This window comes from Pseudomonas paraveronii, assembly GCF_963681955.1.
Classification (GTDB): Bacteria; Pseudomonadota; Gammaproteobacteria; order Pseudomonadales; family Pseudomonadaceae; genus Aquipseudomonas; species Aquipseudomonas paraveronii.
This window is the reverse complement of record NZ_OY817130.1, coordinates 170496-631868: the sequence shown is the minus strand read 5'-3', so window position 1 is coordinate 631868 and position 461373 is coordinate 170496. Positions and strand designations below refer to the sequence as shown.

377 protein-coding genes, 5 tRNA genes, 7 pseudogenes and 1 riboswitch (2 of these 390 running past the window's edge) are annotated in these 461373 nt (G+C 60.3%); of the genes and pseudogenes, 189 read left to right on the top strand and 200 right to left on the bottom strand.

What is annotated here, in order from left to right:
• The 3 genes in view from U5A08_RS02710 to U5A08_RS02700 are tightly spaced (at most 3 nt apart) and all read right to left on the bottom strand, a layout consistent with a single transcriptional unit that may run on beyond the window.
• Positions 1 to 291, bottom strand: the 5' portion of a protein-coding gene (locus U5A08_RS02710; RefSeq protein WP_253393131.1) for a hypothetical protein. The gene continues 204 nt to the left of window position 1, outside the view; the window shows 291 of its 495 coding nt (coding positions 1-291); it begins with the start codon at positions 289 to 291; its stop codon lies off the left edge, out of view.
• A 3-nt stretch (positions 292 to 294) separates the two neighbouring features.
• Positions 295 to 789 carry a hypothetical protein gene (locus U5A08_RS02705; RefSeq protein ID WP_321850171.1) on the bottom strand — a complete coding sequence of 165 codons (495 nt, stop codon included), beginning with the start codon at positions 787 to 789 and terminating at the stop codon, positions 295 to 297.
• The gene (locus tag U5A08_RS02700) at positions 786 to 1700 is read right to left on the bottom strand and encodes an Ssp4 family T6SS effector (RefSeq protein WP_253393128.1); all 915 of its coding nucleotides are present in this window, start codon (positions 1698 to 1700) and stop codon (positions 786 to 788) included. Before U5A08_RS02700 ends, U5A08_RS02705 begins: the two co-directional genes overlap by 4 nt.
• Before the next feature lie 187 nt (positions 1701 to 1887).
• Here U5A08_RS02700 and U5A08_RS02695 point away from each other — a divergent pair, with 187 nt between their 5' ends.
• On the top strand, positions 1888 to 2376 hold the full coding sequence (locus U5A08_RS02695; protein ID WP_253393126.1) for an Hcp family type VI secretion system effector: 489 nt from the start codon (positions 1888 to 1890) through the stop codon (positions 2374 to 2376).
• A 15-nt stretch (positions 2377 to 2391) separates the two neighbouring features.
• Here the strand turns inward: U5A08_RS02695 and U5A08_RS02690 are convergent, their stop codons facing one another.
• From U5A08_RS02690 to rnr, 10 genes are all read right to left on the bottom strand, one after another.
• Entirely contained in the window at positions 2392 to 2832 is a 441-nt protein-coding gene (locus U5A08_RS02690) for a hypothetical protein (RefSeq protein WP_321850170.1), read from the bottom strand.
• Positions 2832 to 3758: an Ssp4 family T6SS effector gene (locus U5A08_RS02685; RefSeq protein WP_321850167.1), complete on the bottom strand. Its 927-nt coding sequence runs from the start codon at positions 3756 to 3758 to the stop codon at positions 2832 to 2834. Before U5A08_RS02685 ends, U5A08_RS02690 begins: the two co-directional genes overlap by 1 nt.
• Before the next feature lie 228 nt (positions 3759 to 3986).
• Positions 3987 to 6290 (bottom strand): YgiQ family radical SAM protein, encoded by a 2304-nt coding sequence (locus U5A08_RS02680; protein ID WP_321850165.1) that lies wholly within the window; start codon positions 6288 to 6290, stop codon positions 3987 to 3989.
• A 98-nt stretch (positions 6291 to 6388) separates the two neighbouring features.
• Positions 6389 to 7783, bottom strand: a complete 1395-nt coding sequence (gene dnaB, locus U5A08_RS02675) for a replicative DNA helicase (protein ID WP_253393118.1) — start codon at positions 7781 to 7783, stop codon at positions 6389 to 6391.
• A gap of 111 nt (positions 7784 to 7894) precedes the next feature.
• Complete coding sequence (gene rplI / locus U5A08_RS02670) at positions 7895 to 8341, bottom strand: 50S ribosomal protein L9 (RefSeq protein ID WP_010563337.1); 447 nt, start codon at positions 8339 to 8341, stop codon at positions 7895 to 7897.
• Between the two features lie 18 nt (positions 8342 to 8359).
• Positions 8360 to 9250 carry a YybS family protein gene (locus U5A08_RS02665; RefSeq protein ID WP_253393116.1) on the bottom strand — a complete coding sequence of 297 codons (891 nt, stop codon included), beginning with the start codon at positions 9248 to 9250 and terminating at the stop codon, positions 8360 to 8362.
• Positions 9251 to 9286: 36 nt separating this feature from the next.
• Entirely contained in the window at positions 9287 to 9517 is a 231-nt protein-coding gene (rpsR, locus tag U5A08_RS02660; protein ID WP_002551829.1) for a 30S ribosomal protein S18, read from the bottom strand.
• Between the two features lie 28 nt (positions 9518 to 9545).
• The gene (rpsF, locus tag U5A08_RS02655) at positions 9546 to 9968 is read right to left on the bottom strand and encodes a 30S ribosomal protein S6 (protein ID WP_226505553.1); all 423 of its coding nucleotides are present in this window, start codon (positions 9966 to 9968) and stop codon (positions 9546 to 9548) included.
• Between the two features lie 247 nt (positions 9969 to 10215).
• Entirely contained in the window at positions 10216 to 10971 is a 756-nt protein-coding gene (gene rlmB, locus U5A08_RS02650; RefSeq protein WP_247399613.1) for a 23S rRNA (guanosine(2251)-2'-O)-methyltransferase RlmB, read from the bottom strand.
• Positions 10968 to 13604 carry a ribonuclease R gene (gene rnr, locus U5A08_RS02645; protein ID WP_253393114.1) on the bottom strand — a complete coding sequence of 879 codons (2637 nt, stop codon included), beginning with the start codon at positions 13602 to 13604 and terminating at the stop codon, positions 10968 to 10970. Before rnr ends, rlmB begins: the two co-directional genes overlap by 4 nt.
• Positions 13605 to 13828: 224 nt before the next feature.
• On the opposite strand from rnr, the gene U5A08_RS02640 reads away from it, so the two are divergent.
• Positions 13829 to 13915 (top strand) — tRNA-Leu (locus U5A08_RS02640).
• A 9-nt stretch (positions 13916 to 13924) separates the two neighbouring features.
• On the opposite strand, the gene U5A08_RS02635 is transcribed toward U5A08_RS02640, so the two are convergent.
• Entirely contained in the window at positions 13925 to 14119 is a 195-nt protein-coding gene (locus U5A08_RS02635) for a hypothetical protein (protein WP_321850161.1), read from the bottom strand.
• Here U5A08_RS02635 and U5A08_RS02630 point away from each other — a divergent pair.
• The 3 genes from U5A08_RS02630 (at position 14094) to U5A08_RS02620 (ending at position 16900) form a co-directional block, all read left to right on the top strand.
• Positions 14094 to 14180: transfer RNA gene (locus tag U5A08_RS02630), tRNA-Leu, on the top strand. The genes U5A08_RS02635 and U5A08_RS02630 overlap by 26 nt on opposite strands.
• Before the next feature lie 144 nt (positions 14181 to 14324).
• Positions 14325 to 15350: an iron ABC transporter substrate-binding protein gene (locus tag U5A08_RS02625; RefSeq protein WP_321850160.1), complete on the top strand. Its 1026-nt coding sequence runs from the start codon at positions 14325 to 14327 to the stop codon at positions 15348 to 15350.
• Positions 15350 to 16900, top strand: coding sequence for an ABC transporter permease (locus U5A08_RS02620; RefSeq protein WP_253393102.1), 1551 nt, complete (start codon positions 15350 to 15352; stop codon positions 16898 to 16900). Before U5A08_RS02625 ends, U5A08_RS02620 begins: the two co-directional genes overlap by 1 nt.
• Before the next feature lie 46 nt (positions 16901 to 16946).
• On the opposite strand, the gene U5A08_RS02615 is transcribed toward U5A08_RS02620, so the two are convergent.
• The 12 genes from U5A08_RS02615 to U5A08_RS02560 form a co-directional block, all read right to left on the bottom strand.
• Complete coding sequence (locus tag U5A08_RS02615; protein WP_253393100.1) at positions 16947 to 18881, bottom strand: methyl-accepting chemotaxis protein; 1935 nt, start codon at positions 18879 to 18881, stop codon at positions 16947 to 16949.
• Positions 18882 to 19020: 139 nt separating this feature from the next.
• A complete protein-coding gene (locus U5A08_RS02610; RefSeq protein ID WP_321850159.1) occupies positions 19021 to 20310 on the bottom strand; it encodes an adenylosuccinate synthase in 1290 nt (429 codons plus the stop codon).
• A 54-nt stretch (positions 20311 to 20364) separates the two neighbouring features.
• Positions 20365 to 21552, bottom strand: a complete 1188-nt coding sequence (locus U5A08_RS02605; RefSeq protein WP_321850158.1) for an ATP phosphoribosyltransferase regulatory subunit — start codon at positions 21550 to 21552, stop codon at positions 20365 to 20367.
• Positions 21553 to 21832: 280 nt separating this feature from the next.
• Positions 21833 to 22699, bottom strand: coding sequence for a protease modulator HflC (gene hflC / locus U5A08_RS02600; RefSeq protein WP_046384902.1), 867 nt, complete (start codon positions 22697 to 22699; stop codon positions 21833 to 21835).
• Positions 22699 to 23874, bottom strand: a complete 1176-nt coding sequence (gene hflK / locus U5A08_RS02595) for an FtsH protease activity modulator HflK (protein ID WP_321850157.1) — start codon at positions 23872 to 23874, stop codon at positions 22699 to 22701. Before hflK ends, hflC begins: the two co-directional genes overlap by 1 nt.
• Before the next feature lie 96 nt (positions 23875 to 23970).
• The gene (gene hflX / locus U5A08_RS02590) at positions 23971 to 25272 is read right to left on the bottom strand and encodes a ribosome rescue GTPase HflX (protein ID WP_247398214.1); all 1302 of its coding nucleotides are present in this window, start codon (positions 25270 to 25272) and stop codon (positions 23971 to 23973) included.
• A gap of 12 nt (positions 25273 to 25284) precedes the next feature.
• Positions 25285 to 25545 (bottom strand): RNA chaperone Hfq, encoded by a 261-nt coding sequence (hfq, locus tag U5A08_RS02585; RefSeq protein WP_017849756.1) that lies wholly within the window; start codon positions 25543 to 25545, stop codon positions 25285 to 25287.
• Positions 25546 to 25639: 94 nt separating this feature from the next.
• Positions 25640 to 26611 carry a tRNA (adenosine(37)-N6)-dimethylallyltransferase MiaA gene (miaA, locus tag U5A08_RS02580; protein ID WP_253393094.1) on the bottom strand — a complete coding sequence of 324 codons (972 nt, stop codon included), beginning with the start codon at positions 26609 to 26611 and terminating at the stop codon, positions 25640 to 25642.
• Positions 26611 to 28524 (bottom strand): DNA mismatch repair endonuclease MutL, encoded by a 1914-nt coding sequence (gene mutL, locus U5A08_RS02575; protein WP_321850155.1) that lies wholly within the window; start codon positions 28522 to 28524, stop codon positions 26611 to 26613. Before mutL ends, miaA begins: the two co-directional genes overlap by 1 nt.
• A complete protein-coding gene (locus U5A08_RS02570) occupies positions 28524 to 29945 on the bottom strand; it encodes an N-acetylmuramoyl-L-alanine amidase (RefSeq protein ID WP_253393090.1) in 1422 nt (473 codons plus the stop codon). Before U5A08_RS02570 ends, mutL begins: the two co-directional genes overlap by 1 nt.
• Before the next feature lie 15 nt (positions 29946 to 29960).
• Positions 29961 to 30431 (bottom strand): tRNA (adenosine(37)-N6)-threonylcarbamoyltransferase complex ATPase subunit type 1 TsaE, encoded by a 471-nt coding sequence (tsaE, locus tag U5A08_RS02565; protein ID WP_253393088.1) that lies wholly within the window; start codon positions 30429 to 30431, stop codon positions 29961 to 29963.
• Entirely contained in the window at positions 30419 to 31279 is an 861-nt protein-coding gene (locus U5A08_RS02560; RefSeq protein WP_253393079.1) for an NAD(P)H-hydrate dehydratase, read from the bottom strand. Before U5A08_RS02560 ends, tsaE begins: the two co-directional genes overlap by 13 nt.
• A 63-nt stretch (positions 31280 to 31342) precedes the next feature.
• Here U5A08_RS02560 and queG point away from each other — a divergent pair, with 63 nt between their 5' ends.
• Positions 31343 to 32410 (top strand): tRNA epoxyqueuosine(34) reductase QueG, encoded by a 1068-nt coding sequence (queG, locus tag U5A08_RS02555; RefSeq protein ID WP_253393077.1) that lies wholly within the window; start codon positions 31343 to 31345, stop codon positions 32408 to 32410.
• Here queG and U5A08_RS02550 read toward each other — a convergent pair.
• Together U5A08_RS02550 and orn are read right to left on the bottom strand one after the other, a co-directional pair.
• Positions 32404 to 33021 carry a trimeric intracellular cation channel family protein gene (locus U5A08_RS02550; protein WP_247401860.1) on the bottom strand — a complete coding sequence of 206 codons (618 nt, stop codon included), beginning with the start codon at positions 33019 to 33021 and terminating at the stop codon, positions 32404 to 32406. The two genes, queG and U5A08_RS02550, sit on opposite strands and share 7 nt — an antisense overlap.
• Positions 33022 to 33110: 89 nt before the next feature.
• The gene (gene orn, locus U5A08_RS02545; RefSeq protein ID WP_253393075.1) at positions 33111 to 33653 is read right to left on the bottom strand and encodes an oligoribonuclease; all 543 of its coding nucleotides are present in this window, start codon (positions 33651 to 33653) and stop codon (positions 33111 to 33113) included.
• 108 nt (positions 33654 to 33761) lie between these two features.
• Between orn and rsgA the strand changes: the two genes are divergently transcribed.
• A complete protein-coding gene (rsgA, locus tag U5A08_RS02540) occupies positions 33762 to 34793 on the top strand; it encodes a small ribosomal subunit biogenesis GTPase RsgA (protein WP_071491684.1) in 1032 nt (343 codons plus the stop codon).
• 49 nt (positions 34794 to 34842) lie between these two features.
• Here rsgA and motB read toward each other — a convergent pair whose 3' ends face one another.
• A complete protein-coding gene (gene motB / locus U5A08_RS02535; RefSeq protein ID WP_321850154.1) occupies positions 34843 to 35865 on the bottom strand; it encodes a flagellar motor protein MotB in 1023 nt (340 codons plus the stop codon).
• A gap of 3 nt (positions 35866 to 35868) precedes the next feature.
• Positions 35869 to 36720 carry a flagellar motor stator protein MotA gene (gene motA / locus U5A08_RS02530; RefSeq protein ID WP_321850152.1) on the bottom strand — a complete coding sequence of 284 codons (852 nt, stop codon included), beginning with the start codon at positions 36718 to 36720 and terminating at the stop codon, positions 35869 to 35871.
• 166 nt (positions 36721 to 36886) lie between these two features.
• Between motA and U5A08_RS02525 the strand changes: the two genes are divergently transcribed.
• From U5A08_RS02525 to asd, 3 genes are read left to right on the top strand one after another with little or no spacing between them, the layout of a single operon-like run.
• A complete protein-coding gene (locus U5A08_RS02525) occupies positions 36887 to 38422 on the top strand; it encodes an HDOD domain-containing protein (RefSeq protein ID WP_253393069.1) in 1536 nt (511 codons plus the stop codon).
• A gap of 57 nt (positions 38423 to 38479) precedes the next feature.
• Positions 38480 to 39295, top strand: coding sequence for a thiosulfate sulfurtransferase (gene rhdA / locus U5A08_RS02520; RefSeq protein WP_253393067.1), 816 nt, complete (start codon positions 38480 to 38482; stop codon positions 39293 to 39295).
• Positions 39296 to 39311: 16 nt separating this feature from the next.
• Positions 39312 to 40172 carry an archaetidylserine decarboxylase gene (gene asd, locus U5A08_RS02515; protein WP_321850150.1) on the top strand — a complete coding sequence of 287 codons (861 nt, stop codon included), beginning with the start codon at positions 39312 to 39314 and terminating at the stop codon, positions 40170 to 40172.
• A gap of 130 nt (positions 40173 to 40302) precedes the next feature.
• On the opposite strand, the gene serB is transcribed toward asd, so the two are convergent.
• Entirely contained in the window at positions 40303 to 41517 is a 1215-nt protein-coding gene (gene serB, locus U5A08_RS02510) for a phosphoserine phosphatase SerB (RefSeq protein ID WP_247401834.1), read from the bottom strand.
• Between the two features lie 134 nt (positions 41518 to 41651).
• Between serB and U5A08_RS02505 the strand changes: the two genes are divergently transcribed.
• Positions 41652 to 43184, top strand: a complete 1533-nt coding sequence (locus tag U5A08_RS02505) for an AhpA/YtjB family protein (protein ID WP_321850149.1) — start codon at positions 41652 to 41654, stop codon at positions 43182 to 43184.
• Positions 43185 to 43241: 57 nt separating this feature from the next.
• Here U5A08_RS02505 and U5A08_RS02500 read toward each other — a convergent pair whose 3' ends face one another.
• The 9 genes from U5A08_RS02500 to U5A08_RS02460 form a co-directional block, all read right to left on the bottom strand.
• Positions 43242 to 44420, bottom strand: a complete 1179-nt coding sequence (locus U5A08_RS02500) for an integrase core domain-containing protein (RefSeq protein WP_425262813.1) — start codon at positions 44418 to 44420, stop codon at positions 43242 to 43244.
• Positions 44421 to 44658: 238 nt separating this feature from the next.
• On the bottom strand, positions 44659 to 45369 hold the full coding sequence (locus U5A08_RS02495; RefSeq protein ID WP_321850147.1) for a PqiC family protein: 711 nt from the start codon (positions 45367 to 45369) through the stop codon (positions 44659 to 44661).
• Positions 45370 to 45542: 173 nt separating this feature from the next.
• Complete coding sequence (gene parC / locus U5A08_RS02490; protein ID WP_321850145.1) at positions 45543 to 47807, bottom strand: DNA topoisomerase IV subunit A; 2265 nt, start codon at positions 47805 to 47807, stop codon at positions 45543 to 45545.
• 73 nt (positions 47808 to 47880) lie between these two features.
• Positions 47881 to 48876, bottom strand: coding sequence for an esterase-like activity of phytase family protein (locus U5A08_RS02485; protein ID WP_321850144.1), 996 nt, complete (start codon positions 48874 to 48876; stop codon positions 47881 to 47883).
• On the bottom strand, positions 48876 to 50780 hold the full coding sequence (gene parE / locus U5A08_RS02480) for a DNA topoisomerase IV subunit B (protein ID WP_253393053.1): 1905 nt from the start codon (positions 50778 to 50780) through the stop codon (positions 48876 to 48878). The genes U5A08_RS02485 and parE overlap by 1 nt, the downstream gene beginning before the upstream one ends.
• 54 nt (positions 50781 to 50834) lie before the next feature.
• Positions 50835 to 51443, bottom strand: a complete 609-nt coding sequence (locus tag U5A08_RS02475) for a YqiA/YcfP family alpha/beta fold hydrolase (protein ID WP_321850142.1) — start codon at positions 51441 to 51443, stop codon at positions 50835 to 50837.
• 95 nt (positions 51444 to 51538) lie between these two features.
• Positions 51539 to 52354: a 3',5'-cyclic-AMP phosphodiesterase gene (gene cpdA / locus U5A08_RS02470; protein ID WP_321850141.1), complete on the bottom strand. Its 816-nt coding sequence runs from the start codon at positions 52352 to 52354 to the stop codon at positions 51539 to 51541.
• Positions 52355 to 52452: 98 nt separating this feature from the next.
• The gene (locus U5A08_RS02465; RefSeq protein ID WP_247402053.1) at positions 52453 to 52902 is read right to left on the bottom strand and encodes a DUF1249 domain-containing protein; all 450 of its coding nucleotides are present in this window, start codon (positions 52900 to 52902) and stop codon (positions 52453 to 52455) included.
• A complete protein-coding gene (locus U5A08_RS02460) occupies positions 52893 to 53510 on the bottom strand; it encodes an NUDIX domain-containing protein (RefSeq protein WP_253393047.1) in 618 nt (205 codons plus the stop codon). The genes U5A08_RS02465 and U5A08_RS02460 overlap by 10 nt, the downstream gene beginning before the upstream one ends.
• Before the next feature lie 192 nt (positions 53511 to 53702).
• Between U5A08_RS02460 and U5A08_RS02455 the strand changes: the two genes are divergently transcribed.
• Entirely contained in the window at positions 53703 to 54449 is a 747-nt protein-coding gene (locus U5A08_RS02455) for an RsiV family protein (RefSeq protein WP_321850139.1), read from the top strand.
• Here U5A08_RS02455 and cytX read toward each other — a convergent pair.
• Entirely contained in the window at positions 54418 to 55707 is a 1290-nt protein-coding gene (cytX, locus tag U5A08_RS02450; RefSeq protein ID WP_321850138.1) for a putative hydroxymethylpyrimidine transporter CytX, read from the bottom strand. The two genes, U5A08_RS02455 and cytX, sit on opposite strands and share 32 nt — an antisense overlap.
• Before the next feature lie 144 nt (positions 55708 to 55851).
• Entirely contained in the window at positions 55852 to 57741 is a 1890-nt protein-coding gene (thiC, locus tag U5A08_RS02445) for a phosphomethylpyrimidine synthase ThiC (RefSeq protein WP_253393041.1), read from the bottom strand.
• A gap of 149 nt (positions 57742 to 57890) precedes the next feature.
• Positions 57891 to 57996, bottom strand: a riboswitch (TPP riboswitch).
• A 196-nt stretch (positions 57997 to 58192) separates the two neighbouring features.
• Between thiC and U5A08_RS02440 the strand changes: the two genes are divergently transcribed.
• Positions 58193 to 59632, top strand: a complete 1440-nt coding sequence (locus U5A08_RS02440) for a TolC family outer membrane protein (RefSeq protein WP_253393039.1) — start codon at positions 58193 to 58195, stop codon at positions 59630 to 59632.
• Positions 59633 to 59661: 29 nt separating this feature from the next.
• Here U5A08_RS02440 and waaA read toward each other — a convergent pair whose 3' ends face one another.
• On the bottom strand, positions 59662 to 60939 hold the full coding sequence (gene waaA / locus U5A08_RS02435) for a lipid IV(A) 3-deoxy-D-manno-octulosonic acid transferase (protein ID WP_253393037.1): 1278 nt from the start codon (positions 60937 to 60939) through the stop codon (positions 59662 to 59664).
• 23 nt (positions 60940 to 60962) lie between these two features.
• A complete protein-coding gene (locus U5A08_RS02430) occupies positions 60963 to 61853 on the bottom strand; it encodes a LysR family transcriptional regulator (RefSeq protein WP_253393035.1) in 891 nt (296 codons plus the stop codon).
• A 104-nt stretch (positions 61854 to 61957) separates the two neighbouring features.
• On the opposite strand from U5A08_RS02430, the gene U5A08_RS02425 reads away from it, so the two are divergent.
• From U5A08_RS02425 to U5A08_RS02410, 4 genes are all read left to right on the top strand, one after another.
• Positions 61958 to 62293 (top strand): DMT family transporter, encoded by a 336-nt coding sequence (locus U5A08_RS02425; RefSeq protein ID WP_247408357.1) that lies wholly within the window; start codon positions 61958 to 61960, stop codon positions 62291 to 62293.
• An 85-nt stretch (positions 62294 to 62378) separates the two neighbouring features.
• Positions 62379 to 63554 (top strand): NAD(P)/FAD-dependent oxidoreductase, encoded by a 1176-nt coding sequence (locus tag U5A08_RS02420; protein WP_253393033.1) that lies wholly within the window; start codon positions 62379 to 62381, stop codon positions 63552 to 63554.
• Positions 63551 to 64363 (top strand): aldo/keto reductase, encoded by an 813-nt coding sequence (locus U5A08_RS02415; protein WP_321850134.1) that lies wholly within the window; start codon positions 63551 to 63553, stop codon positions 64361 to 64363. The genes U5A08_RS02420 and U5A08_RS02415 overlap by 4 nt, the downstream gene beginning before the upstream one ends.
• 40 nt (positions 64364 to 64403) lie before the next feature.
• Positions 64404 to 65369, top strand: a complete 966-nt coding sequence (locus U5A08_RS02410; protein WP_253393030.1) for a metal ABC transporter ATPase — start codon at positions 64404 to 64406, stop codon at positions 65367 to 65369.
• 33 nt (positions 65370 to 65402) lie between these two features.
• Here U5A08_RS02410 and hldE read toward each other — a convergent pair whose 3' ends face one another.
• The gene (gene hldE, locus U5A08_RS02405) at positions 65403 to 66827 is read right to left on the bottom strand and encodes a bifunctional D-glycero-beta-D-manno-heptose-7-phosphate kinase/D-glycero-beta-D-manno-heptose 1-phosphate adenylyltransferase HldE (RefSeq protein ID WP_253393028.1); all 1425 of its coding nucleotides are present in this window, start codon (positions 66825 to 66827) and stop codon (positions 65403 to 65405) included.
• 127 nt (positions 66828 to 66954) lie between these two features.
• A complete protein-coding gene (msbA, locus tag U5A08_RS02400; protein ID WP_247404346.1) occupies positions 66955 to 68760 on the bottom strand; it encodes a lipid A export permease/ATP-binding protein MsbA in 1806 nt (601 codons plus the stop codon).
• Between the two features lie 159 nt (positions 68761 to 68919).
• Here msbA and U5A08_RS02395 point away from each other — a divergent pair, with 159 nt between their 5' ends.
• The gene (locus tag U5A08_RS02395; RefSeq protein WP_321850133.1) at positions 68920 to 70788 is read left to right on the top strand and encodes an O-antigen ligase family protein; all 1869 of its coding nucleotides are present in this window, start codon (positions 68920 to 68922) and stop codon (positions 70786 to 70788) included.
• Positions 70789 to 70842: 54 nt separating this feature from the next.
• Here U5A08_RS02395 and U5A08_RS02390 read toward each other — a convergent pair whose 3' ends face one another.
• From U5A08_RS02390 to glnE, 13 genes are all read right to left on the bottom strand, one after another.
• Positions 70843 to 71724 carry a glycosyltransferase gene (locus U5A08_RS02390; RefSeq protein WP_321850131.1) on the bottom strand — a complete coding sequence of 294 codons (882 nt, stop codon included), beginning with the start codon at positions 71722 to 71724 and terminating at the stop codon, positions 70843 to 70845.
• Positions 71721 to 72869 (bottom strand): glycosyltransferase family 4 protein, encoded by a 1149-nt coding sequence (locus U5A08_RS02385; RefSeq protein WP_321850130.1) that lies wholly within the window; start codon positions 72867 to 72869, stop codon positions 71721 to 71723. The genes U5A08_RS02390 and U5A08_RS02385 overlap by 4 nt, the downstream gene beginning before the upstream one ends.
• Positions 72870 to 72954: 85 nt before the next feature.
• Positions 72955 to 74361 carry a PIG-L deacetylase family protein gene (locus U5A08_RS02380; RefSeq protein WP_321850129.1) on the bottom strand — a complete coding sequence of 469 codons (1407 nt, stop codon included), beginning with the start codon at positions 74359 to 74361 and terminating at the stop codon, positions 72955 to 72957.
• Positions 74358 to 75254, bottom strand: coding sequence for an antimicrobial resistance protein Mig-14 (locus U5A08_RS02375; RefSeq protein WP_321850127.1), 897 nt, complete (start codon positions 75252 to 75254; stop codon positions 74358 to 74360). The genes U5A08_RS02380 and U5A08_RS02375 overlap by 4 nt, the downstream gene beginning before the upstream one ends.
• On the bottom strand, positions 75255 to 77012 hold the full coding sequence (locus U5A08_RS02370) for a carbamoyltransferase family protein (RefSeq protein ID WP_253393016.1): 1758 nt from the start codon (positions 77010 to 77012) through the stop codon (positions 75255 to 75257).
• Positions 77013 to 77184: 172 nt separating this feature from the next.
• Complete coding sequence (locus U5A08_RS02365; protein ID WP_321850124.1) at positions 77185 to 78636, bottom strand: lipopolysaccharide kinase InaA family protein; 1452 nt, start codon at positions 78634 to 78636, stop codon at positions 77185 to 77187.
• Complete coding sequence (locus tag U5A08_RS02360; protein ID WP_253393012.1) at positions 78636 to 79388, bottom strand: lipopolysaccharide kinase InaA family protein; 753 nt, start codon at positions 79386 to 79388, stop codon at positions 78636 to 78638. The genes U5A08_RS02365 and U5A08_RS02360 overlap by 1 nt, the downstream gene beginning before the upstream one ends.
• Entirely contained in the window at positions 79385 to 80119 is a 735-nt protein-coding gene (locus U5A08_RS02355) for a lipopolysaccharide kinase InaA family protein (RefSeq protein WP_253393010.1), read from the bottom strand. Before U5A08_RS02355 ends, U5A08_RS02360 begins: the two co-directional genes overlap by 4 nt.
• Positions 80119 to 80925, bottom strand: coding sequence for a lipopolysaccharide core heptose(I) kinase RfaP (gene rfaP, locus U5A08_RS02350; protein WP_253393008.1), 807 nt, complete (start codon positions 80923 to 80925; stop codon positions 80119 to 80121). The genes U5A08_RS02355 and rfaP overlap by 1 nt, the downstream gene beginning before the upstream one ends.
• Positions 80922 to 82046: a glycosyltransferase family 4 protein gene (locus U5A08_RS02345; RefSeq protein ID WP_247407631.1), complete on the bottom strand. Its 1125-nt coding sequence runs from the start codon at positions 82044 to 82046 to the stop codon at positions 80922 to 80924. The genes rfaP and U5A08_RS02345 overlap by 4 nt, the downstream gene beginning before the upstream one ends.
• Entirely contained in the window at positions 82046 to 83107 is a 1062-nt protein-coding gene (gene waaC / locus U5A08_RS02340; RefSeq protein ID WP_253393006.1) for a lipopolysaccharide heptosyltransferase I, read from the bottom strand. The genes U5A08_RS02345 and waaC overlap by 1 nt, the downstream gene beginning before the upstream one ends.
• A 1-nt stretch (position 83108) precedes the next feature.
• A complete protein-coding gene (gene waaF, locus U5A08_RS02335; RefSeq protein ID WP_253392996.1) occupies positions 83109 to 84143 on the bottom strand; it encodes a lipopolysaccharide heptosyltransferase II in 1035 nt (344 codons plus the stop codon).
• Positions 84144 to 84347: 204 nt separating this feature from the next.
• Positions 84348 to 87287: a bifunctional [glutamate--ammonia ligase]-adenylyl-L-tyrosine phosphorylase/[glutamate--ammonia-ligase] adenylyltransferase gene (glnE, locus tag U5A08_RS02330; RefSeq protein ID WP_321850118.1), complete on the bottom strand. Its 2940-nt coding sequence runs from the start codon at positions 87285 to 87287 to the stop codon at positions 84348 to 84350.
• Between the two features lie 383 nt (positions 87288 to 87670).
• Between glnE and aceE the strand changes: the two genes are divergently transcribed.
• The 4 genes from aceE to msrA all read left to right on the top strand — a co-directional run bounded on the left by aceE (position 87671) and on the right by msrA (position 95672).
• On the top strand, positions 87671 to 90316 hold the full coding sequence (aceE, locus tag U5A08_RS02325; protein ID WP_253392992.1) for a pyruvate dehydrogenase (acetyl-transferring), homodimeric type: 2646 nt from the start codon (positions 87671 to 87673) through the stop codon (positions 90314 to 90316).
• An 11-nt stretch (positions 90317 to 90327) separates the two neighbouring features.
• Positions 90328 to 91965: a dihydrolipoyllysine-residue acetyltransferase gene (aceF, locus tag U5A08_RS02320; protein ID WP_253392990.1), complete on the top strand. Its 1638-nt coding sequence runs from the start codon at positions 90328 to 90330 to the stop codon at positions 91963 to 91965.
• A 292-nt stretch (positions 91966 to 92257) separates the two neighbouring features.
• Positions 92258 to 94951, top strand: coding sequence for a putative bifunctional diguanylate cyclase/phosphodiesterase (locus U5A08_RS02315; protein WP_321850115.1), 2694 nt, complete (start codon positions 92258 to 92260; stop codon positions 94949 to 94951).
• A gap of 73 nt (positions 94952 to 95024) precedes the next feature.
• Positions 95025 to 95672, top strand: a complete 648-nt coding sequence (gene msrA, locus U5A08_RS02310; RefSeq protein WP_253392986.1) for a peptide-methionine (S)-S-oxide reductase MsrA — start codon at positions 95025 to 95027, stop codon at positions 95670 to 95672.
• A 69-nt stretch (positions 95673 to 95741) separates the two neighbouring features.
• On the opposite strand, the gene U5A08_RS02305 is transcribed toward msrA, so the two are convergent.
• The gene (locus U5A08_RS02305) at positions 95742 to 96578 is read right to left on the bottom strand and encodes a 23S rRNA (adenine(2030)-N(6))-methyltransferase RlmJ (RefSeq protein WP_247397281.1); all 837 of its coding nucleotides are present in this window, start codon (positions 96576 to 96578) and stop codon (positions 95742 to 95744) included.
• A 251-nt stretch (positions 96579 to 96829) separates the two neighbouring features.
• Between U5A08_RS02305 and U5A08_RS02300 the strand changes: the two genes are divergently transcribed.
• The 3 genes from U5A08_RS02300 (at position 96830) to U5A08_RS02290 (ending at position 99729) form a co-directional block, all read left to right on the top strand.
• Entirely contained in the window at positions 96830 to 98107 is a 1278-nt protein-coding gene (locus tag U5A08_RS02300) for an O-acetylhomoserine aminocarboxypropyltransferase/cysteine synthase family protein (protein ID WP_253392984.1), read from the top strand.
• Positions 98108 to 98402: 295 nt separating this feature from the next.
• The gene (locus U5A08_RS02295; RefSeq protein ID WP_321850111.1) at positions 98403 to 99350 is read left to right on the top strand and encodes a hypothetical protein; all 948 of its coding nucleotides are present in this window, start codon (positions 98403 to 98405) and stop codon (positions 99348 to 99350) included.
• Positions 99340 to 99729: a hypothetical protein gene (locus U5A08_RS02290; protein ID WP_321850110.1), complete on the top strand. Its 390-nt coding sequence runs from the start codon at positions 99340 to 99342 to the stop codon at positions 99727 to 99729. The genes U5A08_RS02295 and U5A08_RS02290 overlap by 11 nt, the downstream gene beginning before the upstream one ends.
• Before the next feature lie 93 nt (positions 99730 to 99822).
• Here the strand turns inward: U5A08_RS02290 and putP are convergent, their stop codons facing one another.
• A complete protein-coding gene (putP, locus tag U5A08_RS02285; RefSeq protein ID WP_253392973.1) occupies positions 99823 to 101307 on the bottom strand; it encodes a sodium/proline symporter PutP in 1485 nt (494 codons plus the stop codon).
• A gap of 462 nt (positions 101308 to 101769) precedes the next feature.
• Between putP and putA the strand changes: the two genes are divergently transcribed.
• A complete protein-coding gene (gene putA, locus U5A08_RS02280) occupies positions 101770 to 105723 on the top strand; it encodes a trifunctional transcriptional regulator/proline dehydrogenase/L-glutamate gamma-semialdehyde dehydrogenase (RefSeq protein WP_321850108.1) in 3954 nt (1317 codons plus the stop codon).
• A 228-nt stretch (positions 105724 to 105951) separates the two neighbouring features.
• The gene (locus U5A08_RS02275) at positions 105952 to 107754 is read left to right on the top strand and encodes an acyl-CoA dehydrogenase (RefSeq protein ID WP_321850107.1); all 1803 of its coding nucleotides are present in this window, start codon (positions 105952 to 105954) and stop codon (positions 107752 to 107754) included.
• On the opposite strand, the gene U5A08_RS02270 is transcribed toward U5A08_RS02275, so the two are convergent.
• On the bottom strand, positions 107751 to 108044 hold the full coding sequence (locus tag U5A08_RS02270) for a cell division protein ZapA (RefSeq protein WP_253392967.1): 294 nt from the start codon (positions 108042 to 108044) through the stop codon (positions 107751 to 107753). The two genes, U5A08_RS02275 and U5A08_RS02270, sit on opposite strands and share 4 nt — an antisense overlap.
• On the bottom strand, positions 108041 to 108271 hold the full coding sequence (locus U5A08_RS02265) for a hypothetical protein (RefSeq protein WP_247397258.1): 231 nt from the start codon (positions 108269 to 108271) through the stop codon (positions 108041 to 108043). Before U5A08_RS02265 ends, U5A08_RS02270 begins: the two co-directional genes overlap by 4 nt.
• A 606-nt stretch (positions 108272 to 108877) precedes the next feature.
• Between U5A08_RS02265 and U5A08_RS02260 the strand changes: the two genes are divergently transcribed.
• The 3 genes from U5A08_RS02260 to selO are packed head-to-tail and all read left to right on the top strand — an operon-like array spanning position 108878 to position 115565.
• Positions 108878 to 110620, top strand: coding sequence for a potassium/proton antiporter (locus tag U5A08_RS02260; RefSeq protein WP_253392965.1), 1743 nt, complete (start codon positions 108878 to 108880; stop codon positions 110618 to 110620).
• Between the two features lie 49 nt (positions 110621 to 110669).
• Positions 110670 to 114053: a mechanosensitive channel MscK gene (mscK, locus tag U5A08_RS02255; protein ID WP_253392964.1), complete on the top strand. Its 3384-nt coding sequence runs from the start codon at positions 110670 to 110672 to the stop codon at positions 114051 to 114053.
• A gap of 48 nt (positions 114054 to 114101) precedes the next feature.
• Positions 114102 to 115565: a protein adenylyltransferase SelO gene (selO, locus tag U5A08_RS02250; RefSeq protein WP_321850103.1), complete on the top strand. Its 1464-nt coding sequence runs from the start codon at positions 114102 to 114104 to the stop codon at positions 115563 to 115565.
• Positions 115566 to 115571: 6 nt separating this feature from the next.
• Here selO and U5A08_RS02245 read toward each other — a convergent pair whose 3' ends face one another.
• Both U5A08_RS02245 and U5A08_RS02240 read right to left on the bottom strand, forming a co-directional pair.
• A complete protein-coding gene (locus tag U5A08_RS02245) occupies positions 115572 to 115973 on the bottom strand; it encodes a helix-turn-helix domain-containing protein (RefSeq protein WP_253392960.1) in 402 nt (133 codons plus the stop codon).
• On the bottom strand, positions 115970 to 116266 hold the full coding sequence (locus U5A08_RS02240; protein WP_253392958.1) for a type II toxin-antitoxin system HigB family toxin: 297 nt from the start codon (positions 116264 to 116266) through the stop codon (positions 115970 to 115972). Before U5A08_RS02240 ends, U5A08_RS02245 begins: the two co-directional genes overlap by 4 nt.
• A gap of 236 nt (positions 116267 to 116502) precedes the next feature.
• Between U5A08_RS02240 and trxC the strand changes: the two genes are divergently transcribed.
• A complete protein-coding gene (trxC, locus tag U5A08_RS02235) occupies positions 116503 to 116937 on the top strand; it encodes a thioredoxin TrxC (RefSeq protein WP_253392956.1) in 435 nt (144 codons plus the stop codon).
• 41 nt (positions 116938 to 116978) lie between these two features.
• Here the strand turns inward: trxC and U5A08_RS02230 are convergent, their stop codons facing one another.
• Complete coding sequence (locus tag U5A08_RS02230) at positions 116979 to 117749, bottom strand: ParA family protein (protein WP_247397237.1); 771 nt, start codon at positions 117747 to 117749, stop codon at positions 116979 to 116981.
• Between the two features lie 337 nt (positions 117750 to 118086).
• Here U5A08_RS02230 and U5A08_RS02225 point away from each other — a divergent pair, with 337 nt between their 5' ends.
• The 20 genes from U5A08_RS02225 to U5A08_RS02130 are packed head-to-tail and all read left to right on the top strand — an operon-like array spanning position 118087 to position 135409.
• Positions 118087 to 118806 (top strand): beta-ketoacyl synthase chain length factor, encoded by a 720-nt coding sequence (locus U5A08_RS02225; RefSeq protein ID WP_253392954.1) that lies wholly within the window; start codon positions 118087 to 118089, stop codon positions 118804 to 118806.
• Positions 118782 to 119594: a lysophospholipid acyltransferase family protein gene (locus tag U5A08_RS02220; protein WP_253392953.1), complete on the top strand. Its 813-nt coding sequence runs from the start codon at positions 118782 to 118784 to the stop codon at positions 119592 to 119594. Before U5A08_RS02225 ends, U5A08_RS02220 begins: the two co-directional genes overlap by 25 nt.
• Positions 119572 to 119841 carry a phosphopantetheine-binding protein gene (locus tag U5A08_RS02215; RefSeq protein WP_247397227.1) on the top strand — a complete coding sequence of 90 codons (270 nt, stop codon included), beginning with the start codon at positions 119572 to 119574 and terminating at the stop codon, positions 119839 to 119841. The genes U5A08_RS02220 and U5A08_RS02215 overlap by 23 nt, the downstream gene beginning before the upstream one ends.
• 9 nt (positions 119842 to 119850) lie before the next feature.
• Entirely contained in the window at positions 119851 to 120105 is a 255-nt protein-coding gene (locus U5A08_RS02210) for an acyl carrier protein (protein WP_247397222.1), read from the top strand.
• The gene (locus U5A08_RS02205) at positions 120102 to 120647 is read left to right on the top strand and encodes a COG4648 family protein (protein WP_321850099.1); all 546 of its coding nucleotides are present in this window, start codon (positions 120102 to 120104) and stop codon (positions 120645 to 120647) included. The genes U5A08_RS02210 and U5A08_RS02205 overlap by 4 nt, the downstream gene beginning before the upstream one ends.
• Positions 120644 to 122314, top strand: coding sequence for an ApeI family dehydratase (locus tag U5A08_RS02200; protein WP_321850098.1), 1671 nt, complete (start codon positions 120644 to 120646; stop codon positions 122312 to 122314). Before U5A08_RS02205 ends, U5A08_RS02200 begins: the two co-directional genes overlap by 4 nt.
• A complete protein-coding gene (locus U5A08_RS02195; RefSeq protein WP_321850097.1) occupies positions 122307 to 123041 on the top strand; it encodes a glycosyltransferase family 2 protein in 735 nt (244 codons plus the stop codon). The genes U5A08_RS02200 and U5A08_RS02195 overlap by 8 nt, the downstream gene beginning before the upstream one ends.
• Positions 123038 to 123973, top strand: coding sequence for a lysophospholipid acyltransferase family protein (locus U5A08_RS02190; RefSeq protein WP_321850096.1), 936 nt, complete (start codon positions 123038 to 123040; stop codon positions 123971 to 123973). The genes U5A08_RS02195 and U5A08_RS02190 overlap by 4 nt, the downstream gene beginning before the upstream one ends.
• A complete protein-coding gene (locus U5A08_RS02185; protein WP_321850094.1) occupies positions 123957 to 125498 on the top strand; it encodes an HAL/PAL/TAL family ammonia-lyase in 1542 nt (513 codons plus the stop codon). The genes U5A08_RS02190 and U5A08_RS02185 overlap by 17 nt, the downstream gene beginning before the upstream one ends.
• Positions 125491 to 125919 (top strand): acyl-CoA thioesterase, encoded by a 429-nt coding sequence (locus U5A08_RS02180; RefSeq protein ID WP_253392940.1) that lies wholly within the window; start codon positions 125491 to 125493, stop codon positions 125917 to 125919. Before U5A08_RS02185 ends, U5A08_RS02180 begins: the two co-directional genes overlap by 8 nt.
• Positions 125913 to 126599, top strand: a complete 687-nt coding sequence (locus U5A08_RS02175; protein ID WP_321850092.1) for an outer membrane lipoprotein carrier protein LolA — start codon at positions 125913 to 125915, stop codon at positions 126597 to 126599. Before U5A08_RS02180 ends, U5A08_RS02175 begins: the two co-directional genes overlap by 7 nt.
• Positions 126571 to 128901: an MMPL family transporter gene (locus U5A08_RS02170; RefSeq protein WP_321850091.1), complete on the top strand. Its 2331-nt coding sequence runs from the start codon at positions 126571 to 126573 to the stop codon at positions 128899 to 128901. Before U5A08_RS02175 ends, U5A08_RS02170 begins: the two co-directional genes overlap by 29 nt.
• A 33-nt stretch (positions 128902 to 128934) precedes the next feature.
• The gene (locus tag U5A08_RS02165) at positions 128935 to 130182 is read left to right on the top strand and encodes an NAD(P)/FAD-dependent oxidoreductase (protein WP_321850090.1); all 1248 of its coding nucleotides are present in this window, start codon (positions 128935 to 128937) and stop codon (positions 130180 to 130182) included.
• Positions 130179 to 130913, top strand: coding sequence for a class I SAM-dependent methyltransferase (locus U5A08_RS02160; protein ID WP_321850089.1), 735 nt, complete (start codon positions 130179 to 130181; stop codon positions 130911 to 130913). Before U5A08_RS02165 ends, U5A08_RS02160 begins: the two co-directional genes overlap by 4 nt.
• Entirely contained in the window at positions 130910 to 131392 is a 483-nt protein-coding gene (locus tag U5A08_RS02155) for a hypothetical protein (RefSeq protein WP_253392919.1), read from the top strand. Before U5A08_RS02160 ends, U5A08_RS02155 begins: the two co-directional genes overlap by 4 nt.
• Positions 131389 to 132555 carry a beta-ketoacyl-[acyl-carrier-protein] synthase family protein gene (locus tag U5A08_RS02150; protein ID WP_321850086.1) on the top strand — a complete coding sequence of 389 codons (1167 nt, stop codon included), beginning with the start codon at positions 131389 to 131391 and terminating at the stop codon, positions 132553 to 132555. Before U5A08_RS02155 ends, U5A08_RS02150 begins: the two co-directional genes overlap by 4 nt.
• Positions 132552 to 133013: a hotdog family protein gene (locus tag U5A08_RS02145; RefSeq protein WP_247402200.1), complete on the top strand. Its 462-nt coding sequence runs from the start codon at positions 132552 to 132554 to the stop codon at positions 133011 to 133013. The genes U5A08_RS02150 and U5A08_RS02145 overlap by 4 nt, the downstream gene beginning before the upstream one ends.
• Positions 133010 to 133738 (top strand): 3-oxoacyl-ACP reductase FabG, encoded by a 729-nt coding sequence (gene fabG, locus U5A08_RS02140; RefSeq protein WP_321850084.1) that lies wholly within the window; start codon positions 133010 to 133012, stop codon positions 133736 to 133738. Before U5A08_RS02145 ends, fabG begins: the two co-directional genes overlap by 4 nt.
• A complete protein-coding gene (locus tag U5A08_RS02135; protein ID WP_253392915.1) occupies positions 133738 to 134964 on the top strand; it encodes a beta-ketoacyl-ACP synthase in 1227 nt (408 codons plus the stop codon). Before fabG ends, U5A08_RS02135 begins: the two co-directional genes overlap by 1 nt.
• A 25-nt stretch (positions 134965 to 134989) precedes the next feature.
• Positions 134990 to 135409 (top strand): hypothetical protein, encoded by a 420-nt coding sequence (locus U5A08_RS02130; protein WP_321850083.1) that lies wholly within the window; start codon positions 134990 to 134992, stop codon positions 135407 to 135409.
• A gap of 63 nt (positions 135410 to 135472) precedes the next feature.
• Here U5A08_RS02130 and U5A08_RS02125 read toward each other — a convergent pair whose 3' ends face one another.
• Positions 135473 to 136366, bottom strand: a complete 894-nt coding sequence (locus U5A08_RS02125; protein ID WP_321850081.1) for a LysR family transcriptional regulator — start codon at positions 136364 to 136366, stop codon at positions 135473 to 135475.
• A gap of 124 nt (positions 136367 to 136490) precedes the next feature.
• Between U5A08_RS02125 and U5A08_RS02120 the strand changes: the two genes are divergently transcribed.
• Positions 136491 to 137759 carry an MFS transporter gene (locus U5A08_RS02120; RefSeq protein ID WP_253392908.1) on the top strand — a complete coding sequence of 423 codons (1269 nt, stop codon included), beginning with the start codon at positions 136491 to 136493 and terminating at the stop codon, positions 137757 to 137759.
• Between the two features lie 48 nt (positions 137760 to 137807).
• Here the strand turns inward: U5A08_RS02120 and hemE are convergent, their stop codons facing one another.
• The 11 genes and pseudogenes from hemE to U5A08_RS02065 all read right to left on the bottom strand — a co-directional run bounded on the left by hemE (position 137808) and on the right by U5A08_RS02065 (position 152418).
• Positions 137808 to 138875 carry a uroporphyrinogen decarboxylase gene (hemE, locus tag U5A08_RS02115; RefSeq protein WP_321850077.1) on the bottom strand — a complete coding sequence of 356 codons (1068 nt, stop codon included), beginning with the start codon at positions 138873 to 138875 and terminating at the stop codon, positions 137808 to 137810.
• Between the two features lie 241 nt (positions 138876 to 139116).
• Entirely contained in the window at positions 139117 to 140535 is a 1419-nt protein-coding gene (locus tag U5A08_RS02110) for an FAD-dependent oxidoreductase (RefSeq protein WP_321850076.1), read from the bottom strand.
• Positions 140536 to 140567: 32 nt separating this feature from the next.
• Complete coding sequence (gene gltB, locus U5A08_RS02105; protein WP_253392902.1) at positions 140568 to 145013, bottom strand: glutamate synthase large subunit; 4446 nt, start codon at positions 145011 to 145013, stop codon at positions 140568 to 140570.
• Between the two features lie 351 nt (positions 145014 to 145364).
• Positions 145365 to 146921 (bottom strand): SPOR domain-containing protein, encoded by a 1557-nt coding sequence (locus U5A08_RS02100; RefSeq protein ID WP_321850074.1) that lies wholly within the window; start codon positions 146919 to 146921, stop codon positions 145365 to 145367.
• 10 nt (positions 146922 to 146931) lie between these two features.
• Complete coding sequence (gene aroB, locus U5A08_RS02095; protein ID WP_321850073.1) at positions 146932 to 148032, bottom strand: 3-dehydroquinate synthase; 1101 nt, start codon at positions 148030 to 148032, stop codon at positions 146932 to 146934.
• A gap of 125 nt (positions 148033 to 148157) precedes the next feature.
• Positions 148158 to 148676 (bottom strand): shikimate kinase AroK, encoded by a 519-nt coding sequence (gene aroK, locus U5A08_RS02090; protein ID WP_024072964.1) that lies wholly within the window; start codon positions 148674 to 148676, stop codon positions 148158 to 148160.
• A 4-nt stretch (positions 148677 to 148680) separates the two neighbouring features.
• Positions 148681 to 149934, bottom strand: a pseudogene (locus tag U5A08_RS02085) (type IV pilus secretin PilQ); the annotation flags it as partial.
• A gap of 141 nt (positions 149935 to 150075) precedes the next feature.
• Positions 150076 to 151047: a pilus assembly protein PilP gene (locus U5A08_RS02080; protein ID WP_321850070.1), complete on the bottom strand. Its 972-nt coding sequence runs from the start codon at positions 151045 to 151047 to the stop codon at positions 150076 to 150078.
• Positions 151044 to 151595 (bottom strand): PilN domain-containing protein, encoded by a 552-nt coding sequence (locus U5A08_RS02075; protein ID WP_253392894.1) that lies wholly within the window; start codon positions 151593 to 151595, stop codon positions 151044 to 151046. The genes U5A08_RS02080 and U5A08_RS02075 overlap by 4 nt, the downstream gene beginning before the upstream one ends.
• Positions 151595 to 152248, bottom strand: coding sequence for a type IV pilus biogenesis protein PilM (pilM, locus tag U5A08_RS02070; protein ID WP_321850068.1), 654 nt, complete (start codon positions 152246 to 152248; stop codon positions 151595 to 151597). The genes U5A08_RS02075 and pilM overlap by 1 nt, the downstream gene beginning before the upstream one ends.
• 23 nt (positions 152249 to 152271) lie before the next feature.
• Positions 152272 to 152418, bottom strand: a complete 147-nt coding sequence (locus U5A08_RS02065) for a hypothetical protein (RefSeq protein WP_321850066.1) — start codon at positions 152416 to 152418, stop codon at positions 152272 to 152274.
• A 51-nt stretch (positions 152419 to 152469) separates the two neighbouring features.
• Here U5A08_RS02065 and U5A08_RS02060 point away from each other — a divergent pair, with 51 nt between their 5' ends.
• Entirely contained in the window at positions 152470 to 154932 is a 2463-nt protein-coding gene (locus U5A08_RS02060) for a penicillin-binding protein 1A (protein WP_425262840.1), read from the top strand.
• 211 nt (positions 154933 to 155143) lie between these two features.
• Here U5A08_RS02060 and U5A08_RS02055 read toward each other — a convergent pair whose 3' ends face one another.
• On the bottom strand, positions 155144 to 156412 hold the full coding sequence (locus U5A08_RS02055; protein ID WP_253392886.1) for a malic enzyme-like NAD(P)-binding protein: 1269 nt from the start codon (positions 156410 to 156412) through the stop codon (positions 155144 to 155146).
• A gap of 319 nt (positions 156413 to 156731) precedes the next feature.
• Complete coding sequence (rpmE, locus tag U5A08_RS02045; RefSeq protein WP_247406541.1) at positions 156732 to 156965, bottom strand: 50S ribosomal protein L31; 234 nt, start codon at positions 156963 to 156965, stop codon at positions 156732 to 156734.
• A gap of 225 nt (positions 156966 to 157190) precedes the next feature.
• Between rpmE and U5A08_RS02040 the strand changes: the two genes are divergently transcribed.
• The 10 genes from U5A08_RS02040 (at position 157191) to U5A08_RS01995 (ending at position 170066) form a co-directional block, all read left to right on the top strand.
• Positions 157191 to 159410 carry a primosomal protein N' gene (locus U5A08_RS02040; RefSeq protein ID WP_321850064.1) on the top strand — a complete coding sequence of 740 codons (2220 nt, stop codon included), beginning with the start codon at positions 157191 to 157193 and terminating at the stop codon, positions 159408 to 159410.
• 230 nt (positions 159411 to 159640) lie between these two features.
• Entirely contained in the window at positions 159641 to 161377 is a 1737-nt protein-coding gene (argS, locus tag U5A08_RS02035; protein WP_253392880.1) for an arginine--tRNA ligase, read from the top strand.
• A 1-nt stretch (position 161378) separates the two neighbouring features.
• Positions 161379 to 162080 carry an SPOR domain-containing protein gene (locus U5A08_RS02030; RefSeq protein WP_253392878.1) on the top strand — a complete coding sequence of 234 codons (702 nt, stop codon included), beginning with the start codon at positions 161379 to 161381 and terminating at the stop codon, positions 162078 to 162080.
• Positions 162081 to 162338: 258 nt separating this feature from the next.
• Entirely contained in the window at positions 162339 to 162869 is a 531-nt protein-coding gene (gene hslV, locus U5A08_RS02025) for an ATP-dependent protease subunit HslV (protein ID WP_247399883.1), read from the top strand.
• Positions 162870 to 162906: 37 nt separating this feature from the next.
• On the top strand, positions 162907 to 164244 hold the full coding sequence (hslU, locus tag U5A08_RS02020; protein WP_247399881.1) for an ATP-dependent protease ATPase subunit HslU: 1338 nt from the start codon (positions 162907 to 162909) through the stop codon (positions 164242 to 164244).
• Between the two features lie 87 nt (positions 164245 to 164331).
• Complete coding sequence (locus U5A08_RS02015) at positions 164332 to 164709, top strand: gamma-butyrobetaine hydroxylase family protein (protein WP_253392876.1); 378 nt, start codon at positions 164332 to 164334, stop codon at positions 164707 to 164709.
• A gap of 249 nt (positions 164710 to 164958) precedes the next feature.
• Positions 164959 to 166638, top strand: a complete 1680-nt coding sequence (gene phaC, locus U5A08_RS02010; RefSeq protein WP_253392874.1) for a class II poly(R)-hydroxyalkanoic acid synthase — start codon at positions 164959 to 164961, stop codon at positions 166636 to 166638.
• Between the two features lie 162 nt (positions 166639 to 166800).
• A complete protein-coding gene (phaZ, locus tag U5A08_RS02005) occupies positions 166801 to 167646 on the top strand; it encodes a poly(3-hydroxyalkanoate) depolymerase (RefSeq protein WP_247399872.1) in 846 nt (281 codons plus the stop codon).
• 88 nt (positions 167647 to 167734) lie between these two features.
• Positions 167735 to 169417: a class II poly(R)-hydroxyalkanoic acid synthase gene (gene phaC / locus U5A08_RS02000; protein WP_253392872.1), complete on the top strand. Its 1683-nt coding sequence runs from the start codon at positions 167735 to 167737 to the stop codon at positions 169415 to 169417.
• 28 nt (positions 169418 to 169445) lie between these two features.
• Positions 169446 to 170066 carry a TetR/AcrR family transcriptional regulator gene (locus U5A08_RS01995; protein ID WP_253392870.1) on the top strand — a complete coding sequence of 207 codons (621 nt, stop codon included), beginning with the start codon at positions 169446 to 169448 and terminating at the stop codon, positions 170064 to 170066.
• Between the two features lie 23 nt (positions 170067 to 170089).
• Here the strand turns inward: U5A08_RS01995 and U5A08_RS01990 are convergent, their stop codons facing one another.
• Entirely contained in the window at positions 170090 to 170785 is a 696-nt protein-coding gene (locus U5A08_RS01990) for a response regulator transcription factor (protein ID WP_253400329.1), read from the bottom strand.
• 361 nt (positions 170786 to 171146) lie between these two features.
• Between U5A08_RS01990 and U5A08_RS01985 the strand changes: the two genes are divergently transcribed.
• From U5A08_RS01985 to U5A08_RS01960, 6 genes are all read left to right on the top strand, one after another.
• Complete coding sequence (locus U5A08_RS01985) at positions 171147 to 171728, top strand: fimbrial protein (RefSeq protein WP_253392868.1); 582 nt, start codon at positions 171147 to 171149, stop codon at positions 171726 to 171728.
• Between the two features lie 82 nt (positions 171729 to 171810).
• A complete protein-coding gene (locus tag U5A08_RS01980; RefSeq protein ID WP_253400328.1) occupies positions 171811 to 172587 on the top strand; it encodes a fimbrial biogenesis chaperone in 777 nt (258 codons plus the stop codon).
• An 8-nt stretch (positions 172588 to 172595) separates the two neighbouring features.
• Entirely contained in the window at positions 172596 to 173363 is a 768-nt protein-coding gene (locus U5A08_RS01975) for a fimbrial biogenesis chaperone (protein WP_253392866.1), read from the top strand.
• 147 nt (positions 173364 to 173510) lie between these two features.
• Positions 173511 to 176078 carry a fimbria/pilus outer membrane usher protein gene (locus tag U5A08_RS01970; RefSeq protein ID WP_253392864.1) on the top strand — a complete coding sequence of 856 codons (2568 nt, stop codon included), beginning with the start codon at positions 173511 to 173513 and terminating at the stop codon, positions 176076 to 176078.
• 43 nt (positions 176079 to 176121) lie between these two features.
• On the top strand, positions 176122 to 177084 hold the full coding sequence (locus U5A08_RS01965) for a fimbrial protein (protein WP_253400327.1): 963 nt from the start codon (positions 176122 to 176124) through the stop codon (positions 177082 to 177084).
• Positions 177085 to 177102: 18 nt separating this feature from the next.
• Positions 177103 to 177630 carry a fimbrial protein gene (locus tag U5A08_RS01960; RefSeq protein WP_321850061.1) on the top strand — a complete coding sequence of 176 codons (528 nt, stop codon included), beginning with the start codon at positions 177103 to 177105 and terminating at the stop codon, positions 177628 to 177630.
• Positions 177631 to 177703: 73 nt separating this feature from the next.
• On the opposite strand, the gene U5A08_RS01955 is transcribed toward U5A08_RS01960, so the two are convergent.
• From U5A08_RS01955 to U5A08_RS01945, 3 genes are all read right to left on the bottom strand, one after another.
• A complete protein-coding gene (locus U5A08_RS01955; RefSeq protein ID WP_321850059.1) occupies positions 177704 to 178570 on the bottom strand; it encodes a phasin family protein in 867 nt (288 codons plus the stop codon).
• Between the two features lie 12 nt (positions 178571 to 178582).
• Positions 178583 to 179005: a phasin family protein gene (locus U5A08_RS01950; RefSeq protein ID WP_253392857.1), complete on the bottom strand. Its 423-nt coding sequence runs from the start codon at positions 179003 to 179005 to the stop codon at positions 178583 to 178585.
• Between the two features lie 104 nt (positions 179006 to 179109).
• Complete coding sequence (locus tag U5A08_RS01945) at positions 179110 to 179385, bottom strand: polyhydroxyalkanoic acid system family protein (RefSeq protein ID WP_247397021.1); 276 nt, start codon at positions 179383 to 179385, stop codon at positions 179110 to 179112.
• A gap of 144 nt (positions 179386 to 179529) precedes the next feature.
• On the opposite strand from U5A08_RS01945, the gene ubiE reads away from it, so the two are divergent.
• From ubiE to U5A08_RS01890, 12 genes and pseudogenes are all read left to right on the top strand, one after another.
• Positions 179530 to 180300, top strand: a complete 771-nt coding sequence (gene ubiE, locus U5A08_RS01940) for a bifunctional demethylmenaquinone methyltransferase/2-methoxy-6-polyprenyl-1,4-benzoquinol methylase UbiE (RefSeq protein ID WP_106577513.1) — start codon at positions 179530 to 179532, stop codon at positions 180298 to 180300.
• Positions 180300 to 180923: a ubiquinone biosynthesis accessory factor UbiJ gene (locus tag U5A08_RS01935; RefSeq protein ID WP_253392855.1), complete on the top strand. Its 624-nt coding sequence runs from the start codon at positions 180300 to 180302 to the stop codon at positions 180921 to 180923. Before ubiE ends, U5A08_RS01935 begins: the two co-directional genes overlap by 1 nt.
• Positions 180920 to 182524 carry a ubiquinone biosynthesis regulatory protein kinase UbiB gene (gene ubiB / locus U5A08_RS01930; protein ID WP_253392846.1) on the top strand — a complete coding sequence of 535 codons (1605 nt, stop codon included), beginning with the start codon at positions 180920 to 180922 and terminating at the stop codon, positions 182522 to 182524. Before U5A08_RS01935 ends, ubiB begins: the two co-directional genes overlap by 4 nt.
• Positions 182525 to 182565: 41 nt before the next feature.
• The gene (gene hisI / locus U5A08_RS01925; RefSeq protein WP_017849884.1) at positions 182566 to 182958 is read left to right on the top strand and encodes a phosphoribosyl-AMP cyclohydrolase; all 393 of its coding nucleotides are present in this window, start codon (positions 182566 to 182568) and stop codon (positions 182956 to 182958) included.
• A gap of 2 nt (positions 182959 to 182960) precedes the next feature.
• Entirely contained in the window at positions 182961 to 183293 is a 333-nt protein-coding gene (locus U5A08_RS01920) for a phosphoribosyl-ATP diphosphatase (protein WP_253392824.1), read from the top strand.
• Positions 183294 to 183318: 25 nt separating this feature from the next.
• Positions 183319 to 183597, top strand: coding sequence for a twin-arginine translocase TatA/TatE family subunit (locus tag U5A08_RS01915; protein WP_253392822.1), 279 nt, complete (start codon positions 183319 to 183321; stop codon positions 183595 to 183597).
• A 10-nt stretch (positions 183598 to 183607) separates the two neighbouring features.
• Positions 183608 to 184009: a Sec-independent protein translocase protein TatB gene (gene tatB, locus U5A08_RS01910; RefSeq protein ID WP_253392820.1), complete on the top strand. Its 402-nt coding sequence runs from the start codon at positions 183608 to 183610 to the stop codon at positions 184007 to 184009.
• Positions 184006 to 184800: a twin-arginine translocase subunit TatC gene (gene tatC / locus U5A08_RS01905; protein WP_247402944.1), complete on the top strand. Its 795-nt coding sequence runs from the start codon at positions 184006 to 184008 to the stop codon at positions 184798 to 184800. Before tatB ends, tatC begins: the two co-directional genes overlap by 4 nt.
• Complete coding sequence (locus U5A08_RS01900; RefSeq protein WP_321850054.1) at positions 184797 to 185504, top strand: 16S rRNA (uracil(1498)-N(3))-methyltransferase; 708 nt, start codon at positions 184797 to 184799, stop codon at positions 185502 to 185504. Before tatC ends, U5A08_RS01900 begins: the two co-directional genes overlap by 4 nt.
• An 81-nt stretch (positions 185505 to 185585) precedes the next feature.
• A pseudogene (locus tag U5A08_RS29775) lies at positions 185586 to 186644 on the top strand (methyl-accepting chemotaxis protein); the annotation flags it as partial.
• Positions 186630 to 187502 (top strand): methyl-accepting chemotaxis protein, encoded by an 873-nt coding sequence (locus tag U5A08_RS29770; RefSeq protein ID WP_425262839.1) that lies wholly within the window; start codon positions 186630 to 186632, stop codon positions 187500 to 187502. The pseudogene U5A08_RS29775 and the gene U5A08_RS29770, both read left to right, overlap by 15 nt.
• Before the next feature lie 143 nt (positions 187503 to 187645).
• Entirely contained in the window at positions 187646 to 189553 is a 1908-nt protein-coding gene (locus U5A08_RS01890; RefSeq protein ID WP_321850051.1) for a methyl-accepting chemotaxis protein, read from the top strand.
• A gap of 3 nt (positions 189554 to 189556) precedes the next feature.
• On the opposite strand, the gene U5A08_RS01885 is transcribed toward U5A08_RS01890, so the two are convergent.
• The 9 genes and pseudogenes from U5A08_RS01885 to U5A08_RS29765 form a co-directional block, all read right to left on the bottom strand.
• On the bottom strand, positions 189557 to 190291 hold the full coding sequence (locus U5A08_RS01885) for an amino acid ABC transporter ATP-binding protein (protein ID WP_253392813.1): 735 nt from the start codon (positions 190289 to 190291) through the stop codon (positions 189557 to 189559).
• Positions 190284 to 191243, bottom strand: coding sequence for an amino acid ABC transporter permease (locus U5A08_RS01880; RefSeq protein WP_321850049.1), 960 nt, complete (start codon positions 191241 to 191243; stop codon positions 190284 to 190286). Before U5A08_RS01880 ends, U5A08_RS01885 begins: the two co-directional genes overlap by 8 nt.
• Before the next feature lie 207 nt (positions 191244 to 191450).
• Positions 191451 to 192248: a transporter substrate-binding domain-containing protein gene (locus U5A08_RS01875; RefSeq protein WP_105695026.1), complete on the bottom strand. Its 798-nt coding sequence runs from the start codon at positions 192246 to 192248 to the stop codon at positions 191451 to 191453.
• A gap of 219 nt (positions 192249 to 192467) precedes the next feature.
• Complete coding sequence (locus tag U5A08_RS01870) at positions 192468 to 193268, bottom strand: transporter substrate-binding domain-containing protein (protein ID WP_253392808.1); 801 nt, start codon at positions 193266 to 193268, stop codon at positions 192468 to 192470.
• 186 nt (positions 193269 to 193454) lie between these two features.
• Positions 193455 to 196027 (bottom strand): annotated as a pseudogene (gene mdoH / locus U5A08_RS01865) (glucans biosynthesis glucosyltransferase MdoH); the annotation flags it as partial.
• Positions 196020 to 197690 carry a glucan biosynthesis protein G gene (locus U5A08_RS01860; protein WP_425262655.1) on the bottom strand — a complete coding sequence of 557 codons (1671 nt, stop codon included), beginning with the start codon at positions 197688 to 197690 and terminating at the stop codon, positions 196020 to 196022. The pseudogene mdoH and the gene U5A08_RS01860, both read right to left, overlap by 8 nt.
• Before the next feature lie 323 nt (positions 197691 to 198013).
• The gene (gene dtd / locus U5A08_RS01855; RefSeq protein ID WP_247407480.1) at positions 198014 to 198451 is read right to left on the bottom strand and encodes a D-aminoacyl-tRNA deacylase; all 438 of its coding nucleotides are present in this window, start codon (positions 198449 to 198451) and stop codon (positions 198014 to 198016) included.
• Complete coding sequence (pip, locus tag U5A08_RS01850) at positions 198448 to 199419, bottom strand: prolyl aminopeptidase (RefSeq protein ID WP_232566177.1); 972 nt, start codon at positions 199417 to 199419, stop codon at positions 198448 to 198450. Before pip ends, dtd begins: the two co-directional genes overlap by 4 nt.
• A gap of 152 nt (positions 199420 to 199571) precedes the next feature.
• A complete protein-coding gene (locus tag U5A08_RS29765) occupies positions 199572 to 199811 on the bottom strand; it encodes a hypothetical protein (protein WP_425262653.1) in 240 nt (79 codons plus the stop codon).
• Here U5A08_RS29765 and U5A08_RS01840 point away from each other — a divergent pair.
• From U5A08_RS01840 to U5A08_RS01820, 5 genes and pseudogenes are all read left to right on the top strand, one after another.
• Positions 199810 to 204123 carry an RHS repeat-associated core domain-containing protein gene (locus tag U5A08_RS01840; RefSeq protein WP_321850045.1) on the top strand — a complete coding sequence of 1438 codons (4314 nt, stop codon included), beginning with the start codon at positions 199810 to 199812 and terminating at the stop codon, positions 204121 to 204123. The genes U5A08_RS29765 and U5A08_RS01840 overlap by 2 nt on opposite strands.
• Positions 204124 to 204136: 13 nt before the next feature.
• A complete protein-coding gene (locus U5A08_RS01835) occupies positions 204137 to 204799 on the top strand; it encodes a hypothetical protein (RefSeq protein ID WP_321850044.1) in 663 nt (220 codons plus the stop codon).
• Positions 204800 to 204828: 29 nt separating this feature from the next.
• Positions 204829 to 205095, top strand: a pseudogene (locus U5A08_RS01830) (hypothetical protein); the annotation flags it as partial.
• Positions 205096 to 205197: 102 nt separating this feature from the next.
• Positions 205198 to 205617, top strand: a complete 420-nt coding sequence (locus tag U5A08_RS01825) for a hypothetical protein (protein ID WP_321850041.1) — start codon at positions 205198 to 205200, stop codon at positions 205615 to 205617.
• 64 nt (positions 205618 to 205681) lie between these two features.
• Positions 205682 to 205881, top strand: a pseudogene (locus U5A08_RS01820) (hypothetical protein); the annotation flags it as partial.
• 133 nt (positions 205882 to 206014) lie between these two features.
• Here the strand turns inward: U5A08_RS01820 and U5A08_RS01815 are convergent.
• From U5A08_RS01815 to hutC, 13 genes are all read right to left on the bottom strand, one after another.
• Positions 206015 to 206353 (bottom strand): hypothetical protein, encoded by a 339-nt coding sequence (locus U5A08_RS01815; protein WP_321850039.1) that lies wholly within the window; start codon positions 206351 to 206353, stop codon positions 206015 to 206017.
• 35 nt (positions 206354 to 206388) lie between these two features.
• Positions 206389 to 207018 (bottom strand): RNase A-like domain-containing protein, encoded by a 630-nt coding sequence (locus tag U5A08_RS01810; RefSeq protein WP_321850037.1) that lies wholly within the window; start codon positions 207016 to 207018, stop codon positions 206389 to 206391.
• Positions 207019 to 207132: 114 nt separating this feature from the next.
• Positions 207133 to 207933, bottom strand: a complete 801-nt coding sequence (gene hutG, locus U5A08_RS01805) for an N-formylglutamate deformylase (RefSeq protein WP_321850035.1) — start codon at positions 207931 to 207933, stop codon at positions 207133 to 207135.
• Between the two features lie 11 nt (positions 207934 to 207944).
• Entirely contained in the window at positions 207945 to 209150 is a 1206-nt protein-coding gene (hutI, locus tag U5A08_RS01800) for an imidazolonepropionase (RefSeq protein ID WP_321850032.1), read from the bottom strand.
• A gap of 144 nt (positions 209151 to 209294) precedes the next feature.
• Positions 209295 to 210833 carry a histidine ammonia-lyase gene (hutH, locus tag U5A08_RS01795; protein ID WP_253392790.1) on the bottom strand — a complete coding sequence of 513 codons (1539 nt, stop codon included), beginning with the start codon at positions 210831 to 210833 and terminating at the stop codon, positions 209295 to 209297.
• A 19-nt stretch (positions 210834 to 210852) separates the two neighbouring features.
• Positions 210853 to 212376: an HAL/PAL/TAL family ammonia-lyase gene (locus tag U5A08_RS01790; protein WP_321850031.1), complete on the bottom strand. Its 1524-nt coding sequence runs from the start codon at positions 212374 to 212376 to the stop codon at positions 210853 to 210855.
• A gap of 135 nt (positions 212377 to 212511) precedes the next feature.
• On the bottom strand, positions 212512 to 213336 hold the full coding sequence (locus U5A08_RS01785; protein ID WP_321850029.1) for a quaternary amine ABC transporter ATP-binding protein: 825 nt from the start codon (positions 213334 to 213336) through the stop codon (positions 212512 to 212514).
• The gene (locus tag U5A08_RS01780; RefSeq protein ID WP_253392778.1) at positions 213333 to 214184 is read right to left on the bottom strand and encodes an ABC transporter permease; all 852 of its coding nucleotides are present in this window, start codon (positions 214182 to 214184) and stop codon (positions 213333 to 213335) included. The genes U5A08_RS01785 and U5A08_RS01780 overlap by 4 nt, the downstream gene beginning before the upstream one ends.
• 71 nt (positions 214185 to 214255) lie before the next feature.
• Positions 214256 to 215221 carry an ABC transporter substrate-binding protein gene (locus U5A08_RS01775; RefSeq protein ID WP_321850028.1) on the bottom strand — a complete coding sequence of 322 codons (966 nt, stop codon included), beginning with the start codon at positions 215219 to 215221 and terminating at the stop codon, positions 214256 to 214258.
• 68 nt (positions 215222 to 215289) lie between these two features.
• Entirely contained in the window at positions 215290 to 216762 is a 1473-nt protein-coding gene (locus U5A08_RS01770) for a purine-cytosine permease family protein (protein WP_253392774.1), read from the bottom strand.
• 149 nt (positions 216763 to 216911) lie between these two features.
• The gene (gene hutU, locus U5A08_RS01765) at positions 216912 to 218597 is read right to left on the bottom strand and encodes a urocanate hydratase (RefSeq protein ID WP_253392771.1); all 1686 of its coding nucleotides are present in this window, start codon (positions 218595 to 218597) and stop codon (positions 216912 to 216914) included.
• Positions 218598 to 219004: 407 nt separating this feature from the next.
• Positions 219005 to 219565, bottom strand: coding sequence for a HutD/Ves family protein (locus U5A08_RS01760; protein WP_253392770.1), 561 nt, complete (start codon positions 219563 to 219565; stop codon positions 219005 to 219007).
• Positions 219562 to 220341, bottom strand: coding sequence for a histidine utilization transcriptional repressor HutC (gene hutC, locus U5A08_RS01755; RefSeq protein ID WP_321850027.1), 780 nt, complete (start codon positions 220339 to 220341; stop codon positions 219562 to 219564). The genes U5A08_RS01760 and hutC overlap by 4 nt, the downstream gene beginning before the upstream one ends.
• 78 nt (positions 220342 to 220419) lie before the next feature.
• Here hutC and U5A08_RS01750 point away from each other — a divergent pair, with 78 nt between their 5' ends.
• Complete coding sequence (locus U5A08_RS01750; protein ID WP_321850026.1) at positions 220420 to 221784, top strand: formimidoylglutamate deiminase; 1365 nt, start codon at positions 220420 to 220422, stop codon at positions 221782 to 221784.
• Positions 221785 to 221852: 68 nt separating this feature from the next.
• On the opposite strand, the gene U5A08_RS01745 is transcribed toward U5A08_RS01750, so the two are convergent.
• The 6 genes from U5A08_RS01745 to U5A08_RS01720 form a co-directional block, all read right to left on the bottom strand.
• On the bottom strand, positions 221853 to 222422 hold the full coding sequence (locus U5A08_RS01745) for a lipocalin family protein (RefSeq protein WP_253392766.1): 570 nt from the start codon (positions 222420 to 222422) through the stop codon (positions 221853 to 221855).
• 30 nt (positions 222423 to 222452) lie between these two features.
• Complete coding sequence (locus tag U5A08_RS01740) at positions 222453 to 222707, bottom strand: outer membrane protein assembly factor BamE (RefSeq protein ID WP_247400529.1); 255 nt, start codon at positions 222705 to 222707, stop codon at positions 222453 to 222455.
• A 183-nt stretch (positions 222708 to 222890) separates the two neighbouring features.
• Positions 222891 to 223901, bottom strand: a complete 1011-nt coding sequence (locus tag U5A08_RS01735; protein WP_253392764.1) for a class 1 fructose-bisphosphatase — start codon at positions 223899 to 223901, stop codon at positions 222891 to 222893.
• Between the two features lie 110 nt (positions 223902 to 224011).
• Positions 224012 to 225364, bottom strand: coding sequence for a DUF3999 domain-containing protein (locus tag U5A08_RS01730; protein ID WP_321852163.1), 1353 nt, complete (start codon positions 225362 to 225364; stop codon positions 224012 to 224014).
• Complete coding sequence (locus U5A08_RS01725; protein WP_321850024.1) at positions 225364 to 228903, bottom strand: DUF2339 domain-containing protein; 3540 nt, start codon at positions 228901 to 228903, stop codon at positions 225364 to 225366. The genes U5A08_RS01730 and U5A08_RS01725 overlap by 1 nt, the downstream gene beginning before the upstream one ends.
• 157 nt (positions 228904 to 229060) lie before the next feature.
• On the bottom strand, positions 229061 to 231511 hold the full coding sequence (locus U5A08_RS01720) for a glycogen/starch/alpha-glucan phosphorylase (protein ID WP_253392759.1): 2451 nt from the start codon (positions 231509 to 231511) through the stop codon (positions 229061 to 229063).
• Positions 231512 to 231747: 236 nt separating this feature from the next.
• Between U5A08_RS01720 and U5A08_RS01715 the strand changes: the two genes are divergently transcribed.
• Positions 231748 to 232182, top strand: a complete 435-nt coding sequence (locus U5A08_RS01715; RefSeq protein WP_253392757.1) for a YkgJ family cysteine cluster protein — start codon at positions 231748 to 231750, stop codon at positions 232180 to 232182.
• A 195-nt stretch (positions 232183 to 232377) separates the two neighbouring features.
• Here U5A08_RS01715 and typA read toward each other — a convergent pair whose 3' ends face one another.
• Together typA and thiI are read right to left on the bottom strand one after the other, a co-directional pair.
• Entirely contained in the window at positions 232378 to 234198 is a 1821-nt protein-coding gene (gene typA / locus U5A08_RS01710) for a translational GTPase TypA (RefSeq protein ID WP_253392755.1), read from the bottom strand.
• A 139-nt stretch (positions 234199 to 234337) separates the two neighbouring features.
• Positions 234338 to 235792 carry a tRNA uracil 4-sulfurtransferase ThiI gene (gene thiI, locus U5A08_RS01705; RefSeq protein WP_321850021.1) on the bottom strand — a complete coding sequence of 485 codons (1455 nt, stop codon included), beginning with the start codon at positions 235790 to 235792 and terminating at the stop codon, positions 234338 to 234340.
• A gap of 334 nt (positions 235793 to 236126) precedes the next feature.
• Here thiI and glnA point away from each other — a divergent pair, with 334 nt between their 5' ends.
• The 4 genes from glnA (at position 236127) to ntrC (ending at position 241109) form a co-directional block, all read left to right on the top strand.
• Entirely contained in the window at positions 236127 to 237533 is a 1407-nt protein-coding gene (gene glnA, locus U5A08_RS01700) for a glutamate--ammonia ligase (protein ID WP_253392751.1), read from the top strand.
• Between the two features lie 208 nt (positions 237534 to 237741).
• Positions 237742 to 238278 carry a chorismate mutase gene (locus U5A08_RS01695; RefSeq protein ID WP_321850020.1) on the top strand — a complete coding sequence of 179 codons (537 nt, stop codon included), beginning with the start codon at positions 237742 to 237744 and terminating at the stop codon, positions 238276 to 238278.
• Between the two features lie 312 nt (positions 238279 to 238590).
• Entirely contained in the window at positions 238591 to 239676 is a 1086-nt protein-coding gene (gene glnL, locus U5A08_RS01690; RefSeq protein WP_253392747.1) for a nitrogen regulation protein NR(II), read from the top strand.
• On the top strand, positions 239673 to 241109 hold the full coding sequence (gene ntrC / locus U5A08_RS01685; protein ID WP_253392745.1) for a nitrogen regulation protein NR(I): 1437 nt from the start codon (positions 239673 to 239675) through the stop codon (positions 241107 to 241109). Before glnL ends, ntrC begins: the two co-directional genes overlap by 4 nt.
• Positions 241110 to 241640: 531 nt before the next feature.
• Here ntrC and U5A08_RS01680 read toward each other — a convergent pair.
• A complete protein-coding gene (locus U5A08_RS01680; protein ID WP_321850019.1) occupies positions 241641 to 242081 on the bottom strand; it encodes a hypothetical protein in 441 nt (146 codons plus the stop codon).
• Between U5A08_RS01680 and U5A08_RS01675 the strand changes: the two genes are divergently transcribed.
• Complete coding sequence (locus U5A08_RS01675) at positions 242080 to 242535, top strand: tRNA (cytidine(34)-2'-O)-methyltransferase (protein WP_247397321.1); 456 nt, start codon at positions 242080 to 242082, stop codon at positions 242533 to 242535. The genes U5A08_RS01680 and U5A08_RS01675 overlap by 2 nt on opposite strands.
• Before the next feature lie 120 nt (positions 242536 to 242655).
• On the opposite strand, the gene secB is transcribed toward U5A08_RS01675, so the two are convergent.
• The 3 genes from secB to U5A08_RS01660 are packed head-to-tail and all read right to left on the bottom strand — an operon-like array spanning position 242656 to position 243847.
• The gene (gene secB, locus U5A08_RS01670; protein WP_014716520.1) at positions 242656 to 243135 is read right to left on the bottom strand and encodes a protein-export chaperone SecB; all 480 of its coding nucleotides are present in this window, start codon (positions 243133 to 243135) and stop codon (positions 242656 to 242658) included.
• Between the two features lie 42 nt (positions 243136 to 243177).
• On the bottom strand, positions 243178 to 243432 hold the full coding sequence (grxC, locus tag U5A08_RS01665) for a glutaredoxin 3 (protein WP_253392741.1): 255 nt from the start codon (positions 243430 to 243432) through the stop codon (positions 243178 to 243180).
• A 1-nt stretch (position 243433) separates the two neighbouring features.
• Positions 243434 to 243847, bottom strand: a complete 414-nt coding sequence (locus U5A08_RS01660) for a rhodanese-like domain-containing protein (protein ID WP_017849931.1) — start codon at positions 243845 to 243847, stop codon at positions 243434 to 243436.
• A 151-nt stretch (positions 243848 to 243998) separates the two neighbouring features.
• On the opposite strand from U5A08_RS01660, the gene gpmI reads away from it, so the two are divergent.
• From gpmI to U5A08_RS01635, 5 genes are all read left to right on the top strand, one after another.
• Positions 243999 to 245525 (top strand): 2,3-bisphosphoglycerate-independent phosphoglycerate mutase, encoded by a 1527-nt coding sequence (gpmI, locus tag U5A08_RS01655; protein WP_253392739.1) that lies wholly within the window; start codon positions 243999 to 244001, stop codon positions 245523 to 245525.
• Between the two features lie 257 nt (positions 245526 to 245782).
• A complete protein-coding gene (locus U5A08_RS01650) occupies positions 245783 to 247078 on the top strand; it encodes a murein hydrolase activator EnvC family protein (protein WP_253392737.1) in 1296 nt (431 codons plus the stop codon).
• A gap of 30 nt (positions 247079 to 247108) precedes the next feature.
• Positions 247109 to 248425, top strand: coding sequence for a S41 family peptidase (locus U5A08_RS01645; RefSeq protein ID WP_247397314.1), 1317 nt, complete (start codon positions 247109 to 247111; stop codon positions 248423 to 248425).
• 1 nt (position 248426) lies between these two features.
• A complete protein-coding gene (locus tag U5A08_RS01640; RefSeq protein ID WP_253392735.1) occupies positions 248427 to 249212 on the top strand; it encodes a divergent polysaccharide deacetylase family protein in 786 nt (261 codons plus the stop codon).
• Between the two features lie 99 nt (positions 249213 to 249311).
• Positions 249312 to 250895 (top strand): serine protease, encoded by a 1584-nt coding sequence (locus tag U5A08_RS01635; protein WP_321850011.1) that lies wholly within the window; start codon positions 249312 to 249314, stop codon positions 250893 to 250895.
• 3 nt (positions 250896 to 250898) lie between these two features.
• Here U5A08_RS01635 and U5A08_RS01630 read toward each other — a convergent pair whose 3' ends face one another.
• From U5A08_RS01630 to U5A08_RS01600, 7 genes are all read right to left on the bottom strand, one after another.
• Positions 250899 to 251654, bottom strand: a complete 756-nt coding sequence (locus U5A08_RS01630; RefSeq protein ID WP_253392731.1) for a substrate-binding periplasmic protein — start codon at positions 251652 to 251654, stop codon at positions 250899 to 250901.
• A gap of 66 nt (positions 251655 to 251720) precedes the next feature.
• Positions 251721 to 252491 (bottom strand): imidazole glycerol phosphate synthase subunit HisF, encoded by a 771-nt coding sequence (hisF, locus tag U5A08_RS01625; RefSeq protein WP_122730394.1) that lies wholly within the window; start codon positions 252489 to 252491, stop codon positions 251721 to 251723.
• A gap of 9 nt (positions 252492 to 252500) precedes the next feature.
• Positions 252501 to 253238 carry a 1-(5-phosphoribosyl)-5-[(5-phosphoribosylamino)methylideneamino]imidazole-4-carboxamide isomerase gene (hisA, locus tag U5A08_RS01620; RefSeq protein WP_057008570.1) on the bottom strand — a complete coding sequence of 246 codons (738 nt, stop codon included), beginning with the start codon at positions 253236 to 253238 and terminating at the stop codon, positions 252501 to 252503.
• 39 nt (positions 253239 to 253277) lie between these two features.
• Positions 253278 to 253535 (bottom strand): DUF2164 domain-containing protein, encoded by a 258-nt coding sequence (locus U5A08_RS01615; RefSeq protein ID WP_253392729.1) that lies wholly within the window; start codon positions 253533 to 253535, stop codon positions 253278 to 253280.
• Entirely contained in the window at positions 253536 to 254174 is a 639-nt protein-coding gene (gene hisH, locus U5A08_RS01610) for an imidazole glycerol phosphate synthase subunit HisH (RefSeq protein WP_253392727.1), read from the bottom strand.
• Entirely contained in the window at positions 254174 to 254767 is a 594-nt protein-coding gene (hisB, locus tag U5A08_RS01605; protein ID WP_017849940.1) for an imidazoleglycerol-phosphate dehydratase HisB, read from the bottom strand. The genes hisH and hisB overlap by 1 nt, the downstream gene beginning before the upstream one ends.
• A gap of 169 nt (positions 254768 to 254936) precedes the next feature.
• Positions 254937 to 256598, bottom strand: coding sequence for an OFA family MFS transporter (locus U5A08_RS01600; RefSeq protein ID WP_253392725.1), 1662 nt, complete (start codon positions 256596 to 256598; stop codon positions 254937 to 254939).
• A 323-nt stretch (positions 256599 to 256921) separates the two neighbouring features.
• Here U5A08_RS01600 and U5A08_RS01595 point away from each other — a divergent pair, with 323 nt between their 5' ends.
• The 4 genes from U5A08_RS01595 (at position 256922) to U5A08_RS01580 (ending at position 260653) form a co-directional block, all read left to right on the top strand.
• Entirely contained in the window at positions 256922 to 259141 is a 2220-nt protein-coding gene (locus U5A08_RS01595) for an AsmA family protein (protein WP_321850005.1), read from the top strand.
• Positions 259138 to 260205: an A/G-specific adenine glycosylase gene (gene mutY / locus U5A08_RS01590; protein ID WP_253392722.1), complete on the top strand. Its 1068-nt coding sequence runs from the start codon at positions 259138 to 259140 to the stop codon at positions 260203 to 260205. The genes U5A08_RS01595 and mutY overlap by 4 nt, the downstream gene beginning before the upstream one ends.
• Entirely contained in the window at positions 260202 to 260474 is a 273-nt protein-coding gene (locus U5A08_RS01585) for an oxidative damage protection protein (protein ID WP_017849944.1), read from the top strand. The genes mutY and U5A08_RS01585 overlap by 4 nt, the downstream gene beginning before the upstream one ends.
• A 103-nt stretch (positions 260475 to 260577) precedes the next feature.
• Positions 260578 to 260653, top strand: a tRNA-Phe gene (locus U5A08_RS01580).
• A 142-nt stretch (positions 260654 to 260795) separates the two neighbouring features.
• Here U5A08_RS01580 and U5A08_RS01575 read toward each other — a convergent pair.
• The 4 genes from U5A08_RS01575 to relB all read right to left on the bottom strand — a co-directional run bounded on the left by U5A08_RS01575 (position 260796) and on the right by relB (position 263987).
• Entirely contained in the window at positions 260796 to 262403 is a 1608-nt protein-coding gene (locus tag U5A08_RS01575) for an ArnT family glycosyltransferase (RefSeq protein ID WP_321850002.1), read from the bottom strand.
• Positions 262404 to 262481: 78 nt separating this feature from the next.
• Positions 262482 to 263456: an arsenic resistance protein gene (locus U5A08_RS01570; protein ID WP_321850000.1), complete on the bottom strand. Its 975-nt coding sequence runs from the start codon at positions 263454 to 263456 to the stop codon at positions 262482 to 262484.
• A 41-nt stretch (positions 263457 to 263497) separates the two neighbouring features.
• Positions 263498 to 263806: a type II toxin-antitoxin system RelE/ParE family toxin gene (locus tag U5A08_RS01565; protein ID WP_321852161.1), complete on the bottom strand. Its 309-nt coding sequence runs from the start codon at positions 263804 to 263806 to the stop codon at positions 263498 to 263500.
• The gene (gene relB, locus U5A08_RS01560) at positions 263796 to 263987 is read right to left on the bottom strand and encodes a type II toxin-antitoxin system RelB family antitoxin (protein WP_253392700.1); all 192 of its coding nucleotides are present in this window, start codon (positions 263985 to 263987) and stop codon (positions 263796 to 263798) included. The genes U5A08_RS01565 and relB overlap by 11 nt, the downstream gene beginning before the upstream one ends.
• Before the next feature lie 214 nt (positions 263988 to 264201).
• On the opposite strand from relB, the gene U5A08_RS01555 reads away from it, so the two are divergent.
• Both U5A08_RS01555 and U5A08_RS01550 read left to right on the top strand, forming a co-directional pair.
• The gene (locus U5A08_RS01555; RefSeq protein ID WP_321849997.1) at positions 264202 to 265149 is read left to right on the top strand and encodes an alpha/beta hydrolase family protein; all 948 of its coding nucleotides are present in this window, start codon (positions 264202 to 264204) and stop codon (positions 265147 to 265149) included.
• Positions 265150 to 265219: 70 nt separating this feature from the next.
• Positions 265220 to 265633 (top strand): hypothetical protein, encoded by a 414-nt coding sequence (locus U5A08_RS01550; protein ID WP_321849995.1) that lies wholly within the window; start codon positions 265220 to 265222, stop codon positions 265631 to 265633.
• A 288-nt stretch (positions 265634 to 265921) separates the two neighbouring features.
• Here U5A08_RS01550 and gabP read toward each other — a convergent pair whose 3' ends face one another.
• Positions 265922 to 267313, bottom strand: a complete 1392-nt coding sequence (gabP, locus tag U5A08_RS01545) for a GABA permease (protein WP_321849993.1) — start codon at positions 267311 to 267313, stop codon at positions 265922 to 265924.
• 553 nt (positions 267314 to 267866) lie between these two features.
• Here gabP and U5A08_RS01540 point away from each other — a divergent pair.
• The 5 genes from U5A08_RS01540 (at position 267867) to U5A08_RS01520 (ending at position 272072) form a co-directional block, all read left to right on the top strand.
• Positions 267867 to 268640: an ABC transporter ATP-binding protein gene (locus U5A08_RS01540; RefSeq protein ID WP_247405983.1), complete on the top strand. Its 774-nt coding sequence runs from the start codon at positions 267867 to 267869 to the stop codon at positions 268638 to 268640.
• A 13-nt stretch (positions 268641 to 268653) separates the two neighbouring features.
• A complete protein-coding gene (locus U5A08_RS01535) occupies positions 268654 to 269406 on the top strand; it encodes an ABC transporter substrate-binding protein (RefSeq protein WP_253392691.1) in 753 nt (250 codons plus the stop codon).
• A 74-nt stretch (positions 269407 to 269480) separates the two neighbouring features.
• Positions 269481 to 270176 (top strand): ABC transporter permease, encoded by a 696-nt coding sequence (locus U5A08_RS01530; RefSeq protein ID WP_104904104.1) that lies wholly within the window; start codon positions 269481 to 269483, stop codon positions 270174 to 270176.
• Positions 270177 to 270214: 38 nt separating this feature from the next.
• Positions 270215 to 270904, top strand: a complete 690-nt coding sequence (locus tag U5A08_RS01525; protein WP_046385364.1) for an ABC transporter permease — start codon at positions 270215 to 270217, stop codon at positions 270902 to 270904.
• A complete protein-coding gene (locus U5A08_RS01520; RefSeq protein ID WP_253392689.1) occupies positions 270885 to 272072 on the top strand; it encodes a methyltransferase in 1188 nt (395 codons plus the stop codon). The genes U5A08_RS01525 and U5A08_RS01520 overlap by 20 nt, the downstream gene beginning before the upstream one ends.
• A 241-nt stretch (positions 272073 to 272313) precedes the next feature.
• Here U5A08_RS01520 and bcsQ read toward each other — a convergent pair whose 3' ends face one another.
• The gene (bcsQ, locus tag U5A08_RS01515) at positions 272314 to 273273 is read right to left on the bottom strand and encodes a cellulose biosynthesis protein BcsQ (RefSeq protein ID WP_253392687.1); all 960 of its coding nucleotides are present in this window, start codon (positions 273271 to 273273) and stop codon (positions 272314 to 272316) included.
• 288 nt (positions 273274 to 273561) lie between these two features.
• Here bcsQ and lapG point away from each other — a divergent pair, with 288 nt between their 5' ends.
• Together lapG and lapD are read left to right on the top strand one after the other, a co-directional pair.
• Entirely contained in the window at positions 273562 to 274254 is a 693-nt protein-coding gene (gene lapG / locus U5A08_RS01510) for a cysteine protease LapG (protein ID WP_373423816.1), read from the top strand.
• Positions 274255 to 274265: 11 nt separating this feature from the next.
• Positions 274266 to 276224, top strand: a complete 1959-nt coding sequence (gene lapD / locus U5A08_RS01505; protein ID WP_253392685.1) for a cyclic di-GMP receptor LapD — start codon at positions 274266 to 274268, stop codon at positions 276222 to 276224.
• Between the two features lie 44 nt (positions 276225 to 276268).
• On the opposite strand, the gene U5A08_RS01500 is transcribed toward lapD, so the two are convergent.
• The gene (locus U5A08_RS01500) at positions 276269 to 276607 is read right to left on the bottom strand and encodes a tryptophan synthase subunit beta (protein WP_253392683.1); all 339 of its coding nucleotides are present in this window, start codon (positions 276605 to 276607) and stop codon (positions 276269 to 276271) included.
• Positions 276608 to 276730: 123 nt separating this feature from the next.
• Entirely contained in the window at positions 276731 to 293029 is a 16299-nt protein-coding gene (locus U5A08_RS01495) for a retention module-containing protein (RefSeq protein WP_321849990.1), read from the bottom strand.
• Between the two features lie 346 nt (positions 293030 to 293375).
• Between U5A08_RS01495 and U5A08_RS01490 the strand changes: the two genes are divergently transcribed.
• The 10 genes from U5A08_RS01490 to U5A08_RS01445 all read left to right on the top strand — a co-directional run bounded on the left by U5A08_RS01490 (position 293376) and on the right by U5A08_RS01445 (position 305104).
• Positions 293376 to 294728, top strand: a complete 1353-nt coding sequence (locus U5A08_RS01490) for a TolC family outer membrane protein (protein WP_253392673.1) — start codon at positions 293376 to 293378, stop codon at positions 294726 to 294728.
• Between the two features lie 46 nt (positions 294729 to 294774).
• Positions 294775 to 296928: a type I secretion system permease/ATPase gene (locus U5A08_RS01485; RefSeq protein ID WP_253392671.1), complete on the top strand. Its 2154-nt coding sequence runs from the start codon at positions 294775 to 294777 to the stop codon at positions 296926 to 296928.
• Positions 296918 to 298294, top strand: coding sequence for an HlyD family type I secretion periplasmic adaptor subunit (locus U5A08_RS01480; RefSeq protein ID WP_253392669.1), 1377 nt, complete (start codon positions 296918 to 296920; stop codon positions 298292 to 298294). The genes U5A08_RS01485 and U5A08_RS01480 overlap by 11 nt, the downstream gene beginning before the upstream one ends.
• 130 nt (positions 298295 to 298424) lie before the next feature.
• A tRNA-Thr gene (locus U5A08_RS01475) sits at positions 298425 to 298500 on the top strand.
• Positions 298501 to 298664: 164 nt separating this feature from the next.
• The gene (locus U5A08_RS01470) at positions 298665 to 299993 is read left to right on the top strand and encodes a tyrosine-type recombinase/integrase (RefSeq protein WP_253401334.1); all 1329 of its coding nucleotides are present in this window, start codon (positions 298665 to 298667) and stop codon (positions 299991 to 299993) included.
• Between the two features lie 906 nt (positions 299994 to 300899).
• Positions 300900 to 301880: an integrase domain-containing protein gene (locus tag U5A08_RS01465; protein ID WP_186729741.1), complete on the top strand. Its 981-nt coding sequence runs from the start codon at positions 300900 to 300902 to the stop codon at positions 301878 to 301880.
• A complete protein-coding gene (locus U5A08_RS01460) occupies positions 301877 to 302152 on the top strand; it encodes a hypothetical protein (protein ID WP_321849987.1) in 276 nt (91 codons plus the stop codon). The genes U5A08_RS01465 and U5A08_RS01460 overlap by 4 nt, the downstream gene beginning before the upstream one ends.
• A gap of 151 nt (positions 302153 to 302303) precedes the next feature.
• Positions 302304 to 302897: a hypothetical protein gene (locus U5A08_RS01455; protein ID WP_321849985.1), complete on the top strand. Its 594-nt coding sequence runs from the start codon at positions 302304 to 302306 to the stop codon at positions 302895 to 302897.
• 487 nt (positions 302898 to 303384) lie between these two features.
• Positions 303385 to 304452, top strand: coding sequence for a DUF262 domain-containing protein (locus U5A08_RS01450; protein ID WP_321849984.1), 1068 nt, complete (start codon positions 303385 to 303387; stop codon positions 304450 to 304452).
• Positions 304453 to 304456: 4 nt separating this feature from the next.
• Positions 304457 to 305104 carry an MAE_28990/MAE_18760 family HEPN-like nuclease gene (locus U5A08_RS01445; protein WP_321849983.1) on the top strand — a complete coding sequence of 216 codons (648 nt, stop codon included), beginning with the start codon at positions 304457 to 304459 and terminating at the stop codon, positions 305102 to 305104.
• 685 nt (positions 305105 to 305789) lie between these two features.
• Here the strand turns inward: U5A08_RS01445 and U5A08_RS01440 are convergent.
• The 3 genes from U5A08_RS01440 to U5A08_RS29755 form a co-directional block, all read right to left on the bottom strand.
• On the bottom strand, positions 305790 to 306338 hold the full coding sequence (locus U5A08_RS01440; RefSeq protein ID WP_321849982.1) for a hypothetical protein: 549 nt from the start codon (positions 306336 to 306338) through the stop codon (positions 305790 to 305792).
• 2 nt (positions 306339 to 306340) lie between these two features.
• Positions 306341 to 307393, bottom strand: a complete 1053-nt coding sequence (locus U5A08_RS01435) for a GmrSD restriction endonuclease domain-containing protein (RefSeq protein ID WP_321849981.1) — start codon at positions 307391 to 307393, stop codon at positions 306341 to 306343.
• 218 nt (positions 307394 to 307611) lie between these two features.
• Complete coding sequence (locus U5A08_RS29755) at positions 307612 to 307782, bottom strand: hypothetical protein (RefSeq protein WP_341850604.1); 171 nt, start codon at positions 307780 to 307782, stop codon at positions 307612 to 307614.
• Positions 307783 to 308304: 522 nt separating this feature from the next.
• On the opposite strand from U5A08_RS29755, the pseudogene U5A08_RS01430 reads away from it, so the two are divergent.
• Positions 308305 to 308592, top strand: a pseudogene (locus U5A08_RS01430) (integrase domain-containing protein); the annotation flags it as partial.
• Positions 308589 to 308864: a hypothetical protein gene (locus U5A08_RS01425; protein WP_321849980.1), complete on the top strand. Its 276-nt coding sequence runs from the start codon at positions 308589 to 308591 to the stop codon at positions 308862 to 308864. The pseudogene U5A08_RS01430 and the gene U5A08_RS01425, both read left to right, overlap by 4 nt.
• Positions 308865 to 309493: 629 nt before the next feature.
• Here the strand turns inward: U5A08_RS01425 and U5A08_RS01420 are convergent.
• Positions 309494 to 310168, bottom strand: coding sequence for a glutathione S-transferase family protein (locus tag U5A08_RS01420; RefSeq protein WP_321849978.1), 675 nt, complete (start codon positions 310166 to 310168; stop codon positions 309494 to 309496).
• Between the two features lie 81 nt (positions 310169 to 310249).
• On the bottom strand, positions 310250 to 310996 hold the full coding sequence (locus U5A08_RS01415) for an SDR family oxidoreductase (RefSeq protein ID WP_212801742.1): 747 nt from the start codon (positions 310994 to 310996) through the stop codon (positions 310250 to 310252).
• 136 nt (positions 310997 to 311132) lie between these two features.
• Between U5A08_RS01415 and U5A08_RS01410 the strand changes: the two genes are divergently transcribed.
• From U5A08_RS01410 to U5A08_RS01380, 7 genes are all read left to right on the top strand, one after another.
• On the top strand, positions 311133 to 312029 hold the full coding sequence (locus U5A08_RS01410; protein ID WP_212802471.1) for a LysR family transcriptional regulator: 897 nt from the start codon (positions 311133 to 311135) through the stop codon (positions 312027 to 312029).
• A 1032-nt stretch (positions 312030 to 313061) separates the two neighbouring features.
• Positions 313062 to 313292: a DUF4160 domain-containing protein gene (locus U5A08_RS01405; RefSeq protein WP_321852157.1), complete on the top strand. Its 231-nt coding sequence runs from the start codon at positions 313062 to 313064 to the stop codon at positions 313290 to 313292.
• Complete coding sequence (locus tag U5A08_RS01400; RefSeq protein WP_253392649.1) at positions 313280 to 313744, top strand: DUF2442 domain-containing protein; 465 nt, start codon at positions 313280 to 313282, stop codon at positions 313742 to 313744. The genes U5A08_RS01405 and U5A08_RS01400 overlap by 13 nt, the downstream gene beginning before the upstream one ends.
• 370 nt (positions 313745 to 314114) lie before the next feature.
• On the top strand, positions 314115 to 315458 hold the full coding sequence (locus tag U5A08_RS01395) for a CHASE2 domain-containing protein (RefSeq protein WP_321849972.1): 1344 nt from the start codon (positions 314115 to 314117) through the stop codon (positions 315456 to 315458).
• Positions 315459 to 315495: 37 nt separating this feature from the next.
• Positions 315496 to 315861 carry a hypothetical protein gene (locus tag U5A08_RS01390; protein WP_253392645.1) on the top strand — a complete coding sequence of 122 codons (366 nt, stop codon included), beginning with the start codon at positions 315496 to 315498 and terminating at the stop codon, positions 315859 to 315861.
• A 13-nt stretch (positions 315862 to 315874) separates the two neighbouring features.
• Positions 315875 to 317452 carry a M48 family metallopeptidase gene (locus U5A08_RS01385; RefSeq protein ID WP_321849971.1) on the top strand — a complete coding sequence of 526 codons (1578 nt, stop codon included), beginning with the start codon at positions 315875 to 315877 and terminating at the stop codon, positions 317450 to 317452.
• 136 nt (positions 317453 to 317588) lie between these two features.
• Positions 317589 to 319718, top strand: coding sequence for a M48 family metallopeptidase (locus tag U5A08_RS01380; protein ID WP_321849970.1), 2130 nt, complete (start codon positions 317589 to 317591; stop codon positions 319716 to 319718).
• 72 nt (positions 319719 to 319790) lie between these two features.
• Here U5A08_RS01380 and U5A08_RS01375 read toward each other — a convergent pair whose 3' ends face one another.
• The 4 genes from U5A08_RS01375 to U5A08_RS01360 all read right to left on the bottom strand — a co-directional run bounded on the left by U5A08_RS01375 (position 319791) and on the right by U5A08_RS01360 (position 326123).
• The gene (locus U5A08_RS01375; protein WP_253392639.1) at positions 319791 to 321077 is read right to left on the bottom strand and encodes an OprD family porin; all 1287 of its coding nucleotides are present in this window, start codon (positions 321075 to 321077) and stop codon (positions 319791 to 319793) included.
• 459 nt (positions 321078 to 321536) lie between these two features.
• On the bottom strand, positions 321537 to 321752 hold the full coding sequence (locus U5A08_RS01370; RefSeq protein ID WP_253392637.1) for a hypothetical protein: 216 nt from the start codon (positions 321750 to 321752) through the stop codon (positions 321537 to 321539).
• Positions 321753 to 321986: 234 nt separating this feature from the next.
• Complete coding sequence (gene aguA, locus U5A08_RS01365; RefSeq protein WP_321849966.1) at positions 321987 to 323093, bottom strand: agmatine deiminase; 1107 nt, start codon at positions 323091 to 323093, stop codon at positions 321987 to 321989.
• Between the two features lie 120 nt (positions 323094 to 323213).
• Entirely contained in the window at positions 323214 to 326123 is a 2910-nt protein-coding gene (locus U5A08_RS01360) for an aminotransferase (RefSeq protein ID WP_321849964.1), read from the bottom strand.
• Positions 326124 to 326277: 154 nt separating this feature from the next.
• Between U5A08_RS01360 and rfbB the strand changes: the two genes are divergently transcribed.
• Genes rfbB through U5A08_RS01325 form a run of 7 tightly spaced genes read left to right on the top strand, consistent with a single transcriptional unit; the run spans position 326278 to position 333349 of the window.
• Entirely contained in the window at positions 326278 to 327360 is a 1083-nt protein-coding gene (rfbB, locus tag U5A08_RS01355) for a dTDP-glucose 4,6-dehydratase (protein ID WP_321849963.1), read from the top strand.
• On the top strand, positions 327357 to 328232 hold the full coding sequence (gene rfbA, locus U5A08_RS01350) for a glucose-1-phosphate thymidylyltransferase RfbA (protein ID WP_253392629.1): 876 nt from the start codon (positions 327357 to 327359) through the stop codon (positions 328230 to 328232). Before rfbB ends, rfbA begins: the two co-directional genes overlap by 4 nt.
• On the top strand, positions 328229 to 328774 hold the full coding sequence (gene rfbC, locus U5A08_RS01345) for a dTDP-4-dehydrorhamnose 3,5-epimerase (protein WP_247400195.1): 546 nt from the start codon (positions 328229 to 328231) through the stop codon (positions 328772 to 328774). The genes rfbA and rfbC overlap by 4 nt, the downstream gene beginning before the upstream one ends.
• On the top strand, positions 328771 to 329640 hold the full coding sequence (gene rfbD / locus U5A08_RS01340; protein ID WP_321849961.1) for a dTDP-4-dehydrorhamnose reductase: 870 nt from the start codon (positions 328771 to 328773) through the stop codon (positions 329638 to 329640). Before rfbC ends, rfbD begins: the two co-directional genes overlap by 4 nt.
• 36 nt (positions 329641 to 329676) lie before the next feature.
• Complete coding sequence (locus tag U5A08_RS01335; RefSeq protein WP_321849959.1) at positions 329677 to 331485, top strand: sensor histidine kinase; 1809 nt, start codon at positions 329677 to 329679, stop codon at positions 331483 to 331485.
• Positions 331482 to 332867: a sigma-54-dependent transcriptional regulator gene (locus U5A08_RS01330; protein ID WP_253392623.1), complete on the top strand. Its 1386-nt coding sequence runs from the start codon at positions 331482 to 331484 to the stop codon at positions 332865 to 332867. The genes U5A08_RS01335 and U5A08_RS01330 overlap by 4 nt, the downstream gene beginning before the upstream one ends.
• A gap of 26 nt (positions 332868 to 332893) precedes the next feature.
• Positions 332894 to 333349 (top strand): YiiD C-terminal domain-containing protein, encoded by a 456-nt coding sequence (locus tag U5A08_RS01325; protein ID WP_247404403.1) that lies wholly within the window; start codon positions 332894 to 332896, stop codon positions 333347 to 333349.
• Positions 333350 to 333490: 141 nt separating this feature from the next.
• Here the strand turns inward: U5A08_RS01325 and cysQ are convergent, their stop codons facing one another.
• Together cysQ and nudE are read right to left on the bottom strand one after the other, a co-directional pair.
• Positions 333491 to 334327, bottom strand: coding sequence for a 3'(2'),5'-bisphosphate nucleotidase CysQ (cysQ, locus tag U5A08_RS01320; RefSeq protein ID WP_253392621.1), 837 nt, complete (start codon positions 334325 to 334327; stop codon positions 333491 to 333493).
• Complete coding sequence (gene nudE / locus U5A08_RS01315) at positions 334324 to 334890, bottom strand: ADP compounds hydrolase NudE (protein ID WP_247404398.1); 567 nt, start codon at positions 334888 to 334890, stop codon at positions 334324 to 334326. Before nudE ends, cysQ begins: the two co-directional genes overlap by 4 nt.
• Before the next feature lie 87 nt (positions 334891 to 334977).
• On the opposite strand from nudE, the gene yrfG reads away from it, so the two are divergent.
• A complete protein-coding gene (yrfG, locus tag U5A08_RS01310; protein ID WP_253392619.1) occupies positions 334978 to 335640 on the top strand; it encodes a GMP/IMP nucleotidase in 663 nt (220 codons plus the stop codon).
• A 51-nt stretch (positions 335641 to 335691) separates the two neighbouring features.
• Here the strand turns inward: yrfG and lysM are convergent, their stop codons facing one another.
• Positions 335692 to 336144: a peptidoglycan-binding protein LysM gene (gene lysM, locus U5A08_RS01305; protein WP_253392617.1), complete on the bottom strand. Its 453-nt coding sequence runs from the start codon at positions 336142 to 336144 to the stop codon at positions 335692 to 335694.
• A 132-nt stretch (positions 336145 to 336276) separates the two neighbouring features.
• On the opposite strand from lysM, the gene U5A08_RS01300 reads away from it, so the two are divergent.
• From U5A08_RS01300 to U5A08_RS01285, 4 genes are all read left to right on the top strand, one after another.
• Positions 336277 to 337164 (top strand): LysR family transcriptional regulator, encoded by an 888-nt coding sequence (locus U5A08_RS01300; protein WP_253392615.1) that lies wholly within the window; start codon positions 336277 to 336279, stop codon positions 337162 to 337164.
• 97 nt (positions 337165 to 337261) lie between these two features.
• Positions 337262 to 338101 carry a formate dehydrogenase accessory sulfurtransferase FdhD gene (fdhD, locus tag U5A08_RS01295; RefSeq protein ID WP_321849954.1) on the top strand — a complete coding sequence of 280 codons (840 nt, stop codon included), beginning with the start codon at positions 337262 to 337264 and terminating at the stop codon, positions 338099 to 338101.
• Entirely contained in the window at positions 338098 to 340446 is a 2349-nt protein-coding gene (locus U5A08_RS01290) for an FdhF/YdeP family oxidoreductase (RefSeq protein ID WP_321849953.1), read from the top strand. The genes fdhD and U5A08_RS01290 overlap by 4 nt, the downstream gene beginning before the upstream one ends.
• A 199-nt stretch (positions 340447 to 340645) precedes the next feature.
• Positions 340646 to 341122 carry a glycine zipper domain-containing protein gene (locus U5A08_RS01285; protein ID WP_253392609.1) on the top strand — a complete coding sequence of 159 codons (477 nt, stop codon included), beginning with the start codon at positions 340646 to 340648 and terminating at the stop codon, positions 341120 to 341122.
• Positions 341123 to 341255: 133 nt separating this feature from the next.
• Here the strand turns inward: U5A08_RS01285 and U5A08_RS01280 are convergent, their stop codons facing one another.
• From U5A08_RS01280 to U5A08_RS01270, 3 genes are all read right to left on the bottom strand, one after another.
• A complete protein-coding gene (locus U5A08_RS01280) occupies positions 341256 to 341687 on the bottom strand; it encodes an acyl-CoA thioesterase (RefSeq protein WP_253392607.1) in 432 nt (143 codons plus the stop codon).
• Positions 341688 to 341710: 23 nt separating this feature from the next.
• Positions 341711 to 343648 (bottom strand): RecQ family ATP-dependent DNA helicase, encoded by a 1938-nt coding sequence (locus U5A08_RS01275; protein WP_253392605.1) that lies wholly within the window; start codon positions 343646 to 343648, stop codon positions 341711 to 341713.
• A 286-nt stretch (positions 343649 to 343934) separates the two neighbouring features.
• Positions 343935 to 345110: a tetratricopeptide repeat protein gene (locus U5A08_RS01270; RefSeq protein ID WP_321849949.1), complete on the bottom strand. Its 1176-nt coding sequence runs from the start codon at positions 345108 to 345110 to the stop codon at positions 343935 to 343937.
• 577 nt (positions 345111 to 345687) lie between these two features.
• Between U5A08_RS01270 and U5A08_RS01265 the strand changes: the two genes are divergently transcribed.
• The gene (locus U5A08_RS01265; RefSeq protein ID WP_321849947.1) at positions 345688 to 346329 is read left to right on the top strand and encodes a DUF1493 family protein; all 642 of its coding nucleotides are present in this window, start codon (positions 345688 to 345690) and stop codon (positions 346327 to 346329) included.
• Positions 346330 to 346415: 86 nt separating this feature from the next.
• Here U5A08_RS01265 and U5A08_RS01260 read toward each other — a convergent pair whose 3' ends face one another.
• Positions 346416 to 347957 (bottom strand): phosphoenolpyruvate carboxykinase, encoded by a 1542-nt coding sequence (locus tag U5A08_RS01260; RefSeq protein WP_321849945.1) that lies wholly within the window; start codon positions 347955 to 347957, stop codon positions 346416 to 346418.
• A gap of 179 nt (positions 347958 to 348136) precedes the next feature.
• Positions 348137 to 349039, bottom strand: a complete 903-nt coding sequence (gene hslO, locus U5A08_RS01255) for an Hsp33 family molecular chaperone HslO (protein ID WP_253392598.1) — start codon at positions 349037 to 349039, stop codon at positions 348137 to 348139.
• A gap of 126 nt (positions 349040 to 349165) precedes the next feature.
• On the opposite strand from hslO, the gene U5A08_RS01250 reads away from it, so the two are divergent.
• A complete protein-coding gene (locus U5A08_RS01250) occupies positions 349166 to 349969 on the top strand; it encodes a phosphatase PAP2 family protein (protein ID WP_321849942.1) in 804 nt (267 codons plus the stop codon).
• Positions 349970 to 350045: 76 nt separating this feature from the next.
• Here U5A08_RS01250 and U5A08_RS01245 read toward each other — a convergent pair whose 3' ends face one another.
• The gene (locus tag U5A08_RS01245; protein WP_253392594.1) at positions 350046 to 350453 is read right to left on the bottom strand and encodes an RNA-binding S4 domain-containing protein; all 408 of its coding nucleotides are present in this window, start codon (positions 350451 to 350453) and stop codon (positions 350046 to 350048) included.
• Between the two features lie 116 nt (positions 350454 to 350569).
• Between U5A08_RS01245 and rimA the strand changes: the two genes are divergently transcribed.
• Genes rimA through rimK form a run of 3 tightly spaced genes read left to right on the top strand, consistent with a single transcriptional unit; the run spans position 350570 to position 352747 of the window.
• Positions 350570 to 351349, top strand: a complete 780-nt coding sequence (gene rimA, locus U5A08_RS01240) for a S6 modification regulatory phosphodiesterase RimA (RefSeq protein ID WP_321849938.1) — start codon at positions 350570 to 350572, stop codon at positions 351347 to 351349.
• A 13-nt stretch (positions 351350 to 351362) separates the two neighbouring features.
• Positions 351363 to 351845 carry a retropepsin-like aspartic endopeptidase RimB gene (rimB, locus tag U5A08_RS01235; RefSeq protein ID WP_444875491.1) on the top strand — a complete coding sequence of 161 codons (483 nt, stop codon included), beginning with the start codon at positions 351363 to 351365 and terminating at the stop codon, positions 351843 to 351845.
• Positions 351842 to 352747: a 30S ribosomal protein S6--L-glutamate ligase gene (gene rimK / locus U5A08_RS01230; RefSeq protein WP_049710586.1), complete on the top strand. Its 906-nt coding sequence runs from the start codon at positions 351842 to 351844 to the stop codon at positions 352745 to 352747. The genes rimB and rimK overlap by 4 nt, the downstream gene beginning before the upstream one ends.
• A gap of 75 nt (positions 352748 to 352822) precedes the next feature.
• Here rimK and U5A08_RS01225 read toward each other — a convergent pair whose 3' ends face one another.
• Complete coding sequence (locus tag U5A08_RS01225) at positions 352823 to 354136, bottom strand: ATP-binding protein (RefSeq protein WP_247401471.1); 1314 nt, start codon at positions 354134 to 354136, stop codon at positions 352823 to 352825.
• 117 nt (positions 354137 to 354253) lie between these two features.
• Positions 354254 to 354994: an osmolarity response regulator transcription factor OmpR gene (ompR, locus tag U5A08_RS01220; RefSeq protein WP_003213175.1), complete on the bottom strand. Its 741-nt coding sequence runs from the start codon at positions 354992 to 354994 to the stop codon at positions 354254 to 354256.
• Positions 354995 to 355351: 357 nt separating this feature from the next.
• Here ompR and U5A08_RS01215 point away from each other — a divergent pair, with 357 nt between their 5' ends.
• The 7 genes from U5A08_RS01215 to tauD all read left to right on the top strand — a co-directional run bounded on the left by U5A08_RS01215 (position 355352) and on the right by tauD (position 363577).
• Positions 355352 to 357676 (top strand): Tex family protein, encoded by a 2325-nt coding sequence (locus tag U5A08_RS01215; protein ID WP_253392590.1) that lies wholly within the window; start codon positions 355352 to 355354, stop codon positions 357674 to 357676.
• Positions 357676 to 358059 carry a PaaI family thioesterase gene (locus tag U5A08_RS01210; protein ID WP_253392588.1) on the top strand — a complete coding sequence of 128 codons (384 nt, stop codon included), beginning with the start codon at positions 357676 to 357678 and terminating at the stop codon, positions 358057 to 358059. The genes U5A08_RS01215 and U5A08_RS01210 overlap by 1 nt, the downstream gene beginning before the upstream one ends.
• 214 nt (positions 358060 to 358273) lie before the next feature.
• Positions 358274 to 359857: a glutamate--cysteine ligase gene (gene gshA, locus U5A08_RS01205; RefSeq protein ID WP_321849931.1), complete on the top strand. Its 1584-nt coding sequence runs from the start codon at positions 358274 to 358276 to the stop codon at positions 359855 to 359857.
• A 262-nt stretch (positions 359858 to 360119) separates the two neighbouring features.
• Positions 360120 to 361097, top strand: coding sequence for a taurine ABC transporter substrate-binding protein (tauA, locus tag U5A08_RS01200; RefSeq protein ID WP_253392584.1), 978 nt, complete (start codon positions 360120 to 360122; stop codon positions 361095 to 361097).
• A 16-nt stretch (positions 361098 to 361113) separates the two neighbouring features.
• Positions 361114 to 361893, top strand: coding sequence for a taurine ABC transporter ATP-binding subunit (tauB, locus tag U5A08_RS01195; RefSeq protein WP_253392582.1), 780 nt, complete (start codon positions 361114 to 361116; stop codon positions 361891 to 361893).
• Positions 361890 to 362726 carry a taurine ABC transporter permease TauC gene (tauC, locus tag U5A08_RS01190; protein WP_253392581.1) on the top strand — a complete coding sequence of 279 codons (837 nt, stop codon included), beginning with the start codon at positions 361890 to 361892 and terminating at the stop codon, positions 362724 to 362726. The genes tauB and tauC overlap by 4 nt, the downstream gene beginning before the upstream one ends.
• 14 nt (positions 362727 to 362740) lie before the next feature.
• On the top strand, positions 362741 to 363577 hold the full coding sequence (gene tauD / locus U5A08_RS01185) for a taurine dioxygenase (protein ID WP_321849927.1): 837 nt from the start codon (positions 362741 to 362743) through the stop codon (positions 363575 to 363577).
• A 143-nt stretch (positions 363578 to 363720) separates the two neighbouring features.
• Here tauD and mgrA read toward each other — a convergent pair whose 3' ends face one another.
• From mgrA to epsC, 4 genes are all read right to left on the bottom strand, one after another.
• The gene (mgrA, locus tag U5A08_RS01180) at positions 363721 to 364758 is read right to left on the bottom strand and encodes an L-glyceraldehyde 3-phosphate reductase (RefSeq protein ID WP_247402315.1); all 1038 of its coding nucleotides are present in this window, start codon (positions 364756 to 364758) and stop codon (positions 363721 to 363723) included.
• A 108-nt stretch (positions 364759 to 364866) separates the two neighbouring features.
• Positions 364867 to 366195 (bottom strand): OprD family outer membrane porin, encoded by a 1329-nt coding sequence (locus tag U5A08_RS01175; protein WP_321852155.1) that lies wholly within the window; start codon positions 366193 to 366195, stop codon positions 364867 to 364869.
• Between the two features lie 212 nt (positions 366196 to 366407).
• Entirely contained in the window at positions 366408 to 368369 is a 1962-nt protein-coding gene (betT, locus tag U5A08_RS01170) for a choline transporter BetT (RefSeq protein ID WP_253400322.1), read from the bottom strand.
• Positions 368370 to 369012: 643 nt separating this feature from the next.
• Positions 369013 to 369939, bottom strand: coding sequence for a serine O-acetyltransferase EpsC (gene epsC / locus U5A08_RS01165; protein ID WP_321849926.1), 927 nt, complete (start codon positions 369937 to 369939; stop codon positions 369013 to 369015).
• A 166-nt stretch (positions 369940 to 370105) separates the two neighbouring features.
• On the opposite strand from epsC, the gene U5A08_RS01160 reads away from it, so the two are divergent.
• The 12 genes from U5A08_RS01160 to U5A08_RS01105 all read left to right on the top strand — a co-directional run bounded on the left by U5A08_RS01160 (position 370106) and on the right by U5A08_RS01105 (position 382435).
• Positions 370106 to 371101 carry a D-cysteine desulfhydrase gene (locus U5A08_RS01160; RefSeq protein ID WP_253392575.1) on the top strand — a complete coding sequence of 332 codons (996 nt, stop codon included), beginning with the start codon at positions 370106 to 370108 and terminating at the stop codon, positions 371099 to 371101.
• A gap of 294 nt (positions 371102 to 371395) precedes the next feature.
• Positions 371396 to 372190, top strand: coding sequence for a cystine ABC transporter substrate-binding protein (tcyJ, locus tag U5A08_RS01155; protein WP_017848587.1), 795 nt, complete (start codon positions 371396 to 371398; stop codon positions 372188 to 372190).
• A complete protein-coding gene (gene tcyL / locus U5A08_RS01150; RefSeq protein ID WP_253392573.1) occupies positions 372190 to 372855 on the top strand; it encodes a cystine ABC transporter permease in 666 nt (221 codons plus the stop codon). The genes tcyJ and tcyL overlap by 1 nt, the downstream gene beginning before the upstream one ends.
• Positions 372856 to 372858: 3 nt before the next feature.
• On the top strand, positions 372859 to 373605 hold the full coding sequence (gene tcyN / locus U5A08_RS01145) for an L-cystine ABC transporter ATP-binding protein TcyN (RefSeq protein WP_253392572.1): 747 nt from the start codon (positions 372859 to 372861) through the stop codon (positions 373603 to 373605).
• 301 nt (positions 373606 to 373906) lie between these two features.
• Positions 373907 to 374692, top strand: a complete 786-nt coding sequence (locus U5A08_RS01140) for a hypothetical protein (RefSeq protein ID WP_253392570.1) — start codon at positions 373907 to 373909, stop codon at positions 374690 to 374692.
• A gap of 187 nt (positions 374693 to 374879) precedes the next feature.
• Positions 374880 to 376121 carry an SfnB family sulfur acquisition oxidoreductase gene (locus U5A08_RS01135; RefSeq protein WP_321849921.1) on the top strand — a complete coding sequence of 414 codons (1242 nt, stop codon included), beginning with the start codon at positions 374880 to 374882 and terminating at the stop codon, positions 376119 to 376121.
• Between the two features lie 26 nt (positions 376122 to 376147).
• On the top strand, positions 376148 to 377341 hold the full coding sequence (locus tag U5A08_RS01130; protein ID WP_321849919.1) for an SfnB family sulfur acquisition oxidoreductase: 1194 nt from the start codon (positions 376148 to 376150) through the stop codon (positions 377339 to 377341).
• Positions 377342 to 378703, top strand: coding sequence for an LLM class flavin-dependent oxidoreductase (locus tag U5A08_RS01125; protein ID WP_321849918.1), 1362 nt, complete (start codon positions 377342 to 377344; stop codon positions 378701 to 378703). It begins immediately after the preceding gene.
• 110 nt (positions 378704 to 378813) lie between these two features.
• On the top strand, positions 378814 to 379623 hold the full coding sequence (locus U5A08_RS01120) for a MetQ/NlpA family ABC transporter substrate-binding protein (RefSeq protein ID WP_321849916.1): 810 nt from the start codon (positions 378814 to 378816) through the stop codon (positions 379621 to 379623).
• A gap of 2 nt (positions 379624 to 379625) precedes the next feature.
• The gene (locus U5A08_RS01115) at positions 379626 to 380741 is read left to right on the top strand and encodes a methionine ABC transporter ATP-binding protein (RefSeq protein WP_253392560.1); all 1116 of its coding nucleotides are present in this window, start codon (positions 379626 to 379628) and stop codon (positions 380739 to 380741) included.
• Positions 380731 to 381375, top strand: a complete 645-nt coding sequence (locus U5A08_RS01110; protein ID WP_247395707.1) for a methionine ABC transporter permease — start codon at positions 380731 to 380733, stop codon at positions 381373 to 381375. Before U5A08_RS01115 ends, U5A08_RS01110 begins: the two co-directional genes overlap by 11 nt.
• 415 nt (positions 381376 to 381790) lie before the next feature.
• Entirely contained in the window at positions 381791 to 382435 is a 645-nt protein-coding gene (locus U5A08_RS01105) for a class I SAM-dependent methyltransferase (RefSeq protein WP_253392556.1), read from the top strand.
• Here the strand turns inward: U5A08_RS01105 and U5A08_RS01100 are convergent.
• The 6 genes from U5A08_RS01100 to U5A08_RS01075 form a co-directional block, all read right to left on the bottom strand.
• Entirely contained in the window at positions 382421 to 382858 is a 438-nt protein-coding gene (locus U5A08_RS01100; protein WP_253392548.1) for an amidohydrolase family protein, read from the bottom strand. The two genes, U5A08_RS01105 and U5A08_RS01100, sit on opposite strands and share 15 nt — an antisense overlap.
• A gap of 938 nt (positions 382859 to 383796) precedes the next feature.
• Positions 383797 to 384579, bottom strand: coding sequence for a MetQ/NlpA family ABC transporter substrate-binding protein (locus U5A08_RS01095; RefSeq protein WP_321849912.1), 783 nt, complete (start codon positions 384577 to 384579; stop codon positions 383797 to 383799).
• Positions 384580 to 384711: 132 nt separating this feature from the next.
• The gene (locus U5A08_RS01090) at positions 384712 to 385632 is read right to left on the bottom strand and encodes a sigma 54-interacting transcriptional regulator (protein WP_321849910.1); all 921 of its coding nucleotides are present in this window, start codon (positions 385630 to 385632) and stop codon (positions 384712 to 384714) included.
• A gap of 49 nt (positions 385633 to 385681) precedes the next feature.
• Entirely contained in the window at positions 385682 to 386263 is a 582-nt protein-coding gene (locus tag U5A08_RS01085; RefSeq protein WP_247395714.1) for an alpha/beta hydrolase, read from the bottom strand.
• Positions 386264 to 386492: 229 nt separating this feature from the next.
• Entirely contained in the window at positions 386493 to 386858 is a 366-nt protein-coding gene (locus tag U5A08_RS01080; protein WP_253392545.1) for a response regulator, read from the bottom strand.
• Positions 386859 to 386896: 38 nt separating this feature from the next.
• Positions 386897 to 387583 carry a Crp/Fnr family transcriptional regulator gene (locus tag U5A08_RS01075; protein ID WP_253392543.1) on the bottom strand — a complete coding sequence of 229 codons (687 nt, stop codon included), beginning with the start codon at positions 387581 to 387583 and terminating at the stop codon, positions 386897 to 386899.
• Positions 387584 to 387666: 83 nt separating this feature from the next.
• Here U5A08_RS01075 and U5A08_RS01070 point away from each other — a divergent pair, with 83 nt between their 5' ends.
• Positions 387667 to 388194, top strand: coding sequence for an Mpo1 family 2-hydroxy fatty acid dioxygenase (locus U5A08_RS01070; protein ID WP_321849899.1), 528 nt, complete (start codon positions 387667 to 387669; stop codon positions 388192 to 388194).
• A gap of 109 nt (positions 388195 to 388303) precedes the next feature.
• On the opposite strand, the gene U5A08_RS01065 is transcribed toward U5A08_RS01070, so the two are convergent.
• The 6 genes from U5A08_RS01065 to dibA form a co-directional block, all read right to left on the bottom strand.
• Complete coding sequence (locus U5A08_RS01065; RefSeq protein ID WP_253392533.1) at positions 388304 to 389284, bottom strand: sulfate/molybdate ABC transporter ATP-binding protein; 981 nt, start codon at positions 389282 to 389284, stop codon at positions 388304 to 388306.
• A gap of 3 nt (positions 389285 to 389287) precedes the next feature.
• Positions 389288 to 390160: a sulfate ABC transporter permease subunit CysW gene (gene cysW, locus U5A08_RS01060; protein ID WP_321849895.1), complete on the bottom strand. Its 873-nt coding sequence runs from the start codon at positions 390158 to 390160 to the stop codon at positions 389288 to 389290.
• A 13-nt stretch (positions 390161 to 390173) separates the two neighbouring features.
• Positions 390174 to 390992 (bottom strand): sulfate ABC transporter permease subunit CysT, encoded by an 819-nt coding sequence (cysT, locus tag U5A08_RS01055; protein WP_247395722.1) that lies wholly within the window; start codon positions 390990 to 390992, stop codon positions 390174 to 390176.
• Between the two features lie 168 nt (positions 390993 to 391160).
• Positions 391161 to 392171: a sulfate ABC transporter substrate-binding protein gene (locus U5A08_RS01050; RefSeq protein WP_253392529.1), complete on the bottom strand. Its 1011-nt coding sequence runs from the start codon at positions 392169 to 392171 to the stop codon at positions 391161 to 391163.
• A gap of 177 nt (positions 392172 to 392348) precedes the next feature.
• A complete protein-coding gene (gene oscA, locus U5A08_RS01045; RefSeq protein WP_010565387.1) occupies positions 392349 to 392531 on the bottom strand; it encodes a sulfur starvation response protein OscA in 183 nt (60 codons plus the stop codon).
• A 304-nt stretch (positions 392532 to 392835) separates the two neighbouring features.
• The gene (dibA, locus tag U5A08_RS01040) at positions 392836 to 394767 is read right to left on the bottom strand and encodes a phosphodiesterase DibA (protein WP_321849892.1); all 1932 of its coding nucleotides are present in this window, start codon (positions 394765 to 394767) and stop codon (positions 392836 to 392838) included.
• 166 nt (positions 394768 to 394933) lie between these two features.
• Here dibA and desA point away from each other — a divergent pair, with 166 nt between their 5' ends.
• Together desA and U5A08_RS01030 are read left to right on the top strand one after the other, a co-directional pair.
• Positions 394934 to 396118 (top strand): delta-9 fatty acid desaturase DesA, encoded by a 1185-nt coding sequence (gene desA / locus U5A08_RS01035; RefSeq protein WP_253392525.1) that lies wholly within the window; start codon positions 394934 to 394936, stop codon positions 396116 to 396118.
• A gap of 199 nt (positions 396119 to 396317) precedes the next feature.
• A complete protein-coding gene (locus U5A08_RS01030) occupies positions 396318 to 397319 on the top strand; it encodes a GGDEF domain-containing protein (RefSeq protein WP_253392523.1) in 1002 nt (333 codons plus the stop codon).
• Positions 397320 to 397384: 65 nt separating this feature from the next.
• On the opposite strand, the gene U5A08_RS01025 is transcribed toward U5A08_RS01030, so the two are convergent.
• The 3 genes from U5A08_RS01025 to gabD form a co-directional block, all read right to left on the bottom strand.
• A complete protein-coding gene (locus U5A08_RS01025) occupies positions 397385 to 398593 on the bottom strand; it encodes an HDOD domain-containing protein (protein ID WP_321849888.1) in 1209 nt (402 codons plus the stop codon).
• Between the two features lie 141 nt (positions 398594 to 398734).
• Positions 398735 to 400012: a 4-aminobutyrate--2-oxoglutarate transaminase gene (gene gabT, locus U5A08_RS01020; protein WP_253392519.1), complete on the bottom strand. Its 1278-nt coding sequence runs from the start codon at positions 400010 to 400012 to the stop codon at positions 398735 to 398737.
• Between the two features lie 182 nt (positions 400013 to 400194).
• A complete protein-coding gene (gene gabD, locus U5A08_RS01015) occupies positions 400195 to 401637 on the bottom strand; it encodes an NADP-dependent succinate-semialdehyde dehydrogenase (RefSeq protein WP_321849886.1) in 1443 nt (480 codons plus the stop codon).
• Between the two features lie 369 nt (positions 401638 to 402006).
• Here gabD and U5A08_RS01010 point away from each other — a divergent pair.
• The 6 genes from U5A08_RS01010 (at position 402007) to U5A08_RS00985 (ending at position 409651) form a co-directional block, all read left to right on the top strand.
• Positions 402007 to 402083, top strand: a tRNA-Arg gene (locus tag U5A08_RS01010).
• A gap of 105 nt (positions 402084 to 402188) precedes the next feature.
• On the top strand, positions 402189 to 403271 hold the full coding sequence (locus U5A08_RS01005) for a site-specific integrase (protein WP_321849885.1): 1083 nt from the start codon (positions 402189 to 402191) through the stop codon (positions 403269 to 403271).
• A gap of 362 nt (positions 403272 to 403633) precedes the next feature.
• A complete protein-coding gene (locus U5A08_RS01000; RefSeq protein ID WP_321849882.1) occupies positions 403634 to 404497 on the top strand; it encodes a hypothetical protein in 864 nt (287 codons plus the stop codon).
• 1740 nt (positions 404498 to 406237) lie between these two features.
• Entirely contained in the window at positions 406238 to 407821 is a 1584-nt protein-coding gene (locus tag U5A08_RS00995) for a DUF6119 family protein (protein ID WP_321849880.1), read from the top strand.
• Between the two features lie 552 nt (positions 407822 to 408373).
• Entirely contained in the window at positions 408374 to 409156 is a 783-nt protein-coding gene (locus U5A08_RS00990) for a hypothetical protein (protein WP_321849879.1), read from the top strand.
• A 138-nt stretch (positions 409157 to 409294) separates the two neighbouring features.
• Positions 409295 to 409651: a hypothetical protein gene (locus U5A08_RS00985; protein ID WP_321849877.1), complete on the top strand. Its 357-nt coding sequence runs from the start codon at positions 409295 to 409297 to the stop codon at positions 409649 to 409651.
• A gap of 51 nt (positions 409652 to 409702) precedes the next feature.
• Here the strand turns inward: U5A08_RS00985 and U5A08_RS00980 are convergent, their stop codons facing one another.
• Positions 409703 to 410632, bottom strand: coding sequence for a restriction endonuclease (locus tag U5A08_RS00980; protein ID WP_321849875.1), 930 nt, complete (start codon positions 410630 to 410632; stop codon positions 409703 to 409705).
• Positions 410633 to 410791: 159 nt separating this feature from the next.
• The gene (locus U5A08_RS00975) at positions 410792 to 411367 is read right to left on the bottom strand and encodes a hypothetical protein (RefSeq protein ID WP_321849874.1); all 576 of its coding nucleotides are present in this window, start codon (positions 411365 to 411367) and stop codon (positions 410792 to 410794) included.
• 189 nt (positions 411368 to 411556) lie between these two features.
• Here U5A08_RS00975 and U5A08_RS00970 point away from each other — a divergent pair, with 189 nt between their 5' ends.
• Complete coding sequence (locus tag U5A08_RS00970) at positions 411557 to 411823, top strand: hypothetical protein (protein WP_321849873.1); 267 nt, start codon at positions 411557 to 411559, stop codon at positions 411821 to 411823.
• A 98-nt stretch (positions 411824 to 411921) separates the two neighbouring features.
• Here U5A08_RS00970 and U5A08_RS00965 read toward each other — a convergent pair whose 3' ends face one another.
• From U5A08_RS00965 to U5A08_RS00955, 3 genes are all read right to left on the bottom strand, one after another.
• Positions 411922 to 412110 carry a hypothetical protein gene (locus U5A08_RS00965; protein ID WP_321849872.1) on the bottom strand — a complete coding sequence of 63 codons (189 nt, stop codon included), beginning with the start codon at positions 412108 to 412110 and terminating at the stop codon, positions 411922 to 411924.
• A gap of 610 nt (positions 412111 to 412720) precedes the next feature.
• On the bottom strand, positions 412721 to 413029 hold the full coding sequence (locus U5A08_RS00960) for a hypothetical protein (protein ID WP_321849871.1): 309 nt from the start codon (positions 413027 to 413029) through the stop codon (positions 412721 to 412723).
• Between the two features lie 279 nt (positions 413030 to 413308).
• Entirely contained in the window at positions 413309 to 413848 is a 540-nt protein-coding gene (locus tag U5A08_RS00955) for a hypothetical protein (protein WP_321849869.1), read from the bottom strand.
• Between the two features lie 100 nt (positions 413849 to 413948).
• On the opposite strand from U5A08_RS00955, the gene U5A08_RS00950 reads away from it, so the two are divergent.
• The 8 genes and pseudogenes from U5A08_RS00950 (at position 413949) to U5A08_RS00915 (ending at position 427599) form a co-directional block, all read left to right on the top strand.
• Entirely contained in the window at positions 413949 to 414209 is a 261-nt protein-coding gene (locus U5A08_RS00950; protein WP_321849868.1) for a helix-turn-helix domain-containing protein, read from the top strand.
• An 847-nt stretch (positions 414210 to 415056) separates the two neighbouring features.
• Positions 415057 to 417654 carry a type I restriction-modification system subunit M gene (locus tag U5A08_RS00945; RefSeq protein ID WP_321849867.1) on the top strand — a complete coding sequence of 866 codons (2598 nt, stop codon included), beginning with the start codon at positions 415057 to 415059 and terminating at the stop codon, positions 417652 to 417654.
• A complete protein-coding gene (locus U5A08_RS00940; protein ID WP_321849865.1) occupies positions 417641 to 418858 on the top strand; it encodes a restriction endonuclease subunit S in 1218 nt (405 codons plus the stop codon). The genes U5A08_RS00945 and U5A08_RS00940 overlap by 14 nt, the downstream gene beginning before the upstream one ends.
• A gap of 46 nt (positions 418859 to 418904) precedes the next feature.
• Positions 418905 to 422045, top strand: a complete 3141-nt coding sequence (locus U5A08_RS00935) for a type I restriction endonuclease subunit R (protein WP_321849863.1) — start codon at positions 418905 to 418907, stop codon at positions 422043 to 422045.
• Positions 422046 to 422094: 49 nt separating this feature from the next.
• Positions 422095 to 422232, top strand: coding sequence for a hypothetical protein (locus U5A08_RS00930; RefSeq protein ID WP_321849861.1), 138 nt, complete (start codon positions 422095 to 422097; stop codon positions 422230 to 422232).
• A gap of 617 nt (positions 422233 to 422849) precedes the next feature.
• A pseudogene (locus U5A08_RS00925) lies at positions 422850 to 423722 on the top strand (tyrosine-type recombinase/integrase); the annotation flags it as partial.
• A gap of 542 nt (positions 423723 to 424264) precedes the next feature.
• Positions 424265 to 425977, top strand: a complete 1713-nt coding sequence (locus U5A08_RS00920; protein ID WP_321849859.1) for an ATP-dependent nuclease — start codon at positions 424265 to 424267, stop codon at positions 425975 to 425977.
• A complete protein-coding gene (locus tag U5A08_RS00915) occupies positions 425974 to 427599 on the top strand; it encodes a UvrD-helicase domain-containing protein (protein WP_321849856.1) in 1626 nt (541 codons plus the stop codon). The genes U5A08_RS00920 and U5A08_RS00915 overlap by 4 nt, the downstream gene beginning before the upstream one ends.
• A gap of 477 nt (positions 427600 to 428076) precedes the next feature.
• Here U5A08_RS00915 and U5A08_RS00910 read toward each other — a convergent pair whose 3' ends face one another.
• The gene (locus tag U5A08_RS00910) at positions 428077 to 428532 is read right to left on the bottom strand and encodes a hypothetical protein (protein WP_321849854.1); all 456 of its coding nucleotides are present in this window, start codon (positions 428530 to 428532) and stop codon (positions 428077 to 428079) included.
• Positions 428533 to 428769: 237 nt separating this feature from the next.
• Positions 428770 to 429834 carry a 2,3-butanediol dehydrogenase gene (locus U5A08_RS00905; protein ID WP_247400187.1) on the bottom strand — a complete coding sequence of 355 codons (1065 nt, stop codon included), beginning with the start codon at positions 429832 to 429834 and terminating at the stop codon, positions 428770 to 428772.
• A 562-nt stretch (positions 429835 to 430396) separates the two neighbouring features.
• On the opposite strand from U5A08_RS00905, the gene U5A08_RS00900 reads away from it, so the two are divergent.
• Complete coding sequence (locus U5A08_RS00900) at positions 430397 to 433363, top strand: MHYT domain-containing protein (RefSeq protein WP_321849852.1); 2967 nt, start codon at positions 430397 to 430399, stop codon at positions 433361 to 433363.
• A 13-nt stretch (positions 433364 to 433376) separates the two neighbouring features.
• The gene (locus tag U5A08_RS00895) at positions 433377 to 434390 is read left to right on the top strand and encodes a response regulator (RefSeq protein WP_321849851.1); all 1014 of its coding nucleotides are present in this window, start codon (positions 433377 to 433379) and stop codon (positions 434388 to 434390) included.
• A gap of 34 nt (positions 434391 to 434424) precedes the next feature.
• Here the strand turns inward: U5A08_RS00895 and U5A08_RS00890 are convergent, their stop codons facing one another.
• The 6 genes from U5A08_RS00890 to U5A08_RS00865 all read right to left on the bottom strand — a co-directional run bounded on the left by U5A08_RS00890 (position 434425) and on the right by U5A08_RS00865 (position 439349).
• Positions 434425 to 435021, bottom strand: a complete 597-nt coding sequence (locus U5A08_RS00890; protein WP_321849849.1) for a hypothetical protein — start codon at positions 435019 to 435021, stop codon at positions 434425 to 434427.
• Positions 435018 to 435590, bottom strand: coding sequence for an RNA polymerase sigma factor (locus U5A08_RS00885; protein WP_321849848.1), 573 nt, complete (start codon positions 435588 to 435590; stop codon positions 435018 to 435020). The genes U5A08_RS00890 and U5A08_RS00885 overlap by 4 nt, the downstream gene beginning before the upstream one ends.
• Positions 435591 to 435628: 38 nt before the next feature.
• Positions 435629 to 437251, bottom strand: a complete 1623-nt coding sequence (locus U5A08_RS00880; RefSeq protein ID WP_321849847.1) for a vWA domain-containing protein — start codon at positions 437249 to 437251, stop codon at positions 435629 to 435631.
• A 375-nt stretch (positions 437252 to 437626) separates the two neighbouring features.
• Positions 437627 to 438280, bottom strand: coding sequence for a DUF799 domain-containing protein (locus U5A08_RS00875; RefSeq protein ID WP_247401790.1), 654 nt, complete (start codon positions 438278 to 438280; stop codon positions 437627 to 437629).
• Positions 438277 to 438639 carry a DUF4810 domain-containing protein gene (locus tag U5A08_RS00870; protein WP_017848623.1) on the bottom strand — a complete coding sequence of 121 codons (363 nt, stop codon included), beginning with the start codon at positions 438637 to 438639 and terminating at the stop codon, positions 438277 to 438279. The genes U5A08_RS00875 and U5A08_RS00870 overlap by 4 nt, the downstream gene beginning before the upstream one ends.
• Positions 438640 to 438668: 29 nt before the next feature.
• Entirely contained in the window at positions 438669 to 439349 is a 681-nt protein-coding gene (locus U5A08_RS00865) for a CsgG/HfaB family protein (RefSeq protein ID WP_321849843.1), read from the bottom strand.
• A gap of 328 nt (positions 439350 to 439677) precedes the next feature.
• Here U5A08_RS00865 and U5A08_RS00860 point away from each other — a divergent pair, with 328 nt between their 5' ends.
• Together U5A08_RS00860 and U5A08_RS00855 are read left to right on the top strand one after the other, a co-directional pair.
• A complete protein-coding gene (locus U5A08_RS00860) occupies positions 439678 to 440289 on the top strand; it encodes a hypothetical protein (protein ID WP_321849842.1) in 612 nt (203 codons plus the stop codon).
• Between the two features lie 16 nt (positions 440290 to 440305).
• A complete protein-coding gene (locus tag U5A08_RS00855; RefSeq protein WP_321849840.1) occupies positions 440306 to 440893 on the top strand; it encodes a hypothetical protein in 588 nt (195 codons plus the stop codon).
• A gap of 90 nt (positions 440894 to 440983) precedes the next feature.
• Here the strand turns inward: U5A08_RS00855 and U5A08_RS00850 are convergent, their stop codons facing one another.
• Both U5A08_RS00850 and U5A08_RS00845 read right to left on the bottom strand, forming a co-directional pair.
• A complete protein-coding gene (locus U5A08_RS00850) occupies positions 440984 to 441604 on the bottom strand; it encodes a hypothetical protein (protein WP_321849838.1) in 621 nt (206 codons plus the stop codon).
• 216 nt (positions 441605 to 441820) lie between these two features.
• Positions 441821 to 442213 (bottom strand): DUF2846 domain-containing protein, encoded by a 393-nt coding sequence (locus tag U5A08_RS00845; RefSeq protein WP_173677843.1) that lies wholly within the window; start codon positions 442211 to 442213, stop codon positions 441821 to 441823.
• A 508-nt stretch (positions 442214 to 442721) separates the two neighbouring features.
• Here U5A08_RS00845 and U5A08_RS00840 point away from each other — a divergent pair.
• Positions 442722 to 442979, top strand: a complete 258-nt coding sequence (locus U5A08_RS00840; protein ID WP_046488837.1) for a hypothetical protein — start codon at positions 442722 to 442724, stop codon at positions 442977 to 442979.
• A 208-nt stretch (positions 442980 to 443187) separates the two neighbouring features.
• On the opposite strand, the gene U5A08_RS00835 is transcribed toward U5A08_RS00840, so the two are convergent.
• The 13 genes from U5A08_RS00835 to pgaB all read right to left on the bottom strand — a co-directional run.
• Positions 443188 to 443655 (bottom strand): hypothetical protein, encoded by a 468-nt coding sequence (locus tag U5A08_RS00835; RefSeq protein ID WP_321849837.1) that lies wholly within the window; start codon positions 443653 to 443655, stop codon positions 443188 to 443190.
• Positions 443656 to 443923: 268 nt separating this feature from the next.
• Entirely contained in the window at positions 443924 to 444535 is a 612-nt protein-coding gene (locus U5A08_RS00830) for a hypothetical protein (RefSeq protein WP_108526168.1), read from the bottom strand.
• A gap of 366 nt (positions 444536 to 444901) precedes the next feature.
• Positions 444902 to 445387 (bottom strand): hypothetical protein, encoded by a 486-nt coding sequence (locus U5A08_RS00825; RefSeq protein ID WP_253392483.1) that lies wholly within the window; start codon positions 445385 to 445387, stop codon positions 444902 to 444904.
• A gap of 519 nt (positions 445388 to 445906) precedes the next feature.
• The gene (locus U5A08_RS00820) at positions 445907 to 446296 is read right to left on the bottom strand and encodes a hypothetical protein (RefSeq protein WP_253392481.1); all 390 of its coding nucleotides are present in this window, start codon (positions 446294 to 446296) and stop codon (positions 445907 to 445909) included.
• 3 nt (positions 446297 to 446299) lie between these two features.
• Positions 446300 to 446641, bottom strand: a complete 342-nt coding sequence (locus U5A08_RS29760) for a polymorphic toxin type 43 domain-containing protein (RefSeq protein WP_367399733.1) — start codon at positions 446639 to 446641, stop codon at positions 446300 to 446302.
• A gap of 215 nt (positions 446642 to 446856) precedes the next feature.
• Positions 446857 to 447180 carry a hypothetical protein gene (locus U5A08_RS00815; protein WP_253392479.1) on the bottom strand — a complete coding sequence of 108 codons (324 nt, stop codon included), beginning with the start codon at positions 447178 to 447180 and terminating at the stop codon, positions 446857 to 446859.
• Positions 447173 to 448144 carry a hypothetical protein gene (locus U5A08_RS00810; RefSeq protein ID WP_321849833.1) on the bottom strand — a complete coding sequence of 324 codons (972 nt, stop codon included), beginning with the start codon at positions 448142 to 448144 and terminating at the stop codon, positions 447173 to 447175. The genes U5A08_RS00815 and U5A08_RS00810 overlap by 8 nt, the downstream gene beginning before the upstream one ends.
• A 67-nt stretch (positions 448145 to 448211) precedes the next feature.
• Positions 448212 to 448688, bottom strand: coding sequence for a lytic transglycosylase (locus tag U5A08_RS00805; protein WP_253392469.1), 477 nt, complete (start codon positions 448686 to 448688; stop codon positions 448212 to 448214).
• A complete protein-coding gene (locus U5A08_RS00800; protein ID WP_321849829.1) occupies positions 448688 to 455719 on the bottom strand; it encodes a two-partner secretion domain-containing protein in 7032 nt (2343 codons plus the stop codon). The genes U5A08_RS00805 and U5A08_RS00800 overlap by 1 nt, the downstream gene beginning before the upstream one ends.
• A gap of 31 nt (positions 455720 to 455750) precedes the next feature.
• Positions 455751 to 457472: a ShlB/FhaC/HecB family hemolysin secretion/activation protein gene (locus tag U5A08_RS00795; RefSeq protein ID WP_102618703.1), complete on the bottom strand. Its 1722-nt coding sequence runs from the start codon at positions 457470 to 457472 to the stop codon at positions 455751 to 455753.
• A 412-nt stretch (positions 457473 to 457884) separates the two neighbouring features.
• The gene (gene pgaD / locus U5A08_RS00790; RefSeq protein ID WP_253392463.1) at positions 457885 to 458367 is read right to left on the bottom strand and encodes a poly-beta-1,6-N-acetyl-D-glucosamine biosynthesis protein PgaD; all 483 of its coding nucleotides are present in this window, start codon (positions 458365 to 458367) and stop codon (positions 457885 to 457887) included.
• Positions 458364 to 459710, bottom strand: a complete 1347-nt coding sequence (gene pgaC / locus U5A08_RS00785) for a poly-beta-1,6-N-acetyl-D-glucosamine synthase (protein WP_253392462.1) — start codon at positions 459708 to 459710, stop codon at positions 458364 to 458366. Before pgaC ends, pgaD begins: the two co-directional genes overlap by 4 nt.
• Before the next feature lie 2 nt (positions 459711 to 459712).
• A protein-coding gene (gene pgaB, locus U5A08_RS00780; protein WP_321849821.1) for a poly-beta-1,6-N-acetyl-D-glucosamine N-deacetylase PgaB crosses the window boundary here: on the bottom strand, positions 459713 to 461373 show its 3' portion. Its footprint extends 337 nt past the window's final position; the window shows 1661 of its 1998 coding nt (coding positions 338-1998); its start codon lies beyond the right edge, outside the window; its stop codon occupies positions 459713 to 459715.

Genomic DNA, 461373 nt, shown 5'->3' with positions numbered 1-461373 from the left:
ACCTGGCACAGCGACCAACAGGCAGGCGATGAAAAGGCCATACATGCCCCAGGCCCATTTCGGGCGCCCGGAGGCGATCATGAAATTGCAGAGGGTGATAAAGAGAGCTAACGCCACGCAGGCATTTTCAGCCGCAGCGTTCGATAACGATGGTAAATAATAGTTTTCCACCAGCACGACAAGAGTGGCACCGCCGAAAATACCCGAAAAAATTACGCCGATAAACACAGGAAAGTAGCGCAAAAGAAAAGGGCGTATCGGTATGAGAGGTTTCCGTCCGAGAAGTCTCACTCATTACCTCGATTTCTTTATTCTGATTATTGCGCGCTCGTGTTTACGCCGCTTTTCAATGGCCACCATTACCTTCCCGCGCATATGGCGAAGTTCTACGCATTTGGCACGCATTTCCCGGTGGCGTTTGCTGCGAAGTAGCAGCAGGCCGAGTACCGGCCAAAAGAAGCACTCAGCGTAAACGAAGGGGTTCGGTGAAAAATGAAAACCTGGCACAGCAACCAACAGGCAGGCGATGAAAAGGCCATACATGCCCCAGACCCACTTAGGTCGCCCGTAGGCGATCATGAAATTGCAGAGCGTGATAAAGAGAGCTAACACCCTCCCGACATTTTCAGCAGCAGCATTCGTTAACGATGGGAAATAATAGTTTTCCACCAGCACGACAAGAGTAGCAGTGCCGAAAAGACTCGAAAAAATTACGCCGATAAACACAGGAAAGTAGCGCAAAAGAAAAGGGCGTATCGGTATGAGAGGTTTCCGTCCGAGAAGTCTCACTCTGATATATCCTCATACAGCCCAACCGCTATAATCCGGATGTTCCCGGACCGCACGCTGCCAGCAACTCCCAACGCCGCGCCAAGGGCATCGAGCATCTGCAAGATGGTCCCATTTCTTACTTCTGCCGAGGTGTAGCGCTTGGGCATATCTCCAGCCAGTTGTTTGAGTTTGATCATTTTTCGAGTCATCTCCGGATGGTTGATGCTCAGTAACTCCTTAGTGAGCTTTACCCGTTCTTGCCGATTCAAGCCTTTGAGTACCTGGTGCGTGTTTTTCCCCGTTGTCTTTTTAAGCGTATTGACGAGTCGGATTGTCGACATTGCTGCTGTACCAGCGCTTAACAACGAAGCCGCATCCAGCCCGGCCATTAAGGCCTGATGCCATTGATCGCTGTCCATGGCGTCGTTAAGGGCAGGGTCATTAATTTCATTTCTAGTCCGGCGAATGCCAATCCAGCATTGAGCAGTGCTGGCTGACGCGCCTACGACGCTAATCGCAGCCGCTACGCCGGTAGTCCCAAACGTAAACGGACTCAACCCTAACCCACCCGCTATCACCAACCAACTAATCACCGCCGAAGTACACGCCAACCCCGTATTCACCGCCTCAAACGCCACCTGCGAGTCTCGCGGTTCATTCGCCAGTTGCCGAGCGAACTCCACCCGCCCGACATAGCTGGGCGCCTCGCGCAAAATCACATTCTTCGGCGCGATACTGCAAATCGGCTGAAATTCACGCAGCACAACTATCCTTAGCTGCGCGTCGAGGTACACCACGCCGGCACCGACGATGGCCGGATCAGCATCAATCGCCGCAAATAACTTGCGCAGATCAATACTGTTTTCCAACCACTGCCGCGTCATGTAATTGGAACTGAGGAAACCGTCTCTGAATACGCTGGAAGTCATCCCTTTACTCCTGAGGTTCACAAGAGCACAGAGGGTAAAGACTGCCTCCCCCCGAAAAATGTCAGAAGTTTCGCTTTATCTGGACAGGCACTTCCTGATCGTGATGCAGCACCTTGTAAGCCATATCCCGAATAAGAAAAAGTACGCCCCACGCCACTTCCGGCGCACACCAAAACAGGGAGCGACAATGGCAACTGACATGTTTTTGAAGTTGGGGGACATCAAGGGCGAGTCCAAAGACCAGGCCCATCGCGACGAAATCGAGATCAGCCGATGGGGCTGGGGCATGTCCCAGACCGGTTCCATGCATACCGGTAGCGGCGGCGGTGCCGGCAAGGTCAATATTGAAAACCTGTCCATCTCCAAGGTCATGGACAAGTCTTCACCCAACCTGATGATGGCCTGCTCCACCGGCAAGCATTACCCGGAGGCGCGGTTAGTGGTGCGCAAGGCCGGCGGCAGCAGTGCCGTGGAGTATCTGGTGATCACGTTGAAGGAAGTCATGGTCACGTCCTACCAAACCGACGCGGTGACCAGCAGCGACGTACTGACTGAGGTGATAGCCCTGAACTTCGCCACGGTCGAAGTCAGCTACCAGCCGCAAAAATCCGACGGCGGCAAGGACGGCGGCGCCGTCAAATACGGCTGGAACATTCGCCAGAACGTCAAAGTCTGAAACCGCGCGCCGAGGCTACAGCCCGGCCTTGGCCGCCTCCCGCAACCGCCGCACTTCGACCAACTTGCTCACCATCGACCGATACCCCTTACTGTTGATCAGCAGCAACCCGAGCAATGGCCAGAACAGGCTTTCACTGTAGATAAACCAGTGCGGCCGGTAGTGCAGCGTTGGCAGCACCACCAACAGACACGCCGCAAAAAACGCCACCATCCCCCACACGGCCCAGGCTCGGCCGCGCACCACCAAAAAGTTGCTGTTGGCCACGAACAGTGCAGCAGCTATCACCACGAACCAGGACACAGTGGCATTGGTTGCCATGGGCAGGTCGGCAAAATAGGTGCTGGCCGCCAGGGAAATCGCCGCCGAACCGCCGAGACAACCGGCGAGAATCACGCCGATGAACGCGGGAAAATGTTCCAGCAAAAACGGTTTCAGCGACGGAACACCACTCATCACTCGCCCTCTTCGTACAAGCCAATCGCAAAGGTCTTGGCCTGTTTGTAGTTATCCGAACGCTTCAAGCCCCAGACGCTCAGCCCCGCACTGAAGGCATCGCCCAATTGGACGTAGGTGGCGTGCTTGAGCTGGGTCGGCGTAAAGCGTTTGGGCAACTCGCCGCTCAGTTGCAGCAGCTTGCGCATCTTGTTCGACATTTGCGGGTCCGCCACTTTCAGCAGCTCTTTGGTGAGTTTCTCACGCTCCTGCCCGTTCAGACCTTTCAGCACCTGACGCATGCTTTTGCCAGTGGCCGCGCGGGTGACGTTGACCAGCTTGACTGTCGTCAGCGCCGATGCGCCCACGCCGACCAAGGCGGCACCGTCGAGGATTTTGGTCGCCGCTTGGTACCACTCTTCGTTATCCAGGTAATCGTTCATCGCCGGGTTGACGATTTCGTTGCGTGTACGGAACCCACCGACCAGGCACGACACGGTGCTGGCCGAGGCGGCGGTATAGCCGATGGCCGTCACGACCGTGCTGGCGCCGGCGGTAAACGGGATGGCGATGGTGCCGCTCAACACCACCAGCCAGCCAATGACCGCGCCGCCGCAGGACAAGGTGGTGTTGAAGGCTTCACTCACCAATCGCGATTCGCGCGGGTTGTTCAGCACTTGGTCGGCGAACTGTGCCGGGGCGATGTATTTCTGCGCTTCGCGCACAATGATGCGCTTGGGTCGAATGCTGCAGATCGGCTTGAACTCGCGCAGGGTCACGACGTTGAAGTCGGCGTCGATATACACCACGCCCGCGCCGACGATGCCAGGGTCGGCGTCGATGATGGCAAACAACCGGGGCAGGTTGACTTCACTCTCGATGCGCTGGCGCGCCATGAACTGCGAGCGGTTGGAGTCCATGCCGATGTTGAGCAGGGGGTTGCTCATGGGGGTGTTCTTCCTTGAAAAGTTGGGGACTGGACTGACGCGATCGGGGGCAAGCCCCCTCCCACATTTGATCGCATTCTCATTCTAGAACTCGGTCAAATATGGGAGGGGCGGTGCGACTTGCTCCCGATGGCGATTTAGTGGGCGCCACCTTAACAAACAGGCTCCCCACCGGCTAGAAAGCAAAACGCCAGCACGAGGCTGGCGTTTTGCATCTTCAGGCTGCGATCAACGCGGTACGACTGGCTTGCGCGCAGGCTTCTTGCCTTTGCCCTTGGCCGCATCGGTGCGTTCCTTGGCGGCCTGCTTGTTGCGCACCATGGCCGCAGCCTTGGCTTGTTCGCGCTTGTCCCACGGGTTGCTGCCGTCGCTGCCACGGGGTGGCAGGCCGGTGTGTTGGGTGAGGATCTTGGTGGTGGTTTCCTTGGCGACCTTGTGGCTGCCGGCCGGCGTCGAGTTTTTGCGACGCGCACTCTGGTAGCTGTCGGTGGCCGGCTGGTGCAACGGGATCAGTTGATCCTTGCCCGGCCCGATCAGGTCGGCGCGGCCCATGCGGGTCAGCGCTTCACGCAGCATCGGCCAGCCTTTCGGGTCGTGATAGCGCAGGAACGCCTTGTGCAGGCGGCGCTGTTCTTCGCTCTTGACGATGGTCACCGAGTCGCTCTTGTAGGTGACCTTGCGCAGCGGGTTCTTGCCCGAGTGGTACATCGCGGTGGCGGTGGCCATCGGCGACGGGTAGAACGCCTGCACCTGGTCGGCGCGGAAGCCGTTGCCCTTGAGCCACAGGGCCAGGTTCATCATGTCTTCATCGGTGGTGCCGGGGTGGGCAGCGATGAAGTACGGGATCAGATACTGTTCCTTGCCCGCTTCCTTGGTGTACTTCTCGAACATGCGCTTGAACTTGTCATAGCTGCCAATGCCCGGCTTCATCATCTGGTTGAGCGGACCTTCCTCGGTGTGTTCCGGGGCGATCTTCAGGTAACCACCGACGTGGTGGGTGACCAGTTCCTTCACATACTCCGGCGACTCAACGGCCAGGTCGTAGCGCAGGCCGGAAGCGATCAGGATCTTCTTCACACCCGGCAGCGCACGGGCGCTGCGGTACAGCTGGATCAGCGACGAGTGGTCAGTGTTCAGGTTCGGGCAGATGCCAGGGAACACGCACGACGGCTTGCGGCACGCGGATTCGATTTCCGGGCTCTTGCAGGCGATGCGGTACATGTTCGCGGTCGGGCCGCCGAGGTCGGAAATCACGCCAGTGAAGCCCGGGACCTTGTCGCGGATTTCTTCGATTTCGCGAATGATCGACTCTTCGGAGCGGTTCTGGATGATCCGGCCTTCGTGCTCGGTGATCGAGCAGAAGGTGCAGCCGCCGAAACAGCCACGCATGATGTTCACCGAGAAACGGATCATGTCGTAGGCCGGGATTTTTTCCTTGCCATACGCCGGGTGCGGAACACGCGCGTAAGGCATGCCAAACACGTAGTCCATTTCTTCGGTGGTCATCGGAATGGGCGGCGGGTTGAACCACACGTCCACTTCACCGTGCTTCTGCACTAGGGCGCGGGCGTTGCCCGGGTTGGTTTCCAGGTGCAACACGCGGTTGGCGTGGGCATAAAGCACGGCGTCGCCACGGACTTTTTCTACCGATGGCAGGCGGATCACGGTCTTGTCGCGGGTCATGCGCGGGCTGGCCAATATCTGCACGACCTTGGCTTCTTCCGGGTCATCGACCGGACCCTTTTCCTGCTCGATGGCGCAGGCCTGGGTGTCCTGGGTGTTCACATACGGGTTGATGATCTTGTCGACCTTGCCCGGCCGGTCGATACGCGTGGAGTCCACTTCGTACCAGCCCGCCGGCGTATCACGGCGAATGAACGCGGTGCCGCGCACATCGGTGATGTCTTCGATCTTGTGGCCCCACGACAGGCGCTGGGCCACCTCGACGATGGCCCGCTCGGCGTTGCCGTACAGCAGGATGTCGGCGGTGGCGTCGATCAGGATCGAGTTGCGCACCCGGTCCTGCCAGTAGTCGTAGTGGGCGATGCGGCGCAGGGACGCTTCGATGCCACCGAGGACAATCGGCACGTTCTTGTAGGCTTCCTTGCACCGCTGGCTGTACACCAGGCTCGCGCGGTCCGGGCGTTTGCCGGCCATGCCGCCAGGGGTGTAGGCGTCGTCGGAGCGGATTTTCTTGTCGGCGGTGTAGCGGTTGATCATCGAGTCCATGTTGCCGGCCGCGACGCCGAAGAACAGGTTCGGCTCGCCGAGCTTCATGAAGTCGTCTTTGGACTGCCAGTTGGGCTGGGCAATGATCCCGACGCGGAAGCCCTGGGACTCCAGCAGCCGGCCGATGATTGCCATGCCGAACGACGGATGGTCAACGTAGGCATCACCGGTGACGATGATGATGTCGCAAGAATCCCAGCCAAGCTGATCCATCTCCTCCCTGCTCATCGGCAGGAATGGCGCAGGACCGAAACATTCGGCCCAGTACTTGGGATAGTCAAATAACGGCTTGGCTGTTTGCATGACGGTGACCGGTGTTGAGATGAAAAATCGCGGGCGCGGAATATAGCACAAATTTTAACCAATTCCGACCTTTGCAGTAGGAATTAGAAAAGGGCTTTTTACTCGTCGTCGAAGTTGTAGCTGCCCGGCGCGAGGTTTTCGAAACGGGTGTATTTGCCGATAAAGGCCAGGCGCGTGGTGCCGATGGGGCCGTTACGCTGCTTACCGATGATGATTTCAGCAATGCCCTTATGCTCGGTTTCCGGGTGATACACCTCGTCGCGGTAAACGAACATGATCACGTCAGCATCCTGCTCGATCGCTCCGGATTCCCGCAAGTCGGAGTTGATCGGGCGCTTGTTCGGCCGTTGCTCCAGGGAACGGTTGAGCTGCGACAGGGCAACCACCGGGCAGTTGAATTCCTTGGCCAACGCTTTCAACGAGCGGGAAATCTCGGAAATCTCGTTGGTGCGGCTGTCGCCACTGGAACCCGGGATCTGCATCAACTGCAGGTAGTCGATCATGATCAGGGCGATATCGCCGTGCTCACGCACCAGGCGGCGGGTACGTGCGCGCATTTCCGAGGGGCTGATACCCGCGGTGTCATCGATAAACAGCTTGCGGTCGTTGAGCAGGTTGACGGCCGAGGTCAGGCGCGGCCAATCGTCGTCTTCCAGACGACCGGCACGCACCTTGGTCTGGTCGATACGCCCCAGGGACGACAACATCCGCATGATCAGCGATTCGCCTGGCATCTCCAGCGAGTAGACCAGTACGGCCTTGTCGCTGCGCAGTACGGCGTTCTCCACCAGGTTCATCGCAAAGGTGGTTTTACCCATGGATGGACGACCGGCGACGATGATCAGGTCAGACGGTTGCAAGCCGCTGGTCATGCCATCGAGGTCGGTGTAGCCGGTGGACAGGCCGGTGATGGCGTTGTCGGTGTTGAACAGGGTATCGATCCGGTCGATGGCCTTGGTCAACAGGTCGTTGACGCTGACCGGACCGCCGGTTTTCGGGCGGGCTTCGGCGATCTGGAAAATCTGCCGTTCGGCTTCGTCGAGAATCTCTTCAGCGGTGCGGCCTTCCGGGTTGAAGGCACTGTCGGCGATCTCGGTGGCGATACCGATCAATTGCCGCAGCGTGGCCCGCGCACGGACGATCTGCGCATAGGCCTTGATGTTGGCAACCGACGGCGTGTTTTTCGCCAGCTCGCCCAGGTAGCCCAGGCCGCCGACTTGTGACGTCTGGCCTTCCTTGTCCAGTTGCTCGGCCAGCGTCACCACGTCGATCGGTGAGTTCTGGTCGGCCAGCCGGGCAATGGCGCGGAAGATCAAGCGGTGGTCATGCCGATAGAAATCACCGTCCGAGACTTGATCCAGCACGCGTTCCCAGGCGTTGTTGTCCAGCATCAAGCCACCGAGCACGGCCTGTTCGGCCTCGATGGAATGCGGCGGCACCTTCAGGGCAGCGGTTTGCAGATCGTATTGCTCAGGAGCTGAAATATCGTTCATGGCCACTTGGAATTAGGGGGTGTGTAAAAAAACAAAAGGCACGACCTGTAAACAGGATCGTGCCCGATGTTAACCGCCTGGCACGCGAGGTGCCAGTCAGTTAGGTGTTGCTTAAGCTGCTACCACGACAACGCGTACGGTGGCTTCAACTTCAGCGTGCAGATGCACGGCTACGTCGAATTCGCCTACGTTGCGGATGGTGCCGTTCGGCAGACGAACTTCGCTTTTCGCAACTTCAACGCCGGAGGCGGTCAGTGCGTCAGCGATGTCGTGGGTGCCGATCGAACCGAACAGCTTGCCTTCGTCACCGGCGGTGGCAGTGATAGTCACTTCCAGCTCAGCCAGTTGGGCAGCGCGAGTTTCGGCCGAAGCTTTTTTGTCTGCTGCTGCTTTTTCCAGCTCAGCACGACGCTCTTCAAACGCAGCCAGGTTGGCAGCGGTTGCAGCGGTGGCTTTGCCGTATGGCAGCAGGTAGTTACGACCGTAGCCGGCCTTAACGTTTACTTTGTCGCCCAGGTTGCCCAGGTTGGCGACTTTTTCCAGAAGGATCAGTTGCATGTGAAAATCCTCTAACTTTTAACCTTCACCGTTCGCGTTATCGGCGTCTTTGGACGCGAGACGACCGCGAATATCAATCAGGCTATCGACAATGGCCAAGACCACGAATAACGGACCGATCAAGTGCATGAGCGGCAAGACAGTGACGTAAAACCCCACCAGCCAGAAACTGGCCAATTTTTTCTGCGCGACCAGTCCATGAAGCAAAGACAGCCCAGCGAAGAACAGCGGCACACTGCACAGCGGCAACAGGATCAAGGCGTTCCACCCGATAAGCGGAGCAACACACATGACGGCCAGCAGTGACAGCGCAACGCGCTTGGGGATTCGGATTGCGCGAAACTCGCGCCCGAAACCACCGGGGTTATACAACAACGCCTGCCAGTAGCGCCCAAGAATCAGGCACAACACACTAAAGACCTGCAACGAAACCGCCGTCGAAATGATCATCAGTGGAACTGTCAATGAAGCGAGAACTGCTTTCTGGTCTGCCGAGAGCTTCTCGTAAGACTCACCCATCACCAGCGGCATAACGTGTTGAAACGTCTGCGCCAATGATTCGATGAAGGAACCGAATACGGTTCCCAGACTCACCGCACACAACAATCCCACGGCCGTGCTGGCCAGCAGCACGCGATTCCAGGAGTAACCGGCGCGTAAAACCAACGCCAGACCGCAAGTCCCGAGCAGCACCAAAAGGGCCGTTGGGTCTTGCAGGAAGTGCCAGCTCACCAACACTGACAACACTCCCACACCCAGGACGCTCAAGGCGTCCGAACCGCGCCGCAGCAGCACAAGGCAAACCGCGGCGGCACTCAACCAAAACAACAACGGCAACACTGCAGCTCCAGCCACTACCAGAGTGGCCTGCACACGACCGCGCATGATGAACTCAGCTAAGGCGCGCATGCATTCAATCCCTTACTACTTGTCGACTGCCCGGTCTCAGCGGCCGTGGCTGTCGGTGTAGGCCAGCAGGGCCAGGAAGCGGGCGCGCTTGATAGCGGTGGCCAGCTGACGCTGATAACGTGCTTTGGTACCGGTGATACGGCTTGGAACGATTTTGCCGGTCTCGGATACGTAGGCTTTCAGAGTGTTGAGATCTTTGTAATCGATCTCTTTCACGTCTTCAGCGGTGAAGCGGCAGAATTTACGACGACGGAAGAAACGTGCCATTTGATAGGCTCCTTAAAAGGTCCGTGGATTACTCGTCAGCGTTATCGCTGTTGTCGCTGTCATCACTATCAGCGCTTTCAGCGCCTTCGTGCTCAGGACGGTCGCGACGCTCACGGCGCTCACTGCGGTTTTCTTCAGCCTTGAGCATCTCGGATTGGCCGGTAACGGCTTCTTCGCGACGGATGACCAGGTTACGGATCACAGCATCGTTGTAGCGGAAGTTGTCTTCCAGCTCGGACAGAGCCTTGCCAGTGCACTCAACGTTCAGCATCACGTAGTGAGCCTTGTGAACATTGTTGATTGCATAGGCCAGTTGACGACGGCCCCAATCTTCCAGACGGTGGATTTTGCCGCCGTCTTCTTCGATCAGCTTGGTGTAACGCTCTACCATGCCGCCGACTTGCTCGCTTTGATCCGGGTGGACCAAAAAGATGATTTCGTAATGACGCATGAATGCTCCTTACGGGTTGTAGCCTGCCGCTCAAAAACGGTCAGACAAGGAGTGAATGACACTTATGGATCTTGCCGCAGGGAGGCACATCGGTGCCTGCCAGGAAGGCAAGGGGCGCAATTGTAGAGAAGGGGGAGGAAGGGCGCAAGGTGATTGGTGATTATTTGAACAATATCGCCGACACCGCGAAAGCAAATGTGGGAGGGGGCTTGCCCCCTCCCACATTTTGATCGAGGCCAGGTTCAGATTACTTCTTGGTCTTGGCCTTGGCGCCGCGTTGGCGTCGGGCTTCAAACAAGCACACGCCCGTCGCAACAGACACATTGAGGCTACTGACGCTACCGGCCATCGGCAGGTGAACCAGATAATCACAATGCTCGCGGGTCAGGCGACGCATGCCTTTGCCTTCGGCGCCCATGATCAGGATGGTCGGGCCGGTGAGGTCCTGGTCATAAATGCTGACCTCGGCCTCCCCCGCCGTGCCCACGACCCACAGGCCGCGCTGCTGGAGTTTCTCCAGGGTGCGCGCGAGGTTGGTCACGGCGACCAGCGGAATCACTTCCGCCGCGCCGCACGCGACTTTACGCACAACCGGCGTCAACGTGGCCGACTTGTCCTTGGGCACGATCACCGCCAGCGCACCGGCAGCATCCGCCGAACGCAGGCAGGCGCCGAGGTTGTGCGGATCGGTCACGCCGTCCAGCACCAGCAACAGCGGTGCGCCTTCGGTGCGGTCGAGCAGTTCGTCGAGCATCGCCTCGCCCCACACCTGGCTCGGGCTGACATCCGCGACGACGCCTTGGTGAACGCCTTCAACCCACACGTCCATTTCGCGACGCTCGGCCTGGCCGATCGCCACGCGGTTTTCGTTGGCCAACTCGACCAACGCCTGCACACGCGGCTCGCTGCGACCTTCCGCCAGCCAAACCTGCTTGACGCGTTTAGGGTGATGACGCAGCAGTGCTTCTACGGCGTGGACGCCGTAGATTTTTTCCAGACTCATGACTTGGCCTTAGGTTTACGCGGCCCGCCGCTTTTCGCGGGAGCCGAACCCGCTTTGGGCGGGCCTTTACGATGTTTACTGGGCTTGCTCGACGGCTTTTCCGCCGTGTGGGGCTTTCCCCCAGACGCCGCTTTACCACCGCTTTTGGCTTCGTTGAGCAACTGCTGCTTCAACTCACGGCTCTTGCGCAGTTCGGCGTTTTTCGCCGCTGCGTCGCTTGGGCGGTAGGCTTCAGGAGCCTTGTCCTTGGCAGCCGGACGACGACCAGCCTTTGCTGGCGCCGGCTCGGTGGCGACAGTTTTCGCAGGCGCCCCCTTGCCTTTGGTGGCCGGAGCGGCGGTTTCGCTGCCACGTTTTTTACGGCCGATCGGCGCGGCGATGGTTTTTTCGGCCATCTCGAAGTCGATCTTGCGCTCGTCCAGGTCGACGCGCATGACGCGCACTTCGACGGTGTCGCCCAAGCGGAAGCTGCGACCGGTACGCTCGCCCGCCAGGCGGTGATGCACAGGATCGAAGTGGTAGTAGTCACCCGGCAAGGCGGTGACATGCACCAGGCCCTCGACGTAGATATCGGTCAGTTCGACAAACAGACCAAAGCCGGTCACGGCCGTGATCACGCCTGGGAACGACTCGCCTACGCGGTCTTTCATGAACTCGCACTTGAGCCAGTTCACAACGTCGCGGGTGGCTTCGTCGGCACGGCGCTCGCTCATGGAGCACTGCTCGCCGAGCTGCTCCAGGGCCGCTTCGTCGTATGGATAGATCCGCGCCTTCGGAATGGTCATGGCACCGGCGCGCTTGACGTGCGGGGTGTCCTGCTTGGAGTGGATCACGCTGCGGATCGCACGGTGCGTGAGCAGGTCCGGGTAACGACGGATCGGCGAGGTGAAGTGGGTGTACGCCTCGTAATTCAAGCCGAAGTGGCCCTGATTGTCGGCGCTGTACACCGCCTGGCTCAGGGAACGCAGCATCACGGTCTGGATCAGGTGGAAATCCGGACGGTCCTTGATGCTGGCCAGCAGTGCCTGGTAATCCTTCGGCGACGGGCCGTCCTTGCCTTTGTGCAGGGACAGACCGAGCTCGCCGAGGAAGGCGCGCAGTTTTTCCAGACGCTCCGGCGGCGGACCGTCGTGCACCCGATACAGCGCAGGAATTTCGTGCTTCTTCAGGAACTCTGCGGTGGCCACGTTGGCCGCCAGCATGCATTCCTCGATCAGCTTGTGCGCGTCGTTGCGGGTGGTCGGGGTGATCTCGGCGATCTTGCGCTGGGAACCGAAGATGATCCGGGTTTCCTGGGTCTCAAAATCGATTGCGCCACGCACATGGCGTGCGCCCAGCAGCACCTTGTACAGCGAGTACAGTTGCTTGAGATGCGGCACCACACCGGCGTATTCAGTACGCAAGGCCTTGGCTTCGCTGGTCTTCGGCGCTTCCAGGATGGTGCTGACCTTGTTGTAGGTCAGGCGCGCCTGAGAGTAGATCACCGCTTCGTAGAACTGGTAATCGGTCATTTCGCCGGTTTTCGAGATGGTCATCTCGCACACCATGGCCAAACGGTCGACTTTCGGGTTCAGGGAGCACAGGCCGTTGGACAACTGCTCAGGCAGCATCGGGATCACGCGCTCAGGGAAGTACACGGAGTTGCCGCGCACCTGAGCTTCGTTATCCAGCGCCGAACCGATCTTCACGTAGCTGGAGACGTCGGCAATCGCCACGTACAACTTCCAGCCACCCGAGAACAGGCGCAGCTTGCCAGGCTTGGCTTCGCAATACACCGCATCGTCGAAGTCGCGAGCGTCTTCGCCGTCGATGGTGACGAACGGCAGATGGCGCAGGTCAATGCGCTTCTCTTTGTCCTTATCTTCGACTTCCGGCTTGAGCTTGGCGGCTTCCTTGAGCACGGCGTCGGGCCAGACGTGCGGAATATCGTAGGTGCGCAGCGCGACGTCGATTTCCATGCCCGGCGCCATGTAGTTGCCGACCACTTCGACGATATCGCCCTGGGGCTGGAAGCGCGGGGTTGGCCAGTGGGTGATTTTCACCTCCACGAACTGACCAACCTTGGCGGCGCCATTGCGGCCCGGGGTCACCAGCACTTCCTGCTGGACCTTCGGGTTGTCCGGAATGACGAAGCCAATGCCGCCTTCTTCGAAGTAACGCCCGACGATGGACTCATGGGCACGGGACACCACTTCGACGATCACACCTTCACGGCGGCCGCGACGGTCCAGGCCCGACACGCGCGCCAGCGCACGGTCGCCATCGAACACCAGACGCATTTGCGCCGGGCTCATGAACAGGTCGTCGCTGCCGTCATCCGGGATCAGGAAGCCGAAGCCGTCACGGTGACCAGCAATGCGGCCCAGGATCAGGTCGAGCTTGTCCACGGGCGCATACGTGCCACGGCGGGTGTAGATCAACTGAGCATCGCGTTCCATGGCACGCAGACGGCGGCGCAGGGCTTCGAGCTGGTCTTCGGTGGTCAGACCGAATTCTTCAACCAACTGCTCGCGGCTAGCAGGCGAACCACGATCGGCGAGATGCGCCAGGATCAGTTCGCGGCTAGGAATAGGGTTTTCATATTTTTCCGCTTCACGAGCGGCCTCGGGATCGAGGGACTGCCAATCGGCCATTAGAGAGTTTTCACCTTGTCTATATGCGGGTTAGTTTGGCATACGCGTATTGAAACGGGAAATTTCAGGCGTCAACAAGTGTTTTAAAGCACTTTGTAGCCCCAAAGACGCACCTTGCACGACCATTGGCGAAATTTTCCAGGCTTTTTTCATGGCGGGGGTTTACAGCTCAAAAGCCACTCCGTATAGTGCGCGCCATCGACGACGGCAACGTTGTTGATGCTGCCCAGGTGGTGAAATTGGTAGACACGCCAGCTTCAGGTGCTGGTGATCGCAAGGTCGTGGAAGTTCGAGTCTTCTCCTGGGCACCAATTTCAAACTCAAGGTTCGACCTTGAGTCTCCCAAAAACCCGCGAAAGCGGTTTTTTGCGTTTCAGGCCTTTGATTTTTAACGCAAATCCCGATTTATTTTTTTGAATCAGGGGTTTACAGATCAAAAAGCCCGCCGTATAGTTCGCTCCATCGACAGCGGCAACGTTGTTTGATAATGCCCAGGTGGTGAAATTGGTAGACACGCCAGCTTCAGGTGCTGGTGATCGCAAGGTCGTGGAAGTTCGAGTCTTCTCCTGGGCACCAAATTCAGATCAAACCCGCGAAAGCGGGTTTTTTCGTTTCCGACGTATGAAAACTCCCCCACCGATTCCCCCCTCGTCCGCACTTGAGAAGTTTTATCGTTTATCCTTGCAACGATTTGTTGCACTCAAGCGAGGAAACTTCCGGATGATGATCCGCGACACCCATCTCAAGACATCCCTTCTGCGCGGCCTAAGCATCACTCTACTCGGCCTGACCCTGCTCTCGCCCACCGCCTATTGCGCCGACAAGATTTCCCTGACCCTGTACAACGGCCAACACAAAGAAGTCGGCGATGACCTCGCCAAGGCCTTCGAAACCAAGACCGGCATCCACGTCAACGTGCGCAAGGGCAGCAGCAACCAGTTGGCCAGCCAGGTCGTCGAAGAAGGCGAGCGCTCCCCGGCCGACGTGATCTACACCGAAGAATCGCCGCCGCTGAACAAACTCGGCGAGCAAGGCCTGCTGGCAAAAATCGACGCCAGCACGCTCGATGTATTACCCAAGGACTATGTCAGCAGGAATGGCGACTGGATGGGCGTGACCGCACGCACCCGCGTCGTGGCGTTCAATCCGAAACTGATTGCCGAGAAAGACCTGCCCAAGTCGGTGCTGGATTTCGCCCGCCCCGAATGGCAAGGCAAGGTCGGCTTCGTCCCCACCAGCGGCGCGTTCCAGGAGCAGGCCGTGGCGATCATCAAGTTGCACGGTCGTGAAGCCGCCGAAGAATGGCTGACCGGCCTGCGCGCCTTCGGCAAGGTGTACAGCAACAACATGGTCGCCCTCAAAGCCGTGGAAAACGGCGAAATCGCCAGCGTGCTGGTGAATAACTACTACTGGTTTGCCCTGAAGAAGGAAAAAACCAACCTGGACTCGCAGTTGCACTACTTCACCAATGGCGATGCCGGCGGCCTGATCACCGTGTCTTCTGCGGCCGCGCTGAAATCCAGCAAGCACCCGAAAGAAGCCCAGCAACTGCTGGCGTTCATGACCAGTGAAGAAGGCCAGCGCGTGATCACCAACACCTCGGCCGAATACCCGCTGCGTAAGGGCATGGAGTCCAATCGCGGCCTCAAGCCGTTCAGCGAGCTGCAACCACCGAAAGTCACCCCCGCCGACCTGGGTAACGCTGAAGAAGCCCTGGACATGGAACGTGACGTTGGCCTGAACTGATGACCTCCGCCTTACGTGGGGGTTACAGCCCGAGGCGCAAGCGTCCTTCGATCTGGCTGTTGCTGCCCGTGTTGCTTCTGGTCGGCTTGAGCCTGCTGCCGCTGGCATACGTCGGGCTCAAGGCCTGGCAAGCCGGCTGGGCGCAAGCGGTGCATCTGCTGTGGCGGCCGTATGTGTTCGGGCTGCTGCGCAACACCCTGGCCCTGATGATTGGGGTGACGGTGGCGTGCGGCGTGATTGGCCTGTCCCTGGCCTGGCTGCTGGAGCGCAGCAACCTGCCGGGGCGCCGCCTCTGGGGCGTGGTCCTGTGCCTGCCGTTCGCGGTGCCGGCGTTTGTCAGCAGCTTCACCTGGGTGTCGCTGAGCGCTAACTTCGAAGGGCTCGGCGGGGCGATCCTGGTGATGACCCTGTCCAAATACCCGCTGGTGTTCCTACCCGTGGCGGCGACCCTGCGCAATCTCGATCCCTCCCTTGAAGAATCTGCGCGCACCCTGGGACTGAATCGCTGGGGCGTGTTCTGGCGCATCACTTTGCCCTTGCTGTGGCCGTCACTGCTGGCCGGGGCACTGCTGATCGCGCTGCATATGCTGGTGGAGTTCGGCGCGCTGTCGATCATCGGCCTACAGACCTTTACCACAGCGATCTACCAGCAATTCGAACTGGAATTCAGCAATGCCAATGCCGCGATGTTGTCGGCGGTGTTGCTGGCGATGTGCCTGACGCTGCTGTGGCTGGAGTTGCGCGTGCGCGGCAAGGGTCGACATGTGCGGATTGGCCAGGGCGCGGCGCGGCATGCGGAACAGGTCCGACTGGGCAAGTGGGCGCCATTGGGGCAGCTGTATTGCCTGGCGCTGGCGATCATCGGCAGCGGCATTCCGCTGGGGATGCTCGGCTATTGGCTGGCGGTGGGCTCGTCGGCCGCGTTCCCGGTGACCGAAATTGGCGAGGCGCTGCTGTCCTCCCTGGCGCTGTCGCTGGGTGGTGCGGCACTGTGCCTGGTACTCGCGGTGCCGGTGGGGTTGCTGGTGGTGCGCTATAAAGGCCATCTGGCGATTTGGGCCGAGCGCCTGCCGTACTTGCTGCACGCCCTGCCCGGACTGGTGATTGCACTGACACTGGTGTACTTCGCCTTGCATTACGTGCCGGCGCTGTACCAGACGTCGGCACTGTTGCTGATTGCCTATGCGCTGCTGTTTTTACCGCTGGCCCAGGCGCCGATCCGGACGGCCTTGAACAAGGCCGCACCGCAGCTGGAAGAGGCCGCACGCACGCTGGGTGCGTCGTCGTTCAGTGCCTTTTGCCGGGTGACCCTGCCGATTATTTTCCCGGCATTGGGGGCGGCATTCGCGCTGGTGTTTCTTGATGCGATGAAGGAATTGACGGCGACATTGCTACTCAGCCCGACCGGGCTGAATACCTTGGCGACGGCGGTGTGGGCGCATACCTCGAATGTGGAGTTCGCGGCGGCGGCGCCTTATGCAGCGTTGTTGATTCTGGTGTCGGGGTTGCCGGTTTATTTGCTCACGACGCGGATGTATTTGAGTCGCTGAAACCGCTATCGGGGGCAAGCTCCCGATGGCGGCGGCACAGACCACACTAAGCCCGGAACTGCCCCAGGCTCGCCTTCAACTGCGCCGCCAAGCCATCCAGCACCTTGCCACTGGCCGTGGTTTCTACCACAGCCTGCGCGGCACGCTCGGCCTGGGCGTGAATCACCTCGACCCGCCCACGCACCGCGTGTGCGCCCTGGGCTTGATGCTCAGCCGCACGAGTGGCCAGGCCAATCGCCGCGTGTACCTGCTCCACCGAGGCCTGCACCGTCTGCTGCAAGCGCACACTGTCGCGCAGCACCAGCAAGCCTTCGCTGGCCTGGCGCCCGGCCTTGCCAATGGTTTCGACCGCCTCGCGCGCGCCCTGCTGCAACGCCACGATATGCGCCTGGATATCACCGGTGGAGCTCTGGGTTTTACTCGCCAGCGCACGCACCTCGTCTGCCACCACCGCAAAGCCACGCCCGGTCTCACCGGCACGCGCCGCTTCGATGGCCGCGTTGAGCGCCAACAGGTTGGTCTGCTCGGCGATGCCGTGGATCACGGTCAGCACCACTTCGATCTGCTCGCTTTGCGCCGCCAGGCGCTCGATGACTTTGGAACCGGCCTGCACCTGCCCCGCCAGCGCTTCAATCAAGCTGCCGACTTCAGCCGACGTGCGCGAGTTTTCATCCGTAGCCTGGCGAATATCCACCACCTGCTGTAGCGCGGCCTGCATCGCATGGCTTTCGGCCTGGGCCTCATCGGCCATCTGCGACAGCGCGCGCAGGCTCTCGGCCACTTCGTCGCGCTGCAAACCCGCCGCCGCGTCGGCGCCGGCATTGCGCAAGGTCATCGCGCCGATTTCCACACCGGTACGCTGCGCCACATCGCCGGCCTCGCGCACGATGGGCTGCAACTTATCCACAAAGCGATTGACCGCCGAAGCCATGTCGCCGATCTCATCTTTGCTGTTGATCTGCACGCGCTTGGTCAGGTCACCCTCACCCGCCGCCAGATCATCCATGGCTGCGATCAACAGTTTCAAACGATTGACCACGCGCCGCCCGAGCACCACCGCGATCAGCAGCAAGACACCAAAACCGACCACCGCAAGCCCCATGCCGATGCGCCAACGCAGCGTACCCGCCGCTTCTTGCACGACACTCGCGGTGTTGGCGGTCATCTGGGTAGCGGTCGCCTGCGCCGATTGCAACCTCGCCCCCATGGCGGCAGCACTATCCGCCGCCGCACCCTTGAGGCTATCGCCCACCAACTGATCGCCGCTGGCAATCAGTGCCGCAAAGCGCTTATCCAGCGCCAGCAGGTCGGCCTCTACCGACGCGGTCGAGACGCCCATGCGGACCTTGCCGATCTCGACACCGTTGGGACTGATGGACGCTTCGACGTAGTACACGGAGGCGTCCGCCTTGGCGGCGTCCAGCACCTTATCGAGAGCACGGTCGCCCTTGCCCTTTTCCAGCAAAGCCTGGTTGATCGGGTTTTCCCGGTTCAGATAGCGGGTCAGATGCTCACCGGCAGCGTCGTCATACACCACGAACAACACGTTGGGATTGCGCTGGGCCCGTCGGGCGAACTCCGACAGCGTCGGCACATCGTTGTCCCACATGGCGCGGGGCGCCACAGAGGCCAGCAATTGCGCCATGTCATTAGCGGAGTCTTGCAGGTCTTTTTCCAGGGTCGCACGCAGTTGCTTCTGCTCTTCCTGCAGGCGCGCGGAAAGCCCTGCGGTCAGACGCTGACGGGTACTGCTGGACAAGCTGTCCAGGCTGGATGTGACTTCCTTGCCGGCCTGAGCCAGTTCGCCCGACAGTTTCTGACTGTCGACCCCCAGGCGATTGCCCAAATCAGCTTCCAGCGCCGTGACGGTGCTCCGAGTTAGAGCGACCGCCACCAGCACTTGCACCAAAAGAGCGATACCTAGGGTAACGAACACCGGCCGCAACAGACGACTTTGTAACAATGAGAGAACGGCAGACATCGGGAATCCCTCCACCACGGGTGCCATTAATTTGATAGCACCGCGAAAGAAGGAAATACAGCAAGGGTCGTGCCGTTTGGTGAACTGAGACGACAAAGGGCTCCCGAAGGAGCCCTTTGCTTTTTACATCAACAGCTTATTAAGCGAACGGGTGACGCAGAACGATGGTCTCGTTGCGGTCCGGGCCCGTCGAAATAATGTCAATCGGCGCGCCGATCAGCTCTTCAACGCGCTTGATGTAAGCACGCGCATTGGCTGGCAGCTCTTCCAGGGTTTTGGCCCCCACGGTCGATTCGGTCCAGCCTGGCACTTCTTCGTACACCGGCTGCAGACCCACGTAACTGTCAGCGTCAGTCGGAGCAACGCTCTTACCTTCTGCATCTTTGTAGCCGACGCAGATGTTGATGGCTTCCAGACCGTCGAGTACGTCCAGCTTGGTCAGGCAGATACCCGAGATGCTGTTCACATCGATAGCACGACGCAGGATAACGGCATCGAACCAGCCACAACGACGAGCGCGGCCGGTGGTTGCGCCGAACTCGTGACCTTGCTTGGCCAGGTGCGCACCGACTTCGTCGAACAGCTCAGTCGGGAATGGCCCCGAACCGACGCGAGTGGTGTAAGCCTTGGTAATGCCCAGGATGTAGTCCAGGAACATAGGGCCAACACCCGAACCGGTAGCCACGCCACCAGCGGTGGTGTTGGAGCTGGTCACATACGGGTAGGTGCCGTGGTCGATGTCCAGCAACGAGCCTTGAGCGCCTTCGAACATGATGTCTTTGCCAGCACGACGCAGGTCGTGCAGCTCGGCGGTCACGTCCAGCATCAGCGGCTTGAGCAGCTCAGCGTATTCCTTGCATTCGGCCAGGGTCTTGTCGAATTCGATAGCTGGCTCTTTGTAGTAACCCACCAACATGAAGTTGTGGTATTCCACCAGTTCGCGCAGTTTGTCTTCAAAGCGCGGCATGTTGAGCAGGTCGCCAACACGCAGGCCACGACGTGCGACTTTATCTTCATAGGCCGGGCCGATACCGCGACCGGTGGTGCCGATCTTCAGCTCGCCACGCGCCTTTTCACGGGCCTGGTCCAGCGCAACGTGGAAGGACAGGATCAGCGGGCAGGACGGGCTGATACGCAGGCGCTCGCGCACCGGTACGCCTTTCTCTTCCAGCTTGGTGATCTCGCGCAGCAGGGCATCCGGTGCAACCACGACGCCGTTGCCGATCAGGCACTGCACGCCTTCGCGCAGTACGCCCGACGGGATCAGGTGCAAGACGGTTTTTTCGCCATCGATGACCAGGGTGTGGCCAGCGTTGTGGCCGCCTTGGTAGCGCACTACGGCGGCAGCATGTTCGGTCAGCAGATCAACGATCTTGCCTTTGCCCTCATCACCCCATTGGGTGCCCAGGACTACGACATTCTTACCCATAACACTTGTCCTCATTCGCGCAAACTTGGTGCCGGCGTTGGCCGGCAGGAAAACTCAAGAAGCCAGTGGCGATACTTGCCAAAGCCCGTTCTGCAGAATCAATTGCCGGTCGCAGTCCGCTTCACGGGCGGCGGCCAATGGCTGCCCAGGCAAAGCCTGGACGACACGCTGACCCTCACCGCGCAACTGGCAAACCTGCTGCCAGAGTGCTGCATCCGTACTGTCGGGCATCCAGATGCCACCAGACGGCAGCTCGACCTCAGCACGCCCCAGGGTCACCAGGGTTTTCAAATCGGTGGAGAAACCGGTGGCCGGACGCGCACGACCGAAGTCGGCGCCGATATCGTCATAACGACCGCCTTGGGCGATGGCTTGGCCAACACCCGGCACAAACACCGCGAACACCACACCGGTGTGGTAGTGGTAGCCGCGCAACTCACCCAGGTCGAAATACAACGGCAGTTGCGGGAACCGCACCGACAACTGCCCTGCAATCGCCAGCACGTCATCCAGTGCCGCCAATACCGGCGCTGGCGCATTGGCCAGGCGCTCACGGGCAGCGTCCAGAACTTCGCGGCCGCCGCACAGGTTCACCAGCGCACGCAGCATGTCAGCCAGTTCGGCCGGCACGCCTTCGGTCAGGGCGATGACTTCATCGATCGCCTTGCGCTGCAGGGCATCGAACAACTGTTGTTCCACTTCACCGGACAACCCCGCCGCACGGGCCAGGCCACGGTAGATACCAACGTGGCCCAGGTCCATGTGGACATCCGGCACGTCAGCCAGTTGCAGCATCGCCAGCATCAGGCTGATGACTTCCACGTCACTACTCGGGCTGGCATCGCCGTACAACTCGGCACCCAACTGGATCGGGCTGCGCGACGACGACAACGCCCGCGGTTTTGCATGCAACACGCTGCCGGCGTAGCACAGACGGCTCGGGCCTTCGCGACGCAGGGTGTGCGCATCGATGCGCGCCACTTGCGGCGTGATGTCAGCACGGAACCCCATTTGCCGGCCCGATTGCGGGTCGATGACCTTGAAGGTGCGCAGATCCAGGTCCTGGCCCGCGCCGGTCAGCAGGGATTCCAGGTACTCGATATGGGGGGTCACGACAAACTCGTAACCCCAGCTCTGGAACAGATCCAACACCTGGCGACGCGCAACTTCAATGCGCGCAGCTTCTGGTGGCAGTACTTCTTCGATGCCATCTGGCAGCAGCCAGCGGTCTACCGTTGCCATTACGCCATTCCCCTATGATCCGGGCGGCCAACCCTCGGCCGAGCCTTGAGTGAAGCAGAAAATGCCCGCCCCCGGCATAAACCACGCGCAAGAGCGACGTGACGAACGGCCTGCAAACGGCCTCGTCGGGCACTTTCCTCGAAAAACCTGTCGCGCCTGCCGAATCAAACATGCAGACGCAAAAAAGCCGGGAATTTCCCGGCTGCCGCATCATACACCCGTTTTCTCAAAGGATCACCCCGCCAGGCGTTTTAGCCGCCCGACGGGAGTGAACATTGAGTTACTTGGACTTTTCCAGGTAACGGAAGAAGTCGCTGCTCGGGTCCAGCACCATGACGTCGGTTTTGTTCGCGAAGCTTTCACGGTAGGCACGCAGGCTACGGTAGAACGCGTAGAACTCCTGGTCCTGGCCGTAGGCTTTGGCGTAGATCGACGCGGCTTGCGCATCACCATCACCACGCGCCTCTTCAGACTCGCGATAGGCCTCGGCCAGCAGTACGCGACGCTGACGGTCGGCATCCGCACGGATACCCTCGGCCAGCTCGTTACCTTTGGCGCGGTGCTCACGCGCTTCACGCTCACGCTCGGTGCTCATGCGCTCGAACACGCTGCGGTTCACTTCCTTCGGCAGATCGATGGCCTTGACCCGGACATCGACAACTTCGATCCCCAGCTCTTTTTCCGCCATCGTATTCAACGAACGAGTGATATCCGCCATCAGCGCATCACGCTCACCGGACACCACCTCGTGCAGGGTGCGCTTACCAAACTGGTCACGCAGGCCCGATTCCAGACGACGCGACAAGCGCTCGTCGGCAATCTGCTTGAGGCCGGAGGTCGCGGTGTAGAAGCGCTCGGCATCCTTGACGCGCCACTTGGCGTAGGCGTCAACCATCACGGCTTTCTTTTCCAGGGTCAGGAAACGCTGTGTCGGTGCATCCAGGGTCATCAGGCGTGCGTCGAACTTGCGCACCTGGTTGACGTAGGGGACTTTCACATGCAGGCCCGGCTGGACATCCGCCTGGACCACGCGACCGAATTGCAGCAGCACCGCACGCTCGGTCTGAGCCACGATGTAGAAGCAGTTCCAGGCAGCGATGACCACGACGACGCCCACAATCAGGGCGGTCAGCGATTTATTGTTCATCAACGACTCTCCCTGGTACGTGTTTGCTGTTGCAGCAAGTCAGCGGCCGCACGGGCGCTCGCTTCGTTGGCAGCGGCATTCGAACCGGTAGCCGGTGCGCTGGCGCCGCTACGACCACCTTCGATCATCTTGTCCAGCGGCAGGTACAGCAGGTTGTTCTGCCCACCCTTGCTGCCGGTCACGAGAACCTTGCTGGTGTTGCTGAAGACTTCCTGCATGGCGTCCAGGTACAGACGCTCACGCGTGACTTCCGGTGCCTTGCGGTACTCGGCGACCAGCTTGGTAAAGCGATCCGCCTCACCCTTGGCGCGGGAGACCACTTCATCGCGGTAACCGTTGGCATCTTCAAGGATGCGCTGGGCCTGGCCACGGGCTTCCGGCACGACGCCGTTGGCGTAGGTTTCAGCCTGGTTGCGCGAGCGCTGCTCGTCTTCACGGGCGCGGATCACGTCGTCAAAGGCTTCCTGCACTTCACGCGGTGCCGCTGCGCTCTGTACGTTCACCTGGGTGACGGTGATACCGGTGCGATAGGTGTCGAGGAACCGTTGCAGGCGCTCCTTGATTTCGCTGGCCATCAATTCACGACCTTCGGTCAGCACCTGGTCCATGGCGGTGGAACCCACCACATGGCGCAGGGCGCTTTCGGTCGCGTGTTGCAGGCTGACTTCCGGCTGATCGACGTTCAGCACGAAGTCCTGCAGGTTGCTGATCTTGTACTGCACGGTCAGCGGCACTTCGACGATGTTCTCGTCTTCGGTCAGCATCTGGCCCTGCTTGGTGTAGGCACGCTCACGCGTGACGTTCTCCATGTACTTCTTGTCGATCGGCGGGAAGTAGATGTTCAGGCCGGGGCCGACAGTCTCGTAGTACTTGCCGAAGCGCAGCACCACGGCCTGCTCCTGCTCGTCCACCACGTAGACCGCGCTATACAGCCACACAGCCGCGAGCACGACAAGCCCAAGGCCCAGCAGACCGTAGCCGCCGCCCTTGCTTGTGCGACCGCCATCGTCACCACCGCGTTTTTTTCCACCACCGAACAACCCATTCAGGCTTTCCTGCAGCTTTCGGAAGGCCTCGTCGAGATCCGGTGGCCCCTTGCGGTCGCCATTATTGCGGCGCTTACCACCCCAAGGATCCTGATTATTCGAGTTGCCACCCGGCTCATTCCAAGCCATAGCGCTCTCCATCTGATAAAGCAAAGACGCACCCACGGCGCGCCGACCAATGCTACAGAATGCCTGCTACTGCGGCACAACCGCTTTCTCAGGCTTTTATTGCAAAGTGTGTTGTTCGATGAACTCTGTCGGTATAACGCCTTCGCGGCTGACCAGCCGATTCAGCTCCGAGCGCGGCAATCGAACGGCCAGCAAGCTGACACCTTCTTCATCGTGCTCTTCTTTCTGTACCGCGCCCAACTCGAAAAACTGTGCACGCAGTCGAGCAAAACGCTGAGGCAAGCGCAAGGTGCCGACGAACAAATCGTTGCCGAGCAACTCGGCAATCGCTTGCTCAAGCAAGTCCAGGCCGCGGCCATCACGCGCCGACAACCAGACCCGCTGGGGCTTGCCGTCCTCGTCGCGCTGAATTTGTGGCTCAACGCCTTCAAGCAAATCGAGTTTGTTATAGACCTCGAGGATGGGCAAGTCCTGGGCACCAATCTCGCCCAGCACCACCATCACCTGTTCAATCTGCAACATGCGATCAGGTTCGGCCGCATCGATCACGTGCAACAGCAGGTCGGAGTTGCTCGACTCTTCGAGCGTAGACCGAAATGCCTCGACCAGTTTGTGCGGCAAGTGACGAATGAAGCCCACTGTGTCGGCCAGGACAATCGGCCCCAGGTCCGCCAGTTCCAGGCGGCGCAGGGTCGGGTCAAGGGTCGCGAACAGTTGGTCGGCCGCGTACACGTCCGACTTGGTCAAGTTGTTGAACAGCGTGGACTTGCCGGCGTTGGTGTACCCCACCAGGGAAACGGTCGGGATATCCGCGCGGCTGCGGCCACGTCGCGATTGTTCGCGCTGGCTGCGGACTTTTTCCAGCCGGCCCTTGATCTGACGCAGGCGAACCCGCAGCAGTCGCCGGTCGGTTTCCAGCTGGGTCTCGCCCGGGCCACGCATGCCGATACCGCCACCCTGACGCTCAAGGTGAGTCCAGCCACGCACCAACCGGGTGCTCATGTGGTCAAGCTGGGCCAGTTCAACCTGGAGCTTGCCCTCATGGGTACGCGCGCGTTGGGCGAAAATATCGAGAATCAGGCCGGTACGGTCGATCACGCGACACTCGAAAACACGTTCGAGGTTACGTTCCTGACTGGGCGTGAGGATGTGATTGAAGATCACCAGATCGGCCTGCTCGGCATGGACCAGGTCGCGCAGTTCCTCGACCTTGCCGCTGCCAATCAGGTATTTGGCGGTTGGCCGATGACGCGGTACGTTAAAAAACGCAACGGTCTCGGCGCCGGCCGAATTAGCCAACTCCTGAAACTCCTGCGGATCTTCGCGCGCCTCAGGGTCCTGTCCATCCAAGTGAACGAGGATCACTCGTTCACCACCACCGTGGCGCTCAAAGAACAAAGGAGACTCCTATCAGGCGTTACCTGGCTCAGCGTCACCCTGTTCGCCATCGGTCGCGCTAGGCAGACGGATTGGACGAACTGGAACAACTGTCGAGATAGCGTGCTTGTAAACCATTTGGCTGACGGTGTTTTTCAGCAGGATCACGAACTGGTCGAACGACTCGATCGTACCTTGCAGCTTGATACCGTTGACCAAGTAGATGGAAACCCCAACTTTCTCTTTACGTAAAGTATTCAAGTAAGGGTCTTGTAGCGAATGCCCTTTTGACATGTGCCGCACTCCTTTAAGGATCAATAATAAAAAATCGGAAAATAGATAGCTTATGGCCGTCACACCCCCAAGGATAGACGGCAATTGCAAGGACTCAGCTCAATATGGAGACCGTTCCCAAGTATTTCAAGGCGCGTGACAGATTGTCGCTGTCCAGGCTGTCCAGCCAGTGCAAATCGCTCCAACTGCGCAGCCAGGTGAACTGGCGTTTCGCCAACTGGCGCGTGGCAATGATGCCGCGTTCCTGCATTTCGGCTGACGTCAGCTTGCCATCCAGATGATCCCAGACTTGGCGATAGCCTACAGCACGTATCGAAGGCAACCCGGGATGCAGGTCACCTCTTGAACGCAGTGCTACGACCTCGTCCACAAACCCCTGTTCCAACATAATTGTGAATCTTTGTGCAATTCGTTCATGCAGCACCTGGCGATTTGCCGGAGCAATCGCCAGATTCGCCACAGTATAGGGCAATTGTGAGCGCCCCGATGCGCCTGCGTCAGCACTTTGCGCAGATTGTCGCTGCCGATGCTCGGTCATGGTCTGACCACTTACCCGCCAGACTTCCAAGGCTCGGCTGAGGCGCTGGGGATCGTTCGGGTGGATGCGCGCGGCGGACACCGGGTCCACCGCCGCCAACTGGTCGTGCAAGGCTTGCCAGCCAAGGCGCGCCGCTTCTTCTTCGAGCTCGGCGCGCACCTGGGCGTCGGCCGGCGGCATCTCCGCCAGGCCTTCCTGCAAAGCCTTGTAGTAGAGCATCGTGCCGCCCACCAGCAGCGGGATATTGCCGCGCGCGGTGATCTCGGCCATGGCCGCCAGCGCGTCGCTGCGGAAATCTGCCGCCGAATAGCTCATTGCGGGGTCGATGATGTCGATCAACCGGTGCGGATAGTGCGCCAGCAGTTCCTTTGAAGGCTTGGCCGTGCCGATATCCATACCGCGGTAAACCAAGGCAGAGTCGACACTGATCAGCTCGCAGGGCAGCACTTTGCTCAGCTCGATGGCCAGGTCGGTCTTGCCGGCGGCCGTGGGGCCCATCAGGAAGATCGCGGGGGGCAAGGCACTCATCAACGGCCGCGCAAGAACAGTTTGTCCAGATCGTCCAGGCCCATTTGGGTCCAGGTCGGTCGGCCATGGTTGCATTGTCCGCTGCGCTCGGTGTTTTCCATGTCGCGCAGCAGGCCGTTCATTTCCGGCAAGGCCAGGCGGCGATTGGCGCGGATCGCGCCGTGGCAGGCCATGGTGCCGAGCAGTTCGTTGATGTGCGCCTGGATACGGTCACTGGTGCCGTATTCCATCAGGTCCGCCAAGACGTCGGCCACCAACCGGTTGGCCTCGGCTTGCTTGAGCAGCGCGGGAATCTGGCGGATCGCCAGGGTTTCCGGGCCCAGGCGTTGCAGTTCGAAACCGAGTTTCTGGAACACGCTGGCGTGCTCTTCGGCACAATCGGCTTCACGCTGGCTGACCGCCAGGGATTCCGGCACCAGCAGCGGCTGGCCGCTCAGGCCTTCGCTGGCCATGGCGATTTTCAGGCGCTCATACATGATCCGCTCGTGGGCCGCGTGCATGTCCACCAGCACCAGGCCGTGGGCGTTTTCCGCAAGGATGTAGATGCCCTTGAGTTGCGCCAATGCATAGCCCAGCGGCGGAATATCCCCGCCACCTTCGGGCAACGCGACCGCGCTCGGCTCGGCCCCCGGCAGCGGCGCAAAGAATTCACGATAGGCCGCCTGCGCCTCAGCTACCGGCACCGCCGATTGCGGACGCGGAGTGTATTGATACTGATAGCCCGCCCCCGGACCCGAGCCCGGCGCCGTGTAGTTCGGCTGTGGTTGCGGCGATTGCAGCAGGTTGCCCGCCAGGCTCATTTCGCCCTGTGGGCCGAACTCGCCGGCTTCCGGGCCACTCGGGCGAACCACCGCCGTCACGATCGGCGCGGACAGTTGGTCATCCGGACGCACATCGCCCAGCGCGCGGTGCAAGGTGCCGTAGAGGAAGTCATGCACCATGCGCCCATCACGGAAGCGCACTTCATGCTTGGTCGGGTGAACGTTGACGTCGACCACCGACGGGTCGACCTCGAAGAACAGCACAAACGTCGGGTGCCGCCCGTTGAACAGCACGTCGCGATACGCCTGGCGCACCGCGTGGGCCACCAGTTTGTCGCGCACCGCCCGCCCGTTCACAAAGAAATACTGCAAGTCTGCCTGGCTGCGGGAGAACGTCGGCAACCCCACCCAACCCCACAGGCGCAAGCCATTGCGTTCGATTTCAATCGGCAGCGCCTGCTCCAGGAACCCCGCGCCGCAGACCGCCGCCACCCGCCGGGCGCGCGCGGCGTCGTCGTTGGCTTCGTGCAGGCTGAGGATGGTCTTGCCGTTGTGACGCAGGTGGAATGCCACGTCGAACCGCGCCAGAGCCAGGCGCTTGATGACTTCCTGCAGGTGATCGAATTCGGTTTTCTCGGCCTTGAGGAATTTGCGCCGCGCCGGGGTGTTGAAGAACAGGTCGCGCACTTCCACCGAAGTGCCCACCGGATGCGCAGCCGGTTGGACCCGAGGCGCCATGTCGCGGCCTTCGGTCTCCACTTGCCAGGCCTGGTCGGCGCTGCGCGTGCGGGAGGTCAGGGTCAGGCGCGCCACGGAGCTGATCGAGGCCAGGGCCTCACCGCGAAAGCCCAGGCTCATCACCCGTTCAAGGTCTTCCAGGTCGCGAATCTTGCTGGTGGCGTGCCGCGCCAGGGCCAGCGGCAGGTCATCGGAGGAGATGCCGCTGCCGTCGTCACGCACCCGCAGCAGCTTGACGCCGCCCTGCTCGACGTCGACATCGATGCGCTTGGCGCCGGAGTCGATGCTGTTTTCCAGCAACTCCTTGATCACCGACGCCGGCCGCTCGACCACCTCGCCCGCCGCAATCTGGTTGGCGAGGCGCGGGCTGAGCAGCTCGATGCGCGAGCCGCTGTTGAGGATCGATTCACTCATTACTGTGCCGCCAATTCAGTGCCGGGGATGGTCAACACCTGGCCGACCTTCAACTCATCGGTTTTCAGGTTGTTGGCGCTGCGCAACGTCGCAGGCGACACCTGGAAACGCACCGCCAGCATGGCCAGGGTGTCGCCAGGCTGCACGCGATGGTCACGCGGGCCCTGGGCGATTTTCCCGGAGTCGCGCAGCCAGGCGACATACGTGCCCGGCGGCGGGTTCTGCTGGAAGAACTGGCGCACACCGGCACTGATGGAGCGTGCCAATGCCTGCTGGTGGCTGGCGCTGGCCAGTTTCGAGGCTTCGTTGGAGTTGGAGATAAATCCGGTTTCCACCAGGATCGACGGGATGTCCGGCGATTTCAACACCATGAACCCGGCCTGCTCCACACGCTGTTTGTGCAGCGATGTCACGCGACCGATGTTGCTCAGGACTTTCTGCCCGACGTTCAAGCTGGAGGTCAGCGAGGCGGTCATCGACAGGTCGAGCAGTACACCGGCAAGCATCTTGTCCTTGTCGTCGAGGGACACGTTGCCGGCCCCACCGATCAAGTCGGAACGGTTTTCACTGTCGGCCAGCCAGCGCGCGGTCTCGGACGTGGCGCCGCGATCCGACAGGGCAAACACCGAGGCGCCAAAGGCGGCGGCCGAAGGCGCGGCGTCGGCGTGGATCGAGACGAACAGGTCGGCACCCTTCTTGCGCGCAATTTCAGTGCGGCCGCGCAGCGGGATGAAGTAGTCGCCGGTACGGGTCAGCTCGGCGCGATAGCCTTTCATGCCGCTGACCTGGCGCTGCAATTCACGGGCGATGGCCAACACCACGTCTTTTTCATGCTGGCCACGCGAGCCGGAAGCGCCCGGGTCTTCGCCGCCGTGACCGGCGTCGATCACCACGATAATGTCGCGTTTACCCGCCGGCGCCGGCGGCGGCGGTGGCAACTTGACCTGCGGTTGCGACGGGCTGACCGGCACGGCCGGAACGGTCGCCACGCTTGGCGTCGGCGCGGGCGGCGGTGCGGCATCCGCGGCGTTGTCGAACAGGTCGACCACCAGGCGGTTGCCGTACTGGGCGTTGGGCGCCAGGGCGAAACTTTTCGGGGTCACGGCCTTTTTCAGGTCGATGACCACGCGCAGATCGGTCGGCGTGCGCTGGGCCGAGCGCATGCTGGTAATTGGCGTGTTGGCGGTGGAGATTTTCAGCGGCGCGGCCAGGCTCGCACCGTTGATGTCGATCACCAGGCGATCAGGCGCCGTCAGGGTAAAGACGCTGTGCTGGACCGGGCCAGACAGGTCGAACACCAGTCGCGTGTTATCCGGCGCTCGCCACAGGCGAACACTCTTCACCTGTGACGCAGCCAGAGCATTGACAGTCATTGCCGCAAGCAACACCCCTACGACAGCAACCAACGCGCGAAAGCGCATACCGAACCCCACCAATTATTTGAATTCCAATGCCAGAGCGGCGCACCACGACTCACCGCGCGCGCCCTGGGGCAACAACTTCAGCCGACGTCCGTGATCATGCGGCGTAATGGTAATGGTCAGGTCCGGCTTTGGCAAAAAGCCTGTGCCTTTATCTGGCCACTCGATCAGGCACAGCGCGTCATCCTCGAAATAATCCCGAATCCCCATGTACTCCAGCTCTTCGGGGTCTACCAGGCGATAGAGGTCAAAGTGGAAGGCTCTTATCGCACCGATCTCATAAGGTTCGACCAACGTAAAGGTCGGACTTTTCACCGCCCCCGCATGGCCCAACCCGCGAATGATCCCCCGGGACAGCGTGGTCTTGCCCGCCCCCAGGTCGCCTTCGAGAAAGATCAGCCCCGCCCCGCCTGTCACCTGGGCAATCCGATGACCGAAGGCGACCATTGCCGCTTCATCCGCCAGGAAAAGAATTACTTCAGACACGGTGACTGTTCCTCAAGCAATTGACGAATGGCGGGTATCAGGTCGCTGGCAGCCAGGCCGCGACCCAAGGTGCCCTGCCGAGCTCCCGCCGTGGCGTGCAACCACACGGCCAGGCAACCGGCGTCATACGCGGGCATACCCTGCGCGAGCAACGCGCCCACCAGGCCGGCCAACACGTCGCCGAGCCCTGCGGTCGCCATGGCCGGATGGCCTTGGTCGCAACGCGCAACGCGGCCGTCCGGGCTGGCGATCAAACTGCCCGCCCCCTTGAGAATAGCCACGGCGTTGAATTTCTGGCTCAACGCGCGCGCCACCTTAAGACGATCCGCCTGAACCTCTGCTGTCGACATCCCCATCAAACGCGCGGCTTCGCCTGGATGCGGGGTGATCACGCAGTTGGCGGGAAGGCTTACGCTGCCGGTCGCCAGCTGATTCAAGGCATCGGCGTCCCAGACTTGCGGCTGCTTGGCGTTGGCGGCGACGGACAGCAGGCTCTTGCCCCAGGCGGCATCGCCCAGGCCCGGACCGATGACGATAACCGAGATCTTTTCCAGCAACCCCATCAATTGGTTGGCCGAACTCACGCCGACGGTCATGACTTCCGGCAAGCGCGCCAATGCGGCGGGCACGTGCTCAAGGCGGGTCGCCAGGGACACCATGCCCGCGCCGCTGCGCAGCGCACTTTCGGCACTGAGCAACGCCGCGCCGCCAAAGCCTCTGTCACCACCGATGACCAGCAGATGACCGAACCGGCCTTTATGGGCGTCCGGGGAACGCGCAGCCAGTTGCGGCAAATCGCCGGGCAACAGGGGCTGAACGTCGGTTATTGCGTGTTTTGTCTGCGGCATGCGTCTTCAAGCTCCGATGTCTGGCAGAATTATACCTATCTAACCTGTGGTTTCCCGTGTCTCATGCCTGCTATTACCTCCGATCTGCCCGCGCTCGCCCAATCGATCAAAGACTGGGGCCGCGAGCTGGGCTTTCAACAAGTCGGCATCAGCGGCCTGGACCTGGCCGAGCATGAACAGCACCTGCAACGCTGGCTCGACGCGGGTTACCACGGCGAGATGGAGTACATGGGCGCCCACGGCAGCAAACGCTCGCACCCCGAAGAGTTGGTGCCGGGCACCTTGCGCGTAGTCTCGCTGCGCATGGACTACCTGCCCGGCGATACGCACATGGCGCAACGGCTGGCCCAACCGGAAAAAGCCTACATCTCCCGTTACGCCCTCGGCCGCGACTACCACAAGCTGATCCGCAAGCGCGTGCAGCAACTGGCCGAACGCATCCAGGCGCAAATCGGCCCCTTCGGCTTTCGCGCCTTTGTCGACAGCGCACCGGTGCTCGAAAAAGCCATCGCCGAGAAAGCCGGGCTGGGCTGGATCGGCAAAAACACCCTGGTCCTCAATCGCAAGGCCGGCAGCTACTTCTTCCTGAGCGAGCTGTTTGTCGACTTGCCGCTGCCGGTCGATCCGCCCCACGCCACCGAACATTGCGGCCGCTGTACCGCCTGTCTGGATATCTGCCCGACCAACGCGTTCGTCGGGCCTTACGTGCTGGACGCGCGGCGCTGCATTTCCTACCTGACCATCGAACTCAAGAGCGCGATCCCTGAAGACTTGCGCCCACTGATCGGCAACCGGGTTTTCGGTTGCGATGACTGTCAGATCGTTTGCCCATGGAATCGTTTCGCCCGCTCCACCGCCGAAAGCGATTTCAAGCCACGGCACAACCTGGATAACGCGCAACTGGCCGAACTGTTTATGTGGGACGAGGATAAATTCCTCAGCAGCACCGAAGGCTCGCCCCTACGCCGCGCCGGCTACGAGCGCTGGCTGCGCAACCTGGCGGTGGGCCTGGGCAATGCGCCATCGAGCATTCCGGTGCTGGAAGCCTTGAAGGCGCGCCGGGACTACCCCTCGGAGCTGGTGCGCGAACACGTGGAATGGGCGCTGAAACAGCACGCCGAGCGTCAATGAACGTCGTCGTTGTAGATGAACTTGGGCATTTCCCAGTGAAAACGGATCGCCAGCAGGCGCAGGAGAAAGCCGCTGAACAGGGTGAGCATAATCGCCTGCTCGCCCGGCAGTTGCAGATAGAGACACAGCAAGTAGAACCAGGCGGCGAGGAATGACACGCTGGCGTACAGCTCACGGCGAAAGATCAGCGGGATGTCGTTGCAGAAAATATCCCGCAGGATGCCGCCAAACACCCCGGTGATCACACCGCTGACCGACGCCACCAGCATACCGTGGCCCATTTCCAGGGCGGTCATGCAGCCGATCAGGGTAAAGGCGACCAAACCCACGGCATCCAGCGCCAGAAACAGCGAGCGCAGGCGGCGCATGAGCGGTGCGATAAAGATCGTCACCAGCGCGGCGACGGACGTCAGCACCAGGTATTCCGGGTGCTTGACCCAGGTCAGCGGGTAATGCCCGAGCAGCACATCGCGCACCGAACCGCCGCCCAACGCTGTCACACAGGCGATCAGCACCACGCCAAACCAGTCCATGCCGCGCCGACCGGCAGACAAGGCACCGGTCATGGCTTCGGCAGTGATGGCGATGAGGTAGAGCATCAGCAGCATGATGGCGATCCTTTCAAAGAGGCGCGCAGTCTAATCATTTGCTGATGGCACCAAAAGAGGGCGCTTGGCGAAAGACCCAGACGCCCCATGCATCAAGCCTTGATGAAGTGCTTGCGGTAGTGCTGCAACTCGGCGATCGACTCACGAATATCATCCAGCGCCAAGTGAGCGCTGCCTTTATGGAAGCTGTCTTTGACTTCCGGCGCCCAGCGCGCGGCCAGCTCCTTAAGAGTGGACACATCCAGGTTGCGGTAGTGGAAGTAGCTTTCCAGTGCCTTCATGTGGGTATAAAGAAAGCGGCGGTCCTGGCAGATGCTGTTACCGCAGATCGGCGACTTGCCCTTGGGCACCCACTTTTCCAGGAAGGCGATGGTTTCGGCTTCGGCTTCGGCCATGCTGATGCGGCTGTCACGCACGCGCTGGGTCAGGCCGGAGTTGCCGTGGGTGCGGGTGTTCCACTCGTCCATGGTGGCGAGGATGGCGTCGCTGTGGTGGATGGCGATCACCGGACCTTCGGCCAAGGTATTGAGGTTGCTGTCGGTGACAATGGTCGCCATCTCGATAATGACGTCGGTGTCGGGGTTCAGACCGGTCATTTCCAGATCGATCCAAATCAGATTTTGTGGGTTTTGCATGGCTTGATTCTCTTGGCACCTTGGCGTAGCCGCACAGTTTAGCAGGCGGGGCCGTGCTAGACTCGCGACCGTTTTACCTAACCTTTGCATTATCGACACGGAACACCAATGGCCAAACGCCAGCTCAACCGTCGCCAAAACTGGCGCATCGAAAAGATTCAGGGCGAACGCGCCGCACGCGCCGCCAAACGTGAATCCTCCGCCGTGGAAGCGCTCGAGGGCGGCGACCTGGGCCCCGAACAAACGGGCCTGGTGATCGCGCACTTTGGTGTGCAGGTCGAAGTCGAGGCGCTCGAAGGCGAGCTCGCCGGCCAGGTCTTCCGCTGCCACCTGCGCGCCAACCTGCCGGCGCTGGTGACCGGCGACCGAGTGGTGTGGCGTGCCGGCAACCAAGGCATCGGCGTGATCGTCGCCCAACTGCCCCGCACCACCGAACTGCGCCGCCCCGACAGCCGCGGCCAGTTGAAGCCGGTGGCGGCCAACGTCGACATGATCGTCATCGTCTTCGCGCCCCTGCCCGAGCCCCATGCCAACCTGATCGACCGTTATCTGGTCGCGGCCGAGCATGCGGGCATTCGTCCGCTGTTGTTGCTGAACAAATTCGACCTGATCGACGAACAGAACGCCCCGGCGCTCAACGCGTTGCTGGCGGTCTACCGCACCCTGGGCTACCCGGTGCTGGAAGTGTCGGCCCATCACGGCAATGGCATGGAACAACTGCAACAACAGTTGGACGGGCGCATCAGCGTATTCGTCGGCCAGTCTGGCGTGGGCAAGTCATCGCTGGTCAACAGCCTGCTGCCGGAAGTCGACACCCGTGTCGGCCCGCTGTCGGAGCTGTCCGGCCAGGGCACCCACACCACCACCACCGCGCGGTTGTTCCACTTCCCCGGCGGCGGTGAGCTGATCGACTCCCCGGGCATTCGTGAATTCGGCCTCGGCCATGTCAGCCGCAGCGACGTGGAAGCCGGTTTCATCGAGTTCAACGACCTGATCGGCACCTGCCGCTTCCGCGACTGCAAACACGACCGCGAACCCGGTTGTGCCCTGCTCAAGGCGCTGGAAGATGGCCGCGTGCAGCAGCAGCGGATGAACAGCTATCGGTCGATTATTGCGAGCTTGCCAGAGAGCAGTTACTAAACAGCGCATACAACAAGGCCGCGTTTATCGCGGCCTTGTTGTATGCGGCTTACGAGCCCTTGACAGGCGCCGTCGGGTCTTTCGCGCCGCCATCATCAAACAGGTTCAGCTTCTGCCGCAGCTCATGCGCCGGCAATGGCTCCTGCCCCGGCGGAATAGCGTTCGGGTCGACCGGTGCTCCGCCCTGCGCACCCGCATCTGGGGTCGGTGGCGGTGGCGGTGGCGGCTGATCACCTTCAATCGCACGCTGAGCCTTTTTGGTCAGCACAACAATATCGATCCGGCGGTTGATCGGGTTGAACGGGTCCTTGGCATCAAACAGCTGCGACGAAGCAAAACCCACCACCCGCGCCACTTGCGAGTCCGGGTAGCTGCCGGCCACCAACGCACGCCGGGCGGCGTTGGCGCGGTTGGCCGAGAGTTCCCAGTTGCCGAAATCGCCTTGCCCCGCATACGGCTTGGCATCGGTATGGCCGCTGACGCTGATCTTGTTCGGCACAGCCTTGATGGTGTCGGCCATGGCCAGCAGGATGTCTTCAAAGTACGGCTTCAACCGCGCACTGCCGGAGTCGAACATCGGCCGGTTGGCGGCGTCGGTGATCTGGATGCGCAAACCGTCCGGGGTGATTTCGAAGGAAATCTGATCCTTGAATTTCAGCAACTGCGGGTTTTCATCAACCTTGGTCTGCAACTCCTTCAGCAACAATTCGAGGCGCTCCTGCTCGACCTGTTCGGCCAGGCTTTCGACGGTTTTGCGCTCGATCGGAATGTTTTCCTGCGGCGCCTCGGTCTTGACCTCAGGGTTGATGGTGCGCTCCGGCGCCAACTGCGGCGAACCGCCCAGGTCGATCACGAACGGCGTGCCGCTTTCCGAGAAACCAATCGGGTCTTTGAAGTAACCGGCGATGGCGATCTTTTGCTCGGGGGTCGCGGTGGACATCAGCCACAGCACCAGGAAGAACGCCATCATCGCCGTTGCAAAGTCGGCGAAGGCGATTTTCCAGGCGCCACCATGGTGCCCCGCAGCGAAGCGCTTGACGCGCTTGATGATTATCGGCTGGTTGTTTTCCATGGCTTAGCGACCGCGAACCGCTTGTTCCAGCTCGGCAAAACTCGGGCGATGTTTCGGGTACAGCACCTTACGACCGAATTCCACCGCCAGCGAAGGCGGCATGCCGGAGGCCGAAGCCACCAGGCTGGCCTTGATCGCTTCATACAGATTGATTTCTTCCTTGGCATCGTGGGCCAGGGAGGTCGCGAGCGGGCCGAAGAAACCGTAGGCCGCAAGAATACCGAAGAACGTACCGACCAGCGCCGCACCCACGTGCATGCCGATGGCCGCCTGGTCACCCTCGCCGAGGGACGCCATGGTCACCACGATACCGAGTACCGCCGCAACGATACCGAAGCCGGGCATGCCGTCGGCAACGCCGGTGACTGCGTGAGACGGGTGTTCCAGCTCTTCTTTGAGGCTGAACAATTCCATGTCGAACAGGCCTTCCAGCTCGTGGGGGGCCATGTTGCCGGAGGACATGATGCGCAAGTAGTCGCAGATGTAGGCGGTCATGCGCTCGTCTTTGAGCACTGCCGGGTACTTGGCGAAAATCGGGCTCGCCGCAGCGTCCTCGATGTCCGCTTCGATAGCCATCATGCCTTCACGGCGACTCTTGTTGAGGATCTCGTAAACCAGCCCCAGCACTTCCATGTAGAAGGTGTGGGAGAAGCGCGAGCTGAACATGCCCAGCGACTTCTTGATCACGTGCATGGTCATGTAGCCGGGGTTGGCCTGCAAGAATGCGCCGAATGCCGCGCCGCCAATAATCATCACTTCGAAGGGCTGGATCAACGCAGCAATCTTGCCGTGAGACAGGACATAGCCACCGAGCACACTTGCAAGGACGACGATGATGCCGATTATTTTAGCCATAGGGGTTTTGTACTTGCGCCGTCGGGTTCATGGACATATTTGGGGTAACTGAAAAACTCTTGTTCTACTTATCGGCAAAACTGCGCCAGACTATAGGCCGTCAAGGCGAAAAGCCAGTTCGGCCCGTTCAGGGCGTGTTGAAGTAAGTGATGATCGCGCCCCAATCATGGCCAATGAAAAGACAGACCCATCTGTAAGACCCATCTCTCTCGCCGCTTGGATCAAGTGCCTGGACGAAGTCCGGTTGCCCGTTCCCCAGGCCAGCCACGAACGCGTGTGCAAAGCCATCCGCGACAGTCGCAGTTCTTTGCGAGATATTGCCGAGCTGATGCAGGGCAGCCCGTCGCTGGTGCTCAGCGTGATGCGCGAGGCCAACAGCCACACCCATGGCAGCCTGGCGGAACCGGCAGAAAACCTTGAGGTGGCACTTAACCGTCTCGGCCTCAAACGCGCCGAGGACCTGCTGGCACGGCTGCCGTCGGTGCCGATGAATGAAATCCCCGTCGCCTTTCGCCAACTGGTGCTGGTCAGCCGGCATGCGTCGCAGCAAGCCAGCGGTTTGTTCGCCAGCCGCCTGGCGCGGTTGTGGCAGGACATCCACTGGGGCAGCCTGCTGTTTCTGGCGCCGTTGTGGCCGATGGCGGTGGCCTACCCCAAGCTCCTGGAAGAATGGGAGTTGCGGGTGATCCACAAAGGCCAATCGGCGCGCCGGGTCGAGCAGGAATTGTTCGGCGTGCGCCTGCTGGACCTGTGCCTCGGCTTGACCGAAACCTGGCACCTGCCGATCTGGGTATCCCAGGGCTATCACCTGTTGCTGACCGAGCAACGCCTGCTGGTCAAGGCACTGCACATCGCCCGGGAAGACGACCCACTGCGCCAGCAACAACTGCTGGATGCCGAGCCCAATTTGCGGCGCTGGCTGAACCAGCCGGCCAATACGGTGTTGCTGGCCAACGGCCTGGCGATGTCGGCCCAGGAGTCCTGGACCTGCCCGCACACCGAACGCTGGCAATACCTCACCGCGCTGTACCTGCAACAGCCGTTGAGCGAGGTGCAGCAACAGGTTCACCAGCAAGCGGTGATCAACGCTCGCGCAACCTTGATGCCCGACCTCTGGCACCCGGCGCTGTCGCTGATCTGGCCGTGGCATGTACAGAAAATCCATCGCGGCCTGCTGCCCGCACCGCCGCCGACGGCCGAGGCCCTGGCCGTTTGGCGCAAGCGTTGCACCGAACTGCTGGTGGAGCCGAGCCGCTTCGCCAACGCCATGCACCTGACCACCTGCGCGAAGGAAGCCCTGGAGGCCAGCGGCATGCAGCGCGTCTTGCTGTTCATGGCGGATCGCGCCCTGAGCACCTTGCGCGTCCACCAGGCCGCCGGCCTGCCGAAGGACGCCACGAACTTGAGCCTGGACGTGGTCAACAGCACGCTGCTGCAACGCATGCTCGAAAAACCCGCCCAAGTGCGCTTCACGCCCGACAACCACGCGCAATTCGCCGCATTGTTGCCGCCGATCCTGCGTCGCCTGTTCAACGGCGAACACCTGCTGTTGCGCTCACTGAGCTGCAATGGCCGGGTGGTCATGGTGATGATCGCCGACCAGGGTGGTGGGCCGCTCTCGGAAACCACCGTGCAGGCCTTCGGTAAAACCGCTCAATGCATCGAAAAAGCCCTGCACAGCTTTACCAACCGCACCGGTTGATGCTTGCGCTACAATCGCCGTCTTTTATCGCCAACATTTGTGCCCAGGAGACCTCACATGCCTGACTTCTCTGGCTTGCCGCTGGTGATCGAATCCAGCGACCTGCTTGGCCGCCTCGATGCCGACCAGCTGATTCTGGTGGACCTCACCAGCGCCGCCCGCTACGCCGAAGGGCATATCCCCGGCGCGCATTTCGTTGACCCCAAGCGCACCCAACTGGGCCAGGCGCCAGCCCCCGGTCTGTTGCCGAACAAGGCTGATCTGGAGAAACTGTTCGGCGAACTGGGCCACACCCCGGACGCGACCTACGTGGTCTATGACGACGAAGGCGGTGGCTGGGCCGGACGTTTTATCTGGCTGCTCGACGTGATCGGCCACACGAAATACCACTACCTCGACGGCGGCCTGGTGGCGTGGCTGGCAGACAAGCACCCGCTGTCTACCGAGGTGCCGGCCCCGGCTGGCGGGCCAGTCAGCCTCACCTTGCATGACGGCCCCACCGCGACCCGCGAATACCTGCAAAGCCGTCTTGGCGCTGCCGACCTGGGCATCTGGGACGCACGCGGCCCGCTGGAATATTCCGGCGAAAAAGTCCTGGCAGCCAAGGGCGGTCACATCCCCGGCGCCGTGAACTTCGAATGGACCGCCGGCATGGACAAGGCGCGCGACCTGCGCATCCGCCGCGACATGCCACAGATCCTCGAAAACCTCGGGCTGACCCGCGACAAAGAAATCATCACCCACTGCCAGACTCACCACCGCTCTGGCTTCACCTACCTGGTGGCCAAGGCGCTCGGTTATCCGCGAGTCAAAGGTTATGCCGGTTCCTGGGGCGAATGGGGCAACCACCCCGACACCCCCGTCGAGATTTAAGGTTTAAGGACAGTTAATGAAAAAGCAGTTGTTCATCCTCAGCCAGTACTTGCTGCCGCACCACCTGCTGTCGCGCCTGGCCGGCTGCATTGCCGAGTGCCGCGTGCGCTGGTTCAAGAACGCCTTCACCACTTGGTTCGCCAAGCGCTATCAGGTGGACATGTCCCAGGCCCTGGTTGAAGACGTGACTGCCTACGAGCACTTCAACGCATTCTTCACCCGCGCCCTGAAAGACGGCGCGCGCCCACTGGATCAAACCCCGGGCGCCGTCCTGAGCCCCGCCGATGGCGCCGTCAGCCAGCTCGGCCCGATCGAACATGGTCGCGTGTTCCAGGCCAAGGGCCACAGTTTCAGTGTGCTGGAATTGCTGGGCGGCGATGCGGCCGTGGCTGCGCCGTTCATGGGCGGCGATTTCGCCACCATCTACCTGTCGCCGAAGGACTACCACCGGGTGCATATGCCACTGGCGGGCACCTTGCGTGAGATGGTCTACGTGCCAGGGCGGATTTTCTCGGTCAACCAGACCACCGCCGAGAACGTGCCGGAGCTGTTTGCGCGTAACGAGCGTGTTGTCTGCCTGTTCGACACCGAACGCGGCCCGATGGCCGTGGTATTGGTCGGCGCTATGATTGTGGCGTCTATTGAAACCGTATGGGCCGGCCTGGTCACGCCGCCCAAGCGCGCGCTGAAAACCTTCCGCTACGACGAAGCCGCGCGTGCGCCGATCCACCTGGAGAAAGGTGCGGAGCTGGGTCGCTTCAAGCTGGGTTCGACTGCGATCGTGCTGTTCGGGCCAGATCAGGTGACGTGGGCAGAAGCACTGGTGGCGGGTTCGCCGGTACAGATGGGTCAGGGTATCGGTTCACCGAAAGCCTGATTCAAACACCGAAAATCCAATGTGGGAGGGGGCTTGCCCCCGATAGCGGTGGGTCAGTCACTCATGTGTTGACTGATACTCTGCCATCGGGGGCAAGCCCCCTCCCACATTTTTAACCGCATTTTGTCAGTTAGAGCTGACCATCACGGTCGCGAAAGCCCAGCAAATACAGCACACCGTCCAACCCAAGGGTCGAAATCGCCTGCTTGGCCGATTGCTTGACCAGCGGCTTGGCGCGAAACGCCACGCCCAACCCGGCAATCGCCAGCATCGGCAAGTCATTCGCACCGTCGCCGACCGCAATGGTCTGCTCCAGACGCAAACCTTCCTTGTGCGCCAATTCCCGCAGCAAGTCGGCCTTGCGCTGCGCGTCGACGATCGGCTCCACGGCCACACCGGTCACCTTGCCATCCACCACTTCCAGCTCGTTGGCGAACACATAGTCGATGCCCAGCTTGGCCTGCAATTGCTTGGCGAAGTAGGTGAAGCCGCCGGACAGGATCGCGGTCTTGTAGCCCAGGCGCTTGAGTTCGGCGAACAGCGTTTCGGCGCCTTCGGTCAGGCGCAGGGAGGCGCCGATCGAATCCAGTACGCTGACATCCAGGCCTTTGAGCAGCGCCAGGCGTTCCTTGAAGCTGGCACGAAAGTCCAGCTCGCCGGCCATGGCGCGCTCGGTAATCGCGGAGACTTGCTCACCCACACCGGCAGCCTTGGCCAGTTCGTCGATGACTTCAGCTTCGATCAGCGTGGAGTCCATATCGAACACCGCCAGGCGGCGGTTGCGGCGGAACAGCGAGTCTTCCTGGAAGGCGATATCGACATTCAGCTCCTGGGCCACGCTCAGGAAGTCGGCACGCAAGGCTTGGGGGTCAGCCGGCTCGCCGCGCACGGAGAATTCGATGCAGCCCTTGCCCTGGTCAGCCGGCGTGTCCAATGGCATGCGGCCCGACAGACGGTCGATATGGTCGATATTCAAACCGTATTGCGCGGTGATCGAGCTGACGCGCTGCAACTGCTCAGCCGTCACTTTGCGGGTCAACAAGGTCACGATATGGCGCTTTTTGCCCTGGCCGGACACCCACTGCCGGTAATCCTCTTCGGACACCGGGGTAAAGCGCACCTGCTGATCCAGCTTGTACGCGGTAAACAGAATGTCCTTGAGGACGGACGACGCCTGCTCGGTGCTGGGAATTTCCACCAGAATCCCGAACGACAGGGTGTCGTGGATCACCGCCTGGCCGATATCGAGAATGTTCACACCACCCTGGGCCAAAACACCGGTAATGGCGGCGGTGAGACCTGGTCGGTCTTCCCCCGTGATGTTAATCAGGACAATTTCGCGCAAAGCGCACCCCCAGGCTGGAAAAAAACCGCATTCTACCCACTTTCAGTGACCACCGGGCACAGCCAACGCTTTGCCGGTCTTGGGCCTGTCGCTATACTGCGCGTCAATTTCACGGACTAAAGAGCCGAGCTCAAGTGAACCGGCCCACGCCAGTAAAAACCGATAACTTCTTCCTGCTGATCTTCCGGGCACTGCGCCACCGCCGTGTACCGATCGCATTACGCATCGCCAGCCATAACGTGATCCTGGTCGCTCTGGCACTGGTGATCTACGCCTGCGTGATGGGTTTGCAGTTCAAACAGGCCATGCACGAGCAAGCCGATGCCCTGGGCGAGAGCTTGACCACCCAGACCGCCACCTCGGCGACCGAACTGCTGGTGTCCAACGACATCCTCAGCCTCAACGTGCTGCTCAACAACCTGACCAAGAACCCGCTGGTGGCCCACGCCGCCATCTACAGCGTGGACAACCGGATCATGGCCGAAGCCGGGCAACGCCCGAAAAACGGCCTGTTGGGTGAAGCCGAAGGCCTGTACCAGAGCAATATCACGTTTCAGGATGTGAAAGCCGGCCAATTGCGCATCAGCCTGGACATGCAGCAATTCCAGCAGCCGATGACCATCAGCCTGCAAAGCATGGGCATCCTCAGCGCGATCCTGCTAGCCCTGGCCCTGGCCTTGAGCCTGCGCCTGGGGCGGCATATCTCCACGCCGCTGATGCAACTGCGCATCTGGCTGCGGGATATCGACGAACACACCCCGGCCACCGATCGTCAGGACGAGATCGGCGACCTTGCGCGCCAGCTTCACACCAGCTTCGCCCCGGAACCGGTAGCGCCCGAGGTTGAACCCGAGCCCGAGTTCGACGACAGCGATTACGACGACGAGCCCGCCTTTGAAGTGCGCAACCTGCGCGACCCGGGCTTTGACGAAAGCGCGCCGGTCGCGGGCTTGAAGCCTGCACCACGCCATGTGCTCAGGGCCGAAGAAGACGAGCTGGACGACGAAGATCCGTTCGCCGACCTGCGCGACACCTCCGCCAGCAGCCCGGTCGTCGCGCCGAAGCCCGCACCGGTAAGGAATGCCGAGCCCCAGCACAGTGCCGTCCTGGCCGTGCAACTGGGCGCCCAGGACCAACTGCGCCGCCTGCCCCGCGCCCGCCTGACGGAATTACTGGAACGCTACCGCGACTGCCTCGACCAGGCCGCCTCGCTCTACCAGAGCGAACTGCACACCCTGAACGATGGCAGCACACTGATGCTGTTCCACAGCGAAGACAGCGGCGAAGACTACCTGACCAACGCCATCTGCTGCGGCGAGCTGCTACGCGCCCTGGGCCACGAGTTGCAGATCGAAGTGGCCGACAGCGGCATCACGTTGCAGTTGCAACTGGGCCTGACCGTCGGCGACGACCTGTTCGGCATGAGCCAGATCGACCTGTTGCTGACCGAGATCGCCCAGGACGCCCTGGCCTTGTCCCAACACAGCCGCAACCTGCTGCTGGTGGAGCGCAAGATCAGTGAAGACACACTGATCCGCCAACGCGCACGTATCCGCCCGATTGCCAGCCCTGAGGGCGCCAGTTGTGTAGAGCGCTTGATGGAGCCGTATCCATCGATGCTGGAGCGGCAGTTGGCGCGAATGCACGATACCCGTGCCAAGCCCTAGGGACACCATTGAACCCATGTGGGAGGGGGCTTGCCCCTGTACGGACGGAGACATCCTTTACAAACGAGACCGGGGACATCCTTTACGTTTCTGGGTGCTGGATAGCCGGCTTGCACCGCTGTCTAGCCTACCCAGTGGATAGTTACATAGGTACATGTCCCACACGTTGTCGTCCACTTCTCGCAGTCCAACGGACTCTCCTACCAGTGACTCACTCAAAAAGATCATCCTGCCCCTCCACTTCATTGACCCGTCTGTTCTGACTTTGCGTACCTCCATATCCGCTCCATATTCGGCAGGAGGTACCCAGCCTGTATAGATCCTTGGCGATTTATCGTACAGATCGTTCGGCACCTTCATGTCTAACGCCTCGTGCGGCCGATCATGATTGAATTCCTGTCGAAATCGTTCAAACGCCAACTGCTGCTGGACCATATTGGCCTCTGGCGTCTTCAGTAACGCGGCCTTGAGTGAGCGATGCATACGCTCATGCCGCCCGTTCTGATCGGGTCGCCCCGGCTGAATACGCTCTGGGTAGATACCCAGCCGTATCCACCAGACGGCCAGACTGGAGAGCCTGCTGAGACCGGTTGAGGCGAAAGGTGAACCGTTGTCAGTCCGGATGACATCAGGCAGACCGTACTCGCGAAAAGCCCAGTCAAAACCCTCGCGGGCCCCAGCCACACTGGGCTGCGCACGACACAACAATATGAATCTGCTGGCCTGATCCGTGAGCGTCAGCGGGTAACAGCGTCGGCCATCCGCCATTAAAAAGTCGCCTTTGAAGTCAGCGGCCCACGTTTGATTGGGGAGATCTGCCGGGCGAAGTTTGACGGGGCCGGTAGGCGGGCGATTGCGCTTGCGCCGCTCTTGAACCAGTCCCGCTCGTTTGAGCCATTCCCCCGCCGTGCTGGGTGCCGGCCAATGACATTCCGGATAGCGATTGGAAAGGACCTTGACCAGCTTTTTGGGGCCCCAGTCATGGTGTTGATGCTTGAGCTCGATTAGAGCAGCAATATGCGCATCGCACGTTTGAAAAGGGCTTGAGAGTGGACGGCGTGAGGCGTCCTTGAGCCCGTCCAGGCCAGCAGTGGCATACCGTTGCAGCCACTTGTCCAAGGTCGGTCGACTAATGCCGTAGCTCAATGCCAGTTGACGTTTTGAATAGGCGCCGGACAGCCAGTCGCCTATCAATCTGACTTTTTGATCCATAGGGGACTCTCGATTCCATGACATGGCCAGTTACCTCCTGGCCATGATTAATACATGTAAACGATGTCTCCGGTTTCAAACGTAAAGGATGTCTCCGGTCTGTACCCCCCGATGACGGCGTGTCAGTCAAAACGGCTGCAACTGACACATCGCTATCGGGGGCAAGCCCCCTCCCACATTTGGACGCCACACGCCTCAAGTAAATCGCACCAAACAAAAGGCCCGCTGAATCAGCGGGCCTTTTTTGTTGGAGCCATTCAGATCAGAACCTGAACACTTCCATATCCGTGCGGATCGGCGTAGCCATCGGAATTTTCGGCTTTTCCGGTGCAGCCGGCTTGGCCTGTACTGGCGCTTGCTTGCGCGGCGCCTCGGCGACCGCTGGCTGGTTGGCCAATGGTTTGAGGGCCACCGACAACTGCTGCGCCAGATGCTGCAACAGCATGCCCTGGGCCTGGACCTGGGACGCGGTGGTGCCAGCATGCTCTTCCTGCAGATGCACGATGCGGCTATCACGCACCTGGCCGCGGCGATCGATCAAGCGCCATTGCGCATCGAGAATCGCCGGTTGCGAGGTACCGGAGTCGAGCCGGGTAATGGTCAACAACACCTGCACATCCGGAGAAAAACCGGTGGGCGCAGGCGCCAGGACCACACGCTGACTGTCCAACTGACCCGCCACCTGGCGCAACATCAGTTGGTTGATGTCGGACGACAAACTGCCCGCCCAACGACCATCGGTGGAACCTTGCAGGCTGCCGTCGTTCTGACGTTGCAGCAATGTTTCGCGTTGCAGGTAGTCAGCGACAACAACCGGGCCCAGCAAGACGGCCATGCCAGCGGCTTGAGCTGGCTGAGCCGGACTTCCGCTGTCCAGTTGGTACAGCGACACCGGCTGGTGTGTGCTGCAACCCGCCAGCCCGAGAAGGCCAGCGAGCATAAAAATAAAAGGAAGGCGTGGAGCAGTCATCATCCCATCCAGGCGGCTGCCACAAGGCAAACCACAATGTAATACTAAAAATAACCTAAACACGCTCGGCCACGCCGGCGCTGGAAAGGCCATATCATCCGTGAATATGCGCCATGACTCCAGCGCGAAAGCGTCGATCTACGCGTTAAATCGTAGATCAAGAGCTCTAATCCGCGCTAAACGGGCGTTTCCACCAGTAAAGCATCCACGCGCTGGAAGCCACGAGGCAGTTTATTGCCGCGCCGGCCGCGCTCGCCCTTGTAGTGCTCAAGGTCGTCAGGGCGCAGCGACAACGTGCGCTTGCCGGCCTGAAGCACCAGGGTAGAGCATTCCGGGATCACCGCGATGTCCGTCACGTACTCTTCGCGACTGGCTACCCGCTCGCCGGGAATACCGATGATCTTGTTGCCTTTGCCTTTACCCAACTGCGGCAGGTCACTGATCTTGAACACCAGCAAACGCCCTTCAGTGGTCACCGACGCCAGCCAATTGCCCTCGCGATCGTCCACCGGCCGCGGCAGGATCACCTTGGCGTTGTTCGGCAGGCTCAACAGCGCCTTGCCGGCCTTGTTCTTGGCCTGCAGGTCTTCGCCCTTGACCACGAAGCCGTAACCCGCATCGGAGGCGATCACATACAGAGAGTCATCGTCCGGCAGCAACACACATTCGAAACTCGCGCCCGGTGGCGGCGTCAGGCGCCCGGTCAGCGGCTCGCCCTGCCCGCGCGCGGACGGCAAGGTGTGGGCCGGCACCGAGTAACTGCGCCCGGTGGAGTCGATAAACACCGCAAACTGGTTGGACCGCCCGGCGGCGGCGGTCTTGAAGCCGTCGCCAGCCTTGTACGACAAGCCGGTCGCATCGATATCATGCCCCTTGGCGGAACGAACCCAACCCTTTTCCGACAGAACGACTGTAATTTTCTCGTTTGGCAACAGCTCGGTTTCTGTCAGTGCTTTCGCGTCTGCGCGCTCAACGATAGGCGAACGACGGTCGTCGCCATAGGTCTCGGCGTCTTTGATCAGCTCACTGCGCACCAGCTTCTTGAGCTTGGCTTCGCTGCCCAGCAGGGCTTGCAGCTTGGCTTGCTCCTTGAGCAACGCGTCCTGTTCGTCGCGCAGCTTCATTTCTTCCAGTCGCGCCAACTGACGCAAACGGGTGTCGAGGATGTAGTCGGCCTGGATCTCGCTGAGTTCAAAACGCGCGATCAGATCGGCTTTCGGGTGCTCGGCGGTGCGGATGATGTGGATCACTTCATCCAGGTTGAGGTAGGCAATCAGCAAGCCGTCCAACAGGTGCAGGCGACGCTCGACCTTGTCCAGGCGGAATTGCAGGCGGCGACGCACGGTCTGCACGCGAAACTCCAGCCACTCCACCAGCAGATTGCGCAGGTTCTTCAGCTGCGGCTTGCCGTCCAGGCCGATGATGTTGACGTTGACCCGGTAGCTGGACTCCAGGTCCGTGCAGGCGAACAGATGCTGCATCAGTACTTCATGATCGACCCGGCTGTTGGTCGGGATAATCACGATGCGGCACGGGTTTTCGTGGTCGGACTCGTCACGCAAGTCAGTGACCTGCGGCAATTTCGACGGCTTGGCCTGCATCAGCGCAGCGATCTGCTCCAGCACCTTGGCGCCGGACACCTGGTGCGGCAGCGCGGTGACGATAATGTCGCCGTCTTCGACGTGGTAGACGGCACGCATGCGCACCGAGCCCTTGCCGGTTTCGTACATTTTCAGCAGGTCGGCGCGCGGCGTGATGATTTCCGCTTCGGTCGGATAATCCGGGCCTTGGATATGCTCGCAGAGCTGCTCGACCGTGGCTTTGGGCTCATCGAGCAGGCGCACGCAGGCCGTGGCGACTTCCCGCAGGTTGTGCGGCGGTACGTCGGTGGCCATGCCAACGGCGATGCCGGTGGTGCCATTGAGCAGGATATTCGGCAAACGTGCCGGCAACACCAGGGGTTCGTCGAGGGTGCCGTCGAAGTTCGGGCCCCAGTTCGCGGTGCCCTGGCCCAGTTCGCTGAGCAGCACTTCCGAGTAACGCGACAGGCGTGCCTCGGTGTATCGCATGGCAGCGAAGGACTTGGGATCATCCGGCGCACCCCAGTTGCCCTGGCCATCCACCAGCGTGTAGCGGTAGCTGAACGGCTGGGCCATCAGCACCATGGCTTCATAGCAGGCCGAGTCGCCGTGGGGGTGGAACTTACCGAGCACGTCACCGACGGTACGCGCCGACTTCTTGTGCTTGGAATCTGCGTCCAGTCCCAACTCACTCATGGCGTAGATGATGCGCCGTTGTACGGGCTTCAGGCCGTCGCCGATATGCGGCAAGGCACGGTCCATGATCACGTACATGGAGTAGTTGAGGTAGGCATTTTCGGTGAAGTCAGCCAGCGACCGGCGTTCTACGCCGTCTAAGCTGTCTGCGAGGATGTCACTCATGCGGGCCTCATCATTGTTTGGTAAGGCGCCGCGGAAATGCCGCGGCGCCGGGTCAATTCAAAACAGGGGTGACTCATGGCTGAGCGCTCCAGCCACCGGCGGGGGCGGCGAAACGATAGACCACCGGGCGTTTCTCGCCATCGGCACGGGCGCCTAAATTATTGTCGATGCCCAACCAGGCACCGTCTGCGTCCAGCACCAGGGCTTCGGCCAGGCCATACGACTGGGCGTAGCGCCGCTCGGGCGTCAGGGTTTCGTCAGCAAACGACCAGCACAGCTCGACCTTGGCCGTGACCGCATCGCGCCGACAAATCTGAAACGCGTTGCGCTCCAGGGTAAACAACTTGCCGTTGAACAGCGCCAGGTCGGAAAAGTCCTTGGACACCGCCTTGGCGTTGGGGAACTGCGCCGGCTGCACTTCCTGGCCGGCCTCGCTCAACAGCACGCACGCGCCGTCGCAATCCCACAGGCTTTGCGGGCGCTTGATGGAAATCAGCCCGCGCCGCTCACGCTCCGCCGCCAGCCAGATCTGATTGCCTTCGGGGTTCACCGCCAGGCCTTCGAACAACGCATTGAAATGCAGCAACATACCGCTGGCGCGGGCTTCACGCACCATGCCGGAGGCGATCTTCAACCACTCGGGCGCACCGCTCGCCGGTACTTTCAGCACCGCCGCATGGGCTTCGCTGACCACGTAGCGGTTACCGGCGGCATCGCAACTGATGCCTTCAAAATCCAGGTCGCCACCGCGAATCAGCGACGCGGCCTTGGTGCGCGAACGCAGCCCCCACGGCAGGCCGGAGTCAGGCACCGGCGGCACGTCGATCTTCAGCGTTTCGGCCTGCCAGGTCGGCGCGCTGATATCCAGGCGGTAGATCTGGTCGTCGTCGCGGTCGGAAACCGTCCACAATTCTTTGCCACACAAGGCCAGGCCCGACAGGTTACCGCCGCGCATGCCGTCCACCGGGTGTTCGGACACCAGTTTGAGCTCAGCCACGGGCGCGGCGACCACCTGGGTGGCCGCCAACCCGCTCAACATCAGGATCGCCAGGGCGAAACCTGTACGCATCAGCCCAGGACCTCGGCGAGGTTGCCTTTGGACTCCAGCCAGGACTTGCGGTCCGGCGCGCGTTTCTTCGCCAGCAGCATGTCCATCATTTCCGAGGTGGCGGCGAAGTCCTCCAGGGTCAGTTGCACCAGGCGCCGCGTGTTCGGGTCCATGGTGGTTTCGCGCAGTTGCGGCGGGTTCATCTCACCCAGGCCTTTGAATCGCGTGACCTGCGGCTTGCCGCGTTTCTTCTCGGCGATCAGACGGTCGAGGATGCCATCGCGCTCGCCTTCGTCGAGGGCGTAGAAAATCTCCTTGCCCAGGTCGATACGGTACAGCGGCGGCATGGCGACGTAGACGTGACCGGCATCCACCAACGGACGGAAGTGCTGCACGAACAGCGCGCACAGCAAGGTGGCGATGTGCAGACCGTCGGAGTCAGCGTCGGCGAGGATGCAGATCTTGCCGTAGCGCAGTTGACTGATGTCCGCCGCGCCGGGGTCGACACCGATGGCCACGGCGATGTTGTGCACTTCCTGGCTGGCCAGGACTTCACTGCCATCGACTTCCCAGGTGTTGAGGATCTTGCCGCGCAACGGCAGGATCGCCTGGAATTCCTTGTCCCGCGCTTGCTTGGCGGAACCGCCGGCGGAGTCACCTTCCACCAGGAACAGCTCGGAACGCATCGGGTCCTGCCCGGCGCAATCGGCCAGCTTGCCCGGCAGTGCCGGGCCCGCCGTGATGCGTTTGCGCTCGACCTTCTTGCTGGCCTTGAGGCGACGCCCGGCGTTGTTGATCGCCAGCTCCGCCAGGGCCAGGCCCAGTTCCGGATGTTCGTTGAGCCACAGGCTGAAGGCGTCCTTGACCACACCTGAGACAAACGCCGCTGCCTCGCGGGACGACAAACGCTCTTTGGTCTGGCCGGAGAATTGCGGCTCCTGCATTTTCATCGACAGCACGAACGCGATGCGCTCCCACACGTCTTCCGGCGCCAGCTTCACGCCGCGCGGCAGCAGGCTGCGGTATTCGCAGAACTCGCGCATGGCGTCGAGCAGCCCCTGGCGCAAACCATTGACGTGGGTGCCGCCCTGGGCGGTGGGGATCAGGTTGACGTAGCTTTCCTGCACGCTGTCGCCGCCCTCGGGCAACCACAGCAGCGCCCAGTCGACGGCTTCTTTATTCCCGGCCAGGCTACCGCAGAACGGCTCGTTGGGCAGGCGCTCGAAGTCACTGACAGCGTCTTCCAGGTAGGAGCGCAGGCCGTCTTCGTAGTGCCACTCGACCTTTTCGCCCGTGCCTTTGTCTTCAAAGGTGACCAGCAGGCCCGGGCACAATACCGCCTTGGCCTTGAGCACGTGCTTGAGGCGGCTGATGGAGAATTTTGGCGAATCGAAGTATTTCGGGTCCGGGGCGAAGTACACGCTGGTGCCGGTGTTGCGCTTGCCAACGGTGCCGATCACCTGCAGGTCGGTGGCTTTGTAACCATCGGCGAAGGTCATCTCATATTCGTTGCCGTCGCGCTTGACCCTGACCCGCACCAACGTCGACAGGGCGTTGACCACGGAAATACCCACACCGTGCAAACCACCGGAGAACTGATAGTTCTTGTTGGAGAACTTGCCGCCGGCGTGCAGTTTGGTGAGGATCAGCTCGACGCCCGACACGCCCTCTTCCGGGTGGATGTCCACCGGCATGCCGCGACCGTCGTCGGACACTTCCAGGGAGTGGTCCGCGTGGAGAATGACATGCACCGACTTGGCGTGCCCGGCCAAGGCTTCGTCGACGCTGTTGTCGATGACTTCCTGGGCAAGGTGGTTCGGCCGACTGGTGTCGGTGTACATGCCAGGGCGTTTACGCACCGGGTCGAGGCCCGAGAGGACTTCGATGGCGTCGGCGTTATAAGAGCTAGCGCTGGGAGTGGCCATGGGGTCTCGTCGTGATTCGTTCGATTAAAAAGTAACCTGGGATTTGCAAGGCAATTACAGTGCCGCGAAATCGAAGGATTGATACTGATCGGCGCCAATGCCGGCAAAGCTCAACAGCGCCGGCAACTGCCGGGCAAAGCCCTGGTAACCGTGGTCGCCACCGGCCTGGATGCGCAAGGCACAGGCCCGGTAATACTGCTGGGCGAGGCGATAATCCAGGGTTTCGTCCCCGGTCTGCAACCACACCTGATAACGCGCGGCGTCCTGGGGTGCCGGGACTTCCAGCTCGGCCAGCGCCGTGACGTGATCGTGGGTCAGTTCCCAGGTTTCATCGGTGTAGAGGTTCTTCTGCGTGCCCAGGTAACCGTCGAACATCCGATGGGGGCTGACCGCCGGGTTGACCAGCAGCGCCTTGAGGCCATGGCGTTCAGCAAGATGGGTTGCATAGTAGCCGCCGAGGGAGCTGCCGACCAGCAGTGGCCGCCCCAGTTCCGCGATGGCCGCCTCCAATTGAGGAATCGCCTGACGGGGATGGTGATGCAGGGCCGGCACGCGCAACTGCTCGGCCAGGCCGAGGGTGTCCATCACACCGATCAACTGGCTGGCCTTGTTGGACGCAGGCGCGCTGTTGAAACCGTGGATATACAGGATCGAAGCGGACATGCCGGGCTCTCCGTGCTTGCGCCAAAAAGGCGCAGTTTACAGGGATCGGGGTGGCGAGTCCCCTGTCTTCCAGTCACGGCAGCCCCCTCCCACCTTTAATAGCCGTTGCTGGCGTAATCCACGGTAAAAGCAAAGCCTTTGACCCGCTCGACGCCAGTATCCAACCGCCCGTCGGCGTGCAGGCGCAGCCAGCGATAGCCTGGCGCCTCGGTACTGACGTTGAAGTCTTCGCTGCCCGGCGCGAACTGGATGCAGGTAGACGGCGAGGCCAGCAAGCGCACGCCGTTGCGCTCGCGGTCGATCTCCTGGTGTACATGGCCCCAAAGCACGGCCCGGACCTGGGGGAAACGGTCCAGGACGGCAAACAGCGCCTCGGGGTTGCGCAGGCCGATGGGTTCCATCCACGCACACCCGATGGGCACCGGATGATGGTGGAAACACACCAGATGATGGCGGTGCGGCGCTTCGCTCAAGGCTTGGGCCAGCAGTTGCAGTTGGCTGTCCTGCAGATAACCGGGCACCGAACCGGGTACGGCGGAGTCCAGCAAGGTAATGCGCCAATTGCCAATGTCGACCACGGGTTCCAGCAGGTCGCTGTGCAGGGCGGCGTGGGCCATGATCTGCGGCTCGTCGTGGTTGCCGGGAATCCAGCGCGTCGGGACACCCAATAACGCTGTCATCTCACGAAAGTGCTGATAGGAGGCCAGCGTACCGTCCTGGGACAAGTCCCCCGTGGCCAGCAGCAAGTCGACCCGGGGCTGCTGCTCGCGCACGAGGTCGATCACCCGTTGCAAACTTTCGCGGGTGTTCATGCCCACCAGCGTGGCGTCGGCCTCGGCAAACAGGTGGCTGTCGGACAACTGCACCAGCAACGCCGGTGCATCGGGGGTCACGGTGGATACGCGAGGCAAGGCGCTCTCCCAAGGCAATCACAGGAATGGACGTGTGGCGCGATTATGCTGGGGCAGGACACAAAGAGGAAACCCAAGGAAGCAGACGCAGTTCACATCTACCGCACGGCTGCGAACTCATGGCCCAGGGCCAGGCAGTGGCTCAACCATTCACCGAGGAACACATTGAGTTGTGCTTTCTCATCGGGCTGGTGCATGAACACATTCGGGTAAGGATAGATGCTGCGAAAGCGTCGCGCATGTTCGGCGCTGATGACTTCGGCCATTCGCGCATCGTGGTACACCTGTACTTCCAGTTGCGGCACCGGCAGCCACGGCAGGCTGTGTTCCTGGCGCACGCGCAGGGTGGTGGTGTAGGGGCAATTGACGATGACTTCCAGGGTCAGCACGCCGAGCATCTGGTCGCCATGGGTCACGGCGATGCGCCGCGCCTCGGGGGCGTGGCGCATGTCCGGCAGCAGGCGCATCAGCCGCGCATAGTTGGCCTCGCAGGCGGCTTGCAGCCCGATCAGGTCAACCCGGTATCGTTCCCGTGCCTTTACTGCCATAACCCCCTCACTTCCGCGCGATTGAGCGCTAGCCATTGCAAGGCAATAATGCTGGGCGCATTGGATATCCGACCATCACGCACCGCTTGCAAGGCGTCTTCGAAAGCCCAGGTGCTGACGCGGATATCTTCTGCTTCTTCTTCCAGTCCATGGACGCCACCGGCGCCCGAACTGTCGCAACGCCCCAGGTACAAGTGGACGAATTCGGTACTGCCACCGGGCGAAGGGAAATATTGAGTGATCGGCCACAGTGCGGAGAATGTCAGCCCAGCTTCCTCTTCGGCTTCGCGGTGTGCAACCTCCTCCGGTTCTTCATCCTTATCGATCAGGCCGGCGACCATTTCCACCAGCCACGGGTTAGCGGTACGGCCCATGGCGCCGACGCGAAACTGCTCGATCAGCACCACTTCATCGCGCTGCGGGTCATAGGGCAGCACGCACACGGCGTCATGCCGCACGAAGACTTCGCGGTTGATCACCCGGCTCATGCCACCGTCGAATTTTTCGTGGCGCAGTTGCACACGATCGAGCTTGTAGAAACCCTGGTAGGCATTGTCGCGCTGAACGATCTCAATCGTGCTCGGCGTGGATTTCGCGATGTCCGTCATATCCTTCCTCGTTATGCCCGTGCAATTCGCGCCATCCTAACGCGCTCTCGCCCGTTGGCGCAGCCCCTTTCCGGTTGCCGGGATAGACGGCGGGCGTCAAACTCACTCTAATCAGCTTAGTGGCGAACTGACTGCCATGCCGGTAGTCGAAGCTCCATAAATTTCGCGCTTATCGACGGACGAAGACCCTACATGTCGCTTTTAAAAATCGCCTCCATGGCGTGTATCGCCTTGACCCTCGGCGCCTGCCAGAGCCTGTTCCAACCGAACTACAGCACCCCGCTGGAAGCCACCCGCGACGCCAGCGAGCAAAGCAAGCCGGACTGCGCCAACGCCGATTGCCCGCTGGTGAATATCGACACCGTGCATTTTGCCAAGGAGCCCAGGCTCGACGCGCTGATCGAACAACGCCTGCTGGAAATGACCCGCACCCGGTCGAGCGACCCGCTGCCGTCGAGCCTGGCGACCTACCGCGAGCAGTTCCTGAGCACCGCCGCACCACGCAACAGCATGTACTTGCAGGCCAAGGTACGTGAGCAGCATGACGGCTTGGTGATCATCGAACTGTCCAGCTACCTGGACCAGGGCGCCACCCACGGCGAACCGGGCCGCGCCTTCATCAACTATTCGCGCCAGCAGCAAAAAGCCCTTTCGCTGAGCGACATGCTGCTGCCCGGCAAGGAAGAGGCCTTCTGGAAAGCCGCCCAGGTCGCACACAACAGCTGGCTGATCAGCACCCGCCTGAGCCTGGAGCCGGAATTCGTCAAGAGCTACCCGTTCCAGAAAACCCCGAACGTGGCGCTGACCTCCGGTGGCGTGACCCTCAAGTACCCCACCACCACGATCGCGCCGTATGCCCTGGGCCATGTCGAGCTGCAGATTCCTTACTCGCGCCTGGAAGGCATCATCAAGCCTGAGCAGGTGCCCGCACGCCGTTGAAGGCGCGCCCGAGAATGAACTGCAGCAGCCCTGCCAGCACCAGTGCCGGCAGGGTCGCGCCGATATCCGGATACAGGTTGGCCAGCAGGTGGTAGGTGCCGATGCCACCCAGCCAGGCCAGCAGCGCCGTCCAGCGTAGCGTGGCGAGCACGCCCTGGCCGCGGCGGCGCAGGATGAAATGATCGACCAGCACCACGCCAAACAGCGGCGCGAATACCGAACCGATCAACAGCAGAAAGTTCTGGTACTGCGCCAACGGAGCAAAGCAGGCGATCAGCGTGCAGAGCACACCGATGGCCAAGGCCAGGTGCTCGACTTTCAGGCGCAACAGAATCCCGCTGGACACGGCCGCCGAATGAATATCGGCAAAGGCGTTTTCCGACTCATCCAACAGGATCAGCAACAACGGAATCCCCAGCCCCGCGCTGGCCAGCGCCAGCAACAGCGCGTTCACTTCACCGCTCGGCGCAAACGCCAGGGTGTAGGCCACGCCCAGGCTCATCAGCCAGAAATTGCCGATAAAAAAGCCCAGTGCCGTGCCGCCGAACACGCTTTTCGCGCGCTTGCCAAAGCGCGAATAATCGGCGATCAGCGGCAGCCACGACAGCGGCATGGCGATGGCGATATCAAACCCCACCGCGAAGGGCATCGAACCATCACCGGGCTGGGCCCACAGTGTGGCGAGGTCGGCCTTGGCGAACAGGTTCCAGGTCAGCCACAAGCAGGCCGCGAGCAGCAGCCAGATGCCCCATTTGCGCAGGATCTGGCGCACGAACGTCAGCGGGCCACTGACCGCCAGCAGGGTCGCCAGGCCACCGAAAAACAGGGTCCACAGCAGCGGGCTGGCCAACAGGCTGCCGTCGCTGAACGCCCGCGCGCCCAACAGGCTGGCGGCATCGCGCATGACGATGATTTCAAACGCGCCCCAGCCGATCAGCTGCAGCAGGTTCAATAATGCCGGCAGGCTCGCGCCTTGGGCGCCGAGACTGAGCTTGAGCGCGGCCATGGCGGACAAGCCGGTATCGCTGCCGATCACACCGACGGCGGCGAGCAACAGCACGCCGACCAGGGTGCCGAGGAAAATCGCCAGCAACCCACCGGCCAGGCCCAGGCCCGGCGCGAGCAGCGCGCCGGTTTGCAGGACCATCAGGCCGATGCCGAGGGAGAACCACAGGGAGAAGAGGTCGCGGGCGCCGAAAACGCGTTTGTTCGTCGGCACTGCGATGTCGGGGGAATAGGTGCTGGGTTGAATGCTCAAGGATGGAGTCTCTGAGGGGCATTTGTTGTTTGAAAGATTGCTATCGGGGGCAAGCCCCCTCCCACACTTGAATGTGTTCACAATTCAAAATGTGGGAGGGGGCTTGCCCCCGATAAGGCCCTTGAAAGCGCCTACAACCTCGGATCAGACCTTCTTGTAGAGCTGACTGCCTTCCTGCTTGAACCGCTCAGCCTGTTCGGCCAAGCCCTTGGCCACTTCCACATCTACCGCATCGATGCGCTGGTTGGCCGCGTATTCACGCACTTCCTGGGTGATTTTCATCGAGCAGAACTTCGGCCCGCACATCGAACAGAAATGCGCGACCTTGGCCGAGTCCTTCGGCAGGGTTTCGTCGTGATACGAGCGCGCGGTGTCCGGGTCGAGGCCGAGGTTGAACTGGTCTTCCCAACGGAACTCGAAGCGCGCCTTGCTCAGCGCGTTATCGCGGATCTGCGCGCCGGGATGCCCTTTCGCGAGATCGGCTGCATGCGCGGCGATCTTGTAGGTGATGATCCCGGTCTTCACGTCATCCTTGTTGGGCAAGCCCAGGTGCTCCTTGGGCGTGACGTAGCAGAGCATGGCGCAACCGAACCAGCCGATCATCGCCGCACCAATGCCGGAGGTGATGTGGTCGTAGCCCGGCGCGATGTCGGTGGTCAGCGGGCCGAGGGTGTAGAACGGCGCCTCGTCGCAGCATTCGAGCTGCTTGTCCATGTTCTCCTTGATCAGTTGCATCGGCACGTGGCCGGGGCCTTCGATCATGGTTTGCACGTCGTGCTTCCAGGCGGTCTTGGTCAGCTCGCCGAGGGTTTCCAATTCGCCGAATTGTGCAGCGTCGTTGGCGTCGGCAATCGAACCTGGGCGCAGGCCGTCGCCGAGGGAGAAGCTGACGTCATAGGCCTTCATGATTTCGCAGATTTCGTCGAAATGCGTGTAGGTGAAGTTCTCTTTGTGGTGCGCCAGGCACCACTTGGCCATGATCGAGCCGCCACGCGAGACGATGCCGGTGACGCGCTTGGCGGTCAGCGGCACGTAGCGCAGCAGGACGCCGGCGTGGATGGTGAAGTAGTCGACGCCCTGCTCGGCCTGTTCGATCAGGGTGTCGCGGAACAGCTCCCAGGTCAGGTCTTCAGCGGCGCCGCCGACTTTTTCCAGGGCCTGGTAGATCGGCACCGTGCCGATCGGCACCGGCGAGTTGCGGATGATCCACTCGCGGGTTTCGTGGATGTGCTTGCCGGTGGACAGGTCCATCACCGTGTCCGACCCCCAGCGAATGCCCCAGGTCAGTTTCGCCACTTCTTCTTCGATGGACGAACCCAGCGCGCTGTTGCCGATGTTGCCGTTGATCTTCACCAGGAAGTTACGGCCGATGATCATCGGTTCCAGTTCGGTGTGGTTGATGTTGGCCGGGATGATCGCGCGGCCGCGGGCGATTTCTTCGCGCACGAATTCCGGGGTAATGATCTTCGGCACGCTGGCGCCGAAGCTGTAGCCGGCGTGTTGCTGATCGAGCAGGCCGCTGGCGCGGGCTTCTTCGAGCTTCATGTTTTCGCGGATGGCGACGTATTCCATCTCGGCGGTGATGATGCCTTTGCGCGCGTAGTGCATCTGCGTGACGTTGGCACCGGCCTTGGCGCGACGCGGGTTCTTCACATGGGCAAAGCGCAGGGCGGTCAGTTCGGCATCGGTCAGGCGTTGCTGGCCGAAGTGCGAGCTCAGGCCGGACAGGCGTTCGGTGTCGCCCCGCGACTCGATCCACGGCGAGCGCACATCGCCCAGGCCTTTGCGCACGTCGATGATGACGTTGGGGTCGGTGTAGGGGCCGGAGGTGTCGTAGACCACCACGGGGGCGTTGATCTCGCCGCCGAAATCGGTGGGGGTCACATCAAGGCTGATTTCGCGCATCGGCACAAGGATGTCCGGGCGGGTGCCTTGCACGTAGATTTTCTGCGAGCGGGTAAAGGGTTGCACGGAGCCGGAGTCGACCTTGGCCGATTCACTCAAATGCACGGTATTTTTTGGTGTTGTACTCATCACGGGCTCTCCAACTATCCAGGCGGTGGATTTTTGTCGGAGCGAACCTGTGACGGATGGACGCACTGAAAACAGTGCTGTGCTCGGTACGCGAGGGCTGTTCGATGGTCGAACGTTCATCCCGGACGAAGCACAAGAGGACTCGCCGGGTGACGAGAAATCTTGTTCCCTACGCAGGCGCTAACCTGATCAGGTTCAACGGGATCCGGTATTTACCGATCTCAGCCTTCCAACAAGGCACCCCGACAAGAACGCGGCCAGTCTAGACCAGGGTGGGGGCAAATTGCCAATAACGGAGCAAACAGCGTGATGAATGGCGCAATTGCAGGATTGTTGTGCCGTGTAACCGCCACTACACTCGGGGACTGCCCCGACGCTTGACGCCAGGAATGGCCAACCGTAGCCTTGGGCGTTAAATTATCATCGTAATATTAAAACTAGGGATCAATTCATGCTGCGCAAACTTTCACTGGCTCTTGCCGTGTCTTGTGCGACCAACGGAATGGTCTGGGCAGCTGAAGCGCCCTTGTCCGCCAGAACCGACCTGGTCAGCGTTTACCAGGAAGCGGCGAATAACAACGCCGACCTGGCCGCCGCCCGCGCCCAATACGACGCGCAAAAAGAAGTGGTGCCCCAGGCCCGCGCAGGCTTGCTGCCCAACCTGTCGGCCGGTGCCGATATCAACAATTCGCGCACCCAGATCGACACCCCGGCCGCCACCGCCAACCGCGATGCGCATTCCTGGCGCGCGACCTTGAGCCAACCCTTGTTCCGCGCCGATCGCTGGTTCCAGTTGCAAGCCGCCGAAGCTGTCAACGAACAGGCTGCGCTGCAACTCTCGGCCACCGAACAGAACCTGATCCTGCAAAGCGCCGAGAACTACTTCGCCGTGCTGCGTGCCCAGGACAACCTGGCCTCCACCAAGGCCGAAGAAAACGCATTCAAGCGCCAGCTCGACCAGTCCAACGAGCGCTTCGACGTGGGCCTGTCGGACAAGACCGACGTGCTGCAATCCCAGGCCAGCTACGACACCGCGCGAGCCAACCGGATCGTCGCGCAACGCCAGGTGGATGACGCCTTCGAAGCGCTGATCACGCTGACCAACCGCCAATACAACTCGATCCAGGGCATTGTGCATACACTGCCGGTGCTGGCACCGCTGCCGAACGACGCCAAGGCCTGGGTCGAAACCGCCGGCCGCCAGAACCTGAACCTGCTCGCCAGCAACTACGCGGTCACCGCGGCCGAGGAAACCCTCAAGCAGCGCAAGGCCGGGCATGCGCCGACTCTGGACGCCGTGGCGCAGTATGAAAAGGGCGATAACGACGCGCTCGGCTTCAGCAACCCGAATGCCTTCGGCACGCCTTATGGCGGCGATGTCTCGCAACGCACCATTGGCCTGCGCCTGAATATCCCGCTGTACAGCGGGGGCCTGACCAGCTCGCAAGTGCGCGAATCGTATTCGCGCCTGGGCCAGACCGAGCAGCAACGCGAAGGCCTGCGCCGCCAGGTGGTGGAAAACACGCGCAACCTGCACCGTGCGGTCAACACCGACGTGGAGCAGGTCCAGGCACGCCGCCAGTCGATCATCTCCAACCAGAGCGCGGTGGAAGCCACGGAAATCGGTTATCAGGTGGGGACGCGCAATATCGTCGACGTGCTCGACGCCCAGCGCCAGCTCTATGCGTCGGTGCGCAACTACAACAACAGCCGCTACGACTACATCCTCGACAACCTGCGCTTGAAGCAGGCAGCGGGCACGTTGAACCCAGGAGATCTGCAGGACCTGGAGCGCTATCTCAAGGCCGACTACAACCCGGACCGCGACTTCCTGCCGCCGGACCTGGCCAAGGCCGCCTCCGAGCAGTTGAAGGCCCGACCTGGCTACTAATGTGAGAGGGGGCAAGCCCCCTCCCACATTTAGTGCGTTATCAGCCTATCCAGGCCATCCAGTAAACGGGTTAGCGCGCCCTGGTTGGCTTGCATCACCTTGAGCCCCGCCTGCGCCATCCGCTGGGCATCCTGCGGCAGCTCGAACAGCTGGCGCACGGCCTCGGCCAAGCCTTCGGCGTCATCCACCTCACACAAGGCCCCGGCGTCGCGCAGCATCGCGCTGATTTCGAGGAAGTTGAACCGGTGCGGCCCCATGATCACCGGCTTGCCCAACGCCGCCGGTTCCAGCGGGTTATGCCCGCCGGTCGCCACCAGGCTGCCACCCACGAACGCGCTGTCGGCCAAGGCATACAGAAACAGCAACTCGCCCATGGTGTCGCCGAGCAGCACCGAAGTGTGCGTGGTGACGGGTTCTCCGGTGGAGCGGCGTACCGTGGCAAAACCCTGTTGCGTGCTCAACTCAAACATCGGGCCGAAGCGTTCCTGATGGCGCGGCACCAGAATCAGCAGCGCATTGGGGTAGCTGGCGAGCAGTCGGCGATGGGCCGCCAGCACCACCGCATCTTCGCCCTCGTGGGTGCTGGCGGCGATCCACACCGGGCGCTCGCTGGCACCCCACTGCTCGCGCAACGCGGCCGCGCGCGCCAGTAGCTCGGGGTCGATGGTCAGGTCGAACTTGATCGAGCCGGTCACTTGCACCGTGTCCGGCCGCGCGCCCAGGCTGCGAAAACGCTCGGCCTCGGTCTCGGTCTGCACGGCAAACAGGCTCATTTCTGCCAGCATCGGCCCCGTCAGTTTGGCGAAACGTGCATAGCCCTTGGCCGAACGTGCCGACAACCGCGCATTGGCCAGCGCCACCGGAATCCCGCGTTGGGCGCAGGCGTGGATATGGTTGGGCCACAGTTCGGTCTCCATGATCACGGCCAGTTTCGGCTGTACACGGTCGAGAAAACGCTTGGCCGCGCAGGGCACGTCATAGGGCAAGTAGCAATGCTGGACGCGCGGCTCATTCGCGAACAACGCCTGGATACGCTCGGAGCCGGTCGGCGTCATGCACGTGACGGTCATCGGCAGCTGTGGATAACGCGCCAGCAGGGCACGGATCATCGGCGCGGCGGCGATGCTTTCGCCCACCGACACGGCATGCACCCAGATCCCGCCCGGCTGCATCAGCGGCAAGCCGTAGGAAAACCGCTCGCCCACGCGTTTGGCATAGGCTGGCGCCTTGCGCGCACGCAGCCACAGACGTAAAGCCACCAACGGCAGCGCCAGGTAAAACAGACAGCTGTAGAGAGTTCTATTCATGGCGGCGGAGTTTATCGGCTTTTTCAGTCGATCGCCTGCAAGCACTCAGCAAAACGCTCGGCAAGAAAGCGCGCGGCTGGCCCCAAGGGTTCATCGCGGCGCCACACCAGCTCGACAACCAGGGCCGGCGGGGTCCATTCGCTGTCGAGTTCGACCATCTGGTTCTGATAGGCCGGGTATTGCACGACATGCCGGGGCAACCAGGCCCAACCCAGGCCACGGATAAGCCATTCGGCCAGCACGTAGAAGCTATCGGCGCGCCACACCTGCGGGCTGGCAGCCTCGCTGCCGGGGTAGACGCTGGTCTGGGTCGACATCAGCAACTGGCGATATTGCGCCAAGCCCTGGCAGTCCACGGTTTTCTGCGCCGCCAGCGGATGGTTGCGCCCGCACACCGTGACCATTTCCACACTGCCGACGACCCGACGCTCCAGCGCTTCGGGGATTTGATCGTGATAGAACAACATGCCCAGATCGGCCCTGCGCTCCACCAGCTTGCGTGCGACATCGCCTTGGGCCGCGCTGGAAAGCTGCACTTCAAGGTTGGGAAATCGACCGGCCAGGGCGTCAAGGCTATCGAGGACCGGCTGATAAAGCATCGCCTCATCCTGGGCCAGGCGCAGGCAGGCTTCTTCGCCGCGCACCAACGACATCGCGCGGCCATTGAGGCGTTCGCATTGGCGCAGCACTTCCCTGGCCTCTTCGAGCAGTACCGTACCGGCCTCGGTCAAGCGGGGCTGACGGCCACTGCTACGCTCGAACAGGCTGACGCCCAGGTCCGCTTCCAGCCAGGCGATGCCGTTGCTGACCGCCGACTGGGCCTTGCGCTGCTGACGCGCCACTGCCGAAAACGAGCGCTGCTCGGCGACGCTGACGAACAGGCGCATCTGCTCCAGGTTCCACTGCACACTCATGGCGTAACCCATCTTTAATTCGGATAGGTAATGACTTTACCCCATCTGGCGACGCGCTAAAATGCCGACCTTATCCAGCGCGCTCTACACCGAGGACTGCCCCCATGACCCCCGCCTACTATTACCTCGCCATCGCCATCTGCTCGGAAGTGATCGCCACCGTTTCCATGAAAGCCATCAAGGGCTTGAGCACACCGATCCCGCTGCTGCTGGTGATCGTCGGCTACGGCGTGGCGTTCTGGATGCTGACCCTGGTGGTGCGCACCGTGCCGGTGGGTGTGGCCTACGCGGTTTGGGCCGGGATGGGCATTGTGATGGTCAGCATTGCGGCGCTGTTTATCTATGGGCAAAAGCTCGATCTGCCGGCGATGCTCGGGATGGGATTGATCGTGCTGGGCGTGGTGGTGATTCAGTTGTTTTCGAAAACCGCCGGGCACTGACAGCCCTCCTAATATTGATCCCGGGCAAAGATCGATCCGTTGAGTCTGTATACTTGGCACCTTGATTTGAACACTGAGGTTGCCCATGCCATCCGTTATTTCCACCGACGTTCTGATTGTCGGCGCCGGAGTTGCCGGCCTCTGGCTGAATGCACGCCTGCGCCGCCAGGGGTTTTCCACGGTGCTGGTGGAAAACGCCACCCTGGGTGGCGGGCAAAGCGTGAAGTCCCAGGGCATCATTCACGGCGGTGCGAAATACGCGCTGCACGGCGCCCTCACCGGGGCCTCAGAAGCGATTGCCGATATGCCGCGGCGCTGGCGCGAGGCCATGGCCGGTAACGGCGAGCTGGACCTGACCGGCGTGCGCCTGCTCTCCGAAGCCCATTACCTGTGGTCCCCCGGCACACTCGCGGGCAATCTCACCAGCTTTTTCGCCAGCAAGGCCGTGCGCGGCCGTGTCGATCAGGTCAAAGGCGACGACCTGCCGCTGGCCCTGCAAGACCGTCGTTTCAAGGGCAAGGTCTATCGCCTGGCGGAATTGGTCATCGATGTACCCAGCCTGATCGAACGCCTGGCGCAGCTGGCCGGCGACGGTTTGCTCGCCGCGCAGCACATCGAACCGCTGCGGGAAAACGACACACTGGTCGGCTTGAAAGTCGACGGTCGCGAGATCCGCGCCCAGCGCATCATCTTGAGCGCCGGCGGCGGCACGGCCGACCTGCTCGCCGTCCTGGGCCTGAGCCAGCCGGCCATGCAAATACGCCCGCTGCACATGATCATCGCCAAGGGTCCCGGCCTGAAGCCCCTGTACGCCCACTGCCTGGGCGGCGGCACCAAACCGCGCATCACCGTGACCACGCACCCGGCCGCCGATGGCAACTGGGTGTGGTACATGGGCGGCGATATCGCCGAGGCCGAAGGTGTAGCGCGCACGCCTGAAGAGCAAATCGCCACCGCCCAGAAAGAGCTGGCACATCTGCTGCCGTGGATCGACATGAGCCACACCGAGTGGGCCACCCTGCGCGTCGACCGTGCCGAGCCGCTGCAGTCGGGCCTGACGCGCCCCGACAACGCCTTCCTCGCCGAACAGGGCCGTCTGCTCGTAGGCTGGCCGACCAAACTGGCCCTGGCGCCAGACTTCGCCGACCGGGTGATCCACGCCCTCGAACGCGACGGCATCCAACCCGGCCCTGCCACTGCGCTGCCCGAGCTGCCCAAACCGGCCATCGGCCAACCGGCCTGGGAGCAACTGTTGCCATGAGCCTGCCCACCCTGCACGACCTGCACCGCCCGCTGGGCAGTACTGGCCTGCTGGTGTCGCCGCTGGGCCTGGGCACCGTCAAGCTCGGTCGCGACCAGGGGGTGAAATACCCCAGCGGTTTCCAGATTCCCGATGATGACGAAGCGCGCCTGCTACTGCGCCAGGCCCGTCAGTTGGGCATCAACCTGATCGATACCGCGCCGGCCTACGGCCGTAGTGAAGAACGCCTGGGGCCGCTGTTGCGTGGCCAGCGCAACGAGTGGGTGATTGTCAGCAAGGTCGGCGAAGAGTTCGACAATGGCGTGTCCCGTCACGACTTCAGCGCGGCGCATACCCGGCTGTCGATCGAACGCAGCTTGAAACGCTTGGAAACCGACTTCATCGACCTGGTGCTGGTGCATTCCGACGGCAACGACCTGCACATCCTCAACGACTGCGAGGTTTACCAGACCCTCGCGGACTTGAAACAAGAGGGCAAAATTCGCGGTTTCGGCTTCTCCGGCAAAACCGTCGAAGGCGGCGTGAAGGCTCTGGAACAGGGTGATTGCGCGATGGTCACCTACAATTTGAACGAACAGGCCGAGAAAGCCGTCATTGATTATGCGGCCGCCCATGGCAAAGGCATCCTGGTAAAAAAAGCCCTCGCCAGCGGCCATGTGTGCCTGGAGCCGGGAATGGACCCCATACGTGCCAGTTTCATGTTGTTGTTTGCGCAAACGGGTGTCGCCAGTGCTATTGTCGGGACCATTAATCCGCTACACCTGGCTCACAACGTGGCGACCGCTGCCCAGGTCATTCGTCAACTATGATGCCGCCGACGCGGCCGCCCCGACGTAAGAAGGAGCCGACATGTCGCGAACGCTCATAAGAAAAAACCCCAGCAACTTCAAGACTCTGCCGCTGCACGTCGAAGCCACCCCCGAAGGCCTGAGCTACCAGAGCGTGGGCATGCCGCTCAACTTTGCCCAGACCCTGCAACGGCGCAAGCCGGTAGACGTGGCAGACCCTGAGCGTTTCGCCCTCGAACTGGCCAACCTCGGCGTGTCGGTACGCCTGACCCTGCATTGGCAAAACAAGGATTACTGGGTGCTGGTACGCCAACGCCGCCAGGACCGTGGCGACGTGGTGCTCAAGCTGATTTCCGGCTACGTCCCCGCCCATGAGCTGAACCTGCCGCTGCACACCGCCATCCAGGAAATTGCCGAAGAGTGCCTGCTGGAGACGCCCGAAGGCTGGCTCAGCGGGCGCTTCAACGACACCTGGCTACCGGCGCCCTACTCCACCGCGCTGCATTACCGCGAAGCCCTGCCGTTTCGCTTGAGCCCCTTGTCCGGTGCAGCCCGCCCGGTGCGCTGCGCGACCACGCAACTGATCGAACGTCCACGGGCCTACGTCCACTTGCCCACAGCGTCGCTACAGTTGATTTATGACTTGCGCCTGGAAGTGCCCAAGGAAGCCAAGTCCCTGAGCCTGTTCCATGTGGATGAGCGACTCGAAGGCGATCAACTGGTCGCGCGCCTGGACCGCCAGCGCCCGGACCTGTACCTGATGCCATTGAAGGACGGCCAACCCCTCGCCGAGCTGTACACCGTCAAGAAAGATCAGCTCTACCCGGCCAGCACGCGGGGTTTGTACCTGGCGGAGAGCTTCGCCCAGCAGGACGGCTGGGTGGTGCGCGACGAGCGGATTCGTTGGAAGGATTGGCTCAGGCAGCAGGGCCTGGCAGCCCCGGAGAAAGAGTCGAAACTCAAGCGCCTGACCGGCAAGGCGCGGCAGATGTTGCGTAAGATCGTGCCGAAGAAGGCCAGACCGTAGGAGCGAGCACGCCCGCTCCTACTGCCGTGAGCCTTATTCGCGGTTGCGGATTTTTTCTACAATCGCGGTGGTCGAGCTGTTTTCAACCAACCCCAGCACTTTAACCTTGCCGCCGTAGGCGCTGACGATGTCGGCCCCAACCACCTGGTCGACGGAATAGTCGCCGCCCTTGACCAGCACGTCGGGCTTGACCTGGGCCAGCAGGTTTTCCGGGGTCGCTTCGGGGAAGCTGATCACCCAGTCCACCGCGCCCAGGCCAGCCAGGACTGCCATGCGCCGATCGACACTGTTGATCGGACGACCCGGTCCTTTCAGGCGGCTGACCGACGCATCGTCATTGACCGCGACGATCAGGCGATCGCCTTGGGCACGCGCCTGCTCCAGGTACGTCACATGACCGGCATGCAAAATGTCGAAGCAGCCGTTGGTGAACACAATGCTTTCGTTGTGGGCGCGCGCGTCGTCAATCGCCAGCAGCAATTGCTCGAGACTCAACACGCCGCGCTCCGAGCCTTCGGAACGCTGGATCGCACGGCGCAACTCCGGCGCGCTGATCGCGGCGGTGCCGAGCTTGCCGACCACGATACCCGCCGCCAGGTTGGCCAGGGCAACCGCGTGGGGCAATTCCTCGCCGGCCGCGATGGACGCAGCCAGGGTGGAAATCACGGTATCGCCGGCGCCAGTGACGTCGAACACTTCACGCGCACGCGCCGGCAGGTGCATCGCCGAGTAGCCAGGGCGCAGCAAGGTCATGCCGTGCTCACCGCGGGTCACCAGCAAGGCGCCCAGGTCCAGTTCGGCCATCAGCGCTGCACCCTTGCTCACCAGTTCGTGCTCATCGGCGCAACCGCCGACGATGGCTTCGAACTCGCTGAGGTTCGGCGTGATCAGGCTGGCGCCGCGATAGATCGAGAAGTCCTTGCCCTTGGGATCGGCCAACACCGGGATGTTGCGGGCCTTGGCGGCCTGGATCAGCATCTGGTGGTTCTTCAGGGCGCCTTTGCCGTAGTCGGACAACACCAGCACCTTGATGCCTTCGAGCAACTCATCGACCTGCGCACTAAGGGCCAGGGCGTCGGTGGCGAAGGGTTCTTCGAAATCGATACGCAGCAATTGCTGGTGACGGCTCATGACCCGCAGCTTGACGATGGTCGGCTGATGGGCAATGCGCTGGAACAACGCGCGCACGCCAGCACCGCGCAGGCTGTTGGCCAGGCTGTCGGCGGCTTCGTCGTCGCCGGTCACGCCCACCAGGGAGGCTGGGGCGCCGAGGGCGGCAATATTGAGGGCAACGTTGGCAGCGCCACCTGGACGGTCTTCGATTTGCTCGACCTTGACTACCGGTACCGGCGCCTCAGGGGAAATCCGTGAGGTTCCGCCATGCCAGTAACGGTCGAGCATGACATCGCCGACCACCAAGACAGGGGCTTGATCGAATCGCGGCATGGACAACTTCATGGAGCAACCCACATACAAAATGAACAGGGGCGCGATATTAGCACAGGGTTACAGGAGGCTTGTGGGGGTGTGACAGAAGATGTTGCAGGAACGTGGGTGAGGCGGATTGCCCGCCTCACCCACGGTGTCAGGTGATATCCGCCGACACCGGCGCATCCAGGCCCATGGCATGCAGGCGGGCGTAATAGCCGTTCTGGGCGAGCAATTGGCTGTGAGTGCCACGCTCGACAATACGCCCGTCGTCCATCACCAGGATCAGGTCAGCCTTCTCGATGGTGGACAGGCGGTGCGCAATCACCAGGGTCGTGCGGCCTTGCATGACCTTGTCCAGCGCCGCCTGAATGTGGCGCTCGGACTCGGTATCGAGGGCCGAGGTGGCCTCGTCGAGTATCAGCAGCGGCGCATTCTTGAGCAGGGCGCGGGCAATGGCCAGGCGCTGGCGTTGACCGCCGGACAGCAGCACGCCGTTTTCGCCGACCTGGGTGTCGAAACCTTTAGGCAACTGGTCGATGAAGTCCTTGGCGTTGGCATCCATCGCGGCAGCTTCGACGTCGGCCCGTGGTGCGCCAGCCAAATCGCCGTAGGCGATGTTGTTGGTCACGGTGTCGCTGAACAGGGTCACGTGCTGGGTCACCTGGGCGATGTGCTTGCGCAGGTTGAGCAGTTTGTAGTCTTCGATCTCGACACCATCGAGCAGGATTTCACCGCTTTCATGGTGGTAGAAACGCGGGATCAGGCTGGCCAGGGTCGACTTGCCGCTGCCCGAGCGCCCCACCAGAGCGATCATATGCCCAGGCTCGGCGGTAAAGCTGATGTCCTTGAGCACATGGCGTTCGGTGCCAGGGTAGGTGAAGTTGAGGTTACGCACTTCCAGGCGGCCGCTGACCTTGTCGCGTTCGATTGTGCCGTTGTCGACTTCAGGCTCTTCGTCCAGTTGCTCGAAAATGCTTTCGGCGCCCGCCACACCCTTCTGGATGGTCGAGCTGACTTCCGACAGTTGGCGGATCGGCTTGGGCAGCAGACCGGCCAAGGTGATGTAGGCCACCATGTCGCCGGCCGATGCATCGCCGCGCAGGTAAAGCACCAGGAACATCAGCACCGCCATCGCGGTGTAGATCACCAGTTGCAACGCCGGGGTGTAGATCGCCCCGGTGCGGGTCATGCGCAGTTGCTTGTTGGTGTTGCCCAGGCTGGCCTTGAGGAAGCGTTTTTCCTCGTAGACCTCGCCGCCGAAGCTGCGCACTACGCGGTAGCCCTGGATGGTTTCGGAGGCCACGTGCGTCACGTCGCCCATAGCCACCTGGATCTTCTTGCTCTGTTTGCGGAATTTCTTGCTGGCCGTGCTGACCATCACCGCAATCAACGGCAGGATGGCGATCATCACCAGCGTCAGGCGCCAGTTCATGAACAGCAGCGAAGCGAACAGGAAGAGCACTGTCATGCCTTCGCGAATCACCACCTTGATCGCATCGGTCGCCGCCCCCGTGACCATGGTCACGTTGAAGGTGATGCGGGAAATCAGGTGCCCGGAGTTGTGATTGTCGAAGTAGCGATTGGGCAACGTCAGCAGGTTGTTGAACAACTGCACCCGCAGGTCGTGGACCAGACCCAGGGAAACCTTGGCCAGCAGGTAATTACCAAGAAACGAACCCAGACCCTGCCAGGCGGCAATCAGGATGATCAGCAGCGGCACGGCCTGCAGCAATTGCAGATCCCGCAGGAGCGGCACACTGGGGAACAGCACGGCTTGCGGGTTCGAAAGGCCGTCGACAAAGTACTTGAGGATGTAACCCAGCATCGGCTGGGTCGACGCGAAAATCAGAAATCCGACGATACTCAGCGCGAACAAGCCCGCGTAGGGCCTGACGTAGCTGAGCAGGCGGAAGTATATTTTCAAGCTCGAAGGGCTTGCGCTCGGACTGGAGTCGGTCATATCACGCGGCGTTTTGAAAAAGGAGGCTGACTTTAGCACAGCTTCTCTGTTGTACTTGCACCCGCTATGACCCACGGGCCGGTTGAATTCAACCGGCGACATCATATAGCCACTACTCTAAGATGGTCGGCTTTCCCTTTCTGAAATGGCTTTTACCGTATGCAGTGCAAGCGCCTTACCTACGGCTCAAATCGCGTCTTCGACTTCCTGGTCCTATGGATTTTGCCCATCGGCTTGTTGCTCTTGCTGAGTTCGCTGTTCTTCGTCACCAATCGCAATGTGCTGCACAAGCTCTACTACGCCCTGTTCAGCGCGCCGACGTTGCTGCTGCTGTGCCTGCGCCCCAGGGAATTCAGGGAATTGCTGCGTGAGCCGCTGGCCATCGCCTTCCTGGCCTTCTCCGCCTGGGCCATGGCCAGCCTGCTTTGGAGTCCGGAGCTTCATCCCGACATCTACCTGTTCAAGCAACCGCTACACACCTTCATGCTGTTTGGCGGCTGCGGGCTGTTGCTGCATTACCGCAACGAACTGTTCAAGCCGATTTTCTTCAGTGCGGCGGTGATTGCGCTGGTGGTGTGCCTGTGCAACCTGGTGGCTTTCGCCAAAGGGTTAGAGCCAGGCGTGGAAGCGCGCATGATCGGCGGCCGCGGTGCTCTCGACAATCCGCTGCTCAGCTCCCACGTGTTCGGTTTTTTTGCCGTCTACTGGTTGTATGTCTGCATGACCAGCCAGCGCTTGCCGGTGTTGTGGTTCAGCGTACCGGCCCTGGCCATCATGACCGCCGCGGTCCTGGCCACCGGTTCCCGCACGCCGCTGGTGGCACTGACCCTGGCTGTCCTGTGGATGAGTTTTGTCAGCCGTAACCGCCGCTCAGCCTTGATGATCGCTGGCCTGGTCCTGGGCGCCGCCGCGCTCTTGCTGTTTTACCCTGAACTGATCACCAACCGTGGCAGCTCGTTCCGCTTCGAACTGTGGAGCATGACGCTGCAGCGCATCGCCGACCATCCGTGGATCGGCCACAGCTACGACTCCGAGCTGTACCTGACCCTGGCTCAGGCCGACGACTACCAACTGCGCGAACCCCACAGTTTTGCCCTGGGCGTCCTTTATTACGTCGGCATCATCGGCTTCATCCCTTGGGCCTTCATGCTCGGCTGGGGCCTGTACAAAAGCCTCAAAGAACGGGCGCAACCGCTGTTCATCCTCGCCTCATCCCTGCTGGCCTACGGCATCGGCGCCGGCCTGACCGAGGGCGGCGGCATCCTGTCGCGGCCCAAGGAGCACTGGTTCCTGCTGTGGATTCCTTTGGCGATCATCGCCGGCCTGAGCATCGCCCAACGCCGCCACAGCCTGCTGCGCATGCCGGTGCAAACCCTCAAGGCCGAGGCCTTCGATCAACTGTGCCACAACGCCCATGTAATTGAAGCCGACGGCCTGGGCCCGAAAGTCCTGCGCCTGGAAGACGGCAGTTTCCTCAAGGTCTTCCGCGCACGCCACTGGTATACCTCGGGCAGCTTCAACCCTTACTCCGAGCGGTTTGCCAGCAACGCCGAACAATTACGCAGCCTGGGTATTCCCACGCCGCAGATTCTCGGCGTGTATGGTCTGCGCGACGCCAGCAGCGCCGTCAGCTACTCGCCACTGCCCGGCTTGACCCTGCGCCAAGCCCTGCAGAGCCTGGACAGTGGCCTGCGCGAATCGCTGATCGAACGTTTCGGCCAATTCATGGCCCAGCTTCATGAGCGCGGCGTGTACTTCCGTTCGCTGCACCTGGGCAACGTGCTGCTGATGGATGACGGCGAGTTCGCACTGATCGATATCGCCGACCTGCGCATCTTCCCGTCGGCGCTACGCAACGCCTTGCGCAAGCGCAACCTGCGCCATATGCAACGCTACCCGCAGGACCGCAACTGGCTGTTCGAAACGCACTTCGAGCAACTGGTCAAGGGTTACGCCAGCGTTGCCAGCCCGCAAGCCACGGCAAAAATCCGCGAGCAAGTACAGGGCCTGGCTCGCCCGGTCGCCTGATAAAAAAGGCGACTATCACCGCTGATAGTCGCCTTTTTTCACCGCCCCGCCGCCTCAGCTTCTGAGGGGCGCCAGGTACAACCGCAGCAACCCACGCAGGGTCTTGCGCCCCCAAAACTTCAACGGAATCTGCTTGAGGATCTCCCGCGCCAGCGGCCGGTCGCGGTCGGCGGTCTTGAGGAACATCGAGTTCAGGAAGTTGTAGCGCACCGCGTCATACGACGGGTGTTCGCTGAACAATCCATACGTCTTGAGGATGTTCTGAATCATGTAGCGGTGGTTTTTGTAGGTGTTGGTGGCGTGCTGGCGATAGCGCGCCATGACCACGTTCAACACGTCGATGGTGTAACCGGCGTGGGTGATCTTCAACTCGATCAGCAAATCTTCCAGGGGAATCAGCGGATCGAAGCCCCCCACCTGCTCCAGCGCATCGCGGCGGATCAACAGGGTCGGCGCCGGCGGGAACGGTTTGCGGTCGAGGAACAGGTCATCGAAGTCCAGGCTGCGAAACGGCAGGTCCCGGCGCTGTTTCTTGTCGGGATAGGGCTGACCATCGCCATCGATCAACTCGATGTTGCCGGCGCAGATGCCGACCTTGGGTTTGCCTTCCATATAGGCGACCTGGGTCGCAATGCGCTCGGGCAACATGATGTCGTCGGAACCGAACGGCGCAATCAGCGTGCCTTTGGCCCGGGCAATCGCGCCGTTGAGCGTATTGGTCAGTCCCTGGTTCTGCTGGACCTGGAAATCAAAGCCATGCTCGGCCTGCAAACGCCGGATGCGCTCGACGCTGTCATCCTCGGAGCCATCGTCGACCACCAGCAGTTCGATGTTCGCGTAGGTCTGCCCCAGCACACTGAGGATACTCTGCTCGATGTACGGGCCATGGTTGTAGGACGCGATGATCACCGAGACCAGCGGTTGTGACTGATTCATGCTCTACCTACTTCACGCAAACCGGTTTCAATCAGGGTCAGGTACTTGTGCTTGAACTCATCCAGGGTGTGGTTGGCGACCAGGTAACGGAACACCTCCTCGCCCTTGGCATGCAGCTCCTCATCGCTCAGCGCCAGGTAAGTATCCAGCGCTGCGGCCAGTTGCTCGACGTTGCCCGGATCGTGGGACAGGCCGCCCGCACCCTGCACCAGCGGCAGCATCGCCGGGCCGTTGGAGGCAATCACCGGCAAATGCCCGCTCATGCCTTCCAGCAGCGCCAGGCCCAGGCCTTCGAACAGCGACGGCATGGTCCAGATATCGAAACCGCGCACGTACTTCATGCCGTCTTCACGAAAGCCCAACAGGTGCGCGCGGCCGGTCAGGCCCAGGCGCTCGATGTCGGCACGCAGGTCGGCTTCGGCACGGCCGGAACCGATGATCCCCACCTGGGCCTGCGGGTATTTGTCCTTGAGCGTGGCGAACGCTTGCAGCAAATGCGTGTGGCCTTTGATCGGCACCAGCCGACCCAGGGCGCCAATCATCCGCGCCTCCAGCGGCAGGCCCAAGGCCTTGCGCGCTTCATCGCGAGGCAACTGCAAGGCTTCTGCCTGCGGGATGTCGATGGCGTTGGTGACATAGGTGGTGTTTTCACGGGTGAACCCGCAATTGAGCGCCACCAGGTACTCTTGCACCGCCTCCGACACGCCAACGAAACGCCACGCCGGGCTCACCCAGCGCTGGGTCTGACGCCGACGGTAGCCACGGGCGTACTCGCCAAATCCATGGGAGATGCCAATGCACAGCGGAATCTTCAACCAGCGGTTGAGGGACAGCATCATGTTCACCGACTTGAAGCGGTTACAGATGACCACATCGAACTTCTGCTCGCGGCAATACTTGTAGATCTGCCACATGGCGCCAAAGCGGATGCCTTTGAGGGACTTCTCCGGCAGTTCGAAATAGTGGGAGTGCTCGGCCACGCTCAGCGGCTGACCCGGTAACGGGCGGCCACTGAGAAACCCCGATGTCACCTCGAAGCGTTCAACCGGTAACGATTTGACGATCTGCTCACCCAGGTCGGCGAAATCATTGATCTTGACGTTGTAGTCCGGCTGTAACTGCAAAACCTTGAAACGAGGCTTCATAACTCTCCATGCAGCGATCTGGCAGCGGGCACGCAGCCCGGCAAAATGGTGCGGCAAACGGATGCGGTCTGCCGTAAATAAGGTCTCAGTCCTGCTTCAGGACCCACAGCAACTCATGACGACGTACAGCCTTGCGGAAGAATTCGTTCTCTCCGTAGGGCGATGGGCTACGCCCGGCCAGCACCTGTTGCAACCAGCGACGCACACGGCGCTTGAACGGCGCGCGCGGTTGCAGGTCGTGCATCATGCCCAGGGCCATGGCCTTGTCCTGCTGCTGGTCCAAGGCGAGCGTGAAGCTGCAAGGAACCAGTTCGTCCGCTGAATCGAAACGCGGCGGCAGGGCCACGCCGGCACCCGAGTCGCCCATGGGCCAGCGGTCGTTATCATGCAAGTGATTGGCGTAGCCAAGCAATGTGTCGGGCTGCCACGCCAGGCCGTCCAGGGCTTCCAGTATCGCCGCGTGCGCGCAGATATGGTCGGCGTGCGGGTCAAGCAATGGCGTCGGCAGCACGATCACCTGCGGCCGCGCCTTGAGCAGCAGCGCGCGCAGGTCGGCGATCAGGTTGTGCCAGGTCGGCGCACCGTCTACGTCACCGGGCAGCGTATAAGCATTGAACTGGCGAAACAGCCGCGTATCGCTCAATTGCGCCTCGCGGGAGGCTTGAGGCTGGTCCGGCGCGGCCTGCATGGCCGCCAACTGCATGCAGAAATAACCCAATTGCACGCACTGCGCCTCGGGAACGCCGGCCCAGCGCGGCACCGCAATGCTGTCCCAGGCCCGCAGGCGCCCTTTGATTCGCGCCGCTTGTGCCTTGGGCAGCCCCATCTGTTGATAATGTTCGGCTTCGATTTCACCAGCGGTCAGCGTGACGATCCAGCTTTCGGCCGCCTGGCTGTACAAGCTGAACGCAGCCAGTTCAGCGTCGTCGGCATGGGGCGCAATCACCATCACGCGTTGCTGGCGATAATCCGGCTGGCGGAAACGCCAGAGCGTCGGCTGGCCGTTGATCCGGCAAAAACGCCCGCGCAACTGCAGCTTGCCGGCGGCCAACGCGTCGGCGGCGCCTGTCAGGTTGAGGTAACGCCGCCCGGCGACGCCACGCTCGAACACTTGCCGGTCCGGCGTGTCCAGGCCCAGCAGTTCCACCGCTGGGTCGATGAAACGCCCGAGCCACGAGCTTTTCAGCTCGATGCCGACGATCAGCGTGTCGTCCGCTGCCAGCGGTGCATCCAGCACCAACCGTCCCGCGTCCAGGCGCAGGCCTGGCTGCTCACTGCCGTGGGGGAACGCGTAGGCATAATCCTCGTTGGGCGAATAGAACAGGTGATCGGCAAACCAGGCTTCATGGGCGGCCCACAGCACCATCGCCAGGATCAACGGCAGCCACCACGCCACGAGCACGCCGGCCGCGATCAGCACCAGCAGGGCGATCAGCAGCGCGATGCGCTTGGTGCGCCGATGACGCTTGAGCAGTTGCTGTTTGCGGCTCATAGGCTGAACACCGGCACCGGGTTGCACCAACGCTCCTTGTATTCACGATCGGCCCGCCCGAAAGAAAAGCGCAGCGGCTTATCCACCGCCCGCGCCTGTTCCCAGGCGCTTTGCGTATTGAGGAAACTCAACACACTGCCGGGGCTGAAAGCACGGGTCTCGGGGTCGACACCGCCGTTAACGTATTCGATGCTGACCCACTCGGGCGCCTCGACGCGATACACCAGTTGCACGGCAATCGGCGCATCGTTGAGAAACAGTACCGAGCCCACCAGGAACTCCTTGAGCAAGCCCAGCACCTGCGCCAGATGCTCGGCACCGGTAGCCGGGAAGCCCCAGCGGCGCTGGAACAGGTCGCAGTAGATCGCCGCCAGCTCGCTGCTGGAAAACTCACTCACCGCCCGCACCACGCCGCCCGCCTCTTCCAGCAATCGCAATTCGCGGCGCTGGTTGTAGCGAAACTTCTTCGACAGGTCTTCCGGGGTACGCGCCATGGCCAACTGCTCGGCCTGGGGCTTGAGGGTGCTGACGCGCCCCTCGTTCAAGGCCGACAGGTAGCGCCCACGATGACGTACCGGCAACAGCGCGTCAGTTGCAATCGGCAGGATGATTTCGGCATTGCCCAGATCAAACATACCTTTCTTGCCGCTGCGCTTGAGCACGTCCTTGGACAAGGCCAGGTCGCGCCCCCAGGTGGCAATCGCGCCCTTGAGTTCGCCGTCCTGCTCCCAGCCCAGGTACCGCACCGGAATCTGCGCCAGGTCCGCTAACCGTTCGACGATCAGCGGATGCGTCGCCACGCTGCCGCCAAACCGCTGCCAGGCCTGGGCGTAAACCTCGGCCTCGACAGGCACCCAGCCGCGTTCACGCCAACCCTGGAAGCGATTCAGCATTTAAACCACAGCGTCATAAGGGTCCACGCCGTCCTTGACCACCAGGATGTCTTCCATGATCAGGTACTGCAGATCGGAACCGAAGAACATGTTCAGCGCGTCGGTCGGCGAGCAGATCATCGCTTCGCCACGACGGTTGAGCGAGGTGTTCAGGGACACGCCGTTACCGGTCAGCACTTCCAGCTCTTTCATCATGTCGTAGTAGCGCGGGTTGTATTCGCGCTTGAGCACCTGGGCGCGGGACGTGCCATCTTCATGGACCACTTCCGGTACGCGGGTCTTCCACTCTTCCGACACTTCAAAGGTGAAGGTCATGAACGGCGCCGGGTGATCGACCTTGATCATCAGCGGGGCCACAGTGTCGAGCATCGACGGGCAGAAAGGCCTCCAGCGCTCGCGGAACTTGATCTGATGGTTGATGCGGTCAGCCACGCCGGTGGCGCTCGGGCAACCGATGATCGAACGACCGCCCAAGGCACGCGGACCGAACTCCATGCGGCCCTGGAACCAGGCCACCGGGTTGCCGTCGACCATGATCTTGGCGATGCGTTTAGGCATGCTGTCGATCTTGCGCCAGTCCGGCTTGCTCGGGTGCTTGGCGCAAGCGGCGATCACGTCTTCGTTGCTGTAGGACGGGCCGAGGTAGACGTGTTCCATCTTCTCCACCGGCACACCACGGGCATGGGACACGTAAGCGGCTGCGCCCACGGCGGTGCCGGCATCGCCGGACGCCGGCTGCACGAACAGCTCCTTCACGTCGTCACGGGCAATGATCTTCTGGTTCAGCTTGACGTTCAGCGCACAGCCGCCAGCGAAGGCCAGCTTGCCGGTTTCCTTGAGGATGTCGCCCAGGTAGTGGTCGATCATCTGCAGGGACAGCTTCTCGAACAGCGCCTGCATGCTCGCCGCGTAGTGGATGTACGGTTCGTCGGCGATGTCGCCTTCGCGCTTGGGACCCAGCCACTCGATCAGTTTGGGCGAGAAGTAGAAACCCTTGCCCTTCTCTTTGTAGCGACGCAGGCCGATGACGTTGGCATAGTCGGTGTTGATCACCAGCTCGCCGTTTTCAAAGGAGGCCAGGCGCGAGAAATCGTACTTGCTGGCGTCGCCATAGGGCGCCATGCCCATGACCTTGAACTCACCGTCGAGCATCTCGAAACCGAGGAACTCGGTGACCGCGCCGTACAGGCCGCCGAGGGAGTCCGGATCGTAGAATTCCTTGATCTTGTGGATCTTGCCGTTTTCGCCGTAGCCGAAGAACGTGGTGGCGTACTCACCCTTGCCGTCGATCCCCAGGATCGCGGTTTTCTCCTTGAAGCCGGAGCAGTGGTAGGCACTGGAGGCGTGGGCCAAGTGGTGTTCAACCGGCTCGATCTTGATTTTCTTCGGATCGAAGCCCAGTTGCTCCAGGCACCAGACGATCTTGTTGCGGTAGCGCTTGTAGCGCCGGTTGCCCATCAGGATCGCGTCAAGGGCGCGGTCAGGGGCGTACCAGTAACGCTTGGCATAGTGCCAACGCGCTTCACCGAACAGGCTGATCGGGGCGAACGGGATCGCGACCACGTCAACGTCGGAAGGCTTGATGCCGGCCTGTTCCAGGCAGAACTTCGCCGACTCGTAGGGCATGCGGTGCTTTGCATGCTTGTCGCGCACGAAGCGTTCTTCTTCGGCGGCCGCGATCAGCTTGCCGTCGATATACAGGGCTGCGGAAGGATCATGGCTAAGGGCGCCGGACAGGCCAAGAATCGTCAATGCCACAGGGGTCTAGCCTCTTTTAGTCTGCATGCAGGCGCGTTACGCCTGAAAAAAGTGTGCCTCTCGCCTGGGCGAGAAACAGCTAAAGGGCGGGATTATAGCTTAAAAGCAGATAGAAGCTGTTAGCGGCAAGCGTCAAGGAGGCTTAGCGGGGGCTTGCCCCGATAGGCCCGCTTCAACCGGCGCCGCCGACCTCCCTCGGTAAACGCTGATCGATGACCTGATACAGCGCGCTGTCTTGCGGCCAATTACGCATGAAGCGCGCGCGATCCTTGGCGAACGCTGGGGCGAAGCTGGCGTCGGAGCGGTGCTGGCACATCGCATCGAGGTCGATCAAGGCCCAGCGGCCGTCGTGCCAGAACAGGTTGTGACCCTTGAAATCGCCATGGCTGATGCGCTCGCGGATCAGCTCGGCGAACAGCTGGTCCAGCGCCAGCAGTTCGTTTTCAGGCGCGTCGCCCTGCTCCACATACGGCGCGAAACGTTCGATAATGTCCGGTCCTGGCAGGTATTCAGTGACCAGGTAAGCACGGCTGCGCAGCCAGAAAAAACGTTTTTCCAGCACGGCCAGCGGCTTGGGCGTGGCAATGCCGAGGAACGCCAGGCGATTGCCTTCGCGCCAGGAATGCCAGGCGCGGCTCGGGCGCCAGAAACGCTTGAGCCAATGGGCGAAGCCCTTGATGTTGTAACGTTTGATCACCAGCGGGCGGCCGGCCACCTCGACCTTGGCCACACTGGCCGCACCGCCGGTCTTGTACAAATGCCCCTGCTCGAGCAACGCATCGGCCTGTTCCAGTACCGGCAGCATCGCGGGCTCTTCCTCGCGACGGATCGCCCGCAAGCCAAACGCGCCGCGCACGACGCTGAACAGCGTGCATTCGCGGCCGACCTTGTCGAGGAAGTCCTTCAGGCGCCAGGTGCTGACCTTGCGCACCTGTTTCTCCAGGGCTTCCAGCGGTAACGCGTGCTCGCCGTTGCTCAGCAAGTAATACACCAGCAATTCTTCGGTAAACGGCGCGAGGTTTTTCGGCAACTGGGCGAAAAACACGCCGAGGTTTTCCAGCACCCGGTTGCGCGACAGCGGCTGGCCCGCCTGTTCCACGCAGATCCCGGCACCATCGATCAGGTACAGCTTGCCACCCTGGCGCAGCAGGTTGTCCAGGTGCAGGTCTTCCTGCCACAGGCCCTTGGCGTGCATGCGGGCAATCGCGCCCAGCGCTTCAGCGAGCACGGCGGTCTGCTCATCGGCCAACGGCGGCAGGCCTTCAACCGCCTGCCAGGCATCGGCCAGGCTTTCGGCGCCGTCGATAAACTCAAACAGCAGCCAGCCGCCCTCGCCTTCCTGCAAACCATCGGCCAGCAGCAGCGGCGTGGTCAGGCCTTGTTCGGCCAGCAAGCGCACGCCCTTGAGCTCACGCTGAAAATGCCGCGCCGCCTTGCTGCCCACCAACAACTTGGCCAACACCGTGCGACCGCGCCAGACGCCCGCGCCCACATAGCGCTGGCCCGGCAGCACGCGCAACAGGCTGAGCAATTGCAGTTGGCCGGGGCCCGCCGCGTCCGCCAGTTCGATCGTCATCGGTAGGCTCGGCGTGCGGCCGGCATTTTTCAGCGCGGATAAACGCATCAGCGGTTCTCCTTATGGCTGCGGCGGGCGGTCAGGCGCTGCTGCCAGGTGGCGACCAGCGGGCTGTCTTCAGGTTGCTCCAGATACGCCGCCAGCAGGTGACGAATTTGCGCATCCGACCACTGCGGCGCACGGCGCAACAGCGGCTCAAGGTCCTTGACCCGGTCACGCCAACCAAACAGCAGCGGACGGGTTTTCTCCAGGTCGATCAACTGCGCGGCATAACCGTCGCCAGTGGCCTGCAGGAAAATATGCTTGGGGTAAAAACACCCGTGGACCTGACCCACGCCGTGCAGACGGCGCGCCAATTGGCCGCAGGCCAGCAGGATCGCACGATGCTGGACGTCGCTCAGTTGCGACCACTGCTCGAGCAACGAGTCCAGGTCATTCCAGCCGTCCAGGGCACGGGTCAGCAGCATTGCGCGGTGCTCGCCAGCGACTTTGCGCTCACCGTAGAACGCCGCCTGCAATGCCGGGATACCCAGCGTGCGATAACGGCTGATGTTGCGAAACTCGCGGGAAAAACTCGGTTCGCCAAACGGCCGGTGCAAGCTGCGCGTGAGGTAGTTGCTCTGGCGCTTGAGGTAATAACCGTGGCCGTCGAGTTCCAGGCGAAACACGCTGCTCCAGCCGCCACGGCTGGTGTTCGGCTCGTCCACCGCGTCCAGTTGCTTGGCCCACAGGGCGTCGAAACTGGCCAGACCGTTGCGCTCCAGCAGAGCGCGGTCTTCGGCCGCCAGGAAATCACTCATTCGCGTCCCTCGAAAAACTTCACCACATGGCGAATTCGCTGTTTGTCCGACGCACTCAGGTGCGTGCGATCGCGGTATTGCAGGTAGAAGCGCAGGCGCTGGGTGGCCGACAGGTGATACTTGGCCACCTTGTCCAGGCAGGCCAGGTCTTTGGTGATGCGGTATTTGAGCCAGAACCCGCGCCAGAAGTCGCCGTTGGGGCAATCGATCAGGTACAGGGTGCGCTGGTCGTCGATCAGCAGGTTGCGCCACTTCAAGTCGTTATGGGTAAAGTGATGATCGTGCATGATGCGCGTGTATTCGGCGAGCTGGCGGCTGACCGCATCGACCCACCTGGGGTCTTTGAGGCGCACATCGTTGCGCTCGGCCAGCACCGACATGTCCTGGGTCTTGGGCAACTCACGGGTGATCAATGCACCCCGGGCATACGCCAGGCCATTGCGCTCCAAGCCCCAGGCGACCACGTCGGCGGTGGGAATGCCCCACTTGGCGAAACGCTTGAGGTTCTGCCATTCGGACTTCACCCGCGGCCTGCCCAGGTAGCGGCGCAGGCCCTTGCCGGCACCGACATAGCGCTTCACGTAATAATTGACCCCGCCGCGCTCCACCCGGATCACTTCCGACAGCGGGTCGCGGGTCAGCCGCTCGCCTTGCAGGGCGAACACGGCTTCAAGGCTGCCAAAATCATCCGCCAGGGCAGCGTATGCGGGCTCCAGGTTCCAACCCGCCATCAGAGCGCATCCCCGTAACGTTGTTTGCGTGCGTAGAGCTTGGCTGCCTTGCGCTCCAGCCACTGCAGCAGCGCGGCCTCTTCGGCAAGAATCTGGCGCAACGGCTGTTGAAAGTAGCCCTTGAGAAAGCGCAGTTTGTCGCCCCGGGTCAGGCCGATATCCAGCGCCGAGAAATACAGCGCTGCCAGGTCCTTGTTGCGCCAGCGCAACGGGATCTTCGAGCGTACCTGCGCACGGTGCAGATCGATCACCGACAACTTGAAGTCGTCGGCCACCAGCGGCTTGTCTGTGTGCAGCAGGAAATGGCAGATGTAGCAGTCGCGATGGTTGACCCCGGCGCGGTGCATCATACCGGTCATGCGCGCCACTTCGGCGATCAGCGCGTGCTTGATGACCGGCGATGGCGGTTGCTTGAGCCAGTCCATGCTCAGGTCTTCGAGGCTGACGGTAGGCGCCAGCTCCTCGGTGACGATAAACGAATGCTGATCGGCCGGGTTGCTGCCCTTTTCGCCATAGGCCACGGCGGTCATGGTCGGCACGCCGACGTGCTGCAAGCGCTGGATCGCCAGCCATTCCTGGCCGGCGCCCAATACCGGCAACTTCGCGGTGATCAGGTTCTTGAGGATTTCGGCCCAGCCGATACCTCGGTGGATCTTCACGAAATAACCGCGCCCCTCGACCTCAGTGCGCAAGGTTCGACGGGCGTCCAGTTCGCGGTACACCAGGCCGTCCAGTTTCTCGACTTCAGCGAACGCATCGCGTCCGGCCCAGAGGGTCTTGAACGGTTCGGCAAGCATCAACTTCATCGGTTCGGCTCCGCCAGAATCAGGTCCGCAGCGTACTGCGGCATGCTATAGAGGTCGGCCGTCTCGGCGAAGGCCAGACCATTGCGACTCATGGTCGCGCGCGCTTGTGGATCGTCGAGCATATCGACCAGGTATTGATTGAGCTGAGCCTGTTCGAACGGTTCGTCCAACACCCGGCCATTGCCGGCCTTGTCGATATAGAAGGCGTAACCGCAGACCTTGCTCACCAGCACCGGCAGGCCCGCGACGACCGCCTCGATCAGCACCATGCCGGCGGCTTCGTTGTAGGCCGGGTGGATCAACAGGTCGGCCCCCAACAGAAAGCGCGGAATATCGCTGCGCCCCTTGAAGAAATGCACCTGCTCACCCAGGCCCAGTGCGGCGCTCTGCAACTGGAATACTTTGGGGTCGTCCTGACCGATTACAAATAGCCGGGTACGTTTCTTCAGCGCCGACGGCAATGCGGCCACGGCCTTGAGGCTGCGGTCGACGCCCTTGGTCTTGAAGCCGGAACCGATCTGCACCAGCAGCAAATCATCCTCGGCCAGGCCGAACTCACCGCGAAACTGCGCGCGAATCTGCGCGGCATCGGGCGGCGCGCGACGGTCACGGGCGATGCCCGGCGGCAGCAAATGAAAGCGTTGCGCCTGGGTGCCGTAGTAGCGCGTGAACAACTCCTGCTGATGGGCCGAGAGCACCATGATCTGGGTCTTGGCGCTCTGTTCGAAGACGGCGCGCTCGTACTCGGCAAAGTGCTTGTAGCGGCCGAACCAGCGGTACATCGGGTTGCGCAGGGTTTGCGCCTTGTCTTCAAACACGCCGTCGGCGGCGAAGTACAGGTCCAGCCCGGGCATTTTATTGAAGCCGACCACGCGATCCACCGGGCGCTTGGCCAGGTCGGCCTGAATCCAGGCGTAGAGTTTTTCGTTGCGGCGATGGTTGAACAGCGCCTTGACCGGCGCCACCAGCACTTCGAAGCCGGGCGGCACATCGCCCTCCCAGATCAGGGTGTAGACACGGATCTGATGACCGCGCTGCTGGCACTCCAGGGCGATACGCATGAAGTCGCGCTGCAAGCCACCGAACGGGAAATACTTGTACAGAACAAACGCCAGTTGCATCAGTGCATCTCCTCGGCCAGTAACAACGTGCTCAGCCGGCTCGCCACACGCTCGGGGTTCAGCCGCGTGAAGCACAGGGGCGATTCGCGCTTGAGGTCGAACCGACGCAGATCGTCGGCCGTGGGTTGATAAGTACACTGCTTTTGCAGGCAGGGCGCACATGGGAAGTCGCTGGCCAGGTGAATCTGGCTCTTGCCGTAGGCGCCGGTCAGGCCTGGGTTGGTGGGGCCGAACAGGGAAATGGTCGGCACGTCCAAGGCTGCGGCCAGGTGACCGAGGCCGGTGTCTACCGCGACACAGGCGCGGGCGCCAGCCAGAACACGGGCGACGCCGGCCAGGTTCAATTTGGGCAGCACCTCGGCATTGTCCAGGCCGTGGGCCAGGCGTTCGGCGCGGGCCTTTTCGGCGGCATTGCCCCACGGCAACTTCACGTCCACGCCCAGGCGGCCCATGCGTTCTGCCAGCTCGCGCCAGTAGGCTTCGGGCCAGTGCTTGGTGTCCCAGGTGGTGCCGTGCAACAACAACACAAAGGGTTTTTTCGGCGGCAGGCCGAGCAGCTTGTCGACACTCAGGCCGTAGTCGCCCAAGGCCTTGGGCAAGTCATAACCGAGGGCCACGGCGAACAGTTGACGCAAGCGCTCCACCGCGTGCTGCCCACGGGCTACGGCCAGGCGCCGTGAATAAAAATGCGCCGCGATCGGCTCACGGGCGGAGTTCTTGTCGAAACCGGCCACCGGGGCACGCACGTAGCGGGTCAGCCAGGCACTTTTCAGCAGGCCTTGGGCGTCGATCACCAGGTCGTATTTGGTCGACTGGATACGTTGCTTGAAGCGCCGCCATTCGCCACTTTTGAAGGTTTGCCAGAGGTTTTTGCGCCAGCGGCGTATCGCCACCGGGATCACCTTGTCCACCGCCGGGTGCCAGGTGGGGATCTCGGCGAAGCCTTCTTCCACCACCCAGTCGAACCGGATGCCCGGGATCGCCCGCGCTGCATCGGTGAGTGCCGGCAACGCATGGATCACGTCGCCCAGGGATGAGGTCTTGATTACCAGTACCCGCAACTCAGTGAACCTCGACCACTGTGCCCTGCAACCGCTGCAAGGCATCGCTGACCGGTTGCGGCAGCAACTGGCGCAGGCAGTTGTAGTGGCCGAAACGGCAGGTGCGGTCAAAACACGGGCTGCAATCCAGGCCCAGGCGCACCACTTCGACCTTGTCGGCCAACGGCGGCGTAAACCCTGGGGAAGTCGAGCCGTACACCGCGACCAGCGGGCGGTTCAACGCCGCCGCGACGTGCATCAGCCCGGAGTCGTTGGACACCACCGCATCCGCGCAGGACAGCAAGTCGATGGCCTCGGCCAGCGAGGTGTCGCCACTGAGGTTCACCGCCTCTTCGCGCAGGCCGGGGATCAGGCGCTGGCGAATGTCTTCACCCACCGCATGATCGTTTTTCGAGCCGAACAGCCACACCTGCCAGCCTTCGCGGATCTTCATCTCCGCGACTTTGGCGTAATGCTCCGACGGCCAGCGCTTGGACTCGCCAAACTCGGCGCCGGGGCACAGCGCGAGCACCGGACGGTCGAGGGCCAGGCCGAACTTGGCCAGGGCCGCGTCGCGGGAGATCGGGTCGATCTGCAGGCTCGGGCGCGGGTACGGCGTCGGCAACTCGGCACCCGGCGCGTAAGCCAGGGCCATGAAGCGTTCGATCATCAGCGGGTAGCGCGCCTTGTCGAGCTTGCGCACGTCGTTGAGCAAGCCGTAGCGAAACTCGCCGCGCCAACCGGTGCGTTTGGGAATGCCGGCGAAAAACGGCACCAGCGCCGATTTCATCGAGTTGGGCAACAGGATCGCCTGGTCGTACTGGCCGGCCAGGGATTTGCCGATGCGACGGCGGGTCGCCAGTTCGAGGGCGCCATGGCCGAGCGGGAAGCTCAAGGCCTTGCGCACTTGCGGCATGCGCTCAAGGATCGGCCGGCTCCACTCAGGGGCGAGCACGTCGATTTGGCAGTCGGGATGACGTTGTTTCAGGCACTGGAACAGTGTCTGCGCCATCACCATGTCACCGACCCAACTGGGCCCAACGATCAGAATATTCATGTAGTTTCCACAAACGATGCGGGGAGGCTTACGCCTCCCCGCCTCGATGATTACTGTAGGGCGTGCATTGTGTGGCAGCGGGCTTGCTCGCGATAGCATCACCGCGGCCTGATAGACAGACCGTAGCGCCTGCACCGCGAGCAGGCTCGCTCTCACATAAAGCCGGTTTCCACATTAGATTGGCGTCGCTCATTAAATCGAGTGTCAGCTTAACCCCAGGGCCTGCCAGATTCGCATCACCTGGCGCCGTTCGTCGGCGAACTGATCCCCGGCAACCGTACCGGCCTCTTTCTGCAAGGCCTGGCGGTGAGCCGCGGAACGGTAGGCTTTATACACCTCGCGCAGCAAATGGGCATCGGCGGCGGGCATCAGCCCGACCTGCTCCAGGCCCTCCAGAATGCGGATATTGTCGGTGTAGCGCAGCAACGATGGATGTTGCGCAGACCACGCCAAAGCCGCGTATTGCACCATAAATTCAATATCGACGATACCTCCCGCGTCCTGCTTGAGGTCGAACACCGCCGTGGGTTCGAAGGCATTGGCGCCGGTACCGGCCGCCGTGGCCCGGGTCCCCAGGTTGTCGCGCATCTTGGCGCGCATCTCGCTGACCTCCTGGCGCAGCTTCGTCAGGTCGCGCTCACGGCCCAACACCTTGGCCCGCACCTGCTCGAAGGCGCGGCCCACATCCTGGCTGCCCACCAGCACCCGCGCGCGGATCAGCGCCTGATGCTCCCAGGTCCAGGCCTCGTTTTCCTGATAGCGCGCGAAGGCGCCGAGGGAACTCACCAGCAAACCGGATGCGCCCGAAGGTCGCAGGCGCATATCCACTTCATACAATTGCCCCGAGTTGGTCTGCGTAGTCAGCAAGTGAATGATCCGCTGGCCCAGGCGCGTAAAAAACTGCGCGCCGTCAATCGGCTTGGCGCCATCGGTTTCGGCCTGCGGGTCGCCGTCATGGATAAACACCAGGTCCAGGTCCGAACCATGCCCCAATTCGATGCCGCCGACTTTCCCATAACCGACAATGATGAACCCAGGATCGCACACGGTGCCGTCCAGCCGTTGCGGCGCGCCGTGGCGAGCGACGGTCTGGCGCCAGGCCAGGGCCAGCACTTGTTCGAGGATGGCTTCGGCGAGCCAGGTCAGGTAGTCGCTGACTTTCATCAGCGGCAGGCTGCCGGCGATTTCCGAGGCGGCCACCCGCAGGCGGTGGGCCAGCTTGAAGTGCCGCAGGGCTTCCATCTGCTGCTCAAGGTCATCTTCGGGGATGCGCGTGAGGCGTTCGCGCAATTCGGCGGCGAGTTCCGGCGCCAACGGCGGTTTGAACAAGCGGCCCTCGTTGAGCAATTCGTCGAGCAACAGCGGGAAGCGGGTGATCTGTTCGGCGATCCACGGGCTGGCGGCGCACAGGGTCAGCAGGCGGCGCAGGGCGTCGGGGTTCTCCGTGAGCAACACCAGATAGGCCGAGCGACGGGCGACGGCTTCCACCAGCGGCAATACGCGCTCCAGCACCAGGTCCGGGCTGGCGTGCTCGACGGCCTGGGCCAGCAGGCGCGGGATAAACGCATCCAGGCGCTCGCGACCGAGGCGCTGCATGGCGCGCAGTTGCGGGCTTCCGCGCAGGCCGGCCAGGGCTTTGAGCGCTTTGGGCGCGTCGGTGAAACCGCCTTCGGTCAATTGGCGGCAGGCCGCGTCTTCGTCCTGGGACTCTTCCCATAACGGCAACCATTCCCCGCCGACGACCAATTCGCCTTCTTCGCCGTCTTCTTCATCCGGATCAGCGATCACCTGGCGGAAATGCCAGTCCACCCGCCCACGCCAGTACATCAGGCGCTCATGGAACGCGGCCCAATCGGCAAAGCCGAGCATAAAGGCAATGCGCGCCTGGTCTTCGGGGCTGTCCGGCAGCATCTGGGTCTGGCGATCGGCAATCGCCTGGATCGCATGCTCGGTGTAACGCAGGAATTCGTAGCCATCGCGCAACTCGGCGATCACCGCCGGTGGTAGGTAGCCCTGGCCTTCCAGGGTGCCCAGCACCTTGAGCAACGGCCGTTGTTGCAGGCTGAGGTCGCGCCCGCCATGGATCAGCTGGAACGCCTGGGCGATAAATTCCACTTCGCGGATGCCGCCCGAGCCGAGCTTGATGTTTTCGGCCATGCCCTTGCGCCGCACTTCCTGCTGAATCAGCTGCTTCATGGTGCGCAGCGCTTCGATAGCGGAGAAGTCCAAATAGCGGCGGTAGACGAACGGTCGCAGCATATCGAGCAACTGCGCACCGGCCACCTGATCGCCGGCCACGACGCGCGCCTTGATCATGGCGTAACGTTCCCAATCGCGGCCCTGGTCCTGGTAATACTGTTCCAGCGCATTGAAGCTGAGCACCAGCGCGCCGGCCGAGCCATAGGGCCGCAGGCGCATGTCGACACGAAAGACAAAACCGTCGACGGTCATCGGGTCGAGGGCCTTGATCAATTTTTGACCGAGGCGAATGAAAAACTCCTGGTTATCCAGGGCGCGCTTCACGCCCACCGTCTCGCCGCCTTCGGGGTAGGCGAAGATCAAGTCGATATCGGATGACAGGTTCAGCTCCACCGCACCGAGCTTGCCCATGCCGAGGATCACCATCTGCTGCGGCTCGCCGCTGCGGCCCCCGGTCGGCGTGCCGAACTGTGCGCAATGGCGTTGGTACAGCCATTGGTAGGCCTGGTCGATGCTGGCGTCGGCCATGTCGGAGAGGTCGCGACAGGTTTGCACCAGGTCCGCCTGGCGGGTCAGGTCGCGCCAGATGATGCGCACTTGCTGGCGCGTGCGCTGGCGGCGCAGCACGCGGCCCAGCTCATCTTCTGTTTCAGCCTGTTGCACAGCGCCGGCGATTTGCCCGCACAGCTCGTCCGGCGCAAAGCCCCGGTCCAGCTCGCCCCGGGCGACCAATTCGAGCAACATCAAAGGGTCACGAACACTCTGTTCAATGACGAAATCACTGGCCGCGCACACGCGGGCGAAGTCGGCCCAGCGTTGCGGCGTCCACGTGCAAAGGCCATGATCGTCGTCCAGCGCGGCCACTGCGTCACGAAATGACTGCACCGCCCGATCAGCGAACGGCAAGAGAATGGTCGGCAGTTCGGCCAGCGTTGGAAGGCTCATGGTCTATCCTTGATCGGCGTGTTAAGGGCTAGTTGCAGTGAACGCAGGAACCACGCTCGGTAAAGGACTGTCGAACAAAAGTTATAAATAGCTGAAAATTCATAAATTTTGGCAGGCAACATTAAACTTCTACCTTTTCTTGTTCGCAAAAGATCAACAATAACGATTATGCTCACCTAACTGACTGAGCAACCCGCTCAGTCTTGTGTAGTTTTACTACTCGTATATACATTCGAAAGGCTGAAATGGCCGACGATTTGTAGTAAAACTACAGGACGCCGGAGCAACCTCCGGCCATCCAAGAATTTATGTCGTCTGCCCACAAGGCCAGTCGCAAACTTCAGGCAACCGATTCTGGTAGCCTTTCCGCCCTGGAGCAAGCCATGCAAGACCTCGATCCCGTCGAAACCCAGGAATGGCTGGACGCCCTGGAATCGGTTCTCGACAAAGAAGGCGAAGACCGTGCTCACTACCTGATGACCCGTATGGGCGAACTCGCGACCCGCAGTGGCTCGCAACTGCCCTACGCCATCACCACGCCATATCGCAACACCATCCCTGTTACCCACGAAGCACGCATGCCTGGCGACCTGTTCATGGAACGCCGCATTCGCTCGCTGGTACGTTGGAACGCCATGGCGATGGTAATGCGCACGAACTTGAAAGATTCTGACCTGGGCGGTCACATCTCCAGCTTCGCTTCCAGCGCAACCCTGTATGACATCGGCTTCAACTACTTCTTCCAGGCCCCGACCGACGAACACGGTGGCGACCTGATCTACTTCCAGGGCCACACCTCGCCAGGCGTCTACGCCCGTGCGTTCATGGAAGGTCGCATCAGCGAAGAACAGATGAACAACTTCCGCCAGGAAGTCGGCGGTCAGGGCTTGTCGTCCTATCCGCACCCTTGGCTGATGCCTGAATTCTGGCAGTTCCCGACGGTTTCCATGGGTCTTGGCCCGATCCAGGCGATCTACCAGGCGCGCTTCATGAAGTACCTGGAAGCCCGTGGCTTCATCCCTGAAGGCAAGCAGAAAGTCTGGTGCTTCCTGGGCGACGGCGAGTGCGACGAGCCGGAATCCCTGGGTGCCATCTCCCTGGCTGGCCGCGAGAAGCTGGACAACCTGATCTTCGTCATCAACTGCAACCTGCAGCGCCTCGACGGCCCGGTTCGCGGCAACGGCAAGATCATCCAGGAACTCGAAGGCGTGTTCCGCGGTGCTCAGTGGAACGTGACCAAAGTCATCTGGGGCCGCTTCTGGGACCCACTGCTGGCCAAGGACGTCGACGGTATCCTGCAACGTCGCATGGACGCAGTCATCGACGGCGAGTACCAGAACTACAAGGCCAAAGACGGCGCGTTCGTGCGTGAACACTTCTTCAACACGCCTGAACTCAAGGCGATGGTTGCCGACCTGTCCGACGACGAGATTTGGAAACTCAACCGTGGCGGCCACGACCCGTACAAGGTCTACGCGGCGTACCACGAAGCGGTCAACCACAAAGAACAACCGACTGTCATCCTGGCCAAGACCATCAAGGGTTATGGCACCGGTGCCGGCGAAGCGAAGAACACCGCGCACAACACCAAGAAAGTCGATGTCGACAGCCTGAAGTTGTTCCGCGACCGTTTCGACATCCCGGTCAAGGACGAAGAGCTGGAAAACCTGCCGTTCTTCAAGCCGGAGCCGAACAGCGCCGAAGCCCGTTACCTGAGCGAGCGTCGTGCCGCACTGGGCGGTTTCGTGCCACAGCGCCGCGCCAAGAGCTTCAACATCCCGACACCTGCGCTGGATACCCTCAAGGCTATCCTCGACGGCTCGGGCGACCGTGAAATCTCCACCACCATGGCCTTCGTGCGAATCCTCGCGCAACTGGTCAAGGACAAGGAAGTCGGTCCGCGCATCGTGCCGATCATCCCGGACGAAGCCCGTACCTTCGGTATGGAAGGCATGTTCCGTCAGTTGGGCATCTACTCCTCCGTCGGCCAGCTCTACGAGCCAGTCGATAAAGACCAGGTGATGTTCTACAAGGAAGACAAGAAGGGCCAGATCCTCGAAGAAGGCATCAACGAAGCGGGCGCCATGAGCTCCTTCATCGCTGCCGGTACCTCGTACTCCAGCCACAACCAGCCGATGCTGCCGTTCTACATCTTCTACTCGATGTTCGGCTTCCAGCGTATCGGCGACCTGGCCTGGGCAGCAGGCGACAGCCGTACCCGTGGCTTCCTGATCGGCGGCACCGCCGGCCGCACCACGCTGAACGGCGAAGGCCTGCAACACGAAGACGGTCACAGCCACATCCTGGCGGCCACTATTCCGAACTGCCGCACCTTTGATCCAACCTACGGCTATGAGCTGGCGGTGATCATCCAGGACGGCATGAAGAAGATGACCCAGGAGCAGCAGGACGTTTTCTACTACATCACCGTGATGAACGAGTCCTACCAGCAACCTGCCATGCCGGCCGGTGTCGAGGAAGGCATCATCAAGGGCATGTACCTGCTCGAAGAAGACACCAAGGAAGCAGCGCACCACGTGCAACTGATGGGCTCCGGCACCATCCTGCGTGAAGTGCGTGAAGCGGCGAAGATCCTGCGTGACGAATTCAACGTCGGCGCCGACGTGTGGAGCGTGACCAGCTTCAACGAACTGCGTCGCAACGGCCTGGCCGTAGAACGCAACAACCGCCTGCACCCGGGCCAGAAGCCTGAGCTGAGCTACGTCGAAGAATGCCTGACTGGCCGTAAGGGTCCGGTTATCGCGTCCACCGACTACATGAAGCTGTTTGCTGAACAGATTCGCCAGTGGGTCCCGTCCAAGGAATTCAAAGTCCTGGGCACCGACGGTTTCGGCCGCAGTGACAGCCGCAAGAAGCTGCGTCACTTCTTCGAAGTCGACCGTCACTTCGTGGTGTTGGCAGCCCTGGAAGCCTTGGCTGACCGTGGTGAGATCGAACCCAAGGTGGTGGCTGACGCCATCGTCAAGTTCGGGATCAACCCGGAAAAACGCAACCCACTGGACTGCTGAGGAGACTTTTTGTGAGCGAACTCATTCGCGTACCTGACATCGGCAGCGGTGAAGGTGAAGTAATCGAGCTGTTTGTAAAGGTCGGCGACACCGTCGAAGCCGACCAGAGCATCCTGACCCTGGAATCGGACAAGGCGAGCATGGAAATCCCTGCTCCCAAGGCCGGCGTGGTCAAAAGCCTGAAAGTGAAGCTGGGCGATCGCCTGAAAGAAGGCGACGAACTGCTGGAGCTGGAAATCGAGGGCGCCGCCGATGCGGCCCCTGCCCCGGCTGCCGCTGCTGCAGCGGCGCCGGCTGAAAAACCTGCTGCCGCCGCCGAGGCCCCAGCGGCCCCGGCTGCTGCACCGGCTGCGGCCACCGTTCAGGACATTCATGTCCCGGACATCGGTTCGTCGGGCAAGGCCAAGATCATCGAGCTGCTGGTCAAGGTCGGCGATACCGTCGAAGCCGACCAGTCGCTGATCACCCTGGAGTCCGACAAGGCCTCCATGGAAATCCCTTCGCCGGCTGCCGGCGTGGTGGAAAGCATCGCGGTCAAGCTGGAAGATGAAGTCGGTACTGGCGACTTCATCCTCAAGCTGAAAGTCCAAGGCGCTGCGCCGGCTGCTGCTCCAGCACCGGCCGCTGCGCCGGCGGCCAAGGCTGAAGCCGCCCCTGCTGCCGCTGCTCCGGCACCGGCTGCAAAAGCCGAGGCCGCACCGGCCCCGGCGGCTGCACCGGCGCCAAGCGGTGCCAAGGCTCACGCCGGCCCTGCCGTGCGCCAACTGGCCCGTGAATTCGGCGTCGAGTTGAACGCCGTCGCGGCCACCGGCCCGCATGGTCGAGTGCTCAAGGAAGACGTGCAGGTTTACGTCAAATCCATGATGCAAAAAGCCAAGGAAGCCCCGGCTGCCGGCAACGCTACCGGTGGCGCGGGCATCCCGCCGATCCCGGTCGTGGACTTCAGCCGCTTCGGCGAAACCGAAGAAGTGCCGATGACCCGCCTGATGCAAATCGGCGCGTCGAGCCTGCACCGCAGCTGGCTGAACATCCCGCACGTGACCCAGTTCGACCAGGCCGACATCACCGACCTGGAAGCCTTCCGCGTTGCGCAGAAAGCCGTGGCCGAGAAAGCCGGCGTGAAACTGACCGTGCTGCCACTGCTGCTCAAGGCCTGCGCGCACCTGCTCAAGGAGCTGCCGGACTTCAACAGTTCGCTGGCGCCAAGCGGCAAGGCGATCATTCGCAAGAAGTACGTTCACATCGGCTTTGCCGTCGACACCCCGGATGGCCTGCTGGTACCGGTCATCAAGAACGTCGACCAGAAGAGCCTGCTGCAACTGGCTGCCGAAGCCGCTGCGCTGGCTGCCAAGGCCCGCGACAAGAAGCTCACCGCCGACGACATGCAAGGCGCGTGCTTCACCATCTCCAGCCTCGGCCACATTGGCGGTACTGGCTTCACGCCAATCGTCAACGCGCCGGAAGTGGCGATCCTGGGTGTTTCCAAGGCGACTATCCAGCCGGTATGGGACGGTAAAGCGTTCCAGCCGAAGCTGATGTTGCCACTGTCGTTGTCCTACGATCACCGTGTGATCAATGGCGCGGCGGCTGCACGCTTCACGCAGCGCCTGAGCCAACTGCTGAACGATATCCGCACCATCTTGCTGTAAGCCGCGATAGGCCTCCCTGATACCCGGGAGGCCTGATTGCATCGATTTCCGAGCGCCACGCTCGTTCCTCAACCCCGCCACTTGGCGGGGCTTTTTTTGTACAAATAAACAGGTTTGTACACCTTCCGTCACCCCGACTGCAGAAATCACCCACGCGGCCGATATAAACCATATAGCACTTAGCCTTCATCCTCTCTTGTCAGCCCGGTCTGCATGATGCAACCTTGCGGCAGGCAACAGTAAAGAGGGCGAAAGCCCGGCGCCGAGTGCGTTTTTTCAAGTGAGCTTCCCCATGAAAAGCCAACCCGATGTCGCCCGGACGGCGGCCGAGGTAGTGACGCAATTACCGGTGCCTTCGCGCCTCGGTATGCTGCGTTTCGAGCGGTTGAATGAGGCAAGCTGGGCCCTGCTCTACCTAGACCCCAATTGCGAGCGTCAATTCGGCCTGCCGGCGGTTGAACTGTGCGCCTTGATCGGCTCGCCCTACGCCAGCCTGATGGAGCCACAGGCGCGCTATCAACTGCACGATGCAATCCAGCAGCAACTGACCGAGAGCCCTCATTACCTGGTGCGCTACACCCTGCACACCAACGACGGCCCCCTGAGCCTGCTGGAAATGGGCGAAGCCTACAAACAACACAATCGCCACCTGCTGCGGGGCTACCTGATGGTGGTCGACGGCGTATTCAGCGAGAGTCCGTCGACTACGCCAACGGCAGACCTGGAAAGCCAGAACAGCCGCCTGCAGATCGCCCTGGAACTCAACCAGCGCGCGCAACAGGAACAGTTGCTGCACCTGGAGAGGGTACGCGCCCAGCAAGCGTTGATCCTGCTGCTCGCCCGCCAGCGCTACACCACGAACAATTCGCTGCAGGAAGCCGCCGAGCTGATCACCCGCAGCGCCTGCGACATCTACCAGATCGATTGCGCCAGCATCTGGAACCTCGAAGACCAGCGCCTGGTGCCGATCTCGGCGTACTACCGCACCGATCAGCAGCACCACTTGCCCGAGCCGATTGATGCCAGCGGCTTTCCGGACTACCTCGAAGCCCTGCAAACCAGCCGGGCGATCGACGCCAGCAACGTCAAGTACGACCCACGCACCCGCGAAATGGCCGAATCCCTGCAGGCCAAAGACATACATGCAATGCTCGACGCGAGCATCCGCGTCGATGGTCAGGTCGTTGGCGTGTTGTGCCTGGAACAAGGCGGCGACACACGCGTCTGGCAGTCCGACGAAATTGCCTTTGCCGGCGAGCTGGCGGATCAGTTCGCGCAAGTGATCAACAACCACAACCGCCGTACCGCCACCAGCGCGCTGCACCTGTTTCAGCGCGCGGTGGAACAAAGCGCCAACGCCTTCCTGCTGGTCAATCGCGATGGCGTGGTGGAGTACGTCAATCCCAGTTTTACCGCGATCACCCAGTACAGCACCGAAGAGGTCCACGGCCACCGCCTGGCGCAATTGCCGGCGCTGGAGAACCTCAGCGAGCTGCTGTTCGACGCGCCGTCGAGCCTGGCCCAGAGCAACAGTTGGCAGGGTGAATTCAAAAGCCGGCGCAAGAACCTGGAACCCTATTGGGGCCAACTGTCGATCTCCAAGGTCTATGGCGACAATCGCGAGCTGACCCACTACATCGGCATCTATGAAGACATCACCCAGACCAAGCTGGCGCAGCAGCGCATCGAGCGCCTGGCCTACACCGACAACCTGACCAACCTGGGCAACCGCCCGGCGTTCATCCGCAACCTCGACGAACGCTTTGCCCGCGACAGCGACAGCCCGATCTGCCTGTTACTGGTGGACATCGACAACTTCAAGCGGATCAACGACAGCCTCGGCCACCAGACCGGCGACAAGCTGCTGATCAGCCTGGCCCGGCGCCTGCGCAACAGCCTCAGCGCCGGCGGCAGCCTGGCGCGCTTTGCCAGTAACGAGTTTGCGGTATTGCTCGACGAGACCGACCTGGAGAGCGGCCAGTTCGTCGCCAGCCAACTGCTCGCGACCCTCGACAAGCCGATGTTCGTCGACAACCAATTGATCAGCGTCACCGGCTCCGTGGGCCTGGCCTGCGCGCCGCTGCATGGCCGCGACCCGCAAACCCTGATGCGCAACGCCGGGTTAGCCCTGCACAAGGCCAAAGCCAACGGCAAACACCAGGTGCAGGTGTTTACCGAAGCACTGAACGCCGAGGCCAGCTACAAGCTGTTCGTGGAAAACAACCTGCGCCGCGCCCTGACCCAGAACGAGCTGGACGTGTTCTACCAGCCCAAGCTGTGCCTGCGCAGCGGCCGCTTGCTGGGCATGGAGGCGCTGCTGCGCTGGAACCACCCGGAAAAGGGCATGATCCGCCCCGACCAGTTCATCAGCGTGGCCGAAGAAACCGGCCTGATCATCCCCATCGGCAAATGGATCGCCCGCCAGGCCTGCCGCATGAGCAAGCAACTGAGCGCCGCCGGCCTGGGCGACCTGCAGGTGGCGATCAACCTGTCGCCCAAGCAGTTCTCCGACCCGGACCTGGTGGCCTCGATTACCGCGATCCTCAAAGAAGAAGAGCTGCCGGCCAACCTGCTCGAGCTGGAGTTGACGGAGGGCCTGCTGCTGGAAGCCACCGAGGACACCCGCCTGCAACTGGACCAGTTGAAGCGCCTGGGGCTGACCCTGGCCATGGACGACTTCGGCACCGGTTACTCGTCGCTGAGCTACTTGAAAAAATTCCCGATCGACATCATCAAGATCGATCGCAGCTTTATCCACGAAATCCCGGACAACCAGGACGACATGGAAATCACCTCCGCCGTGATCGCCATGGCCCACAACCTCAAGCTCAAGGTCGTGGCCGAAGGCATCGAGACCGCCGATCAGTTGGCGTTCCTGCGTCGGCACCGTTGCGACGTCGGCCAGGGCTATCTGTTCGACCGGCCTATTCCCGGTTCAGAGCTGCTCGAGAAGCTTAAACGCTATCCTCGCGGGCCAATCGCCTGACAGCGCTGTAACACTCGGGCACACTGGCTGTCTGACTCTTTACTGTTAACTCAACCTGACGAGAGGACTGCTCATGGTCTTGCGCTCGGAAATTCTGGTGAACAAAAACGTGCTTCCTACTGCAGAACAAGCTTTGCCTGGCCGCGAAACTCCGATGACGCTGCCGGAAACACACTTTGTCAACGGCAACCCGCTGCTCGGCCCATTCACCGAAGACGTTGGCTTCGCGATCTTCGGCCTGGGCTGCTTCTGGGGCGCGGAACGCAAATTCTGGCAGCGCGATGGCGTGGTCAGCACCGTGGTCGGTTATGCCGGCGGCTACACGCCGCACCCGACCTACGAAGAAGTCTGCTCGGGCCTGACCGGCCATAGCGAAGTGGTGCTGGTGGTGTATGACCAGGCCAAGGTGAAATACGAAGACTTGCTGAAGATGTTCTGGGAGCTGCACAACCCGACCCAAGGCATGCGCCAGGGCAATGACATCGGCAGCCAGTACCGTTCAGTGATCTACGCCACCACGCCGGAGCAATTGGCGGCGGCGCAGGCCAGTGCCAAGGCGTATCAGCAAGAGCTGAGCAAGGCCGGCCTGGGCACCATCACCACGGAAATCGACGAAGCCCCGACGGTGTACTTCGCCGAAGCGTATCACCAGCAATACCTGGCGAAGAATCCGCAGGGCTACTGTGGGATCGGCGGCACCGGCGTGACCTGCCCGATCTAAAAAATGTGGGAGGGGCGGTGCGACGGTTCGACTTGCCCCCTCCCACATTTTGATTTGCGCCAGACTCGGTTACTCGGCAATCAGCCAATCCATCTGCCACCCGCCCTGGGTCTGGCCCAGTTGCTTGGACAGCCACGGCAACAGCTCACGCAATTCCTCTTCCAAACCCCACGGCGGGTTGGCAATCGCCAGGCCCGAACCGGTCAGGGTGTTGGGTGTGTCCAGCGGATGCACCAGCAATTCCACGCGCAACAACTTCGGCGCACCGGTGCCGGCCAGGTCCTGGTAGAAACGGCGCAACATGCGCTGGTCCTTCACCGGGTACCAGATCGCCGCGACCGTCTGGCGCATGCGGCTGACCGCTTCCTTGAGCGACGCCGCGCAGCGCTGCATTTCGTCGAGCTGCTCGAACGGCGGATCGATCAGCATCAACGCACGTTTTTCCTGCACCGGCAGCATGGCGCGCGGCACATGCCAGCCTTCGCCCAGGTGAACCTTGACGCGCCGATCGCCCTTCATGTTGTCCTTGAGCAGCACACCGTCTTCCGGGTGCTTTTCATTGAGCAGCACGCGATCCTGGGGACGGGTCAGGCGGCGTGCCAGTTCCGGCGAACCTGGGTAATAGCGCAATTGGCCATCCGGGTTCATCTCGTGCAGCACGCGCATATAGTCGGCGGTCAATGGCGGCAGGTCGCTCTTGCCCCACAGGCGGGCGATGCCCTCCAGGTATTCACCGGTGCGGTTGGCCTGGTCGCCCTGCAAGTCGTACAGACCGATGCCGGCATGGGTGTCGAGGTAGGCGAACGGCTGCTCCTTGCGCGACATCAAGGCGATGAGGCGGGTCAAGGTCAGGTGTTTGAAGACATCGGCGTGGTTGCCGGCGTGAAAGGCGTGACGATAATTCATGGTTGCTCCTGCGCAGGGGGCGAAGTTTACCTGCTACACGGGCAAAGGTGCAGGGGCGCATGCCGGGCGGTGCTTATGCCGCAAAGACAGGCGTCCTTGTGAAAACAATCTAATCCTTACAGCATGTGCGGGCTTGCCCGCGACACAAGCGACGCGGTATTACCTGCACTCCGCGATGATGCCATCGCAGCCAAGCCAGCTCCCACCCTGCCCGGGGGCGCCCTTAAAAACCAAGGAGGTCAACAAAAACCATGAAAGACGCCACCATCGCCCTGCACCACGGCTTCAAGTCCGACCCGACCACCAAGGCCGTCGCGGTGCCGATCTATCAGAACGTCGCCTTCGAATTCGATAACGCCCAGCACGGCGCCGACCTGTTCAACCTGGACGTGCCCGGCAATATCTACACGCGGATCATGAACCCGACCAACGATGTGCTGGAACAGCGCATGGCCGCGCTCGAAGGCGGTATCGCCGCGCTGGCCGTGTCCGCCGGCAGCGCAGCGATTCACTATGCGATCCAGACGCTGACCCGCGCCGGTGACAATGTCGTCACCACGCCGCAGCTCTACGGCGGCACCTACACCCTGTTCGCCCACCTGCTGCCGAGCTTCGGCGTCGATGTGCGCTTCGCCCGCGACGATTCCGCCGCCGCCATCGCCGAACTGATCGACGACAACACCAAGCTGGTCTACTGCGAGAGCATCGGTAACCCGGCAGGCAATATCATCGACATCGAAGCCCTGGCCGATGTGGCCCACGCCCGTGGCGTACCGCTGATGGTGGACAACACCGTGGCCACGCCGATCCTGTGCAAACCGATCCAGTTCGGCGCCGATATCGTGGTGCATTCGGTGACCAAATACGTCGGCGGCCATGGCAACTCCCTGGGCGGCGTAATTGTCGACAGCGGCACGTTCCCCTGGACGAAACACGCGGAAAAATTCCCCGGCCTCAACCAGCCCGAGCCGGCTTACCACGGCGTGGTCTACACCGAAAAATTCGGCCCCGCCGCCTTCATCGCCCGCGCCCGCACCGTGCCGCTGCGCAACACCGGCGCAGCGCTGGCGCCGATGAACGCCTTCCTGCTGCTGCAAGGCCTGGAAACCCTGGCCCTGCGCATGGAACGCCATACCGAGAACGCCCTGAAGGTCGCGCAGTTCCTGCAAGATCACGCCGAAGTCGAGTGGGTCAGCTACGCCGGCCTGCCCGATCATCCGCACCACGCACTGGCGCAGAAATACATGCAGGGCAAACCGTCGGCGATCCTGTCGTTTGGCCTGAAGGGCGGCTACGAAGCCGGTGTACGCTTCTACGACGCCCTGCAAATCTTCAAACGCCTGGTGAACATCGGCGACGCCAAATCCCTGGCCTGCCACCCGGCGTCCACCACCCATCGCCAAATGAACGAGCAGGAACAGGCCAAGGCCGGCGTGAAGCCGGAGATGATTCGCCTGTCGGTGGGCATTGAGGCGATTGAAGATTTGATCGAGGATCTGCAACAGGCGCTGGCTGCTACTCACGTTTGAGGCCTGATCATCGGCCCGCGCGCCATGGCATTTGCATGGTGCGCATAGCAGGCGACCTTGTGCCGCAAGGTCGTCGGCGTAAAGGCAGTGAAAATTCACGCCTCTGTCGGAAACCTACCGCAACTCAGTAGCCCTTTTCCCAAAAACCAAAAACCACCGAAAAATCCCCCGCCAAAACCACGACACCGCTCGAACCGCTCTTTAAATTGCGCAGCCATGCTTATTCAAAAAGGACTGTTCCCATGGCAAGCAATGACCTCCCTTCGAACCGATCACCATGGCTGGGGAGTCGCTAATGCCTCAGCCCTATGCCTTCATCAATGACCGCCAACAAACCTCGGTGGAGCTCAAGGCAAGTTTGCGCTTGAGCCCATACGCCGAAACCAAATTCGACACCCTCAATACCCACATTCGCAATGTTGTCGTACTGCCAGGGCAGTTAGTGATCATCGGTGACGAAACCACTGCGATCTGCACCCCGCAAGAGTCACACTTGATGCGAGCCGCCTGGGATATTCGGCATAGCGTCATGGCCGAAGGTGGGGATGCCTTTGCACTGCACAACTATGACTTGCTGAAAAAACTGCTGGGCTACGCTTCGCTGGGGATAGGCACCGCAGGTGATGCCTGGAGCCGACACTTGCAAAACATTGCAAAGACCCTCGAAGAAATTGATGCACTGCACAAACAATTCCTGCGTCGGGGTGGCGGCGCTGCGCGAGATGAGTTCCTCGCTCGACGCCAAACCCTGTTTGCCAAACTGGACGCGCAAATGCGTAGTTTTGCGCGTTACGGCACAGGGCTACGCAATGAAGGTTCGATCAAAAAAATGCTGGGAATCTCGACCAAGAGCTATTTGCACAGCGGAGAGATAAAGAGGTACAGCGAAACGATTGCGCGGGTTTCGAAGACGGCAAAACTGCTGAAAAAAGGCACGCCGCTGGGCATCGCGCTGAGTACGACTGCAACGGCGTTGGAGATCAAGGAGGCGTGTTCCACTGGGAGAGAGGAACAGTGCAGGAAAGCAAAGTATGTGGAGGCAGGTAAATTAACCTTCGGCGTGGCAGGAGGAATCCTTGGAGGTCAGATAGGAATGGGCTTGTGTGTAGCCGTAATGGCCCCTACAACCGGGCCAGTCGCCTTGAGCTGTCTTTTGATAGCCGGCGGAGTCGGAGGCGCTGTTTTTGGGAGCTGGGGTAGCGAAATTGGTGCTACGGCGGGAGAGGTTCTGTATGAATATTGAGTACTTCCTCAATCTACCAACAAAAGACCAAATAGCACTTGGGTCAGCGGCTGCAATGCTCATAGCGGTTATTCTCGATCTATTTCTGGCCTATCGAAAATTAGAGAGGATGGAACGCTACTTGGATCAGTGCAGCCTCTTGAATACTTACAAACACCTGTTGAGCAACTCCCTACGCGGCAGGTTGGGCAGGCTATGTGTGGTCTATGTTGCAATCGCTCTGCCGCGATGGAATGCAAAACGTGGCATCGTTGATTTACAGCAGGTTGAGGCGTTTCCGAGCCGCCTGAAATTTGCTCTTCATGGAACAGCATTCATCGGGCTACTCGGCGTTGCAGGCACAACGATCTTTCATTTCCGTAACCAATTGAGCTTGTAAGCACCCGCCCGCGACGCATTGTTTTCATAAAAAAGGCCCGACATTCAAAAATGCGGGCCTGTTTCATTTCAACGAGTCGCCAAAACCTACCGATTACTTGTTGAGGTTGTAGTCTTTCTCCGCAGCATCAAACCGCTCAACCATACCCGCAGTCGGCGCGCCCAGCTTGCTGACGATGTAGATCGCCAGGCTGGCGAAGATGAAGCCTGGGATGATTTCGTACAGGCCCAGCAATTCGAAATGCTTCCACACGATCACGGTGATCGCGCCGACCAGAATGCCAGCCAGTGCGCCGTTGCGGGTCATCTGTTTCCAGATCACCGAGATCAGCACCACGGGGCCGAACGCAGCGCCGAAGCCGGCCCAGGCGTAGCTCACCAGGCCCAACACGCGGTTGTTCGGGTTGGCAGCCATGGCGATGGCGATCAACGCCACCAGCAGCACCATGGCGCGGCCGACCCACACCAGTTCAACCTGGGAGGCGTTCTTGCGCAGGAAGGTCTTGTAGAAGTCCTCGGTCAGGGCGCTGGAGCACACCAGCAATTGGCAGCTCAGGGTGCTCATGACCGCCGCCAGAATCGCCGACAGCAGAACGCCCGCAATCCATGGGTTGAACAGCAGCTTGGCCAGTTCAATGAACACACGTTCGTGGTTCTCGTTGACCGGGCCGGCCACTTCCGGGTGCGCCGAGAAGTAGGCAATACCGAAGAAGCCCACGGCCACGGTGCCGCCCAGGCACAGGATCATCCAGGTCATGGAGATGCGACGGGCGTTGGCGATCGACTTCACCGAATCCGCCGCCATGAAGCGCGCGAGGATATGCGGCTGGCCGAAGTAACCCAGGCCCCAGCCCATCAGCGAGATGATGCCGATGAAGCTGGTGTTTTTCAGCATGTTGAAGTTGTCGGGGTTCTTCGCTTCGATCGCCAGGAACGTGGTGTCGATACCACCGGTGGCCAGCAGCACGATGATCGGCGTCAGGATCAGCGCGAAGATCATCAGGGTGGCTTGTACGGTGTCGGTCCAGCTCACGGCCAGGAAACCACCGACGAAGGTGTAGGCAATCGTCGCCGCAGCGCCGGCCCACAGCGCGGTCTCATAGGACATGCCGAAGGTGCTTTCGAACAGGCGGGCACCGGCCACGATGCCGGAAGCGCAATAGATGGTGAAGAACACCAGGATCACTACTGCGGAGATGATCCGCAGCAGGCCGCTTTTATCTTCGAAACGGCTGGAAAAGTAATCCGGCAGCGTCAGGGCGTCGCCGTTGTGCTCAGTCTGCACGCGCAGGCGACCGGCCACGAACAGCCAGTTGAGGTACGCACCGACGATCAGGCCGATGGCGATCCAGCTTTCCGACAGGCCGGACATGTAGATCGCGCCCGGCAGGCCCATCAACAACCAGCCGCTCATATCGGAAGCACCGGCTGACAAGGCAGTCACCACGCTACCGAGGCTGCGACCGCCCAGGATGTAATCGGAAAGGTTGTTGGTGGAGCGATAGGCCATTAAGCCGATCAGCACCATTGCTGCGATGTAGATCACGAACGTGATCAGGGTTGGATTGCTAACGCTCATAGAAGTGACGCCCTGGCTTTGTTTTTATGTAGCGGCGGTCTGTCAGACGGCCACCCACTGATTCAGTGAGTAAACGTACCTGCATCACGCGCATTTATGACTGACGTTTCCCCAGGAAAGCCGCCAGCCGATGAACCACACCCTAAGCATGGTTGCACCTTGGCCGCGAATGCTATTCAACAAAGCAAATAAGGTGCAACCAGTTTCTCGCGAATAAGTTGCACCTTGATGTGTTTTGCTCAAAACACCCCGTTTTTGCTCCTTTTCGGAGCAAGAACAGCCGATCTCAGAAGCAAATGCACCAAATCAAAGCGGAATCGGTCGAGGGCCGGATTTTTTCCGATTGAAACTCGAAAATTTCATGCATAAAAAGGGTTGCACCCGGTTGCACCTCTTCCAGAGCGAAGCTAATCTTGCCGCCAGCTGATGCCACTCGGTAGTGGCACCCATGAGGATAAGAAAATGGCTACGACCACCCTTGGGGTCAAACTCGACGACCCGACCCGCGAGCGCCTGAAGGCGGCCGCGACCTCCATTGATCGCACGCCGCACTGGCTGATCAAGCAGGCGATTTTCAATTACCTGGAGAAACTCGAGGGTGGTGCAACCCTGACCGAGCTCAATGGCTTGAGCAGCAAGGAGGCCGATGACGCCGGCGAGGTCCAGTCCGACCACGCCCATCAGTGTTTCCTCGAGTTCGCCGAGAGCATCCTGCCGCAATCCGTCCTGCGCGCCTCGATCACCGCCGCTTACCGTCGCCCTGAGCCGGAAGTGGTGCCGATGCTGATCGAACAGGCTCGCCTGCCGGCCCAGATGGCCGAAGCCACGAATAAGCTGGCCGCGTCGATTGCAGAAAAACTGCGCAATCAGAAGAGCGCTGGCGGCCGTGCCGGCATCGTCCAGGGCTTGCTGCAGGAATTCTCCCTGTCGTCCCAGGAAGGCGTGGCACTGATGTGCCTGGCCGAAGCGCTGCTGCGTATCCCGGACAAAGGCACCCGTGACGCGCTGATCCGCGACAAGATCAGCACCGGCAACTGGCAGCCGCACCTGGGCAACAGCCCGTCGCTGTTCGTCAACGCCGCCACCTGGGGCTTGCTGCTGACCGGCAAACTGGTCTCCACGCATAACGAAGCCGGCCTGACCTCGTCCCTGAGCCGCATCATCGGCAAGAGCGGCGAGCCGATGATCCGCAAGGGCGTCGACATGGCCATGCGCCTGATGGGCGAGCAGTTCGTCACCGGCGAAACCATCGCCGAAGCCCTCGCCAATGCGAGCAAGTTCGAAGCCAAGGGCTTCCGCTATTCCTACGACATGCTCGGTGAAGCCGCACTCACCGAACACGATGCGCAGAAGTACCTCGCATCTTACGAGCAGGCCATTCATTCCATCGGCAAAGCCTCGAACGGCCGTGGGATTTATGAAGGCCCGGGCATTTCCATCAAGCTGTCGGCCCTGCACCCGCGTTACAGCCGCGCCCAGTACGAACGCGTGATGGACGAGCTGTACCCGCGCCTGCTGTCCCTGACCTTGCTGGCCAAGCAATACGACATCGGCCTGAACATCGACGCCGAAGAAGCCGACCGCCTGGAACTGTCCCTGGACCTGCTCGAACGCCTGTGCTTCGAGCCGCAACTGACCGGCTGGAACGGCATCGGTTTCGTGATCCAGGCCTACCAGAAGCGTTGCCCGTATGTGATCGACTACGTCATCGACCTGGCGCGCCGCAGCCGTCACCGCCTGATGATCCGCCTGGTAAAAGGCGCGTACTGGGACAGCGAAATCAAGCGCGCCCAGGTCGAAGGCCTGGAAGGCTACCCGGTCTACACCCGCAAGGTTTATACCGACGTGTCCTACATTGCCTGCGCACGCAAACTGCTGTCGGTGCCGGAAGTCATCTACCCGCAGTTCGCCACGCACAACGCCCACACCCTGTCGGCCATCTACCATATCGCCGGTCAGAACTATTACCCCGGCCAGTACGAGTTCCAATGCCTGCACGGCATGGGCGAACCGCTGTACGAGCAGGTCGTCGGCAAGGTTGCCGATGGCAAGCTGAACCGTCCGTGCCGCGTGTACGCACCGGTCGGCACCCACGAAACCCTGCTGGCCTACCTGGTGCGTCGTCTGTTGGAAAACGGCGCCAACACCTCGTTCGTCAACCGCATTGCCGACCAGTCCATCTCGATCCAGGAGCTGGTGGCCGATCCAGTGGCCAGCATCGAGCAAATGGCGACGCTGGAAGGCGGCTTCGGCCTGCCGCACCCGCGTATTCCATTGCCGCGTGACCTGTACGGCAGCGACCGCGCCAACTCGGCCGGTATCGACCTGGCCAACGAACACCGCTTGGCGTCGCTGTCCTGCGCCCTGCTGGCCACCGCGCACAACCACTGGAAAGCCGCGCCGATGCTGGGTTGCGCCTCCAGCAATGAGGCCGCTGCGCCGGTACTGAACCCGTCCGACCTGCGTGATGTGGTCGGCCACGTACAGGAAGCCACCGTCGACGACGTCGACAACGCGATCCAGTGCGCCATCAACGCCGGTCCGATCTGGCAGGCCACCCCGCCCGCCGAGCGTGCCGCGATCCTCGAACGTGCCGCCGACCTGATGGAAGGCGAGATCCAGCCGCTGATGGGCCTGCTGGCCCGTGAAGCCGGCAAGACCTTCGCCAACGCCATCGCCGAAGTGCGTGAAGCCGTGGACTTCCTGCGTTACTACGCCGTGCAGGCGCGTCACGATTTCACCAACGACGCCCACCGCCCATTAGGCCCGGTGGTCTGCATCAGCCCATGGAACTTCCCGCTGGCGATTTTCAGTGGGCAAGTCGCCGCTGCACTGGCCGCCGGCAACCCGGTACTGGCCAAGCCTGCCGAGCAAACCCCGCTGGTGGCCGCACAAGCGGTGCGCATCCTGCTCGAAGCCGGTATTCCGGAAGGCGTGCTGCAACTGCTGCCGGGCCAGGGCGAAACCGTCGGTGCGCGCCTGGTCGGTGATGAGCGCGTCAAAGGCGTGATGTTCACCGGTTCCACCGAAGTCGCGCGCCTGCTGCAACGCAATGTCGCCGGACGCCTGGATGCCCAGGGCCGGCCGATTCCGCTGATCGCCGAAACCGGTGGTCAGAACGCGATGATCGTCGACTCCTCGGCCCTGACCGAACAAGTGGTCATCGACGTGGTGTCGTCGGCCTTCGACAGTGCCGGCCAGCGTTGCTCGGCCCTGCGTGTCCTGTGCCTGCAGGAAGATTCTGCAGACCGCGTCATCGAAATGCTCAAGGGCGCCATGGCTGAATGCCGTTTGGGCAACCCTGAGCGCCTGTCGGTGGATATCGGCCCGGTGATCGACGCCGAAGCCAAGGCCGGCATCGAGAAGCACATCCAGGCCATGCGCGACAAAGGCCGCACTGTGTACCAGGTGGCGATTGCCGACGGCGAAGAGATCAAGCGCGGCACCTTCGTGATGCCAACCCTGATCGAACTGGAAAGTTTCGACGAGCTGCAACGGGAGATCTTCGGCCCGGTGCTACACGTGGTGCGCTACAAGCGTAAAGAAATCGACCAGTTGATCGGCCAGATCAACGCTTCCGGCTACGGCCTGACGCTGGGCGTACACACGCGCATCGACGAGACCATCGCCAAGGTGATCGACAACGTTCATGCCGGTAACGTCTACGTCAACCGCAACATTGTCGGGGCCGTGGTCGGCGTGCAGCCGTTTGGCGGCGAAGGCCTGTCGGGCACCGGCCCGAAAGCCGGCGGTCCGCTGTACCTGTACCGCCTGCTGTCGACGCGTCCTACTGATGCGATCGAGCAATCCTTCGTTCGCGGCGACGCATTGTCCGCACCGGACGTGCGCCTGCGCGACGCCATGAGCCAACCGTTGACCGCCTTGAAAGCCTGGGCCGACAGCAACACGTTCAGCGAACTGAGTGCCGTGTGCAGCCGGTTCGCCGCGCAATCGCAAAGCGGTATCACCCGCCTGCTGGCCGGTCCGACCGGCGAGCGCAACAGCTACGCCATCCTGCCCCGCGAGCACGTACTGTGCCTGGCGGAAGTGGAAGGCGACCTGCTGACCCAACTGGCGGCGGTATTGGCCGTCGGCGGTTCGGCGGTATGGCCGGAAACTGAGCTGACCAAAGCCTTGTTCCCACGCCTGCCGAGGGAGATTCAGGCGAAGATCAAGCGCGTGGCCGACTGGACCAAGGACGAAGTCGTGTTCGACGCGGTCCTGCACCATGGCGACTCCGATCAACTGCGCGCGGTTTGCCAGCAAGTCGCCCAGCGTGGCGGGGCGATTGTCGGGGTACATGGTTTGTCCCAAGGCGAGACTGCGATCGCCCTGGAGCGTTTGGTGATCGAGCGTGCGTTGAGCGTCAACACCGCAGCGGCGGGCGGTAACGCCAGCCTGATGACCATCGGCTAACTGCCGAAACGCGGAAAAAATGTGGGAGGGGGCTTGCCCCCGATGGCGGTGTATCAGTAACAGTTGAACTGACTGACACACTGCAATCGGGGGCAAGCCCCCTCCCACATTCGGTCGCATTTCAACTCCTCGTCCGCGTTCTGCCCCTCCATCACCCAGATCAATCTTGCTAGCCGCCCTCCATTCCCGCACTTAGACTCAGGCCCCTTCCCACACAGGTAAGCCGCCATGTCCGAGACGCTACTCAGTTCCCGCAATCTGGCTTTCGAGCTGTACGAAGTCCTCGATGCCGAGGGCTTGACCCAGCGCGAGCGGTTTGCCGAACACAATCGCGAAACCTTCGACGCGGCCATCAGTACCGCCCGGAACATTGCCGAGAAGTACTTCGCGCCGCATAACCGCAAGAACGACGAAAACGAACCGCGCTACGAGGACGGCAAGGCCATCCTGATCCCGGAAGTCAAACCGGCGGTGGACGCATTCCTCGAAGCGGGCTTTCTCAATGCCGCGCGCAGTTTCGAAGCCGGCGGCATGCAGTTGCCGACATTGCTGTCCCAGGCCTGCTTCGCGCACTTCCAGTCGGCCAACGCCGCGTCAACGTCCTACCCGTTCCTGACCATGGGCGCCGCCAACCTGATCGAAAGTTTCGGCACCGAGGAGCAGAAGCAACGCTTCCTGCAACCGATGATCGAGGGGCGTTTCTTCGGCACCATGGCCCTGACCGAGCCGCATGCCGGCTCGTCGCTGTCGGACATTCGGACCCGCGCCGAGCCTGCGGCGGACGGCAGCTATCGCCTCAAGGGCAACAAGATTTTTATCTCCGGCGGCGACCACCCACTGTCGGAAAACATCGTGCATATGGTGCTGGCCAAGCTGCCGGACGCACCGGCCGGGGTGAAGGGCATTTCGCTGTTTATCGTGCCCAAATTCCTGGTCAACGACGATGGCAGCCTGGGCGCGCGCAACGATGTGTTGCTGGCCGGGCTATTCCACAAGATGGGTTGGCGCGGCACCACGTCCACGGCGCTGAATTTCGGCGATAACGGGCACTGCGTCGGCTATCTGGTGGGCAAGCCGCACCAGGGCCTGAGCTGCATGTTCCAGATGATGAACGAAGCGCGCATCGGCGTCGGCATGGGCGCGGTGATGCTCGGTTACGCCGGTTACCTGTATTCCCTGGAATACGCACGCGAACGTCCGCAGGGCCGCCTGCCAGACAGCAAAGACCCGAGCACCGCGCCGGTGTCGATCATCCAGCACGCCGACATCAAGCGCATGCTGCTGACCCAGAAAGCCTACGTCGAAGGCGCCTTCGACCTCGGCCTGTATGCCGCACGCCTGTTCGACGACACCACCACCCTGGCAACCGACGTCGAGCGCAAGCGCGCCCACGAACTGCTCGACCTGCTGACCCCAATCGTCAAATCCTGGCCCTCGGAGTTCTGCCTCAAGGCCAACGAGCTGGCGATCCAGATTCTCGGCGGCCACGGCTACACCCGTGAATACCCGGTGGAGCAGTACTACCGCGACAACCGCCTCAACCCGATCCATGAAGGCACCCACGGCATTCAGTCCCTGGACCTGTTGGGGCGCAAGCTGGCGCAGAACGGCGGCGCCGGGCTGAAGCAGTTGATTCGGTTGATCGCCGAAACGGGCGCACGGGCGCAGCAATACCCCTCGCTGAATGCCTTGCGAGAACCGCTGGAACACCTGGTGGCGCGCTTGCAAAGCGTGACGATCGGCCTGCTGACGGATCTCGCCCAAGGCAAAGTCAACAGCAGCCTGGCGAATTCGGCGCTGTACCTTAAGGTATTCGGGCACACGGTGATTGGCTGGCGCTGGCTGGAGCAGGCGATTCGCGCCGAAGAAGGCCTGGCCAAGGGCAATGCGGCGGACACCGCCTTCTATAAAGGCAAGCTCCAGGCCGCCCGGTACTTCCTGACCTGGGAAGTACCGGGCTGCCATCATGAACTGGCGATTCTGGAGGCCCGCGATGATACGTGCCTCGGCATGCAGGATGAGTGGTTCTAAGGCTGGCCGATAGCCTTGGAAATCACCTCGACCGTGGCGCTGACTTGCTCTTGGTAACGGTCGAGTTCCTGCTGGTGACGCTGTTGCATTTCGATCTGCTCGGCGCACAGGTTCAGCGCGGCCAACACCAATAGCTTGTCACCGATCAGGGTCGGGTACTTTTGCTTGGTAGTCGCCAGGGAGGCCTTGAGCAGGGTCACGGCGCGCATCAGGGTTTGATCTTCTCCGGCCGGTGCCTTGATCGAGTAATCCTCTCCGAGAATCGAAACGACCTTTATCCCTTCGTTCATGCGCTGACAGGACCTGCGCTCACACGCTCAACCAACGCCTGGATACGCGCAGCGGTAGCGCCGTTCTTTTCTTCCTGCTCCATCAGGTTCAGTTGCAGGCTGTCGTTCTCATCCTTGGCGCGGGCCAGTTCCGCCTTGAGGGATTCATTGGTGCCCAACAGGTCGTGATTCTGCTGTACCAGGTCGCTGACCAGTTGTTCCAGTTGGCTGAGGGATGCTTCTAACATTTTGATTTCCTGGGCTTTTCAAAGGGCGGTGACGATAAAGAAAATTCACCTCGGATGCCAGGGTTATCCCCGGCGCGCAGCCCGATTGTTAAGGGCCGAGCCACACTTTCGAGCCTTAGTGACTGCATTTCCCCCATCAGGTTCCTGAATCGGCCCGGCCCCTCGTCAGATGCGATAAACGCACATGCCACTTTAGACTTTAATCGCACTGCCGATAGGTGATGCTTAGCCCATCTCAAGGCAGCATGGAGCGCGCATCTGCGCAGGATTCCCGCATGTCTCTTCGTAATATGAATATTGCGCCGCGCGCCTTCCCAGGCTTCGCCCTGATTGGCGCACTCATGTTGTTTCTCGGTGTGTTCGCCCTGAACCAAATGAGCAAAATCCGCGCCTGACGGTGGATTTGAATGGGATGGTCGGGCGGTTTCGCCTCTGACTGACTGCACTTGGTCGAATGGGAGGGGGCAAGCCCCCTCCCACATTTGAATCTATGTGAATCACGAAAACCTTTTTGACAGCGCGGCAATTCAACAGGTTAGAATCGCTGGCACGCAGACTGCATGGTCAGAGTGCGCCCCGTTTTATTTTGCCCATGGAGTACTGCCTTTGAATGCGACGACCATCAACAGCCTGTTCTTGATCGGCGCGTTGCTGGTGAGTGCGAGCATTCTGGTGAGCTCTCTTTCGTCCCGCCTGGGCATCCCGATCCTGGTGATCATCCTGGCCGTGGGCATGGTCGCCGGCGTCGACGGCGGCGGCATCATCTTCGATAACTACCCCACCGCCTACCTGGTGGGCAACCTCGCCCTGGCCGTGATCCTGCTCGACGGCGGCTTACGCACACGGGTGGCGAGTTTTCGCGTGGCACTCTGGCCGGCGTTGTCGCTGGCCACGGTGGGGGTGTTGATTACCACCGGTCTCACCGGCATGGCCGCAGCCTGGCTGTTCGACCTCAATATCATTCAAGGTTTGCTGATCGGCGCGATTGTCGGCTCCACCGACGCCGCCGCGGTGTTCTCGCTGCTCGGCGGCAAGGGGCTCAACGAACGGGTTTCCGCCAGCCTGGAAATCGAATCCGGCAGCAACGACCCGATGGCGGTGTTCCTGACCGTCACCCTGATCGACATGCTCGCCAGCGGCCAGACCGGCCTGCACTGGAGCCTGCTGATTCACCTGGTGCGCGAGTTCGGCATCGGCGGCCTCATCGGCCTGGGCGGCGGCTGGCTGATGCTGCAGATGGTCAACCGGATCAACCTGGCCAACGGCCTGTACCCGATCCTGGTGATCGCCGGCGGCCTGTTCGTTTTCGCCCTGACCAACGCCCTGCACGGCAGCGGCTTCCTCGCCGTGTACCTGTGCGGCCTGGTGATCGGCAACCGCCCGGTGCGCAGCCGTCATGGCATTTTGCATATGCTCGACGGCATGGCCTGGCTCGCCCAAATCGGCATGTTCCTGGTGCTGGGCCTGCTGGTCACGCCCCACGATCTGCTGCCGATTGCGCTGCCCGCCCTGGGCCTGGCGCTGTGGATGATCCTGTTTGCGCGGCCACTGTCGGTGATCGTTGGCCTGCTGCCGTTCAAGGCGTTCCACGACCGTGAAAAAGCCTTTATCGCCTGGGTCGGTTTGCGCGGCGCGGTGCCGATCATTCTTGCGGTGTTCCCGCTGATGGCCGGCCTGCCCCATGCGCAGCTGTACTTCAACCTGGCGTTCTTTATCGTGCTGGTCTCGCTGCTGGTGCAAGGCACCAGCCTGCCGTGGGTGGCCAAGCTGCTGAAAGTAACCGTACCACCGGAGCCGGCGCCGATTTCCCGCGCCGCCCTGGAAGTCCACGTCACCAGCGAGTGGGAGCTGTTCGTCTACCGCCTGGGCGCGGAAAAATGGTGCATCGGCGCAGCCCTGCGCGAACTGAGAATGCCCGAAGGCACGCGCATCGCAGCGCTGTTCCGTGGCCAGCAACTGCTCCATCCGTCGGGTAGCACGGTGCTGGAAGCCGACGACTTGCTCTGCGTGATCGGTCACGAACACAACCTGCCAGCCCTGGGCAAACTGTTCAGCCAGGCGCCGCAACGCGGCTTGGATTTGCGCTTCTTCGGCGACTTCGTCCTCGAAGGCGACGCCCAGCTCGGCGCGGTGTCGGCGCTGTATGGCCTGCAACTCGAAGGCATCGACCCGGACATGCCATTGAGCCACTTCATCACCCAGAAAGTCGGCGGCGCGCCGGTGGTCGGCGACCAGGTGGAGTGGAACAACACGATCTGGACCGTCGCGGTCATGGACGGGAACAAGATTGGCAAAGTCGGCGTCAGATTCCCCGAAGGAAGTCGCCCAGGCCCCGGACTCTTCCTCTAAACTGCGGGGCAACACTGCCCCGTTTCTTCACCTTGCTCGACCGGTCTCTATGCCAACCCTGCGCACTTTTCTCGCCACTGCCCTGCTGGGCCTGACCCTTTGTGTCGGCAACGTACACGCCGCCGACCCGCCCAGCGCCGACGCTATCCAGCAAACCCTGGACAAGCTGCCCGATCGCAAGCTGCCCGACGCCGACATGAAGGCGCTGCAGGCGATCCTGCAGCAGACGTTGACCTACCTGGGCAACAAGCAGGATTACGAGCAGCGCCTGGCCGATCTCAAGCGCCAGTTGCAAGACGCCCCGCGCCTGACCAGCGAAAACCAGCGCGAATTGACCCGGCTCAAGGCGACTAAAATCGTCCCGGTGGCCCAACGCTACGCCACCTTGCCGGTGCCGCAACTGGAACAACTGCTGGTGCAGCGCACCACCCAGCAAGGCGACCTGCAAAAAGACCTGGCCGAAGCCAACAGCCTGACCATCGCCGCCCAAACTCGCCCCGAGCGCGCCCAGACCGAAATCAGCAGCAGCCAGACGCGCATCCAGCAGATCAATGCGATCCTCAAGACCGGCAAGGACAACGGCAAAACCCTCAGCGCCGACCAGCGCAACCAGTTGAACGCCGAACTGGCGTCGCTGAATGCACTGATCCCGCTGCGCCGCCAGGAACTGGCCGGCAACAGCCAACTGCAAGACCTGGGCAACAGCCAGCATGACCTGGTAGTGGAAAAAACCGCGCGCCTGGAACAAGAGATCCAGGACCTGCAAACCCTGATCAACCAGAAACGCCTGGCCCAGTCCCAGCAGACGGTGACCCAACAGTCCATCGAAGCGCAGAAAGCCGGCGGCAGCAGCCTGTTGGCCACGGAAAGCGCGACCAACCTGAAACTGTCCGACTACCTGCTCAAAAGCACCGACCGCCTCAACGACCTGACCCAGAAAAACCTGCAGACCAAGCAGCAACTGGACGCCGTGACCCAGAGCGACTCGGCGCTGGAAGAGCAGATCAACGTGCTCAAGGGCAGCCTGCTGCTGTCGAAGATTCTGTACAAACAGAAGCAGGCATTGCCGCGTCTGACGGTCGACCGCGACCTGGCAGACAATATCGCCAACATTCGCCTGTACCAGTTCGAGGTCAACCAGCAACGCGAACTGATCAGCTCGCCCAGCACCTATGTGGATAACCTGCTGGCCAACCAGCCGCCGGATGAGATCACCCCGCAACTGCGGCGCACCCTGCTGGAACTGGCGATCACCCGCAGCGACCTGCTCGAGCGCCTGAGCCGCGAGCTGAGTGCGCTGCTCAATGAATCGATCACCCTGCAACTGAACCAGAAACAACTGCTCAGCACCGCCACCACCCTGCGTGCGACCCTCGATGAGCAGATGTTCTGGATTCCCAGCAACAAGCCGCTGGATACCGAGTGGCTGGAAACCGTTCCGGATCACCTGAGCAAGCAAGTCACCTCCCTGCCCTGGGCCTCCAGCGTCAGCGAACTGTACGACGGCCTGACCCAGCGCCCGCTGCTGTTCCTGCCGTTGCTGCTGTTGATCGGCGCGCTGCTGTGGCGGCGCAACGCCTTGTACGCACGCCTGAAAAAGGTCCACCTGGACATCGGCCACTTCAAGCGTGACAGCCAATGGCACACGCCCCAGGCGATCCTGGTGAATATCCTGCTGGCCATGCCCGTGGCCCTGGGCCTGGCGTTATGCGGTTATGCGTTGCAGATCGACGCCCGCGGGCAGAACGCCAACCTGGGCGCTGCGCTGTTGCAGATCGCCCAGGCGTGGATGGTGTTTTACACCGCCTACCGAATCCTCGCGCCGGGCGGCGTAGCCGAATTGCACTTTCGCTGGGAACGTCCGCAGGTCGAATTCCTGCAAGGCTGGGTGCGCAAGCTCGGGCTCGTGGTACTGGCGCTGGTGGCCGTGGTGGCCATTGCCGAGCATCAGCCGGCGGCATTGGCCGACGACGTGCTCGGCATCGGCGTGGTGCTGACCTGCTACGCGCTGATGGCCTGGCTGTTGGGCCGCCTGCTGTTGCACAGCACGACCCACGAGAAAGCCTCACTGTTCCGCAAAGGCGCAGGCCTGTTGTTTACCGCGCTGCCCATCGCGCTGTTTATCGCGGTGTGCTTTGGCTATTACTACACCGCCCTGAAGCTCAGCGATCGGTTGATCAACACCCTGTACCTGCTGATGTTCTGGCTGGTGATCGAAGCCACCTTCGTCCGCGGCCTGGGTGTCGCGGCCCGGCGCCTGGCCTATTCGCGGGCGCTAGCAAAACGCCAGGCCGCCAAAGAAGCCGGCGACGGCGAAGCGGTGATCGAAGAGCCGACCCTGGACATCGAACAGGTCAACGAACAATCCATGCGCCTGATCCGCCTGGCCCTGCTCGGCGGCTTCATCGCGGCGCTGTACTGGGTGTGGTCGGACTTGATCTCGGTGTTTTCCTACCTGGACAACATCACCCTCTACGAATACACCAGCGGCACCGGGGCCAATATCAGCATGGTGCCGATCAGCATCGGCGACATGCTCGGCGCGCTGATCATCATCGGCATCACCTTCGCCCTGGCGCGCAACCTGCCCGGTTTGCTCGAGGTGCTGGTGCTGTCCAAGCTGGACCTGGCCCAGGGCAGCGCCTACGCCACCACCACGTTGCTGTCCTATGTAATTGCCGGCGTGGGGTTTGTCTCGACCCTGTCGACCCTCGGCGTAAGCTGGGACAAGCTGCAATGGCTGGTGGCGGCGCTGTCGGTGGGCCTGGGCTTCGGCATGCAGGAGATCTTCGCCAACTTTATCTCCGGCATCATGATCCTGTTCGAGCGCCCGGTGCGGATCGGCGACACCATCACCATCGGCAACCTGTCGGGCACGGTGAGCAAGATCCGCATCCGCGCCACCACCATCACCGACTTCGACCGCAAGGACATCATTGTCCCGAACAAAACCTTCATCACCGGGCAACTGATCAACTGGTCGCTGACCGACACCATTACCCGGGTCACCCTCAAACTCGGCGTGGACTACGGCTCCGACCTCGACCTGGTGAAGGCCCTGCTGCTTCAGGCCGCACGGGAAAACCCACGGGTCCTGAAAGAGCCCGAACCCCTCGTGTACTTCCTCAACTTCGGCGAAAGCACCCTCGACCACGAACTGCGCATGCACGTGCGCGACCTCGGTGACCGCAACCCGGTGATCGACGAGGTGAACCGTTTTATCAACCGCGAGTTCAAGAACAACCATATCAACATCTCGTTCCGGCAGATGGAGGTTTACCTGAAAAACCTGCACGGCCAGGAGTACAAGCTGGTGCCGGTGGAAGACGAGAACCACGCCATCGCCAACCCGGCCAAGGCCCCAGACGCACCGCAGCCACCGCCAGGCAAAGTGGTCGACGCACCCGAGCCGCCGCCCTCCACGCTCGACTAAAGCGCCTATCCCCAGCAGAATGCTCGGACATTCTGCTGGAGATGGCCGGTGAAAGCCCTCGACGAACTGACCTTCGACAACCGCTTCGCACGCCTGGGCGACGCGTTCTCAACCCACGTCCTGCCCGAACCCCTCGACGAACCGCGCCTGGTCGTGGCGAGCGACGCCGCCATGGCCCTGCTCGACCTCGACCCGGCAGTTGCAGAAACGCCAGTATTCGCCGAGCTGTTCGGCGGCCATAAGTTGTGGGCCGAAGCCGAACCGCGCGCGATGGTGTATTCCGGGCATCAGTTCGGCTCCTACAACCCGCAACTGGGCGATGGCCGTGGCTTGCTGCTCGGCGAGGTGTATAACCGCGCCGGCGAACACTGGGACCTGCACCTCAAGGGCGCCGGGCAGACGCCCTACTCGCGCATGGGCGATGGCCGCGCAGTGCTGCGCTCGTCGATTCGGGAGTTTCTGGCGTCAGAAGCGCTGCACGCACTGGGCATCCCCAGCAGCCGCGCACTGTGCGTGATCGGCTCCAGCACGCCGGTTTGGCGTGAGAAGCAGGAACGTGGGGCGATGGTGCTACGCCTGGCCCATAGCCATATCCGCTTCGGCCATTTCGAATACTTCTACTACACCAAGAAGCCTGAGCAGCAGGCGGAACTGGCGGAACATGTATTGAAGCTGCACTTCCCCGAGTGCCAGGAACAGCCCGAACCGTACCTGGCGATGTTCCGCGAAGTCGTCGAGCGCAACGCCGAACTGATCGCCAAATGGCAGGCCTATGGCTTCTGCCACGGGGTGATGAACACCGACAACATGTCGATCCTCGGCATCACCTTCGACTTCGGGCCGTTTGCGTTTCTCGACGACTTTGACGCGCACTTCGTCTGCAACCACTCCGATCATGAAGGGCGCTACTCCTTCAGCAATCAGGTGCCGATCGGGCAGTGGAACCTCAGTGCGCTGGCACAGGCGCTCACGCCGTTTATCAGCGTCGACGCCTTGAAGGAAACCCTCGGCCTGTACCTGCCGCTGTACCAGGCGCACTACCTGGACCTGATGCGCCGCCGGCTGGGGCTGACCACCGCCGAAGACGATGACCAGCAACTGGTGGAGCGCTTGCTGCAGTTGATGCAGAACAGCAGCGTTGACTACACGCTGTTCTTCCGGCGCCTGGGCGATGAGCCGGCGGCGCACGCGCTGGCGCGGTTGCGTGACGACTTTGTCGACATGCTCGGGTTCGATGCCTGGGCCGACGCGTACAAGGCCCGCGTGGCGCGCAATGGCGAGTACAGCGAAGCACAGCGCCGTGCGCGGATGCATGCGGTGAACCCGCTGTACATCCTGCGCAATTACCTCGCACAGAACGCCATCACCGCTGCCGAGTCGGGGGATTACAGCGAAGTGCGACGGTTGCACGAGGTGTTGAGCAAGCCGTTCGAGGAACAGCCGGGGATGGAGCAGTACGCGCAGCGGCCGCCGGATTGGGGCAAGCATTTGGAGATTAGTTGCTCTTCGTAGAGTCAGTTAAATGAACGTCTCCACGGACACACCAAAGCGTTCGGCCAACCATTTAATCTGCCGCAGATTGAGCTTGCGCTTACCGCTCAGTATCTCGGAAACAACTGACTGTGTGCCCAAGCCTGGCAGATCACTTTGACTCAAACCGTGTTCGCGCATCATCGCGCGCAACACGTCAACACCACTGGCGATGGGCATCGGACGATGTGCCTGATCGTAGGCTTCGATCCAGTCACTGAGAATATCTACCAGACTCATAAGCGGATTTGATTCGTCCTCCCCGACCAAGTCCAGCAGCTCGTCGAGGGCAGCAACCAGTGCATCGTAATCCGCCTCGTTTTTTGGCTTGCGCAGTAATGGTGAAACAAATTGCCAATGTTCAGCGGCGAGCTGAATGAGTGCGCTCATCTGATTGCCTCCTTCCACTTGTCTTGCTCATATTCGCGATGATCGAGCAGATGTTTGATGTAAATTCGTTGTGTTGGGTACCGCACGAAAGCAATTAACCTCAGTTTATTGCCACCGATGTCGAACACATGGAACTGCCCGACTTTATCAGTCGCGGGAAAAATGCCTTTCATTGACGCGAAATCTCCCGGGTTATTGCGCTTTATCCGTCGGTACCACTCATCCAGAGCACTCGCTGAGCGTGGCCACTTCTCCTTTGCTTCCCAGATCCTTTTCTCACTAATCACTCGCATGCAACATCCTTATCGCATCTTGCTATGAAGGTTAAACCCGAACCCAAGCTATCGCAATTTGCTATAACCGCAAACAGACAGATGGCGCAAAACAGAACAAGCTCCAACAGCCTAGATAAGCGGCCTCACATCGACATGGCGAAACTGTGAACGGATGAGTCTCCGCTCCCACGCCTTGATAAACCCCAGACCTGACTCCAAATACACGCCATTGGCCATATCCAAGGAGCGCCACCATGTCCGACCCTCTCGTCATCCCCTGCCCGCACTGCAACGGCCTCAACCGCATCCCCGGCGAACGCCTGGCTGACACGCCGAAGTGCGGGCGCTGCAAGCAACCGGTGTTGTTGAACAAGCCTTTTGAGCTGAAACAGGGCGACTACGCCAGTCAGATCAAGGGCGACCTGCCATTGCTGGTGGATGTGTGGGCCGATTGGTGTGGGCCGTGCAAATCGTTCGCGCCCATCTTCGAACAGGCCGCTGCGCAGTTGGAAGGCAAGTGCCGGCTGGCCAAGCTGGACAGCGAGGCCAATCAGCAGTTGTCGGCGCAGTTGGGGATTCGCTCGATTCCCAGTTTGATTCTGTTCAAGAACGGCCGCGAAGTGGCGCGCCAGAGTGGGGCGTTTCCGTTACCGCAGTTGATGAGCTGGCTGCGCAGCCAAGGGGTTTGACTCGACCTTGAGCACAACGCAGGCCAGTGTGGTGCTTTAGGTCAGGCGTTTTCCAGCAGGTTATGCAACTCCACAAACTGCTGCGTCAGCTTGTGCCGTGGGTCCAGGTGGATCAGTGGTTTGTTCTGCTGGTGCGACTCACGCATGCGTACCGAACTTGCCAGGTACACCGGCAGCACCGGCAAGCCTTCGGCAATCAACTCATCGAGCATCTGCTGCGGCAGGCTCGCCCGCGCCTGGAACTGGTTGACCACGATGCCTTCCACTTCCAGGCCTTCGTTGTGGTCTTCCTTCAATTCTTCGATTTCCGCCAGCACGCCATACAGAGCCTGGCGCGAGAAGCTGTCGCAATCGAAGGGGATCAATACACGATCAGCGGCAATCAGCGCCGAAACCGCATAAAAATTCAACGCCGGCGGGGTATCCAGGTAAATCCGGTCGTAGTCTTCGCTCAGTTCATCCAGCAGCTTTCGCAGCTTGTTGATCTTGTGCTTGGCTTCGAGCTTGGGCTGCAAGTCCGCCAGCTCAGCGGTGGCGGTGATCACGTGCAGGTTGTCGAAGGGCGTTTCGTAGATATCCACCCGGTTTTTCTTGGCGAACGGCCCGGAAGACAGGGTTTGCTTGAAGAACTCGGCAATACCCATCGGTATATCGTCGCCAGTCAGCCCAGTGAGGTACTGAGTGGAGTTGGCTTGTGCATCGAGGTCCACCAACAGGGTTCGATAGCCTTCACTGGCGCTGACCGCCGCCAGGTTACAGGCGATGCTGGACTTGCCAACCCCGCCTTTTTGATTGAACACCACGCGCCGCATGGAAAAACCTCCGTGTATCAATGAATGCCCGAGTGTAGAGGGCAAAAGCGCCTGTTAGCTACCTCGTTCATCCATGCACTGCTGCATTAATGCCCGGATGCAGCATTCAACATACAAATGAAAAGGAACAGTCCGACAATCCAACTCGGCTCTCGGTGAAGGACAATCTGTAAATCTTCCCCAGCAAATTGTAATCAGCCGTGAACAAATCTTTACCAAAGTTTGCTAGAACCCCGCAGCACCGGGATAATGCGCGCCATTCGGCTGTTGCTCCCTGTCCCGGTATTCGGGGCCAGTGGCCGCACATGGAAGCCCGCAGGGGCGGGATAACTTCTCAGTGATCAATTTCAATATCGCCCAATGGCGCGCCTGGGCCCCGGGCCTCGAAAGTGCGGACGACTGGCGCGCCTGGTGCAAGGCCCCCGTGTTGCTGCCCGCCAGCGAAGCCTCCCCCGACGTCTCGTTTTTACCGGCCATGCAGCGCCGCCGTCTGAGCCGCCTGGCGCGCATGGCATTCAGCGTAGGCTGGCCGATGGCCGAGGGTTTGCAAGACCTGCCACTGGTGTTCATTTCCCGCCACGGCGAAACCCCGCGCACCCTCGACATCCTCAGCGACCTGGCCAACGACCAGCCGCTGTCCCCGACCCAGTTCAGCCTGTCGGTGCATAACGCGGTGATTGGCTTGTGGTCGATCCTGCGCAATGAAACCAGCGAAATGACCGCCCTTGCCGCCGCCGGCGATGGCCTGGAACACGGCATGCTCGAAGCGGCCGCGCTGCTCAACGAAGGCGCCCCGGCGGTACTGCTGGTGATCACCGAGGAGCGGCCCCCCGAGGCCTACGCCAGCTGGATCATGGATGTGCCCTTCCCCTACGCCCTCGGCCTGCTGCTGACACCAGGCGACGAGTGGCAACTGGAACTCACCAGCGGCACTGTCCAACCCACTCACACCCAGTGGCCCCACGCCCTGAACCTGCTGCGCACCCTGTTGACCGAACAGGGCGCCTGCCAACATGCCTGGAAGAACCGCGTATGGAACTGGCAACGCAAACCCTGAACGATAAGCCACGGGACGCCTACTATTGGCGCCTGTTCGCCACCGCCACCAGCTTCACGCTGTTTGGCGTCGGCGGCCTGTGCCTGCGTTTGTTGGTATTTCCGTTGCTCGGTTGCCTGCCGGGGACTGCCAAGCAGCACCAACGGCGTGCGCGCCACACCATCAGTCGCCTGTTCTGGTTGTTCATTCGGATGATGCAGCGTTTGGGCATTCTGACGTTCAGCGTCGACGGCGCCGACAAACTCGGGCGCCCCGGCCAGATGATCGTCGCCAACCACCCGTCACTGATCGACGTGGTGTTCCTGATCGGCCTGATGCGCCAGACCAACTGCGTGGTCAAGCAGAGCCTGTTTCAAAACCCGTTCACCCGTGGGCCGGTGCGCGATGCCGGCTACATCAGCAACGACGGCAGCGCGGACATGCTCGACGCCGCCGCCGATGCCCTGCGCGAAGGTCAGACCCTGATCATCTTTCCAGAAGGCACCCGCACCACACCCGGCGCGGTGCCTGCCTTTCATCGCGGCGCCGCCGCGATTGCGTTGCGCGGTGCGACAATCATCACCCCCGTGGTGATCAAGGTCAGCCCGACCACCCTGACCAAGGCCGAACCCTGGTATCGCATTCCTAAACGCCGCTTTCACTTCAGTTTACGGGTGGGTGCCGATATAGAACCACAGGCGTTCGCCGCACTCGGGCCTGCGCCCCAGGCTTCACGCAAGCTCAACGATTACCTGCATCACTATTTCATTAAGGAGCTCGCCGAAGATGAGCAACCCAAACAGCCTTGAGCACGACATAAAGACGCTGATCATCGAGGCCCTGGGCCTGGAAGACATCAGCGTCGACGACATCAAAAGCGAAGATCCCCTGTTCGGCGAAGGCCTGGGCCTGGACTCAGTCGATGCCCTGGAACTGGGCCTGGCGATCCAGAAAAAGTACGGCATCAAGATAGATGCCGACGCCAAGGACACCCGCAATCACTTCACCAACGTGGCCAGCCTTGCGGCGTTCGTCACGGCCAGAAAGGCAGCTTGAGACCGTACCATGCAAACTCGTGACGATATTTTCAACACCCTGCGCGCTGCCTTGGTGGAACTGTTTGAACTGGAACCTGAACGCATCACCCTCGACGCCAACCTGTACCAGGACCTGGAAATCGACAGCATCGACGCGGTGGACCTGATCGACCATATCAAGCGCCAGACCGGCAAGAAGATCGCTGCCGAAGAGTTCAAGGCCGTGCGCACCGTGAATGACGTGGTTGAGGCGGTGTACCGTCTGGTCGCGCCTGCCGCATGAGCCGGCTGATCGGCCTTGGCCTGTTGCTGGCGGGGCTGCTGTACCCTTTTGCGGTGTATTACGGCACCGAACACTTTGCACCTTGGCAATTCGGCCTGCTGCTCGGCGGCCTGTGGTTGCTGCGCGCGCTCACGGGTGCAAGGCGCCCCGGCAGCCGCTGGATGGCAATGGCGATCATCGTGTTTTGCTTAGGCCTGGCCTGGTTCGATAACCCGCACCTGCTGCGCTGGTACCCGAGCCTGGTCAGTGCGTTCATGTTGACGCTGTTCGGCCTGAGCCTGAAATACGGCCCGCCGATGGTCGAACGCCTGGCACGCATGACCGACCCGCAATTGCCGCCGAAAGCCATTGTGTATACGCGCAAGGTCACCGTGGTGTGGAGCGTGTTTTTTCTGTGTAATGGCCTGCTCGCCGCCGCCCTCACCCTGTGGGCGCCGCTGAGCTGGTGGACGTTGTACAACGGCCTGATCGCCTATGGGCTGATGGGGCTGTTGTTTGCCGTGGAATGGCTGGTACGACAAAGGGTTCGAGGCCGCGTATGAATGGGTTGAAACTTGAGCACTTGCTGCTTGAGCCGCTGGAACAGCGCTGGGTCACCACCGAGCCTGCGATGAATCACGCCCAACTGTGGGAACAATCCCTGCGCCTGGCGGCAGGCCTGCACGCACGCGGCATTCAGCGCGTGGCCGTGCATCTGGAAGACGCCGGCCTGCTGGCGATCGCCCTGCTGGGTGCCTGGCGCGCCGGCGTCGGCGTGCTGCTGCCCGCCGATCTGCAACCGCAGACCCGCCAACGCTGGGCCGATGCCGTCGACGCCTGGCTGACCGAAGCCGCCGATCTGGACGCGCTGTATCAAGCGCCGTTGAGCCCTGCCGCCCTCGATTTGGATGCGTGTCAATTGAGCCTGTGCACCTCCGGCTCCAGCGGCGAACCCAAGCGCATCGACAAGACCCTGCGCCAACTGGCCAACGAGGTGCAGGCGCTGGAAGCGCTATGGGGCGCAGACCTTAAAGACGCGTGCATCATCGGCAGCGTCGCCACCCAGCACATCTACGGTTTGTTGTTCCGCGTGCTGTGGCCGTTATGCGCCGGCCGTACCTTCGTGCGCCGCCAACTGGCCTTCCCGGAGGATTTGCAGCGCGCCAGCCGCGAGCACCCACAGTTCGCCTGGGTCGCCAGCCCGGCGCTGCTCAAGCGGATGGGCGACAACCTCGACTGGCCGGCCCTGAGCCAAGTGTCGCGGGTGTTCTCCTCCGGCGGCGCCTTGCCCATCGACGCGGCCGCCAGCCTGTACGAGCGCTTGCAGCAATGGCCGACGGAAATCCTCGGCAGCTCGGAAACCGGCGGCATTGCCTGGCGCCAGGGCGCGCAACCGTGGCAACCGTTCGCCGACGTAAAACTGAGCCAGGACGCCGACGGCGCCCTGTGCATCGCCTCACCGTACCTGCCCGTCGGGCATATCGAACAGACCGCCGACGCCGCCCGCCTGCATGCCGATGGCCGCTTCGAACTGCTGGGCCGCCTGGATCGCATCGTCAAACTGGAAGAAAAACGTATCTCCCTGCCCATGCTCGAACAGGCCCTGATGGCGCACCCCTGGGTCGCCGACACCCGCCTGGGCGTGGTCCAGGAAAACCGCGCCAGCCTCGGGGCTCTCGTGGTGCTGAGTGCCGATGGCCTGCATGCCCTGCGCAACCAGGGCCGGCGTACCGTCACCCAAACCCTGCGCCAACACCTCAGCCAACACTGCGAAGCCCTGGCCCTGCCGCGTCGCTGGCGTCTACTGCGGCACTTGCCCCTGAACAGCCAAGGCAAGCTGCCCCAGGCCGACATCGAAGCACTGCTGCTCGCGCCCCGGCCAAAAGCACCGGACGTGCTGGAACAAGTCGAAATCGACGGCGAATGGACCCTGCAACTGAGCATCCCGCCGGACCTGGCCTACTTCAGCGGCCACTTCCCGGTGACGCCAGTGCTGCCGGGCGTGGTGCAGGTGGAGTGGGCGTTCAACTTCGGCCAGCAACTGCTCGACCTGCCGACAACCTTTGCCGGCATGGAAGTGCTCAAGTTCCAGCAACTGGTGCGCCCCGGCGACCAGATCGAACTGCACCTGCGCTTCGACCCGGAACGCAGCAAGCTGTATTTCGCCTACCGTAACGGCGTCGCGGCCTGCTCCAGTGGCCGGATTCAACTGGAACCTGCGCATGCATAACCCCTGCGCCCTGATCCCGGTCTACAACCATGAAGCCGCCGTACCGGCCGTGGTTCACAGCCTGCTCGACAGCGGCCTGCCCTGCCTGCTGGTGGACGATGGCAGCAGCCCGGCATGCGCGGCGGTGCTGGCGCAATTGGCGAGCCTCGACAACGTCAGCCTGCTCACCCTGCCCACCAACCAAGGCAAGGGCAGCGCCGTGATGGCGGGTTTCCGCGAAGCGGCGCGCCTGGGCTTTACCCATGCCCTGCAAGTGGACGCCGACGGCCAACATGACCTGCGCGAAGTCGAGCACTTTGTCGACACCTCGCGCCGACACCCCACGGCGGTGATCTGCGGCTACCCCGAATACGACGACAGCGTGCCCAAGGGCCGCCTGTACGCGCGTTACCTGACCCACGTGTGGGTGTGGATCAACACCCTGTCGCTGCAGATTCGCGATTCGATGTGCGGCTTTCGCGTGTACCCGCTGGCACCGACCCTGGCCCTGATGGACTCGGCCTACATCGGCACCCACATGGATTTCGACTCGGACATCCTGGTGCGCCTGGCCTGGCGCAACCAGCCGATGCGCTGGCTGCCGACGAAGGTGCATTACCCCGCCGACGGCCTGTCGCACTTCCGCCTGTTCCGCGACAACGTGCGCATCTCGGCCATGCACACCCGGCTGTTCTTCGGCATGTTGGTGCGCGCACCGATGATTCTGTGGCGACGGTGGCAGGCATGAGCGACAGCGGCAAACACTGGGCCGACCGCGAAGAGCGCGGCAGTTTCTGGCTGATGAAACTCACCGCTGTCGCCGCCAGGCTGCTCGGACGCCGGCTGTTGAGCCCGCTGTTGTACGGCATCGTGTTGTACTTCTTCCTGTTCGGCCGCACCGCGCGCCAGAGCGCCTGGCAATACCAGCAGCGCCTGGCGCAATGGAGCGGCCGTGATGAGCTGCGCCCGACCCTGCGCAAAGTCTTCGGCCAGTTCATGGCATTTGCCGATGCGCTGCTGGACAAGCTCGACGTATGGAACGGCAAGCTGCGCATCGAGCAGATCGAAATCCACGACCCGGCGCAATTGCGCGGCCAACTGCGCGGCGAACGCGGGCAGATGCTGGTGGGCGCGCACCTGGGCAACCTCGAAGTGTGCCGCGCGCTCGCGGAGATCGGCGAAAAAGTCACCATGAACGTGCTGGTCCACACCAAGCACGCCGAACGCTTCAACCGCCTGCTGGGCGAAGCCGGCGCGACCCATTTGCGCCTGATCCAGGTCAGCGAGCTGGACCCGGCCACCATGCTGCTGCTCAGCCAGCGCCTGGACGACGGCGAATGGCTGGCGATTGCCGGTGACCGCGTGCCGCTGCACGGCGGGCGCACGGTGCGCGTGGACTTCCTCGGCCACGATGCCGCCTTCCCCCAAGGCCCGTGGCTGCTGGCCGGGCTGCTGAAATGCCCGGTCAACCTGCTGATGTGCCTCAAGCACCAGGGCCGCTATCGCCTGACCATCGAACCGTTTACCCAACTGATCGAATGGAAACGCAGCACCCGCGAGCAGGTCATAGCCCTGTGGACCGCGCGCTACGCCGCACGCCTGGGCCAGTTCTGCCTGGAAGCGCCCCAACAATGGTTCAACTTTTACCCTTTCTGGAAGACCGATGACGACGCATCTTGAGCCGGTAACGTTTGGCGAACGCGCTTTGCGCATTGAAGACGTATTGGCCCTGGCCAACCGTCAGGCGCCCACGCACTTGCAGGACGATGCCGCCTATCGCCAGCGCATCGCCAAGGGCGCGCAGTTCCTCGACTCGCTGCTGGACAAGGAAGGCGTGATCTACGGCGTGACCACCGGTTATGGCGACTCGTGCGTGGTGGCCGTGCCGTTGCAGCACGTCGAAGCCCTGCCGCGTCACCTGTACACCTTCCACGGTTGCGGCCTGGGCAAGTTGCTCGACGCCCAAGCCACCCGTGCCGTGCTCGCGGCGCGCTTGCAGTCGCTGTGCCACGGCGTGTCCGGGGTGCGCGTGGAACTGCTTGAGCGCCTGCACGCGTTCCTCGAACACGACGTGCTGCCGCTGATCCCGGAAGAAGGCTCGGTGGGCGCCAGCGGCGACCTGACGCCGCTGTCCTACGTGGCCGCGACGCTGTCCGGCGAACGCGACGTGCTGTTCCGTGGCGAACGCCGCCAGGCCATCGACGTGCACCGCGAACTGGGCTGGGAACCGCTGGTCCTGCGGCCCAAGGAAGCCCTCGCGCTGATGAACGGCACCGCCGTGATGACCGGCCTCGCCTGCCTGGCCTTCGCCCGCGCCGACTACCTGCTGCAACTGGCCACGCGCATCACCGCGCTGAACGTGGTGGCGCTGCAAGGCAACCCGGAACACTTCGACGAGCGCCTGTTCGCCGCCAAGCCGCACCCGGGGCAGATGCAAGTCGCCGCGTGGTTGCGCAGGGATCTGGCGATTGATGCGCCGACTGCGCCGCTGCACCGTTTGCAGGATCGCTACTCGTTGCGCTGCGCGCCCCACGTCCTCGGCGTGCTGGCCGACAGCCTGAACTGGCTGCGCTCGTTCATCGAGATCGAACTCAACAGCGCCAACGACAACCCGATCATCGACGCCGAAGAAGAGCGCGTGCTGCACGGCGGGCACTTCTATGGCGGGCACATCGCCTTCGCCATGGACAGCCTCAAGACCCTGGTGGCCAACGTCGCCGACCTGCTCGACCGCCAGCTCGCGCTGCTGGTCGACGTGCGTTACAACCACGGCCTGCCGAGCAACCTGTCGGGCGCCCCGGCCGATCGCGCGATGATCAACCATGGCTTCAAAGCGGTGCAGATCGGCACCAGCGCCTGGACCGCCGAAGCGCTGAAAAATACCATGCCGGCCAGCGTGTTCTCGCGCTCCACCGAGTGCCACAACCAGGACAAAGTGAGCATGGGCACCATCGCCGCCCGTGATGCGATCCGCGTGCTGGAGCTGACCGAACAGGTCGCCGCCGCCACCCTGCTCGCTGCCAACCAAGGCGTGTGGCTGCGCGCCCAGGCCGCCGAGGCGCGCCCACTGCCGCCGGCGTTGGCGGCGATGCACAGCGAGCTGGCCAAAGACTTCCCGCCGGTGATCGAAGACCGCGCCCTCGAAGGCGAACTGCGCCTGTGCCTGCAACGCATCGCCGAACAACACTGGAGGCTGCATGCGTAGTCAGGGCGTGCTGCATTGCGACACTGAAATCCTCGTGCCGTTTTTCGACATCGATACCATGAACGTGGTCTGGCACGGGCACTACGTGAAGTACCTGGAAATCGCCCGCTGCGCCTTGCTCGACAAGATCGGCCACAACTACACGGCGATGCTCGAATCCGGCTACGCCTGGCCGGTGATCGACCTGCAACTGCGCTATGTGCGCGGCGCTACCTTCGGCCAGACGATCAACGTGCGCGCCAGCCTGGTGGAATGGGAGAACCGTTTGAAGGTCAACTACCTGATCACCGACCGCGCCAGCGGCGAACGCCTGACCCGCGCCAGCACGGTGCAAGTGGCGGTGGACATCGCCAGCCGCGAGATGCAACTGGCCTCACCCACCGTCTTCACCCACGCCGTCGAAAAGGCCCTGAAATGCTGAGCCCTGTAGGAGCGAGCTTGCTCGCGAAGATCGTCAACGATAACGCTGGTCACCTGACACCCCGTGGTGCCCTCCGGTTTTTCGCGAGCAAGCTCGCTCCTACAGTGTTCGCGTTGTTTGGTTTTTCGGCGGCGGCCCAGGCCTTCGACCTGCAGCAACTCAGCGATCAGTTGGCCAAACCCAGCGTGATCCACGGCAGTTTCATCCAGGAAAAACACCTGCGCGCCCTGCCGCAACCCTTGGTCAGCAAAGGCACCTTCGTCCTGGCCAAGGACCACGGCCTGCTGTGGCTGCTCAAAACCCCACTGCAACAGGATTACCGCATCAGCGCCCAAGGCATTGCGCGGCGGGATGCCAATGGCTGGCAAACGCTGCCGAACAAGAGCGCCGGGGCCGAACAGAACCGCCTGTTCCTCGCCGTGCTCCAGGGCGACAGCAGCGGCTTGCAGCGTGACTTCGACCTGCAACTACAGGGTGAAGCCGAGCAGTGGAAGCTGACGCTGACCCCGCGCTCGCTGCTGCTCAAGCAAGTGTTCAAGCAGATCAATATCGACGGCGGCACGCTGGTCCACACCATCGAACTGCTGGAAACCCAGGGCGACAGCACCGTGCTGCGCATGCAAGACAGCAGCGCCGACCTTCCCCTGAGCGATGCGGAGCAACACGACTTTGCCCAGTGAGCGTTTATTGCCGCGCCTGTTCCTGATCCTGCTGGTGGCCGTGCTGGCCCTGGCCGGCTGGCAATGGCGTCATGGCGCGCCGTTGTCGGCCAACCTGATGGAACTGGTGCCGGGTAGCACGCCGGACGCCCTCGAACTGCAAGCCGAACAGCGCATGCAGGAACCGCTGAACCGCGAAATGCTGGTTCTGGTGGGGCACGCAGACCGCCAGCAAGCGGTCAACGTAGCCGAGCAATTGGGTGAGCGCTGGCAAGCCAGCGGCCTGTTTGAAAAAGTCCAATGGAACCTGCAAGCCGACCTGCCGGCGCTGCGCGAGCAATTGTTGCGCGGGCGCTTGTCGATGCTCGCGGCCAAGGACCGCGAACAACTGATCGACCACCCCGACGCGTTCATCCAGCAGCGCGTGCAAGCGCTGTTCGACCCGTTCACCGGGTTCAGCCTGGTGCCGAGCCAGGACGACTGGCTTGGCCTGACCGGGCGCATTCAGAACAGCCAGCCGCAGCGTGGCGCGGTGCAATTGGATATCGGCAGCGGCACGTTGGTCGCCGATGCCGACGGCAAGAGCTGGGTGATGCTGCGCGCGCGCACCACCGGCAATGCCTTCGATATGAAACTGCCGCTGCAAGTCGCCGATTTGCTCCAGGCCAGCCGCGCCCAGGCCGCCGAGCACGGCGCGCAACTGCTCGCGGCCAGCGGTTTGCTCTACGCCGCCGCCGGGCAGCAGCAAGCCACCCGTGAAATCACCTGGGTCGGCGGCGGCGCGACCGTCGGCATTCTGCTGCTGTTGCTCCTCGCGTTCCGGCGCTGGCGCGTGCTGCTGGCCTTCGTGCCGGTGCTGGTGGGCATGCTGTTCGGCGCGGTGGCCTGTGTGGCGCTGTTCGGGCATATGCATGTGATGACGCTGGTGCTCGGCTCCAGCCTGATCGGCGTGGCGGTGGATTACCCGCTGCACTACTTGTCGAAAAGCTGGAGCCTGCAGCCGTGGCGCAGTTGGCCGGCGTTGCGCCTGACCCTGCCGGGCCTGAGCCTGAGCCTGGCGACCAGTTGCATCGGCTACCTGGCGCTGGCCTGGACGCCGTTCCCGGCGCTGACCCAGATCGCCGTGTTCTCCGCCGCAGGCCTGGTCGGCGCGTACCTGTCCGCCGTATGCCTGCTGCCAGCGCTGCTCAACGGCGTCGAACTGCGCCCGGCGCAATGGCTGCTGCGCATCGCCGAAAGCCTGTGGCTGATGCGTAGCGGGTTGATCAAACGCGTGCCGAGCGCAGTGCTGCTGGTGTGGGTGCTGCTGTTTTGTGCCGGCGGCTTGTGGCAGTTGAACAGTAAAAACGATCTGCGCCAGTGGATCGGCGCCCCGCCGCAATTGCTACAGGAAGCCCAGGCCGTGGCGCGGATCACCGGGTTCCAACCCACCAGCCAGTTCTTCCTGGTGCGCGCCGACAATCAGCAGCAGTTGCTGGAACGCCAGGCCGCCCTGGGCCAGCGCCTGGAGCAGTTGGTGAATATGGACAAGCTCCAGGGTTATCTGGCGCTCAATCAACTGGTCAACCTGCCCGCCGAGCAACAACGGCTGCGCGAGGCACTGAATGCACTTCCCGCGCACTGGCAGCCGCTGCTCGACCTCGGCGTGCCCGTCAGCGCGCTGCAAGCCGAAGTCGCTCAACTGCAAGCGCTGCCCACCGAAGACATCGACGCCGCGCTGCTCGGGCCGCTGGGCGAACCCTGGCGCACGCTGTGGCTGGGCCCGGTCGACGGCGGCGTAGCGGCCATGGTCAGCCTGCAAGGCTTGAACAACCCGGCGCTGCTGCAGGTACAGGCCGTGGACTTGCCGGGAGTGCAACTGGTGGATCGCCTGGGGGATTTGAACCGGGTGTTCGCCGCCACGCAGATCAGCGCGGCTGAATTGAAACTGATGTCCTGCGGGCTGATCGTGCTGTTGCTGATCGTGCCCTTCGGCTTTGGCGGCGCACTGCGCATTGTCGCCCTGCCGTTGCTGGCCGCGCTGTGCAGCCTGGCCAGCTTCGGTTGGCTGGGCCAGCCGCTGACGCTGTTCAGCCTGTTCGGCCTGCTGCTGGTCACCGCCATCAGCGTCGACTACGCGATCCTGATGCGTGAGCAGATCGGCGGCCCGGCGGTGAGCCTTTTGGGGACGCTGCTGGCGGCGCTGACGACGTGGTTGTCGTTCGGCCTGCTGGCGGTGTCGAGTACGCCTGCGGTGAGTAATTTCGGCCTGTCGGTCAGCCTGGGCCTGGCCTTCAGCTTTATGCTGGCGCCCTGGGCCGGCCGCCAGAAGCATGCCTCATGAATGTGATTATCGCCAAAGCGGCAAGGAGCCCTCGTGCCCATAGTTGAAATGGAACGTCGCCAGGTGGTGGTGATCGGTGCCGGCCCGTCCGGTGCCATCGCCGCCGCGCTGTTAAAGCGTAAAGGGCATGATGTGCTGATTATCGAGCGCCAGCATTTCCCGCGCTTTTCGATTGGTGAAAGCCTGCTGTCGCACTGCATCGACTTTATCGAAGAAGCCGGCATGCTCGACGCCGTGCAGGCGGCCGGCTTCCAGGTAAAAACCGGTGCCGCGTTCGCCTGGGGCGAGCGTTACAGCGCGTTTGATTTCGCTGACACGTTCAGCCACGGCAAGCCGACCACCTTCCAGGTGCAGCGCGGCGAGTTTGACAAGTTGCTGGCCGATCAGGCGGCGCTGCAAGGCGTCGACATCCGTTACGGCGAAACCATCGTCGGCGTGGATTTCAGCGGTGAAACCCACTACCTGCATGTGCGCCGGGAGAACGGCAGCGAGTATCACGTCAAAGCCAAATTCGTGCTCGATGCCAGCGGCTATGGCCGCGTACTGCCGCGCCTGTTGGACCTCGAAGCGCCGTCGGACTTCCCGCTGCGCCAGGCGGTGTTCACCCATGTCGAGGACCGCATCGAACACCCAGGCTTCGACCGCACCAAGATCCTCGTGACAACCCACCCGACCCAACGCGACATCTGGTTCTGGACCATCCCGTTCAGCAACGGCCGTTGCTCGGTGGGTGTGGTGGCGGCCAAGGAACATTTTGCCGGCCGTGACGCCGATCTCGACGCCTGCCTGCGCGGGTTCATCGACGAAACCCCGAGCCTGTCCGGCGTGCTGCAAAACGCCGTGTGGGACACCCCCGCGCGCACCATCGGCGGCTACTCGGCCAACGTCAAAACCTTGCACGGCCCGGGCTTTGCGCTGCTGGGCAACGCGGCGGAATTCCTCGACCCGGTGTTCTCCTCCGGCGTGACCATCGCCATGCGCTCGGCGAGCATGGCGGCCGGCGTGCTGCATCGTCAGCTCAACGGCGAAACCGTGGACTGGCAGCGCGAGTTTGCCGAGCCGTTGAAGCGCGGCGTCGACACCTTCCGCTGCTACGTCGAAGGCTGGTACGCCGGGACGTTCCAGGATGTTATTTTTCACGCCGGCAGCTCGCCGGAGATTCGCCGGATGATCAGCTCGATCCTCGCCGGCTACGCCTGGGATGAGCGCAACCCGTTTGTCAGCGAGCCCAAACGGCGGTTACGGATGTTGTCGGAAATTTGTGCAGGGGATGCCGTGTGAGCAGTCAGTACTTAAGTAAGAACTACGTCGAGGAAACCAAATTCGGCTTCTGGTTCCTGCGCAGCCACACCTGGCAGCACCACGTGTTGCGCGTGGCGATCAACGACCTGCGCCGCCTGTTCAGCGAGCCGCTGCCGGTGGCGCCGGTATTGCTGGACGCCGGCTGCGGCCAGGGCAAATCCTTCAAGCTGCTGCAGCAGGTGTTCGAGCCGTCGCGCCTGATCGGGCTGGATGCCGACCCGCACAGCCTGGAACTGAGCAAGGCGGAGGCCGCGCGCCAAGGGCTGAACGTCGAGCTGATCGGCAGCGACTGCGCCACCCTCAACGTCGCGGACGCCAGCGTTGATATCCTGTTTTGCCATCAGACCTTCCATCATCTGGTTGAGCAGCATCGCGCACTGAAAGAGTTCTATCGGGTGCTCAAGCCCGGCGGCTACTTGCTGTTTGCCGAGTCCACCGAAGCCTATATCGACACCTGGGTGATTCGCTGGCTGTTCCGCCACCCCATGCAGGTGCAGAAAAGCGCCGAAGAGTACCTGCAGATGCTGCACGAACAGGGCTTTGAGTTCGGCGCGCAGAACGTCTCGTACCCCTACTTGTGGTGGAGCCGGGCCAGTGATTTCGGCCTGCTGGAACGCTGGGGCCTGCGCAAGGCACCGCCGGTGGGCCAGCGCGAAGAAACCCTGGTCAACTGCGTGGCACGCAAGCCCTTGGCGAGCGCGGCACCATGATGCGTTTGCTGCTGATCGGCTGCCTGTTGCTGCTGAGCGCCTGCGCCAGCCAACCGCCATTGCCGGAAAGAACCCCGGCACTCGCCTTGCCGATGCAACTGCACGTGCAGCGCCTGGCGGACGGTCAGAGCCAGGACTGGTTGCTGGTGATCCAGCGCGAAGGCGCTGCGATCCGCTGGTCGATGATGGACCCGCTGGGCATCCCCCAGGCCCGGCAAAAACTGATCGACGGAACGTGGCAGGCCGACGGGTTGCTGCCGCCCAATCCGCAGGCGCGCGAGCTGTTCGCCGCGTTGCTGTTTGCCCTGACCTCGGCGGATGACCTCCGCGCGCTTTACCCGAACGCCCAAGCGATGGACCTGACGCGCACCCTGCCGGGTCATTGGCAAATCGTCTATCAGTCATCCGAGGTGTTCAGCGTTCGCATGCGCGGGCAACCGCTGAGCTATCGCATCACCCCGCTGGGAATGGCGCGATGACCGCCTACCTCAATGCCCTCGGCGTGATCTGCGCCCTCGGACGCGGCCAGGCCGACGTCAGCCGCAGCCTGTTTGCCGGCGACTGCTCCGGCATGCGCGCCGAAAGCGGCTGGGTGCCCGAGCGGGTGCTGCCGGTTGGCGGTGTGCCGGGCGAACTGGCGACCATCCCGCCCGAGTTGGGCCAGCAGAGCAGCCGCAATAACCAGTTGCTGCTGGAAGCCGCGTTGCAGATCGAAGGCCAGATCCGCCAGGCGATCCAACGCTACGGCGCGGCGCGAGTCGGCATTGTGCTCGGCACCAGCACCTCGGGCATCGACGAAGCCAGTCGCGGCATTGCCCATTACCTGCGCGATCACCAGTTCCCCGACGACTATGACTACCAACAACAGGAACTCAGCGCCCCGGCGAACTTCCTCGCCGACTGGCTGCAACTGAGCGGCCCGGCCTATGTGATTTCCACCGCCTGCACCTCCAGCGCCCGCGCCTTGATGAGCGCTCGGCGCCTGCTGGAGCTGGGGCTGTGCGATGCGGTGATCTGCGGCGGCGTCGACAGCCTGTGCAAGCTGACCCTCAACGGTTTTACCGCGCTGGAGGCGGTCTCGAACGAACGTTGCAACCCGTTTTCGGTGAACCGCAACGGCATCAACATCGGCGAAGCGGCGGTGTTGTTTTTGATGACGCGCGAGCCGGCCCCCATCGCGCTGCTAGGCAGTGGCGCGAGTTGCGATGCGCATCATATTTCCGCGCCGGAGCCCAGCGGTAAAGGCGCGTTGCAGGCAATGCGCAAGGCCCTGGCCAGCGCTCGCTTAACGCCTGAGCAGATCGGCTACCTGAACCTGCACGGCACCGCCACCCAACACAACGACGCCATGGAAAGCCTGGCCGTCGCCAGCCTGTTCCCCGACGGCGTGGCCTGTTCATCGACCAAACCGATGAGCGGCCACACCCTGGGCGCAGCCGGCGCGCTGGAAGCGGCGTTCTGCTGGCTGAGCCTGGCCCACGGCCGGCTGCCGCCCCACGTCTGGGACGGCCAGGGCGACCCGGCGCTGCCCGCCTTGCAGTGGGCACGCAGCGGCGCCGCCCTGGAAAAACGCTGCCTGATGAGCAACTCGTTTGCGTTCGGCGGCAACAACGTCAGCCTGATTATCGGAGAGGCCCCATGATCGATTGGCCACTCGCCACACTGCTGCCCCATGCGGGCGACATGATCCTGATTGACCAGGTGCTGTCGTTCGATGAAGAGCAGATTCACACCCGCCTCACCGTCAAGCCTGGTGGCTTGTTCAATCGCCCGGACGGCAGCCTGCCGGCCTGGGTCGGTATCGAGCTGATGGCGCAAAGCGTCGCGGCCTACGCCGGTTGCCGCGCGCGCCAGAACGGCCAGGCGGTAGAACTGGGCTTCCTATTGGGCACACGTAAGTTCGAGTGCAACGTCGAGCACTTCCCAGCCGGTACCGAGCTGACCATCCACGGCCTGCGGTCCCTGGAAGACGACAACGGCATGGGTGTGTTCGAATGCCACCTCACCGGCGACGGCATCCACGCCAGCGCCCGCTTGAACGTATTTCGACCGCCCCAGGCGGCCACCTATTTAGATGAATCGAAGGACGAAACGCCATGACTGAATCCGTACTGGTCACCGGCTCCAGCCGTGGCATCGGCCGCGCCATTGCCTTGCGCCTGGCCCAAGCCGGGCACGACATCGTGCTGCATTGCCGCAGCGGTCGAGCAGAAGCCGACGCGGTGCAGGTCGAGATCGAGGCCCTGGGCCGCAAGGCGCGGGTGCTGCAATTCGACGTTTCCGAGCGTGCCGAGTGCAAGGCAATCCTCGAAGCCGACGTGGAGCAACATGGCGCGTATTATGGCGTGGTGCTCAACGCAGGCCTGACCCGCGACGGCGCGTTCCCGGCCTTGTCGGAAGACGACTGGGACGTGGTGATACGCACCAACCTCGACGGTTTCTATAACGTGCTGCACCCGGTGATGATGCCGATGATCCGTCGGCGCGCAGCCGGGCGTATCGTGTGTATCACCTCGGTGTCCGGGCTGATCGGCAATCGCGGCCAGGTCAACTACAGCGCCTCCAAGGCCGGCCTGATCGGCGCGGCCAAGGCCCTGGCCATCGAGTTGGGCAAGCGCAAGATCACCGTCAACTGCGTCGCACCGGGTTTGATCGACACCGCGATGCTCGATGAAAACGTACCGGTGGAAGAGCTGATGAAGATGATCCCGGCGCAGCGCATGGGCACGCCGGAAGAAGTCGCCGGCGCGGTGAATTTCCTGATGTCGGCCGAAGCGGGCTATATCACCCGCCAGGTCTTGGCCGTGAACGGAGGTCTGTGCTGATGAAGCGCGTGGTCGTAACCGGCATGGCCGGCATCACCTCCCTGGGCAGTGACTGGGACACCATCGCCGCCAACTTTCGCGCCAACCGCAGCGGCATCCGGCGCATGGACGAGTGGGACCGTTTTAGCGAATTGAACACGCGCCTGGCCGGGCCGATCGATGATTTTGTCGTGCCTGCGCACTGGACGCGCAAACAACTGCGCAGCATGGGCCGCGTATCGCGCCTGGCGGTGTGGGCGGCGGAGCAGGCGTTAAAAGACGCCGGCTTGCTCGGTGACGAGTCGATCAAGGACGGACGCATGGGCGTGGCCTGCGGCTCGTCCACCGGCAGCACCGACGAGATCAAGGCGTTCGGCAACATGCTGCTCAACTCGGTGGCCGAGGGGCTGAACGCCAACTCCTATGTGCGCATGATGCCCCATACCACGGCGGCGAATATCAGCATCTTTTTTGGCCTCACCGGGCGCTTGATCCCCACGTCCAGCGCTTGCACCAGCGGCAGCCAGGGCATCGGCTATGCCTATGAGGCGATCAAGTTCGGACGCCTGCCGCTGATGCTCGCCGGCGGCGCCGAAGAGCTGTGCCCCACCGAAGCCATGGTGTTCGACGCGCTCTACGCCACCAGCCTGAAGAACGATGCGCCACAGACCAGCCCGCGCCCCTACGACAGCGGCCGCGACGGCCTGGTGATCGGCGAAGGCGGCGGCATGCTGGTGCTCGAAGAACTCGAACACGCCCTGGCCCGTGGCGCGCATATCCACGCCGAAATTGTCGGTTTCGGCAGCAACGCCGACGGCCAGCACACCACCCGCCCGGAACAGAAAACCATGCGCCGCGCCATGGAGCTGGCCCTGGAAGACGCCGGGCTTGAGCCCTCGGCCATCGGCTATGTGAACGGCCATGGCACCGCCACCGACCAGGGCGACATCGCCGAGACCCTGGCCACCCACAGCCTGTTCGGCAGCCGCATGCCCATCAGTTCGCAGAAGAGCTTCCTCGGCCACACCCTGGGCGCGTGCGGGGCGCTGGAGTCGTGGTTCAGCATCGAGATGATGAACCGCGACCAGTACGTCCACACCTTCAACCTGGATTCCGTCGACCCACAGTGTGGCGAGCTGGATTACCTGCAAGGTGAGTTTCGCGAGATGCACCACGACTACGTGATGAACAACAATTTTGCCTTTGGCGGCGTCAACACCTCGTTGATCTTCCGCCGCTGGCCCTGACTTTTAATCGACTGGAGAAAACGGAATGTCTTCCTTGCTACGCGCCACCCTGATCACCCTGGCCCTGCTGAGCAGCGCCGGTTGCACCAGCAAACCGGTGCTCAACACCCAGCACGACCTGCCGGCGAGTGCCCAGGTCAGCGAAGAAAAAGTCAAACAGGCGATCGTCGCCGCCCTGCAAAAACGCGAATGGACCGTGCAACGCCTGAGCCCGCAACTGGTGCAGGCTGAGATCACCGTGCGCAATCAGTTCTACGCCGCCATCGACATCCGCTACACCCGCAACAGCTACGCCATCACCTACCGCGACAGCCGCGACCTGGGCTACAAGGACGGCAAGATCCATCGCAACTACAACCGTTGGGTGAGCATGCTGGATCGGGACATCATGGCGGGGTTGCGCAACTATGGTGTGAATGAAGCGAATACGGCGCCGCAGAACTGAAATCGTTCCAACTCTATGGCGAGGGAGCTTGCTCCCTCGCCACATAAAGCCAGTTCAGCACGCCTATTGCACCGCCTTACGCGTCAACAACTCCACAAACGCCTGCGCCATCGGCGTTTGCGCGCCCTTGCGCTGCACCAGCCATACCGCCGTCACCGCCTCCTGGTCGAGCAGGGTGCGATAGACCACGCCATCGATGCGGATGCGCTGGTAGGACGCGGGCAGCACCGACACGCCCAACCCCGCCGCGACCAACCCGATGATCGTCATCGCCTCCCCGGCTTCCTGGGCAAAGTGCGGGCTGAAGCCGGCGTCGCGGGCGAGGTTGAGCAGTTGCGCGTAGAGACCACTGCCGTAGCTGCGCGGGAAAAACACGAACGGCTCCTCGGCCAACTGCGCCAGGTGCAAACCGCCCTCGCTGCCGTGCACCAAGGGATGACCAGCGTTGAGCACCGCCACCAAGGGTTCGCGCATCAACTCCACCACACTTAGCGAATCCGGCAACGGCAGCGGCCGCATCAGGCCAACCTGGATCGACTCATCCACCAGCGACTCGGCGACTACGGCGCTGCTCATTTCCTGCAAATTCAGGTGGACCGCCGGGAACGCCTGGCGAAACGCAAAGATCGCCTGGGGGATGCTCGAATTGAACGGCGCCGACGACGTGAAACCGATCTTCAGTTCGCCCAGCTCACCCAACTGCGCCCGGCGTGCCACATCTGCGGCCTTATCGACTTGCGCCAGCACCAGTCGCGCCTCGTGCAGGAACAACCGCCCGGCTTCGCTCAGTTCGACCCGACGGTTGGTGCGCTCGAACAAGCGCGCGCCCACCTCGTGCTCCAGCGCCTGGATCTGCTGGCTCAGAGGCGGTTGCGAGATGCCGAGGACCTGCGCCGCCCGGCCAAAATGCAGCTCTTCGGCGACGGCGATGAAGTAGCGCAGGTGACGTAATTCCATAGCAGCCTCATTAGGTCGTTAAAGCTATCAAACAGGTCGAACAATATATTGGAAAGAATCATTAGGCAGCTATATTCTTTTTTGCATTGCCGGTCCTGGCAGGCTTTTGCTCCCCGAGGTCCCCGTGAAATCTGCTGTCGCTCCATTCGCTCAAGAAGTCCCGCCGACTGCCCTGGATAAAAGGGTGGAGCAGCTCACTGACACGTACATCGAAAAAGGCACGCCGATGTTCATGCGCACCGTGCTGGCGCTGTTCTCGGGCGGTTTCGCGACGTTTGCCCTGCTGTATTGCGTGCAGCCGATGATGCCGGCGTTGTCCCACGAGTTTTCCATCAACGCGGCGCAAAGCAGCCTGGTGCTGTCGGTGTCCACGGCGATGCTCGCCCTGGGCCTGCTGATCACCGGGCCGATTTCCGACACGCTGGGGCGCAAGCCGGTGATGGTCGCCGCGTTGTTCTGCGCCGCGCTGGCCACCATCGCCAGCGGCCTGATGCCGAGTTGGGAAGGGATTTTGCTGATGCGCGCGCTGGTGGGCCTGTCGCTGAGTGGCCTGGCCGCCGTGGCGATGACCTACCTGAGCGAAGAAATCCACCCCCAGCACATCGGCCTCGCCATGGGCCTGTACATCGGCGGCAACGCCATCGGCGGCATGAGCGGGCGGCTGATCATCGGCGTGTTGATCGACTTCGTCAGTTGGCACACGGCAATGCTGATCATCGGCGCCCTGGCCCTGATCGCGGCGACGGTGTTCTGGAAGATCCTCCCCGAATCGCGCAACTTCCGCGCCAGTAGCCTCAAGCCGCGCAGCCTGGTGGACGGCTTTGTCATGCACTTCAAGGACGCGGGCCTGCCGTGGCTGTTCCTCGAGGCCTTCCTGCTGATGGGCGCGTTCGTGACGATGTTCAACTACATCGGCTACCGCTTGCTGGCCGACCCGTATGACCTGAGCCAGGCCGTGGTCGGCCTGCTGTCGCTGGTGTACCTCTCGGGCATCTACAGCTCGGCGAAAATCGGCTCCCTGGCCGACCGCCTCGGCCGCCGCCGCGTGCTGTGGGCGACCATCGTGTCGATGCTTGCCGGCATCGCCCTGACCCTGTTCACCCCGCTGTGGCTGGTGATCCCCGGCATGCTGGTGTTCACGTTCGGTTTCTTCGGCGCCCACTCGGTGGCCAGCAGCTGGATCGGCCGCCGCGCGGTGAAGGCCAAGGGGCAGGCGTCGTCGTTGTACCTGTTCTGCTACTACGCGGGGTCGAGCGTTGCCGGCACTGCGGGTGGGTTCTTCTGGCACTTCGCCGGGTGGAACGGGATTGGTGGGTTTATCGTCGCACTGTTGATCGGCGCGTTGCTGGTGGCGTTGAAGCTGGCGAAACTGGCGCCGCTGCAAACGGCCTGACAAACAAAAACGCCCGGCATAAGCCGGGCGTGTTTCATTGCGCGCCGATCACTCGTGATACTGCGCCGACAACTCATGCACCGCACGCAGGAACGCGCCGGCATGTTCCGGGTTCACTTCCGGCGTAATGCCGTGACCCAGGTTGAACACATGCCCGCTGCCCTTGCCGTAGCTGGCCAGGATGCGCCCGACTTCGGTGCAGATGGCTTCCGGCTTGGCGTACAGCACGGTCGGGTCCATGTTGCCTTGCAGCGCGACCTGATTGCCGACGCGGCGGCGGGCTTCGCCGATGTCGCAGGTCCAGTCCAGGCCCAGGGCATCCGCGCCGGCATCGGCGATGCTTTCCAGCCACAGGCCGCCGCCCTTGGTGAACAGGATCACCGGCACTTTACGGCCTTCGTGTTCACGGATCAGGCCGCTGACGATCTTGCGCATGTAGGCCAGGGAGAACTCCTGGTACGCCGCCGACGACAGGTTGCCGCCCCAGGTGTCGAAGATCTGCACCGCTTGCGCGCCGGCCATGATCTGGCCGTTGAGGTACGAGATGACCGACTGCGCCAGCTTGTCCAGCAGCAGGTGCATGGCCTGTGGGTTGTCGTAGAGCATGGCCTTGGTCTTGCGGAAGTCTTTCGACGAACCGCCTTCGACCATGTAGGTCGCCAGGGTCCAGGGGCTGCCGGAGAAGCCGATCAGCGGCACGCGGCCATTGAGCTCGCGGCGGATGGTGCTGACGGCGTCCATCACGTAACCGAGGTCTTTGTGCGGGTCCGGGATCGGCAGCGCTTCAATGTCGGCCAGGGTGCTGATGACTTTCTTGAACCGCGGGCCTTCGCCGATCTCGAAGTACAGGCCTTGGCCCATGGCGTCAGGGATGGTGAGGATATCGGAGAAGAGGATGGCCGCATCCAGTTCCGGGTAGCGGTCCAACGGCTGCATCGTGACTTCGCAGGCGAACTCCGGGTTCATGCACAGGCTCATGAAGTCGCCGGCGTTGGCGCGGCTGGCGCGGTATTCCGGCAGGTAGCGACCGGCTTGACGCATCATCCACACAGGGGTGACGTCAACGGGCTGCTTGAGCAGGGCACGAAGGAAACGGTCGTTCTTGAGGGCAGTCATGTCGGCATCCGCAAAAAAAGTACGGGCATTTTCTCAGAGCGCGACGCAAAAGGCACGGGATGAGCCGTGCCTTTTATCTATCGGGTTGATTTACGACAATCTCTTGGGCACATCAACACCAAATGTGGGAGGGGGCTTGCCCCCGATTGCAGTGTGTCAGTCTAAGTATCTTTAACTGGGCCATCGCTATCGGGGGCAAGCCCCCTCCCACATTTTGGCCACATTTCAAAGGTGAAATGGGTTAGACCTGCAGGTAATCCAGGATCCCTTCGGCGGCATTGCGGCCTTCGAAGATCGCCGTTACTACCAGGTCGGAGCCGCGCACCATGTCGCCACCGGCGAAGATTTTCGGGTTGCTGGTCTGGTGCTTGTACTGGCCTTGCTCCGGGGCGACGACGCGGCCCTGGCTGTCGGTCTGGATCTGGAACTGCTCGAACCACGGCGCCGGGCTTGGGCGGAAGCCGAAGGCGATGACCACGGCGTCGGCCGGGATGATTTCTTCGGAACCCGGGATCGGCTCGGGGCTGCGACGGCCACGGGCGTCCGGTTCGCCGAGACGGGTCTCGACCACCTTCACGCCTTCGACGCGGTCTTCACCGACAATCGCAATCGGCTGGCGGTTGTAGAGGAATTTCACGCCTTCTTCCTTGGCGTTCTTCACCTCTTTGCGCGAGCCCGGCATGTTCGCTTCGTCACGACGATACGCACAGGTCACCGACTTGGCGCCCTGGCGGATCGAGGTGCGGTTGCAGTCCATCGCGGTGTCGCCACCGCCCAGCACCACGACCTTCTTGCCTTTCATGTCGACGAAGTCTTCCGGCGACTTTTCAAAGCCCAGGTTGCGGTTGACGTTGGCGATCAGGAAGTCGAGCGCGTCGTACACACCCGGCAGGTCTTCACCGGCAAAGCCGCCTTTCATGTAGGTGTAGGTGCCCATGCCCATGAATACGGCATCGTATTCTTCGAGCAGTTGCTCCATGGTCACGTCTTTGCCGACTTCGGTGTTCAGGCGGAACTCGATGCCCATGCCGGTGAACACTTCACGCCGATGGCTCAGCACGGTTTTTTCCAGCTTGAACTCGGGGATACCGAAGGTCAGCAGGCCGCCGATTTCCGGGTTCTTGTCGAACACCACCGGGGTCACGCCGCCACGCACCAGCACGTCGGCACAGCCCAGGCCCGCCGGGCCCGCGCCGATGATCGCGACGCGCTTGCCGTTCGGCTTGACCTTGGACATGTCCGGGCGCCAGCCCATGGCGAAGGCGGTGTCGGTGATGTACTTCTCCACCGAACCGATGGTCACCGCGCCGAAGCCGTCGTTGAGGGTGCAGGCACCCTCGCACAGACGGTCCTGCGGGCACACCCGGCCGCAGACTTCCGGCAGGGTGTTGGTCTGGTGCGACAGCTCGGCGGCGGCGAGGATGTTGCCCTCGGCCACCAGTTTCAGCCAGTTGGGAATGAAGTTGTGCACCGGGCACTTCCATTCGCAATACGGGTTACCGCACCCCAGGCAGCGGTGGGCCTGGTCGGCCGACTGCTGGGGTTTGAAGGGTTCGTAGATTTCCACGAACTCTTTCTTGCGTTGACGCAACAGTTTCTTCTTCGGATCTTTGCGCCCGACATCGATGAACTGGAAGTCGTTATTCAGACGTTCAGCCATGTTAAAACCTCATCAAACTCTTCAGGCGCATATCACTGCGGGTTGGCACGGATGCTGGAAAGCAACGATTTCAGGTTGGCAGCCTTGGGCTTGACCAGCCAGAAACGACGCAGGTAATCATCAAGGTTCTCGGCGAGGTTACGACCCCATTCGCTGCCGGTTTCCTCGACGTACTCGTCCAGCACGTGCTGCAAGTGGTTACGGTGGGATTCCATCGCTTCGCCGCTGATCCGCTGGATCTCGACCAACTCGTGGTTGACCCGGTCGACGAAGGTGTTGTCCTGGTCGAGCACGTAGGCGAAACCGCCGGTCATGCCCGAACCGAAGTTGTAACCGGTCTTGCCCAGTACCGCGACAAAGCCCCCGGTCATGTACTCGCAGCAGTGATCGCCAGTGCCTTCCACCACGGTGTGGGCACCGGAGTTACGCACGGCGAAACGCTCACCGGCCGTACCGGCGGCGAACAGCTTGCCGCCCGTGGCGCCGTACAAGCAGGTGTTGCCGATGATGGCACTGTCCTGGGTCTTGTAGACGCTGCCTTTAGGCGGAACGATCACCAGCTTGCCGCCGGTCATGCCCTTGCCCACGTAGTCGTTGGCGTCACCTTCCAGGTACATGTGCAGACCGCCGGCGTTCCACACGCCGAAGCTCTGGCCCGCTGTGCCGGTGAAACGGAAGGTGATCGGCGCCTTGGCCATGCCCTGGTTGCCGTGCTTGCGCGCGATTTCGCCGGAGATGCGTGCGCCGATGGAGCGGTCGCAGTTGCAAATGTCCATGCTGAATTCGCCACCGCTGGCGTCGTTGATCGACGAAGCGGCCATCTCGACCATCTTCTCGGCCAGCAGGCCTTTGTCGAACGGTGGGTTGCGGTCCACCTGGCAGAATTGTGGCTTGTCTGCCGGGATGTGATCGCTGCCCAACAGCGGCGTCAGGTCCAGGTGTTGTTGCTTGGCGGTCTGGCCTTCGAGGATGTCCAGCAGATCGGTGCGGCCGATCAGCTCTTCGAGGGAGCGCACGCCCAGCCTGGCCAGCCACTCACGGGTTTCTTCGGCGACGTAGGTGAAGAAATTCACCACCATGTCGACGGTGCCGATGTAGTGATCCTTGCGCAGCTTCTCGTTCTGAGTGGCGACGCCAGTGGCGCAGTTGTTCAGGTGGCAGATGCGCAGGTATTTGCAGCCCAGGGCGATCATCGGCGCGGTGCCGAAGCCGAAACTTTCGGCGCCGAGGATGGCGGCCTTGATCACGTCGAGGCCGGTTTTCAGGCCACCGTCGGTCTGCACGCGGACTTTGCCGCGCAGGTCGTTGCCGCGCAGGGTCTGGTGCGTCTCGGCCAGGCCGAGCTCCCACGGTGCGCCAGCGTACTTGATCGAGGTCAGCGGCGAAGCGCCGGTGCCGCCGTCGTAGCCGGAGATGGTGATCAGGTCGGCATAGGCCTTGGCCACACCGGCGGCGATGGTGCCCACGCCGGCTTCCGCGACCAGTTTCACCGAGACCAGGGCCTGCGGATTGACTTGTTTGAGGTCGAAAATCAGCTGCGACAAGTCTTCGATCGAGTAGATGTCGTGGTGCGGCGGCGGCGAAATCAGGGTCACGCCCGGCACCGCATAACGCAGCTTGGCGATCAGACCGTTGACCTTGCCGCCTGGCAGTTGGCCGCCCTCACCGGGCTTGGCACCCTGAGCGACTTTGATCTGCAGCACTTCGGCGTTGACCAGGTATTCGGGGGTTACACCGAAACGGCCAGTCGCCACTTGCTTGATTTTCGAGCTCTTGATGGTGCCGTAGCGCGCCGGGTCTTCGCCGCCTTCGCCGGAGTTGGAACGCGCACCCAGGCGGTTCATGGCTTCGGCCAGGGCTTCGTGGGCCTCGGGCGACAAGGCGCCCAGGGAAATACCGGCGGAGTCGAAGCGCTTGAGGACCGATTCCAGCGGTTCGATTTCGCTGATGTCCAGCGGCGTATCCAGGGTTTTCACCTTGAACATGTCGCGGATCATCGACACCGGGCGGTTATCCACCAGCGCGGTGTATTCCTTGAACTTGGCGTAGTCGCCCTGCTGCACGGCGGCTTGCAGGGTGCTGACCACGTCCGGGTTGTAGGCGTGGTACTCGCCACCGTGTACGAACTTGAGCAGGCCGCCTTGCTGGATCGGCTTGCGCGCGCTCCAGGCTTCGGCTGCCAGGGCTTTCTGTTCGGCTTCGATGTCGACGAAACGCGCACCCTTGATGCGGCTCGGTACGCCACGGAAGCTCAGGTCGCAGACTTCTTCCGACAGACCAATGGCCTCGAACAACTGCGCGCCACGGTAGGAAGTGACGGTGGAGATGCCCATCTTCGACAGGATCTTCAGCAGGCCCTTGGTGATGCCTTTGCGGTAGTTCTTGAACACCTCGTAGAGGTCGCCCAGGACTTCGCCGGTACGGATCAGATCACCGAGCACTTCGTAGGCGAGGAACGGGTACACCGCCGAGGCGCCGAAACCGATCAGCACCGCGAAATGGTGCGGGTCGCGGGCCGTGGCGGTTTCCACGAGGATGTTGGAGTCGCAGCGCAGGCCTTTTTCGGTCAGGCGGTGATGGACCGCGCCGGTGGCCAGAGAAGCGTGGATCGGCAGCTTGCCCGGTGCAATGTGACGGTCGGTCAGCACGATCTGGGTACGCCCGGCGCGCACGGCTTCTTCGGCCTGGTCCGCGACATTGCGCACCGCAGCTTCAAGGCCGAGGCTCTCGTCGTAGTTCAGGTCGATGATCTGACGGTCGAAGCCTGGGCGCTCCAGGGTCATCAGCGAACGCCACTTGGCCGGGGAAATGACCGGCGAGCTGAGGATCACGCGGGAGGCGTGCTCAGGCGATTCCTGGAAGATGTTGCGCTCGGCGCCGAGGCAGACTTCCAGGGACATCACGATGGCTTCACGCAGCGGGTCGATCGGTGGGTTGGTCACCTGGGCGAACTGCTGGCGGAAGTAGTCGTATGGCGTGCGCACGCGCTGGGACAGCACGGCCATCGGCGTGTCGTCGCCCATCGAGCCGACCGCCTCGTAGCCTTGCTCGCCGAGCGGACGCAGCACCTGGTCGCGCTCTTCGAACGTGACCTGGTACATCTTCATGTACTGCTTGAGCTGGTCGATGTCGTAGAACGCCGAACCGTGGTCGTTGTCTTCCATGGTCGCCTGGATGCGCAGGGCGTTCTTGCGCAGCCATTGCTTGTACGGGTGACGCGACTTCAAGCGGTTGTCGATCGCATCGGTGTCGAGGATCTGCCCGGTTTCGGTGTCCACGGCGAGGATCTGGCCAGGGCCGACGCGGCCTTTGGCGATCACGTCTTGCGGCTGGTAGTTCCACACGCCGATTTCCGACGCCAGGGTGATGAAACCGTTGGTGGTGGTCACCCAACGCGCCGGGCGCAGACCGTTACGGTCGAGCAGGCACACCGCGTAGCGGCCGTCGGTCATGACCACGCCGGCCGGGCCGTCCCACGGTTCCATGTGCATCGAGTTGTACTCATAGAACGCCCGCAGATCGGGGTCCATGGTCTCGACGTTCTGCCACGCAGGCGGAATGATCATGCGCACGCCACGGAACAGGTCGATGCCGCCAGTGACCATCAGTTCGAGCATGTTGTCCATGCTGGAGGAGTCGGAGCCGACGCGGTTGACCAGCGGGCCGAGTTCTTCCAGGTCCATCAAATCGTTGGCGAACTTGGTGCGACGGGCCACGGCCCAGTTGCGGTTGCCGGTGATGGTGTTGATCTCGCCGTTGTGGGCGAGGAAGCGGAATGGCTGGGCCAGCGGCCATTTCGGCAGGGTGTTGGTGGAGAAGCGCTGGTGGAACACGCAGATTGCGGTTTGCAGGCGCTCATCGCTCAGGTCCGGATAGAAGGCGGTCAAGTCCGCCGGCATCATCAGGCCTTTATAAATGATGGTCTTGTGCGAAAAGCTGCAGATGTAGTGGTCGGTGTCGGCGGCATTCGACACGGACGAGCGACGACGCGAGGTGAACAGCTTGATCGCCATGTCCTGGTCGCTCAGGCCGTCGCCCGCGATGAACACTTGTTCGATCTGCGGCAGGCGCTCCAAGGCCAGGCGACCGAGCACGCTGGTGTCGATCGGCACTTTGCGCCAGCCGACGAGTTGCAGGCCGGCCGCGAGGATTTCGCGGTTCATGTTCTCGCGAGCGGCTTCGGCTTTGACCGGGTCCTGGTTGAAGAACACCATGCCCACGGCGTACTGCTTGGGCAGATCGGCCGCGAAATGTTCTTTGGCGACAGCGCGCAGGAACAGGTCGGGCTTTTGAATGAGCAAGCCACACCCGTCACCGGTCTTGCCGTCGGCGTTGATCCCACCACGGTGGGTCATGCAGGTCAGGGCCTCGATGGCCGTTTGCAAAAGGGTATGACTGGGCTCGCCCTGCATATGGGCAATCAGGCCGAAACCGCAGTTATCCTTGAATTCATCGGGTTGGTACAGACCTGCTTTCATAGACGCTTTCTCACCAGGCTGCCTCTTATATCGAGGCAAATTTCTTTTCAATTCAACCAGTTACCTTCCACGCCGAACGTTCGTCGGCTTTGCAGGGGCAAAAGGGAGGTCATTGTACACACCGACACAGACGCTCACAAATTTAGCGACGAGATGTCGCAAATCTATGTCGCATTTATGAAAGGTTTAAAGCGATATGCTGTGCTAGTCAAAACTTTTTTAATTTTGACCGCTACGACTCAAAAGCCACTGTGACGCAGACACCACAACGCGCGCGGCCTTGAGGGCTGCACGCACTTGCGGTTTTTTTTGAGGTGCCGGGAGGGCGGCCTGGGTAAGGCCGCCGGATCTTCAGCGAGTTGCTGCCAGTTCTTGTTGAACGCTGGCAACAGTGCGAGGCCAAGGTTTACCAGCCTGAACCTTCGCTGGCAAGGCTTTGATAGCGGTATCGGCGGCGGCACGGCTTGAGAAGCTGCCGTAAGTGATCACGTAAAGAGGCTTGCCGTTGAGCACTTTCTTGAAATAACGGTACTCGCCGCCCTGCTCCTTGACGAAGGCTTGAGCGTTGGCTTCGGAGCTGGTGCCGAGGATCTGCACCACGAAGTTACCGCTGGGCTGGCTGGTGTACCAACTGCTACCGGTGGCGCCGGCCTTGGCGACAGTCACCGGTTTTTCCGCCGGTTTGGCGGCCGGGGCCGGAGCTGGCTTGGCGACAGGCGCTGGCGCGACCGGCTTGGTGACGGGCGCCGGCTTGGCAGTCGCGACCGTAGGCGCAGGCGTTGGTTTTGCCGCCGGTTGGCCGGCGGGGACGCCCGCAGGTGGCGCAGTGGTGGTCACGGTCGGCGGTGTGGCACTGGAGCCTTCCACCGGCACGCCGTCGTCGCCTTCGGAGATACCGCCTGCTTCTTCGGCGAGCGGGCCGCGCATGACAGGCTGGCCGACCATCGGCAGGCTGGTCGGTTGGCCGGAGTTGGCGAATTCGACATTTGGCGTCGGTTTACCCAGTGGCAACTGCGCCTGTTCGGTTGGCGCGCCGGCAGTGGTCGGTGCCTTGCTGCGACCCGGGATCAACCAGGCGGCGGCGACAGCGACCACGACAACGGCGGAAATAGCCAATACGTGCTTCTTAGGCATAGTGAACCCCATCTTTGGACGCTTGACCGCAGAGCGGCTGGCAATCATGGCTTCAATCATGGCATCCCGGGCGACCTGATTAATGGTGCCAGGCCAGCCGTCGGAGCTTTCGTGAATATCAGAGATCTGCTGAGCGGAAAAAAGTTCGATGCCCTGCCCGGCGCCTTCGAGACGTTGCGCCAGGTATTCGCGGGTTTCTTCCTCTTCATACGGCTGCAATTCGATGACGTGGAACAGCTCCTGCTCGCCGCTGATCTGCTCCAGAGCGGCGATCAGGGACGATTCACCGAACAGGAACACATGCGGACGGCCTTCCGGCGTACCCGCTGCCAGCGCCAGCAGCGCCTCGAGGGCCGACTCGTCAAGCTGCTCGGCGTCGTCCACCAGCAGGTAGACTTCCTGGCCGGTCAGGCCCAGCTGCACCACTTGCTTGAGAATCGCATTCGGCTCGGCGCTGGCAACGTCCAGGGCCTGGGCCACCTGGCGCAGCACTCCGGCCGCATCACCGGCGCCACGCGCCGACACCACCACGCTTTGCACCGATTGCTTGTTGGTGCTGGCGACCAGCGCCTGGCGCAGCAAGGTCTTGCCGCTGCCCAACGGGCCGGTGACGACCAGCAACAACTGGCTGTAGCGCGCCAGGTGATGCAACTGCCCGAGCACCGGTTTGCGCTGCGCAGGGAAGAATTTGAAACCAGGCACCCGTGGAGCGAAGGGGTCGTGGCTTAACTGGTAATGGCCGAGGAACGCCTCGTCGGCATGCAAACTAGTCATCGGGCTCTTATTAACCTTTAAGCTGGGCCAGGGCGCGGTAATCCGCTCCCAGCGTGGCCTGTAAAATCTCTTTCGGATAATCGTCGGTCACCACCGCTTCGCCTATGCGACGCAGCAGCACCAGTCGCAGTCGACCGTCGATCACTTTCTTGTCTATCGCCATATGTTCGAGGAAATCCGCCTCACTCATCTCCTCGGGCGGGATCACCGGCAACCCGGCGCGCTGGAACAGGCGGATGCCCCGATCCCGCTCTTGGGCGCTGATCCAGCCCAGGCGTTGCGACATCTCCAATGCCATCACTGTGCCAGCCGCTACGGCTTCCCCATGCAACCACACACCATAGCCCATGTGCGTTTCGATCGCATGGCCGAAGGTGTGGCCCAGGTTCAAGGTGGCCCGAACACCGGACTCCCGTTCGTCGGCATTCACCACCAGCGCCTTGGCGGCGCAGGAACGCGAGATCGCCTCGGTCAGCGCCACTTGGTCGAGCGCGCGCAGGGCGTCGACATGTTCTTCCAGCCAGGTCAGGAACGGTTCGTCACAGATCAGCCCGTACTTGATGACTTCCGCCAGGCCCGCCGACAGTTCGCGCGGTGGCAAGGTGTTGAGGGTCGCGGTGTCGATCAGCACGGCCTGAGGCTGGTAGAACGCGCCCACCATGTTTTTGCCCAGCGGATGGTTGATGCCGGTCTTGCCGCCCACCGACGAATCGACCTGGGACAGCAGGGTGGTCGGCACCTGGATGAAATCTACGCCGCGCTGGTAGCAGGCGGCTGCAAAACCGGCCATGTCACCAATCACGCCGCCACCGAGGGCGACCACGGTGGTGCGCCGATCATGGCGTGCGCTCAGCAAGCCATCGAAGATCAGTTGCAGGGTTTCCCAGTTCTTATGGGCTTCGCCGTCGGGCAGCACCACGGAGATCACCGAGTACGCCGCCAGGCTGCGGCTCAGACGCTCAAGATACAGCGGCGCGACCGTTTCATTGGAGATGATCGCCACTTGCCGCCCGGCAATATGCGGTGCGAGCAACTCGGGTTGGTCCAGCAGACCTTCGCCAATATGGATCGGATAGCTGCGCTCGCCTAGATCGACCTTAAGTGTCTGCATGTGTCCCCGCGTTGAAGATGTATTAACGACCGGCAACGTCGCGATCCGACGTCGCCTGATGGCTCTACGCCACACCCCACAGGGTGATAGCGCGCCGCCGAGAATAGCGCATTTCGGGCCTGGCTTTAACGGGGTGGCAGCCGTTGCAGGCGCTCAAGAATGTCGAGCACCACCATCCGAGGTGGCCGCTCATCGGTTTCCACCACCAGATCGGCGATTTCCCGATACAGCGGATCGCGCAGCGCCAGCAGATCCCGCAGGGTTTTCGCCGGGTCGGCGGTGCGCAGCAGTGGGCGATTGCGATCGCGCGCGGTGCGCCCCACCTGCTGCTCGACCGACGCATGCAGATAGACCACCCGACCACCGGCATGCAGTGCCCGGCGGTTCTCCTCGCGCATCACGGCACCGCCGCCGGTCGCCAAGACCACGCCATCGCAGCCGCACAGCTCGGCAATCATCGCCTGCTCACGATCACGAAAGCCCAGCTCGCCTTCCTTATCGAAGATCCACGGGATATTGGCACCCGTGCGCAATTCAATTTCCTTATCGGAGTCTTTGAATGGCAGGCGCAGCTCTTTGGCCAGCAAACGGCCGATGGTGCTTTTTCCAGCGCCCATCGGTCCTACAAGAATCAAATTTCGCACAGAATCAACGACTCACAGCAATCGCCTGGTTATTCATAATACGCGGAGTCAGGAATACCAGCAGCTCGGATTTTTTCTCCGCCAGCACATCGCGCCGGAAAAGGCGGCCAAGATACGGCACATCGCCCAAAAATGGCACTTTATCTACCACTTTGCTTTGGGTATTGGAGAAAACCCCGCCAATCACGATGGTCTCGCCGTCCCTGACCAGCACCTTGGCGTTGACCTCGTTTTTCTTGATCGGCGGTACGTCGTTGAGTTTGTTCAGATAATCCGGCTCATCCTTGGTGACTTTCACCTCCATGATCACGCGGTCGTCAGGCGTGATTTGCGGGGTGACCTCCAGGGACAGCGAAGCCTCCTTGAACGACACCGAGGTGGCGCCGCTGGAGCTGGATTCCTGGTAGGGAATCTCAGTGCCCTTGAGGATGCGCGCAGTTTCCTTGTCGGACGTGACCACCTTGGGCTGCGAGACGATCTCGCCGTTGCCGGTTTTCTCCATGGCGGTCAGTTCCAGGTCCAGCAGCAGGTTGTCGGTGATAAACGCGATACCCAAGCCGGAGGTGCCGGTGAGCGCACCCAAGTCGACGAAGGGCGCACTGGGTGGATTGTCCACAGGCTCCGCCCCCGGCGCCGGAGGTTGCTGGATACCACCGGCGCCCCAGTTGCCGCGATTGACCTGCCCTCCCCAGCGCACGCCCAGGCTTTTGTCGTAGTCGACATTGGCCTCGACAATCCGCGCTTCAATCATCACCTGGCGCACCGGAATGTCCAACTGCGCCACGATGCGCCGCAGCTCTTCCAGGCGCTCGCCGGTCTGGTAGGCAATGATGTTATTGGTGCGGTCATCCACCGCCACCGACCCGCGCTCATCGGTGGTGCCCTCCAGGCCGGTCACCGACTGGAACAACTTGGCCAGGTCCGCAGCCTTGGCGTAATTGACCTGCAGCAGCTCGCGACGCAATGGCGCCAGTTCGGCCATCTGCTTGCGCGCCTCCAGCGTCAGCAGTTCGCGCGCGGCCAACTCTTCGGCGGGCGCCACCAACAGCACGCCGGCCTTTATTCGCTTGTCCAGCCCCTTGCTTTGCAACACCAGGTCCAGCGCCTGATCCCAAGGCACGCCCTTGAGCCGCAGGGTGATCGAACCTTGCACATCGTCGCTGGCGACCAGGTTCAGGCCCGCCACATCGGCAATCTGCTGCAACACAGCGCGCAGCTCGATGTTCTGGAAGTTGAGGTTCAGCTTGTCGCCGGTATAGGTGCCTGATGCCGCACTGCCGGGAGGCGGCAGTTGGATCAGATCCACACGATTGGGCACAGCAGCAGCCATCGGTGCCGTGAACGCTATCCATAGCGCCACACCGAAGGACGAGAAAGTCCTTTTCATTGTTTGATTCCGTTATGAGTTGACGTTTAGCACGAGGGTTCGCGGGCGCTCCAGCCATGCGCCCTGTTCGTCGGGAAACAACTCGACCAATTCGACATAGCCTTCAGCAATGGCCGTGACCCGACCGTGGTCCGGCCCCAGGTAATCGCCGACCGCCAGCCTGTGGACGGTGGCCGCGGCACGTAGCAGGGCGAAGGTTTGCATGCCTCGGGACAGCGTGCCGACCATTTCGAACTGGTCGACGGCGATACCTTCCAGGGCTCCGCGGGCGCGGTCGGGGTCTGGCGCGAGCGCGGGCCGGCCAGGCACGTGATCGACCTGCAAGGCGCGTGGCCGGAACGGATTGCGCAAGGCAAGCGCGTCATAGACAAAGCGCGGCCCAGGCTCAAAGGCCTGGTCCGGCTGAGCGCCCGGTGACGGATTGCGATACGTCTTGGCCAGCAACTCCAGGCGCAATGCCGCCCCATCCACTCGCAGCGCGACATCATGCACCGTGACGATGCGCGGCAAGCCGCCCAAGGCGCTCACAAACATCGCCAGGTCGTGATAAGCCCCGGTGACGCGCAGGTGTAACGGCTGCTCGATATAGAGTGGCCGGGGCTGCTCATCCAACAGCACGATCTCGTCGACGAGCACCGCATTGGCCGCGCCCAGCCGGGCAATATCTTCGAGCAAAGCGGGTACCCCGGACGCGCCAGGCAACTGCTGCAACAGCCCGGTAAAGCGCGCCTGCATCGCCTGAAACTGCAGGCTGCGCGCCTCAAGACTGGCGGCAAGGCCCGCCTTTTCGGCGACCTGGCGCTGCAAGACGACGCCCTGCGCCTCGATCCCCTGCAACCGCTCCCGCGACGGGCTCAGGTACATCCCATCGCCCACCCACAGCACCAGGCCGGCGAGCGCGCAGCCGAGCACGGCCTTGGCGGGCAAGGGCCATTTCGTAGCGTTGTGGGTGAGAGCGGAAAAGTCGAGCCTGGGCAGGCTCACGGCTGGGCCTCGACGGACTCTCCCTGGCGCACCGTCAATTGAAACTCGTTGCCGCCCTGGTCATCTTCCATCCGCACACGTTGCAGTCGAGTGGCGTGGGCGCCTTCGGAGGCCTGCAGGCGGCGCATCAGTTGGGCGATGTCCTGGCTGGAATCGGCGCTGCCGCGGATACTGACGGTATCGCCCTTCGCCACCACTTCATGCAAATGCACGCCGTCTGGCATCGCGCGGGCCAACTGATCCAAGAGCTGGGCACCGGCCGAACGGGCTTCGCTCAAGTCCTGCACGACCTTCATGCGCTCCGCCAATTGCTGGCTTTGCTCCTGCAGGTCATCGATGGTCTTGATGCGCGAGTCAAGGATGGCAACGTCCTTGTCCAGATGGTTATTACGCGTCACTTGTCGGTCAATCGCCTGGTCGATCACTTGATCGGCCAGCCACACGGCAGCAAGCGCCACACAGGCAAACGCCAGCAGCAGCACCAGGAAGTATTTGCGCCGCCGTTCCGCCAGCGCCTGGCGCCAGGGCAAAAGGTTGATTCGTGTCATCAAGCGAAACTCCTCAGGGCCAACCCGCAAGCAATTCCCATCCCGTGGGCATCCACGGCCCATTGTGCGCCATCGACTCGATGGCCCGGCGTGAAGCTGCCGAAATCCTGACTGCAAGCGCGCGCCAATGCAAATGCTTCCACATCCACCACCTTCGGCACCAGCCCAGCCAGGCTCAAAACCGCGACGCGAGCCTCTACCTGGGCCTTATGGCACGCGACGAGCAATACATCAACCCGCGCCCCATTCTGGGCCGATGGCCCGCGAACCTGGAAATCCAGGGCCATCTCATCCAGCGGGTACGGGATGTACTGGTCGGCCTCCATCTGGATCATCCAGGTCATTTCTTCCTCACTGAGCCCCGCCTCCAACTCGATCACCCGCGTAATAACCGAAGGGCCCGACACGGCCACGGCCGCTTGGCGGGCCGAGGTGCGCAACCGGGCCAACGCCTGGGACAACGCCTGCCCGACGCCGTCGAGGTCGAGCATGCTGCTATCGACCACGGTTTGGGCCGGTAGTGCCTGAGTGGCATAGCTTTGTACGCTGTAGCCAGTGGGCGAGCGGCCGAGTTCGATCAGCCGGATGCCCGTGTCCTGAATGTCGACACCCAGGACGGTATCGACTTTTTGCCTGAAAAATCCCTTTCCCATAAAACTCCCTAAAACTTTCCCTGTCATACCGCCTGATTGGCGCGGGGCACCGTGCATTCGGTCGCCTTGTTTGCGAGGCGCGAATGACGCCCCAAGCTGAAAAATGCTTTAATGCCCAGCGTTTTTTCCCGCTTTTTATCTGCAGCTCGGGTCGATTCATCGTTTGCCATGCATGCCCCGGCGCCTAACCCATTCTTTTCTCTGGAAATCCAAAAGCCTTGATTCGTCTGCTGAAGTTTTTCGGGTACTCCATTGTCGCCATCGTTTGCGGGCTGCTGCTCGTCCTCAGCGGCGCCTACCTCTACCTTAGTCCGGGTTTGCCCTCCGTAGAGGCCCTGAGAAGCATCCAGTTGCAGATTCCTTTGCGGGTCTACAGCAGCGATGAAAAGCTGATCGCGGAGTTCGGCGAAATGCGCCGCACCCCGATCCGTTTCGCGGATATTCCGCCCAATTTCATCAACGCCCTGCTGTCGGCCGAGGACGATAATTTCGCCAACCACTACGGCGTCGACCCCAGCAGCCTGGTACGGGCCGCCACGCAGTTGGTAAAAAGCGGACACATTCAATCCGGCGGCAGCACGATCACCATGCAAGTGGCGAAGAACTTCTTCCTCACCAGCGAGCGCAGCTTTTCGCGCAAAGCCACCGAGATCCTGCTGGCACTGCAGATCGAGCGGCAGCTGACCAAGGACGAGATCCTTGAGCTGTACGTCAACAAGATCTACCTGGGCAACCGCGCCTACGGCATCGAAGCCGCGTCCCAGGTCTACTACGGCAAGTCGATTCGTGACGCCAGCCTGGCGCAGATGGCGATGATTGCCGGCCTGCCCAAGGCGCCCTCGCGCTTCAACCCGCTGGCCAACCCGGCGCGCAGCAAAGAGCGGCGCGACTGGATTCTGGGGCGCATGTACAAGCTGGGCAAAATCAGCCAGAGCGCCTATGAAAGCGCGGTGGCCGAGCCGTTGAACGCCAGTTACCACGTACCGACCCCGGAAGTGAACGCCCCTTATATCGCGGAAATGGCGCGTGCCGAGATGGTCGGCCGTTATGGCAGCGAGGCTTACACCGAAGGCTTTCGCGTGACCACGACCGTTCCGAGCGACTTGCAGGAAATCGCCAACAACGCGGTGCATGAAGGCCTGATCACCTACGACCAGCGCCACGGCTACCGCGGCCCAGAATCGCGCCTGCCGGGCAAGACCCTGAGCGCCTGGACCACCGAACTCGGCAAACAACGCACGATCAGCGGCCTGGAACCGGCCATCGTCACCCAGGTGAAGAAGGACGGCGTGCAGGTACTGACCCGCACCGGCGAAGCGCATGTGGCGTGGGACAGCATGAAATGGGCGCGCCCATTCCTGAACACCAACAGCATGGGCCCGATGCCCAAGCAGCCGTCGGACGTGGCGCAGGTGGGCGACTTGATCCGCGTGCAACGCCAGAAAGACGACAGCCTGAAATTCAGCCAGGTGCCAGTCGCACAAGGCGCGCTGGTTTCCCTCGACCCGCAGAACGGTGCGATCCGCGCCCTGGTCGGCGGCTTCGCGTTCGAGCAGAGCAACTACAACCGTGCCACCCAGGCCAAGCGCCAGCCGGGCTCGAGCTTCAAGCCGTTCGTCTACAGTGCCGCCCTGGACAACGGCTACACCGCCGCCAGCCTGGTCAACGATGCCCCGATCGTGTTTGTCGACGAGTACCTGGACAAGGTCTGGCGTCCGAAGAACGACACCAACACCTTCCTCGGCCCGATCCGCATCCGCGAGGCGCTGTACAAGTCGCGCAACCTGGTGTCGATCCGTTTGCTGCAGGCGATGGGCGTGAACAAGACCATCGACTACATCACGCGCTTTGGTTTCAACAAGGCGGACCTGCCGCCAAACCTGTCCCTGGCCCTGGGGACGGCGACCCTCACGCCGATGGAAATCGCCACCGGCTGGAGCACATTTGCCAACGGCGGCTACAAGATCACGCCGTACCTGATCGACAAGATCGACAGCCGCAATGGCGACACCCTGTTCACCGCCAACCCGCCACGAGTGCCGGGTGATGTGGTCAACGGCGTGGCCGCCAGCGATGGCTTGGCCGCACCAAGCAACGGCGGTATCACCATCGAGCCGACCCCAGGCGCAATGCCCGTGGCCAACCCGGCGGCCGCACCTGAACCGCAAGCGCCGGCGGTGGCCGAGCGCGTGGTGGATGGCCGCACCACCTACATCCTCAACAGCATCCTGGAAGACGTGATCAAGAAAGGCACCGGCCGCCGCGCACTGGCCCTGGGCCGCGCGGACATTGCAGGCAAGACCGGTACCACCAACGAATCCAAGGACGCCTGGTTCTCCGGCTACAACGCCGACTACGTGACCACCGTGTGGACCGGCTACGACCAGCCGGAAAGCCTCGGCCGCCGCGAGTTCGGCGGCACCGTCGCGCTGCCGATCTGGATGAGCTACATGGGCGCGGCCCTGAAAGACAAGCCGCTGCATACCCAGCCAGAACCGGAAGGCATCCTCAGCCTGCGGATCGACCCGGTCAGTGGCCGTGCGGCATCGCCGAGCACGCCGAATGCGTACTTCGAGCTGTTCAAGAGCGAAGACACGCCGCCGTCGATCAACGAACTGGGCAATGGCGTGGCGCCGGGCAGCCCGCTGCCGGCGGACGAGGCGGCACCGATCGACCTGTTCTGACGGAGTCTGTGTTTGAACACAGATCCAATGTGGGAGGGGGCTTGCCCCCGATGGCAGTGGACCAGTCAACTCATCAGGTGACTGACACACCACTATCGGGGGCAAGCCCCCCTCCCACATTTGGTTCTGCCCAGGCCTCGGGTTTATAGCCACACAGCAAAAAGCCCCGACTCGCGAGAGCCGGGGCTTTTTGTGGGTGCGCTACAACGGCTTAGCCGTTGAACACATCATCCACGCTTTGCAGCGGGTAGTTTTTCGGATACGGCAGGGTGGCCACACCGGTCTCGATCGCGGCTTTGGCCACGGCGTCGGAGATCAGGGTGATCAGGCGCTTGTCCATTGGTTTCGGAATGATGTATTCACGACCGAATTCCAGCTTGGCGCCGCCGTAGGCATCGCACACATCCTGAGGCACCGGCAGCTTGGCCAGTTCACGCAGGGCGTTGGCGGCAGCCACTTTCATTTCTTCGTTGATGCGCTTGGCGCGAACGTCCAGGGCACCACGGAAGATGAACGGGAAGCCCAGTACGTTGTTGACCTGGTTCGGGTAGTCCGAACGGCCGGTGGCCATGATCACGTCGTCGCGGGTGGCGTGTGCCAGTTCCGGCGCGATTTCTGGGTCCGGGTTGGAGCAGGCGAACACGATCGGGTTGGCCGCCATGGCCTTCAGGCCTTCAGCGCTCAGCAGGTTCGGGCCGGACAGGCCGACGAACACGTCGGCACCGTCGAGGGCTTCAGCCAGGGTGCGCTTGGAGGACGGATGCGCAAACATCGCCTTGTACTGGTTCAGGTCGGTACGCTCGGACTGGATCACGCCCTTGCTGTCGACCATGTAGATGTTTTCCAGCTTGGCGCCCATGCTGACGATCAGCTTCATGCACGAGATGGCCGCAGCACCGGCGCCCAGGCAGACGATCTTGGCGTCAGCCAGGGTTTTGCCAGCGATTTCCAGGGCGTTGATCATGCCGGCCGCAGTAACGATCGCGGTGCCGTGCTGGTCATCGTGGAATACCGGAATGTCGCACTGCTCGATCAGGGCCTTTTCGATCTCGAAGCACTCAGGTGCCTTGATGTCTTCCAGGTTGATGCCACCGAAGGTGATGGAAATGCGCTTGACGGTGTCGATGAAAGCCTGCGGGCTCTCGGAATCGACTTCGATGTCGAACACATCGATGCCGGCAAAGCGCTTGAACAGCACGCCTTTACCTTCCATGACTGGCTTGGAAGCCAATGGGCCGAGGTTACCCAGGCCGAGAATCGCGGTGCCATCGGAAATCACTGCAACCAGGTTGCCTTTGCCGGTGTATTTGTACGCCAACTCAGGGTCACGGGCGATTTCACGTACAGGCTCGGCAACGCCAGGGCTGTAGGCCAGCGACAGGTCACGGGCGGTGGCGGTGGCTTTGGTGAGCTCTACACTCAGCTTTCCTGGACGAGGATGGGCATGATATTCGAGAGCGGCAGTTTTCAAATCAGACATATCGGCATTCCGCTTTTACTGTTGGTCGACGGACCGCCGAGGATACTCGTGTCGTAAAGCCCCTACAAGACTGGACAGTCAGTGGTGTCAAGGGCTATGCACTACGACTTTTGGCCAAGAGCTGCGGGATACAAGGAGCGAACTGCTCACAATCTACTTAAAAAATGTCTACAATTTTTCTTCCGATATCGATTTCAACAAGCGCAATCGCGTTAGAGTTCCTGCCTGGCCGCCGACAGCCAAATCGCGGGCACAAAAAAGGCGCCCACAAGGGGCGCCTTTTTCAACAGCTGGCAAAAGCCCATAGGGCTTTTGAGCCTTACTCTGCTGGAGTAGCAGCAGGCTTCTTGCCGAAAGCACCAAAGCGATCTGCGAAGCGCTGTACACGGCCGCCAGTGTCCAGAGTTTTCTGCTTACCGGTGTAGAACGGGTGGCACTCGTTGCATACGTCAGTGCCCAGTGGCTTGCACAGGTTCGAACGGGTTTCGAACTTGTTGCCGCAGCTGCAGGTGACTTCGATGGTTTCGTACGCTGGATGGATACCGGCTTTCATGGTGACTTCCTCAGGCTAGCGTGCCGCCACTCGACACCATTGTCGAATACCGCACGTAATTAGGCCGCGGATTCTACCAGACCTTTTTAAACGCGCAAGCGCCGCTCTGCATCGATTCAGCACACCAACGCCCCTTTCATCCGAAAACCGCGGCATACCCAACGCATCCCTCGTCTGCTAGGCTCCCGCCCTTCGTCATCACCCTCCTTTATAGAGAACCCCTGCGTGCCCGACGCCATTTTGCGCCTAGCCCTGCCCTCGCCCCTGCGCCGCCTGTTCGACTACCGGGCCCCGGCCGGCGTGCTGCGGGCGCAGTTGCAGCCGGGCATGCGGGTGCGGGTGCCGTTTGGCCGACGGGAAATGATCGGCATCCTGGTAGAAGTGGCCGATCACAGCGAAGTCCCGGCAGAAAAGCTCAAACCCGCCGTGGCCATCCTCGACACCACGCCGCCGCTACCGCCCGCGCTGTTCAAGCTGTGCCTGTGGACTGCCCAGTATTACCAGCACAGCCTGGGCGACACCTTGAGCTGGGCGCTGCCGGTGCTGCTGCGCCAGGGCGAGTTGGCCGAAGCACGTCAGGAGCGCTTCTGGTCGACGGTGCCCGGCGCCCGTCTCGACGACCCGCGCATCGCCCGCGCTCCGCGTCAGCGCGAGGCCCTGGCGACACTGGCCCAGCACCCCCATGGCGTGGCCCATCAGCTCTTGAGCAAGCTGATGCTGAGCAAAGACAGCCTCGACCTGCTGCTCGCCAAAGGCCTGGTGCAAGTCGAGATCCGCAAGCACGCCCCGGACCCGCGCCATGAACACTGGCTGGCCCAACCGGAATTGCCGCTGAACCCCGAACAGCGTGCGGCCTATGAAGCCATTCGCGCAGGTTTTGACAGCTTTCACGCGTTCCTGCTGGCCGGCGTGACCGGCAGCGGCAAGACCGAAGTCTATCTGCAGTTGATCCGCGAAACCCTGCAGGCCGGCAAACAGGCGCTGGTGCTGATCCCCGAGATCAACCTAGGCCCGCAAACCCTGGCGCGTTTCGAACAGCGCTTCAACGCACGCATCGCCCTGGTGCATTCGGCGGTCAACGACCGTGAACGCCTGGAGTCGTGGCTGGCAGCGCGGGACGGCGAGGCCGACATTATTATCGGCACCCGCTCGGCGCTGTTCACCCCGATGAAAAACCCCGGGCTGATCATCATCGACGAAGAACACGACGGTTCGTACAAACAGCAAGAAGGCCTGCGCTACCACGCCCGCGACCTGGCCCTGGTGCGCGCACGCCAGGAAGACATCCCGATCGTGCTGGGTTCGGCCACGCCGTCCCTGGAAAGCCTGCATAACGCCTACACCGGCCGCTATGGCCTGCTGCGCCTGAATGAGCGCGCAGGCGGCGCCAAGCAACCGCGCTTCCTACGTCTGGATGTAAAAAGCCGACCACTGGACAGCGGCATTTCCGGGCCGATGCAACAAGCCATCGGCCAGACCCTCGCCGCCGGCCAGCAAGTCCTGGTGTTTCTCAACCGTCGCGGCTTCGCACCGACCTTGTTGTGCCATGACTGCGGCTGGATGTCCGAATGCGAGCGCTGCGATGCGCGCATGACCGTCCACCAGCGCCATGGCGAGTTGCGCTGCCATCACTGCGGCCATGTGGAACGTGTACCGCGCCATTGCCCGCAATGTGGCAAAGTCGACCTGCGACCGGTTGGCGCGGGCACCGAACGCGCCGAAGAACGCCTGGGCATCCTGTTCCCGGACTACCCGGTGCTGCGGGTCGATCGCGACAGCACCTCGCGCAAGGACGCGATGAACCAGCTGTTCGCCACCATCCAGAAGGGCCAGCCGTGCATCCTGGTGGGCACGCAGATGCTAGCCAAGGGACATCACTTCCCCCGGGTGACCCTGGTGTCGATCCTGGATGCCGACGGCGGCTTGTTCTCCGGCGACTTCCGCGCCAGCGAGCGCATGGCGCAGTTGATCGTGCAAGTCGCCGGGCGGGCCGGGCGGGCCGAGGAGCCGGGCAAGGTGATCATCCAGACCCACCTGGCTGACCATCCGCTGCTGATTCAACTGACCGAGCAAGGTTACTTCGCGTTTGCCGAGCAGGCCTTGAGCGAACGCCGCGCCGCCGGCCTGCCGCCCTTTGCCCACCTCGCGCTGCTGCGTGCCGAGGCCCACAAGCCGGGGCAGGCGGAGGGGTTTCTCGATGAAGCCTGCAGCGCCGCCGAACGTCTGCTCGCAGAGCTGGGCCTGAGCGGCATCGAATTGCTCGGCCCGGTGCCCGCGCCCATGGAGCGCCGCGCCGGACGGTATCGCGCTCAGCTACTCTTGCAGGCGACGTCCCGCGCGCCGCTGCATCGGCTATTAAGTAGCTGGTTACTTGCGCTGGAGCAAATGCCCAGCGGGCGCCAGGTGCGATGGTCAATGGATGTGGACCCGGTCGATTTGTACTAACCCTGTAGGAGCGAGCTTGCTCGCGAAAAACCCGAGAGCACCGCGTAAACCCGAATATCCGCGTTATCGTTGACGATTTTCGCGAGCAAGCTCGCTCCTACAGTGGGCAGGATGCCCTTAAAAAGCCCCGCAGGTCTGGAACGGTTGGCAAGCCCGCCCTCGCCACGGATAATGCCCAGTTTTTCCACCTGCGCATCGCGCGCCACCGCTTGCGGTCGAAAGAGAACACCATGAAAGACACCATTCGCCAGCTGATCCAACAAGCCCTCACCCAACTCGTCAACGAAGGTGTGTTGCCTGAAGGCCTGACGCCGGCGATCCAGGTGGAAAACACCCGCGACAAGACCCACGGTGACTTCGCCAGCAACATCGCGATGATGCTGGCCAAGCCGGCCGGCATGAAGCCGCGCGACCTGGCGGAGAAAATCATCGCCGCGCTGCCGGCCGATCCGCAGGTGAGCAAGGCCGAAATCGCCGGCCCGGGCTTTATCAATCTCTTCCAGAACACCGAGGCCCTGGCTTCACGCCTCGACGCCGCCCTGGCCGACGCCAAAATCGGCGTGCGCAAGGCCGGCCCTGCCGAGCGCGTGGCCATCGACCTGTCGGCGCCCAACCTGGCCAAAGAGATGCACGTCGGCCACCTGCGCTCGACCATCATCGGCGACGGCGTGGCGCGGGTGCTGGAGTTTCTCGGCGACACCGTGATCCGTCAGAACCACGTGGGCGACTGGGGCACCCAGTTCGGCATGCTGATGGCTTACCTGCAGGAAAACCCGATCACCAGCAACGAGCTGTCGGACCTGGAAAACTTCTACCGCGCCGCGAAGAAGCGTTTCGACGAATCCGAAGCCTTCGCCGACCGCGCCCGTGGCCTGGTGGTCAAGCTGCAGGCCGGTGACAAGGAATGCCTGGCGCTGTGGTCGCGCTTTCGCGAGATCTCGCTGGCGCACTGCCAGAAAATCTACGAACTGCTCAACGTCAAGCTGACCATGGCCGACGTCATGGGCGAAAGCGCCTACAACGACGACCTGATCAACGTGGTCAACGACCTCAAGGCCAAAGGCCTGCTGGTGGAAAGTAACGGCGCGCAGTGCGTGTTCCTCGAAGAATTCAAGACCGCCGAGGGCGAGCCGCTGCCGGTGATCATCGTCAAGGCCGATGGCGGCTACCTCTATGCCACCACCGACCTGGCCGCCGTGCGCTACCGCAGTGGCGTGCTCAAGGCCGACCGTGCGCTGTATTTCGTCGACCAGCGCCAGGCCCTGCACTTCCAGCAGGTGTTCGAAGTGGCGCGCCGCGCCGGTTTCGTCACGCACCCGATGCACATGGAACACATGGGTTTCGGCACCATGAACGGCGCCGACGGCCGCCCGTTCAAGACCCGTGACGGCGGCACCGTGAAGCTGATCGACCTGCTGAACGAAGCCCAGGAACGTGCCTACAACCTGGTGAAGGAAAAGAACCCGGAGCTGGCGGACGCCGACCTGCGCAACATCGCTCGCGTGGTAGGCATTGGCGCGGTGAAATACGCCGACCTGTCCAAGCACCGCACCAGCGACTACAGCTTCAACTTCGAGCTGATGCTCAACTTCGAAGGCAACACCGCGCCGTACCTGCTGTACGCCTATACCCGCGTGGCCGGGGTGTTCCGCAAGCTGGGCAAGGACTTCAGCGAAGTGCAGGGGCAGATCGTGCTGGAAGCGCCCCAGGAACAGGAACTGGGCGCCAAGCTGGCGCAGTTCGCTGAAGTGCTGAACAGCGTCGGCGAGAAAGGTACGCCGCATATCCTCTGCACTTACCTGTACGAAGTCGCCGGGCTGTTCTCCAGCTTCTACGAGAACTGCCCGATCCTCACCGCCGACGACGAAGCCCACAAGCAAAGTCGCCTGCGCCTCGCCGCACTGGCTGGACGGACCCTCAAGCAAGGCCTGGAACTGTTGGGCCTGGAAACTCTGGAGCGTATGTAAGTTGGCTGCCAAGAAAAAACCTGCACCCAAGCGCGGCGCCAGCCGCTACCAGGCACCGGCGAAGCAGCCTATTCCGGGCTGGCTGTGGATGGCCATCGGCCTCACGGTCGGCGCGTTTATCGTATTTTTGATGAAGCTGGACCCCGGCCAGGGCGATGACGTCAAACGGGTCAAACAGGAGCAGCAAAAAGCCACGAAAATGGCCGAAGCCAACAAGACCGCGCCAAGCCCGACCGCGCCGGTGAAGCCCAAGTACGACTTCTACACCCTGCTGCCAGAATCGGAAGTGATCGTGCCGCCCGACGCCGTGCCGGAGAAAACCCTGCCGACGCCGCAAGTACCGACCACGCCGGTCACCCCGGCGGAAGCGGCCAAAATCGACACGGCACGAGCCCAGGCCGCGCTGGCCGGGATCACCCCGCCGCCACCGCCACCGGTTGCGACCACCAAGGCCGCGCCGGTGACCAAGTTCTTCCTGCAGGCGGGCTCGTTCCCGAAACAGGCGGACGCTGATCGCGTGCGTGCGCAGATCATCCTGCTGGGCCAGGCGGTCACGGTGGAATCCGGCACAGTGAAGGATGCGACCTGGTATCGCGTGTTGGTGGGGCCATTCAGCAACCGTGAACAACTGACCGTGGCGCAGAAACAATTGGCCGGCGCGGGCTTTAGCAACCTGTTATTACAACAGCGCCAGAGCCGCTGACCTACAGCCAATACAGATCAAAATGTGGGAGGGGGCTTGCCCCCGATAGCGGTAGATCAGTCAATATTTTCGGCGACTGATACACCGCGATCGGGGGCAAGCCCCCTCCCACATTGGGTTTTAGGCGGTTCTCGAAAGTGTGTCAGATCAATAGACACCATTCGTCCGTACCAACCTCCCAAGGTTGAAATCATCCCCGCTACCCCCATATCAGTTCCCACCAGGGCATTTTCGCCCCGCTGCGTGGAGACTCTCCTCTTGACCACCATCGTTTCAGTACGTCGCCACGGCAAAGTCGTCATGGGCGGCGACGGCCAGGTTTCCCTTGGCAATACCGTGATGAAAGGCAACGCGAAAAAAGTGCGCCTCCTGTACCACGGCCAGGTGCTCGCGGGCTTTGCCGGCGCTACCGCCGACGCCTTCACCCTGTTCGAGCGTTTCGAAGGCCAACTGGAAAAACACCAGGGCCATCTGGTTCGCGCCGCCGTCGAACTCGCCAAAGAATGGCGCACCGACCGCTCTCTCAGCCGCCTCGAAGCCATGCTGGCCGTCGCCAACAAAGACGCGTCCCTGATCATCACCGGTAACGGCGATGTGGTTGAGCCTGAACACGGCCTGATCGCCATGGGCTCCGGCGGTGGCTTCGCCCAAGCGGCGGCCAGCGCACTGTTGAAGAAAACCGACCTGTCGGCCCGCGAAATCGTCGAGACCGCCCTCGGTATCGCCGGCGATATCTGCGTGTTCACCAACCACAACTTCACCATTGAGGAGCAGGACCTCGCCGAGTAAGCCGTAGGCTTATTCCCGCTTGAGGACCGCAAACATTATGTCCATGACTCCCCGCGAAATCGTCCATGAACTCAATCGCCATATCATCGGCCAGGACGATGCCAAGCGCGCCGTTGCCATTGCGCTGCGTAACCGCTGGCGCCGGATGCAACTGCCAGAAGAACTGCGCGTTGAAGTAACGCCGAAGAACATCCTGATGATCGGCCCGACCGGCGTCGGTAAAACCGAGATCGCCCGGCGCCTGGCCAAGCTGGCCAATGCCCCGTTCATCAAGGTCGAAGCGACCAAGTTCACCGAAGTCGGCTACGTGGGCCGTGACGTCGAGTCGATCATTCGTGACCTGGCCGACGCCGCCCTGAAACTGCTGCGCGAACAGGAAATGACCAAGGTCAGCCACCGCGCCGAAGACGCCGCCGAGGAACGTATCCTCGACGCCCTGCTGCCACCGGCCCGCATGGGCTTCAACGAAGACGCCGCACCGGCCTCGGATTCCAACACCCGCCAGCTGTTCCGCAAGCGCCTGCGTGAAGGCCAGTTGGACGACAAGGAAATCGAGATCGAAGTCGCCGAAATGTCCGGCGTCGACATCTCCGCGCCGCCTGGCATGGAAGAAATGACCAGCCAGTTACAAAACCTGTTCGCCAACATGGGCAAGGGCAAGAAAAAAAGCCGCAAGCTCAAGGTGAAGGAAGCGCTGAAACTGGTGCGCGACGAAGAAGCCGGGCGTCTGGTCAACGAGGAAGAACTCAAGGCCAAGGCCCTGGAAGCGGTCGAGCAGCATGGCATCGTGTTTATCGATGAGATCGACAAGGTGGCCAAGCGCGGCAACTCCGGCGGCGTCGACGTGTCCCGCGAGGGCGTACAGCGCGACCTGCTGCCGCTGATCGAAGGCTGCACCGTCAACACCAAGCTGGGCATGGTCAAGACCGACCACATCCTGTTTATCGCCTCCGGTGCATTCCACCTGAGCAAGCCAAGCGACCTGGTGCCGGAACTGCAAGGCCGCCTGCCGATTCGTGTGGAGCTCAAGGCGCTGACCCCGGGCGACTTCGAACGCATCCTCAGCGAGCCGCACGCCTCGCTCACCGAGCAATACCGTGAGCTGCTGAAAACCGAAGGCCTCGCCATCGAGTTCCTGCCGGACGGCATCAAGCGCCTGGCGGAAATCGCCTGGCAGGTCAACGAGAAGACCGAGAACATCGGTGCCCGTCGCCTGCATACCTTGCTGGAGCGCCTGCTCGAGGAAGTGTCCTTCAGCGCCGGCGACCTGGCCGGTGCGCAAAATGGCGAAGCGATCCAGATCGACGCCGACTACGTCAACAGCCACCTGGGCGAATTGGCGCAGAACGAAGATCTGTCTCGCTATATCCTGTAAACCTCACACAGCGCTGCTTTGCTTCAATGTGGGAGGGGGCTTGCCCCCTCCCACATTTTGAAGCCGGTTTATTCAGGACCCTCATCAATGTCGAAATTTCCTACTGCTGTAAACCTGCACAAAACCTCAAACACCCTCGGCCTCACCTACGGCGCCGACGAGGTCTACCAGTTGCCCGCCGAATTCCTACGGGTACATTCGCCTTCCGCCGAAGTCCAGGGCCACGGCAAACCGATCCTGCAATTCGGCAAGCTCAACGTGCGCTTGAACAAGATCGAACCGGCCGGTCAGTACGCACTGAAATTGATCTTCGACGACGGACACGACAGCGGATTGTTCACCTGGGACTACCTCTATCAATTGGCCGTGCGTCAGGACGCGCTGTGGATCGATTACCTCGCCGAACTCAAAGCGGCCGGAAAAACCCGCGACCCGGATCAGTCGGTCGTGCGGCTGATGCTCTAGCCCAGGCTTCTTGCTCTTTAGAGGGCATTTTCTAATTCCATCTGCTTGAATGCCCACTCCTGTGGCCAATGATTGGCCCACTTGCGAAAAAAAATAAACTCGGGTAACCAATGGAACTGGCAAGTTCCCTGCATTTGACGATGCGGTATCAACGGTCACCCGAGTCGCAGTACCTGGCTTGTGTTGTGTATCGAAAGGTGGTGCGCAGCGGTACCCGGTACTCGTCTTTCGGACAATGGAGCGTCGTAGATGAGTAACAAGAATAACGATGACTTGAAACGCCAGGCCTCGGAAAACACCTTGGGGCTGAACCCGATCATCGCGTTACGTAAAAAGGACTTATTGGCCTCAGCGAAGATGGTGCTGAGCCAAGCCATCAGACAACCGTTGCACAGCGTCAAGCATGTCGCCCACTTTGGCGTCGAATTGAAAAATGTGATGTTCGGCAAGTCCGCGCTGGTGCCCGAAAGCGATGACCGTCGCTTTCACGACCCGGCCTGGAGCCAGAACCCACTCTACAAGCGTTACCTGCAAACCTACCTGGCGTGGCGCAAGGAACTGCACGACTGGATCGGCGACAGCAACCTGTCAGAGCAGGACATCAGCCGCGGTCACTTCGTGATCAACCTGATGACCGAAGCCATGGCCCCCTCCAACACGGCGGCCAACCCGGCGGCGGTCAAACGCTTTTTTGAAACCGGCGGCAAAAGCCTGCTGGACGGCCTGTCCCACCTGGCCAAGGACATGGTGCATAACGGCGGCATGCCGAGCCAGGTCAACATGGGCGCCTTTGAAGTGGGCAAGTCCCTGGGCACCACCGAAGGCGCGGTGGTGTTTCGCAATGACGTGCTGGAGCTGATCCAGTACAAGCCAATCACCGAACAGGTCCACGAACGCCCGCTGCTGGTGGTGCCGCCGCAGATCAACAAATTCTATGTCTTCGACCTGAGCCCGGATAAGAGCCTGGCGCGTTTCTGCCTGCGCAACGGCCAGCAGACGTTTATCGTCAGTTGGCGTAACCCGACCAAGGCCCAGCGCGAGTGGGGCCTGTCGACGTATATCGAGGCGCTCAAGGAAGCGGTCGACGTGGTCACCGCGATTACCGGCAGCAAAGACGTCAACATGCTCGGCGCCTGCTCCGGCGGCATCACCTGCACCGCCCTGCTCGGCCACTACGCGGCGCTGGGGGAGAAGAAGGTCAACGCCCTGACCCTGCTGGTGAGCGTGCTCGACACCACGCTGGACACTCAGGTGGCGCTGTTTGTGGATGAACAGACGCTGGAAGCGGCCAAGCGCCATTCCTACCAGGCCGGCGTACTGGAAGGCCGCGACATGGCCAAGGTATTTGCCTGGATGCGCCCCAACGACCTGATCTGGAACTACTGGGTCAACAACTACCTGCTGGGCAACGAGCCGCCGGTGTTCGACATCCTGTTCTGGAACAACGACACCACGCGCTTGCCGGCGGCCTTCCACGGCGACCTGATCGAGCTGTTCAAGAACAACCCGCTGGTGCGCGCCAACGCCCTGGAGGTGTGCGGCACGCCGATCGACCTCAAGCAGGTCACAGCCGATATCTACTCATTGGCCGGCACCAACGACCACATCACGCCGTGGCAATCCTGCTACAAGTCGGCGCAACTGTTTGGCGGCAAGGTGGAGTTTGTGCTGTCCAGCAGCGGGCATATCCAGAGCATTCTCAACCCGCCGGGCAACCCCAAGGCGCGCTACCAGACCAGCGACAGCCTGGCGGGAAAACCGCTGGAGTGGCAGGAAAATGCGACCAAGCACACGGATTCCTGGTGGTTGCATTGGCAAGTGTGGCAGGCAGAACGTGCGGGCAAGCTGAAGAAGGCACCGACGAGTTTGGGTAACAAGACCTACGCCGCAGCCGAAGCCGCACCGGGTACCTATGTGCATGAACGCTAGAGCACACTTTTTTGGGATTGAAATGGGATCAAATGTGGGAGGGGGCTTGCCCCCGATGCAGGCGGCGCGGTGCATCTGTTACACCGCAGTGATGCTGTCGGGAGCAAGCCCCCTCCCACATTTGGAGTGCATTCTAGCGGTAACACTTCACAGGGCTTGAGCATGCCGCAACCGTTCATCTTCCGCACCATCGACCTGGATGGCCAAACCATCCGCACGGCGGTACGCCCGGGCAAGCCGCACTTGACGCCGCTGCTGATCTTCAACGGCATCGGCGCCAACCTCGAGCTGGTGTTTCCGTTCGTCCAGGCGCTGGACCCGGACCTGGAAGTGATCGCCTTCGATGTACCGGGCGTCGGCGGTTCCTCCACGCCCAAGCGGCCGTATCGCTTTCCCGGCCTGGCCAAACTCACCGCGCGCATGCTCGATTACCTGGACTACGGCCAGGTGAATGTAGTGGGCGTGTCCTGGGGCGGCGCGCTGGCGCAGCAGTTTGCCTACGACTACCCGGAGCGCTGCAAGAAGCTGATTCTCGCCGCGACCGCCGCCGGTGCGGTGATGGTGCCAGGCAAGCCGAAAGTGCTGTGGCTGATGGCGAGCCCGCGGCGCTATATCCAGCCGTCCCACGTGGTGCGCATTGCGCCGATGATTTATGGCGGCTCGTTCCGTCGCGATTCGAAACTGGCCGCCGAACACGCCAGCAAAGTGCGCTCGGCCGGCAAGCTGGGTTACTACTGGCAACTGTTCGCCGGGCTGGGCTGGACCAGCATCCACTGGCTGCACAAGATCCGTCAGCCGACCCTGGTGCTGGCCGGGGACGACGACCCGCTGATCCCGCTGATCAACATGCGCATGCTCGCCTGGCGTATTCCCAACGCACAGTTGCACATCATCGATGATGGCCACCTGTTCCTGATCACCCGCGCCGAAGCCGTGGCGCCGATCATCATGAAATTTCTCGAGGAGGAACGCCTGCGGGCGGTGATTCATCCCCGTCCGGCGGTGTAAGGACCACACCGCCGCGCAACTTGCCGAGAACCGACTATGGTTCTGAATTGGCATGCCTGTTGATGACTTGACGAAGGAGTGTTGGCTCATGCGAGAAAGACCCGTGACGAACCCGGCGCCCACCCCTGCCGTGTTCATCAACGCGCAAAATGCGATCACCGGCCTGCGCGGCCGGGACTTGCTGTCAACCCTGCGTAGCGTCGCAGCCCACAGTTTGCGCAACCCGGTGCATACCGCCCGTCATGCCCTGGCCCTCGGCGGCCAACTGGGGCGTGTGCTGCTCGGCGAAACGGTGCATGAACCCAACCCTCACGACAGCCGCTTCATCGACCCGACCTGGGCCCTCAACCCGCTGTATCGGCGTAGCCTGCAGGCGTATTTGAGCTGGCAGAAACAGACCCGCCACTGGATCGATGACAGCACCCTGAACGCCGATGACCGCGCCCGTGCGCACTTCGCGTTCACCCTGATCAACGATGCGGTATCGCCCTCCAACACCCTGCTCAACCCGCTGGCCGTCAAGGAGTTGCTCAACTCCGGCGGCAACAGCGTGGTGCGCGGCGTGAGCAACCTGTTCGAAGACTTGCTGCACAACAACGGCCTGCCGCGCCAGGTCAGCAAGCACGCCTTTGAAGTGGGCAAGACCGTCGCCACCACCCCAGGCTCGGTGGTGTTTCGCAATGAGCTGCTGGAGCTGATCCAGTACAAGCCCATGAGCGAAAAACAGTACGCCAAACCGCTGCTGATCGTGCCGCCGCAAATCAACAAGTACTACATCTTCGACCTGAGCCCGGCCAACAGTTTCGTGCAATACGCCCTGAAAAACGGCCTGCAGACCTTCATGGTCAGCTGGCGTAACCCGGATGTGCGCCACCGCGAATGGGGGCTGTCCACCTATGTGGCCGCGCTGGAGGAGGCACTCAACGTCTGCCGCGCAATCACCGGCGCCCGCGAGGTCAACCTGATGGGCGCCTGTGCCGGCGGCCTGACCATCGCGGCCCTGCAAGGCCACCTGCAAGCCAAGCGCCAACTGCGCCGCGTCTCCAGCGCCAGCTATCTGGTGAGCCTGCTCGACAGCCAGATCGACAGCCCCGCCACCCTGTTCGTCGACGAGCAAACCCTGGAAGCCGCCAAGCGCCGCTCCTACCAGCAGGGTGTGTTGGATGGTCGCGACATGGCCAAGGTGTTTGCCTGGATGCGCCCCAACGACCTGATCTGGAACTACTGGATCAACAACTACCTGCTGGGCAAGGAACCGCCGGCCTTCGACATCCTGTACTGGAACAACGACAACACGCGCCTGCCCGCCGCCCTGCACGGCGACCTGCTGGACTTCTTCAAGCACAACCCGTTGAGCCATCCCGGTGGCCTGGAGGTGTGCGGCACGCCCATCGACCTGCAAAAGGTCACGGTGGACAGCTTCAGCGTGGCCGGGATCAACGATCACATCACGCCATGGGACGCGGTGTACCGCTCCACGCAGTTACTGGGCGGTGAGCGGCGCTTCGTGTTGTCCAACAGCGGGCATATCCAGAGCATCCTCAACCCGCCGGGCAACCCCAAGGCCAACTACGTCGAGAACCTCAAGCTGAGCAGCGACCCACGCGCCTGGTACTACGACGCCAGCCACGTCGAAGGCAGTTGGTGGCCACAGTGGCTGGCGTGGATTCAACAGCGCTCGGGCGTACAACGCGAAACCCTCACCGCCCTGGGCAACCAGAATTACCCACCGATGGAAGCAGCGCCAGGCACTTACGTGCGGGTCCGCTGAGCTCAACGATCCTATTTAAGAAGACCGGATGAAAACCCGCGACCGTATCCTTGAATGTGCCCTGCTGTTGTTCAACCACAAGGGCGAACCGAACGTGTCGACCATGGAGGTGGCCAATGAAATGGGGATCAGCCCCGGCAACCTCTACTACCACTTCCATGGCAAGGAGCCGCTGGTGCTCGGGCTGTTCGAGCGGTTCCAGAGTGAGCTGGCGCCCCTGCTCGACCCGCCGCCGGGCGCGCAACTGGAGGCCCAGGATTACTGGCTGTTCCTGCACCTGATTGTCGAGCGCATGGCCCATTACCGGTTTCTGTTCCAGGACCTGTCGAACCTGGCGGGGCGCCTGCCGAAGCTGGCCAGGGGCATTCGCCACCTGCTCACGGCGCTCAAGCGCACCCTGGCTTCATTACTCGCACGGTTGCAGGCGGCGGGGCAGTTGGTCAGCAGCACCCAGGCACTGGGCCAACTGGTGGAGCAGATCACCCTGACCCTGCTGTTTTCCCTGGACTACCAGCGCATTCTCGACCGCGAAGGCGAAGTGCAGGTGGTGGTGTACCAGATCATGATGCTGGTCGCGCCGCACCTGTTGCCGGCGGCGCGGGAAGCAACGGAGCGCTTGGCGCTGCGCTATATGGACGATCCGGTTTAACTGTCCGCCTTACAGGCACTGCGTCATTGAGGCTCACCGAACTGTTGCGAGAACTTGAACAGTTCACAATCATTCCTGATCCCCAACTTTCGATACGCCGATTGTTTTTGCGTGCTGATCGTACTCGCACTGCGCGAGAACTTTGTCGCAATCGAATTGACCGACATGCCATCCAGAAAACAACGCAGTACTTCCTGTTCCTTGGGCGTGAGGCAAGCGTGCAAGCGCTGCGGAATCGATAACTCTATTTTCGATCCGGTGGTTGCAATATCACGAATCGGCGGTATACCCCGCAGGGTCGGCAACATACAAGGCTGCAAGTAAATCCGGCCCTGGGCGACCGTGCGAATCGCCGTGATCAACTCAATCAGATTCTGAGTTTTGCCCAACACGCCCCAACTTCCGGCTTTCAAGGCCAGTGAAACCGTTGCGGGTGTGTAGTGCGACGAAACAACGATCGCCCTGCACTGGCTGAAACGTCGGTTCAGCGCCTGGATCAGGCTGAGGCCGTCCATGTCCGATGGCCCCAGGATAAAGTCCATCACCACGATATCCGCCACCCGCTGAGCGAGCGCTGCCAACAACTCCCTGCTGGTCCCGAAGGAGCCAATCACCTTGAGGTCGGCCTCTTTGCCCAGCCCCAATTCGATCCCCTGTCGAACCATCTCATGGTCATCGAGCAACATGACCGCATAGGTGTCGGAAAGTGAAGTAGTCATCACGAAACCTGCATAAGTGGATTCAGCTCATGACAAACAGACTCTCGCCATTACAAGCTCGGTATATCCCAGCCCACACCACTGAGCAATACATAAACACACTAAGAACTGTTCTTTAAGTAGTCTCTGACAGTTACTTCTTACAGAAAAATTGCGACACCGTTATTTAGAAAAAACCCGAATAAGTGCCGATTATTTTTTTCGAACAATCACGAGACAAATTTAGTTACTTCTCTATAGGAAAACCACAGATTTCAACGAACAATTACACCGTCCCAGCCACTTTAAAACTACAGACCCACTTCCGTTCTGCGTTTGAGGAAGTGGCGGGGCCTACCGCTAATCTATGATCGGGAACACTATGAACAACAACGCTCTATCCACCGTTGCGGCCATGCTTGTCGTGGCCGCCGCCGCATCGCAACCCGCGCTCGCGGCAACGGATGGCACCCTCAATTTCAGTGGGTTGGTCAACGACGTGACCTGCACCGTCGAAGGCTCGGCGCCGGGTACGGGCGCCGTGGTCAAGGACGTCAACCTGGGAGGCGTCGCCGCTGCGCGCCTGGCGAACCCGGGTGATCGCGCCAACCTGACCGGTTTCACCATTCGTATCGGTGGACCGGGCGAAGGCAGTTGCGCCAACGGCCGCACTGCGATGGTGGCCTTCGACCCAACCAGCCCGGCCATCGACGTGGCGACCGGGCGCTTGAACATCGACGGCTACAACGACCCGGCCGACACCACCAACGCCAAGAACGTACAGATCGAAGTGACGAACCGCGATGGTTCTCCCATTAACGTCTACACCGAGAAATCGGCGGGCGTGGTGATCGCCGACAACCAGGCCGTCATCCCGCTGGCCGCGCAAATGTACGCCAGCGGCGCCGCCACCGAAGGAACGGTGCGAACCCGGGTCGGTTTTATGATTGAGTACGCCGATTAAGGGGCCAGCGGGCTGGCCTTGCGCACCCTGGACCAGTGCCATCGCGCAGGGCCTGCCCGCTGATTCAAAGAGCATTCAGATGATGAAAACAATCGCCCGCCTTGCCCTTGCCTGCTGTGCTGTCGGAGGGTTCTTGCTGCAAGCATCCAGCGCCCACGCGGGCGTGATTATCTATGGCACACGCGTGATCTACCCAGCCGACCGGCAAGAGGTAGTTGTACGCCTGGAGAACAAGGGCGACCGCCCGGCGCTGGTGCAGACCTGGCTGGATGCCGGCGACGTGCGCTCGACACCCGCGACGGCGCAAACGCCGTTCAGCCTGTCGCCGCCGATCTTCCGCATCGAGCCCCATCAGCAACAGGCGGTGCGCCTGCGCTATGCCGGCGAATCAGCCCCCGGCGACCGTGAACGCCTGTACTGGCTGAACGTGCTCGAAGTCCCGCCGCTGGCCGCCGATGCCGCGCAGAATAACCAGATCGAACTCGCGTTCCGTACCCGCTTGCGGGTATTCCTGCGACCGCAGGCACTGCCCTACCCGGTCAGCAGCGCCCCGGCAAAACTGCAATGGCAACTGGTGCGCCACGACCAGGGTTTTGCCCTACAGGCAACCAATCCGACGCCTTACCATATTTCCCTCACCTCGATTGATTTGCTGAGCGACGGCAAACGCTTCAGCAAAGCGCCGAACAAGGCCGCCAACGACAGCCTGCTGATGCCGGCCGGTGATGTGAAACGCTTTGTGCTGCCGCTGCTGCGCGAACGCCCCAGTGGCGCGCCCCAGGTTGAGTTCACGACGGTCAGCGACTTCGGCGCCCGCGTGCGCCATACGGCTGGCCTTACCCCCGCCGCCACCCAGTGACTGACGCTATGAACACCACTTCCCTTTCACACCGGCCAGCCAAGTGCCTGCTGTTGACGTGGGCGTTGTTCGGCGCCGCCGTCGTGCAGGCCAGCGTGGTGATCAACAGCACGCGCATCGTCTACCCGCAGCAGGCCAAGGAGGTGACGGTCCGGCTCGAAAGCAAGAACCAGGCGCCGGTGCTGATCCAGGCATGGCTGGACACCGGCGACGAACGCTCGACGCCGGACCTCGCCGCAGCGCCCTTTGTCGCCACGCCACCGATCTTTCGCATGGAGCCGGGCAAACAACAGGTGGTGCGCCTGGCCTATACCGGCGACAGCTTGCCGTCGGCCGAGGAAAGCCTGTTCTGGTTCAACGTGCTGGAAGTGCCCGCGCAAACGCCTGGCACCCAACAGGGCAATCAGTTGCAGCTCGCCTTCCGCTCGCGGATCAAGCTGTTTTTCCGTCCGCAGAACCTGCCTTACGCGGTCGAGTCCGCGCCCGGAAAACTGCAATGGCGCCGCGTTTCGAACGCGCAAGGCCAGGCGCTGGAGGTCTACAACCCGAGCCCATATCACGTGACCTTCGAACAGATCGACCTGCTGGAGTCGGGGCGGCGTCATGCCCGCCAGGCCGCCACATCAGGCGCCGAAAACATGGTGACACCCGGCGCTCGCCAGCGCTTCGCGCTACCCACCCTGAAAACGCCGCCAGGTGCTGCGGCCACCGTAGAGTTCCACACCCTCGACGATTTCGGGGCCAAGGTCTCGCACAGCACCAAGGTCTCGCCATGACAGCCTAAATACGTTCGCCAGCCCCTGCGCAGGCAGGCTGGCCACCTCACTCACGTCATTCCACACGTTCGGTTGATGCCCTTTTTTCGGGGCAGGGCTTCCCCATGCCCGAATTCGGACAGCACCTATTTTCTGGGAACGGTCACCATGCGTTTGAACATGCCCGCCAGGCCAAGCCACGGGCGCCTGACACACCATCGATTGCGGCTGACGGCACAAAGCCTGTTACTCCTATGCAGCGCCCATGCCTTGAATGCCCACGCGGTGGAGCATGTCGCATTCAACCCGGCCTTCTTTCCGAATGGCCCGGGCGGCCTACAGGTCGATATTTCAAAATTCAGCCAGGGCAACGTTGTGCTGCCCGGCAGCTACCGCACCGACGTCCACCTCAACGGCCAGTGGATCGGGCGCGAAACCGTGTCCTTCGTGGCGGTCGACGGCCAGCACAGCGCGCAGTTGTGCCTGGCGCGTGAGGCGCTGCTCAGGTTCGGCATCGACCTGGACGCGGTCGACCGGCAATCCGCCCAAGCCGGTCTCGCAGCCGCTGCTCCGTTCGCCGACTGCGCCGATATCACCACCTACCTGCCGGGCGCCAGCAGCGCCTTCGACGCCGGCGAAAACCGCCTGGACCTGCAGATCCCGCAGATCTACCTGGCACGCCAGGCACGCGGTTATGTCGACCCGCGCCAGTGGGACAGCGGCATCGATGCCGCCTTTGTGCGCTACAACGTCAATACCTTTGCGACCCGCACCAACGGCCGCGCGCTCAGTTCCCAGTATCTGGGCCTCAATACCGGGCTTAACCTGGGCGACTGGCATTGGCGCCACAACGGCAGCTACAGCCGAACCGACAGCGCCTCGGGTTATCAAAGCAACGCCACCTACGTGCAGCGCGATGTCAGCCCGTTGCAGTCACAGTTGATGGTGGGCGAGATCTACACCGCGGGCGAGTTGTTCGACAGCGTGCGCCTGCGCGGCGCAAGCCTGTTCAGTGACGACCGCATGCTGCCGGACTCGCAGACCGGCTTTGCGCCCGTCGTGCGTGGCGTGGCCGAGACCAACGCACGGGTCAGCGTGCGCCAGCGCGGCGTGTTATTGGACGAGGTCTCGGTGGCCCCCGGCCCGTTCGTGCTCAATGACTTGTTCCCAACCGGCTATGGCGGCGACCTGAACGTCACGATCACCGAAGCCGACGGGCGCCGGCGTGAGTTCATCGTGCCGTTCGCCGCCAACGCCAACCTGCTGCGTGCCGGCTACAAGCGCTACGCGTTGAGCATCGGCCAACTGGATGAAATCGGCGTGCGCCACCCTCCCAGACTGCTGCAGGCCACCTACCAGCATGGCCTCAGCAACCTGTTGAGCGCCTACACCGGCGCAGTGCTGGCCGACGACTACCACTCGCAACTGGTGGGCGCGGCGTTCAATACCTCGCTGGGCGCGCTGTCTTTGGACCTGACCCAGTCCAATGCGCGCGTGAAAGGCCACGGGTCGCGGGATGGGCAAAGCCTGCAGGTTCGCTACAGCAAGAACTTCGCGGACACCGGCACCCACTTTGCGCTCGGCGCCTACCGGTATTCCACCGAAGGCTTCCTGAGCGTGACCGATGCGGCGCGCGTGCGTGACCTCGCCATCGACGGGCTGCGCGTCGACAGCCTGTCGCGGCTGCGTGACCGGATGGATATCAGCCTCAACCAGAGCCTGGGCGTCGGCACGGTGTACCTGACCGGCTCCTCACAAAACTACTGGAACCGCAAAAGCGGCAACCTGACCTTCACCGCCGGTTACAGCGGCGCCTGGAAGGGCATTCACTACACCGTCAGCGCCCAGCGCAGCCGTGACTTGCTGAGTGAACGCGTCGACAAGCAAGTGGACTTGACCCTCAGCCTGCCCCTGGGCAGCGGCCCACGCTCGCCCACCTTGACCACCACGGCCTATCGCGGCGATCAAAGCAGCGGTGAGCGCGTGACCCTCGGCGGCAGCCTGGGCGAGCGCAGCGAATTCAGCTACGGCCTCGGCGCCAGCCAGACGCACGGCAGAGGCAACGCCACCAGTGCCGACATGAAATACCAGACCGCCCACGGTGTGCTGTCCGCCGGCGTTGGCCAGAGCAGCGCCTACCGCTCGGCCTCGTTCGGCATGACCGGCGGCATTGTCGCGCATGCCGGCGGTGTGACCTTCGCGCCGGAGTTGGGCGATACCGTCGGCATCGTCCAGGCGCCCGACGCCGAGGGCGCACGGATCAACGGCAACCACAGCGCACAAGTCGGCAAGCGCGGTTATGCCGTGGTGCCCCACCTCACGCCGTACCGCCGCAACGTCGTCGAGCTGGACCCCAAGGACCTTTCCGTCGATGTGGAGCTCAAGACCGCCGCGCAAAACGTCGCGCCCCGCGCCGGGTCGGTGGTGAAGCTGCAATTCGAGACAGTCAGCGGCCAGGCCTTGTTGATCACCGCTCTGCGCGAGGAGGGTAGCCCCTTGCCCTTCGGTGCGGATGTCTTCGATGAACAGGGTGCCAGCGTCGGCATTGTCGGGCAGGGCGGTAAGGCATTTGTGCGTGTGGCGCGCCCGCAGGGGCGGTTGACGGTCAAGTGGGGGACGGACGCCGGGGGCATATGCCAGCTGGACTACGACCTGGGTACGAAATCGGCGGCTAAAGGCGCTAACCGCCTGCGCCATCTGAACGCGGGCGCCTGCAAAGGCAATGCAGGCGGTTGATCCGGCGCAGGCAAGCGCCCTCCTTTTCATGGCGGAACTGAAGATGAAACACTCCACAAACCTCGTTTCAATACTACTCGTGCTTGGCTTGCCAATCGCGGCTCAAGCCGCGTGCGAGAGCTATCCTCCTGACGCCGAGCTTGGCCTCTCCCTCCCGGCCGTGATTACCGTCCCCGACAGCCTGCCGCTGGGAAGTGTGATCGCCCAACAAGCATTCAGCGGCTCTGTGCCTGCCCTCTTCTACAATTGCCGCACCGGCACCCCAGCTTCGGCCTTCGGGCGCTATGCAAAGCCCTTGGACCCGATAACCTGGTCCTATCCGACCGAGGCACCCGGGGTTGGCATGCGGCTGCTCATCACCGACGCCCGCCCATCGACCAACGCCTATGCCATCGAGAGTTTTACCGACGCCGTCGTGCTCCCCGGAAGGCACCCCTCCTTCACGAGCGCGGAGGTGATCCTTTACAAAATCGGGCCGGTAACAGACGGGGTCGTGCCTGCCGGAACCCTCTTTGAATACAGGCTGCACGGCCCCTGGGGTTACTTAGGCCGCTTCAGCCTGCGGATCAACAACTCGGTACGTTTCGTCAGACCCGCCGCCACCTGCGACCTGGCGGCCGGTGACGTCAACCGCACGATCTCGCTTGACCCGGTGCAAGTCAGCACCTTCCAAAGCACTGTCAGCGCAGGCGCGCGCGACTTCGAGTTGACGGCGAACTGCAGCGACGCCACCAGCGTCACCTTTCGGTTTGCCGGTACGCCCGCCCCTGGGCACGACGCGCTCTTCGCCAACACAGGCAGCGCCGGTGGCATCGGGCTGTGGCTGTATTCGCGAATCAACGGGGTGGCCCAGACGATTACCGCCAACGGCACGGATAGCAGCCGCACGCTGGTGGTTTCCGACAACCGTGCGGTCTTGCCACTCGGCGCCGCCTATCACAAAAACGGCGCGGTCAGCCAAGGCACGCTCGCCAGTACCGCCACCGTCAACATTACCTATAACTGAAATACCGGAGATTACCCGATGAACATCCGCACGCTGCCGCGACTGCTGGCAATCACTGCTGGCCTCGCCGCCCATGCGGTCCAGGCCGCGACCACGGGCACCCTGACCTTTGTCGGCCAGGTCAACGCCGGCACCTGCAACCTGGCGGCCGGCGATCTGAACCGCACCGTCACATTGCCGACCATCAAGATTTCCGACTTTGATGCCACGCCCTCCACCGGGGGGTTCGATTTCGAGATCTCGGCCGACTGCGAATCGGACATCCGCAACGTCACGTTCCTGTTCGCAGGCAGCGCCTCCAGCGGCAACGCCGTGCTGTTTGCCAATACGGGAACCTCAGGCGGCACGGCCCTTTGGCTGTTACACCGCACGACACCCGGCTACACCATCCCCGCCAACGGCACCGACGCACAGCGCAGCCGCACGGTGGAGACCAGCAGCAACAAGGCGGTGTTGCCGCTCACGGCGGCGTACCATAAAACCGGCGAGGCGGTCACCCAAGGGACCTTGGCCAGCGCGGTGACGGTGTCGATCACCTACAACTGAGCAGCCTGTTTACGCAGACAAAAAAACGCCCGACCTTCACAGGCCGGGCGCTTTTTCAGGTGCCCCGAAAAGATCAGGACTGACTGGATGGCGTCGGGGCTACCGATGCGGCAGCCGGTGCCGGCGCAGCGGTCGGCGCGGTTGCCGAATTGGCGCTGGAAGCGGCGGGCGCCGGGGTCGCAGGCTTGGCGGCCATGGCCAGCTTCGCGGCGGCTGGCTTTTTCGCTGCAACCGGCTTCTTCGCGGCGGCAGGTTTGGCTACGGCGGGCTTGGCAGCGGGTTTGGCTGCGGCCTTGGCGGCAGGTTTAGCAGCAGGCTTGGCGGCGGCTTTAGCGGCCACTGGTTTAGCGGCAGGTTTAGCCGCTGCCACTTTCGCCGCCGGCTTGGCCGCAGGTTTAGCCACCGCTTTGACTGGCGCTTTGGCCGCGGGTTTTGCAGCCGGCTTGGCAGCGGCTTTGACCAATGGCTTGGCGGCCGTTTTCGCAGCCGGTTTGGCGGCAGCGGTTTTAGCCGCAGGCTTGGCCGCAGCGGCCTTCACCGGGGCGACTTTGGCACCGGTGAGTTTTTCGATCTGTTTGGTCAGCGTGTCAACCTTGCTGTGCAGGGCCTTCACTTCACTACGGCTAGGTACACCCAGTCGTGAAATGGCACTGTGCAGACGCTTATCGAAAGCCCCTTCCAGTTCGCCCCATTTGTCACTGAGTTTCGACTTGGCCGAACCCGCAGTCGCTTTGGCAGCGTCCACTTGTTTGCCGACGGTGCTCTTGGTCAACTTCTCGGCCTTCTCGCCGTCTTTAACCAATGTCTCGAAGAGTTTACTGCCGTCACTGTCGATCTTCGAGTAAACGCCTAAACCAGCCAGCCAGATCTTGCGGGAATATTCTTCAACTTTCCCGACCCACGAGCTGCCTTCTTTCTGAGTAGTCTTTTTAACAGCCATCCCGATGTCTCCTTAGTGTTTACGCGCGACACGTTCGAGCAATGCCGTCAGCTCTTCGAGCTTAGCAGAGAGTGTCTCAACGTCATGTTTAGACGCAATGCCGATTCGATTCAAGGCACTTGCAACACGACTGTCAAAAGCTTTTTCAACTTTATCCAGTTGAACTTCCACCCGGCCTTTGACGCTGGAGAGATTACTCTTTACTTGGTCAATCTGACTGTTGGCCGCATCCAGTTGTTCAACCGCAACTTTTTTACCTTTACTTTCAACATGTTGACCGGTCTTAACCAGCTCTTTGAAGTACTCGCCGCCCTCGCTTCCGACCTTGGCATAGGCGCCCAGGCCTGCCAGCCAGATCTTGCGGGCATAGGTTTTAACGTCGTCCAGGGCGCGGCTCGGGGCGTCGATTTTTTTCTTCAGGATAACTTTGGCCATGATGCACCTCACGTAAAAAGGGTGGAGGAACGGCCCGCAGAAGTTGAGGGCGTGGGCACAAAGTAGGCAGAAAAATTAGAATCGGCACCCTAAGAACAGCAGGATCACGCCAAGGCTTTATCCAGGGCTTTCTCGATTTCAGTCTTGATCGTGCCACTCATGGCCGACATCAACAGGCCCAGTTCCACATCAATACGCAACAGATCATCGGCGACCAACACCGTGCCTTTAACCCCCGAACGCTTGAGGTTCAACGTATCGCCAGACCATGAAGGCTGCAGGCCATATTGATCCTGGAGTTTCTGTGCCAGCTTCTCGGCCTTCGCCCGTGCGCCTTCTTTACCCAGAGAATGCGCACGTTCAACAGTGATACGGGCCATTGCAATGACTCCTCTTTATAACGACTTGAACACCTGCCATGCGGCAAAAGGTCTCGGTGAGCACCTATCTTACCTTCAGCCTTGCCAAGACAAAGCAGGCCTTGGGGATTATCATGTCCCGCATTCAATTTTGGTGACAGCGATATGACTGATCAGCGCAAAGGCAGCGATGCCGAACCCACCACTCACTTCGGCTTCAAGAACGTCCCGGAAAGCCAGAAAGCGGAAAAAGTCGCTGAAGTGTTCCACTCCGTTGCGGCCAAGTACGACCTGATGAACGACGTGCTGTCCGGCGGCATGCACCGCCTGTGGAAGCGCTTCACCATCGAGCTGTCGGGCGTGCGTACAGGCAACCGCGTGCTGGACATCGCCGGTGGCACGGGCGACCTGGCGGCCAAGTTCTCCAAGCTCGTCGGCCCGACCGGCCAGGTGGTGCTGGCGGATATCAACGGCTCGATGCTCAAGGTCGGCCGCGATCGCCTGCTCGACAAAGGCGTGGCCGGCAATATCGAATTCGTCCAGGCCGATGCGGAAAAGCTACCGTTCCCCGACAACCATTTCGACTGCGTGACCATCGCCTTCGGCCTGCGCAACGTGACCCACAAGGAAGACGCGATCCGCTCGATGCTGCGCGTGCTCAAGCCCGGTGGCCGCCTGCTGGTGCTGGAGTTCTCCAAACCGACCAACGCGCTGATGTCCAAGGTCTACGACACCTACTCGTTCGCCTTCATGCCGTTGATGGGCAAGCTGATCACCAATGACGCCGAGAGCTATCGCTACCTGGCCGAGTCGATCCGCATGCACCCCGACCAGGAAACCCTGAAGTCGATGATGGTGGACGCCGGTTTCGACCGCGTGACCTACCACAACATGACCTCGGGCATCGTCGCCCTGCACCGCGGCATCAAGCCCTGATGCTGTTCCAAGGCCTGCTCGCCAGCGTCGAACACGGTGTCAACCGGGTGCTGCGCCTGGACAGCACCGCCCTGGCGCGGCTCGCGCATTTGAACGGCAAGATCATCGCCGTCGACTGCACGAGCCCGGCCTTGCAGCTGTTTATCCTGCCCAGCGACGAAGGCCTGTTGCTCGCGACCCAGTGGGCCGCCGAGGCCGACTGCACCCTGCGCGCGCCGGCCTCGAGCCTGTTGCACCTGGCGCTGAGCCGCAACAAGACCGCTATCCTCCACGGCCCCGAAGTGGCGCTGGAAGGCGACAGCGCGGCGCTGATGGACCTGGCCGCCGTGCTGCAAGACCTGGAACTGGACTGGGAATACGAACTGTCGCGCTGGATCGGCCCCGTGCCCACCCAATTGATCAGCGGTCACCTGCGCAGCCGCACGCGCTGGTACCAGCAGGGGTTCGCCAGCCTCAACCAGAACCTCGCCGAATACCTGAGCGAAGAATCGCGCACCCTGGTCGGACAACGGGAAGCGCAAGCGCGCTTTCGTGAACTCGACAAGGCCAAAATCGACCTGGAACGCCTCGAGGCCCGCTTCGAGCGCCTGAGCCGTTCCCTTGATCCAAGCGATAACGCATGAAGCTGCTCGCCGTCCGCCGTTTGTTCCGTATCCAGCGCGTCGTCATCCGCTACCGCCTCGATGACCTGCTGTTCGCCCTGCCGTTGCCGTGGTTCCTGCTGGCCGTGCGCTATGTGCTGCCGTGGCGCTGGTTCCCACGCAAGCCGTTGGACCTGAGCCGTGGCGCGCGCCTGCGCCTGGCCCTGCAGGATCTGGGGCCGATCTTTATCAAGTTCGGGCAGATCCTCTCGACCCGTCGCGACCTGTTGCCGGAAGACATCGCCGACGAGCTGATGCTGCTGCAGGACCGCGTGCCGCCGTTCGATTCGCAGCAATCGATGAAGCTGATCGAAGAGCAGTTGGGCAAGAAGATCAGCGACGTGTTCAGCCGTTTCGACGTCGAGCCCCTGGCTTCGGCCTCGGTGGCGCAAGTGCATGCGGCGCAGCTCAAGACCGGCGAAGAAGTGGTGGTGAAGGTGATTCGCCCAGGCCTCAAGGCGATCATCGGCCAGGACCTGGCGTGGCTGTTCATTCTCGCCCGCGCCGCCGAACGCTTCTCCGCCGACGCACGCCTGCTGCACCCGGTGGACGTGGTCGCCGACTACGAAAAAACCATCTACGACGAACTCGACCTGCTGCGCGAAGCGGCCAACGCCAGCCAGCTCAAGCGCAACTTTGAAGGCTCACCGCTGCTGTACGTGCCGCAAGTGTACTGGGACTGGTGCCGCCCTAAAGTGTTGGTGATGGAGCGCATCTACGGCGTGCAGGTCACCGACCTCGCGACCCTGACCGACCAGCGCACCGACATGAAGATGCTCGCCGAGCGCGGTGTCGAGATCTTCTTCACCCAGGTGTTCCGCGACAGTTTCTTCCACGCCGACATGCACCCCGGCAATATCTTCGTCAGCACCATCAACCCGTGGAGCCCGCAGTACATTGCGATCGACTGCGGCATCGTCGGCAGCCTGACCCCCGAAGACCAGGACTACCTGGCGCGCAACCTGTTCGCCTTCTTCAAGCGTGACTACCGTCGCGTGGCGCAGTTGCACATCGATTCGGGTTGGGTGCCCGCAGAAACCAAGCTCAATGAATTCGAAGCGGCGATCCGCACCGTGTGCGAGCCGATCTTTGAAAAACCGCTAAAAGATATTTCCTTCGGCCAGGTACTGATGCGCCTGTTCCAGACCGCGCGGCGCTTCAATATGGAAGTGCAGCCGCAGTTGGTGTTGCTGCAGAAAACCCTGCTGAACATTGAAGGCCTGGGCCGCCAGCTGTACCCCGATCTCGACCTGTGGAACACCGCCCAGCCGTTCCTCGAACGCTGGATGCGCGAGCGGGTCAGCCCGAAAACCCTGCTGGGCAACCTGCAGAGCCAGGTGGAGCAACTGCCGCACCTGGCCAACATGACCCGCGACCTGCTGGAACGCATGTCCCAGCCCCACGCCAAGGACCCGACGACGCCGTGGCACACGCGCAAGGACGACTGGTTCCTGCGCCTGCTGGGCGCCGCGCATCTGGTCGGCGGGGTGATGCTGGCCATCGGCGGGCCGCTGAATCAACTGGGCCACTGGCCGGCCGGTATCATGGTCGCCGTGGGTGTTTATCTGATCGTGCGTCGGTAGCCAATCCGGTTATACACTGTCGCAAATTGCCGGAGCCGAAGATGAAAGACTGGCTGGACGAGATCAAGTGGGACAGTGACGGCCTGGTGCCGGCCATTGCCCAGGACTACAAGACCGGGCGCGTGCTGATGATGGCCTGGATGAACCGCGAGGCCCTGAGCCTCACCGCCGCTGAGCAGCGCGCCATTTACTGGTCACGTTCACGTGGCAAACTGTGGCGCAAGGGCGAAGAGTCCGGGCACGTACAAACCCTGCACGAAATACGCCTCGACTGCGACGCCGACGTGGTGATCCTCAAGGTCGAGCAGATCGGCGGTATCGCCTGCCACACCGGCCGCCACAGCTGCTTCTATCGCGTGTTCGAGAACGGCGAGTGGAAGGTTGTGGAGCCGGTACTCAAAGACCCGCACGCCATTTACTCGGCAGGACACTGAACATGAGCGATACCCTGAACCGTGTGGCCCAGGTGCTGGAAGACCGCAAAGGCGCGGATGCCGAAAGCTCCTACGTCGCCAGCCTGTACCACAAAGGCCTGAACAAGATCCTGGAAAAGCTCGGCGAAGAATCCGTCGAGACCATCATTGCCGCCAAGGATGCCGAGATCAGCGGTGACTGCAGCGATGTGATCTACGAAACCGCCGACCTGTGGTTCCACAGCCTGGTCATGCTCGCCCAACTGGGGCAGCATCCGCAGGCCGTGCTGGATGAACTGGACCGTCGCTTCGGCTTGTCCGGGCATGTCGAAAAGGCCTCGCGCCCGTCCGCCTGAATAACTTTTATAGAGGAATTGCAGCATGGGCATTTTTGACTGGAAACACTGGATCGTCATTCTGGTAGTAGTCGTTCTGGTATTTGGCACCAAGAAACTGAAAAACCTCGGCACCGACGTGGGCGAGTCGATCAAGGGCTTTCGCAAGGCCATGAACGACGACGAAAAGCCGGCCGAACCCGCCGCCACCCCGGTGCCACCGACCCAGCCTGTCCACACGCAGGCAGCCCAGCCGATCACCGAGCGTCGTACCTTCGACGTGCAGGCTGAAAAAGTCGAAGAGCCGATCCGCAAAGACTCGTGAGCACTGACTAATGTTTGGTATCAGCTTCTCTGAACTGCTGCTCGTCGGCCTCGTGGCCTTGCTGGTACTGGGGCCGGAACGCCTGCCCGGTGCCGCGCGCACGGCTGGCCTGTGGATCGGGCGCCTGAAACGCAGTTTCAACGCCATCAAACAGGAAGTTGAACGGGAAATCGGCGCCGACGAAATCCGCCGCCAACTGCACAACGAGCACATCCTGTCGTTGGAGCAAGAGGCGCGCAATATTCTGACGCCGGTGCAGGAGCAGGCCAAGCCGGTGGCGCCCGTGGCCGAGCACAGCATCGCGCCGACGCCCGCTGTTGAAGCAACGCCCGCCACTCCAACCGAGCCAGCGCCGGCGCCCATCGCGGCGCCCGCTCCCCATGACCCTACATTGCCGCCGCGAGCCCCATGAGCGCTGATAAACCGGAAAACGACCAGCACATGCCGCTGGTCTCGCACCTCACCGAGCTGCGTACCCGCCTGCTGCGTTGCGTGGCGGCGATCTTCGTGATCTTTGCCGGGCTGTTCGCCTTTACCCAGCAGATCTACACCTTCGTCTCCACGCCCCTGCGCCATTACCTGCCAGCGGGCGCGACGATGATCGCCACCGACGTGTCGTCGCCGTTCCTCACACCATTGAAGCTGACGATGATGGTCTCGCTGTTCCTGGCGATCCCGGTGATCCTGCACCAGATCTGGGGCTTCATCGCCCCCGGCCTGTACAAGCATGAGAAGCGCATCGCGGTGCCGTTGTTGGTGTCGAGCATCCTGCTGTTCTACACCGGCATGGCGTTCGCTTACTTCCTGGTGTTCCCGCTGATCTTCAAGTTCTTCGCCGCCGCCACCCCGGCCGGCGTGGAGATGATGACCGACATCACCAGCTACCTCGACTTCGTGATGACGCTGTTCTTCGCCTTCGGCGTAGCCTTCGAAATCCCGGTGGCCGTGGTGTTGCTGGTATGGATCGGCGTGGTCAACGTGCAATACCTGAAGAAGGTCCGCCCCTACGTGATCATCGGCTGCTTCGTGGTCGGCATGATCCTGACCCCGCCGGACATCTTCTCCCAGACCCTGCTGGCCGTGCCGATGTGGATGCTGTTCGAGATCGGCATCCTGTTCAGCAGCCTGATCACCAAGCGTGGCGAACACCCCGACGACCAAGCCGCCGACGACAACGACCAGCCGCCAGCGACCCAGCCGTGAACCTGCTGCTGCTTGAAGAGGCCGACTTTATCGCGGCCGACCGGGTGGTCCTGCGTGACCGGCGCCTGGTGCATATGCAGGACGTCCACCGCGCGACGGTGGGCGACAACCTGCGGGTCGGGCGCATCGGCGGGCTGATGGGCAATGCCCAAGTGCTGCGCCTGGAAGCCCGCGAAGCCGAGCTGCAAGTGGCCTTCGACCTGCCGCCGCCGGCCAAACTGCCGCTGACCCTGTTGCTGGCCCTGCCCCGCCCGAAAATGCTCCGCCGGGTGCTGCAAACCGTCGCCGCCATGGGCGTGCCGAAGGTAGTGCTGCTCAACAGCTACCGCGTGGAAAAGAGCTTCTGGCAAACCCCCTTCCTGGAGCCCGAGGCGATTCGCGAGCAATTGATCCTCGGCCTGGAGCAGGCGCGGGACACGGTGTTACCCGAGATCATCATCGAAAAACGCTTCAAGCCCTTCGTCGAAGACCGCCTGCCCGCTCTGACCGCAGGCACCCTTGGCCTGATCGGCCATCCCGGCGATTACCCACCCTGCCCGCGCGGGCTGGATGAGCCGGTGACCTTGGCCATCGGCCCGGAAGGCGGCTGGATTCCCTACGAGGTCGACCTGCTGACCAAGGCCGGCTTGCAACCGGTGCAACTGGGCGCACGCATCCTGCGGGTTGAGACCGCCGTCACCGCCCTGCTCGCCCGGCTGTTCTAGCCACCCTATTCCTACAGATTCTTGCTGCGCTGCCGATAACCGTCGAATAAGTTCAAGCCTTGTTCCACGGGAGTTCGCAACATGTATCGTTGGTTAGCCGAAAAGCTGGGGAATGTCAGCGTCAACCACAAGCTGGGCGTAGGCTTTGGCCTGGTGTTGCTCCTTACCTTGTTGATCACCTTCACCGGCTGGACCGGCCTGGGCGATGTGAGCAGCCGTGGCGACAAACTGGGGTATATCTCCAGCCTCAATGTCTTGACCAAAGACCTGCGTATCGCCCGCCTGGACTATGAAATGCGCCATGGCGAACAAGGCACGGCAGCCGTCAGCGACCTGCTGAACCGGCTGGACAGCGGCATGAAGACCGCCCGCACGCTGATCGAAAATCCCACGGACATCGCCCTGATCGATGAGCAATTGGCCGCCGTGGACCAATACAAGCTCGCATTCAGCGATATGGCGCAAGCCGGCGCCAACCGCGAAGATGCGCGCAGCAAGCTGGGCAATACCGCCGACAATGCCGTGCTCAAGGTGAATGAAGTCGAGAAGTCCCTGCTGCAAGGCGACAGCGTCACCCCATTCAATAGCGTGGTCGAACTGAGCAAGCTGATCCAGCAAGCGCGCTTCCAGGTCCGCGGCTACACCTACAGCGGCAAGGTCGAGGCTGAGCAACCTGCGCTCGACGCCATCGACAACGCCCTGAAGAAGATCACTGAACTGCAAGGCGCATTGCCGGCGCAATACCAGGCCGAGCTGCAGCAGGCCAGTGTCTCGCTGCAAGCCTATCGCGCCGCCGTCAGCCAGTTCCGCGACTCCCAGGCGGCCACCGCCATCGCACTCAAAACCATGGCCGCGCAAGGCGATATCCTGCTAACCCGCAGTGATAAGCTCACGATTTCCCAGACCGCAGTGCGCGACACCGATGCCGCCCAGGCCAAGTACCTGCTGCTGCTCGCCACCGTACTGGCATTGATCTTTGGCCTGGTGGCCGCCTGGGTGATTACGCGCCAGATCGTCACCCCACTGAATCAGACCCTCAAGGTGGCCGAGCGCGTTGCCTCGGGCGACCTGAGCCACGACCTGACGTCCACGCGCCAGGACGAACTGGGCCAACTGCAACGTGCCATGCAAAGCATGACCGTGGGCCTGCGCGAACTGATCGGCGGCATCAGCGACGGCGTCACCCAGATCGCCAGCGCCGCCGAGCAATTGTCGTCGGTCACCGAGCAGACCAGCGCCGGGGTCAACAATCAGAAAATCGAGACCGACCAGGTCGCCACGGCCATGAATGAAATGGCCGCGACCGTGCAGGAAGTTGCGCGCAACGCCGAGGAAGCGTCCGAAGCCGCCGTAGCGGCCGACCAGCAGGCCCGCGAAGGCGACAAGGTGGTCGGTGAAGCCATCGTCCAGATCGAACGCCTGGCCACTGAGGTCGGCAACTCCACCGAGGCCATGGGCCATCTCAAGCGCGAAAGCGACAAGATCGGCAGCGTGCTCGACGTGATCAAGTCGGTGGCCCAGCAAACCAACCTGCTGGCGCTTAACGCCGCGATTGAAGCAGCGCGAGCCGGTGAAGCCGGGCGTGGCTTCGCGGTGGTGGCCGATGAAGTGCGCAGCCTGGCCCAGCGCACGCAAAAATCCACGGAAGAGATCGAAGAACTGATCGTCGGCCTGCAAGCCGGCACCCAGCAGGTGGCGACCATCATGGACAACAGCCGCGGGCTGACCGACAGCAGCGTCGAGTTGACGCGCCGCGCCGGCAGCGCCCTGGCGAACATCACCCGTACCGTATCGACGATCCAGGCGATGAACTCGCAGATTGCCACCGCCGCCGAGCAACAAAGCGCCGTGGCCGAAGAGATCAACCGCAGCGTACTGAACGTGCGCGATGTGTCGGAGCAAACGTCCTCGGCCAGTGAAGAGACCGCCGCCTCCAGCGCTGAACTGGCGCGCCTGGGCATCTACCTGCAAACCCTGGTCGGGCGCTTCCGCATCTGACCGGCGCTGGGCGGCGAGCCATCCGGGTCGCCGCACTTCAGCAACTTGTGAAATTTCCTACGCACTTATCAGCCCTCCCTCACCCCAAATCGTTTTAGCGTTTGCCTTGTCGCACAGCGCTTTTTCAGATTTGGAGGTGCATCATGTTTCCTCGGCTGACCCGCTTGCTGGTCAACGCCAGCGTCCGACTCAAACTCGCCCTGGGGTTTGGCCAGGTGCTGGTCCTCAGTTTCATCATCGCCATGACCGGCTGGCAGGCCTTGAATGCCGCCCTGTTCCGCTCCAGCAACCTGACGGTGCTGGGCCAACTGGCCGCCGACGCGGAGGCCATGCGCGCCGACCGCATCGTGTACCGAACGCTCACCGACACGGCCAGCCTGGGCAAAATGACGCGGCAGATCGAAAAAATCGACCAGCACCTCGACTACCTGTCAAAACACTTGAAAGATCCGACCGACCTGCAGCGCCTTGAGGAGGCCGAACGTCTGGTAGCCAGCTTCAAAGCGGTACTGGTGGAATTGCCGCCGCTGATCGAACAACGGGAAAACACCCGGCCGCCGCTGCAAAAAATCGCCCTGCAAGCCAGCGACACCCTCGCGCAACTGGCCAGCGAACTGCCGGACCAGGACGACCAGAAGGCGCTCGATGCCGTCGAAGATCTGCGCCAGGCCATGGAGCAGGCCGAAGATCGTGTCCGCAGCCCCGCCTGGGCCGCCGAGTCGTTGCAGGCCTATGTCGAAACGGTGGGCAAGGCCCTCGACGCTCTGGACGTCGCTCAAGCCGCCGTCACCAGCCTGCCCGTGGACTCCGCCCTGCTCAAAACCGACCTCGCGCAATACCGCGCGCTGCTGACCACGCTCAAGCAGGCGCAACTCGACACCGAAACCGTGCAAATACGCTTTGAACAACAACTCGATCAACTGCTGGAGCAAAGCGACCTAGTCAGCCAGGGGCAAATCGTCAAGTGCGACCGGGAAGCCGAGCAAACCCAAACACGGCTGATCAGCGTCACCCTTGCCGCCCTGCTACTGGGGGCCTTGGCGGCCTGGTGGATCGCCCGGCAGATCGCCCTGCCGTTGCGCGACGCCTTGGCCGCCGCCAACCGCATTGCCTCGGGCGACTTAAGCGAAAAACCCGTCGTGGAGCGCCGCGACGAACTGGGCCAGTTGCAGCAGAGCATGGCGCAGATGACCCGCAACCTGCGTGGCCTGATCAGCGGCATCGGCGACAGCGCCCGGCAAATCGCCAGCGCGGCCACACAGTTATCCACCGTCACCGAACAAACCCGCGCCGGGGTCAACAATCAAAAGGACGAAACCGATCAGGTGGCCACAGCCATGAATGAAATGCTCGCCACCGCCCAAGAGGTCGCCCGGCATGCCGAGCAGGCGTCGATCGCGGCGCGCGAAGCCGACCAACAGACCCACCTTGGCGACAAAGTGGTTGCGCAGGCGGTGGAGCAGATCGGCCACCTGGCCAGTGAAATGGCACTCTCCAGCCGGGCGATGCTGGCGCTGCAGCAGGAGAGCCAACAGATCGGCAGCGTACTCGACGTGATCAAGTCAGTCTCCCAGCAGACCAACCTGCTGGCCCTGAACGCCGCCATCGAAGCGGCGCGTGCGGGCAGTGCCGGGGAAGGTTTCGCGGTGGTCGCCGATGAAGTGCGCAGCCTGGCCCAGCGCACGCAGGAATCGGCCGAGGAAATTGAAGGACTGATCCTGCGCCTGCATACCGGCACCCAGCAGGTGGCGGACATCATGGACAGCAGTCGCAGCCTGACGGACAACAGCCTCAGCCTGACCCGCGACGCCGGCGACGCCCTGGCGGCCATTGCGCGCACGGTGTCGGTCATCCAGGAAATGAACCCGCAGATCGCCGCCGCCGCCGAGGAACAAAGCGCGGTGGCCGAGGAGATCAATCGCAGTGTGTTGAAGGTGCGCGATGTGTCCGAGCAAACCGCCGCCGCCGGTGAAGAAACGGCGGCAGCGAGCGCTCAATTGAGCCAGTTGAGCCTGGATTTGCAGACACTGGTCGGCAAGTTCAGGCTCTGAGGCTCACAGCACCTGGCGCAGGAAGGCCTGGGCGCGCGGGTCTTTCGGCGCGTCGAAGAACGCGGCCGGGGCCGCGTCTTCGAGCAGCTTGCCATGGTCGAAGAACAGCACTCGGTCCGCCACTTCACGGGCAAAGCCCATTTCGTGGGTGACACAGACCATGGTCATGCCTTCCAGGGCCAGGGTTTTCATGACGTCGAGCACTTCGCCGACCATTTCCGGGTCGAGGGCCGAGGTGGGCTCGTCGAACAGCATCACCTTGGGTTCCATCGCCAGCGCACGGGCAATCGCCACCCGCTGCTGCTGGCCGCCGGACAGCCGCGAGGGAAACTCGTTGGCCTTTTGCGCAATGCCGACCTTTTCCAGCAACGCCAGGGCCTTGGCTTCACGCTCTTTCTTGCCACGCTTGCGCACGACTTTTTGCGCCAGGCACAGGTTCTCCAGCACGGTCATGTGGGGGAACAGGTTGAAGTGCTGGAACACCATGCCGACTTCGCGGCGATAGGCGTTCACGTCGGTTTTCGGATCAGCCAGTTGCAAGCCGTCGATGCTCACCGAACCCGAATCGAACGCTTCCAGGCCATTGAGGCAGCGCAGGAAGGTCGACTTGCCCGAGCCAGACGGGCCGATCACCACCAGCACTTCGCCCTTGGCGACCTGGGTGGTGACGTGGTCCACCGCGCGCACCACATGGCCACGGGTGTCGAAGACTTTTACCAGATCGCGGACTTCAATCACTTTGCGCGAGCCTCCGCTCAAGCCGGCTGGCCATTTTCGACAGCGGCAGGTTGATCAACAGGTACAGGCCTGCCACGCAGAACAGGATTTCAAACGGCGAAAACGAGGTGGTGATGACTTCGCGGCCGCTCTTGAGCAGCTCGGTAATCGCGATCACCGATACCAGCGAGGTGTCTTTCACCAGGCTGATAAATTGCCCGGCCAGGGGCGGTAGCACGCGTTTGAGCGCCTGCGGCAGCACCACATGGCGCATCGACTGGCTGGCACTCAAGCCCAGCGAGCGCGCGGCTTCGTTCTGGCCTCGGGCGATCGACTGCACACCGCCTCGGACGATTTCCGCCACGTAGGCCCCGGTGAACAGCGACAGCGCAGCGATCGCGGCAAACTCCCGGGACAGGTTGAGCACCGTACCGATAAAGAAATAGAAAATGAAGATCTGCACCAATAGCGGGGTGCCGCGCACCAGTTCGACGTAGATCGTCGACAGATCGCGCAAGGTCGGGTTGCTGGACAGCCGGCACAAACCCGTCGCCAGGCCGATCGCCAAGCCCAATATCCCGGACACCACGGACAGCCACAAGGTGGTCCACAAGCCCCACATCAATGGTCCCAGCGCCCACTGCCGGGTCACGCCCACTACATCGCCTTCCGCCACGTCATCGCCACGTGCCACTTGCAGGCTGTTGTCGGCCACGGTGAGTTTTTGCTCCGTGCCCGCGTCGTTGCGCAGGGTGACTTCGGCCACATCGCCTTTGCGCACCAACTCGACAACGGTGGACACATCCGCCGCGCGCTGGGACGTTTCGGCCTGATAGGCGAAATATTGCGGCACGCGGTTCCAGCGCCATTCGTAGGACATCAGCGACGTGGCGTAGTACAAGGCGCCAGCCAGGCCGACCAGCACGACCACGGTCAGCAGGTGCCAGGGCCATTGGGCTTTTTTCTGTTTCATTACTCAACATCCAAAAGGGTCGGGTAAGCCCCGCCTTTGTGGCGGGCGGGTTTGCCCTAATGCCATTCAGTCAAGGCATTTTGTAGGAGCGAGCTTGCTCGCGAAAAACTCAAAGACACCGCGTTTATTCAGTAAGCCCGCGTTATCGTTGACGGCCTTCGCGAGCAAGCTCGCTCCTACAGAAAGCAGGAGCCATAGGAGCCGGCGTTATTCCATGTCCTTGAGCCACTCGGAGCTCTTGAACCACTTGTCATGGATGCGATCGTAGGTGCCGTCGTTCCTGATCTGGTGCAGGAAGTTGTTGATGTAGTTGATGCTGTCGTAATCGCCTTTCTTCAGACCGAAGGCCAACGGCTCGAAGGTGAAGGGTTCTTCGAGGAACACCAGCTTGCCGTTACCGACTTTCTTCTCGGCGACGACGTTGTACGGCGCGTCATACACAAAGGCATCGGCCTTGCCGTTGACCACGTCCAGCACGCCTTCCTGTTCGTTGTCGTAGCCGTGGTACTTGGCCTTGGAGATCAGCTTCTTGGCGACCATCTCGCCGGTGGTGCCGAGCTTGGAGGTCAGGCGGTATTTCTCGTCGTTCAGGTCTTTGTAGGACTTGATGGTGCCTTCCAGGTCCTTGCGAATCAGCAAGGTCTGGCCAACCACGATGAAGGGTTCGCTGAAGTTCAGGCGCAGGTTGCGTTCCTGGGTCAGGGTCATGCCGCTGCCGATCATGTCGAACTTGCCGGTGAGAAAGGCCGGGATAATGCCGTCGTAGCCGGTGGACACCAGCTCCAGCTTGACGCCCATGGACTTGGCCATGGCCTTGAGGATGTCGACTTCGAAGCCGATGATTTCACCGCGCTTGTCGGTCATTTCGAACGGCATGTAGGTCGGGTCCATGCCGACTTTCAGCGTGCCGCGCTTGACCGCATCGTCGATGGCACCGGCCTGAGCCGCATTGGCCGCGACCAGCGCGGTGACGCCGAGCAGCAGCATCGAAAGATACTTTTTCATCATCAAGTCCCCTGAACGATTCTTATGAGGTCGGCGCGCAAAAGGGCTGCACCATTTCGGGGTGCGATCCTAACCCACTCGCTGCCCGGCACAAAGGTTTCACGGGTAATTGTTGTCGAGGTATGTCGGAATAACCCTACAACGCCACGCAGAAGCGCAGGGATAGACACCTTATCGCCCGGCTCAGGCAATGGGTTGATGTGTAAGCACTTATGACTTTCAGTCGACCTCCGCCATCCAGTCGGTGTCCTTGAACCACTTATCGTACAGGCGATCGTAGGTACCGTCCTGCGCCACTTGGTTGAGGAAATGGTTGATCCAGTTCAGGCTGTCGTAATCGCCCTTTTTCAGGCCGAACGCCAGGGGCTCGTAGGTGAAGGGTTGCTCCAGCACCAGCAATGCCTGGTTTTCCGGCCGAGTCATCGCGATCAGGTTGTAGGGCGCGTCATGGATAAACGCATCGGCCGCACCGATCACCACCTGGCGCACCCCTTCCTCCGGCGTCGCGAAACTGCTTAGCCGAGCAGCCCCAAGGAATCGTTGCGCCGCAGCCTCTGCGGTAGTGCCTTCAGTGGTGGCGATGCGGTAGCCGGCGTCGTCCAGGTCCTCGATGCTGGCAACCTTGCCGGCGAGGCGCGGATGCAGCAACACCGTTTGGCCGACCACGATAAACGAGTCGCTGAAATTCAGCTTGAGGTTGCGCTCCTGCGTGACCGTCATGCCGCTGCCAATCAGATCGAACTTCCTCGCCATCAGCCCCGACAGCAACTCGGTGTACGGCACCGCCACCAGTTCAAGCTCAACCCCCAGGGCGCGGCTCATCGCCTGGAGCAAGTCGACTTCAAAACCGACGATACGCCCCTGTTTATCGGTCATCTCGAACGGCACGTAGGTGGGCGTGGTACCCACTTTCAGCACGCCACGCCGAACGGCGTCGTCCAGCGCGCCGGCCTGCACCAGACCACCGTGAATCAATGCGACAGCGCCCATCAGCAATGCCGAACAATACCTTTTGATCATGAATCCCCCTGTGGTCGAGTCAAATTTCGGGGGGCGATGCTAACTCAGACACAGGCACGGCAATACGCCTCGAACCAGGGACTTTTGTTTCGAAATAACAAGGAGTTAGGGCACAAAGGAAGACGCGGTAAACGCTGTAGGACCAGCGCTTGAGATGCCCCCGAGGAGAACCCTCGGGGGCGTCTGAATCAGGCCGGTTGAGCCTGGGACGACAGCGGTTGCAACGGCAGCAATGGCGCATGCGGATCGGACTTGATCGACTCGCGCCAGGCACCCAACCACTCGGCATGCCCTTCGCTCCAGACCTGCTCGTGCAAGCGGGCCAGGGCCACCGGGTCACTGAGCAAGGCCAGGCGTTCGGCGTTGGTGAGGCCGGCAGGGCCGACTTTCAACGCATAACGCACGCGCTCGCCACGCAGGTACTCGATCGGCTCCGCCTCACGGTGACGCGAGGTCGCCAGGGCGCAGGCCAGGGCGTTCTGCTGCGGGTCGACCACCGAACGCACGAACCCGTCGTTGAGGGCGTGCCAACGGTTTTCGTGGGTGTACTTCTCGGTCGACAGCAATGCTTGCGGCGGATTGTATTCCTCAGGGATCAGGAACAGGCTCTCGTCACGGGACTTGAGACCCAGCTTGACCCGACTGGAAATCACCGACACCGGGATCGACAGCATCAGCGAACCGACGATCGGGATCAGCCACCACAGGAAGCTCGGGTTCAACCACACCACCAACAGCGCCCAGAGGAAGCCGAGCAGGGTTTGCGGACCGTGGCGCTTGACCGCTTCACCCCATGGGGTGGAGTCGTCGTCACGCTGCGGCGAGTTCCAGGTCGCGGCCCAACCGAGGAACGCGGCGAGGACGAAGCGGGTATGGAAGATCATCCGCACCGGCGCCAGCAGCATGGAGAACAGCATCTCCAGCAGCATCGACATTGTCACCTTGAACTTGCCACCGAACTCTTTCGCGCCCTTGGCCCAGATCAGGATGACGCTCAGCAACTTCGGCAGGAACAGCAGCACGACGGTGGTGGAGAACAGCGCCACCGCCTTGTCCGGATGCCATTGCGGCCACAGCGGGTACAACTGGCGCGGCGCCATGAAGTACTGCGGCTCCATCAAGGTGTTCACCGCCAGCAACGCGGTGGACAGCACCAGGAAGAAGAACCACAACGGTGCCGACAGGTAAGACATCACGCCGGTAAGGAACACCGCACGGTGAACCGGGTGCATGCCCTTGACCAGGAACAGGCGGAAGTTCATCAGGTTGCCGTGGCACCAGCGACGGTCACGCTTGAGTTCGTCCAGCAGGTTCGGCGGCAGTTCTTCGTAGCTGCCCGGCAGGTCGTAGGCAATCCACACGCCCCAGCCGGCACGGCGCATCAGCGCGGCTTCAACGAAGTCGTGGGACAGGATCGCACCGGCGAACGCGCCTTTACCCGGCAACGGCGCCAGGGCGCAGTGCTCGATAAACGGCTTCATACGGATGATTGCGTTGTGACCCCAGTAGTGGGATTCACCCAACTGCCAGAAGTGCAGGCCGGCGGTAAACAGCGGGCCGTACACGCGGGTGGCGAACTGCTGCATGCGCGCATACAGGGTGTCCATGCCCGACGCCCGTGGCGCGGTCTGGATAATCCCGGCATCCGGCGTGGCTTCCATCAGGCGCACCAGGCTGGTCAGGCATTCGCCGCTCATCACGCTGTCGGCGTCGAGAACGACCATGTACTTGTAGTCACCGCCCCAGCGACGGCAGAAGTCGTCGAGGTTGCCGCTCTTGCGTTTGACGCGACGGCGACGGCGGCGATAGAAGATCTTGCCGAAGCCACCGGCTTCGCGGCACACGTCGAGCCAGGCTTGCTGTTCGGCGATGCAGATGTCGGCGTCGTTACTGTCGCTGAGCACGAAGAAGTCGAAGCGGTCCAGATCGCCGGTAGAGGCCACCGACTCGAACGTCGCACGCAGGCCGGCGAATACGCGGGGCACGTCTTCGTTACAGATCGGCATCACCAGCGCGGTACGCGCACTCTTCGGAATCGGCTCGTTGCCAGCACTTTTACCGGAGATCCGGTATTTATCGTGGCCGGTCAGCAGTTCGAGGAAGCCCATCAACGCGGTCCAGAAACCCGCCGACACCCAGCAGAACAAGATCCCGAACATGATCAGGATGCTGGTTTGCAGCGCGTAAGGCAGTACCTGGGTAGCGGTTTGCAGCAGGGTCTGGTTGCGGATCTCGTCGAAGTCGACCAGCGACCAACCCTGATACGGCATGATGCCTTTCATGTACCAGCCAGCCACGATGGTCTGGCCGAGCATCAGCACCAGCAGGATGTAGCGACGGATCGAACCGACGGTGCGCCAGCGCGCTGCCGGCAGCACACGTTCGTCTTTCGGCGGCGTCGGCGGGTTGGTGCGACCGGTCAGCCGGCGCCAGCCGCGCACCAGGATATTGGTGCGCCACGGCTCAGGCACAACCTTGGTCCGACGAATCGGCGGGGTGGCCTTGAGGCACACCCGGCCGCTGGCGTCGAGCGCCAGCATTTCGGCGTCCTGCAGTTCTTCAGCCGTGCTGAGGGTCAGCCGCCGGCCAACCGACGCTTGGGCGGCGTCGACCGGGGCATCGAACGCCTTGGACGACAAACGTTCGTGCAGTTCGCTGAAGGATGTACAGCCCGCCAGTTCGGCGCGCTGCTCTGCGGTCATCGGCAGGTGCGCCAGGTACTCGGACAGAGTCTCTGGCTGGACTTGAGAATTACTCATCGGCAGGCAACTGATAGCTCCAGGTTTCGGTCAGGACTTGCTCGGTCTTGATCGGCTCCGGTGTGGCTGGGGCAGCTTCTGGCTGCTTGGCTTCCTTGTCTTTCTTGGCCTGTTTCTCATGCTGTTTGGCCAGCACTTTGTCGGCTTTGAGTACTTGGGTCGACACCTTCTCGGGCTCAGGCTGCACGATGTCCTGGACCAGGGCCGCACGCATTTCAGTCGGTTTGCCTGCGTCCTTGATCTTCATGCGCAAGGTCAGGCGCCAGCCTTTGGTGTGCGCGTTGTAACGCACGCTGTTTTCGACCAACTCAGCGTTGTCACCCACGCTCACCTGGCTGCGAACCGGCGCGTCCGGCAGCAGTTTCTTCAGGGCCGGACCCTCGAAGTCCACCAGGTACGCCACGCTGCCATCCGGCTGACGGATCAGGTTGGATTGCTTCACGTCGCCGGTGGAACGCAGGGTCTGCTTGACCCAGGCGCTGTCCGGCGAATGGAACGCAGCGTCGTCCAGGGTCCAGTGCAGGCGATAGGCAACCTCCAGCGGCTGGCCGACTTCCGGCAGTTTTTCCGGGCTCCAGAAGGCAACGATGTTGTCGTTGGTTTCATCGGCGGTCGGGATCTCCACCAGGTCGACGGAACCCTTGCCCCAGTCGCCTTCAGGCTCGATCCAGGCGCTTGGGCGCTTGTCGTAATTGTCGTCCAGGTCTTCGTAGTGGCTGAAGTTGCGACCGCGTTGCAGCAGGCCGAAACCACGCGGGTTCTCTACGGTGAAGTTGCTGACCGACAGGTGTTTAGGGTTGTTCAGTGGGCGCCAGATCCACTCGCCATTACCGGCATGGATCGACAGGCCGCTGGAATCATGCAGCTCGCGACGGTAGTTGAGGACCTTGGACGGCTGGTTCGCGCCGAACAGGAACATGCTGGTCAACGGGGCAACGCCCAGTTTGCTGACCTTGTCGCGCAGGAACATCTGGGACTTGACGTCGACCACGGTGTCGGTGCCCGGACGCAGGATCAGGCGATAGGCACCGGTGGCGCGCGGCGAATCCAGCAGGGCGAAGATCACCAGGTGCTTGTCACCCGGCTTTGGACGCTCGATCCAGAACTCGGTGAAACGCGGGAACTCTTCGCCGGACGGCAGCGCGGTATCGATCGCCATGCCACGGGCGGACAGGCCATACACCTGGTCCTTGCCCACGACGCGGAAATAGCTGGCGCCGAGCATGGTCAGGATTTCGTCTTGCTTGTCGCCCTTGTTGATCGGGTACAGCACACGGAAACCGGCATAACCCAACTGCTCGGTGGACTTGGGATCAAATTTGACGTCGCCGAAATCGAAGCGCGTCGGGTCGTATTTGATTTCCTGGACGCTGTCGGCGGTGACTTCGTTGATTTTCACCGGTGTATCGAAGTGCATACCCTGGTGATAGAAGGACAGCTTGAACGGGGTATTCTGATCGGCCCACTCGGCTTTTTCGTTACGGAAACGAATCTTCTGATAGTCAGCGAATTTCATTTCGCGGAATTCGTTCGGCAGATTGCTGCGCGGAGCTTCGTATTTCTGCCCGGCCAGCTCTTTTGCCTTGGCCGACACATCATCCAGACTGAATGCCCACAGTTGACCCGCGCCGAACAGGCAAAACAGGGCGGAGCCCGTCACCAGTGCGTTTCGTAACCGTTTGGCAGACAATTTTGGTGCATTACAGGGACTAACAATCACGAGCAACCCTCGCCGAAAACAGATCAAAAAACCAACGGCCAGCTATCTATATGCCAGGTTGGCGAGCATTGTTCCGACTCCCCTGGGACAAAATGATTCCCCTGAGGCTGTCGGACAAGTCTCTACCTAAGTCAAAAATGGACCAAACAACGCTGATCCCCGTAGCGCGCGATTATCTAGTAGCCCGCGAGACAACGCATCAGGGACAACGAAGTATTTGTAGCGAAACCCTGCGTTTTTAGGCATTAACGTCGTTTTTAATACATTCATGTCTGCAAGAGGAAGGTCACAGGGCCATCATTGACCAAATGTACCTGCATATCCGCACCAAAACGCCCTGACGCCACCTTGCCATGCAATTGTTGCGCTTGTAACAGCAAGTGTTCAAAAAGTGCTGCGCCCAGGGCCGGCGGCGCGGCGGTGGAGAAACTTGGCCGCAGCCCGCTTTTGGTATCCGCCGCCAGCGTGAACTGCGACACCAGCAGCAAACCGCCGCCGATATCCTTGAGCGACAGGTTCATCTTGCCGTCGTCGTCGCTGAACACCCGATAGTTAAGCAGCTTATGCAGCAGCTTGTCGGCGCTCTCGACGGTATCCGCAGGTTCCACGGCCACCAGCACCAGCAACCCCTGGTCGATCGCGCCGACGATTTCGCCCGCGACCTCGACCCGGGCGCCACGCACCCGTTGCAACAAGCCCTTCATGCTTCTTCAGGCGGCAGGTCCAGCAGGCGGCGCGCCATCTCGCCGGTCGCGCGCACCAAGGCATCGGTGATGCCGGGCTCGGACGCCGCATGGCCCGCCTCGCGGATCACCTGCAGTTCACTGTTCGGCCAGGCCTGATGCAGCTCCCACGCGTTATCCAGCGGACAGATCATATCGTAGCGGCCGTGGATGATTACGCCAGGCAGATGGGCGATCTTGTGCATGTCGCGAATCAGCTGGTTGGGTTCCAGGAAGGAATTATTGGTGAAGTAGTGGCACTCGATGCGAGCAATCGACAGCGCACGCTGGGGCTCGGCGAAACGCTCGATCAACTGCGGGTTCGGGCACAGGCCCAACATGCGCCCTTCCCAGGTGGACCAGGCCTTGGCGGCGTGCATCTGGGCAATCTGGTCGTTGCCGGTCAGGCGCTTGTGGTACGCGGTGAGCAGGTCGTGGCGCTCGTCCTGAGGGATCGGCGCAAGGTAATCCTGCCAGTAATCCGGAAACAGGCGGCTGGCGCCTTCCTGGTAAAACCAGCGGATGTCCTGGGGCCGGGCCAGGAAAATCCCGCGCACGATCAAACCATGCACGCGCTCGGGATGGGTTTGCGCGTAGGCCAGCGCCAGGGTCGAACCCCAGGAGCCACCGAACAACACCCATTTTTCGATGCCCAGGTGCTCGCGAATGCGCTCAAGGTCGGCGACCAGGTCCCAGGTGGTGTTGTTTTCCAGGCTGGCGCGGGGGGTGGAACGCCCGCAGCCACGCTGGTCAAAGGTGATGATGTGGTACAGGTTCGGATCGAAATAGCAGCGGCTGTTGGCGTCGCAACCGGAGCCAGGGCCACCATGGATGAATACGACGGGCAAGCCTTCGGGGGAGCCACTTTCATCGACATACAGGGTGTGGGTGTCATCGACGGCCAGATCGTGCCGGGCGTAGGGTTTGATCTGCGGGTACCAAGTCTGCATTGCGCGCTCCGTAGGGGGTCGGGTTCATCCCTGGGGGGACGTCTTTTATTCTGCCGTCTGGCACTATAAACCCGAATTGTGCAATGAGCATGTCCTTGAGCACTTAGACCTGTGTCAGCAGTTCGCGACCCAGGTAAGCCAACAGCCAGCTATCAGAGCCGGTCGCCCTCCTCCACCTCGCTCTGCGCCCGCAAACAGCCATGGACCAGACTTTGGCCGCAGTACAGCAGCGCGTTCACGCCCGTCGCGTGCAGGTGCCTGGCATACGAGTGGAGAGTTTGGCCGATCAACCTCAGGAGCATTCCTACAAGCGCATCGGAAAGTCTCACCTGATCAATACCGCCACTGCGTGATTTGATCCGGGTCTTTTTCAGACACGGATCGTTACGCATGACCGACACGCCTTGGGCTGCCCGCGAGGGCGATGCGCTTCTGCACAGTTCAATGCTGGCCGACGTTTTAGGCGGAGTCCTGGAGATTGCCGCCAACGTAGCCGTGACCGCCTTGGCCACGGCGGCGGTGGTTGCGGCGGCGGGTGTCACCGTGGCGACTGGCGGCCTCGGCTGCGTCGTACTCGGCGCCGTGGTGGGGGCGGTGGTCGGCGTCGGCATGAGCAAAACCGGCGCGGATAAAGGCCTCTCACGCTTATGTGCGTATTTCGCCAATGCGCTGTTTCCTCCCGTCATCGACGCCTTCATCAGCAGCGGTTCGCCCAACGTATTCATCAACGGTAAACCCGCGGCGCGGGCGGCTGGCAAAATCTCGGATGTAATCGCAGCGCCAGAGGGTGAGCCTACTTATCTGGATATTGCTGAAGGCTTTTTCGCTCAGCTATGGCGCCCGACAGTCGCTACGCCGGCCTTGGGCGCCGTGCCTTGTCCTGGCGATAAAGTCGACTGCCATAAACACCCGCCGATGCCAGAGCAATACATGGCCGAGGGTTCCAGTCGCGTCTTTATCAATGGCCAGCCCGCCGTGCGCAGTGGGGATCGCAGCACCTGCGAGGCCAAGGTTGGGACGGTGGAGATTTCGCCGAATGTGTTTATCGGCGGCCCACCCGTGGTGGTTCGCGAAATCCGTAGCGGCAAGACGCCCGGTGTCGGGCTGGCGGTGACGGCGCTGCTGACCTTGCGCGGCGGTGGCGCGAAGTTCTTCAGCACGCTGCCGTGCATGGCCGTGGGCGGGCTGGTGTCGTGGGGCAGCGGCCAGGTGAGCCATGCGTTGACCGCTGCGGTCGCAGGTTCGCCCAACCCGGTACACAGCGCCACGGGCGCGAAAATTCTCGACGGTGAAGACGACTTGGACTTCGCCCTGCCAGGCCTGTTGCCGATCGAGTGGCAGCGTTACTACAGCAGTCGGGACGAACGCCGCGATGGCCTGTTCGGCGCCGGTTGGAGTGTGATCTACGACGTCTTCGTCGAGCTGGGGCGGCATCCTGAGGGCGGCGAGCGTCTGATCTACACCGACGAACAGGCCCGGCCGATCGACATGGGCGTGATCCCCCTGGGCGGCGCGGTGTTCAGCGCGGGCGAAGGCCTGAGCGTGCGGCGCCATGCCGACGGGCAGGTGCTGATCGAGAGCGTCGATGGGCTCTACAGGTTGTTTGAGCCTACGCCCGGCAACCCGTCGCACCTGCGCCTGAGCCAGTTAGGGGACCGCAACGACAACCGCATCCTCCTCGACTATGACGCCCAAGGTCGGCTGAGCCGGTTACACGATTCCTTCGATGATGTGCGAATTGAACTGAGCTACAAATTCGGTCGGGTCGATCAGATCGAACGGCTGTTCCCCGATCAAAGCCGCGAAACCCTCGTCAGCTATGCCTATGACGCTCATGGCGATCTGGCCGAAGTTCGCGATGCTGCCGGGCATCTACAGCGCCGCTTTGCCTACGACAGCGGCCAACGCATGGTCGAGCACCAACGACCTACCGGGCTGCGCTGCTATTACCAATGGGCCTGTGTGGACGACGCCGAATGGCGCGTAGTCCGACACTGGACCGACGAAGGCGACGACTACCAGTTCGACTATGACCTACACGCCGGGATCACGCGGATTACCGATGGCTTGCAACGAGTCAGCACCCGCCAATGGAACCCGCAGTACCAGATCACCGAGTACACCGACAACCTCGGCCAAATGTGGCAATTCGAATGGAATGACGAGCGCCAGTTGCTGAGCGCTACCGATCCCCTGGGCGGTCAGTGGAAGTTCGCTTACGACGAGTCCGGCAACCTGTGCGAGACGCAAGATCCGCTGGGCCGGATCGAGTCCACCGTGTGGCTGCAGCATTGGTCGCTGCCATTGGTAGAGACCGATGCCGCCGGACAGGCCTGGCAATACCGGTACGACCCGCGCGGCAACTGCGTCAGCGAAATCGATCCACTTGGTCAGACAACGCGCTATCGGTACGACCGCTTCGGCCAAGCAGTGGAAATCATCGACGCCACCGGCAAAAGTAAAAAGCTGCGCTGGAATCCGTTCGGGCAACTGGTCGAGCATGTCGATTGCTCAGGCTACCCCACGAACTTTCGCTACGACGAGCGCGGCTATTTGCAGGTCATCACCGACGCCCTCGGCGAGCGCACTCAATTCAGCTACAACGCTCAAGGACGCTTACTCAGCAGCCAACTGCCGGACGGGCGCACCGAGCAATATCAGCGTGATGCCAGCGGTCAGTTGGTGGGCTATACCGACCCCGCCGGCCACACCACGTTCTACCAGCACAACCGGCGCGGCCAGGTACGCCAGCGCACCGACGCCCACGGCCGGCAGGTGCAATTCGGGTATGACCGCTACGGGCGACTGCAAGCGCTGACCAACGAGAACGGCGAACGTTATCGGTTTGCCTGGGATGCCGGGGATCGGTTGACCGAGCAACAAGACCTTGACGGCAGTGCGCGGCGCTATACCTATGACGCCCTGGATAACCTGACCGCCGTCGAATACGCGCCCTTGAATAATGCGTCTTCCATAGTGCATCGCCTGGAGCGCGATGCCGTCGGGCGCTTGCTGGCGAAAGTAACCGACGACGGCCGTACCGAATACGCCTACGACCCGTTGGACCAACTCACCGCCGTCACTTTCACCGGCAACGATGAGACTACGCAGGCGCTGGCCTTCGCCTACGACCCGCTAGGCCAACTGCTTACCGAACAAAGCGCCGCTGGCAGCCTGAACCACCACTACGACGAACTCGGCAACCTGATCCAAACCCAACTGCCCGACGGCCGCTGGCTCAATCGCCTGTACTACGGCAGCGGCCACCTGCACCAGCTCAACCTCGACGGCCACGTCATCAGCGACTTCGAACGCGACCGCCTGCACCGCGAAGTACTGCGCACCCAAGGCCAGATCACCACCCGCAGCGAATACGACCGCAGCGGCCGCCTGCGCGCACGCCAGCGCCGCCACGCCAGCCAGCCCTTATTGATGCCGGCAGCGGCGCAAAAGCACTTCGAGTACGACCCCGCCGACAACCTGATCGGCCGCCGGGAAGACGAACACCGCGAACTGCTGCATTACGACGCCACCGGCCGCATCATCGCCACCCAGGACAACGTACAAGGCCAACGCGAAACCTTCGCCTACGACGCCGCCGCCAACCTGCTCGACGGCCCACAACCCGGCGCCGGGCTGGTGGTGCATAACAAACTGCTGACCTATCAGGACAAGCGTTACCGCTACGACGGCTTCGGCCGAATGATCGAAAAACGCAGCGCCGCACGAGGTGTGCAGCATTTCGCCTACGACGCTGAACACCGCTTGATCCAAGTGCGCAGCCAAAAAGGCGAGCGAGAAACGGTCGTGAACATGACCTACGACCCGCTCGGCCGACGCATCACTAAAACCGAACACGACAGCCGGGGTTTTCCGCTTGGAGAAACCCGCTTCGACTGGGACGGCCTGCGCCTGCTGCAGGAGCATCGGCATAGTCAAACCAGCCTGTATCTCTATGAGGACGATGGCTATACGCCGCTGGCCCGGGTTGATGGCGTGGGCGAACACCAGAGCGTGCGCTATTACCACAACGACTTGAATGGGCTGCCGGAGCAACTGACGGAAGCTGATGGGAAAACGGTGTGGCGGACGACTTATCGGGTGTGGGGAAACACGGTAGAAGAGGTGCGTGAGCCTTACTACATTGAAGAGCAGAACCTGCGGTTTCAGGGGCAGTATCTGGATCGGGAAATAGGGCTGCACTACAACACGTTTCGGTTTTACGATCCGGATGTGGGGCGGTTTACGACGCCCGATCCGATTGGGTTGATGGGTGGAAATAATCTTTACCAATACGCTCCGAACACGTTCGGGTGGATCGATCCACTTGGTCTGCTAAAAGAGGGAGAGATGGCTGGGTACGGTGCCAAGGCCCACAATAATGATGGGCTGGAAGCACACGAGATTATTCGTAATAAATTTTTGGAAGAGAAAGGAATCGCAAAGGGTCGGCGCTATAAAGGCAATCCATCTATCGCCCTAGCATCTATACATCACGACATGGTGCATGCCGAAGAAAATCGTTTGCGCCGCGCTCGCGGGCTGGGGCCCAACCAGATGCTCAAGCGCGGGAAGCTGGAGATCCGTCTTATGTCGCAAGCTATACACAACTCACTGGTCAGAACCGGCATCATCACTCAGCAGCAGGCTAGAACGGCGAGGCGCTTCTCCACATCATTCGCCAAAAGAAAGGGTTGTTTCTAAAGGATCAAGAACTATGAGTCTCAATCAAATTACTTTCTCAGAGCAGGATCAGGGGCTTGGGCAAATAGGTGGCGGGGCTTGGCTCACCGATCTTCATCTCTGGCCGAAGACCCCGGAAACCGGCCAGCTTATGTTGCCCGTAATTACGATGACATCGACCTTCCTCAACGTCTCGTTCATACCGTCAGGAATGGCTATTACGGTTTTCGTCTCCGTTGAGAGTGTCAGCGAAACCTTCAAACGTTCGTCGATACGCAAGTTGGCCATTCATCAACAAAGCGAGATGGAAAAACTAAAACTCGGGCGCAGCCAGGTTCTTCTTCACACAGTGGCGCCATCCGAACTCAACCCATCTACTTTGGCTGATCCGATTCCGCGGACCTACATCACTCTCCAACCCCTTACTCCAGAGCAAATGGAAGAAGAGATGGAGGACCCTGAGTGCGGAGCCAGTGTCAGCAAAATATTAGGACGCCCTGCTTGGTTACAAGATCCTCTCTATGAACCCCCCAGGTACTACTTCCTCGCACAGCTACTAGATGCAGACATCGCAAAAGTAAGCCCACGCCACGAAGGTTTATTCGGCGGCGGTATCGGCTACATTTTCGCTGATAACCGTGCGAAAAATATGACGGAAGGGGGAGTAGCGGGATACTTTCTCGTTCAATTTAGTTAAGGGCACGCAGCCTGTATGGTCAGCGAGAAACGGTCGCGAACATGACCTACGACCCGCTCGGCCGACGCATCACTAAAACCGAACACGACAGCCGGGGTTATGCGCTTGGAGAAACCCGCTTCACCTGGGATGGCCTGCGCCTGCTGCAGGAGCATCGGCATAGTCAAACCAGCCTGTATCTCTATGAGGACGATGGCTATACGCCGCTGGCCCGGGTTGATGGCGTGGGCGAACACCAGAGCGTGCGCTACTACCACAACGCCTTGAATGGGTTGCCGGAGCAACTGACGGAAGCTAGGACGCGTAGCTCCAACAGATTTTGTAAAGTACGAAAAAATTGTCGATAGTCCAGTTTTTGTAGACGGGGCATTAGTGAATGCTCCGAAATAGAGATAGTTATGAATTTGACTAACGTAATAGTGCCAAAAGTTTCGATCGGCGGAATAGCCATTGGAGAAAGCATTACACAAGTACAAGCACGTCTGTCAGATAAGTACAAAACCCATAACAGCCCCGATTCATTCACCATCGACAACGGGTTTATTACGGCGTATCACGGCGTCGATGGCGTCATTTCTGCTATCTCTTGCAATACTGCTTTCAAGGGTAATTATGAAAATAAGCTATGGCCGGGAATGACGGTAGCCGATGTCCTAAGGCTCTCCAAAGAGCAAGTGGCGTGGGCGGGTTTCGTACAAATTGACCAAGTCAACGGCATAGGCCTCTCGCTGCCGGAGGAATATGATGACTTCGATTCGTTGACCGATCATTTTGATCTCGACTTTGTATTTAGTGAGCTTTGGGTTTATGACTTTTAGAATCGTGGTCGCCCTCGCGCTGGCCGGGGCTCAACCGGCCTTTGGGATCAGTCCTACAATTCACTCAGAAATGACCGATGACGACCGCACCGAATACGTCTACGACCCATTGGACCAACTCACCGCCGTCACTTTCACCGGCAACGATGAGACTACCCAGGCGCTGGCATTTGCCTACGACCCACTGGGCCAACTGCTCACCGAACAAAGCGCCGCTGGCAACCTAAACCATCACTACGACGAACTCGCAACCTGATCCAGACCCACACCGCCAACTCCTCACTACGACGCCACCGGTCGTGTTGATAGGGGGCTGACCCTGAGGGCTCCAACAACCCGTCTTCGCGCAGCGGACGAAGTCTGACCTTAGAAGCAGCAAGATCATCAACATGGCATCTCAGCGCCATTTCAAAAAACATTTTACGTTTCGCCACTTAGTGCGCTTGAGATTTACATCAAGTAACTGAGAGACCTGCTGCAAGAACTGTTGATTACTACAGCCAAAAAACTGCTCGGAAAAGCAAAGCTCATAGTCAAACGGAGCGGCGTTTTTCAGGCCCGTAGCGGTGAGGTTTGCTTTCAGGTAGCGTCCAATATCTCTTTTGAGCATAAAAGATGCGAAGCGTGATCGGCTATCAACATACCCCTTCACAATATCCGAAAGCGCCGTAGGCGCGACGTTTGACTCGGCGTCGACGAGCCATGCGCCTACGCCATCTGCCACTTCACCATACATGAAGCTTTCTAGATACCCGTAAGCCATTGACTGCCTCAAAGGATTGGGAACGCCGTCAAAATATACATGGGCATATTGTTGAATTCTGCATATTTTATGACCACTCGCACTTTAGTCATCTCAATGACGGTTGCAGGCGATCGTGGGCGAATGCCCCAACCCACGATTTGACCAAGATCCGCCTCAAGGGTGTATACACTTGAGCGCATCTTAACTTTCGACATGAAGATTACTTTGAGTTTGTTCCTTTGCAATACCTGACTGACAGCCCATTCTGCCTTCTCAGCATTACCGAACGTGGAAATGCTCTCGGCCCCAGGCATTTTCAGCGCCCTCTTTTGCAAAAACTCAAGTGGCTTGTCGACATGAACGCTATAGGCATGCCCGCCCCCGAGACTCTTAGGTGCATGCAACGGTCGCTCACTGACGTTCAGTGTCATCCGCCCTGCTCGGATGGAGGAAACTCTGAAAGCGTTGTAGAGATTAGCGACGGAGAGCGGAACGGCGAACTCCATAGCCAATCCCATCCCCTGCCCCACTTGCGCAGACGCGCCTAAGCCGTTTGCCATTGCCTGACCAGATTTATAGGCATAAGAGTCAACGGTAAGGCCTGTTAGCAATTGGGCGCTGCCCGCTGCCAATTGGTCGGCAGCGTGAATGCCCATGGCAGCACATCCCACCTTAGTGATCATCGTAGGTTCGGGTATTGCACAGAGCACGCCAGCTCCCGCAACCATTGCACTACCTAGTTCCTACGATACGTCTATAGACCACCTACTTCAGCCGTAACGCTTCTGCCCCCACGCCAGAAAACCATCCAACAACTGCTTCAACACCCCCCGCGTCGGCCCCGCCAGATCCTCGCGATAACGAAACGGCTCGAACTCTTCCATATACGTGCTCTGGCACAACTCCAACTGCACGGCGTGAATGTCCTGCGCCGGGTTGCCGTAATGCCGGGTGATGTGGCCGCCCTTGAAGCGACCGTTGAGCACATGGGTGTACTGCGGATGCGCGGCGCAGATGGCTTCCAATTGGCTGGCCAGCCCAGAGTCGCAGGCGGCGCCGTTGAAGGTGCCGAGGTTGAAGTCCGGCAGTTTGCCGTCGAACAGGTGCGGGATCACCGAGCGGATCGAATGTGCATCGAACAACAGCGCGTAGCCGAATTCGGCCTTGAGCCGTGCCAGTTCGTCTTGCAGGGTGCGGTGGTATGGCGTCCAGATGTGTTCCAAGTAGGTGGCGCGCTCTTCTTTGGACGGTTCCAGGCCGTCGCGGAACAACGGCACGCCGTCGAACAGGATCGCGGGGTACAGGCCGGTGGTGGCGCCGACGTACAAGGGTTTATCGTCGGACGGCCGGTTCAGGTCGATGACAAACCGCGAGTACTCCGCCGCCAGGGTGCTGGCGCCGAGGGCTTCGGCAAAGTCATACAGTGTGGGGATGTGCCAGTCGGTGTCCGGCAGGCTTTGTGCCTCGGGGACCAACCCGGCCTGCACGGCAGGCGTCAGGCGCAGGCCGGCGTGGGGCATGCTGATCAGCAGCGGTACGCGGCCTTGTTTGAAACTCAGAACCTTATCCACAGCGCGACTCCTTAAACAGTGACATCGACGCCGTGGCGCACGACGCGTTTATCCAGCTCGCCGCCCAGCCAGTAGGCCAGGTCGGCGGGACGATCGATCTGCCAGGCGACAAAGTCGGCGACCTTGCCCACTTCCAGCGACCCATGGGTGGCGCCCATGCCCAGGGCGGTGGCGGCATGTTGGGTGGCGCCGGCCAGGGCTTCTTCCGGGGTTATGCGGAACAGGGTGCAGGCCATGTTCAGCATCAGGCGCACCGACAAGGCCGGCGAGGTGCCGGGGTTGAGGTCGCTGGCGATGGCGATTTTCACGCCGTGCTTGCGCAGGGCGTCCATCGGCGGCAATTGGGTTTCGCGCAGGAAGTAGAACGCGCCCGGCAGCAATACCGCGACGGTGCCGGCAGCGGCCATGGCGATGGCGTCTTCTTCGGTCATGAATTCCAGGTGATCCGCCGACAGCGCCTGGTAACGCGCGGCCAGGCTGGAACCGTGCAGCGACGACAGTTGCTCGGCGTGCAGCTTCACCGGCAGGCCGAGTTGTCGGGCGACTTTAAACACGCGCTCCACCTGTTCCGGCGAGAACGCCAGGTATTCGCAGAACGCATCCACCGCATCCACCAGCCCTTCCGCGGCCAGGGCCGGGAGCATTTCGCTGCAGATGTGATCGATGTAGGCGTCGGCGCGGTCCTTGTACTCCGGCGGCAAGGCGTGGGCGGCCAGGCAAGTGGCGCGCACGCTGACCGGCAGCGCGTCACCGAGGCGACGAATCACCCGCAGCAACTTGCGCTCGCTGGCCAGGTCGAGGCCGTAGCCGGATTTGATCTCCACCGTGGTCACGCCGTCGCGCAGCAAACTGCGCAGGCGCTTGTGGGCGCTTTCGAACAGTTCATCCTCGCTGGCGGCGCGGGTGGCGCGCACGGTGCTGGCAATACCGCCGCCCTGGGCGGCGATGTCGGCGTAGCTGACGCCTTCGAGGCGTTGTTCAAACTCACCGCTGCGATTGCCGCCGAACACCGTGTGGGTGTGGCAGTCGATCAGCCCGGGGGTGACCCACGCGCCTTGCAGGTCATGCACCTGGGCGTAATCCGCCGTCGGCACTTCGCTGCGCGGGCCGATCCACTCGATCAGCGAACCGACAGTGACCAGGGCGGCGTCCTCAATGATCGAGTAATTGCCGTGGGCCATGGTTGCGATGTGGCAGTGTTGCCAAAGGACTTTCATCAATGCCTCCCAAAGTGGTCGCTGTTGCCTGTAGGAGCGAGCTTGCTCGCGAAAAACCTCAACGATAACGCGTGCTACCTGATAGCTCGCGGCGCCTGGGGGGTCTTCGCGAGCAAGCTCGCTCCTACAGGGGCGGAGGGTTTTTCAAAGGCTCGGCAGCAACTTGGCCGGCACCAGTTCATTCAGGCAGCGGCTGGCGAGCAGTTCAGTGGCGGCGATGATGTCCGGGGCGAAGAAGCGGTCCTTGTCGTAGAACGCCACTTTGCCGCGCAGGGTAGCGCGTGCTTTTTCCAGCTTCGGCGAGGTCTTCAGGCCTTCGCGCAGGTCCAGGCCCTGGCACGCCGCCAGCCATTCCACGGCCAGAATGCCGCGAACGTTTTCAGCCATTTCCCACAAGCGCTTGCCCGCAGCCGGAGCCATCGACACATGGTCTTCCTGGTTGGCCGAGGTCGGCAGGCTGTCGACGCTGTGGGGATGGGCGAGCGCCTTGTTTTCGCTGGCGAGTGCCGCAGCCGTGACCTGGGCGATCATGAAGCCGGAGTTCACCCCGCCATTGCCCACCAGGAACGGCGGCAGCTGCGACATGTGCTTATCCATCATCAGCGAGATACGCCGCTCGCTCAGGGAGCCGATTTCGGCGATGGCCAACGCCATGTTGTCGGCGGCCATGGCCACCGGTTCGGCGTGGAAGTTGCCGCCGGAGATCACGTCGCCTTCGGCGGCGAATACCAGCGGGTTATCCGACACCGCGTTGGCCTCGATCACCAGCACCTCGGCGGCCTGGCGGAACTGGGTCAGGCAGGCGCCCATGACTTGTGGCTGGCAACGCAGGGAATAAGGGTCTTGCACCTTGTCGCAGTTCTGGTGCGACTGCGACACCTGGCTGCTTTCGCCCAGCAGGTCGCGGTACGCCGCTGCCGAATCGATCTGCCCACGCTGGCCGCGTGCGGCGTGAATGCGCGGATCGAACGGCGAGCGCGAGCCCAGCACCGCTTCCACGGTGAGGCTGCCACACGCGAGGGCGCCGGCGAACAGATCCTCACCCTCGAACAGGCCACGCAGGGCATACGCCGTGGACACCTGGGTGCCGTTGAGCAGCGCCAGGCCTTCCTTGGCCGCCAAGGTCAGCGGCGCGAGGCCGGCGATTTTCAGCGCGGCGCTCGCCTCCAGCCATTCACCTTTGTAGCGCGCCTTGCCTTCGCCGAGCAGCACCAGGGACATATGGGCCAAGGGCGCCAAGTCACCGGAGGCACCGACCGAGCCTTTGAGCGGAATATGCGGGTATACCTCGGCGTTGATCAGCGCGATCAGCGCGTCGATCACCTGGCGGCGAATCCCGGAAAACCCACGGCTCAGGCTGTTGACCTTGAGCACCATGACCAGCCGCACCAGCGCATCGCTGATCGGCTCACCGACACCGGCGGCGTGGGACAGCACCAGGGAGCGCTGGAGGTTTTCCAGGTCTTCGCTGGCGATGCGGGTCGAGGCCAGCAGGCCGAAACCGGTGTTGATGCCATAGGCGGTGCGGTTCTCGGCGAGAATCTGCTCCACACAGGCGACACTGGCCTCGATCTGCGCCGTGGCGCTGTCATCCAGGCTGAGGGTTACCGGCTGCTGGTAGATGGCCCGCAGTTGGGCAAGGCTCAGTTGGCCTGGAATCAGAGTTAGCGCAGTCACATTCATGCTCCTTGGAAATTATTGTTCAGTGCAATTCGGGAAACGTCTGGTGCAGCGAAGTGCTGTGCTTGAGCAGCGCGGCGGCGGTCGCGATGTCCGGCGCCAGCCAGCGGTCTTGCGCGTAAGGCGCGACCTGCTCACGCAGCAGGCGCCAGGCGCGGTCGGTGCCCGCGCCGAAACGCTGGTCTTTGAGAAACTCGAAGGCCTGGGCCGCCAGCAGGTACTCGATGGCGAGGATCTGGGTCACGTTGGCCAACAGTTGGTGCAGCTTGAGCGCGGCGTTGGTGCCCATGCTCAGGTGGTCTTCCTGCAGGCCCGAGGTGACGAAGTTGTCGAGCACCGCCGGTTGCGCCAACTGGCGGTTCTGCGCGCATAAGGAAGCGGCAACGTATTGCACGATCATCATCCCGGAGTTGACTCCCGGGTTGCTCACCAGGAACGCCGGCAAGCCGCTGACGTGGGGGTTGATCAGGCGGTCCAGGCGGCGCTCGGCGACGGCGCCGATCTCGGCCATGGCAATCGCCAGCATATCCGCGGCCAACGCCACGGACTGCCCGTGCGGGTTGGCCTGGGACACCACGCGGTAGCGATCCGGCGTGCCGAGCAGCAGCGGGTTGTCGGTGGCGCTGTTGAGTTCGGTCTCGATCTGCCGGGTCGCATGTTCCACTTGGTCGCGGGCCGCGCCGTGGATCTGCGGGATCGAACGCAGGCTCAAGGCATCCTGGGTGCGGAGGCCTTTACTGCTCGCGATCACTTCACTGCCGTCGAGCAACGCCCGCAGGTTGATGCCGACCTGCTGCATGCCGGGGTGCGGTTTGAGGGCGATGATTTCGGCGTCGAACGCATCGATCTGGCCGCGCTGGGCCTCGAAACTCATGGCGCCGATCACGTCGGCCCATTGCAACAGGTGATGGGCATCGGCCAAGGCCAGGCAGCTCAGGCCGGTCATGCACGGCGTGCCGTTGACCAGGCACAGGCCGTCCTTGGCGCCGAGCACCACCGGCTGCAACCCTTCTGCGCTCAGGGCCTGTTGCGCCGCGACGATCTGGCCCCGGTAGCTCACGTCGCCAATCCCCAGCAACGCCACGCCGACATGGGCCATGTGGGTCAAATAACCCACCGAACCCTGGGACGGCACTTGCGGCGTGATGCCGTGATTGAGCAGCGCCAGCAGCGCATGCACCACCTGCGGATGCAGGCCGGATTTGCCCTGGCTGTAGTTGACGATCGCCGCGCAGATGATTGCGCGGGTCTGTTCGTCGCTGAGCACCGGGCCGACACCACAGGCGTGGCTCAACAGGGTGTTGCGCGACAACTGGCTGAGTTGCTCGCCCTCCAGCGACACGTTGCACAGCGCGCCCAGGCCGGTGTTCACGCCGTAGGCGCGCTCGCCGCTGCTGACGATGCGCTGCACGATGGCCTGGGCATTGTCGATGCGTGCCCAGGCCTGGCCCGAGAGTTCGAGCACCGCGCCGTGACGGGCCACGGCGACCACGTCCTGCCAGCGCAGGGGGGCGTTGGTGATGATGATTTTTGCTGCCTGGGACATCTTCATACCTTCTTGAGTTCTTGTGCAGCTTTACTGGCCCTATCGGGAGCAAGCTCCCTCCCACCTTTGGAATGCATCCCCTGTGGGAGGGAGCTTGCTCCCGATGAGGCCAGCAGCCGCCCCACATAATCCGGATCAGACCACCGCCGCCCGCCGCTGAACGAACCGGTTCACATACTCATCCGCCGGCGAATGCAGGATCTCCCGGGGCGTGCCGACCTGGATCAGCTTGCCGTCCTTGAGGATCGCAATGCGGTTGCCAATGCGCACCGCCTCGTCGAGGTCGTGGGTAATGAACACAATGGTCTTGTGCAGGGTCTTTTGCAGTTCGAGCAACTGGTCCTGCATCTCGGCGCGGATCAGCGGGTCGAGAGCACTGAAGGCTTCGTCCATCAGGATGATGTCGGTGTCCGCCGCGAGGGCGCGGGCCAGGCCGACCCGTTGGCGCATGCCGCCGGAGAGCTGGTGCGGGTATTTGTTTTCATAGCCTTTGAGGCCCACGGTGTCGATCCAGTGCAGCGCGCGCTCGCTGCACACCTGCTTGGTTTCGCCGCGCACTTTCAGGCCGTAGGCGACGTTGTCGAGCACGTTCTTGTGGGGCAGCAGGCCGAAGCTCTGGAACACCATGCTGATCTTGTGCCGACGGAATTCGCGCAGGGCGTCCATGTCCAGTTGCAGGATATCTTCGCCGTCGACCAGGATCGCGCCGCTGGTGGGGTCGATCAGGCGGTTGAAGTGGCGCACCAGGGTGGACTTGCCCGAGCCCGACAGGCCCATGATCACGAAGATCTCGCCGGTGCCGATGCTCAGGGACAGGTCGTTGACGCCGACCACGCAGCCGGTCTCGGCCAGCACCTGATCCTTGGTCTTGCCCTGGCCGATCAGCGCCAGCGCGTCTTTGGCGCGGTTGCCGAAGATCTTGAAGACGTTTTTCACTTCGATTTTGCTGACCGTCGTCATTTGCTCGCCTCATGCCGTGGACGGCCATAGGCCTGGGTAATGCGGTCGATGACCACGGCGAGAATCACAATGGCCAGCCCGGCTTCCAGGCCGCGCCCGACGTTGAGGGTCTGGATGCCGACAAGTACGTCTTCGCCCAGGCCACGGGCGCCGATCATCGAGGCGATCACCACCATCGACAACGCCATCATGGTGGTCTGGTTGATGCCGGCCATGATGCTCGGCAGCGCCAGCGGCAGTTGCACGCCGAACAGCTGTTGCCAGCGGTTGGCGCCGAAGGCGTTGATGGCTTCCATGACTTCGCCGTCGACCTGGCGAATCCCCAGGTCGGTCAGGCGGATCAGCGGCGGCGCGGCGTAGATCACCGTGGCGAAAATCGCCGGCACCTTGCCCAGGCCGAACAGCATCAGCACCGGGATCAAATACACGAAGCTGGGCATGGTTTGCATGATGTCGAGCAGCGGCATCAGCACCGACCGCAGGCGATTGCTGCGCGCCGACAAGATGCCCAGCGGAATGCCGATCAGCACCGAAATCAGCGTGGCGACCAGCATCAGGGCCAGGGTCTGCATCAGTTTGTCCCACAGGCCGACCGCGCCGACCAGGAACAACAGGCCGACGATCACTGCCGTGGTCACCACCTTGCGCGTGGCATGCCAGGCCACCGCGCCGACGATGCCCAGCATCAGCCACCAGGGCGCGGCGCGCAGCAGGCCTTCCAGGTTGACGATGGCCCATAGCAGGGTGTCGGAGATGTGCCGGAACACATCGCCGTAGTGGGTCACCAGCGAATCCACCCAACCGTTGACCCAGTTGGCAATGGAAAACGTAAAACTCTCAGGAAACATAGCGTGCTCTCGATCCAGTGGGTTGTGGCCAGGCGCCCGGCTGCCCCTCAGGGTAGCCGGGTACGCATGACCTACAAGGCCGCGTCGATTTTCTTGGCAGCGTCGTCGCTCACCCAGGCGTGCCAGACTTCAGGGTGTTCCTTGAGGAATAGCTGCGCCAATTTCGGTGATTCGATACGCTCTTTGGCCATGCGACCGAGGTTCTGGTTCAGCAGGTCGATCGGCAGGTTGACCTTTTCCAGCATGGCCACCAGTTCCGGCGCTTGCTCGTGGAAGGTCTTGGACAGGCCGACCTTGATGCTCACGCTTTTATCCACGCCGGGTTTTTCTTCCAGCTTGACCAAATCGACCTGGCCCATCAGCGGCGTTGGCGACCAGTAGTAGAACAGGATCGGCTCGCCGCGCTTGTAGCTCGACTGCACAGCCGCATCCAGCGCCGGGCCGGTGCCGGGGCGGAAGTTGGTGTAGGTGCTTTCCAGGCCGTAGCTCTTGAGCATCGCGCTGTTGTCCAGCTCGCAGGTCCAACCGGCCGGGCAGTTATAGAAACGGCCTTTGGACGGTTCTTCCTGGTCCTTGAACACGGCGGCGTATTTGGCCAGGTCGGCGATGTTCTTCAGGTCCGGCGCCTTGGGCTCCAGCTTGCGCTTGGCATCGCCTTCGATCACGTAACGCGGCACGTACCAACCTTCGATCGCCCCCACCACCGGAGCGCCGACGCCGACGACCTTGCCGGCCTTCTCGGCCTTGTTCCACACCTCGCTGCGACCGACCCACTCTTCGGCAAACACTTGAATGTCGTTGCTGCTCAGGGCGTTTTCCATGGTGATGGAATTGCCCGGCAGGCTGTCGGTTTTGCAGTCGTAGCCCTTTTCCAGAACGGTTTGCAGGATGTCGGTGAGCAACATGCCGCTTTCCCAGTTCAGGCCGGCGAATTTCACCGGTTTACCGGACTCGCACCAACCGGCCGCCTGGGCGCCGGTGCTTGCCAGCAAGCCCAGGGAAAGCAATGTGGTCAGCAGGGTCTTGTTCGATTTCATTGTGTGACGCTCCTAATCATGAATTGGCTTACGGCAGTCAAGAGGCATCCTGCCCGGTCCACATCCAATCAGGCCTGCGCCGCAGCGCGACCGGCCCCGCTCGTTGCAGGGGGTACCGCACTGTTCTGCTCGAGCGGCAGAATCAGTTGATCGGGCACGGCGCTGTGCCATTTTTTCGCACATACGTAGTACATGGCTGCGGGAATTATCAGACCGATGATCCAGGAAATATCCACATCACCCAGGGCGGCCACCAGCGGACCGGTGTAGAACTTGGTGGAGATGAACGGCAATTGCACCAGCACGCCGAACACATAGACGCTGATACCGAGCAGGTTCCAACGCCCGTAGCGCCCGTTCGGATCGGCCAGCGCGGTCACGTCATAACGCTCGCGGGTGATGCAGTAGTAGTCCACCAGGTTGATCGCGCTCCAGGGCGTAAAGAACGCCAGCAGGAACAGGATGAACGACTTGAACGCACCGAGGAACGAGTGCTGGCCGAGCAACGCGATCAGGGTCGCGGTACCGACGATGGCCAGCACAAAAGCCAGGCGCTGCAAGCGCGTGACTTCCAGGCGCCCGCGGAAGCCGCTGATGATGGTGGCAATGCACATGAAACTGCCGTAGGAGTTCAGCGTGGAGATGGTGACCTTGCCGAACGCGATGCTGAAGTACAGCAGCGCAGCGGTGGCCCCCGTACCGCCCAGGCCCACGATGTAGGCCACTTCGTGACCGGCGAATTGCCCGTTGGACAGGGCGGCGGCAAACACACCGAGGACCATCGCCACCTGTGCGCCAATCACCGAACCCGCGCCAGCCGCCAGGAAGGTTTTCAGCGAAGACGTCTGGCTCGGCAGGTAGCGTGAATAGTCCGCCACGTAGGGGCCGAAGGCGATTTGCCAGGAGGCCGCGAGCGACACCGCGAGCAGGAAGCTGCTCCAACTGAAGTGGCGGATTTGCAGGAGTGCGCCAATGTCGGCCTGGCTCATCAGGCGACTGAACAGGTAGACAAAGGCAATCACACCAATGACGCTGGCGACCCGGCCGATGAAGTGGATCACGCGGTAGCCGAGCACCGTGACCAGCACGATGACACTGGCAAAGATAAGGATACCGACGCTGTCGCTGACACCGAACAACTGGCCCAGCGCCTGACCGGAAAGTACGGTGCCGGTGGCGGTGAAACCCAGGTACATCAAACACACCAGCACGATCGGGATGGCCGCGCCATAAACCCCGAACTGTACCCGGCTGGAGATCATCTGCGGCAGGCCAAGTTTCGGCCCTTGCGCCGCATGCAACGCCATGACGCCGCCGCCGAGCAGTTGGCCGATCAACAGACCGATCAACGACCAGAACACATCACCGCCGAGCACCACGGCCAAGGCCCCGGTGACAATCGCGGTGATTTGCAGGTTGGCGCCCATCCATAGGGTGAACTGGCTAAACAGACGACCGTGTCTTTCCGCTTCCGGGATGTAGTCGATCGAACGCCTTTCGATCAACGGGGTGGTGCTTGCACGCGCGTCATTTGCAGCCATGGGTGTTCAACCTCTGATGGATTGTTTTGGGTGCTGATTGCTCTTCTGTGGGAGCTGGCTTGCCTGCGATGCGGGCGACGCGGTCTTTCGGGTAGACCGCGGTGATGCAATCGCAGGCAAGCCAGCTCCCACAGGAACAGAGCCAGCCGTTACTTGATCATCGGCAGGTTCAAGCCCTGCTCTTTGGCGCAATCGATCGCGATCTGGTACCCCGCATCGGCGTGACGCATCACCCCGGTGGCCGGGTCGTTGTGCAGCACGCGGGCAATGCGCTCGGCCGCTTCGTCGGTGCCGTCGCAGACGATCACCATGCCGGAGTGCTGCGAGAAGCCCATGCCCACGCCGCCGCCGTGGTGCAGCGAAACCCAGGTCGCACCGCTGGCGGTGTTGAGCAAGGCGTTGAGCAGCGGCCAGTCGGACACGGCGTCGGAGCCGTCCTGCATCGATTCGGTTTCACGGTTGGGGCTGGCCACCGAGCCGGAGTCGAGGTGGTCGCGGCCGATCACCACCGGCGCGGACAGCTCGCCGCTGCGCACCATTTCGTTGAACGCCAGGCCCAGCTTGGCGCGCTGGCCCAGGCCGACCCAGCAGATACGCGCCGGCAGGCCCTGGAAGCTGATGCGCTCGCGGGCCATGTCCAGCCAGTTGTGCAGGTGCGCGTCGTCGGGGATCAGCTCTTTGACTTTGGCGTCGGTCTTGTAGATGTCTTGCGGGTCGCCCGACAGCGCCGCCCAGCGGAACGGGCCGATGCCACGGCAGAACAGCGGGCGGATGTAAGCCGGTACGAAACCCGGGAAGTCGAACGCGTTTTCCACGCCTTCTTCCTGCGCCATCTGACGGATGTTGTTGCCATAGTCGAAGGTCGGGATGCCTTGTTTCTGGAAGTCCAGCATCGCTTTGACGTGAACAGCCATCGACTGCTTGGCGGCCTTGATCACGGCCGCCGGTTCGGTCTTGGCGCGGGCGCGGTATTCGTCCCAGGTCCAGCCGGCCGGCAGGTAGCCGTTGAGAGGGTCGTGGGCGCTGGTCTGGTCGGTGACCATGTCCGGGCGCACGCCGCGCTTGACCAGTTCCGGCAGGATTTCGGCGGCGTTGCCCAGCAGGGCGATGGAGATCGCTTTGCCTTCCTGGGTGTACTTGGCGATGCGCGCCAGCGCGTCGTCGAGGTCGCTGGCCTGTTCGTCGACATAGCGGCTGTTCAGGCGGAAATCGATGCTGACCTGCTGGCATTCAATGTTCAGCGAGCACGCGCCGGCCAGGGTCGCGGCCAACGGTTGCGCGCCGCCCATGCCGCCGAGGCCGGCGGTCAGGACCCAACGGCCCTTGAGGTTGTTGTCGTAATGCTGGCGACCGGCCTCGACGAAGGTTTCGTAAGTGCCTTGGACAATGCCCTGGCTGCCGATGTAGATCCAACTGCCGGCGGTCATCTGGCCGTACATGGCCAGGCCCTTGGCATCCAGTTCGTTGAAGTGTTCCCAACTGGCCCAGTGCGGCACCAGGTTGGAGTTGGCGATCAGTACACGCGGGGCGTTGCGGTGGGTCTTGAACACGCCGACCGGTTTGCCGGACTGCACCAGCAGGGTTTCGTCGTCGTTCAGATGGGTGAGGCTCTCGACGATCTGGTCGTAACACTCCCAATTGCGCGCCGCACGACCGATGCCGCCGTACACCACCAGCTCTTTCGGGTTTTCGGCCACTTGCGGGTCAAGGTTGTTCATCAGCATGCGCAGCGGCGCTTCGGTCAGCCAGCTTTTGGCGGTGAGCGTGTTACCGCGGGCGGCGCGGATTTCGACGTCACGGTATTTTGTAGGCTTAGCGTTAGAAAAATCGGTCACAACCAGAACTCCTCAGCGATCGATGCGCGAACTGGATGCGTGCAAAGTGGACTCTTACGCACACACCTTTACTTGTACATACAAGCATATGCAATCGAGCGGCCAACTTTCCTCGGGAGCGGGCGCGATTGTTTGCACAGTCGTGCGCAAGCCTTGGAAATTAAGGCTTCGAGGCGTGATGAAATTTCTTACGGGGCGGTTTTACAGCGAGGCAGGTTTGCCACGCCAGGGTGGTGTTGCGCCACCCTGGGGCGTTCGGTAACAAAGTGGTGCGGAAGGCTGGAAACAGATCGCAAGAACAGTGGGGAAACAAATGTGGGAGGGGGCTTGCCCCCGATTGCAGTGGGCCAGCTACAGATAAGCTGACTGGTCCACCGCTATCGGGGGCAAGCCCCCTCCCACATTTTTTAACCGCGTGCGGTCAGTTCGATGATGCAGCAGCGGCCCGTGACCGAGATATCCAGCAAGCCGGTATTAGCATCCACCTGCAGGCAATCATGATGGCCCAGCACCTGGCCGAGCACCGTCACCTCATCCGCCACGCTGAACACCAGCACCGTCTGCGCCGTACTGAAAAAACGCTGCACCCCATCCACCCACTGCAACCGCGCCTGGAAACGCTGGGGCGAATAGATCAGGTTGAAATCGCGGATCGGCCCGCTGATCAGGCGGCACGACACCTGGCTGTCACCCTTGAACGCGAACGGTTGCAGCGGCAACAACCCCCGCTGTTCCTCGCCGTCCACGGTCAGGACCATGCCCGCGCCGTTGATCACCGTGATCACGCGCTGGTAACCGGCGAAGGCGGAAAACCCGCCCGACTCGCCGATATCGGCAATCGACAGGCGCCAGCCAAAGCCCTCCAGGCCATGGCCGCCATCGCGGCTGATTTCTTCGGTGCTGCCGCCACCGTTTTTCCATGGCATGCGCACGTAATTCGCGGCGCGCCAGACGGTCACGGCACTCATTTACTGAAACGTCCTTCCAGGCTATGACGCGAACCTGGGTGGATCAGGCGCGCGGCAGTCACTGGCTGGCGACCGGACCAAGTGCGTCGACGAATCAACAGGCATGGCTCGCTCGGTTCGATCTGCAGCAACTTGCACTCGGCGGCATCGGCGAGGATGGCTTCGACCACATGCTCGCCCTCGGTCAACGGTGCGACCTGGTTCAAATAGGCGTAGGGCGTTTGCTGGGTGAAATCCTGCTGCAGGTATTCCGGCGCGACCAGGGCGTTGACGAAGCGGTCTTCGATTTGCACGGGAATATCGTTTTCAAAGTGAACGATCAGCGAGTGGAATACCCGCCCGCCTTCGCGCATTTCCAGGGCAACGGCGCGCTCGGAACCGGCCGCCTCTTCGCCCAGGGTGATGACCTGGCAGGTGTGCCGATGACCACGGGAGGCGATCTCATCGGCAATGTTGTGGACTTCAAACAGCGCCGACTGGCTCTTGGGCTCGGCGACAAACGTGCCGACGCCTTGCATGCGCACCAGCAAACCTTCGGCGGTGAGTTCGCGCAGGGCGCGGTTGATGGTCATGCGGCTGAAACCCAGCTGGCTGACCAGTTCACTCTCCGATGGCACGCGGTAATGGGGCTGCCAGTTGCCGCTGAGGATCTGCTGGCTGATCATCTGTTTGACGCGGGCATACAAGGGCGCCGGACTTTCGTCCAGGTGGGCAGCCAGTGAAGACTTGGCGGGCGGAGTCGGCACGGGGAATCCTTGCAGGGGAAAAAGATGCATAGATTGCCGGAGTTTACCGAGCAGGCAAACGTCTGTATATGTATATACAAATAAACACACGACCGGGGTGCCTTGAACATGTCCGCTTTCTTTGCCGAACGCGCGCTGCTGCCTGATGGATGGGCCAACGATGTACGTCTTGAAGTCGGCGCGGATGGCCGGCTGACCCACGTTGCGGCCAATGCCAGTGCAGACGGCGCCGAACGGCTCGGAGGCCCGGTGTTGGCAGGCATGCCGAACCTGCACTCCCACGCTTTCCAGCGTGCCATGGCGGGCTTGGCCGAAGTGGCCGGCAACCCGAATGACAGCTTCTGGACCTGGCGCGAGCTGATGTACCGCATGGTCGGCAAGATCAATCCGGAGCAACTGCAGATCATCGCGCGCCAGTTGTATATCGAGATGCTCAAGGCCGGTTACACCTCGGTGGCGGAGTTTCATTACGTCCACCATGACATCAGCGGCCAGCCCTATGCCGACCGCACGGAACTGTCGCGGCAGATCAGCCAGGCGGCCGCCAGCAGCGGGATCGGCCTGACGCTACTGCCGGTGCTCTACACCCACGCAGGGTTTGGCGGCCAGGCACCCAATGAAGGCCAGCGACGGTTTATCAACAGCAGCGAACATTACCTGGACCTGCAGGCGCGCCTGAAACCAATCCTCGCCGCACAACCGGCGCAGCAGTTGGGCTTGTGTTTCCACTCCCTGCGCGCCGTCACGCCGCAACAGATCACAGACGTGCTGGCCGCCAGCGACAAGGCCTGCCCGGTGCATATCCACATCGCCGAGCAACAGAAAGAAGTCGACGACTGCCTGGCCTGGAGCGGCAAACGCCCGCTGCAATGGCTGTATGACAACGTCGACGTCGATGAACGCTGGTGCCTGGTACACGCCACTCATGCCGATCCTGCGGAAGTGACGCGCATGGCCAGCAGCCGTGCAATTGCCGGTTTGTGCCTGACCACCGAAGCCAACCTGGGCGACGGGATTTTTCCGGCGGTGGATTTCCTCGCCCAGGGCGGGCGCATGGGCATTGGTTCCGACAGCCATGTGTCACTGAGCGTGGTGGAAGAACTGCGCTGGCTGGAATACGGCCAACGCCTGCGCGATCAGCGGCGCAATCGCTTGTATCGTCACGATCAGCCGATGGTCGGCCGCACGCTGTTCGATGCCGCGCTGGACGGCGGCGCCCAGGCGCTGGGGCAGCCGATTGGTCGGTTGGAAGTAGGCAAACGTGCCGATTGGCTGGTGCTGGACGGTAACGATCCGTACCTGGCGACGGCGACGGCGGACGGGATTCTCAATCGCTGGCTGTTCGCCGGCGGCGATCGGCAGGTGCGCGATGTGCTGGTCAACGGCAAGTGGGTGGTGCGCGACGGGCGGCATGCCGCTGAAGAAGAGAGCAACCGGGCGTTTACCCAGGTTTTGAGGGAGTTACTCGGTTAACAGGCAATCCATAACAAATGTGGGAGGGGCAAGCCCCCTCCCACAATTGGATTTGTGCTGATCCAGAGTTATTGCGAGGTCTTCGCCATCTGCTTGTCCGACGTGCGCCAGATCAAACGTGTGGTGTCATAACCCTGCTGCCGCGCCCTGCTCAGCAGGTCTTCGCGGGTGTCGGCGCTGACCGTTGGCGTGCGCGACAAGATCCACATATAGCGCCGGCTCGGGCTGCCGACGAGGGCGGTCTTGTAGTCATCGCTGACGTACAGCACCCAGTAATCGCCCTTGGCGACGCCCGGCAACAGCGCGGTAAACCAGTTATTGAATTCCACCCAGAGCTTGTCGGTCTTGCCCGGCACTTGCGGCGTGGCCGTGCCTTTGGCTTCTTCCCACTTCCATTCTGTTGTCAGGCAGCGGTTGAACACCGACATATCGCCATCTGGCAGCAGTGTGTAGCGGGCCTCGGACTGCGCGCAGTTGCGCTGGAAGTACATCGGCAATCGCGCCAATTCGTACCAGGTGCCCTGGTAACGCTTGAGGTTGACGTTACTCGCGGTCTTAGGTTGCAGATCATCGCCAGAATGGCTGGCGCAGCCCGCCAAAAACAGGCTGGCGCAAAAAAACAAAACAAAACGCATCATTCTTCTTCTCCCGCAGGCTTTCGCCCCGGTTTACTTCAGGCCTTGCCCGGAAAACATCAGAACCTTGTCACCGGCATATTGAACGCTGATAAAGCTGTTTTTATCGCCCCAGGTGCAGCTAGACATGCCCAGCGCGCCGGAACAATCGGTCGGCTTGCCCAGCAACGACTCCACTTCGGTCTTGGCCATGCCAGCCGACAGCTTCGCGTAATTTTCCTGATTGACCTTGCTGCAAGCGGCCAACAGCACGCAAAAGGCCAGCAAAGCGAGACGGCGTAACGACATGGAATAACTCCTGGAGGGACGAGGCAGGTGGGGGTCTGCCAGAAGCTTAGAAGGGAAAACAGGTGTCTGGTTCCCGACAAACGAAAACAAAAAAGCCCCGAAAACGCTGAAACGTTTCGGGGCTTCTTATCGTTCAAGACTTCACGCCTTGAACCTGGCGAGAGCGCTTGCTCCCTTCCACCGTTACTGCTTGTGGTAGCCGGTCACACGCTCAACTTCTTCCTTCGAACCCAGGAACACCGCCACGCGCTGGTGCAGGCCTTCGGGCTGGATGTCGAGGATACGCTGGTGGCCGTCGGTGGACACACCGCCTGCCTGTTCAACCAGGAACGACATCGGGTTGGCTTCGTACATCAGGCGCAGTTTGCCCGGCTTGGACGGCTCGCGGCTGTCACGGGGGTACATGAACACGCCACCCCGGGTCAGGATACGGTGTACGTCGGCAACCATCGCCGCGACCCAGCGCATGTTGAAGTTTTTCTTCAACGGGCCGTCTTCGCCTTCCATCAACTCGTTGACGTAGCGCTTGACCGGTTCTTCCCAGTGGCGCTGGTTGGACATGTTGATCGCAAATTCCTGGGTAGCCGCAGGAATCACGATGTCTTCGTGAGTCAGGACGAAACTGCCCATTTCGCGGTCCAGGGTGAAGCCTTTGACGCCGTCGCCCAGGGTCAGGACCAGCATGGTCTGCGGGCCGTAGATCGCATAACCGGCGGCAACCTGCTGGGTGCCCGGCTGCAGGAAGGCCTTTTCGTTCAGGGCTTCGTTCTGGCTCAGGTGTTCGTTCGGGCAACGCAGTACCGAGAAGATGGTGCCGACCGGGGCGTTGATGTCGATGTTGGACGAACCGTCCAGTGGGTCGAACACCAGCAGGTAGGCGCCTTTCGGGTATTTGCCCGGGATCTGGTAGGCATTGTCCATTTCTTCGGACGCCATGCCGGCCAGGTGACCGCCCCATTCGTTGGCTTCGAGCAGGATCTCGTTGGAGATCACGTCGAGTTTCTTCTGCACTTCGCCTTGGACGTTTTCAGTGCCCATGCTGCCCAGGACACCACCCAGCGCGCCTTTGGACACGGCGTGGCTGATTTCCTTGCAAGCACGCGCCACCACTTCGATAAGGAAGCGCAGATCGGCAGGCGTGTTGTTGCTGCGGGTCTGCTCGATCAAATAGCGACTCAGGGTAACGCGGGACATGGAAGGCTCCGATGTATGGGGGGGGCTAAAAACCCGCGCAGTTTAACGCGAGTTGGGGTGTATTTCCTCCTATCAGAGGATTTAAACCCAATAGAGTTCATGGACTTTATTTAACGTGCCGCCGCAGGCTTGCGCAGCAAACTGTAGGCCATGGCCCCCAGCGCCGCCACACCGAGCAGCAATACCGCCCAGAGCCCGAGTTTTTTCCAGTTCGGTTCGGTGTCGACAGCGGCAACGAGCGCTGGCGACGTGAGCACGACATCCCCGGCCACCTTGGCCTGCCCCAAGCTATTCAGACGCTCGGCGTTGTAGTCAGGGATCAGGGTCGACAGCGGCAGGTTCGCCGCCTTGGCCGACGCGTTCCCCAGCGCCAGGGTGAACGGCGGCTCACCTCGCGCCAGGAACACCAACTGCGTGGCGCGCACGGCAACCTGCAGGGTCGGCGCCGCAGCGCCCAGGCCACCGCCGCGCTCATCCACCTGCAACTTGAGTTCGGCGACCGCCTGGCCCGGCAACTGCAATTGATCCTGCACCACGTCCTGGCCGTTCTGGGTCAGGCGGTACAGCAAACCGTTACTCAGCGGCTGCCAGGCTTGCTTGCTGTCACGCCGCCCCGACAAGGTCACGGGCGCCAGCGTATTGGGCTGTGTCAATTCGACGCGCAGGCGCTCGACATTCAGCCCCGCCGGTAACTGCCAGGTGTATTCCCCCGCCTGGAGCCGCGTGCCGGAAAGCGGCTGCGACCACACCCATGGCGTCGGCTGGCTACTGCGGGTGGCGCTGGCCAATTTGGCCGAGGTCAACAGCGGCGCCGCCTGGCCCTGCCACAACAGGCGCAGGTAACGCGCCGGTTGCCCCGGCAGGCTGACGTCATGCTGCTCGACGCGCTCGTCGGCAAACGACAAGCGCGCCACTTGCCCGTCGCCCCAAGGCGTCCAGTGCTGCAAATCATCGCTGGCTTCAATGCTGAACCGCTGGAAGCCTTCTTGCTCGTGACTCCAGTCGAGGCTCAGTTGCTGCAACGGGGCCTTGATCGCACTGGCGTCGAGCACCCAGCCGCGTAGCACCTGCTGGCCAGCCGCGGAAGCTGTGGAGGGGCGCACTTCCAGCAAGGTGCCTTCGGCGCTGGACTTCACCACCACCGCCGGCAAGGTTTCGCGGGTGTCGGCAGCGTACAGCGGGAACCACTTCACATCGGCAACGTTACGGTTTTCGGTGTGTTGCGCGGATTGGCGCGACAGCGCATAGGCCTGGGGTTCACCCGCGGCGTTGAACACGCGCAGATCGCTGAGGTCGGCCTGGCGGGCGCTCAGTTGCACGGCCAACGGCAATTCGAGGCGATACCACGGGCCGTTGCCGCTGACGCTCAGCGGCACCTGGGTGGTGAAGTCGGCGGGTGTTTCCTGGGCCCACACCGACAACGTCGCACACACGCCCACTACCGCCACGCTCAACTTACCGATCAAGAGGATGCTCCTTCAGTTTCCAGCACAGGTTCGGCGCGCTTGGGCGGCAGCGGTGCGAAGTAACCCACCACCAGCAACAGCCCGCCTACGCCAATGAACGACACGATCCGCGCCAAGCCGCCACGATTGCTCAGCTCGACAAAAAACAGCTTGGCCACCACCACGGCAATCAGTGCCGCGCCGATCAGCCACACTTCGCGACGATGGCGCAGGTGACCGCCGATCATCAGGCCGAGGGCGATCAGGGTCCAGACGATCGACAAGCCGGCTTGCACCAGCATCGACTCCAGCAACGCGTCCAACTGGAACGGCACGCCGCCCCAATGGTGGGCTGTGCGCATCACCAGCGCGGTGAAGAACGCAAACAGCGAAACCCCCGCCACACCCTGCGCGATCCATTGCGCACGCGGCCCGCGCTGCGGCGCCACACTGCGCGACCACAGATACACACCGAGCAGAGCAAACAGCAGGCCCAGGTCCAGCGGGTTGATCAACGGTACATACGGCAAAGGCTCGGCCGTACCGTCGCTGAAACTGTTCGCCAGCCAGAACCAGCCGAGCATCAGCAGCGCCAACGGCAGCGCCGCCAGCACGCGATACTCGTTGGGATAGGCCGACACCGGCCATGGCCAACGGCGTGGCGCAGCCGCCAGCACCAGGTAGAGACTCGGCAAAATCGCCCAGCCCAGCCAGCGCCAGGCATTGTATTCGCTCGACAGCAACAACAGGCCGTAGCGCAGCTCCAGCGCCAGGACGCCGATCAACATCCAGCTACCCAACACGTGGGCAACGCTCAATACTTTGGCCGGAGCCACCGCCGCCAAGCGCCGCAACGAGATGAAATGCACCGCGAACACCGCCAGCCAGGCCAGCCAGCCGAACTGCGCCGCCGGGTGATAGTAGCTATGCGCGGATACCAGCAACACCGCAGCCGCCGCCGGCATCAGCAAGGTGCAGAGCATACCCAGCGAGGCCCAGCGCAGACGCGCCGCGAACAGCGTCCAGATCGCCACGCTCACCGCTGCGATACCCAGCAGGAACGCGCCATGCAGCTCTTGCGGGATGAACCGCAGCACTTCGCCGATCAGCGCCAGCGCCCACCAGGCCGCGCCCCACACCAACAACAGGTCGGACAGGCGTTGCAGCTTCAGCACGGCAAACACCGGCGCATGGGGTTCGCGTTGCAAGCGCCAGGCGCCGACCAGGGCGGCCAGGCCCAGCACCATCGGCGTCCAGAAACCGCTGTGCCCCAGCGGACGCAAACCTTCATGGGGCAACGACCCAAGCAGTTCCGGCACCGCCAACAGGAACGAAGCGCCGCCGAGCAGTTGCAGCAGCAAACCGAAGACGAAACTGACGCGCTGTTGCAGGTACAGGCTCAACCAGATGACCAGCAAACCACTCGCCGCCCACACCCCGCTGGCGCTGTCCCAGGGCAGCACAAACAGCACGGCCAGGTTGATCAACACCAGGCCGGCCAGCAGCACCACCGATAACCCGCGCAACAGCCGCACATCGCTGCGCACCATGTCGTCGCGGGCCGCCAGCAGCATGCCGCCGATCAACGCCAGCCCGATCAGCGACGCCGTCAGCAAACCGCCCCAACCTGCACTGAATACCGCCGCCCCTTCACCGCCTTGCAGGCGCAGCAGGAACAGCGCGCCGCCCAGCAGTTGCACGGCGAAGGCGGTGAACAGGAAGGTCCGCGAGCCTATGCGCAAGCCGACAGACAGCGTCACCAGGCCAGCAATCGCCCAACTGATGGCGGTGCCTTGGGTCAGCAACAGCAGCGGTGCGAGCAGGTACACACAGGTCAGCCCGAGGCTGGCCAACACCGGCAGGCCCTTGCGCTCCCACTCCGCCGCCTGTTCCGTGGATGCCTTGCGCAACTGCGCGAAGCTGAACAACAACGCGGCGCCCAGCAACAGCGCACCCAATGGCGCGCCGTCCAACAATGTGTGTGTGCCGACGCGCAGTTCGCTGAGGAACGCCAGCGCCGAGCCCAGTTGCAACAACAGGCCAAACGCCCGTGCCAATGGTCGTTGCTGGCGCAAACCGAGCCAGAAGATCCCGGCACCTTCCACGGCCCAGGCCGCTGCGGTCCAGCGCGCATCGAGGCCCAGGGGAATCGCCAGGCTGGCGAAGATCACGCCCAGGGCCAGGCAGGTTTCCGCCAGCAGCAAGGCGCGCCCGCCACTGAGCAAGCGGGCCAGGCCCATATAAATAATGCCCAGGCCAAGGGCGCTGAACGCAGCGGCAAATTCCAGGTGTTGTACCAGTGCGAACTGCAAGCCGAAGCCCACCAGCGGCGGACCGAACAGCAGGCTGCCGTCGACATAATCGCCCTTGGCCGCCGACCAGCGCAGCAGCGCGCCCCGGCTGTCGTCTTCGGGCGCGTCGCTCATCTCCAGCAATTTGCGCCGGGTGAACAGCAAACCGATCGCCAGGTACATCAGGAAAAACACGATCAGGAACGGCTCGGTGCTCCACAGCAGCTCCGGGGCATACGAGCGCAGGCCCCAGGCGAAGCCGATGCCGAAGGTGCCGACAAAGCCGATCAGGTTGAGCAGGCGCCAAGCCTTGAACCAGGCGATAGCGAGGATGCCAGCATTGAGCAGGGCAAAGTAACTGAACAGCGCCACATGGCTGCCGGCGCCGGTGGAGGTCAGGATCGGCGCGGCAAACCCGCCCAGCGCCGCTGCGCAGGCCAGGCCCAACGCATCCTGGGTGATCGCCAGAATCGCCGAAAACAGCGTGACCGCCACCAGCAAGCCCAACGCCGCGCCAGGGTCGATCAACGGGTGCAAGCGCATCGCGGCAAACACCGTCAGGTACAGCACCGCAATGCCGGTGCCTTGCAGCATCAAGCCGTAATTACTGTTGCGCAGCCGCAACCACCAGCCCAGGCCCAGCAGGCCCAATGCAGCGGCGGCAACCCCGGCATAACGCAGTTCAATCGGCACCACCATGCCTTCGGTGGCATAGCGCAGCAAAAAGGCCAAGCCGAGGAACAACAGCACCACGCCGACGCGCAGAACGGTATTGCCGCCGAACAGCCAATTGCGCGCGCCGCCGATGGCACGTTCGATCAGGTTGGGGCCACGGGGGATAACCGGTTCAGGCGCATGCGGTTTTTCGGCAGGTTTCCAGACATCCGCCGGTAATGCCTGACTCGGTTCGGCAACGATGGCGACGGGCGTTGGCGCCAGTTCAGCGGGCAACTCCCAGACAAGTTCGGGTGCCTCGGCTGGCGGGGTAGATTCGGCAACGGGGGATTCGACCAACACACTGTGTGCGAGCGGCGCGGGTTCAGGCGCAGGTTTTTCCAATTGCGCCAGGCGTTGCTCCAGCGCGGAGAGCGCTTTCTGCGCGGTCTCCAACTGACGGCTTTGTTCATCCGTGCGCGAAGCCAGCATCGACAGGCGAATCGCCTGGCCAATGCCCAACCCCAGCAGCGCGCCGATGCCCGCGTCGCTGAACGACTCATCGAGTGTCCAGCCAAGCGCCAGCCCAATCAGCATGAAAATCCATTGCATGGTCGATATTCCCTAAGCAAACCGGGGCTCAGTATATCGACGCGAGACCAATGTGGGAGGGGGGCTTGCCCCCGATAGCGGTGTGCCAGTCGACATATCTGCAAACTGACAGTCCGCTATCGGGGGCAAGCCCCCTCCCACACTTGTACTGCGGGGTTTAGTCGAGCGCTTTCCAGATTTCGGTGGCGTACTCGCGGATGGTGCGGTCCGAAGAGAACCAGCCCATTCGCGCGGTATTGAGCACAGCCGAACGCCACCATTCCTTGGAATCATGCCAATGCGCGTCGACCCGGGCCTGGGCATCCCAGTAGGAATCGAAGTCGGCACACACCAGGAAGCGGTCGTAGTCGATCAGCCCATCGATCAAGCCCACATAACGGCCCGGATCATCCGGCGAGAACACCCCGCCGCGAATCGCTTGCAGCACATCGTTCAAACGATGGGACGCGGCGATTTCCGGCCCGGCGTGGAATTCACCGGCGTGCTTGCGGGCTTCCACCTCCTGGGAGCTGAGGCCGAAGATGAACATATGATCGCCGCCCACACGCTCGTGCATCTCCACGTTGGCGCCGTCCATGGTGCCGATGGTCAGCGCGCCGTTAAGGCCGAACTTCATGTTGCTGGTGCCCGACGCTTCAAAACCGGCGGTGGAAATCTGCTCCGACAAGTCCGCCGCCGGAATGATGCTTTCCGCCAGGCTGACGTTGTAGTTGGGCAGGAACACCACCTTGAGCAAGCCGCGCACGGTGGGGTCGTTGTTGACGGTGCGAGCGATGTCGTTGGTCAGCTTGATGATCAGCTTGGCCTGGTGATAACTCGCCGCCGCCTTGCCGGCGAAGATCTTCACCCGTGGCACCCAGTCGATCTCAGGCTCGGCACGGATCGCCTGGTACAGCGCCACGGTGTGCAGCAGGTTGAGCAGTTGGCGCTTGTATTCGTGGATGCGCTTGACCTGCACGTCGAACATCGCCGCAGGGTTGACCGCGATGCCCAGGCGCTCGTGGATGATCTCGGCCAGTGCGCGCTTGCTGTGCAGGCGCTGCTCGGCGAAGGCCTTGCGGAAGGCCTGCTTCTCGGCAAAGGTTTCCAGTTCGACCAGACGGGTTTCCATGTTGTCGAGAATATCCGCGCCCAACGCATCCACCAGCATCGAAGTGAGCTGGGGGTTGGCCTGGTACAGCCAGCGGCGGAAGGTGATGCCGTTGGTTTTGTTGTTGATGCGCTCCGGGTACAGCTTGTGCAGTTCGGAGAACACCGTGCTGCGCATCAGTTGGGTGTGCAGGCCGGATACGCCGTTGACGCTATGGGAGCCAAGGAACGCCAGGTTGCCCATGCGCACGCGGCGGCCGTTGTCTTCCTCGATCAGCGACACGGCGCGCAGCACGTCGAAATCGTGGACGCCCTTGGCGCGCAGCGAGTCGATGTGTTGGGCGTTGATCAGGTAGATGATCTGCATGTGCCGGGGCAACATGCGTTCCATCAGGCCGACCGGCCAGGTTTCGAGGGCTTCGGGCAGCAGCGTGTGGTTGGTGTACGACAGGGTTTCGACGGTGACGTCCCACGCCGCGTCCCAGGGAATGTCGTGCAGGTCCACCAGTTGCCGCATCAATTCAGCGACCGCGATGGACGGGTGCGTGTCGTTGAGCTGAATCGCCGCATGTTCGCCCAGGCTCAGCACCGAGCCGTGCATGTTCTTGTGGCGGCGCAGCAAGTCTTGCAGCGAGGCCGAGACGAAGAAGTATTCCTGGCGCAGGCGCAGTTCCTGCCCCGCTTCGGTGCTGTCGGCCGGGTAAAGCACTCGGGAGATGCTTTCGGCGCGGGCCACTTCGGCGACGGCGCCCAAGTGATCACCGGCGTTGAAGCGCTCCAGGTGCAGGTCTTCCACGGCGCGCGCGCGCCACAGCCGCAGGGTGTTGACGCTGGCACCGCGCCAGCCAACCACCGGGGTGTCGTAGGCCACGGCCCGCACGGTTTCGCTGGGCGACCACACCTGAATCAGCTTGCCGGCGGCATCCGGCAGGGTTTCGACGCTGCCGCCAAAGCCGATCGGGTAAATCACTTCGGCCCGCTCGAACTCCCACGGGTTGCCGAAATCCAGCCAGCGTTCGGTCTGTTCCTGCTGCCAGCCATCGACAATCGCCTGGCGGAACAGCCCGTGCTCATAGCGAATGCCATAACCATGGCCGGCGATGCCCAACGTCGACATGCTTTCCATAAAGCACGCCGCCAGGCGACCCAGCCCCCCGTTGCCGAGCGCCGCATCGGGCTCCAGCAGGCGGATGCGTTCCAGGTCGACCCCTAGGCCCACCAGCGCTTCGCGGGCGATCTCCAGCAGGCCGAGGTTGCTCAGGCTGTCGTAGAGCAAGCGGCCGATGAGAAATTCGAGGGAGAGGTAATAAACCCGCTTCTGGCCTTTACGGTAGATACGCCGCGTGTGGTCCATCCAGTGTTCGACCATCTGGTCGCGGGCGGCCAGGGCAATGGCTTCGAACCAGTCGTGGTCGAAGGCATGATCTGGGTCTTTGCCCACCGCATAGGTGAGTTTGGTCAAGACAGCATCGCGAAACGCGGCTACCTCTGCTTCTCGTGCAAGCGGTTCCTGAGACATCGGTGCGACCTCGGGCGAGATTGAAGGAGTTGCTAGAGACTAGTCGGTCTGACAGACGGTCGACGCTCTGGTTCGGCAGTTTTTTAACTCATTCACCTTTGCATAAATTTAATGCAGGGGTCGTGCCCGATCATCATTCGATTGGCCTTCCAGCTGAAAACCCGAAAATATTGTTCAAAAAACCATCAATCCCGGTATGATCGCGCGCCCGGATACCGCCCCACCTTGGAACCCTGATGAAGCCTCAACTGATCGCCGCCGCGGAACTCGACCGTCTCGAGACCTGGCAGAAATATTCCGCCCACATGTGCGGGGGCTGCGTGTCCAGTTGCTGCACGCTGCCGGTCGAAGTGAAGATCAAAGACTTGATCCGCATTGGCATCGTCGATGAATTCGAGCGTGGCGACCCGGCGAAGAACATCGCCAAGCGCTTGCAGAAGGAAGGCATCGTCGAGCGCTACAACAGCAAATCCGAGATCTTCACCCTGCAGCGCATGAGCAACAACGACTGCCTGTACCTGGATCGTAAGACGCGCTTCTGCACTATTTATGACAAGCGCCCGGATACCTGTCGCAACCACCCGAAAATCGGCCCGCGGCCGGGGTATTGCGCGTACAAGCCGAAGGAAGTGGTGCGCGAGACCCATTTCAAGACTCTCGATAAGTTCTGATCCGGTTTTTGTAGTGTTCTTAAGGGCCTCATCGGGGGCAAGCCCCCTCCCACATTTTGAAATGTGTTCACAAATCAAACTGTGGGAGGGGGCTTGCCCCCGATAGGGCCGGTACATTCAGCACAAAACCTGCAGACATAAAAAAACGCCCCCGGCCTTTCGACCGGGGGCGTTTTTCATTCAGCCTGAGTTAACTCAGTTCTTGGCTTTCTTGGCAGCGCGGGTACGCTCGCCTTCGTCCAGGATCTTCTTACGCAGGCGGATCGACTTAGGCGTGACTTCGCACAGCTCGTCGTCCTGGATGAATTCCAGAGCCTGTTCCAGGGTGAACTTCACCGGTGGAACCAGAGCGATGGTTTCGTCTTTACCCGAAGCACGCATGTTGTCGAGCTTCTTGCCTTTGGTTGGGTTGACGCCCATGTCGTTGTCACGGCTGTTCAGACCCACGATCTGACCGTTGTAGATCTCTTGACCGTGTTCAACGAACAGCTTGCCACGCGCCTGGAGGGTTTCCAGGGAGTAGGTCAGCGCCTTGCCGGTTTCAACCGAAACCAGAACACCGTTCTGACGGCCGGACATGTCGCCGGACTTCATGGTGTCGTAGCGATCGAAGATCGAGGTCAGGATGCCAGCACCGTTGGTCAGGGTCAGGAACTGGTTACGGAAACCGATCAGACCACGCGCAGGGATGTTGTATTCCAGACGCACACGGCCTTTGCCATCCGGCACCATGTTGGTCAGGTCGCCCTTACGCAGGCCCATCTCTTCCATGACCTTGCCCTGGGATTCTTCAGGGGTGTCGATGGTGACGTTTTCGAACGGTTCCTGCTTCACGCCGTCAACAGTACGGATGATCACTTCAGGACGACCAACGCCCATTTCGAAGCCTTCGCGACGCATGGTTTCGATCAGTACCGAGAGGTGCAGCTCACCACGGCCGGAAACCTTGAACTTGTCAGCCGAGTCGCCTTCTTCAACGCGCAGTGCCACGTTGTACAGCAGCTCTTTGTCCAGACGTTCCTTGATGTTACGGGAAGTCACGAACTTGCCTTCTTTACCGCAGAAAGGCGAGTCGTTTACCTGGAAGGTCATGGAAACGGTTGGCTCGTCAACGGTCAGAGGCTTCATCGCCTCGACAGTGTCCGGCTGGCACAGGGTGTCGGAGATGAACAGCGAGTCCATACCGCTGACGCACACGATGTCGCCGGCAAACGCTTCTTCAACGTCGATACGGTGCAGGCCGTGGTGACCCATCAGCTTCAGGATACGACCGTTGCGCTTCTTGCCGTCGGCGCCGATAGCGACAACCGGGGTGTTCGGCTTGACGCTACCACGAGCGATACGGCCAACGCCGATAACACCCAGGAAGCTGTTGTAGTCCAGTGCCGAGATTTGCATCTGGAACGGACCGTCACGGTCAACCTTCGGTGGTGGAACGTGGTCAACGATCGCCTGGTACAGCGGGGTCATGTCTTCCGCCATGGCGGTGTGTTCCAGACCGGCAATACCGTTCAGGGCCGAAGCGTAGATCACCTGGAAGTCCAGTTGTTCTTCGGTAGCACCCAGGTTGTCGAACAGATCGAAGATCTGGTCCAGAACCCAGTCCGGACGCGCGCCTGGACGGTCAACCTTGTTGATGCACACGATCGGACGCAGGCCGGCTTCGAAAGCCTTCTTGGTCACGAAACGGGTTTGCGGCATAGGGCCGTCTTGAGCGTCAACCAGCAGCAGAACGGAGTCAACCATCGACATTACGCGTTCTACTTCGCCGCCGAAGTCGGCGTGGCCCGGGGTGTCCACGATGTTAATGTGGTAGCCGTTCCAGTTGATAGCGGTGTTTTTAGCCAGGATGGTAATACCGCGCTCTTTCTCCTGGTCGTTGGAGTCCATCACGCGCTCGTCGTTGAGCTCGTTGCGCTCCAGGGTGCCGGATTGACGCAAGAGTTTGTCTACCAGGGTGGTTTTACCATGGTCAACGTGAGCAATGATGGCGATGTTACGTAGATTTTCGATCACTTGTGTATCTCGATCAGAGGATTCGGTGTGCTGACAGGTCGTGGCAGCGATTAACAGTAGAGTCAGGCCTTGCCGTTACAGCTTGACGGCAGAGTCGGGGGGCCGGTGACGCAGGCCACAGGCATACAGCCCCGGGCTCTTAGCTCGGTCGATAAACGCGCACATTGGCATGCCCCTCACTGAGCAAATGGTGGGCATGCAGGCGACTCATCACGCCTTTGTCGCAATACAGCAGGTACTGACGGCTGTTATCCAGTTCCTTGAAACGCGCGTTCAATGCATAAAACGGCAGCGTTTGTACGTCGATGCCAGCGATGCCCAGCGGCTCGTCTTCAGCGGCATCCGGGTGACGGATGTCGATGACGATCTGGCCCGCCAGGGCTTCGCTGACCTCTTCGATCTGCACATCCTGGCCCAACTCGTCGATGACACGATCGATCGGGACCAGTTTGGCGTTCTCGAGCGCACGCTCCAGAATCGCCATATCAAACTGTTGTTCTTCATACTCCACGCGGTTGCGCTTGGCGTGGGTCTTGGGGTTCACCGAAATGACCCCGCAATATTCAGGCATGTGCTTGGCAAAGTCGGCGGTGCCGATCTGTTCTGCCAGGTCGATGATGTCCTGCTTGTGGCTGGCGATCAGCGGGCGCAGCACCAGCTTTTCGGTAACGCAGTCGATCAGCGACAGGTTCGGCAGCGTTTGGCTGGACACCTGGGAAATCGCTTCGCCGGTCACCAGCGCGTCGATCTGCAGTTGATCGGCAATTCGGGACGCCGCGCGCAACATCATACGCTTCAATACTACGCCCATATGACTGTTATCGACTTTACCGAGAATTTCGCCCAGCACTTCCTCGAACGGCACGCTGACAAACAGCACGCGCTGGGAGCTGCCGTACTTCTTCCAGATATAGTGCGCGACTTCCATCACGCCCAATTCGTGTGCACGCCCGCCCAGGTTAAAGAAGCAGAAGTGGCTCATCAGGCCGCGGCGCATGATCTGGTAGGCCGCCACCGTGGAATCGAAACCGCCGGACATCAGTACCAGGGTCTGTTCCAGGGCGCCCAGCGGGTAGCCGCCGATGCTATTGTGCTGGCTGTGGATCACAAACAACCGTTGGTCGCGAATTTCCATGCGCACTTCAATTTGCGGCGCTTTGAGGGAAATTCCGGCGGCGCCGCACTCGCGACGCAGCTTGCTGCCGACGTATTTTTCCACATCCATGGAGCTGAACGGATGCTTGCCGGCACGCTTGCAACGCACCGAAAAAATCTTGCCTTCCAGCTCACTGCCGAAGTGTTGTTTGCACTTTTCGGTAATGTCGTCGAAGTCGCCCAGCGGGTACTCGTCCACCTGCAGGAAATGCGCGATACCCGGCATGCAGCTCAGGCGTTCGGTCATATCCTTCAAGGCCTTGGCGTCGGTGACACGGGTTTCCAGCTCGAGATTGTCCCACACACCGCTCACCACCACCGCCGGGTCCAGATCGCGGAGCACGGTACGGATGTTCTTGGCCAACTGACGGATGAAACGCATCCGTACCGGTCGGCTTTTGATGGTGATCTCGGGGAAGACTTTAACGATTAATTTCATGGAAACAGCGCGCGCCGGGCCTGCCGAAAAAGGGGGGCGCGGATTATAGCGGAAATCGCTCAAGGTTTAACCAGTTAATATGCATCGCCGACGCAACGCACCAAAACAGGTCATTCACGCAAAGCGACGCCACATTGCAGTGCGTTATTTATTCCGTTTCAGCGGTTTGCACCTTTATAGGGGCCATTTTGACGCAAAAAAGCCATGTTGGCGCACTGGCATGCAATTTGCTCTCTTGTGAGGCAGGTTGCCATGGCGGACTATCCGCGCCGGCATCACCCACATTCTAAGGGCTAACTCCACTACCCAGCCCGAAGCCACCCCGGAGGACACCATGTCGAAGTCGGTTCAACTCATCAAAGATCATGACGTTAAATGGATTGATCTGCGCTTCACGGACACAAAAGGCACTCAGCACCACGTGACCATGCCGGCTCGCGACGCGCTGGATGACGCGTTCTTCGAAGAAGGCAAAATGTTCGACGGTTCCTCCATTGCCGGCTGGAAAGGCATCGAAGCTTCCGACATGATCCTGATGCCGGACGACAGCACTGCCGTGCTGGACCCGTTCACCGAAGAGCCAACCCTGATCATCGTCTGCGACGTGATCGAGCCTTCGACCATGCAAGGCTACGACCGCGACCCACGTGCGATCGCCAAGCGTGCCGAGGAATACCTGAAGTCGACCGGTATCGGCGACACCGTATTCGTAGGCCCGGAACCAGAATTCTTCATCTTCGACGAAGTGAAGTTCAAGTCCGACATCTCCGGCTCCATGTTCAAGATCTACTCCGAACAAGGTTCGTGGATGTCCGACCAGGACGTTGAAGGCGGCAACCATGGCCACCGTCCAGGCATCAAAGGCGGTTACTTCCCGGTTCCACCATTCGACCACGACCACGAAATCCGTACCTCCATGTGCAACGCCATGGAAGACATGGGTCTGGTCATCGAAGTACACCACCACGAAGTGGCCACTGCCGGCCAGAACGAAATCGGTGTGAAGTTCAACACCCTGGTAGCCAAGGCTGACGAAGTTCAGACCCTGAAGTACTGCGTACACAACACTGCCGTTGCCTACGGCCGTACCGCTACCTTCATGCCTAAGCCACTGTACGGCGATAACGGTTCGGGTATGCACGTTCACCTGTCCATCGCCAAAGATGGCAAGAACACCTTCGCTGGCGAAGGTTATGCCGGCCTGTCCGACACTGCCCTGTACTTCATCGGCGGTATCATCAAGCACGGTAAGGCCCTGAACGGCTTCACCAACCCGTCGACCAACTCCTACAAGCGTCTGGTCCCAGGTTTCGAAGCACCGGTAATGCTGGCCTACTCGGCACGTAACCGCTCCGCTTCGATCCGTATTCCTTACGTGTCCAGCCCACGCGCTCGCCGTATCGAAGCCCGCTTCCCGGATCCAGCAGCCAACCCGTACCTGGGCTTCGCTGCACTGTTGATGGCTGGCCTGGACGGCATCCAGAACAAGATTCACCCAGGCGACGCCGCCGACAAAAACTTGTACGACCTGCCGCCTGAAGAGGCCAAAGAGATCCCACAAGTGTGCGGCAGCCTGAAAGAAGCCCTGGAAGAGCTGGACAAGGGCCGTGCGTTCCTGACCAAAGGCGGCGTGTTCAGCGACGACTTCATCGATGCCTACATCGAGCTGAAAAGCGCAGAAGAAATCAAGGTGCGTACCTTCGTACACCCACTGGAATACGAGCTGTACTACAGCTGCTGATCCGGTAGCGTCGCTTAACGTGGCGTGATCGAAAAAGACCTCCTTCGGGAGGTCTTTTTTTTGCCCGGGAATTACACAATTCCGCACCTGCAAACCCAATCAAAAAGGTGGGAGGGAGCGTGCTCCCGATAGCCGTGGATCAGTTGATACCAGTGCTGACTGACACTCTGCTATCGGGGGCAAGCCCCCTCCCACAAGGAGATCAGCATTGAACCGTCGACTTGTGTTCGCTCTGTTATTCGTCAGCGCCAGTGCGAGCGCTGCGCCGCCCAGCCTCGAACCTTTACTCAACAGCATCGCCGAACGCCTGGCGATCGCCGACCAGGTCGCCCTGAGCAAGTGGGACAGCCACAAGCCCGTAGAAGACAAGAAACGCGAGCAAGAGGTAATCGCCAGCGTCGTCGCCCTGGCACCGAGCTACAAGCTGGACCCCGCCACTGCCGAACAATTTTTCTCGGCGCAGATCGAAGCGAACAAATTGGTGCAGTACGCCCATCTGTCCGACTGGCAGTTCCAGGGCAAGGCCCCCGACGATCCACGCCCGGACCTGATCAAGCAGATCCGCCCACAACTGGACCAACTGCAAAAACGCCTGCTGCAGCAGTTGGCCGACTTCAGCCCGCAGCGCGCCGACCCACAGTGCCCGCAATGGCTGGCCGAGGCGGTGCATGAGCCGCTCAATGAGCCGATGCAGCAGTTGGCGATGATCCGCGCGACCGCCGAGCTGTGTATCTACAAAAACTAAAACGGTAAACCCGATCCAAAAATGTGGGAGGAGGCAATCCCCCTCCCACATTTGATTTGTGTGAATTCGGCACGTCCTGAGCAAGCGTCACAAAATCGCACTATATTGGTGCGACAGCTTGCACCCTTCCCACCGACCCAGCCCATTTTGGTTCGAAACTTCCCGATGAAGCTGGCAGAACGCCACAGTTTCGCGCCTTAAACCCCTATTTCAGGGCTTAAACGCTTCTTTTCGGAGCCTTGGTTTGGTTTTTGCATTTTCCTTGTATCAGCGTGTGCCTCAAGCCCGCGCCTTGCTCCAAAAGAGGTCCTGATGACCATCAGCGATGCACTGCACCGTTTGTTACTCGACAACCTGACCACCGCGACCATCCTGCTCAATGACGACCTGCGCCTTGAGTACATGAACCCGGCGGCAGAGATGCTCCTGGCCATCAGCGGCCAGCGCAGCCATGGGCAGTTCATCAGCGAATTGTTCACCGAGTCGGCCGAAGCCTTGAGCTCGTTGCGCCAGGCGGTGGAGCAGGCACACCCGTTCACCAAGCGCGAAGCGATGCTCACCGCCCTGACCGGCCAGACCCTGACCGTCGACTACGCCGTGACCCCGATCCTGAGCAACGGCAGCACCCTGCTGCTGCTCGAAGTCCACCCGCGTGACCGCCTGCTGCGTATCACCAAGGAAGAAGCGCAGCTGTCCAAGCAGGAGACCAGCAAGATGCTGGTGCGCGGCCTGGCCCACGAGATCAAGAACCCGCTGGGCGGGATTCGCGGCGCGGCGCAGTTGCTGGCGCGCGAGCTGCCGGACGAGCATCTCAAGGACTACACCAACGTCATCATCGAAGAGGCCGACCGCCTGCGCAACCTGGTGGACCGCATGCTCGGCTCCAACAAGCTGCCGGCGCTGGCGATGACCAACGTGCATGAGGTGCTGGAGCGTGTCTGCCAACTGGTCGAGGCTGAAAGCCAAGGCTGCATCACCTTGGTGCGCGACTATGACCCAAGCATTCCCGACGTCTTGATCGACCGCGAGCAGATGATCCAGGCGGTACTCAATATCGTGCGCAACGCCATGCAGGCCATCAGCAGCCAGAACGAGCTGCGCCTGGGCCGCATCAGCCTGCGCACCCGCGCCTTGCGCCAGTTCACCATCGGCCACGTGCGCCATCGCCTGGTAACCAAAGTCGAAATCACCGACAACGGCCCGGGCATTCCAGCAGAACTGCAGGAAACCATTTTCTTTCCCATGGTCAGCGGCCGCCCGGACGGTACCGGGCTGGGCCTGGCCATTACCCAGAACATCATCAGCCAGCACCAGGGTCTGATCGAATGTGAGAGCCATCCTGGCCACACCACGTTCTCGATCTTTCTGCCTCTGGAACAAGGAGCCCCATCGACATGAGCCGTAGTGAAACTGTCTGGATCGTCGATGACGACCGTTCTATCCGCTGGGTCCTCGAGAAAGCCCTGCAACAGGAAGGCATGACCACCCAGAGCTTCGACAGCGCTGACGGGGTGATGAGCCGCCTGGCGCGCCAGCAGCCCGACGTGATCATCTCCGACATCCGCATGCCCGGTGCCAGCGGCCTGGACCTGCTGGCACGGATTCGCGAGCAGCACCCGCGCCTGCCGGTGATCATCATGACCGCGCACTCGGACCTGGACAGCGCTGTGGCGTCCTATCAGGGCGGTGCGTTTGAATACCTGCCCAAGCCGTTCGACGTGGACGAAGCGGTGGCGCTGGTCAAGCGCGCCAACCAGCACGCCCAGGAACAGCAGAACCAGGAAGCCCCGCCCGCCCTGACCCGCACCCCGGAAATCATCGGTGAAGCGCCGGCGATGCAGGAAGTGTTTCGCGCCATCGGGCGCTTGAGCCACTCCAACATCACCGTGCTGATCAATGGCGAGTCGGGCACCGGTAAAGAACTCGTGGCCCACGCCCTGCACCGCCACAGCCCACGGGCGGCGTCGCCGTTTATCGCACTGAACATGGCGGCGATTCCCAAGGACTTGATGGAATCCGAGCTGTTCGGCCACGAGAAAGGTGCCTTCACCGGCGCGGCCAACCTGCGACGCGGGCGCTTTGAACAAGCGGACGGCGGCACACTGTTTCTCGATGAAATCGGCGACATGCCGGCCGATACCCAGACCCGCTTGCTGCGCGTACTGGCGGACGGCGAGTTTTACCGTGTGGGCGGGCATACGCCGGTCAAGGTCGACGTGCGCATCATCGCCGCGACTCACCAGAACCTGGAAACCCTGGTGCATGCGGGCAAGTTCCGTGAGGACTTGTTTCACCGCCTCAACGTGATCCGCATCCACATCCCGCGCATGTCGGACCGTCGCGAAGACATCCCGACCCTCGCGCGCCACTTCCTCAGCCGCGCCGCCCAGGAGCTGGCCGTCGAGCCGAAGTTGCTGAAAAGCGAGACCGAGGAATACCTGAAAAACCTGCCATGGCCCGGCAACGTGCGCCAACTGGAGAACACCTGCCGCTGGATCACGGTGATGGCGTCCGGGCGCGAAGTGCATATCGGCGACCTGCCGCCGGAGCTGCTCAGCCTGCCGCAGGATTCGGCCCCCGTGACCAACTGGGAACAGGCGCTGCGCCAATGGGCCGACCAGGCCCTGGCACGCGGCCAGTCGAACCTGCTGGACAGCGCCGTGCCGGCCTTCGAGCGGATCATGATCGAAACCGCCCTCAAGCACACCGCCGGCCGCCGCCGCGATGCCGCCGTGCTGCTGGGCTGGGGCCGCAATACCCTGACGCGCAAGATCAAGGAACTGGGGATGAAGGTGGATGGCGGGGATGATGACGACGGGGACGAGGGCTGAATCTCAGGTCCACTGAAGAGCTAATGTGGGAGGGGGCTTGCCCCCGATAGCGGCATGTCAGTCGACATCTACATGACTGATCCACCGCCATCGGGGGCAAGCCCCCTCCCACATTTGGATCTGCATAAGGTTTGGCGACCATGCACCGCTTCAATGCACCATGAACCGGCATCGGGCACGGAGCCAACGCCTGAAACCTCAGCCTCGTTGAATAAAATCTGAAAAGCAAAAACACCAAAGCCCCGTATTCCGGGGCTTTTCGCTGTCTGGAGCGTTTTTTTCGAGCTATTTGGCCACTGTGGCACGCCCCCTGCAATAACCCTGATACAACCCAGTTTCGGGGACCTTGGTACAGGCAGGCCGAGAATCCCCTCTTTACACCCGGGGTGCTTGATGCGAACCGCGTCGCGCTCCACACCGCTTTCGGGAACCTCGGTACAGGCAGGCCGGGGATTCCCTCTTTAACACGAAGCCGGATGGCTTCATCCCGTTTTGGGAGCCCTGGTACAGGCAGGCCGGGAACTCCCTCTTTTATTGCTCTTGGAGATGGATCTCCAGCCGCCAGCGGCCTTCAGCCTTCTCTCCCGACCATTCCCCACGCAACGGCCGCGCCGCCACCAGGTTGAGCAACAGACCGCCATCGGTCTTGCGCACGCGCCAGTTCACATCCTTGTCATTGACCTTGAGCTGCCCGCTGGCGGGCTTGCCCTGCGCGTCGAACAACAGCGCCACGGTGCCGTCGACGTGCTCACCGTGCAGCTTGGGTTCGCTGTTGAACCACACCACCGCACCGTCGGCTACAGGCGTTACCTGGAGCAACTCGACCGGGTCCGGGGTGGTCAGGCGCCCGATCATCAGGCCGACCATCAGGCCGACAATCGCCAAAGAGCCCAAAACCCTCGGCAATAGCTTCGGCCTGGGGTCCTCTTCGAGGGTAGAATGCAGCGCATCTTTGCCTTCGGAGCCGTGCATGTTTCACGTCATCCTTTTTCAACCAGAAATTCCGCCGAATACCGGCAACGTTATCAGGCTGTGCGCCAACAGTGGCTGCCACCTGCATTTGATCGAGCCCCTGGGCTTCGACATGGACGACAAGCGCCTGCGCCGCGCCGGGCTGGACTACCACGAGTACGCCACCCTCAAGCGCCACGCCGACCTCGCCAGTTGCCTGGAAAGCCTGGGCCACCCTCGGCTGTTCGCGTTCACCACCAAGGGCTCGCGGCCGTTCCATGATGCCAGCTTCGCCGACGGCGACGCCTTCCTGTTCGGCCCGGAAAGCCGTGGCCTGCCAGCCGAGGTGCTCGACGCCCTGCCCGACGGCCATCGCCTGCGTTTGCCGATGCGCGAAGGTTGCCGCAGCCTGAACCTGTCCAACACCGTCGCCATAGCCGTCTACGAAGGCTGGCGCCAACTCGGCTTCAAGTAACACACAAAACAAATGTGGGAGGGGGCTTGCCCCCGATGCCGGAGTGTCAGTCGACATCTACCTGACTGATCCACCGCAATCGGGGGCAAGCCCCCTCCCACATTTTTTTACCGCGTCGACTTATTGAACGGTCGGTGCGCCTTCCTGTTGCATGCGCTGCAGCTCTTGCGCGTACAGGGCATCGAAGTTCACCGGAGCCAGCATCAGCGCCGGGAACGAGCCACGGGTGACCAGGCTGTCCAGGGTCTCGCGGGCATACGGGAACAGGATATTCGGGCAGAACGCGCCCAGGGTGTGGCTCATGGACGCTTCGTCCAGGCCCTGGATCAGGAAGATACCGGCCTGTTGCACTTCAGCGATGAAGGCCACTTCTTCGCCATTCTTGACGGTGACCGACAGGGTCAGCACGACTTCGTGGAAGTCGCCTTCCAGCGCTTTTTGACGGGTGTTCAGGTCCAGCGCAACGCTTGGGGTCCATTCCTGACGGAAGATGGCCGGGCTTTTCGGCGCTTCGAACGACAGGTCGCGCACATAGATGCGCTGCAGCGAAAACTGTGGGCCTTGAGCTTCTGCTGCTTCGGTGTTCTGTTGGTCAGTCATCGCAGATCCTTCTTGATCTTGGGGTCTTTTAGGGTTTAGGAGTCAGACGTGAAGCAGCGCGTCCAGCTTTCCGGCGCGCTCAAGGGCAAACAGGTCATCGCATCCACCGATGTGCTCGGCGCCGATCCAGATCTGCGGCACGGACGTGCGCCCCGCCTTCTGGGCCATTTCGGCGCGCACCTGGGGTTTACCGTCGACCTTGATCTCTTCGAAGGCAACACCCTTCTTCTCCAGCAAGGCCTTGGCCCGCATGCAGTAAGGGCACCAATCGCTGGAATACACGACAACCTGGCTCATATCACTTCACCAGCGGCAGGTTATCGGCGCGCCAGCTGCTGATACCACCAGACAGCTTGGCGGCGGTGAAGCCGGTCTTGAGCATTTCGCGGGCGTGAGTGCCGGAATGCTGGCCTTGGGCGTCGACCAGGATGATGGTCTTGGCCTTGTGCTTTTCCAGCTCGGCCAGGCGCGCGATCAGCTTGTCCTGGGGAATGTTCAGGGCACCGACGATATGACCGGCGGCAAAATCCTTGGCCGGACGGATATCCACGACAACGGCCTCATCCTTGTTGACCAGCGCGGTCAGCTCCGACGTGCTCAGGCTGCGGCCACCGCGGCTCATTTCATGAGCGATCAGCAGCGCCAGCAGGATGACGAAGGCACCCGCGAGCAGGTAGTGGGCAGTGGCAAATGCAATCAGGTGATCAACCATCAAGGAGGTTCCAGGGCGTTAAAATGGCGGTAAGTATACACAGCCGTCAGGGGGGGCCAACCCCCGTAAAGCGGTGACGTGGTCGGAACTTCGCTTTAAACTGCCACTCCCTTTTCAATCCCCTTCATTAATTACCGCCGCGAGAGGATCTATGACTACGACGCCTAAACCTTTGGTCCTGATAATTCTCGATGGCTTCGGACACAGTGAAAGCCACCACGACAACGCCGTGTACTCGGCCAACAAGCCGGTGCTGGACCGCCTGACCGCCACCCAGCCCAACGGCCTGATCTCCGGTTCGGGCATGGACGTGGGCCTGCCGGACGGCCAAATGGGCAACTCGGAAGTCGGCCATATGAATCTCGGCGCCGGACGAGTGGTCTATCAGGACTTCACCCGCGTGACCAAAGCGATCCGCGACGGCGAGTTCTTCGAGAACCCGACCCTCTGCGCGGCAGTCGACAAAGCCGTCGCCGCCGGCAAGGCCGTGCACTTCATGGGCTTGCTGTCCGACGGTGGCGTACACAGCCACCAGGACCATCTTGTGGCCATGGCCGAACTGGCCTTCAAGCGCGGCGCCGACAAGATCTACCTGCACGCCTTCCTCGACGGCCGCGACACGCCGCCGAAAAGCGCGCAATCGTCGATCGAACTGCTGGACGCCGCCTTCGCCGCCCTGGGCAAGGGCCGTATCGCCAGCCTGGTCGGTCGCTATTTCGCCATGGACCGCGACAACCGCTGGGACCGCGTGTCCCAGGCCTACAACCTGATCGTCGACGGGCAGGCCGAATTCAACGCCGCCACCGCCCAGGAAGGCCTGGAAGCCGCCTACGCGCGCGGCGAGAGCGATGAGTTCGTCAAAGCCACGACCATCGGCGAGCCGGTGAAAGTCGAAGACGGCGATGCCGTAGTGTTCATGAACTTCCGCGCCGACCGTGCCCGCGAGCTGAGCCACGTGTTCGTCGACCCCGGCTTCAAGGACTTCGAACGCGCGCGCCAGCCGAAAGTCGAGTTCGTCATGCTCACCCAATACGCCGCCAACATCCCGGCCCCGTCGGCTTTTGCCCCGGGCAGCCTGGAAAACGTGCTGGGCGACTACCTGGCGAAAAACGGCAAGACCCAACTGCGCATCGCCGAAACCGAGAAATATGCCCACGTGACCTTCTTCTTTTCCGGTGGCCGCGAAGAACCGTTCCCGGGCGAAGAGCGCATCCTGATCCCATCGCCGAAGGTCGCGACCTACGACCTGCAGCCGGAAATGAGCGCGCCGGAAGTCACCGACAAGATCGTCGATGCCATCGATCACCAGCGTTATGACGTGATCGTGGTCAACTACGCCAACGGCGACATGGTCGGCCACAGCGGCAACCTGGCCGCCGCGATCAAGGCCGTGGAATGCCTGGACCTGTGCGTGGGCCGCATCGTCGACGCCCTGGAAAAAGTCGGCGGCGAAGCGCTGATCACCGCCGACCACGGCAACTGCGAGCAAATGTCCGACGAATCCACCGGACAAGCCCACACCGCCCACACCACCGAGCCGGTGCCGTTCATCTACGTCGGCAAGCGCGACCTGAAAGTACGCAACGGTGGCGTGCTGGCCGATGTAGCGCCGACCATGTTGATGTTGATGGGGCTGGAGAAACCAAAAGAGATGACCGGCACCTCAATCCTGGTCTGATTACAGCATCACCGAAAATCAATGTGGGAGGGGGCTTGCCCCCGATAGCGGCATGTCAGTCGGCATCTACATGACTGATCCACCGCAATCGGGGGCAAGCCCCCTCCCACATTGGACTCTCTGTGTTGGGTAGGTGTCTTTTCGCCATACCACTGCCACTCGGCACCTATCTTGCCCAGAAGCCCCAAATGGGCGTTTTTTTTGCAGCGCTTGGCGGGCATACTAGGCCGTCCATTTCCCTGGTGTCGCCCGCCTCTATGCTTCGCGCCTTGATTACCCTCGCTCTTGTCTGCCTGCTCCAACCGGCATTTGCCGATGAGCGCGCACAAACCCAACAACAGTTGGACGCTACGCGTCAGGACATTACCGAGCTGAAAAAACTGCTCGGCAAGCTCCAGGAAGAAAAATCCGGGGTGCAGAAAGACCTGCGCGGCACGGAAACCGAAATGGGCCAGCTGGAGAAACAAGTCCAGGAGCTACAAAAAGAATTAAAGAAGAGCGAGTCGGAACTGGAGCGACTCGACGCTGAGAAAAAAAAACTCCAGAGCGCACGCGTTGAACAGCAACGCCTGATCGCGATCCAGGCCCGCGCCGCCTACCAGAGCGGCCGCCAGGAATACCTCAAGCTGCTGCTCAACCAGCAGAACCCGGAAAAATTCGCGCGCACCCTCACCTACTACGATTACCTGAGCAAGGCCCGCCTGGCTCAATTGAAAGGTTTCAACGAAACCCTGCGCCAACTGGCCAACGTCGAACAGGAAATCGCCGACCAGCAGTCACAGTTGCTCGACCAGAAAAGCGCCCTCGACACCCAGCGCGACCAGCTCGACAAGGTGCGCAAGGAACGCCAACTGGCCCTGGCCAAGCTCAATGACGACGTGAAAGCCCGTGACGCCAAGCTGCAAGCCCGCGAGCAGGACCAGGCCGACCTGGCCAAAGTATTGAAAACCATCGAAGAAACCCTGGCTCGCCAGGCACGCGAGGCCGAGGAAGCGCGACAAAAAGCGCTGATCGCCCAGCAGGAAGCAGAAAAAAAGCGTCAGCGTGAGGCCGAACTGGCAGCCACTACCGACGCTCCGGCCCCACGTAAACCGGCGCATGCAGCGCCTGGCCCGCTGGTTTCCAGCGCGGGCGAATCCTTCGGCGGCCCTTTTGCTTCAGCTCGCGGCAAACTTCCATGGCCCGTTGATGGTCGACTACTGGCACGCTTTGGGGAAACCCGTGGCGATGACACCCGCGCCAAGTGGGATGGGGTGATGATCAGCGCAGCCGCCGGCAGCCAGGTCCACGCCGTCCACGGCGGTCGCGTGGTGTTTGCCGATTGGTTGCGGGGCGCCGGTCTATTGGTGATTCTCGACCACGGTAATGGCTATTTGAGTCTTTATGGCCACAATCAGACTTTACTCAAGTCGGCAGGTGATGTGGTAAAAGCCGGTGAATCCATCTCCACTGTCGGTAACAGTGGCGGCCAGGACACTCCGGCGCTGTACTTCGCTATTCGTCAGCAGGGCCGCCCGAGCGACCCTGCACAATGGTGCCGCACCCAAGGATAGGGTCGCATCTACATTAGGAGTTCGTTCGACATGCTGCATTTGTCCCGCCTCACTTCGCTGGCCCTGACGATCGCTCTGGTGATCGGCGCGCCTCTGGCTTTCGCCGACCAGGCCGCACCGGCTGCACCCGCCGGCACGGCCGCGACCACCAAGGCGCCGTTGCCGCTGGAAGAGCTGCGCACCTTTGCCGAGGTCATGGACCGGATCAAGGCAGCCTATGTCGAACCCGTAGACGACAAGACCCTGCTGGAAAATGCCATCAAGGGCATGCTCAGCAACCTCGACCCGCACTCCGCTTACCTCGGCCCGGAAGATTTCGCCGAACTGCAGGAAAGCACCAGCGGTGAGTTCGGTGGCCTGGGCATTGAAGTCGGCGCCGAAGATGGCCAGATCAAAGTGGTCTCGCCGATCGACGATACCCCGGCGTCCAAGGCCGGCATCCAGGCCGGCGACCTGATCGTCAAGATCAACGGCCAGCCGACCCGTGGCCAGACCATGACCGAAGCCGTCGACAAGATGCGCGGCAAGATCGGCCAGAAAATCACCCTGACCCTGGTGCGCGACGGCGGTGCGCCGTTCGACGTGACCCTGGCCCGCGCGACCATCACGGTCAAGAGCGTGAAGAGCCAGTTGCTGGAGTCGGGCTACGGCTACATCCGCATCACCCAGTTCCAGGTCAAGACCGGCGACGAAGTGGCCAAGGCCCTGGCCAAGCTGCGTAAAGACAACGGCAAGAAGCTCAACGGCATCGTGCTCGACCTGCGCAACAACCCCGGTGGCGTGCTGCAGTCGGCGGTGGAAGTGGTCGACCACTTCATCACCAAAGGCTTGATCGTCTACACCAAGGGCCGTATCGCCAACTCCGAGCTGCGCTTCTCGGCCACCGGCAACGACCTCAGCGAAAACGTGCCGCTGGCCGTGCTGATCAACGGCGGCAGCGCCTCGGCCTCGGAGATCGTCGCCGGCGCCCTGCAAGACCAGAAGCGCGGCGTGCTGATGGGCACCACCAGCTTCGGCAAAGGCTCGGTGCAAACCGTGTTGCCGCTGAACAACGAGCGCGCCCTGAAAATCACCACCGCGCTGTACTACACGCCGAACGGCCGCTCGATCCAGGCCCAGGGCATCGTGCCGGACATCGAAGTGCGCAAGGCCAAGATCACCAACGAGGCCGACAGCGAGTACTACAAGGAAGCCGACCTGCAAGGTCACCTGGGCAATGGCAACGGCGGCGCCGACCAGCCGACCGGCAGCAGCACCAAAGCCAAGCCGATGCCGCAGGACGATGATTATCAACTGGCCCAGGCGTTGAGCCTGCTCAAGGGCTTGAGCATCACGCGCAGCCGTTGATATGCGCGTTGCCCTGATCATCGCTGCACTGTGCAGCCTGGCCGGGGTCGCCCACGCGACCCCGGCCAACGAACCGCACAAAGCCTACCTGACCCTGATCATCGACGACCTGGGGCAAAACCTGCCCCGGGATCGCCGCGTGCTGGCCCTGCCCGGCCCGGTGACCACCGCGATCATGCCCGACACACCCCACGCCGCCGAATTCGCCCGCGAAGCGCACAAGGCCGGCAAGGTCGTGATCCTGCACATGCCCATGGACCCGGCCACCGGGCCGTTCGCCTGGCACCCCGAGCTGCCTATCGAAGAACTCGGCAAACGCCTGGACGCCGCGTTCAAGGCCGTGCCCTACACCGCCGGCATCAACAACCACATGGGCAGCCGCATGACCGCCCAGCCCGAAGCCATGGCATGGCTGATGGGCGAATTGCAACGGCGCCACAAGTTCTTTGTCGACAGCCGCACCAGCGCGCAGACCGTCGGTGCCGCCGAAGCACAGAAGATCGGCCTCGCGAGTATCTCGCGGGATGTGTTCCTCGACGATGAACGCACCGAAGCCGCGATCACTACGCAATTGCAGAGCGCAATCAAACTGGCCCATAAACAGGGCTCGGCGGTGATGATCGGCCATCCGTATCCGCAGACCCTGGCGGTGCTCGAACGCGAACTGCCCAAGCTCAAGGCCCAGGGCGTGGACTGGATCGATATCAAGTTGATGATCAGCGTGCGCAGCAATCAGGCGATGGCGGGGCACGGCAAGAACGGCACCTACCAGCCGGCGCGTAGATAAATACCACTTGGTGACCGGACGATCCTTCGATAGTTGACGCCTGCCCTGGCAGCCACCCAGAAGCCTCTGGATGGACTCGCGTCAACTCAAGGACGACCCATGAAAACACCCTGTTCAGCGCTTTTTTTCAGCCTCCTGTCCACCCTGCCCTTCGCCCTTTGGGGCGCCCCGACGGACTTCGGCGAAGGCCTCGCCAACGCCAGCCCAGCACGCATGCTCAGCAATGCGCAGCGCCAGCATGAGCATTGGAGCGGCGTCGGCCGGGTCCGCAATGACGCCCAGACACTCTGCACCGCCAGCCTGTTGGACACCCGCGACGACCGTGGCAAGTCCGGGCCGGCCTATGTCGTTACCAGCAGCCATTGCCTGCATCGGCTCAACGGTGCGGTGCAACGGGACTTGCCGATCAAGGGCAGCATCAGCTTCAACTACTTCGACGACACCCTCGAAACCATCAAGACCTACCCGCTCAAAACCCTGAGGTGGGGCAGCAGCCAGGGCGTCGACCTGGCCATTATCGAGTTGCAGGCCCCCCTGGCGGACTTGATCAAGGCGGGCATCACACCGCTGAAACTGGCCGAGGAGGTGCCCGCCGATGGCGTCGACATCCTCGCCCTGGTGGCGCCGGAATGGAACACCCTGCACCTATCCGCCTGCGTGCAGCAGGCCTCGCGCGAACTGCTGGAGCAGCCGTTCGTGTGGCGGGTCACCCTGAAGAACCAGTGCCAGGACGTCGGCCTGGGCGGCTTTGGCGGCCCATTGCTGGACCGCAGCACCAACCAGCTGTTCGGCATCCTCAGCACCAGCACCCGAGGCCAGCCGGAAGAGCGCAAATGCCAGCGCGACGCCCCCTGCGAGGTCAACAACGGCCTGCCCGCCTGGCACCCCGAGACCAATTACGGCAGCCCGGTGACATTCCTTAATCATTGTTTTGTCGACGGCGTGCTGAAGGCTGACAGCGAATACTGCGAGCTCTACCCGACCACCACGATCACCTTCCAGAACCCGGAGCCCATCCAGCAATACTTTCTCAAGACGTCCGGTGGCAGCGGCAAGGACATCGTACCGCGCTGGAACCTGACGTTCACCGTCAACACCCCGTTCTACCGCTACAAAACCACGCGGCGCGCGATCGATTGCGAGAATCCGGCACTCTACAGTCCGCCGATCGAGGCGGCCGCGGCCTACATCAACGACCCCATCGGCCCGCAAACCGGGGTACACATGCTGTGTATCGTGGGAGTGGATTCCGCCGAGCAACCGGTGACCAACGGCATGATGAAAAACGCCTTGAGCCTGGCAGTGGAGTTGGCCGAGCCAGGCCCGGCACGCACGCCCAACCTGACGATCAACCTGGATAAACTGGGCCTGGGGGCCTATACGGTGATCTGGAACCTCGCGCCACCGTTCATGCAGCGCTACACCTACAAGTACGGTCCTGCCGCCACCACCGATTGCCTACGGCCGGTGAACTACCTGCCCATACCGCCTGCGCCTATGGATGAAGACGAAGAGGACATCATCGATCTGGTGCGTCCGCTCAATGACTCCCCTCGCATGTCGCTGGAAAAGTACGCCCAACTGATCACGCTCAAAGATACGCCCTACAAGATCTGCACCTACGCCTTTGACCAGGCGGACCAGCCATCGACCCTGCGCGTGGACCTGCTCAAGCCGCGCTGAGGGCTAGAGGTAGCGCGCCATGATCGCGTCGACCTCGCCGTCCTGGCGCAACTGATCCAACGCCGCCTGCAACTTGGCCACCGTCGCATCCGGCACGTCCTTGTTCAGCGCCAGGTACAACTGGGCACTGTTGAAACGCAGGACCGTCTTGAGCCCGCTCACACCGACCTGCCGCGCCAGGTAGCGTCCGGCCGGGTCGCCGGTGGCCCATAGGTCGATCTGGCCATCCAGCAGCTTTTGCGCGTTGTCCTGGTCACGCAACACCAGCACGGGCTTGAGGCCCTGCCTTTCCAGGGTCTCGGCAATCGCGTCGCCCCTGTAGGCGCCGATCTTGTAGCGCCGCGCCTGCGCCAGCTCGCCGAGCTGGATCTTGCTGTCGGCCTTGGCCAGCATCACCCAGTCATCCGGGCCAATAGGGCCGACCCATTTGAACAGCGCTTCACGCTCTGGCAGGCGAGCCATCACGAACACACCGTAGCCGGGGTTTTCCAGGGCCAGTTTGTAGATCCGCTCCCAAGGAAAGCGCAGGGTGAGGTTGTAGGAAATGCCGGCACGCTTGAAGGTTTCGCGCACGATGTCCACGGCGATGCCTTCGATGTTGTCTTCCTTGGCGAAGTTCTTGCCGTTTTTCGCCATGTTGTAGGGCGGGAAGTTTTCCGTCAGCAACACCAGGGAGGCGTCAGACGATTCTTCGGCTTGGGACGCTCCGATCATGAGCACGGAGGTACTGGCGAGGGCGAGCAGCAGGTCTTTGAACATGAAAGTTACCGGAATCCATGGCAAGCGCAGAGAGTGCCGCGCACTTGCCATGGTGTCCAGCAACGTTTAGCGCACCACGATACCGCGCGCGGCCATGTACGCCTTGGCCTCGGGGACGGTGTATTCGCCAAAGTGGAAAATACTTGCCGCCAGCACGGCGCTGGCGTGGCCTTCGATCACGCCGTCGGCCAGGTGCTGCAGGTTGCCGACGCCGCCGGAGGCGATCACCGGAATGCCCAGCGCATCGCTGATGGCGCGGGTCACGCCGAGGTCGAAGCCGTTTTTCATGCCGTCCTGGTCCATGCTGGTCAGCAGGATTTCACCGGCGCCCAGGCCTTCCATCTTCATCGCCCACTCCACCGCGTCCAGGCCGGTCGGCTTGCGCCCGCCGTGGGTGAAGATCTCCCAGCGCGGGGTTTCGCCGGGGCCGGAGACTTTCTTGGCGTCGATGGCCACCACGATGCACTGCGAACCGAAGTGCTGCGCGGCTTCGCCGACGAACTCCGGGTTGAACACTGCGGCGGTGTTGATCGAGACCTTGTCCGCGCCGGCATTGAGCAGGTTGCGGATGTCTTGCACGGAGCGCACGCCACCGCCCACGGTCAGCGGGATGAATACCTGGCTGGCCATGCGCTCGACGGTGTGCAGCGTGGTGTCGCGGCCGTCGACGCTGGCGGTGATGTCGAGAAAGGTAATCTCGTCGGCACCTTGCTCATCGTAGCGACGGGCGATTTCCACCGGGTCGCCGGCGTCACGGATGTTCTCGAACTTGACGCCCTTGACCACGCGACCGTTGTCGACGTCCAGGCAAGGGATGATGCGTTTGGCCAGCGCCATGGTCAGTCCTCAGCCGTTGTAGGCATCGCAGTAAGCCTGGGCTTCGGCGACGTCCAGGGTACCTTCGTAGATCGCGCGGCCGGTGATGGCGCCGATGATCCCAGGGGCCCGGGCGTCCAGCAGCGACTTGATGTCACCCAGATTGTGGATGCCACCGGAAGCGATCACCGGGATCTTAGTGGCTGCCGCCAGCGCAGCGGTGAACGGCACGTTGCAGCCCTGCATCATGCCGTCTTTGGCGATGTCGGTATAAACGATGGCGGACACGCCGTCGGCTTCGAACTGCTTGGCCAGGTCGATCACCTGCACCGTGCTGATTTCAGCCCAGCCATCGGTGGCGACGAAACCGTCCTTGGCGTCCAGGCCGACGATCACCTTGCCCGGGAACGCACGACAGGCCTCGGCGACGAAGGCTGGGTCTTTCACGGCCTTGGTGCCGATGATCACGTAGCTCACGCCAGCCTTGACGTAGTGTTCGATGGTTTCCAGGGAGCGGATACCGCCGCCGATCTGGATCGGCAGGTTCGGGTAGCGCTTGGCGATCGCGGTCACCACTTCACCATTGACCGGCTGGCCTTCGAAGGCGCCGTTCAAGTCCACCAGATGCAGACGACGGCAACCACCTTCCACCCATTTGGCAGCCATGCTCACCGGGTCGTCGGAGAACACCGTGGAATCTTCCATGCGGCCCTGGCGCAGACGGACGCAAGCGCCGTCCTTGAGATCGATAGCGGGGATAATCAGCATCTGGCAAACCTTATTCGATATTCAGCAATGCTTGGGAAATCAGGGTTTCTCAAGCGACCACAGGTCGCTTTCGATACTTTCGAACCTTTCTCTAAGGAGCGTCTGCGCATCGAAAATCGCCCTGTTGTAATAGTGCGGCGCAACTTCAAGGGTGAACATCTCAAGGATCTCGGCGACCTCGAACGAGCCCAGCTTGAGCTCGAAACGGTCCTCCATGAAGCGCTTGATCTTGTCGGTAGCCTCACGCTCCTGTTCGGGCGTGAGGTTCAGGATCGGCAGCTTCGGCTTTCTCGACATTTACCAGCGACCGTCCCACGCAGCGAAGTTTTGCAGCAATTGCAGGCCATGGGTATGGCTCTTCTCCGGGTGGAACTGCACCGCAAAACGCGAACCTTCGGCCAGCGCAGCGGCAAAGTCGACGCCGTAGTGCCCGCCACCCACCACCTGGCGCGGGTTACCGGCGGCGATGTAATAGCTGTGGACGAAGTAAAAGCGCGCCATGTCCGGGATTTCATGCCACAGCGGGTGATCGACGGTGCGACGCACTTCGTTCCAGCCCATGTGCGGGACTTTCAGATGCTCGCCGTCTTCATGCAGGTCCTTGCCGAAGAACTTCACCTGGCCTGGAAACAGGCCGATGCAGTCCACGCCGTCGTTCTCTTCACTGCTGTCGAGCAAGGCTTGCATGCCCACGCAGATACCGAGGAACGGCCGGTCCTGGCTGACTTCACGCACCAGGTTGTCAAAGCCCAAACGACGAATTTCAGCCATGCAATCGCGAATCGCGCCAACGCCTGGGAACACCACGCGGTCGGCTTCGCGAATCACATTGGCATCGCTGGTGATCAGCACCTTGCCGGCCCCTACGTGTTCGAGGGCCTTGGCCACCGAGTGCAGGTTACCCATGCCGTAATCGATAACCGCGACCGTCTGCATTACAGGACGCCCTTGGTCGATGGCATTTGCCCGGCCATACGCTCATCCAGCTCCACCGCCATGCGCAGCGCGCGACCGAAGGCCTTGAACACGGTTTCGATCTGGTGGTGGGTGTTGGTGCCGCGCAGGTTGTCGATGTGCAGGCTGACGAGGGCGTGGTTGACGAAACCCTGGAAGAATTCCTGGAACAGGTCGACGTCGAAACCGCCCACGGTGGCGCGGGTGTAGGGCACGTGCATCTGCAGGCCTGGACGGCCGGAGAAGTCGATGACCACACGCGACAGCGCTTCATCCAGCGGGACATAGGCGTGGCCGTAGCGACGGATGCCTTTCTTGTCGCCGATGGCCTTGGCAAACGCCTGGCCGAGCGTGATACCGACATCCTCCACCGTGTGGTGGTCGTCGATATGCAGGTCGCCCTTGCTGACGATATCCAGGTCGATCAGCCCATGACGGGCGATCTGGTCCAGCATGTGCTCAAGAAAAGGTACACCGATATCAAATCGGGCCTTTCCGGTGCCATCCAGGTTGATCGAGGCTTTGATCTGGGTTTCCAGAGTGTCGCGCTCGACGGACGCCTTACGTTCGGCCATCACCAGCTCCGCAAAATCATTGGGCGAAAAAGGCAGCCATTATAGGGGCGCGGGCGCTAAACAGAAACATCGAAGGGGATAAGACTGACGAGTTGAAGCGTGGAGGGTCGAGGATAGACATGTGCATACAAGCGGGCGCTCCAGGATGGCGCGCCCGCCTGCAGTCAACTTAGTGGAACAGTATCGCCGTCTTCTGCAGGGTCACCCACACACCCCACGCCAACGGAATACCCACGACCAACCACGCCGCGACAGCCAGCGGCTTGCTGCCGGCGGAGGCTTTCCATTCGAGCACGGTGGTCGAATCGGCGCCCTTGTCATGGCCCAGCGCCTGTTCGGCGGCCAGTTCGGCGTCGGTCATGAAGTACTTGTCGTCCACCGGGCGTACCAGCATGTTACAGATGAAACCCAGCACCAGCAGGCCGGCGAGGATGTACAAGGTGATGTCATAGGCAGCGGCGCGTTCGACGCCGATGCTCAACTGATACTCACGCAGGTAGTTCACCAGCACCGGGCCCAGCACGCCCGCTGCGGCCCAGGCGGTCAGCAGGCGACCGTGGATCGCGCCGACCATCTGCGTGCCGAACAGGTCAGCCAGGTAGGCCGGAACGGTCGCAAAACCGCCGCCGTACATCGACAGGATGATGCAGAACGCCGCCACGAACAGCGCCACGTTGCCCAGGTGCCCCAGGTTCGGGATCAGCGCATACAAGGCAAAGCCGAGGGCGAAGAACACGAAGTAGGTGTTTTTGCGGCCCAGGTAGTCGGAGAACGACGCCCAGAAGAACCGGCCACCAATGTTGAACAGGCTCAACAACCCGGTAAAGCCCGCCGCAATCGCCGCGATCGACGCCAGTTGCCCGGCATTCAGTTGACCGAACGGCACATCCACACCCAGCAACTTGCCGCCGAACACTTCCTGCAGCAGCGGCGAAGCCATGCCGAGGATGCCGATACCGGCAGACACATTCAGGCACAGCACCAGCCATACCAGACGGAATTGCGGAGTTTTCCAGGCCACGTTCACGTGAACGTGACGGTGGGTGATCATCGCGTTGCTGGCTTTTTTCGCCGGCGCAGTCCAACCCTCAGGCTTCCAGCCGGTCGGCGGGACGCGGTAGGACAGTGCGCCACCGATCATGAACACGAAGTAAATCGCCGCCATCACCAAAAAGCTCTGCCACACGCCAACGCTGGTTGGCGAAGCGAAGTGCCCCATCAGCGCTGCCGCCAGAGGCGCACCCACCATTGCACCGCCACCGAAGCCCATGATCGCCATGCCGGTGGCCATGCCGCGCTTGTCCGGGAACCACTTGATCAGGGTCGACACGGGCGAGATATAACCCAGGCCCAGGCCGATACCGCCAATGACCCCGGAGCCGATCCACATCAGCCAGATCTGGTGGGTATAAATCCCCAGCGCCGAAATCAGCAGGCCGCCACACCAGCACAATGCCGAGACGACGCCCGCCTTGCGTGGCCCGGCATGTTCCAGCCAGCCGCCCCAGATCGCTGCCGAGCAGCCCAGGAAGATGAAGAACAGGGTGTAGATCCAGCCGAGCATGGAGATCGGCCAGTCGCACTGGGACGAGAAGACCTGGGCGATAAAGCTCATATCCGGCGCGCAGGCGACCGGCGTGGTGATCCCCAGCGCCTTGGACAGCGGCAGCCAGAACACCGAAAAGCCGTAGGCCATGCCGATACACAGGTGGATGGCCAGGGCGGCCGGTGGAACCAGCCAACGGTTGAACCCGGGCTTGGCGATGATGCGCTCCTTGGACAGGAACGCAGGCTGCGCGGCAGTGATACCCGCCGCAGTGCTAGTGCTCATTGATGTTTCCCCCAGTTATTAGTATGTGTTCGTCAGGCGCGCTCTCCTTCGGCCTTGCACGCAAAGCGTGGCCGTTTTGTTGAATAGAACTCCATTTAAAGCGCGACGTTACGTCGCAGAAGGCGGACGAACGCGCAGAGATTAGCATCAGTGGATGACAGAAAAACCAAAATGCCACTACCTTCCGCTGATTATTTGTATTTTTTGACGCCAAAATACCGCCCCCGCCGGCAGATACAATGTAACGATCCGTGAACTGACGCCGGCCATCGGGCGCTATACTCTGCGGCTAAATTTTGAAATCGACATACAAGGACTCGCCCATGAAAGCGTTCGGCAAAATCCTGGGTCTGGTACTTCTCGGGCTGTTGCTGATCATTGTGGCTCTCGGCTTTGCCCTGACCCATCTCTTCGATCCCAACGACTACAAAGACGAGATTCGCCAGATTGCCCGCGACAAGGCCCACATCGAGCTGACGCTCAATGGCGACATCGGCTGGAGCCTGTTCCCCTGGCTGGGCCTGGAACTGCACGAAGCCAGCGTCGCGACCCTGACCACCCCGACCCAACCGTTCGCCGATCTGCAGATGCTCGGCCTGTCGGTACGCGTGCTGCCGCTGCTGCGCCGCGAAGTACAGATGAGCGATGTGCGTGTCGAAGGCCTGAACCTGCGCCTCAACCGCGACAAGCAAGGCCACGGCAACTGGGAAGACATCGGCAAGAACGCCCCCGAGGCGACCACCGAGACCCCAGCCCCAGCGCAACCGGCGCCACCGCCGACCGAGGTGAAGGCAGAGAAACCGCCGCAGCCCATCCGCCTGGACATCGACAGCCTGACCATCAACAACGCCCGCATCGAATACAACGATGAACAGACCGGCAAGCAGTTCAGCGCCGAAAGCATCCAACTGAGTGCGGGGGCCATCCACGAAGGGGCAAGTATTCCGCTGAAGCTCACCGCGTTCCTCGGCAGCAACCAGCCGCTCATGCGCGTCAAGACCGAACTCAACGGCAACCTGCGCATTCAGCGTGCGCTCAAGCGTTATCAGTTCGAAGACATGAGGATCAGTGGTGAAGCCACCGGCGAGCCGCTGCAAGGCAAAACCGTGACCTTCTCCACCCAAGGCCAACTGCTGGTGGACCTGGCGGCCAACATAGCCGAATGGACCAACCTGAAACTCTCGGCCAACCAGTTGCGCGCCCTCGGCGAACTGAAGGTCAACGACCTGGACAAGACCCCGCAGATCAGCGGCGCCCTGTCCGTCGCCCAGTTTGACCTGGCCAAGTTCCTCGACAGCATCGGCAACCCGCTGCCACCGATGGCCGAGGGCAGCCTGAGCAAGGTCGAACTGGTCAGCCGCCTCCAAGGCACGCCCACCCGCCTGGCCCTGGAAGACCTCAACCTGAAACTCGACAGCAGCACCTTCACCGGCCGCGTCGCCGTGGACGATTTCGCCAAGCAATCGCTGCGTGTGCAACTCAAGGGTGACACCTTCAACGCCGACGACTACCTGCCGGTCAAGTCCGAATCCGCCAAGGGCGCAACCGCCGCACGCCAGGCCGAAGTGCAGAACAGCGAAGCCGGCGCCATGGCCGCCGGTGGCACCACACCGCTGCCGGACGCCCCCACCAAAGGCGCCTGGAGCACCGACAAGCTGCTGCCGCTGACCCGCCTGCGCACACTGGACGTGGAGGCCGACCTGGCCTTCGGTCAACTGACCCTGAGCAAGCTGCCGATCCAGAACGCCGTGCTCAAGGCCAGCGGCCTCAACGGCCAGCTCAAGCTCGACAGCCTGAGCGGCGGCCTCTACAACGGCAGCTTCCAGGCCAACGGCAGCCTCGATGTACGCCAGGATATTCCAGTGCTGGCGCTGCAAAGCCATATCAAGCAAGTGCCGGTCGAACGCATCCTGCAAGCCCAGGGGCAGACGCCGCCGATCAAGGGCCAGATCACCCTCGACAGCAACCTCAGCGGCCGCGGCAACAGCCAAAAGGCGCTCATCGATAGCCTCAACGGCAACGCCAGCTTCGTGATCAACAACGGCGTGCTGCTCAATGCCAACCTTGAACAGCAACTGTGTACCGGCATCGCCCTGCTCAACCGCAAGACCCTGAGCAGCGAGCCACGCGCCAAGGACACACCGTTCCAGGAATTGAAGGGCAACCTGACGTTGCGCAACGGCGTGGCCAATAACCCCGACCTGAAGGTGCGCATCCCGGGCCTCACAGTCAACGGCAACGGCGACATCGACCTGCGCGTGCTGGGCATGGATTATCGCGTCGGCATCATCGTCGAGGGCGACCAACGCGAAGTGCCGGACCCCGCCTGCGAGGTCGGCGCCAACTTCCAGGGCATCGAAGTCCCGCTGCGCTGCCGTGGCCCGCTGGAGCTGGGCGCCAAGGCGTGCCGCCTGGACAAGGACGGCCTCGGCCAGGTCGCCATCAAGGCCGCCGGCAACCGCCTCAACGAGAAGCTGGAAGAGAAGCTCGACAAAGTTAATCCGCAGTTGAAAGACGCGTTGAAAGGCCTGTTCAAACGATGAGAAACGAGCAGTTTTCCGAGGCGGTACTGAACTGGTACGACCGCCACGGTCGCCATGACCTGCCCTGGCAACAGGGCATCACGCCCTACCGGGTGTGGGTCTCGGAGATCATGCTGCAACAGACCCAAGTCAGCACCGTGCTCAATTACTTCGACCGCTTCATGGCTTCCCTGCCAACGGTCGAAGCCCTGGCCGCCGCGCCGGAAGACGAGGTGCTGCACCTGTGGACCGGCCTGGGTTACTACACCCGTGCGCGCAACCTGCAGAAGACTGCGAAGATTGTCGTGGCCGAGTACGCCGGCGAGTTTCCCCGCGACGTGGAGAAACTCACCGAACTGCCTGGCATCGGCCTGTCCACCGCCGGCGCGATCGCCAGCCTGAGCATGGGCCTGCGCGCGCCGATCCTCGATGGCAACGTCAAACGCGTGCTGGCACGCTTTACCGCGCAGGAAGGCTACCCAGGCGAACCCAAGGTCGCCAAACAACTCTGGGCCACCGCAGAGCGCTTCACGCCCCATGATCGCGTCAACGCCTACACCCAGGCGATGATGGACATGGGCGCCACCCTTTGCACCCGCAGCAAGCCCAGTTGCCTGTTATGCCCGCTGGAGAAAGGCTGCGAAGCCCACATGCTCGGCCTGGAAACGCGCTACCCGATCCCCAAGCCGCGCAAGACCATCCCCCAGAAGCGCACGCTGATGCCCATGCTCGCCAATGGCGACGGCGCGATCCTGCTTTACCGTCGCCCGTCCACGGGCCTGTGGGGCGGTCTGTGGAGCTTGCCGGAGCTAGACGACCTGGAAGACCTCGAACACCTCGCCCACCAGCACGCGCTGGAACTGGGTAAACAACAGCAACTGCCGGGGCTGATCCACACCTTCAGCCACTTCCAACTGGCCATCGAACCCTGGCTGGTCCAGGTCGAGGAATCCGCCCATCACGTGGCCGAGGCCGACTGGCTCTGGTATAACCTCGCCACCCCGCCGCGCCTGGGCCTTGCCGCCCCGGTGAAAAAACTGCTGAAGCGCGCGGCCGACGTATTGAACGCAGGAGTTTCGTCATGACCCGCACCATCATCTGCCGCAAGTACCACGAAGAACTGCCCGCCCTGGAGCGCGCCCCGTTCCCGGGTGCCAAGGGCCAGGACATTTTCGATCACGTCTCCGCCAAAGCCTGGGCCGACTGGCAGAAACACCAAACGCTGCTGATCAACGAAAAGCGCCTGAACATGATGAACGCCGAAGACCGCAAATACCTGCAAGGCGAGATGGACAAGTTCTTTTCCGGCGAGGATTACGCCAAGGCCGAAGGCTACGTACCACCTGCTCAATAATTGAGCAAAAATCGGGGTCGGCACGTAAGCGACGGTAATAATTAAATATTTTTTGAAAACTTGCTTGACGACCCCCTGAAAAACCAGTTTAATGCGCCCCGTTGCCCAGATAGCTCAGTCGGTAGAGCAGGGGATTGAAAATCCCCGTGTCGGCGGTTCGATTCCGTCTCTGGGCACCACTATTAAGTTTCAGGTGGTGCAACTATCATCTGAAGCACACAAAAAGCCCGCCTCGCGCGGGCTTTTTGTTGTCTTCGTTTTACCGATTCAAACCGGGGCGGCTCACCGCCGCCCCAGCACGCAATACCCGCCTCGCGCCGTCTACTTGAGCAAAAACACCAACAACGGATTGTCGTTCAGTCGTCCGTTGAACATCGGTTCCAGGTGCTCCACTGGAGTCCCCTTCAACTGCTCGGTTTCCTTGCGCGCCACGATCACCCAAGACGGCCGCGGCAGTGCGTCCAACTGATCCAGTTGGTTGCGCCCGATAAACAGCGGCTGCTCGTCGTGATCCAGGTTCATCATGTAGCGTACCGCCCAGGTGTCTCGGGCAAGGTCGACAAACACCAACGGTCCCGGTTCGTCTGCGCGAAGCGCTTCCACCTGACTGACAAATTTCCGGGTGTCGAACTGCAGGTCCTTGGCCGGCTCCACCACCGTCACCAGCAACAACCACTGCGCCGCCAATGCGATCGCGCTGAGCCACACCAAGCGCCCCGCGCGACGCCAGGCGATCAATGCCGCCACCTGCAGGATCACCCACACGCCGATCAGCAACGGTAACGAAACGTCCGGCCAGTAACCGTGCTTTTGCCACCCGTGCCGACACACAAAGACGACAACCACGCACAATGCCGGCAGCGCTGCGACGAGCCACGTGTAACAGCGACGCACCCCGACGAGCCAGTTCTGCGCGTGGAGCAGCCCATAGGCGGCAACAGCGGCAAACATCGGCACCATGGGCAGGATGTAATAAGCGCGCTTGAAGTGCGGCACCGACAGCCCGAGCAGAATCATCAAGCCGCAGGCGCCGAGCCGTGCGACCAGCTGCACGTCGTCGTTGCCCCAGCGTTCCGACCAGCGATGCCGCAGCGCAACCATGCTCGCCAACGCCAGGGGCACCACGGGGAAGTAACGGTACAGACTCAGCTGGAAGTAGAAATAGAACGGTTCGCCGATTTCATCGAGGCGCCCACCGACTTGCATCTTGAACACTTCATCGGCAAAGGCCTGCCCCCCACTGATCCGTGCCAACTGCATCAGCAGCCACCAGCAACACGCCAACAGCAGCAACCCGAGCACGCCGTGGATCAGCACTTGCTTGACCCGCTCTCCCGGGCGGCCCAACGCCCAATACACGCAGACCACACCGCAGACTTCGATCAAGCCCAACGGCCCGCGAATCGCAAAGCCCAGGATGAACAGCGGGAACACCGCCAGCCGCCGCAGGCGCGAGCCAAGGCGTTCGCCACTGTGCAGCAGGTAGAAACTGCCGACGCATAACAGCGCCACCATCTGATCCAGGCACACCGAGCGCGACTTTTCGAGCAACTGGGTGGTGAGCAAGGTCAGCAACACCGTCAGCAGCGCCCAGGCGCGACTGGACGGGGCCAGCAAGCGATAGATCAGCGCCACCACTCCGGCAGAGGCCAGCGCGGTGGGCAGGATATTCGCCAGGTGGTTGGGCGCGCCGAACCACCGGGCGAATACAAAACTGAAGAACGTCGCGGTACCGGGATAGTCCGCGTAAGGCTGGCCGTAGGTGGTCGGAAAAAGACTCGCCCCATGACGAAACATTTCCTGCAGGAACAGCGCCCAGCGTCCGTCAAACCCTTGGGGTTGCTGGTCCCAGATCCCCAAGGTGAACAGCAACAAAGCAATCAGAAAAATGCCCAGGGACTCCAGGCGAAAACGGTTGCGGTGATCCATCGGTTGTCCTGTCAGGTGGGGAGCGGCGGCTCATGGTGCCGAACGCATCCCAAATAGCGCCTGAACAGACCTGAACATTCATGCTTCTGGCCGATCTGCGCGCCACACCAGCGCGGGGATCAGGCGAACGTAGATCAACTCGCCAATCAACTCGACCAGGGTTTGCAAGATCACCGCCGTCGCCGCCAACCCGCGCACGCCTTCGGGCAACGCCAGCGCCAGGGGCAACACCACCAGCGAGTTACGCGTCGACGCGCTGAACGTTACCGCGCGCGCCGTGACCGCCGGCAGCGCGAACAGCCGCGCGGCGAACATCCCCATCAATGGCGCCAGCAGCATGAAGCCGACGTAGACCGGAATCACCGGCAGCAGCAGGCCGATATCGCGCACCACCGAGGTGATTTGCGAGCCGACCACCACAAACAGCACCGCTGCCATCGCCGGCACCGGCAACCAGGCCCAGGCACTGTTCCAAGCGTTGACGACCGAAGATCGCCGCGCCAGCGACGTGGTGCTCACCGCCAGCACCATCGGCACCACGATCAACAACAGGAACGCCTCGACAAACGGCCGCACTTCCACCACCACCGCGGACTGCGCACCCAGGATCAAACCCAGGTACACCGGCAACAACACCAACTGCAGCAACAACAGCACCGGCGTCGCGGCCAGCATCAAGCGCGAATCGCCCTTGCCGATATGGGTAAACACCACCACGTAGTCGATGCACGGCGTCAGCAACACCAGCAACGCGCCCACCAGCAAAGCCGGGCGCTCCACCAGGCCACGCGTCAGTAGCCACACCAGCAAGGGCACGAGGATGAAATTGGCCAGCAGCAACGCCGCCAGGAAACGCTGGTTGCCCACGCCTTGGCGCAGCGCCAGAAACGGGATTTGCAGGAACATCGCATACATCAGCACCGCGATGGCCGGCGTGACCAGCAAGCCGAGGCCATGCGCCAATGACGGCGCGAGCAGACCGAAAGCGGCGGCCAGGAGGACGGCGACGAAGTAGATGGGGATCTGGTGGTGTTCGAGGGTGTCGCGGGTCATCAAGACGCTCTCGTCGATGGCAAAGACGCAAGCCTAAGCATCTACTGGCGTGAGGTCGAGTGGTGTGGCCCGATCACATCCCTGGGATATTCTTGGCGAGTGTGTAACACCGTCACTATCTCAACGTGCTCCGTCACTCGATAGACCACCAGATAGTTTGGATGAACAACCATTTCCCGAGTACCAGACAAGCGACCGTGCTTGAATCCGTATGGCATCAGGGACAACCCCTCGGTGGCCGCCACAATAGTTTGGTGCAGCGAGACGGCGGCAACAGGGTTGTACTGCTCGATGTAATCAATGATCTCGATCAGGGCGACAATTGCCTCAGGTCGCCATTTAACGAGCAGCACGAGCCTTGCGCCTCTCTTCCAGCACCTTCTCGACTTCAGCCATCGCCTGATCGTGCGGAATACTAGGACGAGGATCGTCAATTGAAGCCTGCACCTTGGCACGAAACCAAAGGTCGTAGCTCGCAGCCTGCTCTTCTGTTTCAAACTCTGAAACGATGGGAGAACGTGGAATGCTCATAGAGACCTCCGTAATGGATGCCTGCCAGTCTAATCTGTCCATGGTTGGCTGTCGTTTCTCTCAGATGTGTGGTTTTTTCGGAACAAGCTACTGTGCGCGGGTGTTGTAGGCGTTGCGAGCGCCAGAGATTAGTGAGTCAGCGGAACGAAGTACAAGTGCTGGCGAACTGGCCAACCGTTACCAAAAATAAAAAAATCGGCACGGGCCAAAAACGATGAATTTGAATGATGCCTCTTCGCTAACGCATGCAACTCGATCCAACCAAAACACCCCCTTCAGGGAACCCGCCGCAGACGGCTACCCGCTTGGCGGCTTCATCTGGCGTCACATCCGAACCGACCCTACGCGCCCGGTCGTCATCATCAACGCCGCCACCTCCGTGCGCTGTCGCCACTACTCACGCTTTGCCGACTACCTGTTCGCCAACGGCTTCGACGTCATCACCTACGACTATCGCGGCATCGGCGAGTCCCGCTGCGGCTCGCTGCGAGGCTTCAAGGCCTCATGGTCGGATTGGGGCAGCCTGGATTTCGAGGCGATATTGCAGCGGGCGCAGCGCGAGTTCCCGGGGCAGCCGATCGATGTGGTCGGTCACAGCTTTGGCGGCTGTGCGGCGGGGATGGGGGCGTCTGGGGCGGTGATTCGGCGCCTGGTGACGGTGGGCGCGCAATTCGCCTATTGGCGCGATTACGCGGCGAGCGGGCGCTGGCGCATGGTTGGCAAGTGGCATGTGCTGATGCCGCTGGTAACGGCGCTGTTTGGCTACTTCCCGGGCAAGCGCCTGGGCTGGCTGGAGGATACGCCGGCCGGCGTGGTGCGGGACTGGAGTACGCCAACACCCCGCTATGAAACACGCCCCAGCGCGCGCGCCTTGGGCGAACTGGCCTTTGCTCGGGTAACGGCGCAGGTGCTGGCGATCAGCATCACCGACGATCCCTTCGGCACCGTGCCGGCCATCGAGCGGTTGCTGAACTACTTCGACCGCAGCGAACGCACTCACCTGCGCATCGCTCCTGGTGATATTGGAGAAACGCAGGTAGGGCATTTCGCATTCTTTCGCAGCGAGTATGAGGATCGCTTGTGGCCGATTGCACTGGCATGGCTAAAACATGGCGAGCTGACACCCGACACACCGGGCCAACGCATGGCGACGCGCGCTTAGAACCCCTTGGGATTTTCCCCAACCTGCGCTTCAATACCCGATCCAGATCCTGAACCAAGGACGTGAGCCCATGGCCTCGCCAGACAAGCAGCAAAAACGCGCCCACCGGGCAAAGGCCAAGGCCAAGCAAAACCGCACCCAACGCGCCGTCGCAACCAAGCCGGATGCATTTGCCGGAGATGACAGCCGCATCGATCTTGAGTCGGTGGATTTGACCGAGTTGTTTGTCGAGATGCGCACGGCCGGCGAAATCAGCCAACAAGCGCTGTGCGCGGTGTTCCTGGCGCACCCACTGTTGGCATTGGTGCTGGAGCAGGAAGGCGAAGAAAACGCCACCGACTTTATCCTGGCGGCACTGATCGAATATCGGCAGTGGGCCACCGACACCGAGGATGAGGCGGCCGCGCTGGCATGGATCGAGTCGCCGGCGTTCCAGGCGGACTACGTCGCCGCATCCCAAGCGCTGGTGACTTCCCAAGACTGACGCAAAAAAAGTGGGGGGGGGCTTACCCCCTCCCACATTCGAACTGTGGCGCTATCAAGCACCGCACTCCATCACATCAATTCAGCGCGCCGTCACGAGCAAGCCGGAGTCGCCGGCGTTTCAGGCGCTGGTGACTTCCCAAGACTGACACAACACAAAATGTGGGAGGGGGCTTGCCCCCGATAACGGTGTGTCAGCCGACATCTAATTGACTGATACACCACCATCGGGGGCAAGCCCCCTCCCACATTCGAACTGCGGCACCATCAAGCACCGCACTCCATCACATCAATTCAGCACCGCAACGCCTACTCTCTGCGCCTTGCGACGGCTCGAAACGAGCAGCCCCGCCGCCACCACCAGCAAGCTCAGGACCCCGGTCGCGATGATCTCGACCCGATGGGCTTCTTGGAACAGCATGATGGTCAGCGTGCCAACGATGAACACCATCACCGCATAGGTCAGGCCTGGGAACAGCCACATCTTGAAGACGAGCGTCTCGCCGGCCGCAATACGTTTCTGACGCATGCGCAGTTGCGACACCGCGATCACCAGGTACACCAGCAACGCAATGGCGCCGGAACTGGCGAGCAGGAATTCGAACACCGCCGCCGGTGCCACGTAGTTGGCGAAGACCGCCAGGAACGCAGCGCCCGTGGACAGCATCACCGCCCAGTAAGGCGTGCCGCTTTTGTTGGTGCGCTTGGACACGGCAGGTGCATCACCACGACGGCCCAGGGAGAACAGCATGCGCGAGGCGGTGTACAGCGCCGAGTTGAGGCAGCTGGTCACGGCAACCAAGACCACCAGGTCGACGATCAGCTTGGCATTCGGGATGCCCATGCCTTCCAGCACGGTCTGGTAGGAACCTACGGCAGCCAGGTTCGGATCGTTCCAAGGCACCAGGGACACCACGATGAAGATCGACAGCAGGTAGAACAAACCAATCCGCCAGATCACCGAGTTGGTGGCCTTGGTGATTTGCTGGCCCGGGTCCTTCGACTCAGCGGCCGCGATGGTGACAATCTCGGTGCCCATGAACGAGAACATGGTGGTCAGGATCGCCGCCAGCACCGCGCCCATGCCGTTGGGCATGAAGCCCTGGGTGTCGAACAGGTGCGAAACACCGCTGACCTGGCTGTTCGGCAGGAAGCCGAAGATCGCCAGCAGGCCGAGGATCACAAAGCCCACGATCGCCACGACTTTGATCAGCGCAAACCAGAACTCGAACTCACCATAGTGCTTCACACTGAACAGGTTGGTCGCCGTCAGCAGCAAAGTGATGATCAGGGTAAACGCCCAGATGGCCACGTTGGGGAACCAGGCATTAAGAATGGTCGCGGCGGCGTTGGCTTCCAATGGAATCACCAACACCCAGAACCACCAGTACAGCCAGCCGATGGTGAAACCGGCCCAGTGCCCGATCGCCCGATCAGCGTAGGTAGAGAACGAACCGGTGTCCGGTGACGCCACGGCCATCTCGGCCAACATGCGCATTACCAGTACCACCAGCGCGCCGGCAGCGGCATAGGCCAGCAGTACCGCAGGGCCGGCGGCGGCAATCGCGTGGCCGGAGCCGACAAACAAACCGGCACCAATGACGCCGGCAATCGACAGCATGGTGACGTGACGCGGTTTGAGCCCCTGTTCGAGGTCATTGGAGCTTTGCGTACTACTCATTGACACACCTATACGAGGAATTGCGAAAACGATCCGCCCGGTGTGTGCCTTCCTCGTGAAAAGAAACAAACAGGGCGTTCTTTATTTTTTACGCAATATTTGCGCCAAAATGTTACAAAACCCCAATTGACGCGGGCTGTAGGACGATCCAACAGCCCTCGCAAGTCATTGAGAATCATGGCATTCCGCTATAGCGTTACCGAGCGACCCACTTTCACCCCAATGCGCGCACCATAAATACACACAAAAAGTATGTAACGCCCCATAAGAGGGCCGAGGAATACCGTTTGCCCGGTTAACCCTTCCAACACCCGCCCAAAGCTGGCACCATCGCGCCCTTTTTCACGCGAAGCCTGCGGGATTTTCAGGTTCGAACGGCTGTTCGGTTGTTGCTGGCGCGACACGCTGCTGTGCCGATGCGACACCCTGCCGCAGACCACCTGTTGACCATCAGCCGCGCTGTTGGCTGCCATCCAGACGCTATGCTAGCTTGGCGCCTCGCCAGGAAGGCGACCCAACAGCAGGAACGCAACGAACACAATGAGGACCGCACATGGCTTTGGCCGCGCCCGCGCTTGAAATCCGCAACTTGCATAAACGCTATGGTGAGCTGGAGGTACTCAAAGGTATCTCGCTGACCGCTCGCGACGGCGATGTGATCTCGATCCTGGGTTCCTCCGGCTCCGGCAAGTCCACATTCCTGCGTTGCATCAACCTGCTGGAAAACCCGCATCAGGGGCAGATCCTGGTGGCCGGCGAAGAACTCAAGCTCAAGGCGGCGAAGAACGGCGAGCTGATGGCCGCCGACGGCAAGCAGATCAACCGCCTGCGCAGCGAAATCGGATTTGTGTTTCAAAACTTTAACCTGTGGCCGCACATGAGCATCCTCGACAACATCATCGAGGCCCCACGCCGTGTGCTCGGCCAGAGCAAGGCCGAAGCCATCGAAGTGGCCGAAGCCCTGCTGGCCAAGGTCGGCATCAGCGACAAGCGCCACGCCTACCCCGCGCAATTGTCCGGCGGCCAGCAGCAACGGGCGGCCATCGCGCGCACCCTGGCGATGCAGCCGAAAGTCATCCTGTTCGACGAACCCACCTCGGCCCTTGACCCGGAAATGGTTCAGGAAGTACTTAATGTGATCCGCGCACTGGCCGAAGAAGGCCGCACCATGCTGCTGGTCACCCATGAAATGGGCTTCGCCCGCCAGGTGTCCAGTGAAGTGGTGTTCTTGCACCAAGGCCTGGTCGAAGAGCAAGGATCGCCACAGCAGGTGTTTGACAACCCGCTTTCGGCGCGCTGCAAACAATTCATGTCCAGCAACCGCTAACGGAGCAACATGCATGCAGAACTATAAAAAATTCCTTCTGGCCGCGGCCGTTTCGATGGCGTTCAGCGCCTCGGCCATGGCAGAAACCCTGAAAATGGGGATCGAAGCGGCCTACCCGCCGTTCAACAATAAAGATGCCAGCGGCAACGTCGTCGGCTTCGACAAAGACATCGGCGACGCCCTGTGCGCCAAGATGAAAGTCGAGAAGTGCGAAGTGTATGTGTCGGACTGGGACGGCATCATCCCGGCGCTGAACGCCAAGAAGTTCGACTTCCTGGTGTCCTCGCTGTCGATCACCGACGAACGCAAGCAAGCCGTCGACTTCACCGACCCGTACTACTCCAACAAGCTGCAATTCATCGCGCCGAAAGCCACAGCAGACTTCAAGCCCGACGCGGATTACCTGAAGGGCAAGATTATCGGCGCACAACGCGCGACGTTGGCCGGTACCTACCTGGAAGACAAGCTGCCTGACACCACCGCCAAGCTCTACGACACCCAGGAAAACGCCTACCTCGACCTGACTTCCGGTCGCCTGGACGGCATCCTCGCCGACAAGTACGTGCAGTACGAATGGCTCAAGAGCAAAGACGGTTCCGCCTACGAGTTCAAGGGCGACCCGGTGGTCGAGAGCGACAAGATAGGTATCGCCGTGCGCAAAGGCGACCCGCTACGCGAACGCCTGAACAAAGCCCTGGCAGAGATCAAGGCCGACGGCACTTACAAGAAGATCAACGACAAGTACTTCCCTTTCAGCATCGAATGATCTGAACGGTATGCCCGGCGCGCGCCCAGGGGCGCGTCGGCTTTCAGCTTTGCCTGCCGCGATATGAAAACACCATGAATTTCGATCTCTACGGATTCGGCCCGGCGCTCGCCGCCGGCGCGCTGATGACCGTCAAGCTGGCGCTCACGGCCCTGTGCCTGGGGCTGGTACTCGGCCTGGCCGGCGCTTTGGCCAAGACTTCCCCGTACAAGCCGTTGCAATGGCTGGGCGGGGCTTACTCGACCCTCGTTCGCGGTATTCCCGAACTGTTGTGGGTGCTGCTGATCTACTTCGGTACGGTCAACCTGATGCGCGCCCTCGGGGAGTTTTTCGGTAACCCCGACCTGTCTCTCAGTGCCTTTGCCGCCGGGGTCATCGCCCTGGGCCTGTGCTTTGGCGCTTACGCCACGGAAGTGTTCCGTGGCGCGATCCTCGCCATTCCCAAGGGCCACCGCGAAGCCGGTGTGGCATTGGGCCTGTCGAAGTTTCGCATCTTCACCCGCTTGATCATGCCGCAGATGTGGCGCATCGCCCTGCCGGGCCTGGGCAACCTGTTCATGATCCTGATGAAAGACACCGCGCTGGTATCGGTGATCGGTCTCGAAGAAATCATGCGCCATGCGCAGATCGGCGTGACCGTGACCAAGCAGCCGTTCACCTTCTTCATGGTGGCGGCGTTCATGTACCTGGGCCTCACCGTGCTCGCCATGACCGGCATGCATTTCCTGGAAAAACGCGCCAGTCGTGGCTTTGCAAGGAGCACCCAATGAGCGGCGACTATAGCTGGCTGTCCCATTTCGACCTGGGCCTGAACTGGGCCGTGATCATCAAATGGCTGCCAAAACTGGCCCAGGGCGCGACCCTCACCCTTGAGTTGGTGGCTATCGCGGTGATTGCCGGCCTGCTGCTGGCGATCCCGCTGGGCATCGCCCGCTCTTCGCGCCGCTGGTACGTGCGTACCCTGCCCTATTGCTACATTTTCTTCTTTCGCGGCACGCCGTTGCTGGTGCAGTTGTTCCTGGTCTACTACGGCCTGGCGCAGTTCGATGCGGTGCGTAACAGCTTCATGTGGCCGTACCTGCGCGATCCGTTCTGGTGCGCCACCGCCACCATGACCCTGCACACCGCCGCCTATATCGCCGAGATCCTGCGCGGTGCGATCCAGGCCATCCCGCCGGGTGAAATCGAAGCGGCACGGGCCCTGGGCATGTCCAAGCCGAAGACGCTGTTCTACATCATCCTGCCGCGCGCCTCGCGCATCGGCCTGCCGGCGTACAGCAACGAAGTGATCCTGATGCTCAAGGCCAGCGCCCTGGCCAGTACGGTGACGCTGCTGGAACTGACCGGCATGGCGCGCACCATCATTGCGCGCACGTACCTGCCGGTGGAGATCTTCTTCGCCGCCGGGCTGTTCTACCTGCTGATGGCCTACGTGCTGGTGCGCGGTTTCAAACTGCTGGAACGCTGGCTGCGAGTCGATGCCTGCCAGGGACGTTGAAGCGCGTTTCCAGGCGCTGGATGCGTTCCTCAGCGAACACCAGGGGCTGTGGCGACCACGGCCCTTCACGCATCGCCAGTTACCCTGGGAATCCCAACACCCCGAGCTCGCCCAGTGGCTGCGCCGGCGCTCGCTGGCCGACGCGGAAAGCCGCCACAACCAGCCCCACGAGCTGCCCGCCCCCGCGCCTTTTCCACAACTGGCCGCGCAAGCGCTGCGTCTCAGTGCTGTGGATAAGTTACCGACCCAGCCCCTGGCACCCGCCCGCCACCGCCTGAACGTCGATGTGCCTGGCCGCAAGTGGCAACAGATCGAAGCATTCGGCGCCGCCCTGCGGTTCGCGCAAACACCCAGGCACTGGCTGGACTGGTGCGCCGGCAAAGGCCACCTCGGCCGCCGCCTGCTGCATACCGGGCAGCAACTGACCTGCCTGGAATACGATCCGGCCCTGATCAGCTCCGGCCAGGCCTTGAGCGACCACCATCAACTGCCGGTCACCCATCGCCTGCAAGACGTGCTGGCCGATGTAACGCTCAGCGCCGAACACACCCCCGTCGCCCTGCACGCCTGCGGTGACCTGCACGTGCGCCTGCTGCAACTGGCCAGCGTTGCCGGCTGCAAGCAACTGGCGCTGGCGCCGTGCTGCTACAACCGCATCCATGCCGACCGCTACCAGCCGCTGTCGGGCGCAGGCCGCGCTTCGGCGTTGCAGTTATCGGTCGATGACCTGGGTCTGCCCCTCAGCGAAACCGTCACTGCCGGCAAGCGGGTACGCCAGCAACGGGATACGTCCATGGCCAGGCGCCTGGGTTTCGATCACCTGCAGCGCCAATTGCGCCATTGCGACACGTACTTGCCCACGCCGTCCCTGCCCGCCAGTTGGCTGGATAAACCCTTCGCCGACTATTGCCGCGAGTTGGCCAGCCTCAAAGGGTTATCCACAGGCGAGCAGGATTGGGCAGCGCTGGAGGCACGCGGGTGGCGGCGCTTGGCCGAGGTCAGAAACCTGGAATTGCTGCGAGGGTTGTTTCGGCGCCCGCTGGAGCTGTGGTTGGTGCTGGATCGGGCACTGTTTCTGCGCGAACAAGGCTACAAGGTTGAAGTAGGCAGCTTCTGCGAAACCAGGCTGACCCCGCGCAACCTTATGGTGCTGGCTGAGCGCGATTAAGGGGCGATTTTTTCTGCACTCGGCCTGTGGATAACTCTGTTGATGAAATCTTTACAGAGGATTTAAACGTCTGCGCTACAGGCAAAACGCCACATTGGTCACTTTTTGTTCACAGAATAAAACGCACGCAAAACAGGCAGTTGCGCCGTGTTGAGAATGGCTCCACCCAGGGCCGGTTCCGGGGCGCTGCCAACCTGCCGATTGTGCATAAGCATTTGGCGTTAAGCGCATAAAGCGTGATTTAGCGGGCTTTTTTCCGGGCGATCAATAACCGGCACAGGTCGTTGATATCGTCGCAGGCCACGCTCGCCGCGAGGTTATCCAAGGGGTCCGTAGCAAAGGCCAGCGCTTCGCTGATCGACGGTTCGCGATGCACGACTTCCAACGGACGGTCGCCCAGGCGCAGTTTGAAGGCGTCAACCATGTCCAGGCTGAACGCCGAGCGCTCATCCAATTGATTGATTACGTAGAGGCGTTGTGGCGGGCGCTCACGCTCAAGGTAACCCGCCAGCACGGCGTCCAATTGGTCCAGCGTACCGAGACAGGCGGCATTCGGCTGGACGACGACCAACACACAATCAGCCACGCTCAACGCTTGATGCAGATAGACGTTATCGCCAGCCGGGGTATCGATGAGCATGATCTGTCGTTCACTTAACCCCAACGTCGACAGGCGCTGTGCCAGCCACTTCGGCTCCCGCGTGAGCCAGCCCTGCAGGTTGTCCTTCTGCTGGAGGCCGGTGTTCCCAAAGGGAATCACCTGGCAACCGGCGAACCCTGCTTGCAGGAGGGTATCCCATCGCGTGTCGAGCAAGCTGGCACGGCCGACGCCAAGGAGTTCAGGGTCCACGCCGAAATGCTGGCGCAACGCGTTTTGAGGGTCGAGGTCCAGCGCCACCACCGACTCGCCCAGGCGCTGCAAGCCGCTGCTCAACGCCGTGACCAAGGTACTGCGGCCGACGCCGCCATTGACCGAGACCAGCGCCACCACTGTAGGGCACGGTGCGCTCAAGTCGTAAGGCTGGGGTTGCTCATAGGCCGTTGGCGCATGGGTGGAAAAGCGCGAGCCGTCTTTCTGGTTCACGCGGGTGCCATCATCGAACGGAAGGGTGCCGAAAAAATGCAGCCGTGCGTTTCGCCCCTTGGGGTCGCGGGTCCGGCTATTGCCGCACAGGGCAAATAGATCATCGGTACGACTCATGGCCAGAGCTCCTTCACGGCGCAATCAAAGACGTGAACGGTCGGCAGATAAGGCTGACCGCAGGTCTTTTTGTCGGCGCTTTCGTTGCGACATTCTGTAGCAGGCGGTATGAGGTGTCATTATTTTGATGGTATTGGTGCATTCCTTTCAGACGAGCGGAAAATAGCCAATTTACTGACAGCCAATTAGGCTAAATTGCTGCACAGTGATTTCATCGTGCCATTGTTTTTTACCCGGTATCACCGCACCATTGCCGCACCTTCAATGCTGCAAGCTCGGGTAATCGCGGTGGCGATACGCTTTAACTTCCCTCGGTTCCTGTACGGTCTGGCCATCACGCTGTTGCTGGGTGGCGGCCTGCTGGGCAATCTGCTCGCCGATTGGGACTTCAGCCAGATCAGCCGCCGCGCCGAGGCGCTTTACGGGCCTCTGGGCGCAGGGCGCCAGCGCATCGATGCCTGGCAGCAACTGCTGGCGACGCAAAAACAGGTCAGCGAGACCGAGCAACTCAACGTGGTCAACGTGTTCTTTAACCGCCAGTTGCACTACGAGGAAGATATCGACCTGTGGCACGAGATTGATTATTGGGCGACGCCCATTCAATCCCTGTGGAAAGGCGCCGGTGACTGTGAAGACTATGCCATCGCCAAATACTTCAGCCTGCGTCACTTGGGTGTCCCGGCCGAGAAGCTGCGCATAACCTACGTCAAAGCCTTGCGCCAGAATCGTGCGCATATGGTACTGACCTACTATGTAAGCCCGGAAGCCATGCCGTTGGTGCTGGACAGCCTGATGGACCCCATTCTGCCGGCCAGCCAGCGTCCGGACCTGCTGCCCGTCTACGCGTTCAACGGCGAGGGGCTGTGGCTGACCGGCGCGGCGGGCAACAAGAAAGTCGGTGATACCAAGCGCCTGTCACGCTGGCAGGACGTCTTGAAAAAAATGACCGCCGAAGGGTTTCCGGCCAATTCGGGTAATTAACAGGAGCTACGATGTCACTGTTCAAACAATTGCTGATCGCTATCTGCGTGTTTCTAGTGGTCGCCTTCAGCGGTAGCTTCTTCGTCAGCCTGGAAAGCTCGCGCGCGCAGTACGTCAACCAGTTGCGTTCCCACGCTCAGGACGCGGCGACCGCACTGGCGCTGTCGCTGACGCCGAACATCGATGACCCGGCGATGACCGAGCTGATGGTCAGCTCGATCTTTGACAGTGGCTACTACGCGAGCATCCGCGTGGTGGACCTGAGCAATAACCAGGTGCTGGTGGAGCGTGCCGCCGAGCCTGATGCCAGCAGCGTACCGGCCTGGTTCGTGAAGATGATCGGCCTCGCGCCGGCCGGCGGCGATGCCATCGTCAGCCGTGGCTGGCAGCAGGCGGCACGGGTTGAGGTGGTCAGCCACCCGATGTTTGCCCTGGCCAAGCTCTGGCAGAGCGCGCTGGGCAGCCTGGGCTGGTTGCTGCTCTGCGGCGCCGCGAGTGCGGTGCTGGGCGCGCTGTTGCTGCGCCGTCAGTTGAAGCCGCTGGACTATATGGTCGAGCAGTCCCACGCCATTGCGCGGCGCGAATTCATCAGCCTGCCCGACCTGCCCCGCACCCCCGAATTGCGGCGCGTGGTGCAGGCCATGAACCAGATGGTCGAGAAGCTCAAGGCGTTGTTCAATGAACAGACCGAACGCAGCGAGAAGCTGCGCGTGGAGTCCTATCAGGACAGCCTGACCGGGTTGGCGAACCGGCGTTATTTCGAAATGCAGCTCAACTCGCGGGTCAGCAACCTGGAGGAAGCCAGTTCAGGCTACCTGCTGATCTTGCGGGTCAACGACCTGGGCGGTCTCAACCAGCGCCTGGGCGGGCAACGCACCGACCAACTGCTGCAAGCCGTCAGCCAGCAACTGGTGCGTGCCTGTGCCAAGTACCCGGAAACCCATAACCTGATCACCCGCAGCCGTGGCGGCGAGTTCGCGGTGCTTGCCCCCGGCCTGGTGCGTCACGAAGCGGTGCAACTGGCCCAGGCGCTGGAAATCATCCTGCAGAGCCTGCACGAAACCGGCGCCACCGACATGTCGATCGTGGCCTACATCGGGCTTGCACCCTACAAACCCGGTGATGCCTCGGCAGACCTGCTGATGCTGGCCGACCAGGCCCTGGCCCAGGCTGAAGCCGGTGGCGGCCAAACCTGGGTATGCCTGGAGCACCAGACCCCAGGCACCGTCAGCGACGACCCGCACAGCTGGCACACCCTGCTCGACGATGCCCTGAACCAGGGGCGCTTCCGCTTGTTTTTCCAACCGGTGGTCAGTAGCCGCGATACCCGTCAGGTGCTGCACTACAAGGTGCTCTCGCGCCTGCTCGACAACCAGGACCAGACCATTGCGGCGGGGCACTTCCTGCCCTGGCTGGAGCGCTTCGGCTGGACGGCACGGCTTGACCAACTGATGCTCGACCTGGTGATCAAACACCTGGCAGAGCACAACCAATCGGTGGCATTGAACCTCTCGGCAGCGACCTTGAATGACCCACAAGCCCTGGAGCGGATGTTCGAGCGATTGGCGCAACATCCCGCACTCGGCGCGCGCCTGACGCTGGAGATCGGCGAAGAGCAAGTGCCCGAGCAACTCCAATTGGAGCGTCTCACCCGACGCATGCGCAGCCTGGGATACAGCCTTGGCCTGCAACGTTTCGGCGGGCGTTTCAGCATGATTGGCAACCTGGCAAAACTGGGCCTGGCGTACCTCAAAATCGACGGCAGCTATATCCGAGCCATTGATCAGGAAAGCCACAAGCGCATTTTTATCGAGGCGATCCAGCGTGCCGCCCACAGCATTGACTTGCCGTTGATTGCCGAGCGCGTGGAAACCGAAGGTGAGTTACGCGTGATTCGCGAGATGGGTATTGAAGGGGTGCAAGGCCAACTGGTCGGTGAGCCCTCACCGTGGAAGTGGAGCGACGAATAATCATGCCTCCTTGACGCTCATGCCGTTAAGGAGGTGCGCTCGCCTCAGATCAAACCGCTTTCATCGTCATTGATCAGCTCACTCAACCCGCCCAGCGCCGTCCGTGCATGGGTACGCTCCATCACCTTGACCTGCGCGGCGGGCGGCAAGTCCGTGATGCGGATCACGCCCTTGGCGGTCAGCACCTGAATCAAGTCATCGAGCACCCGAATCATCTCGGAGTCGCTCTGTTGGAGCTGCTTGAGGCTGTTGTCGATCACATCCGTGGCAAACCACGCCTGAATGTCCTGATGATCCGCCGGTAGAGTCCCGGTGGATTCGGCGAAAGCCTGCGCCTCGACGCGGACCAAAGCGTCGTATTGATCGCGTTGCACGTAGAACATCAGCGTTCTCCCAATAAAAAATCCCTGCAGGCGCCGCACCTGGCTCCCACAGAGATTACACACATTTTCCCAAAGCTGGTGCCCGTGGAGCACCAATCCCGAAAGATTGGCGCTCCAGGGTGATCAGTCGTGATGCTTGACTGTCAGGTCACCACCGGCGATCAGGCTGTTGATCGCAGCACTGCCACTGCCCCAGTTGGCGCCATCGATCTTGATCGTGACATCGGCCGTGCCACCCTGCGCCGTGAACGAACCGCTGCTGCTGACACTCAGCGTCGAATTGCCCGCCGAGTCGGTGCTCAACTTCAGGTAGTTGGTCAGGTTGGCGTCGTTATTGCCTTGCAGCAAATCGGACAGGTCCAACTTATCGCCTTCGCCGTGCTTGAAGTCGGTGATGGTATCGACGCCAGTCCCGGTGTTGGTATCCCCTTTGAGCCACACGAAGGTATCCGCCCCCGCGCCGCCGGTAAGGGTGTCGTTGCCCTTGCCGCCTACCAGGATGTCGTTACCCGCACCGCCGGAGAGCACATCGTTACCGCCTTGCCCGAACAGAATGTCGTCGCCGACGTTGCCGATCAGTTTGTCAGCACCATCGCTAGTACCGTAGATGTTCGACGCGCTGGCCAATGCGCCGACATCGGCGACGTGCTCGCTGATGAACTGGTGCAAGGTGCGGTCGTCGATGTGGTCGACGGTTGTGGACAGTTTGTCGGCCGCGAACGCCTTGAGTGCAGCACTGCCTTCAAGGTTGTTGTAGCTGATCAGGTCGCCGAACAGAATGTCGTTACCCGAACCACCGGTGAGGGTGTCGGCGCCGGTATCGGCCGCGTGGCCGGTGATGGCATCCGCCAGCTTCGCGGTGTCGATCGTGGAAACGGTGTGATCGGTATCAAACTGCTTGAGCACAGTGGTATCAATGTTCGAGCCCAAACCGATGGCCTCGACGACAACCTTGCCTGGAACCGCGTTGACCAGATCGGAGTAGGCCGACTGGGCGTTGCTCATGGCTGTGCTGGAGTTGTTATAGACCGACGCGACGTCAAAACCGCCGCTGCTGTTGGCCACCACGTCGCCTTCGTAAGTTTGATTGCCACGACTATCGTAGGAATAGACATGGCCGGCTCCATCGACAATCACCTGCGTCTTGCCATTGATTGTCGCTGTGACCGAGGAGGTCTGACCCAAGACGTAATTGGAGTTCTTGACGACGCTGTCAAAGTAAACAGACGAGCCATTCCGACTGGCCACGCCCAGGTAAGGGTTGCCATCAACGGCGGTGTACACGTTCGGCTCACCGTCTGTAATGAAGTACGTCAGGTTTTTTGCACCCACATTGCTGGTGGCTTCGTCGCTCTTGAACCAATTGGTGGCGGCGTTGAACGCATCCTGATAGTTGGTCATGTCGCTCGATTTGGACGCCATCTGAGTCAACACAGCCTGCAAGGCAGCTTTAGCACCGTCCTTGTCGGCGAGGTTGACCGAGACCTGCGCTTCGACCCGAGTATCGAAGTCGACCAGCAACACTTTCACAATACCCGAGTCGCTCTTACCGGCATTGCTGATCAAGGTATCGAACACGGTCGCAAGCTGTGTCTTGATCGACGTCATCGCACTGCTACCGATACTGCCCGAGGTATCGACGATGAAGGCAATGTTGTAGTTGCTGCCCGCATTGACGATACCGCCTTTGTCACCGACCACCATGTTGTTGGCCGAGGAGCTGCTCAGGTCGATGACATCGGCAGCGCCGCCGCCTTCAGTCACCACATAAGCCTGTGGCGCAACGGTAATGGTGCTGGTCGCCACCGACGAACTCAGGCTGTCAGAACCTTCGTTGTCCTTCACCGAGATCTCGACGGTGCGATCACCCGTAGTCGGATACTTGCTGGTGCTGGAGTACTGGAACGACTCAAGCAGCGACTTGTAGGTGGCCGAGTCAGCTGCACCCGACAGGGTCAGGACGATTTTGCCACTGACGTCAGTACCGACGCTGGTCAGGGTGACGCCTTTGTAAGTACCGCCCACTGTCACCAGGCTCGAGCTGAGTTGGTCGCCCGCGCTGGCGTTTTTCAAGGTGATGGTCGCGCTTTGCATCTGGGTGCTGTCGACGTCACCGATAGCTACGCTGCCGGTGATCGCTACGCCACCGGTACCGCGCTCGGTGTAAGCCGCGCTGTAGCTGGTGAGGGCGGAGCCGTCTGCGGTGCTCAGGTCCAGGGTCGGTGCGTCGTTGACCGCAGTGACCACAATGCTCACTTTGCCGGTCGTAACCGCTGTTTCTCCGGTGCTCAACTCTGTGGCCGTCGCCTTCACGGTCATGTCAAAACTGGTGGTCGAATCCTTGAACGGCGTAACCGTCAGGGTTTTCAGGTTCCAGGTGCTGACATCGTAGAGCGCTGTCGTGCCTGTCGAAGTGATGCTATGGCCAGTGGTGCCGTCGGTAATCACGGTGCCTTTCGGCAAGCCGCTGATTTCCACCTTGTGTGATTCCGATCCATCGTTATCGACAAACGTGGTAGTGATCGGGCCGACCTTGATGGTGGTGTCTTCCAGGCCATGGTTGTAGACGTAGCCGGTGTAATAGCCTTCGCCATTGACCACGTGGCTATCGCCCAGGACCGCACCGGCAGCTTTCAACGCGTCCACGCTGGTGTAGGTCTGCACGCCGCTGTTGCCCAGCGACATCGACGAGCCGTTGTTGATCGACACATTGACGTCGTAGTTGCCCGCACCAGCCTGGTTGTAGTGGTAAATGTCGAGAGTGTAGTAACCCGACTCGGTCGGCGTATAGGCCGTCCCGGTAATCACGCTGCCCTTGCTCCAGGTCTCGGTAGCGACCAGCTTGCCACCCACGGTGATTGCCAGACTGTCGTCGGCAGTACCGGTGAAGGTGTAGCTCTTGCCAGCTTCCAGGAAGATCAGGCCCGAGACTTTGGTGGCTGTGCCTTCCACCACGTTACTGTTGCTGACATTGCTGGTCACACCTGTGGAGGCGGCGGAGGCGGCGGTTTTGGCGTCGAGCACCTTAATCAGATCGCTGGACAGCGGAGCACCGTTACCGTTGGTGCCCAGAGCAGAAGGCAGGTTTCCGCCGACCCAGGTTTGAATGACCAAGCCCGTTGGCACAGCGCTGAATGCACCGACCGTCACGACAGGAACGTCCACCACCGGGTGGATATCTACAGTGACGGTTTTGGTATCGCTGTAGAGGCTGCCGTCGGTAGCTTGGAACTTCAGTTCGGTGTAGTCGACCTGCTTGTTACCAACGCCGGTGCCGCCAAAGCTGTTGTCGCCCGATTCGTTGGCCACCGGGGAGTAGCGAACGTTGTGGCTATCGAAGTCAGCCTGGCTGAATGACTTGCCTGGCGAGGTATCGGTTTTCAGATCGGCGGCAGTGAGCTTGACCCATTCGCTTCCGACTTTGTACTCGATGGAGCCGGTAGGCAGGCTGGTGAATACCACTTTCGGGGTCAAAGAATCCTCATCCTTGACACCGAAGGTCGACCATTGCAGATCGATCGACGTGTCTTCGTTGCCTTGAATGGAACCGTTGGTGGCAGTCGGCGCGTCGTTGACCAGGGTGACGGTTGGCGTGTCGCTGGCGTGCGAGCTGGCGTTACTCGCGTCAGTCACGGTCAGGTCAATGACCGGCAGTGGTTTGCCAGTGTTGACGTAGTCCGCGCCTTTTTGCGTCAGCACGACGGTGTCGCCAGAGATTGCGTAGTAGCCGTCTTTGTTGCTGTCGCCGGTGAAGGTGACCTTCAGGTCAGCGCGCAGGGTTTCTTCATCGCTGGCGGTGAAGTTACCTACGACGGTGCCTGCAACCGCGCTGTTTTCAACCACAGTCGTCGCGATTACGTCGATAACCGGGATGTCGTTAACCAGAGTCACGGTTGGCGTGTCGCTGGCGTGCGAGCTGGCGTTACTCGCGTCTGTCACGGTCAAGTCGATCACTGGCAGTGGTTTGCCGGTGTTGACGTAGTCCGCGCCTTCTTTAGTCAGCACGACGGTGTCGCCGGAGATCGCGTAGTAACCGTCTTTGTTGCTGTCGCCGGTGAAGGTGACCTTCAGGTCAGCGCGCAGGGTTTCTTCATCGCTGGCGGTGAAGTTACCTACAACGGTGCCGGCAACGGCAGTGTTTTCAACCACGGTGGTGGCGATTACGTCGATGACCGGGATGTCGTTAACCAGGGTCACGGTCGGCGTGTCGCTGGCGTGCGAGCTGGCGTTGTTCGCGTCGGTGACGGTCAAGTCGATCACTGGCAGTGGTTTGCCGGTGTTGACGTAGTCCGCGCCCTCTTTGGTCAGCACCACGGTGTCGCCAGAGATGGCGTAGTAGCCGTCTTTGTTGCTGTCGCCGGTGAAGGTGACCTTCAGGTCAGCGCGCAGGGTTTCTTCATCGCTGGCGGTGAAGTTGCCTACAACGGTGCCGGCAACGGCAGTGTTTTCAACCACGGTGGTGGCGATCACGTCGATGACCGGGATGTCGTTAACCAGGGTCACGGTTGGCGTGTCGCTGGCGTGGGAGCTGGCGTTGTTCGCGTCGGTGACGGTCAAGTCGATCACTGGCAGTGGTTTGCCGGTGTTGACGTAGTCCGCGCCTTCTTTGGTCAGCACGACGGTGTCGCCGGAGATGGCGTAGTAACCGTCTTTGTTGCTGTCGCCGGTGAAGGTGACCTTCAGGTCAGCGCGCAGGGTTTCTTCATCGCTGGCGGTGAAGTTACCTACGACAGTGCCTGCAACCGCGCTGTTTTCAACCACGGTGGTGGCGATCACGTCGATGACCGGGATGTCGTTAACCAGGGTCACGGTCGGCGTGTCGCTGGCGTGCGAGCTGGCGTTGTTCGCGTCGGTGACGGTCAGGTCGATAGCCGGCAGTGGTTTGCCGGTGTTGACGTAATCCGCGCCCTCTTTGGTCAGCACGACGGTGTCACCGGAGATGGCGTAGTAGCCGTCTTTGTTGCTGTCGCCGGTGAAGGTCACTTTCAGGTCAGCGCGCAGGGTTTCTTCATCGCTGGCGGTGAAGTTACCTACGACAGTGCCTGCAACCGCGCTGTTTTCAACCACGGTGGTGGCGATTACGTCGATGACCGGGATGTCGTTAACCAGGGTCACGGTCGGCGTGTCGCTGGCGTGCGAGCTGGCGTTGTTCGCGTCGGTGACGGTCAAGTCGATCACTGGCAGTGGTTTGCCGGTGTTGACGTAGTCCGCGCCCTCTTTGGTCAGCACCACGGTGTCGCCAGAGATGGCGTAGTAGCCGTCTTTGTTGCTGTCGCCGGTGAAGGTGACCTTCAGGTCAGCGCGCAGGGTTTCTTCATCGCTGGCGGTGAAGTTGCCTACAACGGTGCCGGCAACGGCAGTGTTTTCAACCACGGTGGTGGCGATCACGTCGATGACCGGGATGTCGTTAACCAGGGTCACGGTTGGCGTGTCGCTGGCGTGGGAGCTGGCGTTGTTCGCGTCGGTGACGGTCAAGTCGATCACTGGCAGTGGTTTGCCGGTGTTGACGTAGTCCGCGCCCTCTTTGGTCAGCACCACGGTGTCGCCAGAGATGGCGTAGTAGCCGTCTTTGTTGCTGTCGCCGGTGAAGGTGACCTTCAGGTCAGCGCGCAGGGTTTCTTCATCGCTGGCGGTGAAGTTGCCTACAACGGTGCCGGCAACGGCAGTGTTTTCAACCACGGTGGTGGCGATCACGTCGATGACCGGGATGTCGTTAACCAGGGTCACGGTTGGCGTGTCGCTGGCGTGGGAGCTGGCGTTGTTCGCGTCGGTGACGGTCAAGTCGATCACTGGCAGTGGTTTGCCGGTGTTGACGTAGTCCGCGCCTTCTTTGGTCAGCACGACGGTGTCGCCGGAGATGGCGTAGTAACCGTCTTTGTTGCTGTCGCCGGTGAAGGTGACCTTCAGGTCAGCGCGCAGGGTTTCTTCATCGCTGGCGGTGAAGTTACCTACGACAGTGCCTGCAACCGCGCTGTTTTCAACCACGGTGGTGGCGATCACGTCGATGACCGGGATGTCGTTAACCAGGGTCACGGTCGGCGTGTCGCTGGCGTGCGAGCTGGCGTTGTTCGCGTCGGTGACGGTCAGGTCGATAGCCGGCAGTGGTTTGCCGGTGTTGACGTAATCCGCGCCCTCTTTGGTCAGCACGACGGTGTCACCGGAGATGGCGTAGTAGCCGTCTTTGTTGCTGTCGCCGGTGAAGGTCACTTTCAGGTCAGCGCGCAGGGTTTCTTCATCGCTGGCGGTGAAGTTACCTACGACAGTGCCTGCAACCGCGCTGTTTTCAACCACGGTGGTGGCGATTACGTCGATGACCGGGATGTCGTTAACCAGGGTCACGGTCGGCGTGTCGCTGGCGTGCGAGCTGGCGTTGTTCGCGTCGGTGACGGTCAAGTCGATCACTGGCAGTGGTTTGCCGGTGTTGACGTAGTCCGCGCCCTCTTTGGTCAGCACCACGGTGTCGCCAGAGATGGCGTAGTAGCCGTCTTTGTTGCTGTCGCCGGTGAAGGTGACCTTCAGGTCAGCGCGCAGGGTTTCTTCATCGCTGGCGGTGAAGTTGCCTACAACGGTGCCGGCAACGGCAGTGTTTTCAACCACGGTGGTGGCGATTACGTCGATGACCGGGATGTCGTTAACCAGGGTCACGGTCGGCGTGTCGCTGGCGTGCGAGCTGGCGTTGTTCGCGTCGGTGACGGTCAAGTCGATCACTGGCAGTGGTTTGCCGGTGTTGACGTAGTCCGCGCCCTCTTTGGTCAGCACCACGGTGTCGCCAGAGATGGCGTAGTAGCCGTCTTTGTTGCTGTCGCCGGTGAAGGTGACCTTCAGGTCAGCGCGCAGGGTTTCTTCATCGCTGGCGGTGAAGTTGCCTACAACGGTGCCGGCAACGGCAGTGTTTTCAACCACGGTGGTGGCGATCACGTCGATGACCGGGATGTCGTTAACCAGGGTCACGGTTGGCGTGTCGCTGGCGTGGGAGCTGGCGTTGTTCGCGTCGGTGACGGTCAAGTCGATCACTGGCAGTGGTTTGCCGGTGTTGACGTAGTCCGCGCCTTCTTTGGTCAGCACGACGGTGTCGCCGGAGATGGCGTAGTAACCGTCTTTGTTGCTGTCGCCGGTGAAGGTGACCTTCAGGTCAGCGCGCAGGGTTTCTTCATCGCTGGCGGTGAAGTTACCTACGACAGTGCCTGCAACCGCGCTGTTTTCAACCACGGTGGTGGCGATCACGTCGATGACCGGGATGTCGTTAACCAGGGTCACGGTCGGCGTGTCGCTGGCGTGCGAGCTGGCGTTGTTCGCGTCGGTGACGGTCAGGTCGATAGCCGGCAGTGGTTTGCCGGTGTTGACGTAATCCGCGCCCTCTTTGGTCAGCACGACGGTGTCACCGGAGATGGCGTAGTAGCCGTCTTTGTTGCTGTCGCCGGTGAAGGTCACTTTCAGGTCAGCGCGCAGGGTTTCTTCATCGCTGGCGGTGAAGTTACCTACGACAGTGCCTGCAACCGCGCTGTTTTCAACCACGGTGGTGGCGATTACGTCGATGACCGGGATGTCGTTAACCAGGGTCACGGTCGGCGTGTCGCTGGCGTGCGAGCTGGCGTTGTTCGCGTCGGTGACGGTCAGGTCGATCACTGGCAGTGGTTTGCCGGTGTTGACGTAGTCCGCGCCTTCTTTGGTCAGCACGACGGTGTCGCCGGAGATCGCGTAGTAACCGTCTTTGTTGCTGTCGCCGGTGAAGGTGACTTTCAGGTCGGCACGCAGGGTTTCTTCATCGCTGGCGGTGAAGTTGCCTACAACGGTGCCGGCAACGGCAGTGTTTTCAACCACGGTGGTGGCGATCACGTCGATGACCGGGATGTCGTTAACCAGGGTCACGGTCGGCGTGTCGCTGGCGTGGGAGCTGGCGTTGTTCGCGTCGGTGACGGTCAAGTCGATCACTGGCAGTGGTTTGCCGGTGTTGACGTAGTCCGCGCCTTCTTTAGTCAGCACCACGGTGTCGCCAGAGATGGCGTAGTAGCCGTCTTTGTTGCTATCGCCGGTGAAGGTCACTTTCAGGTCAGCGCGCAGGGTTTCTTCATCGCTGGCGGTGAAGTTACCTACGACGGTGCCTGCAACCGCGCTGTTTTCAACCACAGTCGTCGCGATTACGTCGATAACCGGGATGTCGTTAACCAGGGTCACGGTTGGCGTATCGCTGGCGTGCGAGCTGGCGTTACTCGCGTCTGTCACGGTCAGGTCGATAGCCGGCAGTGGTTTGCCAGTGTTGACGTAGTCCGCGCCTTCTTTAGTCAGCACCACGGTGTCGCCGGAGATCGCGTAGTAACCGTCTTTGTTGCTGTCGCCGGTGAAGGTGACCTTCAGGTCAGCGCGCAGGGTTTCTTCATCGCTGGCGGTGAAGTTGCCTACGACGGTGCCCGCAACCGCGCTGTTTTCAACCACAGTCGTCGCGATTACGTCGATAACCGGGATGTCGTTAACCAGGGTCACGGTCGGCGTGTCGCTGGCGTGGGAGCTGGCGTTGTTCGCGTCGGTGACGGTCAAGTCGATCACTGGCAGTGGTTTGCCGGTGTTGACGTAGTCCGCGCCTTCTTTAGTCAGCACGACGGTGTCGCCGGAGATCGCGTAGTAACCGTCTTTGTTGCTGTCGCCGGTGAAGGTGACCTTCAGGTCAGCGCGCAGGGTTTCTTCATCGCTGGCGGTGAAGTTACCTACAACGGTGCCGGCAACGGCAGTGTTTTCAACCACGGTGGTGGCGATTACGTCGATGACCGGGATGTCGTTAACCAGGGTCACGGTCGGCGTGTCGCTGGCGTGCGAGCTGGCGTTGTTCGCGTCGGTGACGGTCAAGTCGATCACTGGCAGTGGTTTGCCGGTGTTGACGTAGTCCGCGCCCTCTTTGGTCAGCACCACGGTGTCGCCAGAGATGGCGTAGTAGCCGTCTTTGTTGCTGTCGCCGGTGAAGGTGACCTTCAGGTCAGCGCGCAGGGTTTCTTCATCGCTGGCGGTGAAGTTGCCTACAACGGTGCCGGCAACGGCAGTGTTTTCAACCACGGTGGTGGCGATCACGTCGATGACCGGGATGTCGTTAACCAGGGTCACGGTTGGCGTGTCGCTGGCGTGGGAGCTGGCGTTGTTCGCGTCGGTGACGGTCAAGTCGATCACTGGCAGTGGTTTGCCGGTGTTGACGTAGTCCGCGCCTTCTTTGGTCAGCACGACGGTGTCGCCGGAGATGGCGTAGTAACCGTCTTTGTTGCTGTCGCCGGTGAAGGTGACCTTCAGGTCAGCGCGCAGGGTTTCTTCATCGCTGGCGGTGAAGTTACCTACGACAGTGCCTGCAACCGCGCTGTTTTCAACCACGGTGGTGGCGATCACGTCGATGACCGGGATGTCGTTAACCAGGGTCACGGTCGGCGTGTCGCTGGCGTGCGAGCTGGCGTTGTTCGCGTCTGTCACGGTCAGGTCGATCACTGGCAGTGGTTTGCCGGTGTTGACGTAGTCCGCGCCTTCTTTGGTCAGCACGACGGTGTCGCCGGAGATCGCGTAGTAACCGTCTTTGTTGCTGTCGCCGGTGAAGGTCACTTTCAGGTCAGCGCGCAGGGTTTCTTCATCGCTGGCGGTGAAGTTGCCTACAACGGTGCCTGCAACCGCGCTGTTTTCAACCACGGTGGTGGCGATTACGTCGATGACCGGGATGTCGTTAACCAGGGTCACGGTCGGCGTGTCGCTGGCGTGCGAGCTGGCGTTGTTCGCGTCGGTGACGGTCAGGTCGATAGCCGGCAGTGGTTTGCCGGTGTTGACGTAATCCGCGCCCTCTTTGGTCAGCACGACGGTGTCACCGGAGATGGCGTAGTAGCCGTCTTTGTTGCTGTCGCCGGTGAAGGTCACTTTCAGGTCAGCGCGCAGGGTTTCTTCATCGCTGGCGGTGAAGTTACCTACGACAGTGCCTGCAACCGCGCTGTTTTCAACCACGGTGGTGGCGATTACGTCGATGACCGGGATGTCGTTAACCAGGGTCACGGTCGGCGTGTCGCTGGCGTGCGAGCTGGCGTTGTTCGCGTCGGTGACGGTCAGGTCGATCACTGGCAGTGGTTTGCCGGTGTTGACGTAGTCCGCGCCTTCTTTGGTCAGCACGACGGTGTCGCCGGAGATCGCGTAGTAACCGTCTTTGTTGCTGTCGCCGGTGAAGGTGACTTTCAGGTCGGCACGCAGGGTTTCTTCATCGCTGGCGGTGAAGTTGCCTACAACGGTGCCGGCAACGGCAGTGTTTTCAACCACGGTGGTGGCGATCACGTCGATGACCGGGATGTCGTTAACCAGGGTCACGGTCGGCGTGTCGCTGGCGTGGGAGCTGGCGTTGTTCGCGTCGGTGACGGTCAAGTCGATCACTGGCAGTGGTTTGCCGGTGTTGACGTAGTCCGCGCCTTCTTTAGTCAGCACCACGGTGTCGCCAGAGATGGCGTAGTAGCCGTCTTTGTTGCTATCGCCGGTGAAGGTCACTTTCAGGTCAGCGCGCAGGGTTTCTTCATCGCTGGCGGTGAAGTTACCTACGACGGTGCCTGCAACCGCGCTGTTTTCAACCACAGTCGTCGCGATTACGTCGATAACCGGGATGTCGTTAACCAGGGTCACGGTTGGCGTATCGCTGGCGTGCGAGCTGGCGTTACTCGCGTCTGTCACGGTCAGGTCGATAGCCGGCAGTGGTTTGCCAGTGTTGACGTAGTCCGCGCCTTCTTTAGTCAGCACCACGGTGTCGCCGGAGATCGCGTAGTAACCGTCTTTGTTGCTGTCGCCGGTGAAGGTGACCTTCAGGTCAGCGCGCAGGGTTTCTTCATCGCTGGCGGTGAAGTTGCCTACGACGGTGCCCGCAACCGCGCTGTTTTCAACCACAGTCGTCGCGATTACGTCGATAACCGGGATGTCGTTAACCAGGGTCACGGTTGGCGTGTCGCTGGCGTGAGAACTGCCTTTATCGGCATCGGTCACGGTCAGGTCGATAGCAGGCAGTTTGTTACCCGCGTTAACGAAGTCCGCACCCGCCAGGGTCAGCACCACGGCGTTACCGACGATGGTGTAGTAACCGTCTTTGTTGCTGTCGCCAGTGAAAGTCACTTTCAAGTCAGCAACCGGGGTTTCAACATCACTGACGGTAAAGGTACCGGCAACGGTGCCTTCGGCCACCTTCTCTTCGACCAAGGTATTCGCCTCTACAACGATCACCGGCAGGTCGTTGACCGCTATCACATTGATCGGCAGGGTGATCGATTCAGACTTCGGATCAGCGGTGCCGTCCTGCGCAGTCGCAGTGACAGTCAGGTTCACCAGGCCGTTGGCGTTTTCCGCCGGGGTGAAGACCAGGGTGGCCTTGTTCCAGTCGCTGATGTCGACGCTTTGATTGCCAGCTGTCGCTGTGAAGGTGTGACCCGGCGTGCCATCGGTGATGGTCGCGTTGAGCGGGACGCCGCTGATTTCCAGCTTGAGCGTCTCGGAGCCATCCTTGTCGGTGGCGTAGGCGTCGATGGTCGACAGCTTGATCGCATGGTCTTCCAGGCCGGTGTTCAGCACCTGGGTGACGTTGATGTTGTCCAGCACGCCGCCCAACGAGTTGTTTGTCTCGCCAGCCGGGGCTTTGAATTCGAGCTTGGCATCGCCGTCAGCGGTGACCGGCACGACGAAGGTGTAAGTCTGCATGCCAACGGTGGTGCTATCCAGGGTGCCGACTTTGACGCCGCCCCAGAATACGTCGATCACCGAATTGTTCTCGGCACCCGCACGTGGCGAGTAGTCGACCGAGATGGTGTACGCCGTGCCGGCTTCTGCCTTGATGATGGTGTACAGGCTGGCGTCGTCGCCGGCGTTTTTCTCAAGCTCGATGACCTGGCTGTTGCCTGGGGTCTCTACGCCGTAGATGCTGCTTTGGCCGATTTCGACTTGGCCGTCGGCATTCCCTGTGAGCCACGGAGTGCTCGAGGTGCCACTGACAGGCGCGTTGTTGGCGTCATTTACCCCGACGATGCCCCACGAACCATTAAGGTTGGCGCCGTCGAAGTTGATCGAGGTCACAGGGCCGCCGCCGAGCAGGCCCAGGTGCGGAGTGTCGGTAACTGGTGCGATCGTGATGTCGGCCGTCGTCACGGTGCTCGATTTACCGCCGTTGTCGACCGCGGTGAAGGTCAGTTCAGTTTTGCCGCTCCAGTCGCCGGTCGGGGCGAAGTAAACCGCGGCCTTGCCGTCGGCACCCGCTGGCACCGAATCGCCGACTTTGAGTTCGGTTTGCAGCGTGGCGTCGCTGTACAGCTTGCCGTTTTCCGGCAAGGTGGTGATGACAAAGCTGGAGACGGTACCGTCCACATCCTTGCCGTCCAGCACGATCTTGGCCGTATGGTCTTCATCGGCGGTGGTGTTGTCGGCCGATGCAATCGGTGCGTCGTTGAACAGGTCGATAGTGACCTTGCCGGTGGCGCTGCCGGTTTCCGGCGGTTCGCGATCCAGGTTGGCGCCGCCGACGTCAGTCACATCGATGGTGACGGTACGATCAGTGCCGACAGGATTGTCGCCCGGGCTCTGGAAGGTGATGGCTTCAACTACCTTGACGAAGTCGGCGGCGCTGCTGCCGGTCGCCGAGTCGCTGGTGAGGGTGTAGACGATTTTCCCGTCGGCGGCGCTGCCGCTCTGGGTGATGGTGATGCCGGCAACGGCCAGGGCCTTGAGCACGTCGGTATTGCTGAGCACGTCACCCGAAGCCAGGTTGTCGACAGTGACCACGACTTTGCTGAAGGTGGTGTTGTCGACGTCTTTGATGGTCAGGTTTTCGACCAGCGCGACCGCGTCTTTTTGTTCAGTGAACGTGGTGCTGTCGAACTTGACCTCAGGCGGATCGTTCACCGGAACCACGTTCACCACGGAGGTCACGGGTGCCGAATCCAGCTGACCGTCGTTGACGGTGATGGTCAGGGTGCGATTGGCCGGGTCCGGGTTCTCGCTTTCGCTGGCGAAGTGCACCGAACGCAGGACTTCCTGGTATTCCGCCTTGGTGGCTTCACCAGACAGGGTCAGGATGCCAGTGGCTTTGTCGTAGCTGACTGCAATTTTGGTGTTGCTGACATCTGCGATCAGCACATCGTCTGCCAGGTGGTTGACGAGTGTGACTTTGGCGCTTTGCAGGGTGCTGTTGTCGACGTCGCTGACGGTCAAGGTCGCCGCCACGTAGCCGCCTGGCTTGCCTTCAATGTAGGTGTCGCCGAATGCGTTGGTCGAAGCGTTGCCCAGTACTGGCGCGTCGTTGACCGCAGTCACCGTGATGGTGCCGTTGGCTGGGGTCGAAGTCAGCGGGCTGCCGTCGCCAGTAATACCGCCGTCGGTCGCGGTGTAGGTGAAGTTCGCGGTGCCGTTGAAGTTTTCGTTTGGCTTGAAGTAAACGGTGGCTTCGCCGTTGACCGCGTCAATGGAACCAGTCACCGGTTTAGTCATCGCCGCGTCGGTGTAGAAGGTGCCATTGGTTGGCGTGCCGACGGTGAAGGATTTCACGTCCGCCACGCCATCTACGTCGGTGGCAGACAGCTTGACCTCGATGCCTACGCTTGGATCTTCAGCACCGGTCGCAGCAGTTTCCGCAGCCACCGGCGCGTCGTTGACCGCAGTCACGGTGATGGTGCCATTGGCTGGAGCCGAGGTCAGCGGGTTGGTGCCGTCAGCGTTGCCGCCGTCGGTAGCGGTGTAGGTGAAGTCCGCGGTGCCGTGGAAGTTTTCGTTCGGTTTGAAGTAAACCGTGGCTTCGCCGTTGACCGCATCAATGGAACCGGTCACCGGTTTGGTCATCGCCGCGTCGGTGTAGAAGGTGCCGTTGGTTGGCGTGCCGACGGTGAACGATTTCACGTCCGTCGGACTGTCTACGTCGGTGGCGGACAGTTTGACCGCGATGCCTACGCTTGGATCTTCAGCACCGGTCGCAGCAGTGGCATCAGCCACCGGCGCGTCGTTGACCGCAGTCACGGTGATGGTGCCGTTGGCTGGAGCCGAGGTCAGCGGGCTGCCGCCGTCAGCGTTGCCGCCGTCGGTGGCGGTGTAGGTGAAGTCCGCGGTGCCGTGGAAGTTTTCGTTCGGTTTGAAGTAAACAGTCGCTTCGCCGTTGACCGCATCAATCGAACCGGTCACCGGTTTGGTCATGGCCGCGTCGGTGTAGAACGTGCCATTGGTTGGCGTGCCGACGGTGAACGATTTAACGTCCGTCGGACTGTCTACGTCGGTCGCGGACAGTTTGACCGCGATGCCTACGCTTGGATCTTCAGCACCGGTCGCAGCAGTGGCATCAGCCACCGGCGCGTCGTTGACCGGGGTCACGGTGATGGTGCCGTTAGCAGGCGCAGAAGTCAGCGGGCTGCTGCCGTCAGCGTTGCCGCCGTCGGTCGCGGTGTAGGTGAAATCCGCGGTGCCGTGGAAGTTTTCGTTTGGTTTGAAGTAAACGGTCGCTTCGCCGTTGACCGCATCAATGGAACCGGTCACCGGCTTGGTCATCGCGGCATCGGTGTAGAAGGTGCCATTGGTTGGCGTGCCGACGGTGAACGATTTCACGTTCTCCACGCCATCGATATCAGTAGCCGAAAGTTTGACTTCAATGCCCTGGGCCGGATCTTCGGAACCGGTCGCAGTAGTGGCGATAGCTTCTGGCGCATCGTTGACCGGAGTCACGGTGATGGTGCCGTTGGCAGGCGCAGAAGTCAGCGGATTGCTGCCGTCAGCGTTGCCGCTGTCGGTCGCGGTGTAGGTGAAGTCCGCGGTGCCGTTGAAGTTCGCATTTGGCTTGAAGTACACCGTGGCTTCGCCATTGGTGGCATCAATAGCGCCCGTTACTGGCTTGGTCATGGCCGCGTCGGTGTAGAACGTGCCGTTGGTCGGCGTGCCGACGGTGAACGATTTCACGTTCGCCAGGCCATCCACATCGGTCGCACTCAGTGTGACCGCAATGCCCTGGGCCGAATCTTCAGCCCCGCCAGCTTCAACAACCGCTGCCACCGGCGCATCGTTAACCGGCGTCACCGTCACGTCCAGCGTGCTGCTCGAACCGGTATTGGTGGTGTAGCCGATCTGCGGCACTTCACCGTTGAAATCCTTGGCCGGGTTAAACGCATACGCGCCATCCGCACCGATGGTGATGGAGCCGACACCTTCGATAAAGGCGACTTTGCCTGCGGCATACGTGTTGCCGTCGACGGTAAACGTCGCGACGGTCAGCACGTTGTCGATGTCGCTGTCATTGCTCAGCACGTTGCCAGTGGCAGCCAGATCCTCGACAACGGTGTTGGTGTCCGCGACCAGCACGCTCGGATCGTCGACAGCGACCACTGTGGTCGTGGCGGCTTCCGGGTTGATCGCCAGGTTTTCGTAGTTACCGCCGCTCGCACCGGTGATGGTGGCGCTGACGGTCAGGTCTTTGCCGTCGGCCAGGTTTGCCGGCGTATCGACGCTGACGGTGCCCGTGGTTTTACCGGCTTCGATGGTGATAGTGGTGTTGTTGGACAGCGTGATGGTGACGTCGGTCTGCGCGGCGTTGTTCACGGTCGCGGTATAGACGATCTGACCACCCTCATCGACCGACGCGTTCGCGCTCAGCGTGACGGTGGTGGTGTCGATGGTGTCATTGATCTGCGTAACCGCCGGCGCCGGGTCCGTGGTAATGATCAGGTTGCCGCCGCCGGACGTACCGGCGATGGTGGCGGAGATCGACGAGGCATCCAGGTAAGGCGTGTCATTGCCCGCGAACGTGACGTTCAGTGCGCCCGAGGTCTGGCCGGCGAGAATCACGACGGACAGGCCGTTGGACAAGGTGACGGTCAGGTCACTGGTCGGCGCCTGGGTGATGAACGCGGTGTAAACCACGACGCCACCGGCTTCGGTGATGCTCGGCGTGGCGGTCAGGGTGATGGTGACGTTGAGTGGGTCGACGCCATTATTGGTAGCGGCGGTGAACTGATTGGCCGCGGCATCGCCGGCATTCAAGCCGTTCGTCGGGTAACCGATAGTAGGGTCAACCGTGCCTGCGGTGGCTTCCAGCACGACAAAGCTGTGGCCGCCGCCCGCGACGCCGTCTGCGCCGGTGGCAGTCTGACCAGCAGCGGTGGCTTCGAGGTCTTGGGTCGGGTCGGCACCGGCAGCGATGGCTTGCTGCAGCTCGGCAACGGAAGGTGCCGCCTGGGCAGTGGCAGCGCTCAGGTCGGTCACCGAGTCAGGCGCGTTCGCGCTCCACTGGCTGTCGCGACCCAGGTCCAGGGTGCGGCCATCGGCAAGCTCCAGCGACACGGAGCCGCCAGGACCGGTTTCCACCAGCTCCCCAGTGAACAAGCGATCCCCTTCTACCAGCAGGCGACGAATCCCTTCCGGAGATACCGCAAACACTTGACCGACAATGCTTTTGACGACCGCAACGCTGCTCATAAAAGACTCTCCGTGTATTACCGTTCAGGGGTATCCATCATGGAGACCGGCCTTTTTCTCTCGTGCCGATTCAATAGCTGGAGTACGTTAATCCCATGTAAAAAAATTTGGCGTCAATAATTTGTTGTTTCAATCAGCAAATTACTTTTCCGTCAAGGTATTGACCTATTTGACGCCATCCTAAACAATCTGCCCGGTAATGTCACATTGATATTTAAGCGGCATCGCGACTTTCTGTTTGCACCGTCCAGCTCTCATGACAAGCAGTGATTTCGGTTGCCACTCCAATGCACTATCCAAGTTTGTTGCGGTTTTTCAGGCAACCAATCCCCAGGGAAGAATCACAATGCGTTTGCACTTATTCAAAGCTTTGCCTTTTGCTCTAGCCGCCAGTTTCGTACAGGCTCAAACCCTGACGGAGGCGATGCAGAAAGCGGTGGAAGTCCATCCGGAGATCCAATCGGGTGTCAATGCACGCATTGCTGCTGACTACCAAGTCGACGCAGCCAAAGGCGGCTACCTGCCTAAAGTCGACTTGCTGGGCGGTTATGGCCGTGAACGCTCGGATAACACCTCGACCCGCGCAGCCAGCAACAGCCACGAATGGAAGACCTTGAACCGCGGCGAATCAACCATTCGCCTGCAGCAAAACCTGTTCCAAGGTTTTGGCACCCAAAATGAAATAGGCCGCCAACAAGCCACCGCCAATTCCCGGGGCTATGCACTGCTCAACACTACCGAGCGCACCGCCCTGACGGTCGCCCAGGTTTATCTGGATGTCTTGACCCGTCGCGAGATGGTGCAATTGGCAGAAGACAACCTGAAAAGCCACGAACGTATTTTTGACCAGATCAAATTGCGCACCAGCCGTGGCGTCGGAAGAATGGCGGACATGGACCAGGCCGAAGCCCGTCTGGCTCAAGCTCAAAACAACTTGATCACCGAACAGACCAACCTGGCTGACGCGAACACCAACTACTTGAGCGTGGTCGGCCAAGAGCCCGACCAACTGGAGAGGCCGTCGGGTGTTGTGACCTTGCTGCCGGCCAGCCTGGATGAAGCCCGTCGCCAGATGATTGCGGACAGCCCGGTATTGCGCTCTGCCGAGTCGGATATCAGCGCCGCTGAAAAGCAGTACGAATCCGCTAAATCGACCTTCTACCCGCGCTTTGATGCGGTACTGCAACGCTCGGCCAACAACAACATCGGCGGCGAAGAAGGCCATGACAATGGCTATTCCGCCATGTTGAACATGCAGTTCAACCTGTTCAACGGCGGCAGCGACAAGGCCAACCTGCAGTCCAAGGCCTCCCAGGCCACCCAGGCGCTGGATATCCGCAACAACGCCCTGCGTCAGCTGAACGAAGAGCTGGGCCTGGCGTGGAACGCCTACAATAACGCGACCCAGCAGGTGCCGATCGCGCAGCAATACGTAGACCGCAGCAATAAAGTGCGCACCTCGTACCAGCAGCAGTTCAGCCTCGGTGAGCGTACACTGCTCGACTTGCTCGACAGCGAGAATGAACTGTTCACTGCGCAGCAGCGCCTGGCGGAGATCAAAAGCCTGCAGCTATATACGCAGTATCGAATCAAGGCTGATATGGGCCAACTGCTGAAAAGTCAGGGCGTGGTTGCTCCGATGGCATCGGTTGTGCAAAACGATATTAAACCGTCGGTAAACCTGCCAGGGATGAACTGATTCTTGACGGAGTTGGACCACTCAACTGCATTAAGTGAGAGTCAGCTTGGATTCTGAAATAGGTGTGGCGCAACTCAACCATGACCCGCGCAGTCAGCATGACGACCCCCTGCTGGATGGGTTGTTGACACTCTGCTCACTGCATTACAAACCCGCCAGCCGCGCGATGCTGACCACTGGGCTGCCACTGGCGGCCCAGCGTTTGAGCCCCGAGTTGCTGCCGCGCGCAGCCGCTCGGGCGGGTTTGCAGGGACGGTTGCTGCAACGCAAGCTGGAACAGATTCCGTCCATCGCGCTGCCCGCCATGCTGCTGCTCAAGGAAGGGCGCAGCGCGGTGCTGTTGGGATGGGAAGGTGACACGGCGCGCCTGCTGCTCAGCGAAAGCGACGGCGGCGAAGTGCACATCACCCGTGAAGTATTGAGTCAAGATTACAGCGGTCGGGTATTTTTCGCCCAACCGCAGCATAAATTTGACATCACCAGCGGCACGCTGATCCCGCGTGCACGCTCGTGGTTTCGAGACACCCTCAAGCGCTCGCGCTGGCTCTACGCCGACGCGATCGCCGCGAGCCTGGTGATCAACCTGATCGCCCTGGCCGCACCGCTGTTTGTGATGAACGTGTACGACCGCGTAGTCCCCAACCAGGCCACCTCGACCCTGTGGGTGCTGGCTATTGGTATCTGCGGCGCCTACCTGTTCGACCTGCTGCTCAAGAGCCTGCGCAGTTTATGCCTGGACCTGGCGGGCAAAAAAACCGACCTGATCATTTCCGCGACGCTGTTCGAGCGCATCGTGGGCATGGCGATGAAAGTACGCCCGGCACGGGTTGGCAGCTTTGCGCAGAACATCCATGAATTCCAGGGGATGCGCGATTTCCTCACCTCGCTGACCCTCGCGAGCCTGATCGACCTGCCCTTTACCCTGATCATCCTGGTGGTGATCGCCATGCTCGGCGGCCACCTGGTGTGGATCCCGATCATCGCCTTCCCGCTGGCCCTGGGTATCGGCCACATGCTGCAAAAACCGCTGACTGCGACACTGGAGCGCACCATGGCCCTGGGCGCCGAGCGCCAGTCGAGCCTGATCGAAACCCTCGCCGGGCTCGATGCGGTCAAGGTCAATAACGCAGAAAGCGAACGCCAGTATCAATGGGAACAGACCATTGGCACCCTCAGCCGCCTGGAACTGCGGGTCAAAGTGTTGTCCGGCCTGGCCATGAACATCACCTTGCTGATCCAGCAAGTGGCCGGCGTGGCGATGATCATTTTCGGCGTATACCAAATCATTGATGGCGCCCTCAGCATGGGCGGCCTCGTCGCCTGCTACATGCTCAGCGGCCGCGCACTGGGCCCGCTGGCCCAACTGTCGGGCCTGCTGACGCGTTACCAGCAAGCCAAGGTGACGATGGTGTCGGTCGACCAGATGATGGAGTTGCCGCAAGAACGCAACTACGACGAACGCCCGCTCAGCCGCAAGGCACTGCAAGGTGCGATGACGTTCCGCGAAGTCGACTTCACCTACCCGAACCAACAAAACCTGGCGCTGCGCGGCATCAACCTGAATGTAAAGCCGGGCGAGAAAATCGGCATCATCGGGCGCAGCGGCTCGGGCAAAAGCTCGCTGGCCAAACTGCTGGTCGGTCTTTACCAGCCGGATTCGGGCTCGTTGCTGGTCGATGGCGTGGACATTCGCCAGATCGATGTCAGCGAATTGCGTCATAACATCGGCTATGTGGCACAGGACATCCAACTGCTGGCCGGCACCTTGCGCGACAACCTCGTCTCGGGCGCGCGCTACGTGGATGATGAAATGGTGCTACAGGCCTCAGAACTTGCCGGCGTGCATGAATTTGCCAGGCTGCATCCGCAAGGTTACGAACTGCAAGTGGGCGAACGCGGGCAAAACCTCTCCGGCGGCCAGCGACAAAACGTCGCCCTCGCCCGTGCGTTGCTGTTGAACCCACCGATCCTGCTGCTGGACGAACCGACCAGCGCCATGGACAACACCGGCGAAGAGCGCCTGAAACAGCGCTTGCAGTCGGTCATCGAAAACAAGACGGTGATTCTGGTTACCCACCGCGCCTCACTGCTGACCCTGGTGGATCGCCTGCTGGTGATCGACCGTGGCCAGATACTCGCAGACGGTCCAAAAGCGGCCGTTATGGAAGCGCTGAAAAAGGGGCAAATCAGTGTCGCTTAATTCCGGCTCACGCCGTTTGAAAGACGTCATCTTCGGCTATTTCAGGGGCACCGACTCGCTCGAAGACCAGCCCTTGCCCGAAGTCGAAAAAGCCCTGGTCGACGACGCCCCGCGCATCGTGCGCCTGACCATTTGGGGCGTGATCGGCTTCTTCGTGTTCCTGCTGCTGTGGGCACACTTTGCGATCATCGATGAAGTGACCAAAGGCGAAGGCAAGGCGATCCCCTCCTCGCGCATCCAGAAGATCCAAAACCTGGAAGGCGGCATCGTCGCCCAGATCTACGTTCACGAAGGGCAGATCGTCGAGGCCGGTGCGCCGCTGGTACGCCTGGACGACACACGCTTTGCCTCCAACGTCGGCGAAACCGAAGCCGACCGCGTGGCCATGGAGCTGCGTGTTGAGCGCCTGAGCGCCGAGATCGAAAATCGCCCGCTGAACATCACCGAAGAAGCGCGCAAAGCGGTGCCCAACCAGGCCTCGAACGAAGAGTCGCTGTACCTGAGCCGACGCCAGCAACTGTCCGATGAAATTGGCGGGCTGCAACAACAATTGCTGCAACGTCAGCAGGAACAGCGTGAGTTCGCCTCCAAGCAGGAACAATACCGCAACAGCCTGAACCTGCTGCGCCAAGAGATCGGCATGTCCGAACCGCTGGTAAAACAAGGCGCGATCTCGCCGGTAGAAGTGCTGCGCCTCAAGCGCTCCGAAGTGGAAACCCGCGGCATGCTCGACGGCACCACCCTGGCCATCCCCCGCGCCCAGGCCGCCATCAACGAAGTGCAGCGCAAAATCGACGAGACCCGCGGCAAATTCCGCAGCGAAGCGTTGGCTCAGTTGAACGAAGCACGCACCAACCTGAGCAAGGCCGAGGCCACGTCCAAAGGCCTGGAAGACCGCGTCAGCCGCACCATGGTCACCTCGCCCCTGCGTGGCATCGTCAAGCAAATGCTGGTCAACACCGTGGGCGGCGTCATCCAGCCCGGCAGCGACATCGCCGAAGTCGTACCGCTGGACGACACCTTGCTGGTAGAAGCCAAGATCCGCCCGCAAGACATCGCCTTCCTGCACCCTGGCCAGGAAGCGATGATCAAATTCACCGCCTACGACTACACCATCTACGGCGGCCTCAAAGGCAAACTCGAACAGATCGGCGCCGACACCGTGATGGATGAAGAGAAGAAGAACACTTTCTACCTCATCAAACTGCGCACCGACCGCAGCCACCTGGGCACCGACGACAAACCCCTGCTGATCATCCCCGGCATGGTGGCCTCCGTGGACATCATCACCGGCAAGAAGAGCATCTTGAGCTACCTGCTCAAACCGATCATCAAATCCCGTGCAGAGGCCATGCACGAGCGCTGATTGGGGCAATTTGTTGCTGGAACAGCGGGTAAATGCAGGGCGAAGGGCGAAAACTTGGGTTTTCGCAAAAATAGTCAGATTTCAGGGGTTTACAGAACTTTTTCAATCGCTATAATCGTCGCCCTAACACGCCGGTATAGCTCAGTTGGTAGAGCAACTGACTTGTAATCAGTAGGTCCCGGGTTCGACTCCTGGTGCCGGCACCACATTAGGCTCCATTGCATTCCACCGAATGCTCTGGAAGCCCCGAAAACCCGCCCTTTGGCGGGTTTTTTCGTTCCAGGACCCTCTGTCGGGATCCAACAAAATCCCCCTTCCCCGAGGGTATGTTAGGGGTATTGCGATTTCCCGGTCAGGAGCGCGTACCCCTATGCCACGTCTAGCGATCCCCCTCAGCGACCTGCAATGCCGCACGGCCAAAACCCGCGAACGCGCCTACAAACTGTTCGACGGCGGCGGCATGTACCTTTTCGTCAAACCCAATGGCGTGAAGACCTGGCGCTTGAAGTACACCAAGCCCAGCGGCAAGGAAGGTACGCTCATCATCGGCAATTACCCCATCGTTACCCTTTCCGTCGCACGACGTAAGCGAGACGAAGCCAAGGCGTTGCTGCTAGACAACCTCGACCCAATGGAAGAAAAGAAGAAGGCCAGGATCGTAGCCCAGCGGGCGGCACTGCTTTTCGAAACCGTTGCCCTGGAGTGGCACGCTGATATGTCCCGCCGCTGGACCGAAGGCCACGCAAAAACCGTAATGAGCCGACTGCGCACCCACGTCTTCCCGCTGATCGGCCAACGCCCCATCGCTGAACTCGATACCCATGACCTGCTAGAGATCACCCAGCGCATCAAGGAACGCGGCACCATGGATGTAGCGTTAAGGGTACAGAACTACTTATCCACCATCATGCGCGGGGCCAAAAGGGCTCGGCAGATCACCATGAATCCTGCACTGGATCTGGCAGGCTCGATTCACGCGCCGCGCACAGTCCATCGCCCGGCCCTATCCCTCAACCGCCTACCCGAACTGCTACACCGTATCGACAACTACAACGGCCGCGAGCTGACGCGCCTTGCCGTCCTGCTCACGCTGCATGTATTCGTCCGCTCCAGCGAACTGCGCTTCGCGCGATGGAGTGAGTTCGACCTCCAACGCGCCATGTGGGAAATCCCCGATACACGCGCACCGATTGAAGGGGTACGCAACTCCACACGTGGGACCAAAATGAACGGCGACATTCAAATGGTCCCGCTCTCGCCGCAGGTCATCGAAATACTGGAGCGCCTGCGCAGCCTCAGTCGCTTTTCAGAGTTGGTGCTACCGGGCGACCACAAGTACTGGAAGCCCATGTCCGAGAACACGGTTAACACCATGCTCCGCAACGTCGGCTATGACACCAGCAAGGACGTGTGCGGCCACGGCTTCAGGACCATGGCCTGTAGCGCCCTGCTGGAGTCCGGGTTATGGACCGACGCAGCCATCGAAAGACAAATGAGCCACAAGGAACGCAACCGCGTGCGCGCCGCTTATATCCACAAGGCCGAATTCCTCGAACAGCGTCGGCTAATCATGGCGTGGTGGAGCAACTACATCGACGCCAACCGCCATGGGCATGTGACGCCCCACGAATTCGCTCACCCGGTCGGCGACAACATTACCGCCCTACAAAATAGCCGTGGCGCATCCAAACGTGGGTAAGCCAAAGAGATCACCGCAGTCCGCCCTTCCACGCGGGTCCATCCAAGCGGGGCTGCAAAGCCGCCCTGCTTGGATGGACCTCATTTAAAAAATCTAAAGCCCACGCAAACTGTCTGTGGAAAACCACAGATTTCCACCGGTGGATAGTTTCATCCACAGCCGAAGAACGCCCGAAAATACGGGCCTTGACCCGAATTATCCACAGGCGTAGAAAAGATCGGGCAAAGCGCTGTCGTTGACAGCAACCCAGGTAGCCAGGACCTTTAAGGCTACGCCACACCGTGGTGGTTCTCCCAAAGTGCGATTAGCGTCCGGCGGCTCGCACGGTCACTCACCGAGTGATGGATGCCTACTTCAGATCATTGCCATTGCGGCAAATACATCCCCCTCCCCAGCTGCCCTGCAGCAATCTATCCGCTTGGCCATTTCATTGCGCCAACCTGCGCCCGTCTCTTTCTTCCGGAAAGAGACGGGCGCTCCTACCACTGCTGCAGCCCACCTCGTACCAGGCTTTGCGGCATTCCCCCTCGTGACAATCGGCGTGACAAACACCGAAGTCACTAGCAACAGGGATGCCGATGATGGTGCCGCAGCCCAGGAATGGACTGCACCTGACTGACAGTCGGGCATGCCCCGGTCATCGCTTCACTACCTTCACCCGACTCAGGATCTCGCGGCGCTGGTCTCGTCAGCCAGCGCAGCCTCCACCCGCCCACTTCTTCGGAAGTGTTCAGGAGGCTACAGATCTTGAGATGCCCAAGCTCCCGGTCGTAAAGAGCCGTCAGTCCCGCGTTAGTGGACAAGCCTCACAGGTCGCAGGGGCCTTGATCCCTGATAACACTCAACATTCTTGGCGGGATGACGTGGGGATGGTTTCGAAGGTTTGGCTTCGAGAGGAATATGGTCATGGGATTAGTAGCTAGACGAGATGGGCGCAATTTTGGCTATGGCCGGCAACTGAGCTATGCAGGACCGCAGGCACTGAAAGACCTGTTTGGCGGCGGGCATTACGGCACGGTCAAGGCGCACAGTGATCGGTGGCAAGCGTTTGTACGCTGGTGTCGGTCGGAGGAAGGGCCGGGGTTCAACGATGCGCGGCAAATTAATTGGCAGACCTTGCTGGACTACGCCGGACATCTGCGTCAGCAAGTTGACCAAGGTGAGCTCGCCATCGCCACCGCGCTAAACCGGTTGTCCAGCGTCAACCGGACCATGGCCGCGCTTCGCGGTGATCAGTATGTGAAAGTACCGAGTCCGAGCAAGGCGCTGGGAACGCGGCGCACCAGCGTTCGTTGCTCGGTGCCACAAGGCCAAGACCGCGAACACGTGAAGCGGATCGTAGAGGTACTTTGCAAACATCAGCAGCCGCGCGCCGCGGCCATCGCTAAGTTAACGCGAGCCACTGGCATGCGTCTGCGCGAAGCGATTCTGGCCGACCTACCGCGACTCAAGCGTGAAGCCGAACACTACGACAAGATCAACATCCAGGACGGCACCAAAGGCGGCCGATCCGGTGCGTCAGCACCTCGCTGGATTACGGTGGACGACCATATTCGAGAAGCTCTGAGGTTTGCCGAACAGGTTTCGCCCGATGGTGGCCGCAACCTGCTGGCACCGAACGAAAGCTACCTCGATTTCTTGCAGGGGATCGTCCGCCCCGCCCGAGATATCCTCCATACGCACAACCTCAAAGGCTTCCACGAACTGCGCGCGGCTTATGCGTGCGAACGCTATGAGCAAATCACCCGCCATCCCGCCCCCATCAACGGAGGCCATTGCTATCAACTCGACCGACGCCTAGATCAGGATGCCCGAGTACAAATCAGCTATGAGCTGGGGCATGGCCGTATCGACGTGGTGTCGGCTTACATTGGTGGTCGAGCATGAGCAAGCCATTCGATATGGAGCTGTTCCTGTCAGGCGTCCTGACCGGGTCGCATACCACCCGCCAACGCCACCTACGTCATGCGAAGGCTATCCAAACAGCAATCGCTGAGCGCTGGCAACGCGACAATCCATGGACTTGGCAAAGAAAACACATGGCGTGGTTTTTGAATCACCACCTAAACCAGCACGCTGAATCGACGCGGTATTACTATTTGCTGACCATGCAATTACTCACTCATCGCTTAGGAAAACCTTGGCAGTTCAACCGCTAAACGAAGGTCAGAAAACGGCCAAAAGGAGCCAGTCGAAGGCGTCTAGGAAATTAGGGGCGATTCACATCTGCCCTGCAAAAAACCTATAAGGCCTCCCAAACTATCACTTGATGATCCACAATGGATCTGACTCCTAGAATTTTGGTGAAGCATGGCCGCTATTTCGAATCGCCGTTTTATCCTACCTATCCTGATAGCGTGCTCGTTCGCGACTGGTTTATTTTTCGGACTAGTAGCAAAAGGTTTGTTAAATTCTTCAGGCTGGGCTGAGGCCCTTTCCGGAATCGCTACGGTAGTAGCTCTCATTCTTGCTGTCGTCACATATATAGGGTGGCACAAACAAAAGATTAGAGAAGACGCATACTCAACAAAGAAGCTATATATTTCATTACTTGTTCAGATTGAAGCAACTACAGTGCAAATAGCAAACCTGCTGTTCAATCTTGTTCCGGAAGCTGGCATGTTGGTGCCTAGTGATTCTCAAGCAAAGTCCAATCTAGAGAAAGTAGTTGACAAGAACAACGAACTAAAACTCCATACCCAATCTCTTGCTTCCGTTAATAGCGAGCTTGGCTTTTGGGGGGCTTCATTGACCCAGGACTCAGCCGCCGAGCACGTCAAACTGATGGACTCAATAAACGAATATTTAACGTCTCTCCATTACCTTCATAACTGCCTGATAAATTTTGACGTCCACAAATCAAGCGACAATACGATTCAACAATGGAAAACAAGATTTATTTAGTCCAACAAAACCATATTTGATTTATTCAACTCAAGAAAGAGAAAAAGCATGAGCACAGTTTTTCTAGACTAGGCTCTATTTCAGATGTTCTGCGGAGATGTGAGTCACTGCATCAACACTCTTACGCAGGCCTGACAGGCCCTTAGCGCGGTCAGCCCGCTATCCTCGTCCGGTGATTGCGAAAATTCGTTGAGTATGCGCAGGGTCAAGTCAGACGCGAACGCCGCATGAGCCATGCCGATTCCTGAAACGATTGCTATCCCTTATCGACCCACTATAGCGGCCGGTCGTGGCGCCTAGGAAACCGTAGGAAATTAACTTCGCCTCAACGTAGGATAAGCAACGAACAAAAAACCTCGAAGCCGACGCGCCGTAGATATATACCTATTCTGACAAAGCTAATTGCCCGCGGCATACTCGACGGCGGGATGGCTATTTGATATCTTCAAGCTCCGCAAGTGCTGCTCTCCATAACCAAGGATGCGTGATGAACGACGTTGAAGATCAGATAATTGAGCTCAAAAAAGCCGTAGCTTATGATAGTAAAGACTTTACTATCGAAATTCTTGTTAAAAAATACTTGGAAAAAATTGATGAGCATGAAAACGAAATCTTTGTACCAGATTACCAACGAGATTTTGTCTGGGACACATCACGACAATCTCGACTGATCGAGTCGATCGTCCTTGGTCTACCAATTCCGCCGATCTTTGTAGCCGAAAACAAAGATGGCCGCCTCGAGATTGTGGATGGCTCGCAGCGCGTAAGAACCCTGAGCGCCTTCCTAAGTAACGAGCTGACACTGGAAAGCCTGGAAAAAGTCACCAAACTCAATGGCATGTCATATGATGATTTTGACGTTTCGAGGAAACGCAAATTCAACAACATGACCATCACCGTAATAGTTCTTTCTGAAAATGCTACTGAGGAAGTGAAGAACGACCTCTTTGAGCGTATCAACAAGGGCAGCGACATCCTCCGTAATATGGAAACCCGGAAAGGTATTTATCGCGGGCCCTTCACAGATTTTATTTACACAAAATGCGCGACCAATCAAAAATTCCGCGATTCCATCATCCTCTCTAAAACCGTGAAGAATCGCCAAGAGCATGAAGAGCTTGTCCTGAGATTCTTCGCCCTCATCGATATGCGCCCTAAGTACACTGATTTCTCGAGAAGTGTTAGCAAAGCGCTGGACGATTACATGGATGGGAAGCGTGAAACCTTCAGCAAAGAGGAAGAGCAACAGAAACTATTTATCTTTAATCGCATGGTCGATTTCGTGACGGAAAACTTTGAATTTGGGTTTTCAAAAAGTGCAGGAAAAGAAGTATCCCGCATTTTCTTCGAAGCAGTTTCCGTTGGGTGCCATCTCGCACTTGAAGAAGCCCCCAACCTCAAGCTTCCGAAGAAAATTGACGTGCGATACTTCCTGCAAGATCGAGACTTCAACAAGTCAGTAACCGGTCAATATCGCACGCACTCCTCGGACAATTTGAATAAGCGCATCAGCCATATCAAAGACCGCATTCTTGCCCTTTCGGTCAGGGCCTAGGGTCATGAAAGGCGTTACGACAGACCTCCTTGAACGCAACGTCTCGATCAACCGACTGTTTACCCACATTGAGGAAGTGTCGGATCAGCGGGGGAAAATCGAGGTGGTAGTTGTCCTAAAGGCGAGCTTTTTCGTGGCACTGTATAACAACATCGAAGCTACGGCCTACGCCACACTTGAGAAAGTACACTACCGGCTTGGGCTTCGGAAGTACAGCGAGCTTACGGAAAAGCTTCAGAAACGCATGTTGGAGTATAGCTTTGGAAAAGGCCGATCAGCCGACTTAAAGGACACATCGAAGGTAGAAGCCATGAAGCAAAAGATCCTGGCTGAAGACCTTCGTTTTCCATCGATTCATGACTTCCTCAACAGGAAGACCATATTTTCTGGAAACCTGGATGCGAGGCGATTAGGCGAGATAGCCGATGAATATGGTATGAGGGCACCTCTGTTTCGAGGAAAAACTCAACACGTGCTGACCGTCAAAAACAAGAGAAACAAGATCGCTCATGGAGAGCTTTCCCTCTCTGACGCCGGCAAGGGGATCAAGAATCGTGAGCTAGGAGATATCTTTGATGCAGTCAACCTTGTCTTAGAGGATTTCATCAGCACCACCGATGAATTCCTGACGAAGGAACTTTATCTCGCGTAACTGCCATGCAACTCAAGCTTGCGTCAGCGGCCAGCATAATGAGACGGCCTCTGACGCCTGCTCTACTATTGCGATCCTACAGTCACGGCTCGGACGACTGGTTGGATTAGGAAGCTTGAATGCCTGCTTTTGGCCGATTCTGTTGAAAAAGTCGGTTCTTCCAGACTGCCCGCATACTGACTGCTGAAAACGCCTTTTTTGCGCGCCGCTACGCGAAATCTGAGCCCGGAATCCTCTGCTCAATGTAAAGATTTCAATCTCAAGTGCGTACTTTTCTACCGTGGAAACCATGGCCGACTTTTTCAACAGAATCAGCCGATTTCTGCCTGTCGCGAGAAGCAGAAAACCACCCAATGCGGACGGTCGCGACAGGCTGCTGTGGTCATAAGCTACCGCTCGCATCGGCCAGCACCGATTGAGGCCTCTATTGAACTAGATCGCGGAGGTTGATTACTCCAAGGCAGAAGACCAAAGCTAGTTGATCAAGAATATGTGGGGTTGATCTACCGCTTTTGAGCCGACAAGTGCTCCTGCATTAGTTCGTGACTTCTGTCGGCGCTATGGGGATCAGGCCAAACGCCTTACCAAAGTTCTGAAGATGCTGTTGAGTGCAACTTATGGCGAGCGCTACCACCGACAGTGAGTAAAGGAAGCCCAGACTTTACGAGCCGGCAGTAGTCTCTTGTTACATAGCCAGGCGCAGAACATAGCTATTGATTGACCTATCAAAAACAAGCCCATCTAGATACTTAACAATGTTGAGCAATCCCTCATATTCTTGCCTAAAATTATCCATTGTTTTTCGATTGGCACTATACCAATCTCGCGGATCCTCATTTGCATGAACGTTCCTGTGCCTATTTAAGCACAGTTCATTTAAAAATGTGATATCCCTTGGAAGGTAACCCGAATTAATATCATTTGTAATATCGTAGCCAAGCTCTTCTAAAAGCAATTTTTTAATGTTTGAAAACTCGGGATTGTTGAATTTTTTGAGGCGACTTGATAGCGACTCTAAGTCCTGCTGACTAGTCCCTCTGATTACCATGCAATTATAGACAATATGTTTTACCGACGCTTCGAGAAATCTACAAGCCATTACATATACGGTAATATCCAGCAGCGCTTGTACTTTTATTGCCGCATATGAATTTGGCTCGTGCCGAATGGCGGAGTGAATACTGCCATCTAAACTGCTTTTCAAAGTTTGAATTTCAGGCGAGTTAAAATTCATGCTCACCCCCTTAGCAAATTAACGGCTGTGTTGATTCTCTCGCGTATGACGGCAGTAGATGTTGTTGCTGAGCGCAAGGCGTTATTTTTCTCGATAATTTCTGAAAACGTTGTCACTCCTGATTTGATGTTGGGAAGTTTATAACTTTTTTTGATGCAAATTCCCAAAGCCACAAAAATCGTTTCAAGCAGATTTCTTTTTATAACCCCTCTATTTCTGAATGTATCAACATCTAATTCAGTACAAAGCAAGTCGCATACATTCTCAAATAACTTGGCATGGTTTTCCATTCGTTCGTCACGATGACTAGACTGAAAATGGCTGAGGAATCTACTCATTGGAGGTCGGTAGTCTTCATACTCATCGATTAGCGACATGATTCGCAAGATCAGCTCAATGTCAGCGAGCCTAAGGTGTGGCTCAGATGTCCCGAGCAACTCTCTCCATGCGGGATAGTTGTTGAGTCTATGCAGGGTACGATTGAATTCACCCGTATATACACAATTCCTAACTTCTTGATCTGTTAGCGGCACGCCCCCGGTATTTATTCTATAGAATAATTCATGCACAATTTCAGGGTTGAAATCTATATCATCAATGATAGTCGAGTTTTGGATTGAATTTTTTAGTCTGCGCTGTAAATTTAGAGGTAGTTCGTTATAGCTGCAGCCATTCCAAGAGCGACCGTCTAAGCCGACAAGCCTGAATCTATCGCTATTTGAAAATTGCTCTGTTATAAAGAAATAAATTGTTTTTAGTCGCTGCAGTCCATCAATAACTATGAAGTCATCCCTGGATGAGTTTCGTCCAAAAAATAAGTTTGGAGTCGGAAAGCCAATTAGTAACGAGTCAATAAAAAGACTCGCAGTACGCTTGTCCCATACAAAATTCCTTTGAAATTCTGGCTCTAATTCAAGTTCCTGGCGCTCAATTAGGTCAATGAGCGTGGCTACACTATACGAAATGGAGTATGATGAGATCTTTGAGAAAGCCTCTTCGGAGGAGAACTTAAAATCTTCTTCATAATTACTATCGAACTCAAAGGTTTTTGTCATTTCTTAACATTCCTTAAAGGCTCGTGCGCCGCATGATTATCTATAGCCGAGCACTCTACATATAAACCGTTTAGTGCATGCAAGCGCACGAATGGCAGCTCAAATAATCTGTAAGAAACCAGCACGGGTTGTGCGAAATAATGAAAGTCTTATGTACATTTCTGCGAGCTCATTGCGTCGTAGGGCGTTGGCTTGGGGAGAGTACCGTCTGCGTCATGTCAGTATGAGTTCCGAAAATTGCTTGGCGCCCAAAACGTCAGTCTAGAACGAAAGGACACCAATATGAGTGAGATCATGCCAATCCACCCAGGGGCTTGCTCTACGATGTCATGAGTGGAGAAATGAAGCTTGGCGGAGTACCCGACGTCATACGCCTTTTCCGCGATCATTCGGAGCGCAACTTGCTGTTCCATTGTAAACCTCTAGGCTCAATTCCCTTGACTACTCAACCGCAGTGCCAATAAGCCGTAAGGGCAATTGGGCGCCTGACTAGTCAGCTTGTTATCCTTGACCCACAGCGCGCTCCAGCCACTGCGATAGAACGCTCGTGGACATTACCATAGTCCTGACTTCAACAGAGATGGTCGGCGGTGGTGGAAAGCGAGCGAGTGACCTCTTCTGGCCGTCTGCTGTCTGTCACCACGGCAGTTTTTGGCGGATTCCTGCCTATTCTCTACGGAGGGGATGATCGACAACGTTCGAGTTCAGGAGGCTTACCATTCCGTATGTGGCTCTGAATTACTTGCAGACTGACAACGTGCTGATCTCTAAAAAATCCCGAGTTCGATTCCACCGAACGCCATAACTAGCTGATTTATTTATAGTTACTAGTTGGGGTACGCCGAATTTTCCAGCGAATTCCAGATCCGCAGAAAACCTGGCCTCGCAGCAAGCTACCGTTCGTCTGGTGCCGCAACCTACTTGCACCGAACGAAACCTACCTCGATTTCCAACGGGGAATCGTCCGTCCTGCACGGGACATCCTCCATCAGTACAACCTCAAAGGCTTCCACGAATTGCGGGCAACCTATGCGTGCGAACGCTATGAGCAAATCACCCACCGTCCCACCCCCATCAACGGTGGCCATTGCTATCAACTCGACCGACGTCTCGATCAGGGAGCCCGAGTACAAATCAGCTATGAGTTGGGGCACAACCGTATCGTCGTGGTGGCCGCTTACATTGGTGGTCGCGCATGAGCACGGTATTCGATATGGATCTGTTCCTGACGGGCGTCCTGACCGGGTCGCATACCACACGCCAACGCCACCTGCGTCAGGCGAAGGCCATCCAAACAGCGATCGCTGAGCGCTGGCAACGCGACAATCCATGGACTTGGCAGAGAAAACACCTTGCGTGGTTTTTGAATCACCACCTAAACCAGCACACTCAATCGACGCGCTATTACTATTTGCTGACCATGCAATTACTCACTCATCGCTTAGGAAAATCCCGGCAGTTCAACCTCTAAACGAAGGTCAGAAAACGGCCGAGGCTGTGTAAAAACGTTTTTGAGCGCGACAGGTACTCAAAACCGGACTGAAAATCGCGTTTCTACGCGAAATCCACATCTGCTGACGTGCCGATAAATTTCAGATTTAACGTAGACGCGCGCACTTCAATTTTGGCTAAGCGTTTTTACACACTCTGGGCCATTTGGAGCCATACGAAAAAAGCCCACCATGGGGCGGGCTGTCGGTTGTCTTCAAGGGGAGGCCATTCGCTAACGAATTCTCGGAGCAAGCGGACTGAGAATACGCTGAATGTCGACGTGGGGGCCGATGATCTAACCTTGGCAAAAATCACTAGCCGCAGCCTGTAAGAAGCGGCCGGGGCCAGGCTGCGCCTAGTCTCTAAATACTTCTTCTCAGTGGAAAAAAACGAGCAGGAGAGCGGCCAGGATGACGGTCGATGCGCCGCCGATACGTGTGGAGATCTGTCGCCAGCAAAACCATCTGAGCATCAGTAGGCCGCGCCTCGACCAATAAGCAGCCTCTCTGAGAGTTCAGCGAGGGCTATGAGCTTTAGAGGAGCAGGAGTTGGGTGCAGGACTTTTCGATGAGACCGCAGTCGAGCGCGGGCTGAACCGAAACGCCCGATTCAGCTAACCAAAATGGCCTTGGCTTGCTGAAGATGCGTGCGGAACCGGGACGCATAATCTTCGGCAACTGCAGCTTGAACACTCGCTCGGTTTGCTAGCGCATGGCGCCACTCTGCAATGCGAACAAGTCCATCGAACAATGGATGACTTGGTTCGAATCCTAGTATGTCGAAGTAGCGAAAAACTGGAGCAACGGCTATATCCACCATGCTGAGCTTCGCACCAGCGAAGTAATCGCCGTCCGATTTTTCAAGTTCGAATCGCTCTAGTTTGCCTCTCAACACTGCTGATTTACTAAGCGCTGTCTGCTGATCCGCTGCATTCAAATATCCCCACGCATCCGCGAGCATGGCAGTGGCGAATTCGATCCAGGCACGGTGTTGAGCACGGGTGATTGCATCTTCCGGGTGCAAAGCGGGCTCCGGATACACCTCTTCGATGAATTCACAGATTGCCGCGCTCTCGAAGAGTACGTTCGCACCCTCGTCGCCTTTTTGCACCGTTAGAAGCGGGACTTTGCCCGTTGGCGACATGACCCGAAACCAGTCGGGCCTGACCTTCAGATCCACATCAATGCGCTGAAATGGAACCTGCTTTTCGTGAAGTAAAATTGCCACTCGCTGAACAAACGGACAAAGCTCGTGGCTAACGAGCGTGAGCTGTGATTGCGACATTTGAATACCCACTGTTATTTCGACAACTCCCGCATCCGGGCAGGAAGCGGGATGTACAGACTCGAAGGCGTGCCTATCTCGTTAAAGCGAGCGACCACCATCAACAATAATTTCTGTTCCCAACGTCCAACGAGACTCGTCCGACGCGAGGTACACCACCGCCTTAGCTACTTCTTCAGGCGTGCCAAAACGGCCAAATGGGATAGTCGCAGCAATATCTTTGTTGACCTGCTCGCGGTAGGCATCGGGAATACCCGCCTTGTCGTACAGCGGCGTGTCGATCGGCCCAGGGCTGACCGCATTTACTCGAACACCACGCGGTAGAAGCTCGCTAGAGAGCGTTTTCGACATGTTTAGAAAGGCCGCCTTTGTTGCGGCATAAATGGATGAACGCGCGGCGCCCAGGTGCGCACTGATCGAGGTGTTAAGAACCACCGATGCAGGGTTTGAGAAGACCGGCAGCAGTGCTTGCAGGAGGAAGTAAGGGCCTTTGACATTGATGTCAAAGGAGCGGTCAAACATCTCCTCGTTCCAGTCTTCGATTGGCTTCCAGACGGATACGCCAGCATTGAGGAAGGCAACGTCGAGCTGCCCGTAATGAGACTGAACAGCCTGCGCCAGCTCCTTCTGGGCTGTGACACTGGCGGAGTCGGCTCGTAACACCAGAACCTCGCTACCTAAGACAGCTTGGGCGTTTGCAATTGACTCAGGATTAACACCAGTGACGATCACCCGAGCGCCTTCTGCGAGGAATTGCTTTGCGGTCTCCAGACCAATGCCACTTGTGCCACCAGTGATGAGCGTACGCTTGCCTTGTAAACGGGACATGTAAACTTCCTCTCATTTGTGACGACCAGTCGGACGACTGACCTTCTGAGAGCAACTATGTATTCATGCTGGAGCGCTGATAAGATAGCTAAAGAGAATACATCTCATGCAAAATACGCATGAAAGAGGACGTGTGATGGATCGGTTGTTACTGATGAGCTGTTTCGTACGCGCCGTCGAGACCGGCAGTTTTTCAGCTGCGGGACGTGATCTTGGACTCGGACAACCGAACGTCAGCCGTTACGTCGCCGCACTCGAAGATCATCTGCAAGCCAGGCTGCTTCACCGATCGACAAGAAAGCTGACGCTCACACCGGAAGGCGAGCGGTACTACGCAGATGCGCGGCGTATTTTGGACTCAGTAGAAGAGTCAGAGTCCTCTCTGAGAGGGAACGTGGCACCGTCTGGGTTACTGCGCGTCGCATGCCCGACTGCATTGGCGCACACCTTTATCGTGCCCCAGGTGGCTAGCTTTCTGGAGCTCTATCCAGAAGTGTCGCTCGATCTCCAGATCAATGATCGCTACGTCAATCTGGTCGACGAGGGAGCCGAGCTCGCGATTCGCATTGGCCACCTGGAGGACAGCGCAATGCGTGCCCGGCCACTAGCGTGGTTCGAGCGTGTGTGTGTGGCCAGCCGCGAGTACTTGGAGAAACGTGGTTCTCCCTCTTCGCCTGATGACCTGAAGAAACACGACTGCCTTATTTACACTCTGCTATCTACCGGTACTAACTGGCGGTTTAAAGACATTGATGTCCAGGTCTCCGGTCGCCTGCGGGTCAATTCACCCGAGGCGATACGTGAGTACGTCAATGCAGGATTAGGAATCGCGCAAGGCCCTCAATGGCTTTATGAGGAAGGACTAAGAAGTGGCAATCTTCAGCTGCTGCTTAGCGACTACGTAGCACCACAGGTGCCGATCCAGGTCGTTTACCTAGCGAATCGGCTGCTGCCCAAGCGAGCCATCGTTTTCATGGACTTCATGGCGGATGTGTTTGCAAAAAGCTCTGCATTCCAAGAACGCCTAAGGTAACCAGAACCACGAAGGCCCCTTGTAGTGAGACCGGATGCACGCTTACCACAGTTGCAATCGGCGGGTCTGAACAGTCATGGGACGTAACGTTTGTATCTCAAGTGTTCTGACTCACCGCAGGCACTAATCTGAATCGCCCCTAGTTTTGTAGACACATCCGAGCGGCTCGTCTGCTGCCTGTCGCCACGGCAGCTTTTGGCGGATTCCTACCTATTCTCGACGGAGGGGATGATCAACAACGTTCGAATTCGGGAGGTTTACCATTCCGTATGCGGCTCTGAATTTCTTGCAGACAGACAACGTGCTGACATCTAAAAAATCCCGAGTTCGATTCCAGCGAACGCCATAACTAGCTGATTTATTTATAGTTACTAGTTGGGGTACGTCGAATTTTCCAACGAACTCCAGACGCCCGAAAAACCTGGCCTCCCCGAAACGTACCGTTCGTCTGGTGCCGCACCATATCTCGAAGCCCCGCAATGCGGGGCTTTGTGGTTTCTGGAGGTTGGGAAACTTCAGAAACTTGTAGGGTGAATTTAGTGAAAACGTCCACAAAACGTCCACACTCAAACAACTAACCTGCAGTTTTCCGCGCACCCCACTTCTTTTTATTACGCTCCGATGTCAATTCACGGCCAATTTTCATAACCGTCTCCAATAGATCTGCTGCCTCACGGAAACTATCTGAGTCCGCCGTCCCATTGAAAAGCAAACCACCAGCGGTGACATCCAACCTAACGCTGTCAGCCAATTGATAAAAACGAACAATCTGCTTCGCTTCATGAGGCGTTAGCCCACCGAGCCGCGTAACGTTTGCCTGAACACTCGGTTGTAGTGCTCGTGAATATTGACGGAGTACTTTAAAAACCTTGGCTCTAAGATCTCCGTAACTGAGGCGCCTCCAGGCGGCGACAAATAAGCCTGAGCGTCTCTCAGACCGTCGAGATCCCCCCCTCAGCTCCACGTGGCCGCTGCGCTCATGACCGCCTCCGACTACTTGATGTATCGCCAAATTGGCGATACGCTTCGAGCATATCTACCAAACACCGATTTCGCGAAAAGTACCGCATAGAGCTGCGGGAAAAAGACCACCTACCGCCCCACGTACACTTGACGGGCGGCGGCGTCGATGTCTTGATAAGCCTTGAAACATGTGAGGCGATGTTGGGCCGAGCGCCGACGGTGGTGCTGAAAGAGGCTTTGGCCTGGGTGCGTTTGCACCAAGACGAATTACTGGAGGAATGGCATAAATGGCATCCATGAAACGCCCCCGCCTGCGGGCTGTGCAGGCGCGTCCCGGCCATGCGCTGGAGCTGACATTTATCGACGGCCAACAGTTTCTGCTGGATATGACCCGCGACGTGGCCACCTACCCTGGGCTCAAACCGCTGCAAGCGGCCAAAGCGTTCAAAGGCGCGACCGTGGGCGATGATGGATGGACGGTGGAATGGCCCGAACTGGACATTCAAATCGGCGCAGACACGCTGTACCTGGACGCCTTGGCTCAGGCAGCGCCGGATGAAAACACGCGCATCTTCATCGGTTGGCGTGCGCGTACCGGGCTCAACCTGTCGCAAGCCGCCGAGGCATTGGGTGTCGGCACGCGGAGCATCACCCGCTACAGCAACGGCCGCGAAGCGGTGCCCCGCACATTGGCCTTGGCCTGCCTGGGTTGGGATCGTCTGCAAGAACAGCCCCAGCTCAAACGTGCGTGAAACCTTGGCGGCGATACTGATCACGTAGCCCCCGAACCCCGCCCTGTGCGGGGTTTTCGTATCTTGTTGTTGGCACTCGTGCTGGTGAGTCGCTCGTTGGCGATCTGAACATGTGTAAGCAATGCTTCACTTGCCAGCCATCGATAGCCCTGGGTCCTCTAAATTTAGAGGCTGACATTCTGGCTTTAAAGCGGCAGCGATTTGAATCGCTCCGGATTCTGTTGTCGCGCCGCTAAGGCTAACAAAGCGTTTCAGACTAGGCAGACAACCCACACGCAGAAATATGGCACTTCGCCACTTTCCCAATTGACACCCCCTCCCCACCACGTTAAAACCCCTGTCTTGCTTGTGCTTTTCTATCGAGACATGGATGTTGTCGACCCCTCCGCTGTTCAAACACCGCCGCTATTGGCTGGCAGTCCTCATCGTGCTGCTGGCGATCCTCGATCCTTTCGGCCTGGCCAGTTCCAGCGACAAGGCGTCGGCGCAGTGGCTCAACCGTATGTTCGCCAGCCACTACGCCAATGACGGCCAGCAGCGGGTGGCGGTGGTGTTGATCGATGATGCGTACCTGATGCGCAACGCCACCTCCTGGCCGATGCCCTATGGCGAACAGAGCAAGTTGTTCAAGCGCTTGCTGGCGTTCAAACCCAAGGCGGTGTTCGTGGATTTGCTTTACAGCCACGACCACTCTTTCGGCGATCCGGCACGGGGCAGTCAGTTACTGGCGAATGTGTTCGAGCGCTATCAACGCCAGGGTATTCCGTTGTGGCTGGCCAATACCGGGGTGGCGCGTGGCGAGGCGGGCCAGGCCAATACGCTGGCGCCGTTTGTCGAGGTCAGTCGCCCGGCCCTGGTGGCGTGGGCGGGGGTGGACGACAAGTACCCGTTGGCGGTGAATACGCCGATAGGTCTGATGGAAACACCCGCCTTGGCGCTGTACCGCGCATTCTGTGAGACACAGACCTGCCCGTCGCCGCCGGTGGACGCGCAAACCGCCGCTCGCCGGCAACCGATCGCGGTGCAATGGGGGCTGAAGTTGGCGCCAGAGCAGGCGCGGATCGCCGATGTGCGCCACTGCGCGCCGGCGCGGCATTTTTTGCTGGATGGGGTGGCGCAGTTGTTCCAGGCGGTGTTCTGGAAACTCGATGACTCGGAGCAGGCACGCTGCCCTTATACGCTGACGTTAGCGGCCAGCGACCTGGAAGTCAGCGACCCGGACGACCAAGCCTTGGTCGCCGAGTTGCTGCGCGATCGCCTGGTGCTGGTCGGGGCCAATATCACCTCGACGGGTGATCTGGTGGAGTCGCCGGTACACGGCCAGTTACCTGGCGTTTATCTGCATGCCATGGCCCTCGACAACCTGATCAATGTGGGCATGGACTATGACCATGAGCCCGCCAACTTTCCTGGCCTGCCGTTTAATTGGCTGGACCTGCTTGAACTGGGCCTGCTGGCGTTGATCGCCGTGCTCAAGGCGCTGCATGCGCGGCGGCTGGCGGGCCTGCGCACCTGGAGCCGGTGGCGGCGTCAGGAAATCTGGTTTTTTTCTTCGCCGTGCCCGTCATGGCTGTTGGTGATGTCCGCGCTTGCCGGGGTGAGTGTGCTGCTGAGCCTCAGCCACATCACGCCGGTGAACGTGTTGGGCATTGTGTTGCTGTCGTTGGTGCTGTTCAGCGAACGGATCGAAGCCTTCTTCGATCGCGATCGCTGAGTGCGCCGCTTTGTCATTTGACTCAAGGAATCCAAGGATGAACAGAAGTCTGATCGTCGTGCTCGTTGCGCTCTTCACCCAGGGCGCCTGGGCGGAAACCCACAGCATCAAGGCGTTCCTGGCCGACCCGGTGGCGGTGCTGGATGAACAGGGTAAACAACAGCGCGAGCTGCCGAAAAAAGACACGCCGACCCAAGCCGTCCCCGTGTTGCAGTACAACAAGGCACTGGATCTGGTGCAGGTTGAGCTGGCGGGCCAGAAGGTTTGGCTGGACACCATGGACTTGCGCATCGAGCCGCCGCTCAATGTGGTCGACCTGCCCTGCCAGGGCCTGACCAAAAGCCAGACCAAAGACAGCCGCAACAACTCCACCATCGGTTTTGGTGCGGGCTGCAATCAATAAAAGGAGCGGTGCGGTGAAGGGATCTCTATTGGCAGCCAGCTTGCTGGCCAGCACGGTACTCAGTGGTTGCGCGACATTGAAAGGCGCCGACCAGGCGTTCCTGAACCTGGTGGGCCCCTCGACCCAATCCAGGGTCCAGGGCCACTACGTGGATAACACCGACGTGCGCCAGTACTACAAGCTCGACCCGCAACGCCAGAGCCAGCAGCGCTTGAGCTATGACGGGCGCGCGGTACCGGCGGCCGAAGCACGCCAGCAGAACCTGGTGGATATCCCGATGCTGCAGGTGTACCTGCAGGGGATTGTCACGCGCCTGTCCAAGGGCTGGCCAGGTGAGTTGCCGGCCTTGCAGGTGAAGATCACCGACAGTTACAGCTTCGGGCCATCAGCAGACCCTTACGGCACTGTGTTCGTGCCGCTGGGCATGCTGGATAACGTCGGCAGCGAAGACGAAATCGCCGCGATGCTCGGCCACGAAATGAGCCACGTTCTGCTGCACCACCACGACCGCATGGCGGCCTTCCAGCAGCAGAAAGAGATGTTCACCACCGTGGCGTCCACCGTTGCCTTGGCCACCATGGCCGCCGACACCGGCGTGGACCGCAGTTCCGGCACGATGAAGCTGTTCAGCAAAGACCCCGCCGGCACCCAGAAAACCATCGGCAACACCGTGCTCTACACCACCTTGGCCAACACGTTTTCCGACCATGTGTGGAGCACCGCGTGGGGCCGCACCCAGGAAGACCAGGCCGACCTGCTCGGCACCGACCTGATGATCCGCGCCGGTTACGCACCGCGTGCCGCTACCCATAGCCTGGAGCGCCTCAACGACTTCCAGGGCAAGCAGAAACCGTTGCTCAGCGGCTTCCTGACCGCACGCAAGAACGCCATGCAGGATTCACTGCAACAGTTCAATCTCAACCGCTTCACCCAGGAGTTGGACGTGCTGGTCAAAGACGGACTGACCACCAGCATCTCCGCGACCACCCAGTATTTCAATCGCTCCCACATGTCGGCGATGGATCGCGACACCGAGTTGCGCCAGTACCTGCAGCGCGAATACCGCCAGGAGCGCCGCGCACGCATCAACCCCGAGAGCTGGACGAAGATCAAAGGGACGCCGCAAGTGGCCAAGGCCATGCAGGGCTACAAGGATGCCTACTTCGCCAACGACGCCCTGGAGAAAAACAAGCTGCCCGAGGCCGATGGGTTTATCCGCAAAGCCTTGGCCTCGCCGGTCAAGGATCAGCCAGGTATTCGTCGCACCGCGTACACCGTGCGCCTGGCCCAGGGCAAGAACGGCGAAGCCTTGAAAGAGTTGCAGGCCATCAAGGATTGGAGCCTGGCAGGCCCGTCGACCTATGACCTGATGATCAGCTACCACCTCAAGCGCGGCGACGGGGAATCGGCGCTGGCGATGATCGACAAGGCCGAACGCAACCTGGGCTCGGAAGAACTGTTCATCACCGAGAAGTTGCTGGCCAATCAGCAATTGCAGAACGCGCAACAGGTGCAAACCGTGCTGCGCAAGTGCGAGCAATACCCGACCCGCAAGGCAAACTGCAAGAAACTGGCGCCGGCCAAAGCCTGAGGTTGACGATTAGGCCTACGGAGCCCGCCTCCTTCCCGCGGCGCTTTTTCCTAGCGCCCGGGAAGACCGTTCCTCTCGCCCACCCCACCGGTTCTTCGGTATAAACGTTCGCATTCTGCGTTGCGAACGGACTCCCATGAACGCCATAAAACTGATTTTCCTCCTGATCATTTCTCCCTTGCTGCTGGCCGGCGTTGGAACATGGGAATTGCAGCGCGCCACCGAGGGCACACGGGTTCCCGGCCAAGCCCAGGCCTATGTCAACGTGATGAAGCCCGTCCTGAAGACGTGGCTGGAGGAAAATCCGACGATCCCCATTACTGTGGGCAGTGACGGCCTCAGCCCTGAGCAGTTTCTCTCCCGACTGGCGCGAATGGAGGCCGAGCTGCCTACCGCTCGCCATATAAATCGCATCCTGCACGCGCTGGCAGCCTGGGTCATTGGTCTGGGGCTGCTTGCCGCGCTGATCGGCGTGGCCGCGCTGGCCGGTACGCAATGGGCGGGGCGGCGCGCGCAGCAGTCGCGAGAACAGTTGCTGCAGGTGTTTTCCCTGGGCAGCCGGTTATTGCCCTATGTGCTGGTGAGCCATGTGGTGGCGATGGCGGCAACGGTCGCCTTGGCGTTGAGTTATGAGGGCCTGGCGCTGTGGCATATCGGCCAGTTGGGCAAGGGCGAAGTCAAGCTGATGGGGTGGCTGGGGGTAATCGCGGCAATCTGCCTGTATTCGATCTGGCTGCTGCTCAAACAACTGCGGCACATGCTGGTGATGTTCGAGGCCACGCCACTCGAGATGTTCGGACGGGTGGTGACGGCTGAACAGGCGCCCGGGTTATGGCGCCAGGTGCGCGAGTTGGCCGGCAAACTGGGCGCGTTGCCGCCGGATCATATTGTGGTCAGCCTCGCCCTGGGCTTTTACGTGACCTCCAGCCCCGCCACGGTGCGGCCCGCTGAAACGCCGCTGCGCGGGCGCACCCTGCACGTGCCGCTGCTGTACCTGGGGCTACTGAGCCGCGAGGAAGTCGACGCTGTGATCGGCCATGAGCTGGCGCATTTTGTCGGGGAAGACACCGAGTACAGCCTGCGCTTTGTGCCGATCTACGATGGCGTCAGCCGCAGCCTGGAAACGCTGGAGCAGACCATGATGGACAGCGATTTGATCCAGGCTTGGTTGATGCGCCCGTCGTTCCTGTTCGGGGTGTTTTTCATGCAGCACTTCGATCATGCGGTGAACCGCTGGAGCCGTGAGCGAGAGTTGTTGGCGGACGCCGCCGGTGGCCGCTTGGCAGGCAATGCGGCAGCGGCCTCGGCGCTGCTGCGGATATCGGTGTTGCAGACGCCTGTGGAAGGCGTGCTACTGGCCCATTGCGACACCCCCGTTGAGGGCGATGTGCTGAACGCCGCCCTCGCCGCGTTGCAAGGTCAAGAACTGCAGGCACCCGACGAAGCACTGGAAACGCATCAACCCCACCCGACCGATTCCCACCCCTCCAACGGCGAGCGCCTGCACGCACTGCGCGTGCCCTGGGCCGATGCTATACACAGCGCCACCCGTGCCGTGGACGCACAGGCTGCGAGTCTGCAAATCGATGCCCTTTTCAGTGCAGCGCACACGCTGCGTGAGCAACTGTCCCGCGACCTGTTCGTCGAAGCGGCCGGCGAACACACAGCCCAGACTCATCTGTTGGAAACCCTGGCTGCCTCGGCACAAGGCGAACATGCCCTGCACGAAGGCGGTCGTCGGCGTGCCGTGTTGATGGCGGTGTTGGCGGTGCCGTTTGTGTTGCTGGGGCTGGCGATGATGAGCGAGCCCTGGCTTGCCCCCGAACGCTTGAAAGGCACAGCGCTGTCCGCCGTGGGTGCCGGGGCGGGAATTGCCAGTATTGCGCTGATATTTCTGTGGCTGGGCATCCGCCGGTTCAAACGCGCGCCGCAGACCGCGTTGCGCCTGACGCCGGAACATTTCGTGTTCGCCAATCTGGCGCAACCGCTGCCCATCGAACACATCGCCACTGTCACGCTGCAGTTTCTCCAAGGCATCTGGGTGACCATCGAACTCAAACCCGAAGCCCCGCTGCCCGAACTGCGCAAAACCGCATTCGGCGTGCCCGGTGCGCGGGTCAACCGCAAGAAACGCCAGGTGCTGTTGCAGATGGCGCAACTGTGCATCGACAACAAGAAGATCGAGCCCTATGAAGGCCTGATGCTGATGACTGACTACGTGAAAGCATCCCTCGCCCGTAAGATTCTGCAAAACTGGCAGGACTGACCCACCGACATAAAAAAACCCCGAACCAGTCGGGGTTTTTATCGCCTGCAATCAGGCGCGACGCCGGATCAATTAGAAAACGTTGATCGGGTAGTCGGCGAACAGGCGGAATTCGTTACCGCCTACGTTGTAGTTGTCAGCGTTGTTGGAAACGCGCAACCACGAGGCACGAGCACGCAGGCTCAGGTCTTTGGCTGGGCCGCTCTGGACGATGTACTTGAACTGGTTCCAGATTTCACGCTCGGTGCCATCGCCACGGCCACTGCCGTCGTCGATGTTGGTACCGCGGACGTAAGCCACGTTGTAGGTCAAGCCAGGCACACCGAAGGTAGCGAAGTCGATGCCGTAGGCCGCTTGCCACGAACGCTCGTCCTTGCCGTTGAAGTCGGACCAGTAGGAGTTGGCCAGCAGGATGGTGTTGCCACCGTCGCCGATGCCGCCATCGTTGCGGTAGCCGCCGTACAGGTAGCCAGTGTCGCCGGTGCTGCGTTGGTGAGCGACCATGAAGCTGTGCGGGCCGACAGCCCATGTGGCGCCCAGGCTCCAGATTTTGTTGTCGCGCGCGTCTGCATCACCTTGGTTTTCCAGGGCGAAACTGCGATCCAGCTTGGTTTTGTAGCCGTTGAAGTCAAACGTCAGCGACTGCTTTTCCGGCAGGGCCAGCACGTAGTTGACGTTGACGTATTGCTTCTTCAGTACGTCCTGCATGTCGGAGGCGTACAGCGCTGCCGACAGGCTTTCGGTGAATTTGTAGCTACCACCGATGTAATCGATGCTTTTCAGACGGCCGCTGTCGGTACCTTCAGCGCTCTTACGCGCTTCCTTGGTGAAGTGGCCCCCATCCAGTTGCAGACCTTCGATCTCTTTGGAAACGATCGAGGTACCGGTATAGGTTTCCGACAACAGACGAGAGTTGTCGTAAGCCAGCACGGGCACGTTCGGGAACTGGTCGCCGTACTTGAGCACAGTGTTGGACAGGCGGAACTTCACCGCCGCGCCGCCTTTGGCCAGGTCGTTGGCGGCTGAGCCGCTGTCGCCTTGCTTGAAGAAGTCGATACCGCCCGCGCCGCTGCGGCCTTTACCGCCGTCCAGGCGAATGGCGTACTGGCCAATCACGTCCACACCCACACCGACGGTGCCTTGGGTGAAGCCGGACTCAAACTTGCCGATGAAGCCCTGGCCCCATTCGGCTTTGTCTTGCTTGCCGTTCTTGTAGTCACGGCTGATGTAAGCGTTACGCGCTGCGATGTTCAGATGGCTGTCTTCAACGAAACCCTTGGATTGTTCCTGGTCGTTTGCCATTGCTGTCGATGCGCTCAAAATCCCCAGAGCGATCAGACTCATCCGTTGTTTCAACATTTTTTTTATTCCTTATTACTGATTGAATACGCGCTATGACACCAGGCTCCTTATTGCTGTTTTGGTGTCGACTTTTTCCGAAAAAAACAAAGCCCGCAGACGACTTAACTACCGCGGGCCTTTTTTTTATTGGTTGAGTCATGGCTGTTAGCCACAGGCGTTGGACGCAATGCTAGTCTCGCGTTGAACTACGTGTCAATTTCGCGAATCGTCTGTGTTTAGGCAAAAAAATTCTAAGCCACGGCCTACAACGCTTTAAGCATTGCCTGGAAATCTCATCCATACAGAAAAAATACATATTTAGTAACGTATTTTACAAGTCGCACGCTTGGGAAGACATAACGCGTGCAAATTGAATTGGGCGCTTACGCGTGATCGATGTCGGTCAGCCACTTATTCAGTGGAGGTCACACCGCAATGGCGAGCAAGCTCACTCGCTCATTTTTGATAGGCGAGTTTTTAGTTATTCATCAATTCGCACAATGCATGCACTTCATCCTCGCTGAACAAGCCAGCCGGGTAGCGCTCACTCATCACACTGCGTAAATCTGGCTGCTGCCTGATCTGCCGTGAGCCGTGTGTCTTCAACCAGAGCGCCAGCGCATGGATTTCGTCACTGTTGACCCGCACGGGGTGGAACGTGCGCGTGTGCACCACGTTGATATTGGCATTCATTTCAGCGCTCTCTCCTACTGCGTGAGCGGCTAACTTACTCAAGGTTTATGACAGAACTGCGCAGTCATCACCGTGGGCTACTGTGACAATGCCAATACAAGAGCTATGCCAATGTGCCGTGTTTATAGGCAATCGGACACAAAAAAGCCCACGGCCTTACGGGGCCGCGGGCTTGCAGTGAACGCTAAAACCGGCTGGCGTCCGGTCGCCGTTCCGGCGTTGTTACAAGTGCACTCAACTTTTCTGCGGAGCAGGCTGTTGTTGGGTCAGGCAATGGATATTACCCCCACCCAGTAACAGTTCGCGGCCCGGCACCATCACCACTTCGTGCTGCGGGAACAGGTTCTGCAGGATTTCCCGGGCCTGGCTGTCCAGCGAGTCGTCGAAGCTCGGCGCGATGATGCCGCCGTTGACAATCAGGAAGTTGACGTAGGAACCGGCCAGACGCACGGAAGGATTGCGCTCCTGGCTGCCGTCCACCGGGTCCACACCCGCGCACTCTTCCTCGGTGGCATAGAGCGGCCCCGGAATCGGCATTTTATGCACTGTGAACGAGCGTCCCTGGGCATCAGTGCTGCTTAGCAGCACGTCCATGGCCGCGTGGCAGCGGGAGTAGTTCGGGTCTTGCGGGTCGTCGGTCCAGGCCAGCAACACCTCGCCTGGGCGCACATAGCAGCAGAAGTTATCCACATGGCCGTCGGTTTCGTCGTTGAACAGACCGTCCGGCAACCAGATGATCTTATCCACAGCCAGGTTGGCGCTCAGCACAGCCTCGATGGCTGCGCGGTCGAGATGCGGGTTGCGATTGCGGTTGAGCAGGCATTCTTCTGTGGTGATCAGGGTGCCTTCGCCGTCGACGTGAATCGAACCGCCTTCCAGCACAAACCCTTCGGTGCGGTAGCGCGGCGCGCGTTCGATCTCGAGAATCTTGCCGCCGACCTGCGCGTCACGGTTCCACGGTGCATACAGACCACCGTCAAAACCGCCCCAGGCGTTGAAATCCCAGTTCACGCCGCGCACTTCGCCACTGTTGTTGATCACGAAGGTCGGGCCGGTGTCACGCACCCAAGCGTCGTCGCTGGACATTTCCACCACCCGGATATTGGGCACATCCAAACGGGCGCGGGCGTTTTCGTATTGGCCGGCGGAAACCGCGACGGTGACCGGCTCAAAACGCGCGATAGCCTTGGCCACTGCCACGTGCGCGGCCTGCGCCGGCTTGCCACCCAGGCGCCAGTTGTCCGGGCGCTCGGGCCAGATCATCCAGGCCTGGGTCTGTGGCGCCCATTCGGCGGGCATATGAAAGCCATCGGCGCGAGGTGTGCTGTGCAGGGTGGTCATGGCAATCAGGGCTCCGAAAGGGTGAAAGCCGACTTTATAGCGGATAAAAATCGGCCTTAACAGCATCAAAAGAACATAGTCGAAAAATATGACAGCAAATAACCGATAACAATCGATTATTTACAGTTGTTCATCCAACACCTTCGACAGCATGTCGACAAAGAAATCCACACTGCGTTTGGAAGTGACCATCGGCGGCTTGATCTTGAGAATGTTCAGGTAATCACCGGTCGGCTGCATGAAAATCCCCAGCTCACGCAAGCGGTCGCACAGCAGTGTGGTCTCTTCGGTCGCGGGTTCCAGGGTATGCCGGTCGCGCACCAGCTCCAGGCCCAGATAGAAGCCGGAGCCGTGAACGGCACCGACCAACGGGTGACGGTCGATCAGGGCTTCCAGGCGCGCCTTGAAATGCGCGCCGACCACTTGGGCGTTTTCCCAGAGCTTTTCTTCCTCCATCACATCCAGCACCGCCATGCCGATCCGGCAACTGACCGGGCTGCCCCCCGATGACGAGAAGAAATACCCCTCGGCCTCCAGCGCCTCGGCAATCTCCCGCCGGGTGATCACCGCCCCCAACGGCTGACCGTTGCCCATGCCCTTGGCCATGGTAATGATATCGGGCACCACGCCTTGCTCTTCAAAGCCCCAGAAGAAATGCCCCATGCGGCCATAACCCACCTGCACTTCATCGGCGATGCACACGCCGCCCTGGGCGCGCACCAACGCATACACCTGCTGCAAATAGCCCGGCGGCAGGGAGATTCCCCCGGCATTGCCATACACCGGCTCACAGATGAAGCCGGCCAATTGACGCTTGCTCGCGGCGATTTTCGCCAGGTTGTGCTCCACACTTCGCACGTAATCCGGCGCGCTGTCCTGCCCGCGGAACTCGCCGCGATAGGTATTGGGCGCGGTCACCGGATGCACCCACTCCGGACGACTGCTCAAGGCCTTGGGGTTGTCGGCAATCGACGTAGACACCGCATCCGCCGCCACCGACCAACCGTGGTAGGCCTCCAGCACACTGAGCATGTCGCGCCCGCCGCTGTAGGCCCAGGCCAGGCGGATCGCCAGGTCATTGGCTTCGGTGCCGCTGTTGACCAGGAAGACCCGATCCATGCCGTCCGGCGCCAGCGCCAGCAAACGCTCGGAGAATTCGGCAATCGCCGCATAGTGAAAACGCGAGTTGGTGTTGAGCAGCGACCACTGCCGCGCAGCCACCGCCGCCATGCGGGGGTGACCATGGCCGAGCACGGCCACGTTGTTGAGCATGTCCAGATAGGAGCGGCCCTGCATGTCGATCAGGTGGTTGCGCCAGCCCCGTTCGATGCGCGGCGGGTCGACGTAATAGTGCTTCTGCGAGCGCGCGAAGCTGGCGTCGCGGCGCGCCAGCAGGGCTTCAGGGTCGAGTTCGGGTTCGGCATCGCAGGCCAGCCCCAGCAGCGTCGAAGGTGACGGGCATAGCGCTTGCCACGCCAATGCTCGGCTCGGCGTGCAGAACAACGGCGGTTCAAGATCGGCGCGGCACCATTGCACGGTCAGGGGGGCGTGGACCTCGCCCAGCATTTGCCCTTCCACCACCGTCGAACCCGCTTTCAACAGGGTTTTTACGCCCCACAACCGCAGGCTCAACGGGCCATTCTGCACCCACAACAGGCCATCGGCGCCGACATGCAGCACCCCGGCGAAGGGCGCTTCCACCGCCGTGCCGTGGGGCAGGTGCAACTCGACATGCAGCGGGAGCGTCTGCGGCTCCGTGGCGCTGTCTGGGTTCGTGCGCGACAAACGGTATTGGCCGTAGCGACTGGCCGCCAACCCGTGAACCGCCGCGGCCTCGTCCAGTAATCGCCGGTCAATCCCGGGCTGCTCCCAATTGCCCGCCTCGAAGTGCGGGCTGAGCACCCCCAGGTCGATCAGCGCGAACTCACGCCCCACCAGCCCCGGCAAGAGCGGCGCGAACCCCTCGCTGGCGATCGGCGGTAGCGTCTGCCCGACACTGCACAGGATCGCCGCCTCCATCAATTCAAACGGCACCGACGTCGCAACGTGGAAAATTTCCCACTCATGCTCGGCGTTTTTCAACAGGTAGTCATTATCGGGATCAAGGCGTTGCTGCTGTTCGCTGCTGAGTACCAGCACCGCCGCACGGGCGACGATCAGCGGCCACAGCGCCTGTAATTCTGCGCGTTGCAAAGGCGTAACGGCGTGACAAGCCTGGATTGCGGGCAGGATGGCAAAGGGATCGCCCTGGGCATGGTGCAACAGGGCGGCACAGGTCACCGACAGGTCGGCGATGCGCCAGGTATGCACCAGATCGCCGAAATCGATCACCCCCTGGACCTGCCAATGGCGCAGGGCATCGCGCTGCCAGACCACATTGTCATCGGTGATGTCCATGTGTACCGCTTGCCACGGCAAGTGATCCGCCAGGGGCCGAATGCGCGTACCGACTTGCTCGGCCACTTGCGCCAATGCAGCACGGTGGGGCAAGTCTGGCAGGGTCGCCAGCAGGTGGCTGATCAGTTCCTGAGCGTGGCGCGGGTCCCATTGCAGGGTCCGCTCCAGGCCTGGGTGGGCGAAATCGGCCAGCGCCTGGCTCATCCGCCCGCACAATTCACCGAAGCCTGCGATGACCTCGCGGCCCACGTGAGGCAGGTGGATCAAGGGTTGGCCGTCGATGTAATCCAACAGCCGCAGGTGCAGGGTTTGCCCGTCGACAGTCACGGTCAGCAGGTCTTCACCGGTCAGGGCCTTGATGACCCGGGGAACGCGCAACCTGTCCTGTGTCTGCAACGTGCGGAGCGCGGCGTGCTGGGCGTGCAGTTCAACAGCGGCGTAGTCGCCCAGGCAGATTTTCAGCACAAACCGGCCCCGGTCGCTGTCGACTCTGTAGTTGAGGTCTTGCTGGCTGCCCAGGGACCGTAAGGTGCCCGTGAGGCCGTAATGCTGCTCAAGTAACCGTACCGCCTGGTCTGGCCCCACTTGTGGGCAGGGCAGGCTGGTGCGATGGATCAACGTGGCGAGCAACATGATGTGGACCTCTGTTTTTATCAGGCGTTTATATCGCCATTGTTGATGGGGGTTAGGCAACCCCCCCGACGTGCCGCGCTTGCACAGATCCGCCTCACAACTCAAGCTATGCTCCATCCGCTTAACGTCCGTCCAAGGAAAAGGCCCTCCGAACATGCGCATTCTTGTCACTGGCGGCGCTGGTTTCATCGGCTCTGCCCTGATCCGCCACCTGATTCAACACACCGAGCACGAAGTGCTCAACCTGGACAAACTGACCTACGCCGGCAACCTGGAGTCGCTGACCAGCATCGCCTCCAACAGCCGCTACGAGTTCGTCCAGGCCGATATCGTCGACCAGGCCACCGTCAGCGCTGTACTCGCGCGCTTCGAGCCCCAGGCGATCATGCACCTGGCCGCCGAGTCCCATGTCGACCGTTCCATCGACGGCCCGTCGGATTTCATCCAGACCAACATCGTTGGCACCTACAGCCTGCTGGAAGCCGCCCGCGCCTATTGGCAGACGCTCGCAGAGCCGGCCAGGAGCGCGTTCCGCTTCCACCACATCTCCACCGACGAGGTGTACGGCGACCTGCATGGCGTGGATGATCTGTTCACGGAAACCACGCCCTATGCACCCAGCTCGCCCTACTCGGCCAGCAAGGCCGCGTCCGACCACCTGGTCCGCGCCTGGCAGCGCACGTATGGCCTGCCGGTATTGCTGACCAACTGCTCGAACAATTACGGGCCGTTTCATTTCCCCGAGAAGCTGATCCCACTGGTGATCCTCAACGCCCTCGCCGGCAAGCCGTTGCCAGTGTATGGCGATGGCTTGCAAGTCCGCGACTGGCTGTTCGTCGAAGACCACGCCCGTGCGCTGTTCAAGGTGGTGACCGAAGGCGTGGTCGGTGAGACCTACAACATCGGCGGCCATAACGAGCAGAAGAATATCGACGTGGTGCGCAGCATCTGCGCCCTGCTGGAAGAGCTGGCGCCGCAACGCCCGGCCGGTATCGCGCACTTCACCGACCTGATCACCTTCGTCAAGGACCGCCCCGGCCACGACCAGCGCTACGCCATCGATGCCAGCAAGATCGAACGCGAGTTGGGCTGGGTCCCGCAAGAAACCTTTGAAACCGGGCTGCGCAAAACCGTGCAGTGGTACCTCGATAACCTGCAATGGTGCCGCAGGGTCCAGGACGGCAGTTATCAGGGCCAACGATTGGGCAATACCGACATGAAGGATCTGATTGCATGATTAAGGGAATCGTATTGGCCGGCGGCTCCGGCACCCGTTTGCACCCCATCACCCTGGGCGTGTCCAAGCAACTGTTGCCAGTGTATGACAAGCCGATGATCTACTACCCGATCTCGGTGCTGATGCTCGCCGGAATCAAGGACATCCTGGTGATTTCCACACCGATGGACTTGCCGCAGTATCGCAACCTGCTGGGGGATGGCAGCCAGTTTGGCGTGCGTTTCAGCTATGCCGAGCAGCCGTCTCCAGACGGTTTGGCTCAAGCCTTCATCATTGGCGAAGAGTTCATCGGCGACGACCCCGTGTGCCTGATTCTGGGCGACAACATTTTTCACGGCCAACACTTCGGTGATCAACTGCGCACCGCCGCCAAACGCCCGTCAGGTGCCACCGTGTTCGGCTATTGGGTCAAAGACCCAGAGCGTTTCGGCGTAATCGACTTCGACAAGGAGGGCCGTGCCCTGTCTATCGAAGAGAAGCCGGCGAAGCCGAAATCCAGCTATGCCGTGACCGGCCTGTATTTCTACGACAACGACGTGGTCAAGATCGCCAAGGCGGTCAAGCCTTCGCCCCGTGGCGAACTGGAGATCACCGACGTGAACAACGCTTACCTCAAGCGCGGCGACCTGCATGTGGAGCGTTTTGGACGTGGCTTCGCCTGGCTCGACACCGGCACCCACGACAGCCTGCTCGAAGCCTCGACCTATGTGCAGACCATTGAGCACCGTCAAGGACTGAAAGTAGCCTGCCTTGAAGAGATCGCTTACGAGAATGGCTGGATCGATCGTGACCATCTTCTGGAACGCGCCAAGTACTTCGGCAAAACCGGTTATGGTCAATATTTGTACACGCTCGCCGGGGATACTGAATGAATGTAACCGCCACTGAGTTGCCCGGCGTATTGATCATCGAGCCGAAGGTTTTTGGCGATGAGCGCGGCTTTTTCTACGAGAGCTTCAACGCCAGGGACTTTGCCCAGGCAACAGGGCTTCAAACGCAATTTGTGCAGGACAACCACTCGCGCTCGCAAAAAGGCGTGCTGCGGGGCTTGCATTATCAGCTTGAACATACCCAGGGCAAACTGGTGCGTGTCATCGCCGGCGAAGTGCTGGACGTAGCCGTCGACATTCGCCGCAGCTCACCGAACTTCGGTCAATGGGTCGGCGTGCGCCTGTCGGCGCAGAACAACCGCCAACTGTGGGTGCCGGAAGGCTTCGCCCATGGTTTCGTGGTGTTGAGCGACTACGCAGAATTCCTCTACAAGACCACCGACTACTACCAGCCGAGCGCCGAGCGCAGCATCCTCTGGAATGACCCCACGCTGGCCATCGACTGGGAGCTGACCGAACCGCCGCAACTGTCCGCCAAGGATCAGGCCGGCAAACTGCTGATGGACGCCGACCTGTTCCCATGAAGATCCTGATCACCGGCCAACACGGCCAACTCTCCCAAGCGCTGCAACAACGGCTCCAGGGCCTGGGCGAACTCATCGTGCTGGGCCGCGACAGACTGGACCTGGCCCACGTCGACCAGATCCGCGCGCAAGTGCGCGCCCATCGCCCCGACCTGATCATCAACGCCGCGGCCCACACTGCGGTCGATCAGGCCGAAAGCGAGCCGGACGCGGCCTTCGCGATCAACGCCACCGCGCCCGGCGTCCTCGCCGAAGAAGCCAAGGCCTTGGGCGTACCGCTGATCCATTACTCCACCGACTACGTGTTCGACGGCAGTAAACCTGCGCCTTACACCGAAGCCGACACCCCCAACCCGTTGGGCGTCTACGGCAAGAGCAAGCTCGCCGGTGAGCAGGCGATCGCGGCCGTGGGGGGCGAATACCTGATCCTGCGCACCAGTTGGGTCTACTCCCTTCACGGCAAGAACTTCCTGTTGACCATGCAGCGTCTGCTGCAAGAAAAACCGCAGATGCGCATCGTCGCCGACCAGATCGGCGCGCCGACCTGGGCCGGCACCATCGCCAACAGTACCCGCGCGTTGATCGAGCGCTGGCAGGCAGGCCAGGCGGGCGACTGGGGTGTCTATCACCTGACTGCCCAAGGCGAAACGTCGTGGTTCGGCTTCGCCCAGGCGATTGGCGAACACCTGCGCGCCGCAGGCAAACCCTGCGCCGAATTGGAAGCGATCCCGTCCAGCGCCTACCCGACGCCGGCCACCCGCCCACTGAACTCGCGCCTCGATTGCAGCCGCCTGCAACAGCAGTGGCAGGTCAGCCAGCCGTCGTGGCAAGACGCATTGCGCGAGTGTCTTGCACACCAGCACTAGGCATAATGCGCCTGTACCCTCAGGCGCATGACCCCCATGACCCCATCCCTCCCGCGAAGACCCCGCTGGCGCAGCCTCGCCCTGTTGGCGTTGTGCCTGGCGCCGCTGCTGTGGCCGCTGGAGCACCTGGCAGAGCGCTACTATCGCAGCGAGCTGGCCGGGCAGAACCGTCAGACCCTCGACCTGTACGTCGCCAACCTGCTGGGCACCCTGCATCGCTACGAAGTGCTGCCGCAGATCCTCGGTGATTTGCCAGCCCTGCGCACCGCGCTGGCGGCACCGCAGGTCAGCACCAACCTGGCCAACGCCAACCTGTTGCTCAAGGACGTCGCCGCCCAGGCCGGGGTCGAAGTGATGTACCTGATGGACACCACCGGCAAGACCCTCGCCGCGTCCAACTGGGACAAGCAAGACAGCTTCGTCGGGCGCAATTTCTCGTTCCGCCCTTATTTCAGCGAAGCCATGGCCGGGCGCCTGGGGCGGTTCTTCGGCCTGGGCACCACCTCGGCCAAACGCGGTTACTTCTTCGCTGCCGCAGTGCGCGATGGCGAGAAAATCATCGGCGTGCTGGTGGTCAAGGTCGACCTGGACCACACCGAAAGCCTGTGGGGCAACACCCCGGAGCAACTGCTGGTCACCGACCACAACGGCGTCGTGATCCTGACCTCGCGCCCGCAATGGCGATTCCGCGCCACCCGGCCACTGACGGCCGAAGAGCACCAGGCGATTATCGCCATCCAGCCCTACCCCACCCGCGATCCGCAACCGCTGGTCTTGAGCCCGACGGCGTGGTTACGCCAATCCACGGCCATCGCCGAAACCGGCTGGAACGTAGAGATCCTCGCGCCACAATCGTTGATCAACCGTCCGGTGCGCACCGTGGTTGCGGTGGGCGGCGCCACGCTGTTGGTGCTGATGTTGCTGCTGGGCCTGATGATGCAGCGCCGTCGGCACTACCTGGACCGCATCGCCTTCGAAGCCAAGGCCCGGCGCGAGTTGGAGAGGCGCGTGGCCGAGCGCACCAGCGACCTGGAAGGCCTCAACCGGCGCCTGAAACAGGAAGTGCTGGAGCGCGAGCACGCCCAGCAGGAACTGGTGCGCGCCCAGGATGACCTGGTGCAGGCGGGCAAATTGTCGGCGCTGGGCACCATGTCGGCGAGTATCAGCCACGAGCTCAATCAGCCCCTGGCGGCGATTCGCAGTTATGCGGAAAACGCCGAAATCCTGCTCGACCATGAGCGCACCAACGATGCCCGCGGCAATCTCAAGCTGATCAGCGAACTGACCGGGCGCATGGCCTCGATCATCGCCCACTTGCGCGCTTTCGCTCGGCGCGATCGGCATGCGCCGGAAAGCGTCGCCCTGCAACCGGCGCTGGACGACGCGCTGGCGTTGCTGGCCAAGCGGCGGCGTGCGATGGAAGTCGAGTTGATCCGTGACTTGCCCGAGGCCACCCTGTGGGTCGAGGCTGGTGAAACCCGCCTGCGCCAGGTGCTGGGCAACTTGCTGGCCAATGCCCTCGACGCCCTCACCGAGAAAGGCCCACCACGCAAACTCTGGCTGAGTGCCGAAACCACCGAACAGGGCGTCAACCTGTACATTCGCGACAACGGCCCGGGTTTTTGCATGGAAGCCCTGGGCCGCGCCAGCGAACCGTTCTACACCACCAAGACCCGCACCCAGGGCCTCGGGCTGGGCCTGGCGATCTGTGACACCTTGATGCGTGCCTTTGGTGGCGAACTGCTGTTTGCCAACCACAAGCAAGGCGGCGCGCTGTTAACCTTGAAATTGCGTGCCGGCTCGCCGGGCGTCAGTCTGCAACCGTCCGAGGACCGCAGTGTATGAGTATCGATAACCAGATCCAGGTAGTGTTGATCGACGACGATCCACACTTGCGTCAGGCCCTGTGCCAGACCCTGGACCTGGCCGGGCTGAAAGTCTTGCCCCTGGGCGAAGCCAGCGGCCTCACCGCGCGCCTGTCGCGGGATTGGCCGGGCGTGGTGGTCAGCGATATCCGCATGCCCGGCATGGACGGTCTGGAGTTGCTGGCTGACCTGCACGGCCAGGACCCGGACCTGCCGGTGCTGCTGATCACCGGCCACGGCGATGTGCCGCTGGCGGTACAGGCCATGCGTGCCGGGGCCTATGACTTCCTTGAAAAGCCGTTCGCCAGCGATGCCCTGCTCGACAGCGTGCGTCGCGCCCTGGCCCTGCGCCAGCTGGTGCTGGATAACCGCAGCCTGCGCCTGGCCCTTAGTGATCGCCAGCAATTGAGCTCGCGCCTGGTCGGGCATTCCCCGCAAATGTTGCGCCTGCGTGAGCAGATCGGCGCGCTGGCGGCAACCAAGGCCGATGTGCTGATTCTCGGCGAAACCGGCGCCGGCAAAGAGGTAGTCGCCCGCGCACTGCACGACTTGTCGAGCCGACGCAGTGGGCCTTTCGTGGCGATCAACGCCGGAGCGCTCGCTGAGTCGGTGGTCGAAAGTGAGCTGTTCGGCCACGAGCCAGGCGCCTTTACCGGCGCGCAAAAACGCCGCATCGGCAAATTCGAATTCGCCAACGGCGGCACGCTGTTCCTCGATGAAATCGAAAGCATGAGCCTGGATGTGCAGGTCAAGCTGCTGCGCCTGCTGCAGGAGCGCGTGGTCGAACGCCTGGGCGGCAATCAACTGATCCCGCTGGATATCCGCATCATCGCCGCCACCAAGGAAGATCTGCGCCAGTCCGCCGACCAGGGCCGCTTCCGCGCCGACTTGTACTACCGCCTCAACGTCGCACCGTTGCGCATTCCGCCTCTGCGCGAGCGCGGTGAAGATGCATTGATGCTGTTCCAGCACTTTGCCGACGAAGCCAGCAGCCGCCATGGCCTGCCGCTGCACGAACTGCAGCCGGGCCAGCGTGCGTTGCTGCTGCGCCACAATTGGCCGGGCAATGTGCGCGAATTGCAGAACGCCGCCGAGCGCTTCGCCCTGGGCCTGGAGTTGGCGCTGGACAACACCCCGGACAACCCCTGCGCCGGCGTGCTGACCTCCACCCCCGGCGGTCTGAGCGAACAAGTCGAACAGTTCGAAAAAAGCCTGATCGCCGCCGAACTGACCCGCCCGCACAGCTCCCTGCGCAGCCTCGCCGAAGCCCTCGGCGTACCGCGCAAAACCCTGCACGACAAACTGCGCAAGCACGGCCTCAACTTTGCCGACAGCGCCAGCCACAGCAGCGACGAAGAATGACCCACCCTACCCACCAAGAGGCCGCCATGAGCCGCGACAGCCGTTACCTGGAATCCATCCTCCACCACGACATTCCCCTCACCCGGGAAATGGGCCTCAAGGTGCTCGACTGGCAGCACGGCCAACTGCAATTGCACTTGCCCTTGCAAGCCAATATCAACCACAAGAGCACCATGTTCGGCGGCAGCCTCTATTGCGGCGCCGTATTAGCGGGTTGGGGCTGGCTGCATTTGCAACTGCGCGAAGAAGGTGTTGAAGACGGGCATATCGTGATCCAGGAAGGGCAGATCAGTTATCCGCTGCCGGTCACACGAGACGCGACCGTGGTCTGCCAGGCGCCGGAGGAGAAGGTGTGGAAGCGCTTTGTGGCGACGTACAAGCGACACGGCCGCGCGCGGTTGACGCTGGAGACTTGGATTGTGAATGACGGCAGTGACGAGCGCGCAGTGGCGTTTAGCGGCCAGTACGTCCTGCACCGCTAGCCGCCACGCTACAAAAACAAGTGGGAGGGGCGGTGCGACGATTCGACTTGCTCCCGACGGCGGGGTATCAGTCGGTACATCTGTGACTGAACCACCGTCATCGGGAGCAAGCTCCCTCCCACATTTTGATCTGCTGAGGCCTTAAGAACGGGCCAGGGTCAGCAAGCGTTCACGCCACGCGGCCTTGGCGGGCAACGCCAAAAAGAACGGGTTCAGCAAGGATTCCCGCGCCGGATAGCTGAACGGCTCGCCGCTCAATTCCAGCACTTCACCGCCCGCGCCTTCGAGCACGCCCTGGGCTGCGGCGGTATCCCACTGGGATGTCGGCGCCAGGCGCGGGTAGCAATCGGCGCTGCCTTCGGCCAACAGGCAAAACTTCAACGAGCTGCCGATATTCGCCAGCTTCAGCTCGCCCAACCCGTCGCTCAAACCCTTGAGCAAACGCTCCTGCTCAGGGCTGCTGTGCCGACGACTGGCAACCACGGTAAACGCCTCGCCGGCGGCCGGGGCCTGGCGCACCTGGATCGGCCTGGGCGCTTCATTCACATCCGAACGCCACGCCCCCAGGCCCGCGCCGCCAAAGTAGCAGCGGCCGCTGGTGGGCATCGACACCACGCCAAACACTACGCGGCCCTGTTCGATCAAGGCGACGTTGACGGTGAATTCCTCGCTGCCAGAAATAAACTCCTTGGTGCCATCCAACGGGTCCACCAACCACCAGCGCTGCCAGCCGGCGCGCACGCCCTGGTCGATATCGGCGTCTTCTTCGGAAAGCACCGGGATGCTCGGGTCAAGAGCGGTCAGGCCGGCGAGAATCAGATGATGAGCGGCAAGGTCCGCCGCCGTCACAGGTGAATCATCGGACTTGGACGTCACCGCCACGTTGGCACGCCAGTACGGCATGATGACTTCACCGGCCTGGCGGGCCAGTTCGATCACCGGGGCTATAAAAGGATGGCCTAGAAACAGTTCGCTCATGCGCTGAACGCTCCACGCTGGGTCAACAGGTCTCGTACCAGGTACAGCGCGGCCAGGGCACGGCCTTCGCTGAACTGCTCGTTTTGCGCCAGTTGCGACAGCTCGCGCAGGTTGACCCTGTCTACACGCATCGGCTCGGGTTCATCGCCTTCCAGGCGTTCTTCATACAGATCGGTGGCCAGTACCACCTGGATTTTCTGGCTCATGTAGCCAGGCGACAGCGAAAGCTCGGTGAGGTGCTCCAACTGGCGTGCGCCATAGCCGGCTTCTTCCTTGAGTTCGCGGTCTGCCGCCGCCAACACATCCTCGCCCGGCTCGATCAGGCCCTTGGGCAAGGAAATCTCATAGGCGTCGGTCCCGCCACAGTACTCTTCCACCAGCAACGCGTGGTCGGCGTCAATCATCGCCACGATCATCACCGCGCCGTAGCCGGCACCGCGCCCCACCAGACGCTCGTAGGTCCGTTCAACGCCATTGGAAAAGCGCAGCTGCACTTCCTCCACGCGGAACAAACGGCTACTGGCGACTATTTCGCGGGCGAGGACGGTGGGTTTCTGGCGCATAAGCGGCTCCTTGGCGTGATCGGGTTACTATACCGTGGCTTTTCCGATTGTCTGTGTCGGATATCTTTACTTACATGAGAACGCCCCATGCCCTCTTTGCCCTGGCACGCCATCGACACTGTCCTGCTGGACATGGACGGCACCCTGCTCGACCTGCATTACGACAACCACTTCTGGATGGAGCACCTGCCCCAACGCTACGCCGAATTGCACGGGGTAAGCCGGGCGATGGCCGAGATGGAGTTGCAGCCGCTGTTCGAGCGTAACGCTGGCCAGTTGCAATGGTATTGCCTGGATTTCTGGAGTGCAGAGCTGAAGATCCCAGTGCGCGAACTCAAGCTGGAAACCGCCCACTTGATCGCGCTGCGCCCGGATGCGGACACCTTTCTGGCCGCGCTCAGACAGGCTGGCAAGCGCGTGATCCTGATCACCAACGCGCATCGTGATTCGCTGTCATTGAAGATGGAACGCATCGAGCTGGCGTCGTATTTCGAGCGGATGATCAGTTCTCACGACTACGGTTTCGCCAAGGAAAACCCGCAGTTCTGGGACGCCCTGCAAGTCGACATCGACTTCGACCCGGCGCGCAGCCTGTTTATCGACGACACCTTGCCGATCCTGCGCAGCGCCCAGGCGTTTGGCGTGGGCCATTTGCTAGCGGTGAAAGAGCCGGACAGCAAAAAAGGGCCGAAGGACACCGGAGAATTTGCCGCAGTCGAGGATTACCGGGAGCTTATTGTCGGACTCTGAACCCATGTGGGAGGGGGCAAGCCGAATCGTCGCACCGCCCCTCCCACATTTTTACTTGGACTGCTCAGGAATACGCAGTGTCTGCCCTGGGTAGATCTTGTCCGGGCTCGACAACATCGGCTTGTTGGCCTCGAAGATCTTGTTGTACAGATTGGCGTTGCCATACACCGCCAGGGAAATCGCGCTGAGGGTGTCGCCCTTTTTCACCACGACAAAACGCGCCGTCGCACCCGAGCTGGGGTTGGTGACCTTGATCTGGTCATCCACACTCGCAACCCCGGCAATATTGCCCAGCGCCAGCAGGATCTTCTCTTTCTCTTCCTGGCTGGCCACTTCACCGGTTACGGTCACCTTGTCGCCGTCAACCGTGGTCTGTACGTTCGGACTACCCAGACCGACCTTGGCCACATGCGCCTTCAACTGCTCACTGGCGTTCGCATTACCCGGCGTCAACAGATCGATCAACTTCTCGCCGGCTTCCTTTACAAAGCTGAAAATACTCATGCTGCTCTCTCCTTGGGGGTTAAGTTCCAGATGCCAAAGACTAGACCAGTCTTACAGAACCGGGTTCCAACCCGGCCAAAGATCCAAACGCGCTAGAATCCCCCCGCCATTGGAATAAGCCCTGGAGCGAAGATGGACATCAAGCAGCTGAAATTCCTCATCGCCCTCGACGAGACGCGCCACTTCGGCCAGGCGGCTGCGCGTTGCCATATCACCCAGCCGACCCTATCGATGCGCCTGCGCAGCCTCGAAGAAGAACTCGATCTGCCACTGGTCAACCGTGGCCAGCGCTTCGAAGGCTTCACCGCCCCGGGGGAACGCGTGCTGGCCTGGGCGCGCACGGTGCTGGCGGCGTATGACGGCCTGCTGGCCGAAGCCGCAGCCTGCCGCGGCAACCTGGTGGGGACGTTGCGTTTGGGCGTGGTGCCGCTGTCGAGTTTCGATCCGTTGGCGCTGATGCAACAACTGCACACAGAACACCCGAGCCTGCGCTTTGAGCTGTCGGCACTCAGCTCCGAACAAATCCTCGAACAGTTGGCGAGCAATCGCCTGGACCTCGGCGTGTCGTACCTCGACCGCCTGGACAACGAGCGCTTCGACTCCCTGGCCCTCGGCGAAACCCGCATGGGCCTGCTGTACGACCAACGCTACTTCAGCTTCGGCGAAAAGCCCCTGAGCTGGGAGGCACTGATCGAACTGCCCCTGGGCATGCTCACCAGCGGCATGCACTTCCGTCAGTCCATCGATCACAACTTCCATAGCCGAGGCCTGCAGCCGCAGCCGTTGTTGCAGACCGATGCGGTCCATCAGTTGTTACAAGCTGTCCACGGCGGGCTGTGCTGTGCGGTGATGCCCTTGGACGGCGGCCTGGACGCCCTGACCGAGCATTTGCGCCTGCAACCGATTGAAGACGCCCACACCCTGGCCCGCCTGGGGTTGATCATGCGACGCAGCGCCCCGCGCTCAGCCTTGGCGGAAGCATGTTTCGCACTGTTTCAGAAATCGCAGGCAGAGTCTTGATCGACGTCATCTATCGGCAGATCAGTACTGGCAATTAGACGCGACGCTTTGTCGCGCCTAGTCTAACCACTGACCCATCCGCCGTCGGTACTGCCCCATGAACGCCAAGCGCCCAGTCTGCGCGGCGCCCGCTGTTCAAACGCCCGCCCCCGCCGCCAGCCAGAGCTACCAGTTTTGCACGCTCGAACACACTGAAGTCGCCAGCACCGCGCTGGCGGAAGAAGTGGCGTTGGCGATCGCCTATAACGACATCAGCCAGGCCGTGATGCTGGTGACGCCGACGGACCTGGAAGACTTCATTGTAGGTTTCAGCATCGGCAGCGGCATTATCGCCGACGTTAGCGATATTTATGACCTGAAACTCAGCGGCACGGGCTCTGCCCAGTACGCTCAGGTGCAGATTTCCAGCCGCGCGTTCTGGAACCTCAAGCAACAGCGCCGCCAACTGGCCGGTACCAGCGGTTGCGGGTTATGCGGCGTGGAAGCGCTGGAGCAAGCCCTGCCGGACCTTCAAGTACTGCCCGGCGCGCCCCTGCCACCGGCCGAATGGCTCGACGGCCTGCGCCAGCGCATCAGCGCGTTCCAGCCTCTGGGCCAGCACAGCGGCGCGGTGCATGCGGCCGTGTTCATGAACAACCTGGGCGAGTTGTTGCTGGGCCGCGAAGACATCGGCCGACACAACGCCCTCGATAAATTGATCGGCGCGTTGATCCGCCAACGGATTCCCAGCGAAGGCGGCCTGGCCATTGTCACCAGCCGTTGCAGCCTTGAGTTGATCCAGAAAGTCCTGCGCGCGGGCATCCAGACCCTGGTCAGCCTGTCGTCGCCCACCGGCCTGGCCCTGCAATGGGCACGCCGACACAACCTCAATCTCATCCACCTGCCGCAGAAAAGTGCGCCGCGGGTCTACAGCCCTGCGATGGAGAAACAGCCGTGAGCAATCATCACCAAGCCGACCAAACCCCGACCCCGCGCTACAAGCCTTACAAAGGTGCCGCAGGCGGCTGGGGCGCGCTGATCAGCGTGGCGCAGGCATGGCTGACCAGCGACAACGCGCTGAAAAACCTGCGCATGATGCTCAAGACCAACCAGAACGGCGGCTTCGACTGCCCGGGCTGCGCCTGGGGCGACTCGCCGGAAAGCGGCATGGTCAAGTTCTGCGAAAACGGCGCCAAGGCGGTCAACTGGGAAGCCACCAAACGCCGCGTCGATGCCGCATTTTTCGCCAAACACAGCGTCACCGCCTTGATCGAGCAGAGCGACTATTGGCTGGAATACCAGGGCCGCCTGACCGAGCCGATGCGCTATGACGCACAGACCGACCGCTATCAGCCCATCAGTTGGGCGGCGGCGTTCGAGCTGATCGGCAAGCACCTCAACGCCCTGCCCAGCCCGGACATGGCCGAGTTCTACACTTCGGGTCGCGCCAGCAACGAAGCGGCGTACCTCTACCAGTTGTTCGTGCGCGCCTACGGCACCAACAACTTCCCGGATTGCTCGAACATGTGCCATGAAGCCAGCGGTGTGGCCCTGGCGCAAAGTGTCGGCGTCGGCAAAGGCACCGTGACCTTTGATGACTTTGAACACGCCGACGCGATTTTCGTCTGGGGCCAGAACCCCGGCACCAATCACCCGCGCATGCTCGAACCGCTGCGCGAAGCAGTGAAACGCGGCGCTCAGGTGGTGTGCATCAACCCGCTCAAAGAGCGCGGCCTGGAACGCTTCCAGCACCCGCAACACCCGCTGGAAATGCTCACCAACGGCGACAAACCGACCAACACCGCGTACTTCCGCCCGGCACTGGGTGGCGACATGGCCATCCTGCGCGGCATGGCCAAGTTCCTGTTGCTGTGGGAACGCCAGGCCCAGGCCGAAGGCAAGGAAGCGGTGTTCGACCACGACTTCCTCAACGAACACACCGTCAACGTGCTCGATTACCTCGGCCAGATCGACGACACCTCCTGGGATGAAATCGTCGCGCAGTCCGGCCTGCCCCTGGTGGAAATCGAGCAAGCAGCGCGCATGTACGCCAAAGGCAAGAACGTGATCATGTGTTGGGCGATGGGCATCACCCAGCATCGTCACTCGGTGCCGACCATCCAGGAAATCGCCAACCTGATGCTGCTGCGCGGCAATATCGGTCGCCCGGGCGCCGGCCTGTGCCCGGTGCGCGGCCACAGTAACGTGCAGGGCGACCGCACCATGGGCATCAACGAACGGCCGCCGGTGGCGTTCCTCGACGCCCTGGAGCGGCGCTTCCAGTTCCAGGTACCGCGCACCAACGGCCACAACGTGGTCGAAGCGATCCACGCCATGTTGGAAGGCCGCGCCAAAGTGTTTATCGGCCTGGGCGGCAACTTCGCCCAAGCGACGCCAGACAGCCCGCGCACCTTCGAAGCCCTGCGCAATTGCGACCTGACCGTGCAGATCAGCACCAAGCTCAACCGCAGCCACCTGATGCACGGCAAAGACGCGCTGATCTTGCCGTGCCTGGGCCGCACCGACATCGACATCCAGGCCGAAGGCCCGCAAGCGGTCACGGTGGAAGACTCGTTCAGCATGGTCCACGGCTCCAACGGCCAGTTGCAACCGCTGTCGACCCTGATGAAATCCGAGCCGGCCATTCTCGCCGGCATCGCCGCCGCGACCCTGGGCAGCAAACCGGTGGACTGGAACTGGCTGGTGGCCGACTACGGGCGTATTCGCGAGCTGATCGCCGACACCCTCCCAGGCTTCAAGGACTTCAACGAACGTATCAAGAACCCAGGCGGTTTCTATCTGGGCAACGCTGCCGGGGCACGTCGTTGGAGCACGCCTTCGGGCCGCGCCAACTTCCGCCCGAACGTCCTGCCCAAGGACCTGATCCACGAACGCACCCACGCCACCGGGCGCGTGCCGGACCTGATCATGCAGTCGATGCGCTCCCACGATCAGTACAACACCACCATTTATGGCCTGGACGACCGCTATCGCGGGGTGAAAGGCCAGCGTGACGTGTTGTTCGTCAACGAAGCCGACATCATCCGCCTGGGCTTCAAGCCGGGGCAGAAGGCGGACATCGTGTCGCTGTGGGAAGACGGCCGTGAGCGCCGCGTAAAAGGCTTTACCTTACTGGCGTTCGATATTCCGGCGGGGCAGGCAGCGGCTTACTACCCGGAAGTGAACCCACTGGTGCCCTTGGAAAGCACTGGGGACGGCAGCCATACGCCGACGTCGAAGTTTGTGGCGATTCGCCTGGAGGCGGCGAGCGACAATGGCCTGATCACGGCGCGCTCGGCGTAAATTCCGGGCACAAAAAAGGCCGCTTTTGCATAAAAGCGGCCGTTCCGAAGTAACTACAGACCCGCCAAAACCACTTAAGTTCCCTAGTTAAAACAGTAACTTAGAGAATTGTGTACAAGTCGTGTTACTGGTCGGATTTCTATTGTCACAATGTCGACACAGCCTCAGGATCGCGCCGTCATCCTCTTGAGGTCTCTCTATGAAGTTCTCCTCGATTCTCTTGTTGTCCCTTGGCCTGGTCAGTGGCGCAGCCATGGCCGGCGGCACCACCGAAGCCGGTGTGGGCGGCGCATTGGGCGGGGTACTCGGTTCGGTCGTCGGCCAGCAGGTCGGCGGTAACACCGGTTCGGCCATCGGTGCCGCCCTGGGCGGCGCGGGCGGCAGTGCGGTTGGCGCCGACAAGCGCAGCCGCGGCGAAGCAGCCATTGGCGGCGCCCTGGGCGCAGCGGGCGGCAACGTGGTAGGCCGCAGCATGGGCGGCACCACCGGCAGCCTGATCGGCGCAGCCGCAGGCGGCGGCGCGGGTGGCGCACTGGGCAACTACATGGGCAACAAGAGCGATGACGACGACCGTGGTTACCGTGGCCGTGACAACCGTCGTTATGACCGGGATGATCACCGTGGCCGTGGGCATGCCTATGGGCATCGCAAGAACAAGCATCACTACCGTGATTGATCAGATCTAGAGAACACTGAAGAAACACTGTGGGAGGGGCGGTGCGACGATTCGACTTGCTCCCGATAGCCGAGTTTCAGTCACCCATGTGCTGGCTGATACACCGCTATCGGGAGCAAGCCCCCTCCCACAGTCAGGCCACCAACCGCTGCAACGCCTCGCGCAACATCCCCGGGATCGTCACCGGCTGGTTCGTTCCCCGATCCACAAATACATGCACAAAGCGCCCCGCCGCACAGGCGTCCTCCTCGCCAGCCTTGAATACCGCCAACTCATACTGCACCGAGCTGTTGCCCAACTTGCCCACACGCAGGCCAATTTCGATGCGCTCGGGAAAGGCGATGGACGCAAAGTAATCACACGCCGAACTCACCACAAACCCCACCACCTCGCCGTCATGAATATCCAAGCCACCGTGTTCGATCAGGTAGGTATTCACTGCGGTGTCGAAGAAGCTGTAGTAGGTCACGTTGTTCACATGGCCATACACATCATTGTCGTGCCAGCGCGTGATGATCGGCTGGAAGTGGCGGTAATCGGCGCGTTGGGGCATGGAGTCAGGCATGGGCACCTCTCGTCAAAGTGAGTTTACAGATCATTCAAATGGGTTTCGGCCCACTCGCGCACCTCGGCGTAGGGGTAGTCCTCCAGCGCAGCAAAACCAGGAATGCCGCGTGCCTTCAACTTGGTGAACAGCGGCACGCTGATCCCCCCCAGGAACCGCGTCAGCCGTTCGGCGCCGGGCAGTTGGCCGTTGTGCTCATGATGCCTGTGGATAAAATCACCGCACAGCGCCATGAAGTTTTTATCCACAAGCGGCGCCAGGCTCGGCGGCGCGGGCAAATGCGCGACATGGCCGTGACACACAGAACAATGCCCGCAGCGCTGCGGCGCATTTTCATCACCAAAATACCGGGCCAGGCGCTGGCCCAGACAATGTTCGGTGGCGAACAGATCGAGCATCGCGTGAATCCGCGCCACCTCCGTGACCTCGTGTTGCTTGAAGCCTGTGTATAACTCGGCGCTCAACACCTGCGGGTCGAAATCGGTATTCAGCAGGCTGTAGACCTCCGTCATCTGCTTGCTTTCCAGCTCGATCAGGCCCTGTTCCTGGAAGTAATCCAGCGCTTTCACCACGCGATTGCGCTCGGCGTGGTGCTGTTGATATAGCGCGTCGAAATCCACCGTCGCCCAGGTCTTGGCCCGCTTGCACACCTGGATGATCGCGGCGACAAACGCCTGCCGCTCCCCGGAAAACCGCGCCAGCAAAGCATCGGGCTCGATCAGGTACTTGAACCGGTACTCAGCGTAAAACGCGTAGCGCGGCGCGATCACACCTTTGAGCTCCAACTGCACCAGCAGCGTTTTGAGGGGCAGCTCGCGGATGTTGCTGTGGTCCGACAGCGACCGCAGCAGAAACTCCCACTGCCCATCCCCCCGCGCCGCCTGCAACTCTTCCAGCACACGGCGAATGCCTTCCTGCTCGGGCGTGTCGCCGTACACGAAGTTTTCCAGCACATTGAGGCTGTCGCGGTTGGCGAGCACCAGGCAATCCGAGGGTTGCCCGTCACGCCCGGCACGGCCGATTTCCTGGCTGTAGTTCTCGATGGATTTGGGCAGGTCGAAATGCACCACATTGCGGATATCGCTCTTGTCGATGCCCATGCCAAACGCGATGGTGGCGACGATGCAATTGGAGCGCCCGCCCATGAAGCGCTGCTGGATGCCCTCGCGTTTGTCGTGGGGCAAGCCGGCGTGATACGCCTCGGCCTGGATGCCATTGCGATTCAGGTGCTCGGCGATCTGTTCGGCGGTTTTCTGCAACGTGACGTAGACGATGCTCGGTTGGTTGGGCCGCTCGCTCATCCATTGCACCAGCCGCCGACGCTTGTCCGCGCCGCTCACCGGCTCTACCAACAGGTTGAGGTTCGGCCGGTAGAAGCCCGTGGTGATCACGTCGTCAGGCGCAATGGCGAACTTGGCCTGCATATCGGCAATCACCTTGGGCGTCGCCGTAGCCGTCAGCAGCAGCGCTTGTGGGATATTGAACTGACGCTGGTAGTCCGGCAGCTTCAAATAGTCCGGACGGAAGTTGTGGCCCCATTCGGAAATACAGTGCGCCTCATCCACCACCAGTAACGAAATGGGCACGCTTTGCAGGAAGTTGCGAAAACGCTCGTTCTTCAAGCGCTCCACGGAAATCATCAGGATTTTCAACTCACCCGAACGCGCACGAGCCATCACCTCATTGGCCTCATCGCGGCTTTGCGCCGAATCGATACTGCCGGCCGAGATGCCATGGCGTTGCAGGAAACCCAATTGGTCCTGCATCAGCGCCAGCAACGGCGACACCACCAGCGTCAGGTGCGGTAGCAACACCGCCGACAACTGGTAACACAGGGACTTGCCCGACCCGGTAGGGAAAATTGCCGCCGCCGAACGACCGGCCAGCACAGCGCTGACCGCGGCTTCCTGGCCCAAACGAAACTGTGGATAACCAAAGACCTGCTGGAGGGTGTCGTGCATAAGCTGTCACTCCATTGACCGCTGAAGGTGGCTCAAAAACATAGCCTGGGATGTTCAGCGAATCGAGATAGGTCGCAAGGAAAAAAGAGACAGGATGATACACAGGCTGGGGCAATGGCCTTGGGCCAAATATGACAAGTTCGACTGTGTAAGTAGGAACATCACAAACCAAATGTGGGAAGGGGATTGCTCCCGATGGCAGTGTATCAGTCAGAAATTAATCGACTGAATTACCGCCATCGGGAGCAACCCCCCTCCCACATCTTAGAACTGCCCTACAGCTAAATCAGCGGTTCTGCACGCGCTCGATAGCCGTGTCATACACCGGATTGGCCTTCTGTTCCTTGGCCAACTGGTAGTGACGCAACGCATCCGCGAACTGCCCCGCCGCTTCGTAGATCCGCGCAATGTTGTAGTAGGCGCCGGCACGCACGGTCGCGGCATTGGCGCCGGTAGCGAGGGCGATGGCCTTGCGGTTGGCCCAGATCGACTCGGCGGTGTTGCCGGCCTTCTGATAGGCCAGGCCCAGGTTGCCGTAGGCTTTGCCGAAGCTATTGTCCAGGTCGATGGCCTGACGGAACAGGTCGATGGCTTCATCCAGCTTGCCAGCCTGGTAGGCCGCTTCACCTTGCAGGTTCAGACGCTTCGCATCCGTTTGCGCGGAAGAGCTGACAGCCACGGCCGCGACTGCAACGCTGTCATCCAGCAACGGTTTGACTTCATTAAGCACGTCCTTGGCTTCCACCTTCACACCGCTGAAGGTGTTGATGTCTTGGAAGTCACCGCTACCGGTCATGCGGAACACTGTCCACAGGTTACCGCTGCGGTTTTTCGGCACGTAGTAGGTACGCACAAGGGACTGGCCCATGTACACGAACACCTTGGCCTCGCTGTTGGATAGCTGACGCGAACCTGGGTTCTCGATGTTGGTGAAGTCATGCACGGCATACACGTAGCTTTCGCCGAAGTGTTTTTTCTGCAGGGTGATGGTTTCCGGGCCGTAGCTGTCGACGTCGTCCACATCCAGCTCGGCATCGGCACCCTGCTGATTCTCGAAGTAGATGTTGTTGCCGGGGAAAATCATGTGGGAGTCGAGGTCTTCCGGGGTCTTGCCCCAGGTCAGCACCACACGCAGGCCGTCGAGGTTCTCCATCACTGGGCTGATGGCGTAGGTCATGCCCGCACACGGGCACTTCACTACCAGGTTGGAATAGCCGGGCTTCTTGATGATCAGCAGGTTGCTGCCGTCATCGGCGGCTTCACTGGTGAGGGTCACCTGGCCCTGGGCGTTGGTGCGGCCCACCACGTTCTGTGCGCCGTTACGTTGCAGCAGGACTTCGGCGTCGGCGATTTTCTGGTCCTTGACTACCGCACTGAGCACCTCGATCGGCAACTGCTCGGCCTGGATCGAAAAAGCCACTGCACACAATGACATCGCCGAAGCGACACGAAGCAAACCCATGCTTAACTCCCTTTAAGTAGTGGACGGAATCGTCCTACAAGATTTTGCGGTGAAACATACGCTGAATTTAGAGCGCTGGCAGAATTTTTCTACAGATTGTGATGTGGTTTTATCGAGCACTTGGTACTACGCCAAGATCAGCTTTTGCCTTGGAGGACGGGCAAACGCAGCGCCCACAATTGATTGGTTTTACCCGGCAAGTCGCTAGCGAAATAAAAAATGCCGGAAGCACCTGTAAGAAACCGTCAAATACAGCGTAATCCTCTTCCTAAATCGCTTCAAACACCCGCTTGGCCCTCTATAGAAGTGACCTGCGGCTGACTGAAAATAGCGTCCTCTCAACTATTTCGGCAAAAGCCCGTGAATTTAGAAAGGACTCAATACATCGGTCATTACGGCGTCACGCTCTCCGTGATTCGCTTCACCGTAAAGCCTAACGGCAAGCAAGCGCTCAGCGATTTGATATCTCGCAAACCCCGCAACTTGCATAGCGCAGACATCGTCATCGGCCTCGATGCCCAGGCGAGCGGTGGCATAGACCCTCAGCGCTCAAGCATCTCAATGCACGTGTATTCAAATGAACCATAATCAATGGCTTTACCTACAGACGGCGCTATTTCTTGCCTTCTATTTATTGCTTTACTACAAAATCACCGACTGCACGCTAAGAAGGCGTTTCGCCGTTACCTTCGTCGTCACTGGGTTAGTCCTTTTGTTCTGGCTACCCTACGTCGCCATCATCCTTAGCATTCAACTCCTTCCTCTAGCCCTGTTCTTGATAGGCTTGGCACTCTTCATCACCCGAAACAAATTTCGCCTCAAACGCGACCGTCCCCCTCACCCACTCCTGCGTGCCCCCACCATGAACCTCGCCCCCAACTTCCCCGAAGACCCGGTCATGCAGCAACTCCTGCAACTGCTGCACGAAGAAATCGGTCTGCCGAAACACAAGACCATTCGCCTCGAAACCTCACTCAACTTCGACCTCGGCTGCGACGGCAGCGAGGCCAAGCAACTCATGGAAGCACTGGAGCAGGAATTCGCCCTCGATCTGGGCGACTACGACACTTATCGTTACTTCAACCCACCGGTGTTTGATGTGTTCCTCAAGCGGCGGGCCAAGGGGCGTGGCGAAAAGGTGCCGCTGACCATCGGCATGCTTTATCTGGCGATCAAAACCCACAGCTGGGACACGCAGACGCTGGAAAATCTGAGCTAACCGGCAAAACAGCCGCAGGCGCCAACTGACCGTTCGCGCACAAAAAAGCCGCCCACATGGGGCGGCTTTTTCACAACGACCGAATCTTACAACTTCGGACCCGCTGCCTTGATCGCATCGCTCACGTCAAACTTCTTGAAGTTCTCAATGAACAGACCCGCCAGCGCCTTCGCCGCTTCGTCGTAGGCAGCCTTGTCAGCCCAGGTGTTACGTGGGTTCAACAGGCCAGCCTCAACGCCCGGCACAGCCAATGGCACGTCCAGGTTGATGGTGTCGAGGTGTTGCGTTTCAACGCCGATCAACGCGCCGCTCTGGATCGCTGCGATCACGCCACGGGTGGTCGGGATGTTGAAGCGTTGGCCAACGCCGTAGCCGCCGCCGGTCCAGCCGGTGTTGACCAGGTAGACCTTGGAGCCGAAACCGCGGATGCGCTTGATCAGCAGCTCGGCGTATTCGCCGGCCGGGCGTGGGAAGAACGGCGCGCCGAAGCAAGTCGAGAAGGTCGACTTGATGCCGCCGCCCGAACCCATTTCGGTCGAGCCCACCAGTGCGGTGTAGCCGGACAGGAAGTGGTAGGCCGCTTGTTCTTCACTGAGGATCGACACTGGCGGCAGTACGCCGGTCAGGTCGCAGGTCAGGAAGATCACAGCGTTTGGCTCGCCGCCGAGGTTCTTCTCGGAACGCTTGGCTACGTGCTCAAGCGGGTAGGCGGCGCGGCTGTTCTGGGTCAGGCTGACATCGCTGTAGTCGGCGTGCCCGGCCTCGTCGATAACGACGTTTTCCAGTACGGCACCGTGCTTGATGGCTTTCCAGATAACCGGCTCGTTCTTCTCGGACAGGTCGATGCACTTGGCATAGCAACCGCCTTCGATGTTGAACACCACGCCCTCGCCCCAACCGTGTTCGTCGTCACCGATCAGGTAACGGCTTTCGTCGGCGGACAGAGTGGTCTTGCCAGTGCCGGACAGACCGAAGAACAGGGTCACGTCGCCGGCTTCGCCGATGTTGGCGGCGCAGTGCATCGGCAGTACGTCGGCGGCCGGCAGCAGGAAGTTCTGCACCGAGAACATGGCTTTCTTCATTTCACCGGCGTAAAGCATGCCGGCGATCAGCACTTTTTTCTGGGCGAAGTTGAGGATCACGCAACCGTCGGAGTTGGTGCCGTCACGCTCAGGCACGCACTCGAAGTTGGCCACGTTGAGCACTTGCCACTCGTCACGGCCGGCCGGGTTGTACTGGGCCGGGTTGATGAACAGGCAAAGCCCGAACAGGTTATGCCAGGCAGTCTGGGTGGTCATCTTCACGGCCAGGTAGTGGTCTTCGGAAGCCCCTACATGGACGTGGGAAACAAAATGCTCTTGCGCGTTGTTGAATGCCTCGACGCGAGCCCACAGGGCATCGAACTTGTCGGCCGGGAACTTGCGGTTGATCGGGCCCCAGGCAATGGCGTCCTGGGTCGAAGGCTCTTCAACGATGAAACGGTCGACTGGCGAACGGCCGGTACGGTGACCGGTTTCTACGACCAGCGCGCCAGTATCGGCAAGCACGCCTTCACCGCGCTGCAGGGCTTCTTTGACCAGATCGTCAACACTCAGATCGGTGTATACGGCGTTATTGGCTTGCGTCATGAGGTTCCCCGTCGGCCTATGGCCGAGTGCTCCAAACGTTTTGTAGTAGAAAGTTGCGCACTACTACCGCGAAAAAAGTGGGCCGGATTATGCCAGAAAAGCCCGAAAAAAGTAGGGTCCTCCCGTCAGAACAGCGCTAATCCGGCGTTTGTCAGGTGATTTACCTGTGCTTAAACGTTTTAGTGGCGGGTATCAGAGGGAGTGTCGATACCTGCGCCGGCGAACAATTGGGCGATATCAGCGGCATCGAACAGGTACCGCTGGTTGCAAAACTGGCAGTCGATCTCGATATGACCACCGTGCTCTACCACCAGGTTTTGCGCATCCTCCAGGCCGAGGCTGACCAGCGCATTCGCCGAACGCTCGCGGGAGCAGCTGCAATGGAAGCGCAGGCCCTGCGCATCGAACAGGCGCACAGCTTCTTCGTGGTACAGGCGGTGCAGGATGGTTTCGTTGTCCAGGGCCAACAATTCTTCAGCGGTCAGGGTGCCGGCCAGGGCGGTGAGGTTGCGCCAGCTTTCAGTGCGGTCGTCGTCATCCTTGATGCGGTCGGCGGGCAACTGTTGCAGCAACAGGCCACGGGCGCGCTTGCCGTCGGCGTTGAGCCAGAAACGCGTGCCAATCTGCTGGGACATGACGAAATAGTTGGTGAAGCAGTCCGACAGGTTTTCGCCGTCGAGGTCGACGATGCCCTGGTAACGCTGGCCTTCGGTCGGGTCGACGGTGAGCGCCAGCACGCCGTTGGGCATCAGGTCGGCCAGGGTGGCGTCAGGGGCGATCAGCTCAGCGTCATACCGGGCCAGACCACGGATCTCACGCTCGCTGGAACATTCGATCATCAGCAACGGGACCGGACCTTCGGAGCGGGCTTGCAGGATCAGCAAGCCGTCGAATTTCATGCTGCCTACCAGCAGCGCCGCAGCGGCCATCAACTCACCGAGCAGTTGCGCGACCGGCTCCGGATAGGGGTGCTTGGCGAGGACTTCGGCATAGCTGCGCTCCAGCGAGACCAGTTCGCCACGGGCGTCGTTCTCGTCAAAGATGAAGCGTTGGGTAAAGTCAGTGTCCGGTAAATCAGTCATAGGTCTAGGTATCTGAATTGATGACAAAATTATTACAAGCTTTATAAAATTGAACGCTTTAGCACCCTCTGGGTGCGGCTTTCTCCTGGAAACGGAGAGCTTATATAGAGCGAAGAGGGACAGTTTATGAACAATCCGGGTTTGTTCCAAGCCAAGTGGAACCTCCGGCGATGGGCTCTTTGCAATTTACTCGCAATCGGGCTGCTGTGTTTTTGGCTATGGCCCGCGGGCCAGATGCTGTGCGTGTTTTTCGACGAGTGGCTGTTTCATCTGCTCAATGCCCCGCTGGCAAACAATTCAACCTGGCTGCATATCTGGGCTGTGGCCAGCCTTAGGCCGTTTGATGCAGTGGTCGGCGTGATTCTGCTGACGCTGTTGATTCGCGGCGATTGGGTGTTCAAGGCGGTGCAGGTGCGCCAGGCGCTCTTGGGTTTTTTTGGGATTTTGCTGTTGTTGCTGTTTATCCGCATGCTGTTTTCCAAACTCGCGGCGCCGATGGGCTGGCAACACAGTAGCCCTTCGATGGTGCTCAGCGGCGCGATTCAGATGAGCGACTATTTCCCTGGGCTGGAGAAAATCTGGGAGTTGAAAGACCGTTCGAGCCAGAGTTTCCCCGGGGATCATGCTTCGGTGTTGCTGATCTGGGGGATGTTCATGACGGCATTCGCCCAGCGCCTGGGCCAGGTGCTGGTGATCTGGGGCCTGGCGCTGTTGTTCATGACGCCGCGGCTGGTGGCGGGGGCCCATTGGGGGCAGGACGATTATATCGGCGGGGTGCTGCTGGCACTGCTGGCACTGGGGTGGGGGTATTACACGCCGTTTGCCGCCAAGGTGTCGGGGGTGTTGCTACGGCTGACCGCGCCGGTGTTCGGGTTACTCGGCAAGCTACCGGTGATTGGCCGATTGAGCGTCATGCGCACCCCCTCCTGACGCTAAGAACTCATGTGGAAGCGGGCTTGCCCGCTCCCGCATGGGTAGATCTGTTTTGTGCTGAAGATTTGCGCGGTCAATCGTCATTACCACTGCCGCGAAACTTGAACAGGTCACGCCGCTGCTTCTTGCTCGGCTTGCCATCGGTGGTCATGCCCGTGGCACCGGCCTTGCGCATGGCCGCTGCGTTTTCGCGCTTGGCCATGCTGGCTTCGGTCTCGGCGTACAGCGCCTGCGCTTCGGGCGCGCCACGGCGCACGGCGGAAAGCGCCTGGACCACGACAGTTTTTTCGTCAAACCCTATACGAATCTGCAACTCATCGCCGACGCGCGGCTCTTTGCCCGGCTTGCAGCGCTCGCCGCGATGATGCACCTTGCCACTCTCGATAGCGGCCTTGGCCAAGGCACGGGTTTTATAGAAACGCGCCGCCCATAGCCACTTGTCCAGACGGATTTTGTCTTCCTCTGCCTGCTTCTGAGCCACTTGAATTCCTCGTTCTGAAAAATGCCGCAACTTTACTGTTGAAACGCTTCGACGCATAAACCCCAAGGCTCACCTAAGATACGCCAGGTAGCCGTCTGTTTTCGCGAGGATACGCTGTGACCGACTTCCCGACTTCACTCACCTCGCCCGACCAGCGTTGCCTGGGCTGCCAGCAAAGCGAGCCCTTGGGTTTTGATTTTGCATTCGCCTACCAACCGATCGTAGACCTTCGCGACCATTCGGTTTTTGCCCACGAAGCCTTGGTGCGAGGCACGCAGGGCGAGGGCGCGTTGTCGGTGCTAAACCAGGTCAGCGATAGCAACCGCTACCGCTTCGACCAGCGCTGCCGCACCAAAGCGATCGCCCGCGCCGCCGCCCTGGGGATGCAAACCTATCTTTCCATCAATTTCATGCCCAACGCGGTGTATCGACCCGAGCTGTGCATTCGCAGCACCCTGGAGGCCGCCCGCACGCACAATTTTTCGCTGAACCAGCTGATTTTCGAGACACTGGAAAGCGAGCACATAGATAACCATCGCCATTTGACGAATATTCTGCGTGAATACCGCGAATTCGGCTTCAAAACTGCCATCGACGATTTCGGCGCGGGCTATTCGGGGCTGAACCTGCTGGCCGATTTCCAACCTGACTTGATCAAACTCGACATGGCGCTGATCCGCAATGTCGACCAGGATCGTGTCCGCCAGGTCATCGTCCAGGGGATTGTCACAATCTGTGAGCAGTTGGGCGTTACTGTCATCGCTGAAGGCATTGAAAGTGCCGGTGAGCGTGACTTCCTGTCCGACTGTGGAATATTTCTGATGCAGGGCTACTGGTTCGCCAAACCCGCATTCAACGCGCTGGCCGAGGTTTCCCCTCAAGCCTGGGCGAATTGACCGGTTACCCATATTGAAGACATTTGACCATTTGACCGTTGTCGGTCTGCGTGAGTGGGTGGCACTTCCCGACTTGGGAGTGGCAGGCCTGCGCGCGAAGATCGACACCGGAGCCAGTACCTCAAGCCTGCACGCCACCGATATCGAGCCCTTCGAGCGAAACGGTGAGAAATGGGTGCGTTTTACCGCACACCTGGGCAGCGTCGTGCAGTTGCGGCACCGCCGCTGCGAAGCGCCGCTGATGGCGATGAAAACCATCAAGAGCTCCAATGGTCATGCGCAGGTGCGCTATGTGATCAGCACCACCCTGGCATTGGGCGACCGGGTCTGGCGGGTCGAATTCACCCTCGCCTGCCGCAAGGCCATGCGCTACCGCCTGCTCCTCGGTTCCAAAGCGCTGATTGACGGCCAGTTGGTGGTCAATCCCGGCGTCAAGTACGTTCAAGACAAGCCGGTGTTCCCGGTCTCTACTATTTCTGCCCCAGGTGCTGCATGAAGATTGCTGTGCTGTCGCGAAACCCGCGCCTATATTCCACCCGCCGCCTGGTCGAGGCCGGCACCGAACGCGGCCATGAAATGGTGGTGATCGACACGTTGCGTGCGTATATGAATATTGCCAGCCATAAGCCGCAGATCCACTACCGCGGCAAACCGCTGGAAGGCTTTGACGCGGTAATCCCGCGTATCGGCGCCTCGGTGACCTTTTATGGCTGCGCGGTGCTGCGCCAGTTTGAAATGATGGGCGTCTCCCCGCTGAATGAATCCGTCGCGATTGCGCGCTCACGGGACAAGCTGCGCTCGCTGCAATTGCTCTCGCGCCGGGGTATCGGCCTGCCGGTTACCGGTTTTGCCCACTCCCCCGACGACATTCCCGACCTGATCGAAATGGTCAACGGCGCGCCGCTGGTGATCAAGGTGCTGGAAGGCACCCAGGGCATCGGCGTGGTGCTGTGCGAAACCGCCACGGCGGCGGAGTCGGTGATCGAGGCGTTCATGGGCCTCAAGCAGAACATCATGGTGCAGGAATACATCAAGGAAGCCGGCGGTGCGGATATCCGTTGCTTCGTGGTCGGCGACAAGGTGATTGCCGCGATGAAGCGCCAGGCCAAGCCAGGAGAGTTCCGCTCCAACCTGCACCGTGGCGGCAGCGCCAGCCTGATCAAGATCACCCCCGAAGAACGCATGACCGCGCTACGGGCGGCCAAGGTCATGGGGTTGAGCGTGGCGGGTGTGGATATCCTGCGCTCCAACCATGGCCCACTGGTGATGGAAGTCAATTCATCACCCGGGCTGGAAGGCATCGAGACCACCACCGGCAAGGATGTGGCGGGGATCATCATTCAGCATCTGGAGAAGAGTGGTGGGGCGAATATGACCAGGACCAAAGGCAAGGGCTAATCGCGTAACACCTTAAACACGCTGAAAACCCATGAGGGAGCGGGCTTGCCCGCTCCCTCATTTGATCTTGGTTGTTTAAACCGCATCTCTGGGCAACATCAACCCCAACGGCAAGCGCACCCGTGCTTCAAGCCCGCCGTTCTCGCGATTGCGCAACTCAACATTGCCGCCATGCATCGAGGCAATCCGCCGCACAATCGCCAGCCCCAAACCGGTGCCCTTGCCACCCCGAGCGCGGTCGCCACGGGTGAAGGGGTTGAAAATGCCTTCCAGCTCGGCCGGGTCGATACCTGCCCCCCGATCCATCACGCTCAGCACCACATAGGGCGCAGCACTGTCACCGGAGACATACGCCGCCACTTCCACATCCGAGCCGGCGTGGTGCAAGGCGTTGCCGATCAGGTTGTTCAGCAGGCGCTTCATCGAGACCCGACGCAACGCAAACGGCTGGATCGGCTCCAGGCGCATGCGCACCTGCTCGCCATTCTGGTTGTAAGGCGCCACCACCTCGCGCACCAGGTCCGTCAGGTCGACGACTTCCACCACCTCGTCACGACCATCACGGATAAATGCCAGGAACTGGTCGAGAATCGCGTCCATGTCCTCGATATCACGCACCATGTCATCCGTGAGATCGGTATGGTCGCCCATCAACTCCAGGGACAGCCGCAAACGCGTCAATGGCGTGCGCAAGTCATGGGACACGCCCGCGAGCATCAACTCGCGCTCGCGCCCGGCCTGTTCGACATCCTCGGCCATCTGGTTGAACGCACTGTATACCTCGGTCATTTCACTGGGCGTGTCGCTGACCGGCAGGCGCACACTGCGCCCCTGCCCCAGTTGGCGGGCGGCAAACACCAGGCGTTTAAGCGGTTGATTGAGCTGGCGCACGAAAATCCACGCCGATGCCGTTGAAAGCAAGCCGATAGCCAGGAACCAGCCCAGCACGTTCCAGATCTTCTGCCCTCGCAAAGGGTGCGGATACAGCGGCACCTTCAGCCAATCTTCCCCCAGGCTCGGCGCGCGCACCCACAGTGCGGGTGACACATGCATACGCAGCCGCACTTCGGTGTCGTCGCCCAGTTCCGCCTGCATCTGGCGCTGGTAAATCTCACTGTAGGGCCAATGTTGCTCGCCTTCCGGCACACCTGCGCCCGCCACGCGCACCAGCGTGGCCGCCTTGGCGATTTTCTCGCGGTTCTCGGGGTCGGCCGCCCAATAGGCGCGCAGGGTCAGGGCGACACCGTGGCTGTACTGTCGATCCACCAGCACGTCTTCGTTCATCAGCAGATAAACCAGCGTGAGTGCCTTGGAAAACAGAACGACGATAAGCACCAGCCAAAGGGTGCGGGAGAAGAAACTTTGCGGGAACCACAGCGGGGTTTTCATAGGAAACAGCTAGACACCTTGCAGGAACGAGCAGCGCTCGCAGAATTGCAGACGCCGGACATCCCGTCGACCCTCATGGAGCCAAACGCCAGGATGCCCGCCCCTGCAAATCATCGGTCACTTGGTTGCAGTGCCATCCGGCACAAACACATACCCCACGCCCCACACCGTCTGGATATAACGCGGCTTGGACGGGTCCGGCTCGATCATTCGACGCAGACGAGAGATCTGCACGTCGATGGAGCGCTCCAAAGCATCCCATTCCCGACCACGGGCCAGGTTCATCAGTTTGTCGCGGGTCAGCGGCTGGCGTGCGTTCATCACCAGCGCCTTGAGCACGGCGAACTCGCCGGTGGTCAGCATGTGTACTTCATCGCCACGCTTGAGCTCACGGGTGGCCAGCGACAGCTCGTAATCGCCGAAGGTGACGCTTTCGTCCTCGCTGCCCGGTGCGCCCGGCACCGGCGCTGCCTGGCGACGCAATACGGCCTTGACCCGCGCCATCAGCTCGTCCGGGTTGAACGGCTTGGCCAGGTAGTCATCAGCGCCCAGTTCGAGTCCCTTGATGCGGCTCAGCTCATCGCCCTTGGCGGTGAGCATGATGATCGGAATCTGGTTGTTCGCGCCGCGCAGGCGTTTGCAGGCGGTGAGCCCGTCTTCACCGGGCAACATCAGGTCGAGCACGACCAGGTTGAACACCTCACGCCCCAACAGGCGGTCCATCTGCTCGGTGTTCGGCACCGCGCGGGCACGGTAGCCCTTGGAGTTGAAAAAACGCTCCAGCAGGCTGCTCAGCCCCGGATCGTCATCAACGATGAGAATTTTTTCGCCTTCAGCAGTTTGTGCAGTGCTGCTCATTGGATGCTCCTCTTATCTCGGCGCGCATTATGGCCTAGCTGCCGTTATACGCACCGAGTGCATTGTTAGCAGATTTTTCCTCTACTGCCAGCGAACCCGCGCCCTACAACCTGTGGCGCAGTACCCCCCAAGGACAGAACGCTGGTTATAATGCGACGCCCTCGTGCAGGGCAACGTCAGATCGTTACCGTTTACTGCCGGGCTTTTTTTACCCGCTTGTCGTGATTTTTTCGATTTCGAGGGTCAATAGGCAGCCTCTTGACCCAGGCAGCGGCGCCAGTCGGGCCGCTCAACCAGCCTCGCCGGGCCTTGTTTTTCCGGGCCTGCGAACTGCTTTTAAGAATTTCAGGTGGTTTTATGGACAGCATCAACAGCCGCATCGCCGAGGAACTCGGTGTACGCCCCCAACAGGTCGAAGCGGCCGTCGCTCTACTGGATGAGGGCTCCACGGTGCCCTTCATCGCCCGTTACCGAAAAGAAGTGACCGGCAGCCTCGACGACATTCAACTGCGGCACCTGGAAGAGCGCCTGCGCTACCTGCGAGAACTCGACGAACGGCGCATCAGCATCCTCGCCAGCATCACGGAACAGGGCAAGCTGACCCCGCAATTGGAACGCGACATCAAACTCGCCGATACCAAGACCCGCCTCGAAGACCTCTACCTGCCGTACAAACAGAAGCGCCGCACCAAGGGCCAGATCGCCCTGGAAGCCGGCCTCGGCGACCTGGCCGACGGTCTGTTCAACGACCCCTCGCTGACCCCGGACACCGAAGCCGCGCGCTTCATCGACGCCGAAAAAGGTGTCGCCGACGTCAAGGCCGCCCTTGAAGGCGCCAAGTACATCCTGATGGAGCGCTTCGCCGAAGACGCCAGCCTGCTGGAAAAGCTGCGCACCTACCTGAAGCAGGAAGCCATCCTCAGCGCCCGCGTGATCGCCGGCAAAGAGGAAGAAGGCGCCAAGTTCCGCGACTACTTCGAACACGACGAACCGCTCAAGAGCATGCCGTCCCACCGCGCCCTGGCGATTTTCCGCGGCCGCAACGAAGGCATTCTCAGCTCCGCGCTGAAAGTCGGCGACGAACTGCCGGGCACCATGCACCCGTGCGAAGGCATGATCGGTCAACAGTTCGGCATCCAGAATCAGAACCGTCCTGCGGACAAGTGGCTCGGTGAAGTCGTGCGCTGGACCTGGAAGGTCAAGCTCTACACCCACCTGGAAACCGACCTGCTCGGCGAGTTGCGTGACGGCGCCGAAACCGAAGCGATCAACGTCTTCGCCCACAACCTGCACGACCTGCTGCTGGCCGCACCGGCCGGCCCGCGTGCCACCCTGGGCCTCGACCCGGGCCTGCGCACCGGCTGCAAGGTCGCCGTGGTCGATTCGACCGGCAAGCTGCTCGACCACGCCACCGTGTATCCGCACGTGCCACACAACAAGTGGGACCAGACGCTCGCGATCCTGGCAGCCCTGTGCGCCAAGCACGCGGTAGACCTGATCGCCATCGGCAACGGCACCGCCAGCCGTGAAACCGACAAACTGGCCGCCGAACTGATCAAAAAATACCCCGCCATGAAGATGACCAAGGTCATGGTTTCCGAGGCCGGCGCTTCGGTGTACTCGGCATCGGAACTGGCTTCCAAGGAATTCCCGGACCTCGACGTGTCGATCCGTGGCGCAGTGTCCATCGCCCGCCGCCTGCAAGACCCGCTGGCCGAACTGGTGAAAATCGATCCGAAATCCATCGGCGTCGGCCAATACCAGCACGACGTGTCGCAGCTGAAACTGGCGCGCGGTCTGGATGCGGTGGTGGAAGACTGCGTAAACGCCGTGGGTGTGGACGTGAACACCGCCTCCGTCGCACTGCTGGCGCGGATCTCCGGCCTCAACGCGACCCTGGCGCAGAACATCGTGACCCACCGCGACGAAAACGGGGCGTTCAAGACCCGCGCCGCGCTGAAAAAAGTCGCACGCCTGGGTGAAAAAACCTTCGAACAGGCCGCCGGTTTCCTGCGTGTGATGAACGGCGACAACCCGCTGGACGCCTCGGCAGTTCACCCGGAAGCCTACCCGCTGGTGCAACGCATCGCCGCCGAGACCGACCGCGACATCCGCTCGCTGATCGGCGACGCCGCGTTCCTCAAGCGCCTGGACCCGAAGCAGTACACCGACGAAACCTTCGGCGTGCCGACCATCACCGACATCCTGCAAGAGCTGGAAAAACCTGGTCGCGACCCACGCCCAGGGTTCAAGACCGCCGAGTTCCAGGACGGTGTCGAAGACCTCAAGGACCTGCAACTGGGCATGATCCTCGAAGGCGTGGTGACCAACGTGACCAACTTCGGTGCCTTTGTGGACATCGGCGTGCATCAGGACGGTTTGGTGCATATCTCCGCGCTTTCGGAGAAGTTCATCAAAGACCCACGCGAAGCGGTGAAGGCCGGTGACGTGGTCAAGGTCAAGGTCATGGAAGTCGACATCCCGCGCAAACGCGTCGGCCTGTCGATGCGCATGAGCGACACCCCCGGCGAGAAAATCGACGGTGCCCGTGGCGCCCGCCCGGGCTCGGCGCCACGCCCGTCGCAAAACAACGCGCCGCGCAAGGAAACCGCGACCGCAGCGCCGAGCAACAACGCCATGGCCTCGCTGTTCGCCAACGCCAAACAGTTGAAGAAGCGCTGATGGAGATTCCGGCCGGTTTGACCCAGAGCGCGTTCAGCGAACTGATCGGCTGCCGCCTGCAACGCCTGGAGCAGGGCGTTGCCGAGGTGGCCCTGAGCCTGGAGCCGCAACTGCGCAATCGCGCAGGCAAGCTCCATGGCGGGGTGATTTTCAGCCTGGTCGACATCACCATGGGGCTGGCCTGTTCCAGCGCCCACGGGTTCGACCAGCAGAGCGCGACCATTGAATGCAAAATCAACTACATCCGCGCGGTGGAAAACGGCGAAGTGCTGTGTACCGCACGGGTGATTCACCCCGGTCGGCGCACGTTGGTGGTCGAGGCCGACGTGTACCAAGGTGAACGACTTGTCGCAAAAGCGCAGGGCACCTTCGCTGTCCTATAGCTCCCCACCCTCGATTTGAGTTAATTTCGGCGCTGCGATAACGGCGTCGGAATTTTCTTGCTGCGCTATAGCCCAATTCATGGAGTGAAGTAGGCTTTTTCAAAACGGGTCAAATCGACTCAAAACCAGGCGATCACGCCAGTTTTAACTTCACCCTTGTAGACCGTCCTGCCCACCCCCATATTGGGGCGACTGACGCGTGAAGGAATCCAACTTGAGCGAACTTCTCAACCGCCGCCTGGCCCTGCTCGGCAAGCGCGAACACCTCTCCCTGCTGGAGCATTGCTTGCACGGCATCGAGCGCGAATGCCTGCGTGTCACCCATGAAGGTCGCCTGGCGCAGACGCCGCACCCCGAAGCCCTGGGCGCCGCACTGACCCACGAACAGATCACCACCGACTACTCGGAATCGTTGCTGGAGTTCATCACCCCAGCCCTGCCCAACCCGGCCGATACCCTGAGCAATCTGGACAAGATCCATCGTTTTGCCTACAGCAAGCTCGGCAGCGAATACCTGTGGAGCCCCTCGATGCCGTGCCCGTTGCCGGCCGAGGAAGACATTCCGATTGCCTACTACGGCACCTCCAATATCGGACAGCTCAAGTACGTGTATCGCAAGGGCCTGGCCCTGCGTTACGGCAAGACCATGCAGTGCATTGCCGGTATCCACTACAACTTTTCCCTGCCGGAACAACTGTGGCCGCGGCTCAAAGAAGCGGAAGGGTTTGTCGGCACCGATCGCGACTATCAGTCCAACGCCTATATCGCCCTGATCCGTAACTTCCGCCGCAACAGCTGGCTGCTGATGTACCTGTTCGGTGCCTCGCCGGCCCTGGACGCGGGCTTCCTGCGCGGCCGTTCGCACCAGTTGGACGTGCTGGATGCCGACACCTTGTACCTGCCGTATGCCACCAGCCTGCGCATGAGCGACCTGGGTTACCAGAGCAACGCCCAGGCCGGCCTGACGCCGTGCTACAACGATTTGGCCAGCTACACCGACAGCCTGCGCGAAGCAGTGGCAACGCCCTACGCGCCTTATGTCGAAGTCGGCACCCACAAGGACGGGGAGTGGGTGCAACTCAACACCAACATCCTGCAGATCGAAAACGAGTACTACTCCAACATCCGTCCCAAGCGTGTGACTTACACCGGCGAGCGGCCGATCCAGGCGCTGATGGCCCGTGGCATCCAGTACATCGAAGTGCGCTGCCTGGACATCAACCCGTTCCTGCCGATGGGTATCGACCTGCAGGAGTCGCGTTTCCTCGATGCGTTCCTGCTGTATTGCGCGCTGAACGAGAGCCCGCTGTTCGCCGACAACGAGTGCGGCAACGCCACGTCGAACTTCCTCAGCGTGGTCAAGGAAGGCCGGCGTCCGGGCCTGCAACTGCAGCGCAAGGGCCAAACGGTGGACATGAAGGAATGGGCCACCGAGTTGCTGGAGAAGATCGCACCGCTGGCCGCCCTGCTCGATCAGAGCCACGGTATCCAGGAACACAGCCAGGCACTGGACGCCCAGTTGGCCAAGGTCAACGACCCGTCCCTGACGCCGTCGGCCCAAGTGTTGGCCGCGATGGCCGAGCGCAAGGAAAGTTTTGCGCAGTTCTCCCTGCACCAGAGCGAGGTGCACGCCGAATATTTCCGCAGCAAACCGTTGCCCGCTGAAGAGCAGGCGCACTTTGAAGAACTGGCGCGCACCTCGCTGGCGCAACAGGCGGAACTGGAGCAGAACGAAGTAGGCGATTTCGATGTGTTTGTCGGCTCGTACCAGGCCAGCATCCTCGCCATCAGCAACTAAAAGCCGAACTCACTCCCCCAGGGAAATGAGCTTCATGTGGAAGGGGGCTTGCCCCCGATAGCAGTCCTCAGTTAACTGATCAGTGACTGACCCACCGCTATCGGGAGCAAGCTCCCTCCCACATTTGCCCTCGCTGGGGTGAAGAATCCCTTCCACCCTTCTCCTCATAAGCTAATTCGAAAAAGTTATTTATTTTCGAGTTCTTAGATCATTTAGTCTCCTCACATGCCGATTCTCGGCCGCCTGATTGAGGAGCTTCCCCTTGAAACTGCTTACCCCTCTGCGCCTCTTGGCCGCGTTGTCCCTGGCCGGTGCCAGCCTGTTTGCCCAGGCGGCGGATGTGACCATCGCCTACCAGACCACCGTGGACCCGGCGAAAGTCGCCCAGGCCGACGGCGCGTATGAAAAAGCCACGAACGCCAAGATCGACTGGCGCAAATTCGACAACGGTTCCGACATCATCGCCGCCATCGCGTCCGGCGACGTGCAGATCGGCTACCTCGGTTCAAGCCCGCTGACCGCAGCCATCACGCGCAAAGTGCCGGTGCAGACCTTCCTCGTCGCCACCCAGATCGGCGGTGCCGAAGCCCTGGTGGCGCGCAACGGTTCGGGGATCAACAGCCCGCAGGACCTGATCGGCAAAAAAGTCGCCGTGCCGTTCGTGTCCACCGGCCACTACAGCCTGCTGGCCGCGCTGAAGCACTGGAACATCGACCCGTCGAAAGTGACCATCCTCAACCTCGCGCCGCCAGCCATCATCGCCGCCTGGAAGCGCGGTGATATCGACGCCACCTACGTGTGGGACCCGGCCCTGGGCGTGGCCAAGGAAAACGGCAAGGTGCTGATCACTTCCGGCGAACTGGCCACGTTCGGCGCGCCGACCTTCGACGCGTGGATCGTGCGTAAGGATTTCGCCGAGAAGCACCCGGAAATCGTCAGCGCTTTCGCCAAAGTCACCCTGGATGCCTACGCCGCGTACCGCAAAGACCCACAAGCCTGGCTCGCCGACAAAGGCAACGTCGACAAGCTGGTGAAGCTCTCCGGTGCCAAGGCCAGCGACATCCCCGCGCTGCTGCAAGGCAATGTCTACCCGCTGGCCGCTGAGCAGGTGACCCTGCTGGGCGCACCAACCACCAAGGCGGTGACCGATACCGCGGCGTTCCTCAAGGAACAAGGCAAGGTCGAAGCGGTGCTGCCGGACTACGCCCCCTACATCAGCGCCAAGTTCATTACCCACTGATCAGGAGTTCATCGCGATGGCCTTGCTACAACTGGAGCGCATCAGCGCACAGTACCCAGGCGCCACAGAACCTGTACTGTCTGACATTTCACTCGAACTTGGGCCCCAGCAATTGCTGGTGGCCCTCGGCCCGTCCGGCAGTGGCAAGACGTCGCTGTTGAACCTGATTGCCGGTTTTGTCGAACCCTCTGCCGGGCGCATCAGCCTTGATGGCGTGCCGGTCAAAGGCCCGAGTGCCGAGCGCGGCGTGGTGTTCCAGGACGATGCCCTGCTGCCCTGGCAGGACGTGCTGGCCAATGTCGGCTTCGGCCTGGAACTGGCCGGCGTGAGCAAGGCGCAACGCGAAGTGCGCGCCCGGGAAATGCTCGCCCTGGTGGACCTGGCCGGTTTCGACAGCCGGCGCATCTGGCAACTGTCCGGCGGCCAGAAGCAGCGGGTCGGCCTGGCCCGCGCCCTGGCGGCAGACCCGCGTGTGCTGCTGATGGACGAACCCTTCGGCGCCCTCGACGCGTTCACCCGCGAACAGATGCAGGAGCTGCTGCTGCAAGTCTGGCGGCGCACGGCCAAGCCGGTGTTCCTGATTACCCACGACATCGAAGAAGCGGTGTTCCTCGCCACCGATTTGATCCTGCTGGCACCCAACCCCGGTCAGATCGTCGAGCGCCTGCACCTGGATTTCGGCCAGCGCTATGCCGCCGGCGAGTCTGCGCGAGCGATCAAATCCGACCCGCGCTTTATCGAAACCCGCGAGCACGTGCTGGGCAAAGTGTTCTCCCAACGGCAGGTGTGCGCATGAGCAGCTACGAACTTCCCGCCACGGCCGCCAAGCCGGTGGCGCACGCGGTTATCCCGCTGCGGCGCAGCCTCAGCACACGCTGGATCAGCCTGCTGACGCTGATCGCCTTGCTGGCGATCTGGTGGGCCGTGACCGCCAGCGGCCTGATCGAACCGCTCTTCCTGCCGCCGCCGTCCGCCGTGCTGCAAAAAGGCTGGTTGCTGGCGACCACGGGCTACATGGATTCCACCTTGTGGCAGCACCTCGGCGCGAGCCTCGGCCGCATCGGCCTGGGTCTGGGTTTTGCGGTGCTGACCGCGGTGCCGGTGGGAATTGCCATCGGCTCGAATCGTATCGCCCGGGGCATTCTCGATCCGCTGATTGAGTTCTACCGGCCGATTCCACCCCTGGCCTACCTGCCGCTGATCGTGATCTGGTGCGGCATCGGCGAGCTGTCCAAGGTGCTGCTGATCTACCTGGCGATCTTTGCGCCGATCGCCATCGCCACCGCGACCGGCGTGCGCACGGTCGACCCGGCCAAGCTGCGTGCCGCGCAGTCGTTGGGCGCCACGCGCGCCCAACTGATTCGCCACGTGATCCTGCCGAGCGCCCTGCCCGACATCCTCACCGGTGTGCGCATCGGGCTGGGCGTGGGCTGGTCGACATTGGTCGCCGCCGAGCTGATCGCCGCCACCAGCGGCCTGGGCTTCATGGTGCAGTCGGCGGCGCAGTTCCTGGTCACCGATGTGGTGGTGCTGGGGATTCTGGTGATCGCGCTGATCGCCTTCGCCATGGAAATGGGCCTGCGTGCCCTGCAGCGCAAACTGGTGCCGTGGCATGGCCAGGCACACTGAGTGATGAGAACCCCATGAGCAGCCTGACCGTTACCCCATTAAGCACCGCCCTTGGCGCCCAGATCAGTGGCGTCGATATCACCCGGCCGCTGAACCTCGAACAGCGCGACGCCATCGAACAGGCGTTGCTCAGCCATTCGGTGCTGTTCTTCCGTGACCAGCCGCTCACCCCGCAGCAACAAGCACGCTTCGCGGCGAACTTCGGCGACCTGCACATTCATCCGATCTACCCTAACGTGCCGGAACAGCCCGAAGTGCTGATCCTCGACACCGCCGTCACCGACGTGCGTGACAACGCCGTATGGCACACCGACGTGACCTTCCTGCCGACCCCGGCCCTCGGCGCAGTGCTGAGTGCCAAGTTGCTGCCGGCGTTTGGCGGCGACACGTTGTGGGCCAGCGGGATTGCCGCGTATGAGGCCCTGTCCGAGCCGTTGAAGGGGCTGCTCGACGGGCTCACCGCCACGCACGACTTCATCAAATCCTTCCCGCTGGAGCGCTTTGGCAACACTGCCGAAGACCTGGCGCGCTGGGAAGAAACCCGCAAGAAGAACCCGCCGCTGTCGCACCCGGTGGTGCGCACCCACCCGGTAAGCGGGCGCAAGTCGCTGTTTGTCAGTGAGGGCTTCACCACCAAAATCAATGAACTGGAACCGGCGGAAAGCGAGGCGATCTTGAAGCTGCTGTTCGCCCACGCGACACGCCCGGAGTTCACGATTCGCTGGCGCTGGCAGGAGAATGACGTGGCGTTCTGGGATAACCGCGTCACCCAGCATTACGCGGTGGATGACTACCGGCCGCAACGGCGGGTGATGCACCGGGCGACGATTCTTGGCGATGTGCCGTTCTGAGCCAAACACGACAGTCGCCACACTGAAGACAAAATGTGGGAGGGGGCTTGCCCCCGATGGCGGTGTATCAGTCAGTACATGCATTGACTGGTCCACCGCCATCGGGGGCAAGCCCCCTCCCACATTGAATGTGTATTGCCGGGTTATTCAGCCGTCGATGGTTTTTCCCACAGATTGATCCCTCCTTCCAGCGCAAACCGATCGATCTCCGCCAGTTCCTCGGCGGTGAAGCTCAGGTTCTTCAGCGCCCCGACGTTTTCAATAATCTGCTCCGGGCGGCTCGCGCCGATCAGCGCGCTGGTCACCCGTGGGTCGCGCAGGGTCCAGGCCAGGGCCAGTTGGGCCAGGCTTTGGCCGCGGCGCTTGGCGATTTCATTGAGCGCACGCACGTGAGCGATGTTGGCGTCGGACAGGTGCTTGGCCTGCAACGAACCGCCACCGGGGCGATTTACCCGTGCATCGGCCGGCACGCCATTGAGGTACTTGTCGGTCAACAACCCCTGGGCCAGCGGCGTGAATGCGATCACCCCGGCACCGAGGGCTTCGGTGGTGTCGAGCAGGTCTTTTTCCACCCAGCGGTTGAGCAGGTTGTAGGCCGGTTGGTGGATCAGCAGCGGGACTTTCCACTCGTTAAGCAGGGCTGCGATTTCGCGGGTTTTCACCCCGGAGTAGGAGGAAATACCAATGTACAACGCCTTGCCTTGTTGCACGGCGGTGGCGAGGGCGCTGGCGGTTTCTTCCAGGGGTGTGTCGGCGTCGAAGCGGTGCGAATAGAAAATATCCACGTAGTCGACGCCCAGGCGTTGCAGGCTCTGGTCCAGGCTCGCCAGGATGTATTTGCGCGAACCGCCGCCCTGGCCATATGGGCCGGGCCACATGTCCCAGCCGGCCTTGCTGGAGATGATCAATTCGTCGCGGTAGTGCTTGAAGTCTTCGCGCAGCAAACGCCCGAAGTTGATCTCGGCGCTGCCATACGGCGGGCCATAGTTGTTGGCCAGGTCAAAGTGGTTGATCCCCAGGTCGAACGCGGTGCGCAGCAGGGCGCGCTGGGTGTCGATCGGGGTGCTGTCGCCAAAGTTGTGCCACAGCCCCAGGGACAGGGCCGGCAGCACCAAGCCACTGCGGCCGACGCGGCGATAGGGAATAGATTCATAGCGGTTTTCGGCAGCGATATAAGTCATCGAATCCTCTCTTGGACGGGGGCAAATAAGGCCTGGGAATAAGCCTATTCCCAGGCCTTTTAAGCAGCTGAATCGCTTAACGCTGCCCTTCCGTTTTACAGCAAACTCCTACCAGAGTGGAACGACATAGCTGACATAGAAGCGGTTTTCATCCTGCACGGTGGCACCGGTAATGTCCGGGCTGGCGTGGGCATTTTTCCAGGTCACGCCCAGGCCCTTGAGGGTGCCGGTCGGCACTTGGTAGGCCACGGCAACGTTGCGTTCCCATTCGCTGGTAGTACCCTGTGCGGTGCGGATGTCATCGCCATGGGCATAGGCGGCGGAGAACGTCAGGCCGTTGAGGCCCAGTTTGCCGAAGTCATATTTATACTGCGCCAGCCAGGTGCGTTCACCGGCGTGCTGGAATTTGTTCAACTGCATGTTGGTCAGCGCCGGGGTGTCGGCACCCGAGCCTGGGCCTTGACGGTTGTCGCCGCTGTTCAGGCCGGAATCCAGGTACGGGAAGTCGCTGCTGCCGCTGTTTTTCTGGATGCCGAGGCCGACGGTATGACCGTCCAGGCTGTAGCTTTCCAACAGGCTGACGGTGGACTGGTTGATGCGGCCCTTGTTCACGCCATCGCCATAGACCCCCGCCGCCGCAAAGTCCTTGTCGCCATCGGCGTTACCGCCCACCCCCAGGCTGCGGAACATACGCACATCGGTGTCGATCGCACCGACCGACAAGGCGTCATGGCGCTTGGCACCGAGGAAGAACTGTTGGTAGTAATCCTCAAGGTTGGAATACCACAGGCTGACGGTGGTGCCCGGCAAGCCGGTGTAGTCGGCACCGCCGAAGAGGAAGCGATCGCTCTCCTTGGTGCCGCCGGCGGTGATCATGCCCTGGTCGCCGGTTTCGTTGCGGATCTTGGTCTTGAGGATGTCGCCACCGGTGAAGGTGAAGTCGGTGAGGTCCTTGGAGACCAGTTGCACACCGGTGTTGGTCTGCTGGTACAGGCGGCCGTCGGTGTTGGCCAGCACCGGGTTGTTGCCATACAGCGTACCGACCCGCAATTCATCCTTGGCGAAGCGCATCTTGAACGTCGGGCTCAGCACGCCGAACTGGTCAGCGGATTTGCCGTTGTCCAGCGGGAACATGCTGCCGGGGTAGCGGCCCTGGTGGTCTTTGTCATTGAGGTCACCGCCGGAGTCCAGTTTCAAACCGTAGAACGCCTGCAAGTCGAGGCCGAAACCCACCGGCCCCTCGGTGTAGCCGGACTTGAAGTTGAACTCGAAACCCTGGCCCCAGTCACGAATGCTATGGGCCTTGGCATTGCTGCCGACCACGTCACGCCCCTGCTGGTTGAGATAGCGGTTGAGCAGGGTCACATCGGCGTGGCTGTCGTCGATAAAATCGGCATGGGCGGACAGCATAAAGCTCGCCATGGCGACACCCACCATGGGGCTTAATAACGTCTTCATTGTTACCGGTCTCCGTCACTGTTCTGAAATGAAAGCGTCAAACGCTTCACACAATTACGCAGTGACCAGATGACAGTTGCGCGTCAAAACGCTGTTGGGGCGCATGAAATTAAATTTAAGAAAGCCCCGTATTGCGGGGCTTTGCGTGAAGTGAAGCGAGCCCTGCCCACGCGGGAACAGGGCCTTGGACGTCACCGCACCAAGTGCAGGAACTGCAGGTGGCGCTCGTACTGGTCGAGGATGTCGTTGATGATCTGCTCCTTGGTGTAGCCCACCAGATCGTAGTCCTGGCTGCCCTCGCTCAAGTGCACTTCGGCCCGGTAGTAGCGACGGTTGTTGAGCTCCTTGGAACCCATGCCGCCACGGGCAAACGACGGTGTGAAGTACCCGCGCATTTGCACCTGGTAGACGAACGGGTGCTCTTCACCATGGCCGATTTCCAGGCTGACGCTGTCGTTGGACGGGTCGGGCTGGGTCACCACACTCAGGCCCTTCTCGACGAACACGGCGGTCACTTCTTCAATCGCCGGGCGCACCGTCGCCTCAAGGAAGCGATACACCTCATCGCGCGACGGGAAATGCACCGCCTGGCTCAAACGCTGACGCCAGCCGCCACGGCCCTTGCCCGCCGCAGATACCGGGGCCAACGAATGCAACTGGGCGATCTGCTTCTGCGATTCGAGGTAGAAGGCCTTGTGCAGCCCCCACATCATCAGCAGCAGGATCAACGAGAACGGCAACGAGGTCAGCACCACCGCCGATTTCAGCGAGTCGATGCTGCCGGCAAACAGCAACGCACTGGTCACCAGCGCGGTCATCGCGCCCCAGAACACCCGCAGCCACTTCGGCCCGTCTTGATCGGCGTTGCCGCCTTTGGACGACAACGTGGACAGCACCACAGTGCCGGAGTCGGCGGAGGTGACGAAGAACACGAAGCTGATAAACACCGTGACCGCGATCACCGTCTTGCTCCACGGGTAGGTTTCCAGCAGCAGGTAGAGGCTCATCGACGGGTCATCGATGGCCGACTGGCCGAGCGCGGTCAACCCGTGATTGAGCACCTGGTCGATGGCGCTGTTGCCGAAGATCGACATCCACGCCAGGGTGAAACCCAGCGGGATCAGCAGCACGCCGAACACGAACTCGCGGATGGTACGGCCACGGGAAATACGCGCGATAAACAGGCCCACGAACGGCGACCAGGCAATCCACCAGGCCCAATAGAACACCGTCCAGCCACCCAGCCAGTCGCTCGGCTTGTCGTAGGCGTACACGTCGAAACTCTTGGTCGGCAGCGCGCCGAGGTAGTCGCCGATGTTCTGGATCAGGGTGTTGAGCAAGTGCTGGGTGGGGCCGGCGAACAGCACGAACAGCAGCAGCGCACAGGCCAGCAGCATGTTGATGTCGGACATCACGCGCACACCCTTGTCCACACCGGCCACCGCCACCAGGATCGCCGCGCCCATCATCAGGGTGATCAAGCCCACCTGAATCCACTGGGTGTGGGCGATACCAAACAGGTAATCGAGACCGGAGTTGAGGTGCAGCACACCGAAGCCCATGTCGGCACCGAGGCCGAACACCGTGGCGATGATGCCGAAGCCATCCACCGCGTAACCGATCGGGCCGTTGATACGCTTGCCGATCAGCGGGTACAGCGCCGAACGCAACGCCAGCGGTAGGTTATGCCGGTAGGCGAAGTACGCCAGGGCCATGCCGACAAAGGCGAACACACCCCAACCGTGCAGGCCCCAGTGCAGAAACAGGATCTGCATGGCCTGGCGTGCAGCGTCGGCGTTCATCGCCGCGCCCTGGGGCGGTTGCACCAGGTGCGTCAGCGGTTCGGAGACGCAGAAGAAAAACAGCGTGATGCTGATCCCGGCGGCGAACAGCATGCCGGCCCAGGACAGGTAACTGAATTCGGGCTCGTCGTGGTCGGCACCGAGTTTTATCTTGCCGTAGCCCGATAGCGCGGTGACCACCACGAAGACCAGATACAGGGTCATCGCGAGCATGTAGTACCAGCCGACCGTATTGGCCGCCCAGTTTTGCGCCGCCAGCAGCCAGGCACCGGCCTGTTGCGGGATTGCAATGACGGTGATGCCAAACAGCAGGATGAAACTTGCGGCGAAATAGAACACGGGCGCATTCATGCGCACCAGACCGCTGGGTGGGGTGGTCGGCGCACTCATGAACGATGCACCCCTGGGGTGTGAGATGTGGCTGTGTATAACGGACTCAGCAAAGGTAAGCCTCCTGTTGTGAGCGGGCAGCGAACCACCGATTTAACTTGAACGAACGTTCAAGTTAAACATGGATAGGCGGTTTTGGACTAATCGCAGGGCTGAGTGGTAGGTGATTCCTACACTAGCTCAAGGATTGTTATGACGTTTGGGCGAGGCAAATCGTTCAGCGGTTACAGGCTGAAATACGGCTCACACTTGAAATGCAGTCAACCTGTGGGAGGGGGCTTGCCCCCGATGGCGGTGGGTCAGCCAGCACATGCATTGACGGGTCCACCGCTATCGGGAGCAAGCTCCCTCCCACAGGGTTTGGTGTGATGTTTAAGGACGTGCGCTACTTTTGGGTGCCGTCGTCATGCTGATGAACGAACGTTCAAATTGAACATGGATAGGCGGTTTTGAACTGATGCTCAAGGATTGGTATGACGCTTGGGCGAGGCAAATCATCCAGCGGTTGCAGGCTGAAATACGGCTCACACTTGAAATGCAGTCAACCTGTGGGAGGGGGCAAGCTCCCTCCCACAGGGTTTGGTGTGATGTTTAAGGGCGTGCGCTACTTTTGGGTGCCGTCGTCATGCTGCAGATTCGCCTGCGTGATGTTCGCCCCCGCTGGCACGCTGCGGGTCAGCCACACGTTGCCGCCAATGGTCGAGCCTTTGCCGATGGTGATCCGCCCGAGGATCGTCGCCCCGGCATAGATCACCACGTCATCCTCGACAATCGGATGCCGCGGATGGCCTTTCTGCAATTGCCCGTCCTCATCCGCCGGGAAGCGCTTGGCCCCCAACGTCACCGCCTGGTAGATGCGCACGCGCTCGCCGATGATCGCGGTTTCGCCAATCACCACACCCGTGCCGTGGTCGATAAAGAAACTCGGGCCGATCTGCGCGCCGGGGTGTATGTCGATGCCTGTGGCCGAGTGGGCGATTTCTGCGCTGATGCGCGCCAACAGCGGCAGGCCGGCGTGGTACAGATGGTGGGCCAGGCGATGGTGAATCACCGCCAGAATGCCCGGATAGCACAGCAGCACTTCATCCACACTGCGCGCAGCCGGGTCGCCGTGGTAGGCGGCCAGCACATCGGTGTCCAGCAGGCTGCGCAGGGACGGCAAGGCCAGGGCGAAATCCTGGATCAGGCGGATGGCGTGGGCGTCGACCGCGCTGTCATCCTGGCCGCCCTGGCGCGCGGCGTAGCGCAGCTCCAGGCGCGCCTGGGCGAGCAAGGCATTCAAGGCGACGTCGAGGGTGTGGCCGACGTAGAAGTCTTCACTTTCTTCACGCAGGTCCACCGGCCCCAGGCGCATCGGAAACAGCGCGCCGCACAGCGCTTCAAGAATCTGCCCCACGGCCTCGCGTGAGGGCAACTCGCGACCGCCGTGCTCGCCGCTCATACGACCATTGCGCGTTCGCCACTGGTCCCGCGCGCTGCGCAGTTGGCTGACGATGATGGGTAATTGCCAATGACTGGAACGCTCACTCACGGTATTCACTCCTGACAAAATGGCCATCACTTTACGATAGGCACCCCGGCCGCCCTTAAGAACCAATGGTGCAATGCTAAGAACCATCGGGCATAAGCGATTGACGGTTGCCCGATGAAAAGTGCCTGCCTATAGTCGCCCCATCACTTAGCCACCGTGCGTAGCCATGATCAAACAACAGCTCGACCGTTTTAACCGCCTGGAACTGCTGGGCGGCGCCACCGCCCTGGAAAAACTCGAGCGGCTGTCGACCTGGCTGGGCAGGGATATCTACGTCAAACGCGACGACACCACGCCGCTGGCCATGGGCGGCAACAAGCTGCGCAAACTCGAATACCTGGCGGCCGATGCCATCGCCCAGGGCGCCGACACCCTGGTGACCGCCGGGGCCATCCAGTCCAACCACGTGCGCCAGACCGCCGCCCTGGCCGCCAAGCTGGGCCTGGGCTGCGTCGCCCTGCTGGAAAATCCCACCGGCACCGAAGACCCCAACTACCTCGGCAACGGCAACCGCCTGCTGCTGGACCTGTTCGACGCCAAGGTCGAGTTGGTAGAGAACCTCGACAACGCCGACGACCAGCTCAACGCCCTCGCCGATCGCCTGCGCAGCAACGGCAAGAAGCCGTATCGGGTGCCCATCGGCGGCTCCAATGCGCTCGGCGCCCTGGGCTATGTGCGGGCCGGGTTGGAACTGGCCGCGCAGATCGAAGACAGCGGGATTGAATTTGCTGCCGTGGTCTTGGCCTCGGGCAGTGCGGGCACCCACAGCGGCCTAGCCCTGGCGTTGAGCGAAGTGCTGCCGCAGTTGCCAGTGATCGGCATCACCGTATCGCGCACTGAAGAAGCGCAGTTCCCAAAAGTGCAGGGCCTGGCCGAACGCACCGCCGCGTTGCTGGGTGTGGATGTCCCCGAGGCCTTCAAGGTGATCCTGTGGGACGAATACTTCGGCCCGCGTTATGGCGAACCGAACGCCGGCACCCTTTCAGCGGTCAAGCTATTGGCGAGCCAGGAAGGCTTGCTGCTGGACCCGGTCTACACGGGCAAGGCCATGGCCGGCTTGCTGGACGGTATCGGGCGTCAGCGCTTTGAGGATGGCCCGATTATTTTCCTGCATACCGGTGGCGCGCCGGCGTTGTTTGCCTACAACGCCGTATTTAACTGAATAAACAGGGATCAACATGTGGGAGGGGCGGTGCGACGATTCGACTTGCCCCCGATAGCGGTGGGTCAGTGAGACATGCATAAACTGACACGGCCCTATCGGGGGCAAGCCTCCTCCCACATTGGACCAAGCGCATATTCTAAAATAGAATATCAATTTAGATTTATATTATTTTCAAGTCTTAAAAACCGGCTTTATCATCGCGCCGTAGGCGAAGACGCGCTACGCGCTTTAAGGCAGGATACGACTACCGCGTCACCTGCTTCGCTCAACATAAAAACACAGGGGCTCTTCATGACTATTTCTGTATTCCGTCGCACATTGCTGGTCGGCACACTGGGCCTGGCCCTCGGTGCTGGTTGGTTGGGCCAGGCCGTGGCCGGCGAACAGCTGGGCAACATCAAGAAAGCCGGTGAGATCAAGATCGGTCTCGAAGGCACCTACCCACCGTTCAGCTTTGTCGACGAAAGCGGCAAGCTCAGCGGTTTCGAGGTCGAGTTGTCAGAAGCGCTGGCCAAGGAGCTGGGCGTCAAGGTCAAACTGCAAGCCACGCCATGGGACGGTATCCTCGCCGCCCTGGAATCCAAGCGTCTGGATGCAGTCGTCAACCAAGTGACCATCTCCGAAGAGCGCAAGAAGAAGTACGACTTCTCCAAGCCTTACACCGTCTCCGGTATCCAGGCCCTGACCCTGGCCAAAAACGTCGACACCATCAAGACCGCCGACGACCTGGCCGGCAAGAAAGTCGGCGTGGGCCTGGGCACCAACTACGAACAATGGCTCAAGGACAATCAGCCCAAAGCCATCATCAAGACCTATAACGATGACCCCACCAAGTTCCAGGACCTGCGCATCGGCCGCATCGACGCGATTCTGATCGACCGCCTCGCCGCGCTGGAATACGCCAAGAAGGCCAAGGACACCGCCGCTGCCGGGGACGCCTTCTCGCGCCAGGAAGCCGGTATTGCCCTGCGCAAAGGCGAGCCTGAATTGCTCGAGGCAGTGAACAAGGCGCTCGACAAACTGCGCGCCGACGGCACCTTGAAGAAGCTGTCCGAGAAGTACTTCAACGCTGACGTCACTCAATAATGGAAGCAGGTTTCCAACTCGCGCTGGACTCCGCGCCCTTTCTGCTCAAGGGCGCGTATTTCACGGTAATCCTCAGCCTCGGCGGGATGTTTTTCGGCTTGCTGCTGGGCTTCGGCCTGGCCTTGATGCGCCTGTCGCGCTTCATGCTGCTGCGCTGGATGGCTCGCGTCTACGTGTCGTTCTTTCGCGGTACGCCCCTGCTGGTGCAGCTGTTCCTGATCTACTACGGCTTGCCGCAAGTGGGCATCGAGCTGGACCCGATCCCGGCCGCCATGATCGGCTTCTCGCTGAACATGGCCGCCTACGCCTGTGAAATCCTGCGGGCCGCCATCGCATCCATCGAGCGCGGCCAGTGGGAAGCCGCGGCCAGTATCGGCATGACCCGCGCGCAGACCCTGCGCCGGGCCATCCTGCCGCAAGCGATGCGCACCGCATTGCCGCCGCTGGGCAACAGCTTTATTTCGCTGGTCAAGGACACGGCGCTGGCCGCCACCATCCAGGTGCCCGAGCTGTTCCGCCAGGCGCAACTGGTGTCGGCGCGCACCTTCGAAATCTTCACCATGTATCTGTCCGCTGCCCTGATCTACTGGGTCCTGGCAAGTATCCTGGCGTATTTTCAAAATCGTCTGGAAGACCGGGTCAACCGGCATGACCTGGAGTCTTGAAGCATGATCGTGGTTGAAAAACTGACCAAACAATTCAACGGCCAGGTGGTGCTCAACGGCATCGACCTGGAGGTCAAGGAAGGCGAAGTCGTCGCCATCATCGGCCCCAGCGGCTCCGGCAAGACCACCTTCCTGCGCTGCCTGAACTTCCTCGAAACCCCCACCAGCGGTCGCATCAAGGTCGGTGACATCGAGATCGACAGCAGCAAGCCGCTCAATCAACAACAAGGCCTGGTGCGGCGCCTGCGCCAGCACGTGGGTTTTGTGTTCCAGAGCTTCAACCTGTTCCCGCACCGCACCGCGCTGGAAAACGTCATCGAAGGCCCGATCGTGGTCAAGAAGATTCCCCGCGAGGCGGCAACCGCCCTGGGCCGCAAGCTGTTGGCGCGGGTCGGTCTGGCCGGTAAGGAGGACGCCTACCCGCGGCGCCTGTCCGGCGGCCAGCAACAGCGCGTGGCGATTGCCCGGGCGTTGGCCATGGAGCCGGAAGTGATTCTGTTCGACGAACCCACCTCGGCCCTCGACCCGGAACTGGTGGGCGAAGTGCTGGCGACTATTCGCAGCCTCGCCGAAGAAAACCGCACCATGGTGATCGTCACCCACGAAATGAGTTTTGCCCGGGATGTCGCCAACCGGGTGATCTTCTTCGACAAGGGAGTGATCGTTGAACAAGGTGAGGCCAAGGCGTTGTTCGCCAACCCCAAGGAAGAACGCACGAAGCAGTTCCTGAGCAAGTTTCTCGCGCATTAACGCAGCGCAACGCGAGTGTGGGAGCCCGCTCCCACCCTACAAGAACGCCCGGCCTGCCTAAGTAAAACACCCCCCGCACTGCCCTTAAAATGCCCCCTCCCGGTCAGACCGTTCTGAATCTTCCCAAACCCGCCGTTTAGCCTTTTGCCGCCATTGACGCCCTCCGGCCAACGCTCTTATCTAGCGCCCAGAGGATTGGATCCTATCCCGGCTTTTCACTGAATCGTTCCTTTCGGCCCCCGTCGCGCTCCCGCGCCAAGGGTCCGGAACGATTGCTGCTGGCTGCATCAAGGAGATTACTATGACGCGCACCGCAACCCCGGCCCTGCTCACTGCCCCGACCCTGCCCCAGGCGCTTCGCAATGGCATCAATGCCCTGGCGGCGACACAACTGCAAGTTAGCATCGCGCCCTACCCCGGCATGGATGAGGGTGACCTGATCGAGCTGTTCTGGAACAACTGCTTTGCCGACTCACGGCGCGTCACCGCGTGCAAGGTCGGCACCGCCACCCAACTGCGGGTGCCGGAAAGTTTTGTGCAGGACGGCCATGCGCAGGTTCACTACCAGGTCATGCAGATCGGCCACGGCCCCGCGCGCTCAGCCGTGACCACGGTGCGGGTCAAGACCAACTACCCCGGCGGCCAACCGAGCGCGCTGTACCGCGACGAAAACCAGAACCTCGCCCCCGTGGGCCTGCCCGACATGATTCGTCGCTACGGCGTCAACAGCAGCCAGGTGCGGCGCGGCATTCCGCTGACCATCGAGCCCTACCTGAACATGACCAGCGGCGACGCCATCACCCTGCGCTGGGGCGATGTACGCCTGGACCTGCCGAAAATCCAGGCCAAAGCCGTCGGTATTACGGTGCAGGTGTGGGTGCCCTCGGCGATCATTATCGAAGCGGGCGACGACAGCCGGCTGGAGGTCACGTACTGCATTCTCGATCGCGTGGGCAATAACTCACGCTGGGCGCCGGCCCGCACATTGCGCATCGCCGCCTATGTGCCAGCGGCACCGAAGCGCCCGGCCAGCGCCGCGCCGGTCTATCAACCGCGTCGCCCCGGCTCGCCCCTGGAGCTTGGGTAACGGTCCTTCTATGCATATTCCTAAAAGTTAGTTTATTTATAAATTTAACACGCTTAGGGTATATGCACCGGACCACCGGACATTCCTGATTTTTTTGTTTTCATTTCATTGAATGCGAGGTCGGTATGGTCAGAATTACCCCGGTGCAGAACGCCAGGGCATTACGTGCAGCCAAGGAGCGGCGCTGATGTCTAACTTGGCTCTAACACCCCCCCAGAGTGATCTGGACGTAGCCCCCCTGCTGTTGCCGGCCGCTGTGCTGCGCGACGACGCCCAAGCGCTGAGCGCGGCCCACGAGTTGGCCCAGGCCGCGCGCGTGCAAGCCGCCAAGCGCGACCAGCTGCGCAAGCTGCCATGGGCGCAGATCGAGCAGTTCACCCGCAGCGGGCTGGGCAGTATTTCCATTCCCCGCGAGTACGGCGGCCCGCAGGTGTCGTTCACCACCCTGGCCGAAGTCTTCGCGATCATCAGCGCGGCCGACCCGGCACTCGGGCAGATCCCGCAGAACCATTTCGGCATCCTGCACCTGCTGCAGGGCGCCGCCACCGAGCGCCAGAAAAAACAGCTGTTCCAGAGCGTGCTCGACGGCTGGCGCATCGGTAATGGCGGCCCGGAACGCGGCACCAAAAACACCCTGGAGCTCAAGGCGCGTATCACCGCCGAAGGCGACGGTTACGTGATCAGCGGCCAGAAGTTCTACTCCACCGGCGCGCTGTTTGCGCATTGGGTCGCGGTGAAGGCGCTGAACGATGACGGCAAGCAGGTCATGGCGTTTGTGCGCCGTGGCACGCAAGGGCTGCGCATCGTCGATGACTGGTCCGGCTTCGGCCAACGCACCACCGCCAGCGGCACCGTACTGCTCGACCGGGTGCCGGTCGATGCAGAGCTGGTGGTCGAAAACTGGCGCCTCGGCGAAAGCCCGAATATCCAGGGCGCGGTCTCGCAGTTGATCCAGGCCGCCATCGACACCGGCATCGCCCGTGGTGCGCTGGATGACGCCATTGCGTTCGTCCGTGAGCGCTCACGCCCGTGGATCGACGCCAAGGTCGAACGCGCCAGCGATGACCTGTATGTGATCGCCGATATCGGCAAGCTGAAGATCGAACTGCACGCCGCCGAAGCGCTGCTGCGCAAGGCCGGCCAGGTGCTGGACCAGGTCAGCGCCGCGCCGATCACCGCGCAATCCGCCGCACGCGCTTCGATTGCCGTGGCCGAGGCCAAGGTGTTGAGCACCGAAGTCTCGCTGCTGGTCAGCGAAAAACTCTTCGAACTGGCCGGCAGCCGCGCCACCCTCGCTGAATTCAACCTCGACCGCCACTGGCGCAATGCACGGGTCCACACCCTGCACGACCCGGTGCGCTGGAAGTATCACGCGGTGGGCGCTTATCGCCTGAACGGCACGTTGCCGGCTCGCCACTCCTGGATTTAACCGACCAGACCTCTGGAGAAATACGCATGACTCTTTCTCACCACGTCGCGGTTATCACCAGCGACGAACAAGCCCTGATTGTCGCCAGCGACCTGGCCGAAGACTTGCGCCGCGACAGCGCCCAGCGCGACCGCGAGCGCCGCCTGCCGCTGCCCGAACTGGACGTATTTTCCCGCTCTGGCCTGTGGGGCATCAGCGTGCCGAAAGCCTACGGCGGCGCTGGCGTGTCCAACGTCACCCTGGCCAAGGTCATCGCGCTGATCGCCCAGGCCGACGCCTCGCTGGGCCAGATTCCGCAAAACCATTTCTACGCCCTCGAAGTGCTGCGCGTGAACGGCAGCCCCGCGCAGCAACAACGCCTGTACGCCGAAGTACTCTCCGGCCAACGCTTCGGCAATGCTCTGGCGGAACTGGGCACCAAGACCGCCCATGACCGCGTGACCGCGATCACCCGCGACGGCGACGGTTTTCGGATCAGCGGCCGCAAGTTCTACGCCACCGGCGCGATCTACGCCCAGCGCATCCCGACGTCCGTGGTGGATGAACAGGGTATCCAGCACCTGGCGTTCGTGCCGCGCAACAGCGCGGGCCTGACGGTGATCGACGACTGGAGCGGCTTCGGCCAGCGCACCACCGGCAGCGGTTCGGTGGTGTTCGACAACGTGTGGGTCGCGGCGCACGACGTGCTCCCGTTCCAGAGCGCTTTCGAACGCCCGACCACAGTCGGCCCGCTGGCGCAGATCCTCCACGCCGCCATCGACACCGGCATCGCCCGCGCCGCCTTCGAGGATGCGCTGCACTTTGTGCGCACCAAGACCCGCCCGTGGATCGACTCCGGTCACGACAAGGCCAGCGAAGACCCGCTGACGCTGAAGAGCTTCGGCCACTTGAGCATCCGCCTGCACGCCGCCGAAGCCTTGCTGGAGCGCGCGGGTGAGTTTCTCGACCGCGCCCAGGCCGACAGCAACGCCCAGACCGTGGCCGCCGCCTCGATCGCGGTCGCCGAAGCACGCGCCCTGAGTACCGAAATCTCCCTGGCGGCCGGCAGCACCCTGTTCGAACTCGCCGGCAGCCAGGCGACCCTGGCCGAGCACGGCCTCGATCGCCACTGGCGCAACGCCCGCGTGCATACCCTGCACGACCCGGTGCGCTGGAAGTACCACGCCGTGGGTAACTACTACCTCAACGATGAAAAGCCGCCACTGCGGGGGACCCTCTGAATGGCGAAGAAAAAAATCCTGCTCAATGCCTTCAACATGAACTGCATCGGGCATATCAATCACGGCTTGTGGACGCACCCACGGGACACGTCCACCCAGTACAAAACCCTTGAGTATTGGACCGACCTGGCGCAAACCCTGGAGCGCGGGCTGTTCGACGGGTTGTTCATCGCCGATATCGTCGGCGTCTATGACGTGTACCAGAACGCCATCGACGTGCCGCTCAAAGAGTCGATCCAACTGCCGGTCAACGACCCGTTGCTGCTGCTCTCAGCCATGGCCGCCGTGACCAAGAACCTCGGTTTCGGCCTGACCGCCAACCTGACCTACGAGCCGCCCTATCTGTTCGCCAGGCGCATGTCGACGCTCGACCACCTGAGCCGTGGCCGGGTTGGCTGGAACATCGTCACCGGCTACCTCGACAGCGCCGCCAAGGCCATGGGCCTGACCGAACAGGTCGAACATGACCGGCGCTACAACCAGGCCGACGAATACCTGGAGGTGCTCTACAAACTCTGGGAAGGCAGCTGGGAAGATGACGCCGTGCTCAACGATCCGCAGGCGCGGGTGTATGCGCAGCCGGGCAAGGTCCACAAAGTCGAGCACCACGGTGAGTTCTACCAGGTGGAGGGTTATCACCTGTGCGAGCCGTCGCCGCAACGCACACCGGTGCTGTTCCAGGCCGGTACTTCGGAGCGTGGCTTGGTGTTCGCCGGGCAGCATGCCGAGTGCGTGTTCATCAGCGGCCGGGACAAGGCCAGCACCAAACTGCAGGTGGACAAGGTACGCGCCAGCGCCGTGGCGGCCGGGCGCAACCCGGACGACATCAAGGTATTCATGGGCCTCAACGTCATCGTTGGCGCCACCGAGGAACTGGCCTGGGCCAAGCACGCCGAGTACCTGAGCTACGCCAGCGCGGAAGCCGGCGTGGCGCATTTCTCGGCGTCCACGGCGATCGATTTTGCCCAGTACGAACTGGACGAACCGATCCAGTACGTGAAGAGCAATGCGATCCAGTCGGCCACCCAGCACCTGCAGAACAACGATTGGACCCGGCGCAAATTGCTCGAGCAGCACGCCCTCGGCGGGCGCTACATCACCCTGGTCGGCTCGCCCGAGCAGGTGGCCGACGAGCTGGAATCCTGGGTCGGTGAAACCGGGCTGGATGGCTTCAACCTCACGCGCATCGTCACGCCGGAAAGCTATGTGGACTTCATCGACTTGGTGGTGCCGGAGTTGCAGCGGCGGGGGTCGTACAAGACCGAATATGAGCCGGGGACGCTGCGGGAAAAAGTCTTCCACGGCACGGCGCGCCTGCCTGAACAACACACCGGTTCCACCTACCGACACGGCCCCCTGTAGGAGCGAGCTCGCTCGCGAAGATCGTCAACGATAACGCGGGGCCCCTGATACCCCGCAGCGCCCTCAAGTTTTTCGCGAGCAAGCTCGCTCCTACACATTGGAAACTACCTATGAAAAAGACCCTGTTGTCCCACCCAGTCAAAGCCCTGGCCCTGGCCTTCGGGCTGTTCAGTTCGACGCTGTTCGCCGCCGATGCGCCGCTGAAAGTCGGCACCACCGCCGCCTTCGCGATTCCCCTGGAAGCCGCTGTGGCCGAGGCTGGCAAACAAGGTTTGAACGTCGAGCTGGTGGAGTTCACCGACTGGATCGCGCCCAACGTCAGCCTGGCCGCCGGCGATATCGACGTGAACTACTTCCAGCACATCCCGTTCCTGGAAAACGCCAAGGCCGCCGCCGGGTTTGAGCTGGTGCCGTATGCGCCGGGCATCATCAACAACGTCGGGCTGTATTCGAAGACATTCAAAACCTTCAACGACCTGCCCCAAGGCGCCAGCGTGGCGATTGCCAACGACCCGATCAACAGCGGGCGCGGCCTGCAATTGCTGGCCAAGGCGGGGCTGATCACGCTCAAGCCGGGCGTGGGTTACAAAGCCACCGAAGAAGACATCATCGCCAACCCGAAGCAGCTCAAAATCCTGCAAGTCGAGGCCGTGCAGTTGGTGCGCGCGTATGACGATGCGGACCTGGTGCAGGGCTACCCGGCGTATATCCGCCTGTCCAAGACCTTCGATGCCGAGTCGGCGCTGCTGTTCGATGGCCTCGACCACCCGGAATACGTGATCCAGTTCGTGATCCAGCCGAAAGCCAAAACCGACCCACGGGTGATCAAGTTCGTCGACATCTACCAGCACTCGCCGGTGGTGCGCGCCGCGCTGGATAAATCCCTCGGCAAGCTCTATCAAGTCGGCTGGGAAGGCTGAACATGACGGCCGCCAACATCCAACTGCGCGACCTGGGCACACCACCCAGGAACGCCGAGCAGACTGAACTGCATCCGCACCTCAACCGCGCCCACGTGCGCTTTATCAACCTGGGCAAGACCTACGACGGTAGCGTGCACGCCCTGCAAGGCATCGACCTGGCGATCCAGCGCGGCGAAGTGTTCGGCATCATCGGCCGCAGCGGCGCCGGCAAGTCGTCGCTGATCCGCACCATCAACCGCCTGGAGCAGCCCAGCAGCGGGCGCGTGCTGATCGATCAGGTCGACATCGGCGCGTTCGACGAAGACCGCCTGGTGGCGCTGCGGCGGCGCATCGGCATGATCTTCCAGCACTTCAACCTGATGTCGGCCAAGACCGTGTGGCAGAACGTCGAATTGCCACTCAAAGTCGCCGGCATCCCCAAGCTGCAGCGCGAGCAGAAGGTGCGTGAACTGCTGGAACTGGTGGGCCTCAAGGACAAGCACACGGCCTACCCGGCGCAACTCTCCGGCGGGCAGAAACAGCGCGTGGGCATTGCCCGTTCGCTGGTCCATGACCCGGAGATTCTGCTGTGCGACGAGGCCACCTCGGCCCTCGACCCGGAGACCACCCAATCGATCCTCGGCCTGCTGCGCGAGATCAACCAACGCCTGGGCCTGACCATCGTGTTGATCACCCATGAAATGGCGGTGATTCGCGAGATCTGCGACCGCGTGGTGGTGCTCGAACACGGCCGCATCGTCGAGCAAGGCCCGGTGTGGCAGGTGTTTGGCGACCCGCAGCACGCGGTCAGCAAAACCCTGCTGGCGCCGCTGCAACACGGCCTGCCGGAAGAACTGCAAAGCCGTTTGCAAGCCACGCCGGCCTCGGCTGACGCCGCGCTGGTTCTGCGTTTGCAGTTCACCGGCAGCGCCACCGACGAACCGGACCTGGCCGCACTGTTCGGCGCCCTCGGCGGGCGCGTGCGCTTGCTGCAAGGCGGCGTGGAACGGATTCAGGGGCATGCCCTGGGGCAATTGCTGCTGGCGGTGCACGGCTCGCCGCATGAGGCCGACACACTGCGCAGCCGCGCCGGGCATTGGGCACAACACGTGGAGGTGCTGGGTTATGTGGTTTGATCGTTTAGTGCAGGGCGCCATCGACACGCTGTTGATGGTCGGTGTGTCGTCGCTGATCGCGCTGCTGGTGGGGATTCCGCTGGCGGTGTTCCTGGTCACCAGCGACAAGGGCGGCATCTATCAGGCTCCGGCGCTGAACCGAGCGCTGGGAGCGTTCGTCAATCTGTTCCGCTCGATTCCGTTTCTGATCCTGATGGTGGCGCTCATCCCGTTCACCCGGCTGATCGTCGGCACCACCTACGGCGTGTGGGCGGCGGTGGTGCCGCTGACCATCGCCGCCACGCCGTTCTTTGCGCGCATCGCCGAAGTGAGCCTGCGCGAAGTCGACCACGGCTTGATCGAAGCCGCACAAGCCATGGGCTGCCGGCGCTGGCACATCATCTGGCATGTGCTGCTGCCCGAAGCGCTGCCGGGGATCGTCGGCGGGTTCACCATCACCCTGGTGACCATGATCAACTCCTCGGCGATGGCCGGGGCGATCGGCGCGGGCGGGTTGGGGGATATTGCCTACCGCTACGGCTATCAGCGCTTTGATACGCAGATCATGCTGACGGTGATTGTGCTGCTGGTGGTGCTGGTGGCGGTGATTCAGTTGGGTGGGGATCGGTTGGCGCGGGGGCTGAACAAGCGCTGAGTACTTGTTTGTACCTGTTAAAGCTGACAGTTGTTGGGTGGGGTTTTCGCGTATCTAATCGGCCTGACACCGTCTGCGACGGATCAGGGAGCGAATACCATGTTCAATTTCATGAGTTGTGGCAGGTGCGCGATGCTGGTGTTGGTGTTGTCTGCGGCCACGCTTGGCGATGCAGCGGCAACTCCGCTCCACTCCTCAAATTCAACCATTACCTTTAACACCAACTTCTACAGTTATACGCACCCAGTATGGGGTGGAAATAACATACAGTTCCTATCCCATGGGCGCATCACCCGATAAATTTCATAGATTGATTCAAACACAAACAGATGAAGGAGCCCTCACGGGCTCACCGTCAGGTGCAATCGACTGGACATGGGATATAGTCAGCATTTCGCCCTCGAAGCACCTCCCCATGAAACTCGCCCCCGACGACCTCAACCAGATCACCGCCACCACCCTCGACCACTACAACAGCGTGGCCGAGGACTTCCGAGAAGGCACCCGCGATCACGATGTGAGCCAGAACATCGACGCGCTGCTGCGGCATATCCAAGGCGCGGCGCCGTTTACCGTGCTGGACTTCGGCTGCGGGCCGGGGCGGGATTTGCAGACCTTTACGCGCTTGGGCCATACCGCCGTGGGCCTCGACGGCTCCGAGCGCTTTGCGCAGATGGCACGCGAAGACAGCGGCTGCGAGGTCCTGCAGCAGGACTTCTTGAAGCTGGACCTGCCCAACGCGCGCTTCGACGGGATCTTTGCCAATGCGGTGCTGTTTCATATCCCCAAGCAGGAACTGCCGCGCGTGCTCAAGCAGTTGCAGGACGCGCTGAAACCGGGTGGGGTGTTGTTCAGCTCCAATCCACGCGGTGACAACCGGGAAGGCTGGAATGGGCCGCGGTATGGTTCCTATCACGACCTCACGGCCTGGCAAGCGCTGCTGACTGCCGCCGGGTTTGTGGAGTTGGAGCATTACTATCGCCCCGCCGGCCTGCCCCGGGAACAGCAACCCTGGCTGGCCAGCGTGTGGCGCAAGCCGGCCGGTTCATCGGGCCAATGACACACCATCCACGAAGACTTCCCGGATATCCTTCACGCCGGCTGCAAACACCAGCGCGGCGTAAGGTTCCTGCCAGGGCGTGAAAGCCCGTGGGTCCAACAGGAGCATGTCCGCACGCTTGCCCACCTTGAGACTCCCCACTTGCGTATCAATACCCAGCACCTCGGCACTGCCCAGGGTGTGCAAGCGCAGCACTTCATAGGCTTGCATCGCCGCCGCACGTTGTTGCCCGGCGCGCACTTGGTACAAGCCCATACGCATGTTTTCAAAAGGGTCGGCCCGGTCGGCGCTGGCCTCGCCATAGATCCGGTCAATCCAGCCTTCAAGATTGTCGTTGGCGGCAATACCGTAGAATCCGCTTTGCCACAGCGTTTTCCGCCGTCCTTTAAAACGCGGTAATGCTGTATCCGACAAGGGTGGCACGATAAATCCTAGCTGAGCGCGAGCTTTCTTGTGAGGCGCGTTATTCGCTCTTCGGCTGGGGCTGAACAAGCGCTGCGCACTCGTTTGTACCTGTTAAAGCTGACAGTTGTTGGGTGGGGGTTTCGCGTATCTAATCGACTCGACACGGTCTGCGACGGATCAGGGAGCGAATACCATGCTCACTATCATGAACTGCGGCAGGTGCGCGATGCTGGTATTGGTTGCCGCTACGCTTGGTGATGCAGAGGCAACTCCGCTTCGTCATACATCCAAAACTACGCTTGTTGCTAACAACGTAATTCCTGCTAACTGGCGCCCTTCTGCTGGCGGAAACTTTAATACTCACTTTACCAGTACTATTTTGGACGCCCCAAGACCCCCTTCCGTTAGTTTCTCCGGGAAAAGGGATATGGGCTCCCAACTCCATTGACATAACTTCGACGATAAACTCTAGTTTTAATTGACGGCCCCACCCTCGGCCACGACAACAGCGTGGCCGAGGACTTCCGTGAACGCCCCCGCAATCACAATGTGAGGGGCGATTCGACTGACGCCCGATAGCGGTAGAACAGGCACAGCAAAAAATGACCGGCGGATTCGCGGGTTCGGCCAGTGACAGCTATGGTTGTGGGGTCTGCGATTCGAGGGAATGAACAATGAACGAAGCGAAACCGATTGATCCGCAGGAGCTGGTGAAATGGTTGGTGGCATTGCGCAGGGCGATCAACACTCGCGCTCTGTGAAACGCTGAAAATCCACGGTGAGATAAAAATCAAATGTGGGAGGGGGCTTGCCCCCGATAGCGGTGTGTCAGTCACCGATGCATTGACTGAACCACTGCTATCGGGGGCAAGCCCCCTCCCACAGTTTTGAGCGAAAAAAACGCCGACGCTATGCCAGCCGTCGGCGTTTAAACCTTGAAAGGTTTTACTGCTCGATCAGAACGCCGGCACGACTGCGCCGTTGTATTTCTTCTCGATGAAGGCTTTGACTTCCGGGCTGGTCAGCGCCTTGGCCAGTTTCTGGATCGCGGCGCTGTCCTTGTTGTCCGGGCGGGCCACCAGGAAGTTCACATACGGCGACTTGGCGTCTTCGATGATCAACGCGTCCTTGGCCGGGTTGAGGCCGGCTTCCAGGGCGTAGTTGGTGTTGATCAGCGCCAGATCAACCTGGTCGAGCACGCGTGGCAGCAATGCCGATTCCAATTCCTTGAACTTGAAGTTGTGCGGGTTTTTGGCGATGTCCTTGGGGGTCGCCAGCGCATTTTTCGGGTCTTTCAACTCGATCAGCCCGGCCCGCTGCAGCAGCAGCAGCGCACGGCCGCTGTTGCTGCCTTCGTTAGGGATCGCCACGGTGGCGCCGTCGTTCAATTCAGCCACGGTTTTGACTTTTTTCGAGTAACCACCCAGAGGCTCTACGTGTACGCCCACCACGGTGACCAGGTTGGTGCCCTTACCCTTGTTGAAGTTTTCCAGGTACGGCAGGGTCTGGAAGTAGTTGGCGTCCAGACGCTTCTCGGCCACCTGCACGTTGGGCTGTACGTAGTCGGTGAAGACTTTGATTTCCAGGTCCACGCCTTCTTTGGCGAGGGTCGGCTTGACCAGTTCGAGGATCTCGGCGTGCGGGATCGGGGTGGCGGCCACCACCAGTTTTTCATTGGCCTGGGCGAAGCCTGCAGTCAGGGCAGCCGCCAATGCGGTAAACAACAGAACCTTTTTCATGCAGTGTCCTTATCGACATTCCGGGGCGTCTCTGACGACCATAGTGGTGTGGAGTGCCAGCGAAGTGCTATCGCGGCGTGAGAGCGACAATACCTAGATTTTTTATTCCCGAACAATACCTTTTATTCAGGTTTATATTCCATTTTGTTCATGTAGGAATTTGCGCAAGGTTTCCCGTTCGGCCGCACTGGCGCTTTCGAATATCCGCTGTACCTGCTCCAGCGGCGAACCGGCGGTCGGCAGGTTCAAATGCTCCGGCAAAATCTCGTCGCCGCTGCTGACCAGCAAGGCAAAGTGGATGACGTTCTCCAGCTCGCGGGTATTGCCCGGCCAGCTATGGTGTTCCAGCACGCGCTGGGCCGCGTCGCTGATCAACGGCACCGGCAGGTCCAGGCGCTGGCTGTAGATGCCGAGGAAGTATTCGGCCAGGGAGAGGATGTCGCCGACCCGCTCGCGCAAGGCCGGCAGGTCCAGTCGGCCTTCGCTGAGGTAATGGAACAGCCGCTCGTGGAACTTGCCTACGGCCACGGCCTGGGCCAGGTCGATGCTGGTCGCCGCCACCAGGCGCACGTCCACCGGGCTTGGCTGATGGGCGCCGACGCGGGTGACTTCGTGGTTTTCCAGGGCGGCGAGCAATTTGACCTGGATCGGCAGCGGCAAGTCGCCGATTTCATCCAGGTACAGGGTGCCGCCATTGGCCGAGCCGAACCAGCCGGCCCGACTGCTCGCCGCGCCACTGTGAGCGCCGGCGGCGTAGCCGAACAGCTCGGCATCGGCATAGGTCGGGCTGATCGCGCCGCAATTGACCGAGACAAACAGCCCGGCGCGGTCGCTGCCCCGATGGATATGCCGCGCGAGCAACTCTTTACCGCTGCCGGTCTCGCCGCGAATCAACACCGGCAAGGCGCGAGGCGCGAGGTGTTCCAGCGCTTCGCGCAGTTGCCGCGAACGTGGGTCGACGAACACCAGTGCCTTAGCGCGGATGCTCAGCGGGCTCTTTTCGGCGTCGGGGAAGGTCAGCAGCGGCTGACCGAAAGTTTCATGCAGACTCATGGCAGGCTCCCGCCCCCAATCCGCTCAGGGACGGGGCGTTGAAAAAGGTTCAGGCCGTGCGCCGGGCGTGATGCTCCAGGCGGCTTTGCAGGCGATAGAGATACGCGAAACCCTGCTCCCAGCGCTGGTGGCCGGACTTCACATTGATATGCCCCGCGCCGGACAAAATGCCAGCTTCGGCGCCCCAATTGCGCGCCAGTTCCAGGGCCCTGGGGGCGCTGACGGCACTGTCGTTGTCGGAGCTGACCACCTGGCTGGGAAACGGCAGCAGGTCGCGTGGAATCGGCGCGAAGTTACGCAAGGCGGGGGCACAGGCCGGGCGTTCGACATCCGCCGGCGCCACCAGCAACGCCCCGCGTACCTGCCGCAAAAACTGCAGCGGGGCAGTGGCAGCCCAGTGGGCCACGGTGATGCAGCCCAGGCTATGGGCGATCAGAATCACCGGCGTGCTGTCGGCGGCAATCGCCTCGGCCAGCGCGGCCACCCAGTCTTCGCGACGCGGCGTCAGCCAATCGGCCTGCTCCACCCGCGCACTGTTGGGCAGGCTGTTCTGCCAATGCGTTTGCCAATGATCTTCTGGCGATCCTTGCCAGCCCGGCACGATCAGGTAACGAATCGATTCGCTGTGCATGGGTGTGCCCTCCTGCAGCGTTTAACGTTGCTGAACAGTATAGGGACGGGGTTTATATTCGCTAAGGAATAAGAAGCTATTTATTAATAACTAAAAAATCAAACCATGGGAGGGGCGGTGTATCAGCTAGCGCATTCATCAATTGATCCACCGTCATCGGGGGCAAGCCCCCTCCCACATTTAACAGCCGGGCTTGCTCGCGATAGCGAGAGCCCAGGCCACACATCTATCAGCGCCCGCGATCACGACGCAGTAGTTTTTTCACGCGCATGACCAGCGCCTTGTCTTCAAACGGCTTGAGCAAATAATCATCCTCATGCAATTCCAAGTCGCGCAGACGGTCTTCGATCCCACCCGGGCTGGTCAGAAACAATACCGGCGTCTCGCCCTTGTGCCGAATCGCCTGCTGCAACTTCCAGGCATTCAGCCCGGGCAGCATCACATCCAGAATCACCAGGTCGTACTCGGTGCCTTCGACAAGCCGCTGCGCCACCATCCCGTTGGCCGCAACTTCCACGGAATAACCGGCTTCGTTCAAGCCCTGGGCCATCCGTTGTGCCTCTTCGGATTCATGTTCCACTAACAGCACGCGCATAACACACCTCGATTGGTCAGGCTTGCAGGCTAACACCCTCAGGCATGCGCCGCCTCACGCAGGCGCTGTGCATCGAGGATTTCGATCTCGCCGTAACCCAGGCGCACGATGCCCTGGGCTTGCAGGTCCTTGAGCAAGGCGTTGGTGGTCTGGCGCGACAGGCTCAACATCGCCGCCAGGTCTTCCTGGGGCAACTGCAGCCGACGTTTTGAGTGCTCGATGTCGCCGTACCCCTCAATGATCATCAACAAGCGATGGGCCAGCCGCACCGAGGCCGGCATCAGGCTGAGCTGTTCGAGGCCGATAAAACTCAGGCGCAACTTTTGGCTCATCAACAAGGCCAAGTCGCGCCAGTACTGCGGGGTTTCATCGAGAATATTCAGCAATGCCTGCTGGGGCACCTGCAACAACGTACAGGGTCCGACCGCGCAGGCGTCGTGAGTGCGCGGCAGGCCGTCGAACAGGCAGATTTCACCGAACCAGTAGGGCAACTCCACGAGGCTCAGCACCGCCTCCTTGCCCTGCTCGCTTACCGCGCTGATACGCAGGGTGCCGTCGAGCACCGCATACAAGCCGCAGGGCGGGTCACCGCGCTTGAACAGGTATTGCCCCGCCGTCAGCTGCCGCAGCCGGGCGTGGGCCAGCAGACTATGCTGAAAAGCGGCGGGCAGGTGGCTGAACCAGTGCCCGGTAGCCAGCCGGGGTCGCCATTGCTCTGCGTTCATGAGAACTCCGAAGATTGTCGCCCAGTTGACAGTTAGGCGAAGGCTGACAAGGCATGATCAAACATCCTACAGGAGGAATAACAATGAAAAGCCTCGTCGACCACCTCGGTCAATACGCCGCCTACCACCGCGACCCGCGCAATATCGCCAGCCACTTTATCGGTATCCCACTGATCGTCGTCGCCGTCGCAGCGTTGCTTTCACGCCCCGAGTGGCCGCTGGGCGGGTTCTGGCTGTCGCCGGCGCTGATCGTCGCGCTGCTTGCCGCGTGGTTCTACCTGCGCCTGGAACTCGCGCTGGGCGTGCTGATGAGCGTGCTGATGGGCTTGTCGGTGTGGGCCGGGCACGTGCTGGCGGCGCAAAGCACGACGGTCTGGCTCAGCGGCGGTGTCGGTATGTTCGTGGTGGGTTGGGTGATTCAGTTTGTCGGGCATTACTACGAGGGCAAGAAGCCGGCGTTTGTGGATGACGTGTCGGGGCTGATCGTCGGGCCGTTGTTTGTGGTGGCGGAGTTGGCGTTTTTGCTGGGGTTGCGGCATGAGCTCAAGCAGCAGATTGAAGAGCGTTCGGGGCCAGTCGCTCGCCGCGATCTGAAGCCGAGAGAAGTCTGAATGTGGGAGGGGGCTTGCCCCCGATTGCAGTGGGTCAGTCACTGAAGATATTGACTGATCCATTGCAATCGGGGGCAAGCCCCCTCCCACATTTGTTATTGCAGTGTGTTCAGGCTTTTTGCCAGACCTTGGGTTTGAAGAACAGGGTTTCACCACGGGTCAGGCCAGTCAGGCTGTCGTGGTCTTTCACCACTTCGGCCTCGATCAGCTCGCTCTGGCCTTCGACTTTCAAGGTCACCCGCGTGGTCGCCCCCAGCGGCCGGATATCGCGCACTTCGGCCGCATGGTGGTCTTCCAGTTCATGGCGTGACAACGACACTTCATGGGGGCGGAACAGCACGTGCTGGTCTCCACCCAGGTGCAGGCGGTTGGAGTCGCCGAGGAAGTGGTAGACGAAATCGCTGGCCGGGTTTTCGTAGACGTCGCCCGGTGAGCCGATCTGCTCGATCACGCCCTTGTTCATCACCACGATACGGTCGGCAACTTCCATCGCCTCTTCCTGGTCGTGGGTCACGAACACCGAGGTCAGGTTGATGTCTTCGTGCAGGCGCGCCAGCCAGCGGCGCAGCTCTTTGCGCACCTTGGCGTCGAGGGCGCCGAACGGTTCGTCGAGCAGCAGCACTTTGGGCTCCACCGCCAGGGCGCGGGCCAGGGCGATACGCTGGCGTTGGCCGCCGGAGAGCTGTTCCGGGTAGCGGTCGGACAGCCAGTCCAACTGCACCATGTTCAACAGCTCGTGGACTTTGACCGCGATCTGGCTTTCGTTCGGGCGCTGGTTTTTCGGCTTCATGCGCAGGCCGAAGGCGACGTTATCGAACACGGTCATGTGGCGGAACAGCGCGTAATGCTGGAACACAAAACCGACGTTGCGATCACGCACGTCGTGGCCGGAGACGTCTTCACCGTGGAACACGATGCTGCCTTCGTCCGGGGTTTCCAGGCCGGCAATGATGCGCAGCAAGGTGGTCTTGCCGCAGCCGGACGGGCCGAGCAACGCCACCAACTCGCCACTCTGGATGTCCAGATTGATGCTGTTCAGGGCCTTGAAGGCGTTGAAATTCTTGCTGACATTACGGACTTCAATGGACATGGATTATTCCTCACCGCTTGCTGCGCGCAGGCGGTTGATACGGTTCTCGCTCCACTGCTTGAGCAGCAGGATGAAGAGCGCCAGGATCAGCAACAGACTCGCTACCGCAAACGCAGCAACGTGGTTGTATTCGTTGTAGAGAATCTCGACGTGCAGCGGCAACGTGTTGGTCACGCCGCGAATGTGGCCGGACACCACCGACACCGCGCCAAACTCACCCATCGCCCGCGCGGTACACAGCACCACGCCGTAGATCAGGCCCCATTTGATATTCGGCACGGTGACGTGCCAGAACATCTGCCAGCCATTGGCGCCGAGCAGCCGCGCGGCTTCTTCTTCCTGGGTGCCTTGTTCCTGCATCAGCGGGATCAGCTCCCGGGCCACGAACGGCACGGTGACGAAGATGGTCGCCAGCACGATGCCGGGCAAGGCGAACACGATCTGGATGTCGTGGTCTTGCAGCCACGGGCCAAAGAAGCCCTGGGCGCCGAACATCAGCACATAGACCAGACCTGCGATCACCGGCGACACCGAGAACGGCAGGTCGATCAACGTCACCAGGATGCTCTTGCCACGGAACGAGTACTTGCTCACGCACCACGCGGCGCTGACGCCGAACACCACGTTGAGCGGCACCGAGATCACCACGGCGACCACCGTGAGCTTGAGCGCCGACAGCGCGTCGGGCTCGAGGATCGCGGTGAAGAACGCGCCGAGGCCATTCTTCAAGCCCTGGGACACCACGATAAACAGCGGCAACACTAGGAACAGGAAGAACACCAGCCAGCCCAGGCTGATCAGGATGCGCCGCGACAGCGCACTGCCACGCCGGGCAGCGTTGGCCGAGGACGCGGCGGAGATAGACGATTGGGACATGTTCCGCGCCTCCTTATGGGTGTTCGATGCGCCGCTGCAGCAAATTGATCAGCAGCAGCAACACGAAGGAAACCACCAGCATCAGCACACCGATGGAGGTGGCGCCGTGGTAGTCGTACTGGTCGAGCTTGACCATGATCAGCAGCGGCAGGATCTCGGTCTTCATCGGCATGTTGCCGGCGATGAAAATCACCGAGCCGTACTCACCGACGCCACGCGCAAACGCCAGGGCGAAGCCGGTCAGCCAGGCCGGCAGCAACGCGGGCACGAGGATGTAGCGGAACACCTGCAACGGCTTGGCGCCCAGGCAGGCGGCGGCTTCTTCGATTTCCCGGGGGATATCGGCGAGGACCGGCTGCACCGTGCGCACCACAAATGGCAACGTGACGAAGGTCAGTGCCAGGGTGATGCCCAAGGGGCTGTAGGCGATCTTGAAACCCAGGTCGGCGGCGAACTGGCCGACCAGGCCGGTCGGCGTGTACAGCGCGGTCAGCGCGATACCGGCAACGGCGGTGGGCAGGGCGAACGGCAGGTCGATCATCGCATCGATGATCTTGCGCCCGGGGAAGGTGTAGCGCACCAGCACCCAGGCCAGCAGCGTACCGATCACGCCATTGATCAGCGCGGCGTACAGCGCGGTGCTGAAGCTCAATTTCAATGCCGCCAGCACACGCGGTGCGGTGATGATGTTCCAGAACTGATCCCAGGTAAGTTGAGCGGCGTGTACGAACATCGCCGCGAGGGGGATGAGTACGATCAGGCTGAGGTACACCACGGTGTAGCCCAGCGTCAGCCCGAAGCCGGGTATGACGGGGGAAATACGACGCGACATAAGAGTCCTTGGTTAGCAGGTCTGACACACAAAACCCGCAGATGAATGCGTGCTCTGTAGGAGCGGGCTTGCCCGCGAAAAACGTCAACGATAACGCGCACATTCTGGGTGCACGCGGTGCCTGGACCTTCTTCGCGAGCAAGCTCGCTCCTACAGAGGGCGGTGTTTTTATTGCGCCGTGTAGATCTGGTCGAACACGCCACCGTCATTGAAGAATTTCGGCTGCGCAGTTTTCCAGCCGCCGAAGTCTTTGTCGATAGTCACCAGGTCCAGTTTCGGGAACTGCTGGGCGTACTTGGCGGCGATTTTCTCATCGCGTGGGCGGTAGAAATTCTTCGCCGCAATCTCCTGGCCCGCCGGGCTGTACAGGTGCTTGAGGTATTCGGTGGCGATCTCGGTGTTGCCCTTTTTCTCGGCGTTTTTGTCGACCACGGCCACCGGCGGTTCGGCGAGGATCGACAGGGACGGCACGACGATGTCGAACTTGTCGGCACCACCGTCTTCTTTCAACGCCAGAAACGCCTCGTTTTCCCAGGCCAGCAGCACGTCACCCTGACCGTTGTTGACGAAGGTGATGGTCGAACCGCGCGCGCCCGTGTCGAGGACCGGTACGTGCTTGAACAGCGCTTGCACGTATTCCTGGGCCTTGGCTTCACTGCCTCCGGCTTTGAGGCCGTAGGCCCAGGCGGCGAGAAAGTTCCAGCGCGCACCGCCGGAGGTTTTCGGGTTCGGGGTGATGACCGACACGTCTTTCTTGATCAGGTCGCCCCAGTCCTTGATGCCTTTTGGGTTGCCCTTGCGCACCAGGAACACGATGGTCGAGGTATACGGGGTGCTCGCGTCCGGCAGACGGGTCTGCCAGTTTTGCGGCAGGGTCTTGCCCAACTTGGCGATTTCATCGATGTCACCGGCCAGCGCCAGGGTCACCACATCGGCGCGCAGGCCGTCGATCACCGCACGGCCTTGCTTGCCCGAGCCACCGTGGGATTGCTGGATCTTGACGCTGTCGCCGGGATGGGACTGTTTCCAGTAGCTGGTGAACTCAGCGTTGTAGTCCTGGTACAGCTCACGGGTCGGGTCATACGAGACGTTGAGCAACTCGTAGTCCTTGGCCACGGCAGAGCCGGCAAACACGGCGCTGGCCAACGCGGCCAGGGCGTAACGGCGAATCGACGACATAGAAAGCTCCTGAAATTCTGGGGTGTTGGCTGACGACTGTAGGAGCGAGCTTGCTCGCGAAAAACGTCAACGATAACGCTGCACATCAGGTGCAACGCGTTGCCTTCAAGCTTTTCGCGAGCAAGCTCGCGCCTACAGGGACATTTCTTATAGTGATGGGTCTATCGCCGCTCTTGCTCAGGCCGGTTTGTTACCCGGGTTCTGCAGGCGGAATTTTTCTTTGCGTTCGATCTGTACCACTTGAGCGTTGTGTACAGTGATTTCCACCGCGCCAAAGCGCAGATCGCGCAACGCGCTCTGGATCTCGCGCAAAATGGCTGCCTCGTCCTGGCCGTCGACGCTACGTAGAGATGCGCTCATGGTCTCGCTCCTGAAATGAAGAGTGCCGCGCAGTAGCGGCACTGCTTGCGGCGTGAGGGCGATAGTAGATAAGCGCAGATATTCTTAAAAATACTATTTAAGAATGTTTATATAACCAAAAAGAATTTTCTGGCAGGACGCGGGGTTGCGAAGGTTTTGCGGGTGAAAATACTGACGCACAGACGCTGCTGACCCCTGGGGGAGCCGCGCTTACTCGCGATGAGGGTGTCGACAGGCGGCGAATATTTCGTCTGAAAGTCCCTCATAGAGGGCAAGCCCGTTCTCACATTTTTTTGGCGGCGTTTCAAGTCTCGTTCGTGGAGGGTTGTCGAATGACGGGCGCCAGCGCCCAATCGATCTCACTCGCCGGCATCGGCCGCCCAAACCAATACCCCTGCCCCATGCCGCATTCGTGATCCAACAGGAACCGCGCCTGTTCCACCTGTTCAATCCCTTCCGCCTGGACCTGCATGCCCATGCTTTTCGCCAGGGCAATCACCACGCGCACGATGGCGGCGTCGTCTTCATCCCACGGCAACCCGGCAACAAAGCCCTGGTCGATCTTGAGCTTCTGCACCGGCAGGCGCTTGAGGCGCAGCAGCGAGGAATAGCCGGTGCCAAAATCGTCAATGGCCAGGCGCAGGCCAAGCTCGCGCAGGCGGTGCAGTTGCTCCAGGGCCACTTCGGGGTCTTCCATCACTGCGCTTTCGGTGACTTCCAGCTCAAGGTAAGCCGGGTCCAGGCCGGTGTCATGCAGCACCTGGGCGACTTGGTCATACAACTCGCGTCGCGCAAACATGCGGCTGGACACGTTGATCGCCATAAAGCTCAGCGGCGCGCCGTCAGCCAGCCACTGGCACATCTGGGCGCACGCCTGGTGCATGACCCAGGCGTCGATATCGGCAATCAGGCCGGTGCGTTCGGCGATGGGGATGAACTCGACCGGCGGCACCAGGCCGCGCTCCGGGTGCTGCCAGCGCACCAGGGCTTCGACGCCGACCAGGCGGCTGGTTTGCAGGTCGTGAACCGGCTGGTAGTAAACACGCAGCTCCTGCTGGTCGAGGGCGCGACGCAGTTCGCTGGCGATCTCCACGCGGTTCTGGGCGTGGGCGGTCAACTCTTCGGTGTACAACGCGTAGCCTTCACGGCCGACGCTCTTGGCCTTGAACAACGCGGAATCAGCGTTACGCAACAACTGTTGAGCGCTCAGTGCGTCGCTGGGGAAAAGGCTGATGCCAACGCTCGCGCTGATAAACAATTGATGGCCATCAAAAACAAACGGGAGTTTCATCGCATCGAGCATGCGTTGCGCGAACGCGGCGGCTTGCACCACCTGTGGACAATTTTCCGCCAACAGCGCGAACTCGTCCCCTCCCAGCCGCGCCAGCGTCACGCCGGGGCCGAACAGGCTTTTCAGGCGTTCACCGACCAATTTGAGCAATTGGTCGCCGACGTTATGGCCAAGGCTGTCGTTGATGATCTTGAAGTGGTCCAGGTCGAGCAGCAGCAACGCACAACCGCGTTTATGCGCTTGCGCCGAAGTCAGGGCCTGCTCGGCGCGGTCGGTGAACAGCAGGCGGTTGGGCAGGTCGGTCAGCGGGTCGTGGTGAGCGAGGTGCGCCAGTTCGTGCTCGGAATCCTTGATGGCACTGATATCGGAAAACACCGCGACGTAATGGCTGACATGGCCCAGGTCATCGTAAATCACCCGGATGGTTTGCCATTGTGGATAAATTTCGCCGCTTTTGCGCCGGTTCCAGATTTCGCCGCTCCACTCGCCGGTCTGCTCCAGAGCCTGGAACATCTGTTGATAAAAACTCGACGAATGGCGGCCTGACTTGAACAGGCTGGGTTGCTCACCCATGACATCTTCGCGCCGGTAGCCGGTGATCTCCATAAAGGCCCGGTTCACATGGACGATCTTCCCCTGGGCATCGGTGACCAGCACCCCTTCGCGGGTGCAATCGAACACGGCGGCGGCCTGGCGCAGGCGTTCGCGACTCTCTTTCAGCGGTTGCAGCCGTTGGTTGACGTGCGCAAAGCGCGCACAAATCAGGTAAATCACCAGGGCGCTGATGGCCACCCACACGTAGCCGCGCAGCTGCAGCCACTGGTTTAACTCCACCGGGTTATCGAGAAACTCGATCAATACCCGGTGAGTAAGCACGACCCACAGCAGCGAAACCAGCAGATATACCAACCCTGCGCGCCGGGCCCCTCGGTATGAAAACAACATATGGCCAATAATCCTTACTAAAAAGCTAGATTCGCCCTACAAAGGTTAGGGATTATAGAATAAGAAACATCCGCTCACTTCTATCTGAAAGGTCGGCTGGTTTTCTCTGTAGGCTTAGTGATAATGCGTAAGCTGTTTTTTTCTTTATTTGAGGGCCATACAGCCTATGTGGTACAACGGTTTTCTTGACCTGTCGGCCTGGCAACTGGTGGCAGTCACCCTGTTGATGACCCACGTGACCATCATTGGGGTCACCGTCTATCTGCACCGCTATTCAGCCCATCGCTCCCTGGAGCTCAATGCTGGCCTGAAACACTTCTTCCGCTTCTGGCTGTGGCTGACCACGGCGCAGAACACCCGCGAGTGGACCGCCATCCACCGCAAGCACCACGCCAAATGCGAAACCGTCGACGATCCACACAGTCCCGTCATTAAAGGCCTGTCTACCGTATTGCGCAAAGGCGCCGAGCTCTATCGCGCCGAGGCAGAGAACCCCGAGACCCTGCGCATCTACGGCAAGAACTGCCCGGACGACTGGATCGAACGCAGACTCTACACGCCTTACCCGCTGCTGGGTGTGGCAATCATGGGTGTGATCGATCTTCTGCTGTTCGGCACCATCGGTATCACTATCTGGGCGATCCAGATGATGTGGATTCCATTCTGGGCCGCCGGTGTGATCAACGGCCTGGGCCATGCCGTGGGCTATCGCAACTTCGAATGCCGGGACGCTGCGACCAACCTGGTGCCGTGGGGCATCATTGTGGGCGGCGAAGAGTTGCATAACAACCACCACACCTACCCCAACTCCGCCAAGCTGTCGGTGAAGAAATGGGAGTTCGACCTCGGCTGGGCGTGGATCAAACTGTTCAGCTTCCTGCGCCTGGCCAAGGTGCAGCGTGTCGCACCGATCGCCCACCGCGTGGAAGGCAAGGGCCACCTGGACATGGACACCGCCATGGCGATCCTCAACAACCGTTTCCAGATCATGGCCCAGTACCGCAAGCTGGTGATCGGCCCGCTGGTCACGCAGGAACTGGAGAAGGTCGATCACTCGGTGCGCCACCAGTTCCACCGTGCCAAGCGCCTGCTGTCGCGGGAAACCAGCCTGCTGGATGACCGTCACCACCTGCGTATCCAGAGCATGCTGGAACACAGCCAGGCCCTGAAAGTGATCTACGAAAAGCGTCTGGCCCTGCAGCAGATCTGGCTCAAGACCAGCTCCAACGGCCACGATATGCTGGCCGCGATCAAGGAGTGGGTGCATGAGGCCGAGGCCAGCGGCATCCAGTCCCTGCGCGACTTTGCCCACCAACTGAAGACTTATTCGTTGCGCCCGGCAGCGGTGTGAACACGCCGGGGGAAGGCTTGCCTTCCCCCTGATCACTTTTTTGACGCCATTCTCCAGACACCCCTTAATCCGTCAAAATCGCCCCCGATGACGGAACTTAGACGCAATTCACCCCTCTCAGACAACACTTCGCCATCATGGTGGCCCCTTGTTGTGACCGCTGCTGAACCCTGCGGCGCGCCCAGAGAGAGTTGTGCCGATGGTCCACAAAAAGACTCACCTGCTCGATCCGCCGACCGCTAAAACCCCACGCCCCCCTACCGCAGCGAACTTGCTGGCGTTGATGCACGCCCAGGGCGAGGTCGAGCGGCTGAGTGAGCGTGAACAATTACTGAGTTCACTGCTGGTCAGCGTGAGTGCGGTGCTATGGGCCATCGACTGGGAGTCGCGGCGCGTGCTGTATGTGAGCCCGGCGTATGAGCGGGTGTTCGGCCGTTCCGCCGGCCTGCTGCTGGCCGACCACCGGGAATGGCGCAACAGCATTCATCCCGAAGACCTCGACTACGCCGAACACAGCCTGGCCCGCGTGCTGGAGCAAGGCGCAGTGGAAGACCGCGAGTACCGCATCATCACGGCCGACGGGCAGATTCGCTGGCTCAGCGACAAGTGCTATATCAACCAGCAGGTCGAGCCGGGTGAACCGTTGATTGTGGTCGGCATGGCCGAGGACATCACCGACAAGAAACAAATGGAGCTGGAGCTGCACCGTCTGGCCACCACCGATGCGCTGACCCAGAGCAGCAACCGCCGGCACTTTTTCGAATGCGCCAACCAGGCCTTCGACAGTGCCTGCGCCCAGGCTTCGCCGCTGGCGTTCCTGCTGCTGGACATCGATGACTTCAAGGACGTCAACGACACCTACGGCCACCTGGAGGGCGATCAGGTGTTGCGGCGCATCGCCGAGAGCGGTCGTGGCGTATTACGCCGTGGCGACCTGTTCGGGCGCATTGGCGGCGAAGAGTTCGCCGCCGTACTCCCCGGTTGCGCGCCGGATACGGCCCTGCAAGTCGCTGAACGGCTTGGCAAGGAAATCCAGGCATTGAGCTTCAGCTATGACGGCCATGCGTTTACCGTGACGGTCAGCCAGGGGCTGGCCAGCCTCAACGAGCAAGACTCGACCTTGAACAGCCTGTTCGGCCGCGCGGACGCCGCCATGTACGAGGCCAAGCGCCTGGGCAAAAACCGCGTGGTTGCTGGCTAGAGGACCAACACAGATCAAATGTGCGAGCGGGCTTGCCCCCTCCCACATTTGAATTGCATCGCCCTCTAGGCCTTGCGCAACCTCATCAGCTCCGACAACCCCACCTTGAGCAAGCGCGCGGTTTTGCTCCTGGCCACTGCTTCCAGCCCTTCATGCTCGGTCAACCGCGCCATCTGCGCCGCCAGGTTCATCACCAGCGCCTCCCGCGAATACACCCCGCCCTCCAGCGAGTAGACCGCCGCGATCAACTGGCGCAGCTCCAGCGGCAAGCGCCAACGCGTGCGCAACGACGAACCGTAGGCGGCCCCCAAGGCGTGGAGAGACTCGCCAATCGCTTCGTCATCCAACGCCCCGCCACCCTGGCGCCAGTCTTCCAGGCAGCGCAATAAAGCCAGGTCGCCGAGCCGATGCAGGATACCCGCGCTGTAACAGCGCTCGTGGTCCAGCTCCAGCATGCGCGCCAGGCGGCGGGCGAAGTCGGCGGTGTCCTGGGACAACTGCCAGTGACGCTCGGCATACGCCACCAGGCCCGGATCACCCAACACCACGTTGTGCTTGAGGGCCAGGCCGAGGATCAGGTTCATGCTTTGCCCGGCCAGCAGCGTGTGCAGTGCCGCCGACAAGGTCTGCACCGGCGTGCCGTGATTGCCCGCGCTGTTGGCGGCGGCAATCAGCACGGCGGTGATCTGCGGGTCCATGCGCACCCGGTCTTCCAGGCGATTGAGGTCCAGGCCCTCCGGCCCTAGGCTGTCTTGCACGGCGGCCTTCACATCGACCCACAGCGGCGCGCCATCGCAGGCATCGCGGCGGCGCTCGAGGAACACCGGCAAGGTCATGCCCGGCGCCAGTCGCGGCACTTCGCAGTACACGCTTTCGCCTTCGTTGAGCAGCAGGTCTTGCAGGCGCTGGGTCAGGCCGTCCATGTTCAGCGGTTTGGTCAGATACGCCGTGGGCGCCAGGGGCAAGGCCTCACGCACGCTGGCGCTGTCATTGCGGCTACTGAGCAGGATGAACGGCAGCGCGGGCGAACGACGCTGCTGGCGCACGTTGCGCAACAGGCTCAGGCCATCGATGCCCGGCAGCTCCCAATCCGCCACGATCAGGTCGTAGGCCTTGTCGCGCAGCAGCGCAGCCGCTTGCCGGCCATCGGCACACACATCCAACCGTGCATCGCAGCGCACATTCAACAACACCTGCTTGAGCAGGTCCCGCGACCAAGGGTCTGCCTCGGCAATCAACACTCGGGGTACAGCGGGTAAATCCACAGCACTCATCCAGCACGCTCCATCCGCAATGCCTGCACCTTAGACAATGCGGTGGCCTACGCACAATGAACAACCGCTGAATGTGCTGTCTCGGGCACAAAAAAAAACCCGCCGAAGCGGGTTTTTTCTATCGATCGGTTCTGCCCGTGCTTACAGCTCGGAGAAGCACTCTTCGATGATTGCCAAGCCTTTGTCCAACTGCGCATCCGGCGCGGTCAGTGGAACCAGTACGCGCAACACGTTGCCGTAAGGGCCGCAGGACAGCAGGATCAAGCCCTTCTCACGCGCCTTGGCCACCACGGAGGCGACGGCAGCGGCGTTTGGCTTGTGGCTGTCGCCACCTTCGAACAGCTCGATCGCGATCATCGCGCCCAGGGCACGCACGTCGCCGATCACCGGGTACTTGGCCTGGATGGCCTTGAGGCCGGTGACCAGACGCTCGCCGACGGCTTTGCAGCGATCCAGCAGGTGCTCTTCTTCGAACACTTCCAACACGGCCAGGGCCGCGGCGCAAGCGATCGGGCTACCGGCGTAGGTGCCGCCCAGGCCGCCTGGCGCGATGGCGTCCATGTATTCGGCCTTGCCGCACACACCGGCCAACGGGAAACCGCCGGCGATGGATTTGGCGAAGGTGGTCAGGTCGGCAGTCACGCCCATCTGTTCCATGGCGAAGAACGTACCGGTACGGCCGGCACCGGTTTGCACTTCGTCAGCGATCAGCAGGATGCCGTGCTTGTCACACAGTTCGCGCAGGCGCTTCATGAAGGCTTTAGGCGCGACGTAGAAACCGCCTTCGCCCTGCACCGGCTCGATGATGATGGCAGCGATATCACGCGGCTCGGCATCGTTTTTGAAGATGCGTTCGATGCTGGCGATGGAGTCGTCGACGCTCACGCCATGCAGTTCGTTCGGGTACAGCGCGCGGAAGATGCCGCCTGGCATCAGGCCCATGCCGGCCGAGTAAGGCACGACTTTACCGGTGAGGCCCAGGGTCATCATGGTGCGACCGTGGTACGCGCCGGTGAACGCGATAATGCCGGCACGGCCAGTGGCGGCGCGGGCGATTTTCACGGCGTTCTCAACGGCTTCGGAACCGGTGGTGACCAGCAGGGTTTTCTTGGCGAAATCACCTGGGACCTTGGCGTTGATTTTTTCGCACAGCTCCACGTAAGGCTCGTAGGCCAGTACCTGGAAGCAAGTGTGAGTCAGCTTGTTCAACTGCTCGGTCACGGCCGCGATGACTTTCGGGTGTACGTGACCGGTGTTCAGCACGGCGATACCGCCGGCGAAGTCGATGAACTCGCGACCTTCAACGTCGGTCACGGTGGAGTTCTTCGCGGATTCGGCGAAGATCGGGTGAATCTGGCCAACACCGCGTGGTACAGCGGCTTCGCGGCGTTTCATCAAAGAAGCGTTGGTCTTGCTCATAAAGTCCTCATTCGCCACTCATCGGGTGGCGTGGTCCAAGGAATACGTGGCGGGGAGGCAACTATGGCAGCATGCGATGATCGACTGCCACAGCGTTCCCGGCCACTACGAATAACGATGTAAAACGCGCAAAGGATCAGCGCTCTCGTGCCCTTTGCGCTTGCAGCAATGCCTTGCCGGGCTTAGATGCCCAGGCAGAGGTATTTGATTTCCAGGTAATCCTCGATCCCGTACTTGGAACCCTCACGGCCCAGGCCCGAAGCCTTGATGCCGCCGAACGGTGCCACTTCGTTGGAGATCAACCCGGTGTTGACGCCCACCATGCCATATTCCAGGGCTTCGGCCACACGGAACACACGGCTCAGGTCGCGCGCATAGAAGTAGGAAGCCAGGCCGAACTCGGTGTCGTTGGACATCGCGATCACTTCGGCTTCGTCCTTGAAACGGAACAGCGGCGCCAGCGGGCCGAAGGTTTCTTCCTTCGCCACAGCGGCGTTTTTCGGCACGTTGGTCAGGATGGTCGGCTCGAAGAAGTTACCTTCCATGACCTTGCCACCCGCCAGCAGCGTAGCGCCTTTGGCCAGGGCATCAGCAATGTGCTCCTGGACCTTGGCCACGGCTTTGCCGTCGATCAGCGGGCCGGTGGTGGTGCCGTCTTCCAGACCGTTGCCGATCTTGAGCTTGGCCACCGCTACTTTGAGTTTTTCAGCGAACACGTCGTACACCGCGTCTTGAACGTACAGACGGTTGGCGCAGACGCAGGTCTGACCGTTGTTGCGGTACTTGGAAATGATCGCGCCTTCGACGGCCTTATCCAGGTCAGCGTCGTCGAACACGATGAACGGCGCGTTGCCGCCCAGTTCCAGGGACACTTTCTTGATGTCCTTGGCGCATTCAGCCATCAACTGGCGACCGATTTCGGTCGAGCCGGTGAAGGACAATTTACGCACGATCGGGTTGCTGGTCAGCTCGCTGCCGATATCGCCGGCGCTGCCGGAAACCACGCTGAACACGCCTTTCGGAATGCCGGCACGCTGGGCCAATTCAGCCAGGGCGAACGCGGAGAACGGCGTTTGCGATGCAGGCTTGAGCACCATGGTGCAACCAGCGGCCAGGGCCGGGCCGGCTTTACGCGTGATCATCGCAGCGGGGAAGTTCCACGGCGTGATCGCGGCTGTCACGCCAATCGGTTGCTTGATCACGATCAGACGCTTGTCCGGCTGGTGACCGGGAATCACGTCACCGTAGACGCGCTTGGCTTCTTCGGCGAACCACTCGATAAAGGACGCGGCGTAGACAATTTCGCCCTTGGCTTCGGCCAGCGGCTTGCCCTGTTCCAGCGTCATCAGGCGGGCCAGGTCTTCCTGGTTCTCGATGATCAGCTCGAACCAACGGCGCAGCTTGTTGGCGCGCTCCTTGGCGGTCAGCGCACGCCAGGCCGGCAGCGCCTTGTCGGCGGCTTCGATGGCGCGGCGGGTTTCAGCGGCGCCCATCTTCGGCACGGTGCCGAGAATTTCGCCCGTGGCGGGGTTGTTGACCTTGATGGTCTGACCGTTGTCCGCATCGACCCAAGCCCCATCGATAAAGGCTTGCTGGCGGAACAACTGGGCATCTTTAAGCTGCATGTCGGCTTTCCTTAACAGCACCGCGCGCGCGCGGAGCGAATTAGAGTTTTTGAAAGGCGCCTTGTGGGCTGCCGTCAGGGAAATCAGCCCCAGCGTGCAAGCAAGTGGATAGCGCACGGGAGACAGAGCGTTTGAAATCTCAAACGAATCCTAGGATCAATGGGGGTATAGGGCAATAGGATGTTCGAAAAAAAGAACAAAAACCGCACATTTGCCGGATTTATCGGATCAGCGACCTTCAGCCCGTTTCCCCGCCACCGCTCCCTCGCGCCCGACGCAGAGCCCCGACACAGACAAATCCTACCCGCCAACGGCCAAAAACCAGCATGGACGCCCAAGGTCGACATGGGTATGATGGCGCCCGCACAAGCATCCGTAGCTCAGCTGGATAGAGTACTGCCCTCCGAAGGCAGGGGTCGTGGGTTCGAATCCCGCCGGGTGCACCATCTTTTTTCCCTTGTATTACAAGGGGATAGCGCTCCTGACAGAAACCTGTCCTAGTCCTGAAAGTCGTTTTTGCCACAAATTTGCCACACTTGAACGTGGCGGGAATGGTCGAAATGGCAACAATCAGGAATCGCGGCGAGTATCAGTGGGAAGCGCAAGTCCGCCGTAAGGGCTACCCAGCCCAGCGCAAAACCTTCGAAACCAAATCCGATGCCCAAGCCTGGGCGCGCATGATCGAAAGCGAAATCGACCGGGGTATATTTGTTTCTCGGGTCGAGGCTGAACGCACCGCCTTTCATCAACTTATTGATCGCTATATCTCTGAGATTGCTCCGAAGCACAAAGGCGCGTATTCGGAAATCAAACGTCTGGAAGCGCTGAAGCGTCATCCATTGGCAACACGTATCGTTGCCACCCTCACCTCTTCAGATTTTGCACGCTACCGTGATGAACGCCTGAAGATCCGCAAGGGCAACACGGTTAAGCGCGAACTCGCATTGTTTCAGTGTGTGATTGAGGTCGCTCGCCGCGAATGGGGCATTCATCTGGCCGAGAATCCAGTCAGGATGGTCAACCGCCCTAGCTACAACGACGAGCGCTCGCGACGGCTCGATCCAATAGAAGAGCAATACATGCTCGGCGCTCTGGAGCTTTGTGAGCGCCGTGCTGACGGCACCTATGCCGACGCTTCACACAATCCTTGGATACGCCCCATCGTCCAATTGGCGATTGAAACCGCGATGCGCCGTGGCGAGATTTTCGAGTTGCGCTGGAAGCATGTGAACCTAGATCGTAGAACCGCGCACCTGCCTGCAACCAAAAACGGCCTGCCTAGAACCGTCCCGCTGTCGCCGAAAGCTATTCACCTGTTGAAGGACTTACCGCGCTCGCTGTGCGGGCGAGTGTTCCCCACCACTGCCGATGCACTCAAAAAAGCCTTTGTGCGAGGTCTGGAGCGTGCGAGGCTGAAATACTTGGCCGATTGCGGGGCTGCGCAGGTAACACCTCAGGAAGACTTCCTGATCAATCTGCGCTTTCACGATCTGCGGCACGAAGCGACCTGTCGGCTTGCGACCAAACTGCCGAATTTGATCGAGCTTGCCAGCGTGACGGGGCATCGGGAGGTGAACATGCTAAAGCGTTACTACAACATCACCGCCGAAGAGCTCGCAGCAAAGCTAGCTTGATCGAATCACACCCGTGAGTGGTTAACTCCGCAGAGGGGCCGTCATTTGCACTCGACCTGGCAAGTCGTTTGCATCGGACTTGAAAGTAAAATTGAAGACCTCGACCGGCAATAATCAATTATGGGCGTACAGTGGACACAGTGATCACAACTAGGTAGCGTCACCGACGAAGCTTTCGAATCTAGAGGGCAGCAGAATTTGCCGTCAAAACTGTCGCGCTTCCCTCTAAGCAATGTTGCCTCTTCCACGACAGTCTCAGAGCTAGGCAAGAACTAATAGGGCGACAAGGGAACATAATACGACAGGCCATCCAACATGGGGTGCCGTTTAATAGAAGCTAGAATTTTCAAGGAGTTGTAGCGATGCCTATCACTGTACCCGATTCCTCCTGGTATAGAAAAAAAAGCTCTGAGAGTGATGCTCCTTCTTCCTGCCCTTACGCGAATGTTCATAAATGCCCAAGATACTATGCAAGTATATATATGCTCGGCGAAGCCAAGGTAACCACTTCTATCAGTGCTGATAAAAAAGAAGCTTTGGATGCTTTGTGGGAAAACTCAACGTTGTTACCAGTTATTGGCGAAGACGACACCAGCATAAGCGGAGCCAATGGAAGAATAAATTCATTTTCAAATTTTTGCCCCGAAGTAACTTTTACGTATTTCCGTTATTATGCAAGTTATTTAGGTAGGTACGTAGATGAAATTGATAAGGATTACGGGCAACGAGTTGCCGAAAAGGAAAATATCCCGGGTGACTGGAGGTATGAATGGGGATTCATGTCAGCATGCCATTACTTAGAGTGTGGCGTTTATAGCCAAGTCCGTGACTTCAATTCACATGGCATAGGTAAATTTGATAAACTAGCTCATTCCAACGTTGTACTCTTGATAGCCAGGATGGAACAATGCCTTGAAAGCAATGATCCAGCAGGGGTTTTGCACGCAGCAGCCAATATACTTGAAACAACAGCTAAAGATATTCTCAAGGGTGACAATATAGCTGACCAAACTCTGGGCGGCTTCATCGAGAAATATAAAAAAGAGTCATTACTTCCAAATGAAATAAAAGATATTGTTGGTGAAATATATAGCCTTAGGAATAAAATGCCTTTATCTGGTCATGGCAGCACTAAGTCGCCAAGTATCAATATGCGCGATGCAATTGTAATTGCTGCAACCACAAAATTTATTGTTGAAATCGAATATCGCACTAAAAAAATATAAGAACCCACGCTAAAAGCATTACCTTCGTGGCATTTTCAAAAGCTGGCTTTTTCTCGCTGGCTGAATCCAAATTTTTAGGGTAGCAACTCGCGAATGCGAGCTTTTGGTCGGTACAGTCAGATGTGACAGGCAGCAATCGGCTTCAAGCGGCCTATCAGCAATAGTGCAGAATACATACTCCCGATAACAGTCCGCGACACGTTAGTTTGAATAAACTTTTAGGTTGCGCTACGAATAATCGGTCAAAAATAATCTTGTGAAGAATTAATTGCTAAGGCAGCATAGTCAAGTCCCTTGATTTTTCGTGAGGAGTCTTTACCTTGGTTCTCAGGCTTTCTATCGGTCAGAGAATAAGGGAGTGTGTATGGGAAAAGATCACCCGGGACAGCGGAATGAGACGCTCCACAACAATGAACTTACCCGACCAACCCCAAGAAATTATTTCAGCCAATTCACCACGATCTTTAAACTTTTCATACACCAATATTTCCATCTAGCTGGAAATATTGGATTGACCATTCGCTACTTTAAGAATTTTGTCCGAATTACCTGGAATCTCGTAAGCGTCTCGAACTGTGCCGCGGGCCATTAGGGTCGGCCACTTAAGCCATAAAGATTCTAAATGGCAGTCGGGGGAGGTGTTGGGCGGAATATGAATGATTATGATAACTATAGGGTCAATTCGATTAACAATGTGCTGTTAATACGGTCCAGTTCGTCAAGGGGCGTACAAAAGCACAGCTAATGTTCACCCCCGAGCATTGGCCAGTGGTTATGCGCTTAGACTTGCTCAACCCCAATGTCTTCTTGCTCGCTCGGTTGGAAATCCTTCCACCATCCAATGTACTTGCAGTCGTAACAGATAAGATCCTGGGTGTCTTGACCCATAATTTTTTCTTTTATGGGGGTGCTTTTTGAACCGCATTTTGGGCAAACAGTATTTGTTCGAATCATTTCAATCCTCTGTGTATTTTTGGTTTGATCAGCATTCCTTGTCCTTCGATCGCTGCGTCAAGAACGCGACATGGGCAAGCTAGAAAAAACAGTTACATGTGCATGCAGATTATGAATCTAGTCGGCAATGTGTCTATAGACTATCTGGCTTGATTGCTCAAGCTGTAAATGTCCTCTTATGCTATGGACTCGACCGCTGGCAACCGACCGCTCTCGGCCGATTGAATTAAAAAGTCGGCTTCCCAAAACACTCGAATATTAATGGATGAAAATACCTCTGTTGCACGCCGCTACGTGAGATCCGAGTCCTGAGCCTACTGCCAAAAATTCAGATTTCAATCTCAGGCGCGTACTTTTCTGGCGCGGAATTCGAAGCTGACTTTTTCAACAGAATCGGCCAATACCGGACGGTCACTTGGGTGTGCGATCAGTTCGAAGTGATCCCTCTGCATAGCCATCGCATCGCGCCTGCAAGATGGCCCATTGCTTCATGACGTAGATGGATACGACTCCAGCAGATGGTTTGCGATTTAACCCCAGGCGGGTCACTAATCCGCTCCCTAGGCGTGATTAGCATCCGAACACCGTGTTGAGATAGGGATCGCTCTGCTACAAAACACCCAACAGCGTCATTGCCAGATGCCGTGATAGCATTTAGCCTGACCATTGGCTATAGGTCGGCTGCCAATCTACCCTAACCGCGTTGGCTTCCGCTGGGATAAAACTGCACAAGAAGAGAACGAACCTCAGAATTCCACCACGCTATTACGTACAAAGGGAGTTGTCATGGCTAATACTTATAACATCTACAAAGTCAAATTCGCCAAAATTGACCAACTGAAAGAGAAGCTAAAATCAGTAGGACTAGTGGAGCAAAAAACGCTAAAAAAGGACGGGTACCTAAAAACCTTTTATTTTTCTGAAAAAGTAGAAGGTAACGAAGTTTGGTGGTGGAAGGCATACCGCGACTTCTTCAATGAAGGCATTGAAGAGCCAAAAAATCTTTTCAACTTTGCCGTATTGGTTTGCCAAAATATCGCTGAACCGGAAAAAATATTTGCTGTGAGCTTGGGCAAATCACATTTTTATCTTTCGAAATTTATACAGCTAGATTTTGGTATTGACCTCGCCCTGCACATGGCTGATGAGAGTTCAATACTTCTCAAAAAAAGCCGATACTTCATTGGTACAAAAAGGCAAGACGTATCTTCTTACCAACAGTTTCAGGTAAATAACTACGAAGCTGGCGAGTCCGTGGATCATATAAAGCTTAAAGCGGCAAACAAAACTATTTGGGGTAACCGTAACATCATTTTTGCCGACTCCATCCAGATGGATATGGACAAGCAGCCCATGGATCTACCTGAAATATTCAAAATTATTGAAGCCAGCTTCAAGGAGGATAAGATAATTTACCTCCCCAAACTCGAGTCAGTCAATATAGATATATCAAATGATTTGGACACTCAGGCTCTTACTCACTTGCGAAACGGCGAAGGGAGCGTGGGAGTTGATCAGTTTCACGTAAGCGGCGTGTCGATATGTTTTAGCTTTCATGATTATGACTATGTCATAAAATCAAAGAACAGTGAAGGAAAGCTCCTTAGCAAGCAGCTAGGCAACACGATGGATACTGAAGCAGTTTCGCAGTTTCTCATTGAAAATAAAGACATTGAAGATATAAACAACGTGACGGTGCAATTCAAAAACGAGGATGTAGGACGTTTTACGAAAAGCCTCAAAGAGCTGCTGGATATGCCTATAGCGTGGGGCGATCAGCAATATTTTTTGAAAAATGGCGAATGGTTCTTTTTTAATCAGGTGTTCATGGATTACCTGAAACGATCCCTTAATTCTATTGAAATTATTCTCGAAGAGCAATTGATTGAAACAGAGTTTGCTGCTTGGCAAGTAAACAAACGAGCCCATCGACAGGCCGGAGATGACAAGGTTGATTACCGCGAAGCTTATTTTAACCAAAAAATATGTAGTGAGCGTGGATATACGCTTTTAGACAGAGAACTCACCGCTATTCGCTCACTAGAGAAAAAAAGAAGAGACTATCAAATTGAAGTGGCCGACATTTACAACAAGGGAGAGATAATATCAGTAAAAATATCAAAGAAGAAGCAGGAGCTAATTTACAACATTGAACAATCGAAAGACTCTATAACACTTATTAAAAATAACAGAATAAAATTTAGCAGAAAACTTACTTCGGCGGCGCTCTGGTTCGTATTCGAAGAAGATATAAAAACCATCACCGATGTAAACTCTATCCAGTTTCTTCTAGCAATCGAAGCTTGGAAAAAACTAGTGGTCGGATACGCGCTAAAACCAAAAATCTACATATCTCGCCATATAAAATAAAAGATGGGCTCACGTTCTATGATAGCGATCTCATCAAACATGTGAAATGGGTTTGACATAAGTTTTATGGTGTTATGATACCAATCGGTTGGGAGTCCACCGCCGCTCCCGTCCTCACAACCCTTCTGTTAAAAAGATGTCCTAGCGGTTAACCGGTTAACTGGTGAAATCTGTGTCGAACAGATCAATCGAGCGATAACCCGATGCCAGTAGATTATGAAACCATCCAAAAAATACAGAAGCTTGGCGACGACGTCCTGATCGGCGTGTCTGAAGTTGCTGCGTTGACGGGATTCAGCGTGCTTACGGTCCGTCAGCGTAAGTTGCCAGGGCTTGAGCCTGTGCCAGGCCTATCAAGGCTGCGATGGAGGCTAGGTGACTTAAGAGCGTGGATGCGCACCGGCAATGCCGAACCCCCTCCTCGCCCCTCCATGACAAACGCCTCATCAAAACCAAAACACACAGGGAGGCCAACCAAGAAAGCGCAGGTGGAGGCGCGACAATGATCGTCCCTTACGTCATCCCCGTACGTTTGCACCAGGAGCAGTGAGCATGGGCAGACAACGAACCATCAGGGATCAGAATTTTTGGCGCTCCCCGCGCCTGCTGAATTGCACCACTGAAGACAAAGTTGCGTTGCTGCACCTTCTAACAGCTCCTGACAGCAACATCACAGGCGTGTACCCACTTGTGCCACGCATCGCAGGAGCGGAGATTGGCTGGACGGCAGATCAATGGCTACAGGTCATTCATCGACTACAAGATGAGGGCCTAGCTAGATACGACCATGTCAGATACGTCGTTTGGGTACGTATCTGGTGGGATCACCACACCGCTACTCAGGTGACGGGGCCAAAGCTGAGAGCCAGAGCGCTTGAAGAAATTCGCCACATTCCGAGCGAGTGGATTGACGATTTCCTACGCGACTTTAAAGAAAGACTGACTGTGGATCAGCAGCGATGGATTAATGAGGCACTCCGTCCGCCCTCAGACCCGGGTTTGGAAGAGATATCGATACCCCACGGATGCGGTATCGATACCGTATCTGAACAGGTTCGGCATAACACTAAACCTCAACCTAAACCATTAACTGAAACGCAAACGTCGTATCTTGCTTCCAACAAGCTGGATATGTCCGGAATTCCTGCAGAGCATCAGACTGATGTTCACAGGGCAATTGTCAAGGCTATGACCAGCGGAAAACTTCGATTTGGACCTCAGCTCGTAGTCAATGCGATGGCAGAGAGTTACCGATCTGCATCGGGTAAACCGCAGAACGCTATGGCCTTAACCTTGTATCTAGCTGAAAATTTGAGTGGATCTGTTACACGGTGAAAAGCAGGTGGCAGGGCATGACAGAAGTCGGCCCCCTTCGAGAGAAAGGATGCTATGGCAGGAAGAAATCGTAGAGCTATTGAGCGGATAATCGTCCAAGCCCGGATATGGGGGTGGGATATGTCGTGGTCCTTTAGCATGGCCACCGCTACCGATACCAAGCCAATCGGTGACTATTACTTCGAGCATGCTGCGCTTAGGCTCTACGGTTCCGTCCGACATCCCGAAGCATTCAAATATCCAACAATAGAGTGCTACCTATACGCTGACCCGCTACTTTTACAGGGCAAGTTAACACCTCTCTGCATCGGCTCAATGCAGGCGTCTGACAAGAAGTTGGTCGTGTATGTAGCTATTCACAACGACCGCTTCAACAACTTAGTGAACGCTGCAAGCCGCCTCGTTGCCTTGGAGATCAATGCAGAGCCGTTGAGGTACCGCAAAGCAAGGATCATGGGCATCCACCTCAGCACAGAGCTAGAGCCTGATTGGTAACGGCATTACCTTTAATCGCGACGGCTTTGCCAAATGTAAGTTATGGCGCGATCAAAACCCTCTTTCTTCGTCAAAGTAATCGCTATCCAGTTTCGGAAGCTTGAGAAGCCTGGAAGTTACGCCCACCTCGTGGTCCATCATCAGGTTAACTAGACGGATCCCGTCCACGAGCACCATGCCCTCCACAGAGCTGGCAAAGTCTATAGCTTGCTTGGTGAATCCGGAGGTGGTGATAAATACCCCTCGTTTGGCCTTTTGACCAGCAAGAGCACCATAGAATGCTTGCAACTCAGGCCGACCGACAGTGCCTTGCCAGCGCTTGGCCTGGACATACACTTTTTCCAGACCGAGCTTATCGAGGGAAATTACTCCATCAATTCCGCCATCTCCGCTACCTCCCACACGCTGCAAATCTGTTCGGCTAGCTCCGTAGCCGAGGCTGTGCAATACGTCGAGCACAATAACTTCAAAACGGTTTGGACTGACTTGAAGTAGGCTATCGAGTAGGTCTCTTGCGGTTGCATCACGTAGCTCGCGCAAAGCCTGATCCAACCGATCGTCAGGGCTAACTGTTGCTGATACTGGCGTGTCTTCGCCTTGCTCTACCCCGTCAAGCGGGACGGCATCGGTAGGGCTCCTCAGCCTCACGTCCATAAAACCTATGGCAAGTTTTTCCACCTGATCGGCTGTTAGCGGTGACGGGTGCTGGACGGAATAATCCGTCCCAGCTTCGGTAAGCTTCCAGTAGCCTCGCTTCGCGCTGGAAGATAAACCGGCACGTTTGAGGCGGTCGTGAGCCCATCCGGCGCGGTTTTTATAAGTCGCCTGCCCACTCGCGATTAACTCTTGAAGTTGTGACTCGGATAAATCTAAAGCCCTGGCCGAAGCCTCATGGGTGTCGCGTGCTGTGGCGCCGTCGGGATTAGCTGCCAAGTGGCGCAAGATCGGCTCAATGAATTTGTCGTATGTCGGAACGGACATCAGGATTCCCTTCACAAGTGGCAGCGCATAAAAATAGATACGGACTTTGTGTCAAAAAAAGCGCTCCGGATCAAACGCGAAATTGCCGCGCATGTCAGTGTCACCGAGCATCGCGAAGCAGACATGCTGACGAGCGCTGGTGGCCAAGCTGGCCTGCGGCTAATCAGCTGTATCTAATCCCAGGGAGCGCGCGAGCTCTCTGACTTCATCGTATCTTCGAATAGATAAGACTGCTTTTTTCTCTCGCTCTAAATCCTTGAGTGCGAGGTTTTCATAAAAGCGCGTGACCATTTCCTCTCTGCGTATTTCAGTCGCTGAAACAAGGCGCTTACGCTCGTTCAAAAGCTCGCGCGCACTGATTTGAGCAACCTCGCAGAGATGGGCTTTCGATATCAAGTCGCAGCACGTCCACGTGCTAATCCACTTCTGTTCCCGCGCCCAGAAAACCAATCGTTGAAACGCCAACCATGTCATCCGGGCATGCCCGCTGACGTACCGTCGTAACGTCCTAGCCTCGACAGCAAGCTCTAATTTCGATATGGCCTCTTCAAGCTGAATTTTCGGCAACCGAGATTTCCGCAAAATCCCAATGAACAAATAGCTCACTAAATTTAAGGGTACTCGCACCGCAAAATTTTTCCGCCCGCTTGAAAAATGAGTATGGAGCTCCCGAGCCACAAGCTCGAATGCTTCATACTCCTCAATACCCGAAGTTTCTGATTCTGTTTTGTGCATGCAGCCATTCTTCAGCTAACAACAGCATCTGTCAAAACGTGTCCTAGATCGCGGGATGTTTCCCAGCTACCAATCGATGCAGTCCACAGCAGCCGAGCTACAGTCACGATGAGCATCGATTACGAAAGCATTCAAAATTCAGAAACTCGCACATGACGTACTGAACATGATCAGCAGGAGGTCTCAACGATGATCCAACCATCAGATGCTCATAGACTGGAAATCGCCCAGGACGTCTTGGGCTGCTTGATAGCGCTCCGCTCCGAGTCAATATTCTACGAGCGAAAGAAAGCCGAACCGAATGCTGAAATCATCAGCTTGTGGAAAGCCGAGCGAAACAGCTTCTTCGATCTGACCCGCAGTTTGAGCTGTAACGATCGGGATAGGGATACCATTGAAAATGTCATCGCGACCTATGGCCCCTATGCCAGAGCGCTGTTTAATTCAGGAAAGTAGTCTGAGCAGATAGCCTTGCGCTCTGGCTACGCAAAGTGCGTATCAGTTCACACGTTCCACTTTGACTCACATGCGTTCAGCCAACCTAGATGCTGCACTCAGTCTGAATCCAGCAGCGTGGAGCGTCTAGGTTTTGACTCGAGAATGAGCTCAGGTATCGGCTTGAGCTCTCCCGCATAAACCATGAGGGTTCCGCACCTGGTAAACGGCTTACCACCGTTCATCGCGCCTACAGATTTTCGTCGCAGTGCAAGCGACCACATTTTTTTCAGCCAGGTTTCACTCATAGTGTTTACTCCAGTTGTGGATGACGTGCCCAGATTTGCCTACCGCATGCCTCCCTCAGCATCACCAGATCTACCTTTCTCTCTGCTGCCAAATGCTTTTCTCTTCTTATCCGAGCGGTGCACGCACGGTCACCAACGGCAAACGTGCGCACTTCAAAATACTGACACCATCACAGGCAACGCCCTGCTTCGTACAGCGTCGTGTTGCCGTGTTTTCTGAAAATTACCGCGCTCACTTCGCAAAATATTTTGATGATCATTTTTGTTAGGCCGATGGCGTCTGGTTCTTGTGTATATCGAGTCATTGGACGATTCCCTCTGCACCCTCCCCAACGATGCTTTTATTCATCAATGGCTAAGAAATCCAGGACCAACGTACAGACAACTTTTAGTCACCAACATCGTCCACAAAGGCTGCAACCATTTGGAGGATAAGGACTAGGACAGGGTAGGGTTTGTACTCCCGCCATGAATGGCATACGTACAACCGGCAACGCGGCAGTCGTTTCACTTCTTTGCTTTGCCTACCGTCCCTGCTCAGGGCGAGCCCCGAGACCCCACTACGCCGATTGGCCGAGAAGTTTTGGTGGACTCCGCTCCCGCCGGAGGTTCATAACTCGGTAGAGATGCCCCACAGCGCAAGAACCTCATGCTCCGCCAGACCTTCCCCCCGCTGAGCCAATCCGAGGGGCGAAATGAGCGCCTCATGCTCGACGATTTGCTGTTCAAGCAACCGCCCTAAAAGCAGCAGCTCTCCCTGTGCTTCAAGTGCGCGAAGCTGTTCGGGAGAATTAAACGCCCAGCGGTCAAGAATCTGCCAGCCGCATGCATGATACGAAGTGGATCGGCGGACAGACTCGATGGTCGTAGCCGCCAGGACGCCAGACGCGATTCTCAATGGCATGTGCTCAATGAGCATGTGCAGATTCCCTTCTTTGTAGGCAATGGATCATTCGTGTGTTCTGCGCAATGGAAGATCGTCTGAAGTCACCTTTGCACCTCAGCTCTCGAATGTGAGCAAGCGAAAACCCGAGAGCGGATAGGACGGCAACATTGTCAGAAGCCAGCGCGTGATTGGCCAAACGCATGGTGGCGTTAGCTAGCTTCAGTCGAGCGATATCTACCTGCCAAACACTGCCTGCGGTTACGTCGGTCATCGGGCTACTCCGAATGGGTGAGTGAAGGCTCCATCAACCTGTTAAGTGCTGAAGATTGCATGCAGCCGCGCCTCCGTATTGGTCACGTCCGCCGTTTTAAGCGCTAGGCTGAACGTCGGAATAGCCAAATCGCTGGTCAACAGCTCCAATCGATGATTGCTTTTGCCGACTGGAAGAATGCGCCAGGACCTGATCTCATCCAAACGGAATAGATGTCCGTCCTGACCTACGGGGTAGGCCAGCAACCTTTTCGATTGCAGGTCGACGCCAACGTAGGCGTCATTGATCTTCGCGAACACCTCGACCTGAGGACGGAACCCTTGAGCCTGATAGCCGGCTACCATTCTTCTCAGCTTTTCGGCATAGCTCTGGTTGACACAGGAGAACAGCCATCCGCCCCCGACGAAGTAGAGAACCAAGACCCAGAACAGCCAACGAATTGCAGGGTCTTCGCTACTGGCTAAACCCAGAAAGAATGGCAGGTTGAAGCCAGAAAAAACCACCACAACTAGCAATAGTGCACCGACCGGCAAACACCCGACGGCCCATGCCACGCGAAACAACTCCCAGACAAGTCTCATGCAGCCTCCTAAACCAAACCAATACAGACAAAATAACTGAAAATCAGATATCCCAAAAGCAGATATAGCGTGTTCAGTCGAACCTTGCCCGGACACGGCTATGACAAAGGCTATCTATCGACGCGAGCACGTGATCTTTCTGCAGGTGCTGAAGCGTATGCGCGTTGAATCAGGGATGACCCAGGCGCAGTGCTCTGCAGCGCTGGGGAGACCGCAATCGTTCATGAGCGATGTGGAAAGAGGGGTGAGGCGGCTGGATCTGGTTCAGCTTCGTGATTTGTGTAAGGTTTTGGATAGTGACCTTGTCGGCTTCACCAAATCTTTCGAAGCCGCGCTCAACCATGAAAAAGGGCAGGTCTAAACGTAATGTCACTCCCGAGGCCGCTCTGCTCAGGCAGCTAGCTGCGCCAATTTGTGATGCATTGCACTGAAAGCTGTCGAGTCCGTTAGATCGAGGCCTCTGTCGCAGTCGGAGCAGTAGTGTGAGGGAACAGCTGGACACCTTCCTCAACCGCTGAAAAACGCGGGCGGTGGCGAACACGCCTAACTACCAGTTGTTCCTCACAGAACTCTGCAACCTGCTTGACCTGCCACGCCCGGAGCCAGCCGGCGATGACACAATCGAGCGCCGGGTAGTCATCAATCAGCCTGACGACTGCAGCAACAGCTTCATCGACGTCAAAAAAAGCGCGGCAGCTTCGTGCTGGAGGCCAAGCAAACCGGCAAGTCCGGTAGGGCAAGGTCATGCTCAAGGCCCACAATCAGGCTGACCAGCACGCCCTCGCCCTATCTGCTGACTAGGGCCGGCCTCGGTTTATTGTGGAGGTAGACGTAGGACGCAACATCGAGCTGTATGAGTCGCCCCTATCCCGTTGACACCGTCAAGCCTCATAATCAGGCCAACTAGGGGAGCGCCATGAGCAACCAGCGTAACCGAAAAATTCAAGATCTAAGCGGCCAAGCAAGTGACCGAAGAGCGCGACACCCTAAAACAGGCCGCCGCGTACTTTGCCAAGGAATCCGGCTTAAGTACGCCTTCGACAGTAAGCAGCCGGTGGAATACCCACTGGTTACTGCACCTGGCTGGCCAAGCCGGAAGGCCAACAATCTCATCAGCAGCATGACTCCGAGGCGGTAAGCCGGGGCGTTCAAAAAGCCCTGAGCAAACTTGCAATCGAAAACTCAAATTGCCCTGAATAGGACTCACAGTGAATAAGCAACAACTCGCGGCGAAAATCTGGGAATCCGCCAACCAGATGCGTTCGAAAATTGAAGCCAATGAATACAAGGACTACATCCTCGGCTTTATTTTCTACAAATATCTTTCGGATAAGCTTGAACGCTTTGCCATTAGCCAGGACTTCAGTAAAGATGATATCCATAACCTTTCTGAGGAAGATCAGCAAACGGTCGAATTTTTCAAGCGCAGTCTTGGCTATTTCATTGCACACGAGCATTTGTTCTCCACCTGGCTGGAATTAGGTGGCGATTTTCAGGTATCGAACGTGCGCGATGCACTATCCGCCTTCAGCCGCCTAATCCATGCTGATCACAAGCGGCTTTTCGACGGCATTTTCAAAACACTAGAAACTGGCCTGAGCAAACTGGGCGACACGGCGGCGAAGCAAACCAAAGCCATCAGCGAGCTGATTCAGCTGATCAAGGACATCCCGATGGATGGCCGCCAGAGTTACGACGTACTCGGCTTCATCTATGAATACCTGATCAGCATGTTTGCCGCCAACGCAGGCAAGAAAGCAGGCGAGTTTTACACCCCGCATGAAGTGTCGGTGTTGATATCCGAGATTATTGCCGACCATGTGAAGGGCAAGGACAAAATCGACATTTACGACTCGACCAGTGGCTCCGGCTCCTTGCTGCTCAATATTGGCAAGTCGATTGCCAAACACATGGGCAACAAGGCCAATATCAAATACTTCGCCCAAGAGCTGAAAGAAAACACCTACAACCTCACCCGCATGAACCTCATCATGCGCGGCATACTCCCGTCTAACATCGTTACCCGCAATGGCGACACGTTGGAAGACGACTGGCCGTTTTTTGACGACAACGACCCGATCAACTCCTACAATCCGCTGTATCTGGATGCCGTGGTTTCCAATCCACCCTACTCGCAAAAATGGGACCCGCAGCACAAAGACAGCGACCCCCGCTACGCCCGCTTTGGCTTGGCCCCAAAATCCAAAGCCGATTACGCCTTTTTGCTGCACGACCTCTATCACCTTAAGCCCGACGGCATCATGGCGATTGTTCTGCCGCACGGCGTGCTCTTTCGCGGTGGCGAAGAAGGCGCCATACGCAAAAATCTGATCGAAAACGACCACCTCGACACCATCATTGGCCTACCTGCCAACATCTTTTTTGGCACCAGCATCCCCACCAGCATCCTTGTGCTCAAGCAAAAGCGCACCAAGAGCGATGTGCTGATCGTGGATGCCTCCAAAGGCTTCGCAAAAGAAGGCAAAAACAACAAGCTACGTGCCTGCGACATCAAGAAAATCTGCGATACCGTGATCGGCCGACTTACAGTGCCGGGCTATAGCCACGTGGTCAGCAAGCAGGAAATCCGCAACAACGACTACAACCTCAATGTCCCGCGCTATGTCGATTCCTCAAATCCCACCGAAAGCTGGGATCTATATGCAGCCATGTTGGGCGGTATTCCAAACCGCGAACTTGATGTACTCGCCAGCTACTGGCAGGCACTGCCCAACCTGCGTGCTGCGCTGTTTGTCGATGATGGCACGCCCTACGCCAAGCCCAAAGTAGGCGATCTGGCCCAAGCCATCCGCACTCATGCCGAGGTGCAACGATTTTCCGAGCGCTTTATCAGCGCCTTTGCCGATTTTCCTGCCCATCTTAAACAGCGCCTGATCGACCAAATTGACACCCTGTTGGTGCCCCAGCAGAAAGCGCAAATTGGCGAAGAGATTTTCAAACGCCTGGCTCCACTACCGCTGATAGACAAATACCAAGCCTACCAACTGCTGGCCGAGCAATGGCAGCAGATTGCCGTGGATCTGGAAATCATCCAGACCGAAGGCTATGCCGCCACCCGCGTGGTGGACCCCAACTTTGTCATCAAGAAAAAAGACGGCAAAGAAGTGGAAGTTCAAGACGGCTGGAAAGGCCGGATCATGCCCTTCGAGCTGGTGCAAGCCTCCTACCTCACCACACAACTGACCGACCTGCGCCAACAGGAAAACCGTCTGGCCGAAATTGGCAGTGCGATTGACGAAATTCTCGATAGCCTCAGCGAAGAAGAAAAAAACGGCGAAGCCGTAAACGAATCTGGGGACAAATTCGTGCCCGCCGTCGTTGCCAGAGAAGCCAAGGAGCTCAAGGCCGAGCAAAAGCAAAACGGCGCTTTCGCCGCCGATAGCTACGAAGCCAAAATCATCCAGGCGGCTGATTTGCAAGCGCAAGAAAAAGCGCTCAAGGCCAGAGCCAAAAAACAAGCCGAAGCATTGCACCTGCTGAGCAAAACCACCATCGAAGGCTTGAGCGATGCACAAGTGCACCACCTGCTGGAATGCAAATGGATTACCCCACTGCAAGAAGCGCTGCTGCGTCTGCCCGCCCAGCAGATGGATGCCCTAAGCAACAAGCTGCAAGCCTTGGTAGAAAAGTACCGCATCACCTATGCCGACAACGCGCATGCCATTCGGCAAAGCGAGCGCGAGCTGGCGGGCATGCTGGATGAGCTGGGGGGCAACGTATTTGACCTCAAAGGCTTGGCCGAACTGAAAACCTTGTTGGTGGGAAATGACCATGAGCCAGTCTGAAGACAGCATGGTGCCGCAGATTCGGTTTCGCGGATTTCAAAAGCAATGGACAAAGGTCAAGCTAGGCGATGTTGCCAATCTAATAAATGGGCGCGCATTCAGCCAAGATGAGCTGCTTAAAAGTGGCTTTTACAAAGTGCTTCGTGTTGGTAATTTTTATACCAACTCTTTTTGGTATTTTTCTGATATGCAATTGGCTGAAAAATATTATGCAAATAACGGAGATCTTCTTTATACATGGTCGGCAAGCTTTGGCCCGCACATTTGGGAAGGCGGAAAGGTAATTTTTCATTACCATATTTGGAAAATTGATCTTTCCGAAAAGCTTGTTAAGGAGTTTGCTCTCCAGCTTCTAGAGAAAGACAAAGAGAAGATCCTTAATAATAGTAATGGATCTACGATGATTCATATTACAAAGGGAGGGATGGAGGTCAAGGAATTTTCAATACCATCACCAGAAGAACAAACCCAAATCGGCTCGTATTTCCAAGAACTGGATCAACTGATTCAGCAGCATCTGCACAAGCACGACAAACTGGTGACGCTGAAGCAGGCGATGCTGCAAAAAATGTTCCCGCAACCCGGCGCCACTACGCCAGAAATCCGCTTTAAGGAGTTCGAGGGGGAGTGGGTGGAGAAGAAACTGGGGGAACTAATGCCAATCACCTCCGCCGCTCGGGTTCATAAACACGAATGGACACGTTCGGGTGTTCCTTTCTTCCGAACGAGCGATGTCGTTTCGCTTTACAAAGGAGAAGAAAATGCGAAGGCCTTCATCTCTTTAGACTTATACGAAAAACTATCCGACAAAATCGGACGGATCAAATGTGGAGATATTTTGATCACCGGTGGTGGTTCGATTGGAATCCCATTTTTAGCAAAGTCTGATGATCCACTTTATTTTAAAGACGCAGACTTACTTTGGCTTAAGGTACCCGAAAGTATCGACAGTATCTATTTGTATACTTTTTTCTCCTCCACCCGTTTTAGGGAATACTTGGGGAGCATTTCACATATCGGCACCATTGGGCACTACACTATCGAGCAAGCGAAAAAAACCCCTATCGCAATTCCGCTTCAAGCTGAGCAAAAAAAAATCGGCATCTACTTCCGCCAGCTTGATGAGCTGATTTCCCGCCACGCCACCCAGCTGGAAAAACTCAAGCAGGTCAAAGGGGCCTGCCTTGAGAAAATGTTTATTTAAGTGCCGGCTAGCCCACGATGAGAAAAACAGCACAAGGACCATCCGCATGAGCACCTTTGTTAAAGAAGCCGACTTTGAAAAGGCCGTGATCCACGAGCTGAGCCAGCGCGGCTGGGAGCCGGAGGTGATCAAAAACCCGAGCGAGCAGGACTTGCTGGCCAACTGGGCGCGGATTCTGTTCGAGAACAATCGTGGCATTGACCGGCTGAACAATGTACCGCTGACTGACGGCGAAATGCAGCAAATCATGGAGCAGATTACCGCGCTGCGCACCCCGCTGAAATTGAACGGCTTGATCAACGGCAAAACCGTCGCCATCGTGCGCGATAACCTGGACGATGCACTGCACTTTGGCAAAGAAATCAGCCTGAAGATCTACGACCGGCACGAGATTGCCGCCGGACAAAGCCGCTACCAAATTGTGCAGCAACCGCGCTTTGCGCGCAGTTCGCCCCTGTTGAACGACCGGCGCGGCGATGTGTTCTTGCTGATTAACGGCATGCCGGTGATTCATGTGGAGCTAAAGCGCAGCGGGGTGCCGGTGAGTCAGGCGTATGGCCAAATCCAGAAATATGCCCGCGAAGGCTTGTTTACCGGACTGTTTTCGTTGGTGCAGGTATTTGTGGCCATGGAGCCGGAAGAGGCGCTGTACTTTGCCAACCCGGGGCCGGATGGCCGCTTTAATAATGACTACGCTTTTCACTGGGCGGACTTTAACAACGAACCGATCAACCAATGGAAGGCGTTCATTTCGGCCTTGCTATCCATTCCCATGGCGCACCAGCTGATCGGCTTTTACACCGTGGCCGACGAGTCTGACGGCGTGCTGAAAGTAATGCGCAGCTACCAGTATTACGCCGCCCATGCCGTTTCCGACAAGGTAGCCAAAACCGACTGGAAAAACCCCAACCGCTTGGGTGGCTTTATTTGGCATACCACGGGCGCGGGAAAAACCATGACCAGCTTTAAAACCGCCCAGCTGATTGCTAATGCCAAGGATGCGGACAAGGTGGTGTTTTTGCTGGACCGTGTTGAGCTGGGCACCCAGACTTTGTTGGCGTATCGGGATTTTGCCGGCGATGGGACTGCGGTGCAGGCCACGGAAGATACCGGCGTGTTGGTTGCCAAGCTGAAAAGCAGCGACCCGGCCGAGACGCTGATTGTGACCTCCATCCAAAAAATGAGCCGCCTGAAAGATGAAGAAGATGGCCTGAAGGCGCACGATCTGGAAAAAATACGCGCCAAGCGCATTGTTTTCATCATTGACGAATGCCACCGCTCGACCTTTGGCGACATGCTGATCGATATCAAACGCAGCTTTAAAGGCGCGGTGCTATTTGGCTTTAGCGGCACGCCCATCCACAAAGAAAACACTCGCAAGGACAACACCACCGCCGATGTGTTTGGCGACGAATTGCACCGCTACAGCATTGCCGATGGCATCCGCGATAAGAATGTGCTGGGTTTTGACCCTTATCAGGTCAAAACTTATCGTGACCGCGATCTACGCCAAGCTGTAGCGCTGGAAAAAGCCAAAGCCGCCACTGTGGCCGAGGCCTTGGCTAACCCGAGAAAAAAAGCCGTTTTCAACCGCTATATACATGATTTACCTATGGCGGGCTTTCGGGATAGTGCGGGAGTTTACCGAAAAGGGATTGAAGATTATCTGTCCAATAGCCAGTACAGCCGCAATGAACACCGGTACGCGGTGGTGCAGGATATTGCGGACAACTGGCTTACCCTGAGCCAGAACGGAAAATTTCACGCAATCTTTACCACCCACAGCATCCGCGAGGCGATCACCTATTACCGGCTATGCAAAACACGATGCCCACAGCTGAAAATCACAGCGCTGTTTGACCCGAATATCGATAACGATGATGACGGTGCCGATGATCAAACCTTCAAGACCGATGGCTTGGTAGAGATATTGGCGGATTACAACACTGCCTATGGGCAAAGCTTTGACCTTGCCGGCCATGCGCGATTCAAAAAGGACATCGCTGCCAGACTGGCGCACAAAAATCCCTATACCCGCATCGAGACAACGCCGGATAAACAGCTAGATCTGTTGATTGTGGTAGACCAGATGCTGACAGGTTATGACTCCAAATGGGTCAACACGCTTTATCTGGATAAGGTGTTGCAGTACGAAAACATTATTCAGGCTTTCTCACGCACCAATCGCTTATTTGGCCCAGACAAACCGTTTGGCACAATTCGCTACTACCGCAAGCCGCACACCATGCAGCGAAATGTGGATGACGCGGTGAAACTGTATTCTGGCGATAAGCCAATGGGCCTATTTGCCGATAAGCTGGCAAGCAATGTGGCACGGCTGAATGCCTGCTTTACCGAGATCAACGCCCTCTTTACTGCTGCGGGGATCGCAGACTTTAAAAAACTACCGGACGACTTAACCGAACGCGCTGCCTTTGCTAAACATTTTCAAACATTCAGCGACATTCTGGAGGCGGCCAGAATCCAAGGCTTTACCTGGGGGCAAACCGAGTACAAGTCAGAAGACGGACAGTTGGTGGTGACGCTGGATATTACTCAGCAGCTGTATTTCACGCTGCTGCAGCGTTACAAGGAGCTTGGCAGCAACAGTGACGCTGGCGGCGAGGCGATTCCATTTGAGATCGACAGCCACATTTCGGAAATCGATACCGGCAAGATTGACGCGGACTATATGAACTCGCGTTTTGCGAAATATCTGAAGGTTTTGCAAAATGGTGATGCGGACGCTCGGGAAGCAACATTGAGCGAGTTGCAACGCTCGTTTGCTTCTCTCTCGCAGGACGAACAGAAAATCGCCGAGATTTTCCTGCGCGATATTCAGCGTGGTGATGTGGTTATCGATCCTGCCCGTAGCTTCCGTGACTACCTGGCTGATTATCAGGCACAGGAAAAGCAAGCGGAGATTGCAGCCATCGTCAAATATCTAGGCATTGACGCGGACAAGCTCATGGCTCTGATGAATACCAGGATTACTGAGGCCAACCTAAATGAATATGGTCGCTTTGACGAGCTGAAAGCAACCATCGACAAGCAAAAAGCCAAGGTCTACTTCGAAGCACTCGAAGGGCAAAGCATTCCAGCCTTTAAAGTGAACATCAAGGCGGCTCACTTCCTACGCGCTTTCATCATCCAGGGTGGTTTTGAGCTGGATTCGCCTAGTGGATAGACGTGATATAGCGGCGGGAACGAGTCGGCCTTCAGCTTAGAATCCACCCATGTCTGCAAGCGACCACCCGCTATCCAAGGAAATCCTGAAGAAGATTTCCCGTTTTCTGGTGAAATACGCCGGCCACGTTGTAGATGGCGCGCCGCCATTTGCTGACGAATTCAGGAGAGGGGTGCCTAAAATCTGAGAAATGGCTGCTGAGAAGTGCTCCCGGCGAGTAAAGACCCAGCACTCTAGCCAAAAGTTTGCGTAAACGGGCCAGCACAATGCCTGATTGCCGCTACCACATGCACATGCGTTTCTGACACTGCGCCAATAGCCCTAAGCACGTCCTACTACGAAATCGCTAATCAAGAGTGCTCGCTATGGGAGCTCGCGTCCTTGGCTTCAATGGCCGCTTACTGTCCTTCACTACTGGCTACTCTGGGTGAGTCCAGTCGATAAGGTGAGCGGAGAAGCTTACCTACTGATCGGAATGCCACAAATTTGCCACACTCGCCCCGCTAACCGGGGCGAAAACCCGCTAACCTCAGCTACCACAACCCTTTGATTTCCCGGCTAATCCGCGCTAACGTATTGATTCTAAACGTCGGCTTTTAGGACTCCGAAGGCAGGGGTCGTGGGTTCGAATCCCGCCGGGTGCACCATATAGCAGTCTCAGGCTGTCTCAGACAGTCTACGAAACACCCCAAGAAGCCCGCCCTGTGCGGGCTTTGTTGTTTCTGCTTGTCTACAGCATACATCCGCTGTGCGTATCCCTCGGTGTGTCTTTGGCACTCTCTCGAACCGAGGGGATACACGGACGTGAAACGGTCAGAAATCAAACGCAGGCCGCTCAGTGGCACCGCGCCATCAAGCATCGAACCCGAGACCAGGGAATATCGCGAGCTCGACGGCAGCGGTCTTTATCTGCGCGTTAAGCCGGATGGCCAGAAATCCTGGCAACTTCGATACAAAAACCAAGCGGGCAAGTGGAGCTGGCTTGGCTTAGGTGGCTACCCGGAGGTCAGTGGTGCGCTGGCCAGGAAAAAGGCCACCGAGTACCGCAAGGAAATTGCCAACGGCGGCCACCCCATCGCTGCACACAAAGCCCGCAAGGCGGCGGAACTCGAAGCGGCAACAAACACGTTCGAGATCCTGGCTCGCGAGTGGATCGAAATTCGCACCCCTGGCTGGGAGACCAGCACCGCAAAACGCACAATCGGTGCTTTACAGCTCCACGTCTTCCCCGTTTTCGGCAAAAGACCGTATGCAGAGATAACGCCCAAGCAATGGATGGACTTTTTACAAACACTTGAGCGAAAGGGAATCCTTGAACAAATGAGCCGCGTTCGCCGCTCTTGCAAGGAAATCTACGATCTGGCGAGAGTGACAGGCAGAGCCATTCACAACCCGCTGGAAGGCCTAAGTCGTTTCCTGCAATCCAAGCCAGCCGAGAACTACGCCCACGTCACAGCGAAAGAGCTTCCTGAGCTGCTGCGCGCCATTCGCACCTATCCTCACGCTTTAGATCTGCGCCTTGGCCTGCATCTATTAACGCTGACCGGCGTCCGGCCAAGCGAGCTACGTGAGGCGCCCTGGTCGGAGTTTGACCTTGAAAACGCACTTTGGAGCATTCCGGCTGCCCGCATGAAAAAGCGCCGCGACCATCTAGTACCTCTGTCAAAGCAGGCGGTTAACCCAAACGTCCTGAACACCTTCCTTCTCAATGTCTACAAGCCGCCTCAAGGCGGCTTTTTCATGTCCAGTGAGGCTTACCTACTTCTTTGGCAAAAGCACTGGTCACGAGGAGTAGGGCAGTCCAGAGGCCACATCAATGGCCGATCCCACTGATCAAGCACACGAGACCTCGGCGACTGGGTTCAACCCCGGCGCGCGCCGTTGTCCCCCCACCACACCTGGGGTCTAAACAGGTTGCTTTTTCCGCATCGACGTATCACCTGACGTCCAAGCTAAATGGGCCTCAGGGCTATGTCAGACACTGAATCGGCCACCTGCGAATCCCTGCACATCTGGGCCTAGAGGCAGATATTTTGGGGGCACACGTCCGTGGTAGTAACGCCAGATAGCTTTATGCCATTCTCTAGCAAGCTTTAGGAGGCTTGGTGAGTCCTAAAACGCAGAAAACAGAAAACAGAATACAGAATACAGAATACAGAATACAGAATACAGAATACGTTTCACTATTCAGCCAATGCAGAACAGAAAGGAATCAACGCATGGAAATTGAAAAGGTCATTATTACGGGCTTTAGAAATTATGCTAAAGCAACTGTCAACCTTCAAAGCAAAACATTGCTCATTGGCGCGAATGACTCTGGCAAGACCAACTTTGTATATGCTCTAAGACTACTACTGGACAAATCTCTATCTGAAAGCGATCTAGAACCTTCCGAATCAGATTTCCACATAAGCAAAAAAGGACTTCAAAACGAAGAACTATCGATTGAAGTTCACTTTAAAGAAATAACGGAAGATGCAGTTTTATCTGTACTCAAAGGCAACGTATCCAGCGAAGGAAAATCAGTACTGCGGTATGAGGCAGATAGAAAAACTCTAGACTACACACTTAAATCAGGCACTGATGAGAAGCACCTATCTACAATTAACAGCAGATTCTACCTCAAGTACCTAAACCTTAAATATGTAAAATCTAGTCGAGATCTAGAAAAATTCGTCAACTTAGAGAAAAGACATCTTCTCAAGCTATCGCAAGAGCTCAGATCAACAGAAGAGGTTGAAGCAGATCAAAAGCAACTTGAAACAATTGAAGAGAATCTTGACACCATAAACGGATTAGTAAGCAAGCTTCACTACGTAAACAATGCGACCAATGCTGTAAACGAAGAATTATTGAAACTTTCACACGACCTGACAAACTATTCAGTACACCTAGATTCTGGCGCAATTCAAACACAACAATTCATTGACAACTTAAGACTCGGTGCAAGTACAGCCGGTTCAAAAATATCTCTAGGCGGCGATGGAAGAAATAATCAGATTCTAATGGCTTTATGGAAAGCAAAAAGCCAAAGAGAGTATGACCCTGAAAGTGAAGTTGTTTTCTACTGCGTTGAGGAGCCTGAGGCTCACCTCCACCCTCACCAGCAAAGGAAACTTGCAGACTATTTAATTAAAGATTTACCCGGCCAGACAATCATTACTAGTCATTCACCTCAAATTACTGCACGTTATTCACCCCACGCAATCGTACACATCTTAAACTCGATAAATGGCAGCTATGCAGCTAGCGAAGGGTGTTCTGACTGCATAAGCAGCGAATGGGATAAACTTGGCTATCGAATGAGTATCTTGCCAGCGGAGGCCTTCTTTTCCAAATGCGTATTTCTAGTTGAAGGTCCTTCAGAGCTACTGTTTTACAACGAGCTAGCAAAACAAATTGGCATAGATCTAGACTATTACAATATCTCGATACTTAATGTAGAGGGAATACAATTCAAAGTCTATACACAGATTTTGGATGCCATGGAGATCCCATGGGTTATCCGCACTGACAACGACATTTCAGCAATAACCGTTCAAAATACTGAACTACGGAACCCTGCCGGCATAAATAGATGCCTGTCACTTGCAGGAAAGGAAAAAATGGCTTACATGCCGATAGCCGCAACCCAACAGAGCGTCTACGAATCAGGAATCTGGGCTAAGGTTAATGAAGTAGTAAACCCCCACGGTATATACTTAGCCAAGATAGATCTAGAAACAGACTTATGTGAGGAGTTTCCGACCCAACTCCAAAACTTTAGCAATACCACTGATCTGGCAACTGCCGTTAATTTCCTACAAGGCAAAAAAGCTATCCGCATGAGGGCCTTCTTGAGCCAGCATTGCTCCGCTCTAGTTTCAGCAGAGCTAGGTTTATTAGCGAAACCACTGCATCACTGCGTTGCGAAAGTGGAAGGCTTAATATGATCAACTACACTGAAGAGCAAATAGAAGCCATCAAACCTCAAGGCTCATTGGTGATTACGGCATGCCCAGGCAGTGGCAAAACCGCAGTTATTGCTGAGAAAATAAGAAATGAACTAGCTGAACTGAAGTCCTACCAAGGAATCATCGCTATAACTTTCACCCGTAAAGCGAGCAAAGAATTAGAGGGGCGCTGTCGAGTAAACGGGGCAGACACTAAGTGCAGTTTCTTTGGGACCATCGATTCGTTTTGCCTCTCAGAAATAATATATCCGTTTTTGAACCAAATATTTGATGGAAACACAGTAGACTTAGAACCAAAATACGAATCAGACTTAACTCCCGCCGAAACCTCAATTGCCATTCAACTGAATGACATTGACAAAGTCGAAGCAGAAGAACTAGAGCTCATTAGAAAGTTATATCTCAATGACACAATTTACTTTCCAACCATACCAGCCCTCGCGATGTACATCCATGAAAACTGCGCAGCTTGCAGAACCTACATCAAGGCAAAATACACAAGCATATACATAGACGAATACCAAGATTCTTCCAAAGCCCAACACAATCTTTTCTTGAGTATTGTTGACTCCGGATTGACCGGAATCGCCGTTGGCGACTTACAGCAGTCAATATATGGATGGAGACGGTGCAGCCCCGAATACCTTAAAGAACTGATCAGGCGACATGACTTCACACACCGAACTGTTTCCTACAACCATAGATGTCACGCATCAATCTCAAACTATTCCAATCGCTTATTCAATCCTCAATTCGAACTAACGCCAACTGATTCAATACAAGTATGGCAGTGTCAATTTACTGGTACACAGCGTGATGCGGCATCTCACCTTAATACTATTGTTCCTTCGATACTAGACAAGAATAAAACAATCAAGGCGTCTGACATTGCCGTTCTTGTAAGAAACAATCGTAGTTTAGGATATTTGAGAGACCACCTCACGATACCTTGCAGAATATTTGCAGACGACCCTATAGATGAGTTGCAAAGCAGAACAGGTTTTTTGTGGTCGGCATTATTGAAGTACCGCTTCGATACAAGCACTAACCCTGACCAAATTATAGAAATATTGCCTGAGCACTCAAACACATCCAAAGCAAAGCTAATAGATATCCGAAGAACAATTAGAAAAGCAAGAAGTGTAGACCAAACCTTTCTTGAAGGTTATCTTGCGTCAACTTCGAAAAAACTATTAAACATCGAACCAAAAGACTCAGAACTAGCCGCACTAAGACTAGTCGCATCTGATATTGACTCATTAAAGCAATACACCACTACTACCACGAATGAAATCCAATGCATGACTATTCACAAGGCTAAAGGATTAGAATTCGAAGTAGTGATTCACCTCGATCTTAACGAGTGGCTATTCCCTTACAGGGTAATGGGTGAAAGTTTTTCGGACAAATCATATCCAAGCTGGGAGCAGGACTTGAATTTGCACTTTGTTGGCGTAACTCGGGCTAAAACGATGTGCCTACTGGTGCATACCACTCAACGGTTGAATGCTAAGGATGAAACCAAGGGTGGAGAACCATCAGCCTTTCTGCGACTACCTGGCGTGCAAACGCTTTACAAAACCTACAGCTCTCCAAAATGAATAACTCCCCCTGTATCCCAATCTGTATCCTAACCACATATATATTTAAAATAGTGCATATTTTTCAATAGCTTAAAATCCCAGTTATAAGCCCGCCGGGCCACATACTAGTCTCGGGCTGTCTCAGACAGTCTACGAAACACCCCAAGAAGCCCGCCCCGTGCGGGCTTTCTTGTTTCTGGCTATCCGTCCCTGTCTACCCCTATAACTTCCCGCCGTGTATGCCCATTTGTATGCTTTCAAATTCCTATAACTGGAGCTCGCAAGGTGTCTAGAGAATCCAGGGCGATTCATAGTGACTTACCACAAGCTGGCTCGGCAAAACGAAGGTGAGCTCATCAACCCGAAAAAGGTAGATTTCTTCACTAGCGATTCCCAAGCTGAAAGCGGCTTCAAATAACGGCGTTTTCGTTAAATTCCCGACATAAAAAAAGCCCGCAAAGCGGGCTTTTTTCGTGCGCAGGGTAAAAGTGCTAATTACTTGTTCCGCAATAGCACATACGTTTCACCGCCTTTGCGGTCATGCTGAAGAATAAAGTTGTTGTCCTGGATACGCACCTTCGATGGCACACGATCGGCTACCGGCGTTTGCGAGTAAGTCTGCGCGGCACTCAGCAGTTGGCGGGTCAGGCTGTCGTCCGATTGATTCGGAGTGGTGACGACGCATTCCTTTTCGGAAAGTTGCACGCCGAGTTTTTTGTCGGCGGTGAAGCCGAGGCGCATGAAGCCCATGTCCTGGAGGTCGTTGATGCCGAACCGCTTGGCCGCTTCAGCCGAGCCTGCGAATGAGGGCGCAGTCTTCAGGCAGATGTCGACGAAGGCTTCGATGGCCTTGGAGGTGACAGGCGTCGATACGATTGGCGTTGCCGTGGTGCAGCTGGCGAGTACGAACAGGCTGGACAAGGCGAGTGTGCGGAACAACTTATCGGACATGACGTGGGGATCCTTCCATTTTAAATTCGGAGTGCAGCCGTTGGGCTGAACGCCGCCGGAACGGGCGGCGTGCGAATGGTAAATCAAAAGGCCCCACACTTGAGCCAAGTGCGGGGCCTTTTCGTGTGCTTTGCTTTTGCCAGTCCTCAGCCGGGCGACGGGAAAGGCACGATAGATCCCATCAGCACCCCGCCCCCCTTTGCCATCTACAACAAAGTGGCAGAATCATCGCTCACTTCAAACCCGAGCAGGCGACACAATAATCTTCACGTTGTGCTCCTTATTCTTAACCAACTCCTCAAAGCCCTGCCCCACGATCTGCTCCAACTGAATGCGCCCCGTCACCAGCGGCGTAATGTCCAGCCGTCCATCAGCGATAAACGCGATCACATCAGCGAATTCACCGTTATAGGCCAGCGCGCCCATTACCTGTTTTTCCGTCGCCACCAATTCGAAAAAGTTGAACTCGCTGGGCTCTTCGAAGATTCCCACCAGGACGCACTTGCCGGCCTTGCGGATCAGGTCGATTGCGAGCTTGGCCGTGTGTTTGTTGCCGATGCATTCGAAGCTGACATCCGCGCCGAGTCCGCCCGTCAGGCGGCGTACTTCGGCCAGGGCATCGCACTCATTCGGATCGAGCACATGGGTCGCGCCCACTTCGCGGGCCTTGGTCTTGCGGGCTCCGGACATTTCCAGCGCGATCACCTGCGCGGCACCGGCCGCTTTGGCGCACATGATGGTGCACAGGCCAATGGTGCCGGCACCGACCACCACCACGTTTTGCCCGAGCAGGCTTCCGGCTTTTTTCACTGCGTGCATGCCCACGGCCAGCGGTTCGATCAGTGCCCCGGCTTCGGCCGGAAAGTTCGCCGGCAATTTGTACAGCAGGTTGGCTGGCACGTTGACCAGTTCGGCGAAGGCGCCATTGTTCATCAGCCCGGTGAAGGCCAGGTTCTCGCAGATGTTGTACATCCCGTGGGTGCAGTAGTAGCACGTGCCGCAATGTTGGCACGCATCGGCCGCCACCGGTTCGCCGACGCTGAAGCCCTGCACGCCGGCACCGAGTTCGACGATCTCACCGCAAAACTCATGACCGAGAATGCACTGGCCCTTTATCCCGGTCAGCGGGTGCGGGGCGTCCACCGGGATGAACACCGGCCCGGCCACGTACTCGTGCAAATCGGAGCCGCAAATTCCGCACCACTGCACGCGGATTTGCACCCAACCCGCAGGCGGCGAAATGGGCAGCGGAACGTCTTCGACGCGGATATCGTTACGGCCGTGCCAGACAGCGGCACGCATGCTGCGTTGCGGATTGATCGAAAGGGTCATCGCGAAATCTCCTTGAAACGGTTGGTCCTGGCGCCCCGCCAGAGTCCGCCAGCAGGGGCGTCAGTGCGGTTGCACAACGTCCAGAATCAGTCGATTGACCTGCTCGGGGTGATGCCAACGGTCAGCGACACACAACTCATGACGCCACCACGGGCAGAACAGGGAAAGAGGCTGGGCTGGACATCGGGCACCCGTTTTTATTATTGGGTTGCCAGTCGGGCTGGTAGCCAGAGCCAGAGCAAGGCCGGTGCCAGATCCGCAAAAACAGCTGAACAGCCCGTTCTTAGAGCGGTCGATGGAAACCCAAGCAGGGCCGGGATCGCGCTCCAATGAGACGCGTCATATCAGACTGCACGAGGTGGCGACGAGACCGTGAGACGCTGCGTCTCGCCGCCAGCCCCGACCCTGCAAGCCCATTGGCAACACGTATCGTCGCCTCTCCCTCAAGAATTCAGCTCACTCGCCGATGCTTCTAATCACCGGTTCTGTGCCCTTTAACCGACCATCTTCCGCATTAAGGAGTCAACGCGACATGGGGGGTTTCTATAGCCTGTTTATCGACACGCCGGTCGCAGCACTCTACGTGCCGGGCTCTCACAATCCGGGCTTGGTAGTGCTATCTATCCTGGTGTCGATCTTTTCGGCCACCATGTCGCTGCAAACCGCACAGATTGCACGCAAAGCCGAAAGCGCGTTGCATCGACACATGGCTGTCAGCACAGGTGCGTTCGCCCTGGGCGGTGGCATCTGGACCATGCACTTCATCGGCATGCTGGCGTTCGAGCTGCATACCCACGTCCACTACGCGACCGGCCTGACCCTTTTTTCTCTGCTGCCGGCTTGCGTAGCTTCCTGGCTGGCTCTACGCATGCTTTCAAGTCCCTCCGTCACCGGATTGCATCTCGTCATGAGTGGCACCCTGGTCGGCTTAGGCATCGGGGCGATGCACTACAGCGGCATGGCAGCGATGCAAACATCATTGCAGATGCGTTATGACCCGCTCATCTTCACGCTGTCCATCGTGCTGGCGATCGTCCTCGCGGTGTTCGCTTTGTGGGTGCATTACCGACTTCTACGAACCACATTGACCTCCATGCAACGGTTGCTGGTCAGTGGGACTGTCTTGGGGTCGGCCATTGCTGGCATGCACTACACAGGCATGGCAGCAGTCCGGTTCGTCGGTGTGCCGGACAGCACCTCGCCAGGTGTTCTGCTTAACACCACATTCGCGTCTATCGCGCTTTCCACGTTCACCGTCACGGTGACGGTGCTGGTGCTTGCACTCAATGGCTTGATCCATTCGCGCAAGCTGTACCGAACGATGGAAGAGAACAACCTCAAGATTGAGGAAAGCAAGTCACGCATGGATGCCATCCTAGACACTGCGGTCGATGGCATTATCACTATCGATAGCCGAGGCCTGATCCAAAGTTTCAACCATTCGGCAGAACGGCTGTTTGGCTGGAAAGCCGACGAAGCCATTGGCCGCAACATCAATATGCTGATGCCCGAACCCGATCAGTCGCAGCACGATGGTTACCTGCATAACTACAAGACCACGGGTGCTCCGAAGATCATCGGCGTAGGTCGGGAGGTCATGGGCTTGCGTAAGGACGGCAGCCTGATGCCAATGCGGCTTGCCGTCGGCCGGGTAGACCTGCCCAATGAGCTACTGTTTGTCGGTTTCGTCACCGACATCACCGAGCGTCACGCGCTGGAAGCCTCATTACGCGAGACCGCGGAACGTGCCGAACGCGCGGCCATCGCCAAGAGCACCTTTTTGGCCAATATGAGCCACGAAATTCGTACACCGATGAACTCGATCATCGGTTTCACCGAGTTACTTCTCCAGGGGGATCTGACATCGATCCAGCGCAACCATCTGCACACCGTCGGGCAATCATCCAGACTGCTACTCGGGTTGATCAACGACATTCTTGATACCACCAAGATGGAAAATGGGAGCATGACGCTCGAGTCCATTGATTTTTCGCTCAAAGGGCTTGCTCTACAGATCGAATCCTCAATGCGCTTGGGCGCGCAGAGTAAGCACCTGACGCTCACCCCGCACTACCCGACCGACATGCCTGAATACTTTCAAGGTGATCCCCTTCGCATCTTGCAAGTACTGACCAACCTTGTCGGCAATGCCATCAAGTTCACCGAGCGTGGTGGTATTGAAGTTTCATTTAGCTATACGGACGCCATGGTGCACGTCAAAGTCGCGGATACCGGCATTGGCATGACGCCCCAGCAAATCGAACTGATTTTTGCACCGTTCACTCAGGCCGACGCGTCCATCAGCCGGCGTTTCGGCGGTACCGGTTTGGGCACCACCATTGCGCGTCAGTTGGTCGAACAAATGGGCGGAAGAATTGAGGTTGTGAGCGAGTTCGGACATGGCAGTATCTTCCATGTGCAACTGCCCCTGCCGATAGGAAAAATACCCGAGGCCGCACCGGTTGCGGCGCCCCAGCAGGTGTTGCCACCGCTGAAGATTCTGATCGCCGATGACGTGCCCCAAAACCTCGAACTGTTGACGCTGACACTCAGTGGCCGCGGACATCAGGTAGTGGCTGCGCGCGATGGCGGCGAAGCTGTCGCGAAATTCATAAGCGACCACTTCGATCTCATCTTGATGGATGTGCACATGCCAGGCACTGACGGCCTGCAGGCAACGCGGCTGATCCGTCAGTACGAGCGCACACACGCTCGCCCTTACACCCCGATCATCGCGCTCACCGCCAGCGTATTGGCCGAAGACCGACAAACCGCACAGCTGGCCGGAATGGACGGTTTCGCGGTCAAGCCGCTAGACGTACCTCGACTGTTCGATGAGATCGCAGGGGTCTTGAAGATCGAACGCGCCCTCGCTCTCCCCGGCGACACCGATAAAACCCTTGCACCTCACCAACTGATCGATTGGGACTCAGGCATCTCGCTATGGGGCAGTGAAAAGCGACTGGCCAAGGCACTCAAGCAATTCCTGGAGTCAGCGGCTACCAACCATCCGTTGCCGGGTGACGCGGACGCCGATATCGACTGGGAGACGACACTTCTCAGCCTACATGGCATCCATGGGGCGTCCGGCAACTTATCGCTCCCCTCCGTGGCCGAACTGGCCTGCACGCTGGAGGATCTGGTCAGGACAGGAAGGCAAGAAGAGGCACGCCCTCAAATCACAGAGCTGCGCACTCTGCTAGCGTCCGCAACCCGAGAATTACAGGCCAGCAACGCGCTACTCGTTGAGAAAAAACGCCCCTTGGCCGAGCCCTCCGCGCCCGAACTGCTAGCCCATATGCACCAACTGCTGGCCTGCCTTACGCACAACGAATTGAACGACACAGCGCTAGAGAAGGTCTGCGCCGGGCTCGAGAGCCTGGGTGAACATACACATGTTCAGGTGTTGCGAACGGCGGTCGATGCTTTTGAGTTTGGGCGCGCTCAAACCCTGCTGCAGCAACTCGTTGCCGACCACACCCTGGAAACTCAAGCATGAGCAGGACCATTGCATGAAGTACATGAAGGACTCTCGCCAGACCTTGCTGGTGGTCGATGATGAAGCGACCAATCTCCAGGTACTGCGCCACACGCTGCAAGATGAGTACCGCTTGCTCTTCGCCAAGGACGGTTACAAGGCGCTAGAGCTGGCGCAGGATGATCGGCCGGACCTGATTCTGCTCGACATCATGATGCCCGGGCTCTCGGGCTATGACGTCTGCACCGCGCTCAAACAGGACTCGAGTACGACCTCTATCCCCATTATCTTCGTCAGTGCCCTGGCCGAGGCTGACAACGAGATGCTCGGCCTTAAGCTAGGGGCCGTGGATTACATCAGCAAACCTTACAATCCCGGCATCGTCAAAGCCCGTGTGCGCACCCATCTGTCCCTGGTGCAGGCACAAGAACTACGCGATACACGTTTGCAGATCGTTCAGCGGCTGGGTACCGCAGCCGAGTTCAAGGACAACGAAACCGGACTGCACGTTATCCGCATGAGCCACTATGCCAAGACGATGGCCCTGGGTGCGGGTTACAGCCGCTTGGCGGCAGAAGACTTGCTGCACGCTGCGCCGATGCACGACGTTGGCAAGATAGGCATTCCCGACGCGATCCTGCAAAAGCCGGGAAAGCTGACTGAACACGAGTGGACCATCATGCGCCAGCACACGTCCATCGGTGCCAAGATCATCGGTGAGCACCCTTCTGGACTGCTGCATATGGCGCAGATCATCGCGCAGAACCATCACGAAAAATGGGACGGCACCGGCTACCCAAGCCGGACTGCGGGTGAAGACATTCCCCATGCCGCCCGAATAGTTGCCGTGGCTGATGTGTTTGATGCTCTGACCAGCGTGCGCCCCTATAAACCTGCCTGGTCAGTTGAAGACGCCACAGGGTTGATCCAGCAGGAAAGCGGCCAACACTTCGATCCGGAATTGGTCGAGGTTTTTATGGACTGCCTACCCGAAATCCTCGAGATACGCGAACACTGGGCCGACATTGAGCCCGTCGGCGTCGCTTGATACTGGCGCGGGCTTGCCACACGCCAGCTTCCGACTACTGCTGCAACCTCTCCAACCGCGCGGGCAAGTCTTCCTGGGGAAAGCGCGCGTGCAACGCCAGCAACTTCTCATCCGCCGCTTTGCTTTCTCCGGCCGCGCGCAGGTTCACGATCTCCTGCAACGCCTCCTCCAATGACGGCAGTGCACCCGGCGCACGCTTGCTGAGTTTGGCCGTCGATTGATCCGCCAACGCGCCGGCAATTTCGGCTTGGACCGGCGCGCTTTCGGCCTTGGGCGCGGCGGCCATTCGGGCCATCGGCGCGGGCGCGGAGAACGCTGGCGGGGCGGGGCGGCGCGCTTCTTCGTGGAACGCGGAGAAGGTCGCGGGGGAGATATCGGGGGCCGGCACGGGCGAGCGCATGACCACGCCGATCATCAGCGCCAAGCCTGCGACGGTGGCGAACGCCATTTGCCAGCGCGGACGTTGGCAGGCTTGCAGCCAGCGTTGCCACACACTCGGTTGCGGCGCCGGGGTTTCGCGGCGGGCGGTGGCGAGGATGAAGGCGTCGAGGGACGCCGGCGGTTCGCCGCTGCTGTATTGACGAACATGCTCGATGAGCGGGTCGTCGGGGGTGTGTCGGGACTCGGTCATGCGGGTATCTCCTCGGCCAGCAGGCGGCGCAGTTTCTGCTGGGCGTAACGCAGGCGGCTTTTGACGGTTTCCAGCGGGGCACCGGTGAGCGCGGCGATTTGCGGCACTTCGAGGTCGCCGTGCAGGCGCAGCAGGAAGACTTCGCGCTGGTCTTCGGGCAAGTCTTGCAACGCGGCGTCGAGACGCGCCTGGTCGCGGCTCAGGCTCAGTTGCTGCTCGGGGCCGGCGCTGGCGTCGGGCTGGGCGTGCAGTTGCTCATCGTAGCTGTCGTGCAACGGGTTGTGGATGCCGTGCTTGCGCCAGTAATCGATCAGGCGGTTGCGGGCGATCTGGAACAGCCAGGTGCGAAAACTCGCCCGGCCTTGTGGCTGGGTGACGCTGCGGATCAGGCTGAGCCAGGTCTCCTGATAAATTTCCTCGGCCAGTTCGGCCTTGTTGCTCAGGGACACGAGGAAGCGGTACAGGCCCTGGCGATGCCGCGCGTATAAGACCTCGAACGCGGCACCGTCACCGGTTCGGTAGCGGGCCAGCAGCGATTCGTCGCTGGGTGAATCATCTGGAGCGGGCATGTCGGTGGCGAACTCCTTTCTGGTCGGCGTGTTCACGATCAAGGTTTGAGGCTTTGGGCCACTTCGACCAGTTGCACGAATTCATTGCGCAGCCCAAACGGGTCGTCGCCCCGGGCCGAGCGGGCGAGTGCGGCGGTGTCCTGCAACGTCATGCTGCCAGTGTAGCGGCCATCGCCCTTGAGTTGCTGGGCGAAGGCGGCCACGGCGGCGCAGAAGCGCAGGTCGTCGCTGGCCTTAGCCGACTGGCTGCCCACCGGCCGCTCGATCAAACGGCTCGCACCACCGGCCGCCGGCTTATAGCGCACACGCAACATGGCCAGCTCAGCGGATTGGCCCTGCGCCGCAGGTGCGGAGGCGTAGCGCAGCGGCTCCAACCAGCCCTGCTCGCCCTTCGGTACAATTTCGTACAGCGCGGTCAGCGTGTGCCCGGCGCCGATCTCTCCTGCGTCGACCTTGTCGTTGTTGAAATCCTCACGCTTCAATGCGCGGTTTTCATAACCCAGCAAACGGTATTCGCTGACCTGGGCCGGATTGAATTCCACCTGCACTTTCACGTCCCGCGCCACCACCGCCAGGGTCGAGCTGAGTTGGTCCACCAGCACCTTGCGCGCTTCGCGCAGGGTGTCGATGTAGGCATAGTTGCCGTCGCCCGCGTCGGCCAGTTGTTCCATCAGGTGTTCGTTGTAGTTATCCACACCGAAGCCGAGGGTGGTCAGCGACACACCGCTTTTGCGTTGTTCCACGGCCATCTGCTTGAGGCTGTCAAAATCGCTGACGCCGACATTGAAGTCGCCATCGGTGGCCAGCAGGATGCGGTTGATGCCTTGGTCGATAAAGCCTTCGCGGGCCATCTGGTAGGCCAATTCGATGCCTGATGCACCGGCGGTAGCGCCGCCTGCGCTGAGCTGATCGATGGCGTTGCGCAGCTTCACTTTGTCGCGCCCGGAGGTCGGCGGGAGCACCACGCGCGACTCACCGGCGTAGACCACCAGGGACACGCGGTCCTGGTCGCGCAACTGATCGACCAGCAATTTCAGGGTGCTTTTCACCAGCGGCAAGCCTTCGCGGCGATCCATGGAGCCGGACACATCGACCAGAAACACCAGGTTGGCCGGCGCCAACTCTGCCACGGCGCGGTCGGACGCTTTGATGCCGATGCGCAGCAGTTGAGTGCGCGGGTTCCACGGGGTGGCCGCCAATTCGGTGGTCACGCCAAAGGGCGAGCCGTCGGTGGGCAACGCGTAGTGATAGGGGAAGTAGTTGAGCATTTCCTCCAGTCGCACAGCGCCCTCGGGCGGCAGACGGCCTTGGTTGAGGAAACGTCTCACGTTGGCGTAGCTGCCGGTGTCGACGTCGATGCTGAAGGTCGAGACCGGCGTTTCAGCGACCCGATGCACCGGATTGTCCGGCAGGTTGGCGTATTGCTCGCGGGGCTCGCTGCGGTCGTCCAGGCTCGCCGACTCCTGCATCCGCATCGGTGCAGGCATCGCCATGCGCTTGACCAAAGCACCCTGGACCGGCGCGCTTTGCAGCTCGGCGACGGGCTCAGCCGGTTTGGCTAAATCAGGCGACGAAGACAGCCCACAACCGGCCAGCGCCACCAGCAAAGTAACCGCAAAGCCCTGGGCAGCAGGACGCAGGAAAAGCAGAGGACGGGACATGGACTGAACCTCGTGAATAAATGATCCGTTCACAAGGTCAGACGCAAGGTGCGGGGTGTTCGGGTTAAACCCTGGATTAGATAACACCTCAGTCAGTGTGGGAGGGGGCTTGCCAACTGGCAGCCACTGCATCAGGTGCCTGACCCACCGCCATCGGGAGCAAGCTCCCTCCCACATTTGATCTTTGGTGGAGCCAAAATCGAGACGGTTAACTCAGCCCAGTGCACTGCCCCGCCTGAATCCTGGTTTAGATAACACCTCGATCAATGTGGGAGGGGGCTTGCCCCCGATTGCCAACTGTCAGCCACTGCATCAGGTGCCTGACCCACCGCCATCGGGAGCAATCCCCCCCCCCACATTTGATCTTCGGTGATATCAGTCCGTGCCGTACTTCGGGTTACGCGGACCGTACAGCAGCCCCGTGCGCTGTCCTGCCGAGAGCAGGCGCGCACTGGTGATGCCCGCGATCGGATGCGCCGCGTCGGTGGAGCTGTTGATCACTTGCTTGACCGCCGCCGTGATCAGCATGCCCACCAGGCCGCCGCCGTTGTTGTTGTTGCCTTCCTCGCTGGATGCGCGCGCCGAGCCGGTCCACAGGGTGGTGCCGGTGCGCAGGTCCACCAGTTTGGCCGAGGCGGTCACCGTGGTGTTGCTGGAGATCAGCATGTACTGGGTACCGTACTCACTGACAGTGATGTACAGCGCCGCATCCGCACCGAAGATGTCATGCAGTTTGGCCGGCGCCACGCCCTGGATATCGTTGGCGGTGGTCAGGCCGTTCTGGCGGAAGGTTTCGTCCACCAGGGCGATCGGCAGCACGTAGTAGCCGGCTTCGGCCAACGGGTAGGTCACCTGCGAGACCATGCTGTAGGACGCCTGCACTTCCGGCGATTCATTGATCGGCGGCAGCACCAGGATCGACTTCGGCCGCGCCTGTTTGTACGCCGTGTAATCAATGGTCTTGGGTGCAGCGCAACCGCCGAGCAGGGCCAGGGCGAGCAAGGCGCCGGTGAGTTTCAATAGGCTCATTTAGTGGCGACTCCGGTCTTGGCGTTTTTCAGCAAAAAGTCCATGTACGCGGCGGACTCGGGGAACAGCGCCTTCTCGGTGCGGAACTCCTGCACCATCTGGTCATCCTTGCCCATGCTCAGGTACAGCATGCCCAGGTGGGCGTGGTAACCCGGCGGCGCTTTGCGGCCACTGGCGTTGATCTTCTGCAGATCGCGCTCCAGGGCCTCGACCTGCGCTTCCTTGGGCTCGCCCTTGAAGTACTCGTAAACCTGCGGCTGGTAGCTTTCCCATTGATACAGGGGTTGAGGCGCCGTCTGGCACCCGGCGACCGTCGCGATTGCTGTCAGCATCAGCGCCAACTTCACTGCCTTGCTCATCCGTGTATTGCTCCTTGAGGTGTTGCTGATCAGTTGCGCGGGTTCCAGGCGCCGGCGTTGATGCCGTCGACCAAGCGGTTGATCGCTTCGCGCATGGCCAGGTCGAGCACCTTGCCATTGAGGGTGGAGTCGTAGCTGGCGGTGCCGCCGAAGCCGATCACTTCACGGTTGGACAGCGCGTACTCGCCGGCGCCCTGGGTGGAATACACCACTTCGGAGGTGCTGATGTTGACGATATTCAGCGCGACTTTGGCGTAAGCCACTTGCGTCTTGCCACGGCCGAGAATGCCGAACAACTGGCGGTCGCCGGTTTCTTTGCGGCCGAACTCGGTCACATCGCCGGTCACCACGTAATCAGCGCCCTTGAGCTTCTGCACGGTGCCTTTGATCGCGGCTTCCTGGGAGATTTCGCCCATGTTGTCGCGGTCCAGCACGCTGAAGCGGTTGGTCTGCTGCAAGTGGGTGATCAGGATGGTCTTGGCCTGCCCGCCGAGACGGTCGACGCCGTCGGAGAAGATGCCGCGCATGTAGCTGGAGCGGTTATCGAACTTGCCCACGGCAATCGGCACGCGCACGCCGGAATAAGCGATGTTGGCGCTGGCGACTTGTTCCACCGGCATCGCGCGGTTGCTCTCCGTGGCGCAACCGGCCACGGTCAACAGCGCTGCAGCGGCAACGCCGGAGAGCAGGATTTGGGACAGTGTTTTCACATGTTGCTCCTAAAGTGAGGAAATCAGCAGAGCTCGGTGTAGCGAAAAACCGGGCACGAGGCGATACCCACTCCTTCGAGGTCGAAGGCGTCGGGCCAAGGGCGGCAGTTTCAGGGAGGGGAGCAGGCTGGCCTGCGCAAAGGCAAGAACACGTGCGTAACTGACTTCATCCCTGAACATGTCGGGTCGCAACGGCTGCGGTATTTTACGGGGTTGAGAGGGGTTCTCAAGGTGTTTCGTCGGAGCGCGTGCGGTGACGCACAGTCCTCAAGTTTTCGGCCAGTCGGTCGAGACAGTGACTTGGCTCACTTATTAATAGGGATATTGCGTGTTGAAAAACCTCTTCCGAGCAGCGACCCTGATCGCCGCTCTGTCGATGACCGGTTGTGTGTCCTACACCGTCACCGGCCCCATTGGCGCCCCGCTCCACCCTGCCGCCGTCACCAGCCCACGCAGCGCACAAGTCGCCGATGTGACGGTGAGCGTCGCCGACGTCAACGACGCCAACAAGACCGCGATCAGCCGCTCGCTCACCGCCCAGCTCAATCAGTACGTGAGTACTGCGGGCTACTTCAAGCAGATCACCGAATACCCCGTGCGCCTGGGCGAGCAGGACGTGTCGCTCAAGTTCAACATGACCTCCCTCAAGGGCCACCGTGGCATCCACCCGGGCTATGTCCCCGGCGCCTTGCTGACACTGACGGTCTGGATCTGGGTCAACGGCCCGATCTACGTCGACACCTTCGACGTGGCCGGCGACCTGGTGATCGTCGATCGCGACGGCAAGCAACTGGCGAGCGCCAAACACGAGGTCAAGTTCGAGCGCAACGTCGGCCTCTACGGTCGCGAATACTGGGCCCCAACCATGGGCGCCAAGCAACTGAACGAACTGGTCGCGCAACTGCTCGACAGCGCCACCGCCAAGCTGGCCAAACCGTAATTTCAAGGAGCGACACATGAAAGGATTGATCAAACACAGCCTGGTCCTCGCGGCCATCTTGCTGACAGGTTGCGTGTCTTACTCGCAACACGAACTGCCGCCCGTGCAAACCTGGCCGCCGACCGCCAACGCACCGGCGCAAAAACCCACCGCGTTCGTGCGCACCACCGCGCTCCGCCAGGTCAACAGCGGCCCGGGCAACACCGCCGCCGGCGCTCCGGCGGCATTGTGGGAAAAGGCCGTGGCAGATTCGTTTCGCCAGTCCAACCGCTTCTCGCGGGTGAGCACCGACAAGGTCGACTCGGACATCTACGCCGACGCCACCCTGTACAACAACGAACAGTTCAGCATGGCCTCGGCGATCATCACTGGCGTGACGTTCTTCATCATCCCGTCCACGGCGAAGAACACCTTCACCCTGGAAACCGTGTTCAAGGACAAAGACGGCAAAGAACTCGGGCGCGTCAAAAAGAGTGAGTCGGTACGCACCTGGATGCACCTGGTGCTGATCGTGGGCATCCCGTTCCAGGCGGACACGCGGGAAGTGGTCGAGGCGTTGACGCGCAGCACGCTGGATGAGGCGGTGCAGCGCAAGTTGCTGTAACCCCGCCCCTGTAAGAGCGAGCTTACTCGCGAAAAACCAGAGAACACCGCAGGCATTGAGCATGCCCGCGGTATCGTTGCCTGCCTCAGCTCACTTGATCAGGTCAGGTCGAGTGATCTTGAGCATCGCGGCGCTCACCGCGCCCTGAACCGAGCAGGTGATCATGCCATTGCTGGTCTTGGCCAGGTCACTGGGGGCGGGCTCGACCATCAAGATGCGTTCGGCCGTATCGGTGACCAGCTTGCCTGCATTGTCATCGCCACCCTCCGGCACCCAGGCTGATTGCTTATGCGACCAGATCTGCGCACGCGCGTAGATACCGTTGGCTTTCTCCAACTCCGTACCCGGAACTTTACTCAGCTGTGCGTAAAGCGCGTCGGGCGCCTGCTCGGTGTAGAAACCCCAGTTGATGATCCGCGAGCCCATCAGGTCCTGGTCTTCGGCGAAAAAGCCGGTCAAGGTCATACCGTCAAGCGTCAGTGGCGTGTCGAACATCCAGCGCTGGCCCATATCGGATTTTGTGCCGCCGCTGAGCGTGATCTTGCCGTTCTCCACCTTATGGGCGACACGTTCCTTGAGCCCCGGCTGGCTTACCACCGCCAGGGAGTTCTGGTCGCAGGCGAGAAAACTTTGCAGGGCAGGCGCCGCGGCGAAGCTGCTGGTGCAGGTCGCCAGAGCAGTGAGCGAGATAAACAAACGATGTATTTTCATTGAAGAGCTTCCTTGGGTCTAAACAATTGCGGGCCGGAAGGGTCGGGCGTTTAGCGGGGGATTTGCGTCCATACGGTGCCACTCCGACTTAGGTCGCGTGTCAGTCAACGAGGGTTGAAGAGTCGCGTGTCAGCCCCTTATCAAGCTAAGTGTGCAGGGCGGATGAACAGCGACAACGGCCGGGCTCCGAGCTCGGCCGCCTTAAGCGCTTTTAACTTACTTGCTTTCTTTTGCCACGGTGCCCAAGGACGCATCCTTGACCAGATAACGGCCTTCCAGATCGCTCAGCACTTTGAGGCTGTTGCGCGCCACGGCAAAGCCCATTTCGACTTCCTGCTTGAGGTAAACCACCTCACCGGCCTTGACGTTGATTGGCATGTCCGCCCAGTTTTCAGCCTTGGAGCTGATCACGTGCTTGCCCGGCGTCACGAAAAAATAGATGTACTGGTTACCGCGGTTGTAACCCATCTCCGAGTCGGCTTCCTTGTCATCCAGGAACACGTTGAACCGTACCAGCATCCCGACGTTGCTAGGGCGCACGACATACACCAGGCCCTTATCGGCCACGGCAGCCTTGGGCAGCGAATAGCTCGCCACGTCAGCCTGCATCTTCTCCACCGACGGGGTCGAAGAACAGCCAAACAGCGTGGCCAGGGACACAACGACAGCGCCTTTGCAGAACAACTTGATCATGTATTTCTTCCTTGTGGGTAGCGGTGGGGCGGATTCGAAAACGCCGGCGAAGGCCGGTTCAGATTTTTGATGCGTCTGGGCATCACCAGTATGTCGGCAGCGGATGGCATTGCATAAGGCATTGTGCCATCACTCTGATGCCTTGCGCTGTTTTGGGTGAGGGGCTTATAGTCCGGCCGTCGCCCAAATGGCGATCAGGTTTGGCGACCTGACAACAGAGTGCAAAAGCAATCCGCTTTCATGCAGGTGTTTTTGCACCCGCAAAGTCGTACCTTTTATGGCGGCTGTGCGCGGGAGACCCCCGGGTCTGCCGGTTTACTCTGTTGCCGGTTCGCCAACCTGCGTACAGCTGCCACCCATTCGTTTGGCGACGATTGAGTGGTGGCCTCAACCACTTAACAGAGTGCCAATTATGAACCGTTACATGCCCCTGACCGGCCACGACTGCACCGTCCCCGCACTGCTCATCGACACCCAAGCCCCCCTCGACGTCCTCCACGACGCCGCCGTGCACCGCATCCAAGCCGTCACCCAACTGCTGGAAAACCTAGCCTTTCGCGAACAGCTCAGCAGCGATGCCGTGGTGCTGCAAGACTTTGCCCATCTACTGGCGATTCCGCTGCGCGATGGGTGCGATTTGTTGGATGTGATCAGCCGCAGGCTCAATGCCGATCCAACCTGAATAAAATCGGGCGGCCTTAGTGCCGCCCCGGTTTGTGCAGATAATCAACTCCAGGCCCCACCATTAAAGAGAAATAGGGGTCAGACCACCATTATAAGACTAAGAAAAAACAGCCTTCGGACGACACACCATTCCTCGGATAACTCTCTTTTTAAAGAACAGAACAATAGCCACGAAAGCGCCTTAAATACAAACCGTGGTCTGCCCCCTATTTCCCATGAGAATTTTTCGGCAAGGTCCAATATGCTATTCCGCCAGTAACTAACAAACCAACTACAAAAGCAATTGACACAGGAACATAGCTGTCCAAAAAATTGTAACCCGAACTATTACGAAGCAAGTAGTAGTCCGCCATAAACATCCATAATGACGCAGTCGCGCCCCCATAGATTGAAATAATCCTGCAAATTTTAAAGCTGTTGGCCGGCCTAAGCAACGTAATACAGGATGCAAATACAAGCGAAGGAATAAAAAATATTATCTCTCCAAGAATAGGGGCCGTCAGCAGAATAGAAAACGCCTCCCCACCTCTGACTTGTCCTAGCAGCCGAGCATCACTAAATAAATCTACAAACATGATGATCAGAAAAATAGGTCCTATGATTAACCCTGCGAAAAATGGGCAAAGTAAGAACATGAAAAAAACTTTCATAGCTGGGAATGTTTTGACATTCATGGTGCACACCCTTGACCCGCTGAATATAGTGCACGCCCCTCAGGACCGTAGACAACTACATGTCCATTTCCAAGATTCGCATAAGAATCGGGGATTTGTCCTTGCAATGGATACTGAACACCACCACGAGCTCCCGTGACCGTCACATTCGTTTCCCTGAGTCCCTTGGTATAATTTAAATCAATAATGTTACCGGCAGGATCCGCAATAAATCTAGGTGTATTGGGAGCGTCAGCATGTGCTTTTGCACCACGCCATCAAGATAAAGTTAAAATTCACGACCTAAAATCTCTTGAAAGTCATCGACTAAATCACCAAGCTCTATATCAGGATTAAGTATCACTAGCTGGTCCGCAGTCACATCTAGCGACGCGAATACCTCTTCAAGTACGGTTGCATCGATGCTTTTCTCATAATAGTTCTCAACTAAACTCTTATAAGCTGCAATACCTCCCACAAAAAAACCTAGCAGTGGATACTCTTTCAGCCCATCCGGCGACGCACACCACGATGGCTGCTTGACACCTCGCCAAAAAAACAGACTAGCATTATCCGTAGAGAACGCTGGCTCAACTTTAAATTGCTGAAACGCCTCGGGCATAGCATTCAAACATTCAGACACATTAGGCAAAGGAGAACCACATATAACTTTCCCTGCAACACCTGCATCGGTAAAGTGCAAAAAATACTCAGCCCCGGATCCGTCCCTCATTGAGGCCATCATTTCTTTCCCCGCTCCATCCCAATTACAGTTGAATGAGAAGTATCTATACTCCCACTCGGGCATAATTATGGCATCCAACAACGCCAACCCCTGAGCCACATGTTTAACACGATCAACTGCAGGCAGTTCATTTATATTTAGAATCGAATTATTCATCTAGTAGCACCTATTTGTCAGATTTGGCTCTATTCTCTTGTCGAGATAGAATCTGAAGATTTGAGCTGCAATTTGTACCATCACAATTTTTTGGCTTTACATGGTCAAACTGCCACCCGTTAGGATCTGGAGTTACGCCGCGCTGGCTTTTTTGTGGTTTGACTAACACAGTACCACTGGCATCGGATTTGACTACACCGTCGTTGGCTGCTTTATTCAACTCCAATGCCTCTTGTTTTTGCCGCAAAGTGAATTCTTTACCGGGACCAACATTTGGCGGATTTTCAATACTTGAATAATCGACTTTTGCATGAGCGCCTATCTCTTTTGCTTCAACCCGGCAACAGGACGTTGTTTCTCATTAAATCACACACTAGAAAGCTTCCACAGTATCGCGTAAGGCAGCTCATCATCAACAATATCATGCAAGCGAAAATAATAAACAGCCAATGAGCTTTCTAAGCCCTTATGAACAAATGCACCATCAGACATAACACGATAAGAGGCGTACTCCATAAACTTGTCAGAACCAAGAGAGCTAAGAGCATTTTTTATCTGACTATAGGTCCCCCCCGCCCCAACTGGAAGCAATTCAGGCGGCGGCCGGCATACGGCCATGTCATCATTTTCAACATCCCTGTAGTAGGCTCTTCTAAATGCAGGCTCACTGCAGGCCCAGTAGAGGGATAGCAAACGAAGTTTTTCCTCTCCCTCATCAGAAAAAGCGTCAGCTAAAAAATACTGATCGTCTGAAATTTTGTATGCACCGTCGTCCATAGCGATAACGCATTGCTCCCGTACATCAACGGCGTCCCCAACCTTTGACTTGCACAGCGATGACCATTCTTTCATCTTAAATACCTCAAGCCTATTGTGGCCATTTGAATATTCGGCCTTCGACCCTGCCAGCCTTAAGCGCACTCTCTGCGGCTGCTTTGGCCGATCCCTCCGGCATATTTTTAACGGAGTTTATGATCTCTGACTGCCAGGCCTGTAACTTTGAACCTGGCAAGGAAGTCGGATAGCTTCCGCCAGGAGCACGATACTTGGCGTCCCAGACGATCACAGATCGCGATGATGGATCATACGTAATGTAATCTGCACCTGGGGGTGACGCTTTCCCAGGTCCGGAAATTGGTGTTTGCCCCGATTCAATAGCCTGACTCCAGCCACGAGCCTCCCCAATTGCGCCGTTTAACTCAGAATATGGGCTGCGTCCGTTATTAACCTTTGCAAGAACTTCTGGTTCGGCTTGATTTATTACTTTGGGACTCGCCTCCAAAACATTCCTTTCAACCAGCGTGCCTGCCTCTGAGTCAGTCAGCGCACTAGTTGCATTGGGATTTTTAGAGACAGTAGCTTTTGCACCAACTAACTATTAAGAAGGCGCTTTAATTCCTTTCTTGCCAAGTGCCGATTACTTTGTGAGACAGCCTTATCTGTTGACAATTTTTTCAGATCGTCCACAAAGGAAGAGGCTTCTTGGGCCGAACTGTGCGCGATCCAAGAAATGGCGAGTTTTATCCAATAGTCAGAGTCGTGCTTCAGCCCTATCTCTGCCACACTCATGTAGGGAAAGTCGAGACCTAACACCTCTTTAACACTTTCAATAGGCGTCTCAAGCAATGAGATAATCCGCCTAAAGTCTGACGAATTAACTAGAGGAAGTGTAACTTCATTACTTACAAGCTTCCAGCGACCAGACTCATCTCTGCAAATTATGAAATCGCTACCCAAGATAGTTTTTTCAGAGCCAGTCATAAATTACATTCCAGGATGATGTTTGACATTGAGATCGTACTGCTTAAGAGTCTGCTCAAATTTAGCTCTGACCTCAGGCGTCCAGTTCTTCCAGTAGTGCCCACTAAACTCATTAGTGATTACCTCCCCGTTGGGCCCTCGCCGAAACATACCACCAACTAGAGTCGACCCATCGGACTTTATTGTCTCTGCCAACTGTTGATGAGGAGAGCCTCCGAGGTTATTGGTCGGCTTACCGACAGCGAAAGTATTCGTTTTAGGATCAAAAACAAACTCAACGGAACCGTTTTTTGTGCTAGGAAAGTAATTCTGTATAGCCTTAGATGATGCCGAACCCGGCTCCAAGCCTAATACTCCAGGTGGGAGAAATAGGGGTCAGACCACCATTATAAGACTAAGAAAAAACAGCCTTCGGACGACATACCACTCCTCGGATAACTCTCTTTTTAAAGGACTGAACAATAGTCACAAAAACTCCATAAATGCAAAACGTGGTCTGCCCCCTATTTCCCAGGTCTTTCCGCCTATAGAGGCAACCTCACCTGCGCCTTTTGCACCAGCTAATCAAGCGAGAATGATGAGAAGTAAAACGACAACTTTTTATCCTCAAGATCACTCAGTTGATAACGCATCCTATCGAAGCCAGAATCCAGCTTATTAACGTTCATGTGCATCAGCTGAGTTAATCCGCCGCCAAAATCACGGCACGTAAATTGGCTAATATCAATGAATCTGATACTCACCACATCAGCCCCTACCTTTTCAGAGGCCGAGATCGATAAGGATAAATCATAAGCCATCCCGTCAACATTCAGCTGAATACTAATCGCATGCAGGCAGTTGTGAGCAACAAGCAATTCATTCAATTCTGGAAGACTAATCATTATTGATCCTCGTCTCTTTCCCATTGGAGCCATAGCCTGGACCATATTCATAGGTATGCGTGTGGGGGTCGGAATGATATTCCGCAGGCTTTTCTTGGTTTCCATATCCGTGATTAGTGTAATCCGTTCTTTTAACCTGCCGGCCATACTGGTCGTACTCGATCACAGATTCTTCCAGTTTTCCAGTCGCGGGGTTGTACCTCTCCGGTGTCACACTCCCTATTCCAGGAGTCGTCTGGTGCGGTTTCTTCCCGGTAAATACCTCGTCTGGAAACGTTCCTTCCGTTGCAGCAACTTTCGTCCCGCTCGTCGCAGTTGTACCTGCTACTTCTTTTGCACCCTGCGGTACATCAGGACCCGCAGCTTCACCCTGACTACCCTTCCCTTTCCCTGCTCCAGAGCGCGAGGGTAATGTTACTCCAACTCCAGCCTTGATAGCCTCCGCTCCGAGCTTAACCAACACCCCACCGCCAGCAGAACTGATATCTGCAGCAATTTTGCTGGAAGCGTCTAGGTTGCTCCCTATCACAAAACCTACAGCAGAAGCAGCACCGCCCTGCCCCTGGGACCTAAGCTTACCTACCAGATCGACGAGTTTCTGATCATCGTTCGCCAACGAGATAGCAATAGCCCTGCAGCGTTGCGGATCGCGCGCGCAGAGCGCATCCAATTCGTCATTTCTCTGCTGATCAAGGGCCGCATACCGCTCCCTAACCGCCCTTTTCTCTTGTTCCGTACTTTTGCTGTCAACCTCCCGAAGCATCTCCTCGACTTCTTTGTGGTAAAGGTAGTTAAACGTCGTCGCCTTCTGGGCAATCTGAGAGCCTTTCTCTAAATCACCATCAACCGCTGCCGCTGTGTAGTGGTCAGGGCGGGTGCAAAAGGGATGCAACTTGACTGCAGAAAGGATGCAAATAGGATGCAAGAAGGCGGCAAAAAGGGTGCAGATAGGGTGCAAAAACACCGGCGCAAGGCCGGTGCCAGATCAACTTAGCCCCCTTAAAATTTATAATGAAACTTACCTGCCTGTTTCATCTATCAGCTTTTGTTACATCAGAGTAACAACCAAACTTGGGAAGTTTTTCATAATTTCGAGACGGTTCGAAACTTGATCTAGCCTCTTCAATCTCATGAGGATTAAATTTTTCTCGCCTAATAACAAGGCCGCCTTCCTCATTGAAAATGTAGGACTCCCCACCTATGACCTCGTCTCCATCCCCTTCAAACTCACGATGAGTCGCCATAGTCAAAAATAAGTTATCCGCATCTGTTACTTGAAATTGGTAGGTCAGATACTCACGACATTTTTTATCTAAAAAACCGACACCAACCATTCCTTTATCTATGGAGAACTCAACAAAGCAAGATGGCGCAGAGTCCGACCCAATGAGAGCCGTATATGACTCACCCGAGAGATGCCTAGAATGTGCCAGAGATTCATCCATAGGCTCTATCGCAAACTTCTTCATCCGAAACCAAGACTTACAATAATAAATAGGCAGCCCCATCAATACACCTTCCCATTAGTATCTCTAATTAAAACCCCTGCTTTATTGGCAGAGTCCAAGATGGCTTTTGGAATTACTCCATTCTGTGGAGGAACCTCCAGAATAACAGCACCTTGCAATTTTTGACCACCCAAAGACCCACTAGATGGAACTTTCGCAATGGTCGCGCCAGAAGGGTATTTCGTAATGGCCTCACTTATGTAGCTCTTTGCTGTCGCCTCTGAAACCTCAGAAAGCTGTGTCAATTTACGAGAGACGATTTCGCTTTTTATGGGATTATACGAATCAACACGATAATAGCCATTCCCGTCAGGTCGCTGAATATAAACTTCGTTATTCGGGTAGTTTTTAGACTGTAACTTATTAAACTCATTACCCGCATCAAGCCGTTGCAACCATTCAGGTTTAGACGATGGAGCTACAACATCATCTACCTTTTCTGCAGCACCGCCAGTAGCTTTTGCACCCTGCGGTACATCAGGACCCGCAGCTTCACCCTGACTACCCTTCCCTTTCCCTGCTCCAGAGCGCGAGGGTAATGTTACTCCAACTCCAGCCTTGATAGCCTCCGCTCCGAGCTTAACCAACACCCCACCGCCAGCAGAGCTGATATCTGCAGCAATTTTGCTGGAAGCGTCTAGGTTGCTCCCTATCACAAAACCTACAGCAGAAGCAGCACCACCCTGCCCCTGGGACCTAAGCTTACCTACCAGATCGACGAGTTTCTGATCATCGTTCGCCAACGAGATAGCAATAGCCCTGCAGCGTTGCGGATCGCGCGCGCAGAGCGCATCCAATTCGTCATTTCTCTGCTGATCAAGGGCCGCATACCGCTCCCTAACCGCCCTTTTCTCTTGTTCCGTACTTTTGCTGTCAACCTCCCGAAGCATCTCCTCGACTTCTTTGTGGTAAAGGTAGTTAAACGTCGTCGCCTTCTGGGCAATCTGAGAGCCTTTCTCTAAATCACCATCAACCGCTGCCGCTGCTAACAACCCAGTCAGTTGTGAAAGCATCAAAGTGATGTCTTTATTGCCTTGGGCGGCCCAAGTTAATTGATTGATGAGCGCTTCATTCAACCCAGCCGCCGCAGCCCCGGTTTTGAAATCACTGCCGGTCGCTTCTGCCAGCAATCCGCCCATCAATGCATGAGCAATGATCTTTTGAGGACTTCCATTCGGGAAGGTGACGTAGTCACCCACCCAATTAAAACCGGTAGCCATCGCCACGTTGCCAGCCTCTCCCAGCAAGGCAGCATTGAAATTGTCGCCGAAACTTCCGCCCTGGATGGCCGTAGAAATCCCGCTAGAGATTACCGCCCGACCTCCAGTGCGCAGGGCGATATCACCCGCTGACGTCCAGGTGAAAATATCTTTGGAGGAGTTAGTAACCGCCAAGGTTGAGCCCGCACTCGGGTTAACACCTTGGACGGTGCTAGTACTTGCACCTGCTTTGTCGGCACCAGCGAACCAATTAGTGTCGGCATACTCCAGAGCACCCGCCGTAAAACCAGCGACCGCCGCGCTTTTAAGACTGTCGGTACTAACGGTTTCCTTAAAAGCCCTGCCGAGGTTGCCTTTGTTATTTATGGTGCTGGTAACCGCCGTGGTACTCAGACTCGTGCTCACAGCAAGTGTGGCACCCTGCAAACCAAAACCCACGGGCCCCATGATCGCCGCCATCATGATCGCAATCGCAATCTTGGCACCGGCACCCAGTCCCGAGTTGTCGTACTTGAAGCTCTCGTGAATCTCCTTCACCTGGCGCCAATCAATGTCGCCACGCGCCTCAGCTTGCTTCAGCCAAGCCAGATTGGGATCAGCCTTTACCATCGCATCTACGGTCTGGCTTACGGTCTGCTGATCAACCTGTTTGACATCGATGCGAATGCCTTCGGCGGCCTTGATAACAAGCTGCCCTTGAGCAACCAGCTCGCTCTGACGCAGGGTTTCATCGGTATTGCCTTTACCTTTGGCGCTGAACCAGGAGAGGTCGCTTTTGCTCTTGGTGTGGCTCTCATCGTGCAGGTCCTTGACTCCTTCAAAGACGATCGCACCGCTGCTATCGAGAATGATGTCCTTACCGCTGTTGAGCTTGGCGACTTGGTACAACTGGTCGCCATCACTTTTCAGAGTGAGGTTTCCGCCCGCCTTGATCTCGGTGCCTACTTGAGTCGTGCGGGTTACTTCGTCCATCTGCGCCTTTTTAGCGCCCCAGCTTCCCTTCTCCTTCATGTCATACAAGGTATGCGTACTGTTCTCAGCCGCCAGCAGATTCATCCGCTCCCCGCTGTACAAATACGCTTCATTCCCCGCACTGATCTTGCTCGCCACCAGCGTCGTATCACGCCCGGCCTGACTTCTGAAATCCCCACCCGCGGTCAACACACTGGCCACTTGGGTGGTCTGCTCATCCATCGTCTTGATGCGTTTTTTGCCGTGTTTTTCCTTACCGTCAACACTGTGCACATCGCTGACCGACACCACGTTGAAATCGCGCCCGGCGTCGACATTGATGTCTTTGCCAGCGGTGGCCGTGCTACCGATGATGTTTACATCCTGCCCAGCCTTCATATTCAGATTGCCCCCCGCCGTAACGCTGGCGGCGAGGTTTTTGACGTCGGTGGTGATGCTGGATTTGTGCCCGCCGTCGCTGAATTCGTGCTTCACGCGGGTATCGCTGACGGGCAGCAGGCTGAGGTCGCGGCCAGCGGTGAGGGTGACGTCGTTGCCGCCTGCAAGCGCACCGCGGTTGATGAGGTCACGACCGGCCTCCATCACCAGGTTATCGCGGGCAGTGATGGTGCTTGTGCCGTTGTCGGTGAGGGTGCGCATGCCGGCGCCGTCGCGCACTTGAATCGCGGTGGTGTCGTTGGTGATGTCGCCTTTGAGGGCGGCGAGGTTGACTTGGGTGCCGCGAATTTCACCGGCCATGGCGTTGCGGATGCTGTCTTGGGCCAGCAAGGTCAGGTTGTTGCCCGCTTCGATCAGGCCACCGTTATAAAGACTGCCGCCGGCGGCGGCGGAGAGGTTGTTGCTGGCGCGCAGGGTGCCGACGTTGAGCAGGTCGCCGCCAGTGACCAGGTTGAGGTCGCGGCCCTGGATCAGGCTGCTGCCGCGTACATTGCGTGACTCGGCCTGGGCCAGGTAGAGCACCGGCACGAGGACGCTCTGGCCGTCGATCACGCGATTTTCCATCCACACGATGTCGTGGGTCAGTGCGCCGACTTGCTGGCTAGTGAGGGTCACACCGAGGCTCAGGCGCAGGGCGTCTTTGCTGGCCAGCGCGTTGTCCATCAGGTAGCGGAATTGGTCGGCGTCGCTGCTCAAGGCACTGGTGAGGAAGCGTTGGCCGGTTTGCGCGAGCACGGCGTCGCGGATCAGGCGGGTTTCGTATTGGCCATCACCGAGGCGGCGCCAGGCGGTGTCGGCGCTGAAGCCGAGTTTGTCGAGCATGTAGTCGGAGCTGAAGAAGCCCGAGAGGCTGGCAAACTGGGGGTTGGTTTCGATCAGGTAGTGGCTGGTAGGGTCGGCGTTTTTGACGAACAGGCCGTACTCGCCCTTGGGCAGTTGGAAATACGGCGAGGTGGTCGGATCGACTGGGGTGAACGCCGAGCCAGGGGCACTGGCCTGCTGGCTGAGGCTGATGTTAATGCCCCCGACGGGGATGCCGGTCTGGTCGTTGTCGAGGGTGCCGGTCAGTTGCGCTTTCTGGTTTTCCAGCAGCGTGCCGTTTTGCACGGTGTTGACCACTTTGGACAGGTCGACGGTGCCACCGGCTTGCAGGGTGGCGTTGTAGACAAGCGCATCTTTTACGGTCCAGGTAGTGACGTTACTCGCCTCGGCAAAACGCGAGTCACTGGAGCGCGACTTGAGCGCTTCAAACGTCGCCAGGTCGAAGTGACCGGCAGCAACGGCGGCGCTGAACGCGGGGACTTCGACGTACTCAACGTGGTCCCAGTAATGTTTGTCAATTCTTCGCGGAGTGCCGATAACGATGCTGTTCTGCCCAGTGCGGGTGCCCGCGCCTTGGTTGAGCAGGTTATTCGCGACGATGCCGAGGTTGCCGTTGGCGGCCAGCAGGCTGTAGCGGTTCTGGACGTTGTCGCCCTGGATCAGCATGTCTTTGCCGGCGACCAGGCGTGCGGGCGCCGAGTCCTTGAGCGCGGATTCGAGGAAGGTCTGGTTGATGCGTATCTCGCCGCGCTTGTACGAGTAGTCCCCGTCGCAGTGCTGGCCGCATTGCCAGTACACACTCCCGGTGGTCACGGTCCGCCCCAGCTCGAACACGGCCTTGGCGTTTTCCACGAATGCGGCGTTGATGCCGATAGAGCCTTCGGCTTCAACCGTGCCCGACAGGTTGCTGAACACTCCCGCCTGACCACCATCGCGCGCGGCGAACGTCAGGTTGCCCTGGGTGTAGACGTCGCCATAAACGTTACTGAAGCCGTTGCCGCGCAAGGTCAGGTCAGCACCGCTGAACAGCAGCGAATCCACGCCATTGCTGATGCCGTTGACGGCCGTGAGGTTCACCGGCCCCTGGGCGCCGAGGGTGCCGCGGTTGTTGATCTGCAGCGCGGCGATATCCAACTGCTGGCGTGCAGTCAGGTAGCCGAGGCTGTCGAGGGTGCCGCTGAGTTTCAATTGCGTGGTGGTGCCCGCCAGGCGCCCGCCGTTCTGGCTGAGGTTATTGGCCTGCACGGTGAGCTTTTGCAGCGCCGATACTCGGCCATTGTTGGTCATGTCGCCGCTGAGCGTGATGTTCAGGTCACCGTCGCTGAGCAGTTCGCCGCCATTGTCGAGGCTGGCTACGTCGAGGATCAGGCCCTTGCCGCTGGCCATGCGATCACCGGCCTCGAGGGTCAGGTTCTGAGTGCTTTTGTAGGTCAGGACTTCATTGAGTTGCACGCGCCCCAGGCCATCAACTTTGCCGAAGGACCAGTCGGCAGTGCCCAGGCCATTGATGTCGCCTTGGCTGCCGCTGAGGCTGGCGGTTTTGACGCGGAACAGGCCGCTACCGGCGTGCTGCAATTGGCCGGTTTGGTTGTTCAAGTGCCCGGCATCGAGGCTGAAGGCCTGGCTACCGAACTCAAGAATGCCCTTTTGGTTGTTCACCTGGCCGCTGAGGTCGAGGCTGCTGCTGGTGCCAGCCAGGCTGCGTACTTGTCCGCCTGCGCTGTTGTCGAGATTGCCGCCGCCGAGGGCCAGACCCTGGCTGGCTTCGATCAGGCCGCCACGGTTGGTGAGCGTGTCGCGAGCCGTCAGGTCCAGTCGGTTGCCGCTGATCTGGCCATTGGCGCTGTTATCGAGGGTGGCACCGTCGAAGGTTAACAATTCTTTGCCGAACAGTTTGCCGCCACGGTTGGTCAGGGCTTTAACGGTCAGCTTCAGGTTGCCGAGTTGGCTGGCCAGTGTGCCGTTGCTGTTGTCGAGCGTGTCGGCTGTCACTGTCACGGTGTTGGCGACGAGCAGGCCGCTCTGGTTATTGAGGTTGCCTGCGTTGACCGTCAAGTCGCTGGCAACGATCTTGCCTGCACTGTTGTTCAGTGCGGCGCTGCTCAGCACCAGGCTGCCACCGACCATTTCGATACGGCCCTGACGGTTGTCCAGGGACGCGCTGTCGAGGGTCGCCGCCTGGCCTTCACCGAAGCGGAGCAAACCGCCCAGGTTGACGATGGCCGGCGCATTGATCGCCAGGCTTTGTACGCCATACGCCCGTGCCGCTTTGCCTTGGTTGACCAACTTGGCCGCATCGATGCTGACGGTTTTACCCTGAATGACGCCGTCCTGATTGGTCAGCGTTTGCGCGGCAGTGATCGCTAATGTGCGGCTGGCCAGCAGGTTGCCGGTGGTGTTGACAGTTTGCGCGTTGACCACCAGGTCGCCGGTGGCATTGCGGCTGTTGTCGGGGGCGACGCCGGCTTCGATGATGCCGGGGTTGGTCACTGTCGTCGCATTGATTTCGATACGCTGACCGGCCGCCACACTCTTCTGGTTGACCAACGCCTGGGCGCTGGTCACTTGCACGTTGCCGGTGGCGTAGACCTTATCGGTGAGGTCGATATTCTGCGCGTTGACCGTGACGTTACCGGTGGCCGCTGCCTGCGCCATGCTCAGACGCCCATTGGCGTCCAATTGAATATCCCCACCACTGGCCGCCAACGTACCGTCGAGCTTCACGCCCACACCGGCTTCGGTGCCGACCAGTTTGATCGCCCCGGCGTACATGCCGCCCAAGGCGCTGGAGTCGATTGCCAGCTCAGGCTTGGCGCTGCCATCGTCGGCGCGCGCGGTGGTTTTCAGGCTTTGCGCGTCGACGTCATTGCGCCCGGCAATCACGGTGAGCTGGCGCGCATTGATCTGCGCATTGATCTTGGCCGAGCGGGTGATGATTTCGAAGCGGTCGACGTTGCTCGCGTTCAGGCCCTGGCCGTCAATGGTCACCGCGCCGCCGTCGACCTGGTAGCTTTTCAGTTGACCGGTCGGATCGATGACGGGTTTGCCGGTGGTCAGGGTGGCGTTGGGGGTGTTGATGAAGCCGCAGCCGTTGCAACTGATGCCGTAGGGGTTGGCGACGATGACCTTGGCTGACTGCCCCGCCACTTCGGTGTAGCCGCGCAACTGGCTGGGGTTGCCGCCGTTGACTTCGTTGAGGATGACGCTGGCCGCGCCGCCCTTGAGGTTGGGGTTGCCGACGATGTAGCCGCCCAGTTGGGTGTTGGTCACCGCGCCGCTGGCGTTGTTGAGGATCACGCCGTTGGGGCCGACGTTGTAGTCCTTGAACTGGTTGTGCGACAGGCCACTGCCGTTCGGTGTGGCGATGTTCACCACCGGCACGCCATTGCCCGCGGCGCCGACGCTGGTGCCGGGCGCGCTGACCACGATGCCCTCGGCCTGGGCCAGCAGCGGCTGCCAGAACAGCGCGTTGGCGAGGATCAATGCCAGCCCGCGCTTGGGCAGGCCGAAGAACGCGTCGCGCGGCTTCAGGGCGGCAGAAGGTTGGCGGGCCAGGAAGGCAAATTGGCGAACATCCATTTTCAAATTCTCGATGTAACGGGGCGTTGAATTACAGGAAGAAATCCATGCGGAAGTAGATCGGCGCTTCGCGCTCGCTCATCACTGCCGGGCGTTCCAAAGAATGGGCAAACGTCACGCTGGTGCTGACGTGTTTGCCCCGGGCGAACAGCTCCAGGGAGTTGCTCGAGACCCGACCGTGCACGTCGCCGTTGTAGCGACCGTGGCTGATCACACCTTGGTCGTAGCCGACGCTGGCGCCGTATTCGGCAAAGGCCGGGCGCAGCCAGTCGAGCGTCACCGGGCGCGCCCAGCGCACGTCGTTGCGCCAGTAGCCGCCGCTGTCGCCGCTCAGTTGCTGGTCTTTGAAGCCGCGCACCGAGGCCGAGCCGCCGAGGCTGATGCGCTGCGGACTGAACAGGATGTCTTCACTGCGTTGGCCGGTGGCCAGGCTGGAAAAACTGAACGACTCGCCCCACAGCGTGAACGGCTGCAGGAAGCTGGCGGTGGCGGTGTATTTGCGATAGCGCGCGTTGGGCTGCCGATTGCCTGCGTCATCGCGCTCGTCCTGGGCCTGGGCATCAAGCAAGCCGATGCCGTTCTGCATGCCCAGGTCAACGTTGACGAACCCGCTGCCGATGCGGCGCCCGTGGTTGAAGCCCAGTTGCAATTCGCTGAGGCGGTTGCTGCTCGAGGCGGTACGGGTATCGAGGATGTAGTTGTTGGTGCGCAGGTGCGCCACGCCGACGTTCAGCGATGTCTTGCTCACATCGTCACGATGGACCACCCGCTCGGCGCGCAACTGGTGATTCTGGTTGTCGCCGTTCTGCTTGAATTTGTAGTCGTTGGTCACGCCAAAGGTGCGGTAGTCGCTCTCGTTGTAGGTGTAACTGAAGTTCCACCAGCCCCACGGCACGTTGTAGTAGAGCATGCTGTTTTTCGAGGTTTTCTGGTGGTCGCTGACGGCATCGTGGCCGCCGCGCAGCACCAGTTGGTCGGCCAGGCCGAGCGGGCTGTCCCACTCCAGGCCGGCGCCCCATTGCTGTTCGCCGGTGCTTTTCTGCCCGTCGTTGTTGCGCGACAGGCTGGCGCGCCAGGGCTTTTGCGGGGTGTTCTTGACCACGACGTCACTGCCGCCCACTTGGGTGCCGGGGGTCAGTTCCATTTGCGCCTGCTTGGAGGGCAGGCGGTTGAGCTGGTCCACCAGTTGCTCGACTTCGCGCAGGTTGAGCGCCTCGCCGACCTTGCCGGGAAAGGCCATGGCCAGCTCGCGATCGGTCACGCTGCTGCCTTGGGCACCTTTGAGTCCTTCGAGTTTGCCTTCGACCACCAGCACCTGGAGGTGACCGCTGGAAAGGTCTTGTTGCGGCAAGTAGGCGCGGCTGGTGACCCGGCCTTTGTCGATGTAGTAATCGGTGATGACCTTGAGCAGTTCATTGAGCTGCGACACGCCCAGGCACTGGCCGACATAGGGTTTGAGCAGGCGCTCGCGGTCGGTGGCGGGCAGGCTGTCGGCGCCTTTGAGCGTGATGTCCCGGATCGGGAAGCAACGGCTGTCGGCGGGCGTGGCCGGGGCCTGGGGCTTGGCTTCTTTGCCGGGCAGGTCCTTGAGCTCGTCGAGGCGCCGGCGCTGCTCGTCGAGCAGGCGGTTCTGGCGGTCGCGGATCAGGTCCTGATCGCCCGGCGTGGGGGCGGCCGTGGCGCTGTTCAAGCTTAACCAGGCGAGCAGCAAAGTACACAGAAGATACCGAGTCCGTGGCAATAACAAAGACATGTTCGATCCGTCGAAAATCAAGGCGCGGCAAACTAACATCGAACTTCGGCTGATCCAAGGAACTGGATTAGTTGCACGCAAGTTCTAGATAGTTCTGCAACATGCTGATTTATAACCATAAAAATAATCAAAACAGATAAGCAAGCGCTCACCGGAAGTATTATTCCGACAAACGGCAACTATTTTGATGTTGATTCAGCGAATAACTTATTAATTGCCACTACTTGGCCATCAAGTTATTGCCGAGTTAGGTTAGTACCGGGAAAGACGGAAAAGTTCGCAGGCGTTTTGTGAACCAGGGCTCATTTATCGACATTGCAGGGCAAGCCGATTGGCGACGAGCGGCAAGCCTGATGCTGCAGAGCCTCGTCGGGGCTCCACAGCGACCACAAAGAGCGGCGTGGTTTGACCTTCAGCCGACGTCCTTGCCTTTTTCCTGGCCGGGCACCAGGGTCAGCGGCGGGCGTTCCACGTCGCGCGAGACATGCGACTTCACGTCCTCGACGCCGCCGTGCTCGTCGTTGTGGATGACCAGCACACCGGGCCTGCGCAGTTGCTCCAGTTCCCCCTCGTCCAGCTTGAAGCTCTCACTGAGGTTCTTATCACTGAGCGCATTGGCCTCGGCGCGGCGCTGGGCGAACTTGCGTCCCTTGCGTTGCTGGTAACGCGCCCAACTGATCAGGATCACTGCGTTGAACAGGGCGATCCACAGGTAGATCTGCAGGGTGTTGAGCGCCGCGAAAATCGGCGCTTCCAGGCGTGGGCCACCATGGCTGTCCAGCATCGACGTAATGCCGCGCGCCAACAACCAAATCAGCCCGGCCCAGGCCAGCAGGGTCAACACCACATCGATAACCCACATCACCGGGTTTTGACGAGTTCGGACCAGTTTCATGATCTCGCGTCCTTATTGACAGGTTTGATTCCGCGATCCGGGCTGACCCAGCGCGCACGCTTCTGATGCTGCTTGAACAACACCTTGGGAAAACTGACCAATGTGGTGAACAAGCTGACCAGCCAGAACACCATCGGGTACCACACGGTCCAGAACAGGGTTTTCCACAGGTCTTTTTCGTAGCGCCGGTCGATCAGGATGCTCACGGCAAACTGCACCAGGCACACCATCGCCAGCACCAGCCCGGTAAACGCCGGCGGCACCAGGGAGTCCACCGCAATCGCTTGGGGCAAGACCATGAATTTGCCCAGCCCCCAGAAGATCACCGACAACAGGAAGGTGAAGGCCCAGCCGGTGGACAGGCAGTATTCGAACAGCAGCGGCCACAGGTAGCGATGCCGCCATTGCCAGATGCCTCGGATGTTCTTGAACAGCACTTCGGCGCCACCCTGGGCCCAGCGCAGGCGCTGTTTCCACAGGCCACCGACGGTTTCGGGCATAAGGATCCAGCACAGGCCGCGCGGCTCGTAGAAGATGCTCCAGTGATCGAGTTGCAGCTTCCAACTGACATCGATGTCTTCGGTGATCATGTCGGTGCTCCAGTAGTCGACGCGGTCGAGCGCCTTTTTACGGAACGCCACCACCACACCGGACACCGTGAAGATCCGCCCGAACACGCGCTGGGTGCGCTTGATCAAGCCGATGATCGAAGAGAACTCACCCACCTGCACGCGGCCGATCAAGGTCGAGCGCGTGCGGATGCGTGGGTTGCCGGTCACGGCGCCCAGGCGCGGGTTGTCGAGCATCGGCGCCACCAGGTAAGCCGCCGCGTTTTTGTCGAGCAACGCATCGCCATCGATGCACACCAGGTACTCGCTGCGCGCCGCCACGGCGCCCATGCGCAAGGCCACCGCCTTGCCCTGGTTGTGCGCCAGGTGCAGCACCCGCAGGCGCGGATGCTCCAAGGCCAAGGCATCGAGCACCGCCGCCGTGTTGTCTTTGGAGCCGTCGTTGACGGCGATCACTTCAATGTTCGGGTACAACTGGCCCAGCGCCGCATGAATGGTCTCGGCGGCGTTATCGCCTTCGTTGTAGCAAGGGATGATGATCGAGATCAGCGGGTTGCCGGCCAGGGTCGGTGCCGGCGTGTCGTCTTCCCACGGCCAGTGGCGTTCCCAGTGCATCCAGAAGTACAAGCCGCCGGCGATCCACAGCGCCGACATGAACAGCGGGTAGAAAAACACGAAGTCCATCAGGAATTGCCCGGTGATCAGGAAGATCAAGCCCAGGGGCACGCCCAATACCAGCGCCAGCACGAATAAAGCCAGGATTCTATCGAACATGGTCAAGGGTTCCATTGGTTGGAAAGGGCCGGACGCACGGTTTTCAAGTCCGGGGAATTTTCCAGGAAGTTGTCCGGGTAGTAGCCAAAACTCGTGACCCCCTGGCGTTTGAGTACGCCCATCCATTCGGCCAATTGCGCACCGTTCAGGTCCGGCGCGGCCTTGGTGCGCCAGTCTTTGGCTTGCAGTTCGAATACGGTACGGTCCAGTGCGCCGGGACGCGCCTTGACCGTGGCGACCAGTTTTTCCAGCCAGGCGTTGGAATTTTTGAGCGTCTCGCCTTCCATCAGCGGCATGGCCATCGGCGCGGTCCAGTCATAGGTCTGGAGGAAGTCATCGAGGTTCTGCGCGAACCACGCTTCGCTCGACGGATTGAGCATCGGCTCGGCGAAGATATTGCGCGCGGTCTGCACCTGTGGACCACCGATGGCGCGGACCTTGGCGGTCAGCTCCTGGGTGAAATCGATCAGGTAGCGGCTCTTGAAGCGCGTCCAACGCTGCATCACCGCCGGGTCGGCGCGCAGGGCCGCGATGCTGGCGGGCAGGCCGTTGGCGGCATAGACCTTGAGCGCCGCAGGGCTGGCGTCTTCGAAGTCGGACAGCAACGCATCGTCGTGGTACAGCACGCCGTCGATGGCATTGTTACGGGCCAGGTCCTCATAGATCTCGCCAATGATCTTGCGCACCTGCGGGTCGAACGGCGACAGGCGCTGGTATTGATCCGGGTCGAGGCCGACCTTGCCGGTCTCCGGGTCCCAGCGGGTCACGCGCGGCAGCTTGGGGTCGAGGGCGAAACTGAGCACCGGCATCCAGGCATACACGCTGGCATGGGCACGGGTGTGCAACTGCCAGGCGACACGGTTGAACAGGTCGGCACGCACCGGCAAGTGGCGGTTGGGGAAGTACAGCTGATGCACCAGGCCGTCACCCTTGGGGTCGGCGAAGGCTTGCAGGAACACGGTGCCCGCGCCCATGTCCACCACGCGCTGCACCAGTTGGTCGAGGTTGCGCGCTTGTTGGGCCGGGTCCGGGTCGTAGACGTTATCCAGGTCCACATGCAGCACCCGCAGCGGTGCCTGGGTTTGCACCGCGACGATGCTGTTGGCGAAATGTTCGCCGTCCGGGTCGGACGCCACCAGGAAGCGCGGGCTGTTCATCAGGTTGGACGAGCTGTCGAGGCCATCTTCCAGAGTCAGGGCCATCTCATAGCCCTGCTCGCCGACGATCGCCAGCGAGGTGCCCTTGGCTGCGCCGTAGGGCCATACCCACACCCGCGGAGCCTTGCCGGTGACGCTGCGGATCTTGTTGGAGATCGCCACGACATCCGCGCGCATCCGCGCCTCGAACTGCGCCTGGGTTTCATAACGGCCGGTGGCCGGATCGAAGCGCAGGGAGGTCGCCGCCGGCTCCAGGTTGCCCTGGGGGTTGGCCAATATCCCTTTGTGACTGGCATCGGTGTGCGCGGCGATTTCCACCAGGCCGGAGCGGGACACTTCGCGGATCTGCTGCCAGGTCAGGAACTCACCTCGCGGGCGCGGTGAGCCGGCGAAGTCCACCGGTTGGTTCAGCGGCGTGTCGATCCAGGTGCCGACCGGCGCGAGCAGGGCCGGCCAGTGATAGGCCCGCAGTATCGGCATCACGCGGGTATAGAAGCTCGAATAGC

Bases quoted from the DNA above. Each gene is read 5' to 3' on its own strand.
- U5A08_RS02700 (WP_253393128.1), bottom strand. From the start codon at position 1,700: ATGACTTCCAGCGTATTCAGAGACGGTTTCCTCAGTTCCAATTACATG.
- U5A08_RS02695 (WP_253393126.1), top strand. From the start codon at position 1,888: ATGGCAACTGACATGTTTTTGAAGTTGGGGGACATCAAGGGCGAGTCC.
- U5A08_RS02690 (WP_321850170.1), bottom strand. From the start codon at position 2,832: ATGAGTGGTGTTCCGTCGCTGAAACCGTTTTTGCTGGAACATTTTCCC.
- U5A08_RS02685 (WP_321850167.1), bottom strand. From the start codon at position 3,758: ATGAGCAACCCCCTGCTCAACATCGGCATGGACTCCAACCGCTCGCAG.
- U5A08_RS02680 (WP_321850165.1), bottom strand. From the start codon at position 6,290: ATGCAAACAGCCAAGCCGTTATTTGACTATCCCAAGTACTGGGCCGAA.
- dnaB (WP_253393118.1), bottom strand. From the start codon at position 7,783: ATGAACGATATTTCAGCTCCTGAGCAATACGATCTGCAAACCGCTGCC.
- rplI (WP_010563337.1), bottom strand. From the start codon at position 8,341: ATGCAACTGATCCTTCTGGAAAAAGTCGCCAACCTGGGCAACCTGGGC.
- U5A08_RS02665 (WP_253393116.1), bottom strand. From the start codon at position 9,250: ATGCGCGCCTTAGCTGAGTTCATCATGCGCGGTCGTGTGCAGGCCACT.
- rpsR (WP_002551829.1), bottom strand. From the start codon at position 9,517: ATGGCACGTTTCTTCCGTCGTCGTAAATTCTGCCGCTTCACCGCTGAA.
- rpsF (WP_226505553.1), bottom strand. From the start codon at position 9,968: ATGCGTCATTACGAAATCATCTTTTTGGTCCACCCGGATCAAAGCGAG.
- rlmB (WP_247399613.1), bottom strand. From the start codon at position 10,971: ATGAGTCTGGAAAAAATCTACGGCGTCCACGCCGTAGAAGCACTGCTG.
- rnr (WP_253393114.1), bottom strand. From the start codon at position 13,604: ATGGCCGATTGGCAGTCCCTCGATCCCGAGGCCGCTCGTGAAGCGGAA.
- U5A08_RS02625 (WP_321850160.1), top strand. From the start codon at position 14,325: ATGATGATCCGCGACACCCATCTCAAGACATCCCTTCTGCGCGGCCTA.
- U5A08_RS02620 (WP_253393102.1), top strand. From the start codon at position 15,350: ATGACCTCCGCCTTACGTGGGGGTTACAGCCCGAGGCGCAAGCGTCCT.
- U5A08_RS02615 (WP_253393100.1), bottom strand. From the start codon at position 18,881: ATGTCTGCCGTTCTCTCATTGTTACAAAGTCGTCTGTTGCGGCCGGTG.
- U5A08_RS02610 (WP_321850159.1), bottom strand. From the start codon at position 20,310: ATGGGTAAGAATGTCGTAGTCCTGGGCACCCAATGGGGTGATGAGGGC.
- U5A08_RS02605 (WP_321850158.1), bottom strand. From the start codon at position 21,552: ATGGCAACGGTAGACCGCTGGCTGCTGCCAGATGGCATCGAAGAAGTA.
- hflC (WP_046384902.1), bottom strand. From the start codon at position 22,699: ATGAACAATAAATCGCTGACCGCCCTGATTGTGGGCGTCGTCGTGGTC.
- hflK (WP_321850157.1), bottom strand. From the start codon at position 23,874: ATGGCTTGGAATGAGCCGGGTGGCAACTCGAATAATCAGGATCCTTGG.
- hfq (WP_017849756.1), bottom strand. From the start codon at position 25,545: ATGTCAAAAGGGCATTCGCTACAAGACCCTTACTTGAATACTTTACGT.
- miaA (WP_253393094.1), bottom strand. From the start codon at position 26,611: ATGAGTGCCTTGCCCCCCGCGATCTTCCTGATGGGCCCCACGGCCGCC.
- mutL (WP_321850155.1), bottom strand. From the start codon at position 28,524: ATGAGTGAATCGATCCTCAACAGCGGCTCGCGCATCGAGCTGCTCAGC.
- U5A08_RS02570 (WP_253393090.1), bottom strand. From the start codon at position 29,945: ATGCGCTTTCGCGCGTTGGTTGCTGTCGTAGGGGTGTTGCTTGCGGCA.
- U5A08_RS02560 (WP_253393079.1), bottom strand. From the start codon at position 31,279: ATGCCGCAGACAAAACACGCAATAACCGACGTTCAGCCCCTGTTGCCC.
- queG (WP_253393077.1), top strand. From the start codon at position 31,343: ATGCCTGCTATTACCTCCGATCTGCCCGCGCTCGCCCAATCGATCAAA.
- orn (WP_253393075.1), bottom strand. From the start codon at position 33,653: ATGCAAAACCCACAAAATCTGATTTGGATCGATCTGGAAATGACCGGT.
- rsgA (WP_071491684.1), top strand. From the start codon at position 33,762: ATGGCCAAACGCCAGCTCAACCGTCGCCAAAACTGGCGCATCGAAAAG.
- motB (WP_321850154.1), bottom strand. From the start codon at position 35,865: ATGGAAAACAACCAGCCGATAATCATCAAGCGCGTCAAGCGCTTCGCT.
- motA (WP_321850152.1), bottom strand. From the start codon at position 36,720: ATGGCTAAAATAATCGGCATCATCGTCGTCCTTGCAAGTGTGCTCGGT.
- U5A08_RS02525 (WP_253393069.1), top strand. From the start codon at position 36,887: ATGGCCAATGAAAAGACAGACCCATCTGTAAGACCCATCTCTCTCGCC.
- rhdA (WP_253393067.1), top strand. From the start codon at position 38,480: ATGCCTGACTTCTCTGGCTTGCCGCTGGTGATCGAATCCAGCGACCTG.
- asd (WP_321850150.1), top strand. From the start codon at position 39,312: ATGAAAAAGCAGTTGTTCATCCTCAGCCAGTACTTGCTGCCGCACCAC.
- U5A08_RS02500 (WP_425262813.1), bottom strand. From the start codon at position 44,420: ATGTCATGGAATCGAGAGTCCCCTATGGATCAAAAAGTCAGATTGATA.
- U5A08_RS02495 (WP_321850147.1), bottom strand. From the start codon at position 45,369: ATGATGACTGCTCCACGCCTTCCTTTTATTTTTATGCTCGCTGGCCTT.
- parC (WP_321850145.1), bottom strand. From the start codon at position 47,807: ATGAGTGACATCCTCGCAGACAGCTTAGACGGCGTAGAACGCCGGTCG.
- U5A08_RS02485 (WP_321850144.1), bottom strand. From the start codon at position 48,876: ATGCGTACAGGTTTCGCCCTGGCGATCCTGATGTTGAGCGGGTTGGCG.
- parE (WP_253393053.1), bottom strand. From the start codon at position 50,780: ATGGCCACTCCCAGCGCTAGCTCTTATAACGCCGACGCCATCGAAGTC.
- U5A08_RS02475 (WP_321850142.1), bottom strand. From the start codon at position 51,443: ATGTCCGCTTCGATCCTGTATATCCACGGTTTCAACAGCGCGCCTGCG.
- U5A08_RS02465 (WP_247402053.1), bottom strand. From the start codon at position 52,902: ATGGCAGTAAAGGCACGGGAACGATACCGGGTTGACCTGATCGGGCTG.
- U5A08_RS02460 (WP_253393047.1), bottom strand. From the start codon at position 53,510: ATGACGGACATCGCGAAATCCACGCCGAGCACGATTGAGATCGTTCAG.
- U5A08_RS02455 (WP_321850139.1), top strand. From the start codon at position 53,703: ATGTCGCTTTTAAAAATCGCCTCCATGGCGTGTATCGCCTTGACCCTC.
- thiC (WP_253393041.1), bottom strand. From the start codon at position 57,741: ATGAGTACAACACCAAAAAATACCGTGCATTTGAGTGAATCGGCCAAG.
- U5A08_RS02440 (WP_253393039.1), top strand. From the start codon at position 58,193: ATGCTGCGCAAACTTTCACTGGCTCTTGCCGTGTCTTGTGCGACCAAC.
- waaA (WP_253393037.1), bottom strand. From the start codon at position 60,939: ATGAATAGAACTCTCTACAGCTGTCTGTTTTACCTGGCGCTGCCGTTG.
- U5A08_RS02430 (WP_253393035.1), bottom strand. From the start codon at position 61,853: ATGAGTGTGCAGTGGAACCTGGAGCAGATGCGCCTGTTCGTCAGCGTC.
- U5A08_RS02425 (WP_247408357.1), top strand. From the start codon at position 61,958: ATGACCCCCGCCTACTATTACCTCGCCATCGCCATCTGCTCGGAAGTG.
- U5A08_RS02420 (WP_253393033.1), top strand. From the start codon at position 62,379: ATGCCATCCGTTATTTCCACCGACGTTCTGATTGTCGGCGCCGGAGTT.
- U5A08_RS02415 (WP_321850134.1), top strand. From the start codon at position 63,551: ATGAGCCTGCCCACCCTGCACGACCTGCACCGCCCGCTGGGCAGTACT.
- U5A08_RS02410 (WP_253393030.1), top strand. From the start codon at position 64,404: ATGTCGCGAACGCTCATAAGAAAAAACCCCAGCAACTTCAAGACTCTG.
- hldE (WP_253393028.1), bottom strand. From the start codon at position 66,827: ATGAAGTTGTCCATGCCGCGATTCGATCAAGCCCCTGTCTTGGTGGTC.
- msbA (WP_247404346.1), bottom strand. From the start codon at position 68,760: ATGACCGACTCCAGTCCGAGCGCAAGCCCTTCGAGCTTGAAAATATAC.
- U5A08_RS02395 (WP_321850133.1), top strand. From the start codon at position 68,920: ATGCAGTGCAAGCGCCTTACCTACGGCTCAAATCGCGTCTTCGACTTC.
- U5A08_RS02390 (WP_321850131.1), bottom strand. From the start codon at position 71,724: ATGAATCAGTCACAACCGCTGGTCTCGGTGATCATCGCGTCCTACAAC.
- U5A08_RS02385 (WP_321850130.1), bottom strand. From the start codon at position 72,869: ATGAAGCCTCGTTTCAAGGTTTTGCAGTTACAGCCGGACTACAACGTC.
- U5A08_RS02380 (WP_321850129.1), bottom strand. From the start codon at position 74,361: ATGAGCCGCAAACAGCAACTGCTCAAGCGTCATCGGCGCACCAAGCGC.
- U5A08_RS02375 (WP_321850127.1), bottom strand. From the start codon at position 75,254: ATGCTGAATCGCTTCCAGGGTTGGCGTGAACGCGGCTGGGTGCCTGTC.
- U5A08_RS02365 (WP_321850124.1), bottom strand. From the start codon at position 78,636: ATGCGTTTATCCGCGCTGAAAAATGCCGGCCGCACGCCGAGCCTACCG.
- U5A08_RS02360 (WP_253393012.1), bottom strand. From the start codon at position 79,388: ATGAGTGATTTCCTGGCGGCCGAAGACCGCGCTCTGCTGGAGCGCAAC.
- U5A08_RS02355 (WP_253393010.1), bottom strand. From the start codon at position 80,119: ATGGCGGGTTGGAACCTGGAGCCCGCATACGCTGCCCTGGCGGATGAT.
- rfaP (WP_253393008.1), bottom strand. From the start codon at position 80,925: ATGAAGTTGATGCTTGCCGAACCGTTCAAGACCCTCTGGGCCGGACGC.
- U5A08_RS02345 (WP_247407631.1), bottom strand. From the start codon at position 82,046: ATGCAACTGGCGTTTGTTCTGTACAAGTATTTCCCGTTCGGTGGCTTG.
- waaF (WP_253392996.1), bottom strand. From the start codon at position 84,143: ATGAATATTCTGATCGTTGGGCCCAGTTGGGTCGGTGACATGGTGATG.
- glnE (WP_321850118.1), bottom strand. From the start codon at position 87,287: ATGAGCCTTCCAACGCTGGCCGAACTGCCGACCATTCTCTTGCCGTTC.
- aceE (WP_253392992.1), top strand. From the start codon at position 87,671: ATGCAAGACCTCGATCCCGTCGAAACCCAGGAATGGCTGGACGCCCTG.
- U5A08_RS02315 (WP_321850115.1), top strand. From the start codon at position 92,258: ATGAAAAGCCAACCCGATGTCGCCCGGACGGCGGCCGAGGTAGTGACG.
- msrA (WP_253392986.1), top strand. From the start codon at position 95,025: ATGGTCTTGCGCTCGGAAATTCTGGTGAACAAAAACGTGCTTCCTACT.
- U5A08_RS02305 (WP_247397281.1), bottom strand. From the start codon at position 96,578: ATGAATTATCGTCACGCCTTTCACGCCGGCAACCACGCCGATGTCTTC.
- U5A08_RS02300 (WP_253392984.1), top strand. From the start codon at position 96,830: ATGAAAGACGCCACCATCGCCCTGCACCACGGCTTCAAGTCCGACCCG.
- U5A08_RS02295 (WP_321850111.1), top strand. From the start codon at position 98,403: ATGCCTCAGCCCTATGCCTTCATCAATGACCGCCAACAAACCTCGGTG.
- U5A08_RS02290 (WP_321850110.1), top strand. From the start codon at position 99,340: ATGAATATTGAGTACTTCCTCAATCTACCAACAAAAGACCAAATAGCA.
- putP (WP_253392973.1), bottom strand. From the start codon at position 101,307: ATGAGCGTTAGCAATCCAACCCTGATCACGTTCGTGATCTACATCGCA.
- putA (WP_321850108.1), top strand. From the start codon at position 101,770: ATGGCTACGACCACCCTTGGGGTCAAACTCGACGACCCGACCCGCGAG.
- U5A08_RS02275 (WP_321850107.1), top strand. From the start codon at position 105,952: ATGTCCGAGACGCTACTCAGTTCCCGCAATCTGGCTTTCGAGCTGTAC.
- U5A08_RS02270 (WP_253392967.1), bottom strand. From the start codon at position 108,044: ATGAACGAAGGGATAAAGGTCGTTTCGATTCTCGGAGAGGATTACTCG.
- U5A08_RS02265 (WP_247397258.1), bottom strand. From the start codon at position 108,271: ATGTTAGAAGCATCCCTCAGCCAACTGGAACAACTGGTCAGCGACCTG.
- mscK (WP_253392964.1), top strand. From the start codon at position 110,670: ATGCCAACCCTGCGCACTTTTCTCGCCACTGCCCTGCTGGGCCTGACC.
- U5A08_RS02245 (WP_253392960.1), bottom strand. From the start codon at position 115,973: ATGAGCGCACTCATTCAGCTCGCCGCTGAACATTGGCAATTTGTTTCA.
- U5A08_RS02240 (WP_253392958.1), bottom strand. From the start codon at position 116,266: ATGCGAGTGATTAGTGAGAAAAGGATCTGGGAAGCAAAGGAGAAGTGG.
- trxC (WP_253392956.1), top strand. From the start codon at position 116,503: ATGTCCGACCCTCTCGTCATCCCCTGCCCGCACTGCAACGGCCTCAAC.
- U5A08_RS02230 (WP_247397237.1), bottom strand. From the start codon at position 117,749: ATGCGGCGCGTGGTGTTCAATCAAAAAGGCGGGGTTGGCAAGTCCAGC.
- U5A08_RS02220 (WP_253392953.1), top strand. From the start codon at position 118,782: ATGGAACTGGCAACGCAAACCCTGAACGATAAGCCACGGGACGCCTAC.
- U5A08_RS02215 (WP_247397227.1), top strand. From the start codon at position 119,572: ATGAGCAACCCAAACAGCCTTGAGCACGACATAAAGACGCTGATCATC.
- U5A08_RS02210 (WP_247397222.1), top strand. From the start codon at position 119,851: ATGCAAACTCGTGACGATATTTTCAACACCCTGCGCGCTGCCTTGGTG.
- U5A08_RS02205 (WP_321850099.1), top strand. From the start codon at position 120,102: ATGAGCCGGCTGATCGGCCTTGGCCTGTTGCTGGCGGGGCTGCTGTAC.
- U5A08_RS02200 (WP_321850098.1), top strand. From the start codon at position 120,644: ATGAATGGGTTGAAACTTGAGCACTTGCTGCTTGAGCCGCTGGAACAG.
- U5A08_RS02195 (WP_321850097.1), top strand. From the start codon at position 122,307: ATGCATAACCCCTGCGCCCTGATCCCGGTCTACAACCATGAAGCCGCC.
- U5A08_RS02190 (WP_321850096.1), top strand. From the start codon at position 123,038: ATGAGCGACAGCGGCAAACACTGGGCCGACCGCGAAGAGCGCGGCAGT.
- U5A08_RS02185 (WP_321850094.1), top strand. From the start codon at position 123,957: ATGACGACGCATCTTGAGCCGGTAACGTTTGGCGAACGCGCTTTGCGC.
- U5A08_RS02180 (WP_253392940.1), top strand. From the start codon at position 125,491: ATGCGTAGTCAGGGCGTGCTGCATTGCGACACTGAAATCCTCGTGCCG.
- U5A08_RS02175 (WP_321850092.1), top strand. From the start codon at position 125,913: ATGCTGAGCCCTGTAGGAGCGAGCTTGCTCGCGAAGATCGTCAACGAT.
- U5A08_RS02170 (WP_321850091.1), top strand. From the start codon at position 126,571: ATGCGGAGCAACACGACTTTGCCCAGTGAGCGTTTATTGCCGCGCCTG.
- U5A08_RS02155 (WP_253392919.1), top strand. From the start codon at position 130,910: ATGATGCGTTTGCTGCTGATCGGCTGCCTGTTGCTGCTGAGCGCCTGC.
- U5A08_RS02150 (WP_321850086.1), top strand. From the start codon at position 131,389: ATGACCGCCTACCTCAATGCCCTCGGCGTGATCTGCGCCCTCGGACGC.
- U5A08_RS02145 (WP_247402200.1), top strand. From the start codon at position 132,552: ATGATCGATTGGCCACTCGCCACACTGCTGCCCCATGCGGGCGACATG.
- fabG (WP_321850084.1), top strand. From the start codon at position 133,010: ATGACTGAATCCGTACTGGTCACCGGCTCCAGCCGTGGCATCGGCCGC.
- U5A08_RS02135 (WP_253392915.1), top strand. From the start codon at position 133,738: ATGAAGCGCGTGGTCGTAACCGGCATGGCCGGCATCACCTCCCTGGGC.
- U5A08_RS02130 (WP_321850083.1), top strand. From the start codon at position 134,990: ATGTCTTCCTTGCTACGCGCCACCCTGATCACCCTGGCCCTGCTGAGC.
- U5A08_RS02125 (WP_321850081.1), bottom strand. From the start codon at position 136,366: ATGGAATTACGTCACCTGCGCTACTTCATCGCCGTCGCCGAAGAGCTG.
- hemE (WP_321850077.1), bottom strand. From the start codon at position 138,875: ATGACTGCCCTCAAGAACGACCGTTTCCTTCGTGCCCTGCTCAAGCAG.
- U5A08_RS02110 (WP_321850076.1), bottom strand. From the start codon at position 140,535: ATGGCTGAACGTCTGAATAACGACTTCCAGTTCATCGATGTCGGGCGC.
- gltB (WP_253392902.1), bottom strand. From the start codon at position 145,013: ATGAAAGCAGGTCTGTACCAACCCGATGAATTCAAGGATAACTGCGGT.
- U5A08_RS02100 (WP_321850074.1), bottom strand. From the start codon at position 146,921: ATGACTAGTTTGCATGCCGACGAGGCGTTCCTCGGCCATTACCAGTTA.
- aroB (WP_321850073.1), bottom strand. From the start codon at position 148,032: ATGCAGACACTTAAGGTCGATCTAGGCGAGCGCAGCTATCCGATCCAT.
- U5A08_RS02075 (WP_253392894.1), bottom strand. From the start codon at position 151,595: ATGACACGAATCAACCTTTTGCCCTGGCGCCAGGCGCTGGCGGAACGG.
- pilM (WP_321850068.1), bottom strand. From the start codon at position 152,248: ATGGGAAAGGGATTTTTCAGGCAAAAAGTCGATACCGTCCTGGGTGTC.
- U5A08_RS02065 (WP_321850066.1), bottom strand. From the start codon at position 152,418: ATGGCAAACGATGAATCGACCCGAGCTGCAGATAAAAAGCGGGAAAAA.
- U5A08_RS02055 (WP_253392886.1), bottom strand. From the start codon at position 156,412: ATGTCTGATTTGAAAACTGCCGCTCTCGAATATCATGCCCATCCTCGT.
- rpmE (WP_247406541.1), bottom strand. From the start codon at position 156,965: ATGAAAGCCGGTATCCATCCAGCGTACGAAACCATCGAAGTCACCTGC.
- argS (WP_253392880.1), top strand. From the start codon at position 159,641: ATGAAAGACACCATTCGCCAGCTGATCCAACAAGCCCTCACCCAACTC.
- hslU (WP_247399881.1), top strand. From the start codon at position 162,907: ATGTCCATGACTCCCCGCGAAATCGTCCATGAACTCAATCGCCATATC.
- U5A08_RS02015 (WP_253392876.1), top strand. From the start codon at position 164,332: ATGTCGAAATTTCCTACTGCTGTAAACCTGCACAAAACCTCAAACACC.
- phaC (WP_253392874.1), top strand. From the start codon at position 164,959: ATGAGTAACAAGAATAACGATGACTTGAAACGCCAGGCCTCGGAAAAC.
- phaZ (WP_247399872.1), top strand. From the start codon at position 166,801: ATGCCGCAACCGTTCATCTTCCGCACCATCGACCTGGATGGCCAAACC.
- phaC (WP_253392872.1), top strand. From the start codon at position 167,735: ATGCGAGAAAGACCCGTGACGAACCCGGCGCCCACCCCTGCCGTGTTC.
- U5A08_RS01995 (WP_253392870.1), top strand. From the start codon at position 169,446: ATGAAAACCCGCGACCGTATCCTTGAATGTGCCCTGCTGTTGTTCAAC.
- U5A08_RS01990 (WP_253400329.1), bottom strand. From the start codon at position 170,785: ATGACTACTTCACTTTCCGACACCTATGCGGTCATGTTGCTCGATGAC.
- U5A08_RS01985 (WP_253392868.1), top strand. From the start codon at position 171,147: ATGAACAACAACGCTCTATCCACCGTTGCGGCCATGCTTGTCGTGGCC.
- U5A08_RS01980 (WP_253400328.1), top strand. From the start codon at position 171,811: ATGAAAACAATCGCCCGCCTTGCCCTTGCCTGCTGTGCTGTCGGAGGG.
- U5A08_RS01975 (WP_253392866.1), top strand. From the start codon at position 172,596: ATGAACACCACTTCCCTTTCACACCGGCCAGCCAAGTGCCTGCTGTTG.
- U5A08_RS01970 (WP_253392864.1), top strand. From the start codon at position 173,511: ATGCGTTTGAACATGCCCGCCAGGCCAAGCCACGGGCGCCTGACACAC.
- U5A08_RS01965 (WP_253400327.1), top strand. From the start codon at position 176,122: ATGAAACACTCCACAAACCTCGTTTCAATACTACTCGTGCTTGGCTTG.
- U5A08_RS01960 (WP_321850061.1), top strand. From the start codon at position 177,103: ATGAACATCCGCACGCTGCCGCGACTGCTGGCAATCACTGCTGGCCTC.
- U5A08_RS01955 (WP_321850059.1), bottom strand. From the start codon at position 178,570: ATGGCTGTTAAAAAGACTACTCAGAAAGAAGGCAGCTCGTGGGTCGGG.
- U5A08_RS01950 (WP_253392857.1), bottom strand. From the start codon at position 179,005: ATGGCCAAAGTTATCCTGAAGAAAAAAATCGACGCCCCGAGCCGCGCC.
- U5A08_RS01945 (WP_247397021.1), bottom strand. From the start codon at position 179,385: ATGGCCCGTATCACTGTTGAACGTGCGCATTCTCTGGGTAAAGAAGGC.
- ubiE (WP_106577513.1), top strand. From the start codon at position 179,530: ATGACTGATCAGCGCAAAGGCAGCGATGCCGAACCCACCACTCACTTC.
- U5A08_RS01935 (WP_253392855.1), top strand. From the start codon at position 180,300: ATGCTGTTCCAAGGCCTGCTCGCCAGCGTCGAACACGGTGTCAACCGG.
- ubiB (WP_253392846.1), top strand. From the start codon at position 180,920: ATGAAGCTGCTCGCCGTCCGCCGTTTGTTCCGTATCCAGCGCGTCGTC.
- hisI (WP_017849884.1), top strand. From the start codon at position 182,566: ATGAAAGACTGGCTGGACGAGATCAAGTGGGACAGTGACGGCCTGGTG.
- U5A08_RS01920 (WP_253392824.1), top strand. From the start codon at position 182,961: ATGAGCGATACCCTGAACCGTGTGGCCCAGGTGCTGGAAGACCGCAAA.
- U5A08_RS01915 (WP_253392822.1), top strand. From the start codon at position 183,319: ATGGGCATTTTTGACTGGAAACACTGGATCGTCATTCTGGTAGTAGTC.
- tatB (WP_253392820.1), top strand. From the start codon at position 183,608: ATGTTTGGTATCAGCTTCTCTGAACTGCTGCTCGTCGGCCTCGTGGCC.
- tatC (WP_247402944.1), top strand. From the start codon at position 184,006: ATGAGCGCTGATAAACCGGAAAACGACCAGCACATGCCGCTGGTCTCG.
- U5A08_RS29770 (WP_425262839.1), top strand. From the start codon at position 186,630: ATGCAAAGCATGACCGTGGGCCTGCGCGAACTGATCGGCGGCATCAGC.
- U5A08_RS01890 (WP_321850051.1), top strand. From the start codon at position 187,646: ATGTTTCCTCGGCTGACCCGCTTGCTGGTCAACGCCAGCGTCCGACTC.
- U5A08_RS01880 (WP_321850049.1), bottom strand. From the start codon at position 191,243: ATGAAACAGAAAAAAGCCCAATGGCCCTGGCACCTGCTGACCGTGGTC.
- U5A08_RS01875 (WP_105695026.1), bottom strand. From the start codon at position 192,248: ATGAAAAAGTATCTTTCGATGCTGCTGCTCGGCGTCACCGCGCTGGTC.
- U5A08_RS01870 (WP_253392808.1), bottom strand. From the start codon at position 193,268: ATGATCAAAAGGTATTGTTCGGCATTGCTGATGGGCGCTGTCGCATTG.
- dtd (WP_247407480.1), bottom strand. From the start codon at position 198,451: ATGAAGGGCTTGTTGCAACGGGTGCGTGGCGCCCGGGTCGAGGTCGCG.
- pip (WP_232566177.1), bottom strand. From the start codon at position 199,419: ATGCAGACTTGGTACCCGCAGATCAAACCCTACGCCCGGCACGATCTG.
- U5A08_RS01840 (WP_321850045.1), top strand. From the start codon at position 199,810: ATGACCGACACGCCTTGGGCTGCCCGCGAGGGCGATGCGCTTCTGCAC.
- U5A08_RS29765 (WP_425262653.1), bottom strand. From the start codon at position 199,811: ATGCGTAACGATCCGTGTCTGAAAAAGACCCGGATCAAATCACGCAGT.
- U5A08_RS01835 (WP_321850044.1), top strand. From the start codon at position 204,137: ATGAGTCTCAATCAAATTACTTTCTCAGAGCAGGATCAGGGGCTTGGG.
- U5A08_RS01825 (WP_321850041.1), top strand. From the start codon at position 205,198: ATGAATTTGACTAACGTAATAGTGCCAAAAGTTTCGATCGGCGGAATA.
- U5A08_RS01815 (WP_321850039.1), bottom strand. From the start codon at position 206,353: ATGTATGGTGAAGTGGCAGATGGCGTAGGCGCATGGCTCGTCGACGCC.
- U5A08_RS01810 (WP_321850037.1), bottom strand. From the start codon at position 207,018: ATGGGCATTCACGCTGCCGACCAATTGGCAGCGGGCAGCGCCCAATTG.
- hutI (WP_321850032.1), bottom strand. From the start codon at position 209,150: ATGAAAGTCCTTTGGCAACACTGCCACATCGCAACCATGGCCCACGGC.
- hutH (WP_253392790.1), bottom strand. From the start codon at position 210,833: ATGAATGTGACTGCGCTAACTCTGATTCCAGGCCAACTGAGCCTTGCC.
- U5A08_RS01790 (WP_321850031.1), bottom strand. From the start codon at position 212,376: ATGTCCCAGGCAGCAAAAATCATCATCACCAACGCCCCCCTGCGCTGG.
- U5A08_RS01785 (WP_321850029.1), bottom strand. From the start codon at position 213,336: ATGACGACGGTCAGCAAAATCGAAGTGAAAAACGTCTTCAAGATCTTC.
- U5A08_RS01780 (WP_253392778.1), bottom strand. From the start codon at position 214,184: ATGTTTCCTGAGAGTTTTACGTTTTCCATTGCCAACTGGGTCAACGGT.
- U5A08_RS01775 (WP_321850028.1), bottom strand. From the start codon at position 215,221: ATGAAATCGAACAAGACCCTGCTGACCACATTGCTTTCCCTGGGCTTG.
- U5A08_RS01770 (WP_253392774.1), bottom strand. From the start codon at position 216,762: ATGGCTGCAAATGACGCGCGTGCAAGCACCACCCCGTTGATCGAAAGG.
- U5A08_RS01760 (WP_253392770.1), bottom strand. From the start codon at position 219,565: ATGAGTGCCGTGACCGTCTGGCGCGCCGCGAATTACGTGCGCATGCCA.
- hutC (WP_321850027.1), bottom strand. From the start codon at position 220,341: ATGCATCTTTTTCCCCTGCAAGGATTCCCCGTGCCGACTCCGCCCGCC.
- U5A08_RS01750 (WP_321850026.1), top strand. From the start codon at position 220,420: ATGTCCGCTTTCTTTGCCGAACGCGCGCTGCTGCCTGATGGATGGGCC.
- U5A08_RS01745 (WP_253392766.1), bottom strand. From the start codon at position 222,422: ATGATGCGTTTTGTTTTGTTTTTTTGCGCCAGCCTGTTTTTGGCGGGC.
- U5A08_RS01740 (WP_247400529.1), bottom strand. From the start codon at position 222,707: ATGTCGTTACGCCGTCTCGCTTTGCTGGCCTTTTGCGTGCTGTTGGCC.
- U5A08_RS01735 (WP_253392764.1), bottom strand. From the start codon at position 223,901: ATGTCCCGCGTTACCCTGAGTCGCTATTTGATCGAGCAGACCCGCAGC.
- U5A08_RS01725 (WP_321850024.1), bottom strand. From the start codon at position 228,903: ATGCAATGGATTTTCATGCTGATTGGGCTGGCGCTTGGCTGGACACTC.
- U5A08_RS01720 (WP_253392759.1), bottom strand. From the start codon at position 231,511: ATGTCTCAGGAACCGCTTGCACGAGAAGCAGAGGTAGCCGCGTTTCGC.
- U5A08_RS01715 (WP_253392757.1), top strand. From the start codon at position 231,748: ATGAAGCCTCAACTGATCGCCGCCGCGGAACTCGACCGTCTCGAGACC.
- thiI (WP_321850021.1), bottom strand. From the start codon at position 235,792: ATGAAATTAATCGTTAAAGTCTTCCCCGAGATCACCATCAAAAGCCGA.
- glnA (WP_253392751.1), top strand. From the start codon at position 236,127: ATGTCGAAGTCGGTTCAACTCATCAAAGATCATGACGTTAAATGGATT.
- glnL (WP_253392747.1), top strand. From the start codon at position 238,591: ATGACCATCAGCGATGCACTGCACCGTTTGTTACTCGACAACCTGACC.
- ntrC (WP_253392745.1), top strand. From the start codon at position 239,673: ATGAGCCGTAGTGAAACTGTCTGGATCGTCGATGACGACCGTTCTATC.
- U5A08_RS01675 (WP_247397321.1), top strand. From the start codon at position 242,080: ATGTTTCACGTCATCCTTTTTCAACCAGAAATTCCGCCGAATACCGGC.
- U5A08_RS01680 (WP_321850019.1), bottom strand. From the start codon at position 242,081: ATGCACGGCTCCGAAGGCAAAGATGCGCTGCATTCTACCCTCGAAGAG.
- secB (WP_014716520.1), bottom strand. From the start codon at position 243,135: ATGACTGACCAACAGAACACCGAAGCAGCAGAAGCTCAAGGCCCACAG.
- grxC (WP_253392741.1), bottom strand. From the start codon at position 243,432: ATGAGCCAGGTTGTCGTGTATTCCAGCGATTGGTGCCCTTACTGCATG.
- U5A08_RS01660 (WP_017849931.1), bottom strand. From the start codon at position 243,847: ATGGTTGATCACCTGATTGCATTTGCCACTGCCCACTACCTGCTCGCG.
- gpmI (WP_253392739.1), top strand. From the start codon at position 243,999: ATGACTACGACGCCTAAACCTTTGGTCCTGATAATTCTCGATGGCTTC.
- U5A08_RS01650 (WP_253392737.1), top strand. From the start codon at position 245,783: ATGCTTCGCGCCTTGATTACCCTCGCTCTTGTCTGCCTGCTCCAACCG.
- U5A08_RS01645 (WP_247397314.1), top strand. From the start codon at position 247,109: ATGCTGCATTTGTCCCGCCTCACTTCGCTGGCCCTGACGATCGCTCTG.
- U5A08_RS01640 (WP_253392735.1), top strand. From the start codon at position 248,427: ATGCGCGTTGCCCTGATCATCGCTGCACTGTGCAGCCTGGCCGGGGTC.
- U5A08_RS01635 (WP_321850011.1), top strand. From the start codon at position 249,312: ATGAAAACACCCTGTTCAGCGCTTTTTTTCAGCCTCCTGTCCACCCTG.
- U5A08_RS01630 (WP_253392731.1), bottom strand. From the start codon at position 251,654: ATGTTCAAAGACCTGCTGCTCGCCCTCGCCAGTACCTCCGTGCTCATG.
- hisF (WP_122730394.1), bottom strand. From the start codon at position 252,491: ATGGCGCTGGCCAAACGCATCATCCCTTGCCTGGACGTCGACAACGGT.
- hisA (WP_057008570.1), bottom strand. From the start codon at position 253,238: ATGCTGATTATCCCCGCTATCGATCTCAAGGACGGCGCTTGCGTCCGT.
- U5A08_RS01615 (WP_253392729.1), bottom strand. From the start codon at position 253,535: ATGTCGAGAAAGCCGAAGCTGCCGATCCTGAACCTCACGCCCGAACAG.
- hisH (WP_253392727.1), bottom strand. From the start codon at position 254,174: ATGCAGACGGTCGCGGTTATCGATTACGGCATGGGTAACCTGCACTCG.
- hisB (WP_017849940.1), bottom strand. From the start codon at position 254,767: ATGGCCGAACGTAAGGCGTCCGTCGAGCGCGACACTCTGGAAACCCAG.
- U5A08_RS01600 (WP_253392725.1), bottom strand. From the start codon at position 256,598: ATGAGCACTAGCACTGCGGCGGGTATCACTGCCGCGCAGCCTGCGTTC.
- U5A08_RS01595 (WP_321850005.1), top strand. From the start codon at position 256,922: ATGAAAGCGTTCGGCAAAATCCTGGGTCTGGTACTTCTCGGGCTGTTG.
- mutY (WP_253392722.1), top strand. From the start codon at position 259,138: ATGAGAAACGAGCAGTTTTCCGAGGCGGTACTGAACTGGTACGACCGC.
- U5A08_RS01585 (WP_017849944.1), top strand. From the start codon at position 260,202: ATGACCCGCACCATCATCTGCCGCAAGTACCACGAAGAACTGCCCGCC.
- U5A08_RS01575 (WP_321850002.1), bottom strand. From the start codon at position 262,403: ATGGATCACCGCAACCGTTTTCGCCTGGAGTCCCTGGGCATTTTTCTG.
- U5A08_RS01570 (WP_321850000.1), bottom strand. From the start codon at position 263,456: ATGACCCGCGACACCCTCGAACACCACCAGATCCCCATCTACTTCGTC.
- relB (WP_253392700.1), bottom strand. From the start codon at position 263,987: ATGAGCATTCCACGTTCTCCCATCGTTTCAGAGTTTGAAACAGAAGAG.
- U5A08_RS01555 (WP_321849997.1), top strand. From the start codon at position 264,202: ATGAATTTGAATGATGCCTCTTCGCTAACGCATGCAACTCGATCCAAC.
- U5A08_RS01550 (WP_321849995.1), top strand. From the start codon at position 265,220: ATGGCCTCGCCAGACAAGCAGCAAAAACGCGCCCACCGGGCAAAGGCC.
- gabP (WP_321849993.1), bottom strand. From the start codon at position 267,313: ATGAGTAGTACGCAAAGCTCCAATGACCTCGAACAGGGGCTCAAACCG.
- U5A08_RS01540 (WP_247405983.1), top strand. From the start codon at position 267,867: ATGGCTTTGGCCGCGCCCGCGCTTGAAATCCGCAACTTGCATAAACGC.
- U5A08_RS01535 (WP_253392691.1), top strand. From the start codon at position 268,654: ATGCAGAACTATAAAAAATTCCTTCTGGCCGCGGCCGTTTCGATGGCG.
- U5A08_RS01530 (WP_104904104.1), top strand. From the start codon at position 269,481: ATGAATTTCGATCTCTACGGATTCGGCCCGGCGCTCGCCGCCGGCGCG.
- U5A08_RS01520 (WP_253392689.1), top strand. From the start codon at position 270,885: ATGCCTGCCAGGGACGTTGAAGCGCGTTTCCAGGCGCTGGATGCGTTC.
- bcsQ (WP_253392687.1), bottom strand. From the start codon at position 273,273: ATGAGTCGTACCGATGATCTATTTGCCCTGTGCGGCAATAGCCGGACC.
- lapD (WP_253392685.1), top strand. From the start codon at position 274,266: ATGTCACTGTTCAAACAATTGCTGATCGCTATCTGCGTGTTTCTAGTG.
- U5A08_RS01500 (WP_253392683.1), bottom strand. From the start codon at position 276,607: ATGTTCTACGTGCAACGCGATCAATACGACGCTTTGGTCCGCGTCGAG.
- U5A08_RS01495 (WP_321849990.1), bottom strand. From the start codon at position 293,029: ATGAGCAGCGTTGCGGTCGTCAAAAGCATTGTCGGTCAAGTGTTTGCG.
- U5A08_RS01490 (WP_253392673.1), top strand. From the start codon at position 293,376: ATGCGTTTGCACTTATTCAAAGCTTTGCCTTTTGCTCTAGCCGCCAGT.
- U5A08_RS01470 (WP_253401334.1), top strand. From the start codon at position 298,665: ATGCCACGTCTAGCGATCCCCCTCAGCGACCTGCAATGCCGCACGGCC.
- U5A08_RS01465 (WP_186729741.1), top strand. From the start codon at position 300,900: ATGGGATTAGTAGCTAGACGAGATGGGCGCAATTTTGGCTATGGCCGG.
- U5A08_RS01460 (WP_321849987.1), top strand. From the start codon at position 301,877: ATGAGCAAGCCATTCGATATGGAGCTGTTCCTGTCAGGCGTCCTGACC.
- U5A08_RS01455 (WP_321849985.1), top strand. From the start codon at position 302,304: ATGGCCGCTATTTCGAATCGCCGTTTTATCCTACCTATCCTGATAGCG.
- U5A08_RS01450 (WP_321849984.1), top strand. From the start codon at position 303,385: ATGAACGACGTTGAAGATCAGATAATTGAGCTCAAAAAAGCCGTAGCT.
- U5A08_RS01445 (WP_321849983.1), top strand. From the start codon at position 304,457: ATGAAAGGCGTTACGACAGACCTCCTTGAACGCAACGTCTCGATCAAC.
- U5A08_RS01440 (WP_321849982.1), bottom strand. From the start codon at position 306,338: ATGAATTTTAACTCGCCTGAAATTCAAACTTTGAAAAGCAGTTTAGAT.
- U5A08_RS01435 (WP_321849981.1), bottom strand. From the start codon at position 307,393: ATGACAAAAACCTTTGAGTTCGATAGTAATTATGAAGAAGATTTTAAG.
- U5A08_RS29755 (WP_341850604.1), bottom strand. From the start codon at position 307,782: ATGATCGCGGAAAAGGCGTATGACGTCGGGTACTCCGCCAAGCTTCAT.
- U5A08_RS01425 (WP_321849980.1), top strand. From the start codon at position 308,589: ATGAGCACGGTATTCGATATGGATCTGTTCCTGACGGGCGTCCTGACC.
- U5A08_RS01420 (WP_321849978.1), bottom strand. From the start codon at position 310,168: ATGTCGCAATCACAGCTCACGCTCGTTAGCCACGAGCTTTGTCCGTTT.
- U5A08_RS01415 (WP_212801742.1), bottom strand. From the start codon at position 310,996: ATGTCCCGTTTACAAGGCAAGCGTACGCTCATCACTGGTGGCACAAGT.
- U5A08_RS01410 (WP_212802471.1), top strand. From the start codon at position 311,133: ATGGATCGGTTGTTACTGATGAGCTGTTTCGTACGCGCCGTCGAGACC.
- U5A08_RS01400 (WP_253392649.1), top strand. From the start codon at position 313,280: ATGGCATCCATGAAACGCCCCCGCCTGCGGGCTGTGCAGGCGCGTCCC.
- U5A08_RS01395 (WP_321849972.1), top strand. From the start codon at position 314,115: ATGTTGTCGACCCCTCCGCTGTTCAAACACCGCCGCTATTGGCTGGCA.
- U5A08_RS01390 (WP_253392645.1), top strand. From the start codon at position 315,496: ATGAACAGAAGTCTGATCGTCGTGCTCGTTGCGCTCTTCACCCAGGGC.
- U5A08_RS01380 (WP_321849970.1), top strand. From the start codon at position 317,589: ATGAACGCCATAAAACTGATTTTCCTCCTGATCATTTCTCCCTTGCTG.
- U5A08_RS01375 (WP_253392639.1), bottom strand. From the start codon at position 321,077: ATGTTGAAACAACGGATGAGTCTGATCGCTCTGGGGATTTTGAGCGCA.
- U5A08_RS01370 (WP_253392637.1), bottom strand. From the start codon at position 321,752: ATGAATGCCAATATCAACGTGGTGCACACGCGCACGTTCCACCCCGTG.
- aguA (WP_321849966.1), bottom strand. From the start codon at position 323,093: ATGACCACCCTGCACAGCACACCTCGCGCCGATGGCTTTCATATGCCC.
- U5A08_RS01360 (WP_321849964.1), bottom strand. From the start codon at position 326,123: ATGTTGCTCGCCACGTTGATCCATCGCACCAGCCTGCCCTGCCCACAA.
- rfbB (WP_321849963.1), top strand. From the start codon at position 326,278: ATGCGCATTCTTGTCACTGGCGGCGCTGGTTTCATCGGCTCTGCCCTG.
- rfbA (WP_253392629.1), top strand. From the start codon at position 327,357: ATGATTAAGGGAATCGTATTGGCCGGCGGCTCCGGCACCCGTTTGCAC.
- rfbC (WP_247400195.1), top strand. From the start codon at position 328,229: ATGAATGTAACCGCCACTGAGTTGCCCGGCGTATTGATCATCGAGCCG.
- rfbD (WP_321849961.1), top strand. From the start codon at position 328,771: ATGAAGATCCTGATCACCGGCCAACACGGCCAACTCTCCCAAGCGCTG.
- U5A08_RS01335 (WP_321849959.1), top strand. From the start codon at position 329,677: ATGACCCCATCCCTCCCGCGAAGACCCCGCTGGCGCAGCCTCGCCCTG.
- U5A08_RS01330 (WP_253392623.1), top strand. From the start codon at position 331,482: ATGAGTATCGATAACCAGATCCAGGTAGTGTTGATCGACGACGATCCA.
- U5A08_RS01325 (WP_247404403.1), top strand. From the start codon at position 332,894: ATGAGCCGCGACAGCCGTTACCTGGAATCCATCCTCCACCACGACATT.
- cysQ (WP_253392621.1), bottom strand. From the start codon at position 334,327: ATGAGCGAACTGTTTCTAGGCCATCCTTTTATAGCCCCGGTGATCGAA.
- nudE (WP_247404398.1), bottom strand. From the start codon at position 334,890: ATGCGCCAGAAACCCACCGTCCTCGCCCGCGAAATAGTCGCCAGTAGC.
- yrfG (WP_253392619.1), top strand. From the start codon at position 334,978: ATGCCCTCTTTGCCCTGGCACGCCATCGACACTGTCCTGCTGGACATG.
- lysM (WP_253392617.1), bottom strand. From the start codon at position 336,144: ATGAGTATTTTCAGCTTTGTAAAGGAAGCCGGCGAGAAGTTGATCGAT.
- U5A08_RS01300 (WP_253392615.1), top strand. From the start codon at position 336,277: ATGGACATCAAGCAGCTGAAATTCCTCATCGCCCTCGACGAGACGCGC.
- fdhD (WP_321849954.1), top strand. From the start codon at position 337,262: ATGAACGCCAAGCGCCCAGTCTGCGCGGCGCCCGCTGTTCAAACGCCC.
- U5A08_RS01285 (WP_253392609.1), top strand. From the start codon at position 340,646: ATGAAGTTCTCCTCGATTCTCTTGTTGTCCCTTGGCCTGGTCAGTGGC.
- U5A08_RS01280 (WP_253392607.1), bottom strand. From the start codon at position 341,687: ATGCCTGACTCCATGCCCCAACGCGCCGATTACCGCCACTTCCAGCCG.
- U5A08_RS01275 (WP_253392605.1), bottom strand. From the start codon at position 343,648: ATGCACGACACCCTCCAGCAGGTCTTTGGTTATCCACAGTTTCGTTTG.
- U5A08_RS01270 (WP_321849949.1), bottom strand. From the start codon at position 345,110: ATGGGTTTGCTTCGTGTCGCTTCGGCGATGTCATTGTGTGCAGTGGCT.
- U5A08_RS01265 (WP_321849947.1), top strand. From the start codon at position 345,688: ATGAACCATAATCAATGGCTTTACCTACAGACGGCGCTATTTCTTGCC.
- U5A08_RS01260 (WP_321849945.1), bottom strand. From the start codon at position 347,957: ATGACGCAAGCCAATAACGCCGTATACACCGATCTGAGTGTTGACGAT.
- hslO (WP_253392598.1), bottom strand. From the start codon at position 349,039: ATGACTGATTTACCGGACACTGACTTTACCCAACGCTTCATCTTTGAC.
- U5A08_RS01250 (WP_321849942.1), top strand. From the start codon at position 349,166: ATGAACAATCCGGGTTTGTTCCAAGCCAAGTGGAACCTCCGGCGATGG.
- rimK (WP_049710586.1), top strand. From the start codon at position 351,842: ATGAAGATTGCTGTGCTGTCGCGAAACCCGCGCCTATATTCCACCCGC.
- U5A08_RS01225 (WP_247401471.1), bottom strand. From the start codon at position 354,136: ATGAAAACCCCGCTGTGGTTCCCGCAAAGTTTCTTCTCCCGCACCCTT.
- ompR (WP_003213175.1), bottom strand. From the start codon at position 354,994: ATGAGCAGCACTGCACAAACTGCTGAAGGCGAAAAAATTCTCATCGTT.
- U5A08_RS01215 (WP_253392590.1), top strand. From the start codon at position 355,352: ATGGACAGCATCAACAGCCGCATCGCCGAGGAACTCGGTGTACGCCCC.
- U5A08_RS01210 (WP_253392588.1), top strand. From the start codon at position 357,676: ATGGAGATTCCGGCCGGTTTGACCCAGAGCGCGTTCAGCGAACTGATC.
- tauB (WP_253392582.1), top strand. From the start codon at position 361,114: ATGGCCTTGCTACAACTGGAGCGCATCAGCGCACAGTACCCAGGCGCC.
- tauC (WP_253392581.1), top strand. From the start codon at position 361,890: ATGAGCAGCTACGAACTTCCCGCCACGGCCGCCAAGCCGGTGGCGCAC.
- tauD (WP_321849927.1), top strand. From the start codon at position 362,741: ATGAGCAGCCTGACCGTTACCCCATTAAGCACCGCCCTTGGCGCCCAG.
- mgrA (WP_247402315.1), bottom strand. From the start codon at position 364,758: ATGACTTATATCGCTGCCGAAAACCGCTATGAATCTATTCCCTATCGC.
- U5A08_RS01175 (WP_321852155.1), bottom strand. From the start codon at position 366,195: ATGGTGGGTGTCGCCATGGCGAGCTTTATGCTGTCCGCCCATGCCGAT.
- betT (WP_253400322.1), bottom strand. From the start codon at position 368,369: ATGAATGCGCCCGTGTTCTATTTCGCCGCAAGTTTCATCCTGCTGTTT.
- U5A08_RS01160 (WP_253392575.1), top strand. From the start codon at position 370,106: ATGATCAAACAACAGCTCGACCGTTTTAACCGCCTGGAACTGCTGGGC.
- tcyJ (WP_017848587.1), top strand. From the start codon at position 371,396: ATGACTATTTCTGTATTCCGTCGCACATTGCTGGTCGGCACACTGGGC.
- tcyL (WP_253392573.1), top strand. From the start codon at position 372,190: ATGGAAGCAGGTTTCCAACTCGCGCTGGACTCCGCGCCCTTTCTGCTC.
- tcyN (WP_253392572.1), top strand. From the start codon at position 372,859: ATGATCGTGGTTGAAAAACTGACCAAACAATTCAACGGCCAGGTGGTG.
- U5A08_RS01140 (WP_253392570.1), top strand. From the start codon at position 373,907: ATGACGCGCACCGCAACCCCGGCCCTGCTCACTGCCCCGACCCTGCCC.
- U5A08_RS01135 (WP_321849921.1), top strand. From the start codon at position 374,880: ATGTCTAACTTGGCTCTAACACCCCCCCAGAGTGATCTGGACGTAGCC.
- U5A08_RS01130 (WP_321849919.1), top strand. From the start codon at position 376,148: ATGACTCTTTCTCACCACGTCGCGGTTATCACCAGCGACGAACAAGCC.
- U5A08_RS01125 (WP_321849918.1), top strand. From the start codon at position 377,342: ATGGCGAAGAAAAAAATCCTGCTCAATGCCTTCAACATGAACTGCATC.
- U5A08_RS01120 (WP_321849916.1), top strand. From the start codon at position 378,814: ATGAAAAAGACCCTGTTGTCCCACCCAGTCAAAGCCCTGGCCCTGGCC.
- U5A08_RS01115 (WP_253392560.1), top strand. From the start codon at position 379,626: ATGACGGCCGCCAACATCCAACTGCGCGACCTGGGCACACCACCCAGG.
- U5A08_RS01110 (WP_247395707.1), top strand. From the start codon at position 380,731: ATGTGGTTTGATCGTTTAGTGCAGGGCGCCATCGACACGCTGTTGATG.
- U5A08_RS01105 (WP_253392556.1), top strand. From the start codon at position 381,791: ATGAAACTCGCCCCCGACGACCTCAACCAGATCACCGCCACCACCCTC.
- U5A08_RS01095 (WP_321849912.1), bottom strand. From the start codon at position 384,579: ATGAAAAAGGTTCTGTTGTTTACCGCATTGGCGGCTGCCCTGACTGCA.
- U5A08_RS01090 (WP_321849910.1), bottom strand. From the start codon at position 385,632: ATGAGTCTGCATGAAACTTTCGGTCAGCCGCTGCTGACCTTCCCCGAC.
- U5A08_RS01085 (WP_247395714.1), bottom strand. From the start codon at position 386,263: ATGCACAGCGAATCGATTCGTTACCTGATCGTGCCGGGCTGGCAAGGA.
- U5A08_RS01080 (WP_253392545.1), bottom strand. From the start codon at position 386,858: ATGCGCGTGCTGTTAGTGGAACATGAATCCGAAGAGGCACAACGGATG.
- U5A08_RS01075 (WP_253392543.1), bottom strand. From the start codon at position 387,583: ATGAACGCAGAGCAATGGCGACCCCGGCTGGCTACCGGGCACTGGTTC.
- U5A08_RS01070 (WP_321849899.1), top strand. From the start codon at position 387,667: ATGAAAAGCCTCGTCGACCACCTCGGTCAATACGCCGCCTACCACCGC.
- U5A08_RS01065 (WP_253392533.1), bottom strand. From the start codon at position 389,284: ATGTCCATTGAAGTCCGTAATGTCAGCAAGAATTTCAACGCCTTCAAG.
- cysW (WP_321849895.1), bottom strand. From the start codon at position 390,160: ATGTCCCAATCGTCTATCTCCGCCGCGTCCTCGGCCAACGCTGCCCGG.
- cysT (WP_247395722.1), bottom strand. From the start codon at position 390,992: ATGTCGCGTCGTATTTCCCCCGTCATACCCGGCTTCGGGCTGACGCTG.
- U5A08_RS01050 (WP_253392529.1), bottom strand. From the start codon at position 392,171: ATGTCGTCGATTCGCCGTTACGCCCTGGCCGCGTTGGCCAGCGCCGTG.
- oscA (WP_010565387.1), bottom strand. From the start codon at position 392,531: ATGAGCGCATCTCTACGTAGCGTCGACGGCCAGGACGAGGCAGCCATT.
- dibA (WP_321849892.1), bottom strand. From the start codon at position 394,767: ATGTTGTTTTCATACCGAGGGGCCCGGCGCGCAGGGTTGGTATATCTG.
- desA (WP_253392525.1), top strand. From the start codon at position 394,934: ATGTGGTACAACGGTTTTCTTGACCTGTCGGCCTGGCAACTGGTGGCA.
- U5A08_RS01030 (WP_253392523.1), top strand. From the start codon at position 396,318: ATGGTCCACAAAAAGACTCACCTGCTCGATCCGCCGACCGCTAAAACC.
- U5A08_RS01025 (WP_321849888.1), bottom strand. From the start codon at position 398,593: ATGAGTGCTGTGGATTTACCCGCTGTACCCCGAGTGTTGATTGCCGAG.
- gabT (WP_253392519.1), bottom strand. From the start codon at position 400,012: ATGAGCAAGACCAACGCTTCTTTGATGAAACGCCGCGAAGCCGCTGTA.
- gabD (WP_321849886.1), bottom strand. From the start codon at position 401,637: ATGCAGCTTAAAGATGCCCAGTTGTTCCGCCAGCAAGCCTTTATCGAT.
- U5A08_RS01005 (WP_321849885.1), top strand. From the start codon at position 402,189: ATGGTCGAAATGGCAACAATCAGGAATCGCGGCGAGTATCAGTGGGAA.
- U5A08_RS01000 (WP_321849882.1), top strand. From the start codon at position 403,634: ATGCCTATCACTGTACCCGATTCCTCCTGGTATAGAAAAAAAAGCTCT.
- U5A08_RS00995 (WP_321849880.1), top strand. From the start codon at position 406,238: ATGGCTAATACTTATAACATCTACAAAGTCAAATTCGCCAAAATTGAC.
- U5A08_RS00990 (WP_321849879.1), top strand. From the start codon at position 408,374: ATGGGCAGACAACGAACCATCAGGGATCAGAATTTTTGGCGCTCCCCG.
- U5A08_RS00985 (WP_321849877.1), top strand. From the start codon at position 409,295: ATGGCCACCGCTACCGATACCAAGCCAATCGGTGACTATTACTTCGAG.
- U5A08_RS00980 (WP_321849875.1), bottom strand. From the start codon at position 410,632: ATGTCCGTTCCGACATACGACAAATTCATTGAGCCGATCTTGCGCCAC.
- U5A08_RS00975 (WP_321849874.1), bottom strand. From the start codon at position 411,367: ATGCACAAAACAGAATCAGAAACTTCGGGTATTGAGGAGTATGAAGCA.
- U5A08_RS00970 (WP_321849873.1), top strand. From the start codon at position 411,557: ATGATCCAACCATCAGATGCTCATAGACTGGAAATCGCCCAGGACGTC.
- U5A08_RS00965 (WP_321849872.1), bottom strand. From the start codon at position 412,110: ATGAGTGAAACCTGGCTGAAAAAAATGTGGTCGCTTGCACTGCGACGA.
- U5A08_RS00960 (WP_321849871.1), bottom strand. From the start codon at position 413,029: ATGCTCATTGAGCACATGCCATTGAGAATCGCGTCTGGCGTCCTGGCG.
- U5A08_RS00955 (WP_321849869.1), bottom strand. From the start codon at position 413,848: ATGAGACTTGTCTGGGAGTTGTTTCGCGTGGCATGGGCCGTCGGGTGT.
- U5A08_RS00950 (WP_321849868.1), top strand. From the start codon at position 413,949: ATGACAAAGGCTATCTATCGACGCGAGCACGTGATCTTTCTGCAGGTG.
- U5A08_RS00940 (WP_321849865.1), top strand. From the start codon at position 417,641: ATGAGCCAGTCTGAAGACAGCATGGTGCCGCAGATTCGGTTTCGCGGA.
- U5A08_RS00935 (WP_321849863.1), top strand. From the start codon at position 418,905: ATGAGCACCTTTGTTAAAGAAGCCGACTTTGAAAAGGCCGTGATCCAC.
- U5A08_RS00930 (WP_321849861.1), top strand. From the start codon at position 422,095: ATGTCTGCAAGCGACCACCCGCTATCCAAGGAAATCCTGAAGAAGATT.
- U5A08_RS00920 (WP_321849859.1), top strand. From the start codon at position 424,265: ATGGAAATTGAAAAGGTCATTATTACGGGCTTTAGAAATTATGCTAAA.
- U5A08_RS00915 (WP_321849856.1), top strand. From the start codon at position 425,974: ATGATCAACTACACTGAAGAGCAAATAGAAGCCATCAAACCTCAAGGC.
- U5A08_RS00910 (WP_321849854.1), bottom strand. From the start codon at position 428,532: ATGTCCGATAAGTTGTTCCGCACACTCGCCTTGTCCAGCCTGTTCGTA.
- U5A08_RS00905 (WP_247400187.1), bottom strand. From the start codon at position 429,834: ATGCGTGCCGCTGTCTGGCACGGCCGTAACGATATCCGCGTCGAAGAC.
- U5A08_RS00900 (WP_321849852.1), top strand. From the start codon at position 430,397: ATGGGGGGTTTCTATAGCCTGTTTATCGACACGCCGGTCGCAGCACTC.
- U5A08_RS00895 (WP_321849851.1), top strand. From the start codon at position 433,377: ATGAAGTACATGAAGGACTCTCGCCAGACCTTGCTGGTGGTCGATGAT.
- U5A08_RS00890 (WP_321849849.1), bottom strand. From the start codon at position 435,021: ATGACCGAGTCCCGACACACCCCCGACGACCCGCTCATCGAGCATGTT.
- U5A08_RS00885 (WP_321849848.1), bottom strand. From the start codon at position 435,590: ATGCCCGCTCCAGATGATTCACCCAGCGACGAATCGCTGCTGGCCCGC.
- U5A08_RS00880 (WP_321849847.1), bottom strand. From the start codon at position 437,251: ATGTCCCGTCCTCTGCTTTTCCTGCGTCCTGCTGCCCAGGGCTTTGCG.
- U5A08_RS00875 (WP_247401790.1), bottom strand. From the start codon at position 438,280: ATGAGCCTATTGAAACTCACCGGCGCCTTGCTCGCCCTGGCCCTGCTC.
- U5A08_RS00870 (WP_017848623.1), bottom strand. From the start codon at position 438,639: ATGAGCAAGGCAGTGAAGTTGGCGCTGATGCTGACAGCAATCGCGACG.
- U5A08_RS00855 (WP_321849840.1), top strand. From the start codon at position 440,306: ATGAAAGGATTGATCAAACACAGCCTGGTCCTCGCGGCCATCTTGCTG.
- U5A08_RS00850 (WP_321849838.1), bottom strand. From the start codon at position 441,604: ATGAAAATACATCGTTTGTTTATCTCGCTCACTGCTCTGGCGACCTGC.
- U5A08_RS00845 (WP_173677843.1), bottom strand. From the start codon at position 442,213: ATGCAGGCTGACGTGGCGAGCTATTCGCTGCCCAAGGCTGCCGTGGCC.
- U5A08_RS00840 (WP_046488837.1), top strand. From the start codon at position 442,722: ATGCCCCTGACCGGCCACGACTGCACCGTCCCCGCACTGCTCATCGAC.
- U5A08_RS00835 (WP_321849837.1), bottom strand. From the start codon at position 443,655: ATGAATGTCAAAACATTCCCAGCTATGAAAGTTTTTTTCATGTTCTTA.
- U5A08_RS00830 (WP_108526168.1), bottom strand. From the start codon at position 444,535: ATGAATAATTCGATTCTAAATATAAATGAACTGCCTGCAGTTGATCGT.
- U5A08_RS00825 (WP_253392483.1), bottom strand. From the start codon at position 445,387: ATGAAAGAATGGTCATCGCTGTGCAAGTCAAAGGTTGGGGACGCCGTT.
- U5A08_RS00820 (WP_253392481.1), bottom strand. From the start codon at position 446,296: ATGACTGGCTCTGAAAAAACTATCTTGGGTAGCGATTTCATAATTTGC.
- U5A08_RS00815 (WP_253392479.1), bottom strand. From the start codon at position 447,180: ATGATTAGTCTTCCAGAATTGAATGAATTGCTTGTTGCTCACAACTGC.
- U5A08_RS00805 (WP_253392469.1), bottom strand. From the start codon at position 448,688: ATGGGGCTGCCTATTTATTATTGTAAGTCTTGGTTTCGGATGAAGAAG.
- U5A08_RS00800 (WP_321849829.1), bottom strand. From the start codon at position 455,719: ATGGATGTTCGCCAATTTGCCTTCCTGGCCCGCCAACCTTCTGCCGCC.
- U5A08_RS00795 (WP_102618703.1), bottom strand. From the start codon at position 457,472: ATGTCTTTGTTATTGCCACGGACTCGGTATCTTCTGTGTACTTTGCTG.
- pgaD (WP_253392463.1), bottom strand. From the start codon at position 458,367: ATGAAACTGGTCCGAACTCGTCAAAACCCGGTGATGTGGGTTATCGAT.
- pgaC (WP_253392462.1), bottom strand. From the start codon at position 459,710: ATGTTCGATAGAATCCTGGCTTTATTCGTGCTGGCGCTGGTATTGGGC.